This window comes from Novosphingobium sp. BL-52-GroH (assembly GCF_044813085.1).
In the GTDB taxonomy this organism is placed as follows: Bacteria; Pseudomonadota; Alphaproteobacteria; order Sphingomonadales; family Sphingomonadaceae; genus Novosphingobium.
In genome coordinates this window covers 1062088-1513501 of sequence record NZ_CP171152.1, presented here as the reverse complement: position 1 = coordinate 1513501, position 451414 = coordinate 1062088, and the positions used below count along the sequence as shown (strand labels likewise).

General features: G+C 67.0%; 413 protein-coding genes, 4 tRNA genes, 7 pseudogenes and 2 riboswitches (2 of these 426 running past the window's edge). Of the genes and pseudogenes, 245 read left to right on the top strand and 179 right to left on the bottom strand.

The features are described 5' to 3' along the window. Positions 1-349, bottom strand: partial view of a LysR substrate-binding domain-containing protein gene (locus tag ACFFDA_RS19810; protein WP_404482477.1) — the 5' end (the start) only. The gene continues 491 nt to the left of window position 1, outside the view; only the first 349 of its 840 coding nucleotides appear in the window; its start codon is at positions 347-349; the stop codon falls past the left edge of the window. Positions 350-627: 278 nt separating this feature from the next. Here ACFFDA_RS19810 and ACFFDA_RS19805 point away from each other — a divergent pair, with 278 nt between their 5' ends. The 9 genes from ACFFDA_RS19805 (at position 628) to ACFFDA_RS19765 (ending at position 11287) form a co-directional block, all read left to right on the top strand. Continuing rightward, positions 628-1410, top strand: a complete 783-nt coding sequence (locus tag ACFFDA_RS19805) for an ABC transporter permease (RefSeq protein WP_404482476.1) — start codon at positions 628-630, stop codon at positions 1408-1410. Between the two features lie 39 nt (positions 1411-1449). Further along, positions 1450-2253 (top strand): ABC transporter ATP-binding protein, encoded by an 804-nt coding sequence (locus ACFFDA_RS19800; RefSeq protein ID WP_404482475.1) that lies wholly within the window; start codon positions 1450-1452, stop codon positions 2251-2253. Further along, positions 2250-2879 (top strand): cysteine dioxygenase, encoded by a 630-nt coding sequence (locus tag ACFFDA_RS19795; protein WP_404482474.1) that lies wholly within the window; start codon positions 2250-2252, stop codon positions 2877-2879. Before ACFFDA_RS19800 ends, ACFFDA_RS19795 begins: the two co-directional genes overlap by 4 nt. Further along, entirely contained in the window at positions 2876-4099 is a 1224-nt protein-coding gene (locus ACFFDA_RS19790; RefSeq protein WP_404482473.1) for a rhodanese-like domain-containing protein, read from the top strand. Before ACFFDA_RS19795 ends, ACFFDA_RS19790 begins: the two co-directional genes overlap by 4 nt. A 25-nt stretch (positions 4100-4124) precedes the next feature. Then, on the top strand, positions 4125-5228 hold the full coding sequence (locus ACFFDA_RS19785; RefSeq protein ID WP_404482472.1) for an LLM class flavin-dependent oxidoreductase: 1104 nt from the start codon (positions 4125-4127) through the stop codon (positions 5226-5228). Positions 5229-5407: 179 nt separating this feature from the next. Beyond that, positions 5408-6742, top strand: a complete 1335-nt coding sequence (locus ACFFDA_RS19780) for an LLM class flavin-dependent oxidoreductase (RefSeq protein WP_404482471.1) — start codon at positions 5408-5410, stop codon at positions 6740-6742. 25 nt (positions 6743-6767) lie between these two features. Continuing rightward, on the top strand, positions 6768-7628 hold the full coding sequence (locus ACFFDA_RS19775; RefSeq protein WP_404482470.1) for a TauD/TfdA dioxygenase family protein: 861 nt from the start codon (positions 6768-6770) through the stop codon (positions 7626-7628). Positions 7629-7631: 3 nt separating this feature from the next. Next, complete coding sequence (locus tag ACFFDA_RS19770) at positions 7632-8567, top strand: ABC transporter substrate-binding protein (RefSeq protein WP_404482469.1); 936 nt, start codon at positions 7632-7634, stop codon at positions 8565-8567. 185 nt (positions 8568-8752) lie between these two features. Beyond that, positions 8753-11287, top strand: a complete 2535-nt coding sequence (locus tag ACFFDA_RS19765) for a TonB-dependent receptor plug domain-containing protein (RefSeq protein ID WP_404482468.1) — start codon at positions 8753-8755, stop codon at positions 11285-11287. Positions 11288-11389: 102 nt separating this feature from the next. Here the strand turns inward: ACFFDA_RS19765 and ACFFDA_RS19760 are convergent, their stop codons facing one another. After that, the gene (locus tag ACFFDA_RS19760; RefSeq protein ID WP_404482467.1) at positions 11390-12268 is read right to left on the bottom strand and encodes an NTP transferase domain-containing protein; all 879 of its coding nucleotides are present in this window, start codon (positions 12266-12268) and stop codon (positions 11390-11392) included. Positions 12269-12433: 165 nt separating this feature from the next. On the opposite strand from ACFFDA_RS19760, the gene ACFFDA_RS19755 reads away from it, so the two are divergent. Further along, positions 12434-14401: an OPT family oligopeptide transporter gene (locus ACFFDA_RS19755; protein ID WP_404482466.1), complete on the top strand. Its 1968-nt coding sequence runs from the start codon at positions 12434-12436 to the stop codon at positions 14399-14401. A gap of 118 nt (positions 14402-14519) precedes the next feature. On the opposite strand, the gene ACFFDA_RS19750 is transcribed toward ACFFDA_RS19755, so the two are convergent. The 3 genes from ACFFDA_RS19750 to ACFFDA_RS19740 form a co-directional block, all read right to left on the bottom strand. Next, positions 14520-15545 (bottom strand): class 1 fructose-bisphosphatase, encoded by a 1026-nt coding sequence (locus tag ACFFDA_RS19750; protein WP_404482465.1) that lies wholly within the window; start codon positions 15543-15545, stop codon positions 14520-14522. Positions 15546-15676: 131 nt separating this feature from the next. After that, positions 15677-16519, bottom strand: coding sequence for a shikimate 5-dehydrogenase (locus tag ACFFDA_RS19745; RefSeq protein ID WP_404482464.1), 843 nt, complete (start codon positions 16517-16519; stop codon positions 15677-15679). After that, positions 16516-17517, bottom strand: coding sequence for a LacI family DNA-binding transcriptional regulator (locus ACFFDA_RS19740; protein ID WP_404482463.1), 1002 nt, complete (start codon positions 17515-17517; stop codon positions 16516-16518). Before ACFFDA_RS19740 ends, ACFFDA_RS19745 begins: the two co-directional genes overlap by 4 nt. Positions 17518-17663: 146 nt before the next feature. Here ACFFDA_RS19740 and ptsP point away from each other — a divergent pair, with 146 nt between their 5' ends. From ptsP to ACFFDA_RS19720, 4 genes are read left to right on the top strand one after another with little or no spacing between them, the layout of a single operon-like run. Further along, on the top strand, positions 17664-20198 hold the full coding sequence (ptsP, locus tag ACFFDA_RS19735) for a phosphoenolpyruvate--protein phosphotransferase (protein WP_404482462.1): 2535 nt from the start codon (positions 17664-17666) through the stop codon (positions 20196-20198). Then, complete coding sequence (gene pfkB / locus ACFFDA_RS19730) at positions 20198-21157, top strand: 1-phosphofructokinase (protein WP_404482461.1); 960 nt, start codon at positions 20198-20200, stop codon at positions 21155-21157. Before ptsP ends, pfkB begins: the two co-directional genes overlap by 1 nt. Then, positions 21154-22869, top strand: a complete 1716-nt coding sequence (locus ACFFDA_RS19725) for a PTS fructose transporter subunit IIC (RefSeq protein ID WP_404482460.1) — start codon at positions 21154-21156, stop codon at positions 22867-22869. The genes pfkB and ACFFDA_RS19725 overlap by 4 nt, the downstream gene beginning before the upstream one ends. 37 nt (positions 22870-22906) lie before the next feature. Then, entirely contained in the window at positions 22907-24295 is a 1389-nt protein-coding gene (locus ACFFDA_RS19720) for a carbohydrate porin (protein WP_404482459.1), read from the top strand. 89 nt (positions 24296-24384) lie between these two features. On the opposite strand, the gene ACFFDA_RS19715 is transcribed toward ACFFDA_RS19720, so the two are convergent. The 9 genes from ACFFDA_RS19715 to ACFFDA_RS19675 form a co-directional block, all read right to left on the bottom strand. Further along, positions 24385-25095, bottom strand: coding sequence for a dienelactone hydrolase family protein (locus ACFFDA_RS19715; RefSeq protein WP_404482458.1), 711 nt, complete (start codon positions 25093-25095; stop codon positions 24385-24387). 46 nt (positions 25096-25141) lie between these two features. Next, positions 25142-26164 (bottom strand): sugar kinase, encoded by a 1023-nt coding sequence (locus tag ACFFDA_RS19710; RefSeq protein ID WP_404482797.1) that lies wholly within the window; start codon positions 26162-26164, stop codon positions 25142-25144. A gap of 27 nt (positions 26165-26191) precedes the next feature. Then, positions 26192-26932, bottom strand: a complete 741-nt coding sequence (locus ACFFDA_RS19705) for a FadR/GntR family transcriptional regulator (protein WP_404482457.1) — start codon at positions 26930-26932, stop codon at positions 26192-26194. Positions 26933-27043: 111 nt separating this feature from the next. Further along, a complete protein-coding gene (locus ACFFDA_RS19700) occupies positions 27044-29932 on the bottom strand; it encodes a TonB-dependent receptor (protein WP_404482456.1) in 2889 nt (962 codons plus the stop codon). 260 nt (positions 29933-30192) lie between these two features. Further along, the gene (locus ACFFDA_RS19695; RefSeq protein ID WP_404482455.1) at positions 30193-31080 is read right to left on the bottom strand and encodes a rhamnogalacturonan acetylesterase; all 888 of its coding nucleotides are present in this window, start codon (positions 31078-31080) and stop codon (positions 30193-30195) included. A gap of 14 nt (positions 31081-31094) precedes the next feature. Beyond that, on the bottom strand, positions 31095-31847 hold the full coding sequence (locus ACFFDA_RS19690) for an SDR family NAD(P)-dependent oxidoreductase (protein ID WP_404482454.1): 753 nt from the start codon (positions 31845-31847) through the stop codon (positions 31095-31097). A gap of 4 nt (positions 31848-31851) precedes the next feature. Next, positions 31852-33123: an MFS transporter gene (locus tag ACFFDA_RS19685; RefSeq protein ID WP_404482796.1), complete on the bottom strand. Its 1272-nt coding sequence runs from the start codon at positions 33121-33123 to the stop codon at positions 31852-31854. A 5-nt stretch (positions 33124-33128) separates the two neighbouring features. Continuing rightward, positions 33129-35327, bottom strand: coding sequence for a heparinase II/III family protein (locus ACFFDA_RS19680; RefSeq protein WP_404482453.1), 2199 nt, complete (start codon positions 35325-35327; stop codon positions 33129-33131). Further along, positions 35324-37540 carry a chondroitinase-B domain-containing protein gene (locus ACFFDA_RS19675; protein ID WP_404482452.1) on the bottom strand — a complete coding sequence of 739 codons (2217 nt, stop codon included), beginning with the start codon at positions 37538-37540 and terminating at the stop codon, positions 35324-35326. Before ACFFDA_RS19675 ends, ACFFDA_RS19680 begins: the two co-directional genes overlap by 4 nt. A 628-nt stretch (positions 37541-38168) precedes the next feature. Between ACFFDA_RS19675 and ACFFDA_RS19670 the strand changes: the two genes are divergently transcribed. The 8 genes from ACFFDA_RS19670 (at position 38169) to ACFFDA_RS19635 (ending at position 49031) form a co-directional block, all read left to right on the top strand. Beyond that, entirely contained in the window at positions 38169-39464 is a 1296-nt protein-coding gene (locus ACFFDA_RS19670) for a surface lipoprotein assembly modifier (RefSeq protein WP_404482451.1), read from the top strand. 342 nt (positions 39465-39806) lie between these two features. After that, a complete protein-coding gene (locus ACFFDA_RS19665; RefSeq protein ID WP_404482450.1) occupies positions 39807-41336 on the top strand; it encodes a transferrin-binding protein-like solute binding protein in 1530 nt (509 codons plus the stop codon). Between the two features lie 141 nt (positions 41337-41477). Beyond that, a complete protein-coding gene (locus ACFFDA_RS19660) occupies positions 41478-43256 on the top strand; it encodes a transferrin-binding protein-like solute binding protein (RefSeq protein ID WP_404482449.1) in 1779 nt (592 codons plus the stop codon). Positions 43257-43303: 47 nt separating this feature from the next. Then, complete coding sequence (locus ACFFDA_RS19655; RefSeq protein WP_404482448.1) at positions 43304-43573, top strand: hypothetical protein; 270 nt, start codon at positions 43304-43306, stop codon at positions 43571-43573. Positions 43574-43980: 407 nt separating this feature from the next. After that, positions 43981-44475 carry an RNA polymerase sigma factor gene (locus tag ACFFDA_RS19650; protein ID WP_404482447.1) on the top strand — a complete coding sequence of 165 codons (495 nt, stop codon included), beginning with the start codon at positions 43981-43983 and terminating at the stop codon, positions 44473-44475. 102 nt (positions 44476-44577) lie between these two features. Continuing rightward, positions 44578-45576, top strand: coding sequence for a FecR family protein (locus ACFFDA_RS19645; RefSeq protein WP_404482446.1), 999 nt, complete (start codon positions 44578-44580; stop codon positions 45574-45576). Positions 45577-45672: 96 nt separating this feature from the next. Next, complete coding sequence (locus ACFFDA_RS19640) at positions 45673-48207, top strand: TonB-dependent siderophore receptor (protein ID WP_404482445.1); 2535 nt, start codon at positions 45673-45675, stop codon at positions 48205-48207. A 113-nt stretch (positions 48208-48320) separates the two neighbouring features. Further along, on the top strand, positions 48321-49031 hold the full coding sequence (locus ACFFDA_RS19635) for a TonB family protein (protein WP_404482444.1): 711 nt from the start codon (positions 48321-48323) through the stop codon (positions 49029-49031). 456 nt (positions 49032-49487) lie between these two features. Here the strand turns inward: ACFFDA_RS19635 and ACFFDA_RS19630 are convergent, their stop codons facing one another. The 3 genes and pseudogenes from ACFFDA_RS19630 to ACFFDA_RS19620 all read right to left on the bottom strand — a co-directional run bounded on the left by ACFFDA_RS19630 (position 49488) and on the right by ACFFDA_RS19620 (position 52784). Beyond that, complete coding sequence (locus ACFFDA_RS19630; RefSeq protein WP_404482443.1) at positions 49488-50681, bottom strand: IS91 family transposase; 1194 nt, start codon at positions 50679-50681, stop codon at positions 49488-49490. A gap of 7 nt (positions 50682-50688) precedes the next feature. Next, positions 50689-51591 (bottom strand): annotated as a pseudogene (locus tag ACFFDA_RS19625) (tyrosine-type recombinase/integrase); the annotation flags it as partial. Positions 51592-51890: 299 nt separating this feature from the next. Next, entirely contained in the window at positions 51891-52784 is an 894-nt protein-coding gene (locus tag ACFFDA_RS19620; protein ID WP_404482442.1) for a LysR family transcriptional regulator, read from the bottom strand. Positions 52785-52902: 118 nt separating this feature from the next. Here ACFFDA_RS19620 and ACFFDA_RS19615 point away from each other — a divergent pair. The 6 genes and pseudogenes from ACFFDA_RS19615 to tnpC (ACFFDA_RS19590) all read left to right on the top strand — a co-directional run. After that, positions 52903-53850 (top strand): annotated as a pseudogene (locus ACFFDA_RS19615) (NADH-dependent flavin oxidoreductase); the annotation flags it as partial. A 239-nt stretch (positions 53851-54089) separates the two neighbouring features. Continuing rightward, complete coding sequence (locus tag ACFFDA_RS19610) at positions 54090-54668, top strand: nitroreductase family protein (protein ID WP_404482441.1); 579 nt, start codon at positions 54090-54092, stop codon at positions 54666-54668. A gap of 53 nt (positions 54669-54721) precedes the next feature. Next, positions 54722-54919, top strand: coding sequence for a hypothetical protein (locus ACFFDA_RS19605; RefSeq protein WP_404482440.1), 198 nt, complete (start codon positions 54722-54724; stop codon positions 54917-54919). Positions 54920-55001: 82 nt separating this feature from the next. Next, on the top strand, positions 55002-55457 hold the full coding sequence (gene tnpA, locus ACFFDA_RS19600; RefSeq protein WP_404476433.1) for an IS66-like element accessory protein TnpA: 456 nt from the start codon (positions 55002-55004) through the stop codon (positions 55455-55457). Positions 55458-55483: 26 nt separating this feature from the next. Further along, positions 55484-55810, top strand: a complete 327-nt coding sequence (gene tnpB, locus ACFFDA_RS19595; protein ID WP_404476432.1) for an IS66 family insertion sequence element accessory protein TnpB — start codon at positions 55484-55486, stop codon at positions 55808-55810. A 31-nt stretch (positions 55811-55841) separates the two neighbouring features. Next, the gene (tnpC, locus tag ACFFDA_RS19590; protein ID WP_404476430.1) at positions 55842-57413 is read left to right on the top strand and encodes an IS66 family transposase; all 1572 of its coding nucleotides are present in this window, start codon (positions 55842-55844) and stop codon (positions 57411-57413) included. A gap of 283 nt (positions 57414-57696) precedes the next feature. Here tnpC (ACFFDA_RS19590) and ACFFDA_RS19585 read toward each other — a convergent pair whose 3' ends face one another. From ACFFDA_RS19585 to ACFFDA_RS19565, 5 genes and pseudogenes are all read right to left on the bottom strand, one after another. Continuing rightward, positions 57697-58581, bottom strand: a complete 885-nt coding sequence (locus ACFFDA_RS19585; RefSeq protein WP_404482439.1) for an alpha/beta hydrolase — start codon at positions 58579-58581, stop codon at positions 57697-57699. Between the two features lie 47 nt (positions 58582-58628). Then, complete coding sequence (locus ACFFDA_RS19580) at positions 58629-59930, bottom strand: TonB-dependent siderophore receptor (RefSeq protein WP_404482438.1); 1302 nt, start codon at positions 59928-59930, stop codon at positions 58629-58631. A gap of 49 nt (positions 59931-59979) precedes the next feature. Next, positions 59980-60618: pseudogene (locus ACFFDA_RS19575) on the bottom strand (ABC transporter permease); the annotation flags it as partial. Beyond that, positions 60615-62054: an ABC transporter permease gene (locus ACFFDA_RS19570; RefSeq protein WP_404482437.1), complete on the bottom strand. Its 1440-nt coding sequence runs from the start codon at positions 62052-62054 to the stop codon at positions 60615-60617. The gene ACFFDA_RS19570 and the pseudogene ACFFDA_RS19575, both read right to left, overlap by 4 nt. After that, a complete protein-coding gene (locus ACFFDA_RS19565) occupies positions 62051-62788 on the bottom strand; it encodes an ABC transporter ATP-binding protein (RefSeq protein ID WP_404482436.1) in 738 nt (245 codons plus the stop codon). The genes ACFFDA_RS19570 and ACFFDA_RS19565 overlap by 4 nt, the downstream gene beginning before the upstream one ends. 151 nt (positions 62789-62939) lie before the next feature. Between ACFFDA_RS19565 and ACFFDA_RS19560 the strand changes: the two are divergent. Continuing rightward, positions 62940-65116, top strand: a pseudogene (locus ACFFDA_RS19560) (TonB-dependent siderophore receptor). An 18-nt stretch (positions 65117-65134) separates the two neighbouring features. Continuing rightward, positions 65135-66907, top strand: coding sequence for a M14 family metallopeptidase (locus ACFFDA_RS19555; RefSeq protein ID WP_404482435.1), 1773 nt, complete (start codon positions 65135-65137; stop codon positions 66905-66907). Between the two features lie 663 nt (positions 66908-67570). Here the strand turns inward: ACFFDA_RS19555 and ACFFDA_RS19550 are convergent. From ACFFDA_RS19550 to ACFFDA_RS19540, 3 genes are all read right to left on the bottom strand, one after another. Beyond that, positions 67571-68485: a tyrosine-type recombinase/integrase gene (locus ACFFDA_RS19550; RefSeq protein WP_404482434.1), complete on the bottom strand. Its 915-nt coding sequence runs from the start codon at positions 68483-68485 to the stop codon at positions 67571-67573. 163 nt (positions 68486-68648) lie between these two features. Further along, a tRNA-Cys gene (locus ACFFDA_RS19545) sits at positions 68649-68722 on the bottom strand. 86 nt (positions 68723-68808) lie between these two features. Beyond that, on the bottom strand, positions 68809-70197 hold the full coding sequence (locus ACFFDA_RS19540) for an RNB domain-containing ribonuclease (protein ID WP_404482433.1): 1389 nt from the start codon (positions 70195-70197) through the stop codon (positions 68809-68811). Between the two features lie 153 nt (positions 70198-70350). Between ACFFDA_RS19540 and ACFFDA_RS19535 the strand changes: the two genes are divergently transcribed. Continuing rightward, complete coding sequence (locus tag ACFFDA_RS19535; protein WP_404482432.1) at positions 70351-70866, top strand: molybdenum cofactor guanylyltransferase; 516 nt, start codon at positions 70351-70353, stop codon at positions 70864-70866. Between the two features lie 21 nt (positions 70867-70887). On the opposite strand, the gene ACFFDA_RS19530 is transcribed toward ACFFDA_RS19535, so the two are convergent. Beyond that, positions 70888-71580, bottom strand: coding sequence for a winged helix-turn-helix domain-containing protein (locus tag ACFFDA_RS19530; protein ID WP_404482431.1), 693 nt, complete (start codon positions 71578-71580; stop codon positions 70888-70890). Between the two features lie 199 nt (positions 71581-71779). Beyond that, entirely contained in the window at positions 71780-72979 is a 1200-nt protein-coding gene (locus ACFFDA_RS19525) for an LL-diaminopimelate aminotransferase (RefSeq protein WP_404482430.1), read from the bottom strand. Between the two features lie 194 nt (positions 72980-73173). On the opposite strand from ACFFDA_RS19525, the gene ACFFDA_RS19520 reads away from it, so the two are divergent. The 5 genes from ACFFDA_RS19520 (at position 73174) to lptG (ending at position 79481) form a co-directional block, all read left to right on the top strand. After that, complete coding sequence (locus ACFFDA_RS19520; RefSeq protein WP_404482429.1) at positions 73174-75045, top strand: PHA/PHB synthase family protein; 1872 nt, start codon at positions 73174-73176, stop codon at positions 75043-75045. Between the two features lie 255 nt (positions 75046-75300). Continuing rightward, positions 75301-76359 carry a phasin family protein gene (locus ACFFDA_RS19515; protein ID WP_404482428.1) on the top strand — a complete coding sequence of 353 codons (1059 nt, stop codon included), beginning with the start codon at positions 75301-75303 and terminating at the stop codon, positions 76357-76359. A 258-nt stretch (positions 76360-76617) separates the two neighbouring features. Beyond that, positions 76618-76959: an ATP-dependent Clp protease adapter ClpS gene (clpS, locus tag ACFFDA_RS19510; protein ID WP_404482795.1), complete on the top strand. Its 342-nt coding sequence runs from the start codon at positions 76618-76620 to the stop codon at positions 76957-76959. 196 nt (positions 76960-77155) lie between these two features. Then, positions 77156-78382, top strand: a complete 1227-nt coding sequence (lptF, locus tag ACFFDA_RS19505; protein WP_404482427.1) for an LPS export ABC transporter permease LptF — start codon at positions 77156-77158, stop codon at positions 78380-78382. 1 nt (position 78383) lies between these two features. Beyond that, a complete protein-coding gene (gene lptG, locus ACFFDA_RS19500; protein WP_404482426.1) occupies positions 78384-79481 on the top strand; it encodes an LPS export ABC transporter permease LptG in 1098 nt (365 codons plus the stop codon). A gap of 177 nt (positions 79482-79658) precedes the next feature. Here lptG and ACFFDA_RS19495 read toward each other — a convergent pair whose 3' ends face one another. Continuing rightward, the gene (locus ACFFDA_RS19495) at positions 79659-80753 is read right to left on the bottom strand and encodes a fatty acid desaturase family protein (protein WP_404482425.1); all 1095 of its coding nucleotides are present in this window, start codon (positions 80751-80753) and stop codon (positions 79659-79661) included. Positions 80754-80916: 163 nt separating this feature from the next. Here ACFFDA_RS19495 and ACFFDA_RS19490 point away from each other — a divergent pair, with 163 nt between their 5' ends. The 6 genes from ACFFDA_RS19490 (at position 80917) to ACFFDA_RS19465 (ending at position 86913) form a co-directional block, all read left to right on the top strand. Beyond that, positions 80917-82077, top strand: coding sequence for an N-acetyltransferase (locus tag ACFFDA_RS19490; RefSeq protein WP_404482424.1), 1161 nt, complete (start codon positions 80917-80919; stop codon positions 82075-82077). 314 nt (positions 82078-82391) lie between these two features. Next, a complete protein-coding gene (rfbA, locus tag ACFFDA_RS19485) occupies positions 82392-83294 on the top strand; it encodes a glucose-1-phosphate thymidylyltransferase RfbA (RefSeq protein ID WP_404482423.1) in 903 nt (300 codons plus the stop codon). Beyond that, complete coding sequence (gene rfbC / locus ACFFDA_RS19480; protein WP_404482422.1) at positions 83291-83836, top strand: dTDP-4-dehydrorhamnose 3,5-epimerase; 546 nt, start codon at positions 83291-83293, stop codon at positions 83834-83836. The genes rfbA and rfbC overlap by 4 nt, the downstream gene beginning before the upstream one ends. Beyond that, positions 83833-84690 (top strand): dTDP-4-dehydrorhamnose reductase, encoded by an 858-nt coding sequence (rfbD, locus tag ACFFDA_RS19475; protein WP_404482421.1) that lies wholly within the window; start codon positions 83833-83835, stop codon positions 84688-84690. The genes rfbC and rfbD overlap by 4 nt, the downstream gene beginning before the upstream one ends. Next, the gene (gene rfbB / locus ACFFDA_RS19470; RefSeq protein WP_404482420.1) at positions 84683-85750 is read left to right on the top strand and encodes a dTDP-glucose 4,6-dehydratase; all 1068 of its coding nucleotides are present in this window, start codon (positions 84683-84685) and stop codon (positions 85748-85750) included. The genes rfbD and rfbB overlap by 8 nt, the downstream gene beginning before the upstream one ends. 62 nt (positions 85751-85812) lie before the next feature. Beyond that, entirely contained in the window at positions 85813-86913 is a 1101-nt protein-coding gene (locus ACFFDA_RS19465; RefSeq protein WP_404482419.1) for a DUF1972 domain-containing protein, read from the top strand. Between the two features lie 27 nt (positions 86914-86940). Here ACFFDA_RS19465 and ACFFDA_RS19460 read toward each other — a convergent pair whose 3' ends face one another. From ACFFDA_RS19460 to ACFFDA_RS19440, 5 genes are all read right to left on the bottom strand, one after another. Beyond that, positions 86941-87228 carry an NUDIX domain-containing protein gene (locus ACFFDA_RS19460; protein ID WP_404482418.1) on the bottom strand — a complete coding sequence of 96 codons (288 nt, stop codon included), beginning with the start codon at positions 87226-87228 and terminating at the stop codon, positions 86941-86943. A gap of 86 nt (positions 87229-87314) precedes the next feature. Further along, entirely contained in the window at positions 87315-87932 is a 618-nt protein-coding gene (locus tag ACFFDA_RS19455) for a 6-phosphogluconolactonase (RefSeq protein ID WP_404482417.1), read from the bottom strand. A gap of 169 nt (positions 87933-88101) precedes the next feature. Continuing rightward, a complete protein-coding gene (locus ACFFDA_RS19450; protein WP_404482416.1) occupies positions 88102-88560 on the bottom strand; it encodes a Dps family protein in 459 nt (152 codons plus the stop codon). An 87-nt stretch (positions 88561-88647) separates the two neighbouring features. Continuing rightward, positions 88648-89205: a hypothetical protein gene (locus tag ACFFDA_RS19445; protein WP_404482415.1), complete on the bottom strand. Its 558-nt coding sequence runs from the start codon at positions 89203-89205 to the stop codon at positions 88648-88650. 42 nt (positions 89206-89247) lie between these two features. Further along, positions 89248-90000, bottom strand: a complete 753-nt coding sequence (locus ACFFDA_RS19440) for an HAD-IIB family hydrolase (protein WP_404482414.1) — start codon at positions 89998-90000, stop codon at positions 89248-89250. A gap of 379 nt (positions 90001-90379) precedes the next feature. On the opposite strand from ACFFDA_RS19440, the gene otsB reads away from it, so the two are divergent. From otsB to ACFFDA_RS19420, 4 genes are all read left to right on the top strand, one after another. Beyond that, positions 90380-91213: a trehalose-phosphatase gene (gene otsB, locus ACFFDA_RS19435; protein ID WP_404482413.1), complete on the top strand. Its 834-nt coding sequence runs from the start codon at positions 90380-90382 to the stop codon at positions 91211-91213. Next, on the top strand, positions 91210-93024 hold the full coding sequence (locus ACFFDA_RS19430) for a glycoside hydrolase family 15 protein (protein ID WP_404482412.1): 1815 nt from the start codon (positions 91210-91212) through the stop codon (positions 93022-93024). The genes otsB and ACFFDA_RS19430 overlap by 4 nt, the downstream gene beginning before the upstream one ends. 82 nt (positions 93025-93106) lie before the next feature. Next, entirely contained in the window at positions 93107-94528 is a 1422-nt protein-coding gene (gene otsA, locus ACFFDA_RS19425) for an alpha,alpha-trehalose-phosphate synthase (UDP-forming) (RefSeq protein ID WP_404482411.1), read from the top strand. A 203-nt stretch (positions 94529-94731) separates the two neighbouring features. Continuing rightward, the gene (locus ACFFDA_RS19420) at positions 94732-94986 is read left to right on the top strand and encodes a hypothetical protein (RefSeq protein WP_404482410.1); all 255 of its coding nucleotides are present in this window, start codon (positions 94732-94734) and stop codon (positions 94984-94986) included. A 39-nt stretch (positions 94987-95025) separates the two neighbouring features. Here ACFFDA_RS19420 and ACFFDA_RS19415 read toward each other — a convergent pair whose 3' ends face one another. Both ACFFDA_RS19415 and lipB read right to left on the bottom strand, forming a co-directional pair. Further along, positions 95026-95346 carry a hypothetical protein gene (locus ACFFDA_RS19415; protein ID WP_404482409.1) on the bottom strand — a complete coding sequence of 107 codons (321 nt, stop codon included), beginning with the start codon at positions 95344-95346 and terminating at the stop codon, positions 95026-95028. Beyond that, complete coding sequence (gene lipB, locus ACFFDA_RS19410) at positions 95343-96029, bottom strand: lipoyl(octanoyl) transferase LipB (RefSeq protein ID WP_404482408.1); 687 nt, start codon at positions 96027-96029, stop codon at positions 95343-95345. The genes ACFFDA_RS19415 and lipB overlap by 4 nt, the downstream gene beginning before the upstream one ends. 92 nt (positions 96030-96121) lie before the next feature. On the opposite strand from lipB, the gene ACFFDA_RS19405 reads away from it, so the two are divergent. After that, positions 96122-96970 (top strand): lipoyltransferase, encoded by an 849-nt coding sequence (locus ACFFDA_RS19405; RefSeq protein ID WP_404482407.1) that lies wholly within the window; start codon positions 96122-96124, stop codon positions 96968-96970. A 159-nt stretch (positions 96971-97129) separates the two neighbouring features. Here ACFFDA_RS19405 and ACFFDA_RS19400 read toward each other — a convergent pair whose 3' ends face one another. The 5 genes from ACFFDA_RS19400 to ACFFDA_RS19380 all read right to left on the bottom strand — a co-directional run bounded on the left by ACFFDA_RS19400 (position 97130) and on the right by ACFFDA_RS19380 (position 101980). Beyond that, positions 97130-97768, bottom strand: coding sequence for a class I SAM-dependent methyltransferase (locus ACFFDA_RS19400; RefSeq protein ID WP_404482406.1), 639 nt, complete (start codon positions 97766-97768; stop codon positions 97130-97132). Between the two features lie 362 nt (positions 97769-98130). Next, the gene (locus tag ACFFDA_RS19395; RefSeq protein WP_404482405.1) at positions 98131-98475 is read right to left on the bottom strand and encodes an arsenate reductase family protein; all 345 of its coding nucleotides are present in this window, start codon (positions 98473-98475) and stop codon (positions 98131-98133) included. Beyond that, entirely contained in the window at positions 98472-99026 is a 555-nt protein-coding gene (locus tag ACFFDA_RS19390) for a (2Fe-2S)-binding protein (protein ID WP_404482404.1), read from the bottom strand. The genes ACFFDA_RS19395 and ACFFDA_RS19390 overlap by 4 nt, the downstream gene beginning before the upstream one ends. 47 nt (positions 99027-99073) lie before the next feature. Next, positions 99074-101116: a TonB-dependent receptor gene (locus ACFFDA_RS19385; protein ID WP_404482403.1), complete on the bottom strand. Its 2043-nt coding sequence runs from the start codon at positions 101114-101116 to the stop codon at positions 99074-99076. A gap of 147 nt (positions 101117-101263) precedes the next feature. Beyond that, positions 101264-101980 carry a fumarylacetoacetate hydrolase family protein gene (locus ACFFDA_RS19380; protein WP_404482402.1) on the bottom strand — a complete coding sequence of 239 codons (717 nt, stop codon included), beginning with the start codon at positions 101978-101980 and terminating at the stop codon, positions 101264-101266. A 116-nt stretch (positions 101981-102096) separates the two neighbouring features. Between ACFFDA_RS19380 and ACFFDA_RS19375 the strand changes: the two genes are divergently transcribed. Next, entirely contained in the window at positions 102097-102696 is a 600-nt protein-coding gene (locus ACFFDA_RS19375; RefSeq protein ID WP_404482794.1) for a YqgE/AlgH family protein, read from the top strand. 47 nt (positions 102697-102743) lie between these two features. On the opposite strand, the gene ACFFDA_RS19370 is transcribed toward ACFFDA_RS19375, so the two are convergent. From ACFFDA_RS19370 to hemC, 3 genes are all read right to left on the bottom strand, one after another. Continuing rightward, positions 102744-103574 carry a hypothetical protein gene (locus ACFFDA_RS19370; RefSeq protein ID WP_404482401.1) on the bottom strand — a complete coding sequence of 277 codons (831 nt, stop codon included), beginning with the start codon at positions 103572-103574 and terminating at the stop codon, positions 102744-102746. Positions 103575-103649: 75 nt separating this feature from the next. Next, on the bottom strand, positions 103650-104363 hold the full coding sequence (locus ACFFDA_RS19365) for a uroporphyrinogen-III synthase (protein WP_404482400.1): 714 nt from the start codon (positions 104361-104363) through the stop codon (positions 103650-103652). Further along, positions 104360-105319, bottom strand: coding sequence for a hydroxymethylbilane synthase (hemC, locus tag ACFFDA_RS19360; RefSeq protein ID WP_404482399.1), 960 nt, complete (start codon positions 105317-105319; stop codon positions 104360-104362). The genes ACFFDA_RS19365 and hemC overlap by 4 nt, the downstream gene beginning before the upstream one ends. 44 nt (positions 105320-105363) lie before the next feature. Between hemC and tsaD the strand changes: the two genes are divergently transcribed. From tsaD to ACFFDA_RS19335, 5 genes are all read left to right on the top strand, one after another. Further along, positions 105364-106398, top strand: coding sequence for a tRNA (adenosine(37)-N6)-threonylcarbamoyltransferase complex transferase subunit TsaD (tsaD, locus tag ACFFDA_RS19355; RefSeq protein WP_404482398.1), 1035 nt, complete (start codon positions 105364-105366; stop codon positions 106396-106398). Further along, entirely contained in the window at positions 106395-107396 is a 1002-nt protein-coding gene (locus ACFFDA_RS19350) for an NAD(P)H-dependent glycerol-3-phosphate dehydrogenase (protein ID WP_404482397.1), read from the top strand. The genes tsaD and ACFFDA_RS19350 overlap by 4 nt, the downstream gene beginning before the upstream one ends. A gap of 71 nt (positions 107397-107467) precedes the next feature. Next, positions 107468-108931, top strand: a complete 1464-nt coding sequence (locus tag ACFFDA_RS19345; protein ID WP_404482793.1) for a lipopolysaccharide biosynthesis protein — start codon at positions 107468-107470, stop codon at positions 108929-108931. A gap of 51 nt (positions 108932-108982) precedes the next feature. Then, positions 108983-109705, top strand: a complete 723-nt coding sequence (locus ACFFDA_RS19340) for an OmpA family protein (protein WP_404482396.1) — start codon at positions 108983-108985, stop codon at positions 109703-109705. 145 nt (positions 109706-109850) lie between these two features. Beyond that, positions 109851-110459 carry a hypothetical protein gene (locus ACFFDA_RS19335; protein ID WP_404482792.1) on the top strand — a complete coding sequence of 203 codons (609 nt, stop codon included), beginning with the start codon at positions 109851-109853 and terminating at the stop codon, positions 110457-110459. Between the two features lie 70 nt (positions 110460-110529). On the opposite strand, the gene ACFFDA_RS19330 is transcribed toward ACFFDA_RS19335, so the two are convergent. The 3 genes from ACFFDA_RS19330 to uvrB all read right to left on the bottom strand — a co-directional run bounded on the left by ACFFDA_RS19330 (position 110530) and on the right by uvrB (position 114171). After that, entirely contained in the window at positions 110530-111609 is a 1080-nt protein-coding gene (locus ACFFDA_RS19330; protein WP_404482395.1) for a helix-turn-helix transcriptional regulator, read from the bottom strand. Positions 111610-111861: 252 nt separating this feature from the next. Next, positions 111862-111981, bottom strand: a complete 120-nt coding sequence (locus ACFFDA_RS19325) for a hypothetical protein (protein WP_404482791.1) — start codon at positions 111979-111981, stop codon at positions 111862-111864. A 3-nt stretch (positions 111982-111984) separates the two neighbouring features. Further along, positions 111985-114171, bottom strand: coding sequence for an excinuclease ABC subunit UvrB (gene uvrB, locus ACFFDA_RS19320; RefSeq protein WP_404482394.1), 2187 nt, complete (start codon positions 114169-114171; stop codon positions 111985-111987). A gap of 207 nt (positions 114172-114378) precedes the next feature. Here uvrB and ACFFDA_RS19315 point away from each other — a divergent pair, with 207 nt between their 5' ends. Both ACFFDA_RS19315 and ACFFDA_RS19310 read left to right on the top strand, forming a co-directional pair. Beyond that, positions 114379-114966 carry a DUF3617 domain-containing protein gene (locus ACFFDA_RS19315; RefSeq protein ID WP_404482393.1) on the top strand — a complete coding sequence of 196 codons (588 nt, stop codon included), beginning with the start codon at positions 114379-114381 and terminating at the stop codon, positions 114964-114966. A 24-nt stretch (positions 114967-114990) separates the two neighbouring features. Further along, positions 114991-115755: an esterase/lipase family protein gene (locus ACFFDA_RS19310; protein ID WP_404482392.1), complete on the top strand. Its 765-nt coding sequence runs from the start codon at positions 114991-114993 to the stop codon at positions 115753-115755. A gap of 207 nt (positions 115756-115962) precedes the next feature. Here ACFFDA_RS19310 and ACFFDA_RS19305 read toward each other — a convergent pair whose 3' ends face one another. Further along, complete coding sequence (locus ACFFDA_RS19305; RefSeq protein ID WP_404482391.1) at positions 115963-117471, bottom strand: YifB family Mg chelatase-like AAA ATPase; 1509 nt, start codon at positions 117469-117471, stop codon at positions 115963-115965. Positions 117472-117610: 139 nt separating this feature from the next. Here ACFFDA_RS19305 and ACFFDA_RS19300 point away from each other — a divergent pair, with 139 nt between their 5' ends. Beyond that, positions 117611-118360 (top strand): alpha/beta hydrolase, encoded by a 750-nt coding sequence (locus tag ACFFDA_RS19300; protein ID WP_404482390.1) that lies wholly within the window; start codon positions 117611-117613, stop codon positions 118358-118360. Positions 118361-118413: 53 nt separating this feature from the next. On the opposite strand, the gene ACFFDA_RS19295 is transcribed toward ACFFDA_RS19300, so the two are convergent. Next, the gene (locus tag ACFFDA_RS19295; RefSeq protein WP_404482389.1) at positions 118414-118659 is read right to left on the bottom strand and encodes a hypothetical protein; all 246 of its coding nucleotides are present in this window, start codon (positions 118657-118659) and stop codon (positions 118414-118416) included. A 296-nt stretch (positions 118660-118955) separates the two neighbouring features. Here ACFFDA_RS19295 and rpmH point away from each other — a divergent pair, with 296 nt between their 5' ends. The 10 genes from rpmH (at position 118956) to ACFFDA_RS19245 (ending at position 127466) form a co-directional block, all read left to right on the top strand. After that, the gene (rpmH, locus tag ACFFDA_RS19290) at positions 118956-119090 is read left to right on the top strand and encodes a 50S ribosomal protein L34 (protein ID WP_059152365.1); all 135 of its coding nucleotides are present in this window, start codon (positions 118956-118958) and stop codon (positions 119088-119090) included. 170 nt (positions 119091-119260) lie between these two features. Further along, positions 119261-119647, top strand: a complete 387-nt coding sequence (rnpA, locus tag ACFFDA_RS19285; protein WP_404482388.1) for a ribonuclease P protein component — start codon at positions 119261-119263, stop codon at positions 119645-119647. Next, positions 119644-119889 carry a membrane protein insertion efficiency factor YidD gene (yidD, locus tag ACFFDA_RS19280; RefSeq protein WP_404482387.1) on the top strand — a complete coding sequence of 82 codons (246 nt, stop codon included), beginning with the start codon at positions 119644-119646 and terminating at the stop codon, positions 119887-119889. Before rnpA ends, yidD begins: the two co-directional genes overlap by 4 nt. Positions 119890-119976: 87 nt before the next feature. Beyond that, positions 119977-121752: a membrane protein insertase YidC gene (gene yidC, locus ACFFDA_RS19275; RefSeq protein ID WP_404482386.1), complete on the top strand. Its 1776-nt coding sequence runs from the start codon at positions 119977-119979 to the stop codon at positions 121750-121752. A gap of 2 nt (positions 121753-121754) precedes the next feature. After that, positions 121755-122402: a ribosome biogenesis GTP-binding protein YihA/YsxC gene (gene yihA, locus ACFFDA_RS19270; protein WP_404482385.1), complete on the top strand. Its 648-nt coding sequence runs from the start codon at positions 121755-121757 to the stop codon at positions 122400-122402. Between the two features lie 266 nt (positions 122403-122668). After that, positions 122669-123820, top strand: a complete 1152-nt coding sequence (locus ACFFDA_RS19265) for a DUF47 family protein (protein ID WP_404482384.1) — start codon at positions 122669-122671, stop codon at positions 123818-123820. A gap of 6 nt (positions 123821-123826) precedes the next feature. After that, positions 123827-124828, top strand: a complete 1002-nt coding sequence (locus ACFFDA_RS19260) for an anion permease (RefSeq protein ID WP_404482383.1) — start codon at positions 123827-123829, stop codon at positions 124826-124828. Positions 124829-124936: 108 nt separating this feature from the next. Then, positions 124937-125602, top strand: a complete 666-nt coding sequence (locus tag ACFFDA_RS19255; RefSeq protein ID WP_404482382.1) for a glutathione S-transferase family protein — start codon at positions 124937-124939, stop codon at positions 125600-125602. A gap of 7 nt (positions 125603-125609) precedes the next feature. Next, positions 125610-126455 carry a S1/P1 nuclease gene (locus ACFFDA_RS19250; RefSeq protein WP_404482381.1) on the top strand — a complete coding sequence of 282 codons (846 nt, stop codon included), beginning with the start codon at positions 125610-125612 and terminating at the stop codon, positions 126453-126455. Positions 126456-126545: 90 nt separating this feature from the next. Then, positions 126546-127466, top strand: a complete 921-nt coding sequence (locus tag ACFFDA_RS19245) for a DMT family transporter (RefSeq protein WP_404482380.1) — start codon at positions 126546-126548, stop codon at positions 127464-127466. Between the two features lie 12 nt (positions 127467-127478). On the opposite strand, the gene ACFFDA_RS19240 is transcribed toward ACFFDA_RS19245, so the two are convergent. Beyond that, positions 127479-128255 (bottom strand): SDR family NAD(P)-dependent oxidoreductase, encoded by a 777-nt coding sequence (locus tag ACFFDA_RS19240; RefSeq protein ID WP_404482379.1) that lies wholly within the window; start codon positions 128253-128255, stop codon positions 127479-127481. Positions 128256-128347: 92 nt separating this feature from the next. Continuing rightward, positions 128348-129676, bottom strand: a complete 1329-nt coding sequence (locus ACFFDA_RS19235; RefSeq protein ID WP_404482378.1) for a NupC/NupG family nucleoside CNT transporter — start codon at positions 129674-129676, stop codon at positions 128348-128350. Positions 129677-130085: 409 nt separating this feature from the next. Here ACFFDA_RS19235 and ACFFDA_RS19230 point away from each other — a divergent pair, with 409 nt between their 5' ends. From ACFFDA_RS19230 to ACFFDA_RS19195, 8 genes are all read left to right on the top strand, one after another. Next, positions 130086-130736 (top strand): queuosine precursor transporter, encoded by a 651-nt coding sequence (locus tag ACFFDA_RS19230; protein ID WP_404482377.1) that lies wholly within the window; start codon positions 130086-130088, stop codon positions 130734-130736. A gap of 80 nt (positions 130737-130816) precedes the next feature. After that, positions 130817-131716 carry an acetylglutamate kinase gene (gene argB / locus ACFFDA_RS19225; protein WP_404482376.1) on the top strand — a complete coding sequence of 300 codons (900 nt, stop codon included), beginning with the start codon at positions 130817-130819 and terminating at the stop codon, positions 131714-131716. Positions 131717-131778: 62 nt separating this feature from the next. Then, a complete protein-coding gene (locus ACFFDA_RS19220) occupies positions 131779-132321 on the top strand; it encodes a hypothetical protein (RefSeq protein WP_404482375.1) in 543 nt (180 codons plus the stop codon). Positions 132322-132448: 127 nt separating this feature from the next. Continuing rightward, the gene (locus ACFFDA_RS19215; RefSeq protein ID WP_404482374.1) at positions 132449-132742 is read left to right on the top strand and encodes a YggT family protein; all 294 of its coding nucleotides are present in this window, start codon (positions 132449-132451) and stop codon (positions 132740-132742) included. Next, positions 132742-133638 carry a bifunctional methylenetetrahydrofolate dehydrogenase/methenyltetrahydrofolate cyclohydrolase FolD gene (folD, locus tag ACFFDA_RS19210; RefSeq protein WP_404482373.1) on the top strand — a complete coding sequence of 299 codons (897 nt, stop codon included), beginning with the start codon at positions 132742-132744 and terminating at the stop codon, positions 133636-133638. The genes ACFFDA_RS19215 and folD overlap by 1 nt, the downstream gene beginning before the upstream one ends. Further along, a complete protein-coding gene (locus tag ACFFDA_RS19205; protein ID WP_404482372.1) occupies positions 133635-134360 on the top strand; it encodes a hypothetical protein in 726 nt (241 codons plus the stop codon). The genes folD and ACFFDA_RS19205 overlap by 4 nt, the downstream gene beginning before the upstream one ends. A gap of 1 nt (position 134361) precedes the next feature. Beyond that, positions 134362-134988, top strand: coding sequence for a MarC family protein (locus ACFFDA_RS19200; protein ID WP_404482371.1), 627 nt, complete (start codon positions 134362-134364; stop codon positions 134986-134988). A gap of 10 nt (positions 134989-134998) precedes the next feature. Further along, the gene (locus tag ACFFDA_RS19195; RefSeq protein ID WP_404482370.1) at positions 134999-135328 is read left to right on the top strand and encodes a YnfA family protein; all 330 of its coding nucleotides are present in this window, start codon (positions 134999-135001) and stop codon (positions 135326-135328) included. A gap of 30 nt (positions 135329-135358) precedes the next feature. On the opposite strand, the gene ACFFDA_RS19190 is transcribed toward ACFFDA_RS19195, so the two are convergent. Both ACFFDA_RS19190 and ACFFDA_RS19185 read right to left on the bottom strand, forming a co-directional pair. Beyond that, positions 135359-135970: an LON peptidase substrate-binding domain-containing protein gene (locus tag ACFFDA_RS19190; RefSeq protein ID WP_404482369.1), complete on the bottom strand. Its 612-nt coding sequence runs from the start codon at positions 135968-135970 to the stop codon at positions 135359-135361. Positions 135971-135974: 4 nt separating this feature from the next. Beyond that, on the bottom strand, positions 135975-136877 hold the full coding sequence (locus ACFFDA_RS19185) for a tetratricopeptide repeat protein (protein ID WP_404482790.1): 903 nt from the start codon (positions 136875-136877) through the stop codon (positions 135975-135977). 226 nt (positions 136878-137103) lie between these two features. Between ACFFDA_RS19185 and ACFFDA_RS19180 the strand changes: the two genes are divergently transcribed. The 3 genes from ACFFDA_RS19180 (at position 137104) to ACFFDA_RS19170 (ending at position 137871) form a co-directional block, all read left to right on the top strand. Beyond that, positions 137104-137178: transfer RNA gene (locus tag ACFFDA_RS19180), tRNA-Gly, on the top strand. A gap of 139 nt (positions 137179-137317) precedes the next feature. Continuing rightward, positions 137318-137662 carry a hypothetical protein gene (locus tag ACFFDA_RS19175; RefSeq protein WP_404482368.1) on the top strand — a complete coding sequence of 115 codons (345 nt, stop codon included), beginning with the start codon at positions 137318-137320 and terminating at the stop codon, positions 137660-137662. Between the two features lie 134 nt (positions 137663-137796). Next, positions 137797-137871: transfer RNA gene (locus ACFFDA_RS19170), tRNA-Gly, on the top strand. Between the two features lie 141 nt (positions 137872-138012). Here ACFFDA_RS19170 and ACFFDA_RS19165 read toward each other — a convergent pair. After that, positions 138013-139359 carry a TldD/PmbA family protein gene (locus ACFFDA_RS19165; protein WP_404482367.1) on the bottom strand — a complete coding sequence of 449 codons (1347 nt, stop codon included), beginning with the start codon at positions 139357-139359 and terminating at the stop codon, positions 138013-138015. 121 nt (positions 139360-139480) lie between these two features. Next, on the bottom strand, positions 139481-139954 hold the full coding sequence (locus tag ACFFDA_RS19160) for a hypothetical protein (RefSeq protein ID WP_404482366.1): 474 nt from the start codon (positions 139952-139954) through the stop codon (positions 139481-139483). A 339-nt stretch (positions 139955-140293) separates the two neighbouring features. Here ACFFDA_RS19160 and lptB point away from each other — a divergent pair, with 339 nt between their 5' ends. From lptB to ACFFDA_RS19135, 5 genes are all read left to right on the top strand, one after another. Beyond that, entirely contained in the window at positions 140294-141082 is a 789-nt protein-coding gene (lptB, locus tag ACFFDA_RS19155; protein WP_404482365.1) for an LPS export ABC transporter ATP-binding protein, read from the top strand. A 43-nt stretch (positions 141083-141125) separates the two neighbouring features. Next, entirely contained in the window at positions 141126-142646 is a 1521-nt protein-coding gene (rpoN, locus tag ACFFDA_RS19150; protein WP_404482364.1) for an RNA polymerase factor sigma-54, read from the top strand. Positions 142647-142835: 189 nt separating this feature from the next. Continuing rightward, the gene (locus ACFFDA_RS19145; protein WP_404482363.1) at positions 142836-143522 is read left to right on the top strand and encodes an energy transducer TonB; all 687 of its coding nucleotides are present in this window, start codon (positions 142836-142838) and stop codon (positions 143520-143522) included. Positions 143523-143831: 309 nt separating this feature from the next. After that, positions 143832-145124, top strand: a complete 1293-nt coding sequence (locus ACFFDA_RS19140; RefSeq protein ID WP_404482362.1) for a mannosyltransferase — start codon at positions 143832-143834, stop codon at positions 145122-145124. A gap of 109 nt (positions 145125-145233) precedes the next feature. Continuing rightward, entirely contained in the window at positions 145234-145887 is a 654-nt protein-coding gene (locus ACFFDA_RS19135) for a glutathione S-transferase family protein (protein ID WP_404482361.1), read from the top strand. Between the two features lie 12 nt (positions 145888-145899). On the opposite strand, the gene ACFFDA_RS19130 is transcribed toward ACFFDA_RS19135, so the two are convergent. Beyond that, positions 145900-147234, bottom strand: a complete 1335-nt coding sequence (locus ACFFDA_RS19130; RefSeq protein WP_404482360.1) for a chloride channel protein — start codon at positions 147232-147234, stop codon at positions 145900-145902. An 82-nt stretch (positions 147235-147316) separates the two neighbouring features. Then, positions 147317-148450, bottom strand: a complete 1134-nt coding sequence (dinB, locus tag ACFFDA_RS19125; protein ID WP_404482359.1) for a DNA polymerase IV — start codon at positions 148448-148450, stop codon at positions 147317-147319. Between the two features lie 91 nt (positions 148451-148541). On the opposite strand from dinB, the gene ACFFDA_RS19120 reads away from it, so the two are divergent. Next, positions 148542-149813 (top strand): multidrug effflux MFS transporter, encoded by a 1272-nt coding sequence (locus ACFFDA_RS19120; RefSeq protein ID WP_404482358.1) that lies wholly within the window; start codon positions 148542-148544, stop codon positions 149811-149813. 31 nt (positions 149814-149844) lie between these two features. On the opposite strand, the gene ACFFDA_RS19115 is transcribed toward ACFFDA_RS19120, so the two are convergent. The 6 genes from ACFFDA_RS19115 to crtY form a co-directional block, all read right to left on the bottom strand. Beyond that, on the bottom strand, positions 149845-149994 hold the full coding sequence (locus ACFFDA_RS19115) for a lmo0937 family membrane protein (protein ID WP_404482357.1): 150 nt from the start codon (positions 149992-149994) through the stop codon (positions 149845-149847). A 90-nt stretch (positions 149995-150084) separates the two neighbouring features. Further along, positions 150085-151053, bottom strand: coding sequence for a phytoene/squalene synthase family protein (locus ACFFDA_RS19110; protein ID WP_404482356.1), 969 nt, complete (start codon positions 151051-151053; stop codon positions 150085-150087). 51 nt (positions 151054-151104) lie between these two features. Further along, positions 151105-151698, bottom strand: coding sequence for a TIGR00730 family Rossman fold protein (locus ACFFDA_RS19105; protein ID WP_404482355.1), 594 nt, complete (start codon positions 151696-151698; stop codon positions 151105-151107). A gap of 1 nt (position 151699) precedes the next feature. After that, a complete protein-coding gene (locus ACFFDA_RS19100; protein WP_404482354.1) occupies positions 151700-152137 on the bottom strand; it encodes a T6SS immunity protein Tdi1 domain-containing protein in 438 nt (145 codons plus the stop codon). Continuing rightward, positions 152134-153612, bottom strand: coding sequence for a phytoene desaturase (locus tag ACFFDA_RS19095; RefSeq protein ID WP_404482353.1), 1479 nt, complete (start codon positions 153610-153612; stop codon positions 152134-152136). The genes ACFFDA_RS19100 and ACFFDA_RS19095 overlap by 4 nt, the downstream gene beginning before the upstream one ends. After that, on the bottom strand, positions 153609-154865 hold the full coding sequence (gene crtY / locus ACFFDA_RS19090) for a lycopene beta-cyclase CrtY (RefSeq protein WP_404482352.1): 1257 nt from the start codon (positions 154863-154865) through the stop codon (positions 153609-153611). Before crtY ends, ACFFDA_RS19095 begins: the two co-directional genes overlap by 4 nt. A gap of 61 nt (positions 154866-154926) precedes the next feature. Between crtY and ACFFDA_RS19085 the strand changes: the two genes are divergently transcribed. Beyond that, the gene (locus tag ACFFDA_RS19085; protein WP_404482351.1) at positions 154927-155496 is read left to right on the top strand and encodes a GNAT family N-acetyltransferase; all 570 of its coding nucleotides are present in this window, start codon (positions 154927-154929) and stop codon (positions 155494-155496) included. Positions 155497-155777: 281 nt separating this feature from the next. Further along, entirely contained in the window at positions 155778-156623 is an 846-nt protein-coding gene (locus tag ACFFDA_RS19080; RefSeq protein WP_404482350.1) for a MipA/OmpV family protein, read from the top strand. Here ACFFDA_RS19080 and ACFFDA_RS19075 read toward each other — a convergent pair. After that, positions 156611-157207, bottom strand: coding sequence for a uracil-DNA glycosylase family protein (locus ACFFDA_RS19075; RefSeq protein WP_404482349.1), 597 nt, complete (start codon positions 157205-157207; stop codon positions 156611-156613). The two genes, ACFFDA_RS19080 and ACFFDA_RS19075, sit on opposite strands and share 13 nt — an antisense overlap. Before the next feature lie 65 nt (positions 157208-157272). Beyond that, positions 157273-157899: an SOS response-associated peptidase family protein gene (locus tag ACFFDA_RS19070; protein WP_404482348.1), complete on the bottom strand. Its 627-nt coding sequence runs from the start codon at positions 157897-157899 to the stop codon at positions 157273-157275. A gap of 46 nt (positions 157900-157945) precedes the next feature. Continuing rightward, positions 157946-158073, top strand: a riboswitch (TPP riboswitch). 54 nt (positions 158074-158127) lie between these two features. Here ACFFDA_RS19070 and thiC point away from each other — a divergent pair. The 8 genes from thiC (at position 158128) to ACFFDA_RS19030 (ending at position 163171) form a co-directional block, all read left to right on the top strand. Beyond that, complete coding sequence (gene thiC, locus ACFFDA_RS19065; RefSeq protein WP_404482347.1) at positions 158128-160002, top strand: phosphomethylpyrimidine synthase ThiC; 1875 nt, start codon at positions 158128-158130, stop codon at positions 160000-160002. Between the two features lie 143 nt (positions 160003-160145). Continuing rightward, positions 160146-160445, top strand: coding sequence for a hypothetical protein (locus ACFFDA_RS19060; protein ID WP_404482346.1), 300 nt, complete (start codon positions 160146-160148; stop codon positions 160443-160445). Continuing rightward, positions 160442-161185 (top strand): DUF72 domain-containing protein, encoded by a 744-nt coding sequence (locus ACFFDA_RS19055; protein ID WP_404482345.1) that lies wholly within the window; start codon positions 160442-160444, stop codon positions 161183-161185. Before ACFFDA_RS19060 ends, ACFFDA_RS19055 begins: the two co-directional genes overlap by 4 nt. Positions 161186-161216: 31 nt before the next feature. Further along, positions 161217-161360, top strand: coding sequence for a hypothetical protein (locus tag ACFFDA_RS19050; protein ID WP_404482344.1), 144 nt, complete (start codon positions 161217-161219; stop codon positions 161358-161360). Beyond that, complete coding sequence (locus tag ACFFDA_RS19045; protein WP_404482343.1) at positions 161357-161980, top strand: hypothetical protein; 624 nt, start codon at positions 161357-161359, stop codon at positions 161978-161980. Before ACFFDA_RS19050 ends, ACFFDA_RS19045 begins: the two co-directional genes overlap by 4 nt. Before the next feature lie 53 nt (positions 161981-162033). Continuing rightward, positions 162034-162336 carry a YciI-like protein gene (locus ACFFDA_RS19040; protein WP_404482342.1) on the top strand — a complete coding sequence of 101 codons (303 nt, stop codon included), beginning with the start codon at positions 162034-162036 and terminating at the stop codon, positions 162334-162336. After that, entirely contained in the window at positions 162333-162719 is a 387-nt protein-coding gene (locus ACFFDA_RS19035; RefSeq protein ID WP_404482341.1) for a nuclear transport factor 2 family protein, read from the top strand. Before ACFFDA_RS19040 ends, ACFFDA_RS19035 begins: the two co-directional genes overlap by 4 nt. Positions 162720-162883: 164 nt before the next feature. Further along, positions 162884-163171 carry a hypothetical protein gene (locus ACFFDA_RS19030; RefSeq protein WP_404482340.1) on the top strand — a complete coding sequence of 96 codons (288 nt, stop codon included), beginning with the start codon at positions 162884-162886 and terminating at the stop codon, positions 163169-163171. Between the two features lie 88 nt (positions 163172-163259). Here ACFFDA_RS19030 and ACFFDA_RS19025 read toward each other — a convergent pair whose 3' ends face one another. From ACFFDA_RS19025 to ACFFDA_RS19015, 3 genes are all read right to left on the bottom strand, one after another. Further along, positions 163260-163943 carry a pentapeptide repeat-containing protein gene (locus ACFFDA_RS19025; RefSeq protein ID WP_404482339.1) on the bottom strand — a complete coding sequence of 228 codons (684 nt, stop codon included), beginning with the start codon at positions 163941-163943 and terminating at the stop codon, positions 163260-163262. 94 nt (positions 163944-164037) lie between these two features. Continuing rightward, the gene (locus tag ACFFDA_RS19020; RefSeq protein WP_404482338.1) at positions 164038-164523 is read right to left on the bottom strand and encodes a hypothetical protein; all 486 of its coding nucleotides are present in this window, start codon (positions 164521-164523) and stop codon (positions 164038-164040) included. A gap of 191 nt (positions 164524-164714) precedes the next feature. Continuing rightward, complete coding sequence (locus tag ACFFDA_RS19015; RefSeq protein ID WP_404482337.1) at positions 164715-164987, bottom strand: hypothetical protein; 273 nt, start codon at positions 164985-164987, stop codon at positions 164715-164717. 335 nt (positions 164988-165322) lie between these two features. On the opposite strand from ACFFDA_RS19015, the gene ACFFDA_RS19010 reads away from it, so the two are divergent. Further along, positions 165323-165763 (top strand): COG3650 family protein, encoded by a 441-nt coding sequence (locus ACFFDA_RS19010; RefSeq protein ID WP_404482336.1) that lies wholly within the window; start codon positions 165323-165325, stop codon positions 165761-165763. Between the two features lie 12 nt (positions 165764-165775). On the opposite strand, the gene ACFFDA_RS19005 is transcribed toward ACFFDA_RS19010, so the two are convergent. Together ACFFDA_RS19005 and ACFFDA_RS19000 are read right to left on the bottom strand one after the other, a co-directional pair. Continuing rightward, a complete protein-coding gene (locus ACFFDA_RS19005; protein WP_404482789.1) occupies positions 165776-166084 on the bottom strand; it encodes an alkylphosphonate utilization protein in 309 nt (102 codons plus the stop codon). 97 nt (positions 166085-166181) lie between these two features. After that, positions 166182-166610 carry an OsmC family protein gene (locus ACFFDA_RS19000; RefSeq protein WP_404482335.1) on the bottom strand — a complete coding sequence of 143 codons (429 nt, stop codon included), beginning with the start codon at positions 166608-166610 and terminating at the stop codon, positions 166182-166184. Positions 166611-167042: 432 nt separating this feature from the next. Here ACFFDA_RS19000 and ACFFDA_RS18995 point away from each other — a divergent pair, with 432 nt between their 5' ends. After that, a complete protein-coding gene (locus ACFFDA_RS18995; RefSeq protein WP_404482334.1) occupies positions 167043-167378 on the top strand; it encodes a hypothetical protein in 336 nt (111 codons plus the stop codon). 230 nt (positions 167379-167608) lie between these two features. Beyond that, positions 167609-169417, top strand: a complete 1809-nt coding sequence (locus ACFFDA_RS18990) for a GGDEF domain-containing protein (RefSeq protein WP_404482333.1) — start codon at positions 167609-167611, stop codon at positions 169415-169417. A 9-nt stretch (positions 169418-169426) separates the two neighbouring features. Here ACFFDA_RS18990 and ACFFDA_RS18985 read toward each other — a convergent pair whose 3' ends face one another. The 3 genes from ACFFDA_RS18985 to ACFFDA_RS18975 all read right to left on the bottom strand — a co-directional run bounded on the left by ACFFDA_RS18985 (position 169427) and on the right by ACFFDA_RS18975 (position 171951). After that, entirely contained in the window at positions 169427-170578 is a 1152-nt protein-coding gene (locus tag ACFFDA_RS18985; RefSeq protein WP_404482788.1) for a glycosyltransferase family 4 protein, read from the bottom strand. Between the two features lie 166 nt (positions 170579-170744). Beyond that, positions 170745-171254 (bottom strand): hypothetical protein, encoded by a 510-nt coding sequence (locus ACFFDA_RS18980; RefSeq protein ID WP_404482332.1) that lies wholly within the window; start codon positions 171252-171254, stop codon positions 170745-170747. Positions 171255-171564: 310 nt separating this feature from the next. Beyond that, the gene (locus tag ACFFDA_RS18975; protein WP_404482331.1) at positions 171565-171951 is read right to left on the bottom strand and encodes a hypothetical protein; all 387 of its coding nucleotides are present in this window, start codon (positions 171949-171951) and stop codon (positions 171565-171567) included. Between the two features lie 244 nt (positions 171952-172195). On the opposite strand from ACFFDA_RS18975, the gene ACFFDA_RS18970 reads away from it, so the two are divergent. The 7 genes from ACFFDA_RS18970 (at position 172196) to ACFFDA_RS18940 (ending at position 179698) form a co-directional block, all read left to right on the top strand. After that, positions 172196-172471, top strand: a complete 276-nt coding sequence (locus tag ACFFDA_RS18970; protein ID WP_404482330.1) for a hypothetical protein — start codon at positions 172196-172198, stop codon at positions 172469-172471. 216 nt (positions 172472-172687) lie between these two features. Further along, positions 172688-173416: a response regulator transcription factor gene (locus tag ACFFDA_RS18965; RefSeq protein ID WP_404482787.1), complete on the top strand. Its 729-nt coding sequence runs from the start codon at positions 172688-172690 to the stop codon at positions 173414-173416. A 19-nt stretch (positions 173417-173435) separates the two neighbouring features. After that, positions 173436-174761 carry an ATP-binding protein gene (locus ACFFDA_RS18960; protein WP_404482329.1) on the top strand — a complete coding sequence of 442 codons (1326 nt, stop codon included), beginning with the start codon at positions 173436-173438 and terminating at the stop codon, positions 174759-174761. A 401-nt stretch (positions 174762-175162) separates the two neighbouring features. Further along, the gene (locus ACFFDA_RS18955; protein ID WP_404482328.1) at positions 175163-175852 is read left to right on the top strand and encodes a carbonic anhydrase; all 690 of its coding nucleotides are present in this window, start codon (positions 175163-175165) and stop codon (positions 175850-175852) included. Further along, positions 175849-177405, top strand: a complete 1557-nt coding sequence (locus ACFFDA_RS18950) for a SulP family inorganic anion transporter (protein ID WP_404482327.1) — start codon at positions 175849-175851, stop codon at positions 177403-177405. Before ACFFDA_RS18955 ends, ACFFDA_RS18950 begins: the two co-directional genes overlap by 4 nt. A 367-nt stretch (positions 177406-177772) precedes the next feature. Beyond that, complete coding sequence (locus tag ACFFDA_RS18945; RefSeq protein WP_404482326.1) at positions 177773-178630, top strand: TorF family putative porin; 858 nt, start codon at positions 177773-177775, stop codon at positions 178628-178630. 204 nt (positions 178631-178834) lie between these two features. Next, the gene (locus ACFFDA_RS18940) at positions 178835-179698 is read left to right on the top strand and encodes an outer membrane protein (protein ID WP_404482325.1); all 864 of its coding nucleotides are present in this window, start codon (positions 178835-178837) and stop codon (positions 179696-179698) included. Positions 179699-179887: 189 nt separating this feature from the next. Here ACFFDA_RS18940 and typA read toward each other — a convergent pair whose 3' ends face one another. Then, entirely contained in the window at positions 179888-181720 is a 1833-nt protein-coding gene (typA, locus tag ACFFDA_RS18935) for a translational GTPase TypA (protein WP_404482324.1), read from the bottom strand. Between the two features lie 285 nt (positions 181721-182005). Here typA and ACFFDA_RS18930 point away from each other — a divergent pair, with 285 nt between their 5' ends. Together ACFFDA_RS18930 and ACFFDA_RS18925 are read left to right on the top strand one after the other, a co-directional pair. Beyond that, entirely contained in the window at positions 182006-184750 is a 2745-nt protein-coding gene (locus ACFFDA_RS18930; protein WP_404482323.1) for a TonB-dependent receptor, read from the top strand. Positions 184751-185000: 250 nt separating this feature from the next. After that, positions 185001-185456 carry a DUF805 domain-containing protein gene (locus tag ACFFDA_RS18925; RefSeq protein ID WP_404482322.1) on the top strand — a complete coding sequence of 152 codons (456 nt, stop codon included), beginning with the start codon at positions 185001-185003 and terminating at the stop codon, positions 185454-185456. 27 nt (positions 185457-185483) lie between these two features. Here the strand turns inward: ACFFDA_RS18925 and ACFFDA_RS18920 are convergent, their stop codons facing one another. Together ACFFDA_RS18920 and ACFFDA_RS18915 are read right to left on the bottom strand one after the other, a co-directional pair. After that, positions 185484-188009, bottom strand: coding sequence for an ABC transporter permease (locus ACFFDA_RS18920; protein WP_404482321.1), 2526 nt, complete (start codon positions 188007-188009; stop codon positions 185484-185486). Positions 188010-188042: 33 nt separating this feature from the next. Then, the gene (locus ACFFDA_RS18915; RefSeq protein ID WP_404482320.1) at positions 188043-188789 is read right to left on the bottom strand and encodes an ABC transporter ATP-binding protein; all 747 of its coding nucleotides are present in this window, start codon (positions 188787-188789) and stop codon (positions 188043-188045) included. Positions 188790-188840: 51 nt separating this feature from the next. On the opposite strand from ACFFDA_RS18915, the gene ACFFDA_RS18910 reads away from it, so the two are divergent. After that, entirely contained in the window at positions 188841-189551 is a 711-nt protein-coding gene (locus ACFFDA_RS18910; RefSeq protein WP_404482319.1) for an arylesterase, read from the top strand. A 20-nt stretch (positions 189552-189571) separates the two neighbouring features. Here the strand turns inward: ACFFDA_RS18910 and recF are convergent, their stop codons facing one another. Both recF and ACFFDA_RS18900 read right to left on the bottom strand, forming a co-directional pair. After that, a complete protein-coding gene (recF, locus tag ACFFDA_RS18905; RefSeq protein WP_404482318.1) occupies positions 189572-190678 on the bottom strand; it encodes a DNA replication/repair protein RecF in 1107 nt (368 codons plus the stop codon). Positions 190679-190729: 51 nt separating this feature from the next. Beyond that, positions 190730-191470, bottom strand: a complete 741-nt coding sequence (locus ACFFDA_RS18900) for a queuosine precursor transporter (RefSeq protein ID WP_404482317.1) — start codon at positions 191468-191470, stop codon at positions 190730-190732. Positions 191471-191569: 99 nt separating this feature from the next. On the opposite strand from ACFFDA_RS18900, the gene ACFFDA_RS18895 reads away from it, so the two are divergent. Then, positions 191570-191646: transfer RNA gene (locus ACFFDA_RS18895), tRNA-Arg, on the top strand. A gap of 212 nt (positions 191647-191858) precedes the next feature. On the opposite strand, the gene ACFFDA_RS18890 is transcribed toward ACFFDA_RS18895, so the two are convergent. Beyond that, entirely contained in the window at positions 191859-192029 is a 171-nt protein-coding gene (locus ACFFDA_RS18890; RefSeq protein WP_404482316.1) for a hypothetical protein, read from the bottom strand. Between the two features lie 260 nt (positions 192030-192289). Between ACFFDA_RS18890 and ACFFDA_RS18885 the strand changes: the two genes are divergently transcribed. From ACFFDA_RS18885 to ACFFDA_RS18875, 3 genes are all read left to right on the top strand, one after another. After that, the gene (locus ACFFDA_RS18885; RefSeq protein ID WP_404482786.1) at positions 192290-193600 is read left to right on the top strand and encodes a sugar MFS transporter; all 1311 of its coding nucleotides are present in this window, start codon (positions 192290-192292) and stop codon (positions 193598-193600) included. A gap of 121 nt (positions 193601-193721) precedes the next feature. Next, positions 193722-194036, top strand: a complete 315-nt coding sequence (locus ACFFDA_RS18880) for a PilZ domain-containing protein (RefSeq protein ID WP_404482315.1) — start codon at positions 193722-193724, stop codon at positions 194034-194036. 175 nt (positions 194037-194211) lie between these two features. Further along, a complete protein-coding gene (locus tag ACFFDA_RS18875) occupies positions 194212-195495 on the top strand; it encodes an MFS transporter (RefSeq protein ID WP_404482314.1) in 1284 nt (427 codons plus the stop codon). A gap of 82 nt (positions 195496-195577) precedes the next feature. Here ACFFDA_RS18875 and ACFFDA_RS18870 read toward each other — a convergent pair whose 3' ends face one another. From ACFFDA_RS18870 to ACFFDA_RS18835, 8 genes are all read right to left on the bottom strand, one after another. Then, positions 195578-196372, bottom strand: a complete 795-nt coding sequence (locus ACFFDA_RS18870) for an NUDIX domain-containing protein (protein WP_404482313.1) — start codon at positions 196370-196372, stop codon at positions 195578-195580. A 453-nt stretch (positions 196373-196825) separates the two neighbouring features. Then, complete coding sequence (grxD, locus tag ACFFDA_RS18865; protein ID WP_404482312.1) at positions 196826-197155, bottom strand: Grx4 family monothiol glutaredoxin; 330 nt, start codon at positions 197153-197155, stop codon at positions 196826-196828. Between the two features lie 29 nt (positions 197156-197184). Then, positions 197185-197418: a BolA family protein gene (locus tag ACFFDA_RS18860; protein WP_404482311.1), complete on the bottom strand. Its 234-nt coding sequence runs from the start codon at positions 197416-197418 to the stop codon at positions 197185-197187. Positions 197419-197429: 11 nt separating this feature from the next. Then, complete coding sequence (locus tag ACFFDA_RS18855) at positions 197430-197747, bottom strand: DUF1476 domain-containing protein (RefSeq protein WP_404482310.1); 318 nt, start codon at positions 197745-197747, stop codon at positions 197430-197432. A 238-nt stretch (positions 197748-197985) separates the two neighbouring features. After that, positions 197986-198585 (bottom strand): 3-isopropylmalate dehydratase small subunit, encoded by a 600-nt coding sequence (gene leuD / locus ACFFDA_RS18850; protein WP_404482309.1) that lies wholly within the window; start codon positions 198583-198585, stop codon positions 197986-197988. Continuing rightward, positions 198585-198767, bottom strand: coding sequence for a hypothetical protein (locus ACFFDA_RS18845; RefSeq protein WP_404482308.1), 183 nt, complete (start codon positions 198765-198767; stop codon positions 198585-198587). Before ACFFDA_RS18845 ends, leuD begins: the two co-directional genes overlap by 1 nt. Positions 198768-198780: 13 nt before the next feature. Then, positions 198781-200220, bottom strand: coding sequence for a 3-isopropylmalate dehydratase large subunit (gene leuC / locus ACFFDA_RS18840; protein WP_404482307.1), 1440 nt, complete (start codon positions 200218-200220; stop codon positions 198781-198783). 143 nt (positions 200221-200363) lie between these two features. Next, positions 200364-200735: a hypothetical protein gene (locus ACFFDA_RS18835; RefSeq protein ID WP_404482306.1), complete on the bottom strand. Its 372-nt coding sequence runs from the start codon at positions 200733-200735 to the stop codon at positions 200364-200366. A 169-nt stretch (positions 200736-200904) separates the two neighbouring features. Here ACFFDA_RS18835 and ACFFDA_RS18830 point away from each other — a divergent pair, with 169 nt between their 5' ends. Next, entirely contained in the window at positions 200905-201426 is a 522-nt protein-coding gene (locus ACFFDA_RS18830; RefSeq protein ID WP_404482305.1) for a sterol desaturase family protein, read from the top strand. A 60-nt stretch (positions 201427-201486) separates the two neighbouring features. Here ACFFDA_RS18830 and ACFFDA_RS18825 read toward each other — a convergent pair whose 3' ends face one another. Both ACFFDA_RS18825 and ACFFDA_RS18820 read right to left on the bottom strand, forming a co-directional pair. Then, positions 201487-201846 carry a YbaN family protein gene (locus tag ACFFDA_RS18825; RefSeq protein ID WP_404482304.1) on the bottom strand — a complete coding sequence of 120 codons (360 nt, stop codon included), beginning with the start codon at positions 201844-201846 and terminating at the stop codon, positions 201487-201489. Continuing rightward, complete coding sequence (locus ACFFDA_RS18820; RefSeq protein ID WP_404482303.1) at positions 201833-202243, bottom strand: SufE family protein; 411 nt, start codon at positions 202241-202243, stop codon at positions 201833-201835. Before ACFFDA_RS18820 ends, ACFFDA_RS18825 begins: the two co-directional genes overlap by 14 nt. Positions 202244-202426: 183 nt before the next feature. Here ACFFDA_RS18820 and ACFFDA_RS18815 point away from each other — a divergent pair, with 183 nt between their 5' ends. Beyond that, on the top strand, positions 202427-204484 hold the full coding sequence (locus ACFFDA_RS18815; RefSeq protein ID WP_404482302.1) for an NAD(+) synthase: 2058 nt from the start codon (positions 202427-202429) through the stop codon (positions 204482-204484). Positions 204485-204545: 61 nt separating this feature from the next. Here ACFFDA_RS18815 and ACFFDA_RS18810 read toward each other — a convergent pair whose 3' ends face one another. Genes ACFFDA_RS18810 through ACFFDA_RS18785 form a run of 6 tightly spaced genes read right to left on the bottom strand, consistent with a single transcriptional unit; the run spans position 204546 to position 206936 of the window. Beyond that, positions 204546-204794: a hypothetical protein gene (locus tag ACFFDA_RS18810; RefSeq protein WP_404482301.1), complete on the bottom strand. Its 249-nt coding sequence runs from the start codon at positions 204792-204794 to the stop codon at positions 204546-204548. Then, the gene (locus ACFFDA_RS18805) at positions 204791-205108 is read right to left on the bottom strand and encodes a hypothetical protein (RefSeq protein WP_404482300.1); all 318 of its coding nucleotides are present in this window, start codon (positions 205106-205108) and stop codon (positions 204791-204793) included. The genes ACFFDA_RS18810 and ACFFDA_RS18805 overlap by 4 nt, the downstream gene beginning before the upstream one ends. Further along, positions 205105-205386: a hypothetical protein gene (locus ACFFDA_RS18800; protein ID WP_404482299.1), complete on the bottom strand. Its 282-nt coding sequence runs from the start codon at positions 205384-205386 to the stop codon at positions 205105-205107. The genes ACFFDA_RS18805 and ACFFDA_RS18800 overlap by 4 nt, the downstream gene beginning before the upstream one ends. Positions 205387-205413: 27 nt before the next feature. Further along, a complete protein-coding gene (locus ACFFDA_RS18795; RefSeq protein ID WP_404482298.1) occupies positions 205414-205806 on the bottom strand; it encodes a PspC domain-containing protein in 393 nt (130 codons plus the stop codon). 30 nt (positions 205807-205836) lie between these two features. Then, positions 205837-206697, bottom strand: coding sequence for a phage shock protein PspA (gene pspA, locus ACFFDA_RS18790; RefSeq protein ID WP_404482297.1), 861 nt, complete (start codon positions 206695-206697; stop codon positions 205837-205839). Beyond that, entirely contained in the window at positions 206694-206936 is a 243-nt protein-coding gene (locus tag ACFFDA_RS18785) for a hypothetical protein (RefSeq protein ID WP_404482296.1), read from the bottom strand. Before ACFFDA_RS18785 ends, pspA begins: the two co-directional genes overlap by 4 nt. Positions 206937-207095: 159 nt before the next feature. Here ACFFDA_RS18785 and pspF point away from each other — a divergent pair, with 159 nt between their 5' ends. From pspF to ACFFDA_RS18755, 6 genes are all read left to right on the top strand, one after another. Next, a complete protein-coding gene (gene pspF / locus ACFFDA_RS18780) occupies positions 207096-208109 on the top strand; it encodes a phage shock protein operon transcriptional activator (protein ID WP_404482295.1) in 1014 nt (337 codons plus the stop codon). Positions 208110-208442: 333 nt separating this feature from the next. Beyond that, entirely contained in the window at positions 208443-209015 is a 573-nt protein-coding gene (gene rimP, locus ACFFDA_RS18775) for a ribosome maturation protein RimP (protein WP_404482294.1), read from the top strand. A 3-nt stretch (positions 209016-209018) separates the two neighbouring features. Beyond that, on the top strand, positions 209019-210641 hold the full coding sequence (gene nusA / locus ACFFDA_RS18770) for a transcription termination factor NusA (RefSeq protein ID WP_404482293.1): 1623 nt from the start codon (positions 209019-209021) through the stop codon (positions 210639-210641). Further along, positions 210622-211395 (top strand): DUF448 domain-containing protein, encoded by a 774-nt coding sequence (locus tag ACFFDA_RS18765; RefSeq protein ID WP_404482292.1) that lies wholly within the window; start codon positions 210622-210624, stop codon positions 211393-211395. The genes nusA and ACFFDA_RS18765 overlap by 20 nt, the downstream gene beginning before the upstream one ends. A gap of 22 nt (positions 211396-211417) precedes the next feature. Further along, entirely contained in the window at positions 211418-214249 is a 2832-nt protein-coding gene (gene infB, locus ACFFDA_RS18760; RefSeq protein ID WP_404482291.1) for a translation initiation factor IF-2, read from the top strand. Positions 214250-214653: 404 nt separating this feature from the next. Further along, entirely contained in the window at positions 214654-215187 is a 534-nt protein-coding gene (locus tag ACFFDA_RS18755; protein ID WP_404482290.1) for a DUF1697 domain-containing protein, read from the top strand. A 72-nt stretch (positions 215188-215259) separates the two neighbouring features. Here ACFFDA_RS18755 and ACFFDA_RS18750 read toward each other — a convergent pair whose 3' ends face one another. Next, positions 215260-215616: an RcnB family protein gene (locus ACFFDA_RS18750; RefSeq protein WP_404482289.1), complete on the bottom strand. Its 357-nt coding sequence runs from the start codon at positions 215614-215616 to the stop codon at positions 215260-215262. 110 nt (positions 215617-215726) lie between these two features. On the opposite strand from ACFFDA_RS18750, the gene rbfA reads away from it, so the two are divergent. Both rbfA and ACFFDA_RS18740 read left to right on the top strand, forming a co-directional pair. Then, complete coding sequence (rbfA, locus tag ACFFDA_RS18745) at positions 215727-216146, top strand: 30S ribosome-binding factor RbfA (protein WP_404482288.1); 420 nt, start codon at positions 215727-215729, stop codon at positions 216144-216146. Between the two features lie 84 nt (positions 216147-216230). Beyond that, on the top strand, positions 216231-216968 hold the full coding sequence (locus ACFFDA_RS18740; protein ID WP_404482287.1) for an alpha/beta fold hydrolase: 738 nt from the start codon (positions 216231-216233) through the stop codon (positions 216966-216968). Positions 216969-217000: 32 nt separating this feature from the next. On the opposite strand, the gene ACFFDA_RS18735 is transcribed toward ACFFDA_RS18740, so the two are convergent. Beyond that, on the bottom strand, positions 217001-218704 hold the full coding sequence (locus tag ACFFDA_RS18735) for a DUF1963 domain-containing protein (protein WP_404482286.1): 1704 nt from the start codon (positions 218702-218704) through the stop codon (positions 217001-217003). 136 nt (positions 218705-218840) lie between these two features. On the opposite strand from ACFFDA_RS18735, the gene ACFFDA_RS18730 reads away from it, so the two are divergent. From ACFFDA_RS18730 to ACFFDA_RS18705, 6 genes are all read left to right on the top strand, one after another. After that, on the top strand, positions 218841-219431 hold the full coding sequence (locus tag ACFFDA_RS18730) for a thymidine kinase (RefSeq protein WP_404482285.1): 591 nt from the start codon (positions 218841-218843) through the stop codon (positions 219429-219431). Positions 219432-219544: 113 nt separating this feature from the next. Continuing rightward, positions 219545-220060 (top strand): DUF2239 family protein, encoded by a 516-nt coding sequence (locus tag ACFFDA_RS18725; protein ID WP_404482284.1) that lies wholly within the window; start codon positions 219545-219547, stop codon positions 220058-220060. Beyond that, entirely contained in the window at positions 220060-220980 is a 921-nt protein-coding gene (truB, locus tag ACFFDA_RS18720; RefSeq protein WP_404482283.1) for a tRNA pseudouridine(55) synthase TruB, read from the top strand. Before ACFFDA_RS18725 ends, truB begins: the two co-directional genes overlap by 1 nt. A gap of 5 nt (positions 220981-220985) precedes the next feature. Then, positions 220986-221255: a 30S ribosomal protein S15 gene (gene rpsO, locus ACFFDA_RS18715; protein WP_008993704.1), complete on the top strand. Its 270-nt coding sequence runs from the start codon at positions 220986-220988 to the stop codon at positions 221253-221255. 299 nt (positions 221256-221554) lie between these two features. Continuing rightward, positions 221555-223870, top strand: coding sequence for a polyribonucleotide nucleotidyltransferase (pnp, locus tag ACFFDA_RS18710; RefSeq protein WP_404482282.1), 2316 nt, complete (start codon positions 221555-221557; stop codon positions 223868-223870). 673 nt (positions 223871-224543) lie between these two features. Further along, positions 224544-224849 carry a hypothetical protein gene (locus ACFFDA_RS18705; protein WP_404482281.1) on the top strand — a complete coding sequence of 102 codons (306 nt, stop codon included), beginning with the start codon at positions 224544-224546 and terminating at the stop codon, positions 224847-224849. 320 nt (positions 224850-225169) lie between these two features. Here ACFFDA_RS18705 and ACFFDA_RS18700 read toward each other — a convergent pair whose 3' ends face one another. After that, positions 225170-227740, bottom strand: coding sequence for an HWE histidine kinase domain-containing protein (locus ACFFDA_RS18700; protein WP_404482280.1), 2571 nt, complete (start codon positions 227738-227740; stop codon positions 225170-225172). Beyond that, a complete protein-coding gene (locus ACFFDA_RS18695; protein WP_404482279.1) occupies positions 227733-228356 on the bottom strand; it encodes a heme oxygenase in 624 nt (207 codons plus the stop codon). The genes ACFFDA_RS18700 and ACFFDA_RS18695 overlap by 8 nt, the downstream gene beginning before the upstream one ends. Positions 228357-228579: 223 nt before the next feature. Here ACFFDA_RS18695 and ACFFDA_RS18690 point away from each other — a divergent pair, with 223 nt between their 5' ends. The 4 genes from ACFFDA_RS18690 to ACFFDA_RS18675 all read left to right on the top strand — a co-directional run bounded on the left by ACFFDA_RS18690 (position 228580) and on the right by ACFFDA_RS18675 (position 234225). Continuing rightward, on the top strand, positions 228580-229332 hold the full coding sequence (locus tag ACFFDA_RS18690) for a Crp/Fnr family transcriptional regulator (RefSeq protein ID WP_404482278.1): 753 nt from the start codon (positions 228580-228582) through the stop codon (positions 229330-229332). Positions 229333-229496: 164 nt separating this feature from the next. Then, complete coding sequence (locus tag ACFFDA_RS18685) at positions 229497-231956, top strand: alkaline phosphatase PhoX (RefSeq protein ID WP_404482277.1); 2460 nt, start codon at positions 229497-229499, stop codon at positions 231954-231956. A gap of 223 nt (positions 231957-232179) precedes the next feature. Beyond that, complete coding sequence (locus ACFFDA_RS18680; RefSeq protein WP_404482276.1) at positions 232180-233610, top strand: SRPBCC family protein; 1431 nt, start codon at positions 232180-232182, stop codon at positions 233608-233610. 147 nt (positions 233611-233757) lie between these two features. Beyond that, positions 233758-234225: a hypothetical protein gene (locus tag ACFFDA_RS18675; protein WP_404482275.1), complete on the top strand. Its 468-nt coding sequence runs from the start codon at positions 233758-233760 to the stop codon at positions 234223-234225. Between the two features lie 150 nt (positions 234226-234375). Here the strand turns inward: ACFFDA_RS18675 and ACFFDA_RS18670 are convergent, their stop codons facing one another. Next, on the bottom strand, positions 234376-235242 hold the full coding sequence (locus ACFFDA_RS18670; protein WP_404482274.1) for an OmpA family protein: 867 nt from the start codon (positions 235240-235242) through the stop codon (positions 234376-234378). A 926-nt stretch (positions 235243-236168) separates the two neighbouring features. Here ACFFDA_RS18670 and rpsL point away from each other — a divergent pair. The 35 genes from rpsL (at position 236169) to ACFFDA_RS18495 (ending at position 261878) form a co-directional block, all read left to right on the top strand. Continuing rightward, entirely contained in the window at positions 236169-236540 is a 372-nt protein-coding gene (gene rpsL, locus ACFFDA_RS18665; RefSeq protein ID WP_007682177.1) for a 30S ribosomal protein S12, read from the top strand. A 90-nt stretch (positions 236541-236630) separates the two neighbouring features. Further along, a complete protein-coding gene (gene rpsG / locus ACFFDA_RS18660; protein ID WP_404482273.1) occupies positions 236631-237101 on the top strand; it encodes a 30S ribosomal protein S7 in 471 nt (156 codons plus the stop codon). Positions 237102-237221: 120 nt separating this feature from the next. Then, positions 237222-239306 (top strand): elongation factor G, encoded by a 2085-nt coding sequence (gene fusA, locus ACFFDA_RS18655; protein ID WP_404482272.1) that lies wholly within the window; start codon positions 237222-237224, stop codon positions 239304-239306. 144 nt (positions 239307-239450) lie between these two features. Then, complete coding sequence (tuf, locus tag ACFFDA_RS18650; protein WP_404482271.1) at positions 239451-240641, top strand: elongation factor Tu; 1191 nt, start codon at positions 239451-239453, stop codon at positions 240639-240641. Between the two features lie 353 nt (positions 240642-240994). Further along, positions 240995-241306, top strand: a complete 312-nt coding sequence (gene rpsJ, locus ACFFDA_RS18645) for a 30S ribosomal protein S10 (RefSeq protein WP_007011873.1) — start codon at positions 240995-240997, stop codon at positions 241304-241306. A 351-nt stretch (positions 241307-241657) separates the two neighbouring features. Further along, positions 241658-242413, top strand: a complete 756-nt coding sequence (rplC, locus tag ACFFDA_RS18640) for a 50S ribosomal protein L3 (RefSeq protein ID WP_404482270.1) — start codon at positions 241658-241660, stop codon at positions 242411-242413. A 2-nt stretch (positions 242414-242415) separates the two neighbouring features. Then, on the top strand, positions 242416-243042 hold the full coding sequence (gene rplD, locus ACFFDA_RS18635) for a 50S ribosomal protein L4 (RefSeq protein WP_404482269.1): 627 nt from the start codon (positions 242416-242418) through the stop codon (positions 243040-243042). Beyond that, a complete protein-coding gene (locus ACFFDA_RS18630; RefSeq protein WP_404482268.1) occupies positions 243035-243346 on the top strand; it encodes a 50S ribosomal protein L23 in 312 nt (103 codons plus the stop codon). Before rplD ends, ACFFDA_RS18630 begins: the two co-directional genes overlap by 8 nt. 4 nt (positions 243347-243350) lie before the next feature. Next, complete coding sequence (gene rplB / locus ACFFDA_RS18625) at positions 243351-244187, top strand: 50S ribosomal protein L2 (RefSeq protein ID WP_007682167.1); 837 nt, start codon at positions 243351-243353, stop codon at positions 244185-244187. Between the two features lie 6 nt (positions 244188-244193). Next, positions 244194-244475, top strand: a complete 282-nt coding sequence (gene rpsS, locus ACFFDA_RS18620) for a 30S ribosomal protein S19 (RefSeq protein WP_007682166.1) — start codon at positions 244194-244196, stop codon at positions 244473-244475. Further along, positions 244472-244849, top strand: coding sequence for a 50S ribosomal protein L22 (gene rplV / locus ACFFDA_RS18615; protein WP_404482267.1), 378 nt, complete (start codon positions 244472-244474; stop codon positions 244847-244849). Before rpsS ends, rplV begins: the two co-directional genes overlap by 4 nt. Before the next feature lie 3 nt (positions 244850-244852). Then, positions 244853-245548 carry a 30S ribosomal protein S3 gene (gene rpsC, locus ACFFDA_RS18610; RefSeq protein WP_404482266.1) on the top strand — a complete coding sequence of 232 codons (696 nt, stop codon included), beginning with the start codon at positions 244853-244855 and terminating at the stop codon, positions 245546-245548. Between the two features lie 20 nt (positions 245549-245568). Beyond that, positions 245569-246003, top strand: coding sequence for a 50S ribosomal protein L16 (rplP, locus tag ACFFDA_RS18605; protein ID WP_404482265.1), 435 nt, complete (start codon positions 245569-245571; stop codon positions 246001-246003). Next, positions 246003-246209 (top strand): 50S ribosomal protein L29, encoded by a 207-nt coding sequence (gene rpmC, locus ACFFDA_RS18600; RefSeq protein WP_007682162.1) that lies wholly within the window; start codon positions 246003-246005, stop codon positions 246207-246209. Before rplP ends, rpmC begins: the two co-directional genes overlap by 1 nt. 12 nt (positions 246210-246221) lie before the next feature. Then, on the top strand, positions 246222-246491 hold the full coding sequence (gene rpsQ / locus ACFFDA_RS18595) for a 30S ribosomal protein S17 (RefSeq protein WP_007682161.1): 270 nt from the start codon (positions 246222-246224) through the stop codon (positions 246489-246491). A 193-nt stretch (positions 246492-246684) separates the two neighbouring features. Beyond that, a complete protein-coding gene (gene rplN / locus ACFFDA_RS18590) occupies positions 246685-247053 on the top strand; it encodes a 50S ribosomal protein L14 (RefSeq protein WP_043971092.1) in 369 nt (122 codons plus the stop codon). Position 247054: 1 nt separating this feature from the next. After that, a complete protein-coding gene (rplX, locus tag ACFFDA_RS18585; protein WP_404482264.1) occupies positions 247055-247372 on the top strand; it encodes a 50S ribosomal protein L24 in 318 nt (105 codons plus the stop codon). Continuing rightward, positions 247365-247946, top strand: a complete 582-nt coding sequence (gene rplE, locus ACFFDA_RS18580; RefSeq protein WP_404482263.1) for a 50S ribosomal protein L5 — start codon at positions 247365-247367, stop codon at positions 247944-247946. The genes rplX and rplE overlap by 8 nt, the downstream gene beginning before the upstream one ends. Positions 247947-247972: 26 nt before the next feature. Then, a complete protein-coding gene (gene rpsN, locus ACFFDA_RS18575; RefSeq protein WP_404482262.1) occupies positions 247973-248278 on the top strand; it encodes a 30S ribosomal protein S14 in 306 nt (101 codons plus the stop codon). A gap of 10 nt (positions 248279-248288) precedes the next feature. Beyond that, positions 248289-248684, top strand: a complete 396-nt coding sequence (rpsH, locus tag ACFFDA_RS18570; protein WP_007682156.1) for a 30S ribosomal protein S8 — start codon at positions 248289-248291, stop codon at positions 248682-248684. Continuing rightward, positions 248684-249217 (top strand): 50S ribosomal protein L6, encoded by a 534-nt coding sequence (gene rplF, locus ACFFDA_RS18565; RefSeq protein WP_404482261.1) that lies wholly within the window; start codon positions 248684-248686, stop codon positions 249215-249217. Before rpsH ends, rplF begins: the two co-directional genes overlap by 1 nt. Beyond that, positions 249217-249555, top strand: coding sequence for a 50S ribosomal protein L18 (gene rplR / locus ACFFDA_RS18560; RefSeq protein WP_404482260.1), 339 nt, complete (start codon positions 249217-249219; stop codon positions 249553-249555). The genes rplF and rplR overlap by 1 nt, the downstream gene beginning before the upstream one ends. A gap of 2 nt (positions 249556-249557) precedes the next feature. Then, the gene (gene rpsE, locus ACFFDA_RS18555; RefSeq protein WP_404482259.1) at positions 249558-250298 is read left to right on the top strand and encodes a 30S ribosomal protein S5; all 741 of its coding nucleotides are present in this window, start codon (positions 249558-249560) and stop codon (positions 250296-250298) included. A 5-nt stretch (positions 250299-250303) separates the two neighbouring features. Further along, positions 250304-250480: a 50S ribosomal protein L30 gene (gene rpmD, locus ACFFDA_RS18550; protein WP_404482258.1), complete on the top strand. Its 177-nt coding sequence runs from the start codon at positions 250304-250306 to the stop codon at positions 250478-250480. A 228-nt stretch (positions 250481-250708) separates the two neighbouring features. Next, complete coding sequence (locus ACFFDA_RS18545; protein WP_404482257.1) at positions 250709-251911, top strand: ankyrin repeat domain-containing protein; 1203 nt, start codon at positions 250709-250711, stop codon at positions 251909-251911. Positions 251912-252128: 217 nt separating this feature from the next. Further along, entirely contained in the window at positions 252129-252608 is a 480-nt protein-coding gene (rplO, locus tag ACFFDA_RS18540) for a 50S ribosomal protein L15 (protein ID WP_404482256.1), read from the top strand. Between the two features lie 361 nt (positions 252609-252969). Further along, positions 252970-254337, top strand: coding sequence for a preprotein translocase subunit SecY (secY, locus tag ACFFDA_RS18535; RefSeq protein ID WP_404482255.1), 1368 nt, complete (start codon positions 252970-252972; stop codon positions 254335-254337). Positions 254338-254402: 65 nt separating this feature from the next. Beyond that, positions 254403-255050 carry an adenylate kinase gene (locus tag ACFFDA_RS18530; RefSeq protein ID WP_404482254.1) on the top strand — a complete coding sequence of 216 codons (648 nt, stop codon included), beginning with the start codon at positions 254403-254405 and terminating at the stop codon, positions 255048-255050. Between the two features lie 102 nt (positions 255051-255152). After that, complete coding sequence (locus ACFFDA_RS18525; RefSeq protein WP_404482253.1) at positions 255153-255869, top strand: SRPBCC family protein; 717 nt, start codon at positions 255153-255155, stop codon at positions 255867-255869. Between the two features lie 308 nt (positions 255870-256177). Continuing rightward, positions 256178-256546 carry a 30S ribosomal protein S13 gene (gene rpsM / locus ACFFDA_RS18520; RefSeq protein ID WP_007682125.1) on the top strand — a complete coding sequence of 123 codons (369 nt, stop codon included), beginning with the start codon at positions 256178-256180 and terminating at the stop codon, positions 256544-256546. 63 nt (positions 256547-256609) lie between these two features. Further along, positions 256610-256999: a 30S ribosomal protein S11 gene (gene rpsK, locus ACFFDA_RS18515; protein ID WP_007011846.1), complete on the top strand. Its 390-nt coding sequence runs from the start codon at positions 256610-256612 to the stop codon at positions 256997-256999. Positions 257000-257105: 106 nt separating this feature from the next. Further along, positions 257106-258173 (top strand): DNA-directed RNA polymerase subunit alpha, encoded by a 1068-nt coding sequence (locus tag ACFFDA_RS18510; RefSeq protein ID WP_404482252.1) that lies wholly within the window; start codon positions 257106-257108, stop codon positions 258171-258173. Between the two features lie 262 nt (positions 258174-258435). Beyond that, positions 258436-258858 (top strand): 50S ribosomal protein L17, encoded by a 423-nt coding sequence (rplQ, locus tag ACFFDA_RS18505; RefSeq protein WP_404482251.1) that lies wholly within the window; start codon positions 258436-258438, stop codon positions 258856-258858. A 181-nt stretch (positions 258859-259039) separates the two neighbouring features. Beyond that, positions 259040-261232 carry a prolyl oligopeptidase family protein gene (locus ACFFDA_RS18500; protein WP_404482250.1) on the top strand — a complete coding sequence of 731 codons (2193 nt, stop codon included), beginning with the start codon at positions 259040-259042 and terminating at the stop codon, positions 261230-261232. A gap of 97 nt (positions 261233-261329) precedes the next feature. Then, positions 261330-261878 carry a hypothetical protein gene (locus ACFFDA_RS18495; RefSeq protein ID WP_404482249.1) on the top strand — a complete coding sequence of 183 codons (549 nt, stop codon included), beginning with the start codon at positions 261330-261332 and terminating at the stop codon, positions 261876-261878. A 61-nt stretch (positions 261879-261939) separates the two neighbouring features. Here ACFFDA_RS18495 and ACFFDA_RS18490 read toward each other — a convergent pair whose 3' ends face one another. Then, positions 261940-262560 (bottom strand): trimeric intracellular cation channel family protein, encoded by a 621-nt coding sequence (locus tag ACFFDA_RS18490; protein WP_404482248.1) that lies wholly within the window; start codon positions 262558-262560, stop codon positions 261940-261942. 139 nt (positions 262561-262699) lie between these two features. Between ACFFDA_RS18490 and ACFFDA_RS18485 the strand changes: the two genes are divergently transcribed. Next, entirely contained in the window at positions 262700-264427 is a 1728-nt protein-coding gene (locus ACFFDA_RS18485) for a hypothetical protein (protein ID WP_404482247.1), read from the top strand. A gap of 84 nt (positions 264428-264511) precedes the next feature. On the opposite strand, the gene ACFFDA_RS18480 is transcribed toward ACFFDA_RS18485, so the two are convergent. The 10 genes from ACFFDA_RS18480 to ACFFDA_RS18435 all read right to left on the bottom strand — a co-directional run bounded on the left by ACFFDA_RS18480 (position 264512) and on the right by ACFFDA_RS18435 (position 277840). Continuing rightward, the gene (locus tag ACFFDA_RS18480) at positions 264512-265474 is read right to left on the bottom strand and encodes a zinc-binding alcohol dehydrogenase family protein (protein WP_404482246.1); all 963 of its coding nucleotides are present in this window, start codon (positions 265472-265474) and stop codon (positions 264512-264514) included. A 184-nt stretch (positions 265475-265658) separates the two neighbouring features. Continuing rightward, a complete protein-coding gene (locus ACFFDA_RS18475) occupies positions 265659-267131 on the bottom strand; it encodes a DUF4403 family protein (RefSeq protein ID WP_404482245.1) in 1473 nt (490 codons plus the stop codon). 100 nt (positions 267132-267231) lie between these two features. Further along, positions 267232-268629, bottom strand: coding sequence for a dihydrolipoyl dehydrogenase (gene lpdA, locus ACFFDA_RS18470; protein ID WP_404482244.1), 1398 nt, complete (start codon positions 268627-268629; stop codon positions 267232-267234). Positions 268630-268737: 108 nt separating this feature from the next. Further along, positions 268738-269967, bottom strand: coding sequence for a 2-oxoglutarate dehydrogenase complex dihydrolipoyllysine-residue succinyltransferase (gene odhB, locus ACFFDA_RS18465; protein ID WP_404482243.1), 1230 nt, complete (start codon positions 269965-269967; stop codon positions 268738-268740). 8 nt (positions 269968-269975) lie between these two features. Then, entirely contained in the window at positions 269976-272825 is a 2850-nt protein-coding gene (locus ACFFDA_RS18460) for a 2-oxoglutarate dehydrogenase E1 component (protein ID WP_404482242.1), read from the bottom strand. Between the two features lie 194 nt (positions 272826-273019). Continuing rightward, entirely contained in the window at positions 273020-273910 is an 891-nt protein-coding gene (gene sucD / locus ACFFDA_RS18455; protein ID WP_404476770.1) for a succinate--CoA ligase subunit alpha, read from the bottom strand. A gap of 23 nt (positions 273911-273933) precedes the next feature. After that, entirely contained in the window at positions 273934-274620 is a 687-nt protein-coding gene (locus ACFFDA_RS18450; protein WP_404482241.1) for a hypothetical protein, read from the bottom strand. 92 nt (positions 274621-274712) lie between these two features. Further along, positions 274713-275675, bottom strand: a complete 963-nt coding sequence (mdh, locus tag ACFFDA_RS18445) for a malate dehydrogenase (protein WP_404482240.1) — start codon at positions 275673-275675, stop codon at positions 274713-274715. A gap of 462 nt (positions 275676-276137) precedes the next feature. Continuing rightward, the gene (locus ACFFDA_RS18440) at positions 276138-276488 is read right to left on the bottom strand and encodes a hypothetical protein (protein ID WP_404482239.1); all 351 of its coding nucleotides are present in this window, start codon (positions 276486-276488) and stop codon (positions 276138-276140) included. A gap of 212 nt (positions 276489-276700) precedes the next feature. Beyond that, positions 276701-277840 (bottom strand): cell wall hydrolase, encoded by a 1140-nt coding sequence (locus ACFFDA_RS18435; RefSeq protein WP_404482238.1) that lies wholly within the window; start codon positions 277838-277840, stop codon positions 276701-276703. A 272-nt stretch (positions 277841-278112) separates the two neighbouring features. Next, positions 278113-278318: riboswitch (cobalamin riboswitch) on the top strand. A 103-nt stretch (positions 278319-278421) separates the two neighbouring features. Here ACFFDA_RS18435 and ACFFDA_RS18430 point away from each other — a divergent pair. The 4 genes from ACFFDA_RS18430 to ACFFDA_RS18415 are packed head-to-tail and all read left to right on the top strand — an operon-like array spanning position 278422 to position 283113. After that, the gene (locus ACFFDA_RS18430) at positions 278422-280302 is read left to right on the top strand and encodes a TonB-dependent receptor plug domain-containing protein (RefSeq protein WP_404482237.1); all 1881 of its coding nucleotides are present in this window, start codon (positions 278422-278424) and stop codon (positions 280300-280302) included. Further along, complete coding sequence (locus tag ACFFDA_RS18425) at positions 280299-281396, top strand: ABC transporter substrate-binding protein (RefSeq protein ID WP_404482236.1); 1098 nt, start codon at positions 280299-280301, stop codon at positions 281394-281396. Before ACFFDA_RS18430 ends, ACFFDA_RS18425 begins: the two co-directional genes overlap by 4 nt. Further along, a complete protein-coding gene (locus ACFFDA_RS18420; protein ID WP_404482235.1) occupies positions 281393-282370 on the top strand; it encodes a FecCD family ABC transporter permease in 978 nt (325 codons plus the stop codon). The genes ACFFDA_RS18425 and ACFFDA_RS18420 overlap by 4 nt, the downstream gene beginning before the upstream one ends. Further along, entirely contained in the window at positions 282367-283113 is a 747-nt protein-coding gene (locus ACFFDA_RS18415) for an ABC transporter ATP-binding protein (protein ID WP_404482234.1), read from the top strand. The genes ACFFDA_RS18420 and ACFFDA_RS18415 overlap by 4 nt, the downstream gene beginning before the upstream one ends. 129 nt (positions 283114-283242) lie before the next feature. Here the strand turns inward: ACFFDA_RS18415 and ACFFDA_RS18410 are convergent, their stop codons facing one another. Together ACFFDA_RS18410 and ACFFDA_RS18405 are read right to left on the bottom strand one after the other, a co-directional pair. Then, complete coding sequence (locus tag ACFFDA_RS18410) at positions 283243-283398, bottom strand: hypothetical protein (protein WP_404482233.1); 156 nt, start codon at positions 283396-283398, stop codon at positions 283243-283245. 72 nt (positions 283399-283470) lie between these two features. Then, positions 283471-284043 (bottom strand): septal ring lytic transglycosylase RlpA family protein, encoded by a 573-nt coding sequence (locus ACFFDA_RS18405; protein ID WP_404482232.1) that lies wholly within the window; start codon positions 284041-284043, stop codon positions 283471-283473. A 115-nt stretch (positions 284044-284158) separates the two neighbouring features. On the opposite strand from ACFFDA_RS18405, the gene ACFFDA_RS18400 reads away from it, so the two are divergent. Next, positions 284159-285691 carry an ABC1 kinase family protein gene (locus ACFFDA_RS18400; protein ID WP_404482231.1) on the top strand — a complete coding sequence of 511 codons (1533 nt, stop codon included), beginning with the start codon at positions 284159-284161 and terminating at the stop codon, positions 285689-285691. A gap of 652 nt (positions 285692-286343) precedes the next feature. Here the strand turns inward: ACFFDA_RS18400 and ACFFDA_RS18395 are convergent. Continuing rightward, positions 286344-287774, bottom strand: coding sequence for an IS1182 family transposase (locus tag ACFFDA_RS18395; RefSeq protein WP_404477461.1), 1431 nt, complete (start codon positions 287772-287774; stop codon positions 286344-286346). Between the two features lie 96 nt (positions 287775-287870). Between ACFFDA_RS18395 and ACFFDA_RS18390 the strand changes: the two genes are divergently transcribed. Further along, complete coding sequence (locus ACFFDA_RS18390; RefSeq protein WP_404482230.1) at positions 287871-288260, top strand: hypothetical protein; 390 nt, start codon at positions 287871-287873, stop codon at positions 288258-288260. 112 nt (positions 288261-288372) lie between these two features. Here the strand turns inward: ACFFDA_RS18390 and ACFFDA_RS18385 are convergent, their stop codons facing one another. The 3 genes from ACFFDA_RS18385 to ACFFDA_RS18375 form a co-directional block, all read right to left on the bottom strand. Next, entirely contained in the window at positions 288373-288828 is a 456-nt protein-coding gene (locus ACFFDA_RS18385) for a hypothetical protein (protein WP_404482229.1), read from the bottom strand. A 261-nt stretch (positions 288829-289089) separates the two neighbouring features. Beyond that, positions 289090-289479: a hypothetical protein gene (locus ACFFDA_RS18380; protein ID WP_404482228.1), complete on the bottom strand. Its 390-nt coding sequence runs from the start codon at positions 289477-289479 to the stop codon at positions 289090-289092. Between the two features lie 84 nt (positions 289480-289563). Continuing rightward, a complete protein-coding gene (locus tag ACFFDA_RS18375) occupies positions 289564-289998 on the bottom strand; it encodes a hypothetical protein (protein WP_404482227.1) in 435 nt (144 codons plus the stop codon). 155 nt (positions 289999-290153) lie between these two features. On the opposite strand from ACFFDA_RS18375, the gene uvrA reads away from it, so the two are divergent. Then, complete coding sequence (gene uvrA / locus ACFFDA_RS18370; RefSeq protein ID WP_404482225.1) at positions 290154-293114, top strand: excinuclease ABC subunit UvrA; 2961 nt, start codon at positions 290154-290156, stop codon at positions 293112-293114. Positions 293115-293366: 252 nt separating this feature from the next. On the opposite strand, the gene ACFFDA_RS18365 is transcribed toward uvrA, so the two are convergent. Beyond that, positions 293367-293696 (bottom strand): helix-turn-helix transcriptional regulator, encoded by a 330-nt coding sequence (locus ACFFDA_RS18365; protein WP_404482224.1) that lies wholly within the window; start codon positions 293694-293696, stop codon positions 293367-293369. Positions 293697-294330: 634 nt separating this feature from the next. Here ACFFDA_RS18365 and ACFFDA_RS18360 point away from each other — a divergent pair. After that, on the top strand, positions 294331-295347 hold the full coding sequence (locus ACFFDA_RS18360) for a hypothetical protein (RefSeq protein WP_404482223.1): 1017 nt from the start codon (positions 294331-294333) through the stop codon (positions 295345-295347). On the opposite strand, the gene ACFFDA_RS18355 is transcribed toward ACFFDA_RS18360, so the two are convergent. From ACFFDA_RS18355 to ACFFDA_RS18345, 3 genes are all read right to left on the bottom strand, one after another. Beyond that, the gene (locus ACFFDA_RS18355; RefSeq protein WP_404482222.1) at positions 295299-295877 is read right to left on the bottom strand and encodes a TIGR00730 family Rossman fold protein; all 579 of its coding nucleotides are present in this window, start codon (positions 295875-295877) and stop codon (positions 295299-295301) included. The two genes, ACFFDA_RS18360 and ACFFDA_RS18355, sit on opposite strands and share 49 nt — an antisense overlap. 4 nt (positions 295878-295881) lie before the next feature. Then, positions 295882-296415, bottom strand: a complete 534-nt coding sequence (locus tag ACFFDA_RS18350) for a phosphoribosyltransferase (protein ID WP_404482221.1) — start codon at positions 296413-296415, stop codon at positions 295882-295884. Between the two features lie 83 nt (positions 296416-296498). After that, on the bottom strand, positions 296499-297440 hold the full coding sequence (locus ACFFDA_RS18345) for a LysR family transcriptional regulator (protein ID WP_404482220.1): 942 nt from the start codon (positions 297438-297440) through the stop codon (positions 296499-296501). A gap of 292 nt (positions 297441-297732) precedes the next feature. Between ACFFDA_RS18345 and ACFFDA_RS18340 the strand changes: the two genes are divergently transcribed. The 6 genes from ACFFDA_RS18340 (at position 297733) to ACFFDA_RS18315 (ending at position 307062) form a co-directional block, all read left to right on the top strand. After that, positions 297733-298842: a purine nucleoside permease gene (locus ACFFDA_RS18340; RefSeq protein ID WP_404482219.1), complete on the top strand. Its 1110-nt coding sequence runs from the start codon at positions 297733-297735 to the stop codon at positions 298840-298842. Beyond that, positions 298839-300386 (top strand): adenosine deaminase, encoded by a 1548-nt coding sequence (locus tag ACFFDA_RS18335; RefSeq protein ID WP_404482218.1) that lies wholly within the window; start codon positions 298839-298841, stop codon positions 300384-300386. Before ACFFDA_RS18340 ends, ACFFDA_RS18335 begins: the two co-directional genes overlap by 4 nt. 151 nt (positions 300387-300537) lie before the next feature. Continuing rightward, complete coding sequence (locus tag ACFFDA_RS18330) at positions 300538-302994, top strand: TonB-dependent siderophore receptor (RefSeq protein ID WP_404482785.1); 2457 nt, start codon at positions 300538-300540, stop codon at positions 302992-302994. 88 nt (positions 302995-303082) lie between these two features. Then, positions 303083-304189, top strand: a complete 1107-nt coding sequence (locus ACFFDA_RS18325; protein WP_404482217.1) for a purine nucleoside permease — start codon at positions 303083-303085, stop codon at positions 304187-304189. A 130-nt stretch (positions 304190-304319) separates the two neighbouring features. Continuing rightward, complete coding sequence (locus tag ACFFDA_RS18320; RefSeq protein WP_404482216.1) at positions 304320-305675, top strand: 8-oxoguanine deaminase; 1356 nt, start codon at positions 304320-304322, stop codon at positions 305673-305675. Between the two features lie 13 nt (positions 305676-305688). Beyond that, on the top strand, positions 305689-307062 hold the full coding sequence (locus ACFFDA_RS18315) for a uracil-xanthine permease family protein (protein ID WP_404482215.1): 1374 nt from the start codon (positions 305689-305691) through the stop codon (positions 307060-307062). Positions 307063-307122: 60 nt separating this feature from the next. On the opposite strand, the gene ACFFDA_RS18310 is transcribed toward ACFFDA_RS18315, so the two are convergent. From ACFFDA_RS18310 to accD, 9 genes are all read right to left on the bottom strand, one after another. Next, positions 307123-307797, bottom strand: coding sequence for a cytochrome b/b6 domain-containing protein (locus tag ACFFDA_RS18310; protein ID WP_404482214.1), 675 nt, complete (start codon positions 307795-307797; stop codon positions 307123-307125). Positions 307798-307807: 10 nt separating this feature from the next. After that, on the bottom strand, positions 307808-308296 hold the full coding sequence (locus tag ACFFDA_RS18305; protein WP_404482213.1) for a c-type cytochrome: 489 nt from the start codon (positions 308294-308296) through the stop codon (positions 307808-307810). 31 nt (positions 308297-308327) lie between these two features. Further along, a complete protein-coding gene (locus ACFFDA_RS18300; RefSeq protein ID WP_404482212.1) occupies positions 308328-309698 on the bottom strand; it encodes an ankyrin repeat domain-containing protein in 1371 nt (456 codons plus the stop codon). Positions 309699-309705: 7 nt separating this feature from the next. Further along, positions 309706-311046 (bottom strand): DUF1552 domain-containing protein, encoded by a 1341-nt coding sequence (locus ACFFDA_RS18295; RefSeq protein WP_404482211.1) that lies wholly within the window; start codon positions 311044-311046, stop codon positions 309706-309708. Further along, positions 311043-313529 (bottom strand): DUF1592 domain-containing protein, encoded by a 2487-nt coding sequence (locus ACFFDA_RS18290; RefSeq protein WP_404482210.1) that lies wholly within the window; start codon positions 313527-313529, stop codon positions 311043-311045. Before ACFFDA_RS18290 ends, ACFFDA_RS18295 begins: the two co-directional genes overlap by 4 nt. Positions 313530-313731: 202 nt before the next feature. Further along, positions 313732-314679 carry an acetyl-CoA carboxylase carboxyltransferase subunit alpha gene (locus ACFFDA_RS18285; protein ID WP_404482784.1) on the bottom strand — a complete coding sequence of 316 codons (948 nt, stop codon included), beginning with the start codon at positions 314677-314679 and terminating at the stop codon, positions 313732-313734. A gap of 183 nt (positions 314680-314862) precedes the next feature. Next, on the bottom strand, positions 314863-316212 hold the full coding sequence (accC, locus tag ACFFDA_RS18280; RefSeq protein ID WP_404482209.1) for an acetyl-CoA carboxylase biotin carboxylase subunit: 1350 nt from the start codon (positions 316210-316212) through the stop codon (positions 314863-314865). Between the two features lie 13 nt (positions 316213-316225). After that, the gene (gene accB / locus ACFFDA_RS18275) at positions 316226-316687 is read right to left on the bottom strand and encodes an acetyl-CoA carboxylase biotin carboxyl carrier protein (protein ID WP_404482208.1); all 462 of its coding nucleotides are present in this window, start codon (positions 316685-316687) and stop codon (positions 316226-316228) included. Then, complete coding sequence (gene accD / locus ACFFDA_RS18270; protein ID WP_404482207.1) at positions 316684-317532, bottom strand: acetyl-CoA carboxylase, carboxyltransferase subunit beta; 849 nt, start codon at positions 317530-317532, stop codon at positions 316684-316686. The genes accB and accD overlap by 4 nt, the downstream gene beginning before the upstream one ends. Before the next feature lie 509 nt (positions 317533-318041). On the opposite strand from accD, the gene fdhD reads away from it, so the two are divergent. The 4 genes from fdhD (at position 318042) to ACFFDA_RS18250 (ending at position 321563) form a co-directional block, all read left to right on the top strand. Beyond that, entirely contained in the window at positions 318042-318884 is an 843-nt protein-coding gene (gene fdhD, locus ACFFDA_RS18265) for a formate dehydrogenase accessory sulfurtransferase FdhD (RefSeq protein ID WP_404482206.1), read from the top strand. Positions 318885-319158: 274 nt separating this feature from the next. Further along, positions 319159-320370, top strand: a complete 1212-nt coding sequence (locus ACFFDA_RS18260; RefSeq protein WP_404482205.1) for a toxic anion resistance protein — start codon at positions 319159-319161, stop codon at positions 320368-320370. Between the two features lie 6 nt (positions 320371-320376). Further along, positions 320377-321090 (top strand): hypothetical protein, encoded by a 714-nt coding sequence (locus ACFFDA_RS18255; RefSeq protein ID WP_404482204.1) that lies wholly within the window; start codon positions 320377-320379, stop codon positions 321088-321090. Positions 321091-321188: 98 nt separating this feature from the next. Beyond that, positions 321189-321563, top strand: coding sequence for an EthD domain-containing protein (locus tag ACFFDA_RS18250; RefSeq protein ID WP_404482203.1), 375 nt, complete (start codon positions 321189-321191; stop codon positions 321561-321563). Positions 321564-321627: 64 nt separating this feature from the next. Here the strand turns inward: ACFFDA_RS18250 and ACFFDA_RS18245 are convergent, their stop codons facing one another. Continuing rightward, a complete protein-coding gene (locus ACFFDA_RS18245; RefSeq protein ID WP_404482202.1) occupies positions 321628-322458 on the bottom strand; it encodes an SDR family NAD(P)-dependent oxidoreductase in 831 nt (276 codons plus the stop codon). A 106-nt stretch (positions 322459-322564) separates the two neighbouring features. Further along, positions 322565-323035 (bottom strand): Lrp/AsnC family transcriptional regulator, encoded by a 471-nt coding sequence (locus ACFFDA_RS18240; protein ID WP_404482201.1) that lies wholly within the window; start codon positions 323033-323035, stop codon positions 322565-322567. A 98-nt stretch (positions 323036-323133) separates the two neighbouring features. Between ACFFDA_RS18240 and putA the strand changes: the two genes are divergently transcribed. Then, a complete protein-coding gene (gene putA / locus ACFFDA_RS18235; RefSeq protein ID WP_404482200.1) occupies positions 323134-326730 on the top strand; it encodes a trifunctional transcriptional regulator/proline dehydrogenase/L-glutamate gamma-semialdehyde dehydrogenase in 3597 nt (1198 codons plus the stop codon). A 168-nt stretch (positions 326731-326898) separates the two neighbouring features. Beyond that, positions 326899-327435 carry a riboflavin biosynthesis protein RibD gene (locus ACFFDA_RS18230; protein WP_404482199.1) on the top strand — a complete coding sequence of 179 codons (537 nt, stop codon included), beginning with the start codon at positions 326899-326901 and terminating at the stop codon, positions 327433-327435. A gap of 15 nt (positions 327436-327450) precedes the next feature. On the opposite strand, the gene ACFFDA_RS18225 is transcribed toward ACFFDA_RS18230, so the two are convergent. The 6 genes from ACFFDA_RS18225 to cobA (ACFFDA_RS18200) form a co-directional block, all read right to left on the bottom strand. Beyond that, a complete protein-coding gene (locus ACFFDA_RS18225) occupies positions 327451-328653 on the bottom strand; it encodes an MFS transporter (RefSeq protein ID WP_404482198.1) in 1203 nt (400 codons plus the stop codon). A gap of 312 nt (positions 328654-328965) precedes the next feature. Continuing rightward, positions 328966-329772, bottom strand: a complete 807-nt coding sequence (locus ACFFDA_RS18220; protein WP_404482197.1) for a phosphoadenylyl-sulfate reductase — start codon at positions 329770-329772, stop codon at positions 328966-328968. A gap of 22 nt (positions 329773-329794) precedes the next feature. Continuing rightward, complete coding sequence (locus ACFFDA_RS18215) at positions 329795-330232, bottom strand: DUF934 domain-containing protein (protein WP_404482196.1); 438 nt, start codon at positions 330230-330232, stop codon at positions 329795-329797. Next, on the bottom strand, positions 330225-331859 hold the full coding sequence (locus tag ACFFDA_RS18210; protein ID WP_404482195.1) for a nitrite/sulfite reductase: 1635 nt from the start codon (positions 331857-331859) through the stop codon (positions 330225-330227). Before ACFFDA_RS18210 ends, ACFFDA_RS18215 begins: the two co-directional genes overlap by 8 nt. Then, positions 331859-332155 carry a DUF2849 domain-containing protein gene (locus ACFFDA_RS18205; RefSeq protein ID WP_404482194.1) on the bottom strand — a complete coding sequence of 99 codons (297 nt, stop codon included), beginning with the start codon at positions 332153-332155 and terminating at the stop codon, positions 331859-331861. Before ACFFDA_RS18205 ends, ACFFDA_RS18210 begins: the two co-directional genes overlap by 1 nt. After that, positions 332152-332943: a uroporphyrinogen-III C-methyltransferase gene (gene cobA, locus ACFFDA_RS18200; RefSeq protein WP_404482193.1), complete on the bottom strand. Its 792-nt coding sequence runs from the start codon at positions 332941-332943 to the stop codon at positions 332152-332154. The genes ACFFDA_RS18205 and cobA (ACFFDA_RS18200) overlap by 4 nt, the downstream gene beginning before the upstream one ends. Before the next feature lie 253 nt (positions 332944-333196). Here cobA (ACFFDA_RS18200) and ACFFDA_RS18195 point away from each other — a divergent pair, with 253 nt between their 5' ends. Together ACFFDA_RS18195 and ACFFDA_RS18190 are read left to right on the top strand one after the other, a co-directional pair. After that, positions 333197-333889, top strand: a complete 693-nt coding sequence (locus ACFFDA_RS18195) for a helix-turn-helix domain-containing protein (RefSeq protein WP_404482192.1) — start codon at positions 333197-333199, stop codon at positions 333887-333889. Positions 333890-334206: 317 nt separating this feature from the next. Then, complete coding sequence (locus tag ACFFDA_RS18190; protein WP_404482191.1) at positions 334207-335130, top strand: GGDEF domain-containing protein; 924 nt, start codon at positions 334207-334209, stop codon at positions 335128-335130. 18 nt (positions 335131-335148) lie between these two features. On the opposite strand, the gene ACFFDA_RS18185 is transcribed toward ACFFDA_RS18190, so the two are convergent. From ACFFDA_RS18185 to ACFFDA_RS18170, 4 genes are all read right to left on the bottom strand, one after another. Further along, the gene (locus tag ACFFDA_RS18185; protein WP_404482190.1) at positions 335149-335622 is read right to left on the bottom strand and encodes an RES family NAD+ phosphorylase; all 474 of its coding nucleotides are present in this window, start codon (positions 335620-335622) and stop codon (positions 335149-335151) included. Between the two features lie 300 nt (positions 335623-335922). After that, positions 335923-336342 carry a heme-binding protein gene (locus tag ACFFDA_RS18180; protein WP_404482189.1) on the bottom strand — a complete coding sequence of 140 codons (420 nt, stop codon included), beginning with the start codon at positions 336340-336342 and terminating at the stop codon, positions 335923-335925. 100 nt (positions 336343-336442) lie between these two features. Further along, complete coding sequence (locus ACFFDA_RS18175; protein WP_404482188.1) at positions 336443-337189, bottom strand: GntR family transcriptional regulator; 747 nt, start codon at positions 337187-337189, stop codon at positions 336443-336445. Positions 337190-337282: 93 nt separating this feature from the next. After that, positions 337283-338848, bottom strand: a complete 1566-nt coding sequence (locus ACFFDA_RS18170) for a GNAT family N-acetyltransferase (protein ID WP_404482187.1) — start codon at positions 338846-338848, stop codon at positions 337283-337285. A 144-nt stretch (positions 338849-338992) separates the two neighbouring features. On the opposite strand from ACFFDA_RS18170, the gene ACFFDA_RS18165 reads away from it, so the two are divergent. Then, entirely contained in the window at positions 338993-339265 is a 273-nt protein-coding gene (locus tag ACFFDA_RS18165) for a hypothetical protein (protein ID WP_404482186.1), read from the top strand. A 21-nt stretch (positions 339266-339286) separates the two neighbouring features. Here the strand turns inward: ACFFDA_RS18165 and queF are convergent, their stop codons facing one another. Together queF and ACFFDA_RS18155 are read right to left on the bottom strand one after the other, a co-directional pair. Continuing rightward, positions 339287-339757: a preQ(1) synthase gene (queF, locus tag ACFFDA_RS18160; RefSeq protein WP_404482185.1), complete on the bottom strand. Its 471-nt coding sequence runs from the start codon at positions 339755-339757 to the stop codon at positions 339287-339289. Between the two features lie 153 nt (positions 339758-339910). Continuing rightward, complete coding sequence (locus ACFFDA_RS18155) at positions 339911-340420, bottom strand: hypothetical protein (RefSeq protein ID WP_404482184.1); 510 nt, start codon at positions 340418-340420, stop codon at positions 339911-339913. 4 nt (positions 340421-340424) lie between these two features. On the opposite strand from ACFFDA_RS18155, the gene ACFFDA_RS18150 reads away from it, so the two are divergent. From ACFFDA_RS18150 to ACFFDA_RS18140, 3 genes are all read left to right on the top strand, one after another. After that, the gene (locus ACFFDA_RS18150) at positions 340425-341162 is read left to right on the top strand and encodes a hypothetical protein (protein ID WP_404482183.1); all 738 of its coding nucleotides are present in this window, start codon (positions 340425-340427) and stop codon (positions 341160-341162) included. An 85-nt stretch (positions 341163-341247) separates the two neighbouring features. Continuing rightward, the gene (metC, locus tag ACFFDA_RS18145; RefSeq protein ID WP_404482182.1) at positions 341248-342462 is read left to right on the top strand and encodes a cystathionine beta-lyase; all 1215 of its coding nucleotides are present in this window, start codon (positions 341248-341250) and stop codon (positions 342460-342462) included. A gap of 2 nt (positions 342463-342464) precedes the next feature. Further along, positions 342465-343490, top strand: a complete 1026-nt coding sequence (locus ACFFDA_RS18140) for a mechanosensitive ion channel family protein (RefSeq protein ID WP_404482181.1) — start codon at positions 342465-342467, stop codon at positions 343488-343490. Between the two features lie 70 nt (positions 343491-343560). On the opposite strand, the gene ACFFDA_RS18135 is transcribed toward ACFFDA_RS18140, so the two are convergent. Both ACFFDA_RS18135 and ACFFDA_RS18130 read right to left on the bottom strand, forming a co-directional pair. Then, a complete protein-coding gene (locus tag ACFFDA_RS18135) occupies positions 343561-343860 on the bottom strand; it encodes a hypothetical protein (RefSeq protein WP_404482180.1) in 300 nt (99 codons plus the stop codon). Positions 343861-344006: 146 nt separating this feature from the next. Next, positions 344007-344930 (bottom strand): SMP-30/gluconolactonase/LRE family protein, encoded by a 924-nt coding sequence (locus ACFFDA_RS18130; protein ID WP_404482179.1) that lies wholly within the window; start codon positions 344928-344930, stop codon positions 344007-344009. A 169-nt stretch (positions 344931-345099) separates the two neighbouring features. Here ACFFDA_RS18130 and ACFFDA_RS18125 point away from each other — a divergent pair, with 169 nt between their 5' ends. The 7 genes from ACFFDA_RS18125 (at position 345100) to glgX (ending at position 356430) form a co-directional block, all read left to right on the top strand. After that, complete coding sequence (locus tag ACFFDA_RS18125) at positions 345100-346044, top strand: NAD(P)-dependent oxidoreductase (RefSeq protein ID WP_404482178.1); 945 nt, start codon at positions 345100-345102, stop codon at positions 346042-346044. Next, positions 346041-346763 (top strand): RraA family protein, encoded by a 723-nt coding sequence (locus tag ACFFDA_RS18120; RefSeq protein ID WP_404482177.1) that lies wholly within the window; start codon positions 346041-346043, stop codon positions 346761-346763. The genes ACFFDA_RS18125 and ACFFDA_RS18120 overlap by 4 nt, the downstream gene beginning before the upstream one ends. A gap of 286 nt (positions 346764-347049) precedes the next feature. Next, positions 347050-349479 (top strand): glycogen/starch/alpha-glucan phosphorylase, encoded by a 2430-nt coding sequence (locus ACFFDA_RS18115; RefSeq protein WP_404482176.1) that lies wholly within the window; start codon positions 347050-347052, stop codon positions 349477-349479. Further along, positions 349476-351650, top strand: a complete 2175-nt coding sequence (glgB, locus tag ACFFDA_RS18110; protein WP_404482175.1) for a 1,4-alpha-glucan branching protein GlgB — start codon at positions 349476-349478, stop codon at positions 351648-351650. Before ACFFDA_RS18115 ends, glgB begins: the two co-directional genes overlap by 4 nt. A gap of 169 nt (positions 351651-351819) precedes the next feature. Next, a complete protein-coding gene (glgC, locus tag ACFFDA_RS18105; protein ID WP_404482174.1) occupies positions 351820-353079 on the top strand; it encodes a glucose-1-phosphate adenylyltransferase in 1260 nt (419 codons plus the stop codon). Between the two features lie 79 nt (positions 353080-353158). Continuing rightward, positions 353159-354631: a glycogen synthase GlgA gene (glgA, locus tag ACFFDA_RS18100; protein WP_404482173.1), complete on the top strand. Its 1473-nt coding sequence runs from the start codon at positions 353159-353161 to the stop codon at positions 354629-354631. After that, positions 354628-356430, top strand: a complete 1803-nt coding sequence (gene glgX, locus ACFFDA_RS18095; RefSeq protein WP_404482172.1) for a glycogen debranching protein GlgX — start codon at positions 354628-354630, stop codon at positions 356428-356430. The genes glgA and glgX overlap by 4 nt, the downstream gene beginning before the upstream one ends. Before the next feature lie 82 nt (positions 356431-356512). Here glgX and ACFFDA_RS18090 read toward each other — a convergent pair. The 12 genes and pseudogenes from ACFFDA_RS18090 to ACFFDA_RS18035 form a co-directional block, all read right to left on the bottom strand. Next, a pseudogene (locus ACFFDA_RS18090) lies at positions 356513-356673 on the bottom strand (IS5/IS1182 family transposase); the annotation flags it as partial. Between the two features lie 70 nt (positions 356674-356743). After that, entirely contained in the window at positions 356744-358270 is a 1527-nt protein-coding gene (gene tnpC / locus ACFFDA_RS18085; protein WP_404478319.1) for an IS66 family transposase, read from the bottom strand. 154 nt (positions 358271-358424) lie between these two features. Beyond that, positions 358425-358778, bottom strand: coding sequence for an IS66 family insertion sequence element accessory protein TnpB (tnpB, locus tag ACFFDA_RS18080; RefSeq protein ID WP_011608149.1), 354 nt, complete (start codon positions 358776-358778; stop codon positions 358425-358427). Continuing rightward, positions 358775-359125, bottom strand: a complete 351-nt coding sequence (gene tnpA, locus ACFFDA_RS18075) for an IS66-like element accessory protein TnpA (protein WP_404477676.1) — start codon at positions 359123-359125, stop codon at positions 358775-358777. Before tnpA (ACFFDA_RS18075) ends, tnpB (ACFFDA_RS18080) begins: the two co-directional genes overlap by 4 nt. 143 nt (positions 359126-359268) lie before the next feature. Further along, a pseudogene (locus tag ACFFDA_RS18070) lies at positions 359269-359555 on the bottom strand (transposase); the annotation flags it as partial. Between the two features lie 156 nt (positions 359556-359711). After that, complete coding sequence (locus ACFFDA_RS18065; protein WP_404482171.1) at positions 359712-361064, bottom strand: HlyD family type I secretion periplasmic adaptor subunit; 1353 nt, start codon at positions 361062-361064, stop codon at positions 359712-359714. Positions 361065-361070: 6 nt separating this feature from the next. Beyond that, a complete protein-coding gene (locus ACFFDA_RS18060; RefSeq protein WP_404482170.1) occupies positions 361071-362735 on the bottom strand; it encodes a type I secretion system permease/ATPase in 1665 nt (554 codons plus the stop codon). Positions 362736-362859: 124 nt separating this feature from the next. Continuing rightward, positions 362860-364341, bottom strand: a complete 1482-nt coding sequence (locus tag ACFFDA_RS18055) for a TolC family outer membrane protein (protein ID WP_404482169.1) — start codon at positions 364339-364341, stop codon at positions 362860-362862. 99 nt (positions 364342-364440) lie between these two features. Beyond that, complete coding sequence (locus ACFFDA_RS18050; protein WP_404482168.1) at positions 364441-365748, bottom strand: cell wall hydrolase; 1308 nt, start codon at positions 365746-365748, stop codon at positions 364441-364443. Then, entirely contained in the window at positions 365745-367025 is a 1281-nt protein-coding gene (locus tag ACFFDA_RS18045; RefSeq protein WP_404482167.1) for an outer membrane beta-barrel protein, read from the bottom strand. The genes ACFFDA_RS18050 and ACFFDA_RS18045 overlap by 4 nt, the downstream gene beginning before the upstream one ends. 37 nt (positions 367026-367062) lie before the next feature. After that, the gene (locus ACFFDA_RS18040; protein WP_404482166.1) at positions 367063-367617 is read right to left on the bottom strand and encodes a polysaccharide biosynthesis/export family protein; all 555 of its coding nucleotides are present in this window, start codon (positions 367615-367617) and stop codon (positions 367063-367065) included. A 441-nt stretch (positions 367618-368058) separates the two neighbouring features. Then, the gene (locus tag ACFFDA_RS18035) at positions 368059-368499 is read right to left on the bottom strand and encodes a hypothetical protein (RefSeq protein ID WP_404482165.1); all 441 of its coding nucleotides are present in this window, start codon (positions 368497-368499) and stop codon (positions 368059-368061) included. 525 nt (positions 368500-369024) lie between these two features. Between ACFFDA_RS18035 and ACFFDA_RS18030 the strand changes: the two genes are divergently transcribed. From ACFFDA_RS18030 to ACFFDA_RS18010, 5 genes are all read left to right on the top strand, one after another. Continuing rightward, a complete protein-coding gene (locus ACFFDA_RS18030) occupies positions 369025-370014 on the top strand; it encodes a polysaccharide pyruvyl transferase family protein (RefSeq protein ID WP_404482783.1) in 990 nt (329 codons plus the stop codon). Between the two features lie 463 nt (positions 370015-370477). Then, on the top strand, positions 370478-371641 hold the full coding sequence (locus ACFFDA_RS18025) for an acyltransferase family protein (RefSeq protein ID WP_404482164.1): 1164 nt from the start codon (positions 370478-370480) through the stop codon (positions 371639-371641). A gap of 102 nt (positions 371642-371743) precedes the next feature. After that, positions 371744-374404, top strand: coding sequence for a family 16 glycosylhydrolase (locus tag ACFFDA_RS18020; protein ID WP_404482163.1), 2661 nt, complete (start codon positions 371744-371746; stop codon positions 374402-374404). Between the two features lie 121 nt (positions 374405-374525). After that, positions 374526-375614: an acyltransferase family protein gene (locus tag ACFFDA_RS18015; RefSeq protein WP_404482162.1), complete on the top strand. Its 1089-nt coding sequence runs from the start codon at positions 374526-374528 to the stop codon at positions 375612-375614. Next, the gene (locus ACFFDA_RS18010; protein ID WP_404482161.1) at positions 375611-376885 is read left to right on the top strand and encodes an O-antigen ligase family protein; all 1275 of its coding nucleotides are present in this window, start codon (positions 375611-375613) and stop codon (positions 376883-376885) included. Before ACFFDA_RS18015 ends, ACFFDA_RS18010 begins: the two co-directional genes overlap by 4 nt. Here ACFFDA_RS18010 and ACFFDA_RS18005 read toward each other — a convergent pair. After that, complete coding sequence (locus tag ACFFDA_RS18005) at positions 376877-378220, bottom strand: MFS transporter (RefSeq protein ID WP_404482160.1); 1344 nt, start codon at positions 378218-378220, stop codon at positions 376877-376879. The two genes, ACFFDA_RS18010 and ACFFDA_RS18005, sit on opposite strands and share 9 nt — an antisense overlap. 139 nt (positions 378221-378359) lie before the next feature. Then, positions 378360-378956: a family 16 glycosylhydrolase gene (locus ACFFDA_RS18000; RefSeq protein WP_404482159.1), complete on the bottom strand. Its 597-nt coding sequence runs from the start codon at positions 378954-378956 to the stop codon at positions 378360-378362. A gap of 597 nt (positions 378957-379553) precedes the next feature. On the opposite strand from ACFFDA_RS18000, the gene ACFFDA_RS17995 reads away from it, so the two are divergent. The 3 genes and pseudogenes from ACFFDA_RS17995 to ACFFDA_RS17985 form a co-directional block, all read left to right on the top strand. Then, positions 379554-380597: a glycosyltransferase family 2 protein gene (locus ACFFDA_RS17995; protein ID WP_404482158.1), complete on the top strand. Its 1044-nt coding sequence runs from the start codon at positions 379554-379556 to the stop codon at positions 380595-380597. Positions 380598-380607: 10 nt separating this feature from the next. Beyond that, positions 380608-381597: a hypothetical protein gene (locus ACFFDA_RS17990; protein ID WP_404482157.1), complete on the top strand. Its 990-nt coding sequence runs from the start codon at positions 380608-380610 to the stop codon at positions 381595-381597. A gap of 809 nt (positions 381598-382406) precedes the next feature. Then, positions 382407-382809: pseudogene (locus ACFFDA_RS17985) on the top strand (IS5 family transposase); the annotation flags it as partial. 68 nt (positions 382810-382877) lie between these two features. On the opposite strand, the gene ACFFDA_RS17980 reads toward ACFFDA_RS17985, so the two are convergent. Beyond that, positions 382878-384049 (bottom strand): IS3 family transposase gene (locus ACFFDA_RS17980; RefSeq protein ID WP_404482156.1). Its coding sequence is split into 2 segments (ribosomal slippage): positions 382878-383785 and positions 383785-384049, totalling 1173 coding nucleotides; the frame shifts between segments, so codons are not numbered across the junction. 74 nt (positions 384050-384123) lie between these two features. Between ACFFDA_RS17980 and ACFFDA_RS17975 the strand changes: the two genes are divergently transcribed. Then, positions 384124-384384 (top strand): transposase, encoded by a 261-nt coding sequence (locus ACFFDA_RS17975; protein WP_404482155.1) that lies wholly within the window; start codon positions 384124-384126, stop codon positions 384382-384384. 99 nt (positions 384385-384483) lie between these two features. Here ACFFDA_RS17975 and ACFFDA_RS17970 read toward each other — a convergent pair whose 3' ends face one another. The 4 genes from ACFFDA_RS17970 to ACFFDA_RS17955 all read right to left on the bottom strand — a co-directional run bounded on the left by ACFFDA_RS17970 (position 384484) and on the right by ACFFDA_RS17955 (position 390713). Then, entirely contained in the window at positions 384484-385959 is a 1476-nt protein-coding gene (locus tag ACFFDA_RS17970; RefSeq protein WP_404482154.1) for a lipopolysaccharide biosynthesis protein, read from the bottom strand. Next, positions 385956-387251 (bottom strand): glycosyltransferase, encoded by a 1296-nt coding sequence (locus ACFFDA_RS17965; protein ID WP_404482153.1) that lies wholly within the window; start codon positions 387249-387251, stop codon positions 385956-385958. The genes ACFFDA_RS17970 and ACFFDA_RS17965 overlap by 4 nt, the downstream gene beginning before the upstream one ends. A 116-nt stretch (positions 387252-387367) precedes the next feature. Then, entirely contained in the window at positions 387368-388516 is a 1149-nt protein-coding gene (locus ACFFDA_RS17960) for an acyltransferase family protein (RefSeq protein ID WP_404482152.1), read from the bottom strand. Beyond that, positions 388506-390713 (bottom strand): GumC family protein, encoded by a 2208-nt coding sequence (locus tag ACFFDA_RS17955; protein ID WP_404482151.1) that lies wholly within the window; start codon positions 390711-390713, stop codon positions 388506-388508. Before ACFFDA_RS17955 ends, ACFFDA_RS17960 begins: the two co-directional genes overlap by 11 nt. A gap of 59 nt (positions 390714-390772) precedes the next feature. Here ACFFDA_RS17955 and ACFFDA_RS17950 point away from each other — a divergent pair, with 59 nt between their 5' ends. From ACFFDA_RS17950 to ACFFDA_RS17935, 4 genes are all read left to right on the top strand, one after another. Continuing rightward, complete coding sequence (locus tag ACFFDA_RS17950) at positions 390773-392026, top strand: hypothetical protein (RefSeq protein ID WP_404482150.1); 1254 nt, start codon at positions 390773-390775, stop codon at positions 392024-392026. After that, a complete protein-coding gene (locus ACFFDA_RS17945; protein ID WP_404482149.1) occupies positions 391998-393107 on the top strand; it encodes a glycosyltransferase family 2 protein in 1110 nt (369 codons plus the stop codon). The genes ACFFDA_RS17950 and ACFFDA_RS17945 overlap by 29 nt, the downstream gene beginning before the upstream one ends. 291 nt (positions 393108-393398) lie before the next feature. Continuing rightward, the gene (locus tag ACFFDA_RS17940) at positions 393399-393977 is read left to right on the top strand and encodes an ANTAR domain-containing response regulator (RefSeq protein WP_404482148.1); all 579 of its coding nucleotides are present in this window, start codon (positions 393399-393401) and stop codon (positions 393975-393977) included. A gap of 43 nt (positions 393978-394020) precedes the next feature. Further along, the gene (locus ACFFDA_RS17935; RefSeq protein ID WP_404482147.1) at positions 394021-395229 is read left to right on the top strand and encodes a CmpA/NrtA family ABC transporter substrate-binding protein; all 1209 of its coding nucleotides are present in this window, start codon (positions 394021-394023) and stop codon (positions 395227-395229) included. A 182-nt stretch (positions 395230-395411) separates the two neighbouring features. Here the strand turns inward: ACFFDA_RS17935 and ACFFDA_RS17930 are convergent, their stop codons facing one another. Next, positions 395412-395873 (bottom strand): hypothetical protein, encoded by a 462-nt coding sequence (locus ACFFDA_RS17930; RefSeq protein ID WP_404482146.1) that lies wholly within the window; start codon positions 395871-395873, stop codon positions 395412-395414. Between ACFFDA_RS17930 and ACFFDA_RS17925 the strand changes: the two genes are divergently transcribed. The 7 genes from ACFFDA_RS17925 to cobA (ACFFDA_RS17895) all read left to right on the top strand — a co-directional run bounded on the left by ACFFDA_RS17925 (position 395860) and on the right by cobA (ACFFDA_RS17895) (position 405677). After that, complete coding sequence (locus ACFFDA_RS17925) at positions 395860-397233, top strand: CmpA/NrtA family ABC transporter substrate-binding protein (RefSeq protein ID WP_404482145.1); 1374 nt, start codon at positions 395860-395862, stop codon at positions 397231-397233. The genes ACFFDA_RS17930 and ACFFDA_RS17925 overlap by 14 nt on opposite strands. Positions 397234-397257: 24 nt before the next feature. Continuing rightward, a complete protein-coding gene (locus tag ACFFDA_RS17920; RefSeq protein ID WP_404482144.1) occupies positions 397258-398271 on the top strand; it encodes an ABC transporter permease in 1014 nt (337 codons plus the stop codon). Positions 398272-398427: 156 nt separating this feature from the next. Then, positions 398428-400122 carry an ABC transporter ATP-binding protein gene (locus ACFFDA_RS17915; RefSeq protein WP_404482143.1) on the top strand — a complete coding sequence of 565 codons (1695 nt, stop codon included), beginning with the start codon at positions 398428-398430 and terminating at the stop codon, positions 400120-400122. A 268-nt stretch (positions 400123-400390) separates the two neighbouring features. Then, complete coding sequence (locus tag ACFFDA_RS17910; RefSeq protein WP_404482142.1) at positions 400391-401635, top strand: alginate export family protein; 1245 nt, start codon at positions 400391-400393, stop codon at positions 401633-401635. Positions 401636-402043: 408 nt separating this feature from the next. Further along, positions 402044-404542 (top strand): nitrite reductase large subunit NirB, encoded by a 2499-nt coding sequence (nirB, locus tag ACFFDA_RS17905; RefSeq protein ID WP_404482782.1) that lies wholly within the window; start codon positions 402044-402046, stop codon positions 404540-404542. Beyond that, positions 404542-404892, top strand: a complete 351-nt coding sequence (gene nirD / locus ACFFDA_RS17900) for a nitrite reductase small subunit NirD (protein ID WP_404482781.1) — start codon at positions 404542-404544, stop codon at positions 404890-404892. Before nirB ends, nirD begins: the two co-directional genes overlap by 1 nt. Continuing rightward, positions 404889-405677: a uroporphyrinogen-III C-methyltransferase gene (gene cobA / locus ACFFDA_RS17895; protein WP_404482141.1), complete on the top strand. Its 789-nt coding sequence runs from the start codon at positions 404889-404891 to the stop codon at positions 405675-405677. Before nirD ends, cobA (ACFFDA_RS17895) begins: the two co-directional genes overlap by 4 nt. A gap of 24 nt (positions 405678-405701) precedes the next feature. Here cobA (ACFFDA_RS17895) and ACFFDA_RS17890 read toward each other — a convergent pair whose 3' ends face one another. Next, positions 405702-406505 (bottom strand): anti-sigma factor family protein, encoded by an 804-nt coding sequence (locus ACFFDA_RS17890; protein ID WP_404482140.1) that lies wholly within the window; start codon positions 406503-406505, stop codon positions 405702-405704. Continuing rightward, complete coding sequence (locus tag ACFFDA_RS17885) at positions 406502-406999, bottom strand: RNA polymerase sigma factor (RefSeq protein WP_404482139.1); 498 nt, start codon at positions 406997-406999, stop codon at positions 406502-406504. Before ACFFDA_RS17885 ends, ACFFDA_RS17890 begins: the two co-directional genes overlap by 4 nt. 84 nt (positions 407000-407083) lie before the next feature. On the opposite strand from ACFFDA_RS17885, the gene ACFFDA_RS17880 reads away from it, so the two are divergent. The 5 genes from ACFFDA_RS17880 to ACFFDA_RS17860 all read left to right on the top strand — a co-directional run bounded on the left by ACFFDA_RS17880 (position 407084) and on the right by ACFFDA_RS17860 (position 413768). Then, positions 407084-408322: a S8 family serine peptidase gene (locus ACFFDA_RS17880; protein ID WP_404482138.1), complete on the top strand. Its 1239-nt coding sequence runs from the start codon at positions 407084-407086 to the stop codon at positions 408320-408322. A gap of 126 nt (positions 408323-408448) precedes the next feature. Further along, entirely contained in the window at positions 408449-409261 is an 813-nt protein-coding gene (locus ACFFDA_RS17875) for a hypothetical protein (protein ID WP_404482137.1), read from the top strand. A gap of 352 nt (positions 409262-409613) precedes the next feature. Further along, positions 409614-411431, top strand: a complete 1818-nt coding sequence (locus ACFFDA_RS17870; protein ID WP_404482136.1) for a putative bifunctional diguanylate cyclase/phosphodiesterase — start codon at positions 409614-409616, stop codon at positions 411429-411431. Between the two features lie 97 nt (positions 411432-411528). Further along, positions 411529-412032 (top strand): hypothetical protein, encoded by a 504-nt coding sequence (locus tag ACFFDA_RS17865; protein ID WP_404482135.1) that lies wholly within the window; start codon positions 411529-411531, stop codon positions 412030-412032. Positions 412033-412205: 173 nt separating this feature from the next. Then, a complete protein-coding gene (locus ACFFDA_RS17860) occupies positions 412206-413768 on the top strand; it encodes a sulfotransferase (protein WP_404482134.1) in 1563 nt (520 codons plus the stop codon). Between the two features lie 188 nt (positions 413769-413956). Here ACFFDA_RS17860 and ACFFDA_RS17855 read toward each other — a convergent pair whose 3' ends face one another. Both ACFFDA_RS17855 and ACFFDA_RS17850 read right to left on the bottom strand, forming a co-directional pair. Further along, the gene (locus ACFFDA_RS17855) at positions 413957-416410 is read right to left on the bottom strand and encodes a TonB-dependent receptor (protein WP_404482133.1); all 2454 of its coding nucleotides are present in this window, start codon (positions 416408-416410) and stop codon (positions 413957-413959) included. Positions 416411-416607: 197 nt separating this feature from the next. Continuing rightward, entirely contained in the window at positions 416608-417588 is a 981-nt protein-coding gene (locus ACFFDA_RS17850; RefSeq protein ID WP_404482132.1) for a sterol desaturase family protein, read from the bottom strand. Positions 417589-417624: 36 nt separating this feature from the next. Here ACFFDA_RS17850 and ACFFDA_RS17845 point away from each other — a divergent pair, with 36 nt between their 5' ends. After that, the gene (locus ACFFDA_RS17845; protein ID WP_404482131.1) at positions 417625-417876 is read left to right on the top strand and encodes a hypothetical protein; all 252 of its coding nucleotides are present in this window, start codon (positions 417625-417627) and stop codon (positions 417874-417876) included. 22 nt (positions 417877-417898) lie between these two features. Here ACFFDA_RS17845 and ACFFDA_RS17840 read toward each other — a convergent pair whose 3' ends face one another. Further along, entirely contained in the window at positions 417899-418912 is a 1014-nt protein-coding gene (locus tag ACFFDA_RS17840) for an MBL fold metallo-hydrolase (RefSeq protein WP_404482130.1), read from the bottom strand. 65 nt (positions 418913-418977) lie between these two features. Continuing rightward, positions 418978-420066: an MBL fold metallo-hydrolase gene (locus tag ACFFDA_RS17835; protein WP_404482129.1), complete on the bottom strand. Its 1089-nt coding sequence runs from the start codon at positions 420064-420066 to the stop codon at positions 418978-418980. Between the two features lie 342 nt (positions 420067-420408). On the opposite strand from ACFFDA_RS17835, the gene ACFFDA_RS17830 reads away from it, so the two are divergent. The 13 genes from ACFFDA_RS17830 to ACFFDA_RS17770 all read left to right on the top strand — a co-directional run bounded on the left by ACFFDA_RS17830 (position 420409) and on the right by ACFFDA_RS17770 (position 434320). Beyond that, on the top strand, positions 420409-420882 hold the full coding sequence (locus tag ACFFDA_RS17830; protein WP_404482780.1) for a CopG family ribbon-helix-helix protein: 474 nt from the start codon (positions 420409-420411) through the stop codon (positions 420880-420882). 360 nt (positions 420883-421242) lie between these two features. Next, positions 421243-422322: a putative urea ABC transporter substrate-binding protein gene (locus tag ACFFDA_RS17825; RefSeq protein ID WP_404482128.1), complete on the top strand. Its 1080-nt coding sequence runs from the start codon at positions 421243-421245 to the stop codon at positions 422320-422322. Positions 422323-422363: 41 nt separating this feature from the next. After that, positions 422364-423179, top strand: a complete 816-nt coding sequence (locus ACFFDA_RS17820; protein WP_404482127.1) for an ABC transporter permease — start codon at positions 422364-422366, stop codon at positions 423177-423179. Further along, positions 423176-423958 (top strand): ATP-binding cassette domain-containing protein, encoded by a 783-nt coding sequence (locus ACFFDA_RS17815; RefSeq protein ID WP_404482126.1) that lies wholly within the window; start codon positions 423176-423178, stop codon positions 423956-423958. The genes ACFFDA_RS17820 and ACFFDA_RS17815 overlap by 4 nt, the downstream gene beginning before the upstream one ends. Before the next feature lie 13 nt (positions 423959-423971). Next, positions 423972-424448 (top strand): CopG family ribbon-helix-helix protein, encoded by a 477-nt coding sequence (locus tag ACFFDA_RS17810; protein ID WP_404482125.1) that lies wholly within the window; start codon positions 423972-423974, stop codon positions 424446-424448. Then, complete coding sequence (locus tag ACFFDA_RS17805; protein WP_404482124.1) at positions 424448-425272, top strand: urea amidolyase associated protein UAAP1; 825 nt, start codon at positions 424448-424450, stop codon at positions 425270-425272. Before ACFFDA_RS17810 ends, ACFFDA_RS17805 begins: the two co-directional genes overlap by 1 nt. Positions 425273-425288: 16 nt before the next feature. Then, positions 425289-425924, top strand: a complete 636-nt coding sequence (locus ACFFDA_RS17800) for an urea amidolyase associated protein UAAP2 (RefSeq protein WP_404482123.1) — start codon at positions 425289-425291, stop codon at positions 425922-425924. After that, positions 425921-429517 (top strand): urea carboxylase, encoded by a 3597-nt coding sequence (uca, locus tag ACFFDA_RS17795; protein ID WP_404482122.1) that lies wholly within the window; start codon positions 425921-425923, stop codon positions 429515-429517. Before ACFFDA_RS17800 ends, uca begins: the two co-directional genes overlap by 4 nt. Continuing rightward, on the top strand, positions 429514-431283 hold the full coding sequence (gene atzF, locus ACFFDA_RS17790) for an allophanate hydrolase (protein ID WP_404482121.1): 1770 nt from the start codon (positions 429514-429516) through the stop codon (positions 431281-431283). The genes uca and atzF overlap by 4 nt, the downstream gene beginning before the upstream one ends. A 106-nt stretch (positions 431284-431389) precedes the next feature. After that, positions 431390-432331: a YncE family protein gene (locus ACFFDA_RS17785; RefSeq protein ID WP_404482120.1), complete on the top strand. Its 942-nt coding sequence runs from the start codon at positions 431390-431392 to the stop codon at positions 432329-432331. A 56-nt stretch (positions 432332-432387) separates the two neighbouring features. Further along, a complete protein-coding gene (locus ACFFDA_RS17780) occupies positions 432388-433326 on the top strand; it encodes a LysR family transcriptional regulator (protein ID WP_404482119.1) in 939 nt (312 codons plus the stop codon). 164 nt (positions 433327-433490) lie between these two features. Further along, entirely contained in the window at positions 433491-433856 is a 366-nt protein-coding gene (locus tag ACFFDA_RS17775; protein ID WP_404482118.1) for a hypothetical protein, read from the top strand. A 128-nt stretch (positions 433857-433984) separates the two neighbouring features. Further along, positions 433985-434320, top strand: coding sequence for a UrcA family protein (locus tag ACFFDA_RS17770; protein WP_404482117.1), 336 nt, complete (start codon positions 433985-433987; stop codon positions 434318-434320). 183 nt (positions 434321-434503) lie between these two features. Here the strand turns inward: ACFFDA_RS17770 and ACFFDA_RS17765 are convergent, their stop codons facing one another. Beyond that, positions 434504-434914, bottom strand: coding sequence for a nuclear transport factor 2 family protein (locus ACFFDA_RS17765; protein WP_404482116.1), 411 nt, complete (start codon positions 434912-434914; stop codon positions 434504-434506). 111 nt (positions 434915-435025) lie between these two features. Here ACFFDA_RS17765 and ACFFDA_RS17760 point away from each other — a divergent pair, with 111 nt between their 5' ends. The 3 genes from ACFFDA_RS17760 to ACFFDA_RS17750 all read left to right on the top strand — a co-directional run bounded on the left by ACFFDA_RS17760 (position 435026) and on the right by ACFFDA_RS17750 (position 437059). Next, positions 435026-436033 carry an NADP-dependent oxidoreductase gene (locus tag ACFFDA_RS17760; protein ID WP_404482115.1) on the top strand — a complete coding sequence of 336 codons (1008 nt, stop codon included), beginning with the start codon at positions 435026-435028 and terminating at the stop codon, positions 436031-436033. 13 nt (positions 436034-436046) lie between these two features. Then, positions 436047-436397, top strand: a complete 351-nt coding sequence (locus ACFFDA_RS17755; protein WP_404482779.1) for a Rieske (2Fe-2S) protein — start codon at positions 436047-436049, stop codon at positions 436395-436397. A 233-nt stretch (positions 436398-436630) separates the two neighbouring features. After that, positions 436631-437059: a nuclear transport factor 2 family protein gene (locus tag ACFFDA_RS17750; RefSeq protein ID WP_404482114.1), complete on the top strand. Its 429-nt coding sequence runs from the start codon at positions 436631-436633 to the stop codon at positions 437057-437059. Positions 437060-437116: 57 nt separating this feature from the next. Here the strand turns inward: ACFFDA_RS17750 and ACFFDA_RS17745 are convergent, their stop codons facing one another. Next, entirely contained in the window at positions 437117-439168 is a 2052-nt protein-coding gene (locus tag ACFFDA_RS17745; RefSeq protein WP_404482113.1) for a M13 family metallopeptidase, read from the bottom strand. A 253-nt stretch (positions 439169-439421) separates the two neighbouring features. Beyond that, the gene (locus ACFFDA_RS17740) at positions 439422-441878 is read right to left on the bottom strand and encodes a TonB-dependent receptor (RefSeq protein WP_404482112.1); all 2457 of its coding nucleotides are present in this window, start codon (positions 441876-441878) and stop codon (positions 439422-439424) included. 146 nt (positions 441879-442024) lie between these two features. Here ACFFDA_RS17740 and ACFFDA_RS17735 point away from each other — a divergent pair, with 146 nt between their 5' ends. Beyond that, positions 442025-443032 (top strand): NADP-dependent oxidoreductase, encoded by a 1008-nt coding sequence (locus ACFFDA_RS17735; protein ID WP_404482111.1) that lies wholly within the window; start codon positions 442025-442027, stop codon positions 443030-443032. 48 nt (positions 443033-443080) lie between these two features. Here ACFFDA_RS17735 and ACFFDA_RS17730 read toward each other — a convergent pair whose 3' ends face one another. From ACFFDA_RS17730 to ACFFDA_RS17720, 3 genes are all read right to left on the bottom strand, one after another. Next, a complete protein-coding gene (locus tag ACFFDA_RS17730) occupies positions 443081-443422 on the bottom strand; it encodes a hypothetical protein (protein WP_404482110.1) in 342 nt (113 codons plus the stop codon). Between the two features lie 194 nt (positions 443423-443616). Beyond that, positions 443617-444381: an SDR family NAD(P)-dependent oxidoreductase gene (locus ACFFDA_RS17725; RefSeq protein WP_404482109.1), complete on the bottom strand. Its 765-nt coding sequence runs from the start codon at positions 444379-444381 to the stop codon at positions 443617-443619. A gap of 124 nt (positions 444382-444505) precedes the next feature. After that, a complete protein-coding gene (locus ACFFDA_RS17720; RefSeq protein WP_404482108.1) occupies positions 444506-446812 on the bottom strand; it encodes a TonB-dependent receptor in 2307 nt (768 codons plus the stop codon). Positions 446813-446964: 152 nt separating this feature from the next. Between ACFFDA_RS17720 and ACFFDA_RS17715 the strand changes: the two genes are divergently transcribed. Together ACFFDA_RS17715 and ACFFDA_RS17710 are read left to right on the top strand one after the other, a co-directional pair. Further along, positions 446965-447978, top strand: a complete 1014-nt coding sequence (locus ACFFDA_RS17715) for an NADP-dependent oxidoreductase (protein WP_404482107.1) — start codon at positions 446965-446967, stop codon at positions 447976-447978. Next, positions 447975-448688: an SDR family NAD(P)-dependent oxidoreductase gene (locus ACFFDA_RS17710; RefSeq protein ID WP_404482106.1), complete on the top strand. Its 714-nt coding sequence runs from the start codon at positions 447975-447977 to the stop codon at positions 448686-448688. The genes ACFFDA_RS17715 and ACFFDA_RS17710 overlap by 4 nt, the downstream gene beginning before the upstream one ends. A 147-nt stretch (positions 448689-448835) precedes the next feature. Here the strand turns inward: ACFFDA_RS17710 and ACFFDA_RS17705 are convergent, their stop codons facing one another. After that, positions 448836-449594, bottom strand: coding sequence for an SDR family NAD(P)-dependent oxidoreductase (locus tag ACFFDA_RS17705; protein ID WP_404482105.1), 759 nt, complete (start codon positions 449592-449594; stop codon positions 448836-448838). A gap of 144 nt (positions 449595-449738) precedes the next feature. Between ACFFDA_RS17705 and ACFFDA_RS17700 the strand changes: the two genes are divergently transcribed. Next, entirely contained in the window at positions 449739-450557 is an 819-nt protein-coding gene (locus ACFFDA_RS17700) for an SDR family NAD(P)-dependent oxidoreductase (RefSeq protein ID WP_404482104.1), read from the top strand. Between the two features lie 154 nt (positions 450558-450711). On the opposite strand, the gene ACFFDA_RS17695 is transcribed toward ACFFDA_RS17700, so the two are convergent. Next, positions 450712-451414 carry the end of an AMP-binding protein gene (locus tag ACFFDA_RS17695; RefSeq protein ID WP_404482103.1) on the bottom strand. It continues 941 nt past the right edge of the window, so only the last 703 of its 1644 coding nucleotides appear in the window; its start codon lies off the right edge, out of view; its stop codon occupies positions 450712-450714.

Below are 451414 nucleotides of genomic sequence, written 5' to 3'. Positions count from 1 at the left end.
CCACGAACTGCGCGAGCAGGCCGGTCAGCAGGACTTCGGCGAAATCCTGGACCATGCCGATGCGCGCGGGCCCCGCGAAGTGGCCCGCGGTCACTGCCGCCACCGCCTCGTCGTGCAGCGCCAGGACCTTGCGGGCATAGTCGAGCATGAGATCGCCGTGCGCGGTCAGTGCCAGCCGTCGTCCCTCGCGGTGGAACAGCGATTGCTGGAGCAGTTCCTCGAGTCGCTTGATCTGCAGGCTGAGTGCCGACTGGCTCACGAAGACTCGCTCCGAGGCGTGAAGCATCGAGCCGGTATCGACGATCGCCACGAAGCTGCGCAGGAGGTTTGTCGGGAGATTGACGGGCATCGGCGGACTTTCGCGAGAGGGTACGACTGTAGCCTGCCATGAACGATGAGTTATTCTCAATCAAAATAGTAGAGATTTTGATGCAAGAAGCAATTCTGTCCTCCCGGCGAGGCGGGGGCGAGAATGGCGGACTCGCCCCATTTTCCGCACGTCCGGTCGTCGCATGAGCGTTTCGGTGGCTTAGTATGAGCATCGCAAATAGACCGTCCAGACCTTCTCAATTGAATTAGTAGAGATTCAGGTGCCAGCTTCTGTCCGTCGGAATACGAGGCGTGAGCATGTCTGGACTGAAGCGATTGACGAAAACCCTGGGCGGAGCCCGCTGGCTCTCTCCGCTGCTCCTATTGGCGGTGCTGGAGATCGGTTCGCGCACCGGGGTCATCCCCGAGCGCACGCTCGCCGCGCCTTCCACGGTGCTGGCGACGCTCTACGGGATGATCGTCTCGGGCGAGTTGGTGGACAACCTGTGGGTCTCGTTCCTGCGCATCCTGGCAGGGCTCGCCATCGGCGTGACTACCGGCGTGGTGCTGGCGCTCGTCGCCGGGCTGTCGCGGCAGGGCGAGGTCGTGGTCGACCCGATCATGCAGATCAAGCGCACGATCCCGACGCTGGCGCTGACGCCATTGTTCATCGTCTGGTTCGGCATCGGCGAGACGCCGAAGATCGCGCTGATCGCCTTCGCCTCGATCTTCCCGGTCTACCTCAACCTCTACAGCGGCATCCGCGGCACCGACCTGCGACTGCTCGAAGGGGCGCGCAGCCTGGGCCTCAGCCGCGCGGCGCAAGTCTGGCACGTGATCCTGCCCGGTGCGCTGCCCGCCCTGCTGGTAGGACTGCGCTATTCGCTCTCGGTCTCGGTGCTGGTGCTGGTCGTGGCCGAGCAGATCAACGCTTCGGCGGGCCTCGGCTACCTCATCAACAACGCCCGCGACTTCATGCGCACCGACATCATCCTGGTGTGCCTGATGATCTATGCCGGTCTCGGCCTCGCCGCCGACGGACTGGTGCGTGCGATCGAACGCCGCGCCCTCGTCTGGCGCCCCGAAATCGTCGCGGCCTGAGCGCCGCTTCCCCATAGACCCCCACGGAAGGACGCGACCATGGACGCCCGACTGAACCAGTTCGCAACGATCCCCGCCACCGAAGCCGCCGCGCCGAGACCCGAGGCCGTCGTGCGGCTGCGCGACTTTACCCGCAGCTTCGGCGAGAACACCATCATCTCGGGCCTGAACCTGGAGATCGCCGCGAACGAATTCGTGGTCCTGCTGGGCCGGTCGGGCTCGGGCAAGACGACGCTGCTGCGCACGCTGGCGGGGCTCGACGAGGTGTCGGGGCAGGATGTCACCGTCCCGCAGACCCGCGCCGTGGTGTTCCAGGATGCGCGCCTCCTGCCGTGGAAGAAAGTATGGCGCAACGTCGCGCTGGGCCTCAAGGGCCGCAAGGCTCGCGAGGCGGCGGAAGACGCGCTGCAGGAAGTGGGTCTCGGCCATCGCCTCGAGGCCTGGCCGCTGACGCTTTCGGGCGGCGAGGCGCAGCGCGTGGCGCTGGCCCGAGCGCTGGTGCGCGAGCCGCAGTTGCTGCTGCTGGACGAACCCTTCGCCGCGCTCGATGCGCTCACCCGCCTGCGGATGCATGAGTTGGTCCTGTCGCTGTGGCGCCGTCATCGCCCGGCCGTGATGATGGTGACCCACGACGTCGACGAGGCGATCGCGCTCGCCGACCGCGTGATCCTGCTCGACGGCGGCCGCATCGTCGCCCAGGAGCGCATCACCGCCGCCCGCGGGGCCGAACGTGCCGGCATCGCCGTGCCGCTGCGCCAGCGCCTGCTCGACGCGCTGGGCGGCACGCTGGCCGAGGAGCGCCCGGGCGACGTCGTCGCGCTGCATGCCGGGGCCCGTCCGTGAACGCGCCGACCAGCTTTCCCGATACCGTGCCAGCGGTCGACACCGCTCCGCTGCGCCGCTTCGTGAGCGACTTCGCGGCCCTGCTCGACAGTACCGACGACCTCGACGTCATTCTCGACCGGGGCGGGGCGCTGCTGGCCCGGCTGGTCGCACGCGATACCTGGCTTCCGGACGAATTCGCCCAGCCCAGCCTGGAGCGTTATCAGCAATACCTCCTCCACTGCGACAGCGCCGAACGTTTCAGCGTGGTCTCCTTCGTCTGGGGCCCGGGGCAGGCGACGCCGATCCACGACCACCGCGTCTGGGGGCTGGTGGGCGTGCTGCGCGGGGCGGAGAAGGTGCAGGGTTTCCAGCCGCGCGACCATGACGGCGCCCTCGTCCAGCAAGGGCCGACGCGCGACCTGCTCGAGACCGAGGTCGAGGCGATTGATCCGCGCGAAGGCGACATCCACCGCGTCGAGAACGCCCATGCCGACCGGACCTCGATCTCGATCCACGTCTACGGAGCCAACATCGGCGCGGTCGAGCGGGCGACCTTCCGTCCCAACGGCGAGGAACGGCCTTTCGTCTCGGGCTACGCGAACACGACCATTCCCAACATCTGGGACCTTTCGAGGACAGCATGACCATCAGCCCCGCCCAAGTTCGCAGCGCCCTTCTCGCGCGCAGTGAAATCGCCCTGCTCGACGTGCGCGACGAGGCGCCGTTCGCGGCCGGTCACCCGCTGTTCGCCGCACAACTTCCGCACGCGCGCATCGCGCTCGAGGCCGCCTGGCGCATCCCGCGCAAGGACGTGCCGGTGGTCGTCTACGACGATGGCGAAGGGCTTGCCTCGCGCGCCGTGGCGGAGCTGCGTGGCCTCGGCTTCACGCAGGTCCAGGAGCTTGAAGGCGGCCTGCAGGGCTGGCGCGATGCCGGCTACGAGCTGTTCGAGGACGTCAACAGCTACTCCAAGGCGTTCGGCGAACTGGTCGAGCACCGGCGCGGCACGCCCTCGCTCCCGGCCGAGGACGTCCAGGCGCTGATCGACGAGAAGGCTGACATCGCCATCCTCGATGCCCGCCGCTTCGACGAATACGCGACGATGAGCATTCCCGGCGGCCGCAGCGTGCCCGGCGCGGAGCTGGTGCTGCGCGCGCCGGTCGCAGCGCCCGATCCGGACACGACGATCATCGTCAACTGCGCCGGCCGCACCCGCAGCCTGATCGGCGCGCAGTCGCTCATCAACGCCGGGTTGCCCAACCGCATCTTCGCGCTGCGCAACGGCACCATCGGCTGGACCCTCGCCGGCCAGGAACTGGAGCACGGTCGGCAGGAGAGCGTGGAAGTCGGCGGCGACATCGACGAGGCGCGCGCCCGCGCCCGCGAAGTCGCCTACCGCGCCGGGGTGCGCCGCATCGACGCGTCCCAGCTCGCCGACATCGAGGCCGAGACCGACCGCACTCTCTATCGCTTCGACGTGCGCCAGCCCGACGTCTATGCCGCCGGCCATCTGCCGGGCTTCCGCAACGCGCCGGGCGGCCAGCTGGTGCAGGAGACCGACCACTTCGCGCCCGTGCGCGGCGCCCGCATCGTGCTGGCCGACGACCTCGGCCCGCGTGCCGACATGACCGCCTCGTGGCTCGCGCAACTGGGCTGGGAAGTGCTGGTCCTCGAAGGCCTCGACGGCGAGCTGGAGACCGGCCCCGACGGCGCCCCGCCGCCGCGCGGGCCCGAGGGACGCTACAAGCGGCCCTACGAAGGCACCGACAATCCGCGCGCGGCGATGCAGGCCTATCTCGACTGGGAATACGGTCTCGTCGCCCAGCTCGCGCGCGACGGCACCCATGGCTTCTTCGTCATCTGATCCACCCCTCAAGGGAGCACCCGACATGACCGTCAAGTTCATCGGCTACATCGGTTTCAACGATACCTCGGAAATCCACAATGCCGCCCGCTCGCGCGTGCTCGACCGCGAATATGTCGACGCCGCCGCGATCGAGCAGGAGAGGGGCGGCTTCGACCGCGTGCTGATCCCGTTCGGTTCAGCCTCGCCCGAAAGCCAGATCGTCGCAGCCCATGCGGCGGCGATCACCAGGAAGCTCGGCTTCCTGGTCGCGCACCGGCCGGGCTTCACCCAGCCCACGCTCGCGGCGCGCCAGTTGGCGACGCTCGACCAGCTTTCGGGCGGGCGCGTGGCCGTGCACATCATCACCGGCGGCGCCGACGAGGAGATGGCCCGCGACGGCGACGTGAACACGCTCAAGTCCGAACGCTACCTGCGCTCCGACGAGTATATCGAGATCCTGCGCCGCGAATGGACGGCGACCCAGCCGTTCGACCACTCCGGCCGCTTCTACGAGGCGCGCGGCGCCTTCAGCGCGATCAAGCCCGACAATCTGCCGGTGTTCTTCGGCGGCTCCTCGCCCGAGGCGATCGAGGTCGCCGGCCGTCACGCCGACGTCTATGCCCTGTGGGGCGAGACGCTGGAGCAGGTCGGCGAGGCGGTCCGCACCGTGCGCCACGCCGCCGCGCAGCATGGCCGCAAGCGTTTGAACAAGGAATTGGGCTTCTCGCTCTCGCTGCGCCCGGTCATCGCCGATACCGAGGAAGCAGCCTGGAAGAAGGCCGACGCCATCGTCGAACAGGTCCGCGCCAATCGCGAGGCTGCCGGACTGCCCCTCACCGGCCACCGCCCGCCCAACGCCGGCTCGCTGCGCCTGCTGGAAACCGCCAGCGCCGGTCGTCGCGACAGCCGCCTGTGGACCGGCGTGGCCGCGCTCACCGGGGCCGCGGGCAACTCGACCGGCCTCGTCGGCACGCCCGAGCAGGTGGCCGAATCGATGCTCGAATACTACGACCTGGGCATCGATCACTTCCTGATCCGCGGCTTCGAACCGCTGGCCGACGCGATCGACTACGGCCGCGAACTGCTCCCGCTGGTGCGGGCGAAAGTCGCGCAGCGCGATGAACGCAAGGTCGCGCTGGCGGGCTGATCGTAGCGCTGACTTCCACCAAAACCCGTCACCCTGAACCTGGCTCAGGGTGACGAGGTATATTGGGCGGGGGTTGGGCGCTCAAACCATTGCGAAAACTCACATTTCTATCAGTCCTTCGCGTTGGTTCGCCCCCACCCCCGGGCATAGACTGGCCCCACGGACTAGGAGGACACGCCATGTCAGACAGACGGCTCAAGCTCGGTTTCATCCTGCACGGGGTCGGTCCCGGCTGGGACGACTGGCGCCATCCGGACGCCCAGGTCGATGCCAGCACCAGCCTCTCGTTCTACACCCGCCAGGCGCAGGCCGCCGAGCGTGGCAAGTTCGATTACCTGTTCGTGGCCGACAGCGTGTCGATCAACGCGCGTTCCTCGCCGCACTACCTCAACCGCTTCGAGCCGCTGACGATCCTCTCGGCCGTGGCGGCGGTGACGAGCCGCATCGGCCTCGTCGGGACCTCGACGGTCAGCTACAACGAGCCGTTCAACCTCGCGCGCCAGTTCGCCTCGCTCGACCACCTGAGCGGCGGTCGCGCCGGCTGGAACGTGGTGACGTCGTGGCTGGCCGGCAGCGCCGCCAACTACGGCAAGTCCGACCACCTCGGCCACGCCGAACGCTATCGCCTCGCCGACGAATACCTCGATGTCGTCAGGGGGCTGTGGGATAGCTGGGAAGACGACGCGCTGGTGCGCGACAAGGCGACCGGCCAGTTCCTCGATCCCGACAAGCTGCACGAACTCAACCACAAGGGCGAGTTCCTGCAGGTCAAGGGCCCGCTCAACATCAGCCGTTCGCCGCAGGGCCAGCCGGTGATCTTCCAGGCCGGCTCGTCGGAGGACGGTCGCACGTTCGCCGCGCGCCATGCGGAGGCGATCTTCACCCACCAGGACGGTCTGGCCGAGGGCCAGGCCTTCTATGCCGACCTCAAGGCGCGAGCCCGCGGTTTCGGGCGCGATCCCGAGCAGTTGCTGATCCTGCCCGGCGCCCGGCCGGTGGTCGGCTCGACCGAGGCGGAGGCCGAGCGGCTCCACGAGGAGCTGGCGGGCCTCGTCAGCCTGGAGAATGCGCTGCGTGCGCTGGGTCGTTCGTTCAACGACCACAACTTCAGCATCTACGATCCCGAGGGCGCCTTCCCGGTGCAGGTCGCCGAGGAAGGCCGCAAGAGCAACCAGAGCGCGTCCGAACGCATCCTGCAATATGCCGCGCAAGGCCTGACGCTGGGCGAGATCGCGCTCAGGGTGGCGACGCCCAAGGGCGGTTTCGTCGGCACCCCCGAACAGCTTGCCGACCGCTTCCAGCTCTGGCTCGAACAGCGCGGCTCCGACGGGTTCAACTTGTTCGAATCGCTCCCCGGCCAGCTCGAGGTCTTCGTCGACGAGGTGGTGCCGATCCTGCAGGCGCGCGGAATCTACAAGCGTGACTACGCGGGCACGACCTTGCGGGAGAACCTGGGCCTCGACGTACCCGTGAACCGCAATACCGCGGCGCGTGCCCAGCGCGTCGCCGCCTGAAACGAGAAACGAGAGGAGAATGACAATGGCCACTTCCGCTACCACCTTCGACTTCGCTGCCACCGGCCTCGTGATCCGGCCGGTCCAGCCCTCGCACGGGGCCGAGATCGAAGGTATCGACCTGTCGAAACCGCTCACCGACGACTTGCGGGCGGCGATCCGTGCTGCCGTGCTCAAGTACAAGGTCGTGTTCTTCCGCGACCAGTCGCTCGACGATGCCAGCCAGGCCGCCTTCGCCGCCAACTTCGGCCCGCTCTACACCCATCCCACCACCCGGCACGACGCGGCGAACAAGGAAGTCCACGCGATCGCCGCCAAGTACGACCGCGAGTACGAGAAGAAGCTGGGCCGCAAGCTCAAGGCGGGCGATGCCTACCACACCGACACCAGCTGGCGCCTGGTGCCGACCTGGGGCGCGGTGCTGCGCGACGTGAACCTGCCCGAAGTCGGCGGGGACACCATCTGGGTCGACGGCAACCTCGCCTACGAGACGCTGCCCGAGGAGATCAAGCAGCGGCTCGAAGGCAAGTACGTCACGCATAACTTCACCGACTCGCTGGAACTGTCGGGCCACGAATACCCGATCGTTTCGCACAAGATCGTGCGCACCCACCGCGAGACGGGGCAGAAGATCCTGTGGGTCAACTTCCAGCAGCAGCCGCAGATCCTGGGGATCGAACTTGCGGAAAGCGCCGAACTTCTCGACGAGGTGCTGCGCCAGTACAAGCGGCCCGACGTACAGGCGCGCTTCTCGTGGCGGCCGGGCACGGTCGCGTTCTGGGACAATCGTGCGGCGGTGCATTATGCTGTGCGCAACTACGGCGATTTCCCGCGCGAACTGCACCGTATCCTGATTTCCGACGAACCCTTGTGGACGGACCTGTAATTGATGCTCGATCGGCGTAACCTGCTTGCTGGATTGACGACGACCTTTGCCCTGGCCGCATGTGGCCAGGGCAAAGGCGGTGCCGGGGTGCTGCGCGTGGGCAGCCAGAAAGGCAGTACCAAGGCGCTGATGCTGGCCTCCGGCGCGCTCGACGGGGCGTCCTACAAGATCGAATGGTCGGAGTTCCCGGCCGCGCAGAACCTGCTCGAGGCGCTCGGCAGCGGCGCAGTCGATCTCGGGCTGGTTGGCGATGCGCCGTTCCAGTTCGCCTACCAGGCAGGCAGCCCGATCAAGGCGGTCGGCGCGCAGCTTACGCAGCAGGTCCGGCCGGGGTCGGTGGCGCTGATCGTCCCGGGCGCCTCGCCGATCCGCGATGCCAAGGACCTCAAGGGCAAGCGCCTGGCCACCACGCGCGGCAGCGTGGGCCATTATCTTCTGCTGCGCGCGCTGGCCTCCGCGGGACTGGGCGCCAAGGACGTGACGACGGTGTTCCTCTCGCCCAGCGATGCCCGTGCGGCGATGCAGAGCGGCGCGGTCGACGGCTGGTCGACCTGGCAGCCCTACGTCGCGACCTCGCTGGCCGAAGGCGACCGCATTGCCGTGGACGGACGTGGCCTGGTGCAGGGCTACAGCTTCGACATCGCCCCCGAAAGCGCGATCGCCGACAAGAAGGCGCTGCTCGCCGATTTCCTCAAGCGCGAGGCCAAGGGGCTCGAATGGGTGAGAGCCAACCTCGACGCCTATGCAAAGGTACTGGCCCAGGAGACCGGGTTGCCGGTGGCGATCGCCCGCCAGTTCGCGGAACTCGGCACGCGCCTGCCGGTGCCGCTCGACCAGGATCTCATCGCCCGCCAGCAAGTGGTGCTCGATACCTTCCGCCAATTTGGCGAGGTCAAGGCGGATCGGCCCTTGCGCGATGCTTTCGCAGCGGTGGGCTAGGGACTGTCCCGGCGGCTTGAACGGCAGAGGCTCCGGGCGCGGATCGACCGCCCCATCCTTCCCTTGCGCAGGCGGGACGAGGATCAAGGAAAACTTGTGAGGGGTTAAGGGATATCAATTTCTACCAAATTGGTAGACATGTCATGAGGGCCCGGACAAACCATAACCCCAGGGGCCCTTATTCCGTGAAAATCCTGAAGTCTTTTGCGTTCGGCGCAAGCGTTTCCCTGATACCTCTCTTCGTGGTTCCCTTCGCCGCGGCCCATGCCGAGGAAGCGGCCGACGACGCCGCTGCCGCCGAAGCGGAAGGCAGCGCCATCATCGTCACCGGCGCGCGCGGGCAGACCCAGCGCTCGGTGGCCGACAGCCCGGTCCCCGTCGACGTCATCGGCCCGGCCGAGCTGAAGTCGACCGGCCGTACCGGCCTCAAGGAAATCCTGGGCAACATCATCCCCTCGCTGACCATGCCCGCGCTGGGCGGCGGCGGCACTTCGGCAAGCGTGCGGCCGATCTCGATCCGCGGCCTCTCGGGCGACTACGTGCTCGTCCTCGTCAACGGCAAGCGCCGGCACACGACGTCGCTCATAAACAATCTCTCGCGCATCTCTGGCGGTTCCACCCCGGTCGACATCGACCTGATCCCGACCAGCGCGGTCGGCCGCATCGAAGTGCTCCGCGATGGCGCGGCGGCGCAATACGGGTCCGATGCGATCTCGGGTGTCATCAACATCATCCTCGATGACACCGCGACCGGCGGTGACTTGTCGCTGACCGGTGGCCAGCTCTACTCCAAGGGCGGCCAACTGGCGCAAGTCGCGGGCTCCTACGGCACCCGGCTGGGCGACGACGGCGGCTTCGTGCGCTTCGCGGTGGAGGCAAAGTACCACGATCGCGCCAAGTCGTCGGGCGAAGCGATCCCCTACCTCTATCCGCTGGTGGACGGCCAGCCCGACCCGCGCGAGGCGGGCGCCAACCACGTCATAGCCGGCGGCTACGGCCGCTCCAACCGCGACAAGATCGTCAACACCAGCTACAATGCCGAACTGCCCATCGGCGACGAGACCACCCTCTACTCGTTCTCGACGCTGAGCTATCGTGACATCAAGGACGCGCGCGGGGCTTCCGTCGCGGCCGCGACCGGCTACGGCGGGCTCGCCAACACGCAGGGCGCCTCGGTGCTGCCGCAGATCTATCCGGGCGGCTTCCAGGCCTATCGCCGGATCAAGGAGTGGGATTACCAGGCCGCCCTCGGCATCCGCACCCAGCTCGGCGGTTGGGACCTCGACCTGTCTAGCACTTACGGCAAGGACAACGTGGAACTCGGCGCGGAGAACACGCTCAATCCCTCGCTCGGGCCGACCAGTCCGACCAGCTTCTTCATGGGCCGCCAGAAGCAGGACCTGTGGGTCAACAATCTCGACGTCAGCCGTGAAGTGGAAGTGGGCCTTGCCAAGCCGCTCAACCTGGCCTTCGGCGTCGAGCACCGCTGGGAGCGCTTCCGCAACGAAGCCGGCGAGCCCGACAGCTATCGCGACGGCGGCTACGTGATCCCCGACGACGGCACGCCGTTCGGGGACCTCTACGCGGGCCGCTCGCCCTCGCCGGGCCTCGTCTCGTTCACCGGCACGTCGCCGGCAGACGCCACGAGCCTGAGCCGCAACAACCTGGCCGCCTACGTCGACCTTTCGACCGACGTGACGACGGGCTGGTTCGTCGGTGTCGCAGGCCGCTACGAGCACTATTCCGACAGCGCCGGGGACACGTTCAGCGCAAAGGCCACGACCCGGCTCGAGCTGGCCCCGGGGCTGGCGATCCGCGGTGGCGTGAACACCGGCTTCCGCGCGCCGTCGCTGGCACAGACCGGCTTCTCGACCACACAGAACACCGTCACCGTGATCGGCGAAGAGCGCGTGCTGACGACCTCGAAGTTCCTGCCGGTGAACAGCGCCGCCGCGCTGGCGCTGGGTGCCAAGCCGCTCAAGCCGGAGAAGTCGCTGAACTTCACGGGCGGTATCACGTATGAAAGCGGGCCGCTGCGCCTGACCGTCGACGCGTACCAGATCCGCATCGACGACCGCATCGTCAAGACCGAGTTCCTCGGCACCGCGTCCAACGGTGGCTCGGCGATCGCGGCGATCCTCCAGGCCAACGGGGTCGACGACGTCGACAGCGCGCAATTCTTCACCAACGCCATCGACACCCGCACCCGCGGCATCGACGCGGTGGCCGAATACACCCTCGACACCGCAAGCGTGGGCACCTTCCGCCTCAGCGCCGCCTACAGCTACAACAAGACCAAGATCCTGAGCGTCATCGACAATCCGAGCGAGTTGAGCAGCCTCAACGTCACCCTGTTCGGCCGCCAGGCCCGGCGCGACCTCGTCGCCGCGACGCCGCGGACCAAGGTGGTGCTGACCAGCAACTGGTCGTCCGGTCCGGTCAAGGCGCTGGTGCGCGCCACGCGCTACGGCAAGTACGTCGAATCGAGCAATGTCGCCGCGTCCGACCGTACTTATGGGGCGAAGTGGATCGCCGACGCGGAGATCGGCTACCAGCTAACCGAATCGCTGGACCTCGCGGTGGGGGCCAACAACCTCTTCGATACCTACCCCGACAAGAACGGTGCGATCGCCTTCGACGGTTCGGGCGCCTACGGCAGCTTCGCGCCTTTCGGCCTGAGCGGCGGGTTCTACTACGCGCGCGTCGGCCTGAAATTCTGATGGCGGGCGAGGTCCCCGTGAAAGCGGGGCCTCGCGGCGCTGCCTCGTCTCGGCTCGGACAAAGGGCGGGCGCAATGCCGATTCAAATCAACGCATCCGAGCCTAAAGGCGGCTCGCTGCTCCCGCATGAGCCGGCACGACGATGTCGGCGGCGGCCGTGCGCAACAGGCCTTCGGCCGCGGCATGCGTCTGCGCGTCGTCGACGTCGATCGCCTGGCTGCCGTCGTCCAGGATGACGGGTACGATGCGCAGCCCCAGCCTTCGTGACACGCGCTGCATGGCACCGGCCAGCGTGATTGCCCTGAACCGGAGCAGGATGAGGTCGGCCAGCCCGAACGCGCGCAGCACGCGCCAGGCATTGCCGGCGAACCGGCCGCCGCCGCGGAACACTTCGGCCGCGCGCAGGGCTTCCGGATCGGTGACGGCGTAGAGGTTGCAGGCCGCGTAGGCTGCTTCGGCGAATTCGTGGAACGACGGGGCGCCGCCCGGGTTGGTGGCGAGAACGGCCTCTCGCGGTGCCATGGCGACGGCGACTTGCGCCTTCTCCAGCGCCGCGATCATCGCGTCGATCGACGCGGCTGAAAGCAGGGCGTGGTCGGCGGTGGTGATGAGCAGCGGCCCGTCCCAGTCGTGCGCGGCGGCGAGCACGCTGTCGACCAGGTTTTCGCGCGCTTCCACCAGCTTGACGATGCCGCGTCCCGGGAGCTGCGAGAGCACGTCGAAGAGTCCGTCGAAGGCCTCGCGCTCGACCGACACGGCCAGGCTCTCGACGGCGGGATGGATCGCCGCGGTCTGGAGTACGTGGGCCACCAGGGGGCGTCCGCCAAGCGGCACGAGGCAGCGGTGCGACATGCCGAAAGCCTGCGCGAGCGGGTCGGTCCCGGCCTTGCCGCCGGCGAGCACGATCACCCGCAGCGGTGATCCGGAATGCCTGTCTCCCACCGGGAACGGCCCGGCCCGGCTTCGCGTCGATGTGTCCATGGTCGGCCCTTATCGGGACAGGATGTGACGGGGGCGTGAAACCCAGGGACGATTAAGGCGCGGTGGCGATCCTTCCCTTCGCGCAAGAGTGCATGATTTGCGCTGTCGCCGCGGCAGGAGGCGTGGCAAGTGGAGCGCCACGACAACCGGCAGGCAAGGGCAAGGATGGCAAGCGACACGGCACGGACAGGCGCAGGCTCCGCAAGGGAACTGACGCTGCGCGGGATCGCGCTGGGCGGGGCGATCACGCTGCTGTTCACCGCCGCCAACGTCTATCTCGGGCTCAAGGTCGGGCTGACGTTCGCGACCTCGATTCCCGCCGCAGTGATCTCGATGGCGATCCTGCGCGGGTTCAGGGATTCGACGATCTGGGAGAACAACATAGTCCAGACCGTGGCGAGCGCGGCGGGAACGCTGGCGGCGATCATCTTCGTGCTACCCGGCCTTGTCATGATCGGCTGGTGGCAGGGCTTCCCCTACTGGACCACGGCGGCGATCACCGGCACCGGCGGGGTGCTGGGGGTGCTGTTCTCGGTGCCGCTGCGCCGCGCGCTGGTGGTCGATACGCCGCTGCCCTATCCCGAAGGCCACGCCGCCGCCGAAGTGCTGCGCATCGGTTCCGGCTCGCGCGAGGGAGCCGAGGAAAGCGCCAAGGGGCTCTCGGTCCTGCTGTGGAACGGGCTCGTCTCGATGGGCTTTGCGATCCTCACCCAGACGCGGCTGGTGGTGAGCGAGGCTTCGGTGTGGTTCCGCACCGGGTCCGGGGCGACCGGCATTTCGGGCGGCCTGTCGTTCGCGCTGCTGGGCGTGGGGCATCTCGTCGGGCTCTCGGTGGGCATGGCGATGTTCCTGGGCCTCGCGGTCGGCTGGTGGGGACTGTTGCCGGTGCTTACCGCGCAACAGCCCCAGGCCGGCGACGTCGCGGCCTGGGCGGGCAGCGTCTTTTCGCGCGACGTGCGTTTCTTCGGCGCCGGCGTGATCGGTGTCGCGGCGGTGTGGACGCTGCTGCGGATCGCCGGCCCGGTGGTGGGCGGCATCCGCTCGGCCATGGCCGCCAGCCGCGCGCGTCACGCCGGAGAGGCGCTGGCGCTGGAGGAGCGCGACCTGTCGATCACGGTGGTGGCACTGGGCTCGCTGGCCATGCTGGTGCCGATCGCGATCCTCTTGTGGAGCGTCGTCGCGGGTGGTCCGCTGGCGGGCAGCGAAGTGGCGCTGATCGGTGGCGCGGTGGTGTTCATCGTCGTCTTCGGACTCATGATCGCGGCGGTCTGCGGCTACATGGCGGGCCTCATCGGCGCGTCCAACTCGCCGGTCTCGGGCATCGGCATCCTATCCGTGGTCGCTGCCGCGCTGATGCTGGTCGGGCTGTTCGGGCGCGACCAGGGCGCCGGGACGACCGAGGCGCTGGTCGCCTATGCGCTGATCGTCACCGGCATCGTCTTCGGCGTCGCGACGATCTCCAACGACAACCTCCAGGACCTCAAGACCGGCCAGCTCGTGGGCGCGACCCCGTGGAAGCAGCAGGTCGCGCTGGTGATCGGCGTGGTGTTCGGTTCGCTCGTCATCCCGCCGGTGCTCGACTTGCTCAACACCGCGTTCGGCTTTGCCGGCACGCCCGGCGCCGGGCCCAACGCGCTGCCCGCTCCGCAGGCCGCGCTGATCTCCTCGCTGGCCAAGGGCGTGCTGGGCGGCGATCTCAACTGGGCGATGATCGGCTGGGGCGCGGTCGCGGGCGTCGTGTTCATCGTTCTCGACGAAGTGCTGGGCGCGCTGGGCAAGTTGCGCCTGCCGCCGCTGGGCGTGGGCATCGGCATCTACCTGCCGATGGCCGCGATCCTGCCGGTCGTCGTCGGCTCGGTGATCGGGCACGTTTATGAAGGCTGGTCGGATCGAAGGAAGGACCCGGAGTTCGCCCGCCGGATGGGCGTGTTGACCGCCACCGGCCTCATCGTCGGCGAGAGTCTGTGGGGCGTGGGCTTCGCGGGGATCGTCGCCGCCTCGGGCAGCGACGCCCCGCTCGCCCTGGTCGGCGAGGGCTTCGAGGTCCCGGCGCTGGTGGGCGGCACCGCGCTGTTCCTGGTGCTGACCGCGCTGCTCTACCGCCGCACCCGTCAGTTGGTGGTGGCGCAGTAAGCGCGATCATCGAGATCGGGAACCGCCGCCTTCGCTCGATATGAACGGAGGCGGCGCGTTCGGCAGGCTGACTTTGCCAGGGTTGGGTCAAGCCCCGATCAGGGCAGGCGCGGGAACCTCAGCTCCCGGCCGTCGCCAGTGCCTCGCGGCCGTAGGCGGCGACGGTTTCCACTTCCTCCCGGTCGCCCAGGATCACGCCCACGCGCTCGTGGAGGCCGGTCGGCAGGATGTCGAGGATGCGCTCGTGGCCGTTGTTGGCGCTGCCGCCGGCCTGTTCGATGAGGAAGGCCATCGGGTTGGCCTCGTACATCAGGCGCAGGCGGGCCTTGTTGGCATGGCGATGGTCGGCCGGGTACAGGAAGACGCCGCCGCGCTTGAGGATGCGGTGCACGTCGGCGACCATCGAGGCCGTCCAGCGCATGTTGTAGTCCTTGCCGCAAGGGCCGTCCTCACCCGCCAGGCGCTCGTCGATGTAGCGCGTGATCGCGGGCGACCACTGCTTGTGCCGGGCCGAGTTGATCGCGAACTCGCAATTGCCGGCCGGGATCTTGAGCGGGCCGTCGGTCATCTTCCAGGCGCCGATCTCGCGATCGAGGGTGAACTCGTAGACCCCGGTGCCGAGCGTCAGCACCAGCAGCGTCTGCGGCCCGTAGATGGCATAGCCCGCGGCGACCTGCTCGCTGCCGCGCTGCAGGAAGTCTTGTTCGGTGACCTCGCGCCCGGAGGCATCGGCCGGGGCCCGCAGAACCGAGAAGATGGTGCCGACCGAGAGGCCGACGTCGATGTTGCTGGAGCCGTCGATGGGATCGAACAGCAGCAGGTATTCGCCCTTGGGATAGCGGTTGGGGATGCGATGGATGGTCTCCATCTCCTCCGACGCCATGGCCGCGAGGTGGCCGCCCCACTCGTTCGCCTCGAGCAGCAGTTCGTTGGCGATGACGTCCAGCTTCTTCTGGACCTCGCCCTGCACGTTCTCGCTGCCGAGGCTGCCGAGCACTTCGCCCAGCGCGCCCTTGCCGATCGCATGGTTGATGGTCTTGCAGGCGCGGGCGACGGTCTCGATCAGCAGGCGCAGCTCGGACGGCAGTGCTCCGGAGCGGCGCTGCTCCTCGATCATGAAACGGGTCAGGGTCAGGCGCTTCATCTGGCATACTCTCGTTTGGACTGCGGCGGCCTGCCGCGTTGCAGCAACTTAAGCCGTTCTTGCCCCAATGCGAAACCCCCTGCGAAACGACCAGGGTCGATGCAACCGATTTCAGGCGATTTCAGGCGATTTCAGGCACGCAAACGCTCGGCGACTTGCGGTCCGTGTGCGAAAAGCGCGGCGTCGTGGATCCTTTCCGGGCTCGGACGGATGCCGGTGTAGAGGACGAACTGCTCGACGGCCTGCAACACGATGACCTCGGCGCCGGAGATGACCGTCTTGCCGGCCTGGTCCGCGGCGCGGAGGAACGGCGTGACGGCGGGCTGGGCGACGACGTCGAAGGCGACCTGGCAGGCGGAGATATGCGCCTCATCGAAGGCGAGCGCTTCGGCATCCGCGCCGGCCATGCCGAGCGGGGTGACGTTGACGAGCAGCGCGGCGTCTCTGGCCGGGACGTCCGGCTCCCAGGTGTAGCCGTACTGCCGGGCCAGTGCGCGTCCCGCCGCTTCGTTGCGGGCGACGACGGTGCCGTAGTCGAACCCGCAGTGGCGCAGTGCGGCGACCACCGCCTTGGCCATGCCGCCGCTGCCGCGCACCACGAAGGGGAGGGCGGTGTCGATCGCCCGCTGGACGAGCAGGTCGCGCACCGCCGTGAAGTCGGTGTTGTAGCCGGTCAGGGTGCCGTCGTCGTTGACGATGGTGTTGACGCTGTCGATGGCGCTGGCCGAAGGTTCGAGGGCGTCGATCAGCGGAATCACAGCTTCCTTGAACGGCATCGAGACCGCGCAGCCGCGAATGCCCAGCGCGCGGATGCCGCCGATCGCGCCCGCCAGGTCGGTGGTGCTGAACGACTTGTAGACGTAGTCGAGCTCCAGCAGTTCGTAGAGCCGGTTGTGCAGCATCGAGCCGGCATTGCCGGGCCGGGCCGACAGCGACATGCACAGCCTCGTGTCGCGGCCGATCGGTGGCTTCATGGGTAGGTCTCCTGGGGTTTCGCGGAACTCGAATGGCGGGCGACGAGCTTTCCCGCCAGCACCACGCGACGGGCAGCAGCGTCCGGGTGGTCGAGGCGATCGAACAGCATCGCCATCGCCGCGCGGCCAATTTCCTCGACCGGCTGCTCGACGACGGTGAGGCCGCCGCCGACGAATTCCATCCAGTCCTCCTTGTCGAAGCCGGCGAGCGCAACGTCGGCGGGGACCGAAAGCCCCAGCGAATGGAGCGCGCGCAGCACCGCCATCAGCATCACGCCGTTGCTGGCGAGCAGCGCGGTCGGAGGGCGGGGGCCGGCCATCGCGGCGACGACGGCTTTCTCCGCTTCACCGGCGCCGTGGGGAACGGAGAGCGCCTGCGCCTCGAGCCCGAGCGTGGCGGCGGCGCTCTCGAACCCGAGGCGGCGTTGCAGGCCGGTGGCGCTGGTCGCGCCGAACAGGCCGGCGATGCGGGTATGGCCCGCGTCGTGCAGGTGGGCGACGAGGCCTGCCGCCATCGCCTCGTTGTCGAGCACCACGCAGTCCCGCGTCGCGCCCGGCACGGCGCGGTCGATGAGGACCATCGGAAAGTCCGTGCGGAAGCGGGCCGCGCTTTCCGATCCGGCGCGCGAGGGGGCGAGGATCACGCCGGTCACGCGTTCTTCCTGCATCAGTTGCAGGTACATCGCCTCGCGCTCGGGGTCCTCGTCGGTGTTGCACAGGATGACCCGCAGGCCGCGGGCATAGGCGATGTCCTCGATCGCGCGCGAGACGGCGGTGAAGAACGGGTTGCGGATGTCGGCGACGATCAGGCCGATGGTGTTGGAGTGGCGGGAACGCAGCCGGCGCGCCGCGAGGTTCGGGCGGTAGCCGGTCGACTGGACCGCGGCCATGACCCGTTCGCGCATCTGCGGATCGACGGCACGGCCGGCCAGGACCCGCGACACGGTGGCCGGCGAAACGGCGGCGACTTTCGCGACATCCTTGATTCCGACAGCCATCGGGAAATCGTTCTCCACATCGTTACGACAGCGTCATGCGCTGTTTGTTCGCTTATGCGAGATTGACGGTTGTCAGCGCAAGCCCCTTGACAAATTTCTGAGAAAACGTTTTCTGATGCGCAGAACAAGACTGGAGAGGCCGTTTCATGTTCGCTGAAGCCCGCAATTCGCTGGGGATCGAGGATCTTGTGCGCATCGACGCCCATGCGTCGAGCAAGGAGGACGCGATTCGTCAGGCCGGCCAGTTGCTCGTCGCGGCAGGGTGCGTGGGGGCGGGCTACGAGGAAAGCATGATCCGGCGCGAGGCCGTGGCGAACACCTACCTGGGCACCGGCGTCGCGATCCCGCATGGCCTCGGCGAGGACAAGGGGCTGGTCCGCAAGGACGGCATCGTCGTCCTCCAGTTGCGCGAGGGCGTGGAGTGGAACCCCGGCCAGGTCGCGCATCTGGTGGTCGGCATCGCCGCCAGCTCCGACGGCCACATCGCCATTCTGCGCCGCCTTACCCGCCTGCTGCAGGACGAGGCGCGGCTCGAGGGCCTGTTCGCCACCGACGATGCGGGCCTGATCTCCGCCGCCCTGCAGGAGGATACAGCGCGCGCCGTGTCGGCCGACCCCGCGCAAGACCTGGCCGAGCGGGTCGAGTGGACGGTGGACTATCCGACCGGCCTCCACGCTCGCCCGGCCACCGCCTGGAGCGAGGCGGCGAAGGCCGGGAGCGCGGCCTTGCGGGTGCGCCACGGCGACGAGATGGCCGATCCGCGCAGCATGGTCGCGCTGCTCCAGCTTGGCCTCAAGGCCGGCGATACCGTCACCATTTCGGCTTCGGGCGAAGGCGCGAAGGCGGCGCTCGACCAGTTCGTCCAGGTGGTGAGCCGGCTTTCCGCGCGCGAGAAGGCCGATGCCGCCCGCGCCGCCGAGAAGGCGAAAGCGCCCGTGCGCGGCTGGAAGCCGGTGGACGACACGACGATGATCGCCGGTGTCGGGGCCAGTCCGGGCCTGGCGATCGGCAAGGTCCACGTCCTTGCAGCAACGCAGCTCGTGGTGCCCGACCAGCCGGTCGATCTCGCCACCGGGGGCGCGCTGCTCGACGATGCGCTGGTGCGCACCCGGGCGCAGATGAAGGCGCTGGTGGACGACACCACGCGTCGGCTCGGCGCCTCGGAAGCCGCGATCTTCAAGGCGCAGGCCGCACTACTCGACGATACCGACCTCATCACCCTGACCTGCCAGATCATGGTCGAGGGGCATGGCGTCGCCTGGTCGTGGCATCAGGCGGTGGAGCGTATGGCAGGGCAACTGTCGGCGCTGGGCAATCCGGTGCTGGCGGCGCGGGCGGCGGATTTCCACGATGTCGGGCGAAGGGTCCTGGCGCAGATCGATCCGGGACTGGGCATCGGCACGCTGTCGGATCTGCCCGACGAGCCCTGCATCCTCGTCGCCGCCGACCTGTCGCCCTCGGACACTGCGACGCTCGACATCGAGAAAGTGGCCGGAATCGCCACGGCGCTCGGCGGGCCGACCTCGCACAGCGCGATCCTGGCGCGGACATTGGGCCTGCCTTCGATGGTCGCGGGCGGCACCGACCTGCTCTCGCTCGCCGCCGGAGGCACCGCCATCGTCGATGGCGACGGCGGGCGCATCTGGATCAATCCCTCGCCGGACGATCTCGTCTCGGCACAGGCCTGGATCGACGAACTCGCAAGGCTGCGGGCGAAAGAGGAATCCGAGCGTTCCAAGCCGGCACTGACCAGCGACGGCCACGAAGTCGCCATCGGCGCCAACGTCAACCGCGCCGACCAGGTTGGCTTCGCGCTGGCGCAGGGCGGCGAGGGCGTCGGCCTGATGCGCACCGAGTTCCTGTTCCTCGAACGCGGCGACAGCCCGAGCGAGGACGAGCAGTACGCGATCTACCGCGCCATGATCGACGCGCTGGGCTCCGATATTGCCGGCAAGGGGCGCCCGCTGATCGTGCGTGCGCTCGACATCGGCGGCGACAAGCAGGTCCCCCACCTCGATCTGCCGCGCGAGGAGAACCCGTTCCTGGGCGTGCGCGGCGCGCGGCTGCTGCTGCGCCGGCCCGACCTGCTGGAGCCGCAGTTGCGCGCGCTCTATCGCGCGGCGAAGGATGGCGGCGACCTCTCGATCATGTTCCCGATGATTACCTCGGTCGGCGAACTCTTGACCTTGCGCGAAATCTGCGAGGCGATCCGGGTCGAACTGGACGCGCCGGTGATCCCGATCGGCATCATGATCGAAGTGCCTGCAGCCGCCGTGCAGGCGCATGTCCTGGCCGAGCATGCCGACTTCTTCTCGATCGGCACGAACGACCTCACCCAATACGCCCTCGCCATCGACCGGCAGAACCCCGAACTCGCCAGCGAGGCCGACAGCCTGCACCCCGCTGTCCTGCGCCTCATCGCGATGACCGTCGAAGGCGCGCGGCGGCACGACCGCTGGGTCGGAGTATGCGGCGGCATCGCCGGCGACCCGTTCGGCGCGGCGCTGCTGGCCGGGCTGGGGGTGGGCGAACTGTCGATGACCCCGCGTGACGTGCCCGCCGTCAAGGCGCGCATTCGCGGCTCTTCGCTGGCGGAGATGAAAGCGCTGGCGGCCCGGGCGCTCGATGCCGGCACCGCCGCCGAAGTGCGCGCGCTGAACGCAAGCGGGGAGGCCGTCTGATGCGCGTCGTCACCGTCACGTTCAATCCGGCGATCGACCAGACCGTCACGGTCGACCGGCTCGTTCCGGGCGAAGTCCACCGCGCGTTGTCGGCCCGGCAGGACGCGGGCGGCAAGGGCGTCAACGTCGCCAGTTGCCTCGCCGACTGGGGCGTCGAAGTCTCCGCCCACGGGCTGCTGGGGAGCGACAACGCCGCCCCGTTCGAAGCGCTGTTCGCCGCCAAGGGCATCGCCGATCGCTTCGTGCGCCGCGCCGGCTCCACCCGCGTCAACCTCAAGCTGGTGGACGAGGCCGGGACCACCGACGTCAACATGGACGGCGCGCCGGCCGACCCCTACCAGATCGACGCCGTGGTCGAGGCCGTCGCCGCCGAGGCCGGGCCGGACACGCTGGTCGTGCTTTCCGGCAGCGTGCCGCCGGGATGCCGGCTCGACATCTACGCCCGCCTCGTCGAACGCGTCGACGCGCGTGTCCTGCTCGACGCCAGCGGCGCGCCTTTGCGCGAGGCGCTGGCCGCGCCGCGCCTGCCCGATATCGTCAAGCCGAACCGGCACGAGTTGTCCGAATGGCTCGGCGCGCCGGTCGAGACGCTGGCCGAGGTCCACCGCGTCGCCGCCGACCTCCACCGCCGGGGCGTGCGCCTCGTCGCGGTGTCGCTGGGCGAGGAGGGGGCGTTCTTCCTCGCGGCCGAAGGCGCGCTGACCGCCAGGCTCGTTGCCGGCAGCGTCGCCTCGACCGTGGGCGCCGGCGACGCGATGGTCGCCGGGATCGCCGCCGCGATTGCCGAAGGCGGGAACCTCGAGCGGATCGCACGCCTGTCCACCGCTTTCGCGGTCGGCAAGCTGGGCCGTGCCGGACCCCACTTACCTGACGCAGAAACCGTGGAGGCGCTGGCAGCCGGCGTCGTTCTCGAAACGGTCGCGTCGTTCGACACCAATCTTGCGGGAGAAGGCAAGTGAGCAGGATATTCGCGATCGTTCAGGCCGGCGCCTCGGGCGTGGCCGGCGTCCTTGCCGGTGAGGCACTGCGCAAGACGGCGCAGGCTTCGGGCCGCAAGATCGACATCGAAGTGCACACCGACCTCGGCGTCCTCAACCCGCTGGCCGAGCCATCGCTCGGCCCCGACGACCTCGTCCTGTTCGTCGCCCCCGAAGGCGCCGACGACGGCGTCATGAAGGGCAAGCCTCACCGCCGCCTCGATATCGAGGCCGTGCTCGCCAATCCGGCCGCCGCGCTGGATGGTGCCGGCGACGGTGCTCGCGTGGAATCCTCCTCCTCCACGCCGAGCATCGTCGCCGTCACGTCCTGCCCGACCGGCATCGCCCATACCTTCATGGCGGCCGAGGGCCTGACCGAAGGCGCACGCCAGCTCGGCTATCCGATCCGGGTGGAGACTCAAGGCTCGGTCGGCGCCGGCAACGAGCTGACCGCGCAGGAAATCGCCGGGGCCGACGTCGTCATCATCGCCGCCGATCGCGAGGTCGACCGCGCCCGCTTCGCCGGCAAGCGCGTCTTCGCCAGCAACACCAAGCCGGCCATCACCGGCGGCGCCAAGCTGATCGAGCGCGCGCTGGCCGAGGCGAAGGAGCAGGGCGGCCAGGCCGGCAGCGCCGCCGCCACGTCGACGCGCGAGGAGCGCGTCGGCCCCTACAAGCACCTGATGACCGGCGTGTCGTTCATGCTGCCCTTCGTGGTCGCGGGCGGGCTGCTGATCGCGCTCGCCTTCGCATTGGGCGGCATCCACGCCAACGAAGACGCGGCCAGGGGTACGCTCGCTCATGCCCTGTTCCAGATCGGCGCGAACGGCGGCTTCGCGCTGATCGTGCCGGCGCTGGCGGGCTACATCGCCTTTTCCATCGCCGACCGCCCCGGTATCGCGCCGGGCATGATCGGCGGGATGCTGGCGGCCAATATCGGCGCCGGGTTCCTCGGCGGCATCGTCGCCGGCTTCATCGCCGGTTACGGGGTCTACTGGCTCAATCGCCTCATTCAGTTGCCCAAGAACCTGCAAGGGCTCAAGCCGGTGCTGATCCTGCCGCTGCTGGGATCGCTGCTGACGGGCCTTCTGATGATCTACGCGGTGGGCACTCCGGTGGCCGCGCTGCTGGCGACGCTGACCGAGGCGCTGCGCTCGATGCAGGGATCGAGCGCGATCGTGCTCGGGTTGATCCTGGGCGCGATGTCGGCCTTCGACATGGGCGGCCCGGTCAACAAGGCGGGCTATGCCTTCTCGGTCGGCCTGATCGCCAGCGAGGTCTATACGCCGATGGCCGCGACCATGGCGGCGGGCATGGTGCCGCCACTGGGCCTTGCGCTTGCCACCCGGCTGTTTCGCAACCGCTTCACGCATGAGGAACTCGAAGCCAGCGGCGCCGCCGCCGTGCTCGGCCTCGCCTTCGTGACCGAAGGGGCGATCCCCTTCGCCGCGCGCGATCCCTTGCGGGTGATCCCCGCGTTGATGGCGGGCTCGGCCGTGGCGGGCGCGATCTCGATGGGTGCGGGCGTGGAACTGCGGGTGCCGCATGGCGGCGTCTTCGTCCTACCGATCCCCGGCGCGGTGTCGCACCTGCTGGCTTACGGCCTCGCCATCGTCGCCGGGACGGTGGTGACCGCATTGGTCGTGGGCCTGCTCAAGCGGCCGATCGCGCAGGTCCTGCCCGAGGCGGCCTGAGCGTAGTCGTCAACGAACGAGAATACTGGGAGTTATCATGCAGCGCTATCTTCTGCGCGCCGGCTGCCGTGCCAGCGCCATCGGCCTTGCCTTCGCGACCCTTTCCGCGCCCGCGCTCGCCCGGCAAGTCGAGGATGGCGCCGCGATTCCCCCGGCGTCCGAAGCGCCTGCCGAGCCGGCGAAGGCACAGGCGCCCGCCTGGCAGCCGCTGGCCGACGAGGGCATCACCCTCTCGCTCAGCTACACCGGCGAGGCGGCGACCAACGTCTCGGGCGGCATCCGCAGGGATGCGGCCTATGCGGGCCAGGTCTATGTCGCGGCCGACTTCGACATGGACCGGATCGCCGGGATCGCGGGCGGGGCCATCCACGTCGCGATCACCGATCGCCACGGCGAGAACCTCGCCGCCAACGCGATCGGCAACAACACCTCGGTGCAGGAGATCTGGGGTACCCAGAACACGCACCTCGCGATCCTGACCTGGCAGCAGAAGCTTCTGGACGGCGCGCTCGATATCGAGGCGGGGCGCAGCCAGGCGAACATCCACTTCCTCAACTCGCCGCTCTACTGCAACTTCCAGAGCAATTCGGCCTGCGGCAATCCCACGTTCGTCTTCAAGAACAGCAACTTCACCTACTTCCCGGCATCGAGCTGGATGGCGCACGCCAAGCTGGCGCTGACGCCGAAAGTCTGGGCCCATGCGGGCGTCTACGAGGTCAATCCCGACCGCAAGCGGCCCACCGACCATGGCTTCAACCCCAGCATCAAGAACGCCACCGGCGTGATCGTGCCGTGGGAGCTGGGCTACGGCACCGACTTCAGCAACGACGCCCGCCCGCGCCACTACATCCTGGGCGGCTGGTTCGACCGGGGCGACTACACCGATCCCTTGCGGGACGACCAGGGTGGGGTCGCCGTCGTCAGCGGCCGGCCCGGGGCGACGCGGCACGGCCGCTCGGGCATCTATTTCCGCTTCGACCAGATGCTGACCCGGCCCGATCCCCTGTCCGAACGGGGCCTCAGCCTGTTCGGCGTGGCCATGACCAACCTTTCGGGCCGCGTCGAGGAGAGCCGCTATCTCGAACTGGGCCTGGTGCAGACGGGGACATTCGCCGGGCGCGACAAGGACACCATCGGTTTCGTCCTCAACGACCAGCGCTTCAGCGACCTTGCCATGGCACGCATGAAGGCCGCGCGTGTCTTTGCCGGTGGGACCGACGGGATTGCCCGGCACCAGTACATGATAGAACTGGCCTACGGCGCGCAAATGGGGCCGGCGATCCGGCTGTCACCCAACGTCCAGTACATCGTCCATCCGGACCAGTCCTCGGTGCCGTTCCGCACGCGTGACATCCCGAATGCCTGGGTGCTCGGGTTCAAGTTCACCGTCGATGCGAATGCACTGATCGGCCGCGCGCTGCACTGACCGGAGGCGCGGGACGCCACCGGGGGGCGATCCCGGTGGCGTGAGGCGCAAGTCTCGCAGGCCGTCGGCGATTGCCGGCGGCTACCGGATCAGAAGCTTTCGGCGAAGAAGTCCACCATCGCCTGCCAGCTTCGGCGGTTCGTGTCGGGCTGGAAGCCGAACGAGGCGTCCGCGGTAAGAGGGACGCTTTCGGCCGTGAAGGCGTGCCCGGTATGGCCGTAGGCGATGAGCTGCCAGTCGACGCCCGCCTCGGTCAGTTCGGTGGCGAGGGCGGCAGTCGCCTCGGGCGGGCAGAGCGGATCGTTCCAGCCGTGGCAGACCAGCAGCTTCGCCACCATCGCGGCATTGGCGAAGGGCGGGGCATCGTAGACGCCGTGGTTGACGACGCCGGCGATGTCCGCTCCCGAACGCGCCAGGTCGAGCACGCACTTGCCGCCGAGGCAGAAGCCCACCGCCGCGACCCGTCCCGGCCTGACGCCGGGCAGCTTGAACAGTTCGGCATGGTGGGCGATCAGCTTGTCGCGCATCAGGGCGCGATCGGCGGTCAGTTCCTGGAGCAGCCCGCTGCCCGATTCCATGTCGGTGCCGCGCTTGCCCTGGCCGTAGAAGTCGACCACCAGCACCTTGAAGCCGAGGGCGGCGATGCGTTCGGCCTTGTCGAAATCCCATTCCTTGGTGCCGAGGAAATTGGGGAAGAGGAGCACGCCGGGCTGCTCGCCGGCGGCCGGGTCGTACACTTCCATGGATTCGTAAGTGCCGCCCGGTGCTTCGTAGATGCGGACGTGCCGTTCGATGGCCATCGTGAGCCTTCCTTGTATGGTCTGTAAAACCGCACCGATAAACGCCCTAGCGCCTGACGTCACCACCGCTTGCGGAGAAGGCGTCGAGTTCGTCGCGCGTGACCAGGCCCATGTCGCCGGGCTGGGTGTGCTTGAGGACGGTGTAGGCAAGGCCGGCCTCGGCCATGGCGGCGATGTCGGCGCCTTCCAGCCACTTGTGGAGCACTCCGGCGGCGAAGGCGTCGCCGGTGCCGATGCGGTCGACGATGCCGGTGACGTCGACTTCGGCGGTCTGGTGGGCGTCCTCGCGCGCGTCGATGCGGGCGGCGATGCGGTGGTGGCCGGCGTTGACGACGTGGCGCGCGGTCGAGGCGATCAGTTGCAGGTTCGGGAAGGCGTCGAAGGCGGCGAGCGCGGCTTCGCGGCGACGGTCGGAGCCGTCGCCCGAGAACGGCTTGCCGAGCAGCAGCGAGATGTCGCGGTGGTTGCCGATCATCACCGTCGCCGCTTGCATCAGCTCGGTGAGCACGCGGCGCGGGTCGCTGTCCCAGGCGTCCCACAGCAGGGCGCGGTAATTGCCGTCGAAACAGATGGGCACGCCGGCGCTGGTGGCGGCGGTGACGGCGGCTTGCGCAAGCGCGACGCCCCCACGCCCCAGCGCCGGCGTGATGCCCGACAGGTGGAACAGTCGGGCTCCCTCGAGCGCGGAGGCGAAGTCGAAATCGCCCCCGGAGGAAAGGGCGAAGACACTGCCCGCGCGATCGTAGACGATCGACGAGGGCCGCAGCCCCGCTCCGCTCTCGAGGAAATAGAGACCCATGCGGCCGCCACGGTCCTTGGACGCGCGGCTGACGTGGGTGGTATCGACGCCCGCCGCGCCGAGCGCGGCGCGGGCCTTGTCGCCGAGCGGGCCGGACGGCAGGCGGGTGACCATCTTCACCCGGTGGCCCAGCGAGGCGAGGCCCGCCGCGACGTTCGCCTCGGCGCCGCCCACGACCATGTCGAGCGCGTCGCACTGCACCGTCAGGCGATGGCCGGGGGTGGCGAAGCGCAGCAGCACTTCGCCGAAGCAGGTGACGTGTCCGGTGATGGCAAAGGTCCTCGGGTGGGCGGCCGGTCAGCCGATATTGGCGCTCATCAGGAAACGCTCGCGGCTCTCGCGGGCCTTGCGCCTGAGTTCGGAAATGGCGTGTTCCTCGGTCGCATCGAGCATCGAGCCGAGCAGCCGGTTGAAGTGCTGGCGCATCGCGAGGCGCGCGCCCTGCGGGTCGTGCCGGCGCAGCGCCTCGACGACCGCGCCATGCTCGTCCTGCCGGGTCGCGCCGTCGTGATGGCACACGCTCTCGTGGGTGTGGCGAACCTCGGGCAGTTCGGTGCGCAGCCGCCAGAGCGTGCGGATGACATGGGTGATCGCGCCGTTGCCCGAAGCCGAGGCGATGGTCATGTGAAATTCGCGGTCGATCTCGGTCGATTTCTCGTCGTCCTGCTCCACCGCCATGGCTTCGAGCAGTGCGTCGAGCCGAGCCAGCGTTGCCTCGGTGATGACCGGCGCTGCCAGCGCCGCCGCCTCGGATTCGAACAGCGAGCGGGCTTCGGTCAGTTCTAGCGCGCTGACCTTGGGCAGCGCCTCGTCGTTGCGTTCGCTGCGCTCCGCCACGTAGACGCCCGAGCCGGTCTTGATCTTGATGACGCCGACCGCCTGGAGCGCGATTTCGGCCTCGCGGATGGTCACCCGGCTGACGTTGAACCGTTCGGCCAGCTCACGCTCGCCGGGCAGGCGCGTTCCCGGGGGGAATACCCCCTCGTCGATCAGCGCGACGATCTGGTCGGCAATGCCCTGGAACAACCTGTCAGCCATCGATTTGTCTCTCTCGTTACACCTTTGCCTATAGCTTCCATGCCAAATCGAAGCAATTGCCTGACCAGTTCGTCATGACGTCATCCCGGGCTTGATCCGGGACCGTCTCCATCACAGCTTCACCCGGACCCCAGCGAAGTAACGCGAGCCGTAGTAGTGGTACTGCCGGATGCTGCCCTGCACCGGCATGTCGGTGATCTTCGGCTCGTCGAACACGTTGGTGGCCTGCAACTGCAACTGGATCATGTTGCTGATGTCGTAGGACGCGCGCAAGTCCAGCGTCTGGTTGCCGCGCACGTAACGAAGCTGCGAGTTGCCGCCGACGAAGTCCTGGTAGTAGTTCGAGCGGTAGTTGTAGATCGCCTGGAGGTTCAGCCCGCCCAGCGAATAGTAGAGCTGCGCCGAGACGACGTGCTTGGAATAGCCCGAAAGGTTCGCTGCGGGGATCATGCCGGGCGTGGTCTCGCCGGTCTCGGGATCGTAGACGGCGCCTAGGCGGATGTCCTCGTTCTTGAAGTTGGAATTGGCGTAGTTGTAGCTGACTTTGCCGCCCAGCCCGTCCAGCGGCGCGGGCAGCCAGGAGAAGCGGTTGGCGAGCGTCACCTCGAAGCCGTAGACCCGGCTCTTTTCGGTGCTGTTCTGGGTCTGGACGACGGGGATCGAATAGTTCTGCCCGCCGATTGAGAAGTCTTCGTCGAGCACCACTGGGATGAAGCCGCCGGTGAACTGCTTGTAGTAGACGGTCGCCGAGAACAGCGAATCCTTGTTGAGATAGTATTCGAGCGATGCGTCCGCATTCCACGACATCAGCGGCTTGAGGCGCGGCGATCCGTTGGCGGTGATGAGGCTGATCGCGTCTGCCACCGAGGAGAAGTTGGTGCCATCCTCCAACTGGATCGTGCGGCCGGCGCCCAGTGCGCTGGGGGCGGGGCGCGACATCGCGCGGTAGCCGGCCAGGCGCAGCAGCAGGTCGGGCTTGAGTTCGAAGATCGCGTTGAGGCTGGGCAGGAAGCGCGTGGTCTTGCTCTTGATCGTGACCGTATCGAACACGCCGCTTTCGACCAGGCGGATCGAGCCGTCGCCGTTGGTGACCACTTGCAGGTCGGAGCGCAGGCCGTTGGAGGTCACCCTGGTCTGCACCGCGCGCACGCCGAAGTTGCCGCGGATCGGCATGTCGCCCAGGTTCCCCTCGTAGTTCGCCATGGCATAGGCGGCGAGCGTCCGTTCGGTGACGTCGCGGTTGGCGACCGAGCGGACGTCGGCGTTGTGGCCAGGGTCCTCCGTGCCGAGGTAGCCCTGGAACTGGCACACCGGATCGAACGTGGCCCAGCTCGAAAGCTGGTTGCCCGGGGCGTTCGAGAGGTAATCGGTCTGCGGGAAGATCGTGCGGCAAGCCAGGTTGACGTCGCGGTCGACGGTGCGGTCGTCCTGGGTGATCTCGACGCGGTCGTCGTAGTCCGAATACGTCAGCTTGGAGAAGCGGGCGCCCACCGCCAGGCTGCGCAGGAAGCCGTCCATTTCGTAGGTGGCGTCGAGGCGGCCGGCGATGATCTTGTTGCGGCGTTGCAGTTCGTCGCGGCGCAGGCGGGCATCGTCGCTGTAGAGCGCGTGGTCGTTGACGTCGAAGCGCGGGTCGATGGTGATCGTCGGCGCGTAGCTGCCCGGCGCCACGTCGTAGATGTAGCCGACGCGCTGGTTGTTGATCGCGGTGCGGTTGCCGTAGATGTCGAGCGGATCGGTGCGCAGGCGGACCGAGCGTTCGACGTCGGTGCGGATGGTGCGCGAGTACGAACCGTCCGCCTTGATCGTGAGGCGCTCGGTGGGGCGCCATTCGACGTTCATGCCGCCGCCCAAGTACTCCTCGTCGCGTTCGAGCAGGGTGCCGACCGATTCCAGCGAGGTCTTGCCTTCGACGTGGGTGAGGACGCCATTCTCGTCGACCTGCATGTTGGTGAGGCCGTAGCGCAGTTCGGACAGGTTCAGGTCGCGGCGGTTCTCGGCGTAGTCGCGCTTGGAGTATTGCACGTCCCAGTTGATGTCGAGGGTGGCACTCGGGCGCCACTGGATCGCGCCGAACACCGCGTCGCGCTTGTCGCTTTCGCTGATCTGGCGATAGGTTGCGGCATTGGGGACCAGAGCGAACGGCGTGCCGGCGGCGGCCTGTGCGCGGGTGACTTCCGAGCAGTTGCCGGCGGGGACGGCGATGGCCGGGTTGCAGGCGACCCAGGTGGAACTGGCGGCGTACGTCTCTTCGGGGTTGTTGGTCTTGTTGCGCTGGAAGCCGACCGCGATGCCGATATCGCCCAGTGGCCCAGCATCGAACTGATCGACGTAGCTGGCGGTGCCGCGCCAGCCCCAGGCGCTCGAACCGATGATACGGTCCTGGTAGGGGCTGTAGTTGGTCTTCATTTCGAGCTGGATACGGCGCTTCTTGAAGTCGAGCGGCTTGATCGTGCCCAGTTCGATCGTGCCGGCGACGCCGCCTTCCACGAGGTCGGCCTGCTGGGTCTTGTAGATCTTGATGCCGTTGACGAGTTCGGACGGGAACTGGTTGAAGTTCACCGCGCGGTCGCCGCTCCCGTTCGAGGCGTCGCGGCCGTTGAACGTGGTGTTCGACAGGAACGAGCCGAGCCCACGCAGCGAAATTTCGGAAGCGCCGCCCTTTTCGCGGTGCGATGTGGCGCCGGTGATGGTCTGGATCGCCTCGCCTACCGAAAGCGCCGGCAGGTCGCCCACTTCGGTGGAGGAGAGGGAATCGACGATCGCCGTCTCGCGGCGCTTTTCGCTGATCGAGGTCTGCAGCGTTTCGCGAAAACCCGTGACGATGATGTCGGGCGCGGTGGCGCCGCCGAGGTCCTGCGGGGCCTGCGTGGCGGGTTCGCCAGCCTGCTCGGGCGCGGTGTCCTGCGCGAAGGCGGGGGTGGCGATGCAGGCGATGCCCACCAGCAGCGAGCGACGGATGGAGCGGCGCTGGGATGCCCACTTTGTAGACCGCGTCATGATTCCTCTTCCCTTTGGATATTTTCATGATTGCTGACCAAATTTCGCATTTGTGTCAATCCATATTTATAGTCCAATATTGGAAATATGGTCATGCAAAATTGGTATGACGATTTGCAGCCTCCGTTTTCCAGGACCTGATCCGGTACTGCAGGCAGCGCCAGGGGGCTTGAGCACACAAGCCACGCCGCAGTGGCCTGCGGTAAGCTCTCGCCCGAAGTGTACCTCACGGTCCCGGATCAGGTCCGGGATGACGGGGCTTATGGCGCGATCTGGCTGCGCAGCTCCGGCACCGCGCGGGCGAGGTCGCGGGCGACCAGCGTGGCGAAGAGATCGGCGCCGGCATCGCCGACGTGGGTATAGTCGAACTTGCGCTGGAACTGGCCGCGCGGGCCGTCGGGAGTGGTCGGCAGGTCGGGCAGGCGGGCCTCGGCGGCGGGCCGGGGCTTGAGGGTGGTGCCGGTGCGGGCTGCGTTGCGCTCGGTGTCGTTGGGGGCCGTCTGGGCCAGGGCCATGGACGGTTCGGGGCCCAACTGCTGCACAGCGGCGGCGCTGGCGGCGTTGAGGTCCACCAGCGGGACCTTGAGAGCACTGGCCACTTCGCGGACTTTTGCGGACCACGGCTCCAGCGTGTTGTTCAGCTTGCCCTTCACGAACTCGCGGCGGGTCAGGGGGGTGAGGAGGACCGGGATCGCACCGGCCTGGCGGACCTCCTCGACCATGCGGCGCAAGTTGGCGGGGAACTCTTTGTCCATCTCGGTCCAGCGTTCGGCGACGGTGGACTGGTCGTTGTGGGCGAACTGGAGCAGCACGTAGGTCCGTCGGTATTCGGGGACCCGCGCCTCGGCGAGAGCGATGTCCCAGGACCCTTCCTGACGATAGCTGCGCGTCGATCGCCCGCCCCGGCCGAGGTTGAGGCAGGCGACCGACGACTTGACGTGATGCGCGCAGAACAGCGAGGCCCAGCCGCTCATCGGCGCCATCGTGGAATCGCCCACGAGGACGATCTTGTAGGGCACCAGCTTTTCCGCGTCGGTTCGCACCGTGCGGCCCTTGCTGCTGTCCGGATCGCCGTTGGAATCCTGGGCTCCCGCCCCGGCTGCGAGCAGCGCCAGCGCCGCTGCCGCCATCCATGCCTTGCGCATCATCGTCGTCGCTCCGGTTACGAGAAGAACAGGCCGCCGTTGATGTCGAGGTTCACGCCGGTCAGGAACGCGGCCTCCTCGGACAGCAGGAAGGCGACGGCGGTAGCGACTTCGTCGGGATGTCCTTCGCGGCGCAGCGGGGTGTTGCCGGCGGTGGCGGCGCGGCCTTCGGGCTTGGAGAAGATGTCGTGGAAGCTGGTGCCGATCAGGCCCGGGCACACCGCGTTGACGCGGATGCCCTGGGGGCCCAGTTCCTTGGCCCAGCCGCGCGTCAGGGTCATCATCGCGCCCTTGGAGGCGGCATAGATCGTGGCGCCCGGGCCGCCGCCGTCACGGCCGGCGAGCGAGGCGATGTTGACCACCGCGCTGCCGTTGGCAAGGTGCGGCAGGGCGAACTTGGTGACCAGGAAGGCGGACTTGAGGTTGAGGTCCATGACGTGGTCGAAGAACGCCTCGTCCATCTCGGCCAGCGTCTTGCGCGCGACCATGCCGCCGGCGAGATTGACGACGAAGTCGATGGTATCGCCATAGGCGGCGGTGGTAGCGGCGATCAGGCCGGTAACGCCCTCGGCTCGGCTGACATCGGCCTGGTGGATGATCGCGGTGCCGCCGGCGGCCTCGATCTCGGCAAGGGTTTTTTCGGCTTCCGCGCGGTTGCTGTGGTAGTTGATGACCACCTTGGCGCCTTCGCGGGCGAGCTGGAGCGATACCGACTTGCCGATATCGCGGCCGCCGCCGGTGACGATGGCGATCTTGTCCTTGAAACGCATGGGCTTAAACCTCGTTATTTGGTTGAGAGGGGGAGGTGATCGGCGCGATCCGGCCGCCGAGCAGCCAGACGCACAGGAGGGATACGGGCACCAGCGCGGCGGCCAGCGCGAAGATCGGGGCGTAGCCGTGTTCGGTCATCACCGGGACCAGCCAGGTGGTGACAAGCGTTCCGGCGATCGCGGCGGTGCCGCCCAGGCCGGCCAGCGAGCCGACGGTGCCGCCGCCGAAGTAGTCGGCGGGCAGGGTCTGGATGTTGTTGATCGCCATCTGGAAGCCGAACAGGATCACCGCGATCAGCAGCACCGCATAGAGCGGTGTCGCGGCGGTCATCGTCAGCAGCAGCGGGGGCAGCATGATGACGCAGCCCAGCGTGATCGCGAGCTTGCGGGCGAAGTTGACGCTGCGTCCGCGCTGGATCAGCCAGCCCGAAAGCCAGCCGCCGGTGAGGCTGCCCGCCATCGCGCCGACGAAAGGCACCCAGGCGAACAGGCCGATCTGCTGGACGTCGAAGCCGAAGGTCTCGGCAAGGTAGATCGGTAGCCACGAGACGAACAGCCACCACACGGGATCGAGGAAGAAGCGGCCCAGGATGATCGCCCAGCTCTGGCGGTGGCGCAGCATCTCGGTCCAGCCGGGGGCATACCCTTGCGCCTTCACGGTGGTTTCGCCGGCCTCGTTGCCCAGGATGTGATCGCGTTCGGCCCGGGTCAGCCAGGGGTGGGCGTCGGGGTCGGCGCGGTAGAAGAACAGCCACGGCAGCAGCCACAGGAAGCCGAGAATGCCGATCACCAGGAACGTCGTGCGCCAGCCGAAGCCGGTGAACAGCAGCGCAACCAGCGGCGCCGAGACGATCGCGCCCAGCGATGCGCCGGCGTTGAAGATGCCTTGCGCCAGCGCGCGCTCCTTCTGCGGGAACCACAGCGCGTTGGCTTTGGCGGCGCCGGGCCAGTTGCCCGCCTCGCTGACGCCCAGCGTCACCCGCAGCACCGAGAGCAGCCCGATCGAGCGGACCACCGAATGCAAGCCGATCGACAGCGACCAGAACAGGATCGAGGCGGCAAAGCCCATGCGCGTGCCGATCACGTCGAAGATCTTGCCGAACACCGACTGGCCGAAGGCGTAGGCGATCATGAAGATCGTCACCAGCAGGGCGTAGTCCGACTTGTCGGCGCCGATCTCCTTGGAGACGGCCGGCCACATGACGGCCAGCGCGTTGCGGTCGATGTAGTTGATGACCGTCGCCAGCCCGATCAGGCTGATGACCATCCAGCGCATGTTCTTCACTTCACGGCCTCCAGATCGAAGCGGCTGACCGGGCCTTTCCAGCCTTGCGCCTTGCCGGCGATCTTCGCCGAATGACTGCGTGCGGGGTCGGTATCGTCGGCCAGCGCGAGCACGATCCGGCGCCCGTCGCGCAAGGTGATCGTCACCAGGTCCGTGTCGGCCTGTCGTTCGTGGACGAGCGATTTGACCGCGCTGGCGCTGCCGGTGGTGGTCTCGGCCGCGGCGTCGTAGCGGCCGTGCGGTTCGAGCAGGCTGACGAAGGCGGCATCGCGCGCGCCGTCGAGCCGCTGGATCACGAAAGGCTCGCGCCGCAGGTTGAAGCGCGGGTCGTTGGCGCCGCTTTCGCCCAGGATCATCGTCACGCCGGGCGTGGCGACGCGGTAGCTGTAGAAGCGCCCGTCCTCGATCCAGGTGACGACGCCGTCGTCGGCCCCGGGCTTGCCCGTGGCGTCGACCCACAGGTGCTGGTAGCCGTTGGCCTTGCCCAGCACCGGGCGCGTCGCGACGTTGGACTGCAGCGGGAATCCGGTGTCGATGAGGTGGCCTGCAAAGTGCAGGGGCAGGTCGTAGCGCGCCGGTTTGCCGCCCTTCACCTTGAGCAGGTCGAGCACCATCGGGCTTTTGAGGCCTTCGACCTCAACCTGCACCAGCGCGCGCCGGAACGTCACGCCCGGATAGGCGCCGGTCATCTCGGCGATCGAGGCGCGGGTGGGGCCGTCGCCGGAAAAATAGAGCTGGCGCGGGGCGAGGGTGTCGGCCAGCTTCTCGTTGCCGTCGAAGTGGCTGGCCTCGTTCACCACGAGGGTGTTGTGGGCGACGGTCTGCTTGGCCCAGCTCTCGTTCTCGGGCAGGTAGCGGCCGCCGTCCTTCGCCTCGATGTTGAGGAAGCGCGCTGCACCGTAGTCGGTGACGATCGCCTCGCCGTTGTCGTAGAGCAGCCAGTTCAGCTTGTCGAAATGGCCGTGGCCCATGCCCTGCGCGGTGTTCTTGGCGACGAGGACCTGGTCCTTGTCGCCGGGTCCGGTGCGCAGGATCGCAAGGCCGCCCCGGTCGCCGCCGGGCCCGTCGCGCAACAGCATCGAGGCGAAGGGGAAGCGTTTCGCCTTGCCCCCCGCCAGATCGCGCGCGACTTCGAGGCCCTGCGGGGTGAGCACCGTTCTTCCCTGCCATTGCGCGATCGAAAGCAGCGCCGGATCGTGCGTCATCGCATAGCCTGTGGCGACGGCCTGGTAGAGTTCCTCGGTGCGCAGGCTTTTGTCGGGCATCGCGTCGTTGAGGGGGAAGAAATAGCCGTCGTAGGTGAGTTGGATCGTCGTGCGGATGGCTTTCAGGACAATGCCGTCGCGATAGGCGAAGATGCGGCGCTGCGGTTCGTTGGCCTCGATCGCATCGGCGAAGATCACGAAGGGTTGCAGGGCATAGCGCTGGTAGTAGGGCCCTTCGGCATAATAGCCATCGGGCGAGAACAGCAGGTCGAGCTGGCGCAGGAACCCGGCCTTGCCGCTCTTGTCGAGGCCCAGCAGCGCCTTGTCGACGAGGTCCTGGTCGCGCAGGACGTAGCCGGTCATGCCGACCCCGGCATTGGCCCAGGTCGCGTGGTTGTGGATGCGGTCGAACACCTTGGGCGAGCCGGTCGAGAGGAACTGCGCCATCTTGCGGAAGACGTTGTCGTCGATCGTCTTGCGGTCCTGCGGGGTCAGCGCCTCGCGCACCGCGTCGTAGCCCTGGATGCCGTAGACCAGCCAGACGCTGTCGTTGAGGCTCTGCCAGAACAGGCGGCCGGCGGCCTGGTTGGAGGCGGCGGGGTGGGCGCCCAGTGTGGGGTAGAGCTTCGCATAAGCCAGCAGCATGTCGCGTGCGTAGTCGGCATAGCGGCGCTCGCCGGTGATGCGGTAGAGCAGGCCGGCGCCGTAGAGCGCCTGGTAGTTGCGCTTGTGCTGTTCGTGGCTGGCGCCGCCGCCGGGGTCCCTGGGGACGGGCACGTCGATGCCCTTGCCCATCGCCGCGTCCACTTCCTTGCGGGTGCGGGCGAGGTCGCCGGCGAACAGTGGATAGCGCTCGGCCTGGGTGGCGAGGGCGGAGAGCTTGCCTGCGTCCATCAGCACGGGATGGCCATCGTCAGGGGCGGCGGCGTGGGCGGTGAGCGGCGTCAGCGCCAGCAGCGCGGCGCCCAGGAAGAACGAGCGGGCAATCATGAGGCGTCTCCGCTGCGAAGGTTGTCGGACACCTGCACGTTCGGGGTGCCTTGCGGATAGAGCTTGGTGATCCTTGGCTCCGGGGTGTCGATCAACCGGTTGCCCACGATCCGCGTCTGCGGCGCGCCGACGCTGTGGGCGACGGCGATCGCAGCGCTGCGGCGGAAGGTGTTGCTCTCGATTACGGCGGACTGGACGCCCGAGAGGCCGAGTTCGCCGCCTTGCGTGACTGCATTGCCGGTGAAGGTGAACTGCGGACCGAAAGTGCTCTCGTCGGTGCCGCCGCGCAGGATTTCGGCGAGACCGCCGACGCGCTCGAACTGCGATCCGGTGATGCGGATGGCTTCGGCCGCGTAGAGGCCCTTGGCTCCGGTCTCCGCCGCCGCGGCCAGCACTGTACCGGAGAGGCCGGACACTGTGACGCCCTGCAACGCGATGTGATCGGCGAAGGTCCCGGCGGTGGTGGCGATCAGGTCGAAGCCCGGTGCGCCGTCCATGCCGGCGAAGGCGGTGCCGTCGATTTCCACCGCGTAGTTGGCGATGGTCGAGGCAGGGGCCGAGCGCACCACGGCATTGCCCGCCTGCCGCGGCGCGTCGTCGCCCCGGATGGTCAGGCCCTCGATCCGGAGGCGACCGCCTTCCTCGAGGGCGAAAAGCGTGGGCGCGGCGAAGACGATCTCAGCGTCCCTGGGCCCGGCGAGTGTCAGGGGCACCGTTATGTGCAGCGGCGCCGCGACGGCGTAGCGTCCGCTCTCGAGCCGGAGCACATCGCCCGCTTCGGCCCGGGCGACCGAATCGGCGAGCCCGTTCCGCGCTACGGCGAGGGTCCGGCCGGTTCCGAAAGCGGCCTTGTCCGCCACTTTTGCGTACCAGCTCGGCCCGACGTCACCGAGCGTCACCGGCTTGAGATCGCGCGGTGCGCCAAGCTTGGCCAGCGCGGGGTCGGTGGGATAGAGCAGGCCGTTGGACGCCCGGGCCAGCGCCACGCGGCCATGGCGAAGACCTTGTGAAAGCGCCGCGGGCACGATGGCATCGGTCACGTTATCGGCCAGCGTCATCCCGCGCATGTCGGCGTCGATGCGGAAGAGGTCGGGCGCGCCCGTCACCAGGTTGCCCTGCATCCCGCTTTGCGACGGCGGGGCCGAGCGCTCCGCATCCGCGCCTGCCCCGAGCGTGACCCGGGCCGCATCGAAGATCGAATTGCCGGCGATCGAGGCGCGCGAGACCGGATGATAGCGATTGATCGCGGAGCCCGGCACCCCGTTCATCACCGCGAGCGCGCTCGTGAAATCGGTTCCCGCCAGGCCTTCCATGTAGTTGTCGCGCACTATCTGCCGTGCGTTGATGACCCGGACGCCGCCCGTATGGAGCTTGCCGCCGCCCAGGAAGACGTTGCGTTCGACCAGGTTGCCGTTGCCGTGGCGCAGCACGACCGAACCCTGCGAGCGATAGATCAGGTTCCCCCGCACGACGTTGCCGCCCGACTTCACCGAAACGATCTCGACCTCGCCGTCACAGCGGTCGAACACGTTGCTTTCGACCACGGTTGCGGAATCCGACAGGGATTCCTCGCTGGTGCCGATGCGGATCGTCTCGCCGCCGTTGGAGCCCAGGGGCGGGCGCGGACCGAAGTAGTTGTGGTCTATGAGATGGCGGTTCGCGTCCGGTTGTCCCTTGGGCCGGATGACGGCGAGCGTGACGCCCGCGTTGCCCTTGCCCGCGAACCAACTGTGGTCGACGCGGTTGTCGTGGCCATAGAGCGAGACCCAGCGGTCCTCCTTGCGGCGGTCGGGTGGGTTGAAATGGTCGACGACGACTTCGGTGAGCCGGGAATGCGTGGCGACGTTGCGCGAATCGCGCCGGAAACTGACGACTTCGTCGCCCGGGGCGTGGCCGTTGCGGAACACCAGGCCCGACACCACGAGATAGGACCCGGACATCCGGAGGCTGGACGTGCCGGAAAGGATGACCTTGCCCTTGGTCTGGGCGGCAAGGGTGATCGGGCGGGTCGCGGTGCCCGTGCCTTCGAAGAGAACGGCGAAGTCCTTCCATTCCCCGTCGACGAGGCGGACCGTGTCGCCGGGTTTCACCCTCGCGAGGGCGGCGCGGTATTCCGCCTGGGTGCGGACGAGGTAGTCACCGGCCCATGCCTGGCCGGAAATGCCGGCGAGCAGTGCAGCGCCGCATGCAAATCTGATCGAACGGGCCTTCAACGCAAAATCCCCTTCCGTCCTGAAGCCGCCTCAAGGTCGGTCTTAGGGATTGGCCTACATCCTAATGCGGAGAAGTGCAATATATGTTCATACCTTGAATCGTATATTGGACTGAACAAATGGCATGTTAAAATGGTAAGTATGATTTGGCGGCCATGTTCCTACCGCAATCGCCCCTTCGACTGCGTCAGCGCCGCCTGCGCACCGGCTGCGCCAACGGGGAGGAGTTCGCACCGGCAGCTTTCCGGCATAGCCCGTCATCCCGCGAAAGGCGGGGTCCCACGCGTGTCGGGCTGGCTACGGTTTCGGGATGGGGGCTGGGTATGGCGCAGGGGGCACCTGGGTCCTGCTGCCGCTCGAACCGTCGGCGGTCATGCCCCGCTTGATCGGGAGAGACGCCCTTAGCTTGGCGGCACGCGGGAGAGCGGGCCGCTTTCCTGAGTGCCGCACACAGCACGAATATCTCGCCGTCGCCCGGCCGGGTTCGTAAGAATACTCAGGAATTATATTTTTGAAATGCAAGGCATATATCTGGACAGCAATTCTTCCGTTGCGGTAAACCCCACCCAAACGGGGGTGTGTCATTTCAATTCGTCGACTGCTGGTCGCGACGATGCTGGCGGGCATCGTGAGCGGTGCCGGTGCACAGGACACGGGCGTCTTGCCGCCGCCGGTTGTTGCGCAAACGCATCTGTCGGCCGCGCAAGTCTTCGCGCTGGCCGGGCAAGCGCGCGAGAAGGGTGATTTCGCCACCGCCGAGACCGCCTATGCCGCATTGACGCGCGATCCTGACATCGAGTTGCGCACCGAGGCGCGTTTCCGTCTCGGCCTGATGCTGGCCGACGATCTCAAGCGCTACGGCGATGCCGCGCTCGAATTCCGCCGCATTCTCGACGACAAGCCCGGCGCGGCACGCGTGCGTCTGGAGCTGGCGCGCATGCAGGCGATGCTCGGCAACATGGGCGCGGCCCGCAAGGAACTGCGCGCCGCGCAAGCGGCGGGGCTACCCTCGGCGGTGGAACAGCTGGTGCGCTTCTATTCGCGGGCGCTCAATGCGCGAAAGCCGCTGGGCGGGTCGATCGAAGTGGCGATCGCACCGGACAGCAACATCAACCGGGCCACGCGATCGGACACCCTGGGCACCGTGATCGGCGACTTTACGCTCGACGACGACGCCCGCGCGCAGTCGGGCGTGGGTCTCGACCTGCAGGGGCAGGGTTACTTCCGCCTGGGTATCGAGCCGGGTACCGACCTGCTCGTGCGCGCTTCGACCGATGCGAAGCTCTACCGCGAGGCAGACTTCGACGACGTGACCGTGGCGTTGCAGGCCGGGCCGCAGTACACTTGGGGCGGCAACCAGTTGACCTTTTCGGCCGGCCCGGCGCGGCGCTGGTACGGGCGACAGCTGTTCAGCACCACGATAGGGGGCGGGGTGAGCTGGCAGCGGCCGGTGGGCAAGCGCGGGCAGGTGCGCCTCGACGGCAATATCGCCCATGTAAACAACCGCCGCAACGCGTTGCAGACGGCGGACGACTTCACGCTCTCCGCAAGCTTCGATCGGGCCTTCAGTGCGCGCTTCGGCGGCGGTGTGCAGGCCTTCGGGTTTCGCGAGGCGGCGCGCGATCCGGGCTACTCGCTGGCGATGGGGGGAGCCTCGGCTTATCTGTTCCGCGAGCTGGGGCGCACGACGCTGGTGGGCACGTTGGGATACAGCCACCTCGAAGCCGACGCGCGACTGTTCCTCTACCCGAACCGGCGTGTCGAGGACCGTTACAGCGCCAGCATCGCGGCGACCTTGCGGGCGTTGCACCTGGGCAGCTTCGCGCCGCTGGTCCGCCTCAAATGGGAGCGCAACCGCTCTTCGATCGAGATATACGACTACCGCCGCGTGGCCGCCGAGTTCGGCGTGACGTCGGCGTTCTGAGCAAGGGCAAGGTTCATGACTTCGATGAGTATCGCGCGTCTTTCGGCGACGGCTTCGCTGGCCGCCCTCAGCCTCACGCTCTCTGCCTGTGGCGGCGGCGGGGGAAGCACAACCAGTACGCCCGTGCCTCCGACGCCGACGCCCACTCCCACTCCCACTCCCACTCCCACTCCCACTCCCACTCCCACTCCCACTCCCACACCGACGCCTACACCTACACCTACACCTACGCCTACGCCTACGCCCACACCTGCACCGGTCCAACCCGTCAGGAAGCCCAGCGTCACGACCAGCTTTTCGGCCGAAGCGAACCTGTCGGGTGCTACCTACGATGTGGGGCGGGTGAAGTCGGCGTCGGGCGGGAAAGCGGCCAGTGCAACCCTTGCCTACGACGCGGTCTCCGACAGCGTCACGCTCACCGCAGATGCGGAGGCAACCACCTTCACGCCCGCCGACGTGGCGATCGAGGCCTCGAACCTTACCCGATATGAGAAAACCGCAGGGGACACCACGACCAGGCTGGACCTGAACTGGGGCTATCGGTCCGAGTGGACCACTGCCCCCGAGTACGTGGCGCTCGGGCAGATGTTGGTCCGGCAGCGTGACGTGCCGACCGGCATCGACACGTTCCGCTCGATCGATTTCGCCTTCGGACTGCCCAGCGAGGCATCGACGGTGCCTCGCACCGGAGGCGCATCCTACGCGCTTTCGTTCATGGGCACCCGGACCTCGCTGGCAACCGACAGCCTGCTCCAGATGGGCGGCAGCGGAACCGCGCTGGTGGATTTCGCCGGAGGTTCGCTGGAGATCGTGGGTAAGACGTATTCGTTCAACTGGCCCAGCGGTGGCATCATGGGCGTGGAAAGCCCAGGGGACGTCAAGGCGAAGGGCACGATCGCCGCAGGCGAGAACCGCTTTGCCGGCACCTTCACCGCGACCGCGGGGACTGCAGATACCTACGCGGGCGATCTTGACGGGGGATTCTACGGCCCCGGCGCCAAGGACATCGGCGGGACGCTCTACGGTGCATCGGGGCCGCTGTTCTTCAGCCTCGCGTTCGCCGGATACGGCATCGCCAAGACTTATGCGGACGATACCCTTGCCAATCTCGAAGGAACGACCCGCTTCCGCACCGCCGAGGCATCCTTCACGCCCCAGCCGCTGGGCAATCCGCTGGGCGAGGCGATCATCTACAACGCCGTGACGCAGACCTACGTCGTCGGCGGTCAAGGAATCCCGCTGGGGTTCGGCATCACCTACGGGCCGGCGAACCGGACGCCCGACAAGGATACTCCGGACATGCGCACCTACGGCGCCGCCCAGGCGACGGTGGACGGGAAAATACAGTACACGATGGGCGTCTTCGACGGGAAGGCGCAGGGCATCGAACTGACCTACGCCAGTTTCATGCAGGTTTCTGCCGTTCGAACCGACCTCGACGGCAAAGTGATCGACCAGGGAAGCGGATACATCGGCTTCGGCAACGCCACCGCGCCGGACCAGATGCCGCGAACCGGCAGCGCCAGCTTCGCGGGCCTGCTCTTTGGCGACATCACCGACGGCAAGAAGTCGCTGGCATCGCTGAACGGCCGCTCCGAGCTGACCGCCAACTTCGCCACCGGCGCGCTTGCAGCCAGCCTGTCCCCCGTAAGGCTCGATGCGGGCGGTGGTTCGACCGCCCTGGGCAAGTACGAGTTCAACGGCGCGATCGACACCTACGCCGCGTCATTCGCGGCAGCGTGGAGCGGCGGGGCCGGGAGCCTGGCCGGCCGTTTCTATGGCGACAAGGCGCAGGAATATGCAGCGGCATTCAATGTGCAGGACCCGGTCCTGGGCCAACTTGTCGGTGTTGCCCTGGGCGCTCGCAAATGATCTGGCAGGGGGACGGACGGGTCGGCGATGCCGGGTGGAGAAGAAGGCCGGTCCCTCAATCAAATTTACGATGAGCATACGAGCAGATCGGCCGAACCTGGCGTGGGTTCGGCCGTCCGAGTGAGGCAGGCAGGGATGACGATGCAACGGAATTTCATGGGCGCAGCCGCGCTAGGCATGGCACTGGCACTTTCGGCGTGCGGCGGCGGCAGCGGAGGCGTGAACAGCACGCCGACGCCGACGCCGACGCCGACGCCCGCTCCGACCCCCACCCCGACGTCCCCTGCGCTCGGCGTTACCACGGGCACCACCGCGTTCGCGACCTCATCAACGCATACGACGCAGCGCCTTGCAGAGCAGGGCGATGTGGTGACGACCTCATCGGCGCAGAGTGCGGCGCTGACCTTCCGCTACGATGCCGGTGCCAAGGCCTATTCGGTCTCCGGCAGCGGCGTTTCCTCGACCTTCGGCAAGGAGCAGTCCCTCGGTGACAACGAGACCGGCGATGCCCTCTTCAGTCGCCAGTTCGAGGGTGGCCGGGAATCACTCACCCTGTTCAACCCGCAGCGGCTGGGCGGCGGCACGCGGAGTGTTTCCCTCGGCCTGTGGCAGCGACGCACCGGCACCAGCGATTTCCAGTTCGACGTCTTCGTCTACGGCTTTCCCACCAAGACGGCCGACGTTCCCGTCAGCGGAAGCGCGACGTACGACGTCGACCTGTTCGGCGTCGCTTCTCCCATCGGATACTTCCCGCGCAGCGTCATTGGCGACGGCACTTTCTCGATCGATTTCGCCCATGGCCTTTTCGCCATGTCGGGGCAGGCGGGCGAGTACAACAACGATGCCGACTATTCGACCTGCTGCGCCACCTGGCAAGGCGCGGGATACCTTGGTTCGAACGGCGGGCTTAGCGGCTATTTCAACTTCGGCGGGCGCGAAGGAAACAGCTATCGCTCCTCGATCTCCGGCTCGCTCTACGGCCCGGGAGGCGCGGAAGTGGGCGGAACCATCCTGGGGTACGATGGATCGGACTCCACATTCACGGGCGCCTTCGCCGGCACGCGCCTGCGCGACGGCATCGACGGCAGCCTGACCGTCCTGGACCAGGGTGCGCGCAAGTACTATTCGTTCCAGGGAACATCGGCCGCTTCGCAACGAGCCGGAGCAACGTCTGCAGAGAGCGGGACCTATTACTTCCCCGCAACCTTCGGGAGCGTCGAGTTCGACGCCGATGGCGGCGTGACGCCCATGTTCCTCATCAACGATCCCCGCTTTCAGAACGTGACCTTCCGCCAGGCCGACCGGGTCGCCGCGCAGAGTGACAGCCGCTTCGACGTCTACGAGGTGCACAACGACAACGGCAATTATCGGCTCGAGATGTTCAGGCCCGGCGCCGGCAATCCCGAGATCGCGCTGACGTACAGCAGCTTCGGCCACTGGCGCGAAGATCGGCCCATCGGCGAGGTCGTGCGGCAGAGCCTGTCCACTTGGTTCTCCTACGGGGTCCGTACCGTCTACGGCACGCTGCCATCCAAGGGCACAGCGCATTTCGACGCCACCGTGTTGGGATCTGGCGAACGCCTTGCCGACATGGCGCAGCTCACGTTGAAGGGGACGTCCGCGATTGATATCGACTTCGCGACCGCCAGGATCGACGGCACCTTGAACGCGACCGCCTGGACGGCGGCGAACGAGCGTATCAACCTTCCCGCCATGACGTTCGGTGCCACGGGCAACGCTTACTCCTTCGATACCTTCCTCTTCGATGCCCCCGGGCGCAGCGGCGGTTCCATTCGCGGCAGCCTCTATGGCCCTGGAGGAGAGGAGATCGGCGGCGCGTTCGAGTTCTACACGTCGGCCTCGCCGGGCGCACCGGGGGAGACCCTGTATTCGGGTGCCTTCTTCGGCAAACGAAATTAGAGTGCGACCGTCCCCCGCTACGGGGAGCGGACGCAACGAGCGTCTTCGTGACCGAATGGGCGTACGCCGTTCACCGTGAAGGCATTCGGCAACTGCGGCACATGTGCGCCAGGGAGGGCTACGCTGCTGCAACAGCCAGGGCCTGTGCCCGGCGGCGCATGGCCAAACGCCCGACGCCAACCTTCGCGCGGAATTACATAAAAGTGCCGCCCGAGCGGCAGGAAAAACACGGACACGAGCCGGAATCGAATAAACCAATTAAACTTTTCTATTACAGGCGCTTAATTATTTGTCAGACAAATAAATCCATCAGGTGATCCATCGCTATTGTAGTTCTCGCCGGTTCGATTCTTTGTCCACTTTGGCGGTTTTGCAACTACAACGCTGTTCTGCTTTTAAATCAAAGGGTTGGGTCAGAATTTTGCCGTCAATTTTGAGGCGGTCAGCGAATCTCCGGCGTTGCTCGCGTGACAATTGATGGACAAAGGCTCCGAACCGAATTTCCGATTCCGTCTAATACTCTGAAAATATTCGATTAAGGCCGACCGCGAATGACGAGTTCCGGCGGAAAAGGATATGGGAGATGTTCGACAGACAATGCCAGCCAGCTTGGTAAAAGGCGGTGCCGATCCGAAGGCGTGGGCAAACAGTCGCTGAACGTCGGTTATTGCGAATCTCTCGCATGTTGCCTAATGGCGCCTTCGTAACAACATGGGGATGTGTCTTGGCAAAAAAGGCGCTCACTCGCCTTTATGCCGCGCATCGCCGAGGCATACGTGCGTATCTCACCAAGCGGCTGGGCGATCCGGCCCTGGCCGACGACCTGACGCAGGAAGCATTCCTGCGGATGACCGAAGGCGGTGGAGGCGCTATCGCCAATGGTCGTGCCTGGCTCTATCGGACAGCCCATAATCTTGCGGTCGATCATAGTCGGCAAAGCTTTCGCCGGCGGACTGATACGGTAGATGCAGACAGGCTCGCGGACATTCAGGACCAGTCCCCGTCACCAGAAGACATTGCCGCAGATCGGGCTGAGCTGGAGCGTCTGAGGCGGGTGATCGAGGAATTGCCGGAGCGCACGCAACAGGTCTTCGTAGCAGTCCGCATCGACGGCGCCACCTATGCCGAGACCGCTGAACGGCTGGGCATATCGGATTCATCCGTGCAGAAGCATCTTGCCCGCGCTGTCCATCACGTCATGCGGCGCATGAAGTCATGAGAAATTTCGCGCTCCATTTTACTGACACAGCCCTCTTCAGACGTTCTGGTGAAACGGGGAAAAAAGCCCGTGCCCGTCTGTCCGATAGGGAGAAACGATAGCATGTCCCGGGATCAGCAGGAAAGCGAGGCGGCCGGGCGGCAAGCCGCAGAATGGATCGTGCGCCTAAGCGACGAGTGCGTCACCCCGGCAACGCATATCCGGTTCGAACAATGGCTTGCCGAGCGCCCGGAAAATGCCGCCGCTTACAAAAGCGCTGAGTTGGCTTGGACGCAAATGGGCGCGCTGGGTCCCGATCCAGGCTCTCTCGGTCGCTTCAGCCAAAGCCAGGCCAGCCAGTCTGTTACGAAGAGGCACGGGTCGGTGGGCTGGAGATATCCCGTTGCATTATCGGCGGGCATCGCGGCGTGCCTGGCCTTTGTCACAGCCTGGGTCGGTGATCCGATCGTGTATCTCCGTGCAGATTTCCGGACGCAGATCGCCCAAAACGGATCATTCCGCCTAGAGGACGGAAGCCATGTCGATCTTGGCCCGTCCAGCGCCATTGCCGTTCGCTTCGACAACGCGGCCCGGCGCGTGGAACTCCTGTCCGGGTCGGCCTATTTCCGCGCGGTTCCCAAGGCGCGCGCCGGAAACCGCCCCTTCATCGTCGACGCGGAAAACGGCGCGTCCCAGGCCCTTGGCACCCGCTTCCAGGTCGAGCGCACCCCTGGCGGTGTCGTGGTCACGGTCATGGAGCATCAGGTCGCTGTCGCCGCCTCCAATGCCTCAACACCGATACGACAGTATGTCATATCGCCCGGGCAAAGGGTGAAATATGGCCGGGACGGACAATTTGGCGCGATCGAACCGGCCAATGCCGATCTCGCGCTGGCTTGGCGATCGGGACAGTTGGTATTCGATCGTGCGCCGCTCTCGGACGTGATTGCGGTACTTAATCGTTATCGTGCGGGCCGAATCCTCATCGTCGGCAAAGCGCTTGCGGCGCAACGGGTCAGCGGCGTGTTCGAAAGGAATGACATTGACGGCGCAATCGACGCTCTGGCCAGCGAAGTGGGGGCAACCAGGATCAGCGCGCCCCTGCTGACGGCGCTTTACTGACTGCCCCAAATCGCGGGATCGCCTAAAATTCCGGGCTGCGAAAAAAACTTTACCGACTTCCATCGCCTCAGACGTCTTGGCGGCAAGCTAATGCGAATGATTATCGCATTAGGTCACGACGTCATTTCGAAAGGGTGTTTCATGGGGGTTATCCAAAAGTCGCGCGCGGTTCAGGGCAATAGTCTGCTGGCCCTGACGGCATGTGCGGCAGCGTTAGCCGTTGGCAGCATCGCCGTGCCAAATGCCGCGCTCGCGCAGACCGCGAGCGCGCGTCAATTCGACCTCGACATTCCGGCCCAGGATCTGAACACCGCGCTTCTGGTCCTGACCCAGCGCGCCAGCCTCCAGATCGTCTATGAGGCCGACAAGGTCGCCGGCCGCCGCAGCACCGCCGTCAAGGGAAGAATGGCCCCCATAGAGGCGCTGTCCCGCCTCCTGACCGGATCCGGACTGACATTCCGGATGACGGGCGCCAACCGTGTCACCATCGAGCAGGCGCCTCAGGCAGCGGATAGCGCGATCCAGCTCGGCCCGGTGCGCGTTGAAGGCGACAGCGCGGCAGGGGGCTCCGCCTCCCTGATGCAGCAATCCGCCAGCGTTTCGCCCCCAGGCTATGTCGCGACGCGCACCGCCACGGGCAGCAAGACCGACACGTCGATCCTGGACGTGCCGCAGACCGTCAATGTCGTGACCCGTGACGAGATGGACGACAGGGGCGTGACCGACTTCAATGCCGCCATCGCCTATACGCCGGGTATCCGCGCGGTCGATTATCCGGGCGGGCAGGGGTCTCCGGATATCTATATCCGCGGCTTTCGCGCCTTCAATCTCTATGGCCTTTACAAGGATGGCCTTCGTAGCGGTTTTAACCAATATGACACCGACATCGAACAATTCGCCTATGAGCGCATCGATATACTAAAAGGTCCGGCCTCCATCCTCTACGGACAGGCCGCGCCGGGCGGGCTGGTCAACTTGATCACCAAACGCCCCACGGAAAAGCCCTATCACGAGTTGCAGCTTGAAGGCGGTAGGTTTGGCCGCAAGCAGGTGGCTGCCGATGTCAGCGGCTCCTTGTCGGGCGACGGGGCGCTGACCTATCGCCTGACCGGCCTGTACCGCGATAGCGGCACGCAGATCGACCATTCCCCGGATGATCGCATCTACATCGCTCCGGCCCTGACCTGGAAGCCCGCCGATGGCACCAGCCTCACTGTGCGGGGCAACTATCAAAGGACCGTTAAGGGCGGCGCTGAACAGAGCCTGCCGATGGTGGGTACGATCTTCCCCTATACAACGCGGACGGGCCGTTTCCCCTCCAGCCTGTTTCTAGGCGAACCGGGCATAACCCGATATGAGGTCAACAATTACACCATCGAGTATGACTTCAGCCAGGTGTTTGGCGAATGGACGTTCCGGCAGAACGCCCGCTATTCGCATGCTGATGTCGATTATGTTGCGAGCGGCTATCGCTCGTTCACGGAAACGACCGCAACTTTCGGCTTCCAGAAGCGGCCCAAGACCACCGATAGCTTCCTGATCGACAGCAATGTCGCAGGCACGGTTATGACCGGAACGATCGAGCACAACCTCATCGTCGGGCTCGATTATGGCCAATATGATGGCAAGGAGAGCCGTCGCGGCGCCACGAACCATGTGATCGACATCGCCAATCCGGTCTATGGTGCTCCGGTTGTCTGGAACGTCAACCTCACCACCGATACCCGCAGCCGGGTCGTCCAGACGGGGATCTACGCGCAGGACCAGTTGAAGCTGGGTGGTTGGGTGCTGTCGATCGGCGGGCGTCAGGACTGGGTGGGTTCGAAGGACAACAACTATCTGGCATCGACACTCAGCAAGGCGGATGATCATGCCTTCACCGGACGGGTCGGGCTGATCTATCAGTTCGAAAACGGTCTTGCGCCCTATGTCAGCTATTCTACCTCCTTCCAGCCTTCCTCGGGCGTCGATTTTTCCGGCAATAGCTTCAAGCCCACGACCGGACGGCAGTGGGAAGGCGGGCTGAAATATCAGCCGCTCGGCTTCAATGGCCTGTTCACGGCCTCGCTGTTCGAAATCACGCAGCGGAATGTGACGACCACCGATCCGGTGAACAGTGGTTACTCGATCCAGGAAGGCGAAGTGCGTTCGCGCGGCTTCGAGTTCGAGGGCAAGGCGAACCTCCTGCATGGGCTGAACCTGATGGCCGCCTACAGCTATACCGATGCGATCGTCACCGAAGACAACGCTAATGCATCCGGGATCAGCAAGGTCGGATCGCGCATGGCGTCCGTGCCTCATCATCAGGCATCGGCTTGGCTGGACCATGCATTCGATCGCGGTTTTGCCGATGGGCTGAAGCTGGGCGGCGGCGTGCGCTATATCGGCAGTTCGATGGGGGTGATGAACACGACCAGCGGCATCCAATATGACGTCCCCGGATACACGCTGTTCGATGCCGCCATATCCTATGACTTTGGTCGGCAGCTGCCCGGCGCGAATGGCCTGACGCTGACGGTCAGCGGCACCAACCTCACCGACAAGCGCTATTTCACGCCGGGCTTCTATTATAATTCGGTTTTCTACGGGAACAGGCGCGCGATCAACGCGCGCCTCAGCTACCGCTGGTAATCACATCGCCCCGGTTCATCGTCTGACGGCGCGAACCGGGGCGACCCATGGCGTCCCTCATGATGGCCTTGCCAACCACCAGTCCATGCTCCGCTTCGCCGGAATCGCAACCGATGATTGAACCGACATTGCCGACAACACGCTATGCCGACCAGCCTGTGCCATTGGACACCCGGCTCCTCGGACTGGGAGGTACGATCGGGGTCATGCTGATCGTCCTTGTCGGGATGTTCCTGACATGGACGACCTTCAGCAAAACCAAGACACAGCCGACCCTGAATGTTTTCCATGTCGCGCCATCGGCGGCACCGCCCAAGCCGGTTCGGGAAGTTCCTCCGGGACCGGAAAAAGTGAAGCAAGACGAACCCGTTCACAAAGCGCCCGAAATCGAGACGCCAAAAATCATAGTCCCAAATCCTACCCTCATCGCCGCGACGCCGCCTGAAAAGCCCAGCCTGCAGGATCCGGGCCCTCCCGTTAAGGACACTACGGCACCGGTCAGCAAGCCTGCTCCACCTGAACCACAGTTATCGAGCAGCAAGCCGACCTGGCAGGGCCTCGTTCTCGGCGCGCTCGACAAGGTGAAGCGCTATCCCCGCGACGCGCGTTTCGCGCGGCAGCAGGGCGTGCCCTATATCCATTTTGTCATGGACCGGCAGGGCAAAATATTATCGGTCAGGCTGGAGCGCTCATCGGGGTTCCTGTCCCTGGACCGGGAAGCGCTCGCCCTGCCCAAGAGGGCACAGCCTTTACCCAAGCCACCCGAGGATGTGAAAGGCGATCCCTTGGAACTGGTCGTCCCAGTCGAATTTTTCATGCGGTGACGATAAGCGAGATTGAATGAATTTTTCATGGTTTCCGGGCAAGCCGATAGCGGGGATGGCACCTCATTATGGCTCTACAATAAGCGGATCAGGGCGCGGAACGGCGGTTTCGGACCGTACCTGACATTCCCGTACCAACATGAGAACGACCATAATTAATTGCGAAGGGTTTCAGGCGCTTGCGTACGAAAGCCTCCAGTGCAGGAACCCGCGGGCCCCACGCGCTGGTCTATGGGTAAAGCGGCTTTTGGGTGGTTCGGACGGGTAAGCGATGCCGATCCGGAAGTGTCGGTTCTGGCCGGATCAACGTGACTTTGTGCGGCGTCAGAGTGCGAGCGGTGGAGGTTTTGCTGGTCGGGGTGCCCTGCGCTGGGCTCGATTCCGGAATGGGCATGCACTGGGTCATCGGCCAAGACGCGATGAGCGTGACCGTCGTGCAGCCTGAGCCATGCCGGATCATGGCGCATTGCCCCGGATTGGCGATGCCGATGATGGTGGCGCGCGGGGCTGGCACCAGCGGGCGAAGGCCTCGATGATGGTCATGTGCCCGCCGCAACATGGGCATGGCGGGCGATGGTCGGGAGGTTCTTCGGGTTCGGGCTCCTCGACCGGTACAGCAACGCCCAGCAGGCTGCGGGCCAGCGCCATGGTGTCCTTGTGGGTCGAACTGGCGAGCAGGCCGTAATGCCGGATGCGGTGGAAGCCGCGCGGCAGAACGTGGATCAGGAAGCGGCGGACGAACTCGTCGGTCTCCAGCGTCATGACCTGCTGGCGTTCAGCAGCGGGGCGGCGATAGTCCTTGTAGCGGAGCGTCACGCCGGTCTCGTCGAAGCCGAGGAGCCGCCGGTTCGAGATGGCAACCCGGTGCGTGTAGCGCGAGAGATAGGCCAGCACCGCCTGCGGCCCGGCTAAGGGCGGCTTGGCATAGACCACCCAGCGCTTCTTGCGGATCGGCGAGAGATGCCGCACGAAGGCCTTGCGTGTCGCGAGGCCAGCCAAGGTGCTGAAGAAGACCAGCTTGCCGGCATCGAACAATGCCAACAGGCGAGTGAGGAACAGACGACGGAACAAGGCGCCCAGCACACGCACCGGCAGCAGGAATGCGGGGCGCGACGAGATCCAGCGCGTGCCGTCGAGCGCGATGCCACCGCCAGGCACGATCATGTGCACGTGCGGATGGTGGGTCAGTGCCGATCCCCAGGTGTGCAGCACGGCGGTGATGCCGATCCGCGCGCCAAGGTGCCTGGGATCGGCGGCGATGATCAGCATCGTGTCCGCGGCTGCGCGGAACAGCAGGTCATAGACCACCGCCTTGTTCTGGAAGGCGATGTCTGCGACCTCGTTAGGCAGGGTGAACACGACGTGGAAGTAGCCCACCGGCAACAGGTCGGCCTCGCGCGCGGCCAGCCAGGTGCGCGCGGCGGCGCCCTGGCATTTGGGACAGTGCCGGTTGCGGCACGAGTTGTAGGCGACCCGCCAGTGCCCGCAGTCGTCGCAGGCCTCGACGTGACCGCCCAGCGCGGCGGTGCGGCAGTTCTCGATTGCCGTCATGACCTTGAGCTGGCCCAGGCTGAGGTGCCCGGCATGGGCCGCGCGATAGGCCGACCCGCTGCTCCGGAAGATATCGGCGACCTCGAGTGAGGTGCGCACCGGCGCAACCGGGAGGGGCCCTGCCTTCCATCATGGCCACGATCTGGTCGAGCGGGCTGGCCACCGCCCGCATCGTCTTGCTCGAGACCTGGGTATAGATGCCGGTCGTGTTGATGTTCACGTGTCCCAGCAGCACCTGGATGACCCGGATATCGACGCCTTGTTCGAGCAGGTGAGTGGCAAACGAGTGGCGCAGTGTATGCGGGCTTACCCGCTTGTGGATCTCGGCGCGCTCGGCCGCTTCCTGCACGACGCGGTGCAACTGGCGAGCCGAGACCGAATCCGTGCCGCTGCGGCCGGGGAACAGCCAGCCATGAGGTAGCATCACTCCGCGCCGCTTGCCTTCGCGCCACCATTGACGGAGCAAGTCCAGCAGGTGCGGTGAGAGCATGGCGTTGCGGTCCTTGCGTCCTTTGCCCTGCTCGACGCGGATCATCATCCGGGTGCTGTCGATGTCATCGACCTTGAGGTGGGCAACCTCCGAAACTCGCAGGCCCGCGCCATAGGCCACGCTGAGGGCCGCCTTGTACTTGATGCCTGGCGCAGCCTCGAGCAGCCGCGCTGTCTCCTCGACGCTCAAAACCACCCGCAGTTTGGGTGTGAAGCGAACGACGACGAGCACCAGCGCCATCTCCGGGCGCTTCAGGGTAATCCCGAACAGGAACCGCAGTGCCGACACGGCCCCATTAATCGTGGCCGGTCCCACGGCGCGCTCGTGGTGGTCGACCTGATAACGCCGCAGGTCTTCCATTGTGGCCGTATCTGGCGGACGGCCCAGAAACGCGGCGAAACTCCGGACATGCCGGATATAGTCCTTCTGCGTATGCGCCCCGAAGCCACGCATCGTCATGTCCTGCAACATCCGCTCACGCAGCGAATGGGTCGGGGCAGCGGTCGTGATAGCATCCATGGTAAGTCCCTCTCCGTTAAAGGAACTCCACCGTCGGCGGGCGACGCCGCCCCGCCGAAAGCCTCACAAATACTACGCTACGTCACCCCAAGCGACTCTCCCGCGGAGCGGGTTCGTGCGTTGGGTCGCGAGCTGCTGGAACCGGACGGCTTGCACCCAGGGGCCGAAATCTGATCGCTGAGCGTCTCATAAGGGGCGGTTGTGAAGGGCAAGGCCTTGGACATTGCCGCAATTCTCAGGCGGCGTGGATAAGGCGGCTTCCAGCCAGACAGGTCGTTCGCGATCCCGAGCGGCTGCGCTCAGGAGCCGCTCCGCAATGCTGCGATCAGCGCGACCAAAGCCGGCGGGCTTTGTCGCCGGCTCGGATGATAGAGGTAGTAGCCAGGCAGCAAGGGGCACCACTCCCGTAGTACCCGCACCAGCCTGCCGGCCTGGATGTCCTCTTCGGCATCATCATCGTAGAGATAGGCCATTCCCATACCGGCGATCGCGGATGCCCGCATCAGATCTGTATCGTTGAAGACCAACGATCCCCGGACCCGCACATCCAGCGGACGGCCATCCTCCTCGAACTCCCAGGCATAAAGGCCGCCTGTCTTGACCAGACGGTACGCGATGCAATCATGGCGGCCGAGATCGTGGGGGCTTTCGGGGGGCGGATTGGCTGCAAAGTAGGCGGGCGAGCCGACGACCGCACGGCGCCTGTCCGGTCCGATCCGAACGGCAATCATGTCCTTTCCAATGATGTTGCCGAACCGAATGCCGGCATCGAAGCGGTTGGCAACGATATCGGTCAGGTTGTCGTCGACGATCATCTCGACGGTGACGTTCGGATGAGAGCCCAGGAAGGCTGGCAGTACCGGCAGGATGACCGCGGTAATGGCATTCTTGGTCGCAGTTATGCGAAGCGGACCGGACGCAGCGGCGCCGAACGCACCAGCCTGCGCGAGACCGGACGCAATGTCCTCGAGCGCCGGGCGTAGCGAGCGGAGCAGAATGTCGCCTGCCTCTGTGGTCGACACCGACCGGGTCGTGCGCGCCAGCAAGCGCACCTTCAGCCGCTCTTCCAGACCTCGCATAGCGTGGCTCAGAGCCGACTGCGACATGCCGAGCGTCGATGCTGCACGCGTGAAACTGCCTTCGCGCGCAACCACTTCGAACGCGGCAAGATCATTCAGTTCGGTACGGCGCATATATGCAAATCTCACATAAACCCAAGCGACCCTAGGCGTCTACTCACATAGGTCCAACAGTCTATCTTGATGGGCAAGATGCTCGCGCCCGGGCAACGATCATGGACGGACCCTTGCGATGAACAATCCCTTGTTCGAACCGCTTGAATTGAGCGCAGGCCTGAACCTTAAAGATCGCATCGTCATGGCCCCCATGACGACATGGTCAGCAAACGACGACGCCACAGTTTCGGACGAGGAAGACAGTTATTGCAGGGCCCGCGTCGGCGGTGTCGGTCTCGTCATTACCGGCTGCAGCCATGTGACCCCCAACGGAATCGGCTTCACCGACGAGTTCGCATCCTACGACGATCATTTTCTGCCCAGTCTGACTCGTCTCGCCGATGCGGCCAAATGCGGTGGTGCCCCGGCAATCCTTCAAATTTTCCACGCCGGCAACAAGGCGTTGCCCACCCTCGTTCCGGATGGCGATGTCGTGAGCGCGAGTGCTGGATTGATCGAGGCCGGCGCCTTTGTGGAAGGGGGTGCACCAGTCCGTGCGCTTTCGTCTGTCGAGATCGCAGACATCATCACGGCTTTCGGTGATGCGACGCGCAGGGCGATACTGGCAGGCTTCGACGGGATCGAGCTGCATGGCGCCCATGGTTTCCTGATCCAGAACTTCCTGTCGCCGCGCTCCAACCGGCGAATCGATGAATGGGGCGGATCGCTGGAAAATCGCATGCGCTTCCCTCTCGCCGTCGTTGCCGAAGTCCGCCGGGTTATCAGCGCCGAAGCGGGACGACCGTTCGCGCTCGGCTATCGTATTTCTCCCGAAGAGCCAGGCGACGGCGGTCTGCGCATCGATGAGAGCTTCATCCTCGTCGACCGGCTCATCGATGCGGGCGTCGACTATGTTCATGCCTCGCTCGCAAGCCTGCTGGAGGATCGGCCGCTCGAAGATGCCGACGGCGTTACGATGGTGGAGCATCTCCTTGCACGCATCGCCGGGCGGATCCCGCTCGTTGCAGCCGGGCAGGTACGGACGCCGGCACAGGCCGTGCACGCTCGTAAAATGGGCTTGCCGCTGGTCGCCGTCGGTCAGGCCCTCGTGATGAATCCCGATTGGGTGGATGCAGCCGAGGCGGAGGCCGATAGCTCGGTGACGACCACACTCGAGCTGTCCCGCGCGGCCGAGCTTGCGATCCCGGCGAAGCTCCGGGCCGTCATCGCGAACATGCCCGGATGGTTTGCGCTGTCGATGAAGGGCCGCTTGCACCGGCGGCATCCTGAGCCTGCCCGGCGGATACACACGGAGACACGATCATGGTCCACAAACAGACATCCGGGACGCCCGCGCAGCGCGCCGACATCATGCTCTCCTTCGCTGAAACCGTGCGGGCTCGGCGATCCTTTCGGGCATTCAAGCCGGAGCCGGTCGCAGACGATCTCATCTGCGAGCTTCTTCTGGATGCCCAGCAGGCCCCGTCCAATTGCAACACGCAGCCGTGGAACATGCACGTTGTCAGTGGCGCCAAGCGGGACGAGCTGTCGCGCGCGCTGTACGCTGCCAATGACGCCGGCCGCCTGACGCCCGATTTCTCTCGGGATGAAGGCGGGTTTCGTGGGCGCTATGATGAGCGTCGGCGTGAACAGGGTGCGATCTACTACGGCAATCTCGGGGTGACGCGGGATGATCACGAAGCACGCGCCCGCGCGGCTTCGGTCAACTTCTCGTTCTTCGGCGCCCCGCACGTTGCCCTGCTGTTCATGCCTCTTGTTGGCGATGGTGTCCGTGTTGCGGGCGATCTAGGCATGTACGGCCACCCCGACGAGACCGCACCCGCCAACAGGGTTCGAATGGGCCGGGATGATCTGGGCCAGAGCGTCACCTTCCACACCTGATCGCCGCACCCGAGCGGCCTAACATCTGGTCCAGTGAACGAAATGGAATTGCCATGAGCCAGAATTTCGAACGCAGCGACGCACTCGCGACACACGGCGATGAACGAAGCGGGGCTCGGGCCAACGTGGACCGCCGCGGTTTTCTTGGCGCCGCTCGCCTGAAGCGATGGAGCAGGTCCTCCACGACCAACCGATCGGCCGCCTTGGTCGACCTGAGGAAATCGCCGCTGCAGTCCTTTGGCTTTGCGTAAGCGAAGCCTGAGCCCCACCTTGCGGGTGTGAGGCGCATCGCCGAGTTTCACCGCCTTTGATCAGGCGGAGGTCTTTAGTGCTATGACGATGTCATGTGACGATGCTGGCACTAGCGAGGTTCAGCGGTTCGAGGTCTTCACCGGCGCGGGGAAGCGTCGGGACTGGCCACCCGAGCTCAAGGTCTCGATCGTCGCGGAGAGCTATTCCGGCCAAGAGTCCGTCAGCGCCGTTGCTCGGCGGCACGGCATGATCCCCTCGCAGCTTTTCACCTGGCGCCGCGAACTGCGCAAGCAGATGGAAGCCCAAGGGTTCGCGCTTCCTGTTGCCCCGGCGCCCGCATCTCTCTTCGTTCCCGCAGTGATAGAACCGTCGCCGCCAAGCGAGGTGCCTGCCGTTGCCAAGCGTCCGCGGCGTCAGCGCCGATCGTCTCCGAGCGCGGTGGAGCTGGAGATAGATGGTGTGGCGGTGAGGATTGCCCGCGGTACCGATAAAGGGCTGATCGCCGCGGTGATCGAAGCGCTCAAGGCTACGCGATGATCGGACCTGGTGTTGGCGCCCGCGTCATGATCGCAACGCGGCCAGTGGATTTTCGCAAAGGGCCGGATGCTCTGGCTGCACTCGTCGGGGCCGAGTACGGCGGCGACCCCTTTTCCGGGGTCATCTACGTCTTCCGGGCGAAGCGAAGCGACCGAATCAAGCTGATCTGGTGGGACGGCACTGGTCTGTGCCTGATGGCGAAGAAGCTCGAGCAGGGCGGCTTTCGTTGGCCTGGGATACAGGACGGCGTGATGCGTGTGACGGCGGCCCAACTCGGCGCTTTGCTGGAAGGTTTGGACTGGCGCCGCGTACATGGTGGGCGCCGGCCGCAGGCGCCGCAGATTGCCGGTTGACGGGGCTTTCGCCTACTGATTCACTGCCTTCATGCTCACCGAAGCCGACCTACCCGAGGACGTTGCCACGCTACGTGCGTTGGTCCTCGAGCAGTCCCGGATGCTTGCCGAGGTGCAGGTCGCCAAGGAGGCCCAGGTCGCTGAGCTGACCCTCGCCAAAGGTGAGGCCGATGCCGAGATCGAGCGGCTACAGGCGATTATCGACGCCTTCATGCGCCACCGTTTCGGCCCCCGTTCCGAGCAGCTCGATCCTGACCAGCTCCAGCTTGGCCTGGAGGATGTCGAGACGGCGCTAGGTCAAGCACGCGCGAGCCGCGATGCGGTCTCTCAGCTCGCTCAAAGCCATGAGCCGCGCAAGACCAACCGCGGCTCGCTTCCTGGCCACCTCGAGCGGGTCGAGCAGGTGGTAGATGTAGAGGACAAGGCCTGCCCCTGCTGCGGCGGCGCGCTGCATGCGATCGGCGAGGACGTCTCCGAACGCCTCGACGTCGTGCCGACCACATTCCGCGTCCTCGTGACGCGTCGTCCACGCTACGGCTGCCGTTCTTGCGAAGGGGCGGTCGTCCAGGCGCCGGCACCGGCCCGGATAGTCGAGGGCGGCATTCCGACCGAGGCACTGATAGCCCAGGTTCTGGTGTCGAAGTACGCCGACCATGTTCCCCTGTACCGGCAGGCGCAGATCTACGCCCGCCAAGACATCAAGCTCGACCGTTCCACCTTGGCGGACTGGGTCGGCCGAGCAGCCTGGTACCTGAGACCCCTGCGGGATTGCACGCTCGAAGAGCTACGAAGATCGCAGCGCCTCTTTGCCGACGAGACGACGGCGCCGGTGCTAGAACCCGGACGTGGGCGCACCAAGACCGGCCAGATCTGGGCCTACGCCCGCGATGATCGACCATGGGGTGGCAGCGATCCGCCGATGGTCGCCTACGTCTACGCCCCCGACCGCAAAGCCGAACGGTCCGACGCCCATCTCGGAGACTTCGCAGGCATCCTGCAGGTGGATGGCTATGGCGGGTATACGGCGCTTGCCAAGCGTCGCCAGCAGGTCAGCCTCGCTTTCTGTTGGTCGCACGTCCGGCGTAAATTCTTTGAGCTCGCGGATAAGTCGCCGGTTGCGACCGAGCTTCTGCGTCGCATCGCCATTCTCTATGCCGTCGAGGATGAAGTACGGGGCACATCGGCCGAGCAGCGCCGTGCCATGCGTGCTGAACATAGCCGCGTGGTGGTGGATGACCTGAAGCTCTATCTGGAAGCGCGGCTTCGGCAGGTGAGCGCCAAGAGCAAACTGGCCGATGCGATCCGCTATGCACTAAGCCGCTGGGACGGGCTCTCTCGCTTCCTCGACGACGGCCGCGTCGATCTCGACACGAACATCGTCGAGCGGTCGATCAGGCCTCCTGCCCTAAATCGCAAGAACGCCCTCTTCGCCGGTTCAGATGAAGGCGGCGACAACTGGGCGGTGATCGCCACGCTCATCGAAAACTGCAAGCTGTCCGGCATCAACCCGCACGAATGGCTGACCCGAACCCTCGTCGCTCTAGCTAAGGGTCACCCGGCTAACCGCCTATCCGAGCTCATGCCCTGGACGGCCGTGCTCTGAGAACATCGCTTACGGCTTTGCAGTCCTGCTGCCAGTTTCGTCGCGGGCGCTGCGTTGCCTGTCGATGGTGGATTTGTGGCTCATTGAGGTCGCGCTATCGATCTGACGGCCGATATATAGCAGGCTGCCGTTTGGCCGTGGGTGACCGAGAAGGGTCGGTTTCGCTGACGGAGAGCGCCGGATCGTGGGACTTTGCTGCCTTTCCAGAGCGCCGCCGTGAATGACGCGTTCCGCCGAAACCCGTCATTTGAAAGGCCGCGATGCGAGTTCATGCCGCCCTCGGTTAGCGGCCAGCTGAGGCCATCAAGCCGCGAGACCGCATCCACCAGATCAGTTCGATGAACCAGTGGTCGCTGGTGGTGCCCTTTGGCTTCAAATCAAAACCGTGTCCACCGCGTTCATAGATATGAAGCTCAGCGGCAGCACCAGCCTGCCGCCAGCTTTGATATAGCTGCACAGGGTCATTCGGCGTGAACTCGTCGTCCGCGGCTCCGGCAATGAAGGCGGGGGACGCGTCAGCGGGAACCGGGGTTCGAAGCCCGCCATAGATCAGGCCTACAAAATCGGGGCGTGAGGCCTTGTCCCCAATGGCCAGATCGGCTGCAAGGAATGCACCCGAGGAAAAGCCAATGATCCCGATGCGCCTGGGGTCGATGCCCCATCCAGCGGCACGTTGCCGCACGATCGCCAGCGCACGCGCACCGTCCTCAACCGCATGTTTCTCGCCGGCGAAAGGTGGCACTTCCTTCGGTACGCCGCTCCTGGCTCGAGCCATGATGCCCTCCATCTCCTTCATATGGATTTCGGGCATGTGCATGGCGTCATTGGGGCTTTTGATCGTGCGGTATTTGAGCACGAACGCGGTGACACCGCGCTGCGCGAACTGATGGGCTACCGCCGTGCCGCCAGCCTCATATCCAAGGCCAACGAAGCCCCCGCCCGGGGCGATGATGACCGCCGTACCGTTGGCATGTCCGGCGTCTGGACGAAACATCTCCAGCGTGGGGTCGCTGACGTTGAAGATCATCGTCTCGCCGGTTTCGAGCGTGTCCCGTGTTTCCGGGACGCCGAGCGAAACGACTGTTCCCTTGGGGTAGAGCGAAATGATCTCTCCGCCTGCGGGCGTCTGCGCCGTAGCCGCCGTCGCGCTGAGCAGTGCTGCCGCCATCAGGGGGCCTGCCGTTCTTGCCAGATTTCTCATGAACGTCTCAACCATTAGATACGTGCCTTGAGCGTGACGAAGGCCGATCGTGGCTGATTGGGCGAGACGACCGGATAGCCCATGTAGCTGTGCGGATCCCAGGCTTTCCGTCCGCCGAGATTGACGACCGATACGCCAAGGGAGAGCTGGCCGAGGTCATAGGAGGCCTGCGCATCGATCACAGCATATCCGGGAACGGCGAGACTGTTGGGCAGCGTCAGTTCGCGCGAGGTGAAGGCCGTGATCCCGGCCCCGAACGACAGCCCCTTTGCAGGACCATTCAGCACCCGATAGCGCGCTGCGACCCGCCCGCTGCTCCTGGGCACGCGGGCAAGCGTGTCATCGGGAGCAACACCATCGTCTCGGGTGTCGGTATAGGCATAGTTTGCCAGTAGCGAGAAAGCCGGGGTCGGCTCCCAGACCAGATCGGCTTCCACGCCACTGGCGCGCTGCCGCCCGCTCTGGATGTAGAAGCCCACATTGGCGGGATCGGCCGTGACGACATTGTCATGGGTTTGCCGGAAAGCCGCGATCGTACCGGAGAGGCCAGCCGAGGGTAGCGCCAGCTTTACGCCACCCTCGATATTGCTGGAGGTTTCAGGCTTCGCCGCCTGTGTACCGATGAACCCGAACGGCGCGCGGAACGCCGTCGCATAACCTGCGAACAGAGCGATGCCCGGAACCACGTCGAAGGTCGCGCCGATCCGGGGCGAGACATGGGCATAGGTCTTGTCGTTCGCTACCCCGATATTGCTGTTCTCGATGAACTTCAGCGAGGTGACGCGCAGGCCGCCGGTCAGATGGAGCCTGCCATAAGTGGCTTGATCCTGCACATAGGCGGCGAATGTCTCGAAGCGGTCGTCCGTGTAGCTATTGACCGGCGTCTGGGGCGTGTAGCTGAGGTCATAGGCAGGATTGGAGAGATCGATCGTGCCCGATGGGCTGTCGCTGACAAACAGGCCCATGGCGCTGTAGAAGCTGGTCCAGTCGTAATTGGCGCCGACGAGCAGCGTGTGCGCGCCGCCGAGCATATCGGCCTCCACGGCGAGGTTGGCGTCGACGGTCGCCTCCTTGGTGCGGTTGACCATCGTGATCGGGAAGACATCATAGCTTGGCGCTACAGTGGTGGTCCCGGCCAGGCCGGGATAGACGAAGCTCCCGCTCTCATCGACGTCGCTGTCATAATAGCGGCCAGTGACCGTCAGTTTGACGCGATCCGAGAAGGCATGGCGCAGCATCGCCGTGCCCATGTTGTTGTCGTTTCTCGTGCGGGGCTGGCCCATCGGCGATCCGGGAAAGGCATTGCGATCGAGCATGCCAGCCAGCGCCGCATCGGCAGGCAGCCCTGAATATTCCAGCTGTCGCGACGAGCACCGCGAGGACGCTCGCGAAACCGACCCCGGAGACGATAGCGGCCACCGCGAACGGCGCGCAAAGCGCTGTCCACAAAAGCGCGAGACGCAGTAGCGTGCGCCGCCGCCACAATGCCTTTCCGCCAAAAGGCAAAGCCTCGAGCATGCGTTGCCGACCCGCCTCGCGTTCACCGGAGACAAGATCGTGACACAGCGCGATGACAAACAGCGGGGCAAGGAACACCAGTACGAAAGCGAAATCGAAGCGCCCCGGAAGCGCGAGTTCGGGATTGAAGGTATCCCCGTCGTAAATCTGCGCTTCCAGTCCCAGCGCGCGCACGCGCAGGATATAGGGCGACACATCACGCATGCCGAGCGCTGCAAAGGCCAGCGGCGACGGCGCATCCCAGGTCGGATGGAAGCTGTAATACGCGGCGCTGCCGGCGTCCTTCGACTTGTCGACCCAGCCGGCGATGGCATCGATGTCCTCTGCCTGGGCCTTGGGGATCGCGGCGATGGCGGCGTGTTGCCGGGAGACTTCCGCGAGGCCGGCGAAAAGTGCCGCGGCAGAAAGCGCCATCAGAAGAACGAGAGCGCCCGAGGCAAATCGATGGCGTGCCAATAGCCGAAACTCATGGACCCACAAGGTCATCGAAGTTCTCCCAGGCGGCGAGTGGCAAGCGCCAGCAACAGTCCGGCACCCGTAAGCCAGGCGATGATGACGGCGATCCCGGGAAACGCGCGCAAGGCTAGCGACCCGCCCCCGGGGGCCCGATAGCGAAAGTCGGGCATGGCCTTCCAGTTGGCGGCGGAAACCCGCTTGCGGCGATCGGCGTCCGCATCGGCGGCGGTGTCGTTCGCGTAGCTCACGTCCTGCGCCTGCATGCGGTTCAGGCGCTGCACCAGCGTGTAGCGGTAGGCTTCCGCCTGCTCGAGAAAGCTGCGGTGTGCAGCAAAGTCCGTCCCGGCCGCGGCCATCGACGCCGAGCGCAGCGCGATCGCTGGGCTGAGTAGCCCGGCGGCCTGAACGATGGCTTTCTGCCGCGCCTGCGCGTCGTAGCTCTCTGCTGTGTAGCGGTCGAACAGTGCGGAGGTCAGCCGCTCGCCCTCGATGCCCAGAAGCCCCTTGTAATTGACGGGAAGGTCTTCGACCCGGGTGACGCCATAGCGATCCAGCACCGACCGTTTGAAGGCGGCGAAGTGAGGGTCGTCGGGATTGTGCGCATCGCCCATGGCGCGCAAGTCGCGAGCGATGGCAATGTCGGTCTGGAGCCGGTTGGCGAGTGGAATTGCCGCGCTTGCAGCATCGGGCGCAATACGCGGCAGCAGCACCACGACGATCGCCCAGCCCGCGATCAGGATCAAAAGCGCGTCGCGGCTGCGCTTGGCCCACGCCGAAGCAAGCGCGATCAGCAGCACCCAAAGCGCCAGGTACGCGCCATAACCCAGTATCAGGGCAGCCAACGGCCAGCCTTGCGCGCCGGGCTGGCCCGATACGGCTAACAGGCCGATCAATGCGGGAAACGCGACGAGGATCGCCACCCCCCCCAGTGCCAGAAGCTTTCCGCGCATTATCTGCCCGCGGCCCGCACCCTGCATCATAAGCACGCGCAGTGTCCCCCGCTCGCTCTCGCGCGCGATCACGCCGTAGCCGAGGAAGATTAACAGCAGCGGCGCCACCGCCTGCAACACGAATGCAGGCGTCAACTGGCCGAAGCGGACCAGCAAGGAGCTTTGGCGCACATCACCGAAGTTGGCGGTGTTTTGGCGGTGTCCTTCAAGAAACATGCTGTTGCCCGTAAAGGCGTCCACCCCGGGATCGAACGCTGCGAGCGCGCCGAGCGGGCGGAAGATGAACGTGCCGTAGTGGACCATACGATGCGGGTGCCGGTCGGGCTGCGCGTCGAAAGCAGCCTGCGCGGCATGCTGGTGGCGTGCCCGCAGTTCGGTGATGCCGCGCTGGTGCGCCCAGGAACTGAGAGTCGCCACTACCGTCAGAGCGGCAAGCAGCCCCAAGGCGATGACGGCAACGCGGTTGCGCGCCATCAGCCGCAGTTCGTCGCGTGCGATGAGGGTCGTCGCGCTCACGCCGCCAGCCTCTCGCCGCCCAGGGCGAAACGCGCATGAAGCGCGCGCACGTCGAAGCGTTCGGGGCCGCTGGCGACGACGTCTTCGGCGATGCGCCCGGCTTCGAGGAAGGCCATGCGGTCGGCCACGTCGGCAGCGCTCAGCAGGTCGTGCGTCACCATCAGCACGGCCGTCCCGCGGTCGCGGACAGAGGAGACCAGCGCGTTGAAGTCCGCCGTCGCGCGCGGATTTAGCCCTGAGGTAGGCTCGTCCAGCAGGAGCACGGGCACCGCGCGCAGCAGCGCCACGGCGATCGCCACCTTCTGTCGCATGCCTTTGGAAAAGCCGCCGAGGCGCAAGTCCCAGGCGCGTTCCTGCAGCCCCTTCGCCGCGAAGGCATCGGTCACCGCGCGTCTATCCCACCGGTCGCCGGACAGCGCCAACAGGTACTGCGCGTTCTCGACCGCGCTCAGGTGTTCATAGAGCGCGACGTTTTCGGGAAGATAGGCGATCCGGCGCCGGGCCCCATCCACGTCCCTTCCCGGATCGATGCCGCAGACGGTGACGTTGCCCGATCCGGGCCGGACGAAGCCGAGCAGAGCCCCCAGCGTGGTCGACTTGCCCGCCCCGTTGCCGCCGAGCAGTGCGGTGATGCTGCCCGCAGGCACGGCCAGGGTGAGCGCATCGAGCACGCGATGCGTTCCATACGAGACGACGAGTTGCTCGATCAGGATCGGCGGTACGGAAGCGGTCATGAAGTTCCCCGGCAGTCAATTGCGGGACTTCAGTGCCCAAAAACATGTCATGTTGCAACATAACATTGACCAGGCGCATGAGCGCTGCCAAGAGCCTGCCGCACGGGGCGGACACGATCCGTTTGTCCAGTCCCGTCTTCAGGAACCCACGATGTTGCGCTTTGCCAAAGGCCACGGCCTGCTTGCCGGAAGTCTGCCGTTCGCGATGGCTCTGTCTCCACTCCCCGCCGGCGCCGAGACATTCGCCGAAGAGGAGAGCGCCGAGGACGCCCGAAAAGCGAGCAATGACGAATCGATTACCGTGACCGGCGTGCGGCAAGCTTATCGCGGTAATTTCGCGGTCGATGAGATTCCGCAGTCGATCGCTGAAATCGACGTCAAGATCCTGGAGCAGAACGGTATCCAGCGCCTCACGGATGCACTGGACCTCAATGCTTCGGTCTCGCGGCAGAATACGCTGGGCGGCCTGTGGGATGCCTTTGCAGTGCGCGGTTTCGCGGGCGACGAGAACATGCCGAGCGGCTACCTCGTCAACGGTTTCAATGGCGGACGTGGCTTCGGCGGCCAGCGCGACGTCGCCGGGATCGAGCGGGTGGAAGTGCTCAAGGGGCCAGGGGCGGCGCTGATCGGGCGCGGCGAGCCGGGCGGCACGATCAACCTGGTCACCAAGCAGGCCGAACTCGGCAATACGTTCGGCACGGCCTCGGTGCAATATGGCCGCTTCGACAAGGTGCGCGGCGAGGCCGACGTGAACCTGGCGCTTACCGGCGGCCTGACGGTGCGCCTCATCGGCTACGCCGAAGATGGTGACAGTTTCCGGGACACGGTCCACCAGAGGCGCTGGGGCTTCCTGCCCTCGATCGGGCTTGCTCTCGGCGAGCGCACCCGGCTTACTTACGACTTCGAGAAGACCCGGGTGGAAGTGCCGTTCGATCGCGGCATCGTCGTCCTGAACGGTAATTTCGACACCGTGCCGCGCTCGAGCTTCCTTGGCGAGCCGGGTGACGGCGATACGGTTGCGCGCGCCACCGGGCACCAGCTTCGCCTGCAGCACGAATTCAACGGCCGCTGGAGCCTGCTGATCGGGGCGAGCGCCCGCTCGACGCTGCTGACCGGCTTTTCTTCCGATGCCGAAACGGTCGCCTCGCGCCAGGCGCTCTACACCGACGGCGTCTCGCTCTCCCGCCAGCGGCGATCGCGGCGCTACGACGCCGACCACTATGTCCTGCGCGCAGAAATTGCCGGGGAGGTGGACACGGGCAACCTGCGCCATCGGGTGCTGATCGGGGCGGATTACGACGATTTCATCTACGATCAGGTCTTCAGGCGCTATCGCCCCCCTTTGCTGACCTCCAACCCCAGCGCGGCAGCCGGTTACGTCATCGACATCGCAAATCCGGTCTATGGCCGCTTTGCCCTGCCCACGACGAGCATCACCACCAACCGGGTCGACAAGCAGCGGGCCGCGGGCGTTTACGTACAGGACCAGATCAAACTGACCGATCGTTTGCAAGTGCGGATCGGGGGACGCTATGACCAGGTCACGCTGGAAACCGACAACCGGTTGAGCGGCGTGCAAAGCAAGCGCACGAAAAGCCGGTTCAGCCCGCAGGCCGGCATGTTTATCAACGGAATGCCCCGCTGACGCTCTATGCCGCCTATGGCCAGGGGTTCCGCTCCAATGTCGGGACCGACGTGGCCGGGGTGATCTTCGATCCTGAGACCAGCACCTCGATCGAGGCGGGGCTGAAGCTGACCGCGCTGGGCGGCGCGCTCAATGGCACCGTGTCGGTATTCCAACTGGAGAAATCCAACGTACTGGCAAGCGATGCCAACAATCCGGGGTACTCCGTCGCCATCGGGAAGGCGCGCAGCCGGGGCATCGAACTGGACGTGAACGGGCGGCTGCCCGGCGGTATCGACGTACTCGTGAGCTATGCCTATCTCGACGCGGAGGCGCGCTCGAGCGTGCTCGATCCCAACTATTCGTTCCAGATCAGCCCTGGCGATCCGCTCATCAACATCCCCAGGCACAACCTCAACATTCAGGCCGCCAAGACATTTGCCCTGGGCGAGCGGCAAGCGACGGTGGGAGCGGGCATGCAGCATGTCGGCAAGCGTTCGGGCGAGACCGGGACAGACTTCATGTTGCCTTCGCACACCCTGTTCCGCGTGTTCGGACAGGTCGAACTGATCGAAGGCGTGGAACTGTTCGGCAACGTCGCCAATCTTTTTGACGAGGAATGGTACGCCAACGGTTATTCGCCGCTGTGGGTACAGCCTGGCGCGCCCCGAACCGCCACGGTTGGCCTGCGCGCCCGCTTCTGAGCGCCAAGGATATATGAGATGCTGAAAACCGCCGCGGGTATCGCCGTGTTGTTGTCCAGCGCGCAAGTCGTGGCCGAGGCACCGCCGATGACGCTCCCCCCGGAACTGCCGTGGTCCGGTGCGAGCGAAACGCTGGTCGTTCCGTCGGACCACCCTTGGATTACTCCGGCGGAGCGGACCGGCTTCACGACGAGCCCGCGCTACGCCGAGGTACGGGCGTGGCTGGAACGGCTGCAGGCCGCGTCACCGCTCATCAAGCTGGAGACGTTCGGGCGCACCGGCGAGGGGCGCGACATGGTCATGGTGCACGCTAGCAAGGGCGGTGCCGACAGGCCTGTGGTGCTGGTGCAGGCGGGTATCCATGCCGGCGAGATCGACGGCAAGGACGCCGGGCTGATGCTGCTGCGCGACATCGCCATGCGTGGCAAGGACAAGCTCCTCGACAAGGTGAATCTCGTCTTCGTGCCGGTCTTCAACGCCGACGGGCACGAACGCATGAGCGCGTGGAATTTCCTCCACGTGCGCGGCCCCGCCGAAAAGGGAATCGAGGGCAACGCACGCGGTATCAACCTCAACCGTGACTACGCCAAGGCCGATGCCCCAGAGACCCGCGCGATGATCACCCTGCTGCGCAGGCTCGATCCTATCCTTTATATCGACTGCCACGTCAGTGGCGGTTTCGACATGCAGTACGACATCACTTACACGTACGCGGGCTGGGGCAAGTATGCGCGGCATCGTGCCACCGCTGACTGGCTGGAAACCCGTTTCGGCCCAAACGTTCAGACGGCGCTGGAAAGCAATGGCCACATCCCGGCGATCTACCCCAGCCCCGTCGATACGCGCGAGCCAACGAAGGGCATCCGCTACAGCCCCGAGGGACCACGCTACTCAACCGGATACGGCGACTTCATCGGCGTCCCCACGGTGCTGGTCGAAAACCACATGCTCAAGCCTTACCGCCAGCGCGTGCTCGGCACGTATGTCCTGCTGGAAGCGGCGTTGAAGCTGGCAGCCGAGGATGCGTCCCGCATCGCTGCGGCCAAGGCCGCCGATCGCGCCGCCCGCCCCCGGGAACTGCTGACGCGCTGGCAGCCGGCGAAGCAGCCGATCGGCTGGGTCGATGCGTTCAAGGGCGTCGCCTTTCAAACCTACCGCTCGCCTGCCTCGGGCCGCCTCGAACAGCGCTGGACGGGACAGCCCATAACCTTTCGGATGCCGATCATCGGGCAGGACCTGGTCGAGACCACCCCGCTCCCGAAGGCCTGGCTAGTGCCGGCAGCCCAAGTCGAGGTGCTCGACCGCCTTCGACTCCATGGCGTCCGCATGGAAGCAGTTCGCGAAACGCGGTCTCGATCGGTGGACCGGATCCGCCTCGTCGATGCCAAGCTGCAGAGCCCGCACGACGGGCGCATTCCGATGGCCGCCAAATTCGTTCATGAGCGGATCGAGGAAGCTGTGCCGGCCGGCACGGTCCGGGTGCCGGTGGACCAACCCCTCGGCCTGCTTGCCGCCGCGCTGCTCGAACCCGAAAGCCAGGATTCATTTTTCGCCTGGGGGTTCTTCCCCGAGGCCCTGTCGCCTGCCGCAGGGACCGAGGACTTCGTGATGGCACCGATAATGGAGAGCCTGCTTTCGCGAGATGTCGGCGTGCGAGGCGCTTTCGAGGCAAAACTCGCATCAGAGCCCGGCTTCGCCGCCGACCCCGAGGCACGTTTGGCTTGGCTATCCGAAAGGCTTGCCCGCCGGGACGCCTTCCATCTTACATATCCTATTCGGCGAGAGCTTTGAAGCTTCGAGCACCAGCAAAAGAATGGCATGGGTGCTCGGGTAGCTGGCCGGCACCTTCGGACCAATAAAAGGCTGCATTTTTTGCCAGGTCCGGATATTCGCTCCAACTCGACGAAGTCCTGATCTGGTTGGCACGTGGCCCGGGGCATTTCTGCCGATCCGGCCGTTTCGTTCCAGCGCCGTCATTACTTGCCGCGACCGATATCTCGTTGTGTCGCACACGACTTCAGGCGCCACAATGCCTCTGGTGCCGGGTGAAGCAGAGGAGGAGGCGCCGGCGGAGCGCAAAGGGCCGCACGGTATTCGGGCGTAGATCCTGCCAAGCGTCCAGCTTCGAATGAGACGGCGCTCGCAATGATGAGGTCAGTTACGTATCGAGGCCGTTCGGCAACAGTGGCGTTGCTCTGCTTCACGAGATCGAGCGCACGGGCGACGACTTTGTCGGCAATGGTCGGGTTAAGGAAGCGCGGCTTGCCCGCTCCGCCGCAGATCGTCGCGATGTCGGCCTCGTGCCGGGCGGTCTGGAGTTCGGCATTATAATCGGAAAGCTGGTCCGGAACGGCACCCAGCGCCTGCGCAACCGCGGCAACGATGTCCGCCTGAAACTTGGTCCCCGACGTAATTTGCGCTTGTACTGGAAGATGGCCTTCTCGTCGGCCCGCATTACTTCAAGCCACGCGCCGATATAATCTGCATGCCGGACCGTGGGCTGGCGACAACCTGCCGGGTGAGGGGGACAGCGTGGGGCCGGCGCATCTTCATCTTGTGACCCGGGATCGTCCAGACGCGCTTGTTCAGATCAAACTCGCTCCATTCCGCCCAGCGCAGTTCGCCGGGCCGCACGAAAACATGCGCCAGCAAACGCAGCGCGGTCCGCGTAAGCGGATAGCCGTCATATTCATCGATAGTCCGCAGCAAAGCCCCGGCTTCGATCGGCGTGGTGATTGCGGCTCGATGTGTCGTTCGAGGGGTGACGAGGGCGCCTTGAAGGTCCGAGGCGATATCGCGCTCGGCTCTCGCCGTGGCGATCGCATAACGAAAGACCTGGCTGGACGCGGTTCGTGCCCGATTAGCGGTGTCGTAGCGTTTCGTGGCCTCGATCTTCTTCAAGGCCAAAAGCAACTCATGCGCGGAGATTTCGCGGATGGGGCGCTTTCCGATTGAGGGGTAGAGTTTCGAGAGCAGCCAGCGTGCTTTCTTGAGCGTCATGGCTGCGGCGCCTTCGGCAGCTATCTTTTCGAGCCACTCTTTCGCCACAGCTTCGAAAGTGTGCGCCGCCGCGAGCATCTTCTGAAGTTTGGCATGCTCGACGGGATCGACTCCTTTGGCGAGCAGGCGCCGTGCATCGAACAGACGTTCTCGCGCCTCTCCCAGCAGCAGCTCTGGCCAACGCCCGAAGGTTATGGTTCTCTGCTTGCCGAGAAAGCGGTAATTCATGCGCCAGACGCGTAGGCCGCTGGGTTCGATCTGGAGGTAGAGCCCGTCGCGGTCACTGAGCTTGTAGGGCTTGTCTTTTGGCTTAGCACGCGACACCCAGGCGGCGGTAAGCCCGGACTTCTGCCGCTTTCCTTCCAACATGATGGTATCTCCCCATCGCTACGGCGGGGCGTACCATCGAATCTTCCATGATTGGGGTGAGATTTGGTGAAATGGCCCGAACCTGTCGGAGACATTTTACCACGTAAAAATGGCAGAAAACAGCCACTTATGCGATGCTCTCAGACCCTCTGAGAAGCAAAAATGGAGGCCCGAGCCGGAATCGAACCGGCGTGCGAGGATTTGCAGTCCTCTACGTCACCACTCCGCCATCGGGCCATCCGTGTGGAGGAATGCGCGCCTAGCAACCGATTGGAGGGAGCGCAATGGGATTCGCGCACGATCGCGGCAAATTGCTGGGATCGTTAGGCGAATGGTTCGAATGCGAGGGTGCGACGGGCCGGATCGGCCTGGGTCAGGCGCACTTGCAGCGACTCGCCGGGGAAGGCTCCCGGGGCATGGATGCCGGCGATGACGGGCATGTCTTGGAATTGCAGGCGGGCGGTGTCGCCCTGCAGGTCGGTGACGGTGGCGGTGAAGACGCTGCCTTCCTGCCCGGCGAGCATGACCGTCTCGGCGAGGTCGATGACGGCGCGCTCGATCCGGCCATCGCGGCTGGCGGCGCGCGCCATGACCTTGGGGAGGCGGGAAAAGGCCTCCTCGACTTCGGCGGCGACGGGATCGCCGTTCGCCAGCGCGAGCACCGCACGCAGGACGTAGCGGTCCGCCAGTCGCCGCAGCGGGGCGGTGGCATGGGCATAAGGCGCCGCGATCGCTGCGTGCCAGGGCGGCTCGGCCGGGTCGAACGGCTTGTAGCTGGCGCCGTTGCCGGCGCGGCGGATCGCCATCATGAATGCGGCCTGCGGAGGCGAGGACGGGTCGAGCGCGCGCTCGAACGCATCGAGCGGGACGTTCGCGGGCCAGTCGAGTCGCAGCGCCCTCGCGCTGGCCCGCAGGCGGCCGTCGGCCTTGGGGTCGGGCGGGGGCATCACCCGGAACAGGCCCGTCCGCGCCGCCAGCATGGCCTGCGCGACGGCAAGGTTGGCCGCCAGCGACAGCGCTGCATTGCGCACTTCGGACACCAGCATCGGCCGGAAGGACAGAGTGAAGCCGCCGCTGCCGTCCGCTTCCAGCACCTGCTCGGGCGGATCCACGCGCGCGGCGCCGCGGCGCTGTTCGGCGGCCCCGACCCGCTGCGCGATCTGCGCGAAGCCCTCGGGCAGGTCGGCATCGCGCACCGTCTCGTAGGCGAGCTTGGCGCGGCTGCGGACGAGGGCCCGCTCGACGCCGTCGAGGCTGGCCTCGCCCTGCGGGTCGATGCGCGTGGTCAGGATCACGGCGGGCCGGTCGACATCGGGAAGCAGGCTTGCGGCGCCTTCGCACAGCGCCGGGGGATAGAGGCTGGCCTTGTCGTCGGGAAGGTAGGTCGTGGTGCCGCGCTTCCACGCCTCGGTGTCCAGCGGATCCCCTTCGCGCACGAACCAGGCGACGTCGGCGATGGCATAGTGGAGCAGCCAGTCGGCACCGGCGGGCTCGATCGCGAAGGCCTGGTCGAGGTCGGTCGAAGCGGCCGGGTCGAGCGTGACGAAAGAACGGTCGGTCCGGTCGACGTGCTCGGCGCCGGGCGCTTGCGCCGCCGCCCGCCGCGCCGCTTCGAGCACTTCGGGCGGGAACCCGGCGGGAATCGTGAACTCGTCGCGGATGCGTGCCAGGCCTTCGCCGAGCAGGCGATCGGGATCGTGGAGAGCCTTCATGCCCCTGGTTGGAGCGCAGGACCGCCCGCTTGGCAAGGGCACAGGGGCAGCCGGGCCGGGAACCGCCGCCGTGCTGGTCGCTTCCCAATCCGGCAGGGTGCGCGTTAAGGTAGGCGCCCCTTCGATGGTTTCCTCTCGTGAAAGGCCTGTCGCATGATTCTCGGAGCTGTCCTGGCCGGGGGCCTGTCGAGCCGTTTCGGAAGCGACAAGGCGCTGGCCGAGCTGGACGGGCATACGCTGATCGCGCTGGCCGTCGATGCGCTGTCGGGGTGGTGCGAGCACGTCGTCGTGGTCGGTCGGCCCACGGCCCCGGCGCCGACCCTGCCGGACTGGCCGCACCCCGGCATGGGGCCGCTCGGCGGGCTCGCCGCCGCTCTTCACCACGCGCTCGACGAGGGCTACGAGGCGGTGCTCGCCTGCGGCGTGGATGCGCTGCTGCCGGAGGACCTGCCGGCCCTGCTGGGGGCGGCACCCGCGTGCCTTGCCGCCCAGCCGGTGATCGGGCTGTGGCCTGTCTCCGTCGCACCGCAACTGGAAGCGCTGCTGCAAAGCGAGGACCGCCATTCGATGTACCGTTTCGCCGAACTCGTCGGCGCCCGGCGCGTCGAGACGGCGGTGGCGATCCCCAACATCAACACCCCCGCCGACCTGTCGGCCCTCGGTGGTTGAGGGCCCCGGCCCGAGGCGCGCTCAGCAGGCGGCCCGGGCCGCTCCGCCATGGACGAGGCCATGCGCGGCAAAGGCCCTCTCTGAGCCTGCGATGCGGTGCTCGGGAACGGCGGCAAGGCAGTAGCCGCCTGCCGAGGCGGTGGCGATGATCCCGGACATGCCGACGAAGCCCAGCTTGCGCCGCAGCCGCGACATGTGGACCGCGATGCTGTTGGTCTCGGGCACGAAGCCCATGCGCCAGACGTCCTGGATCAGGTCCTGCTTGCTGACCGGCTCGCCCGGGTTGTCGGCCAGGCGCCAGATCAGCGCGAACTCGCGGGGATTGAGATTGAGCGACTTGCCGTGCCCGAAAGCTTCGCGGGACAGCAGGTCCAGTTCGAGTTCTCCGAGGCGGCGATGCCGTGGCAACCAGCGGGTCAGTTCGGCCAGACGGCTGGCACGGGCTTCGAATTCCCCCGCCTCGATCGTCCCGGGGACGACCTCGCCGAAGCCCGCCTGCAGCAGACGGGCCCGCTCCTGCGCCGAGGCGGCGCCGATGACCACGATGAACCGCCGGACCTCGCCGGGGAAATTGGGGACCAGGTCATCGTCGTTCCCGGCGAGATGGCCGGCGTGGATGATGCCGATGCAGTCGCTCGACGGTTCGCACCTGTCGTCGAGCGACCAGCCGCTAAGGCGTAGATCGAACGTGCTCGGGATGCGTCCCTGGCTCAACCATCGAAAATGATACGGCGCGTCGCGACGCGCATGAAAATGGACCATCTGCCCCCCATCTTAATGGCGTTTCCAATGCGATAGGGGGCAAGAATGGCGGTAATTCACCCCAGGGGACAACACGTATATTCTTACAGCCTTACTTGGGCGTTTACCCTTGGTATCGGCCGATATACGGCAAAATCTCCCTGTCGGTGCTTCAGGATGCCGGCGTATTGACGCCCATCGACGTGAGATATCGTTTCACGTTGCGGGCCGCCTGGCGCAGGCGCTGCTCGTTCTCGACCATGGCGATTCTCACGAAGCCTTCGCCGTCCTCGCCGTAGCCCACACCGGGGGCGACCGCGACGTCGGCGTGGGTGAGAAGCTGCTTGGAGAACTCCAGGCTGCCCATCTCCTTGAGTGCGGGGGGCAGGGGGGCCCATGCGAACATCGAGGCCTTGGGCGAGGGGATGTCCCAGCCGGCGCGACCGAACGCCTCGACCATCACGTCGCGCCGCTTCTGGTAGAGCTGGCGGTTGCGCTCGACGATGTCCTGCGGTCCATTGAGCGCGGCGCAGGCGGCGGCCTGGATCGGCGTGAACGCACCGTAGTCGAGGTAGGACTTCACGCGGGTGAGCGCCGCGATCAGCTTCTGGTTGCCCACCGCGAAGCCGATGCGCCAGCCGGCCATCGAATAGGTCTTGCTCATCGAGGTGAATTCCACCGCGACGTCCTTGGCGCCGGGCACCTCGAGGATCGAGCGGGTCGGATTGCCGTCGAAGTAGAGTTCCGAATAGGCGAGGTCGGACAGGATCCAGACCTTGTTCTCCTTGGCCCAGGCGACGAGGCGCTCGTAGAACGCGAGGTCGACGGTCTCGGCCGTGGGATTCGACGGGTAGTTGACGATCAGGATCGACGGGCGCGGCACCGTGAAGGCCATCGCCCGGTCGAGCGAGCGCCAGTAGTTCTCGTCCGGAGTCGTCGGCACCGAGCGGATCGTCGCGCCGGCGATGATGAAGCCGAAGGTGTGGATCGGGTAGCTGGGGTTGGGCGCGAGCACGACGTCGCCGGGTGCGGTGATCGCGGTGGCAAGGCTGGCGAGGCCCTCCTTCGAGCCCATCGTGACGACGACCTCGCTCTCGGGGTCGAGTTCCACGTTGAAACGGTTGGCGTAGTAGTTCGCCTGGGCGCGGCGCAATCCGGGGATGCCCTTGGACTGCGAATAGCCGTGCGCGCCGGGCTTCTGGGCCACTTCGCACAGCTTGTCGAGGACGTGCTGGGGCGGCGGCAGGTCGGGGTTGCCCATGCCGAGGTCGATGATGTCCTTACCGGCCTGGCGGGCTGCGTGCCTCATCGCGTTCACTTCGGCGATGACGTAGGGCGGCAGTCGCTTGATGCGGTAGAACTCGTCTTCCATGACCTCTATTATCCATATGCGTAGCGGCAGGATCGCCGCCCGGTCCCTGTAGGGTATTCCGTCCGTGGCGCAAATGGGCGATCGTTGCGAAGATCATTACGGGATTTGTCCTGCGCGCAGGCTCTCAAGGGGGCTCGACAGGAAACGTCCCCGGGGCCAAACCCGGGGTTGGACAACTAGGAGAGCGAGTGCCCATGGCGACCGACGCCGATCTTCTTAGCAATGTCGTGCGCAGCCAGGCCGAGGGCCTCGCCACCCTGTTCGGCCGGATGGTGCCGGCAGAGGGGACGCCCGAGGCCGCGGCCACGGTGCAGTGGGCCGAGATCGCGGGCCGCCTGCACTCGATCTGGACCGAGTTCCAGGTCGAGCAACTGGGCAAGGCCGGTTCGGACAAGCCGCCGCATTTCGCCGATCCGGCCCGATGGATCGCCACCGGCGAGGCGGTGATGCGCCAGCTCCCCTTCGCCAACCCGGAAGTACAGCAGAATCTCTGGAACGAGGGTCTGGCGCTCGCCACCGCGGTGTTCGGGCAGTATGGCCTGGGACCCGATGCCGGCAAACGCGCCGCGGATGCCGCCGGGGAGCCCGAGCTTCCGCGCAAGGATCGCCGCTTCGCCGATCCCGAATGGCGCCGCCAGCCGTTCTTCGCCTTCCTCCACCAGGCCTACCTGATGCTCGGCGAGCACATCATCGGGATGGCCGACGCGGTCGAGGGACTGGAGCCGGCGCGCAAGGCCCAGCTGCGCTTCGCGACCCGCACGGTGGTCGACGCGCTCAGCCCCGCCAACTTCCCGCTGACCAATCCGGTGGCGCTGGGCAAGGCCGCCGAGACTCGCGGCGAAAGCCTGGTGCGCGGTTTCGAGAACCTGCTCGACGACATGCGCAAGGGGCAGCTCACCCACACCCGGCCGGGCGCCTTCGTGCTGGGCGAGAACATCGCGGTGACGCCCGGCAAGGTCGTGTTCGAGACGCCGCTCTACCAGTTGATCCAGTACACGCCGACGACCGACAAGGTGCTCAAGACCCCGCTGCTGATCTTCCCACCATGGATCAACCGCTTCTACATTCTCGACCTCAACGCCAAGAAGAGCTTCGTGCGCTGGGCGGTGGAGCAGGGAATCACCGTCTTCATGGTTTCGTGGAAGTCGGCCGACGCCTCGATGGCGGACCTCGCGTGGGACGACTACATCGCCGGCCAGATCGAGGCGATCGACGTCGTGCGCGAGCGGCTGGGGGTGCCTTCGGTCCATGCCATCGGCTATTGCGTGGCGGGCACCACGCTGGCCGCGACGCTGGCGGTGCTGGCGCGCAAGGGGCAGGGTGACAAGGTCGCCAGCGCAACCTTCTTCACCGCGCAAGTCGATTTCGAGCATGCGGGCGACCTCAAGAACTTCATCGACGACCAGCAGATCGAGACGGTCGGGCGGCTCTCGCCGGACGGCTATCTCGACGGGCGCTACCTGGCGGCCAGCTTCAACATCCTGCGCGGCAACGACCTGATCTGGAGCTACGTCGAGAAGAACTATCTCAAGGGCGAGGACTATCCCGCCTTCGACCTGCTCCACTGGAACGGCGACGTCACCAACCTGCCGGCGCGCTGGCACCTCGACTACCTGCGCGACCTCTATCGCGACAACCGGCTGGTCGTGGCCGATTCGCTGTCCGCCTGCGGGGCGCCGATCGACCTGCACCGCATAACCACGCCGGCCTACATCCAGGCCGGGCGCGAGGATCACATCGCCCCGCCGGCCAGCGTGTGGAAGCTCACCCGCTACCTGGCAGGGCCCTGGACCTTCCTGCTGGCGGGTTCCGGGCACATCGCTGGCGTCGTCAATCCACCATCCTCGGGCAAGTACCAGTACTGGACGGCGGAAGGGCGCTCCGAGACGCTGGACGATTTCGTCGCGGGTGCGCAGGAGCATCCGGGAAGCTGGTGGCCGCACTGGGCCGACTGGCTGCGCGAGCGCGATTCGGAGGAAGTAGCGGCACGCGGCAAGCGCAAGCCGGGTGGGCGTGGCGATCGCGTGATCGAGGACGCTCCGGGGCGCTACGTCTCCGAGCGCTGACATGCCGCCCGCCGGGTCGGGCCGTACTGACACACGGTTGAAACACGCCGTGCGCTAAGCTGCCTGGGCTTGAAGATTCCCGGATGATTGCTGCGTCGCAACATATTTGTGCAGTGCAGCATAACCCTGTTGACTTCGCTTTCGCAAAAACCTATTTTGCATTGCAACAAAGAGTAGTGCGACTCGTGGATCGCACCCGTTCCGGGCTCGAGGGTTCGGTGATTTCAAGTTTTCACCAAGGCTGGATAAATAAACATGGCCGACAATGAAGACCCGAAGGACAAATCCGCTCCCGAAGCGGCGCCCAAGCCGGCTGTAGCAGCCGATGTTTCGGCCGCCCCCGACGTCAAGCCCAAGGCTCCGGTAATCGCGCCGAGCAAGCCGGTCGAAGCCAAGTCTGTGGAATCCAAGTCCGCAGACACGAAGGCCGAGGCTGCACCGGCACCAAAGGCCGTGGCGCCCCAACCGGTCGCCAAGCCGGCCCCGGTCGCAGCTGCGCCTGCGAAGGTCGAGGCCAAGGTGGACGCGCCGGCCGCCAAGGTGGACGCGCCGGCCAAGGTCGCTGCCCCGGCAGCGAAGCCGGTTGCCAAGGCTCCCGTCGTCGCTGCCCCGGTTGCCAAGGTGGCCGCGAAGGTCAAGGCCAAGCCTGGCCCCAAGCCCAAGATCAAGACCCCGCCTGTCGCTCAGGCGAAGCCGGTCGAAACAGTTGTTCCGGCGAAAGTCGCTCCGACCAAGCCGGTCATCGAGGTTGCCAAGGACGTGAAGAGCGCGATCGCGCCGCTCACTGTCCCGAAGGCGGCCATTCCCAAAGCGGCGCCAAAGACCGCACCTACCAAGCCCGTCTTCGCAGGACTACTCACCAACTTCATACTCGAGGAAACGAATATGAGCACCAACTTCGCCGGTATTCAGGACGCGATTACCCAGACCCAGGCCAAGGCAAAGGCCGCCTTCGAAAAGGGCACCAGCGTGCTCGGCGAAGTCACCGAGTTCACCAAGGGCAACGTCGAAGCCGTCGTCGAGTCGAGCAAGATCCTGGCCGAAGGCGTCCAGGGCCTCGGTTCGGAATTCGTTGCCGAAGGCCGCACCGCTTTCGAGACCATGACCGGTGACATCAAGGAACTCGCGGCTACCAAGTCGCCGACCGATTTCTTCAAGCTCCAGGGCGACCTGGTGCGCAAGAACTTCGACACCGCAGTGGCCTACAGCTCGAAGAACAGCGAAGCGCTGCTCAAGCTCTTCGGCGACTCGTTCGCCCCGATCTCGGGCCGCATGAGCATCGCCCTCGAAAAGGCGCGCTCGGTCTCGCTCTGACCAGCGAGGCCTTCCGATCGGTCGGTTGAAGCGATTCTTCCGACCATCGGTGCGCCAAATCCGAGAATGTGGACCGGGGCATCTTGTTATAAGGTGCCCCGGTACGATATTCTGGCCATCATGATTCCCCCGATCGCCGATTCCGACCTCCTGCTTCCCCCGAGCGTGCCCGCATGGACCGCTGCTGCCGGGGGCGTTTCCGTATGCGGGGCGGATGTCCTGTCCGGGCCGGACGTCATGGGCGGGCCAGACAAGGTCATGGGCGGGCCCGACAAGGATGACCCAGGCCAGGGCGGTGGCGACGATCATCAGATCGGCATTGCCACCAAGACCCGTGCCAAGCCCAAGAAACCCAGCCAGTTCAAGGTACTGATGCTTAACGACGACTACACCCCGATGGAATTCGTGGTGATGGTCCTCAAGCGCTTCTTCAACATGGACCTCGAACAGGCCACGCGGGTGATGCTCCACGTCCACCAGAAGGGCGTCGGCGTTTGCGGCATCTTCCCTTACGAGATCGCCGAGACCAAGGTGAACCAGGTGATGGATTTCGCCCGGCAGAACCAGCACCCGCTCCAGTGCACCCTGGAAAAGGCCTGACCCGTCGCCTTCATTTCCCGCGGAAACCTTCGCCAGGGATCGACGTTGTACGCCTCGCCCGGCGGAGCGTTCGCGGGCCATGCGGGGGAGGACGGAGCGACTTGTCCGTCTCGCCACAAATCGCTTTGCCCTTGTGGCTCCGAGCCGTTAAGGGCCGGGAGGGACGTTCAGTGACGCCGGTCGGAAAGTGCTCTAGTTGAAATTCATCAACGCCATCGACCGTTACATCCTGCGCCTCGTGCTGATGCCGATGTTCGGCATCTTCCTGCTCGCCGCGTCGCTGCTCGTCATGGACAAGATGCTGCGGCTGTTCGATTTCGTCGCGACCGAAGGCGGCCCGATCGGCGTCGTCTTCAAGATGCTCGCCAACATGCTGCCCGAATATGCCAGCCTCGCGATCCCGCTGGGGCTGATGCTGGGCATCCTGCTCGCCTTCCGCAAGCTCGCCACCAGCAGCGAACTCGACGTGATGCGCGCGGTGGGCCTGAGCTACACGCGGATGCTGCGGGTGCCCTACATCATCACCCTGGTGCTGGTGGTGTGCAACTTCGCCATCGTCGGCTACCTCCAGCCGCTCTCGCGCTACTACTACGAGGAACTGAACTACGAACTGAAGTCGGGTGCGCTGGGCGCCTCGATCAAGGTGGGCGAGTTCACCGCGCTCAAGGACCGCATCGCGCTGCGCATCGACGAGAGCCAGGACAATGGCCAGCGGCTGATGGGCATCTTCGCCCGCGTCGCCAACCAGAAGGGCCAGGTCCTGTCGATCTCCGCGCGCGAGGGACGCTTCCTGGCGCTCAAGGACCAGCCGGACACGATCATCCTGCGGCTGCAGCAGGGCCAGATCATCCAGGACATGCCCGGCAAGATGCCGCGCGTCCTCTCCTTCACCCGCCACGACCTGCCGATCGAACTTCCGGCGATCGAGAAGTTCCGCCAGCGCGGCGGCCAGGAGCGCGAGTATCTGCTGCCCGAGCTGATGAAGCTGGGCTGGAACAAGGACGCCACCCCCGAGGAGCGCGTCTCCAGCCAGGCGAACTTCAGCTACCGCATGGTCGAAGTGGTGATGATGCTGCTGCTGCCGCTGCTCGCTGTGGCGCTGGCGATCCCTCCCAAGCGATCGACTTCTGCGCTCGGCCTGTTCGTCTCGATCGTGATGGTGGTGGCCTATCACAAGGTCAACCAGTACGCGAACGACGTCGCCTCGCTCGGCAAGATCAACCCGATCCTGGGCCTGTGGGGGCCTTTCCTGGCCTTCGCCGCGATGATCCTGTGGATGTACTGGCGCGTCGCCTACGTGCCCGGCGGTCAGCCGCTCGGCTGGCTGGAGACGGCGTCGAGCAAGATCATGAAACGCATAAAGTCGCTGCTGCGCCGCAACCGGCGCGGCCCGATCCTGCCCGTGCCGGCGGAACAGACCTGACATGAGTTTCGAGTTCTTTCCCTCGCGCACGCTGACGATCTATCTCGCGCGCCTGTTCGTCACCCGCATTCTCGCGGTACTGGTCATGCTGGTGCTGGTGCTCCAGGTCCTCGACCTCCTGGGCGAGAGCGGCGACATCCTCGCCCATCCCGGCAACGGGCAGATGCAGCTGCTCTACTACGTGACCTTGCGCGCGCCGCAGCTCGTGGCGCGGTTCCTGCCCTACTCGGTGCTGCTGGCGACGATCATCACGCTGGCGACGCTCAACCAGAACAGCGAAGTCATCTCGATGAAGGCTTCGGGGCTGTCGGCGCATCAGGTTCTGGCGCCGCTGATCCTGACCGCGCTGGTGATCTCCGGCATCAGCTTCGCCTTCAACGAGCGCGTGGTGACGCGTGCCACCGCGCAGCTCGCGGCCTGGGAGGCGGTCGACTATGGCCCGATCCCCAAGGCGACGGGCCCCAAGGCGAACCTCTACCTGGCGGACGGCAAGGACCTGCTGCTGGCCCAGTCGCTCACCGGTGAGGGCAACGCCCTGACGCTCAACGGCGTCACCTTCTATCGCCGCGACGCCAACGACATGATCGTCGAGCAGTTGCGCGCCGACCGGGCCACGTTCCGCAATCCGGGCTGGCAAATGGAGCGCCCGGTCCGCTTCGACGTCGCCGGAACCACGACCACGCGGCTCGCCTCGGCCACCGTCGCGCCGGGGATCACGCCGGCCAAGATCTACATCTCCAAGGTCGATGCCGACGCGCAGGACATCGTCACGCTCGCCGGCTCGATCCAGGCGGTGCACGAGGCCGGGCGGCGCACCACCGACCTCGACGCAGCGTGGTGGCACAAGCTGTCGGGACCGCTGTCCTCGGCGCTGATGCCGTTGCTGGGCGCGGTCGCAGCCTTCGGGCTCGCCCGCTCGGGCGCACTGCTGATTCGCGCGGTGATCGGGATGGCGCTGGGCTTCGCCTATTTCGTGTTCGACAACGCGGCTTTGGCGATGGGGAACTTCGGCGGCTACCCGCCCTTCATCGCCGCCTGGGCGCCGTTCTTGCTGTTCGCCCTGATCGGCGAGACGGTGCTGATCCGCACCGAGGAATGAGCCGGCCGGGCTTCGGCTCGCGAATCTGACAGGTTTCGCGCTTCGGGGCGAAGCCCCCTTTTCCAACGTACCGAGCGGCTTCCGCAGCGGTCGATGGGAAAAGGAAACCGCCGGCGGCGCGGCGCAACGGCCCTCCGCGCCCCTGCGTGAAAATTCCTTCCCTTCCTCTTCCGAACCTTAGCGCACCTTCATAGTGCTGCGGGCCAGGCGACCCAGTAGCGGGGTCAGGCCGGGGTAGCTGGCCTTGCGGTAGGTGGAGGTCTCGCCCAGGTGGTCGCTGAGGCGGCGGTGGGCCTCGGCCAGCGAGTGGTAGGGCATCGAGGGCAGCAGGTGGTGCAGCGCGTGGTAGCGCAGACCCACCGGCGCCCACAGGCCCGAGAACAGCGCCGGCGGCGGCACGTTCACCGAATCGAGGTACTGCGCGGTGACCGTCATCGCCTCGCCGTCGTTCTCCCACAAGTGGGCGACGAGGGTGCGCACCTGGTTGAGGAAGGCGGTGAGCGAGACCACGCAGAGCGCGATCACCAGCGGTCGCCAGCCCCAGGCCGCGCTGGCGGCGACGACCGACAGCGCCCAGGCCGAGCAACCCAGTTCCTGCCAGGACACCATCCGGGCAAAGTCGCCCTCCGGCTTGCGGCGGCGGTACTGCGGGTTGATCGCGAGGGCCGAGGCGCGCTCCCACACGAGCGTACGCAGCGGCGGGATCACGGCTCCCAGCGGCACCAGGATCGCGGAGCGGACCAGCAGCGCCGGCGGCAGCAGGATCGCGGTGAGCGCGAAGACCGGCAGGCTCCACGGCTTCATCAGCGCCAGGGGCAGGTACTCGGGGTCCTCGATCGTGCCGTAGCGGGTGCGCGCGTGGTGCTGGGTATGGACGCCCTCGTACATGAACGAGGGGATGAGCATCGGGATGCCGACGAGCAGGTTCCAGCCGAAGCGGAAGCCGGGCAGGGCATCCTTGTGGATGTGGGCCAGCTCGTGGATGAACAGCAGGGCCCGGTAGAGCACCAGCGATGCGAACAGGCCGAGCAGCAGGGCGACCAGGGGGTTGCCGACCAGGATCGCGCCGGCGAGGGCGCCGTAGCCGACCACGGCGCTGCCCAGCATGTCGGCCCAGTAGAGGCCGGGGCGGGCGGTCGCGATGTCGCGCGTCAGTTCGACGGCGGCGCGCAGCATCGCCTTGTCGTCCGGCATTTGCGAATGCCACGTAACCGCCGGCGCGGTGTCGCGCGGGCTGGGCTGGGGCAGGTCGATCGCTTTCGGGGCATTCATCGTTCGATATTTCCAAAGTCGTCCGGATAAAAACGGGCCGGGAACGGGTTTGCCGCGAGTCGCCGCGCGGCCCGGCCGGGTAGTGGGTTGACAAGGTGCCGTTCAGCGCAGCACGTCGCGCCCACATCCTTTCCTAAGCCGAAACAAAGGCAGCATCGTGGCCATGGCCGAACTAGAGATCACTCCCGCATCCAGCAAGGCCGATCGCGCCGCTTTCGTCGACCTGGCGTATCGGCTCAATGCGCCAGATCAAAACTGGGTGCCCAACTTGCGCTCGGAAGAGATATCCAAGTTCACGCCAGGCAAGAACCCCTATTTCGAGCACGCCAGGGTCCAGTTGTTCCTGGCGCGGCGCGATGGCCGGGTCGTCGGGCGCATATCGGCGCAGATCGATGAACTGGCGCTGAAACAGCCGGTCGAGCAGGGCATGGGCCCGGGTACCGGCAACTGGGGCGCGATCGAGGCCGAGGACGAGGAGACCGCCCGCGCGCTCATCGCCACGGCCGAGGACTGGCTGCGCGCGCAGGGCATGACCCGGGTGGTCGCGCCGATGAACCTTTCGGTCTGGGAGGAGCCCGGTATCCAGGTGAAGGGCCACGATCACCCGCCGATGGTGATGATGGCGCACCACAATGCCGCCTACCAGGGCTGGATCGAAGGGGCCGGCTACGGATTGGTCAAGACGCTCCACACGTACGATCTCGACGTGCGGACCGAGTTCCCGCCGCTGATCCAGCGCATCGTCGCCTCGGGCGAGAAGAACGCGCGCATCCGCATCCGCAAGGCGGAACTCAAGCACTTCGACCGCGATGCCGCGATCATCTGCGAGATTCTCAACGACGCTTGGTCGGACAACTGGGGCTTCGTGCCGTTCACTCCGGAGGAGATCGCCTATACCGGCAAGGCGCTCAAGCCGCTGGTGCATCCCGACCTCATCCACATCGCCGAGTACGACGGCGAGCCGGTCGCGTTCATGATGACGCTGCCCGATCTCAACGGCATCCAGATGCGGGTGAACGGGCGCAACGGAAAGCCGTCGATCATCGGCCTGCTCAAGCTGCTGCTGTGGCTGCGCAAGCCGAGCCCGGCCGACATGCGCGTGCCGCTGATGGGCGTGCGCAAGTCGCTGCAGTCCTCGCGCCTCGCCAGCCAGCTTGCCTTCATGATGATCGAGTACATCCGCCGTGCCGCCGTGTCGCGGTTCGGCACCAGGCGCGCCGAGATCGGCTGGGTTCTCGAGGACAACCAGGGAATGGTGGCGATCGCCGATGCCATCAACAGCAAGGTCAATCGGGAGTATGCGATCTACGACAAGGTGCTCTGAGGCCGGCTGCGGGCAGTCCGTTCGGCGCTCGGCGCCACCGTCCGGACGGGACGCACGGGCCACGCGCCGACCGGACGCATGGCCTATTGCATTGCAGCATGAATTCTCCGATGAGGAGCTAAGTGATATTCCGGATTACGTCCAAATTTGGTCCATTACGATTTCGATGAGATGCGCAAGGCCTTGGGCCTAGGGGTTCGGGAACGCTGTATTGACTTGTCCGCAACGGCGTCAGTGCAGCGTTCCAAATTCGTGCCTGGGGGTCCACTGAATTTCTTGCAAGAATTCGGCAGTTCTCAAAAGAGGGGTTGAAGTTGAGAAAAGGTATCATTCTTGCCGGAGGGTCCGGGACTCGCCTTTACCCGCTGACGCGAGGCGTTTCGAAGCAGCTGATGCCCGTCTACGACAAGCCGATGATCTACTATCCCCTGTCGGTGCTCATGCTGGCCGGCATCCGGGAAATACTGATCATCACCACGCCGCACGACCAGGCCGCCTTCAAGAGCGTTCTGGGCGACGGGTCCAGCTTCGGCGTCGAGCTGCACTATGCCGTCCAGCCCGAACCGGCGGGCCTGGCGCAGGCCTACCACATCGGTGCGGACTTCGTGGGCGACAACCCTTCGGCGCTGATCCTGGGCGACAACATCTTCTACGGCCACGGCCTGCCCGACCTGCTGGCGAACGCCGGCGCGCGCGACAGGGGCGCGACCGTGTTCGGCTACTACGTCAGCGATCCTAAGGCCTATGGCGTCGTCTCGTTCGATGCGCAGGGGCGCGCCGAGACGATCGAGGAAAAGCCCGAGGTCCCCAAGTCGAACTACGCCGTGACCGGGCTCTACTTCTACGACAACGAGGCCGTCGAGCTGGCCCGCAACCTCAAGCCCAGCCCGCGCGGCGAGCTGGAGATCACCGACCTCAACCGCCTCTACCTCGAGCGCGGGGACCTCTCGGTCGAGATCATGGGCCGCGGCTATGCCTGGCTCGACACCGGCACGCACGGCTCGCTGCTCGACGCGGCCAACTACGTGCGGATCATCGAGGAGCGCCAGGGCCTCAAGATCGCCTGCCCCGAGGAAATCGCCTGGCGCCAGGGCTTCATCGACGACGGCCAGCTCGAGAAGATCGCCGCGCCGCTGGTGAAGAGCGGCTACGGCGCTTACCTGCTGAACCTGCTGCACAACCGCGACGCGTTCCTGGATGCGGGAGTGGGTGCGTGAACATCGTCCCGACCGACATCGAGGGCCTCGTCATCATCGAACCGCGCGTGTTCGGCGACGATCGCGGGTTCTTCATGGAAAGCTGGAACCGCCAGCTCTTCGCCGACATCGGCCTGGACCTGGACTTCGTGCAGGACAACCACAGCCGTTCGGCCAAGGGCGTGCTGCGCGGGCTGCACTACCAGCAGCCCAATCCGCAGGGCAAGCTGGTGCGCGTCACCGCCGGCCGGGCCTGGGACGTCGCGGTCGACCTGCGCGCCGGTTCCGCGACCTACGGCAAGTGGGCAGGGGTCGAGCTTTCGGCCGAGAACAAGCGCCTGTTCTGGGTTCCGCCCGGCTTCGCGCACGGCTTCGTCAGCCTCGAGGACGGCACCGACTTCCTCTACAAGTGCACCGCCTTCTACACCCCCGCCAACGAGCATTCGCTGATGTGGAACGATCCCGAGGTCGGCATCGAATGGCCGCTCGAAGGCATCGAGCCGCAGCTTTCCGCCAAGGACAAGGTCGGCAAGCCGCTGAGCGAAGTGGAGCCTTTCGCATGAAGGTCCTGATCGTGGGCGGCAAGGGACAGCTCGGCAGGGGGCTGGCGGCGACTGCCCCGGCCGATGCCGAGATCGTCAGCCATGACATCGACACGCTCGACATCACCGATCCCGCCGCCGTCCTCGCGGTGGCGCGCGAGGTGCGGCCGGACGTGATCTTCAACGCCGCCGCCTATACCGCGGTGGACAAGGCCGAGAGCGACGAGGAGGCCGCCCACGCGGTCAACGCGCTCGCGGTGGGCAACCTCGCCGCCGCCGCCCGCGACGTCGGCGCGCGCTTCGTCCACGTCTCGACCGACTTCGTGTTCGACGGACTTTCGGGCGTGCCCTACCGCCCTGACGCACCCACCGCGCCGCTCGGCGTCTACGGCCGCACCAAGCTGGCCGGCGAGGAGCTGGCCGGCGAGGATGCGCTGATCGTGCGCACGGCCTGGGTCTATGCGCCCACCGGCGGCAACTTCGTGCGGACCATGCTGCGCCTCATGGGCGAGCGCCCCGAAGTGCGCGTCGTGGCGGACCAGGTCGGCACCCCCACGTACGCGCCCGGCCTTGCCGCGGCGCTGTGGACGATGGCCGGGCAGGGCGTCTGTGGCCTCCATCACTATACCGACGCGGGTGCCTGCAGCTGGTACGACTTCGCGGTGGCGATCCAGGAGGAAGGCCTTGCGGCGGGCCTGCTGGACAAGGCCGTCCCGGTCATCCCGATCAACGCGTCCGACTATCCCACGCCGGCGACCCGTCCGCACTACTCGGTGCTCGACAAGACGTCGACCTTCGCGATCCTGGGCGGCCCCACGCCGCACTGGCGCGCCAACCTTCGTAAGATGATTGCTGAGATCAAGACCCATGGCTAATCTGATCGTCACCGGCGGCGCGGGCTTCATCGGCGCCAACTTCGTCCATTATCGCAGCAAGGTGGCGCCCGAGGACAAGATCGTCGTCCTCGACCTGCTCACTTATGCCGGCAACAAGCACAACCTCGACGGGCTGGACGACGTCCTCCTCGTCGAAGGCGACATCTGCGACACCGACCTGGTCTCCTCGCTGATCGCCGACCACGAGATCGACACGATCGTCCACTTCGCGGCGGAAAGCCACGTCGACCGATCGATCACCGGGCCGGATGCCTTCGTGACCACCAACGTCATCGGCACGCACAGCCTGCTCAAGGCGGCCAAGAAGGCCTGGCTCGACGGCGACGGCAAGCCGCACCGCTTCCACCACGTCTCCACCGACGAGGTCTACGGCTCGCTCGGCCCGAACGATCCCGCCTTCAGCGAGACCACGGCCTATGCGCCCAACTCGCCCTACTCGGCCTCGAAGGCGGGCAGCGACCACCTGGTGCGCGCCTACCACCACACGTACGGGCTGGAGACGACGACGAGCAACTGCTCGAACAACTACGGTCCGTTCCAGTTTCCCGAGAAGCTCATCCCGCTGTTCACGCTCAATGCGCTGAACGGCAAGGCGCTGCCGATCTACGGCGACGGCATGAACGTGCGCGACTGGCTGCACGTCGAGGACCACTGCCGCGGCATCGAGGCCTGCCTGCGCAAGGGCAAGCCGGGCGAGGTCTACAACATCGGCGGCGGCCAGGAACTGCCGAACCTGACCGTCATCGAGGAGATCTGCATCGCGGTCGACAACGCCTTCGCGGCCGACCCCTCGCTGGCGCAGCGCTTCCCCAACGCCCCGGCGGCGCAGGGCCGCAAGAGCGCCGAGCTGAAGACCTTCGTGACCGACCGCATGGGCCACGACCGCCGCTACGCCATCGACGAGACCAAGGCGCGCGGCGAACTGGGCTATGCCCCGGCGCGCGACTTTCCGCAGGGCTTCGCCGAGACGCTCGCCTGGTTCCTCTCCCGCGAGGACTGGTGGCTGCCGCTGCTCGAGCGGGCCGCGCTCTCGCGCTGATGCCCGCACCGACCGGGCCCGGTCGGCTTTTTCCCTTCCCGACGTTCAGCAGGCGGTGTCAATTGGCTGAGAAGCACCTTATCGTTCTAGGCATTCGCGGCGTGCCCGCCGCGCACGGCGGCTTCGAGAGCTTCGCCGAGAAACTCGTGCCGTGGATGGTCCAGGCCGGCTGGCGCGTCACGGTATACTGCCAAGGCAGCGACACCGGCGAGCAGTACGAGGATAGCTGGGAGGGCTGCCGGCGCGTCCACATCCCGGTCCGGACCGAGGGCGCTCTGGGCACGATCGAGTTCGACCTGAAGTCGACCATCGCCGCCGTCCGCGAGGAGGGCCTGCTTCTCACGCTCGGCTACAACACCGGTTTCCTGTCGGTCTATGCCCGCCTGCGTGGTCGCTTCAATCTCATCAACATGGACGGGATCGAGTGGAAGCGGGCCAAGTATTCGTTGCCCCAGAAGGCCTACCTGTGGGTCAACGAGCGCATGGCGGCGGTCTCGGGCAACGTGCTCATCGCCGATCACCCCGAGATCGCCCGGCACCACTCCTACCACGCCTCGGCCGACCGGATCGCGATGATCCCCTACGGCAGCGACAAGGTGGAGACTGCGGACGAGACGCTGCTGGCGCGCTACGGTATCGAGCGCGACCGCTTCCTGACGGTCATCGCCCGCCCGGAACCCGAAAACTCGCTGCTCGAGATCGTCAGCGCCTTCTCGCGCAAGCCGCGCGGGATCAAGCTGGTGGTGCTCGGCAAGTATAGCAAGGACCATGCCTACCAGGCCTCGGTCCTGGCCGCCGCCAGCGACGAGGTGGTGTTCCCGGGAGCGGTCTACGCCAAGCCGGACCTCCACGCGCTGCGCCTGTACAGCCTGGCCTACGTGCATGGCCATCAGGTCGGCGGCACCAATCCCTCGCTGGTCGAGGCGCTGGGCGCGGGCAATGCCGTGATCGCCCACCACAACCCGTTCAACCGCTGGGTCGCCGGCGATGCCGGCCTCTACTTCGCCAACGAAGACCAGTGCGAGAAGCGGATCGAGGAACTGGCCGCCAGCCCGACCCTGCGCGACGAATTGCGCGACCATGCCCGCCGGCGCTGGAGCGAGGAATTCACCTGGCCCAAGATTCTCGAGGCCTACCAGGCGCTGATCGAGAAGAGCGCCTGATAATCGGCAGTGCGAAGGCCGCCCGGCTCAGGCCTGGGCGGCCCATTCGCGTATCCGCTGGGCGAGGCCCGGCGACATGTGCGCGGGCAGCGCGTCGAGGGTGAAGAACCCGGCCTCGACGATCTCGCGTCCGTCGGCGCGGGGGCTGTCCCCGGTCCGGCCGAGCACGATGCGCACGGCGTTGCTGCTGCCGTGCAGGTCCTCGCCGCGGTGCATGCCGCCGCCGGGCGGCATCCACTTGTCCGAGCCGTAGGAATGGCGGATCAGCAGGACCCGGCCGTGCGCGTCCTGCACCAGCACCCGGACGCCGTGCACGTCGCGCCGCCATATCCGCCACACCTGCACGCGCAAGACATGGGCGAGCCGGTAGAGCGCGCGGTGCAGCGGCGCCGGTATCCAGTTCAGCAGAAGCAGGTGACCTTGTGGCGGGCGGCCCGCAGCAGGCGGGCGACGGGCAAGTCGTGCTCGCCTTTCGCGGCGGCGTCGAACAGGGCACGCTTGTCGGCGCCGCGGATCACGAAGACAATCTCGTCGCTGTCGACGAGGGCCGGGATAGTGAGGCTCAGGCGGTCGAAGGGCGCCTCGGGTGGCAGCGGGTCGGGCGTCAGGCGGCGTACCGGCTGCGGATCGTCGGCGCGCGGGTCGGTGTTGGGGAACAGCGAGGCGACGTGGCCGTCGCCGCCCATGCCGAGCCAGGCGATCGCGAAGTGCGGCGGCCGGGCGTCCTCGGCCAGCGGCACGATCCGCGCGCCGGCCGGTTCGAGGCGGGCGCGGATCTTGCCGACGTTGCTGGCGGGGTGATCCTCGGCCACGATGCGGTCGTCGCCCGGCCACACGGAGATGCGCTGCCAAGGCAGCTCCTCGCGCGCCAGACGGTCGAAGATCGGGAACGGGGTGGACCCGCCGGGCACGGTCACGGCGATGTCGGTGGCGACGGCCAGCGCGGCGCGCAGGCGTCCGGCAAACCAGGCGGCGATAGCGCCGTCGTCGGCACCTTCGATCAGTTCAAGCTTGGGCATGGCGGAGGCCCTAGCACTCTTGGATACCGTTTGAAAATGCGCGAAAGGGCGCATTTCGAGCGCCGCACCGGCTTCCTCGAGTCCCGAAGGAGACGAAAACGTCCGGTGGACGCCTTCGCCGAGCGGGCCGGTGCGGCGGAATGGGCAGAGCCCATTCTCAAACGGTCTCTTACGCGATGATCTCGCGCAGGAACCAGGCGCGCTGCTCGGCCTGGTCGGTCCAGTCGTCGATGATGCCGTCGGTGGCGTTGTCGCCGGCTTCGCCCGCCAGTTCCTTGGTCGCCTTGAGCGTGGCGACATAGGCGGTGTTGTCGTCGAACAGGGCCTTGACCATGGCCTGCGCGTCGAGGCTGGTGTCGTCCTCGTTGGCGATCGTGGTCTTGGCGGCGATCGCGCCGATCGAGGTCAGGGTGGTGCCGCCCAGCTTGCGCACGCGCTCGGCGATCAGGTCGGTGAGGGCGAAGACTTCGGTCGCCTGGGCATCGAACAGCAGGTGCAGGTCGTGGAACTGGGGGCCACGGACGTGCCAGTGGAAGTTCTTTGTCTTCACGTAGAGCGCGAAAGTGTCCGCCAGCAGGCCGTTCAGGCTGTCGATCAGCGCGGCTTTCGAGTTGTCCTTGGACGTCATGTCGATTCCCTCTTTTGCGGTTCGTGATGAGCACAGTTACAAATAGGCAACCCGGATGAGAAGCCTGGGTTCGATCGCAATTCTCGATCAGAGAATGCCTGATTTCGACAGGAACATCGTGATCGCCACCAGCAGGAGCAAGGCCCCGACCAGGCGCCGTGTCCAGCGCGCGGCGGGCGTGCCCAGCAGTTCCGGCCGCGCCCAGGCGAAGGTTACCAGGATGCCGCCGCCCAGCACGCCCGCGGCGCCTGCCGCCCACGGTCCCGCAAGGCCCACCCCCATGCCGAAGACGACGAAGCGGGCGGCGTCGGTGACCTGGGCCGCCAGCAGCACGAGCGCCAGCGCGCCCAGCGAGTTGGTCGGCTCGCGCGGATCGCGGCGCGGGGCCAGGACCATCGATTCCAGGCCCGCCATGCCGAGCGCGATGGCGGCGAAGATGGTGCGGGCGGGGGGCGGCAACTGCTCGAGCATGAAGCGCGCCGCGTAGGCCGCGAAAAGCGCGGTCAGCGCGGCAGTGACGATAGCGACGACCAGCACCGCCGGGCGCCGGCCCTGCCGCAGGGCGAGCCCGGCGATCGTCACCTGGTCGCGCGCGCCGATCCCGGCGAGCAGCACCGCGATGAGGGTCAGGTAGAATGCGGGCATCAGGTGGTCTTCATGCCTGCATTCCCGGATCGACGCCAGGAATTACGCGGTCTTCTGGCAGGCGACGATGGCCGTGATGACGTTGGCGGTATCGGCGGGATCGCGCACGCAGACGGTGTCGAGCCCCATGGCCTTGGCCGGATAATCGTTGCCGCCGGGGAAGATGGCATCGCCGATGAACAGGATGTCGGCTTCGGCCACGCCGCTGCGCTCCGACAGGCGCCTGAGACCCCAGGCCTTGTCGACGCCGGGCTGGGTGACGTCCACCGAGGTCGCGCCGCCCAGGTTGATCGAGACGCCGGGCAGGCGCTTGACGAGGTCGGCCTGGATCACCTTGCGCTTGGCGAAGTCCGGGTCCCAGTGCTCCTTGGCGTCGAGCGGGGCCTGCTGGCCGAGCGCCGAGAAGGTGATCTGGCTGCCGCGATCCTCGATCCGCTCGCCCCAGGTTTCCTCGGGCGTGAAGCCGGTTGCCGCCAGCGCGGCGTCGAAGGCCTCGAGGATTTCGCGCTTCTGCTCGTCGGTGAACAGCTCGGCATAGACCGCCTGCCATTCGCCTTCGCGGTGGAGGTAGAGCTTGGCGCCGCTGGTGGGCATCATCCACAGGCGCGAGACGTCGGCATGGGCGGGCAGGCGGCTGGCGACCTGCTTCTGGAACTGCGGCCAGTCTCCGCCCGAGATCACCGCCACTTGCGCCACGGAAAGCAATTGCGCCAGCAGTTCGGCCATCTCGTCGGTCAGCGGCTGCTTGCTCAGCGCCAGGGTTCCGTCGAGATCGAATGCCACGATTTTCTTCATTCCATGCCCTTCGTGCCAATACAGCCATTGTGCGGTGCGGTCGCCGGGACGCGCCGCGCCATCCAAAGCGTGCCGCGACCGTTCAGGCAAGAGCCAATGCGGTGGATCGGCCGCCGCCTGCCCCGATTTAATCCACGGGTGCGAAACGCATTCCGGCCCGCAGGAGCCGATTCCCGGCGCCTGGACCCCGTTTTAGCAGCGTTTCGGCGCGGTCTTGTTGCACTGCGGCAGAAACCCGGGGAACAAGGCGGGCCGAGGATCGTTGGGAAATGGCCCGCTTGGTGGACTGGGGCTGCCCGTCCCGTGCGCGGCTTTCGATCCGGCGCCGCCGCCACCCCGCGACCGACCATCCCGCGAACCGGAGACAAGACGAGCGACGATGAGCAACCTGGAAGCCATTCTCCCGGCCACCGCGCCCGCATCCGACGACGATCGGGCCCAAGCCCAAGTCCGCGCCCACCCCCGCGACCTCCCCCGACCCGCGCCGCTCGGCATCGGGGCGCAGGCGGCACTGTTTCTCGACTTCGACGGGACCCTCGTGGAGATCGCCGACCACCCCGACGCGGTTGTCGTCGCGCCGGGCCTGGCCGGACTGGTCGCCGCGCTCTCGGACACTTTGGACGGGCGGCTGGCGATCGTGACCGGACGATCGATCGCCGCGCTCGAGGCGCTGCTCGGGCCGGTCGAGGTCGCGGTCGCCGGCTCCCACGGCGGTGAGTTCCGCCCCCGGGCGGGCGCCTTGGTGCAGCCGCTGGCCGATCCGCTTCCCGGCGAGGTCGTGGCGGCACTCGAACGCTTTGCGGGCGCCCATGGCGACCTGCTGGTCGAGCCCAAGCCGTTCAGCGTCGCGGTCCACTACCGCCGCCATCCCGAAGCGCTCGAGGCCCTGCTGGCCTGCGCGCAGGACCTGGCTGGGGCGCGCGGGCTGGCGCTCAAGCATGGCAAGCAGGTGATCGAACTGGCCATGCCCGGCTCCGACAAGGGCACCGCCGTGACGCGTTTCATGGGCCTGCCCGCCTTCGCCGGCGCGAGCCCGCTGTTTCTCGGCGACGACGTCACCGACGAGGACGCCTTCCACGCCGTCCGGCACCTGGGCGGCCAGGGCGTTTTGGTCGGCCCGATGCGCGCCACGGCCGCATCCGCGCGCCTGCCGGATGTCGCCGCAGTCCACGAATGGCTCGTATCAGGGCTCCAGGGAGATACCCGTCGATGACTTCGCCCAATCCCAGCACGCTTGAACTCTGGCCGATCGGCAATTGCCAGGTCAGCGGCCTGATCGACGAGGCCGGCGCGATCGTCTGGGGCTGCGTACCGCGGGTGGACGGCGATCCCACGTTCTGCGCGCTCCTGCGCGGCGATCGCGGGCAGGATGCCGGCACCTGGCGCTTCGAGCTGGAGAACCAGGTCTCGGCCAGCCAGCACTACTTGCGCAATACGCCGATTCTCGTCACCCGGCTGGAAGACGCCAGCGGCGGCGCGGTCGAGGTCTACGACTTCGCCCCGCGGTTCGAGCGCGAGGGGCGGATGTACCGGCCCGTGGCCTTCGCGCGGATCGTGCGCCCTGTCGCGGGCGTGCCGCGCATCCGCACGATCCTGACGCCGATGAGCGGCTACGGCGCGAAGCTGGCGCCGATCACGCAGGGCTCCAACCACATCCGCTATCTCGTCGAGCGCAACGCCATGCGCCTGACCACCGACGCGCCGGTCGGCTACGTGCTCGACGAGCGCTGGTTCCGGCTGGAAAAGGCGCTGCACTTCTTCCTCGGCCCCGACGAGCCGTTCAACGGCAATGTCGAGCACGACGTCGAGACGATGCTGCAGAAGACCGGCAACTACTGGCGCATGTGGGTGCGCGGCCTTGCCACCCCGCTTGACTGGCAGGACGCGGTGATCCGCGCCGCCATCACGCTCAAGCTGTGCCAGCACGAGGAGACCGGCGCGATCGTCGCCGCGCTCACCACCTCGATCCCCGAGGCGCCGGGCAGCCAGCGCAACTGGGACTACCGCTACTGCTGGATCCGGGACGCCTACTACACCGTGCAGGCGCTCAACCACCTGGGCGCGCTCGACGTGCTGGAGAAGTACCTCGCGTACTTGCGCAACATCGTCGCCGAAGCGACCGACGGGGTGATCCAGCCGCTCTACGCCGTCAGCGGAGCCAAGGAGATCATCGAGTGGGAAGCGCCTGACCTTCCCGGCTATCGCAACACCGGCCCGGTGCGGGTGGGCAATGCCGCCTACTACCAGGTCCAGAACGACTGCTACGGCCAGATCGTCCTGCCCTCGATCCAGGCCTTCTGGGACCGGCGCCTGCTGCGCGTGGGCACCCAGGAGGACTTTCGCGAGCTGGAGCAGGTGGGCGAGATGGCGTGGAAGACGCACGACCAGCCCGATGCCGGCCTGTGGGAACTGCGGACCCGCACCGCGATCCATACCTATTCCAGCGTGATGAGCTGGGCGGCCTGCGACCGGCTCGGCAATGCCGCCGAGCACCTGGGCCTGCACGACCGTGCGGCGCTGTGGAACGAGCGCGCGGCGACCGTGCGCAAGCACATCGACCAGGGCGCATGGCATCTCGTCGAAGGCCACGACGCAGGGGGGCATTACGCCGCCAGCTTCGGCGGCAGCCAGCTCGACGCCAGCCTCCTTCAGATGGTCGAACTGCGCTACGTGGCGGCCGACGATCCCAGGTTCCGCGCGACCCTCAAGGCGGTGCAGAAGGCGCTGCGGCGCGGCGAGCACATGTTGCGCTATGACAGCGAAGACGATTTCGGCCTGCCCGAGACCGCCTTCAACATCTGCACGTTCTGGCTGATCGAGGCCCTCCACCGCAGCGGCGAGGACGAGGAGGCGCGCCGCATTTTCGAGGCGATGCTGGCCCACCGCACGAAATCGGGCCTGTTGTCCGAGGACATGGATTTCGAGACCGGCGAGCTGTGGGGCAACTTCCCGCAGACCTACTCGCTGGTCGGCATCATCAACTGTGCCGGGCAGCTGTCCCGGTCCTGGCGGGACTGGCGTTGAACGCGTCCGCCCCGCGAGATGGAGCGCGTCCCATCGGGCGCCTGAACACGATGCGCCGCCCTGGCGCGACCGAGGAATTGCCATGAGTCGTCTGATCGTCATCTCCAACCGGGTCAGCGTGCCCAAGGCGGCCGGCGCCGCAGGTGCGCAAGGTGGCCTTGCCGTGGCGCTCAACTCCGCGCTGCGCGAGCACCGAGGCATCTGGTTCGGCTGGTCGGGCCAGGAAACCGCCGAGTTCACCGGCCACCTCGACATGCAGCGCAACGACGACGTCACGACCGCCACGATCGACCTCGAGCCGCAGGACATCGACGAATATTACAACGGCTATGCCAACCGCACGCTCTGGCCGCTGTTCCACTACCGCATCGACCTGACCGAATACGACCGCAACTTCGGCGAGGGTTACGAGCGGGTGAACGAGCGCTTCGCCGATTCGGTCCTGCCGCTGATCGAGCCCGAAGACCTCGTCTGGGTCCACGACTACCACCTGCTCCCGCTCGGCTCGATCCTGCGCGGCAAGGGCGTGAAGAACCGGATGGGGCTGTTCCTGCACACGCCCTGGCCGCCCACGCGCCTGCTCGCGTCGCTGCCGTTCCACGAGCGGCTGGTCGCCTCGATGCTGGAATACGACGTCCTCGGGTTCCAGACCACCGAATGGCTGGAGAGCTTCCTGCACTACGTGCAGAAGGAAATGGGGCTCAAGGTCAATCTCGACAACTCGATCGACTACAAGGGCCGCAAGGTCGTCGCCCGCGCCTTCCCGATCGGGATCGACTTCGCCGAGTTCACCGAGGCCGCCGCGAGCGAGGAGGCGCAGGATGCCTACCGCCAGCTCAAGTCCAGCGTGCGCGGCCGCAAGATCCTGATCGGGGTCGACCGGCTCGACTATTCCAAGGGCCTGGGAGAACGTTTCGAGAGCTTCGCGCGCTTCCTGTCCGACCATCCCGAGATGGCGGGCGATGCGGTGCTCCTCCAGATCGCCCCGCCGAGCCGCGGCGACGTCGCCAGCTACCAGCAGATCCGCGAGGACCTGGAACGCAAGACCGGCCACATCAACGGCGCCCATGCCGACGTCGGCTTCGTGCCGATCCGCTACGTCAACCGGGGATACGCGCGTGCGCAACTGGCCGGCTACTACCGCGCCGCCGAGATCGGCCTCGTCACCCCCTTGCGCGACGGGATGAACCTCGTTGCCAAGGAATACGTCGCCGCGCAGGACCCGGAGGACCCCGGCGTGCTGATCCTCTCGCAGTTCGCGGGCGCGGCGCTCCAGCTCAAGGACGCGCTGCTGGTCAACCCGCATTCGGTCGAGCACGTGGCCGAGACGATCAAGCGCGCGCTCGACATGCCGCTGGCCGAACGCAAGCGCCGGCATGCCAAGCTGCTCGCCTCGGTGCGCGGCGAGGATGTCATCCACTGGCGCGAACAGTTCGTGAAGGCCTTGATCGGCAAGGAAAAGGAACCGGCGGGCAACGATCTGTCGCACGACGAGGCGGCCTGACCCGAGTCCACACAAATCCCGTTATGATGCGAAAGGTGTAGTTCCTCCCGATTTTTGCCACTCGCCTGAAACCGTTCTGACCTTTAGAACGATTATCAGGAGAGGGTGCGGGGCGAAGCCTCGCTGGCTGGGCGAGGCGCAAGTCCAAGACAGCCGACCGAAAATAAAAGAGGACGCCGGGCAACCGGACGGCTGAGAGACGAATGGCGATGATTCTATATGGCGAGTGCGTCAGCGCACGCGACAAGGCGCTGGTGCGCATCTGCGAACTGGCCGACCGGGGGTGCGACCTCGAAACCGATGCGCCACAAGGCGTTTTCGATGCCGACTTTTCCTTGTGGATAGGCGCCGTGGGCCCATTCGCGGCGACGGCGACGCAGCGCGATGCCCGGCGCATCGCGGTGCGCTTCAAGGAACCGCTCGACGGCAAGATCCTGCGTCACTTCACGGCCGAGTGACGGGCCCGGTCCGCGCGTCGTCGGGCTCGATCGGCGACGTTACTGCGCCGGCGGCGGGGCGACGTCCTCGGGCGTGACCGCATCGCTCACCACCTCGTCCTCGGCCGCTGCCGACGCGGCCACGTCGGGCGCGGCGGCTCGCACCGGCCCTTCGTAGAGCCCCGCATCGGGGTCCGAGAGCGTGGCCTGCGAGCGTACCGTGTCGTAGGGAAGCATGTCGTCGCCGACCGAGCGCGGGAGCAACTGGCCCCCCGCCGCGGCCTTGGGCTGTTCCTCGGCCTTCTTGCAGGCGCCGAGCGCGAGCGTGGCGCCGGCGAGGACGACGATCAGGCCCGACGCGGCGAGATGGGGCAGCTTCATGCGGCGGTTTCCTTGGGTGGGCAGGGGCTGTCGAGCGCTGCGAGGAACGTCGGGGCGCGGGCCACGAGCGCCTCGTCCCATGCCGGCAGATCGACCTCGCGGCCGAGGCGCGCGAGGCTGGTGACGCCGAATTCCTCTATGCCGCAGGGCACGATCCCGGTGAAGTGCGACAGGTCGGGCGCGATGTTGACCGAAAAGCCGTGCATCGTCACCCATTTGCGGATGCGCACGCCGATGGCGCCGATCTTCGCCTCGCGGCCGTCGATGTCCGTCGTCCAGATGCCGATGCGCCCGTCGGCGCGGAAGCCCTCGACCCCGAAGTCGCACAAGGTGTCGATCACCCAGCCTTCGAGCGCGCTGACGAAGCCGCGCGCGTCGCGGGCGCGCTTGCGGAGGTCGAGCAGGACGTAGCCGATGCGCTGGCCGGGGCCGTGGTAGGTATAGCGCCCGCCGCGCCCGGCCTCGACCACCTCGAAGCGCGGATCGAGCAGTTCGGCGATGGCGGCGCTGGTGCCGGCGGTGTAGACGGGCGGATGCTCGAGCAGCCAGATCAGCTCGCGCGCCTCGCCGGCGGCGATGGCGGCGTTGCGGGCGGTCATCTCGTCGAGCGCCTCGCGGTAGGGCACGGGCGCGCTGGAGATGCGCAGCTCGATATCACCGGGAAGAGTTGCGGGAATCGTCATGGCGCGTTGCGTGGCGTCATTCCCTGCGGTTATCAAGTGCCTTTAGGCTGGAGCGCGCATCTGCGCGGCGAAGCCGGACGTGGAGCCAAGCGATGAAGTTCGACAGCAACCGGGCCTGGGCAGACGCCATGGCCTCCGTGCGCGCCAATCGCGAGGTGCTGCTGGCGCTGGGCGGGGTGTTCTTCCTGTTGCCGACGCTGCTCTCCACCGTGTTCCTCACCGACCTCCAGACCCAGATGATGGAGAGCATGAGTGCCAACAAGCCGCAGGTCCTCAACCGGCTGATGACGGACAACATGGGCCTGCTGCTCGGCTTCGGGCTGGGCGGGATGCTGGCGCAGATGATCGGCTACCTTTCGGTCACCGCGCTCATCAGCGACCGGGGACGGCCGACCGTGGGCGAATCGATCGGCCGAGGACTGCGCGCGCTGCCCTCGCTCTTCGCGGTGGCGGTGGTCGGCTTCCTGGCGACGGTGCTGGCCACGGTCGCGCTCTCGATGCTGATCGTGGGCCTGTTCACCCTGGTCGGCGCCGGAGACGCGGGCGGCATCCTCGCGGTGGTCGTGCTGCTGTTCGCGCTGACTTATGCCTCGGTGAAGTTTTCGCTGATCGTGCCGGTCATCGTCAACGAAGGGGTGGGTAACCCGATCAACGCCATGGCGCGCTCGTGGAAGCTGACGCGGCACAACAGCCTGCGCCTCTTCGGCTTCTACACGCTGCTCATGCTGGGCTATTTCGCCATCGCGCTGGTTTCGACCTTCATCTTGGTCGGCCCGGTCATGCTGGTTCTGGGCCAGGGCAACGTCGCGGTCCTGGTGATGGGCCTGGTGTCGGGCGCGATCGGCGCCGTGGCCAGCATCGTCCTGGCGGCGGTGTTCAGCGAGACGCACGACCAGCTTGCCGGCAATGCGCCGGAGTCGGTGGCGAGCACCTTCGACTAGGGGCTGGTCCGTCTCGGATCAAATCTTCGCCATCCGCGCGAAGGCGGGGACCTATCCGACGGCGCTGCAACCCGAAAGAGGCGGTAGTCGGGTTTCCGCCTGCGCGGGAAGGGCGCCGCGTGCTTCCATCAGCAAGACGAAGCGGGACGCGCGGGGTGCTCAGCCCTCGTCTTCGTCCTTCCAGCCCCACCACATGAAGCAGGGCGGCACGTTGATCGGCTCGATCGCGTCGTCGATGCGCTTGAAGTGGCGGGCCATGTAGCTGCGCGCCTTGGGGCGGAACTGGTAGACCAGGAATGCGCCGCCCTTGCGGATCACGCGGTAGGTCGCCGCGGCGATGGCCGGGGCGACGCCTTCGGGCAGGGTCGAGAACGGCAGGCCGGACAGGACGTAGTCGGCCTTTTCGTGCCCGTGCGCGCGCACGATGTCCTCGACGTCGGCGGCCGAGCCGAGCACCGCGACGAAGCGGCTGTCGGTGATCGTGCGGCGCAGGTAGTCGATGAAGAGCGGGTTGGTGTCGATCACGATCAGGGTGCCGTCGCGCGGCAGCTTGTCGAGCACCGGCTGGCAGAACGTGCCCACGCCCGGCCCGTACTCGACGAAGAGCTTGGTGTTGGCCCAGTCCACCCGCGCAAGCATGCGGTTGATGGTGAATCGCGAGGAGGGGATGATCGAGCCGACCATCACCGGGTTGCGCAGGAACCCTTCGAGGAACACGCCCCAGGGCCCGAGGCCTTGCTTGATTTTCCGGCTGATGCGCTGGGACAGGGCCTCTCGGGCAAGCTCGGTACTGGTCATGCTGCGGGAAGCTCTCGCAAGGTTGTCATGTCTGAATTTCGCCATGCGGTGGCAGATTGCTGCCTTCATTGCAAGGCGATGACGGATCGGGATGAGACGGGACGATGGGAAAACCGTTCGTGGGTTTGGTGAACCACGCTCGTGGTCGCGGGCCGGAGGTGTCGCGGCGGGAGTGCGCCCGGTCGCCCCATCCTCGCGCGTCACCCTGGCCTTGTTTGAGGGTCCATCGTGCCATCGGCCTCGTGTTTTGCGGCCGCAAACCGACAGGGCCGATGGTGACGCGACCTCCGATCGTAGCAGCACGATGGATACCGACACAAAGTCAGGATGACGGGGTTGGCGGGGCGCCCTGCTGGTTGTCCTTAGAGAATCTCCAGTACCCGCTCCTGGGGGCGGCAAAGGCGGACGCCTTTGCCGGTCTCCACCAGCGGGCGCTCGACGAGGATCGGGTCGGCGGCCATGGCGGCCAGAACGGTCGCGTCGTCGGCATCGGGCAGGCCCCGCTCGGTCGCATCGGTGCCGCGAATCCGGAGGCCCTGCTGCGGGGTCATCCCGGCATCGCGGTAGAGTTGCGCCAGCTTGTCGGCGCTCGGCGGGGTCTTGAGATATTCGATGACCTCGACTTCCACGCCCGGCGTTTCCTCGAGGATCGCCAGCGTCTTGCGCGAGGTGCCGCACTTGGGGTTGTGCCAGATGGTTGCCTTCATGGGGTCTTTCCTTGGGCTTCGGGAACCGGGGCGGGCGCCGCGGGCGTGGCGTCCTGCGGCGGGACAACGGGGGTGGGTGCCGCCTCGATCGTCTCTTCGCGGCGGGTGACGGCGGCGGCGCGCTGCACTGCACGCACGAGGCGGGGATGCACGCCGCAGCGGCACAAGTTGGGGATCGCCGCCTTGATCTCGGCTTCGCTCGGGCTGGCGTTGCGGGCGAGGAGGGCGGCGGCGGCGATGACGATGCCCGGCGTGCAGAAGCCGCACTGGATCGCCTGCTCGGCCACCATCGCCTGCTGCACCGGATGCGAACGGTCGCGCGACAGGCCCTCGATGGTGACCACGAAGCGGCCCTCGCATTCGGCGAGGGTAAGGAGGCACGCGCGCAGGGCGGCGCCGTCCACCAGCACGGTGCAGGCGCCGCAGTCGCCCACGCCGCAGCCGTACTTGGTGCCGGTGAGATTGGCCGCGTCGCGCAGCGCCCAGAGCAGCGGCGTGCGCGGGTCCATCGCGAACTCGACCGGGCGGTCGTTCACGGTGAGCCGGGTCATGGTTTGCTCGCGCGGGGCATGCCCAGCCGGGTGCCCCGGAACGAGGCCTAGCGCAAGCCCACCTTGATCCCCGCCCACAGCGTGCGTGGGACGCCGAGGTCGATCGAGCCGCCGGAGTTGCGGGTGTAGATGGTCTCGTCGGTCAGGTTTTCCCCGCGCAGCACGATCGAGACGAATCGCCCGACGGGCACTTGCGCGAACAGGTCGAGCGTAGTCGCGGCGGGCAGGACGTCGGTTTCGAGGTCGTCCTCGAACTGCGCGCCGGTGTGGCGCAGCGTCGCGGCGAGGCGCCAGCCGTCGGCCGGCGTCCAGGCGAGCGTACCGCTGGCGGCGAGCCTGGGCACTTGTGCCGGACGCAGCCCGTCGAGGGCGGCTTGCGTGCCGCTGGCCTCGACTTTCGAATCGGTCCACGACAGCGATCCCGACAGGTCGACGCGGCCCAGCTTGAGGTCGCCGCTCGCCTCGATGCCGCGCGCGCGGATGGCGTCGACGTTCTGGCGCTCGCGAATCGTCGAACTGAGCGTGACGTTGGCGATGGCGTCCTTGAGGCGGTTGTCGAAGGCGGTGACCGAGAGCGACAGCGCCTGCGACGGGTGGAAATCGATGCCCGCCTCGTAGCCGCGCAGCCGCTCGGGCTTGAGCGCGGCATTGGCGCGGGTGGTGATCGGGAACACCACGAAGGGACGGTAGAGTTCGTTGAGCGTCGGCAGGCGCAGGCCGGTATAGGCGGCGGCGCGCAGCGAGACGACGGGGGCCAGGTTCCACACCAGCCCGCCGCGGGCATTGCCGTTCCAGCCGTCGCGGTCGGCGAAGCGGGTGTCCTGGTTGACCGCACCCGCCGCGCTCAATTCGCGGTAGTAGCCGTCGCGGATCGTCCAGCGGTCGGCCCGGGCGCCGGCGGTGAGCACGAACTGGCCCAGCGTCCAGTCGTCCTCGACGTAGAACCCGAGGTCCGACTGCTTGCCCCCGGCGCGGCGGAACGCGGTGGCCAGCCCGGTGGCGGCGCTATAAGGCATCTCCACCAGGTTGCCGCGCGAGAGGCGGATGTCGGTGCCCAGCCGCAGGACGTGGTCCTCGCCCACCGGCGGGCGCAGTTCGGCCTTGCCGCCGAGTGCCAGCGTCGGGGTCTTCTTCTGGTCGAGCGTCTTCTTGTAGCTGGTCGCGCTGATGACGACGTTCGAGAAGTCCTGCGCCTGGACATAGCCCAGGACGTCGAACTGCCAGTCGCCCCGGCCGACGAAGCGCAGCGATCCCTGCTGGCCCGAGGACGTCGAATCGGCGCCCTTGAAGCGCAAGGTGCGCTGGTCGTCGTAGACGAGGCCGGAGGCCTGGACCTCGACGGTGTCGGTCAGCGGCGCGACTGCGCGCAGCGAGCCCGAGAGGCTTTCGTACCGCGCCCGCGTCGATGCGGCGACGCGCTGGTCCATGGGCGTGGTCCAGAAGCCCTGGCCGCGATCCCACTGCACCGAGGCGACCACGAAGCCTTCCCCCAGGCGCGGCGCGGCGGTGAGCGAGCCTTGCGTCTCGCCCCGGTCGTTGACGAGGGCAGTGCCCTGCAGCAGGCCGATCTGGTCGGGCCCGGCGCTTTCCATCTCGATCGTGCCCGAGACCGCGCCGGTGCCGAAGGCCCCCATGCCGCCGCCGCGCGTGACCCGCACCGAGCCGAGGCGATCGGGCGACAGGGCGCTGAGCGGAATATAGCCGAAGAACGGATTGGCCACGGGAACCCCGTCGAGCAGCACCTCGGCGCGGCTCGAGGCATTGCCGCCCAGCGCGCGCAGGGTGACGCCCTGGTTCGACGGGTTGGATGCACGGCTGTCGGCGCGGCGGAACTGCTGGAAGCCCGCCACCGAGGCCAGAACGTCCTCGATCCGGCCCGAGGCGCTGGAGGCCAGCGTGTCGCGCTCGATGGTCTGGACGTCGTAGGCCGGCGTCGCCGGGCCATCGCCCAGCCCCCGGCCGGTGACGACGATCGGCGCGCGCGGCTCGCCCGCGTCCTCCTCGGCGCTGGCCGGAACGGTGGCGAGAGCAAGACACGGCAGGGGCATCAGCGCCAGCGCGGTGCGGCGGTGGAATGAGATCGCGGGCATCGGCTCAGTGGCATCCTTGTTTTGCGGATGTGTCCGGCAAAGCATTGCCGCTGGCAAGGCGTAGCAGGAAGGATTGGCCCAATGGCCAATGCGGGGGAGTGGGGTGGCTTCCTATCGAGGCCAAGGGCCCTTGGCCACGGTCCCGGCTCAAGTCCGGGGCGACGGCGCCTGCTCCGCCGCGCCGATCGCGAGGTGTACCGGCTCCAGCCCCTCGACCGTGCCGGCCAGCACGTCGCCGGGGGACACCGCGCCCACGCCCGCCGGGGTGCCGGTGTAGATCAGGTCGCCCGGCGCCAGGTGGTACAGGCGCGAGAGGTCCGCGATGAGTTCGGGCACCGACCAGATCATGTCCGCCAGCGAGCCGTCCTGCTTCGTCGCCTCGTTCTGGGCGAGAGTGATGCGCTGGTCGGCGATGGCGCCGAACGCCGCCGCCGGAGTGATCGCGGCGATCACCGCGCCGTTCTCGAAGTCCTTGCCGGTGTCCCAGGGATAGCCCTTGGCCTTCGATGCGTTCTGCAGGTCGCGCCGGGTCATGTCGAGGCCGCAGGCATAGCCGTAGACCGCCGCCATGGCCGCCTCGGGCGCGACGCGGAAGGCCGGCGCTCCGATCGCGACGACGAATTCCATTTCGTAGTGGCAGTTGGTGGTGCCGGGCGGATAGGGGATCGTCGCGCCGGACAGGCACAGCGCCGCCGGAGCCTTGTTGAACCAGATCGGCGCCTCACGGTCGACCGCATTGCCCAGTTCGAGCGCGTGGGCGGCGTAGTTGCGGCCCACGCAGAAGATGCGCCGCACGGGGTAGCGGCTCTCGGTGCCCAGCACGGGGACGGACGGGACGGCGGGGAGGTCGAACAGGAGGCTCATGGCGGCGGTCTTCTCATGGCGGCGGTCTTAGAGTCTGCGCGGGCGAAGGGGAAGGGCCCGCTCCATCCTGTCGCCTCAGTCGATGCGGAGGATCTGGCGTGCCGGTGGTGCTATCGATGCTTGCCGTGGCACGCGGCTTGCCTACATTGGCGGGCGTGACAGTTGAACAGTACCTTTCGGGGCGCATCCTGCTCGCCATGCCCGGCATGTTCGACCCGCGGTTCGAACGCTCGGTCAGCGTCATGTGCGTTCACGACGAGAACGGCGCCCTCGGGATCGGCATCGGCCACGTCCGGCAGGGGGTGCGTTTTCACGATGTCCTCGAGGAACTGGGCATCGACCCCGGCATCTCGCCCAATCGCGACGTCATGAACGGCGGCCCGGTCGAGCCGGGGCGCGGCTTCATCCTCCATTCCACCGACTGGGGCGGGACCGATACCATCGCCGTGGAACCGCTGTGCGCGCTGTCCGCCTCGATGGACGTCCTGCGCGCCATCGCCGAGGGGCGGGGCCCCTCGCAATGGGTGATGGCGCTCGGCTACGCGGGCTGGGGCGCCGGACAGTTGGAAGGCGAAATGCGCCACCACGGCTGGTACGCCGCGGCCGGCCATCGCGAGGTGCTGTTCCACACGGCGCCCGAAGCGCGCTGGGCGGCGACCTGGCGGGCCGAAGGCATCGACCCGGCGCTGCTGTCGAACGAGACGGGCCGGGCCTAGAGAAGGAAGCCGTCGTCCCGGACCTGATCCGGAACGATGGGGTCGGGTCACTCCACCACCGCTTCGGTGGGTTCTCCCGCCGGCGCGACCGGGGCGAGGGGACTGGGCTGGTCGACCGCCTGGCCGGTGGAATCCTGCAGCCGGTTGGGCTCCAGCATCGCTGTCGTCTCGAGCAGGTCCAGCGCCTTCTGCGTGGCCTCGAAGCGGCGGGCGTCGGCGATCCAGGTGTCGGCGGCATCGGCGCCGGGCAGGCGCTCGACCTCGCCGATGGCGCTGTCGATGCGGCGAGCGGTCAGCATGACGCGGGCGCGTTCGATGCGGGCGGCGGGCGTCGCCAGCGCGCCGGAATCGCGGCGGACCACGAAAAGCGAGGTCACTTCGTGGCGCGCCCGGTCCCACAGGCTCTCGTCGCTCTGGGTCACGGTCAGCTCGGGCGAAAGCGCTTCGAGCCGGGCGGCGAGGCCGTCGATGGTGACGGGGTTCTGCGCGAAGTCGATCACCGTCTGCACCGCGCGCGGCTGGGCGTTGGTGAAGCGCAGGCGCAACTGGTCGGCGACATGCCCCAGCGGTTCGCCGCGATCGATCATGCGCCGCGCCGCGAAGGCGATCAGCAGGCCCTCGGCACGCCCGGCATTGCCGGCGGCGGCGTCGGTCTGGAAGTCGATCCGCGAGATACGGTCCTCCAGCATGGCGAGCCGGCCTTCGACGGTGCCGATGGCGGAGAGCTGCGCGGCGGTGGCCGGCGGCGGAGCGGCGGCGGTTGTCACCGCGGGCTGGACCGGCTGCGGGTTCAGCATCGCGAGATAGCCGCGCGTCCCCAGCCAGGCGACGAGGGCGGCGCCGAGCAGGAAGGCGACCAGCGCGACGAAGAGCGTCACGCCCCGTGACCGAGGCCGGGCCGGATAGGATGTTACGGGTGCGGAAGTGTCCTGCATCAAGCCCTTGTGTGGCAACTATTGTCCCGAGGCGGCTTCTTGGCACATCCGTGCAGCCAAGGCCAGCAGTGCGGCATCCTCGGGCGTTTCGGCACTGCGCACGAGCGCCCAGCCCGCTCCGGCGCGGGCGGCGACGCGCGGCCCGATGGCGGCGAGGGCGATGCGGGTGCGGTCGATCCCGGCCTCGTCGCACAACTGGCGCAGGCGCGCGGCGGCCTCCCCCGAATGCAGCAGGGCGATGGCAGCGAGGGCGATGGCGGGCCGCGCGAGCAGGGCAGCGAGTGCCGCCGGCAGCGGCCGCAGTTCGCTGGCGTAGACCTCGCAAGCATGGAGCGCGACGCCATTGGGAACCGCCAGCGGCACGCGCTCGCGCCCGGCGAGGCGCAGCAGGCGGCGATGGCCGGGCCGCAGGGCATCGAGCAGGTTCTGCAATCCGCCCCGACCGGCGGCGACGACCTCCAGCCCGGCCGCGCGGGCGGCCTCGGCGGTCGTCTCGCCAACGGCATAGGCGGGCAGGCCGCGATAGAGGGCGAGCGCCTCGCCGGCATGGCGCAGGGCATTGGCACTGCCGAGCAGCAGCGCGTCGATGGTGTCGCGCGCGGGCGGGGTCCAGGGCAGCGGGCGGATGTCGAACAGCGGGAAGGCGTGGGCATCGAGCCCTGCCTTGCGCGCCGCCGCCAGGGTGGCACCGGCGCCGGGTTCGGGGCGCAGGACGAGGACCGGCAGGCTCATGATCCCGGCGAGATCACCGCCTCGCCCGCGAAATGCACGGTGATCGCCGGAACCGCCCGGGCGAGCAGATCGGCGGCGAGCCGGGCCGGGCCTCGCGGATCGCCGGCTGCGAAGCGGGCCTCGCCGGTGACGTGCTCGGCGCCGTCGGGGCTGTAGAGCGCGGCGCGCATCACGAGGTCGCCGTCCTCGCCGCGGGTGAGCACCGCGATCGGGCTGTGGCAGTTGCCGCCCAGCCCCGCCAGCAGCGCGCGCTCGGCCAGGACCTGGGCGCGGCTGGGAGCGTGGTCGATGCCCGCGAGCAGGGCCAGCGTGCGCGCATCGTCGGCGCGGCATTCGATCATGATCGCGGCCTGCGCGGGGGCGGGCAGCCATTGGTCGGCGTCGAGCGGGTGGCCGGTGCCGGTCTCGCCCAGCCGGTTGAGGCCGGCGGCGGCGAGGAAGGTCGCGTCGGCTTCCCCGGCGGCGAGCTTGGCGAGGCGGGTGGCGACGTTGCCGCGGAACGTGATGACCCGGCAGTCGGGCCGGGCGTGGAGCAGTTGCGCGGCGCGGCGCGGGGCGCTGGTGCCGACCACGGCGCCCTGGGGCAGGGCAGCGATCGAGGCGGCGCCGACCAGCACGTCGCGCACGTCCTCGCGCGGGAGGATGGCGCCGATCGCGAAGGCCGCGGGGCGGATCGTCTCGACGTCCTTGGCGGAGTGGACCGCGAAGTCGATTTCGCCCGCCGCCAGCCAGGCGTCGAGTTCCTTGGTCCACAGCGCCTTGCCGCCGATCTCGGCCAGCGCCCGGTCCTGGATGCGATCGCCGCTGGCGGTGACGGCAACGATCTCTATATGCGCCGGATCGATCCCGTGCGCCTCGGCAAGCCGGTCGCGGGCCTCCTCGGCCTGGGCGATGGCGAGGGGCGAGCGACGGGTTCCCAGTCGAAAGCGGATTTCTTGGTGTTTATCGTTGGTCATCGGCGGCTTGTGCTACCCGGCAATGTCGTTCAGGGGAAGATCGGATGAGGACAGTTCTCGGTATCGAATCTTCCTGCGACGAGACCGCCGCCGCGCTGGTCACCGACGGCAGGGTGATCCTTGCCCAGCGCATCGCCTCGCAGGACGACGCGCATCGCCCCTATGGCGGCGTGGTTCCCGAGATCGCCGCGCGCGCCCATGCCGAGCGGCTGGCCCCCCTGATCGCGGCGACGCTGGCCGATGCCGGCATGACGCTGGACCAGGTCGACGCCATCGCGGCCACCGCCGGGCCCGGCCTGATCGGCGGCGTCATGGTCGGCCTCGTCACCGCCAAGGCCCTGGCGATGGCCGCCGACAAGCCGCTGATCGCGGTCAACCATCTCGAAGGCCACGCCCTCTCGCCGCGCCTTGCCGACGCCAGTCTCGACTATCCCTACCTGCTCCTGCTCGTCTCGGGCGGGCACTGCCAGATTCTCCTGGTCGAGGGCGTGGGCCGGTTCAGCCGTCTCGCCACCACCATCGACGACGCGCTGGGCGAGGCTTTCGACAAGTCCGCCAAAGTGCTGGGCCTGGGCTATCCCGGCGGTCCCGCGCTCGAGCGGCTGGCCGCCGAAGGGGACGCGAGGAAGGTGGCGCTGCCGCGCCCGCTCAAGGGGTCGGAGGAGCCGCACTTCTCGTTCGCCGGGCTGAAAAGCGCGGTGCTGCGCGCCAAGCAGTCGGGCGACCATGCCGACGCCGACATCGCCGCCTCGTTCCAGCAGGCCGCGATCGACTGCCTGCTCGACCGCACCGGCCGCGCGCTGGCGAAAGTCGGCCCGGTCAACGCGCTGGTCGTCGCCGGCGGGGTCGCCGCCAACAAGGCGATCCGTGGCGCGCTCGAAGGCCTGGCCGCGAAGCACGGCCTGCCGTTCATCGCTCCGCCATTGGCACTGTGTACGGACAATGCCGCGATGATCGCGTGGGCCGGGATGGAGCGGCTGGAGCGCGGGCAGTCGGACCCGCTCGACGTGGCGGCCCGGCCGCGCTGGCCGCTCGATCCCGAGGCCGAGGTCGTTCGCGGTGCGGGAGTGAAGGCATGAGTACACCACAAGTGGGCGTGATCGGCGCCGGCGCCTGGGGCACCGCGCTCGCGCAGGCCCTGGCCAGCGACGGCAGCGACGTCCTGCTCTGGGCGCGCGAGGCGGAGCTGGTCGAGGCGATCAACCGCGACCGGCGCAACGGCCTCTACCTGCCGGGTGCCGCGCTGGCACCCACGGTGCGTGCCACCAACGAGCTTGCCGATCTCGCCGCGCTGCCGGTCCTGCTGGTCGTCGTGCCGGCGCAGTTCCTGGCGTCGGTGATCGCCGGGCTGCCCGCGGGCACGCGGGATCTCGTGCTTTGCGCCAAGGGCATCGAGGCGGGGACCGGGGACCTGATGGCCGACGTCGCCGCCCGCGCCTGCCCGGTCGAGCGGCTGGCCGTACTCTCCGGCCCGACGTTCGCGCACGAAGTGGCTGCCGGCCTGCCCACCGCCGTGACGCTCGCCTGCGGCGGCGGGCGCGCACAGTGGGAGCGGCTCTCGCCGTTGCTGGCCCGTCCGGCGCTGCGGCCTTATTATTCCGACGACGTCGTGGGTGCCGAGATCGGCGGCGCGGTCAAGAACGTGCTGGCCATCGCCTGCGGCGTGGTCGAGGGGCTGAACCTGGGCCAGAACGCGCGTGCCGCCCTGATCGCGCGCGGCTATGCCGAGATGCTGCGCTTCGGCCTAGCCCGCGGCGCCCGGGCCGAGACGCTGTCGGGCCTGTGCGGGTTGGGCGACCTCGTGCTGACCTGCTCGTCCACCTCCAGCCGCAATTTCTCGCTCGGCCTCGCGCTCGGGCAGGGGCTGACCGCCGCGGAGGCGCTGTCGGGCAAGAACAGCGTCGCCGAAGGCGCGGCGACCGCCCCGGTGCTTGCCGAGCTGGCCCGCCGCGATGGCATCCAGATGCCGATCGTCGAGGCCGTCGCCCGCCTGCTGCGGGGCGAAGTGCCCGCCGCAGAGATTGCCAGCGACCTGCTCGCGCGCCCGCTGCGGGCCGAACAGGAGCCCGCTGGTTGAGCGACGCCGTCACGCCCCCCGCGGTCGTCAGCCGAGAAGACGCGACCCAGGAGGAACGCCAGCAGCAGGACATCGCCGCCCTCGCCAAGGGCGGGCGCACCAACCTGTTCGGCTTCTTCCTGCGGCTTGCCGCGCGCATCCCGTTCCTGTTCATCGCCGGGCGCGCCGCCGCCTACGGCCCCGCCGCGCTCGGCCGCTTCGCCTCGGCGCTGGTGCTGATCGAACTTACCTCGATGCTGTGCACGATGGGCGAGAAGCGCGGCCTCGCGCAGCGCCTGTCCGAGACCGAGGGCCAGGTCCACCCCGCCAACGTCATTGCCGACGGCACCATCCTGGCAGTCATCGCCAGCGTCTCGGCCTCGGCGTTCTTCTGGTTCGTGCCGGGGCTGCTGTTCCCCGGCGGCCACTATACCTGGATCGACCGGCTGATGGTGATCGCCCTGCCGGCGATGACGATGACCGAGATCTGGCTCGCCGCGCTGGCCTATCGCCTGCGGGTGACGCCCACGGTCTGGTCGCGCGCCATCGTCGAGCCCTGGACGATCTCGATCATGGCCGGGGCGATGATCTGGGTGGCACCGGAGAGCGGGCTGTCGATCGCCTACATCGCCTCGATCTACGCCGCCGCGCTGACCGCGTTCATCCCCTTCTTCCGCGAATACGGGGTGCCGCGCGGGTGGAAGCCGCGGCCCGGCGCGATGCGTCGCCTGGCGCTGCGCTCGCTGCCGATCGCGCTGGCCGACGCCATCGAATGGGGCACCCGCCGCGTCGACATCTTCCTCCTCGGTTTCCTGGCGCCGCCGGCGGCGGTCGGCGTCTATTATGCCGCGCAGCAGGTCGCCAGCCTGCCGCAGAAGCTCAAGACCAGCTTCGAGCCGGTGCTCGGCCCGGTCATCACCCGCAACCTCAAGGAGCACAACTACGCGGCGATCGCGCGGCAGGTGTGCCAGGTCGGGTTCTGGATCACCGCCTCGCAGGCCGGCATCGCGCTGGCGCTGGGCATTCCGGGGGCGGGCGTGATGGGCCTGGTCGGTCGCGAGTTCGTGGGCGGCACCGGAGCGCTGGCGTTCCTGCTTGCCGCGGAAGTCGTCGCCGCCACTGCCGTGGTCAGCGAGGCGGCACTCGTCTACGTCGCACGCGTGCGCAACCTGTGGGTCTCGCTGGCGACGATCGGGCTGCAGGCGGTGCTGACGCTGGGCGGCATCCTGCTGATGCAGCGGCTGGGCTACAACTCGCTGTTCCAGGCCGCCGCCGCCGCCATCGCGCTGATGCTGACACTGGGGCTGGCCTCGATCGTCAAGTCGATGATGCTCTCGCGCATCCTCAAGGAGCCGATCAACAACTGGCGCTGGGCCCTGGTCTGGGCCGCCGCCCCGGCGGTGGTCATCGGCTACCTGACCAACCGCTTCCTGCCCGAGTGGGCGGCGCTGGCGTTCGGCATCCCGGCGATCCTGGGCTCCTACTTCCTGGTCATCTGGAAGAAGGCCTTCGGACCGGAGGATCGCGCGCTGTTCCAGAAGACCAAGGCCGCGTAAAAGCTGCAGAGCACGGCTGACAGCGGGGCCGCGAGGCTCTAGGCTCACGCCATGAATCCCCGTCGCGCTTCCATGATCGTCGCCGGAGCCGCGCTGTGCCTCGTCATGTCCTTCGCGGTGACCCGCGCGCGCGGCACCGCGTTCGTCGACGACCTCGCGCGCAAGGCCGTCGCCGCGCGCGACGCGGCCGGAGGGAAGGGCGTCACCCTCGCCTTTCGCGACCGCTACGGCTGGCTGACGCGCCACCCGGTCCTCTCGGGCGGCAAGGGCCTCGATGCGGTGACGCGCACGCGGGTCGCCGCTGCGGTGGCGGCGGTGCCGGGAATTGGCGGGGTCGGCTGGGCCAGCGAAGGCGATGCCCGCGCCTCCTCGCTCCACTGCCAGGACGACGTCGAGCGCATCCTCGAGACCCGCACCATCCGGTTCGGCGAGGCGAGCACCCGGCTCGACCCCAGCAGCGCACGCCTGCTCGACGAGGTCGCCCTCTCGCTGCGTCCCTGCGTCGGCAGCCTGATCGCGGTGACCGGGCATACCGACGCGGGCGGCAATCCCAAGGTCAACGTCGCGCTGTCGCTGGCGCGGGCCGAGGCGGTGCGCTCGGCGCTGGTGGCGCGCGGCATACCGGCCGAGGGCCTGCGCGCCGCAGGCCTCGGCGCTACCAAGCCGGTCGAGGGGCTCGACCCGCGCGACCCGGCCAATCGCCGCATCGAATTTTCGGTGATCTTCTCCGCCCCGGTCAAGCCGACCCCGATCGACACGCCGGGGCCGGAGTGAACGGGAACTTGCGCTTACCGTCTAGGAAAGGAGCCCGCCTTGCCGCTATGGCTTGAGATGGCCGTGTCGGTGCTGCTGACCTACGGGATCGGCTTTGGCATCGGCTGGCTCCTGTGGAACCGGAAGGGGTGAATTCGTGCTGCAAATGATCGAGGCGAACTGGCTGATCTTCATCGCCGCGCTGCTGGTGGGCATCGCCGTGGCGTACTGGGTCTTCGTGCACGGCTCCAAGCCCGCCCGGCGCGAGCGACGGCCCGACGTGCTCGACGAAGGCGCAGCCCCCGCGCAGCGCAACCAGGCGCTCATCGACGAGGCCCCGGCGGCGCGCTTCCACCTCGATCCTCCGCCGATGGCCGGGGTCATGGCGGGGATCGGCGAAGTCATCGCCGTCGCCGCGCAGGAAGAGGCGGATTCGCGCCAAGAACCGGAAGCTCCGCAGACCATCGCCGCCGAGCCGGACCCGACGCCTGCCCCTGCCGCCGCGCCGATCGCCGAAACAGCCGATGGCGAGGTCGCGACCGACGACTTGCGCAAGATCAAGGGCCTGGGCCCCAAGATGCTGACGGTGCTCCACGCGCTGGGCGTGACCAGCTACGCCCAGATCGCCGCCTGGACCGATGCCGACCTCGACCGGCTCGACACGAACCTGGGCGCCTTTGCCGGCCGCCCGCGCCGCGACAACTGGGTCGAGCAGGCCCGCCTCCTGTCGAGCGGCGACACCGGCGGCTACGAGGCGAAGTTCGGCAAGCTCTGAACCATCGACGGCGCCTCGTCATGGCGATCCCGTCGTGCACCGGGCGCGCAATGACGATCGGGGCCCGGCCCTAGCGGCTCGCCATCTCGATCACGGCCCGGGCGATCGAGACGAGTTCGGCCTCGCGGTTGACGCCGGCCTTCTGGAAGATCGTGCGGAGCTGGCTCGATACGGTCTGGACGCTGACGCCGCGGACGCGGGCGATCTCCTGCCGCGAATGGCCCTGGGTCAGCAGCGCGACGATCGCGCCTTCGGCGGGGGTCAGGTCGAGAGCGGCGGAAAGCCGCGCGGCCTGGTCGCCCGAGAAGCCGATCGGCGTCTTGAGCGTGACGATCACGGCGGGCGCGAAGCCGAAGTTCCAGTCCTGCCGGGGCAGGGCGCAGATCTCGACCAGCAGCGGTCCCCCGGCATGGTCGCGCGACGACGGCTGGAGCCAGATCTCCGAAGGCATCGCCTGCGGGCTGGCGAGGGCGAGGCCGAGCCGGATCTGCAGGTTGCGATCCAGGTCGGGGCGGGCACTGCGCAGCATGTTGCCACGTACCTGCAGCGTTTCGGGACCCAGCAGGTCCTGCGCCGGTCCGGTCACCGCACAGACGCGGCCGGTGGCGTCGAGCAGCACGGCGGCCGTGTTCAGCGCGTCGAGCGAGCCGCGCAGGAGGTCCGCGCCCTGGTGCTCGATCGCCCGTTGCAGGCGGATGGCGGCCATCACCTGCGGCGCGACGTCGACCAGCGTCTGGCGCTGCGCCTCGGTGGTGCGCCCGTCGCTGCCTGAATGGAGCGCGGCCAGGCCGAAGAAGGCGCCCGGCTCTTCCGCCAGCATCATCTGCGCGCCGTGCTCGGCATCCCAGCGGCGGACGTGCTGCATGTAGGCTTCGTTGGTGGAGGCGGCGCGCACCTGGTCGTAATGGTGTTCCCACGCGACTTGGTAAGGGCCGCGGGATGCGGCGACGCGGTAGTTCACGTCGGGGCGATGACCGCCGATCGCGAGGAAATCCTCGACGTAGCCTTCGTCGATGTCGGTGACCCAGTTGAACAGCGTATGCCTCTCGCCGATGGCGATCAGTTGGGCGCGCGACGACCCCGTCGCGCTGGCGAGCGCCTTGAGCGCCGCATCCCAGCCCGCCTCGCCGAACGGCGCGTGTGCGAACATCGCCCCCAGTTCGTCTATTCGAATGTCACGCCCCCCGACTGCGACCAAGGCAGCCAATGTGAACTCGACCTCAGCTTTGTGCAAGCCCATGGAACTGGGAGGCTTTATCGGCGAGATACCACGATCGTGGGATGCATTTTGCAGGGGGATGGCGCATGGATGACATGCGACCCGAAGGATCGGCCGTAATGCCATCCTGAGAACTTGCCTGGGAGCCTGCATGCGGGCTTCCAGGTATTTTTCCGGTAGCGATCAGGCCGCCGATTCGCGGGCGATCTCGCTCATCCCCCTGGCCCGGGCGCCGTCGCCGAGCGCGCGGGCGATGTGCTTCGCACCGTCCCGCTCCATCGCCGCATCGAGATAAGGGAGGATGCCCTACTTCCCCCACTTCTTCTGCTGCTTGCCATAGCGTGTCTTGCGGGTGCCGGGCTTGCCCTCGTTGCTCCGGCCGACCTTGGGCGCCTTGTGCTGGGCTTCCGGCAGGCCGAGTTCGGTCGCCTCCAATCGCCTGATCTCGTCTCTGAGCCGCCCGGCTTCCTCGAACTCGAGGTCCGCCGCAGCGTTGCGCATGCGCTTTTCGAGGTCCTCGATATAGCCGCGCAAATTGTGGCCGACGAGGTTGTTGTGGGCATCGTCCTCGATATCGACGATCACCCCGTCGCGGCTGGCGGTGTCGGCGACGATGTCGGCGATGCGGCGCTTGATCGTGGTCGGGGTGATGCCGTGAAGCGCGTTGTATTCCTCCTGACGCGCGCGGCGACGGTCGGTTTCGGCGATCGCCCGTTCCATCGATCCGGTCATGCGGTCGGCATAGAGGATCACCTTGCCGTCGACGTTGCGCGCGGCGCGGCCGATGGTCTGGATCAGCGAGGTTTCGCTGCGCAGGAACCCTTCCTTGTCGGCGTCGAGGATGCACACGAGGCCGCATTCGGGAATGTCGAGGCCCTCGCGCAGCAGGTTGATGCCGATCAGCACGTCGTAGACGCCCATGCGCAAGTCGCGGATCAGTTCGATGCGTTCCAGCGTCTCGACGTCGGAGTGCATGTAGCGCACGCGCACGCCGGCCTCGTGCATGAACTCGGTCAGGTCCTCGGCCATGCGCTTGGTGAGGGTGGTGACTAGGGTGCGATAGCCCTTGGCGGCGACCGCCTTGCACTCGACGATGCAGTCCTGCACCTGATCCTCGACCGGGCGGATCTCCACCGGGGGGTCGATCAGGCCGGTGGGGCGGATGACCTGCTCGGCGAAGACGCCGCCGGTCTGCTCCATCTCCCAGGTGCCCGGTGTGGCCGAGACCGCGAAAGTCTGCGGGCGCATCGCGTCCCATTCGTTGAAGCGCAAGGGGCGGTTGTCGATGCACGACGGCAGGCGGAAGCCGTATTCGGCGAGCGTGATCTTGCGCCGGTGGTCGCCCCGCGCCATCGCGCCGATCTGCGGCACCGTCTGGTGGCTTTCGTCGATGAACAGCAGCGCGTTGTCGGGCAGGTACTCGAACAGGGTCGGCGGCGGCTCGCCGGGGAGGCGGCCGGTCAGGAAGCGGCTGTAGTTCTCGATCCCGTTGCAGGCGCCGGTGGCGGCGATCATTTCCAGGTCGAAGTTGGTGCGCTGTTCGAGCCGCTGGGCTTCGAGCAGGCGGCCTTCGGCTTCCAGTTCCTTCAGGCGCTCGGTCAATTCGAAGCGGATCGCCTCGGCAGCCTGGCGCATCGTCGGGCCGGGGGTGACGTAGTGCGAGTTGGCGTAGACGCGCACTTTCTCGATCACGTTACCCTTCTTGCCGGTCAGCGGATCGAACTCGGCGATCTCCTCGATCTCGTCGCCGAAGAAGCTGATCCGCCAGGCGATGTCCTCGTAGTGCGAGGGGAAGATCTCGAGATTGTCGCCGCGCACGCGGAAATTCCCGCGCGAGAAGGCGACGTCGTTGCGCTTGTACTGCAAGGCGACGAGCTTGCGGATGATCTCGCCCTGGTCCTGCGCCTTGCCGGTCTCGAGGTCGAAGATCATCGCCGAGTAGGTCTCGACCGAGCCGATGCCGTAGATGCACGAGACCGAGGCGACGATGATGACGTCGTCGCGCTCCAGCAGCGAGCGGGTGGCCGAGTGGCGCATCCGGTCGATCGCCTCGTTCACCGAGCTTTCCTTCTCGATGTAGGTGTCCGACCGGGGCACATAGGCCTCGGGCTGGTAATAATCGTAGTACGAGACGAAATATTCCACCGCGTTGTCGGGGAAGAAGTCGCGGAACTCGGCATAGAGCTGGGCGGCGAGGATCTTGTTGGGCGCGAGCACCAGCGCGGGGCGCTGCAGTTCCTCGATGACCTTGGCCATCGTGAAGGTCTTGCCCGATCCGGTGACGCCCAGCAGCACCTGCGTCTTCTCGCCGTCGAGCGCTGACGTGGTCAGTTCGGCGATCGCGGTGGGCTGGTCGCCGGCGGGCTGGTAGTCGGACGCGATGCGGAAGGGCTTGCTGGCCCCCGCCTTGACGGGACGCTGCGGCTTGTGGGGGACGAAGGCGCCGGTCGTATCGGGTTCTTCGAGGCCGCGACGGATGATAAGCTCTGCCATGGTGGAACATATGGGGTATGTCGCCGGGCGCGGCAACCGGCTGGTGCAAGAAGAGGGGGCTCGCCGTGCCGCAGGCTTTCCCTGCCATCCCTTCGCGTCTTCGCGTGAGCCCATGCCTTCTTGAAGGGCCCGCTCTTTGACGTTGACCTGCGGCCAGGGGAATGTCAGCCCTTCGGCCCCCCTTCGATGATCGAGAAAGTGGACCCGATGACGCGCAAGTACCCGACGATCGCCCTGGCAGGCCCCCTGACGCTGGCATTGGCGCTGGCGCTCGCCGGCTGCGGATCGAAGGACGATGCGGCCAAGGGCGGGGCGGCCAACGACGGCGCTCCCAAGTCGGCCGAGCAGGTCAAGCAGGAGGCCGCCAAGCTCGACCGGCCAGAGCCCGGCGAATACCGGCAGGTCACCGAGATCACCGGACTCGAGGTTCCCGGCATGCCCAAGGAGATGGCCGAGCAGATGAAGTCGGCGGTCAAGGCCTCGCAGGAGGGGACCTTCTGCCTGACCCAGGCCGATGCCGACAAGGGCTTCAAGGACATGTTCAACGACATCGGCAAGGGCAACCAGTGCACATATTCCAAGTTCGACGTTGATGGCGGCAACCTCGATGCCCAGATGGAGTGCCAGTCCCAGCAGCAGGGCAAGGCGGTGATGAAGCTCAAGGGCACCGTCACCGACAAGGGTTCCGACGTGACCGTCGCGATGGACACGACCGGAGGTCCGCCGCCGATGGGCACGATGAAGATGACGATGCACATGACCACCACGCGCCTTGGCGATTGCAAGGGCACATGAGTTCGAGGTGAAGCGCCAAGGCCGATGGACCCGCTGAACGAGGATCAGGACCAGTTTCCCGGATCGCTGCGCGCCGCCATCGCGCGCCGCGCCGCCTTTGCGCGCGAGCAGCACCCGGAAGGCGTGGGCAAGCCGCCGTTGCAGCTCATGCTGGCGGAACTGCGCTCGCTCTACCGGGGCGGCCATCGCGGGCAGGCAGTGCGCGCGGCGGCCAATCCGATGCCGGTGATGCTGCTGCCCGGCTTCGGGTCGCACCCGCGCCGCATGCAGCCCATGGCCGATGCGCTGGGAGCGGCGGGCCATCACGTCTACGGCTGGGGCCTGGGCTTCAACTTCGGCCCGAGCGAGCGCAACTTCTCCTACCTCATGCGCCGGGTCGCGGTGATCGCGCGCGAGAGCTGGCACCCCGTCGCGCTGGTCGGCTGGAGCCTGGGCGGCCTGTTCGCCCGCGAGATCGCCCGGCGCGAGCCACAGATGGTCGCCAAGGTCATCACCATGGGCACCCCGTTTTCGGGCGATCCACGCGCCAACAATGCGTGGAAGGCCTACCAGATGGTGACCGGCCATTCGGTCGACCGGCCGCCGATCGACTGCGATTTCTCCGCCAAGCCCGCCGTGCCGACCGTGGCCCTGTGGAGCCCGCGCGACGGCATCATCCAGCCGCGTGCCGCCGCCGGCTGGCCGCACGAGCGCGACCGCGCCGTGGCGATCCGCTGCAGCCATCTCGACTTCTCGAGTTCGCCCAAGGTGGTCGCCGAAGTGCTGCGCCAACTGGACGTGAAGGAATAGGGCCCGCCTCCTCCGGCGGGAGGAAATGGCTTTTCGATTTTCCTACATGGTGCGCGCAGGGATAGGCTTGGCGCATGATCCACCTCCTTCCCCAGCGTTCGCCCATCCCGTCGCGCAAGGCAGGGCCCGGCAGCAAGGCGCCACCCTTGCGCCCTCCTGGACCGTGTAAACCGTGTAAACCTGGTGTCGCCTGGCTTACCCGGGCGGTCAGTTCACCGGCGGGCGGCGGCGGTAGCTCAGGGCCTCGGCGACGTGGATTCGCTGCACGTCCGGCGCGCCGGCGAGGTCGGCGATGGTTCGGGCGACGCGCAGGATGCGGGTGTAGCCACGCGCGGAGAGCCGCATCGCCTCGGCGGCCTGGAGCAGCAGGCGGCGGCCGGCCTCGTCGGGGGTGGCGTGACGATCCAGCAGGTCGCCGTCGAGTTCGGCGTTGCTGCGCGCAGGGTGCCCTTCGAGCCGTGCGGTCTGCACCGCGCGGGCGCGGGCGACGCGGGCGGCGACCTGGTCGCTGCCTTCCTTGGGCGGCGGCAGGGCGAGGTCGGCGGCGCGCACCGGGTCGACTTCGACGTGGAGGTCGATGCGGTCGAGCAGAGGGCCGGAGACCTTGCTCTGGTAGTCGGCGGCGCAGCGCGGGGCGCGGCTGCAGGCCAGTTCCGGGTCGCCCAGATGCCCGCAGCGGCACGGGTTCATCGCCGCGACGAGCTGCACCCGCGCCGGATAAGTCAGGTGGGCATTGGCGCGCGCGACGGTCACTTCGCCGGTCTCGAGCGGCTGGCGCAGCGAATCGAGCGCCTGGCGCTGGAATTCGGGCAGTTCGTCGAGGAACAGCACGCCCAGATGCGCCATCGAGACTTCGCCGGGCCGCACCTTGAGGCCGCCGCCGGTCAGCGCCGCGATCGAGGCCGAATGATGCGGCGAGCGATAGGGCCGCGCCCGGCTGATGCGCCCGCCCTCGAGCATGCCCGCGACCGAGGCCACCATCGAGACTTCCAGCGCCTCGGCGGGGGTCAGTTCGGGCAGGATGCCGGGCAGGCACGATGCCAGCAGCGACTTGCCGGCGCCGGGCGGGCCGACCATCAGCAGGTTGTGCGAGCCCGCCGCGGCGATCTCCAGCGCGCGGCGGGCTGTTTCCTGGCCCTTGACCTGGCGCATGTCGGCCCCGCGCAGCGGCGCCTCGACGCTGCCGGGCCGGGGCGTCGGCAGCACCTGCGTGCCCTTGAGATGGTTGAGCAGGCTGACGAGGTTGGGCGCGGCGATCACCGGGACCCCGCTCGCCCAGCGCGCCTCGGAGCCTTGCGCGGCGGGGCAGATCAGGCCCTTGTCGCCCTCGCTGGCATGGAGCGCGGCGAGCAGGACCCCCGGCGAGGGGATCACCCGGCCGTCGAGCGCGAGTTCGCCCACCGCCACGAAGTCGGCGATCTGTTCGGCATCGACCACGCCCATCGCCGCCAGCAGCGCCAGCGCCACGGGCAGGTCGTAGTGCGAACCTTCCTTGGGCAGGTCGGCGGGCGAGAGGTTGATGGTGATGCGCTTGGGCGGCAGCGCGAGGCCCATCGAGGTCAGCGCCGCGCTCACCCGCTGGCGGCTTTCGCCCACCGCCTTGTCCGGCAGGCCGACGAGCGCGAAACCGGGCATGCCCGGCGCGATCTGGCACTGCACCTCGACGGCACGCGCCTCGAGCCCGAGGTACGCGACGGTCGATACGAGTGCGACCACGAAAAGTCCCCTGATAGGAAAGAGGGGACCAGTCTAGTAACGGTTCGCCGCGCGGCGGCCATGGCGTTATTTATACCTTACGACGTTTTAACCGGGCTTGTGAGGTCGCAGGTAAGGCCGCGGGAGCCAGCGTGCGGTAATGCGCTCGCTCACTGCATGCCTCGGCCTTGCCTGCCTGTTCGCCATGACCCCCCTGTCGGCGCAGGTGATCGAGTACGAGGCCGTCGACGTGGTTGCCGACCACTACGACACAGGTGGCGAGCGCAGCCTTTACTTCACGATGCCGGCGCCCGAGCCGATCGCTGCTTCTCCGTTCTCGGGGGCCGCGTTTTCTGCAGGCCCGCTTTCCGCCACCATGCCGGACGGCCCGGCCTATGGCCCGTTCCGGGTGCTCGACGATGGCCGCGCCGCGCTGGTCGACGTCACCGACGCGCGCAGCCCGGCCCTCTTCGCCGCCATGCTGCGCGACCATCCGGGCATCGCCACGATCGAGATGGTCGAGTGCCCCGGCACCGAGGACGACCTCGCCAACTTGCGGCTCGGTCGCATGATTCGCGAGCATGGCATCGCCACGCACGTCCCGGCCGGCGGCTCGGTGCGCTCCGGCGGGGTCGAGCTGTTCCTCGCCGGCGCCCGCCGCATTGCCGATCCGGGCGCCGAGTTCGCGGTCCATTCCTGGATGGACGACACCGGCCTGGAACCCGCCGACTATGCCGCCAGCGCCCCGGAGAACCGCCGCTACATCGACTACTACCGGCAGATGGGCATGAGCCCGATCGAGGCCGAGGCCTTCTATGCCATGACCAATTCGGTCCCGTTCTCCTCGGCCCGCTGGTTCGGCGCCGGCGAGATGGGGCTGTGGGTGCGGCTGGAGGACGCGGGGGCCTGAGAGGTGCGGCAGAATGGACGAGAGCCCATTCGCAAACGCCATCCGAGGCGCCGTCAGCCGAAGATCGCCGCTAGCCAGCGACGCCGCGGCGGCGGGATCGCGCCCGATGCCTTGAGCAGGTAGTTCGCCAGGACCGTGGCCTGGCTCTTGGTCATCATGACGTGGGTGAGGAGAGGTTCCTCGCCTTCCTCCCAGGTGGCACGCTCGTAAGTCTGGATCGCGAGCATCATGCGCGCGCCGAGGTCCTGGGACGTCCAGCCCACGAGCACGCCGAAACGGTTTCCTGCGTCGTGCTGCATCGTTGCTCCCCAACTGCGGCGCCGGTCTGTCGGCGATGGCGTGGTCGCGACGCCGGCATTGCGCCGCCGATGATCCGCCATCGCGGCCAGGTTCGCCATACTGGTAAACCAGCGGTTAATTGATAAGTAGCTTGCGCCGGGGTGCCTCGCGCTCGCGACGACGTCTTCAAGTGTGCTCGGCCTTGACTCTCCCGCGGCCTTTCCGTATCGGCGCCCATCTGTTCTGCGGTCGTCCCGTTCGGGCGGCCCTTTTTGTTCAGGTCCTTCGGGACCAAGTTGGTATTTCGAGGACTGACATGAAGCGCACTTTCCAGCCCAGCAACCTTGTCCGCGCCCGCCGTCACGGCTTCCGTTCGCGCATGGCGACTGTCGGTGGCCGCAAGGTCATCCGCGCCCGCCGCGCCCGCGGCCGCGCCAAGCTTTCGGCCTGATTCGCCGATAGCGGCAGGGGTTCGCCCCTGCCTGACGGCGCCAGTCCATGCCTTCGCCATTGCGCGAGGGCATGGACTGGCGCCGTTTTGTTTTGGCGCGAATCGTTCTCGGGTCCGATTCGAGCCCGGGCGACCTTTCATTCGCATCGGTGAGTCCCTAGCTTCCCGCCATGGCAGACGCCTACACGATCCTGACCCGCCGGTCCGACTTCCTGGCTGCGAATCGCGGCCTGCGAGTCGCGCGCCCCGGCTTCGTGCTGCTGGCCAACCGCAACGACGGGCTGGGCCGGCGCGCCGGGATCACGGTCACCAAGAAGATCGGCAATGCCGTCGTGCGCAACCGCATGAAGCGGCGCTTTCGGGCGCTGCTGCGCGAGCTGCTGCACGAACATGGCCTGCCGGACACCGACCACGTCCTGATCGGTCGCGAGAACGGCATCGAGCGCGATTTCGCGGCCTTGCGCAGCGAACTGGTGGCGGCGCTCGGTCGGGCACGCGAGGGCAAGGGCGATGCGCCCAGAACGGGTGGACGCCGCCGGGGCCCGCCGAGGAAATGAAGAAGGTGTGGGCCTTCCTCGTCTCGATACCCGGCCTGCTGCTGATCGGCATCGCGCGAGGCTGGCAGCTGGGTCCTTCGGCGATCATGCCTCCGACCTGCCGCTACACCCCATCGTGCTCGCAATATGCCATCGAGGCGGTGCGCAGGCATGGTGCGATTAAGGGTGGATGGCTGGCGTTCTGGCGTCTATTGCGCTGCCAACCGTGGGGCGGGCACGGCCATGATCCTGTCCCGGACTAACTGGCCAGACTGAACAGAACGACTGAAGAGACGCAGGCGGCCTATCGCGCCGCCGCGGACCGGCAATACGAGCAGGAACAAGCCTTCGTGGAAAAGCAGCGCAACATCATCCTCGCGGTCGTGCTGACCGCGCTCGTCCTGTTCGGATGGGAAGCCGGGGTCGGCTACTTCTATCCGCAGGCCAAGACGCCGGTACAGACCGTCGCGGCAGGCGGTGCCGAGAAGGCGACCAGCCCGACCAAGCCGACCCGCGAAGGCGGCCTGCGCGATGCGGCCGAAGTGGCGCTCGAACAGCAGGACCTCAAGACCGCGCTGGCCGCGGGCGGCCGCGTTCCTGTCGCCGCGCCGGGACTGTCGGGCTCGATCAACCTGACCGGCGCCATCGTCGACGACCTCGTGCTCAACCGCCATCGCGAGACGGTGGAGAAGAACTCGGGGCCGGTGCGCATCTTCTCGCCCGCCGGCACCCCGGCGCAGCAGTTCGCGCAAGTGGGCTGGGTGGGTGAGGGCGGCACTGCCGCCCCCGGCGCTCAGACGGTGTGGACCGCGCCCGCCGGTGCGAAGCTGACGCCGACCACGCCGCTGACGCTGACCTGGGCCAACCCCACCGGCCAGCGCTTTTCGATCACTTATTCGATCGACAAGGACTACATGATCACGGCCGTCCAGACGGTCGAGAACGCCGGCGGCGGCGCGGTCACGGTCAAGCCCTTCGCGCTGGTCAACCGCACCGACCTGACTGCCAGCCTCGATACCTGGAACGTCCACTCGGGCCCGATCGGCGCCTTCGACGGTTCGGTGACCTTTGCGAACAACTACAAGGACGTGCTCGAAGCGAAGACCGTCACCGAGCCGGGTCGCACCGACTGGATCGGCTTCACCGACGTCTACTGGATGTCGAGCCTGATTCCCGTGGGCAACAAGGCCGAGGGCACTTTCCGCTCGCTCGGCAACGACGTGTTCCGCGCCGACCTCGTCTACGACCAGCAGGTCGTCCAGCCGCGCCAGCGCTTGTCGGTGACGACCAAGCTGTTCGCCGGCGCCAAGGAGCACACTGTCCTCGACGCCTACGAGAAGCAGGGCATCGCCAACTTCGGCCTCGCCATCGACTGGGGCTGGTTCCGCTGGTTCGAAAAGCCGATCTTCTGGCTGCTGACCGCGCTGTTCGCGCTGACCAAGAACTTCGGCGTCGCCATTATCCTGCTTACCGCCATCGTGCGCGGCATCATGTTCCCGATCGCCCAGCGCGGCTTCGCCTCGATGGCGGCGATGCGCGCCATCCAGCCCAAGATGAAGGCGCTGCAGGAACGCTACAAGGACGACAAGCAGAAGCAGCAGCAGGAGATCATGGCCCTCTACAAGAAGGAGGGGGTCAACCCGATGGCCGGGTGCCTGCCGATGTTCCTGCAGATCCCAGTGTTCTTCGCGCTCTACAAGACCCTGATCCTGGCGATCGAGATGCGCCACCAGCCCTTCGTGCTGTGGATCAAGGACCTCTCCGCGCCCGATCCGCTGCACGTCCTCAACCTGTTCGGCCTGCTGCCCTTCACCCCGCCCGCGTTCCTCGCGATCGGCGTGCTGGCGCTGCTGCTGGGCGTGACGATGTTCCTGCAGTTCAAGCTGAACCCGGCCCAGATGGACCCGGCGCAGCAGCAGGTCTTCATGATCATGCCCTGGTTCATGATGTTCGTGATGGCACCGTTCGCATCGGGCCTCCTGGTCTACTGGATCACCTCGAACCTGCTCACCATCGCCCAGCAGAAGTACCTGTACAGCCGGCACCCGCAGTTGAAGGCGCAGCAGGAAAAGGACGCGGCGGACAAGGCGCGTGCACTTGAGCGCGACAAGGGCGCGAAGGCCTGACCATGGAGGAAGACCGGATCCAGGCCGACCTGATCGAGCGGGCGCGCAAGCTGTTCTCGGGGCCGGTGACGTTCCTCAAGAGCGCCCCCGAACTCAAGTTCCTGCCCGACCCCATTGCCAACGAAGTCGCCTTCGCCGGCCGTTCGAACGTCGGCAAGTCCTCGCTGCTCAATGCGCTCGTCGGGCGCAAGGCGATCGCGCGCACCTCGGTGACCCCGGGGCGCACGCAGGAGCTGAACTTCTTCGACGTGGGCGAGCCGCTCAAGTTCCGCCTGGTCGACATGCCCGGCTACGGCTTCGCCAAGGCCCCGCCCAAGGTCGTCGAGACCTGGCGCCGCCTGGTTCGGGACTACCTGCGCGGCCGGGTCGAATTGAAGCGCACCCTGGTGCTGATCGATTCGCGCCACGGCGTGAAGCCGGTCGACGCCGAGATGATGAAGATGCTCGACGAGGCGGCGGTGGGCTATCGCATCGTCCTGACCAAGGCCGACAAGATCAAGGCCAGCGAACTCGAAGCGGTCCATGCCGCCACCGTGGCCGAGGCGCGCAAGCACCCGGCGGCGTTCCCGGTGGTGCACGTCACCAGCTCGGAAAAGGGCATGGGCATCGAGGAACTGCGCGGCGCCGTGCTGGCCGACGCGGAGCTTTGAGCCTGCCACCTCGTCCCGGACTTGATCCGGGACCGCGGGCAAGGCCGCGCCCGTTTCGGCGAGGCACTGCCTGAAGCACCGCCTACCGTCCCGGATCAAGTTCGGGATGACGCGGGTTTGACTGGATCATTCGCGCGTGGACGCGGGGCCAGCGAGGCCCGATGCTGATCTTCCACCTCTTCGGGCTTTGTGACGATTGCGTGACGCCCTTCGCTCCCCTATGGGCCGCACCTTCAGCGTAAAGGGATGAAAAGGAGATCTCGCCGATGCGCCAGATTGCCGTCCTTCCCTACCGCACCGTCGGCAATGCCATCGATGCGCCGATCCAGATCCTGCTCATCACCTCGCGGCAGACGCGTCGCTGGGTGATTCCCAAGGGCGGACTGATGAAGGGCATGCCGCCTCACGCCGCCGCCTCGGTCGAGGCCGAGGAAGAGGCCGGGGTGCTGGGCGCGACGTGCCCGGTGCCGCTGGGGTCCTACCGCTACCGCAAGCGTCGCAATTCGGGTGCGTGGGTCTGGGCCGACGTCGACGTGTTTCCCTTCGCCGTCACCGAGGAGTTGGACTCCTGGGACGAGCAGCACCAGCGCGAGCGTCGTTGGTTCCCGCTTGCCGAGGCTGCACGGTCGGTCGAAGAGGAAGACCTGCGCGCACTCATCCGTTCCTTCGGCGCGCGCGAGTTTCGTGCCGCCGCCAGTCCCGCCCGCATGTTCGGCGCAATGGCCGATACCGTGGCCGACAAGACAGGGGTCAATGCCATGTTCGCCTGGTTCCAGAAGCTGCTTCCCGAGCAGGGCAATTTCTTCGACCTGTTCGAAAGGCAGGCCGCCACCCTGGTCGCCGGCGCCGACGCGTTGGCGCGCCTAGCGCAGGGCGGCGCGGGCCGCGCACAGCACATCCGCGAGATCGCCGAGCGCGAGCACGATGCCGACGACATCACCCGCGAAGTGCTGCAGACCGTGCGCCGCAGCTTCCTCACGCCCTTCGACCGTTCGGCGATCACCAGCCTCATCAACACGATGGACGATGCCATCGACGAGATGCAGCAGACCGCCAATGCCTCGGACCTCTACGAAGTGGTCGAGTTCGAGCCGGAGATGCGCGACATGGCGGCGATCATCGTCGATGCCGCGCGCCTTACCGCCGAGGCGATCCCGCTGCTGCGCAAGATCGGCGACAACGGCCACCGCCTGCACGAGCTGACCGAGCGCCTGGTGCGCATGGAAGGCCATGCCGACGAGATTCACGCCGCCGGCCTCAAGCGCCTGTTCAAGGCCGATTCGGGTCCCAACGGCGAGAAGGGCGATCCGATGCACTTCTTCGTGCGGCAGGAAATGTTCAAGCGTCTCGAGCGCGTGGTCGACCGCTTCGAGGATCTCGCCAACGAGATCGACGGCCTGGTCATCGACCACTCGTAACTGTCGATGGACCACAGTCTTGCCCTTCCGCTGCTGGTCGGCCTCGTCGCGCTGGCGCTGGCGTTCGATTTCCTCAACGGTCTGCACGATGCCGCCAACGCCATCGCGACGGTGGTGGCGACCCGGCTTCTGTCGCCGGTACTGGCGGTGCTGTTCGCGGCGGCCGGCAACTTCCTCGCCTACTTCTTCGTCGGCCTCCACGTCGCCGAGACGGTGGGCAAGGGCATCATCGACGTCGATGCGGTGACCCCGGCCGTGGTGTTCGGCGCGCTGGTGGGCGCGATGTTCTGGAACGTGCTGACCTGGATCAAGGGTATCCCCTCCAGTTCCAGCCACGCGCTGATCGGCGGGCTGCTGGGCGCCGGCATCGCGCATGGCGGCTTCGGGGTGGTGGAAAGCTCGGGGACCGTGAAGACGATAGCGGCGATCTTCGTATCGCCGGTGCTGGGCTTCGTGCTCGCCATGGTGCTGATGCTGCTGACGAGCTGGCTGTTCAAGGGCGTATCGCCCCGGCAATCGAACGGAATCTTCAAGAGCCTCCACCTGCTGTCGAGCGCGGCCTATTCGATCAGCCACGGCGGCAACGATGCGCAGAAGACCATGGGCATCATCGCGGTGCTGCTCTATTCCACCGGCCACATGACCGGCGAGTTCCACGTGCCGCACTGGGTGGTGCTGTCGTGCTACCTGGCGATCTCGCTGGGCACGCTTTCGGGCGGGTGGAAGATCATCAAGACGATGGGTTCCAAGCTCACCAAGCTCAATCACCACTCTGGCTTCTGCGCCTCGACCGCCGGGTCGATCGTCGTGTTCGGTGCCAGCGCGCTGGGTATCCCGGTTTCAACCACGCACGCCATCACCGGCTCGATCGTCGGCACCGGCGCTGCCCGCCGATCCAGCGCGGTACGCTGGTCGGTCGCGAGCCGGGTGATCGTCGCCTGGTTCGTAACGATTCCCGCCAGCGCGGCGGTGGGCGCGCTGTTCTACACGCTGACGCGGGTGTTCTGACAGTCGGTCGTCCCGGACGTGCTCCGGGACCGCTGGGGTCGTTCAACCTCGACAGCCCCGCTTCCACGCCCTAGGCCGCACATTCAGCCACCCGAGGAACGCCGTCCCGTGAAGCTCATCATCGGCAACAAGAACTATTCCAGCTGGTCGCTGCGCGGCTGGCTCGCGTGCAAGCAGTCGGGCCTGCATTTCGAGGAGATCACCGTCCCGCTGTTCGGCGAGGAGTGGGAAGCGCTCAAGCGGGATACCGACGACCTGGCGCCCAGCCACGGCAAGGTGCCGATCCTGTGGGACGGCGACGCGGTGGTGTGGGATAGCCTCGCCATCGTCGACTACCTCGCCGACAAGGTCGGGCGCGACCGTTTCTGGCCCAAGGACGATGCTGCCCGCGCGATGGCCCGCTCGATGGTGGCCGAGATGCACTCGAGCTACCTGGCGCTGCGCCGTGCGTGCCCGATGAATATCCGGGCGCGCGTAGAGGGTATGATGCTCGACGACGAGACCCGCGGCGACATCGTGCGCATCCTCACCCTCTGGGCCGAAGCACGGGCCCGGTTCGGCAAGGGCGGGCCCTTCCTGTTCGGCACCTTCGGCGCGGCGGACGTGTTCTATGCCCCCGTCGTCAGTCGCTTCCTGACCTACGGCATCGGCGTCCCCGGCTTCGGCCAGGCTTACATGCAGGCGGTGTGGGAGCACGAATGGATGCAGGCCTGGATCAACGCCGCCGAGGCCGAGGAATGGGTCATCGAGCAGTACGAGAGCCCGGTGGCCTGAGGCGGGGATGCGCACGTTCATGACGATCCTGGCCGCGCTGTCGGCCGTGCTTTCCAGCCCCGCCATGGCCTGGGGCGCCCTGGGCCATCGCACCGTCGGCGCCATCGCCATGGCCAACGTCAAGCCGGCCACCCGCGCCGCGATCCGCGACCTGCTGCGCCACCAGCGCGAGATCGACACGCCGCAGTGCCGCATGGGCACGATCGAGGACGTGGCGACCTGGCCCGACTGCATCAAGGGCGAGCGCTGGCGTTGGGCGTACACGTCCTCGTGGCACTATCACGACCAGCCGGTCTGCGGCACCTTCGACCTCAAGGCGAACTGCCGCGACGGCAACTGCGCCACCGCCCAGATCGACCGCAACCTGCGCCTGCTGACCGACCGCAAGCTGGCGCCGGTGCTGCGCCTCGAGGCGCTGTCGTTCGTCGTCCACCTCGTCGGCGACGTGCACCAGCCGCTCCACATCGGCGAGAACGAGGACATGGGCGGCAACGCGGTCAAGGCCGACTACGGCATCGCACCGGGGCGCAACCTCCATTCGGTGTGGGACGGCGTCCTTGCAGAGCGCGCGATCACGTCGGCCCACCCGCCGCTGATCCGTGTCTACAGCGCTCAGGAAAGGGCCAATCTCGCCACCGGCAAGGTCGAGGACTGGGAGCGCGAGAGCTGGCAGGTCAGCCGCGATTTCCTCTATCCGCTGGCCTTCGGCGGCAAGCTGCCGTGCGGCGTCAAGGAGCCCCAGAAGATCGTCTGGAGCAACGAGGCGATCGAGCAGGCGATCCCGGTGATCGACGATCGCATCGAACGCGCGGGCCTCAGGCTCGCAGATATGCTCGACGAAGCGCTGGGTTGATGGCTTGGTTTGTGCTGATTAAGCAGCACCGGCCGGTGCCGATCCCGCCGCAAGCGGACAGATTTTAGCCGAACGGAAACCGCACCGACCATGCCCGAATCCCGCTCCAACACGCGCGCCTTCCTGCTGCTCGGGTTCGTCATGCTGTTCTGGGCCGGCAACTCGATCACCGGACGGGCGGTGCGCGAAGAGATCCCGCCCTTCACGCTTGCCTTCGGACGCTGGCTCGTGGCGGTCCTGGTGCTGGCGCCATTCGCCGCGCGCACCCTCTGGGCCGAGCGCCGGGCGGCGCTGGCGGGATGGCGCTGGGTGCTGGCGCTCGGGTTCCTGGGCATCGTGTGCTTCAACGCCTTCATCTATTCCGGCCTCCAGTACACCAGCGCGGCCAACGCACTGCTGTTGCAGGCCTCGATCCCGGCACTGGTGCTGGTGCTCGACCGGGCGTTCTTCGGAGCCCGGGCGGGGCCCTTGCACATCGGCGGGGTGGTGCTGTCGACCATCGGCGTCGTCGGCATCGTCTTCAAGGGCGACCTCGCCGCGATGACCACGTTGCGGCTCGGCATGGGCGACGCGCTGGTGTTGTGCGGGGTGGTGGTCTGGTCGCTCTACACGGTGCTGCTGCGCAAGCGGCCGGCGATCTCTTCGTCGAGCTTCCTGCTGCTCGTCTTCGTGCTCGGCACCGTGGCGATGGCGCCGCTGGCCGCCTGGGAGTCGGGGCAGGGGCGGACCGTCGCCTGGAGCCCGCAGGTCCTGGCGGCTTTCGCCTATGTCGCGGTGTTCCCCTCGGTGCTGGCCTACTTCATATACAATGCCGCCACCGCCCAGCTCGGCGCGGCGCGCAGCGGCCAGGCGATCACGCTGATGCCGCTGTTCGGCGCGCTGCTGTCGGCCGTGCTGCTGGGCGAGCGGCTGGAGCGCTACCATCTCGTCGGCATGGCGCTGATCCTCGCCGGGATCGTGTTGTCGGCGCTGGCGCTGGCCCGGCGCGGCAAGCCGTCGATCCCGCTCTGATCGGGGCCTGCATCAAGCCCGCTTGCGCATGCCCTCGGCCATTTGTGCCAGCGCCTCGCGGCGAGGCAGGGCGCGCAAATGATCGAACGTCGCGCGGTAGTGGGCGTGAGGCACGAACGTCGGCCCCTCGCGCACGTTGTCGAGCGCCAGCTTAGCGACCTCGCGGGCACCCTGCAGGTTGGCGAGGCCGGTCATGCCTGCGGTCGCTTCCGATTCGGTCGCCCCGGGACACAGCGTCAGCACGTCGACGCCGGTGCCCAGCATCTCGCCCCAGAGCGCTTCTCCGAGCGCGACGACGAGCGCCTTCGACGCCGAATAGGCAGCCGAATAGGGACAGCCGATCAGCCCCTCGACCGAGCCGGTGAACACGATCCCGCCGTGGCCGCGTGCCCTGAGCCGGGGGATCATGCCGTGCGCGATCTGCAACGGAGCGTGGCAATTGACCGTCAGCATCTTCGCCATCGCCAAGGCGTCGGTGTCCTCGAAGGCGCCCTTGAGGTTGAAGCCGGCGTTGCTGACGACGAGGCCGATGTCCGCGCCGAGCGTCGCCTCGAGGATACGCGCGGGCGTCTCCGGGTCGGCGAGATCGGCGCCGATCACCGTGGTGCGCACCGCGTGAGAGGACAGCAGGCGCTCGGCCAGCGCGTCGAGCCGGTCGGTGCGCCGCGCGGTGAGGACGAGGTCGAAGCCGCGGTCGGCCAGTTCCTCGGCGAAGGCGAGGCCGATGCCCGAGGATGCGCCGGTCACCAGCGCGATCGGGCCGTAGGTATCGCGGAACTGCCGGGGCATGGTCTTCTCCTGCTCTCTCGTGGGCAGGAGAAGAGCGGGTGGCCGCAGGCTTGTCCAGCGTCACCGGACGAGATCGCCCGGACGTGCGGCGGTCAGAACGCGGTGAGGAACAGCCCGGCCAGCGCCGCGCTCATCAGGTTGGAGAGGCTTCCCGCGGCCAGCGCGCGGATGCCCAGCTTGGCGATGATCGGGCGCTGATTGGGCGCGAGGCCGCCGGTCACCGCCATCTGGATCGCGATCGAGGAGAAGTTGGCGAAGCCGCACAGGGCGAACGTCACCACCGCCACGGTGCGCGGGGACAGGGCGCCGTCCTTGCCCAGTTCGATGAACGAGACGAATTCGTTGAGCACGATCTTGGTGCCGAACAACCCGCCGGCATGCATCGCCTCGGTCCAGTCGGGCGTGGCGAGCAGGTAGAAGATCGGCGCGAAGACATAACCCAGCAGCGACTGGAAGGTGACGCCGGAGAACCCGAACAGCCCCGCGAACCAGCCGACGCAGCCATTGGCCAGAGCGATCAGGGCAACGAAGGCGAGCACCATCGCGCCCACCGCGACCGCCAGCTTGACGCCGGTCTGCGCGCCTTGCGACGCGGCCATGATGATGTTGGCGGGCTTTTCCTCGTCGTGCTCGCTGGCGACCGGCTCGTCGACATGGACCCCGGGCTGGTGGGTGACGTCGGCCCGGTTGAGCGCGGCGGCGGCGAGGCCGGCGGGGGGCATGGTGCCTTCGTGGATGTCCTCGTCCGTGTCGGCCGGGGCGGGGCGCGGGTCGGGCATGATCATCTTGGCCATGAAGATGCCGCCCGGCGCCGACATGAAGGCGGCGGCGACGAGGTAGTCGATGCGGATGCCCATCGAGGCATAGGCGGCCAGGATCGTCCCGGCGACGCCCGCCAGGCCCACCGTCATCACGCAGAACAGCTGCGAGGGGTTGAGCGCGGCGAGGTAGGGCCGGATCACCAGCGGCGCCTCGCTCTGGCCGACGAAGATGTTCGAGGCCGCGCACAGGCTTTCCACCTTGCTGATCCCCGTCACCTTCTCCAGCGCGCCGCCCAGCCAGCGCACCACCAGCGGCATGATCCGCAGGTAGTAGAGGATTGAGATCAGAGAGGCGAAGAAGATGATGACGGGAAGCGCCGATATGGCGAAGCTGTGGCCGCCGATCTCGGGCGCGGCCATCGGCCCGAACAGGAAGTCGATGCCGGCATGTGCATAGCCGAGCAGGCTTTCCACCCCGCCCGCGGCGCCCTGCAGGATGCGATTGCCGAACGGCACGTAGAGCACCAGCGCCGCGAGGCCCGCCTGCAGCGCGAAAGCGGCGCCGACGACCCTGAGGCGGATGGCCTTGCGGTCGGTCGAAAGCAGGAAGGCTGCCGCCATGATGAGAACGATGCCGATCAGGCTGTAGGCGACATGCATCGAGGCGGGTGGCTCCGGGGAAACGAATGACGAAGCTGCCGACCGTACCGGCGCGGGTGCGTGACGGCTAGAGCCTTATTCAAGGCCGGGCGAAACGAGGGCAGGGCGAAGGCAGGTTTACACGGTTTACACTGTCCTGGGGGCAGGCATCGTGGCCTTGGAGTGGCGCCACGCGGGCGGGGGTCGGCAGGTGGGGGTGGGTGGCCATGGCGGCATGGTATCGCGGCGGGGCGAGTGTAGGAAAGCGGCCTTTCCGGGCTCGGCCGTTCCTCCTTCTCCCGGAAGGAAGCCGTATCCGTGTTTCCCGATCCTCCCCGTCGCGCCGCGATGGGGAGGAGTGGCAGCCCCCCACCCAGCATTTTCGCCTCCCGGCCTAGTGGAAACGCGCTTTGCCGGTTACAGGGGGGTGATGGACCGACCCGCGCCCGTCATCACCCGCTCCCTTTTCGTCTTTTCGCTGCTCTACGGTGGCCTCGTCGTGCTGGCGGGGGTGCTGGGGACCAAGCTGGCCTCGCTCGGCACCTGGCCGGTGCTGGGCAATCTCGCGGTGGAATCGGGGATCTTCGCCTTCCTGCTGCTGGTGGTGCTGTCGAGCGCGGTGGCCGAGTTGCACGGCAAGGAGACCGCGAACCGACTGGTGCGCTTCGGGTTCATTCCGCTGATCGTCTCGATGAGCCTGCTGACCTTCGTGATCCACGTCGTCCCGCCCGCCGGGTTCTGGAGCGACCAGGAGGCGTTCGCCCGGCTGCTGGGGCAGGGCGCGCGGATGCAGTTCGCGGGGCTGATCTCCTACGGCGTGTCGCAGACACTCAACGTCTATCTCTTCGCGCGGATGTCCGAAGGGCGCGGACGGCTGCTGCTGGTGCGCGCGTGGATCGCCAGCATGCTGTCGCAGGTGATCGACACGGTGCTGTTCATCACCATCTCGTTCGTGGGGACGGGCCTGCCGCTGCTGTCGATCATGGAAGGGCAGATCATTTCGAAGCTGGTGCTCTCGACGATCATGGTGCCGCCGCTGATCTGGTTCTTCGTGAAACTGGGCCGCAGGCTCGACGGCTGACCTGCGGAACGGCACGATTGCACCGAAAATTCACGTAAAAACGGGTTCAAAATCGCGCGTAGCCGCGTAAAGCGCATTCCATGTCGAATCCGCATGATCCCGCCTTCCTGGTCAAGGCCGAAACTCTCGTGGACGCGCTGCCCTACATGCAGCGCTATGCCGGGCGCACCTTCGTCGTGAAGTATGGCGGGCACGCCATGGGCGATCCCGAGAAGGCGCGCGATTTCGCCGAGGACGTGGTGCTGCTCAAGGCGGTGGGCATCAATCCGGTGGTCGTCCACGGCGGCGGCCCGCAGATCGGCGCCATGCTCAAGACCATGGGCGTGGAAAGCCGCTTCGTGGACGGGCTGCGCATCACCGACAAGGCGACCGCCGAAGTGGCCGAGATGGTCCTGTCGGGCGCGATCAACAAGGAGATCGTCGGCTGGATCGCACGGGCCGGCGGCAAGGCGATGGGCGTGTCCGGAAAGGACGGCGGCATGGTCACCGCGCGCAAGGTCGAACGCACCCGCAAGGACCCTGACAGCCTGATCGAGCAGGTCGTCGACCTCGGCTTCGTGGGCGAGCCCGAGACGATCGACACCACCGTGATCGACACCATCTCCGCCGCGGGGATGATCCCGGTGATCGCCCCGATCGCCCCTGGACCGGACGGGCAGACCTACAACGTCAATGCCGACACCATGGCCGGCGCCATCGCCGCCGCGCTGGGCGCCTCGCGCCTGTTCCTGCTCACCGACGTCGCCGGCGTGCTCGACAAGAACGGCGAACTGCTGACCGACCTCACCCCCGCCGACATCGAGGGGCTGAAGGCCGACGGCACGATCACCGGCGGCATGATCCCCAAGCTGGAAACCTGCATCCACGCCGTCGAGGCCGGGTGCGAGGCCGCCGTCGTGCTTGACGGGCGGGTATCGCATGCCATGTTGCTCGAAATATTCACGCAGGAAGGTGCGGGCACGCTGATCCGGGCGGGCTGAATCTCTTCCGCATCCGTGTTCCTCGGAGGGGAACCTGCGAACTGAAAGGCGCTTCTGACCAAATGCGTATCAAGGCCGCTCTTGCAATCGCGCTCTCGGGAACCGCGCTTCTTCTCGCCGCCTGCGACAAGGGACCGCAGGAGCCGACCGGCGCGGCCAGCGCGGACGCGGCTTCGGACGTCGCCGGGCCGAGCGACGACGCCTCGGACGGCCTCGCCTCGCCGGCCGCCGCCACCAGCCTCGATACGGGCGCCCTGTCCGAGCGCCGCGATCCCGAGCGCCTGCTGCGCTACTACGTCAGCGCCATCCGCGAGGGCGACTGGGCCAGCGCCTCCAAGGCCTGGAGCCTCGATGCCGAGATGACCCCCCGGAAGCTCGAGACCGAGCTTGGCGGGACGGCGGTGCCCCGGCTCGCGGTGGGCAAGGGCGACATGGAAGGGGCAGCGGGCTCGCTCTACTACGAAGCGCCGCTGGTGGTCGATTTCGGCGACGGGCGCCCCTCCAAGCGCGGCACGATCGTGCTGCGCCGCGTGAACGACGTGCCGGGCGCCAGCGGCCAGCAACTCAACTGGCGGATCGAGCGGACGTCCACGCTCACCCAGTAGGCGAGGACGGGCGGGGCCCATCCTGCATTTTCGTCGATCCCCGTCCATCCGCGGTGGACGCGCCCTTGCCGGGGTGGCGCCTGCTCGGCTATCAGCGCGGCCTAGACGCGCACCAAAGGAGCCGGCGTTGCTGTTCTTGACCCTTTACCAGATCGTCGATTACCTCATCCAGATCATCGTCTTCGTGGTGATCGTGCAATTCGTGCTCGGCCTGCTGATCGCGTTCAACGTGGTCAACATCCACAACCAGTTCGTCTCGGCGGTCTATACCGCGCTGAACGCGATTCTCGAGCCGATGCTGCGCCCGATCCGCAAGATCATGCCCAATACCGGCGCGATCGACTTCTCGCCGATGGTGCTCATCATCGGGCTGACGATCCTGCAGATCATCCTCGGCAATCTCGCGAGGGCCTACTACTGATGTCGGGAGCTGCACTGATCGACGGCAAGGCCTTTGCCGAAGTCCTGCGCGGACGCGTCGCCGAGGTCGCCTCCCGGTTCGAGGCGAAGGCCGGCCGCAAGGCCGGCCTGGCGGTCGTCCTCGTGGGCGAGGACCCGGCGAGCCAGGTCTACGTGCGGAGCAAGGGCAAGCAGACCGTGGCCTGCGGCATGGCAAGCTTCGAGCACAAGCTGCCCGCCGAGACCTCCGAGGCCGACCTGCTGGCCGTCGTCGCGCAGTTGAACGAGGACCCGGCGGTGGACGGCATCCTCGTCCAGTTGCCGCTGCCGGCGCACATGGACGAAGCCAAGGTCATCGCCACGATCAACCCCGACAAGGACGTCGACGGCTTCCACGTCGTCAATGTCGGGCGCCTCGCGACCGGGCTGCCGGGCTTCGTGCCGTGCACGCCGCTGGGCTGCGTGATGCTGCTCAAGGACAAGCTGGGCTCGCTCTCGGGCCTCGACGCGGTGGTGATCGGGCGCTCCAACATCGTCGGCAAGCCGATGGCGCAACTGCTGATCGCCGAAAGCTGCACCGTGACCGTCGCGCACAGCCGCACGAAGGACCTGCCCGACGTGGTGCGCCGGGCCGATATCGTCGTCGCGGCCGTCGGCCGGCCGGAAATGGTCAAGGGCGATTGGCTCAAGCCCGGCGCGACCGTCATCGACGTGGGCATCAACCGGGTTCCCGGCGCCGAGGAAGGCAAGACGAAGCTCGTCGGCGACGTCGACTTCGCCTCGGCCGCGCAAGTCGCCGGAGCGATCACGCCGGTGCCGGGCGGAGTGGGGCCGATGACCATCGCCGTGCTTTTGCGCAACACCATCGTCGCCGCCCACCGCAACGCGGGAATCGAATTCGACGAGACCGCGCTTTGAGGCGGGCGCCGCTCGCCGTGGCGCTTCTGGCGCTGGCGGGCGTGGTGGCGGCCACATCGGCATCGCCGGCCCGGGCCGAGCGGCGGCGCATGCCCCCGCCCGGCACCGGCACCGCCAATCCCAGCGCGCTCGTCGCCACCGAGATCGCCTTTGCCCGGATGGCGCGCGAGAAGGGGCAGTGGACCGCCTTTCGCGAATATGCGGACGAGGAGGCGGTGATGTTCGCCCCCGGCCCGGTCATCGCCCGGGACTGGCTCAAGGGCCGCAAGGACCCGCCCCGGCCGGTGCAGTGGCAACCCCACCAGGTATGGATGAGCTGCGACGGCACGCTGGGCGTCACCAAGGGCGCCTGGCAGCGGCCGGACGGCTCGACCGGCTACTTCACGACGATCTGGAAGCGGCAGAAGAAGGGCACCTTCCGCTGGGTGCTCGACCAGGGTGATGCGCTCGCCCAGCCGCTCGAAGCGCCGGAGATGCTCTCGGCCTCGGTCGCCGACTGTCCGTCCCGCCGGGACGGCCCGCCTCCGGGAAGCGAGGGCGCCATCGTCGTCGAGACGGCCCGGGTGGCCCGGCCGCAGGGGTCCGGGCGCTCCGACGACGGGACGCTGACGTGGTCCTACGCGGTCGCGCCCGACAATTCCCGCAAGATCATGGTCTCGCTGCGCAAGGGCGGGGACATGCGCGAGGTACTTGCGCTCGACGTCGCGGCAGGGGGCCGGTAGAATGTACGAATTGTTCGTCAGCGCCTTCGTCACGCTGTTCGTGGTGATCGACCCGCCGGGCTGCGCACCGATCTATGCCGGCCTCTCGGCGGGGGCGAGCCGGCGCCAGGCGATCGTGATGGCCGCGCGCGCGTGCCTGATCGCCAGCGGCATCCTGGTCGTCTTCGGGCTGTTCGGCGAACGGCTGCTCGGCGCGCTGCACATCGAACTCGACGCCTTCCGCATCGCCGGCGGCATCATGCTGTTCATGATCGCGGTCGACATGGTCTTCGAGAAGCGCACCCAGCGCCGCGAGGAGCGCGCCGAGAAGCTCAGGGCGACCCCGGAGGTCGAGGACGTCTCGGTCTTCCCGATGGCGATGCCGATGCTGGCGGGGCCGGGCTCGATCGCGACGATGATGCTGCTCACCTCGCGCGCGAAGGGCGATGCCCAGACGCTGATCGTGCTGGGCGCGATGCTTGCCGTGATGGTGCTCAGCTTCGCCGCGCTCGCCACCGCCGGACCGCTCATGCGCGTGCTGGGCGACAAGGTCGAGGCGGTCATCACGCGGCTGCTGGGCGTCCTGCTGGCGGCGCTGGCGGCGCAGTACGTGATCGACGGGATCAAGGCGAGCCTGCTGCCCGGATGAAGTCGCCGCGATGATCCAGGCCGCCGCGATCTTCGCCGGTGCCGCCCTGGCGGAGATCGCCGGCTGCTTCGCCTTCTGGGCGTGGCTGCGCCTGTCGAAGAGCGTCTGGTGGCTGGTCCCGGGCTGCGCCTCGCTGGTGGTGTTCGCCTGGCTGCTGACGCTGGTGGACACCGACCAGGCGGGCCGCGCCTATGCGGCTTACGGCGGCGTCTACATCACCTCGGCGCTGCTGTGGCTGTGGCTGGCCGAAGACGTGCGCCCGGATCGCTGGGACCTGCTGGGCGCAGGCCTGTGCCTGGCTGGTGCGAGCGTGATCCTGCTGGGGCCACACCGACCCTGAAATTCCTCCCCGTTTCGGGAAGGAACCCTGCTACTGCAGCGTCGCGCCGTCCTCGTCGTCGTCGTTGGTGCGGCCGAAGAACTGCATGAGCTGCACCAGCAACTCGCACCGCGCGCCCAGGCCCGATGCTTCGAGCAGGGCCTGCTTGGCGGCCGGGTCGAACGGCGCGATCTGCGAGACGCCGTTTATCAGCGACAGATCGTCGAGCCGGCCGACCTGGTCCCAGTCGACCACGTAGCCCTGGGCGTCGGCGAAACGCTTGGCCTCGCGCTCGAAGCTGGCCCGTTCGATCGGGGCGAGCACTTCGTCGTCGCGTTCGGCCAGCAGTTCCGCTTCCACCTGGCGGAACGGGGTCGTCACGTCGAGTTCGCGCAGGATGCGGAAGCGCGATTCGCCTTCGAGCACGATGTTGTAGCGCCCGTCCTCCAGCGCCTCGACGTCGCCGATGCGGCCGAGGCAGCCGACGGTGTAGAGGCTGGACCCTTCGACAGGGCGCTGCGGCTGGATCATGCCGATCCGCCGGTCGCGGGCCAGGGCATCGCTCACCATCGCGCGATAGCGCGGTTCGAAGATGTGCAGCGGCAGGTGCAGCCCCGGGTAGAGCACCACACCGGGCAGCGGAAAGATGGTGACGCGCGTCAACGGGTCAGCCGAACAGGACGGTGGAGAGCTTGCGACGCGTCGCCGAGACCCAGGGGTCCTCCAGTCCGACCGCCTCGAAGATCTGCAACAGCTTGCCCCGCGCGGCGCCTTCGTTCCATTCGCGGTCGGCGGCGACCATGCGCAGCAGGGTCTCGGCGGCGGCGTCGCGCTCGCCCGCGGCGAAGGCGGCGCCGGCGAAGGCGAACTGCGCCTCCATGTCGGCCGGGCGCTCGGCAGCGGCGGCGCGCAAGGTGGCCAGTTCGCTGTCGTCGGGCTTGTCCTGCGCGAGCGAGAGCGCCTTGCGGGCGCGTTCCACATGCGGGTCGGCGGACAGGGGCTCACCCAGCGAATCGAGGACCTGGGCCCCTTCCTCCAGCCGGTTTGCGGCGATGAAGGAGCGCACGAGGCCGGCGATCACTTCGCCGTTGTCGGGCGCGACCTCGAGGATCTGCATGTAGATGCTGACGGCGCGTTCGCCGTCGCCGGCGGCCAGCGCATCCTCGCCCATGGCGATAAGCGGCACGAGATCGACTTTCGGCTCGGCACCGGCGGGCTGCACCGGGAGCTTTGCGAGCAACTGGTCGAGCATCGCCTTCAGCTGCGATTCGGACCGCGCATTGGTGAGGTCGGCGACCGGCTGTCCCTGGAAGATCGCGTAGACCGTGGGGATCGAGCGCACCTGGAACTGCGAGGCGATGAACTGCTCCTCGTCGACGTTGACCTTGGCGAGGAGCACGCCCTTGTCGGCATAGTCGGCGGCGACTTTCTCGAGCACCGGGGTCAGCGCCTTGCACGGGCCGCACCATTCCGCCCAGAAATCGAGAATCACGAGCTGGGTCATCGAAGGCTCGGCTACTGCCTGTCGGAAACGGTCCACTGCCTTCTGCTCGTCGAGATTGAGACCCATGCTGGCCAAGATCGCTGCTCCTGTATGCTAAGCGTATTGCGGATGCCGGCACCTTAGATCGGCCTTCCGGGGCGATTTGTGAAGGGACAATGCGCGGGTGCGGCGCTGCTTGCGCAAGCGATGGCAATTTCTTGCACTTCCCTCTTGCGGGCCCGTGCAACCGCTGCTAGTGGCGCCCCTCCACACGGGACCCGGCGCTTCGCCACCGGTTCCGTAAGGCGCCAGAGCGGGCGTAGCTCAGTGGTAGAGCACAACCTTGCCAAGGTTGGGGTCGAGGGTTCGAATCCCTTCGCCCGCTCCAGTTTCTCCCGACATCAAGAGAGTTCCCAGGCCCGGCACCGGGCGCGATCGCGCGTCGGTATCGGCCGAAACGTGCGTCACGAGCGCGGGGCAGGCGAAGTCCAATTGAATCCGCCGCGCTGCAGCATGATAGTGGCGCCATGCAAAACATCTTCCGAATCATGTTCTGGGCGGCACTGGTCTTCGCGTTCACCATGGCGGTGATCCCGCATCCCCCGCAATTCCCGGGCGAACCGGGCGACAAGCTGCAGCACATGGCGGCCTTCTCGACCCTCGCGGTGCTGGGCGTGCTGGGTTATCCCGGCGTGCCCAAGCTGAAGGTCGCGCTCGGTCTCGTCGCGCTCGGCGCAGGGATCGAGATCGTGCAGATGATCCCGTCGCTCCACCGCGATGCCGAGTGGCTCGACCTCCTGGCCGACACGTGTGCGATCCTTGTGATGCTGGGCGTCGCCACGCTGGTCCTGCGCACGCGAAAGACGCGCTAGGGGGCTGCGTCCGGGCGTCTTCGGGTCCTTGTCGAAAAAGGCGCGAAGACACTCTTGCGGACCCTGCCAAGCGCTGCTAGTGGCGCTCCACCCGGACCGGAGCGGCCACGCCGAACCGTCCGCAGAACGCCAGAGCGGGCGTAGCTCAGTGGTAGAGCACAACCTTGCCAAGGTTGGGGTCGAGGGTTCGAATCCCTTCGCCCGCTCCAGTTTCTCCCCGACATCGATGGAATTCCCGACGTCCCCGAAGCGGATGGCGGAAGGGGCTTTGCCAATTCGTCGGCGCCACCTCCCCATTGCCTCGCAACAGGGAGGATCGGCCGGACTTGTCGTATCCTTCTTGTCGCCCCTCAATCGCCCGCGACGGTCATGCCGTCCACGCGCAAGGTGGGCACGTTGATCGCGCGATACCATTCGAGGTCGCTGGCGGGGGTGAGCTGCGCGAACATGCGCAGCAGGTTGCCGGCGATGGTGAACTCCGCGATCGGGCCGGCCAGCTCGCCATTGACGATCCGGAAGCCGGCGGCGCCGCGGCTGTAGTCGCCGGTCACGCCGTTGACGCCCTGGCCGATCAGCTCGGTCACGTAGACGCCGTCGGCGATGTCCGACATCAGCTCCGCCGGGGACAGCGCTCCGGCGGCAAGGTGGACGTTGCCCGTGGTCACGCCCGGGGCACCGCCGCCATGGCGCGCCGCATGGCCGGTCGGCGCGGCGCCGAGCTGGCGCGCCGCGGCCGAATCGAGCAGCCAGCCGGTCACCCGCCCGTCCTCGACGAGGTTGCGCCGGGTGGTCGCCAGGCCCTCGCCGTCGAACGGGCGCGAGCGCAGGCCGCGGGGCGTGTGCGGGTCTTCGGCGATCAGGGTGCCCGCCGCGAAGATCTGCTCGCCCAGCTTGTCGAGCAGGAAGCTGGAGCGCCGGGCGATGGCGCTGCCGGTGATCGCGCCGAGCAGGTGGCCGACGAGCGAACTCGACACGCGCGGATCGAACATCACCGGCATGGCGCCGCTCTTCATGCGCCCGGAGCCGAGCTTGGCGGCGGTCCGTTCGCCCGCGAGGCGGCCGATCTCGGCGGGAGAGGGCAGGTCGGCGCCGTGGTGCGTGGTGCGCCAGGCGTTGTCGCGCTGCTTGTTGCCGCCTTCGCCGCCGACCACCGAGGCGCTGATCGAATGGTTGGTCGAGCCGTAGGCGCCGGAAAAGCCGTGGCTGGTCGCCAGCGCGAAGACGCCGAGGCCGGCGCTGGCGGTGGCGCCGTCCGAATTGGTGACGCCGGAGACCGCGCGTGCGGCATCCTCGGCTTCCTCGGCCATGGCGCGCAAGGTGGCGGGGTGCGGCTCGGCCGGGTCGATCAGGTCGAGTTCGGGCCAGGGGCCGCGAGTCAGCAGTTCGTCCGGGGCGAGGCCGGAATAGGCGTCTTCCGGCGCCGCGCGCGCCATGTCGATCGCCCGCGCCGCCAGTTCGTCCAGCGCGGCGGCGGAGAGGTCTGACGAGCCGATGCTGGCAGAGCGACGGCCCGCGAAGACACGCAGGGCGATGTGTTCGCTTTCCGACCGCTCGACGTCCTCCAGCTTGCCGAGGCGCACCTGGATGCCCTCCGAGGAACTGGCGCCGTAGACGGCGTCGGCGGCATCGGCCCCGGCGCGGCGGGCGCGCTCCACCAGGTCCAGCGCGCGGTCCCTGGCCTGTTCCGGACTGAGCATCGTGTTGGCAACTCCCGATTTGCAGATGAGCGCCCGCCCTAGTCGCCGCGCGGGCCGAGGGCAAACGGGAGTTGGGGGGAGCGGGAGTTGGGGGGCGGGACTTGGCGAACGCCGCCGCCGTTCAGGCGAACGCCAGCGCCAGTCCCTTGAACAGCGCGGTCAGGGCGAAGGGCAGGCCGATCGCGAGCGCCCACAAGGCCAGGCGGTCGCGCCGGTAGTAGGGCGCCAGCGCGGGATCGTGTGCCTGTTCGTCGGAAAGGCGGTTCCAGCGCGATTCGAAGCGGCGGCAGGCGGGGATGATCGCGACGACGAGGATGACGAGCGCGAAATAGGGCAGCAGCGATCCGCCATGGGCCTTGAGCGCGCCGACCGTCACGAAGATCTGCAGGGCAGTGTAGACGAGCAGGGCATAGGCGATGTGATCGCTCATCTTGCGGCGCCAGTCGGTGGTCGCGGTGGTCACGGCAGCGCGTTCCTTCGGGGCTCCGAAATCCTCCACGACGGCACGCCGCCGGAAGGCATCCGGCCGCGAATGCTCGGCCGCATGGGAACTGAGCGCCGAATGATGCGCTGCATGGTCCGGTATCCTGTCCATGAGGGCGACTCCTCGTCCTTTTCGTGGAGTACAACATCGAATGATATTCAGATCAAGTTCAGTTTCGTTTTCTGCAATTGCGAAGGTCCAGGCGCGCCGCAGCGGCACGAGCCAGGCCCGAAACCAGCCGGTCCTGGCGTCCAACAGCGTGCCTCGAACGTCCCGTTCCGGCGCGCCCCTCCACCTGCCTTCCCGCGACGCTGTATCCCGGATCGGAGGCCGAGCCGAGGCATGGGCCGGAACCGGGCCCGGAAGTCGCCCTTCCGCGACTTTCGAAGCGGCCTTTAAGCAGAAATGCTCGCTTGCCGGGACCCGCATGCCTGCGTTAAGTCCCCCGCGATGACTGCCAGCACCGAATTCACGCAGGACCACGCCAGCGCCACCGACTCCGCGCTTCTCGCCGCGAACGGCGGGCTCGAGGTGATCTCGATCGCCAAGAGCTACGACAAGCGGACCGTCCTTTCCGACATCTCGCTGTCGGTCGCCAAGGGCGAGGTGCTTGGCCTGCTCGGCCCCAACGGCGCCGGCAAGACCACCTGCTTCTATTCGATCATGGGCCTGGTGCGGCCGGATTCGGGCCGTATCCTGATGGACGGCGTCGACGTCACCCGCCTGCCGATGTACCGCCGCGCGATCCTGGGCCTGGGCTACCTGCCGCAGGAAACCTCGATCTTCCGCGGCCTGACGGTGGAGCAGAACATCGGCGCCGTGCTCGAACTCAACGAGCCCGACCGCGACGTGCGCCAGGCCGAACTCGACCGGCTGCTCGACGAATTCGGCCTCACCCGCCTGCGTTCCAGCGCGGCGATGGCGCTCTCGGGCGGTGAACGCCGCCGCTGCGAGATCGCCCGCGCGCTGGCCGCCAAGCCCTCGATCATGCTGCTGGACGAGCCCTTCGCCGGCATCGATCCGCTGTCGATCTCCGACATCCGCGACCTCGTTCGCGATCTCAAGACGCGTGGCATCGGCGTCCTCATCACCGACCACAACGTGCGCGAGACTCTCGACATCGTCGACCGCGCCTGCATCATCTACGGTGGCCAGGTGCTGTTCGCCGGCAGCCCCGAGGCACTGGTGGCGGACGAGAACGTGCGCCGCCTGTATCTGGGCGAAGGCTTTACGCTGTGAGGGGCTCCGCGCTGTGAGGCCGCTCACCGCGGAGCTTTGATCCGTGGCTCTGGGGCCACGCCTGGATCTCAGGCAAAGCCAGTCGCTGGTGATGACGCCGCAGTTGCAGCAGGCGATCAAGCTGCTGGCGCTGTCCAATCTCGAGATCGAGACGTTCATCGGCGAGGCGCTCGACGCCAATCCCCTGCTCGACGTCGGCGGCGGTGCGTCCGCCGATGCGGTGGAAATCCCGGGCGATCAGACGCTCGACGAGCGTCGTACCACCCTGGAAGGGTCTTCGGTCGACCAGCTCATCGGCGAGGGCCGCGCTGCCGACGACCGCCCACTCGACATCGACGCCACCGCGCTCGACCGTGACCGCGACACCGGCGACGGCGGCCTGGGCGGTGCCGACGACACCGGCTGGGGTGCCGAGCTGCGCACTGGCGGCCCCGGCGAGCAAGGTCCAGGCATCGACGATCGAGCGGCGCTCGCAGGTACGCTGGTCGAGCATCTCGAGGCGCAAGTCGGCGCTTCCACCCGCGATCCCTTCGTGGCCGGCGTCGCGCGGTACATCATCGGCCAGCTCGACGAGGCCGGCTACCTGCCGGTCGGCCTGTCGGAGCTGGCCGCCGACCTTGGCATCGCCGTAGACGAGGTGGCGGAAGGGCTGGCGCTGGTGCACACGCTCGATCCCACGGGCGTGGGCGCGCGCAGCCTGTCGGAATGCATCGCGCTGCAGGCCCGGGAGGCGGACCGCTACGATCCGCTGATGGCCAGGCTGATCGACAACCTCGACCTTCTGGCGCGCGGCGAACTGCCCCGGCTCAAGCGCATGTGCGGCGTGGACGACGAGGACTTCGCCGACATGCTCGGCGAACTGCGCGGCTACGACCCCAAGCCGGGCCTGCGCTTCGGCGGCGAGCCGAGCGGCGCGGTCACGCCCGACGTGCTGGTCACCCCGCGCGCCGACGGAGGCTGGGACATCGCCCTCAACCAGGCGACCCTGCCACGCCTGATCGTCAATCGCGGCTATTACGTCGAACTGAAGGGCGATTGTCCCGACAAGGCCGCGCGCGCGTGGCTTTCGGACAAGCTGGCCGATGCCAACTGGCTCATCAAGGCGCTCGACCAGCGGCAGAAGACCATCCTCAAGGTCGCCACCGAACTGGTGAAGCAGCAGGACGGCTTCTTCCGCCATGGCGTCGCGCTGCTTCGGCCGCTGACGCTGCGGACGGTGGCGGAGGCGATCGGCATGCACGAATCGACCGTCAGCCGCGTCACCTCCAACAAGTTCCTCAACTGCCCGCGCGGCACGTACGAGCTGAAGTTCTTCTTCAGCTCCGGCGTCGGTTCGGCGGACGGCGAGGGCGGCGCTTCGGCCGAGGCGGTCAAGGCCGCGATCCGCCAGCTGATCGATGCCGAGGACGCCAAGGCGATCCTCTCGGACGACGCGCTGGTCGAGCTGCTCAAGGCCAAGGGCTTCGAGCTGGCGCGCCGCACCGTCGCCAAGTACCGCGAGGCGATCGGCCTGGGCAGTTCGGTGCAGCGCCGCCGCCAGAAGGCCCTTGCGGGCGCGCGCTGAATATTGCCCGTGAATATTGCGGCGCAACACGAACTAAGCATGGTCATAATAACCATGCACAATTAAATACTTGGTATCCTTAGTAAAAAAGAATTCCCAAGTAAAGCGGTCGTGATATTGTCGATGCCATGAACGGTGCCGGACCTGCGATGGATCGCAGGACGCGCCCGCTTCGAGGAAAGGATGTCGATGTCCTATACCGACGGGAATTCCGGCAATCGCAACAAGAAGGTCCTGACCGGCGGCGTCGTCGCATTGATCCAGGGCGGGCTCGCGATCGCGCTGGTCAACGGCTTTGCCGTGACGTTCCTTGCCGCCGATCCGCCCCGGCACCTGCCAAGCAACCTCTATCCCACCGCGCCGATCCCGTCCCAGCCGGTCGAGACCCCCAGGATCGAACCGGAACGCCCCCTGCAAGCCGATCCCGTCGCCCGGGTTTCCCAGCCGCGGCTGCCCGCGATGCCCGACACCACGCTCGCCGTCGTGCCGGTCGGTCCGGTGCTGCCGACCGGCGGCGTCGCGACGGGCGAGCCGTTCTTCGTCACCCCCACGGCCACGGAGACGCCGGCGCGATTCACCCCGAAAGTCGCCAGGCCGCGCGGCGACGTGGCGCGCTGGGTCACCACCGACGACTATCCGACCGCCGACATCCGCGCGGGCCACACCGGCACCGTGCGCTTCCGCCTCGGCATCGACGCGTCGGGTCGGGTGACGGACTGCACCGTCACGCAATCGAGCGGTCACGCCGGGCTCGACGCCGCCACCTGCCGCAACGTCACCCGGCGGGCACGCTTCGATTCGGCGAGCGACGGGGCGGGAGAGAAAGTTGCAGGCACTTACGACGGGACCATCCGCTGGGTGATCCCGCAGGATTAAGGGGATTCGAACCCCCTGGCGGCCTTCGGGTCGCCCGGTCGGAGCGAGGCCGTTCCGCAAACAAGCCCCGCTCCGGCCGACACGTTCGCCGTTCGCGCCACCACCCTGGCGCGGCTGACACCTGTCCTTCCCGGCCGCCACCCATTGGCCGGGAAGGACCCTTCGGCATTTGCGTAGTGCCGCTTCGCGTCCGATTCACCATGCGGCCCTAGCATCCGGCATCCCAGGTCTGTCCTGTTTGCCGGCACCGGCCCGCGCCCGTCCGGCCGCAAGCGGACAGACTCCAGCCCGGCCGGAGGCGACGCGAGCATGATTCCCAAGACCTTCCACTTCATCTGGGTCGGCGACGAGACAAGGCGCCCCGACAACTGCATCGAGACCTGGCGGGTCGCCCATCCCGACTGGGAGTTGCGCCTCTGGGGCAATGCCGAACTGGCGGGGCGTGGCTGGGTCAACGCGCGCCACATGGACGAAATGGCCCCGCGCGAGCTGAACGGCGTGGCCGACATGATGCGCTGGGAGATCCTTTTCGAGCACGGCGGCCTGGTCTTCGACGCCGATTCTGTCTGCGTCGCCCCGCTTGACGACGCCCTGCTCGACTGCGAGGCCTTCGCCTGCTGGGAGAGCGAGATCGCGCGGCCCGGTCTGATCGCGGCGGGCTACTTCGGCTGCCTGCCGGGCAATCGCTTCGTCCGGCAGATCATCGACGACATCGCCGCGTTGCCCACGGTGACGCATGCCATGGCCTGGCAGACGGTCGGCCCGCAGCGCCTCACCGACAGCTATCGCGCGCACGGCTACACCCCCTTGCGCATCTACCCCAGTCACTACTTCATCCCGCGCCACTTCACCGGCGTGACCTACCAGGGCGCCGACAAGGTCTACGCGCACCAGCTCTGGGGCTCGACGCTGGGGAGCTACGAGCGGCTGCACGAGGCCGACGTCGCTGCCGTGGCGGCTCCCGCGCCCGCGCCCGCCGCTTCGCCCCTGGAACGATTCCACGCGCCCTACTTCCTCCAGCGCGTGCCGGTGAGCGCGGAACTGGCCGATCTCGGCCGGCTGGAGGTGCTGCGCGGCCTGTGCGCCGGGCAGCGGGTGCTCCACGTCGGCTGCGCGGACTGGCCGATCACCGACCCGGCGACCTCGCTCCATCTCGCGCTCGAGCCGCATTGCGCGCAGCTGGACGGGCTCGACCCCCATGCCGAGGCGCTCGATGCGCTGCGCCCCCACGTCGCGGGCGCGCTGTTCACCGACTTCGCGCAAGTCACCGCCAGCTACGACCTCGTGCTGGTGCCCGAGGTCATGGAGCACGTCCCCGACGTCGCCGGCTTCCTCGCCCAGGTGGAGGCGGTGGATGCCGCGCTGTTCCTGATCTCGGTGCCCGACGCCTCGCAATGCGCGGCCCGGCACTTCGACTACGTGGCGCGGGACGGCACGTTCCTCGAAGCGGTGCACCCGGACCACAACCACTGGTACTCGCCCTATACCTTCGCCAACACGCTGGCCAAGTACACCGGCCTGGACCTCCAGCGCATGTGGTTCTTCAACCGCATCTCTCTGCTGGCATTGCTGAGCCGCCGGGAACTTGCGGCCGCGGCCTGAGTTAGGATGGCGTACCCGGTCAAGGGCGGTCCCTCGCGGGGCCGCCCTGTTTCGTTTCGGGCGCGAGGTCTCGTACGGTCCGGGGTCCGTCCATCGGGAGAGGCTTGGCATGACCATCACCATCACCGCCTTCGAACGCTCGCCCGATCGCGGTCGCGGTCTGGCGCGGGACATGCGGGTGCGCTGGGCGCTGGAGGAAGCGGGCCTGGCCTACGCGGTGCGCCTCGTCTCCTTCGCCGCCATGAAGGAAGGCGCGCACCTTGCGCTCCATCCCTTCGGGCAGATCCCGACGTTCGAGGAAGGCGGGCTCGCCCTGTTCGAATCGGGTGCGATCGTGCTCCACATCGCCGAGCGCCACGGCGGCCTCCTGCCGTCCGCACCCGATGCCCGCGCCCGTGCGATCGGCTGGATGTTCGCCGCGCTCAACACGCTCGAACCGCCGATCGTCGACTTGTCGATGGCCGCGCTGTTCGAACGCGACCAGCCCTGGTTCGCCGCGCGCCTGCCCGTCCTGGAAGACCGCGTCCGCGTCCGGCTGGAGCAGTTGTCCGACCGCCTGGGGGATGCCGACTGGCTGGACGGGGCGTTCACCGCCGGCGACCTGCTGATGGTCACGGTGCTGCGCCGGGCGGCGGCGACGGGGATGCTTGAGGCCCATCCGAGGCTGGCTGCCTACGTCGCGCGTGCCGAAGCGCGGCCCGCCTACCAGCGCGCGTTCGCCGATCAACTGGCGGTGTTCAACGCCAGCGAGGCCCCGGGCTGACGACGCGCGGGTTCATGCGGCCCCGCGCAGAAAGCGCTGGGAGAGGCCGTGATACAGCTTTTCCTTGCAGACGCTCTTCGCCGCGAAGTCTCCGAGGAGCGCGGCGGCGAGCAGCGGCATCATCAGTCCCCTGCTCGCGGTCGTTTCCGAGATGATTATCACTGCCGTGAGAGGTGCCCGCACCACGCCGGTGAAATAGGCGACCATGCCCAGCAGCACCACGGCGCCGGGCGGGTAGGCGGGGAAGATGCCGCGCAGAAGGTCTCCGATGCCCGCCCCGATCGACAGCGACGGCGCAAAGATTCCGCCGGGCAGGCCGGAGACGGCCGTGGCCAGCGTCGTCGCGAACTTGGCCGCTGCGAACCATGGCGGGGCGTCGCGGCCGGCAATGATGCCATGGGCCGTCTCGTAGCCGGTTCCCCATGTAAGTCCCGTGGAGACACCGAGGATCGCGACCACGCCGCCGCAGATCGCCGCCAGCAGGATCGGGCGGCTGCGCAGCCATGCCATCGGCCCGGCGGTCGTGGTTCCCGACGCCAGCATGAGGCGCGAGAACAGTCCGCCCGCCAGCCCGCCCAGGATGCCGGCCACTGGCGTCGCGAGCAGGGCCTGCCGCAATTCCAGCGTCTGGCCCATCGCGCCGAAGTATATGTAGTCGCCCGATATGCCGAGGCTGACCATGCCCGCGATCAGCACGGCGGTCATGACCAGCAGCGTCATGCGTTGCTCGTAGGCGGCTGCGAGTTCCTCGATGGCGAAGGCGACCCCGGCCAGAGGCGTGTTGAACGCCGCGGCGACACCTGCCGCGCCGCCGGCGATGTAGACCGAGGACCGCAGCGGGATGCGCAGCGCCCGGTGCATGCGGCCCATGATGGCCGCAGCGATCTGCACGGTGGGCCCTTCACGTCCGACGGAGGCGCCGACCAGCAGCGCGCCGGTGGTCAGGAAGAACTTGGCGAATGCCGCCCGCGCCGAAACCAGGGTGGAGAGGGCTGCCTCCGGATTTCTCGTCGCGGCCATCACTTGGGGAATGCCCGACCCCCGCGCCAGCGGCGCCAGGCGCAGCGTCATCCACGCGATGCCGGCAAATCCGGCCGGAGTGGCGATCAGGGGCGCCCACCACCAGTGTCCCGCGAAAAGATGGAACAGGGCATTGGCCCGATCGGCCGTATCGGCGAAGACCAGCGCGACGAGGCCGACCAGCACGGCGCCGCCAAGGATGGCGACGCGGCGGCGCCAGACCAGCGCTTCCGGTCCGTGGCGACGCAGCGCGATGCGCATGCGGCGCGGGAGGAGTCGGCGTGGCAGGATCACGAGGCGGAGACTTTCGGTTGCGGGCGAAGGCATCTGGTCCGGTCGGGCGGGCCTGTACCTCCTGGAATCCTTCGCGGGGCATGTCCACCCGCATATGCCTTGCTTTCCGCCCCCCTCACAGCAACGACAACTGCCCATCCTGCCGCCGCCGGTCCTCGTTCTCGCCGCGTTCGAGGGCCGAGAGCGTCAGGCCCATCAGGCGGATCGGCTGGGGCAGGGGAAGCTGGTCCTCCAACAGCGCGTGGCCGATGGCCGCGAACTCTGCCTTGTCGGTGACGGAATGGGCCAGCGAGCGGGCGCGGGTGAGGGTCTGGAAGTCGGCGTAGCGCAGCTTCAGGGTGATCGTGCGGCCGCGCGCCTCGGCGCGTTCGATGCGGTCCCAGACGACGTCGACGATGTGGTCCATCGTCTCGCGCAGGGCCTCGGGCGCCTCGATGTTCTCGAAGAAGGTGCGCTCGGCGCCCAGCGACTTGCGCGGGCGGTCGGCGCGCACCTGCCGCAGGTCGACACCCCGGGCGGCGCGGTAGAGGTATTCGGCGAAGCTGCCGAAGTTGGCGCGCAGGAAGGCGAGGTCCTTGGTCGCGAGGTCGGCGCCGCTCTCGATGCCGAGTCGCGCCATCTTCTCGGCGCCGCGCGGGCCGACGCCGTGGAAGCGGCGCACCGGCAGGCCGGCGACGAACTGCGCGCCTTCGCCGGGGCGTATCACGCACAGGCCGTCGGGCTTGTTCTCGTCGCTGGCGAGCTTGGCGAGGAACTTGTTGTAGGAGACGCCGGCGCTGGCGGTGAGGCCGGTGTCGGCCTTGATGCGGCGGCGGATCTCCTGCGCGATGCGGGTGGCCGAGCCGATGCCCTTGAGGTCGGCGGTGACGTCGAGGTAGGCCTCGTCGAGCGAGAGCGGCTCGACGTGCGGGGTGTAGTCGAGGAAGATCGCGCGAATCTGCTGGCTGACCTCGCGGTACACCTCGAAACGCGGCTTGCGGAAGACGAGGTCCGGGCACAGGCGCACCGCCCGCGCCGAAGGCATCGCCGAGCGCACGCCGAAGCGCCGCGCCTCGTAGCTGGCCGCCGCCACCACCCCGCGTCCGGAGGAACCGCCCACCGCCACCGGCAACCCGCGCAGCGACGGGTCGTCGCGCTGCTCGACGCTGGCGTAGAAGGCGTCCATGTCGACGTGGATGATCTTGCGCAGGCCGTCGGCCTCGCCGTCTCTGGCGTCGTCCCTCGTGTGAAGATCATCCTGCGGCGACATGGCCCCCCATATAGGCCCTGATGCCCGAAAAGCGCCATCCAAGGCGTATTTTGACTGGCTTACCAATTGCAACTGCGCCATGCGCTGCGTCATGCATTCCCCCGATGCCGAACCGCGCCAGTTCCCCATGAAGGAACTGGAATTCGTCGCCATGATGGCTGCCCTGCAGGCGCTGCAGGCGCTGGCGATCGACGTCATGCTGCCCGCGCTCGGCGCGATCAGCCGGGACCTGCAGCTCGCCGATCCCAACCAGCGCCAGCTCATCATCGGCGTGTTCCTGATCTGCGCGGGGCTGGGTTCGCTGTTTCCCGGCGCGCTGGCCGACCGCTTCGGGCGCCGTCCGGTGGTGCTGGTGGCGATCTCCGCCTACATGCTGCTCTCGCTGCTCTGCGCGATCTCGCGCAGCTTCGAGCTGCTGCTCGTCGCGCGCGGCGTGATGGGGCTGGTGACTTCGGCGATGATGGTCATGCCGATGACCATCCTGCGCGACCGATTCGACGGCGACCGCATGGCGCGCACCCAGTCGCTGATCGCGATGACCTTCATGGTGGTGCCGATGATCGCGCCGATACTGGGCCAGTCGGTCCTGCTGTTCGCCGGGTGGCGCTGGATCTTCGGGATCATGGGCGGGCTGGCCGGGGGGGTCTTCACCTGGGCCTGGCTGCGCCTGCCCGAGACGCTCGACCCGGCCAATCGCCAGGCGGTCGAGTTCAAGGTGATCGCGGGCAACATGGGCCTGGCCCTGCGCGAGCGGGCCTCGCTCGGCTATTTCATCGGCGCGGCGTTCACGCAGGGCGCGATGTTCGGCTACCTCAACAGCGCGCAGCAACTGGTGGGCGAGCATTTCGGCGCGGGGACGACGTTCCCGCTCATCTTCGGGGCCATGGCGCTGGTGATGGCCTGCACCAACTTCGCGAACTCGCGCATCGTCGAGCGATTCGGCGCGCGACGCGTCTCGCATGCGGCGCTGCTGGCCTACATCGTGCTGGGCGCCGTCCACCTGATGCTCGCCTTCCGGGGCGAGGGCCTGTGGACCTTCCTCCCGCTGATGACCATGAGCATGTGCATGATGAGCTTCATGGGCTCGAACTTCCAGGCGATCTCGCTCCAGCCCTTCGCGCGGATCGCAGGCGCCGCGGCCTCGGTGATGTCGTTCGTGCGGGTGGTCTTCGGGGCGATCCTGGGATCGCTGATCGGCCAGGCCTACGACGGTACGGCGCGGCCGATCCTGGGGGCGATGGTGGTCTGCGGCCTCGCGGCGCTGGCGCTGGTGCTCTATTCGGAGCGGGGCCGGCTGTTCCGCCGCATCAATCCGCCCGAGTACTACCGCAACCAGCCGCCACCGCCGCCTGCCGTGCACTGAGCGGCCCCGCGGGGCCGCCCGGTGCTTCGCGTCATACCCCTCGACGGCCGCGGAACAGCTGCACGAGACCGACGATGATGGCGATCACCAGCAGCAGGTGGATCAGCGCGCCGGACACCTTGAAGACGACGAGCCCCAGCACCCAGAGCACGAAGAGAATGGCGGCGATGGTGAACAGCATGGGGGTTTCTCCTGAGGGTTACTCCAGGCGAAACGCGTAGGTTCGGGCAAGGCTCCCGGCATTGTTTCCGGAATGTAAGCGCCGGTCGGCTCAGGTCCGCGACGACGCCTGCGCCATGGCCACCAGTTCCCGCCGCGAGAGGGCCGGCTTCGCCGCGACCGGCGGCGCGGCCCGCGCCTCGAGCAGGGCCTTGCCGACCAGCGCGAGCTTGCGCGCCTTGCCGATGACGACGCGGTGGTCCCAGGCACCGGCGCCCAGGCGCTCCACCTCGCGGGCGATGCCGCCGTAGATGTTGGCGGCCGAGAGCACCGCCCAGCGCTGGCGGAAGGCCAGCCGTGCGGCGCCCACGCGCGCCGAGGCCTCGTAGCCGCGCGCCAGTGCGCAGGCACGCGCGACTTGCGGCACCAGCGCATGGCGGTAGTGCGGCTTGGTCACTTCGCCGGGCGGGATGTCGGCCTCGACCAGCCACTCGACCGGCAGGTAGCAGCGGCCGGCGGCGTCGTCCTCGCACACGTCGCGCACGATGTTGGCGAGCTGGAAGGCGAGGCCGAGGTCGCAGGCGCGGTCCAGCGTGTCCTCGTCGCCCGCCGGCACGCCCATCACGGCGGCCATCATCACTCCCACCGCGCCGGCGACGTGGTAGCAGTAGCGCAGCAGGTCGGCCTCGCTGCGCGGGCGCCATTCGGCGGCGTCGAGCGCGAAACCGGCGATCACGTCGTCCACCATCGCGCGCGTCACGGGGGTTTCGCGCATGAGCTGGCCCAGCGCGTCGAAAGCGAAGGAGCCGGTCTCCTCGCCGGCCATCGCCAGTTCCGAAAGGGTGCGGATGGTGGCGAGGCGCGATTCGGGGTCGAGCCGGGTGCCCGGCTCGGCCGGCGCCGCATGGCCGTGGTCCTGCTCGTCGGCGATGTCGTCGCAGGCGCGGCACCAGGCGTAGAGCAGCCAGACCCGCTCGCGCGTCTCGCGGTCGAACAGGCGGCTGGCGGAGGCGAAGCTCTTCGAGCCCAGGCGGATCGATTCGTGGGCGGCGGCGACCAGGTCGGCGCGGTCAGACGGCATCCGCGCGGGCCGTTCGTTCACAGTGGCGGAGGCGCTGATCGGGTCGAGGGATCACAGCGTATCGGGGTCCATGTTGACGATCGGCACGATCGGCTCGTGCGCGCGCATGAGGGACAGCAGGGGCTCGAGCTGCGTATCGGCCAGGATGATGCCCTGGTGCGCGGGGCGCACGAAGCCGACTTCGGCCATGTGGCGGTTGAACGCCAGCAGCCCGTCGTAGAACCCGAAGGCATTGAGCACGCCGACCGGCTTGTTGTGATAGCCGAGCTGCGACCAGCTCACCGCTTCCCACAGCTCGTCCATGGTGCCGACGCCGCCGGGAAGGACGAGGAAGCCGTCGGACAGGCGGGTGAAGGCGGCCTTGCGCTCGTGCATGTCGGCGACGATGGTCAGTTCGCAGTCGTAGTTGGCGACTTCGCCGCCACGCCCGTTGCCGCCGACCAGCGCCTCGGGGATGACGCCGAGGCATTCGCCGCCCGCCGCCAGCGCCGCGCCCGCGACGGCGCCCATCAGGCCCAGCCGGCCGCCGCCGTAGACGACGCCGATGCCCTGCAGGGCCAGGGCGGTGCCCACGTCGCGGGCGAGTTCGACGTAACGCGGGTCGGCGGGGGTGGCGGAACCGCAATAGACGGCGAGGCGCTTCATTTCAGTCTTCGACTTTCAGTTTGACCACCGCGCCATCGGGCAGATCGTGCGTCTGCCGGGCAAGGTCGCCGGACAAGTGGATCAGTTCGACGAGGTCGATCCGGATCAGGTTCTCGTGCGCATAGTCGCCGCGGAGCAGCGCCGGAAGGGTCAGGCTGTAGACTTCCCCCAGCGCAGGCGGCCCGAGGCGCGCGACGGCGGCGTCGACCAGCGCATCGGCGCGCCAGACGACCTGGGTTTCCTGTTTCGCCATGTGCGCGGCGGCGGCCTTCTCGTTGCCGAGCGCGGTGACGGCGCCGAGGTCCGGGTCGACGTAGTGGAATGCGCCCTTGCGGTCGGTAACCAACATGTGCCCCATCAGGCTATGGGCGACTTTCTCGGCAAATTCCACGCCGGTCCAGCCCCAGGCCGCATTGAGGGCGTGGACCTCGCGGCTCACCGCAAGTCTTCCAGCATCAGCTTGGCGGTCGCCTTGGCACTGCCGACGACGCCGGGAATCCCCGCGCCCGGATGCGTGCCGGCGCCCACGAGGTAGAGGTTCTTGAGCTTGTCGTCGCGGTTGTGGCCACGGAAGAAGGCGCTTTGCGTCAGCAGCGGCTCGAGACTGAAGGCATTGCCCTTCCACGCGCCGAGGTCCGCCTGGAAATCGGGCGGGGCATAGTGGAAGCGGGTGACGATGCGGTCCTCGATGTCGGGGATCAGGCGGCGGCCGACTTCGGCGATCACCCGCTGCTCCAGGATCGGGCCGACTTGCGCCCAGTCGATCGGCAGCTTGCCCATGTGGGCGACGGGGACCAGCGCGTAGAACGTGCTCTTGCCCGCCGGCGCCATCGACGGGTCGGTGACGGTGGGGTGGTGCAGGTAGATCGAGAAGTCGCGCGGCAGCACGCCGTGCTCGAAGATGTCGTCGAGCAGGCCCTTGTAGCGCGGTCCGAACAGGATGGTGTGGTGCGGGATGCCGGGCCAGGTGCCCTCCAGCCCGAAGTGGACGACGAAGAGGCTGGGCGAGAAACGCTTCTTCGCCAGGCTCCTGGCCATCTGCTTGCCGCGCACCGTATCGCCCAGCAGGGTGCCGTAGGTGTGCATCAGGTCGCCGTTGGAGGCGACCGCGTCGAAGCGCTCGCGCCAGCCGCTCTCGCACTCGACCTCGCTCACCCGGTCGCCGATGGTGTGGACCTGACGGACCTTGTCGCCGACGCGCAGGGTACCGCCGAGGCGCTCGAACAGCGCGGCCATGCCTTGCGCCAGCTTGTTGGTGCCGCCCTTGGTCCACCACACGCCGCCGTCCTTCTCCAGCTTGTGGATCAGGGCGTAGATGGCGCTGGTCTTCATCGGGTTGCCGCCGACCAGCAGGGTGTGGAACGAGAGCGCCTGACGCAAGTGCTCGTCCTTCACGAAGTGCGAGACCATCGAGTAGACAGAGCGCCACGCCTGGTAGCGCGCCAGGGCCGGCGCGGCCTTGATCATGCTCGAGAAATCGAGGAACGCCTCGTGCCCCAGCTTGACGTAGCCTTCCTGCCAGACACCCGCGGCGTAGCGCACGAAGTCCTCGTAGCCGGACAGGTCCTCGGGGCTGACGCGGGCGATCTCCCGGCGCAGCGCCGGCTCGTCGTTGCCGTAGTCGAAGACGACGCCGTCGGTCCAGTTGAGGCGGTAGAAGGGATGCACCGGCATCAGCGTCACGTCGTCGGCCATGTCGCGGCCCGAGAGCGACCACAGTTCGCGCAGGCAGTCAGGGTCGGTGACGACGGTGGGGCCGGCGTCGAACGTGAAGCCCTCGCGCTCCCACACGTAGGCGCGGCCGCCCACCTTGTCGCGTGCTTCGACGAGCGTGGTGGCGATCCCGGCGCTCTGCAACCGGATGGCGAGCGAGAGGCCGCCGAAGCCGGCTCCGACGACGCAGGCTTTCTTCAAGACATGACTCCCAGATCGGCCAGCGGGCGGCTGCCACCGAGGTCCGCCAGCCGGCGTCCGGCACCGAGGTCCGCCAGCGGGCGTCCGGCACCGGCGAGACTGGCGATCGCCGCGCCCACCGGCACCGGCGGCCTGCCGGCCAGCACGCGCACCATGTCGAACGGGGTCGAGCGGCCGGAATAGAAGCGTTCGATCAGCGCTTGCGGCAGGGTGTAGAAGCGGGCGAGCATGCGCCAGCGTTCGGCACCCTCGGCCGCGCCGAAAAGCATACGGCTCAACATCCGGTAAAAGCGTCCTTCGCGCCAGTGTCGTGCGGCCCAGTCATGACTTGTCCTTGATAGGGCCTCGCCCGAGAGGTTGTCGAGTGTGGTCAGGTAGAGCGCAAATCTTACCGCATCGGGAATCGAGTATGATGTCAGTGGATGGCACAGGGCAGCGCGGGTCCCGGCGCGGGCGATTGCGCCGCCGGACTGCCAGAACGCGGCGAAATCGCCGCTCGCGATGACCGGAAGCACCCCGGTTTCCTCGTAGGCGATGCTTTCGACCTGCCAGCCGGCCCGCGCGGCATAGTCGGCGATGCGCGATCGCATCACGGGCAGGTCGAGATCCGGGGTATCGGAATAATACGTATCCTCGACGAAGACTTCGGTTGCGGAGAAAGGCAGGCAGTAGACGAAGCGGTAACCGTCCAGTTGCGCCACGGTTGCGTCCATCACCACCGGGCGGGCGAGGCCGTGCGGAGCGCACAGGCGCAGCGTGTGGCCGACGAACTTCTGCCAGCCCCCGGCCATGTGCGGCAGCCCGGAGGCGCCGCGCGCGTCGATCACGCCGCCGGCCTCGATGCGGCGACCGTCGGCAAGGACGACGTGGTTCGGCCCGGCCTCGGCTACGTCCGTCCCGGTGACGATCCGCTGCGCCGGCAGCGCTGCGCGCACTGCCGCGTCCAGGCGCGCGCTGGTGGCGCTGCGGTAGGGAGTGGCGAGGGTGCGCTCCGCCCCCGGAAAGCGCACCGCGTATCCGTCCCAGCGCGCGGCGACCAGGGGCTCGACCAGGGCCTGCGCGTCCGCGTCGGCGACGTCGCTGGCGAAGAAGGACCACACGTGGTGGCCGCCCAGCCGCTCGCCGCGTTCGAACACCATGACCGACAGCTCGGGCCTGCGCGCCGCCATGGCGAGCGCGATCAGCCCTCCGGCGAGGCCGCCGCCCAGTATCGCCAGGTCACAGGAGAGCGTTTCGCCCGAATATTGCTGCATGGCGTCACGCTTAGGGACTGCGAACGATTGCTGCAACTTGGCAGCCTGCGCGGTTTGCTGCATGTTCGTGACGATGACAGGGGTACTGACCATAGGCGACGCATCGCTCGACGATGCGGCCGCCATCGCCGAAATCTACGCGCACTACGTGCTGGAAAGCACGGCGACGTTCGAAACCGTCCCCCCGGGCGAGGACGAATCGCGCCGCCGCATCCGCGAGCACATCGAAGGCGGCTATCCCTTCCTCGTCACCCGCGACGAGGAAGGCCGCGTGCTGGGCTTCGGCTTCGCGCACCGCTACGGCCCCCGCGCGGGCTATCGCTACAGCGTCGAGACGACGATCTACGTGCGCCCCGAGAGCATTGGCCGCGGCATCGGCAGTGCGCTGCTGGGGGAATTGCTGGGCGAGTGCGAGAAGCGCGGCTTCCGCCAGGCCTTCGCGGTGATCGCCGCGTCCGAACCTACCTCGGTGGTCCTCCACGCACGCGCCGGCTTCTTCCCGGTCGGCACGCTGGCGGCGGCGGGCTGGAAGCACGGGCAGTGGATCGACGTGTTCCTGATGCAGCGCAAGCTGGGCCCCGGTGGCGATACGCTGCCCGAGGGCGATCCCCCGGCGTTCTCCAGGGATTGATCCGTTCCCGCCGGGCGCCCGATTGGACCGGTGCCGCATCCCCGGCCGCTCCATGACGAGCCTGTTGCCCCATCGGCGGGCGATCATCGCAGCGCTGCTCGTTGCCCCGGCCCTGCTGGTGACGGAACTGGCCATGGGCCGTCCCCGGTCTGCGCGTGTGGCGTAGTGCGGTTCTGGACGGGCGAGGCAGTGCGCCACTGGCAGTCGGCGAACTGATTCCCTTCTTCGCAACCGCACACGTTCCGGCGCGTTGCGGGCTGCAAGACATTCAGGGGAATTTCATGCGCCTACGCCCGATCACCACTCTGCTTGCCGCCGGCACCGCGCTGTGCGCCATGCCTGCCCTTGCCCAGGAAGCACCGGCCGAAAACGTCCTCGACGGCGATTACCTCACGGTCGGTGCCGGCGCCGTCTACGTCCCGAGCTACCGCGGTTCGGACGACTACGTCCTCTCGCCGGTCCCGCTGGTCAAGGGCCGCTTCAAGGGCATCGACATCAACCCGCGCGTCGCCGGCGTGGCGCTCGACCTGGTGCCCGACGCCAAGGATGCGAAGGTCGGCTTCTCGCTCGGCCCGGTGGCGACCTATTCGGCCAACCGTGCGGGCCGCATCAAGGACCCTGTCGTCCGTGCGGCGGGCAAGCTCGACCCGGCGATCGACGTGGGCTTCACGGCCGGCGTCACCGGCTACAAGCTGCTCAACGACTATGATGCGCTGACCCTTTCCGCCGACGTGAAGTGGGACGTGAACGGCGCCCACAAGGGCATGACGGTCAATCCCGCGATCAGCTACGCCACGCCGCTCAGCCCGGCACTGGTCGCCGTGGTCGCGGTCAGCGCCCGTCACGTCGACGGCAAATTCGGGCGCTACTACTACTCCGTCACGCCGGAGCAGAGCGTCGCGAGCAGCTTGCCGGTCTATCGCGGTAAGAGCGGCTGGGACAGCGTCAACACCTCGCTGCTACTGGCCTACGACCTTTCGGGCGACGTGCGCGACGGCGGTTTCTCGCTGTTCGGTGCGGCCAACTATTCGCGCATGCTCAACGATGCCAAGGACACGCCCTATACCTCGCTGCGCGGCGATGCGAACCAGTGGGTCATCGGTGGCGGCGTCGCCTATACGTTCTGAGCGTTCAGCACCTCGCCGACCCTTGCGCGCAGGTCGGGCAGGACCTCGGCTTCGAACCAGGGGTTGGCGGCCATCCACAACCGGCTGCGCCAAGCGGGGTGGGGCAGGGGGAACAGCCCCTCCGGCGCTTCGCGCCAGCGACGCACCGCCTCGGTGAGGTTGGGCGCGAAGCCGCGCGGCAGATAGCGCCGGTGCGCATGTTGCCCGACCAGCAGCGTGAGGCTCACGTGCGGCAGTTCGGCCAGCAGCGGCGCGTGCCAGCGCGGCGCGCATTCGGGACGCGGCGGCTTGTCGCCTCCGCTCGCCTTGCCGGGGTAGCAGAAGCCCGAGGGCATCTGCGCCACTTTCCCGACGTCGTAGAACGCCGCCTTGTCGAGCCCCAGCCAGCCGCGCAGCCGGTCGCCGCTGTCGTCGTCCCAGCCGATCCCGCTCGCATGGACCTTGCTCCCCGGCGCCTGCCCGATGAGGAGCAGCCGCGCCGAGCCACTGGCCGCCACGACCGGGCGCGGCGCGAAGCCGAGGGCATGCTCGCACAGGCGGCAGGCGCGGATTTCGCCGAGCAGGGTGTCGAGGGTGGAAGGCATGGGGGCGAGATGGCGTCGCAGGTGGCGGGGCGCAAGGCTGGCCCTAGAAGCTCCCCCCGAGGACGTCAGGCCGGCAAGCGCATGTCGATCAGCGAGGACGAGTACGGCATCACCAGCCCCCGCGCCCGCTCCCATCCGCCGTTGAGCCACAGCGCCCAGGTCGCCGGGTCGGGCGGCAGGATCACCGGCATCGTCTCGCGGCCCTGCGCGCGCAGCGCCGCGTTCGCCTCGCAGGCGAGGAGCGCGAAGGAGGGGACCTCGCTGTCCTTCCACACTGCCGCCATGGCGAAGACCGGCTGGTCGGCGCAGGCGAACCACGCCTGCCGGCGCTTGCCATCGCGCACCGACGGCCTGCCCCATTCCATGAACGCGGTGGCCGGCACCAGGCAGCGGAACTCGCTGTTGCGCAAGTTGCCGATCCAGAACGGGCTCTCGAGGTTGCGCACGCTCAGGATGCCGTGGCGGGGAGCGTCCTGCACCGTGGGCGGCGGTGGCACGCCCCACAGGCGCGGGACCATGCGGCGCGGTGCGCGGCCTTGCGGACGCGGTCCGGCGACGGCCTCGCGCCCTGCGGTTATCACCGGCGCGAACTGGCCCGGGCCGACGTGCCCGCCCGCCCAGGGATCGTCGCGCGCTTCCGCCCCGAACAGGCGGGCCACGTCGCGCGCCGCGGCGTCCAGGCGATAGAGCATCGGCATCCTCGCCGCATCTAGACCTGCGCGCCGCGGGCGTCTATCACGGTGCCACCCCGGGGAGCCTAGCAGGGTCCGACCAAGGATCCTGGGCTGAGAGGTGTGGGTATGCTCCACACGACCCGTCGAACCTGAACCCGTTAGTACGGGCGGAGGGAGTGGACGGCGTTCGTGTAGACCTGCGCCGATGATCCGCCTCCATTCCGTCCATGGAAAAGAGAGGCATCCATGGCCGACATCAATTCGAAGCTCGAAATCGGCGTGACCACCGGCCCGATCCGTGGCTCGCGCAAGATCTACGTACCCGCCCAGGCGAACCCGCAAGTGCTGGTCGCCATGCGCGAAATCCACCTCGAACCGTCCAGCGGCGAGCCGCCGGTGCGCGTCTACGATACCTCCGGCCCCTATACCGACGCCGATGCGACGATCGACATTTCCGCCGGCCTGGCGCCGCTGCGCCGCGACTGGCAACTGGCGCGCGGCGACGTCGAGGAATACGCGCCGCGCGAGGTGAGGCCCGAGGACAACGGCCAGCTCGGGCCCGACCGTTCGGGCGGCGTCCCTCCGTTCCCCACCGCGCTGCGCCGCCCCTTGCGCGCCAAGCCCGGCATGAACCTGTCGCAGATGCACTATGCCCGCCGCGGCATCATCACGCCCGAGATGGAATACGTCGCCGAGCGCGAGAACCTGGGCCGTGCGCGCCTGGCGCAGTACAACCGCTCGGGCGAGAGCTTCGGCGCCTCGATCCCCGACTACGTGACGCCCGAGTTCGTGCGCGAGGAAGTGGCGCGCGGCCGGGCGATCATTCCCAGCAACGTCAACCACCCCGAAGCCGAGCCGATGGCGATCGGCCGCAACTTCCTGGTCAAGATCAACGCCAACATCGGCAACTCCGCCGTCGCCTCGGACGTCGCCAGCGAAGTCGACAAGATGGTCTGGTCGATCCGCTGGGGCGCGGACACCGTCATGGACCTGTCCACCGGGCGCAATATCCACGACACCCGCGAATGGATCATCCGCAACAGCCCCGTGCCGATCGGCACCGTGCCGATCTACCAGGCGCTCGAAAAGGTGGGCGGCGTGGCCGAGGACCTGACCTGGGAGATCTTCGCCGACACCCTGATCGAACAGGCCGAGCAGGGGGTGGACTACTTCACCATCCACGCCGGCGTGCGCCTGCCCTACGTGCCGCTGGCCGCCAAGCGCATGACCGGCATCGTCAGCCGCGGCGGCTCGATCATGGCCAAGTGGTGCCTGGCGCATCACAAGGAGAGCTTCCTCTACGAGCGCTTCGACGAGATCACCGAGATCATGAAGGCCTACGACGTCGCCTACTCGCTGGGCGACGGCCTGCGCCCCGGCTCGATCTACGACGCCAACGACGAGGCCCAGTTCGCCGAACTCTACACTTTGGGCGAACTGACCAAGCGCGCCTGGGCGCAGGACGTCCAGGTGATGATCGAGGGCCCCGGCCACGTGCCGATGCACAAGATCAAGGAGAACATGGAAAAGCAGCTCGAGGCCTGCGGCGAAGCGCCGTTCTATACCTTGGGCCCGCTCACCACCGACATCGCGCCCGGCTACGACCACATCACCAGCGGCATCGGCGCCGCGCAGATCGGCTGGTACGGCACCGCGATGCTCTGCTACGTCACCCCCAAGGAGCACCTCGGCCTGCCCGACCGCGACGACGTCAAAGTCGGCGTCGTCACCTACAAGCTTGCCGCCCACGCCGCCGATCTCGCCAAGGGCCACCCGGCGGCGCAAGTGCGCGACGATGCCCTGAGCAAGGCCCGTTTCGAGTTCCGCTGGCGCGACCAGTTCAACCTGTCGCTCGATCCCGACACGGCCGAGAAGTACCACGACCAGACGCTGCCGGCCGAAGGCGCCAAGTCGGCGCACTTCTGCTCCATGTGCGGCCCCAAGTTCTGCTCAATGAAGATTTCGCAGGAAGTGCGCGACTTCGCAGCCAAGCAGAACCAGCCGAGCACGCAGTTCCTTGCCGCCGAGGAGGCGGAAGCGGGAATGGCTGAGATGGCCAAGGTGTTCAAGGACATCGGCAGCGAGCTTTACATGGGCGCCGGCGACCGCGAGCACGATTGAGCATCCGTCGTCCCGGGCTCGATCCGGGACCGTGGGTCGGGCTGTTTCTAGCCCACGGTCCCGGGTCGAGCCCGGGACGACGAATCTTGCTCGCGCCCGGGCTCAGGGGTGTTACCATGCGGCTTGAAGAGGAGCCCCCCCGGATGCCGCGCAACCCCACGACCGACTGGTTCAAGCTCGCCAACGACAGCTACTGGCTCTGGGCCGATTCGATGATGGTGATCGGCCTGCGCACCACCGACATGATGACCGGCCGGGGCAGCGACCGCGAGAACCGGCTGATGGTGTCCGAAAAGCTCAAGGCCGGCGCCGAAGTCGCGACCATGCTGGCGACCGCCGGCCTGGCCTCGCCCGAAAAGACCGCCCAGAAGGCCGTCACGCACTATCGCCGGAAGGTCACCGCCAACCGCAAGCGCCTGTCGCGGCCGGGCCGCAAGCCGTGAGCATCCGCGTCGGCATCGGAGGCTGGTCCTACGAGCCGTGGCGCGGACTGTTCTATCCCGAGGGCCTCGCACAGGCGCGCGAGCTTGCCTACGTGGGCGAGCACCTGACCGCGACCGAGATCAACGCGACCTTCTACGGCCGCCAGAAACCCGCCAGCTTCGCCAAGTGGCGCGACGCGGTGCCCGCCGGCTTCGTCTTCGCGCTCAAGGGCTCGCGCTACTGCACGGTCCGCAAGAACCTCGCCGAAGCGGGCGAGAGCGTCGGCAACTTCGTGGCGCAGGGCCTCGTCGAACTGGGCGACAAGCTGGGCCCGATCAACTGGCAGCTTGCCGCCACCAAGAGGTTCGATGCCGACGAGATCGCCGCGTTCCTCGCCCTGCTGCCGCCGGAGCACGAGGGCCTCGCCCTGCGCCACGCGATCGAGCCGCGCCACGAGAGCTTCGAGGACCCTGCCTTCTTCGCACTGTGCCGCAAGGCCGGCGTGGCGGTGGTCCTCGCCGATTCGCCCGATTACCCCGTGTTCGAGGACCAGGGCGCACCTTTCGTCTATGCGCGCCTCCAGAACGCCCGCGCGGACCTCGAACAAGGCTATCCCGATGCCGAACTCGACCACTGGGCGGCGCGCGCCAAGGCCTGGGCCAGGGACGGCCGCGAGGTCTTCGCCTTCTTCATCAACGGCGCGAAGGAACGCGCCCCGGCCGCCGCCATGGCGCTGATCGAGCGGGTGGGCGGCGGTTGAACGCGCGTCACGGATGCATGATGACATCCGTATGAACGCGAGTCTCAAGATCACCCCGATCGGCGATTCCGCCGGGGTCGTCCCTCCCAGGGTGGTGCTGGCGCGGCTGCGCGTGGGGCCGGGCGGCACGCTCCTTCTGGAACCGCGCGCATTGCCTGCCGTTTTCCTGCCATGAGACACATCGCCGCGTTCGCCGCACCCGCTCTGCTCGCCCTCTCGCTTGCCGCCTGTTCGGGCCCGGGGCCTGCCGATGGCACTTCGCCGACCGATGGCGCTTCGGCGACCGATGCGGTGGAAGCCGTCCCTTCCGCCCGACCGACGCCGGCCGCCGCGGCGAGCGAGGCCTCGCCTGCCGTGCCCGCCGCGAACGTGATCGGCCTCGAGGGGCTGGGCGACTTGCGCATCGGCGAGGCAGTGCCCAGGGGTAGTTCCTGGACGGAGCGCGGTGCGCAGGCCGGCGATGCCTGCCGCACCGTCAGTTCGCCCGCCTATCCGGGCGTCTACGCGATCGTCGAGGGCGGCAAGGTGCGCCGCATCACCGTGGGCGCTCGCTCGGACGTGAAGCTGGTCGAAGGCGTGGGGGTCGGTGCCAGCGAGGCGGAAGTGAAGAAGTGGTTCGCCGGCTTCCGCGAGGAGCCGCACAAGTACGAGGATGCCCCTGCCAAGTATCTCACCGCACCCAATGCCGCGAGCGGCGATCCGGCGCTGCGCTTCGAGATCGGCAGCGACGGCAAGGTCGGCCTGATCCACGTAGGGACCATGCCGGTGCTCGGCTATGTCGAGGGATGTGCCTGAGCGCGCGCGCGCAGGCCCTTTCCTCCGGGCCCGATCCTCGGCAAGGAAGGGCGATGGACCACTACATGCTCACCTATCACCTCGCACCCGACTACCTGGAGCGCCGCCCGGCGTTTCGGACGGAGCATCTGGAACTGGCCTGGGATGCCGCTGAACGCGGCGAACTGCTGCTCGGCGGCGCGGTCGAGGACCCGGTCGATACGTCGCTGCTGCTCTTCGCCGGCGAAGGGCCCGAGCTTGCCCAAGCGTTCGCGCGGGCCGACCCTTACGTGACCAACGGCCTCGTCGAGCGCTGGACCGTGCGCCGCTGGAACACCGTCGTGGGCGAGCACGCGGCCCACCCGGTCCGTCCGTGAGCGGCACCGAACTCGCCATCCGGACCCGGCGCGCGGCGTTCAACCGGGCGATCGCCGAGGGCGACGCCGCGGCGATCGGGCCTTTGCTGGCGAAGGACTGCGTGATGGTCACCGGCACCGACAGCGCGGTGATCGCGGGGCGAATCGGCCAGGTGAAAGTCTGGCGCCGCGAGTTCGCGCATCCGGGCCGCATGATCTACGTGCGCACGTGCGAGACCGTGACCGGCTCCCCGGTCGAGCCGATCGCGATGGAATACGGGCGCTGGCAGGGCACCGCAACCGGCGCGGATACACCGCTGGCCGCCGGCACTTATGCCGCCAAGTGGCGGGAGGTCGGCGGGGAGTGGGTGATCGAGGCGGAAATCTTCGTCACGCTTACCTAAGCGTAAAGCACTTGGGTCCCGTGCCGCGATCGGCTATGGGCCGGGCGCAACCCGGCGCGGGGTCGCGCCGTGGGGCTCATTGCGAGGATTCCCGAAAACGGCCGGTGTTCGCCAGGCAAGCGCGCAATTCCTGCGCGCGGGCGGGGTGCAGGAGCGTTGCGTCGATGAAGTCAGATTCCCCCGAGGCTCTTATGCGTGACGCCGGCAAGCTATGGGTAGAGGCCGGTTCGGTCATCGCCCTGAGGACCGCGCGTATCGGCCAGGCCGATCTCGGAGCAGGCGACGAAATGCTGCGCATGGTCACCGAGAAGGTCTGGGCCGGCTGGGAATGGAGCCTGGCGCTGGCGAGCGGCCAGCTCGGCCACGATCCCGGCACCGTCTGCAGCCGCACGCTCACCTACTACCGCCGCGCCGTGCGCGCCAACCTGCACCGGCTTTCCGAAAGCGCCTGATCCGCGCGGCGTGACGGCACGCTGAATCGTCGTTGCGACCCCGGCGCAGGCCGGGGCAAGCAACGAGGACGCTGCTTCCGCGCCTTGCCTAGCGGACGTCGAGGCCGAGTTCGCCGAGCAGTTGGCCTGCCTGTTCGGCCGAGATCGTCGCGCCGCGAAACAGGCGGGCGTCGGCCAGCTTCAGGCCGCCCAGGTCCGCACCGCGCAAATCCGCCCCGTCGAACCGGGCGCCGTCGACTTGCGCGTCGCGCAGGCTGCAGCCGCTGAACGTCGCCTGGCGGAAGTCGCACTTCCTGAGGTCGGCCTGCGAGAAGTCGATCCGTTCCAGTCGCGCCTTGCGGAACGAGTGGCCGGCGAGGCGGGTATCGATCAGCAGCGTCTCGTCGAATTTCAGGGCGACGGCGCGGGCTTCGGTCAGGTCGGCGCCGGTCAGCTTGCAGCGCGTGAAAGCCGCCGAATCGAGCGTGGCGCGGCGGAACGAGGCGTTGTTGAAGTCGCAGGAGACGAGCCGGGCGTCGGTGAGGTCGCCGGCTACGAAGTCGGCGAACGCGCCGCGGCACGATTGCCAGGTGGTGCCCTCGAGCCTGGTGCCGGCGAAGTCGGTGCGGCGCAGGGCGCAGCGGTCGAAGGTCCATTGCGAGAGGTCGAGCCGGGACAGGTCGGCCCCCTCCAGGTCGCAGTCGACCAGGTGCCAGGGCACGCCGCCGGGCGATGCCAGGAGCTGCTCGATGTCGGCGCGGGCGAGGGTCCGGTCGGAAACGGGATCGTTCATCGCCCGCTGTTAGCGGGCGGCGGCGCCACGGGCCAGTGCCGAAGCCTCCGGGCGGGGCCCTTTGCAGGCCACAAAACCTGAATGTCGAGCCGTCCTAGTTCGCGTGTTCGGCGGCGATGACGTCCTGCGCGGCGGCGGCGGCGCGGCTGGCGGCATCGGTCGCGGCATCCGCCTCGGCCGGGGCGGGGCCGGCGGGCGCCGGGCGGTCGGCGGAGGGAGCGATGTCGTAGCCTCCGTCCCCGTAGACGTTGCCGGCGTCGTGCGAACCGTAGTCGCGCTCGTCGTCCCGGGTCGGGGCGTAGTCGTAGGGGCCTTCGTCCTCGGGGTCGATCCGCGCGGCATCGTCGTGTCCCGAGCCATGGCCGAAGGGCCAGGCGGGCGAATCGAGGAGCGAGAGGCCTTCGTCCAGCCAGGACCGGCGGTCGGGCGGTGCGGCGTAGGCGCCCACGTCGCCTTCGCCATGCGCGCGGCTGCCTTCGGCTACGCGGTACGGGCGCATCGTTCCGGTCGTCATGGCGGCGAACGCAGCGCCGGCGAGCCCGCCCACCAGTAGCAGGACGAGCAGTTTTCCCGCAGCCAATCGAACCTCCAGAATTGAACGGACCGTCCCCGGGACGGGACTAGCCGGGCCTGGCTGTCGGCGGGCTGAACGCGACGCAAAAAGGGCGCCGTCCCGCACGAGGGGGACGGCGCCCTGTTCGGCGCTGCTTCACCCGGGCGTTGGGAGAGAGGAGGATGCCCGGGTGCGCGGCGGCGCGATCAGTTGCCCGATTACTGGCCGAGGTTCAGCTTCGAGGCTTCGGCGGTCGTGAACGAGACGTAGCGGCTGTTGTAGGTGCCCGAGACGCGGTCGCCCTTGACGTAGAGACGGAACGGCACGCCGGCAGAGGTGGCGCCGTCGATCACGGTGACCTTGCCCTTCTGCTGGGTGGTGTAGGCGTAGTTCACGCCCTCGTGCGAAAACTCGCGGGCGTCGTTCGCCTGGGCAACGGCCGGAACGGCCAGGAAGGAAACGGCGGCGGCAGCGAGAACGGTCTTGAACATGGCAAAATCCCTAAGTCTGAGAGGCAGGAAGATTGCCTCGGGCATCTCTTTTCTTGTTGCGTTGCAGCAAAAGCGGATGTGGCGACGGGGTGCAATTTCAATAGGAGAACCCATTGGTGCATATTTTGCAACAGTGCCAATATTTGCCTGATTTTTAAGCAGATGCCGAGAACGTCGTGTCCGAAAAAAATCGGCACCCGTGCCGGCATTGGTCATTTTCGCCTGCCGATGCTGGGAATCAGCGCGATGACAAGTGGCCGCGCCGAGATGATTCGCGGTGATTCGCCGTCGATCGGACTTGTTCGCCAAGCAATTCGTGGGCTAGGCCGGTGGGCATGAGCCGTCCTTCCCTGTGCCTGTCCGCGCTGCCGCTGGCGCTTCTCGCTGTTGCAGCATGCCACTCCCCGGCGGAGCGGGTGCCGGGCGATGCCAAGGACCATCATCCCTGGAACGGCATCGCCGCCGGTGAGACCGTGCGCTTCCTCGGTACCGAGCCGTTCTGGGGGGGAAGCGTGGGGCCGGAGGGACTGACGTATACCACCCCCGGCAACGAGAAGGGCGAGACGGTGCCCGCCAGCCGCTTCGCCGGGCGCGGGGGCGTATCGTTCAGCGGCACTCTGGCGGCCGGCGCGGCGACGCTGGTGGTCACCCCGGCGCCATGCAGCGACGGCATGTCCGACGCGCACTATCCGTTCATCGTGACGCTGCAGATCGGGTCCGAGACCCGCAACGGCTGCGGCTGGACCGACCGGCGGCCCCGCAGCAGCGGCGGATAGGGTTTCGCCGCCTCAGCGCTTGCGGACGAACTCGGCGCGCAGGACCAGGCCCTTGATGCCGGGGAACTTGCAGTCGATCTCCTGCGGATCGCCGGTGAGCCGGATCGACTTGATGAGCGTGCCCTGCTTGAGGGTCTGCCCGGCGCCCTTGACGTCGAGATCCTTCACGAGCGTCACCTGGTCGCCGTCGGCAAGCAGGTTGCCCACCGCGTCGCGGACCTCGACCCGGTCGGCGGCGGCGCGGCGTTCGGCGAGGTCTCCGGCCGGCAGCCATTCGCCGCTTTCCTCGTCGTAGACGTAGTCGTCGTCGTCACCGGCCATCATTGTTTCCTTCAGCGGCGCGGCGGTGATCGCCGCGCCCTAGCGCCTTGGACGATGACGGCCGGGAAAGCCAGATCGGCGGCCGGATGTGCGCCCGTCAGTCGCCCAGCGACTTCTCGAGCGTGATCTCGCAGTTCAGCAGCTTGGAAATCGGGCAGCCGGCCTTGGCCTCGTCGGCGATGCGGGCGAAGTCCTCGGGCGTGATGCCCGGGATCGAGGCGGTCAGCGTGAGGGCGGACTTGGTCACCGAGAAGCCCGGACCGTCCTTGTCGAGCGTGACGGTGCACTGGGTGTCGAGCGTGCCGTCGGCATGACCGGCGGCGGCGAGCGCGAAGCTGGTGGCCATGGTGAAGCAGGCGGCGTGGGCAGCGGCGATCAGTTCCTCGGGGTTGGTGCCCGGCTGGCCTTCGAAGCGGGTGCCAAAGCCATAGGGCTGGTCGCTCAGCACGCCCGACTTGGTGGTGATCGAGCCCTTGCCGCCCTTGCCGAGGCCTTCGTAGCGGGCGGAAGCGGAATTCGTGGTCATGGTCGGGGCCTTTCTCGTGGAAAATTCGCGGTGCGGTCCGTGCAACGCGGCCCCCGCCGGAGGGTTCCGGCAAGGCCCGACAAGCGTGATTCGGGCCGATTTCGGCGCGATGACCGCATTTGCGCCTGCAGCATGAGCATAGGCGCTTCGAGCGGGTCGTGGAAGCGGCGTCACGGTCTGCCGACCCTTCACGCGAGGAGAAAGCCACGGCGCTGCGCGGGCTTTGCCGGAACGGGGTCCCGCGCCCGGGTCTCGCAGCCTCGCAAGATCGTCGAACCATGCGGTACGCCTATCGTTTTGCGCTGCGGAAACCGCAGAAACCCTAAGGTTCCTGAGGATTGTTCGCTTCCGGGAAGCCCCGGCGGATGGTACGAATCGGCTCACGAGATGACGGACCGCAAGAAGGCTCCGCATGGGAAGGGGACAGTGGTCATGAAGCAATTCCTGGCAGCATTGCAGGCGGGCCTCGTCCTGCTCGCGATGGCGATGTCCGGAACGGGCCATGCCGCCGATGCGCGGGTGGAGCCCGGCGTCATAACCGGTGCCTACTACATGCGCGACACCCTGGTTCCCCGAGCGGACGATCTCGCCCTGCTCCAGCGCAAGCCGGCGCTCTACCTTGCCAGTTTCAACGACGGCATGGCGACGGTGGCCTATTCGCTGGTGAACGGGCGGATCGTCTACCGGGTGGTGCAGGGCGAAGTGGGCGACACCGCGCGGGCCGACATCGACCGCGCGCTGGTGCGGCTCCAGCGCAAGCTTGGCTGACGAGCGGGTACGAACAGGTTCAAAAAAGAAAAAACGCAGGGAGAACAATCGCGAAGGTCGGCTGGGCCGTCGCGAAGAACCAAGGGAAGGGGAGAAGCGCAAGGCGCGGCGGAGCCACCAACCGCCGCGCCTTGTTGCGCGTGGGGTGGATGCAGTGACGCGGCGGAATATCCTTTCGCGATCATTAAGTAACTACCCCTAAGGAAAACCTGTGTCATGGCACGGGGCCGATGGAGATCGATTCGTCCTTTCGCCGTGCCTGCCGGGGGCTGGCGCTGGCCTTCGCCGCTGCCTTGTGGCTGTGCTGTGCCGGTGGCGCCGCCCTCGCCGGCGACCTTTCGGTGGGCGGCCATCGCCTGTGCCATGCGACAAGCGCGAAGGTGGCGGGCGAGGCGTTCGTGCCGGCGTTCTCCTGTGCGGGGGAGCCCGCGGGCTACCAGAACGGCAGCTTGTGGCTGCGCGCCGATCTTTCCGGCGATCCGCTGGCCCGGGAGGAACCCGCGCTGCTGGTCCACAATTCCCGCTTCGACCGCCTTGAGGTCACTTTCACTTATGCCGATGGCGCGCGCGTGCGCCAGCAGGTGCGCAGCGGCGACTTCGGCTCGCACTGGCGGGCCGGCGCGCAGATCGCCTTCTCGGCTCCTCGCCGCGCGGTGCCGGTCGCGGCGATGACCTTGCGCTTCGACCGGCTTGCCAGCGCCAATCTCCTGCGCTTGCAGCTAGCCGGGCCGGAAGCGGAGGAACAGCAGTCGACAGTGCTGGCGGCCGTGATCGGCTCGGCGTTGATGCTGCTGCTGGTCGGGGCGAGCTACAACGCGTCGCTGGCGATCGTCGCGCGGCGCCAGTTCTCGGCCTGGCAGGCGGGCTGGGCGGCCTGCATGCTGGTGTGGGGCGCATGCTGGTCGCAACTGCTCCTGCTGGTGCTGCCGGGCATGGCCGGGGCGATTTCGGCGCAGGTCTGCACCGGGCTTGCGTGCCTGGCCGTCATGCTGGCGACCCTGAGCGCCGTCACCGCCATTGAGGAGCAACACCTGGACCCGCGCCTGCGCAGGGCGACGCTGGCGCTGGGCTGCCTCTCGGGCGCGTTGGGGGTGCCGCTGTCGCTGATGCGCAGCGGGCCGATCGACCTGATGGCGACGCTGCTCGGCGTGGTGACGCTGGCGGTGCTCGTCGCGGTGGCGACTTGCCTCGCGCAGGCCTGGCGGCGGGGCAGCCCGGAGGCGCGCAGCTTTACCGGCGCCTGGGCGGTGCCGATGCTGGTGCTGGGCGGCACGAGCATCGTCGACACCGACCACTGGCTGTGGGGCGGCGGCTCGCAGTTGCTGGTGCTGTTCTCGGCCGCCTGGCAGACGCTGTGGCTCTCGATCTCCGCTTCGCGCGCCTATGCGCGGCTGCGGATGCAGCGCGACATGGCGCGTCGCGCCGAGGCACAGGCGCACGAACTGGCGCGCCGCGATCCGCTGACGGGCCTGCGCAACCGGCGCGGCTTCTTCGAGGTTGCCGAGGCGCGGCTGGCCGCGTCGGGTGACGCGTCGGGTGGCGGGGCGGTGGCGCTGATGCTGATCGACGTCGATTTCTTCAAGTCGATCAACGACGTATATGGGCACGATGCGGGCGACGTGGTGCTCGCCACGATCGCCCGGTGCCTCGCGCGGTGGGACGGTGGCGAACACCGCGGTGCGTGGTGCGTCCCGGCGCGCATCGGCGGCGAGGAGTTCGCGATGATCGTCGGCGGGCTCGAAGGCTTCGCGCTGATGCGCTTTGCCGAGGGCGTGCGCCGCGAGATCGCCGCCTGCGATCATGGGCCCGCGATCGCCGGACGCAAGGTGACCGTGAGCATCGGCATCGCCGAGGCGGATGCGCCCGGGACGGAGGGCGGCAGGGGAGGCGGCGAGGTGATGGGCGCGCTCTACCGCAGCGCCGATGCCTCGCTCTATGCCGCCAAGCGCGCGGGCCGGGACTGCGTTGTCGTGGGCGAGGTCGTGACGGGTGAGGCAGGCCTCGCCCGCGACCACGCACGGCGCGTGCCCGGCGCCTGAGGAACGCTCCTAGCCGCGGGCCTTCTGGCGGATCAGGCGCAAGTAGGTGTCGGCGACCGCCTGGTTGATGCGGTCCCAGCTGAACTCGCTGGCCCGGGAGACGCCGGCGCGGCCGTGGGTGCAGCGCAGATCGGCGTTCTCGACATAGCCCTTGAGCGCCTCGGCGAACTGGTGGACGGCGCCGGGCGGGATCAGGCGGCCCGAGACGCGGTCGTCGACGAGGCTCTGGCTGCCGGTCGCGGCGGCGGCGACGACCGGCAATCCGCAGGCCATCGCCTCGAGCGTGACGTTGCCGAACGTCTCGGTGACCGAGGGGTTGAACAGCACGTCCATCGAGGCGACCGCGCGGCCGAGGTCCGATCCCATCTGGAAGCCGACGAAGGCCGCGCCGGGCAGGCGCTCCTCGAACCATTCGCGCGCGGGGCCTTCGCCGATCACCATCACCTTGTTGGCAATGCCCCGGCGGCGCAGCTCGTCGATGGTGTCGGAGAAGACGTCGAGGCCCTTTTCCATGACCAGGCGGCCGAGGAAGCCGATTGCGACCTCGTGGTCGGCGATGCCGTTGGCGCGGCGCCATTCCAGGTCCCGGCGACCGGGGTTGAAGACCTCGTGGTCGACCCCGCGCGACCAGATCGAGACGTCGTAGTTCATGCGCTGCTCGCGCAGAAGCTGGGCCATGCTCTCGGACGGGGCCACCAGCGCGTCGCAGCGACGGTAGAAGCGGCGCAGCATCGCCTCGATCAGCGGCTCGCCCCAGGCCATGTTGTAGTAGCGCAAGTACGTCTCGAACCGGGTGTGGACCGAGGACAGCACCGGCAGCTTGCGGCGGCGGGCCCAGGTGACGGCCTGGTGGCCGACCGGGTCCGGCGAGGAGACGTGGACCACGTTGGGCGCGAATCGCGCGAGGTCGCGGCCGGCCTTGCCCCAGAAGGTGAGGGGGATGCGATATTCGGGCCGGTTGGGGATAGGGATCGAGTGGACGCTCACGAGATCGCCGGTGGGCTCGAACGCGGGCTTGGCGACGGTGGGGGCGTAGACGCGCACTTGAGCGCCCTGGCGCAGGAGGTAGCCGACGAGGCGGTTGAGCGCCTGGTTGGCGCCGTCGCGGACGTAGTTGTAGTTGCCCGAGAACAGGGCGATGCGAAGGTCTGCGGTTTCCATGGTGCGCAGGCCCATAGCCGCCCCCGCCGCGCTTGGCGAGGGCGGTTCACGGAGCGGCTGGCCTTGCGCCGAAAGGTGCGGCTCGCGGGCAACGCCAGCCGAATCCAGGAGGTTGGAATCCGGCCGGTCGCCGACCCGCGAGTGCATCTTCGCTGGGGATCAGGACTTAGCGGCGGCGCCAGTCACGGTCGTCGCGGCGATCTCCGCGCCACTCGTGCCTGCGGTCGCCGCGGCGATCCCAGCGGCGGTCGTGACGATCCCAGCGGCGGTCGTCGCGCCAGTTGTGGCCGCGCTCCCAGCCACGGTTCCAGCGGTCGCCGCGGCTGTAGCGCTCGCGATAGTACGGAGCATAGTAGCGGTCGTAGTACCGGTCGCGGTAGTAGCGGTTCGGGCGGCCTTCGTAGTAATAGTAGTAGCCCGGCCGGTCGCGCACGGTGACGTAGCGGCGCGAGGAATAGTAGCCGCGATCGTAGTAGCGGTCGTCCCCGCGATCGGCGATGGCCGCACCCAGCGCAAGGCCGATGACGCCCGCGCCGATGGCGATCGCGGCATCGTTGCCGCCCCGGTCATAGTAGCGGTCGCGCGCCTCGGCGGGGGCAGCCGCCATCAATAGCGAAGCCGAGAGCGCGACGCCCATGGCCAGCTTTTTTCCGAAGGTCTTCAATACGGTATTCATGTCAGTCGACTCCCTTTCCGGGCCAACCGGGTAACGGCGGTTGCGGTGGGCGCGTTGGAAGGAAAATGGGCCCTGCGGACTGAACCGCGAGTGAATTTGTCACGAAGCGTATCGCGCGTGCGACAGACCGAGGGAAAACGCTGCCAACCTGAAAAACGCCCGCAAAATGCCTGTGCATCGATGTCGGGAAGCGGCCGCACACGCGAAGACGCCCGGCCAGGAGGTGGGGCCGGGCGTCTTGCCGCCGGGTGAGGGGGATTACCCGGCGACTTGGGTGGGAGGGAGGGCGCGTCCCCCCCCCTTTCCCTCGTCAGTAGCCGCGGCGGTAGTCGTCGCGGTCGTGGTCGTAGCCGCGGCGCCAGTCGCTGCGGTCCGGGCCGCGATGGTCACGGCCGTAGCGCTGGTATTCGTCGCGGCCATGGCGGCCGCCATCGCGATCCCAGTAGTAGCCGTCGCGGTAGGACCAGTCGCTGACATAGGCGCGGCCTTCGTAGCGATCGTCGTAGTAGCGGTCGTTGCGGTTGCTCGACGAGGCGGCGATGGCACCGACCGCGAGGCCCAGGATGCCCGCGCCGATCGCGACGGCGGCGGTGTTGTCGTTGCCGCGGTGATAGTCGCGCGCCATGGCCGGCGTGGTGCTGGCGAGGGCGGTCGCGGCGAGGCCGGCGGCGAGGGCGGTCTTCTTGAACAGGTTCATGAGCGTAAACTCCTTGCGGGAAGCGGCCGGTAAGGAAGCCGTTGTCCCCGTGTTGAGTTTGTTCTAGACCTCGTCGTCTGAACCGGATCGAAGCGGGTCTGGCAGATTCCATTCACGATTGTACGCAATTGTATGAACCGCGGCGATGCCGCGAGCGGGCAACACTTCGTAACGCACAGGCCCGAAACGCGACATGTGCGGTCCCCAATCTGACATCATCGATTTGTCCGATTGGAGAATACCCATGATTTCTGCCGCTCTTCTCGCCCTGGTCTCGCTTTCGTCGCCTGCCGCCGCTCCCGTGTCGGCCGGCTATGCCGGAGAGACCGTCGCTGCCATGAAGGGCCACCCCACTCCCGCCCGCGGCGCCCCCGTGGCGCGTTCGAGCGCTCCGGTCGCCTGCCATCCCGAGCCTTCGAAGGGCCGCGTGTGCCGCCACAACATCGCCCAGGCCGAACAGACCGAGCGCGCGGCGCTCGCCCAGGCCGACGCCGGCACCGCGCGCGAACACGCCCGCTGATTCACCGCATGTCGAGCATCGCCGCGCCAGGGCGAGGCGATCCTCGATACGGCGGCTAAGGGCCGCACCGCCCGCCTTTCCTCCCCGGATCGTTGTGGCGGCGGGACATTTTCCGACCGGCGCGGCTTCCCACACCGCGCCGGTTCCCTATATGGCAGCAGGAACAAGCACAGCACGATGACGGTCGCCCCCCGCTACAGGCTTTCCTCCGAAACGATGACAACCCCACCCACAATTCTGCTGGTCGAGGACGACGGAGCCCTTCGCACGCTGACGGCGCGGGCCTTGCGCCAGAGCGGGTTCAACGTGCTCACCGCCGCCACCGGCGCCGAGATGTGGGTCACCCTGCGCGAGGCGACGGTGCATCTGGTAGTCCTCGACATCATGCTGCCGGGCACCAGCGGCTTCGACCTGTTCCGGCGCCTGCGCCGCGAAAGCGACGTGCCGATCATCTTCGTCAGCGCGCGCGGCAGCGAGGAGGACCGCGTGCTCGGCCTCGAGCTGGGCGCCGACGACTATCTCGCCAAGCCGTTCAGCACCCGCGAACTGGCGGCCCGTGTCAGCGCCGTGCTGCGCCGGGGCGGCGGCCTCGATTCGGCCAGCGAGCCGGCCGTCGACGCGCGCGGGCAGGACATGATCCATTTCGAGGGCTGGCAGGTAGCGATGGCGCGGCGCGAACTGCGCTCGCCCAGCGGCGCGATCGTCGACCTGACGGGCGCGGAGTTCGATCTGCTCTCCACGTTCCTCGGCTATCCCCAGCGCGTGCTGGGCCGCGAGCGGCTGATGGAGCTTTCGCGCTCGCGCATCGGCGACAGTTCGGACCGCAGCATCGACGTCCTCGTCAGCCGCCTGCGTCGCAAGCTCCAGGCCGAGGGTTGCGAATCGCCGATCGTCACGGTTCGCGGCGTCGGCTACATGTTCAAGGCGGAAGTGACGCGCGCCTGATGGTCGGCAGGCCCGCCTGATGCTGCGCCGATGCGTGGCCCTGTTCAGGCGGATGGGCCTGCCCGAGCGGCTGCTGGCGGTACTGGTGCTCGTCGTCCTCGTCGAGTTCGCCGCCAACTGCTTCCTGTTCGACCGGGTCAACTCCTTCGAGCTGCGCCGCGACGATGCCGACCGCATCGCCGAGAATCTCGTCCTCGCCCACCGCACGCTCGAACATGCCGATGCGACGGAGCGCGGGGCGGTCGCCCAAGTGCTCAGCACCGACCGCTTCCGGCTGGTCTGGACCGCGCCGAACGACCGCCGGCGCGGTTCGCTGGGTCTCTCCAACTTGCGGGCGCAAGTGGTGGAGATCGAGCCGGAACTGGCCCACGCCGACCTCGAACTGCATCTCGAGGAACTGCCGGGCAAGGGCAATATCGGCGGCTCGTTCCGCCTTTCCGACCGCAGCGTGGTGGGCTTCCACACCCATGCCAGCGCCGCCTGGAAGCTGACCGTCGGGCGCGTGGCCAGCCTCGTGCTGCCGACCCTGCTGCTGATCGCCCTGGCCTGGCTGCTGGTGCGTGCCACCCTCAGGCCGCTGCGCGACCTCATCGGCGCCACCCGCCACCTGGGTTCGGGGCCGCCGAGCCCGGTGCCCGAGCGCGGCCCCGACGAGCTGCGCGAACTGATCCGCGCGCTCAACGCGATGCAGGCGCGCATCCACCAGTCGCTGGTCGACCGCACCCAGACGATGCTGGCGATCGGCCACGATCTCAAGACCCCGCTTTCGCGCATGCGCCTGCGCCTCGACGACGAGAGCGTCGATCCCGAAGTGCGCGAGGGGCTGTCGCACGACATCGAGGAGATGCGGCTCCTGCTCGATTCGATCCAGGCCTACGTCGACAGCGACGGCCGGACGATTCCGGCCGAGCTGATCGACATCGCGGTGATGGCCGAGACGCTGGTCGACACCGCCGCCGACCATGGCGCCGACGCGACGTATTCCGGCGTCTCCAGCCTGACGCTGAAAGTCCGGCCCGTCCCTATCCGCCGCGCCCTGTCGAACCTCATCGAGAACGCCATACACTACGGCGGCAATGCTCGCGTCACCGTGCGGCGCGACGGCGGCGGGGCCGAGATCGTGGTCGAGGACGACGGGCCCGGCATCCCCGAGGACCGCATCGCCGATGCGCTCCAGCCCTTCGTCCGGCTCGACACGGCGCGCGCGCGCGATACGGCGGGGATGGGCCTGGGCCTGCCGATCGTGCGCAAGGCGGTGCGCATGGAAAACGGCACGCTCGACTTGCGCAACCGGCCCGAAGGCGGCCTGCGCGCGACGATCCGCCTGCCGCTCGGCACCGACTGACGATCGGCGCGGCGCTGGTCTCCCCCACTGGTCTCCCCATGGGTCTCCCGCGCTGCCTGTGTCATCCTCTCCCCGCCGCGTCACCCTGAACTCGTTGCAAGGCCCATCGAGCCGCGACCCCGCTGCTTTGTGGCCGCAAGCCGACATCGCCGATGGCGACACGACCTTGCGCATGGGAGCGGGGATAGGTCCGGAAACGGGGTCAGAGTTGACGTTACGGCGGCGGAAATAGGTAAGGAAACCTAAGGGAAATCCCTGTTTCATCCTCCCGCAAAAATTCCGCTGCACCGCAGCAAGCTTTCGTTACGTTCGCGCACGACATCCGAAAATCTCACCACCTACCTTTCCGGATAAGTCGCCAGCCATGCGTCGGCGACGCCAGAACAAGAAAGGTGACAAAGGTGAACGAGCTCATCGGTCGCGTCTTCAATTTCGAGAAGACCACATTCCCCGCCAGCAGCGAGCTTTTCGGCGAACTGACCGCGAAAGGCCAGTTCCCCAAGGCGCTGATAATCTCCTGCGCCGACTCGCGCGTGGTGCCCGAGCACATCGTCCAGGCCGACCCGGGCGACCTGTTCGTGTGTCGTAACGCGGGCAACATCGTGCCGCCCTATTCGACGCAGAACGGCGGCGTGACCTCCACGGTCGAATATGCCGTCGCGGCGCTCGGCGTGCGCGACATCATCGTCGCCGGCCACTCGGACTGCGGCGCGATGAAGGCGCTCAGCGATCCGACCGGCCTTGAGGCGATGCCCAACGTCGCTGCATGGCTCAAGCACGGCGCCGCGGCGGAGCACATCGTCAGCACCTGCCACGCCGATCTCGAGGGCAAGGAGCGCGTGCGCGCGATCACCCTGGAGAACATCATCGCCCAGCTCAGCCACTTGCGCACGCACCCGGCGGTCGCTGCCGGCATCGCGCGCGGCGAGATCACGCTGCACGGCTGGTTCGTCGACATCCACGCCGGCCAGGTCCTCGGCCTCAACGGCGACACCGGCGAGTTCATCACCCTGCGCGAGGATCGCGACCTTCCCGTCGCCCTCGCCGCGCGCAGCCGCTTCGCCACCGAATACGCGGAAGCGGCCGAATGAGCGCCGCCGGCATTCAGGCAGAAGGTCAGGGAGAAGGGCGTAGCGGCCTCTTCTCCCACTTCGGCCGCGATTTCACGGCGTCGATCGTCGTGTTCCTGGTCGCCATGCCGCTGTGCATGGGCATCGCCATCGCCTCGGGCGTGCCGCCGGAGAGGGGCCTGGTCACGGGCATCGTCGGCGGCATCGTCGTGGGCATGCTGGCGGGTTCGCCGCTCCAGGTCAGCGGTCCGGCCGCAGGCCTTGCGGTCATCGTGTTCGAATTCGTCCGCGAACACGGGCTCGACGCGCTCGGGCCCGTCCTGCTGCTTGCCGGCATCCTCCAGCTCATCGCCGGCGCCTTGCGCCTGGGCGGCCTGTTCCGCGCCATCAGCCCGGCGGTGGTCCACGGCATGCTCGCCGGCATCGGCGCGCTGATCGTCATCGGCCAGTTCCACATCCTGTTCGACGAGAAGCCCCTGTCGAGCGGGCTGCAGAACCTGGCGGCCATGCCCGGCCGCGTGTTCGGCCTGGACTTCTCCAACGCCGCCTCGACCGAGATGGCGCTGGCGATCGGCGTGCTGACCATCGGCGTCATGCTGGGCTGGGAGAAGCTGCGGCCCAAGTCGCTGACGCTGGTTCCGGGCGCGCTGCTCGGCGTGCTGGCGGCCACGGGCGTCGCCTGGGGCATGAGCCTGGACGTCGCGCGCATCGAGGTCCCCGCCTCGATCGCCGCCGCTTTCACCTTCCCCACCAGCGCCGCCTGGTTCGCGCCGCTCGCCAACCCCTCGCTGGTCGTCGCCGCGCTCGCCATCGCCTTCATCGCCAGCGCCGAGACGCTGCTCTCGGCCGCCGCGGTCGACCGCATGCACGACGGCGTTCGCACGAAGTACGACAAGGAACTGCGCGCGCAGGGCGTGGGCAACTTCCTGTGCGGCCTGTTCGGCGCGCTGCCGATGACGGGCGTGATCGTGCGCTCCTCGGCCAACGTGCAGGCCGGCGGCAAGACCCGCCTGTCGACGATCATGCACGGCACCTGGATCCTCGGCTTCGTCGCGCTGCTGCCCTGGCTGCTGCGCGAAGTGCCGATGGCCGCTCTCGGCGGCATCCTGGTCGTGACCGGCTGGCGCCTCGTCAGCGTCAAGCACGTCACCCACCTGTTCAAGGCGCATGGGCCGCTGCCCGCCGCGATCTGGGCGGTGACCTTCATCCTCGTCGTCACCACCGACCTCCTGACCGGCGTGCTCGTCGGGCTGGCGCTCTCGGTCGTCGAACTGCTGCCGCACTTCAGGCATCTTCGCCTGAAGGTGAACGAGCACGACGAGGGCGAGGCCACCCGCGTGGAGCTGAATGGCGCGGCCACGTTCGTCGGCCTCACCCGCCTCAACGCGGTGCTGGAAAAGCAGCCGGCGAACCGCCCGATCCACCTCGACCTCGACCGGGTCAAGGCCATCGACCACACCACCGCGGAGACTCTCTCCGAATGGATAAGCCGCCGCCGGAAGGGTGGCCAGAACGACCGCGTCACCGGCCCCGACGCGATCCTCAGGCCCTTGCCGCTGCCCCTGGCGAGCTGAGCCGCACAAGGACACCTGGCGGGCCGGGACCCTCACACCCGGCCCCTCCACCTTGCCGGGCGGAGCGCCAACAGCGCTCCGCCCGGCTTTTCTTTTACCGGCCTGCGCTTCTTTTCACCGCAGGGCGGAGACGTCCGTTTTCCCGATGGTCAGGGACATCCGCTTCCGCTTTGTGTTGCACTGCGAACACACATGTTGCGCTGCAGAAATCAGCAACATTTCGTCACGGTACGGCAAGAGAGCGGACAACCCCGCTGCGTACCCCTGAACGAGCCGGCATGAAACGGACCCGCCACGCAGCGAGGCCCGGCGCGCAGGACGCAGGACGGAACGTGAATACAACAGCAACATGAGGGTGTTCCGAACCATGAAGTCTCGTCTCTTCGCCGGCCTCGCCGGCTCCGTCGCCGCCTGCGCCGCCGCGTTTGCCGCGACCCCCGCGATGGCGCAGGAGGAAGTTCCCAGCGAATTCACCGTTGCCGGCAGCGTCGCGCTCGTCACCGACTACCGCTTCCGCGGCGTTTCGCAGAGCGACAAGGAACTGGCCGTGCAGGGCGGCGTCTCGGTCACCCACGCAAGCGGCTTCTACGTCGGCACCTGGGGCTCGAATCTTTCGGGCTGGGGCACTTTCGGCGGTTCGAACACCGAACTCGACATCTACGGCGGCTTTTCGACCGAGATCTCCAGCGGCGTGACCCTGGATGCGGGCCTGACCTGGTACATGTATCCGGGCGGCGCTTCGGAAACCGACTTCGCCGAACCCTACGTCAAGCTTTCGGGCCAAGTGGGTCCTGGCAAGGTCCTCGTCGGTGTCGCCTATGCACCCAAGCAGCAGGCGCTGGGCCGCTGGTACGTCGACGCCGATTCCTACGCCACCGGCATTCCCGACGCGCCGGGCGCCAAGACGGACAACCTCTACATCTGGGGCGATGCCAGCGCCAGCATCCCGAGCACGCCGCTCACGGTCAAGGCGCACCTCGGCTATTCGGACGGCAATTCGGGCCTGGGCCCCAACGGCACCAGCGTCGCGCCAACCGGCAGCTACCTCGACTGGATGCTCGGTGCCGACCTCGCCGTCGGTCCGGTGACGCTCGGCGTCGCCTACATCGACACCGACATTTCGAAGTCGGAAGGGGCTTACCTCACCCCGAACTTCGCCTCGACCAAGAACGGCTCGCAGATCTCGGGCTCGACGGTCGTGTTCTCGCTTTCCGCCGCCTTCTGACCGGCTGAAGGATGTGCCCGCCCGCCCCGATGGGGTCGGGCGGGCCCTCGCTGCGACGGGCCGGGGAACCGGCCATACCTGTGTCTTTTTCGTAACATATTGTGAAATAGCGAAATTCGCCATTCCACTTCGGCAACTTATGCCGGTCTTCAACGCTTGATCCTTCCGCAGGGCCACGACGCGCCCCACTCCAGGAAGGATACTATGAAGCACTCCCCTCTCGCCCTATCCGCCATCGCGGTTGCCGCCGCCCTTTCGGCTGCGCCCGCTTTCGCGCAGGACGCGGCGCCCGCCCCGAGCGGTCGCGACAGCCACTTCGACGGTCTCTACGTCCAGGGCTTCGGCGGCTATTCCGTGCAGAACAAGGATAGCTACGACACTCTCAAGTTCGACACCGACGGTGACGGCAAGTACAACGACCAGGTCACCACGGTCACCGGCGCCGACGCCTTCGCGCCCGGCTTCTGCAACGGCCTCGCCCGCGGTTCGACCCGCGCCAACGGCGGCTGCCGCGGCGACCGCGACGGTGCCGAGTACGGCGCGCGCATCGGCTACGACCGCCGCATGGGCAACTTCGTCGTCGGCGGCCTGATCGAGGGCTCCAAGACCGAGGCCAAGGACGCGGTTTCCGGCTACAGCATCACGCCTGCCGGCTACGCCCTCCAGCGCGAGATGGACTGGGCGGCCTCGGCCCGCCTGCGCGCGGGCTACACCCCCGGCGGCGGCGCGTTGTTCTACCTCACCGGCGGCGGCAGCTACGCCAAGCTCGACCATTCGTTCTTCACCACCAACACCGCGAACTCGTTCGACGAGCATCGCGACGGCAAGAACGTGTGGGGCTGGCAGGCCGGCGGCGGCACCGAGATCATGCTGAACGACCACATGAGCCTGGGCCTGGAATACCTCTACAGCCGCTACAACGACAACAAGTACAACGTCGAAGTCGGCCAGGGCACGGCGCCTGCGACCAATCCGTTCCTGCTCGATTCGGGTTCCACCCGCATCAAGGGCAACGACAAGAACTTCGACTTCCACTCGCTGCGCGCGACCGTGGGCTTCCAGTTCTGAGCTGAGCCTTCCGGGATCGCCGGAGAGACCGCAGGTGGCCGGTGCCGCCTGCGGTCTCTGCTTGTGCGGACGGCGAGGGCACCGCGAAGGTGGAGACCCCGCTTCATTCCCGGCCCCGGAACGGAAAAAGGGCGCGACGGTCGAACCGTCGCGCCCTTTTCTTCACGCTCGAGCTGCGTCAGCGACGGCTCAGGCGCTTTCCTTCTTGCGGCCCTGCTTCTTGCGCTCGTTCGGGTCGAGGAACGCCTTGCGCAGGCGGATCGAGTGCGGGGTGACTTCGACCATCTCGTCGTCGTCGATGTAGGCGATCGCCTGCTCGAGCGTCATCACGCGCGGCGGGGTGAGGCGGATGGCGTCGTCCTTGCCGGTCGAACGGAAGTTCGTCAGCTGCTTCGACTTCATCGGGTTCACTTCGAGATCGTCGGGCTTGGCGTTCTCGCCGATGATCATGCCCTCGTAGATCTTTTCCTGCGGCTTGATGAACAGCACGCCGCGCTCTTCGAGCGAGTTGAGCGCGTAGCCCACGGCTTCACCCGTGCCGTTCGAGATCAGCACGCCGTTCTGGCGGCCTTCGATCGTGCCGCGATAGGGACCGTACTTCTCGAACAGGCGGTTCATGATGCCGGTGCCGCGGGTGTCCGACAGGAACTCGCCGTGGTAGCCGATCAGGCCGCGCGAGGGGGCCGAGAAGCTGATGCGGGTCTTGCCGCCGCCCGAGGGGCGCATGTCGGTCATCTCGCCCTTGCGCATGGCCATCTTCTCGACGACCGTGCCCGAGTATTCCTCGTCCACGTCGATGACGACGATTTCGTAGGGCTCGGTGCGCTTGCCGTCCTCGTCGGTGTCGAACAGCACGCGCGGGCGGCTGATGCCCAGCTCGAAGCCTTCGCGGCGCATCGTCTCGATGACGACGCCGAGCTGCAGTTCACCGCGGCCGGCGACTTCGAAGCTGTCCTTGTCGGCGCTCTCGGTGACGCGGATGGCGACGTTCGATTCCGCTTCGCGCGCCAGGCGGTCGCGGATCATGCGGCTCGTCACCTTGGTGCCTTCGCGGCCGGCCATCGGCGAATCGTTCACCGCGAAGCGCATCGACAGGGTCGGCGGATCGATCGGCTGGGCGTGGAGCGGCTCGGTCACCGAAGGGTCGGCAATCGTGTTCGAAACGGTTGCGGTGGTGAGGCCTGCGATCGAGATGATGTCGCCGGCCTTGGCTTCTTCGACGGGGACGCGGTCGAGGCCATGGAAGGCGAGGAGCTTGGAAGCGCGTCCGACTTCGACGACCTTGCCGTCGTTGTCGAGGGCGCGGATCTGGTCGTTGACCTTGACGGTGCCCGACTGGACCTTGCCGGTCAGGATGCGGCCCAGGAAGTTGTCGCGATCGAGCAGCGTGACGAGGAACTTGAACGGTCCGTCGACGTCGGCGGCAGGCGCGGGGACGTGCTCGATGATCTTCTCGAACAGCGGGGTCAGCGTGCCTTCGCGCGCGTTGGGATCTTCGCTGGCGTAGCCGTTGCGGCCCGAGGCGTAGAGCGTCGGGAAGTCGAGCTGCTCGTCGTTGGCGTCGAGGCTGACGAAGAGGTCGAACACTTCGTCGAGCACTTCGGCGTGGCGGCCGTCGGGACGGTCGATCTTGTTGACGACGACGATCGGCTTCAGGCCGAGGCCCAGCGCCTTGCCGGTGACGAACTTGGTCTGCGGCATCGCGCCTTCCGAGCTGTCGACCAGCAGGACCACGCCGTCGACCATCGAGAGGATGCGCTCCACCTCGGCGCCGAAGTCGGCGTGTCCGGGCGTGTCGACGATGTTGATGCGATAGCCGTTCCACTCGATCGAGGTGGGCTTCGCCAGAATGGTGATGCCGCGCTCCTTTTCGAGGTCGTTCGAATCCATCGCGCGCTCTTCGACGCGCTGGTTGTCGCGGAAGGTTCCGGACTGGCGGAAGAGCTGGTCGACGAGGGTGGTCTTGCCGTGGTCGACGTGCGCGATAATCGCGATGTTGCGCAAGGGAAGCGGGGCGGACATTCAGGTCTTCTTTCGAAAGGAGGGCCGGCGGGCAGATGCGTGCTGCACTGCAAAATTTGCGCGCCATTAGCCGATAAGAGCGATTTCGGCAAGCGTGCTGCGATGTGCCGGGTTGTGGCGTCAGTGCCACAATGGTGCGGATTGTCCGCAGTTTTCGTATGAGGGCGATTGTAGCTGCTTCCGATCCTTCGTAAAAGCGCCTTTACGATACGCGACTACGATTAGCGGCGAGACTCGCGCGAAAACGACGCGATCCACCGTGCAGGCAGGAACAGGGGATCCGAAATGAAGGGCTATTCAGCAGGCATCGTCGCGCGTGCATCGCGCATGAGTCCGGGGCTGGGCATCGGTCGCGCGGGGGCACGCACCGGCCTGACCTTGCATGGCCTGCTCGCGGGCGTGGCTTTTGCCGGACTGGCCGCCGCCCCCGCGCGGGCGCAGGAGGCCACCCCGCAGGCGGGCGAGGAATACGCCGACGTCATCATCGTCACCGCCACCAAGCGCGAGCAGACCCTGCAGGACGTGCCGGTGGCCGTCTCGGTCACCAGCGGCGCGACGCTGGAGCGGGCGCAGATCCGCGATCTCAAGGACTTGCAGTCGGTCGTCCCCAGCCTGCGCGTCAATCAGTTGCAGTCGAGCGCCAATACCAACTTCTACATCCGCGGCTTCGGCAACGGCGCCAACAACGCCGGCATCGAGCCTTCGGTCGGCCTCTTCGTCGACGGCGTCTATCGTTCGCGCTCGGCCTCGATGATCGCGGACTTCCCCGACGTCGAACGCATCGAGGTGCTGCGCGGGCCCCAGTCCACCCTGTTCGGCAAGAACGCCTCGGCGGGCGTGATCTCGATCGTGACCCGTAAGCCGCAGTTCGAGTTCGGCGGCAATGTCGAGGCGAGCTACGGCAACTACGACGCGGTCGTGGTCAAGGGCGTGGTGACCGGCCCGATCAGCGAGAACGTGGCCTTCAGCCTGGCGGGCGGGCTCAACAAGCGCGACGGCATCGTCAAGGACCTCAATACCGGCGAGCGCACCAACGAGCGCGACCGCTGGTTCGCGCGGGGCCAGTTGCTGTTCGACAACCACGACGGCTTCGAGGTCCGCCTGATCGGCGACTACGGCAAGATCGACGAGAACTGCTGCGCGGTCGTCAACTTGCGGCAGGCCACGCCGACGGCCGCGATCTTCGCGCTCGGCGGGGCCGTCACCCAGCCCGATCAGAAGTACGACAACGTCGCCTACGGCAACTTCCAAAGCTCGAACGACATCGAGAACTGGGGCCTGTCGGGCCAGCTCGACTACGACATGGGCGGCGTCAAGCTGACCTCGATCACTTCCTACCGCCGCACCGATGCGCTGACCAACCAGGATTCCGACTTCTCCAGCGCCGACCTGCTCGGCCGCAACTGGCAGGACCTGCGGATCAAGACCTTTACCCAGGAACTGCGCGCGACCTTCGAGGTGAGCGACAAGCTCTCCGGCCTCGTCGGCGGCTACTACTTCCACGAGAAGATCGACCAGGCCAACGAGGTGTTCTGGGGCGACGACGCGCGGGCCTATGCCAACCTGCTGGTCCAGAGCCTTTCGGGCGGGGCGCTCAGCGTGCCGCAGCTGGAAACCACCTTCGGCGCGCTGGAGGGCAACCCGGCCAAGTACACCGGCCGGTTCTTCGCCCCGGGCACGGGCCTGACCGAGGCCTACAAGCTGAAGGACGAGGCGTACTCGCTGTTCGGCCAGCTCGACTTCGAAGTGGCGCCGGGCCTGATCGTGACCGGCGGGATCAACTATACCCACGACGCGAAGCGCTTCGCCACCGGCACCACGTCGAACGACGCCTTCGCCGGCATCGACCTCGACGGCGCCGCCTATGCGCCGTTCCGCCAGACGCTGCTGTATCAGGGCGCGCTGTCGCAGACGGTCGGCAACCTGCTGGGGCTGGGCCGTTCGGCCACCGCCGCCGAGATCGGCGCCTTCGCGGCGGCGAACGGAGCGGCCTTCGCCCAGGTCAACGCAGGCGCCACCGCCTTTGCCGCCGGCAATGCCAACAACCCTGCCGCCAACCCGCTCGCCGGCCTGCGCGCGCTGCAGTACTTCCCGCCGTTCATGAACCTGCCCAACGCGGTCGAGCCGGGCAAGGTGAGCGACGGCGACTTCAGCTACACCGCCCGCGTCGCCTGGGACGTGACGCCCACCGTCAACGTCTATGCCGCCTGGGCGACCGGCTACAAGGCCGCCTCGATCAACCTCTCGCGCGACAGCCGGCCGACGCCAGCCGATCTGGTGGCCCTGCGTGCGCAGGGGCTGGCAGTGACCAACCTGACCTCGGGCAGCCGCTTCGCCGATGCGGAGGACGCGACGGTCTACGAGCTGGGCATCAAGGGCAACTGGGGCATCGTCTCGGCCAACGTCGCGGTGTTCAAGCAGACGATCAAGAACTTCCAGTCGAACATCTTCACCGGCTCGGGCTTCTTCCTCGCCAATGCGGGCAAGCAGTCGGCCTTCGGCATCGAGTTCGAAGGTTCGGCCAAGCCGGTCGATCCGCTGACGCTGACGCTTTCGTGGACGTACCTCGATCCCAAGTACGACACCTTCCAGCTCTCGGCTTTCGGCGACCTGTCGGGCAGTACCCCGGCGGGCGTCTCGCCGCTGTCGGTGACGTTCGGGGCCGAGTTCGTGCAGCCGGTAGGCTCGAACGGCGACCGGGTGATCCTGCGCGGCGACTATCACTACGAAGCCCAGTTCAGGCTGGTCGAGGGCCTGCCGGGGCTCGTCACCCGCAATGCGGCGGGGCAGGTCACCAGCGTGGCCGCCGCCCTGGCCGCCGCGCGCGAGTTCAAGCAGGACATCAACGACGTCAATGCCTCGCTGACCTATGCGATGGCGCGCGGGATCGAGGTTTCCGTGTGGGGCCGCAACCTGCTGAACGACCGCACCATCCTGCAGATCTTCGACAGCCCGGCGCAGCCCGGCTCGATCTCGGGCTATCCCAACCAGCCACGCACTTACGGCGTGGCGGCGCGCTACCGGTTCTAAGCCGGAGCGCATAAAGGCGCGACCGCGCCCGCGGTTCTGGGAGGAGAGGCGGGCGAGAGGATGCGCAACCTGGAACAGGGGCGCGAGGGCCAAGGCCTTTCGCGCCCCTTTTTCATGAGCCGTCTTTTTCTAGCGATCGCAAGGAATTGAACTGAGCCGTTGCCGGGCAGGCGGTTGCCCTTATAGTCTCGGCAGCAAGGCAGGTGCATGGCGCAGAAGGCGCCTGCCGATGCAGAAATAGGGGAAAGTCATGCTCGACTACATGCTGTTGCCGTTTCGTCGTTACGCCGAATTCAGCGGCCGTTCGCGCCGGATGGAGTTCTGGTCGTTCAGCCTGCTCAACCTCATCGTGGTGATGGTGCTGATGGGAGCCGCCTTCGGGTCCGGCTTCTCGTACCGGGCGCTGGTCATGGGCAACGAGGCGGCAAGCGGCATCGGTGCCGTCACGATGATCCTGTTCGGCCTGCTCGGGCTCTACGGCCTTGCCGTGCTGGTGCCGACGATCGCCGTCACCGTGCGCCGCTTCCACGACCGCGACATGAGCGGGTGGTGGTATCTGGGCTTCATCGTCCTGGGCCTGATCCCGCTGGTCGGCTGGATCGCCAGCATTGCGCAACTCGTCATCATGTTCCTGCCCGGCACTCCCGGCCACAACCGCTTCGGCGCCGACCCCAAGGACCCGAGCGGGGCCGACGTCTTCGCATAGGCGGGACCGTGCGGGCCTTACCGACCCTCACAGTTCCCTCAGCGCCCGCGCCGGTTTCGCCCGCAGCAGCGGCAGCGAGCCGGCCAGCGCGAAGCCCAGGATCAGCGCCAGCCCGGCCCCGAGCACCGCGAGGATCCGGGGCCAGTCGGGCAGCCAGGTGAAATCGAACAGTTCGACGATTACCGCCCAGGCCATGGCGCTGCCGGCGGCGAGCGCGACGACCGCGAGCACCGCGCAGATGATCCCGTATTCGGCCATCTGCAGGACCAGCAACTGGCGCCGGCTCGCGCCCAGCACGCGCAGGATCACCGTGTCGTAGGTCCGGCTGGCCCGCGCCGCGGCGATGGCCCCCAGCAGCACCGCAAGGCCCGCGAGCACCGCCACCGATGCGGCCGCCAGGATCGCCGCGGACATCTGGTCGAGCAGGTCGCGCGCGTCGCGCAGGAGGCTGCCGGTCTCGATCACCGAGCTGGACGGGAAGGCGCGCACCAGCCGGGGCAGCAGGCCGGCGGTCGCGGCGCCGCCGGGCACCTCGATCGTGGCGGCGAGGTTGTGCGGGGCATCGGCCAGTGCGTTGGGCGAGAAGACGAGGACGTAGTTGAAGCCCAGCGAATCCCAGTCGATCCGGCGCAGCGCGGCGATGCGGGCAGTCCGCTCGACACCCAGCACGCTCACCGTCACGTAGTCGCCCACCTTGAGCCCGATCGTGGCGGCGAGGTCCTGGTCGAGCGAGACCAGCGGCTCGCCCCGATAGATTTCCGGCCACCACTTGCCTGAGGTCACGGTGCTGCCTTCGGGCACGGCGACCGAGTAGGTGAGGCCACGCTCGCCGCGCAGGGCCCAGGCGCCGTCGGGCAGGTCCTTGCCCAGCGAGGATACCTTGGTCATCGCCTCCTTCGGCCCATAGGCGAGGATGCGGCCCCGCAAGTTGGGCACCAGCTTGACCGCGGCGCCGGGCACCGTCTGCGTCACCGCATCGCGAAAGTCCGCCGCCTTGTCGCGCGGCACGTCGAGCACGAAGAAGTCGGGCGCGCGATCCGGCACGGTGCGGCGGATGTTGGCCTCCAGGCTCGTCTGGACCGCGGCGATCAGCACGAAGGCGGAAAGCCCGAAGCCGAGCGCGGTCACCAGCGCGCCCGTCTGCGCGCCGGGGCGGTGCAGGTTGGCGAGGCCGGCACGCAGCATCGGCCCGCGCGGGCGGGGCAGGCGCGCGGCCAGCTTGCGGATGCCCAGGCCGATCAGCGCGAGCAGTCCCAGCATCACTGCCGATCCTGCGAGGAAGCCCAGCGTCACCAGCGGCTGCGCGGCATTGGCGAGCGCCAGGGCGACGATCGCGGCAAGGCCCAGGCCCACCGGCAGGGCGAGCGCCTTGCGGTCGGCGGCGAGCGGCGAAACCCGCGAGCGCATCAGCGCCATCGCCGGCCAGCCGCGGGCGCGCACCAGCGGCGGCGCGGCGAACACCAGCGCCACCAGCAGGCCATAGGCCGCCGCCGTCGCCAGCGCGACGGGCGAGACGGTGAAGCCGGTCTGCACCGGCAGCAGGCTCTGCAATGCCGAGGCGAGAAGCGGGGTCACCAGCACGCCCGCCGCCAGTCCGGCAAGGCTTCCCGCCAACGCGGCGGCCCCCACCTGCAGCAGGTAGATGCGCGCAATGTCGCCGCTGGTCGCGCCCAGCACCTTGAGCGTCGCGATCGAGGTGCGCCGCGCTTCGAGGTAGGAGGACACGCCGCCGCCGATGCCGATTCCCGCGATCACCAGCGCGGCGAGGCCGACGAGCACGAGGAACTCGCCCATGCGGCTGACGAAGCGCCCGGTGGCGGGGGAGGCGCCTTTGCGGGTGCGGGTGTCGAACGCGCTCTCGCCGAAGCGGTCCTTGAGCCGGTCCACCACCGGGTCGGGATCGCGCAAGGGATCGGCGAAGCGCACGCGCACGACGCTGCGGTACATCGCCCCCGGCGTCGTGAGTCCGGCGCGGGCGGGCAGGTCGAGCGGGACGACGGCGGTGTCGCCGAGCGCGAAGCCCTCGCTCATCTGTTCCGGGTCGGCAAGGAGGATGCCGCCGACGGTGACGGGCACGCCGCCAAGGTCGATGCGCCCGCCCTTGCCGACGCCGAGCCTCGCGGCGGTGCCCCGGGCGATCCACACCGTGCCTGGAGGCGGCGCGCCGACGCGGCGGCCGTCGACCAGTTCGAGCCTTCCGTAGAGCGGCCAGGCCCCGTCCACCGCCTTGAGCGCGACTGGCGCCGTGGCCTCGCCGCGGCTGGCGATCGCCTGCATGCGCAGCCCCTGCGAGACTTTGCCGAGGCGGGCGAGGGCGGCGGTCTCGGCGCCGGTGAAGCCGCGCTGCCAGACTTTCAGCTCGATGTCGCCGCCCAGGATCTCGCGCCCGCGCGCGCCCAGTTCGCTCTCGATCGAGCCGGTCAGCGTCCCGATCGCGGCGATCGCGCCGACGCCCAGGAACAGGCAGACGAGCAGGAGCCTGAGCCCCCGGAACCGCGCTGAAAGGTCGCGCCGCGCGATGGTCCAGGCGGTCCGCCAGGGAAGGGTGGTCATTCCCCGCCGCCCGGGACGACGGCTGGCTTGACGTCATGCATGAACGTCGCTCGCGATCCGGCCGTCGGCCAAGGTCACCACGCGTTCGCAGCGTCGGGCGAGGCTTTCGTCGTGGGTGATGATGAGGAGCGTGGCGCCGGCCTCGGCGCGGCGGGCGAACAGCAGGTCGACGATCGCGGCGCCGGTGGCGGCATCGAGGTTGCCGGTCGGCTCGTCGGCGAAGACCAGCGCGGGGCGCGGGGCCAGCGCGCGGGCGATGGCGACGCGCTGCTGCTCGCCGCCCGAAAGCTGCGCGGGATAGTGCGACAGGCGATGGCCGAGGCCCACCGCGACGAGTTCCGCCTCGGCCCGCTCGCGCGCCTGGGGCATGCCGGCCAGTTCCAGCGGGGTAGCGACGTTTTCGAGCGCGGTCATCGTCGGCAGCAGGTGGAAGGCCTGGAGCACGACGCCGATCCGCCCGCGCCGGGCGCGGGCCAGGTCGTCCTCGCCCAGTGCCTTGCCCTCGGCCCCAGCGAAGCGCTGCCCGGCCACCTGGAGCGTGCCCGAACTGGCGCGCTCCAGTCCGCAGAGCACGGCCATCAGCGAGGACTTGCCCGAGCCCGAGGGGCCGAGCAGCGCCAGCGTCTGGCCCAGCGGCACAGCAAGGTCGAGCCCCTTGAGGATTTCCACCGCGCTTTCCCCGGAGCCCAGCGTCAGCCGCAGGTCCCTTGCAAGAATGGCCGGAGCCGGGTCGATCTGGGAAGGGGCGGGGGAGTGGGCAGGGCTTGTCACGATCCCCATATGGGATAGCACCATGCGGTCCGACAAGTCGCGGACGCTAAGGAGTTTGCCTTGAGCCGCGTTTCCCTTGCCCTCCTTGCCGTTTTCACCCTCGCGCTGTCCGCCTGCGACAAGGCCCCGGCGCCCGCCCCGCAACCCAGCGAAAGCGCACTCGACGCGCCGCCCCGGATCCCGGTCATGGGGCCGGAGCGGCGGATACTGGCGTTCGGCGATTCGCTGCTGGCGGGCTACGGGCTGGAGGACGGCGAAAGCTATCCCGACCGGCTCGAACAGGCCCTGCGCGCGCGGGGCGTCAATGCGAAGATCGCCAACGCCGGCGTTTCGGGCGACACCACGGCGGCCGGCCTGCAGCGGCTCGACTTCACCCTCAAGAGCCAGCCCGCCAAGCCGGAGCTGGTGATAATCAGCCTGGGCGGCAACGACATGCTGCGCTCGCTCCCCCCGGCCGAGACGCGCGCGAATTTCGAGGCGATCCTCAAGCGGCTTAAGGAGGAGAAGATTCCGGTCGTCGTGCTGGGGATGCTGGCGGCGCCGAACCTGGGGCGCGATTACGCGCAGTCGTTCAACCCGATCTACCCCCAGCTTTCCCAGAAGTACGGGGCGGTGCTGGTGCCGTTCTTCCTCCAGCCGGTGATCGACAAGCCCGACCTCATGCAGGACGACCACGTCCACCCGACCGCCATCGGCATCGACGCGATCGTCTCCGCGACGGTGGACGACGTGGCGGACGCGCTGGCGAAGGACGGGAAGAAGGTGGAGTAGGGACTGGCGGGGCGGCGACCTCAGCTCACCCGCAGCACCGCGCCCGAACGGACCTCCCAGACCGCCGCCTCGCCCGCGATCGCCTCGAACGGGGCGAGTTCGGTGCCGGTCAGCCAGACTTGCGCCGAGCCGGCGCGCAGGCGGTCGAACAGGGCTTCGCGGCGCACGGGGTCGAGATGGGCGGCCACTTCGTCGAGCAGCAGCAGGCGCGGGCGGGCCTCGCCGTCGCCTTCCAGAAGCTGCGAATGGGCGAGGGTCACCGCGATCAGCATCGCCTTCTGCTCCCCCGTCGAACAATCGGCGGCGGGTTGGCCCTTGCCGGCCATCGTCACCGCCAGCTCGTCGCGGTGCGGGCCGACGAGCGTGCGTTGAGCGGCGCGTTCGCGAGGGCGGTTGTCGCGCAGGGCCTCCGCCAGCGCCTCGGCATCGAGCGGGCCGCCCGGCAGGTAGGCGAGCGAAGGCCGGGCGAAAGGCGCGTCGGGCAGGGTCGCCAGCATGTCTTCCAGCCGGGCTACGAGGTTGGCGCGGGCGGCGGCGACCAGCGCCCCGGCCTCGGCGACTTGCGCTTCGATGGCGTCGAGCCAGCGCGGGTCGGGCGCGCGCTCGTCGGACAGCAGGCGGTTGCGTTCGCGCAGCGATCCTTCCAGCCGCGCGGCATGGCCGGCATGGCCGGGGTCGATCGCCAGCACCAGCCGGTCGAGGAACCGCCGCCGGGCGCCCGCGCCCTCGACGAAGAGGCGGTCCATCGCCGGGGTCAGCCAGCCGATCGAGAGCCATTCGGCAAGGCTGAGCGCCGAGGCCTGGGCGCCGTTGACCTGGACCAGCCGCCGACCGGGCCGATCCGCCGCGATCCCGGTGCCGAGGCGCACGGGCTCTGCGCCCGGTGCCGCGAGGTCCGCGCTTACCGCGAAGCCGCCATCGGCGCTTTCGTCGTTTCCATCCTGATTGGGCATATCGGCCAGTTGCGCGCGCCGCAGGCCGCGACCCGGCGCCAGCAGGCTGATGGCCTCGAGCACGTTGGTCTTGCCGGCACCGTTCTCGCCCACCAGCAGGTTGAACTGCGCAGTGCCTTCCACCGCGGTCTCGCGGTGGTTGCGGAAACGGGACAGGAGAATGCGGTCGAGCATGTCGCAGGCTGCCTAGCCGCACTTGCGCGGCATTGCGAGCGATGCCGGGGCTTATACCGCCTTGGTTTTTGCGAAGGGCGAGAAGTCCAGGTTCTCGTCGAAGACCTCGACGCCCTCGCGCGCCTTGAGCCAGCCGACCACCGCGTAGGTCACCGGGGTCAGGACCGCTTCCCACAGGACCTTCATGCCCCAGTTGGTGACCATCACGGTGAGGACCTGGGTGGTGGTCCAGGTGCCGAGGAAGGCGATCGGGTAGAACAGCGCGCTGTCGACCGCCTGTCCGAACACGGTCGAGCCGATGGTGCGGGTCCACAAGTGCCTGCCGCCGGTGAGCAGCTTCATCTTGGCCATGACGAAGGAATTGACGAACTCGCCGGCCCAGAATGCGGTGACCGAGGCGAGTACGATGCGCCAGGTGGAGCCGAACACGGCCTCGTAGGCCGACTGGCCGTCCCAGCCGTCGGCCGGGGGCATGGCGACGACGACGAAGCTCATGAAGGCCATGAACACCAGCGCGAAGAAGCCCATCCACACGCAGCGCCGCGCATTGGCGTAGCCGTAGACTTCGGTGAGCACGTCGCCGATCACGTAGCTGACGGGGAAGAACAGGATGCCTGCACCGAAGGTCACGCCGCCCAGCGAGGCCAGCTTGGAGGCGCCGATCAGGTTGGACAGCAGCAGGATCGCCACGAAAGCGGCCATCGTATAGTCGAAATAGCGGAAATGTCGCCGGGCACCGGCAAGGCCGTCGATTCGGGACAGGTTGGTTTGCGCGTCCGGGCTGGCATTCATGGCCTGTGCGTAACCCGGCTTTTGTGCGGCGCAAAGCACAAGTTTGCGTCGCGGCAGCGGTTTGCCAAGGCGCGCAACCGCGCTATGGGGAACTCGCGCGCGCCCGTAGCTCAGCTGGATAGAGCACGAGCCTTCTAAGCTTGGGGTCACAGGTTCGAACCCTGTCGGGCGCGCCATTTCCATTGAAAATGGTCGCCCTGTTTTCACGCGGGTGTTCGAACCGTGTTCGAACGGGCGCGCCATGTCCCCGATTCGGCCAAAGAGCTGAAAAACCCCGAACCCAAACGACAAAAACCCCGCGGATCAGGCGGAGTGCGTCGTCATGCTATCGAGGGGGAAGTCGCAGGGCCCGGCGGCGATCGACGCGCGCCGGACCCTGTCGGCCGGATTAAAGCGCTTCGGAAGCGGCTTCGCTGGGAACGTCGGTGGCATCGCCGGTCACGACTTCGTCCGGAGCATCGGTCACGGCTTCGGTCGGGGCGGCAGTGGGTTCGCTGTGGCAGGCGGAGAGAGCCAAAGCGGCAGCCGATGCGAGCGCGGCGAAAGCAATCTTCTTCATGCGTAGTCCTTTGCAAGGTTTGGTTCACAGGCCGCCGAGATGCGAGTGGCCTGCGATGGGCCCCATTTGATGCCCTGAGCAACACAGCGCAATTGATTTTTGCTGCAGTGCACGAATTCTCCTCCAATTCTGCACAAGCCGGGCTGCAGCGCATCCGGGCTGCAATCGCTTGCCCTGCCCGGAAAAAGTGCGCAAAGACACGTCCCTCGACGCTAAACGACCTTAATACCGACCTCCGGGAGAACGCGGCAATGGCCGTCATGATGGATACCAGCAGCAGCAGCACCGACTCCGGATTCGGGGAGGAAGTGCCCGGCGGCCACGTCGATGCGCCGGAACTGCGGTACTTCGTGATGGCGCTGTTCTTCATCTTCGGCGGCATCACCAGCCTCAACGACGTCATCATCCCCAAGCTCAAGGAGCTGTTCACGCTCAGCTACACCGAGGCGATGCTGGTGCAGTTCTGCTTCTTCGCCGCCTATGCCGCGATCGGCATCCCGGGCGCCATGCTGGTGCGCAAGGTCGGCTACATGCGCGGCGCGGCGGCGGGCCTGGGGATCATGATCCTGGGCTGCCTGGCCTTCATTCCCGCCTCGCAGACCGCGATCTACTGGCTGTTCCTCGCCGCCTACTTCGTGCTGGCGGCAGGGGTGGTCATCGTCCAGGTCGTCGCCAACCCGCTCATCAGCCTGCTCGGCAAGCCCGAGACGACCAGTTCGCGCCTGACTTTCGCACAGGCGTTCAATTCCCTGGGCACCACGCTCTTCCCGATCGCCGGCTCGGTGCTGATCCTGGGCAGCCTCGCCACGGTCTCGGCCAAGGACCTCGCCGGACCCGCGCTCGACGCCTATCGCAGCGCCGAGAGCCAGGCGATCGTCCACGGCTATCTCGGCATCGCCGTCGCCCTCGCGCTCGTCGCGGGCGCGGTGTGGATGTTCCGCAATCGCCTGCCGATGGAGAAGCACCAGGACAAGGGCGCCGACGGAGCGGGCCTCGCCGGGCTCGACCTGCTCAAGCGCGGCCGCTTCGGCTACGGCGCGCTGTGCATCTTCCTCTACGTGGGCGCGGAAGTCTCGATCGGTTCGCTGATCGTCAGCTATCTGATGCAGGACCACGTCCTGGCGCTGCCCGAGCAGTCCGCCGGCAAGCTGATCGGCCTCTACTGGGGCGGCGCGATGATCGGCCGGTTCATCGGCTCGGCGGTGCTGCGGGTGCTGAACCCGGGCCTCGTGCTGGTCTTCAACGCCTGCGCCGCGATCGCGCTGATCGCGCTGTCGATCACCACCACCGGCCATGTCTCGGGCTATGCGCTGCTGGCGGTGGGCCTGATGAACTCGATCATGTTCCCGACCATCTTCAGCCTCGCCTGCGAGAAGCTGGGCACCCGCGCGGCGGACGGCTCGGGGATCATCAACGTGGCGATCTGCGGCGGCGCGATCGTACCGATGGCGACCGGCGCGCTCGCCGACGCCACCGGCGGCAACCTGGGCATCGCGCTCGTCCTGCCGGCGCTGTGCTACGCCGTGATCGCCGGCTTCGGCCTCTTCGCGAGGAAGCCCGCGGTCGCTTGAGAACCGGCTTCGAAAGTCGCCGGACGGCGATTTCCGGGTCCGGTTCCGGACTTTGCCAAGGAGCCTTCGGGCAAGGGCGGCCTTTAATCGAAGTTAAACTGAATCGCGCTAGCCTCGCGCCATGACCCGCCGCATCCTTCCCCGACGTTCGCAGCGACGCTCCGTCGCGATGGCCGTCCAGTGCCGTACCCAGAGCGGGCTGCGCGACGACGGGGAGATTTCGGACATTTCCGTCGAAGGCTGCTGCCTGCGGATGCGCGGGCTCTACTTCCGGGTCGGCGCGCGGCTCATCATCCGCCCGCAAGGGATGGAAGGAATGCCCGGCGTCGTGCGCTGGATCAGCGGCGACCTCGCCGGCGTCGAGTTCGACCGACCGATCTACGGCCCGGTGCTCGAACACCTCGCGAAGGCACACGCGCTCCCCCAACGCGCCTGACGGGCAGGCCGCAGACGCCGCCGACGGCGGGCAACGTCGCCCGGGCGGATTCTCGCGCGCGGCGATCGAAAGTCCTGGCCACGGAACGAGGGCGCCCGGCACACTCCCCCCGCATGCGACCGGCGCCTTTCCGCCGGCAGACCCGGCCAATCGGGCAAGCATCGGGAGAGAGAGCTTGGCACTATCGACCAGCCCTGGAGGCGAGGGCGCGAATCACCTGAGCGCCGACCAACCGGCCCCCAACCATCCCCTGGCCGTCCGCATGGGCGTGATCGCCGGGGTCTCGCACAACATGGTCATCGGCACCGTCATGGGCTCCTTCGGGCTCATGCTGGCCTCGGTCGAGCAGCGGCTCGGCGTCAGCGCGGAGCAGGCGGCGGCGGGCATTCCGCTGGTGCTGGTGGGCTCCTCGGTGCTCGCGCCCTTCGTAGGCGTGCTGATCGCCCGGGTCTCGCTGCGCCTGCTGCTGCTGGTCGGCGCGCTGCTGACCGTGGCCGGCTACCTGACGCTGGCCTGGACGAACAGCTACGCGCTCTACCTCATGGCCTACGGGCTGTGCTTCGGGCCGGCGCTGAGCCTTGCCGGATCGATCGGCCCGGCCACGCTGGTGACGCGCTGGTTCAACCGCAACCGCGGACTCGCACTGGGCATCGTCCACCTGCCGGTTGTCATCGCCGTGGTGCCCTGGACGCTGGAGCGCGCGCTGTCGGTGACGTCGGCGGGGACCATCTACCTCGTCATCGGCCTGCTCTGTGCGGCGCTGATGCTACCGCTGGTGCTGCTGGCGATCGACCACCCGCCCGGCCAGGTCGAAAGCGTCGCTCCCGGCCCGCGCGAGAATCGCACCGCCGACGGATCGCTGAGCATGGCGCAACTCGTCGCCCGGCCACGGTTCTGGGCGATCTCGCTGGCGGCGGTGGCGAGTATGGCCAGTTCGGTCCTGCTCGGCTCGCTGCTGGTGCCCATGGGCCTGTCCTGGGGTTTCACCAGGCCCGAGGCGGCGCTGCTGCAGTCCATCATGTCGCTGGTGGGCATCGCTGGGTCGGTGTTGTTCGGCTGGATCGCCGACAGGATCGGCGGCGGCCGCGCGCTGGCGCTGATCGGCTTCGACTGCGCGGTGCTCTGGGCGATCCTGCTGCAGCACCCGCCGTTCTGGCTGGCGGCATTGGTGATCGGCCTCATCGGCATGCACGGCGCCGGTGCGATCCCGACACTGGGACGCGGGCTGTCCGATGCCTTCGGGCAGGCCAGCTACAGCCGCGGCTTCGGGCTCAACACGCTGATCGGGCTGCCGTTCATCGCCTTCGCGGTGGTCGGCTCGGCGCGAGTCCACTCGCTCACCCGCAGCTACGACGGCGCGATCCTGGCGATGGCCGGGTTCTTCGTGCTGGCGGCGATACTGGGGCTCTACGGCGCGGGCGGGCCGAAGGCGAAGGAGCCGCTGCCGGCTGCCGCATAGAGCGATTTTTTCCAATCGGATGAAATCGTCTGGCGACTAGGAAAATCGCGTGCAAACAAAGGCCAGTCCGCGCTGGGGCGGTTCACCCGCGCCGCGCGGTCGCTTTCGGCTGGCCGAGCACCGGGTAGCCATGGCCGGCGGCAATGACCAGCCATTCGCCGTCGTCGCGGTTCTCGAGAGTCGGGTGGATGCGTGCGACGGGATGCGCGGCGATGTCGGCCAGCGCTTCGGCGTGGTCGGCATAGCGTGCCAGGCGCTCGAGGTTGCGGCGGGTGGGAAAGATCACCGAGATCTCGCCGCTGTCCGCCATCTCCAGGGCCCGTGCGGCGCCGGTCCAGAACAGGCGGGTGTTCTCGGTGGCATCGACGGTGATGTCGACCGCGCCGGTGCCCAGGTCGGTCACGAAGAAGCGGGTGTCGAAGGCCTTGTCCCACAACGGGCACCAGTGCGCGAAGAACGTCAGCGCGGCGGGCTCCAGGTCCCAGCCGAAGCGGTCCAGCACGGTGCCGAGCCGGCCGTCCTCCAGCAGCAGCGCGCGCGCCGCGGCCGCTTCGGCGGCGCCTACGGGCTGGCGGGTGGCGATCATCAGGCCGGTTTCCTCCAGCGTCTCGCGGATCGCGGCGACGCGGGCGGCGGCGATCTCCTGCGCCTCGTCGGGCAGGAGGCGGCGGGCCAGCTCGTAGTCGGCGGGATCGACGCGGCCGCCGGGGAACACCGCGGCGCCACCGGCAAAGCGCATTTCCTTCGCACGCTGCACCATCAGCACTTCGAGGGGCCCGCTGGCCGTCGGGCGGCGGAAGATCACGACCGTCGCGGCAGGGACGACAGAGGGCCCGTCGGCGGGCATCGGCTGGTCTGAGGGAGCAGTGGAGGGCATCCCCCGGCTGTCGCCCGCAAGCGCCGGGGCGGCAAGGGGAATTTGCGTCGCTCCGGCGGAAAAGGGTGTCGGTGTGCTTTACACATGGTCGACACGAGGCGTTGCTCGGTGCTGCAGGACTGGCGGTTTTCGGGCGATGGTTGAAACTGGCACGCCTCGTGCTTAGTTATATTTCGTACCCTGAAGCAGTCTCGATAGAGGCGGGGCCGATCAGTCTCACGGCCCCGCCTCCCCGACTCCTTGACCTCGGTATTTCCCGATATCGCCAGCCCCGACTTGATCCGGGACCATGGGCAGGGCCGCACGAGCACGAGCGCGGACTCAGCGTCGCATTGGCCCGTCGCGCGCTATAGCCTCCACAGTGCCCCGCGGTCCCGGGACGACGGGAGGGGCGAACGCGAAAGGCCCGGGCGTTTCCACCCGGGCCTTCGAGATGCGGCGCCTGCGCGAGGGTCAGTTTTGCGCGGCGATCCCGGCGTCGGCGACGAGCTGGTGCAGCTCGCCGGCCTCGTACATCTCCATCATGATGTCGCTTCCGCCCACGAATTCGCCCTTGATGTAGAGCTGCGGGATCGTCGGCCATTCCGAGAAGGCCTTGATGCCCTGGCGGATTTCCATGTCCTGCAGCACGTCGACGGTCTCGTAGGGGACCGCGAGGTGTTCGAGGATGGCAATGGCGCGGCTGGAGAAGCCGCACTGCGGGAACAACGGGGTGCCCTTCATGAACAGGACCACGTCGTTGCTGTTTACGATGCCGGCGATGCGGGCGTTGACGTCGGACATTTTCGGATAACCTCTAACTGTATGCGACGTCAGTTGGGGACGGCGGTGGTGAGTTGCAAGGCATGGAGCACACCGCCCATGCGGCCGCCCAGCGCTTCGTAGACCAGCTTGTGCTGGGCGACGCGGGGCTTGCCGGCAAAGCTGGCGGAGACGACATGCGCGGAATAGTGGTCGCCGTCGCCGGCGAGGTCGGTGATCGTCACCTCGGCGTCCGGCAGTGCGGCGCGGATGAGGGTTTCGATTTCTTCGGAAGACATCGCCATGGGGAAAGTCCTTAACCCAGGAAGGCGCGGCGCGCCTCGACCTGCTTGGCTTCGAGCGCGGTGCGGATCTCGCCCTCGGTGGTGTCGACGCCGGCGGCGGTGAGGTCGCCCAGCAGCTTGCGGATCACGTCCTCGTCGCCGGCTTCCTCGAAGTCTGCCTGGACGACGGACTTGGCGTAAGCGTCGGTCTCGGCCGGGGAGAGCTTCATGCGCTCGGCCGCCCATTCGCCGACGAGGCGGTTGCGGCGGGCCTGGATGCGGAAGGTGGTGTCGGCGTCGTGCGCGAACCTGGCTTCTTCGGCGCGTTCGCGATCCTGGAAACTCGTCATCGGACAACCTCGAATGATAGCGTCTCGCAAGTGCGAAGGCGCGGGGTCGGTTTCAGCCGATACGTTGCGCGGGGGCCGGGTTCAATCCCGATTCGTCTCCAGCGCCGATCCTCCCTGTAGCGAAGCGATGGGAAGGCGGCAGTCGCTTGGCGGCTGAGCGAGGGCTTCTCTCCCTCCACCACGACTGCCTCGGCGGTCCCCCTCCCCATCGCGTTGCGCGACGGGGAGGATCTGCGCGTCAAGCGCTCGCCAGGGTCCTGGCCAGGAACGGCAGGCTTTCGCGGGCCTTCGCCTCGTGCGCCGCGATCGCGTCGCCCTGCGCCATCGTCAGGCCCACTTCGTCGAGGCCATTGAGCAGGCAGTGCTTGCGGAAGGAGTCGATTTCGAAGGTGAAGCGGTCCTGGAACGGGGTCGTCACGGTCTGCGTATCGAGGTCGATGTCGATCGGCTGGTCCTGCGCGACCTCCATCAGGCGGTCGATCGCGGCCTGCGGCAGCGCCACGGTGAGGATGCCGTTCTTGAACGCGTTGCCCGAGAAGATGTCCGAGAAGCTCGGCGCGATCACGCACGTCACGCCCATGTCGAGCAGCGCCCAGGCGGCATGCTCGCGGCTGGAGCCGCAGCCGAAGTTGTCGCCGGCGATGAGGATCGGCGCGCCGGCCCAGCGCTCGTCGGTGAAGACGTTGCCGTCCTCCTTCTTGATCGCCTCGAAGGCGCCTTCGCCCAGGCCGTCACGGGTGACGGTCTTGAGCCAGTGCGCCGGGATGATGACGTCGGTGTCGACGTTCTTGCGGCCGAAGGGGATCGCCTTGCCGGCGACGTGGTTGATCGCCTGCATCAGTCGGTCGCTTCGGGATAGTGCGGCGCGGTGCTGGTGGCGCCGGGCTTGGCGTCGGCCTTCTTGCGGTCGCTGCGGCGCTTCACGAAGAGAAGCGCGGCGGCGATGGCGGCGGAGCCGATGGCGGCGCCGGCGGCGAGGGCGGCCCGGGAGGCCAGCGAGTTTTCGGAATCGTCGGACATGGCGGCTATCCTATCAGTTCGCGGCGACGAGGTCGCGCACGTCGGTCAGCTTGCCGGTGACGGCAGCGGCGGCGGCCATCGCCGGGCTCATCAGGTGGGTGCGTGCACCCGGGCCCTGGCGGCCGGTGAAGTTGCGGTTGCTGGTCGAGGCGCAGCGTTCGCCCGAGGGAACCTTGTCCGGGTTCATCGCCAGGCACGCCGAGCAGCCCGGCTCGCGCCATTCCAGGCCCGCGTCGATGATGATCTTGTCGAGCCCCTCCGCCTCGGCCTGTTCCTTGACCAGGCCCGAGCCGGGGACGACGATCGCCCACTTGACGTTGTCGGCCTTGTGGCGGCCCTTGAGGACTGCGGCGGCGGCGCGGATGTCCTCGATGCGGCTGTTGGTGCAGCTGCCGATGAAGACGTTCTGCACTTCCACGTCGGTCAGCCTGGTGCCGGGGACGAGGCCCATGTATTCCAGGCTGTGCTTCACCGCGTCGCGCTTGGAGGCGTCGGCGAAGTCCTCGGGGCTGGGGACGAGGCCGCCGATCGCCGAGGTGTCCTCGGGGCTGGTGCCCCAGGTGATGGTGGGCTGGATGTCCTCGGCGCGGATGTGGACCGACTTGTCGAACGTCGCGCCGGCATCGGTCGCCAGGCTCTTCCACCAGGCGAGCGCCTTGTCCCAGTCCTCGCCGGTGGGCGCGTAAGGGCGTCCCTTCACGTATGTGAAGGTGGTCTCGTCGGGCGCGACGAGGCCGGCGCGGGCGCCGCCCTCGATCGCCATGTTGCACACCGTCAGGCGCCCCTCGATGGTCATCTCGGTAAAGACGTTGCCGCAGAACTCGATGACGTGGCCGGTGCCGCCGGCCGTGCCGATGACGCCGATGACGTGCAGGACGACGTCCTTGGGCGTGACGCCGGCGCCGAGCTTGCCCTCGACGCGCACTTCCATCGACTTCGACTGCTTGAGCAGGAGCGTCTGCGTGGCGAGCACGTGCTCGACCTCGCTGGTGCCGATGCCGAAGGCCAGCGCACCCAGGCCGCCATGGCTGGCGGTATGGCTGTCGCCGCACACGATCGTCGCGCCGGGCAGCGAGAAGCCCTGCTCGGGACCGACGACGTGGACGATGCCCTGCTCGCGGTCGGCATCGCCGATGTAGCGGATGCCGAAGGCAGGTGCGTTCGTCTCCAGCAGGTCGAGCTGCTGCGCGCTCTGGCGGTCGGCGATGGGCACGCGTCCGCCGGCCGAGTCGCGGCGGGCGGTGGTGGGCAGGTTGTGGTCGGGAACCGCGAGCGTAAGATCGGGACGGCGCACCGGACGGCCGGCGGCGCGAAGGCTTTCGAAAGCCTGCGGGCTCGTCACTTCGTGGACGAGGTGCCGGTCGATATAGATGAGGCAGGTGCCGTCGTCGCGTCTGTCGACGACGTGGGCGTCCCAGATCTTCTGGTAGAGGGTGCGCGGTTTGTTTGTCATGATGAGGCGCGATTAAGCGCGCGGGGCCTTCAATTCAAGGGGCAAGGGCGGATTCGCTCGCTGTGCGGCGGTACTTTCATGCGCCGGCAGGCCCGACCTCCTTCGCGAAGGGCCGGACCTGCCTGATTTTGCGTATTTTCGTTTCAGCCGCGGCGACGATCGCGGTCGTGGCGCTCGGCGCGCAGGGCGACCTGGACCCTGTCGACGCGGCTTTCGAGGATGCGGGTCTCCTGGCCGCTCAGGCCGCCGCGGGCGTACTGGGCGTAGAGGCGCTGGATATTGGCGGCGTCGCGGCGCAGGCCCGCGGCTTCGCGCTGCGAGATCGTGCGGCGGGCGGCGGCGCGATCGATCTGGCCGCGCAGGCCCTGGATGTCGGCGCGGATCGAGGCGTTGCGGTTGGGCGTGTAGCGCGCCGCCTCGTGGCGGGGCGCAGCCTCGGCGATGGTCGGTGCAACTGCCGAGAAGCCGAGGACGGCGACGAGGGCGGGGGCGACGAGCTTGGTGAACTTGCGCATGGTGACACTCCTATGTTTGAACCCTGGGTCGGGGAGGTTCGCGACCTCGCTTCCGATGCATTCAGGTTTAGGGTTTTGAAGCTGAACGCCAGCGATATGACCCGTCGCACAAAAGTGTGCGATTGTAAGAGAGTGTCGCAAGGCCGCGCGGGGCTGCTATAAGGCCGCCATGTCCGTCCCCGCCGTCATCGCCATCGTCGTTGCCACCGTCGCCGCCATGGAGTTCGTGGCGTGGTCGAGTCACAAGTACGTCATGCACGGCTTCGGCTGGGCCTGGCACCGCGACCATCACGAACCGCACGACAAGCTGCTCGAGAAGAACGACCTCTTCGCCCTGTTCGGCGCCGCGATCAGCATCGCGATGTTCGCGCTGGGCTCGCCGCTGGTCATGGGGGCGCAGGCGTGGGGGCCGGGGACCTGGATCGGGCTGGGCGTGCTGGTCTACGGCGTCATCTATACGCTGGTCCACGACGGCCTGGTGCACCAGCGCTACTTCCGCTGGGTGCCCAAGCGCGGCTACGCCAAGCGGCTGGTGCAGGCGCACAAGCTGCACCACGCGACGATCGGCAAGGAGGGCGGGGTGAGCTTCGGCTTCGTCCTCGCCCGCGATCCCGCCACGCTCAAGCGCGAGCTGCGCGAGCAGCGGGCCCGGGGCATCGCGGTGCTGCGCGAGGCGGTGGAGGAGCGGTGAAACCTGTCGTCGTCCCGGACCTGATCCGGGACCGTGGCGCTTCTCTACTCCAACGCCTCGTTACTCTGGCCTCGTCCAGATCCACGTCCCGATCGTCGCCAGCACCGCGACCGGGATCAGCGTCCACCAGCCGCCGGCAGTGAACCAGACCACCGCCACGCTCACCGCCATCGTCGCCAGCGCCGCAATCTTGCCCTTGCGGCTGATCGCGCGGCGGTCGCGCCAGGCGCGCAAGTGGTGGCCGTGGGTGGGGTGGTCGTAGAGTCGCTCGGCCAGTTCCGGGTTGCCCCTGGAAAAGCACCAGATCGCCAGCAGGTAGAACACGACCGTGGGCAGCAGCGGCACGAAGATGCCCAGCGTGCCGAGGCCGACGAAGACGATCCCGCCGGCGTACCAGGCGCCGCGGCTAAGCTTGTGCATAGCGCGCCGCGGTCTCCCGGATCAGCGCGATCATGTTGGGCACACCCTGGGTGCGGTTGGACGAAAGCTGGTTCTTCAGGTCGAACGGGGCCAGGGCCTCGGCGATGTTAGTGGCGGCGACCTCGGCGGCGGGCCGGTCCTGCACGCTGGCGATCACCAGGGCGACGATGCCCTTGGTGATGCCGGCGTTGCTGTCGGCGAGGAAGTGCAGGGTCCCGTCCTCGCGCGCGGTGGGATAGACCCAGACGCTGGCCGAGCAGCCGCGCACCTTGGTGGCGTCGGTCTTGAGCGCGTCGGGCATGTCGTCCAGCTCGCGGCCCAGCTCGATGAGGAGGCGATAGCGTTCGTCGCCATCGAGGAATTCGTATTCTTCGCGGATGTCGTCGAGGCTGCGCATGGCATCGGCATTTAAGCCGGAAGGTCCGCAGGGCAAGGGGAAGATTGCACGCCAATCGTCGTGGCGGGCTTGATCCGGGGCCGTGGGGGGTGCTTTAGGCAGTGCCTTGCCGTGAGTTTGTGCCTCAGGCGCTGCCCACGGTCCCGGATCAGGTCCGGGACGACGAAGGACAACGCGAACGCCATGACCGAAGACCGCAGCCATCCTTTCTATGCTCTTCACGAACACGGCTTCGTGCGCGTCGCCACGTCCACCCCCAGGGTGCGCACCGCCGACGTCGCCTTCAACCGCGACGCCGTGCTCGCCGAGGCGCGCCGGGCGCATGCGGCGCATGTCGACCTGCTGGTCTTCCCCGAACTGTCCCTGTCGTCCTACGCGATCGACGATCTGCACTTGCAGGGGGCGGTGATCGAGGCGGTCGAGGCGGCCATCGCCGAGGTGGTGAAGGCCAGCGCCGATCTCTCCCCGGTGCTGCTGGTCGGCGCGGCCCTGGCGCGCAAGGGGCGGCTCTACAACTGCGCGCTGGTGATCGCGCACGGGCGCCTGCTGGGGGTGGTGCCCAAGTCCTACCTGCCCAATTACCGCGAGTTCTACGAGAAGCGCTGGTTCGCCAGCGGCAAGGCGATGCGCGGGGCCACCATCGCGGTGAACGGGCAGGAGGTGCCGTTCGGCGTCGACCTCGTCTTCGCCAGCGAGGTGCTGCCCAATTTCCGCTTCTTCGTGGAAATCTGCGAGGACTTCTGGGCGCCGACCCCGCCCTCGTCGCTGGGGGCGATGGCGGGTGCGACGATCCTGGCGAACCTGTCGGCCTCCAACATCGTCATCGGCAAGTCGGACGAGCGCCACATGCTGGCGCGCGCGCAGTCGGCGCGGGCGATGGCGGCCTATGTCTACTGCGCCGCCGGACATGGCGAGAGCACCACGGACCTCGCGTGGGACGGGCAGGGTATCGTCTACGAGCTGGGCGACCTGCTCGCCGAATCGGAGCGCTTCTCGCTCGATCCCGAGTTGTGCGTGGCCGACGTCGACTGCGACCGCATCGTCCTGGACCGCCTGCGCGCGCCGACCTTCAACGATGCCGCCGAACTCGCCGGCCGGCCCGAGGAGACGTTCCGCACCGTCTCCTTCCGCCATGCCCCGGCGCGCGGCGACATCGGCCTCGTGCGTCCGGTCGGGCGCTTCCCCTTCGTCCCCGCCCGCGCCGACAAGCTCGACGCCGACTGTTACGAGGCGTTCAACATCCAGGTCGACGGGCTGATGCGGCGGCTGGAATCGACCGGCTCGAAGTCGATGGTGATCGGCATCTCGGGCGGCCTCGATTCCACCCACGCGCTGATCGTCGCCGCGCGCGCCTGCGACCGGCTCGGCCTGCCGCGCACCACGATCCGCGGCTATACGATGCCCGGCTTCGGCACCAGCGAGGGCACGAGGTCCAACGCCTGGAAGCTGATGAACGCGGTCGGCATCACCGCGGAGGAGATCGACATCCGGCCCGCCGCCACGACGATGCTGCGCGACATCGGCCACGCCTTCGCGGATGGCGAGCCGGTCTACGACGTCACGTTCGAGAACGTGCAGGCGGGGCTGCGAACCGACTACCTGTTCCGTCTCGCCAGCCAGAACAGTGGCTTCGTGATCGGCACCGGGGACTTGTCCGAGCTGGCGCTCGGCTGGTGCACGTACGGCGTCGGCGACCAGATGAGCCACTACGCGGTGAATGCGGGCGTGCCCAAGACGCTGATCCAGTACCTGATCCGCTGGTGCGCCACCACCGACCAGTTCAGCGCCTCGACCGAGGAGATCCTGCTGGCGATCCTGGCCACCGAGATCTCGCCCGAACTGGTCCCTGCCGGCGCCGACGGCGCGATCCAGAGCACCGAGGCGAAGATCGGGCCCTACGAGCTGAACGACTTCTTCCTGCACCACGTCATGCGCTTCGGGCAGAAGCCCTCGAAAGTCGCCTTCCTCGCCTGGCACGCCTGGCGCGAGGCGTCGGCGGGCGCCTGGCCCTCGGGCTTCCCCGATGCGAAGAAGAACGAATACGACCTGGCGACGATCCGTTCGTGGCTGGAGAAGTTCCTGCGCCGGTTCTTCGCCTTCAGCCAGTTCAAGCGCTCGGCGATCCCCAATGGCCCGAAAGTGTCCTCGGGCGGGGCCCTGTCCCCCCGCGGCGACTGGCGCGCGCCGTCGGACGCCAGCGCGGCGGTGTGGCTGGCGGAACTGGATGCAAGGGTGCCGTAACAGTCGGGAGTCGATGACGCCCGGCGCTGCCGACCGGGTTCCCGATCCCGCGTTGCGCGGTTCAATCCCGCAGTTTCTCGATCTCGCGCGCCAGGTCGTTGCCGCGCTTGTCGTCGGTGGCGATGCGTTCGAGGACGATGATGCGCTTGCGCATTTCCTCGACCTCGCGTTCCAGTTCGTGCTCGCGGGCGGTGTGGTCGTAGCCTTCGCGCGGGCCTCGCCTGTCGCCGAGGGCGCGGTAGCGTTGCGCTTTCAGCCAGGTTACGCAGCCGATCGCGAAAAGCACGACCACGGCAGTCCAGAAACTCATTGCTTGGTCACCTCTGCACGCTCGAACGCGGGGGTCTGGTCATGGCCGGCATCGCGCAAGGCCTCGATCTGGTAGGCGATGTCCCTAGCGCTGCCGCCATCCGTGATGATCCTTTCCAGCACGCGCACGCGATTTTCCAGTTCGGAATTGTGCGTCGCATACTGCGCGGCCTTTTCCGCGGTGTGCCCGGCGGTGATCTCGAGCTTGCGCTCGAGGAACGCGAGCCGCCGCTTGTAGACGCCCGCCAGGATGCCGAACACCGCCACCATCGCGCCCATGACGGCGGCGAGGCCCATGAAGTCGCCGAAGCTCATTGCCGGGTGGTCCCTTGCTTTGCGGCCTCGACCTCGCGGGTGTCGCGCAAGGCCTCGATCTGCACCGCCGTGTCGTAGCCGCCGTCGGTGATGATGCGCTCGAGCACGCGCACGCGCTCCTCCAGCTCGCGCGAGTGCGAGGCGTATTGCGCGGCCTTCTCGGCGGTGGCCTCGATCTGCAGTTCGGCGAGCTTGCGCTGGTGCCTGGTCCAGATCGCGAAGCCGCCGACGATGAACGGCGCGAGCGGTATGAGCAGCGCCAGAGTTCCCGTATCCACTGTCTGTCCCCTGTTGCCCGGATGCGCTCAGCGCAGGCTGTCGATCTCGGCGGCGAGGCGCGAGTTGCTGTTGGAATAGTGCGCTTCCATGTCCGCGATCCGGCGGTCCATGTCGGACAGGTCGGTGCGCAGGTGGCTCGACGGCACCGAGCGGCCCAGGCCCTTGCGGTTGCGGCGGCGCTCGAAGCGGCGGAGCAGGCGCATTTCCTCCTCCTCGCTGTAGAGCCCGATGGGGCGCTTGTCGGCGAGCAGGGCGATGGCGATGTAGATCGGGATCACCACCGGCGAGACGAAGATCAGCAGCATGACCGCCGCGAGGCGGACCCAGAAGCTGTCGACTTCGGTATAGTCGGCGATCCCCGCGCAGACGCCTGCGAGCTTGGCGTTCGACTTGTCGAGATAGAACTGTCCGCGTGACACTGGTTATTCCTTTCCCTGGGCTTGGCGCGTTTACTGCTCGGTCGACGTCTTGGCGGCCTGGTCCCGCGAGCCCATGGCGCGCTTCATCTCGGCCAGTTCGGCATCGATCGTGTCGCCATCGGCGAGCGCGGCGATTTCCTCGGCGAGCGTGGGCTGGCGATGGTCGGAGAGGCTCATGGCCTCGGCGCGGCCTTCGGCGTAGTCCACGCGGCGCTCGAGCTGGTCGAACCGGGCCATTGCCTCGTCCACGCGCTCGCTTGCCAGCAAGGTGCGCAGTTTGACGCGATTCTCCGCGCTCTGCAACCGTGCCGCGATCGAGGACTGGCGGCTGCGGGCTTCGCGAAGGCGCGTCTGCAGTTTCTCGATGTCGGCCTCGTAGGCGCGCAGGGCATCGTCGAGCACCAGCACTTCGCCGGCCAGTTGCTCGCCCATGTCGGCGGCCTTCTTGCGCTCCACCAGCGCGGCGCGGGCAAGGTCCTCGCGGCCCTTCGAGAGCGCGAGCTGCGCCTTGTCGGCCCAGTCGGCCTGCAGCTTGTCGAGCTTGCCGACGTGGCGGCGCAGTTCCTTCTGGTCGGCGATCGTGCGGGCACTGCTGGTGCGCACTTCCACCAGCGTCTCCTCCATCTCGAGGATGATGAGGCGGATCATCTTCGCCGGGTCCTCGGCCTTGTCGAGCAGGTCGTTGAAGTTGGCGGCGACGATGTCGCGGGTGCGGGAGAAGATGCCCATGGCGGTAGTTCCTCGTGCGAAGTTCGTGGTGAACGGGCGGGGGTTGGCCGCGCCGTTCCTATCGGAAGCGGTGTAGCGATAGGCGCGGGCGGTGGCCGCGCCTTCGCCGGGACGTTCGGGCGAATTCTGGAGGATCTCGACCTCCGCGTCGAGCCTGCTCATGCCAGCGGCGCTCCGCAGGTGTGGCTCTTGGCCCCGGCGTCGGCGGAGGCAGCGTAGGCCTTGGTGGCGACGCCGAACTGGTCGGCCATTGCGTAGAGGTTGAGCGCGCCCATCGCGAGGAGGCTGGCGATGATCGCCCAATCCAACTTCGTACGGGCCAGCCTGGTGCGGGCGAGCGTGGAGCGCACTGGCGTGGAGCGAACCTCTCGCGGTGCGGTGCTGGCGGTGTGCGATGACATGGCGGCGTTTCCTCTGGGTCCTGAACGTTGTTGCCGAGGTTATCGCAATGACCGTGCCAAACTGCACGGATGGCGAAAATTCGCGCTTTTGGCCGGGTGTCGCGCGGTTGCGACGAAAATGAATTGCCAATGAACGGGAAATTTCGCTAACATTTGGGAATGGAGCGTGAAGCCCAGTTCATCGGCCAGTCCACGGCCTTCCTCGACGCGGTCGAGCGCGCCAGCCGTGCCGCCGCCGTGCGCCGTCCCGTGCTCGTGATCGGCGAGCGCGGCACCGGCAAGGAACTGATCGCCCAGCGCCTCCACCACCTCTCGCCGCGCTGGGGCGAACCGCTCGTCACGCTCAACTGCGCGGCGCTGCCCGAGACGCTGATCGAGGCCGAACTGTTCGGCCACGAGGCGGGCGCCTTCACCGGCGCCACCCGCGCCCGCGCCGGCCGCTTCGAGGAAGCGGACCGCGGCACCCTGTTCCTCGACGAACTGGGCAACCTGTCGATGGGCGCGCAGGAACGCCTGCTGCGCGCGATCGAGTACGGCGAGGTGGTGCGCATCGGCTCCTCGCGCCCGCTGACGGTCGACGTGCGCATCGTCGCCGCCACCAACGCCGACCTGCCGCGCATGGCCGCGGCGGGCCGGTTCCGCGCCGACCTGCTCGACCGCCTGAGCTTCGAGGTCATCACTCTCCCGCCCCTGCGAGCCCGCGAAGGCGACGTGGCGGAACTGGCCGACTACTACGGCCGGCGCATGGCGAGCGAGCTGGAATGGGGCCGCTGGCCGGGCTTTTCAGCCGCGGCCATGGCGGCGCTCGAAGCGCACGAATGGCCCGGCAACGTGCGCGAATTGCGCAACGTGGTCGAGCGCGCCGTCTACCGCTGGGGGGATGAAGGCAGCGCGATCGGAGAGGTGGTGTTCGACCCTTTCGCCAGCCCCTGGCTCATGTCGCCGCCGGTCGGAGAGCGCGCGGTCGCGGCTGCGTCGATGGAGGTGGGGGAGGAGGAGGAGCCCCCGGCCTCGCTGCGCGCGGCGGTCGAGGCCCACGAACGCGCCCTCCTGCTGGCGACGCTGGAGCGCCTGCGCTGGAACCAGCGCAAGGTCGCCGGCGCGCTCGGGCTGACGTACGACCAGTTGCGGCATTGTTTGAAGAAGCACGGGCTGCATCAGGGGCGGGGGTAGGGCTCCGGTGCGCCGTTGATGGTCCCGCGGAATTTTACGACATGCGGCGATTATACGAAGCATGCCCGCTCAACAACCTGTCCGGGCTTCGGAATTGAACGGCGAAGGTGGCTTCGCTCGCCGACCACGACCTCGCCATCGGCAACGCCCGCGACACCCCGATCTCCGGCTTCTGACCGCCCGACGCCCACGCGGTCCAACCACCCCCTTGCCTTTTTCCAGAATCGCGCCTATCTGGCGCTCATCCCGACATGGTGAAACAAGGTTGGGCTGGCGCCGGTAGGGGCCGGCGCGAAACCGCGTTGTAGCGCATGTGATGATCTGGAGCGTCGTTTGGTCGATATCGTACGTCTTACCGAAGTGATCGAACCGGAGGTCAAGGCCCTGGGCTTCGATCTCGTGCGCGTGCGCGTCTTCGGCAAGAGCGAGGTCGGCGACGACGAGATCGCGCTGCAGATCATGGCCGAGGACCCCGCTACCGGGCAGCTCGTGCTGGACGACTGCGCGGCGCTCTCGCACCGGATTTCGGATCGCATGGACGTGCTCGAGGCCGCCGGCGAGACGCTGATCGAGGAAGCCTATCGGCTCGAGGTCAGCTCGCCGGGCATCGATCGCCCGCTCACCCGTCCCAAGGACTATGCCAAGTGGGGCGGCCACGAGGTCAAGGTGAACCTCGTCAATCCGATCGAGGGCAACCGCAAGGGCCTCCATGGCGACCTCGTTGGAATAGAAGGCGAAGCAGGCGCGGAACTGGTGACGGTCACGGACAAGAAGTCCGGCACCGTCAGCTTCCCGCTGGCAGACATTCAATCGGCTCGGCTTATCCTTACCGACAAGCTGATCGCAGCAAGCCGCCCGCTGGATACCAGCGGTGCAGACGACATTCTTGAGGAACAGGAAGACTAAGCCATGGCCAGTGCGATTTCCGCCAACCGCGCCGAGCTGCTCGCGATCGCCAATGCCGTCGCGTCGGAGAAGATGATCGACAAGTCGATCGTCATCGAGGCGATGGAAGAAGCTATCCAGAAGTCGGCCCGCAACCGCTACGGCGCCGAGAACGACATTCGCGCGAAGCTCGATCCGCGCACCGGCGACTTGCGCCTGTGGCGCGTCGTCGAAGTCGTCGAGGAAGTCGAGGACTACTTCAAGCAGGTCGACCTCAAGCAGGCGGACAAGCTCCAGAAGGGCGCCGCCATCGGCGACTTCATCGTCGATCCGCTGCCCCCGGTGGACCTCGGCCGCATCGACGCGCAGTCGGCCAAGCAGGTGATCTTCCAGAAGGTCCGCGACGCCGAGCGTGACCGCCAGTTCGAGGAATTCAAGGACCGCGCCGGCGAAGTCATCACCGGCGTCATCAAGTCGGTGGAATTCGGCCACGTCATCGTCAACCTCGGCCGCGCCGAGGGCGTGATCCGCCGCGACCAGCAGATCCCGCGCGAGGCCGCCCGCGTCGGCGAGCGCGTCCGTGCCCTGGTCCTGCGCGTCGAGCGCCAGAACCGCGGCCCGCAGATCTTCCTCAGCCGCGCGCACCCCGACTTCATGAAGAAGCTGTTCGCGCAGGAAGTCCCCGAGATCTACGACAACGTCATCGAGATCAAGGCCGCCGCCCGCGACCCGGGTTCGCGCGCCAAGATCGGCGTCATCAGCCACGATCACTCGATCGACCCGGTCGGCGCCTGCGTCGGCATGAAGGGCAGCCGCGTCCAGGCCGTCGTGCAGGAACTGCAGGGCGAGAAGATCGACATCATCCCCTGGAGCGAGGACACCGCGACGTTCGTGGTCAACGCGCTCCAGCCCGCGACCGTCAGCCGCGTCGTCATCGACGAGGAGGAAAGCCGCATCGAAGTCGTGGTGCCCGACGACCAGCTCTCGCTGGCGATCGGCCGCCGTGGCCAGAACGTGCGCCTCGCCTCGCAGCTCACCGGCTCGCAGATCGACATCATGACCGAGGCGGAATCCTCGGAGAAGCGCCAGAAGGAATTCACCGAGCGCTCGAAGATGTTCGAGGAGGAGCTGGACGTCGACGAGACCCTGTCGCAGCTCCTGGTGGCCGAAGGCTTCAGCGAGCTGGAGGAAGTGGCCTACATCGACATCAGCGAACTGGCCGCGATCGAGGGCTTCGACGAGGAACTCGGCGAGGAACTGCAGAGCCGCGCGCAGGAAGCGCTCGAGCGCCGCGAGGAAGCGAGCCGCGAGGCACGCCGCGCTCTCGGCGTCGAGGACGCGCTGGCCGAGCTGCCGCACCTCAACGAGGCCATGCTGGTCACGCTGGGCCGCGCCGGCATCAAGACGCTCGACGACCTGGCCGATCTCGCCACCGACGAGCTGATCGCCAAGAAGCGCACCGAGCAGCGTCGCCGCGACGGCACCGTCAACCGCCGCGCCGCACGCGACGAGGACAAGGGTGGCGTGCTCGGCGAGTACGGCCTGAACGAAGAGCAGGGCAACGAAATCATCATGGCCGCACGCGCCCACTGGTTCGAGGAAGAACCGCAAGCCGAGGAGGCCGCCGATGCGGATTCCTCGCAATGAGCGCGTAAGCTCCGACATCGATGGCTCCCAGGCGGAGAGGACTTGCATCCTCTCCGGCGGGAAAGCTGCGCGGGACGCATTCGTCCGACTGGCGATCTCGCCGGACGGCCTGGTGCTCCCGGACGTCCACGCGCGTGCCCCCGGGCGCGGCGCGTGGATCGGCGTTTCTCGCGAAGCCCTTGAAAAAGCGATCTCGAAGGGCAAACTCAAGGGAGCGCTGGCGCGCGCCTACAAAGGCGCGGCGCTCAGCATCCCCGAAGACCTCGCGGACCGGATCGAGACCGCGCTGACGCGCTCTCTCACCGACCGGCTGGGGCTCGAACTCAAGTCGGGCAGGCTGCTCATGGGCTCGGACCGGATCGCGCAGAACGCGCGGGAAGGCCGGGTCGAATGGCTGGCCCACGCCGCCGATGCGAGCGAGGACGGATCGCGCAAGCTCGACCAGGCATGGCGGGTCGGGCGCGACGAAGAGGGATCGGGTCTCAGGGGTACGCGCTTGCCACTGGACCGGGACACGCTGTCTGTGGCATTGGGCCGCGACAACGTCGTTCACCTGGCGCTGAACGATCGCGGTGCGGCTCAACGAGTCGATTCGCAGCTGCAGCGCCTATTGCATTTCCAGGGTAAGGTTCCGGGCGGAGAGAACGCCGAGGGAACCGGCAGCCGGGAAACCCCGCAAGGGGACTTGAGCGCGACCGACATGGATGATGGCGACGGAGCGGCACTCGGTGCCGCTGCCGTGACGACGAACTGACCGAAGGGCGAAGACGAGAATTATGAGCGAGACCGACAACAAACCGACCCTGGGCCGCAAGCCGCTTGGGCTTAAGCGCTCGGTGGAAGCGGGTGAGGTCAAGCAGACCTTCAGCCACGGCCGCACCAACAAGGTGGTGGTCGAGGTGAAGCGCCGCAAGGTGCTCGGCGGCAAGCCCGGCGAAGGCGCCGTCGAAGCGGCACCCGTCGCTGCCGCGCCTGCGCCCGCTCCGGTGGCCCCGGCTCCGCGCCCGGCCGCTCCTCCGGTCGTCAAGCGCCCCGCGCCGTCGAACGAGACGCCGCAGGAGCGCGTAGCCCGCCTCCAGCGCGAGGCCGAGGAAGACCGCCTGGCCTCGCAGGAGGAAAACAACCGCCGCGACCAGGAAAACCGCGTGCGGGCGATCGAGGAAGAGAAGCGCCGCGTCGAGGAAGCCCGCCGCGCCGAGCAGGAAGCCGCCGCCGCTCCGGCCCCCGCGCCGGCTGCCGAAGCTCAGGCCCCTGTGGCCGAGCCCGTCGCCGCAGCGGCCGAAGCCGCGCCTGAAGCGGTCGCGCCCGTGGCCGAAGCGCCCGCCGCTCCGGTCGCCGCGCAAGCTGCGCCCGCCGCCGCCGTCGAGGCAGCCCCCGTCGAAGCCGCCGCGCCTGCAGCTCCCGTCGCCAAGGCGGCCGAGCCTGCGCCGGTAGCCGCGACGCCGGTTCCGGCTCCGCGCACGTTCACGCCGGTCCCGGCGGCCCGCCGCTTCACCCCGGTGGCGCGTCCCGAGCCCCGCAAGCCCGAGCCTGCCGCTCCCGCCCCGGCTCCCGCAGCCGCCGGCACGACGGCCACGACCACCACGGCTTCGACCGCGGGTGGCGCAGCCAAGCGTCCCGACGCGAAGAAGGGTGCCACGGCCGCTCCGGCCCGTCCGGCTCCGCAGCAGGGCGCCGAGCGCGGCAAGGGCGTCGGCGGCGATCGTCGCCAGTCCGGCAAGCTGACCGTCACCCGCGCGCTCAACGACGACGAGGGCGCCCGCGCCCGTTCGCTCGCCGCGCTCAAGCGTGCGCGCGAAAAGGAACGCCGCGGCAGCTACGGCGGCCGCCAGCAGCAGCGCGAGAAGCAGGTCCGCGACGTGATCGTGCCTGACGCGATCACCGTCCAGGAACTCGCCAACCGCATGGCCGAGAAGGGCGCCGACCTCGTCAAGTCGCTGTTCAAGCTGGGCATGATGGTGACCGTCAACCAGACGATCGACCACGACACGGCGGAGCTGCTGGTCGAGGAATTCGGCCACAACATCCAGCGCGTCTCGGAAAGCGACGTCGACATCGACACGACCACCGACGTCGATGCCGAGGAGACGCTGAAGCCGCGTGCTCCCGTCGTCACGATCATGGGCCACGTCGATCACGGCAAGACGAGCCTGCTCGACGCGCTGCGCGGCACCGACGTGGTGCGCGGCGAGGCGGGCGGCATCACCCAGCACATGGGCGCCTACCAGATCAAGACCAAGGGTGGCGACCTCGTCACCTTCCTTGACACCCCGGGCCACGCTGCCTTCACGCAGATGCGCATGCGCGGTGCCAACGTCACGGACATCGTGGTGCTGGTGGTCGCGGCCGACGACGGCATCATGCCGCAGACGGTCGAGGCCATCAATCACACCAAGGCCGCCGGCGTTCCGATGATCGTGGCGATCAACAAGATCGACAAGCCCGAGGCCAATGCACAGAAGGTGCGCGAGCGCCTGCTCGAGCACTCGATCGTGGTCGAGGAAATGTCGGGCGACGTCCAGGACGTCGAGGTTTCGGCCAAGACCGGCAAGGGCCTCGACGACCTGATCGAGAAGATCCTGCTCCAGGCCGAGCTGATGGAACTCAAGGCCAACCCCGATCGCGAGGCGGAAGCCACCGTGATCGAGGCCAAGCTCGACAAGGGCAAGGGCCCGCTCGCCAGCGTGCTGGTCAACCGCGGCACACTCAAGGTCGGCGACATCCTCGTCGTCGGCACCGAGAGCGGCCGCGTGCGCGCCATGCTCGATGACAAGGGACGCCAGGTGAAGGTTGCCCTGCCGTCGATGCCGGTGGAGGTCCTGGGCCTCAGCGGCGTGCCGATGGCTGGCGACATGCTCACCGTGGTCGACAGCGAGGCGCGGGCCCGCGAGGTCTCGTCCTATCGCCGCGAACAGGCGACCGCCAAGCGCACCGCGACGGCTCCGACGAACATCGACACGATGTTCTCGGCGCTCGCCGCCAAGCAGAGCGTCATCGAGTATCCGGTGGTCATCAAGGGCGACGTGCAGGGTTCGGTCGAGGCGATCAACGCCGCGCTCAACAACCTGTCGAACGACGAGATCAAGGTCCGCATCCTCAGCTCGGGCGTCGGTGCGATCACCGAATCCGACGTGACCCTGGCCTCCGCCAGCGGCGCGCCGATCGTGGGCTTCAACGTCCGCCCGAACGCCAAGGCGCGCGAGCAGCTCGAGAAGACCAAGACGCCGATGATGTACTACGACATCATCTACGAACTGACCGCCGAAGTCGCCAAGCAGATGGCCGGCATCTGGGGCCCCGAGCGGATCGAAACCGTCGTCGGCCGCGCCGAGGTCAAGCAGGTCTTCCCGGCCGGCAAGAAGGACAAGGCGGCGGGCCTGCTCGTCACCGACGGCTACATCCGCAAGGGCATCAATGCCCGCCTCACGCGCCAGGACGTCATCGTTTCGAAGACGCTCATCCAGTCGCTGCGCCGCTTCAAGGACGACGTGGACGAAGTCCGCGGCGGTCTCGAGTGCGGTGTGGTCCTGGCCGACACCAACGACATCAAGCCGGGCGACATGCTCGAAGTGTTCGAAGTCACGGAGCGCGAGCGCACCGTCGGCTGAGCCTTCCAGGCTTGACGCGAAGACCAGCGGCCACCGTCGGGTAAACCGGCGGTGGCCGTCTTCGTTGGAGCGCGTCCGTCGGGAATTTGGCCGCAAGGCCCTGGTGCCCACGCCTATGCATTTTTCCGGTCACGACCTGCGACGCAAAGGTGGTGATGCCATGTGAACGGGCAGACGGTGGTGCTTATGGTACTCGGCGCCGTGACCTTCGCGGTCGCGCTACCGCAATTGGTCGTGATTCTCGTCGAGCCTGGCCGCCAGTGACCGGTGAGGAGGCTGGCGCTAGAATGCCGGTGCCGGATATGTAAAGAGCCCGGACGCTGCAACGCCTTGGCTCGGAAGGCGGGATGGCTATCTCGCAGTCGTGATATGACGAATGTACCCCACTCGACGGAATTTTCCAGATGACCCGCTACTGCGCCTTCTTCGCTTCGCTCAACGTCGGCGGCAACCGCATCACCATGGCGGACTTGCGCTACGCCTTCGAGCGCGAGGAGTTCGAGAACGTCGAGACGGTGGTGGCCAGCGGCAACGTCCTGTTCGATTTCGACGAGCGCCCGACCGAGGGGCTGGAGGACCTGTTCGCGCACATGATGCTCGAGCGCTTCGACATCCGCACGTTCGCGGCGGTGCGCAACCGCGACGAAGTGCGCGGCGCCTTCGAGGACAATCCCTACACCGGGATCGGCCAGGACCATTTCGTCCACACCCTGTTCCTGGAGCGCGAGCCCGACCGGGCCGCGTTCGACAAGCTGGTGGCGGACCATGCGACGCGCGGCCCAGAGACGATCGCGATCGGCCCGCGCGCGCTCTACATCGACTATGTGGACGGGGTGGGCGAATCCAGGCTGACGAACGCCTTCATCGAAAGGCGCCTGGGATGCCGGGGCACCGCGCGCAACGTGCGTTCGCTGGCGCGCATCCTCGCCAAGATGTGAGCGGCGCACGACAGAAGGGGCGACCGCCCGAGCCATGAGCGGCCGCCCCTTCGCCTATCGGCTGGAAGGCGTTTAGCGGAACATGCCCGAGGTCACGGCCGATACGATCCCGCTGGTGATGCCGACGAGCAGGAGGTCATTGCCCGAACGGACGTAGTGATAGCCGCGCGGCGGGGCCTTCAGGTTGCGGTACTTGCGATAGTCGACCTGCTGGTAGTTGCGCGCATAGCGGCGGTCGAACTTCTGGCCCTTGCGGAAGCTCTTGTAGGTCTGCTTCTGGGCGCCGGCCTTGTCGTGGCCGCGATCGTCGTGCGACTGGGCACTGCCGCGATGGTCGTCGTGACGCTGGGCCTGGGCCATCGCCGGCACTGCGCCGAGGGTCGGGGCGACCAGGGCGGCGGCGATGAGGGCGGCGGTGAACTTCTTCATTAGGGCACTCCTTTGACGGCTCGTTCCATTCCAGATAACGCCAGACGAGCGGGATCGAGCCGTAATCAATTGTTGCAATTTGTAGCAGCAGCCTCAAATGGACCCAGACGATGGCACGCCAGCAGACCACTCCCGAGCAGCACTCCGTCCGCCTTCTCAAGGTGGGCGAGCAAGTGCGCCACATCATCTCCGAGATCCTCACCCGCCAGCAGGTGCACGACGCCACGTTGAGCGCGCATACCGTCTCGGTCACCGAAGTGCGCATGACCCCGGACTTGCGCCAGGCGGGCGTCTACGTGAAGTCGCTGCTGGGCGAGGACGAGGAGGCCGTGCTCAAGGCGCTGCGCACGCACACCGCCTTCTTCCAGCGCGAAGTCGCACAGCGCCTCAAGCTCAAGTTCGCGGCCAAGATCCAGTTCCGCCCCGACGAGACCTTCGAGGAAGCCAGCCGCATCGACGCGCTGCTCAACGACCCCCGCGTCAAGCGCGACCTAGAAGAGGCCGCGAGGGACGACGACACGGAGGATTGACCGGCACCACCTGCCGGGCCAGGGGGTTCCATCCCGTGCCATCCCTGATAGCCTCGCCGCAAAGCAGGGGCAGGGAGAGCGGGCGTGCGTGGACTGGTGTTTCTTCATGGCGGCGGGCAGGGCGGCTGGGTCTGGGACGAGACGATCGCGGCCATCGATCGGCAGTCCGGCGGATCGGCCCGGTGCCTCGCGCTCGACGCGCCGGGCTGCGGGACCAGGCGCGGGATCGATACCGCGTCGCTCGGCTTCGAGGAGACGACCCGCCAGTTGATCGCCGACATCGAGGCGGCCGGCCTGTCCGACGTGCTCCTGGTGGGCCATTCGCAGGCGGGCACGACGATCCCGCACATGATCGAGCTGGCGCCGGCCGGGCTGGTCGGCCGCGTGGTCTACGTCACCTGCTCGGCCCCGTTGGCCGGGCTCACCACCCTCGAGCAGATGGGCAACGGGCCGCATGGCTCCGATCCCGAGGCAGTCGGCCTGCCGGCAGGACCCGGGACGACGATCCCGGACCGCTATGCGCAGATGTTCTGCAACGACATGGCGGAAGGGGAGGCGGCGGCCTTCCTCGGCAAGCTCGGCCGCGACAACTGGCCGGCGAGCGCCTATGCGCGGCGCGACTGGCGCTACGACCACTTGCGCGCGGTTCCCTCGAGCTACGTCGTCGCCCTGCGCGACCAGGCGCTGCCGGCGCAATGGCAGGAGCGCTTCGCCGACCGCCTCCACGCGCGGCGCATCACCCGCATCGACGCCGGACACCAAGTCATGAACACCCGCCCGGAAGCCCTGGCGGAAATCCTGCTGGCGGAAGCGCGCGGCTGAACTCGCGGTTCGGATGGCCCCTGGGGCGAGGCTTACTCGCTCTCGAACGTCAGCGTCGCAGCGTGCCAGTTGCCGGCGACGGCGTCGGCTTCGTCGATCCAGAACTGGTAGCGGCCCGCGTCGCTCCAGCCCCATTCCATCATGTCGTCGTAGCCGAGCTGGAGCAGCAGCAGGTCGCTGCGATGGGCCTTGCGGGCGGGGCCCTGGCCGGCGGGAAGCCCGAACATCTGGTGCTGGTCGACCGGCGGGAGGCGGTAGTCGCGGTTGATGCGCGCCAGCACCGCGTCAGGCAGGGCCGGGAGGGTTTCCGGCGGGCCGGAGATCATCGCCCGCAGCGACAGCGTGGCCAGTTGCGCCAGCGACCCGGGGGCGTGGAAGCGCACCAGTTCGCCGAAGCGTTCGTGCACTTCGGCGAGGATGTCGGCGACCATGTCGCGTTCCTCGGGCGTAAGCTGCGCCCAGGGGTCGCGCCCGTCGACGAAGTTGTCGAGCGCCTCGACCATTTCGGGGAGCGCGGCGCTTTGCGCTTCCATCATGTCCAGTTCGTCGGCGAGGTAGTCCGCCGCCTCGGCGGCATGTTCGAGCGCCTCCGGATCGGCATGGGGATCGAGGCGCAGGCGCTCGAAGGCGGCGCGCTTGTCGTCGAGGGCGGCGCGGTGGACCGCAAGTGGCCGGGCGCAGGCGTCGAGCGCCTCGTGGAGCTGGTCGGCGAGGTGGATTACCGAATGCCACCACAGGGCCTCGACCGGGGCGCCGACGCCGGCGGCGTAGAAGGGATGGTCGCGCAAGGGGGCGTGGCGTTGCAGGCGCACCGCCATGGCCTCCTCGATCGCGGCTTCGCGCATGGTCTCGCGGTGCTCGCGCAAGTGGCGGGGCAGCTCGAGCGCGACCGGGGCCACCGGCCAGAAGGGGAAGAACCAGCGGGTGAGGCGGCCGGCCGTCGCCGGGAAGGGAGCGCCGCCCTCGTCGAAGGCGGGCGGGAGGTCGCGCGGGGGATCGGTGAAGTCGTGCGTGCCTTCGGGCACCGGCACGACCGCGCCGGTGCCCAGGAAAAAGGCCAGCGAGCCGGTTCGCGGCAGCGGCGTGTCGGGGCAGGCGACGGCCAGTTCGACGAGGTCGATCTGCGCGGCGAAGGGCAGCGGCGTGCCGGCGGCGTCGCGCGGCCAGGACGCGCCGCCGAGGCGGGGCAGGCCGCCGAACCAGCTACTGTCGCCGAACCAGTCGCGCCCGCGCTCGCGCGGCTTGCGGATGAGGATCACCGCGGCGGCGGGCACCGTGGCTGCAGGGGCGACCGCAGGAGCCGGTGCCGGCTCGGGCGCCGGTTCCGGCTCGGGAGCGGGCGACGTTTCGGGGAACGATTCCGCATCGGGCAGGGCGCGCCGGCGCAGGCCGGAGATCCGGTCGTCGGCGCGGGCGTCGGCGCGGGCCTCGGCGGAGGGCTCGGCCGGCGCAGGCGGCGTCCACGCGGGGACCAGTTCGGGAGCCTCGGCCTGCATCGGGGCGATGCGCGGCGGGCGCCTGCCGCCCCGTCGTGCGACGACGGCTGCGACGAGCGCGAGCACCGCACCCAGCCCCAGCAGCGTGAGGACAGCGACGGCGGGCCCTGCCACGGCCGCGAGTTGCGCCGCCGCCGCGTCGAGCGGAGCGAGCGCCCCGCCCAGCGGCGCCAGCGCGACATAGAGCGCGACGATCGCCGGTGGTGCGAAGCCCGCCAGCGCGGCGATCCCTGTCTTCATGCCCAATTCCGCTCCATCGCGCCGCGTCTCCTTTGCGGACATCCTTCTCCGCCCCGATTGTTAGGCGCAATCCCGCCGGGGAGAAGCCCGTGGATGACCGTGCGTGCGCCCCGGTGGGGTGTTATCCCCAGCATCGATGGCCAAACTCTATTTCTACTACGCCAGCATGAACGCGGGCAAATCGACGACGCTGCTGCAGGCGGACTTCAACTACCGCGAGCGCGGCATGCGCACGATGCTGTGGACCGCCGCGATCGACGATCGCAGCGCGGACCTCGGCGCGGGCCACGCGATCGAGAGCCGCATCGGCCTGCACGCCGCCGCCCATCGCTTCGTCGCCGATACCGACTTGTGCGCCGCGGTCGGCTCTGCCCACGCGGACGAGGCGTTGTCGTGCGTGCTGGTGGACGAGGCGCAGTTCCTCACGCCCGCGCAAGTGTGGCAATGCGCCGACATCGCCGACAGGCTGGGCGTCCCGGTGCTGTGCTACGGCCTGCGCACCGACTTTCGGGGTGAGCTGTTCCCCGGGGCGGCGGTGCTGCTGGGGATCGCCGACAGTCTCGTCGAACTCAAGGCGGTGTGCCACTGCGGGCGCAAGGCCTCGATGAACTTGCGCGTCGACGCCACCGGGCGCGCCGTGAGCGAAGGCGCGCAGACCGAGATCGGCGGCAACGACCGCTACCTCGCCCTGTGCCGCCGCCACTTCAGCGAGGCGCTGGGGAGGTAGAGCCGGTCTGCGGATCGGGACCTTGCCCGTCCGAAACGGCCAAGGTATTTTAATCCGGGTGGATTGACAGTTTAACCCGGGTAAATGTAGGGGCGTGCGCGAAAGGACGTCTCATGCCCGTCACCGTATTCTACAAGAGCGAAGTGATCGCGCGCGGGTCGCCGGCCGACGTGGCCGGGCCGTTGCGCGACCTTGGCCCGATCGCCCGCAGCAGCGACCTGCTGGCCTTCGACGACGACAGCGGCCGCCAGGTCGATCTCGACCTCGCCGAGCCGGCGCCGCGCCCGCGCGGTCGTCCGGCGCTCGGTGTCGAGGCGCGCGAGGTCACGCTGTTGCCGCGGCACTGGGAGTGGCTGGGCGCGCAGCCCGGCGGTGCCTCGGTGACGCTGCGCAAGCTGGTCGAGGCGGCGATGCGCGCCGGGCGCAGCGAGCGCGAATGCCTCGATGCCGCCTGCCGCTTCCTCACCGTCATGGCCGGCGACCGCCCGGGCTACGAGGAGGCGACCCGCGCGCTCTACGCCGGGGATCGCGAGAATTTCGACGCGCTGTGCGTGCTGTGGCCTCAGGCGGTGGCCGAATATGCCCGGCGCCTCGCCTGGCCCCAGGACTTTGCGCGGGAGCCGGTGTGATGCCGCACGGCTGGATCATTCTCGACAAGCCCGTCGGCCTCGGCTCGACCCAGGCGGTGGCGGCGGTCAAGCGCAACTTGCGCGAGGCGGGCTACGGCAAGAAGGTCAAGGTCGGCCACGGCGGTACGCTCGACCCGCTCGCATCGGGCGTCCTGCCCATCGCCATCGGCGAGGCGACCAAGCTGACCGGGCGGATGCTCGATGCCAGCAAGACCTACCTGTTCACCGTGCGCTTCGGCGAGGAGACCGATACGCTGGACCTCGAAGGCAAGGTGATCGCGACCAGCGAGGTGCGGCCGACGAAGGCGCAGATCGAGGCGGTGCTGGCGCGGTTCACCGGCGATATCGAGCAGGTGCCGCCGATGTATTCGGCGCTCAAGATCGACGGCGAGCGGGCCTATGACCTCGCGCGCGCGGGCGTCGACGTGGAGATGAAGTCGCGGTCGGTCACGATCCATGCCCTGCAGATCCTCCCCGAACCTCCTTCCTCGGGGGAGGACCTGGATTACGTCACTTTCCTCGCAAAAGTCTCCAAGGGCACTTACATCCGCAGCCTCGCGCGCGACATTGCGCAAGCGCTCGGATCATGCGGCACGGTGACGATGCTGCGCCGCTCGCAGGCCGGTCCGTTCGACCTCTCCGGCTCGATTTCGCTGGACAAATTGAACGAAACGGGTAAGGGCGCGCCTCTTGAGCAGATACTCTTGCCGCTGGAGGCGGGGCTGGACGACATCCCGGCCATCGACCTCGACCCGGAGCAGGCAAGGGCGGTCCGACAGGGCCGCGTTCTCACCGGAATGCCCCACGAAGACGGGCTCTACTGCGCGAAGGAGGGTCTCGTCCCGGTCGCGCTGGTGGAGCTTTCGGACGGAAACGTCCGCGTTTCCAGGGGTTTCAATCTCTCAGATGTCGCGGAGTAAATGAAATGTCGGTTACCGCTGAAAAGAAGCAGGACATCATCACGGACAACGCTCGCGTCGCTGGCGACACGGGCAGCCCGGAAGTCCAGGTCGCGATCCTCACCGAGCGCATCAAGAACCTGACCGAGCACTTCAAGGCTCACCACAAGGACAACCACTCGCGTCGCGGTCTGCTGGCCATGGTCAACAAGCGCCGCTCGCTGCTGGATTACCTGAAGAAGAAGGATGTGGCGCGGTACAACTCGCTCATCCAGAAGCTTGGTCTGCGTAAGTAAGATCGAGTTTGCGGCCCGCCATTCGGCGGGCCGTTTGCTATCTGCCGCTCGTCGTCCCGGGCTTGACCCGGGACCTTGGGCAGGGCCACACGGGCTGTCGCCCCGGCGCTACTGATCGAGGTCGCGCCCGAAGACAGCCCACGGTCCCGGGTCAGGCCCGGGACGATGTACAAATCCGGGTATCCTCGCAATTCGGCGAGGGACCCTGGGGCCTACGAAAAAGCCCCGCACCGGACCGGGACGGTATCCCGGCAGTAAGCCCCGCCAGGCAATAGGGCCGGTGGGTCGAGGAATTCACAATGTTCGACGTCAAGACCGTAAGCATGGAGTGGGGCGGCAAGACCCTCACTCTCGAAACCGGCCGCATCGCCCGCCAGGCGAACGGCGCAGTGCTCGCCACCTACGGCGAAACCGTGGTGCTGTGCGCCGTCACCGCCGCCAAGTCGGTGAAGGAAGGCCAGGACTTCTTCCCGCTGACCGTCCACTACCAGGAAAAGTTCTCCGCAGCCGGCCGCATCCCCGGCGGCTTCTTCAAGCGCGAGCGCGGTGCGACCGAAAAGGAAACGCTGACCAGCCGCCTGATCGACCGTCCGATCCGCCCGCTGTTCCCCGAAGGTTTCTACAACGAAATCAACGTCATCGCCCAGGTCCTGAGCTTTGACGGCGAGACCGAGGCCGATATCCTGGCGATGATCGCCGCTTCGGCCGCGCTGACCATCTCGGGCGTGCCCTTCATGGGCCCGATCGGCGCCGCGCGCGTCGGCTACGTCGACGGTGCGTACACGCTCAACCCCAAGCAGGACGTCGCCCTCAAGGACGGCAGCCTCGATCTGGTCGTCGCCGCCACCGGCGATGCCGTGATGATGGTCGAATCGGAAGCCAAGGAGCTTACCGAAGAGGTCATGCTGGGCGCCGTCGTCTACGCGCACGACGAGATCAAGAAGGTCGTGAACCTCATCATCGACCTGGCCGAGCAGGCCGCCGAGGAGCCTTGGGACGTCGACCTGTCGGACAACACCGCCGACATCAAGGCGAAGCTCAAGAAGGCCGTCGGCAAGGACATCACCGCGGCCTACAAGCTGACCGACAAGTCGGCCCGCTCGAACGCGCTCAACGCGGCGCGTGCCAAGGCCAAGGAAGCCTTCGCCGGCGAGACCCCGCAGACGCAGATGGTCGCCATCAAGACCATCAAGAAGCTGGAAGCGGAAATCGTTCGCGGCGCCATCCTCAAGGACGGCAAGCGCATCGACGGCCGCAAGCTCGACCAGGTCCGTCCGATCGAAGCGATCGTCGGCTTCCTGCCGCGCACCCACGGTTCGGCGCTGTTCACGCGCGGTGAGACGCAGTCGATCTGCACCACCACGCTGGGCACCAAGGAATCGGAACAGATGATCGACGGCCTCGAAGGCCTGTCGTACTCGTCGTTCATGCTGCACTACAACTTCCCGCCCTACTCGGTCGGTGAAGTCGGCCGCTTCGGCGCGCCGGGCCGCCGCGAAGTCGGCCACGGCAAGCTGGCATGGCGCGCGCTGCACCCGGTGCTGCCCGCCAAGGAAGACTTCCCCTATACGATCCGCGTGCTTTCGGACATCACCGAGTCGAACGGCTCGTCCTCGATGGCGACCGTCTGCGGCGGTTCGCTCTCGATGATGGACGCGGGCGTGCCGCTGGTCCGCCCGGTTTCGGGCATCGCCATGGGCCTGATCCTGGAAGGCAAGGACTTCGCCGTCCTGTCCGACATCCTGGGCGACGAGGATCACCTCGGCGACATGGACTTCAAGGTCGCGGGCACCGAAGTCGGCATCACCACGATGCAGATGGACATCAAGATCGCGGGCATCACGCGCGAGATCATGGGCAAGGCGCTCGAGCAGGCCAAGGCCGGCCGCGCGCACATCCTGGGTGAAATGACCAAGGCTCTGGGCTCCTCGCGCACCGAACTGTCGGCGCACGCCCCGCGCATCGAGACGATCCAGATCGACAAGTCGAAGATCCGTGACGTCATCGGCACCGGCGGCAAGGTCATCCGCGAGATCGTCGCCGAGACCGGCGCCAAGGTCGACATCGACGACGAGGGCGTCATCAAGATCTCGTCCTCCGACACCGCGCAGATCGAGGCCGCCAAGAAGTGGATCCTCGGCATCGTGGAAGAGGCCGAAGTCGGCAAGATCTACCAGGGCAAGGTCGTCAACATCGTCGACTTCGGCGCCTTCGTGAACTTCATGGGTGGCAAGGACGGCCTCGTCCACGTCTCCGAAATGAAGAACGAGCGCGTGGAAAAGCCGACCGACGTCGTCAAGGAAGGCCAGGCGGTCTACGTCAAGGTCCTCGAGATCGACCCGCGCGGCAAGGTTCGCCTGTCGATGCGCGTCGTCGACCAGGAAACCGGCGCGGCGCTCGAAGACACCCGCCCGCCGCGTGAACCGCGCGAAGGCGGCGATCGCGGTCCGCGCAGCGGTGGCGGTGATCGCGGCGGTGATCGTCGTGGTCCGCGTCGTGACGGCGGTGGCCGTGGCGGCGACCGCGGCCCGCGCGGCGGCGGCGACCGTGGCCCGCGTGGCGGCGGCGAAGGCGGCAACCCCGACCACCTGCCGGCCTTCCTCAAGGAAGACTGATCCGGGTTCGGGTTTTCCATTTTCGGAAAGCTGCAGAAAAGAGGGTCGCGCGAAAGCGCGGCCCTTTTTCGTTGGTGCGGGCGGGGTGGGGTCGAACTGGCGGTGCGGGGCTGCGTGTGCGGGGCAGGCGCGGACATATTCGGACAGTCCGGAGGCGCCCCATTGCGGTCCTTCGCTGATTTCCTAATATGCAGCGATGGTGCCCTCCTATATCTCCTTATCGTTGGCACTTTTATCATTGTCGGGCTGCAACATCGCGGAAAAACCTGAGCGTTTCCGAGGGATGGCAGTATTGGGACCGCACGGACCCGAGTTCTATCCAGAAATGGAATTCGGGATCGCACAGGACAAGATTTACCCTTGGCGTATGTCCGGGATTAGACAGGATTTTAGGCCCCGACTGGATCAAGCAGAGCGTAACGCAGTCGAACTTGGCATGTCGTCGTTCCCTTGGATCACAGTCGAATTTCTGGGTGAAGAGATCATTCCCTCGCCTGAATACGACGGCCCCGCAAAGGAAGTCAGGGTAATAGAGTGGGTGAAGGTAGAGCCGTGCGCGACAATTCCGCGCGAGTGCTTAGATCAATGACCGCATGCCACCCAAAATTGCCGATCAGCGAAGTTCCGGACACGCCCAATAGCGGACCTTGTTGCGGTGGGCTAAGAGGTCTTTATGCCGCCTGCCAACCCACCGACGCCGCTCCGCAAGCCGTGCGAACTTACCCCTGAGCAGGCATCATTCATTCGTGAAACTGCGCAACGCATCTTCGGCAGGGAAGTTGTCGTGCGCAATTACGGCACAGATTCTAAGGCTCTCCGAATCCACGTGGAAACCGATGGCCACAGCCTCGTGGTTGCCGATTTCATCGGTGCTCTTGTTACGCGCATTGATCACATTCCGAGTGTGTCGGTCACGGAACGCGGAGCAAAACCTCGGGGCGATGCAAAGATCGCCTACCGGCAGGGTGATGTCCTTTAGTACACTCACGCCCGAGGTCACAATCCACCCCTTTCCGTCATCCGGCGCACGTCGAATTTGTCCACGCGGGGTAGGGTGTTGCGTCCAATTGTATCCTCGTCATTCCCCGCGATGGTGGTGACCGGCTCGAAGCGCGATGCTGTGCGTTGGCGTACTTGCGCCATGGCGAAGGCCGGGGAAGCAGCCCAGGGGGGCTAGGCGGCCCCGGGGGTTGCGTCGCTGGGCTCGCAATGGCGAAAGGGGATCACGTCTCGCCCACGCCCCCACGCCCCCACGCCCCACGCCGCTCGTCCCGGCCTCCGGCAGCGGAAACGCCCGCGTTACCGCGCCTTCATCACCCGCCCGATCGCCGCGCGCACGTCGCGTTCGCCGTAGGGCTTGGTGACGACCGGCACTGTCTTGAACGCGCCGGACTGTAGCGAGCGCTCGCCGTAGCCGCTGGCGAAGATGAACGGGATGCCGCGCTCCTGCAGGGCGAGGGCGACGGGCTCGCTGGTGTCGCGGCCCAGGTTCACGTCGAGCATGGCGAAGCTGACTTGCGCCTTGTCGAGCACGTCGAGCGCGGTGGCCACGGAGCCGGCGATGCGGCAATCGGAGAAGCCGAAGCCGCGCAGGACGTCCTCCGCCTCCATCGCGATGATGACGTTGTCCTCGACGATCAGCGCCACGCCGCCCGCGAGATGGGCGACGAATTCGGTCGGCTCGGGCGGCTCGACCGAGGTCGTGCGGCGCGGGGCACCGGGGGTCTCGAAGCCCGAGATGTGGTCGGCCGGGATCAGGAACAGAGCGTGCAATCCCTCGGGCGGATAGATGACCGAGGCGGAGCCGCCCAGTTCGTGCGGGATCGTGCGCTCGATGATGGTCGAGCCGAAGCCGCGCCGTGTCGGCGGGGCCACGGGGGGGCCGCCTTCCTCGCGCCAGTCCAGCTCCAGCGAGCCGTCGTCGCTGCGGCTCAGCGTGATCTGGATCAGGCCGCGCGAATCCGACAGGGCGCCGTACTTGCACGAATTGGTCGTCAGTTCGTGGATGACCAGCGCCAGCGAGGTGAAGGCGCCCGGCGCGATCAGGGCGTCCGGCCCTTCGACCACTACCCTGTCGAGGCTGTGGCTGGCGTAGGCGGCAGTCTCGGTGCGGATCAGATCGTAGAGCGAGGAGGGCGACCAGTCGACGCGGGTCACCTGGTCGTGGGCACGGGCGAGTGCGTGAATGCGGCTGCCGACGATGTCGGCGAACTCGTCGATCGTGTGCGCGCCTTCCTTGCTCTGGGCGACGAGGCCGCGGATGAGGTTCAGGATGTTGCGGACGCGGTGGTTCAGCTCGGCGATCAGCATGTCCTGCTGGCGGCTGGCCTGCTCGCGCTCGGAATGGACGGCGTCGGACAGGCGCAGGACCACTTCGAGCAGGGTGATGCGCAGCGCCTCGGCGGAGGCGACTTCCTCGTCGGTCCAGGCGCGGGCATAGCCGCGCCGCTCCTCGCGCCAGATCTCGAAGCTCTTGCGCGGGGTCAGGCGGGCGCCGTTGGGGCCGAGTTCGACCGCCTTCTCGGGATTGCCGGCCCACTTCACCTCGCGCACATGCTCGGCGCGGAACAGGACGATGTAGTCGCGCGGGGCACGGCTGACGGGCAGGGCGAGCAGGCCAGCGGCCTTGTCGGCCCATTCGGCCGCGGGTTCGTAGACCGCGCCGATGTTGTCGGTGGACCACACGGTGCTGGCGCCGGCGGTGTTGAGGAAGCGGGCGAGCGGCGCGAACTGGGCCTCGTCCGGCGTCGATCCGTGGGCGAGGAAGCGGCCGTCGACCCAGCCGACGACGCCGTCGAAAGGGATCACCTGGCCGATCGAATCGGTGAACTCGTCGAAGGCCTCCAGCAGCGAGCCGCCACCGGCGACGCGGGCCATGATCTCGTCGTGGAGGCGCATCGATTCCGCGCGCTTCTCCAGCGAGAAGTCGGTTTCCTTCTGCTCGAGCAGGTAGGCGAAGAACTCGCCGAACAGCTCGGCGGCGGTGCGCACCGAATAGGACAGCACCAGCGGCGCATAGTGGTGGCAGGCCATCAGCCCCCACAGCTTGCCCCGGCGCATGATCGAGACCGACATCGAGGCGCGCACGCCCATGTTGCGCAAGTATTCGACGTGGATCGGCGAGACCGCGCGCAGGCCCGACATCGTCAGGTCGAGCGGGTCGCCGTTGGGGCTGGTGGCGGGGTAGATCGGCACCGTCGGGTCGTCGATGTCGGAGATGATCCGCAGCATGTTGCGGGTGTAGAGCCGGCGCGCCTGGGCGGGGATGTCCGAGGCGGGGAAGTGCTGGCCCCTGAAGCTGTCGACCATGCCGTTGAGGCTCTCGGCGATCACCTCGCCGGCGCCATCCGCCTCGAAGCGGTAGATCATCACGCGGTCGAAGCCGGTCAGCCCGCGCATGTGGCGCGCGGCGCCCGAGCAGAGCTGCTCGATCGTCGATGCCTGGCGCAGCCGCTCGATCATCGGGCGGACGTAGGACACGAAGTCGCGCCGCTTGCCGGCCTCGTGCGGCTCGATCTCGAGCACGAAGGATCGGCCCGAGGGGTGCACGGCGACGTCGAAGAAGCGCCCGTCGCCGACCAGGTCGATCTCGAAGATGCGCTCGACAGTGCCACCGCTGCCCAGGATCTGCAGGCGCGTGCGGATGTCGTGGAGCGCGCTCGGCGACAGGAACTCGGTGGCCGACAGGCCGACGAGGTCGTGCGGGTGGCGGCCGAACAGGTCGCCGCAGTTGAGCGAGACGTGGTTGATGATCCAGTCGCTGGAGAACGAAAGCAGCCAGCCGAAGCTCTGGATGCGGCCGATGACGTGGATCGGTTCGAGATCGCAGGTGGAAAGATCGACCGTCGGCATGTCCGGTGCATCAGCCATCGACAGGCAGCCTCTCGGCCGGGCCGAGGTCGCGCCCCAGGTCGTGACTGGCGGCAAAGGCGCGCGCGAACGTGTCGAAGGCGGCCAGTGCGGCGGCACGAGCGGTCTCGGCCGGACCGGCGGCGGGCCGCAGCCCGCGCAGCCGGGGCACCAGCGCCTTCCACGCCTCGTGGCCGCGCCCGTCGGTCATGTAGGCGGAGCGGAAGCCCTCGGCCTCGCCCCAGTAGCCCTGCTGGCGGATGACCGTGAGGCCGAGGCGCGAGCCGCAGATCACGTAGCCCACCCCGGCGGCGGCCTCGTCCGGGAGGATCGCGGCGGGCACGTCGAGCACGGGCAGCGCGTCGGGGTCGGTGCCGAGCGCGGCGAGATCGGCGCGCAGCATCGCCGGATAGTCGGGACAGTCCAGCCCCAGCTCCTCCCCGACGAACCGGCGGAAGACCGGGAACATCGGCGCCAGGCCGATGGCGTGGGCGGCGAGGAAGCGGGCCAGGTCCCGGCGCCGGGACAGCGCCAGGGAACCAAACAAGGCGTCCAGGCGCTCATGGGATGGACCCGTCGCTTCGCGCAGGATGCTGAGCATGTCGGGCAATACGGGCGTTCCGGCGTCGGCTGGCATGATGATCCGCTTAAAGGGCTTCGAGGCAGTTGCAAGCAAGCCGTCAAGCCTGCCCGGTTCCCGAACACATGTGGCTAGGGAATGTTCCTCAGTCACACACTAGCACCGGCATTTGGGCCCGTCTGTCCACTTATGACCGTTGGGGTTTGGAACCGCACGCGCCCACGCGGGTTCTCCCCTCGCGACGGTTCCGGGTCGGGCCGCGCGCTCCGAGGACGATGCTATGAGTTCCATCCCGCAATCCAGCCCCGTTTCGGCGGCGGCCATCGCCGGCAGCGACCTGCTGTCCGCGCTGCGGCAAGACGATTTCGCCCTGCTCGAACCGAAACTGGGCGAATGCAGGATGCGATCCGGCGACATCATCTACAACCCGGGCGACAACGTCGACTACTGCTACTTCCCGACCAGTGGCGCGATGAGTTCGTACTTCGTGGAAATGGACGACGGCATGGCGGTGGAGACCATCCTGGTCGGCCGCGAGGGGGCGCTGGGCGGGATCATCAGCCACGGTTCGCTGCCCGCCTATGCTCGCGCCAACGTGCTCCACGAGGGTGTCTTCCTGCGCATCGCCATGCGCGACCTCGAGAGCGCCAAGGACCGCTCGCCGGCCATCGCGCATCTCTTCGCGCGCTATGCCGACTGCGTGATGGCGCAAGTCTTCCAGTCGATCGCCTGCAACGCGGTCCACACCATCGAGCAGCGCGCTGCCAAGTGGCTCTCGGCCGCGGTCGACCGCATCGGCCGCAACGACGTGACGATGACGCAGGAACAGCTCGCCTCGATGATGGGCATCGGCCGCAGCTATGCCAGCCGCGTGCTCCAGCGCTTCAAGCGCGACGGCATGGTGCGCACCCGGCGCGGCGGCATCGAAGTGCTCGACCGCATCGGACTGAAGGACCGCGCATGCACCTGCAACGACCAGGTCGAAGGCCACTTCCGCCGGGTCCTGGGCGCCGTGTACCCGAAGGACGAGTGAATTCCTCCGCATCGCCGCGCACCGGGGAAGATTGACGCAGGGTCTTTCACCACACCGCCAAGGCATCGTCAGAAATACGCCATCGAAATGCCATCGAACTTGCGTGTTGTTGTCATGAAGCGTCCCTAGCTCTCGCCCCCGCGACCAACAACAGGGGCGATACCATGACAGACATGACCGGCTATTCCGACGGCGACGTCGATACCAACGATTCCCGCCAGGAGACTCTCGAGAGCATGGCGGCCTCGCGCTATTCGCGCCGCCAGGCCCTGTTCCGCGGCGCCGGGGCGACCACCATGGCGTTCCTGGGCACCGGCATGATCGCCGCCTGCGACAGCGACAGCAGCGGCGGCGAAGGCGTCACCGTATCGGCGGGTTCCACCGTCGCCACCAGCGCGGGCCGCGTGGTCACCCTGACCGGCAGCCCCGAGAACGGCTACGGCGGCTACACCACCGCCTGGAGCCAGGCCAGCGGCACCGCGGTCGAACTGACCGGCACCGGCAGCACCGTCACGTTCATCGCCCCGGCCGTGGCCGCCGCGACCGACCTGACCTTCACCTTCACCGCCACCTCGGTGCTGGGAGCGCCGCGCACCGCCACGACCACCGTGCGCGTGTCGCCGGCCGTGCTCGGCTTCACGGCCGTCGCCCACAGCCTCGCCGACGTCGCCGTGGTGCCGGAAGGCTACTCGGTCACGATCATGACGCGCCTGGGCGATCCGCTGACCGCCGCCACCTCGGCCTATGCCAACGACGGCACCGACGCCGACTTCGCCAACCGCATCGGCGACCACCACGACGCGCTGCACTTCTTCGGCCTCTCGGCCACCGGCACCCCGGCGCCGGCCAGCTCGACGCGCGGCCTCATGGTCCAGAACCACGAGAACATCACCCAGACCTACCTGCACCCGAGCGGCCCGACCACCACGGGCGGCGTGCGCCCGCTGGCCGAAGCGCTCAAGGAAATCGAGTGCCACGGCGTCTCGATCACCGAATATGCCGATGCCGGCAACCGCAAGTGGGGCTACGTCCAGGCGAGCAGCTTCAACCGCCGCATCACGCCCAACACGCCGATGTCGTTCCACGGCCCGGCGGCAGGCTCGGCCTATCTCGTCACCGCCTATTCGCAGGACGGCAAGGCCGGTCGCGGCACCATCAACAACTGCGCCAACGGCGTGACCGGCTGGAACACCAACCTCACCTGCGAGGAGAACTACGCCGGCTACTTCAAGCGCGAAGCCGCCGACGACGCCAAGCGCACTGCCGCGGAACTGGCCTCGCTGCAGCGCAACGGCATCACCAGCCGCTCGGGCAACTACGGATGGTCGACCGCATCGACCACCGACACGCGCTTCACCCGCTGGAACGCCTCGATCAGCGGCGCGACCTCGAAGGACGACTTCCGCTACGAGCCCAACCAGTTCGGCTGGGTGGTCGAGATCGACCCGTTCAACCCCGCCTCGACCCCGCGCAAGCGCACCGCGCTGGGCCGCTTCGGCCACGAGGGGGCCTTCGTGCGCATCGCCACCGGCCAGAAGCTGGGCGTCTACATGGGCGACGATTCGCGCGGCGAATACCTCTACAAGTTCGTCTCGACCCAGACCTGGGCCGCTGCCGACGCCACGGCCACCGATCGCCTCGCGGTGGGTGACAAGTACCTCGACGCCGGCACCCTCTACGTCGCCCGCTTCGATGCCGACGGCACCGGCAAGTGGCTGCCGCTGGTCTTCGGCTCGGTGCCGACGCGCCCGGCGAGCGGCAGCTACCCGGCCTATACCTTCGCCGACCAGGCCGACATCAGCGTCAACACCCGCTTCGCCGCCGACGCGGTGGGCGCGACGCCGATGGACCGTCCGGAATGGACCGTGGGCAACCCGGTCACCGGCGAGATCTACCTGACGCTCACCAACTCGAACAATTCGTTCCGCCCGGTGACCGGCACCAACGCCGCCAACCCGCGCTCGTACAACGACCCCAAGGGCGCGGCGAAGACCGCCCAGACCGGCAACCCCAACGGCCACATCGTGCGCCTGCGTGAAGACGGCGACACCACCAGCGCCACCACCTTCAAGTGGGACATCTACCTGTTCGGCGCCGACTCCACCGACGCCGACCCGGTCAACGTCAACGTCTCGGGCCTCACCACCGCGAACGACTTCTCGAGCCCCGACGGCGCCTACTTCTCGCGCTCGACCAACCCGGCGGGCCAGATCAATCCGGTGATGTGGATCGAGACCGACGACGGCGCGATGACCGACCGCACCAACTGCATGCTGCTCGCCGCGATCCCCGGCCGCGTCGGCGACGGCGGCGCGGTGACGATCACCAACACCAACGGCGGCACCGGCACGCAGGCGACGTTCGTGGGCGCCAAGGCCACCGCCGCCAACTTGCGCCGCTTCCTGGTCGGCCCGGCCCAGTGCGAGATCACCGGCATCGACCAGACCCCGGACGGCCGCACCCTGTTCGTGGGCATCCAGCACCCCGGCGAGGACGGCACGTACGCGGCGCCGGGCAGCCATTGGCCCTACACGCAGGACGGCAGCACGCCCGCGGCGACCGTCCGCCCGCGCTCGGCCCTGATCGCGATCACCAAGAACGACGGCGGCGTGATCGCGCTGTAAAAGGCAGCTCCCTCGGGAGGATGCAGGGGGAGGGGGCGCCGCAGGGTGCCTCCTCCCTTCGCGTTGGTGGGGCTTTGCGATCCGCCCCATCGCCCAGGCGTTGCGCACAACGCGCTCTGGAAACCGCCCGCCCCTTGGCTTAATAGACAGTGCTGTTGAATAGTCATGCCCCGCTACCATGTCCCCGGCCGAAGGGACGGGCGGGGCGCCAAGGGAGATGCCCATGAACAGGCCCGAAGCGTTCGAACCGCGGCCCCTGACGGCCGCCGACATGGACGCCGAAGTGCTCGCCACGTATCCGACCGAGGCGTTCCTCTCGCCGGACTACCTCGCGGCCGAGAAGAAGCAGCTCTGGCCCAAGGTCTGGCAGATGGTCGAGCGGGAAAGCGACCTGCCCGATCCCGGCGACTGGATGACGTACGACGTCGCCGACGAATCGATCATCGTCCTGAGGAAGGACGACGGCACTCTGAAGGCCTTCCACAATGTCTGCCCCCACCGCGGCCGCCAGCTTGTCTCGGTGCCGGCGATGCTGCCGGGCAAGATCCACGACGTGCGCGGCAGCAATCGCCGCAACTTCATCTGCGGCTTCCACGGCTGGACTTTCGACCTCGACGGGCAGAACAGCTACATCCTCGATCCGCAGGACTGGCAGCACAAGCTGACGGCCGAGATGACCTGCCTCTCGCCCGTGCAGGTCGATACCTGGGCCGGCTACATCTACATCACCATGGACCCCGATGCCGTTCCCCTGAAGGAGTGGATGGGCCGCGCGGGCGAGATCCTCTCGCACTTCGAGCTGGAGAAGATGCACTACAAGTGGCGGCAGTGGGCGATCTACGACTGCAACTGGAAGACCGCGATCGAGGCGTTCCTCGAACCCTACCACGTCGCCGGCACCCACACCCAGTTGCTCGCCTACGGCAACTACTATGCGCTCTCCAGGCAGTACGGCCTGCATTCGGTCTCTAGCTACGACACGCGCGACGACGCGTTCAAGATGAGCGAAAGCTCGGGCACCACCCGCGCGGGCAAGGGCGACGACGCGCGCCTCTCCACGTACGAACTCATCAGGGAAAACTACGAGACGGTGAACTACTCCGCCTCGACCGAGACCCTGGTGAACGCCGCCAGCCGCCTCGTCGACGAGCTGCCCGAAGGCACCCCGGCGCAGGAGGTCATCGCCCACTGGATGGCACAGGCGCGCAAGGACGACGCGGCGCGCGGGGTCGCCTGGCCCGACGTCCCGCCGGCGATCATGGCCGAGGCCGGGCTCGCCTGGGGCCTGTTCCCGAACCAGAACATCCTCCACGGCGTCACCTTCGCACTGTGCTACCGGGTGCGTCCCTATGGCGACGATCCGGACAAGTGCGTCTTCGAGAGCTACGCGCTCGAGCGGTTCCCGGAAGGGGAAGTGCCGGAGACGCAATGGACCTACGCCGACCCCATCGGCGAGCTGTGGGGCTCGGTGCTGGCGCAGGACTTCTCGAACATGCAGTTCGTCCAGAAGGGCATGAAGTCCAGCGGCTTTCGCGGACCCTTGCCCAACCCGCACCAGGAGCAGAAGGTGATCAACCTCCACCGCAACCTTGCCAACTTCATGGGCGGGAGGGGCGCGCCGACCCGGATTCCGTTCGAAGGCTCGCAAACCTGATTGCCGGATCGGAAGCCGTCGCTTCTGATCGTCCTGCACCGGCCCGCGCGAGGGCGGGGCGGGCGCGGAACCGGGCCACGCCTGCGCGCGTTTCCTCAGGGTAGTGGCGCGGCGCTTTTCGCCCCGCCGTCCCCCGAGAGGTCATCCATGTACAAGTCCCTCCTAGCGCTGGCCCTTGCCGGCACAACCCTGTCCCTGGGCGGCTGCGCCACCGACGGCTATGGCTATGGCGGCCTGCAGATGGGCTACAACGACGGCGGCTACTACGGCAGCCCTTATGCCTACGACGGCTGGTACGACGGGTACTACGGCTCGATCTACGACGGCTACTGGGGCGGGGACGACTACTTCTACTATCGCAACAACGACCGCGACCGTCGCTACCGCCGCGCCGACCGCAACCACTTCATGCGCCGCGCTCCCGAGGGCCAGCACCACTACCAGCAGCAGCGCGGCGAGTTCCGCCCGCAGCAGGGCATGCACATGCCCCAGTGGCGCGGCGGCGACCAGGGCCATGGCCGGGGACAGGGCCCACGAGGCGCGCCGGGCGTCGGCGGCGGACATGGCGGCCGGGAGGGCGGCGGCGAGCATCGCGGTCGGCGCGGAGGGAACTGAGCCGGTCCGGCCGGCCGTTCGGCACGCATGGCACGCAAGACGGGCCGCGGGCACCTTCCCCATCGGGGAGGGCGCCCGCGGCCCGCGTCGCATCGATCTGGAAAACCCGGGCCGGAAACCGGGGGCGGGAGAAGACCCGCCCCGTGGGCCTTACAGCCCGTCGAGGCCCTTGCTGACCAGGACGTTCACCGAAACGCGGCGGTTCTGCGCCTTGCCTTCGGGCGTGGTGTTGTCCGCCAGCGGGTCGGCCTCGGACATGCCCGTGGGGGTGAGCATGCGATAGGGCTTCCAGTGGCAGGCCTGCTGGAGATAGTTCACGACGCGGGCGGCGCGCTTTTCGCTCAGCACCTGGTTGAAGTCGGGATTACCCGTGGAATCGGTGTAGCCCACGACGAGAAGCAGGGCGTTGTCCATCCCCTCGGCGGCGCTGGCGGCGGCGCACAGATCGGCCTTGCCCTGTTCGGACAGGACCGACTTGCCGGTGTCGAAGTTCACGTTGGTCGTGCTCTTGATGTTGTACTTGTCGATATCGCCCATGCGCCCGCGCAGCGCCTCGGTCGCCGCCGTCTGCTCGGCGAAGCGCTGGTCGGTGCCGTTGTGGATCATCGACGCGGTCTTGAGGTCCTTGCTGGTGAGCTTGATGTCGCTCGCGACCAGGTTGCCGCCCGACTGCAGGGTCTTGACGGTCACCGGCAGGCCATTGAGCAGCGAGGTCGCGGCAAGCTTCTTGCTGTTCATGCCGAAGAGGCCCTTGCTGGCCGTGATCTTGGTGCCGTCGAAGATGGTGATGACGCTATTGGTGCCGTCGGCGGCGGTAACCTGCATCCGGTCGCCGCTGCGTGCCGAAATGATGCCCTTGACTTCGGGGCCTTCGGTCATCTGCGACCGGTTGAGCGGGGTCGTGTCGGAGACGGTGACTTCGCTCGGCTCCTGCGTCTGGGCCGATACGCTGCCGGTGGCGGCGCCGGCGAGCATGGCAAGCAGGAGAACTTTCGGGGCTTTGGAAATGACACTCATTGCGATATTCCTTCAAACTCGACCATTCGGGCCTGCGGATCGCAGCTTCTCGTCCGACTGCACGTCCGCGCGATAGCGTAGACGGCTGCCGGAACCCCCTCCATTCGGCTCCCTGGGTGCACGGCTCGAAGCTGCACCTGGAAGCAATGGAAGTTCTGCCTGTTCAGACTAACCTTGCGGGCACATGAACAACCGCGGTGGCGCCGGTGGTTGTGCGGCCGGTTCGAGTGCCGCTTGCGACGAACCGATTGTGCGGTTGTGTGTAAACAAAAGTTTATATGGGTAAAATTACGCAGCGCAATTTGAAGGCATCCTGTCCCTCGGCGAGGGGTGTTCCGGAAAATCCCGAAGGTGCGTTCGCGCGAAGAATTGAGGCGCCGTTTTTCATGCGTTTCCGAGCATTCGACTTGCGTTGTCTTGGCGACTGCTTTGCCCGGTCTTCAACGACCTGAATGCTGCGCGATGCGGGCCCGTGCGTCCATTCTTGACCCGGAGGCCCCGATCCCCTAAAGGCCCGCATCCCTCGCGGGTCTGCTCGCGGTGGACGACATAGAGCTGAACATTGCCATTCCGGCAGTTTTCCTTGGAGTTGCAGCGGCTTCGCGGCTGCGGGCGGCTTCGGGAAATGCGTTCCTTCTCCGATTCGGGGCAGGGCGGTCGGGTGGCAGAGTAATCCGGTAGCGCTCGCGCCGGGTGGAGTGTTTTTCGGCTCATGTGCGACCTTGACGGTTGCGCCATGCTTGCGTGGTCCCGGTTTCTCCGGGGCGGCGGAGGTGGCGCCCTTTTCAGGGTCGTGCGTGAACCTTCAAGCACTCTTCCTTTCGCGGCATCTGCCGGGCCCGGTTTCCAAGGCCGGGGTGCGATAGGTCCGCGCCGATCTGTTTCGGCGCGCATCCATCGCACTCCCATTTGAAAGAAGAGTATAGATGCCCACTATCAACCAGCTGATCCGCAAGGGTCGCGAGCCGCAGAAGGCCAAGTCGAAGGTTCCTGCGATGGAGCAGAACCCGCAGAAGCGCGGCGTCTGCACCCGCGTCTACACGACCACCCCGAAGAAGCCGAACTCGGCACTTCGCAAGGTCGCCAAGGTGCGCCTGACCAACAGCCGCGAAGTCATCTCGTACATCCCGGGTGAAGGCCACAACCTGCAGGAGCACTCGGTCGTGCTCATCCGCGGCGGCCGCGTCCGCGATCTTCCCGGCGTGCGCTACCACATCCTGCGCGGCGTGCTCGACACGCAGGGCGTCAAGGATCGCAAGCAGAGCCGCTCGAAGTACGGCGCCAAGCGTCCGAAGTAAGCTGGTCGCGGCCTGAAAGGGCCGCACGGTATCTATTTTACCGGCCGGTGATGCTCACGCTCCCGCCCGAAAGAACAAGGAATATCAACGATGTCACGTCGTCGTCGTCCCGAGAAGCGGGAAATCCTGCCCGATCCCAAGTTCGGGGATCTCATCCTGTCCAAGTTCATGAACAACCTCATGTACGACGGCAAGAAGTCGGTCGCCGAGCAGATCGTCTACGGTGCCATGGAAACCATGGAAACCCGCGCCAAGACCGACCCGGTCCAGCTGTTCCACGATGCCCTGAACAACGTGAAGCCGCAGATCGAAGTGCGTTCGCGCCGCGTCGGCGGTGCGACCTACCAGGTCCCCGTCGAAGTGCGTCCCGAGCGTTCGCAGGCCCTCGCCATCCGCTGGCTGATCGGCGCCGCGCGCAACCGTCCCGAGACCACCATGGCCGCGCGCCTGTCGGGCGAGCTGCTCGATGCCGCCAACAACCGCGGCAACGCGGTCAAGAAGCGCGAAGACACGCACCGCATGGCGGACGCGAACCGCGCCTTCTCGCACTACCGTTGGTAATGTGATCGTGATGCCCGGGCGGCCCTTTGCGGTCATCCGGGCGTCACACTTTTATTTCAGGGCGCAAGGTCTTATCTGAAGGCCGCTCTCGCTCCCGAAACCCTCGCTAAGGATTCTCCCATGGCCCGCAGCCATCCGCTCAATATGTACCGTAACATCGGTATCATGGCGCACATCGACGCCGGCAAGACCACGACCACCGAGCGTATCCTCTACTACACCGGCAAGTCCTACAAGATCGGCGAAGTGCACGACGGCGCCGCGACGATGGACTGGATGGAGCAGGAGCAGGAGCGCGGGATCACGATCACCTCGGCGGCGACCACCTGCTTCTGGTCCTCCGAGGGTCAGGAATACCGCATCAACATCATCGACACCCCCGGCCACGTCGACTTCACCATCGAAGTCGAGCGTTCGCTGCGCGTGCTCGACGGTGCCGTGGCCTGCTTCGACGGCGTTGCCGGCGTCGAGCCGCAGTCGGAAACCGTGTGGCGCCAGGCCGACAAGTACGGCGTTCCGCGCATGTGCTTCATCAACAAGCTCGACCGCACCGGCGCGAACTTCAAGTACTGCGTGCAGTCGATCATCGACCGCCTCGGTGCGACGCCTGCCGTGCTCTATCTCCCGATCGGCCTCGAAGCCGACCTGAAGGGCCTCGTCGACCTCGTCCACAACCGCGCGATCGTCTGGAAGGACGAATCGCTGGGCGCCGAGTTCTTCTACGAGGAAATCCCGGCCGAGATGGCCGACGAAGCCGCCGAATACCGCACCAAGCTCATCGAACTCGCCGTCGAGCAGGACGATGACGCGATGGAAGCGTACCTCGAAGGCAACGAGCCCGACGTCGCCACGCTCAAGGCGCTGATCCGCAAGGGTACGCTGGGCCACGCGTTCGTGCCGGTCGTCTGCGGCTCGGCGTTCAAGAACAAGGGCGTCCAGCCCCTGCTCGACGCCGTCGTCGACTACCTGCCTTCGCCGCTCGACATCGAGGACGTCCAGGGCGTCAAGGTCGACAGCGACGAGAAGGACAGCCGTCCGCCCAAGGACGACGCACCGTTCTCGGCGCTCGCCTTCAAGGTCATGAACGATCCCTTCGTGGGCTCGCTCACCTTCATCCGCATCTACTCGGGCACGCTGTCGAAGGGCACGTACCTGAACTCGGTGAAGGGCAAGAAGGAGAAGGTCGGCCGCATCCTCGAGATGCACGCCAACGACCGCAAGGACATCGACGAATCGTTCGCAGGCGACATCGTCGCGCTGGCGGGCATGAAGGAAACCACCACGGGCGACACGCTCTGCGCCGAACGCGCACCGATCGTGCTCGAGCGCATGGAGTTCCCCGAGCCCGTGATCGAGCTGTCGGTGGAGCCCAAGACCAAGGCCGACCAGGAGAAGATGGGCATCGCGCTCAACCGTCTCTCGGCCGAGGACCCCTCGTTCCGCGTCTCGACCGACCACGAGTCGGGCCAGACGATCATCAAGGGCATGGGCGAGCTTCACCTCGACATCATCGTCGACCGCATGCGTCGCGAGTTCAAGGTCGAAGCCAACGTCGGCGCGCCGCAGGTGGCTTACCGCGAATACCTCGGCAAGCCGGTGGACGTGGACTACACCCACAAGAAGCAGTCGGGCGGTACGGGTCAGTTCGGCCGCGTGAAGGTCAAGGTCGCACCGGGCGAGCGCGGTTCGGGCATCACCTTCAAGGACGAGATCAAGGGCGGTAACATTCCGAAGGAATATATCCCCGCGATCGAAAAGGGCATGCGCGAAACCGCTGCCTCGGGCTCGCTGGTCGGCTTCCCGATCATCGACTTCGACATCGTCCTCTACGACGGTTCGTACCACGACGTCGACTCGAGCGCCCTGGCGTTCGAAATCGCCGGCCGTGCTGCGATGCGCGAAGTTGCGCAGAAGGCCGGCATCAAGCTGCTCGAGCCGATCATGAAGGTCGAAGTCGTCACCCCCGAGGAATTCATGGGCGACGTCATCGGCGATCTCAACTCGCGTCGTGGCCAGATCCAGGGCACCGACAGCCGGGGCAATGCCCAGGTCGTCGACGCCAACGTGCCGCTCGCGAACATGTTCGGCTACGTGAACTCGCTGCGTTCCTTCACCCAGGGCCGCGCGAACTACTCGATGCAGTTCTCTCACTACGACGAAGTCCCGGCGAACGTCGCGGCCGAAGTCAAGGAGAAGCTCGCCTAAGGCGAGCGGCGGTCAAGGGGAGCCGGCCTCACGGCCAAGAGTGCTTGCCTGACAATACGATTGGTTCTAGGGGCGGCGCCTGCATCCGCGGGCTCCGCTCCGATACCCGCAGATTCGAAATCAAGACGAAAGAAGGTTTGAAACATGGCCAAGGCTAAATTTGAGCGGAACAAGCCGCACTGCAACATCGGCACCATCGGTCACGTCGACCATGGCAAGACCACGCTGACCGCCGCGATCACCAAGGTGATGGCTGAGGCCTTCGGTGGCACCGCCGTCGACTTCGCCAACATCGACAAGGCTCCCGAGGAGCGCGAGCGCGGCATCACCATCTCGACCGCGCACGTCGAGTACGAGACCGAAGCGCGCCACTACGCGCACGTCGACTGCCCGGGCCACGCCGACTACGTCAAGAACATGATCACCGGTGCCGCCCAGATGGACGGCGCGATCCTGGTCGTGAACGCCGCTGACGGCCCGATGCCGCAGACCCGCGAGCACATCCTGCTCGCACGCCAGGTCGGCGTGCCGCAGCTCGTCGTGTTCATGAACAAGGTCGACCAGGTCGACGACGCCGAGCTGCTCGAGCTCGTCGAACTCGAAGTTCGCGAACTGCTCTCGTCGTACGACTTCGACGGCGACAACATTCCGATCATCATGGGTTCGGCTCTCGCCGCTCTCGAAGGTCGCGACGACAACATCGGCAAGGAGAAGATCCTCGAGCTGATGAAGGCTGTCGACGACTACATCCCGCAGCCGCCGCGTCCGACCGACAAGGCGTTCCTGATGCCCGTCGAAGACGTGTTCTCGATCTCGGGTCGTGGTACGGTCGTCACCGGCCGCGTCGAGACCGGCATCGTCAAGGTTGGCGAGGAAGTCGAAGTCGTCGGCATCCGCAACACCCAGAAGACCGTCGTCACCGGCGTCGAAATGTTCCGCAAGCTGCTCGACCAGGGTGAAGCCGGCGACAACATCGGCGCGCTGGTTCGTGGCCTGAAGCGTGAAGACGTGGAGCGCGGCCAGGTTCTCGCCAAGCCGGGCACCGTGACCCCGCACACCGAGTTCGACGCAGAAGTCTACGTTCTGTCGAAGGACGAAGGCGGCCGTCACACGCCGTTCTTCGCCAACTACCGTCCGCAGTTCTACTTCCGCACCACCGACGTGACCGGCGAAGTGATCCTCCCCGAGGGCACCGAGATGGTCATGCCGGGCGACAACGTGACCATCAGCGTCAAGCTGATCGCGCCGATCGCCATGGACGATGGCCTGCGCTTCGCAATCCGCGAAGGCGGCCGCACCGTCGGTTCGGGCGTCGTTTCGAAGATCACGAAGTAATTCGCTGATCTGAAGCTACGGCTACAGTGATTGGCCCGGCGTCCCGAGAGGGACGCCGGGCTTTTCGCGTTACGGGGCAGGCGGCGCGGGGATGGGCGGAGGCGACCGCGACCACCGCCACCACCGGCACGTCGAAGACGGCCCGCAGTTCCGGATCAAGTCCGGGATGGCGGCGGTATGGCAGGGCGCAGGGGTGGCATTCCCGGGCGTTTTTGGTCTGGGGCACGTCATCGACCCGACACCGCCCCGGGTCTGCAAAACTATCGCTTGCCCGACTCGCCTCCAGCATGTAGGGGCGCGTCTCGAATTTAATGGGGCTTCGGCCCTTTGGCTCTTTCTCATCGGTAGTAGGTATGGAAGCTCAGAACATTCGCATTCGCCTCAAGGCGTTTGACCACCGCGTGCTCGACCAGGCGACTGGCGAGATCGCCGACACGGCCCGCCGCACCGGCGCGCTCATTCGGGGCCCCATTCCGCTGCCGACCAAGATCGAGAAGTTCACCGTGAACCGCGGCCCGCACATCGACAAGAAGTCGCGTGAGCAGTTCGAGGTCCGCACCTACAAGCGTCTCCTCGACATCGTGCAGCCCAACGCTGCCACTGTCGACGCGCTGATGAAGCTGGACCTTGCGGCCGGCGTGAACGTCGAGATCAAGCTCGCTTAAGCGGGTTTGCGGGGTAACCCTCAAGGGTTGCCCCGTTAAGTCCTTTCCGATCGGACTTTAAACGATCGAGGCATATTCGGACCTTCGGGTCCAAATGACCTTGTCGGCCCTCGCGGCCGGCTCTGCGGGGAGAAACCCGCATAGACAGCGCCCCTCGGGAAACCGGCGGGGACACAAGGGATACCTCTGGCGCCGACCTTCGGGAAAGCGCCGGGAATGCGTCCCCCGTCTCGTTTCCGCGACCCCAAGGGGTTGCAGGGAACACCTGACCCGGACGGGGTTCGTATCACACATAGGGTTGGACACGCGCACGGGGGATGGTCCTGCGTGCGCCTCTGTAAGGAGAAGGTCATGCGTACCGGCGTGATCGCCAAGAAAGTCGGGATGACCCGCCTGTTCCAGGAGGACGGTCGCCATGTGCCCGTCACCGTCCTGGCCCTGGAAGATTGCCAGGTGGTTTCGGTCCGCACCGAAGAGCGCGACGGCTATGTTGCCGTCCAGCTCGGTGCTGGCGAAGCCAAGCAGAAGAACGTCGCCAAGCCGCAGCGCGAGCACTTCGCCAAGGCCCAGGTTCCCCTCAAGATGCGCGTCGCGGAATTCCGCGTCGCCGACGACGCCCTCCTCGAGGTCGGCTCGACGATCGCAGCCTCGCACTTCGTGCCCGGCCAGCTGGTCGACGTAGGCGGCCACACGCAGGGCAAGGGCTTCCAGGGCGCTATGAAGCGCTGGGGCTTCGGAGGCATGCGCGCCACCCACGGTGTCTCGATCTCGCACCGTGCACACGGTTCGACCGGTCAGCGTCAGGATCCGGGCAAGGTCTTCAAGAACAAGAAGATGGCCGGCCACATGGGCGACCGCCAGCGCACCCAGCAGAACCTCGAAGTCGTCCGCGTGGACGACGAGCGTGGCCTGATCTTCGTCAAGGGCTCGGTGCCCGGCTCGAAGAACGCCTGGCTCACCGTTTCGGACGCCGTCAAGGTCGACCGTCACGCCGAGGCTCCGTATCCGGCGGCTCTGAAGTCGGCCGTGAACACCAACGAAACGGCTGCTGCCGAGACGCCCGCAGACGTTGCGGCTCCCGAAGCGACCGAAGGCCAGGAGGGCTAATCATGAAGGTTCAAGTCCTCAACATCGACGGTTCGGCCGCCAACGCCGACATCGAGCTTTCGGACGACGTGTTCGGCATCGAGCCGCGCGCGGACATCCTGCACCGTGTCGTCACCTGGCAGCTCGAGAACCGTCGCGGCACCGCCCGCGCCACTCGCGAGCGTTCGGAAGTCGCACGCACCGGCAAGAAGTTCGGCCGCCAGAAGGGTGGCGGCACCGCCCGTCACGGCGATCGCGCAGCTCCGGTCTTCATCGGTGGTGGTAAGGCTCACGGTGCTCGTCGCCGCGACTTCAACCCGTCGCTGAACAAGAAGATCCGCGCCCTCGGCCTGAAGATGGCTCTGTCCGCCAAAGCCCTGAACGGCCTGGTCATCGTCGACACCCTCGACGTTGCAGATGCCAAGACCAAGGTCCTGGCAGGCGAGCTGGCGAAGGCGAACTTCGGCAAGAAGGTTCTCGTCATGGACGGTGAGCAGGTCAACGAGGGCTTCGCCCTGGCTGCCCGCAACATCATCGGCGTGAACGTTCTCCCGGCTGTCGGCGCCAACGTCTACGACATCCTGAAGCACGACACGCTGGTGCTCACCCGCGCCGCTGTCGAAAAGCTGGAGGCCCGTTTCAATGGCTAAGAGCACCGTGGATATCCGTCACTTCGACGTGATCCTCTCGCCGCACATCACCGAGAAGTCGACCCTGCTCTCCGAGCACAACGCGGTCGTCTTCAAGGTGGCCGACGCGGCAACCAAGCCCCAGATCAAGGCCGCCGTCGAGGCGCTGTTCGATGTCAAGGTAACTGGCGTCAACACCCTGGTCGTCAAGGGCAAGACCAAGCGCTGGCGCGGTAGGGAATACCGCCGCAGCGACGTGAAGAAGGCGATTGTCACGCTGGCCGAAGGCCAGTCGATCGACGTCACCGAAGGCGTGCGGGGCTGATCCGATGGCACTGAAGAAATATAACCCGACCAGCCCCGCTCGCCGCGGCCTGGTCCTCGTCGACAAGTCGTCGCTCTGGAAGGGCAAGCCCCTCAAGGCGCTGACCGAAGGCAAGAGCAAGACCGGCGGCCGCAACAACAAGGGTCACGTGACCTCGCGCGGCATCGCTGGCGGCCACAAGCAGAAGTACCGCTTCATCGACTTCAAGCGTCGCAAGTGGGACATGGAAGCGACTGTGGAGCGGATCGAGTACGATCCCAACCGCACGGCCTTCATCGCCCTGGTGAAGTACACCGACGGCGAGCAGACCTACATCATCGCGCCGCAGCGTCTTGCGGTCGGTGACGTCGTCGTCGCCGGCGAGAAGACCGACGTGAAGCCTGGCAACGCCATGCTCCTGTCGCAGATGCCGGTCGGCACGATCTGCCACAACGTCGAGATGAAGCCGGGCAAGGGTGGCCAGATCGCCCGTTCGGCAGGCACTTACGTCCAGGTCGTCGGTCGTGACCGCGGCATGGTCATCGTGCGCCTCAACTCGGGCGAGCAGCGCTACCTGCGTGGCGACTGCATGGGCACCGTGGGCGCCGTGTCGAACCCCGACAACGGCAACCAGACCCTCGCCAAGGCCGGCCGCAAGCGCTGGCTGGGCCGTCGCCCGCTGACGCGTGGTGTCGCCAAGAACCCGGTCGATCACCCGCACGGTGGTGGCGAAGGTCGTACCTCGGGCGGCCGTCACCCGGTCACTCCGTGGGGCAAGCCGACCAAGGGCGCCCGCACCCGCAACAACAAGCAGACGGATAAGCTCATCATCCGTTCGCGTCACGCCAAGAAGAAGAGGTAAGTCACGATGGCACGTTCCGTCTGGAAAGGCCCCTTCGTCGACCTCTACCTTCTCAAGAAGGCTGAAGTTGCGCAGGATGCCGGCAACCGTGGTGGCCCGATCAAGACCTGGTCGCGTCGTTCCACCATTCTCCCGCAGTTCGTTGGCCTGACCTTCACGGTCTACAACGGGCACAAGTTCATCCCGGTCTCGGTCAACGAGGACATGGTCGGTCACAAGCTGGGTGAGTTCGCTCCCACCCGCACGTTCCCGGGCCACGCCGCAGACAAGAAGGGCAAGCGCAAGTGAGCAAGCAAGCAGCACCCCGCCGCGTTGGTGACAAGGAAGCTCTTGCGGTCAACACGAACATTCGTGGTTCGGCCCAGAAGCTCAACCTGGTCGCTGCCCTGATCCGTGGCCGTCGCGTCGAAGACGCGATGAACATCCTCGCCTTCTCCACGAAGGCGATGGCCGTGGACGCCCGCAAGGTTCTCGCCTCGGCGATCGCCAATGCGGAAAACAACCACAACCTCGACGTCGACGCTCTCGTCGTCGCCGAGGCGTCGGTCGGCAAGTCGATCACCATGAAGCGTTTCCACGCTCGTGGCCGCGGCAAGTCCACCCGCATCCTCAAGCCGTTCTCGCGGCTTCGGATCGTCGTTCGCGAAGTCGAGGAGGCTTGATCCATGGGTCATAAGAGCAATCCGATCGGTCTGCGCCTGCAGATCAACCGTACCTGGGACAGCCGCTGGTTCGCGGAAGGCCGGGACTACGGCAAGCTGCTTGAGGAAGACCTCAAGATCCGCAAGTCCATCATGTCGACCCTGCCGCAGGCAGCGATCTCCAAGGTGGTCATCGAGCGTCCGGCCAAGCTGTGCCGCATCTCGATCTACGCGGCCCGTCCCGGTGTCATCATCGGCAAGAAGGGTGCGGACATCGAGAAGCTGCGCAAGCAGCTCGCCGCGATGACGTCCAGCGAAGTGAAGCTGAACATCGTCGAGATCCGCAAGCCGGAAATCGACGCCAAGCTCGTCGCCCAGGGCATCGCCGACCAGCTCGTTCGCCGCGTGGCCTTCCGCCGTGCGATGAAGCGCGCGATGCAGTCCGCCATGCGTCTGGGTGCCGAAGGCATCAAGATCATGTGCGGCGGCCGTCTCGGCGGCGCGGAAATCGCCCGTGTCGAGCAGTATCGCGAAGGTCGCGTGCCGCTTCACACGCTGCGTGCGAACATCGACTATGCCGAAGCCGAGGCGCTCACCGCCTATGGCATCATCGGCATCAAGGTCTGGGTCTTCAAGGGCGAAATCCTTGGCCACGACCCGATGGCGCAGGATCGACTGATGATGGAAGCCCAGACTTCCGGCGTCCGTCCGGCCCGCTGAGCCCAGGATAGAGAAGCACCATGCTGCAACCGAAAAAGCATAAGTTCCGCAAGGCCTTCAAGGGCCGGATCAAGGGCGACGCCAAGGGTGGCACCGACCTGAACTTCGGTTCCTACGGCCTCAAGGCCCTGGAGCCCGAGCGGATCACCGCCCGCCAGATCGAGGCGGCCCGCCGCGCGATCACGCGTCACATCAAGCGCCAGGGTCGTCTCTGGATCCGCATCTTCCCGGATGTGCCGGTCTCGAAGAAGCCCGCCGAAGTCCGCCAGGGCAAGGGCAAGGGCGCGGTCGAATACTGGGCAGCCCGCGTCAAGCCGGGTCGCATCCTGTTCGAACTGGACGGCGTTGCCGGCCCGCTCGCCGCTGAAGCTTTCAGCCGCGCCGCGATGAAGCTGCCGATCAAGACCAAGGTCGTCGCCCGCCTGGGTGACACCACCCACCTGGGAGGCGAATGATGGCCGCCAAGACCGAAGACTTCCGCGCCAAGACCGACGACCAGCTCACCGCTGACCTCGTCGACCTCAAGCGCGAGCAGTTCAACCTGCGTTTCCAGGCCGCCACGAGCCAGCTCGAGCGTCCGGCACGCATCAAGGAAGTCCGTCGCGACATCGCCCGCATCAAGACGCTCCAGGCCGAGCGTTCTGGTTCGGCGAAGGCGTAAGGAGAAGCAACGATGCCCAAGCGTATTCTTAGCGGGACCGTCGTCTCCGACAAGACGGACAAGACCGTGACCGTGCTCGTCGAGCGCAAGGTGAAGCACCCGCTCTACGGGAAGATCATCCGCCGCTCGAAGAAGTACCACGCCCACGACGAGGACAACGCCTTCAAGACCGGCGAGAAGGTCCGGATCGAGGAGACGGCTCCTTACTCGAAGACCAAGACCTGGAAGGTTCTTGACCGTCTTCAGGCGAGCAAGGGTACGGCATTCGAAGCCGAGGTTTGATCCTCGGCAGAGATTGAAGCCGGAGCTTCAGGGCTCCGGCTTTGGCCTTGCCTGACGAGAGTTGACCTGAGCGGGTGAATGCGGCAAAGGGCCGCCTTCGCCCGTTACGGGCGACTCGGGCCTCTTCGGGGGCCTGTATTTTTAGGAACTGCCGGACTGGTTCCGGCAAGCCAGTTGAGAAGGACCCGGATCGATGATCCAGATGCAATCCAATCTCGACGTCGCGGACAACAGCGGCGCAAAGCGCGTCCAGTGCATCAAGGTACTGGGTGGCTCCAAGCGTCGTTTCGCCGGCGTCGGCGACATCATCGTGGTGTCGATCAAGGAAGCGCAGCCTCGTGCCCGCGTGAAGAAGGGCGACGTGCACCGTGCCGTCATCGTGCGCACCCGCAAGGATGTGCGCCGTGGCGACGGAAGCGTGATCCGCTTCGACAGCAACGCTGCCGTGCTCATCAACAAGAACGAGGAGCCGATCGGCACCCGTATCTTCGGCCCCGTGGTGCGCGAACTGCGCGGCCGTGGCTTCATGAAGATCATCTCGCTCGCGCCGGAGGTCCTCTAAGATGGGTGCCGCTAAGATCAAGAAGGGCGACTCGGTCGTCGTTCTCTCGGGCAAGGACAAGGGTCGCACGGGCACCGTGCTCCAGGTCCAGCCCAAGGACGGCAAGATCGTGGTCGAGGGCGTGAACGTCGCGACCCGTCACCGCAAGCCGACTCAGGCGAACCCCCAGGGTGGCATCGACCGCATTCCCGCGCCGATGAACATCTCGAAGGTCGCCGTTGCGGACAAGGACGGCAAGCCGACCCGCGTTCGTTTTGAAACCAAGGACGGCAAGAAGGTCCGCGTGGCCGTGAAGTCCGGGGAGACGATCGATGGCTGAGCAGTACATTCCGCGTCTGCGTACCAAGTTCGACGCTGAAATCGCGAAGGCGATGACCGAGAAGTTCGGTTACAAGAACGTGATGGAAATCCCGAAGATCGAGAAGATCACGCTCAACATGGGCGTCGGCGAGGCGAGCCAGGACAAGAAGAAGGTCCAGACCGCCGCTGCCGAGATGGAACTCATCGCCGGCCAGAAGCCCGTCATCACCAAGGCCCGCAAGTCGATCGCGCAGTTCAAGCTGCGTGAAGGCATGCCGATCGGCTGCAAGGTGACGCTCCGCCGCGAGCGCATGTACGAGTTCCTGGATCGTCTCGTCACGATCGCGATGCCCCGCATCCGCGACTTCCGTGGCCTGAACCCGAAGTCGTTCGACGGTCGCGGCAACTACGCGATGGGTCTCAAGGAGCAGATCATCTTCCCGGAGATCAGCTACGACAAGATCGACAAGGTGCGTGGCATGGACATCATCGTCACCACCACTGCGAAGACCGACGACGAAGCGCGCGAGCTGCTGCGTCTGTTCGGTTTCCCGTTCCCGGCTGAAGAGTCGGAACAGAAGGAGGCGGCGTGAGCCGCTGAAGAAGAGAGCTTAAGTCCATGGCGAAACTGAGTTCCGTGAACAAGAATGAGCGTCGCAAGAAGCTCGTCAAGAAGTATGCAGGTCAGTACGCGCGCCTCAAGGCGGTCGCTGACGATCAGTCGCTCGAGGAAACCGAGCGCCTCATCGCCCGCCTCAAGCTGGCCGAGATCCCGCGCAACGGCAACCCCACCCGGGTTCGCAACCGTTGCGCCACGACCGGTCGTCCGCGCGGTTACTATCGCAAGTTCGGCCTGTGCCGCATCGAGCTGCGCGATCTCGCCAACAAGGGGATGATCCCCGGCGTGACCAAGTCGAGCTGGTAAGGGTTAGAAAATGGCATTGACCGATCCCCTGGGTGATATGCTCACCCGCATCCGCAACGGCCAGCAGGCGAAGAAGGACACCGTCCTTTCGCCGGCCTCGAAGCTGCGTGCGCGCGTCCTGGAAGTGCTTCAGCGCGAGGGCTACATCCGTGGCTTCTCCGACGACGCGACCGGCGCCCACCCGCAGCTTCGCATCGAGCTGAAGTACTTCGAGGGCGAACCCGCCATCAAGCACATCGCTCGCGTCTCCAAGCCGGGCCGCCGCGTCTACTCGGGTTCCAAGGAACTTCCGATCGTGCGCAACGGCCTTGGCATCACCATCGTCTCGACGCCCCGCGGCGTGCTCTCGGATGCCGAAGCACGCACGGCCAACGTCGGCGGCGAAGTGCTTGCGGAGGTCTTCTGATGAGCCGCATCGGTAAAAAGCCGGTCGCGATCCCGAGCGGGGTCTCCGCGGCCATCGACAACGGCATCCTCTCGGTGAAGGGCCCCAAGGGCACGCTCACCCTGGGCCTGTCGAACCTCGTCACGACTTCGGTCGAGGGTGAGACCATCGCGGTCCAGCCCATCGGCAACTCGAAGTCGTCGCGCAGCCACTGGGGCCTCCAGCGCACCCTGGTTTCGAACCTGGTCGAAGGCGTCGTGAACGGCTTCACCAAGGTCCTCGAGATCAAGGGCGTCGGCTACCGCGCCGCTTCGCAGGGCAAGACCCTGAAGCTGCAGCTGGGCTATTCGCACGACGTCGACATCGACGTGCCGGAAGGCATCGAGGTCAAGACCCCGGACAACACCACGGTCGAGATCTCCGGCATCGACAAGCAGAAGGTCGGCCAGCTTGCGGCCGAGATTCGTCGCTGGCGCAAGCCCGAGCCCTACAAGGGCAAGGGCATCCGCTATCGTGGCGAGTTCGTCTTCCGCAAGGAAGGGAAGAAGAAGTAATGGCAAAGCTGTCTCTCTTCGCGCGCCGTGCGCGCCGCGTCCGTACCGCGCTCAAGGCGCGCTCGGGCGGTCGTCCCCGCCTTTCGGTGCATCGCACCGGCCGCCACATCTACGCGCAGATCATCGACGATGCGCAGGGCCACACGGTCGCCGCAGCGAATACGCTCGGCGCCAAGGGCACCGACATCGACGCCGCTGTCCGCGTGGGCAAGGAACTGGCCGAGGCAGCCGTGAAGGCTGGCATCACCTCGGTCGTGTTCGACCGCGGCGGCTTCCTGTACCACGGTCGCGTCAAGGCGCTGGCCGATGCCGCCCGTGAAGGCGGGCTGGAGTTCTGATCATGGCAGACGAAAACAACAACGAGCAGCCCATCGCGGCTGAAGCGCCACAGGGCGCAGCGCCGCAGGAAGCCCGCGAGGGTGGCCGTGGTCGTGGTGGTCGTGGCCGTGGCGGCAACGATCGCGGCGGCAACGACCGTGGCGGCAACCGTGGCGGTCGTCGCGACGACAACCGTCGTGGCGGTCCGCGCAACGACGACGATGGTGGCGAGGAGCTGATCGAAAAGCTCGTGCACATCAACCGCGTCTCCAAGACCGTCAAGGGCGGCAAGCGCTTCGGTTTCGCAGCGCTGGTCGTCGTCGGTGACGGCAAGGGTCGCGTCGGCTTCGGTCACTCGAAGGCGCGCGAAGTTCCCGAGGCGATCACCAAGGCGACTGCTTCTGCGAAGAAGAAGATGATCCGCGTCGCGCTGAAGGAGGGTCGTACCCTCCATCACGACGGCAAGGGCCACTTCGGCGCCGGCAAGGTGAACGTGCGTACGGCTCCGGCCGGTACGGGCATCATCGCCGGTGGTCCGATGCGCGCCGTGTTCGAGAGCCTGGGCGTCCACGACGTCGTCACCAAGTCGGTGGGTACCTCGAACCCGTACAACATGATCCGCGCCACCTTCGACGCGCTGACCAACCAGACTTCGCCGAAGTCGGTCGCCCAGCGTCGTGGCAAGAAGATCGCGGACCTGCTCGGCCGTGGTGGAGCTTCCGAAGTGGAGGCCGAGGCCGCCGCTGAAGCCATCGTGGAGTAAGCGACATGGCCAAGATCAAGATCCAGCAGATCGGTTCGCCGATCCGTCGTCCCGAAAGCCAGAAGAAGATCCTCGTCGGTCTCGGCCTGGGCAAGATGCACCGCATCGTGGAGCGTGAAGACACTCCCGAAGTGCTCGGTGCCATTGCGAAGCTGCCGCACATGGTGAAGATCGTCGGCTGAACCTTCGGGTCGGTTACGAAATCGCAGGAGGCCCCGGTGGAAACGCCGGGGCCTCTTTCGGTTTGCGGAGGGTGCGGGGCGTCGTCCCGCGTCGAGCCCGGGTCGAGCCGATCCGCGAAGTCACCATCGCGCGTCTCATTCGCGACAACCCTCTTTCCACCGCGCCCGGCTATGCTATTCGCGGGCGCTTCACGCGGCCTGCGGGCCGCCTCCATTCGGGGACAGGTCTTGATCTGCAAGCGGCTTCTGGCAGCCTCGTTTCTGTGCCTGGGCGCACTGGGCGCGGCGTCGTGCTCGCAGCGCGAGCCGGCGGGCAATCTGACCGTGGACGGCGTGTCGATCGCCCAGTGCAACGACCTGCGCGCCGATGCCGGCGTCCTCAGGAAGCAGCGAAAGGGTGACGAATCGCTGCGCCGCAAGCTGGCGAAGGGCACCGCAAACGCCGTCGCCGAGGCGCACAAGGCGCTCGACGCGGGTGACTATCGCCTTGCCGCGGCCACGACCGCGCAAGGCATCACCACCGAGCCTTACGGCGTCCAGTGCCGGGTCCTGGGTGGCCTGTCGCCGTGGACCGTGCGCGCGCTCGCCTTCGTGGGCGACGATGCCGCGGCGGGTGCGGGCAAGGAGTTGCCCGACGATACCGTCACCGGCTTCGGACGCCGCTACAATGCCGCGATCCTCGCCGACCCGCGCTATCCCTATGCCGACGTGTGCCGCGCGGTGGACAAGGCCGGCCCGGCGCCGACGCTGCCCGACAATCCCGACGCCGGCATCGTCCAGCCTTACGGCTTCGCCGAACTCGGCCCGGCGCGCATGGCCTATGGCCTGGGCGCGGCGGCGCGGCGCGGTTCGGTCTACGACATCGGGGTGCTGCTCGAGCGCGAGAAGCAGGATGTCGACGCCCCCGACATGTTCGGCCTGACGCCGCTGGCCTGGGCGGTCGCCTACCACCGCTGGCCGGCCGCGGAGGCGCTGCTGCGCGCCAAGGCGAACCCCAAGGGCGCGGTGTGCCAGTCGCTGATCGACCGCGAATCGCCATTGCAGGTGGCGCGCGTCATGCGCTGGTACGGGGTGATCCGCAGGATGCGCCCGCTGGTCTCGGAAGAGGAATTCGCCAGCCTGCGCCAGAAGCCGCGCTGGGACGACGCCAGCCTGATCGAATTCAACCACGCCCTGACCGAGTTGAAGGAGCGCTACGAGAAAATCCTCAAGCGCCAGGACTTCGCGCGCCACGACCTCGACTTCCAGGTCGACGAGCACGGCAACACCACCGAATGCAAGATGGAGCCGGCGTCGGTCTCGCCGGGCTTCGACAAGGAACTGTGCGGCCTGGCGGTGGAGATCGTCCGCTGGACCCCCGCGCGCGACGCCTTCGGAACCCGGGTGCCGGAGAGCGCCAAGCTGCTGGTCGGATTCGGCGGCGGCAGCTAGCGGCTGCGCTGTTCGGTCGGCGCCGGACCGCCCCCACACCCGACCAACCCATAGCGGACTATCGCTGGGTGGCCGGGTAGGGGTGTGGGCCGGGCACGGCTCCCCCCCAAGCCGGCAGACTCGCAAGCAGCGGAAAAGGGCGTGACATCGCGGCCGGTTTCCTCTAACGGCGCCGCTTCCTATCAGCGCGACTAAAAGCGAAAGCGAGTGCACGACTATGAAACTGAATGACATCCGCGACAACGAAGGCGCCCGTCACCGTCGCATGCGCGTCGGCCGTGGCATCGGCTCGGGCAAGGGCAAGACCTCGGGCCGCGGCCAGAAGGGCGCCAAGGCGCGTTCGGGCGTTTCGATCAACGGCTTCGAAGGCGGCCAGATGCCGCTGCACATGCGCCTGCCGAAGCGTGGCTTCTCCAACCGCAAGTTCGCCAAGGACTACGCGGAAGTGAACCTGGGCCTCGTCCAGAAGGCGATCGACGCCGGCAAGATCGACATCTCGGCCGTCATCGACCACGCCCTGCTCAAGGCCGCGGGCCTCGCGCGCGGCGGCAAGGACGGCGTGCGCCTCCTGGCCAAGGGCGAACTGACCGCGAAGGTGACCTTCAACGTCGCCGGCGCCTCGGCCGGTGCGGTTGCCGCCGTCGAGAAGCTCGGCGGTTCGGTGATCCTTCCCGCGAAGGAAGAAGCCGCGGCCTGAGCCCGGTTTCGATCTGATCTGACGGAAGAGGGCGGGCGCCGGGCGCTTCGCCCTCTTCTGCTGTGTGGGCCACGAGACTCGCGCCTCCCTGTCGCGCCGCGATGGAGGGGCAGTCCGCAGGGCCGGCGGAGGGTACAGCCGCCCCTCCATCACCCGCCAGGCGGGCGGTCCCGCTCCCGTTGGCTTGGCCAACAGGGAGGATTTGCGCCCAAACGGCCACACCCCGGGCATTTCGCGCAAGCAAGGTCTTCCAGACATCGTCCGAATGTCTATATGGCCAGTTTCCTTCCAAGGTTCGACAAGGCAGGCCACAGCCGCTAAGGGCGAATCCGATTAGATCATTCGAGGCTTCCAGAACGTCATGGCTTCACGCGCCGACAACATTGCCAGTACGCTGAGCCTGGCCAATTTCTCCAAGGCCACCGAGCTGAAGAACCGCATCTGGTTCACCATCGGCGCGCTGATCGTCTTCCGCTTCATGAGCTTCGTGCCGCTGCCGGGCGTGAACCCGCTGATCCTCGAATCGCTCTACAGCAAGACCCAGGGCGGCATTCTCGACCTGTTCAACACCTTCTCGGGCGGCTCGCTCTCGCGCATGAGCCTGATCGCGCTCGGCGTGATGCCGTACATCACCGCCTCGATCGTGGTGCAGCTCGCCGCCTCGCTCCATCCCGCGCTCGTCGCGCTGAAGAAGGAAGGCGAGGCCGGGCGCAAGAAGCTCAACCAGTACACCCGCTACGGCACCGTCGGCCTGTGCGCGCTGCAGGGCTACTTCCTGGCCGTCAGCCTCGAGGCCTACGGCGCGTCGAGCGGCCTGCAGGCGGTGGTCGACCCGGGCGTGATGTTCCGCATCGGCGCGGTCATCAGCCTTGTCGGCGGCACCATGTTCCTGCTGTGGCTGGGCGAGCAGATCACCTCGCGCGGGATCGGCAACGGCGTATCGCTCATCATCATGGCCGGCATCGTCGCGCAGATGCCGACCTTCGCCAGCAACGTCGGCCAGGCCTACAGCGCCGGCGACACCGGCACCGTGCTCATCATCGGCCTGGTCGTCCTGCTCATCGCGATGATCCTGATGATCTGCTTCTGCGAGCGCGCCACGCGCCGCCTGCTGATCCAGTATCCCAAGCGCGCGACGCAGCGCGGCATGATGCAGGCCGACCGCAGCCACCTGCCGCTCAAGATCAACACCGCGGGCGTCATCCCGCCGATCTTCGCCAGCTCGCTGCTGCTGCTGCCGCTGACCATCACCCAGTTCGCCGGCCAGTCGATGAATCCCGATTCGACGATGGGCAAGGTGGTCGTCACGCTCAACCAGTACCTGGGCCACGGCAAGCCGCTCTACATGCTGCTCTACGCAGCGGGCATCGTGTTCTTCTGCTTCTTCTACACCGCGGTCGTCTTCAATCCGGAAGAGACCTCGGAGAACCTGAAGAAGAACGGCGGCTTCATCCCGGGCATCCGTCCGGGCAAGAACACCGCGACTTATCTCGACTACGTGCTCACGCGAATCACGGTGATCGGTGCGATCTATCTCACCATCGTCTGCACGGTTCCGGAATACTTCCTGTCGATGACGGGCTTGCCGCTGCTGTTCATGGGTGGCACGAGTTTGTTGATCGTCGTCAACGTCACGGTCGATACGATCACGCAGATCCAGTCGCACCTGCTGGCGCACCAGTACGGCGATCTCATCAAGAAGGCGAAGCTGAAGGGCCGCCTGCGCTAACAGCCTTCCGCGCCGGGGGGCCGGCCGACGGAATGGCGATAACGGATATTTGAGGGGGTATAGGCGTGAATATCATTCTTCTTGGGCCGCCGGGAGCCGGCAAGGGAACCCAGGCTCAGCGGCTCGTGGAGAAGCATGGCATGCGCCAGCTCTCGACCGGTGACATGCTTCGCGCGGCGGTCAAGGCGGGCACGCCGACCGGGCTCGAGGCGAAAGCGGTGATGGAGCGCGGGGAACTGGTGTCGGACGCCATCGTCTCCGCCCTGATCGGCGACGAACTCGACGCGATGGGCCCGGACACCGGCGCCATCTTCGACGGCTATCCCCGCACCGAAGCCCAGGCCGAATCGCTCGATTCGATCCTCGATGCGCGCGGACGCCAGCTCGACCACGTGATCGAGCTGGAAGTGAACGAGGACGCACTGGTCGAGCGCATCACCGGCCGCTTCACCTGCGCCAGTTGCGGCAAGGGCTACCACGACACGTTCGAGAAGCCCCGGGTCGAGGGCACTTGCGACAAGTGCGGTGGCCACGAATTCAAGCGCCGTCCGGACGACAACGCCGAGACCGTGCGCACCCGCATGGCCGAGTATCGTGCCAAGACCGCGCCGATCCTGCCGGTCTACGAGGCGCGCGGCATCGTCGCCAAGGTCGACGGCATGGCCGACATGGACGAGGTCACCGCCGCGATCGAGGCGATCCTCGCGGGCTGACGCCTTTTCCCGTGCCTGCTGCCTCCCCGACCGGGGGAGGCGCACCGGACGGACGACGAGCGTGATGGTGGTCTGCGGACCGGGGCAGGGGGGCAGTAACAGATGAAGCATCTTGCATTCGCGCTGGCCGCCGCCTCGGCGATTCTGGGGCCGGTGCCGGCCGCCGCCAAGGTGGCGCAAGTCGACGCGAACGGCTTCGTGATCCGGCACGTCGCGCAAGTGTCCACCAGCGTCGAGGAAACCTGGGCCGTGTTGCTCAAGCCCTCGGTCTGGTGGGATTCGGAGCATACCTGGTCGGGGGATGCCGCCAACCTCACGCTCGATGCGCGGGCCGGCGGCTGCTTCTGCGAGATCCTGCCGAACGCCACTTCGCCCAAGGCCTCGCCGCGCGGCAGTGTCGAACACATGCGGGTGATCTACGTCGAGCGTCCGCGCGCGCTGCGCATGGTCGGCGCGCTCGGGCCGCTGCAGTCGGACGCGGCGACCGCGACGCTGACGATCCAGCTCAAGCCGGAGGGCAAGGGCGGCACCCAGATCCTGCTCGAATACGTGGTGGGCGGCTATACCCGCACGCCGTTCGACAAGATGGCGCCCGCGGTCGACGGGGTGCTGGGAGAGCAGGTGCGGCGGCTGTCGGAGAAGCTGGGTGGTGCCTTCTCGGCGGCGTTCCCGCTGCCGGATGCGGCGCCTGCGCCCAGGGACGGGGAGGGCGCTCCGGTCGCCGTTCCCGAGCCGGTCGAGGCGGAACCGGCGGCCGACGGGGTGATCCCGTTGTCGGATGCGCCCCCGTCCAGCGATGGGACGATCGTGGGCCGCTGACCCGCCGCGCATCACGCGCTTTGACTGGCGGCCGGATTTGCGTTAAACACACCACACAAGCTCGATCCATGCCCCGCAATTCCAGCGGGCGATGGTGGCATGTTGACGCTCCAGGCGTTGACACTCCGCGCGAATCATTCTAAGCGCGCCCTTCACTCGACAGCAACGGCAAGTCCGGCAAGGCCAAGACCGCAGTGTTTAAAGCACCCGCGCGTTTCGCCAACCGGACCTTTTGCCATTTGTTGCCCGGGTGTTCACAGCGTTGAGATAGGGGTCGCCATCGATCCCTGTGGAGCAGGAGTTTTTAAGTGGCACGTATTGCCGGGGTCAATCTCCCCACCAACAAGCGCGTTATCATCGCGTTGACCTACATCCATGGTATCGGCCGCACCAAGGCCGTCGAGATCGCCGACAAGCTCGGCATCGACCATGCCCGCCGCATCCAGGACCTGTCGGACGCCGAAGTCCTCCAGATTCGCGAAACCCTCGACGCGGAACACACCGTCGAAGGCGATCTTCGTCGCGAGACCGCGATGAACATCAAGCGTCTCATGGACCTCGCCTGCTACCGTGGCCTGCGTCATCGCAAGGGCCTGCCGGTCCGTGGCCAGCGCACGCATACCAATGCGCGCACCCGCAAGGGCAAGGCCAAGCCGATCGCCGGCAAGAAGAAGTAAGCCGCGCGGGTCGGTATCCGACCTGCGGCTTTCCCACGCGATTAATCGACAGGAACCACGAACATGGCACGCGAACCCCAGCGCATTAAGCGCCGCGAGCGCAAGAACATCACGAGCGGCATCGCCCACGTGAATGCGAGCTTCAACAACACCATGGTGACCATCACCGACGCCCAGGGCAATGCGATCAGCTGGTCCTCGGCCGGCATGATGGGCTTCAAGGGCAGCCGCAAGTCGACCCCGTACGCCGCCCAGGTGGCTGCGGACGACGCCGGCAAGAAGGCCGCCGAGCACGGCGTCCGCACGCTCGAAGTCGAAGTCAAGGGCCCCGGCTCGGGCCGCGAGAGCGCGCTGCGCGCCCTCCAGGCCGTCGGCTTCACGATTACCTCGATCCGCGACGTCACGCCGATTCCGCATAACGGCGTGCGTCCCTCGAAGCGCCGCCGCGTCTGATCGAGCACTTACGGGCGGCGAACCGGTCGTTGCCCGTCCTCGGAACGTCCCCGGGCCTTTCCACCAGGCTCCGGGGCGCAACCGCCATCACTCCCAGGGGAAGTCCATGACTGTCAACATCAAGAACTGGCAGGAACTCAAGAAGCCGAACAGCCTTGAGATCAAGCCGGGACCAGACCCCAAGCTGAAGGCGACGTTTGTCGCCGAACCCCTGGAGCGTGGCTTCGGCCTGACGCTCGGCAACGCGCTGCGCCGCGTGCTGCTCTCCTCGCTGCAGGGCGCCGCGATCACCTCGATCAAGATCGAGAACGTGCTTCACGAATTCTCGTCGCTTGCCGGCGTGCGCGAAGACGTCACGGACATCGTCCTCAACGTCAAGCAGATCGCGCTGCGCATGCAGGGCGAGGGCCCCAAGCGTCTCCAGCTCTCCGCCACCGGCCCGGCCGCGGTGAAGGCCGGCGACATCGCCGTCTCGGGTGACATCGAGGTCATGAACAAGGACCTCGTGATCTGCCACCTCGACGAGGGCGCGACGCTGAACATGGAACTGACCGCCGACACCGGCAAGGGCTACGTCCCCGCCGTGTCGAACCGTCCCGTCGACGCGCCGATCGGTCTCATCCCGGTCGACTCGCTCTACTCGCCGGTGCGTCAGGTCAGCTACAAGGTCGACAACGCCCGCATCGGCCAGGAGCTGGACTTCGACAAGCTGAACCTCACCGTCGAGACCGACGGCACGGTTTCCCCGGAAGACGCCGTGGCTTACGCCGCGCGCATCCTCCAGGACCAGCTTGCGCTGTTCGTCCACTTCGAGGACATCGCCCCCGTCGGCCAGTCGCCGATGATCGGCATGGCCGCCGGTGGTACGTCGGCTTCGGAAGAGAGCGACACCAACCAGCTCAACCGCTACCTTCTCAAGAAGGTGGACGAGCTGGAACTGTCGGTGCGTTCGGCCAACTGCCTCAAGAACGACAACATCATCTACATCGGCGACCTGGTCCAGAAGACCGAAGCCGAGATGCTGCGCACGCCGAACTTCGGCCGCAAGTCGCTCAACGAGATCAAGGAAGTTCTCTCCTCGATGGGTCTGCGCCTCGGCATGGACATCCCGGGCTGGCCGCCCGAGAACATCGAAGAGATGGCCAAGAAGCTCGAGCAGGAACTGCTCGGCTGATCGGACCTTTCGGTTTCGGAATGAAGAGGGCCTCGCAGGTGACTGCGGGGCCTTTTTCTTTTCGTCATCCTGGCCTGCGCCGAGGTGACGGTGAGGGGAGCCGGGAACGGGGAGGACGGGATGCGCTCCCCCCTTGACTCTCGTCCCCAAATCGTCTTGAGCGCCCGCTTCACGAACTGTGAGCTGGCATTGGGCGGTGGCCGAACCACATCGCCCGGCAGGCAGTACCTTGAACGGCTGCCTGACGAACGGAGTAGAAATTATGCGTCATAAAATGGGTGGCCGCAAGCTGCAGCGCAAGTCCGGCCACCGCGCCGCTCTCATGCGCAACATGGCTGCCGCGCTTATCAAGCACGAGCAGATCAAGACCACGACGCCGAAGGCCAAGGAACTGCGCCCCTACATCGAGAAGCTGATCACGCTCGCCAAGAAGGGCGGTCTTTCGAACCGTCGCCTGGCGCACGCGCGCATTCTCGACGAGACGCAGGAAAAGAAGCTGTTCGAAGTCCTGGCCGAGCGCTTCGCCGGTCGCGAGGGTGGCTACACCCGCATCATCAAGGCCGGCATCCGCGCTTCGGACGCCGCCCCGATCGCGATCATCGAGCTGGTCGACCGCGACGTCGACGCCAAGGGCCAGGATTCGGGTCCGGTCAACGCCGAGACCGAGGAATACGCCGAGGCCTGAGCCTTCGCGTCCCTTCCGGGATCACACGAGCGGTCGCGAACTTGGGTTCGCGGCCGCTTTTGCGTTGGGGCAGGCGGCGGGCGTTTCGAGGCGGCACGCAGCATGAGGCGCCGGCTCTTTTCCCCGTCCCCACATGTGCTAGAACCGGGCCAACGCCATGCAGGGTCGAGAGGATAAGCACATGCATCGCCTGCGGGCGCTGATCGGGGGCTTGCTGCTTTGCGCGGGCGCGCCCATCTGTGCAGGACCCATGTCCGACATAACCTATCCCCAGACCCGCCGCGATCCGCTCGTCGAAACCCTGTTCGGCGAGGATATCGCCGACCCCTACCGCTGGCTCGAGGCCGACGTGCGCCACGCGCCCGACGTCGCCGACTGGGTCGGGCGAGAGAACGCGGTCACCGAGGCCTACCTTGCCGGGCTCCCCCAGCGCGAGCGTTTCGAGCAGCGCATCCGCGCCTTCATGGACTACGAGCGCTTCGGCCTGCCGATGAAGGCGGGCGGGCGTTACTTCTACACCCGCAATTCGGGCCTGCAGAACCAGGCCCAGCTCTTCGTGCGCAAGGGCCTCAACGGCGAACCGCGCCTGCTGCTCGACCCCAATGCCTGGGCCGCCGACGGTGCGACCGCGCTCGACGCCTGGGAGCCGTCGCAGAAAGGCAGCTACCTGCTCTACAGCGTGCAGGACGGCGGCAGCGACTGGCGCATCCTGCGCGTCCTCGACGTGAAGACGGGCGAGCCGCTGGCCGACCAGATCCGCTGGGCCAAGTTCACCGGCCTCGCCTGGGTGGGAGAGGAGGGCTTCCTCTACTCGCGCTTCCCGGCCCCCGAGGAGGGCGCCGCGTTCCAGGGTCGCAACTACGACCAGGCGGTGTACTTCCACCGCATCGGCACCCCGCAGGACCAGGACGAGCTGGTCTATGCCACCCCCGACCATCCCGACTACGGCCACGTCGCCGAAGTCACGCAGGACGGCGGGCTCGCGCTCATCACCAGCCACGTCGGCACCGACGCGCGCTACGAGGTGCGGGTGGTCGACCTGTCGCGCCGCAAGCGCGATGGCTGGAAGGCGATGCCGCTGGTCACCGGCTTCACCGACGACTGGAAGCTGGTCGAGGGCGCCGGCCGCCGCCTGTGGTACGTCACCAACTGGAACGCGCCGCGCTATCGCCTCGTCGCGATCGACCTCGACGCCGCGAAACCGGAATGGACCCAGCTCGTGGGCGAGCGCGACGACATCCTCGAGCGCGCCGGCATCGTCGGCGACCGCCTGATCCTCAACTACATGCGCGATGCCGCCAGCCATGCCGAGATCCTCGCGCTCGACGGCAGCACCGGGCGCACCCTGACGCTCAACGGCATCGGCACCGCGTCCGGCTTTCGCGGCCGTCCGGGCGATCCCGAGACGTTCTACGCCTTCACCAGCTTCAACTGCCCCGCCTCGATCTATCGCATGGACCTGGCGACCGGCGCGAGCGTGCCCTTCGCCCAGCCCAAGATGTGCTACGATCCGGGCGCCTACGTCGTCGACCAGCGCTTCTACACGTCGAAGGACGGCACCCGGGTGCCGATGTTCATCGTGCGCAGCAAGGCGGTGGCCAAGGCGAACCTGCCGGTCCCGACGCTGCTCTACGGCTACGGCGGCTTCGACGTATCGCTGACGCCGGGCTTTTCCTCGATCCGCATGGCGTGGCTGGAGGCGGGCGGCGCCTTCGCGCTCGCCAACTTGCGCGGCGGCGGCGAGTACGGGCGCGAATGGCACGACGCCGGGCGCGGGGCGAACAAGCAGAACGTGTTCGACGACTTCATCGCCGCGGGCGAATACCTGGTGAAGGAAGGCATCGCCAAGAAGGACGGCCTCGCCATCCAGGGCGGGTCCAACGGCGGCCTGCTGGTGGGTGCGGTGGTCAACCAGCGGCCGGACCTGTTCGCCGCGGCGGTCGCGCAAGTGGGCGTCATGGACATGCTGCGCTTCGACCGCTTCACCGCGGGCCGCTACTGGGTGGACGATTACGGCCACCCCGACCGCGAGGCCGACTTCAAGGTGCTGCGCGCCTATTCGCCCTATCACAACATCCGCGAGGGTGCCGCCTACCCGGCGATCCTGGTCACCACCGCCGACACCGACGACCGCGTGGTGCCCGGCCACTCGTTCAAGTACGCGGCCGCGCTCCAGCACGCGGACCTGGGCGGCAAGCCGCACCTCATCCGCATCGAGACGCGCGCCGGCCATGGCTCGGGCAAGCCGACCGACAAGGCGATCGAGGAGGGGGCGGACATCCTCGCCTTCCTGGCGCAATGGACCGGGCTGCAACTGCCGGCGGAGACGACGATCGCGCATTCGGACACGCACGCCGCCGCCGTCACTCCCTGAGCGGCGGGGCGGTTCAGCCATGCGACAGTATGCGGCGCGTATTTCCGGAACATCAGGCGGCGCGAACCGTGCGCGCCGGGACTTGGACATTTCACCGATGCAGATTTTCCGTTCGCGTACCGCCGCCACGCTCGCCGCGCTTGCCGTGGTTTCGATGACTGCGACGCCGGTGCTGGCGCGCGGCTATGACGGTTGGGGGCGCCACCGCCACCACCGGGGCGACGGCATCGACGGCGGCAGCCTGCTCGCGGGCCTGCTGGTGGGCGGCGCGGCAGTCGCGATCGCCACGTCGGCCAACAAGAAGTCCTCGGATACCCGCGACGACGAGCCGGCACCCTACCGCTATCCCGGCGGCCCGGAAGCGGGCGACCAGGGCTACGGCGAAGCGCCGGCGGACGGCGGGGACTACGGTTCGCGCGAAGGCGCGGTGGGCGCCTCGGCAGGCAGCTTCGACGGCGCCGTGGACGCCTGCTCGGCCGAACTGGAGCGCGGCGACAAGCGGGTCGATTCGGTCGACAACGTGCGCCGCATGGGCGACCGCTACTCGGTCGAGGGCCGGCTCCAGGGCGGCAGCCCCTACGCCTGCAGCGTCGACGAGACCGGCCACATCCGCTCGGTCGCGGTGGACGGCCACGCCATGATCTAGCGTTTGTCCCGTGCAGGCGGGCGCGAGCCGCTTCCGCTCCAAGCGGACGGACTCCAAAGCCTCAGCCGTCGCCCCTGTGCGTCGGCAGGCCCAGCGACCAGTGGATCGCCGCACCGCGCAGCGCGAAGCCGCCGGCCACCGCCAATGCCCAGGTCAGTGCGGGCGACAGCCCCAGGGCAATGCCCGCTCCGGCCAGGCCCGCCGCCAGCGCCGCCGCCGTCACGTACAGTTCCGGGCGCATCAGGATCGAGGGCTGGCCGGCCAGCACGTCGCGGATGATGCCGCCGGTGCAGCCCGTCACCACCCCCATCAGCATCGCCGGCACCGGCGGCACGCCCCACGACAGCGCCTTGATCGTGCCGAACACCGAATAGACCGCCAGCCCCAGCGCGTCCGCCCATTCGAGCAGCGCCCCCTGCCACCAGCGCACCGGGGTGAACCACGCCACCAGCGCGACGGCGAGGCAGACCGGCGCCACGAACGGGTCGTGCACCCAGAACACCGGCGCCCCGATCAGCAGGTCGCGCAAGGACCCTCCGCCTACGCCGGTGATGAGCGCGAAGAAGGCGACGGTCACGAACGTCTGGCGCATCGAGGCGGCGGCCAGCGCGCCCGAGAGCGCGAAGACGGCGACGCCCACGAGGTCGAGCGCAGGGGGCAGGGCGGGGGCGATCGGGTTCATGGCGTTCTCTAGCACGCGCCACGAGCCGCCCCAATCCTTGCCTTCGCACCGCGATGGGGAGGAGCCGTGAACCGCCCTTGCGCCTTGCGCCCATCCCTCTACGCTGGCGCCAAGACCCCCCTTGCGACGGATCACCCCCATGACCTCCTTCAAGCACCTTTCCCCCGCCGTGCTGCTGCTGGCCAGTCCGGCCTGTGCCGCCGCCCAGCCCGGCACGGTGGTCCAGCCCGGCACGGTGGTCCAGGCCGGCACGGTGGCCCAGCCCGGCACGGAGGTTTCGCAAGCCGAACCCGCCTACGACCTCGCCGCCCAGAAGGACAAGCTGGCGACGATCCCGATGGAGGTCGACACGGCCTTCCTCACTCCCGAGGAGCGGGACGTCGTCAACCTGCTCATCAAGGCCTCGGACCTGATGAGCGAGGTCTACTTGCGCCAGCGCTACGCCGAGAACCCGCAGGTCCGGCGCGCGGTCTCGATGAACCGCCGCGCCGACCGCGACCTGCTGGTGGAGATGTTCGCGCGCAACTTCGGGCCGTGGGACGAGATGGCCGACCTGCACCCGTTCTGGGGCACGGCGCAGATGCCCGAGGGCGCCGGCTTCTATCCCGAGGACCTGACCCGCGCGCAGCTCGAAGCCTACGTCGCCGCCCATCCCGACCGGAAGGCGGCCTTGCTGAGCCCCTACACCGTGGTCCGGCGCGAGGGCGACGGGCTGGTGGCGGTGCCTTATTCGGTCGCCTACCGCGAATGGCTGGAGCCGGCCGCGAAGCTGCTCGAACAGGCCGCCGCGCGCACCGGCAATGCCAGCCTCAAGAACTTCCTGACCCTTCGCGCCAAGGCCTTCCGCACCGACGACTACTACGAGAGCGAACTGGCCTGGATGGACCTGACCGGCACCCCGATCGAGGTCGCGATCGGGCCCTACGAGGTCTATACCGACCGGCTGATGGGCGCCAAGACCTCGTTCGAGAGCTTCGTGACGCTCAAGGACCCGCAAGCCTCGGCGGCGCTGGCCAAGTACAAGAAGTACCTCAAGGACATGGAAGCGAACCTCCCGATCGAGGATCGCTACAAGAACTTCCAGCGCGGTTTCGAAAGCCCGATCGCGGTGGCCGAGCAAGTGCGCGGCGGCGGCGACAACGTGCCGGGATCGCAGACCATCGCCTTCAACCTGCCCAACGACGAGCGCGTGCGCGAGGCCAAGGGTGCCAAGAAGGTGATCCTCTCCAACGTGCTGGGCGCCAAGTTCGACCGCATCCTGCAGCCGATGGCGGCGCTGGTCCTCAAGCCCGGACAGGCGGCCCTCGTGGCCAAGGACTACATGCAGTACGAGACCCTGTTCCACGAGCTGTCGCACAGCCTCGGGCCGGGCTCGATCGTCGTGAACGGCGAGAAGACCACCGTGGACAAGGCGCTCAAGGAGCAGAACTCGGCACTCGAGGAAGCCAAGGCCGACGTCGCCGGGGTCTGGAACATCCTGCTGATGATGCAGAAGGGCGAACTGCCCGTGGCCGAGCGCCCGCAGCTTTTCGCGACTTACTTCACGGGCATCTTCCGCGCCGTTCGCTTCGGCGCGGTGGAGGCGCACGGCCAGGGCGCGGCGCTGCAATACGCCTACCTGCGCGCGCAGGGCGCCTTCGCCTACGATCGGGCGGCGAAGCGCTACGTGGTGGACGACGCCAGGATGGAGGCGGGGCTCAAGGCGCTGCTCCACGATATCCTGATGCTGCAGGCCAACGGCGACTACGCGGGCACCAAGGCGTTCATGGCCAAGTGGGCGAAGCTGGACGCCGAGGCCAACGCCGCCATCGCGGCGATGGGCACGCTGCCGGTGGACGTGCGGCCGGTCTACCCCGAAGCGATCTGAACAAGCCCCGTTTTGCCAGGCGCCATCGTCCCGGGCTCGACCCGGGACGACGTGACGGCGTCCCGGGCTCGACCCGGGACGACGTCACGGCCGCATCACCACCCGGCCGAACGGATGCGCCTGCGCCACGAAGCGATGCGCTTCCACCGCCTCCGCCAGCGGGAACCCGCGCTCGATCGGCATGGCGAGTTGCCCTGTGTGGACCCGCGCCAGCAGGTCGGCCAGCAGGGCGTGGACACGAGGGGTGTGCATGTCGCGCCCGAACGAGATGCCGGTCACCTGCATCGCCTTGCGGATCATCTCGAAGAACCCGAAGCTGGGGAGCGTGCCTTCGGCCGCGCCGATCACCGCATAGCGCCCGTGGGCGCGCAGCGCCTCGACCAGCGCGTCCTTCCCCGCACCGCCCGCGAGGTCGAGCACGAGGTCGACGCCCTTGCCCCCGGTGATCTGGCGGCAGCGCGCGGCGATGTCCTCGCGCCGGTAGTCGATGCCGTGGGTCAGGCCGAGCGGTGCGATGCGGGCCAGGCGTTCGGGGCTCGAGGCGGTGCCGATCACGCTGGCGCCGGCCTGCGCCGCCAGTTGCACCGCCGCGAGGCCCACGCCTCCGGCCGCGCCCTGGACCAGCACGGTCTCGCCCGCCTGCAGCCCGCCATAGGTGAACAGCGCGTCCCACGCGGTGCCGAAGGCGATCGGCACGACGGCGGCGAGTGCGAGGTCCATGCCCTCGGGCACCGGGTAGGCGTACGTCTCGGGCACGGCGAACAGCTCGGCGTGGCTGCCGCTCCAGTTGAAGCCGACGACCCGGTCGCCCTCCCGGAACCGCGTCACTTGCGCACCTACCGCCGCGACGGTGCCGGCGGCCTGGTAGCCGGGCACGTGCGGCACCCGTGCGGGCGGGGTGTGGATGCGGTTGAGCAGGTCGCCGCCCTCGATCGAGATCACCTCGACGCGGATCAGGACGGTCAGGGGGCCTACCTCGGGATCCGGCAGCGTCCCGTGGCGCATGACCTCCGGGCCGCCGTTTTCCTCGTACCAGACTGCCTGCATCGTTCTCTCCGGGATTCGCGGCCGATCCGGCCATCGACCGCTCGTGCCAGTTGCACCGGGGCACGCGCATCTGGCCAATGGGCCAGCTTGAGGCACGACCTCGCGATCGGCCGATGCGACGCCCGCCTTCATGCTAGAGCGCGGGCGGCCTTGCCCGCGGCCCCGGGGCAAGCCCGGGACGACGTCAGCGTTCCAGCGTGATCGAGGCGGTGCCGTCCGCCCACACCGGCAGGTACAGCCCTTGCCCGGAAGCCTTGATCCGGCCGGTGCGGGTGCGGGTGACTTCGGCATTGATGCGCAGGTCGCCTTCACGCTTGTCCTCGATGGCGCGGTCGATCTTGGCCAGCAGCTTGGCGTAGTCGTTCTCGAAGTTCTGGCCGAGCGCGCGGGCGATTGTGGCGGCCATGCCCGGCGTGTTGGCAAGGCGCAGGATGAGGTCGCCCCCGCGCATGTCGGTGGTGCCGCTGACCGCGAACTGGTCGAAGCCGACGCGGCGCGAATCGTCCTGGTTGACGGGCAGGCCGGTCATCCACACGGTGCCTTTGGTCGGCCCGACGCGGCGGGCGGCATCCCGTGCGGTGAACTCGACGCCGACGGCGATGCGCCCGCCACGCGTGCCGTAGATCGTCGCCTTGCGGAATTCGGCCATGACCGGGCCGACGCCGGGCACCTCGAACGGGCGGGCCGAACGCTTGCGCAGCGCCTTCATCAGCACCGGCTCCAGTTCGCGGTAGTCGGCGACGACGGGGATGAAGAAGGCGAGGCGGCCGGCCTCGGTCGCCAGCGGGCGGAGCGGCGGCAGGGGCGTGGGGGTGGGATCGGCGGGGCGCTTGCCCACGAACGTCTCGGTCACCGCCTTGACGCCGAGGCGCAGCACCAGCCGCTTGCCGTCGAGTTCGTATCCGCCGTACTGCACTTCGGTGGGCCTGACGCGCATCCACACCGGCGGGTTTTCGCGGTTGAGCGCAAGCGTGGTGAAGGCGGAGTCCCACGCGCGCTCGACCTCACGGCGGACCTGCAGTCTGCCGAGCTGGCCCGGCAGCTCGCGTTCGAGCCGCGCGATCACCGGCGCCAGCTTGCGCTCGGCCTGCTCGGTGAAATCGACGCGCTGGCCGAGGAACGCCATGTGCGGGGTGTCGGTCCAGTCGTAGCGGATGCGCACGGTGCCGCGTGGGCTCCAGTCCTGCGCGAGGTCCACCCTGATGACGGCATGGGCCATCGCGTCGGCAGTCGCGGTCTCGCGCTTGAGCAGGCCGCCGATGTCCTCGGCACGCACGACTGCGTGGAGCGGCATGTCGAGCACGATCTCGCGGCCCCTGCCGGCAAAGCGCAGCGGCCCGCGCGTCACTTCGCCGACGATCCGGCACTTGAGCGCCGGTGTCTTCACCCGGGCGATTCCGAGGTCGACGCTTTTCGAGGGCACGCAGGTCTGCCCGGGCTTGTCGATGCTCCACAGGCGGCGGGGCATCTCGCGCTCCAGCGCGGCGGCAAGGTTGCCGAGGTCGGCGTGGACCGGGACGGTGATGAGCGAGGCCTGCGGATCGACCACGATCGCGTCATGGGCGCGCGGCGGGGCACTGTCGCCGCGATCGCGGTTGCAGGCGGACAGGGCAAGGAGGGGAGCGAGGTAGAGGAATGCAGCGCGGTGGAAGATCATGCGTGGAACGCCCCGTGGAACCCTGGTCGCGGAGAAAGCCGCGAGGGCGCACAGGGTTCCCCCCTCCACCACCGGCTGCAGGTGGCGGAGGGGGTAGACGTCAGATGTGGATCGGCTTGCCGGTAACCGCCATCGCCGCTTCCTTGATCGCCTCGGAATGCGTGGGATGCGCGTGGCAGGTGTAGGCGATGTCCTCGGAGGTGGCGCCGAATTCCATCGCCTGCGCGGCCTGGGCGATCATGGTGCCGGCCACCGAGGCGATGCACCACACGCCGAGCACGCGGTCGGTCTCGGCATCGGCGATGACCTTCACGAAGCCGTCGGGCTCGTGGTTGGTCTTGGCGCGCGAGTTGGCGAGCATCGGGAACTTGCCGACCTTGACGGGCCCACGTTCCTTGGCGGCTTCCTCGGTGAGGCCGACGCCGGCGAACTCGGGCTGGGTGTAGACGACGCCGGGGATGACGTCGTGGTTCACGATGCCGGTGAGCCCGGCGATGTTCTCGGCCACGGCGATGCCCTCGTCCTCGGCCTTGTGGGCGAGCATCGGGCCGGGGATGACGTCGCCGATGGCCCAGACGCCGTCCACCTTGGTCGCGAAGTCGTGGTCGGTCTCGATCTGCGCGCGGCCGTTCAGCTCGATGCCGATGTTGCCGAGGCCCAGGCCTTCGGTGTTGGGACGGCGGCCGATCGAGACGAGCACGACGTCGGCCTCGATCACTTCGGCGTCACCGCCCTTGGCGGGCTCGACGGTGACCTTGGCGCTCTTGCCTTCCACGGTCACGCCGGTGACCTTGGTGCCGAGCTTGAGCGTCATGCCCTGCTTCTTGAAGATCTTGGCGGCTTCCTTGCGGACGTCGCCGTCCATGCCGGGGAGCAGCTGGTCGAGGAACTCGACCACGATGACTTCCGCGCCGAGGCGGCGCCAGACCGAGCCCAGCTCCAGGCCGATCACGCCGCCGCCGATGACGACCATCTTCTTGGGGACCGAGGTGAGTTCGAGGGCGCCGGTGCTGTCGACGACCACGCCGCCGGCATTGTCGATCTCGACGCCGGGGAGCGGGGTGACCGAGGAGCCGGTGGCGATGACGATGTTCTTCGCGGTCACGGTCTTGCCGGCCACTTCGACGCTGTGCGCATCCTTGAACTGGGCATAGCCCTTGAGCCAGTCGATCTTGTTCTTCTTGAACAGGAACTCGATGCCGCCGGTCAGGCCCTTCACCGCGTCGAGGCGCTGCGCCTGCATGGTGCCCAGGTCCAGCTCCGGGGTGACCTTGATGCCCATCGCCGCCATGGCGCCGTTCTTCGCCGCGTCGAAGTATTCCGACGCGTGGAGCAGGGCCTTGGAGGGGATGCAGCCGACGTTGAGGCACGTGCCGCCCAGCGTCTCGCGCCCTTCGGCACAGGCGGTCTTGAGGCCCAGCTGCGCGGCGCGGATCGCCGCGACGTAACCGCCGGGGCCGGCACCGATGACAAGGACGTCGTAGTCGTAATCAGCCATTGTAGGCCTCCTCACGCTCGTGCTTCGCACCACACGAGCGGTAATAATCGTTTCAGCGCAAGCGAAAACCCCGCCCTACCTGTGTTCGGGGCGGGCGGGGTCAGTATCTCAGAGGTCGATCAGGAGCCTGGTGGGGTCTTCGATCGCTTCCTTGATGGTCTTGAGCGCGGTGACCGCCTCGCGGCCGTCGATGATGCGGTGGTCGTAGGAGAGGGCGATGTACATCATCGGGCGGATGACGATCTCGCCGTCGCGCACCACGGCGCGGTCCTCGATGCGGTGGAGGCCCAGCACCGCCGACTGCGGCGGATTGATGATCGGGGTCGACATCAGACCGCCGAACACGCCGCCGTTGGAGATCGTGAAGGTGCCGCCCTTCATGTCTTCCATGGTCAGCTTGCCTTCCTTGGCCTTCTTGCCGAAGTCCGCGATGGCCTTCTCGATGCCGGCGAAGCCGAGCTTGTCGCAGTCCTTGACGACCGGGACGACAAGGCCGTTCGGGGCCGAGACCGCGATCGAGATGTCGACGTAGTCGTGGTAGACGATCTCGTCGCCGTCCATCTGCGCGTTGACCGCCGGGATGTCCTTGAGCGCCAGGACCGAGGCCTTGGCGAAGAACGACATGAAGCCCAGCTTGATGCCGTGCTTCTTCTGGAACACGTCCTTGTACTTCTCGCGCGCCTCGATGACGGCCGACATGTCGACGTCGTTGAAGGTGGTGAGCAGCGCGGCGGTTTCCTGCGCGGACTTGAGGCGCTTGGCGATCGTCTGGCGCAGGCGCGTCATCTTCACCCGCTCTTCGTTGCGCGCCGAGGCGGGCACCGAAGCGGGCGCTGCCGCCGCGGGGGCGGAGGCGGGCTTGTTCTTGGCCGCTTCGAGGACGTCGTCCTTGGTGATGCGGCCGTCCTTGCCGGTGCCCTTGATCGACGCGGGGTCGATGCCGTGCTCCAGGATCGCGCGGCGCACGGCCGGCGAGAGGACCGAGGCGCCGGCCGAGGCTTCTTCCGATGCCGGGGCGGCAGCGGCGGGAGCCGGGGCAGGGGCCGCGGCGGGGGCAGCAGCAGGCGCGGCGGCCGGCTTGGCGGCGGCAGGCGCGCCCGAGCCCGCCTCTATGGTGGCGATCAGCGCGCCGACGACGACGGTGTCGCCTTCCTTGGCGAGCTGCTGGCCCATGACGCCGGCGTGCGGCGACATGACGTCGATGGCGACCTTGTCGGTCTCGAGGCTGGCAATGGGCTCGTCGGCCGCGACGGCTTCGCCGGGCTGCTTGAGCCACTGGCCGATGGTGGCCTCGGCGACGGATTCGCCCAGCGTGGGGACCTTGACTTCAGTGGACATGATTTATCTCAAGCCTTCTGCTTGCGACGGAGTTCGGAACGGACGGAAAGATGCAGCGCGTCGGCGACCAGCGCCGCCTGTTCGGCGGTGTGGCGCTTGGCGAGGCCGGTAGCAGGCGATGCCGAGGCCGAGCGGCCGGCATAGCGCGGACGCGGGGCCGAGACGCCCGCTTCCTTGGCGGAGGCTTCGATGAAGGGCTCGACGAAGAACCAGGAACCGTTGTTCTTCGGCTCCTCCTGGCACCAGACGATCTCCTCCAGGTTCGGCATCTTCGACAGACGCTTGGCCAGCGGCTCGCCCGGGAAGGGGTAGAGCTGTTCGAGGCGGATGATCTGGGTGTCGGTGATCTCGGCGGCGTCGCGCGCTTCGAGCAGGTCGTAGAAGACCTTGCCCGAGCACAGGATGACCTTCTTCGTCGCCTCGTCGGCCGACCCGTTGCGGTCGGAGAGGATGCGCTTGAAGTCGCCTTCGAGGAACTCGGCGGCCGAGGACTTCGCCAGCGGATGGCGCAGCAGCGACTTGGGAGTCATGATGACCAGCGGCTTGCGGAACGGACGGCGCATCTGCCGGCGCAGGACGTGGAAGTAGTTCGCCGGGCTGGTGATGTTGCAGACCTGGATGTTGTCCTGCGCGCAGAGCTGCAGGTAGCGTTCCAGGCGGGCCGAGGAGTGCTCGGGACCCTGGCCCTCGTAGCCGTGCGGCAGCAGCATGACGAGGCCGTTCGCGCGCAGCCACTTGGATTCGGCCGAGGCGACGTACTGGTCGATGATGATCTGCGCGCCGTTGGCGAAGTCGCCGAACTGCGCTTCCCACAGCACCAGGGTCTTGGGGTCGGCGCTGGCGTAGCCGTACTCGAAGCCGAGCACGCCATATTCCGAAAGCGTCGAATCCAGCACCTCGAAGCGGCCGTGCGGCAGCGTGGTCAGGGGCACGTACTTGTGCTCGTCGGTCTGGTCGGTCCAGACCGCGTGGCGCTGCGAGAACGTGCCGCGACCGCAATCCTGGCCGGACAGGCGCACGCCGTAGCCCTCGGTGACGAGGCTGCCGAAGGCGAGCGCCTCGGCAGTGGCCCAGTCGAAGCCCTCGCCGGTCTTGAACATCTCTTCCTTGGCGGCGAGCACGCGGGCCAGCGTCTTGTGGACGGTCAGGCCTTCGGGCACCGTCGTCAGCGTGCGGCCCAGGCTCTCGAACAGTTTGGGTTCGATGCGGGTGTCGACGTTGCGGCGCGCGGTCTCGGGATCGGCGGGCTTGTGGAAGCCGCTCCACTGGCCGGAGAACCAGTCGGCCTGGTTGGCCTTGTAGGTCTTGGCCGCCTCGAACTGCTCCTCGAGGTGGGCGGTGAAGGCCTCCTCGGTCTGGGGCAGGAAGCTGTCGTCGATCACGCCTTCGCCCTTGAGGCGGTCGGCGTAGATCTTCGACACCGGCGGGTGCTGGCGGATCTTGGCGTACATCAGCGGCTGCGTGAAGCCGGGCTCGTCGCCCTCGTTGTGGCCGAAGCGACGATAGCACCACATGTCGATCACGATGTCGCGGCCGAAGGTCTGGCGGTAATCGATCGCCAGCTTGCAGGCGAAGGTCACCGCGGCCGGATCGTCGCCGTTGACGTGCAGGATCGGCGCCTGGACACCCTTGGCGACGTCCGAGGGGTACGGCGAGTTGCGCGCGAACTGCGGGCTCGTCGTGAAGCCGATCTGGTTGTTGATGATGAAGTGGATGCAGCCGCCGGTGTTGTAGCCCTTGACGCCCGAGAGGCCGAAGCACTCCCAGATGACGCCCTGGCCGGCGAAGGCCGCGTCGCCGTGGATGAGCACGGGAAGGACCTGCTTGTGGCGCGCGTTCGGGCCGACGTCGTCGCCGATGTCGTCGGCGATCACCTGGTAGGCGCGGACCTTGCCGAGCACGACCGGGTCGACCGTCTCGAGGTGCGAGGGGTTGGGCATCAGGCTCATGTGGACCTTGATGCCGTCGAACTCGCGGTCGGCCGACGTGCCCAGGTGGTACTTCACGTCGCCCGAGCCGCCCACGTCCTCGGGATTGGCGGTGCCGCCCGAGAACTCGTGGAAGATGACCTTGTAGGGCTTGGCGAGGACGTTCGCGAGGACGTTCAGGCGGCCGCGGTGGGCCATGCCGTAGACGATCTCCTTGACGCCCAGCGAGCCGCCGTACTTGATGACGGCCTCGAGCGCGGGGATCATCGACTCGCCGCCGTCCAGGCCGAAGCGCTTGGTGCCGACGTACTTCTTGCCGAGGAACTTCTCGTACTGCTCGCCGCGCACGACGGCCGCGAGGATCGCCTTCTTGCCCTCGGGCGTGAACTCGATCTCCTTGTCGGCGCCTTCCATGCGATCCTGCAGGAACTTGCGCTCCTCGGTATCGGCGATGTGCATGTACTCGAGGCCGACCTTGCCGCAGTAGTTGGCGCGCAGGATCTGCACGATCTCGCGCACGGTCGCCCATTCGAGGCCGAGGGTGCCGCCGACATAGACCTTGCGGTCCTGCGCGGCGCCGACGAAGCCGTGGAATTCGGGAGTGAGGTCGGCGGGCAGCTTGCGCTGGTTGAGGCCGAGCGGGTCGAGGTTCGCCGCGAGGTGGCCGCGCACGCGATACGTGCGGATCAGCGTCATCGCGCGGAAGGCATCGGCCGCCGCTTCGTCTATGCGCGACTGGTCGACCTTGGCGCCGCCCTTGGCGGCTGCCTTGACGATCTCGGCCTTGAGGACCGTGGGGTCGAGGCCTTGCGTCCAGTCGTCCTCGGCGTCGCCGCCGACGAGGGGCCAGGTGCCGCGCTGCCAGCTCGGGCCGGCCTGGGGTTCACCGAGGCCCTCGTCGGGGGTGAATTCGAAACTCTCGTCGCCCATAGGAATCACCTATCACCACGCCGGACGGACTTGTCCCGGCGTTGTCCTGTGTTCGCGGAGCCGACGGTTCCCGGGGAGGAGGGGCCGAAAGTCCGCTTGGAGGATGCCGCGCCGCAGCCGTATGCCCGGCGCGCGTCATGGTAAGTGCCCGGCGGCGGCGGAGTTCCGAAGAACCACCGCCGCCGGGCCTTGAATCAGGCGAGTTCCTTGAGGACTTCCACAAGGGTTTCGCCGAGCAGCGAGGGCGAGGACGACACCTTGATGCCGGCTTCTTCCATCGCCGCGATCTTGTCCTCGGCGCCGCCCTGGCCGCCCGAGACGATCGCGCCGGCGTGGCCCATGCGGCGGCCCGGAGGCGCCGTGCGGCCGGCGATGAAGCCCGCCATGGGCTTCTTGCGGCCGCGCCTGGCTTCGTCCTTGAGGAACTGCGCCGCTTCTTCCTCGGCGCTGCCGCCGATCTCGCCGATCATGATGATCGACTTGGTCTCGTCGTCGGCCAGGAACAGTTCCAGCACGTCGATGAAGTTGGTGCCGTTGACCGGGTCGCCGCCGATGCCGACCGCGGTGGTCTGGCCCAGGCCTGCGTTGGTGGTCTGGAACACCGCTTCATAAGTCAGCGTGCCCGAGCGCGAGACGACGCCGACCGAACCCTTGGAGAAGATGTTCGCGGGCATGATGCCGATCTTGCACTCGCCCGGCGTCAGCAGGCCGGGGCAGTTCGGGCCGATCAGGCGCGACTTCGAACCCGAGAGGGCGCGCTTGACGCGGACCATGTCGAGCACCGGGATGCCTTCGGTGATCGTCACGATCAGCGGGATCTCGGCATCGATCGCTTCCAGGATCGAGTCGGCGGCGAACGGCGGCGGCACGTAGATCACCGAGGCGGTCGCGCCGGTGGCGTGCTTGGCTTCGGCGACGGTGTCGAACACCGGCAGGCCGATGTGGCTAGTGCCGCCCTTGCCGGGCGTCACGCCGCCGACCATCTGCGTGCCGTAGGCCAGCGCCTGCTCGGTGTGGAACGTCCCGGTCGCGCCGGTCATCCCTTGCGTGATGACCTTGGTATTCTTGTCAATGAGGATCGACATGTTTTTGTGGTCCTTCGAAGAATTTAATTGGTCTTGCCGACAGGCAGGAGCTGAAACGTCAAGTGAACGGTCTGCTCCGCCTTGTTAAGGCCGCTGACATCAGCCTTGATACGAACGATGCGCCCATTTTCGGCAGCTCGGGTCCAGGTGGCATAGCCGTACTTGGGTTTTTCAACCCTCTTGAGGGCTGTGAAGCCGGTAGCGGCATTCTGGATGGCGTCCAGCACGCCTGCCGAGGCGGTCAGCCCCGACACCCGCAGCGTGACGTTGCACTGGGGCGAAAAACTGTCCTCGGGATCGAAGGGATGAGTGATCACGATCTGGCCCGAGTAGGTCAGCGTCGTGCGGCCCTTTATCTCCGCACTGTTTTCGCCCAGCCACAGGCTCGAACGCCCGTAGCTGGAGTGCTCCTGCGCAAACTCGACCTCGGGGACCTGCCGCGAGCCGACCAGCGGCCGGGCTGCGCTATAGCCGGACAGCACGTAGTTCGCGGTAACGAATTCCGGGGCATGTTCGGCGCGGGCGGTGTGGTAGGCGGTGCGATCGAAATTGCTGGCTATGCACAGGTTCGCGAAAAGCGAACCGATCCGCTCGCTCGTCAGCGGTGCCGCCCGCAAGGCCTCGATCGGCTCCCTGGGCAAGTCACCCGAAGCGCCGACGATATATTCGGGCCTGCCGATCTCGTCGGATAGCAGGACGTAATCGCCCACTATCCGCTCAGCCGTCGCCGGCTGAGCCTGCGATGGAGCCACGGCGAAAGCCGCAACCCCGAACGCAGTCAGAAAAAGGCAGGCGCGATACTTCACGCCAGCGAGCCGTCGATGGCCTTGCAGGCCACCAGCAGTTCCTTCACTGCGTCGACCGAGACGCCAAGGTTCGCCTTGGCTTCGTCGTCCAGCTCGATCTCGACGATCTGCTCGATGCCGCCGGCACCGATCACCGCCGGCACGCCGACGTAGAGGCCGTCGACGCCGTACTGGCCGTCGACGTAGGCGGCGACGGGCAGGATGCGCTTCTGGTCGTTGAGGTAGGCTTCAGCCATGGCGATGCCCGAGGCGGCGGGAGCGTAGAACGCCGAGCCGGTCTTGAGCAGGCCGACGATCTCGCCGCCGCCCGAACGGGTGCGCTGGACGATCGCGTCGATCTTCTCCTGGGTGGTGCGGCCCATCTTGATGAGGTCCGGCACGCCGATGCCGTTGACGGTCGAGTAGCGCACGACCGGCACCATGGTGTCGCCGTGGCCGCCGAGCACGAAGGTGTTCACGTCGCGGATCGAGACGTCGAACTCCCAGGCGAGGAAGGTCGAGAAGCGCGCCGAATCGAGCACGCCGGCCATGCCGACGACCTTGTTGTGCGGGAGCCCCGAGAATTCGCGCAGCGCCCAGACCATCGCGTCGAGCGGGTTGGTGATGCAGATCACGAACGCGTCGGGCGCGTTGGCGGCGATGCCTTCGCCGACGGCCTTCATCACCTTGAGGTTGATGCCCAGCAGGTCGTCGCGGCTCATGCCGGGCTTGCGGGCGACACCGGCGGTGACGATGATGACGTCGGCGCCGGCGATGTCGGCGTAGTCGTTGGTGCCGGTGATGCTGGCATCGAAGCCTTCGACCGGGCCGCACTGCGACAGGTCGAGCGCCTTGCCCTGGGGCAGACCCTCGGCAACGTCGAACAGGACGATGTCGCCCAGTTCCTTTTGCGCGGCGAGGTGGGCGAGCGTGCCGCCGATGTTGCCTGCGCCGATGAGGGCAATCTTCTTACGAGCCATGATCCGTGCGTGTCCTTCCCGTGGCGGGATTTTACCGGACTTCAAGGCGGCCTGCTTTCAATCCCGCAGAAGGCAGGCGCCGGGTTTGCGGAGCCGGCCCTACGCCCCTGCGTACCACATTGCAACCGCCAAACGGCAAGCCGAAGGCTCCTGACGGCACTTTTAAGTGATAATAGTTCGCAATTGCAATAGGTGCAGCAATTGGCGGAAATCAGGCGCTTCGTACATGTTCCAGCAAGGTTGTGCGGGTTTCGCCCCACCCGGAAGGGATGGTGTCGGGCATCGGGCAGGCTCGGGCAACCCCCGTCGTGCCCGACTCGTCGAAGGGCGGATAGGGGGAGCCCGATCCGCACGCGGGAAGGGCCGTTCTTCCGTGGACCCGTCACCCCGGGCTCGGTCCATGGGCCCCGAGCCCGCGGCCGGCCACCCACCTGAGTGGGGGGCGGGGAGGAAGGCGCCGCGTCAGGCCTGCAGGCGGCGCGCGGTGGCGTCGGCCATGCGGCGGTCGAGGCGGCGGCAGATCTCGAGCCAGCGCGCGCTCGCCAGGGTATCGCCCGAGGCGTGGGCGGCCTCGGCCTCGGCGCGGGCGCGAGTGGCGGCGGACAGGCCATGGCGCGCGAAGTGCATCAGCGCGGCGGCGAGGGCGGTGTCGTCCTCCGCATCCGGCGCGTCCTGCGCATCGGACACGGAGCGCAGGAGGGGGCGGGCATGCGGGTGGTTGTCGTTGACCGCGCCCAGGGGAGCGCTCAGGCACAGCGATCGCGCAATGGCCGGAGTAGTCCCGCCCCAGGCGGCGGCAAAACGGATGGTCATGGAGCGGTTGGCCTCTTGTTGCGTGGTCGTGCTTGCGCCTTTCCTAGCCGAAGAGGCGCTAAGCCATCATGAGGGGACTTGGTTTCCCAAATCTTGACCAAAGGCCCTAGGGACATTCCCCGGTACAACCTTTTGCAATCGATTGATTATCGATTGGGGGCTCGGAGTCTGTCCGCTTGCAGCGGGCCGGTGCCGCTCGAACGGCACGAACGTCAGTTTTGCGGGCTTGCGATCCAGCGGCCCGAGTTCGCGTACTCGGCCTTGACCCCCTGGGAGCCCGGCAGGTTCTGCGCGCGGTAGAGGGATTCGCCGCCGCGCTCCTCCACCTGGCTCGAATAGACGGGAGCGGTCGCGGCCGCGGCTTGCGGGGGCGGGGCGGGGGGCCTGGCCGGTTCGGCCAGACCGAAGGCGCGCTGCACCGCCAGCGGGTCGAGCGCGGCGGCGGCCGCGGCGGCGATCGCCGATTCGTCGCGGCGGTGCGGCGCGGCCACCGGCTCGCCGCCGAAGTAGGTGTAGTGGAAGGTCGCGGGGTTCCCGGCGGTGCCGCGGAACGAGTAGAAGCGATGGGCGCCGATCGTGCCCAGGTACTGCAGGCTCGGCGCCCAGTAGGGGCTGACCTGGACCGTGTGATAATGCGTGGCGAGGCCGACCGGCGCATAGACGTAGCCGGCGAGCGCATCGCGCGCGACGGTCTCGGCGCGGTCCCAGAACAGGCGCTGGGGGTGGCGGGCCAGCGCCCCGTCGCAGGTGAACGAGAACTGGCAGCCGGTCGACCGTTCCGACCCTTCGTAGACGACGCCGCACACGGTCTTGGGATAGGCCGGGTGCGCCACGCGGTTGAGCACGACCTGCGCCACCGCGCGCTGCCCGGCGTCGGGCTCGCTCGCGGCCTCGTAATAGATCGCGGCGGTGAGGCACTGCAGTGCGCGGCTGCGGTCGACGCCGGAGTTGTCGATCCTGAGCGCGCGCGCGGTCGGCCCGGTGCCCAGGGTGGGGCCGGACACGGCATCGTCGGCGTCCGAGCGGATGCCTTCGCCCACGCGCAGCGGCGCCGGCGCAGTGTCGAGGTAGTAGAAGGCCGAGCCCGGGAAGCTGGCGCCGGCCTGCTCGAAGGGCATCGGCGAAACCGCGGTCTCGGGCGAGACGGCGTCGGCGATGGCGAAGCGCTCCCACCCGGACGGCTCGGCGAAGGCAGGCAAGGCGACCGCGGCGAGCGCGGTGACGCCGAGCGTCCAGCGGCGGCGCAGCTTGACCGGATGGTGCCGCCCGACCCCGCGCACGCGGCGGGCAAAGCGCCCCGAAAAGTCGCGCGGGCGCTCGAAGGTCTCGGTTTCCCGGAATGCACCCCGCAATCCGGCCCGGAATCCGGCGTCCGCCGTCGTAGCGGCTTCGGGTCCGGAAAGGGGGAGGGATGGGGGCACTCGAATCCTGATCCAAAGGGAGGCGCATGTCTGCACCCCCGGCCTTACCGTCTATTGCGAGTGGCGCATCCTGCCATTCGGCGTCGTCCCGTTGCGGTACAGGGTGGGCGTATAGGCTTAAGCGGTTAAGATTTGGCCCCATCGTCCCGGGCCGCGCCGGGATGGCGGATGCGCAAGCTTGCAAACCGCGCACCCTCGCCCTATCGGCGCGTCACGTCATGGGTGCCCGCAAAGCCGGGCCTAAGAGGGAAGCCGGCCGCGAATCCGGCGCTGTCCCCGCAACTGTGACCGGAGAGTCCGTCTCCACGCGCGCCACTGGCCGGATTTCCTTGCGAGGGATGGGGCTGGGAAGGCGGGGACGGGCGATGATCCGGGAGCCAGGAGACCTGCCCAGACGGTCGTTCCGCAGCCGGACGGGGTGTTCCGGGTGCAGCGAGCCCACGCGCCATGAGGAAGGGCGCAGGTGCCTCCGCCATGAACGGCGAAAACGTTCAAGGTTCGGAGGACATAGAATGAAGTACCTGTTTCTGATCGGCACCGCGCTGGCTGCGAGCACTCCTGCGATGGCGCAGGACGCGCCTTATGCCGATGAAGGCGTGATGCCGACCGCGACGCGGATCGAGCCCCTCGTCGTCACCGCCAACCGCACGCCCACCCCCATCACCCAGGTCGGCCAGTCGATCACCGTGGTCACCCGCGACGAGATCGAACGCACCCAGGCGACCACCGCGACCGACGTGCTGGCGCGCATCCCCGGCATCTCGGTGGTGCAGGCGGGTGGCTTCGGCCAGCCTTCCAGCGTGTTCGTGCGCGGCGCCGAGAACGCGCAGAGCCTCGTGCTGATCGACGGCGTGCGCATCAACGATCCGGGCGACGTCGGCGGCGGCTTCGACTTCGGCGCGCTGACCATCGGCCAGTTCGACCGCGTCGAGGAGGTGCGCGGGTCCTCGGGCGTCCTGTGGGGCAGCCGCGCGATCGGCGGCGTCATCAACTTCATCACCGAGCGCCCGACCGAGCAGTGGACCGCGCGCGCCCAGGCCGAATACGGCTGGCGCGACCGCAAGCAGGCGAGCGTCTCGGCCGCCGGCCTGATCGGTCCGGTCGGGCTGACGCTGGGCGGCAACTGGCTCAAGGGCGACGGCTTCTCCGCCTTCGACGAGCGGCGCGGCGCCACCGAGAAGGACGGCTTCGAGAGCAAGAGCGCCAACGCGCGCGCCGAGGTCGAATTGGCCGAGGGCCTGTCGGTCGATGCCGGCGGCTTCTACACCAAGGCGGACTACGACTACGACAACACCGGCGCCGATGCGCTCAACCTGGGCCGCAAGCGCGATACGCTGGGCTATGCCAACGTGCGCTACACCGGCCTCGACGACCGGCTGTCGGCGCGCGTGGGCTATGGCATCAACGACACCCGCCGCGTGTCGGACGACGCCGAGTACGGCCCCTACATCACCAACGGCCGCACCGAGCGCTTCGAAGGCCAGGTGAGCTTCGCCCCCGTCGAGATGGCCAGCGTCCAGCTTGGCGCCGAGACCGAGAAGCAGAAGTTCGACGACAACTACGGTTCCAGGGATTCGACCTCGCTCGACAGCTACTACGGCAACCTGACGCTGCGCCCGCTGACCGGGCTGACGCTGAACGGCGGCGTGCGCTACGACGACCACGAGGACTTCGGCCACAAGACCACGCTGGCCGCCAACGGCGCCTGGGTGATCGGCGAGGGCATCGACGCGCCCGTACTGCGCGCCAGCTACGGCGAGGGCTTCAAGGCGCCCTCGCTCTACCAGCTCTACCAGACCGGCACCTACTACGCGTTGAAGTCCGAAACCTCGAAGAGCTGGGACGCGGGCATCGAACAGCCCTTCGCGGCCGGAACCGGGCGCTTCACGCTGACCTACTTCGATCGCAAGACGAAGAACCTGATCGACTATACGTCGACCTACGATCCCGAGAGCGGCTTCTTCCTGGGCTACTACTACAACGTCGGGCGGGCGCGGGCGAAGGGCGTGGAACTGGGCATGCAGGTGGCGAACTGGGAAGGCTTCGACCTGAACCTCGCCGCGACCTACCTCGACGCCACCAACGAACTGACCGGCGCGCGCCTCGCCCGCCGGCCGCGTACCAACTTCTACGCCAGCCTCGACAAGGCGTGGGAAGTGGGCCTCAAGCTCGGCGCGGACTTGCGCGTCGGCGGCGGGCGCTACGACAATGCGACGAACACGCAGTACGTGGGCGGGAACGTCGTCGTCGGCCTGCGCGGCGCCTTCGCGGTGACGCCCAACGTCGAAGTCTACGGCCGGGTCGAGAACCTGTTCGACGAGCACTACGAAGTGGTGCGGACATACGGCACGGCCGGCCGCTCGGCCTATGCCGGCGTGCGCGTGAAGATGTGAGCCACGGGTCGGTCCCGGCCGGCGCGGTTCCTCCCCCGGGGGGAGAAGCCGCGCCGGAAGCCCCCGTCGTCCCGGGTTCGCCCCGGACCCGTGGGCAGGGGCCGGCTGACCTCGCGGCCGGGCCCGCCGGCCGCCGTGATCGGTCGCAGGCTGTCGCCTCGGGGCTTCGCCGTCCCGGGTCTGGCCCGCCACGACGGGGGCTCGCGGCGCTGGCGGCGCTGGCGCTCGCCGGCTGCGGCCAGGATGCACCGGTCGCAGATGCGGCCCGGCCGCGGATCGTCTCGCTCAATCCCTGTACCGACGCGGTGCTGGCCGAAGTCGCCGGCCCCGGACAGTTGCTGGCGATCTCGCACTACAGCCGCGATCCGTCGGCAACCTCGATGGACATCGCCAAGGCGCGCCGCTTCGCCACGGTGTCCGGCTCGGTGGAGGAAGTCGCCGCGCTGTCGCCCGACGTCGTGGTGGCCAGCAGCTTCCTTGCCCCCGCGACGGCGCAGGCGCTGCGCGACCTCGGCATCCGCGTGGTGCTGGAGCCGATCCCGAGCGACGTCGCGGCATCGCTGGCGCAAGTGCGCAAGCTGGCCGCGCTGACCGGCAACCGGCGCTCCGGCGAGGTCCTCGCCCGCAAGATCGAGGTCGCGCTGGCCGATGCGGCGCCGAGGCCGGGGACGGCGCCGGTGCCGGCGCTGGTCTGGCAATCGGGCGGCATCGTCGCGGGCGAGCATACCCTCATCGCCGAGCTGATGGCGCGCTCCGGCTTCGTCAATGCGGCGGCGGCGCGCGGGCTGGCCCAGGCCGACTACCTGCCGCTCGAGCGGGTGCTGGCCGATCCCCCGCGCGTGATCTTCACGGTCGGCTCGCCGCTGGCCGAGGAGGACCGCATGCTGCGCCACCCCGCCCTGTCGCGGCTGACCGGAGTGACCCGCGTCCCGCTCGACAGTTCGCTGCTGTGGTGCGGCGGCCCCACCATCCCGCGCGCGCTGGGTCGGCTGGCCCAGGTTCGCGCGGGGCTGCCGACCGTCGCCTCGACAGGCATGGCGCCGGCCACTGGCGCCTCGACAAGCGAAGCGCCGTCGCGCAAGGCCCTTCCGTGAACCGCCGCCTGATCCTGATCCTCGCCGCCGCGCTGGCGCTGGCCGTGCCGCTCTCGCTGCTGGCGGGCCGCGTGTGGATCGACCCGTTCGCCACGGCGCCCGGCGCGCTCGGCCGCAATGCCGCGCTGATCCTGTTCGAACTGCGCCTGCCGCGCGCGGCGCTGGCGCTGGTGATCGGCGCGGGGCTGGGCGCCTCGGGCGCGGCGATGCAGGGCTACTTGCGCAATCCGCTCGCCGATCCCGGCCTGTTCGGCATCGCCCCGGGCGCGGCCCTTGGCGCGGTGCTCAGCTTCTGGACCGGCTATGCGGCCTCCGCCTGGCTGCTGCCGGTCTTCGCCCTGGTCGGCGCCGGCGGGGCGATGGCGCTGCTCGCGCTGATCGCGGGGCGGGAGGGTGGCATCGCGCTGTTCACCATGGCCGGGCTGATGATCGCCAGCCTCGCCGGGGCGCTCACCAGCCTGGCCATCAGCCTCTCGCCCACGCCTTTCGCGATGAGCGAGATCGTCACCTGGCTGATGGGCGCGCTGGCCGACCGGTCCTGGCGCGAGGTGGGCATCGCCGCGCCGCTGACGCTGGCCGGCATCGCCCTGCTGCTCGCGGCCGGGCGCGGGCTCGATGCGCTGACGCTGGGCGAGGCCGCCGCGCGCTCGCTGGGCCTCGAGCCGCGCAAGCTGCAGGCGCTGATGATCGCGGGCGTCGGCCTGACCGTGGGTGCGGGCGTCGCGGTGGCCGGGGTGATCGGCTTCGTCGGCCTGATGGTCCCCCATCTCGTGCGCCCGCTGACCGACCGGCGGCCGTCCTCGCTGATGGTGCCGAGTGCGCTGGCGGGAGCCTTGCTGCTGCTCGTCGCCGACGTCGCCTGCCGCCTGCTGCCGCTCACCGGAGGCGAGCTGCGGCTGGGCATCGCGCTCAGCCTGATCGGGGCGCCGTTCTTCCTCGCGCTGCTGCTGCGCTTGCGCTGGGGGGCGCCATGACCGCGACGCTGGGCACGGTCGACCTCCGGCTGGCGGAGCGCCTTCGCGACCTCACCCTCTCGGTACACGCGGGCGAGGTGACGGCGATCTGCGGGCCCAACGGCGCCGGCAAGTCGACGCTGCTCTCGTGCCTCGCCGGCCTCGTCGCGCCCGACGCGGGGGTGGTGGCGATGGGCGGCCGGCTGCTGCGGGCGGTCCCGGCGAAGGAACGCGCGCGCGGCATCGGCTACCTGCCGCAGGCGCCGGAGATCGCCTGGGACGTCACCGTCGAGGTGCTGGTCTCGCTGGGGCGTCTGCCCTGGGAGGACGCGCGCACGGCCGAGGGCCGGGAGGCGATCGAGGAGGCGATCGCGGCGATGGACCTGGCGGCGTTTCGCGATCGCCCGGTGACCCGCCTGTCCGGCGGCGAGCGGGCGCGGGCGCTGATGGCGCGCGTTCTCGCCACGCGTCCGGCCTGGCTGCTGGCCGACGAGCCGCTCGCCAACCTCGACCTGAGCCACGCGATCACGCTGATGCGGCGCTTTCGCGAACAGGCCCGGCTGGGGCGCGGGGTGGTGCTGGTGCTGCACGACCTGGCGACGGCGATGAACTACGCCGATCGCGTCATCGTGCTGGAGAAGGGCCGTCTCGCCGCCGATGGCGAACCGGGCCGCGCGCTGTCCAGCGCGGTGATCGAGCGCGTCTGGGGCTGCGATGCACGCTGGCTGGGCGAACCGGGCGCACAGGCCCTCTCGCTGGGGTAGGGCCCGTCGACCCCGGCGCAAGCGCGGATGAGCGATGCGGCACCGCGTAAACCGCAACGGGTTGCTTCCCCGGCCTGCGCCGGGGTCGCAATGGCGATCTAACGTAAAGTCATGGCTGCGGGCGCCGCTTCAGGAGCGGACGAAATGCCCGTTCGACCAGACCCGCATGTCCGCGTTCTTTTCGCTTTCGCGTACATGCTCCTCGCGCTGGCGATCGAAGATGAGCGATCCGGTGGCCCGCGCGAAGCGGCTGCGGCGGAAGGGGATTTCGGCTCCGATGTTCATGATGCTTCTCCTCTCGAGGAGACAACGCGGGCGCGGGGGTTCGGTTCCACAGGTGGGGTGCGGGAAGCGGCGTCACCGCGTTCCCACGCCACGCGCGAACTGGTCCTGCAGGCTGGCGAGCGCGCGGGGCGAAACCTGCGGCAGTTCGCGCGCCGGCTTGCCCTTGCGCAGGGCGGCGCGGTCCTTTTCGGAGGGCTCGACCACGCGAACCCGCACTGCCGCCTTGCCTTGCGCGCGCACGCCCAGCAGCTCGGCGGCGCCTTTCGACAGGTCGATGACGCGCGCCGCCTCGCCATAGGGGCCACGATCGTTGACGCGCACGACGATGCGCCGGCCGGTGTCGAGCGCGGTCACCTCGACGTAGGAGGGCAGCGGCAGGGTCTTGTGCGCGGCAGTGACCCAGCCGGGCCGGAAGCGCTCGCCATTGGCGACCTGGTTGCCGCTCTCGTTGCCGTACCAGGTGGCGTAGCCGAGCATGTCGTAGCCGGGCTGGGCGGCGGGCACGTAGGTCGTGCCCCGGACCTTGTAGGGCGGGCCGATCCGCACCGGCACGTCGCTCACCGGACGATACTTCACGCCGCCGCCGCAGGCCGCCAGCGCGGCGGCGAGGGTCAGGACGAGGGCATTGCGGATCGGGCCGGACATGGCACCAGACTAGGCGCGGGGGCCGCGCGCTCCAACGCCGCGCCGGCGCCTTTCCACAAGCGCGGCGGAACCGCGCCCGGCCCGGCCGGTTGCCCATCCCGAGAAGGAGTGCGCGATGCCGACGATCCTGCAGACGATGACCGTGGCCGCGCGCGACCGCGCCCGCATGGCCGAGGTCAGCGCGGTGGTCGCCCGCTTCGGGCTGGACTCGCTGCTCGCCCGGCTCGGTTCGGGGCGGACCGGCGAGTCCGCGCGCGAGGATGCCGACCTGCCCACCCGCACTCGCCGCGCGCTGGAGGCACTGGGGCCGACGTACGTGAAGCTCGGCCAGATCCTCGCCACCCGGCGCGACATGCTGGGCGACGAGTGGATCGCCGCCTTCGAGCAGCTCCAGAGCGATGCCCCGCGCCTGCCGTTCGAGGCGCTGCGCCCGGCCGTCGAGGCGGCGCTGGGCGAACCGCCCGAGACCGCCTTCGCCCGCTTCGACACCGAGCCGCTCGCCGCCGCGTCGATCGCCCAGGTCCACCGCGCGACCCTGCACGACGGGACGGACGTGGTGGTCAAGATCCGCCGCCCCGGCATCCGCGCGGGGATGGAGGCGGACTTGCGCCTGCTGCGCCACCTCGCCGCGCTGGCCGAGGCGAGGAGCGTGGCGGTGCGGCGGATGATGCCGGCCGCGATGATCGACCAGCTCGGCCGCGAGATCCTCGACGAACTCGATTTCACCAACGAGGGCCGCAATGCCGACCTGCTGCGCGCCGACCTCGCCCCGATGGCGCGCGTCGTCGTCCCGGCGATCCACTGGTCCTGCTCGGGCGAGGGGCTGCTGGTGATGGACTACGTGGCGGGGGTGCCCCCGCGCGACCCGGCGGCGCTGCGCGAAAACGGCATCGACCCGGGCGCGATCGCGGACCTGGGCGCGCAACTGGTGCTGGAAATGGTATTGGTCAACGGCCGCTTCCACGCCGACCCGCATCCCGGCAACCTGCTGTGCCTGCCGCCCGTCGTGCCCGGGGAGGGGGACCGGCTGGCGCTGCTCGACCTCGGCTCGGTCGGCTTCGTGTCGCCCCGCCGCCAGCACGAGTTCCTGACCTTCATCCTCAGCCTGCGCGGCAACGACCCGGGCGGCGTCGCCGACATGCTGGGCCTGTGGTCGCAGGCGGGGGACGTGCCCCGCGAACGCCTGCTGGTCGCCGCCGAACGCCTCGTCGCCCGCCACGGCACCGGGGCGCTGGTGCTCGACGCGATGGTCGCGGACTTCTTCCCGCTGCTGCGCCGGGAAGGGCTGGTGCTGCCGCCCGACCTGGTGCTGATCTTCAAGGCGATGGTGACGATGGACGGGGTGCTGTCCGGCATCGCCCCCGGTTTCGACCTGTCGCAGGCGTTGACGGCGCTGCGCGGCCGCCTCGTCGCCTCGCGCCTTACCCGCCTCGCCGCGCCCGACCGGCTGGAAGCGGTGCTGCTGGAGCTGTCCCGCCTCTCCGCCGACGCGCCGCGCCTGATGCGGGCGGCCACCGCGCGGCTGGAGAAGCCTGTGGAGCCCCGGCCCGAGGCGGCACCGGGACCAGCGATCCGCCAGGCCGGACTGCTGGTGGCAGCCGCCATCGTGCTTCACGCGCTGGCGGGAGTGGTCGCGGGGCTTTTATGACGAGGGCGGGAGGCGCGCGCGGTGTGGGAGACATTCGCCTTCGTCGCCGACCCCGACGCGCCATCCGCCCGGCCGCTCGATCGGCAGGCTGGACCCTGAAACAAGGTCAGGCTCACGACAGGTTCCGGTCGGGGCAGTCGGGAGTCATTTTGGCGGTTTTGGGTGGAAACCTGCTGTTCAAGCCGAATTTGGATAGTACAAAAAAACGCGATCAATGTCCGAGGAGGGTTTTCCGATACGGAAGATGATAAATCTATCGGTAGATATCACGCTTTTGTATATAAAATAAACATGTCCATCATTAGATGATGTTGAAGACAGATAGCTAATCTGATCGAATTCATCGGGTGTATTTATATTATTGCGACATTGTTCGATTTTTCTCGATAAAAAATCGTTCGGACGAATTGATATCTTTTTAAGATCAAACCCTCTGTCTGGTGGCGATAGTTTACTAGGGAAGTCGTCGCATGGCCTATGCTGGCAACCGCCGCTGATAAGGACAATTGCCAGTACGCTGGGATTCAATCGCATATTGAGTTTGTTCATTCTCTACCTGTGCAATGGTCACTGAATGACCGCAACGGGTGGAGGCTGTGTGAAAACGCGTTGTCTGTTTTTGAAGTAGCAGGCGCGTGGTGGCTCCTTCGGCTCAGCCTTTCATCGCCGCGATCATCCTCGGGGCGCCGAGCATGTTGATCGCGCGCTTCATGTTATAGGCGAGGACGTGGAGGCTCATTTCAGTTCCGACCTTCTCCAGGGTCCGGGTCTTGAAGTGGCTTCTTCCCATCCAGTCCTTGATTGTGCCGAACACGTGTTCGACGGTTCGTCGTCGGACGCGCATGGCGTCGGGCATGCGCTCGAGCCTTGCCTGCATCGTCTCGATCACGTGTTCGTGCTCCCACCGCTTGATCCGCCGTTCCTTGCCGGTCGTGCATTGCGGCTTGATCGTGCAAACGCCGCAATGACTGGACCAGTAGGCATGGAGCCGCAGGCCATGTTCGACTGTGGTAAAGCGGCGGGGGAGCGTTTCTCCCGCAGGGCAGCGATAGCTGTCTGTGGCCTGCTCGTAGCGGAAGTCCTGCTTGCCGAACCGTCCGTCAGCCTTGGCTCCGGAGGTAAGCGGCCTGGGACAGATCGCGGTAATGCCTTCTTCCTCGCAGGCCAGCACCTCGACGCCTGAGAAGTAGCCGCGGTCGGCAAGTACGGTCAGTTCGTTCGATCCGATCGCCGCGCGTGCCTTGCGGCCCATGTTCGCCAGTTGCGAGCGGTCATGACCGACATTTGTCACCTCATGCGCCACGATCATGTGACTGTCGGCATCGACCGCCGCCTGGAGGTTGTAGCCGACCAGCCCCGTTCCCTTCCCGGCACTTGCCATCGCCCGTGCATCCGGGTCGGTCAGCGAGATCTGACGGTCAGGTGCGTCCGCCACCACACGCTCCATCTCCTGAAGCTCGCGCATCTGGCGACGTAGCGCCTCGAGCCGTTCGCCAAGTCGCTTGGTGCGGACCTGCGCCACCACGTCCTCCTGCCGGTCAGCAGTGTCGAGCAGGCCGAGATAACGCTCGATGCTCGCCTCGATCTGCTCCATCCGCCGTCGGATTGCTCCAGGGGTGAAGTTCCTGTCGCGCGTGTTCACCGCCTTGAACCGGCTGCCGTCCACCGCCACGGTGCCGCCAGCGATCAGCCCCAGCTCGCGGCACAACACCACGAACCGGTGGCAACTCGCCCGGATCGCCTCGCCGCTGTTGCGGCGGAAGTCTGCGATTGTCTTGAAGTCGGGCGCCAGCTTGCCTGTCAGCCACATCAGCTCCAGATTGCGTCCAGCCTCGCGTTCAAGCCGGCGGCTCGACTGCACCTGGTTGAGATAGCCATAGAGGTAGAGCTTGAGCATCGTTGCCGGATGGTACCCCGGACGGCCTGTCGCCGCCGCATCGCCAAAGCCTAGCGCTGACAAGTCCAGCTCGTCGACGAACACGTCGATCACCCGAACCTGGCTGTCCTCGGCAACGTAATCGTCAATGCAGTCCGGCAGAAGCTGAACCTCCCGCCGATCACAACCCTCGATGAAACGCCCCATCTCACGCCTTCCCAAACAGGCATAAAACATAGCAGATCACCGCGTTTTCACACAGCCTCGGTGGAAACCTGCCGCTTAGAGGCATACGGTTGGTATATGAAAATCGCCGCATACGCTCTTGTCATCAGCATCGCCGGTGCTGCTTACCAGCCGACACGAGCCGAGAATTTGAGCGATAATGCGCTGCCTCATGCCTGCAGTGACGTAGTGGTAATAGGGCGAGTAAAGAACGGCGAGCAGACACCGGTCGAAAACGCTGAAGATATATTAGGACATAGTTGGGTAGAAGCGACCATGAAGGTTCGTAAGGTGGTCGTTGGTCAGAATTTGCCGCAGGTAATTCCAGTCTTGTATTTCGCGCATGTCCCGATGCGGGAAGATCGCGACTTTATGTTTGTGCTTGCCAAAAACGAGGCTGGCGCGTGGGAGATCAAGACCGGGCAGCTAATGTCCACTCGTCCTCACTTGAAGCCAAGCTGCGATTGAGTGTCTGAAAAGGGGCGTATTCGGTCAGGCCAGTTTTCTTTTCGCGCGGCGAGCACCGGACGGGCCGCTACAGAGCGCAGCGCTCGGCGTCCTGAGGTGCCGAAAGGGGTGGTTAGTTGCCTTTAGCCCTAACCGCTTTCCGTATTGCTCGGGGGATACGAATCCATGCGAGGAGCATGTTACCTCCATATAGCCATAGAAATGCAAACGTCGCGTATCTTGCAGAGCCTGCAACCCCGTCGTTTGCGAAGCCAAAGAGAAAAAATATACCGGCGGCGACAACGCAAAAAATCAAAGCATGCAAGCTGCGCAAATCATATTTAAGAATACGTCCTTGAGTGCTTTCTTCGATCCAAAATGCTCCTTTCTCATATGCGACCATTGAGAGCCAGCTTGGACCAAACGCATTCTCGAACAGAGAAGTATGAAACGCACGGTACCCGACACGTTCTTCTGTGAGAGGCTTTCGTTGCTGATCTAACAATGCCTCGATCTGGTCCAACGCTTCTTCGCCGGAGGTGTTGCCGATGTGCGTTGAGCCGCGCAGATGCCATATATTGTCCAGCATAACTGCGGCTTTACCGTGGTATCGCGATGTCCGCTATGAGGGCGGTGACGGAATTTCCGCTGTCGGCGTCGCGGAGGCCTAAAGCGGACTTTCCGCTGACGCCCCGAACCGGAAAAGTGCGCCTCGAAAGCAGGAGAGCGTCATCCACGACGCCGCGCGACGATACCAAGCTCGCCGCTGCGTGTGCCGGGCCCCATTCCCCGAGCGCAGGGCTGCATGCCCGCCAGCCCGCAGCATTCACCGGGCAGTTCGGCGATGCCCCTACCGCCTGTCGCAGCGGTCGTAATAGCCCGCGCGGCAGGCGTCGACGTCCTGGCGCCATTCGGCCATCGCGCGGTCGTACTGGCGGCGCTGGCGGGCGTAGTCCGCGCGGGCGGCGGCATAGTCGCGAAGGTCGGAGGCCGGGGCATCGTCGTCGTCGTCGCGCACGTCGCGGGTTGCGGCATGGTCGCGCCAGCCTTGCGCGTAGCCGGCGTCGCGCTTGCGGACATAGTCCAGCTGCGCGCGGTTGAGGCGGCGGATCGTCTCGCGGTCGCGCGCGGCGGCTTCCGGCGTCATCGTGGGGTCGTGCGGGTCGTCCGCCAGAACGGGAGTGGAAAGGACAAGCGCGATCATCACGCCCGCCAGCCGTATCTTGCGCGAAACCGCCATTGCACTCGAACCCCGTCAACCCCGATGGCCGATTGTGACGGCAGCGGGGCGCGAATGCAAAGCGGTTGCGACGAGCGGTTGGCGTCAGTCGCCGGAACCGGGGAGAGTGGGGTCCGCGGGGCAGCGAGCGGCATCGCCGTTCCAGCAATAGGGGTTGCGGCGTTCCCACTGGGTGCGGTCCTGGCGATAGGCCTGTTCGGCCTCGTCGTGCCGGGCGAGGGCATCGGCATAGCGCGCACCCTCGCGCTCGGACTGCATTTCGTTGAGGGCCACGGCGGTGTCGTGATGGTCTTCGCTGGCCCGGTTGGCCTCCACTTGCGCGCGGGCGGCGGCGGCCTGCTCGGCGTTGAGCATCTGGCGGCGGGCGGCGGCGTCGCCTGCATCGCCTGCATCGCCGGTGGCGGCGGCGGGCTCGTCTGCCGGCGCGCCGGCCTGCGCGAACGTGGCGGCCGGAGTGGCCAGGGCGCAGACCGCGAACGCGGCGGAAAGGTCGAACATGAGGCGCGGAAGCGTGCGCATGGGCTATCTCCTGTCGTTGATGCCTTTGCGGGAACAACGCGGTTCGTCGCGCCGCCGTTCCCCGGCCCTTGCCTCATGCCCGGGGCACCCCATCTTCTGCGAAACCCGCGCGGCCCTCTTGATGAGGGCGAACAAATCTGGAACATACCGCCTCCATGAGTCTCACCCACATCACCGTGCGCGGCGCGCGCGAGCATAACCTCAAGGGCTTCGACATCGCGCTCCCGCGCGAAAAGCTGATCGTCATCACCGGGCTGTCGGGCTCGGGCAAGTCGAGCCTGGCGTTCGACACGATCTACGCCGAAGGCCAGCGCCGCTATGTCGAGAGCCTCTCGGCCTATGCGCGCCAGTTCCTGGAAATGATGCAGAAGCCCAACGTCGAGCATATCGACGGGCTCTCCCCCGCGATCTCGATCGAGCAGAAGACCACCAGCCGCAACCCGCGCTCGACGGTGGCGACCGTCACCGAGATCTGGGACTACATGCGCCTGCTGTGGGCGCGCGTGGGCATTCCCTATTCGCCTGCCACGGGCCTGCCGATCGAGGCGCAGACCGTCTCCAACATGGTCGACCGGGTGATGACCCTGCCCGAAGGCACGCGGGCCTACCTGCTGGCCCCCGTGGTGCGCGGCCGCAAGGGCGAATACCGCAAGGAACTGGGCGAATGGCAGCGCGCCGGCTACACCCGCGTGCGCATCGACGGGGAATTCTACCCGATCGAGGACGCCCCCGCGCTCGACAAGAAGTTCAAGCACGACATCGAAGTGGTGGTCGACCGCATCGCCGTGAAGGACGGCATCCAGACGCGGCTGGCCGACAGCTTCGAGCAGGCGCTCAAGCTGGCCGAGGGGCTGGCGTACATCGACCTTGCCGACACCACGGTGGCGGAACTGGCCGGCGAACCCGCGCCGGCGCCCAAAAAGCGCGGCAAGGCCAAGGCCGCCGAAGCCGATACGGGCGAAGCCGCCACCCCCGCCAAGGGCATGAAGAATGCCGGCCTCCCCGCCAACCGCATCGTCTTCAGCGAAAAATTCGCCTGCCCCGTCAGCGGCTTCACGATCGAGGAGATCGAGCCGCGCCTGTTCTCGTTCAACGCGCCGCAGGGGGCGTGCCCGGCCTGCGACGGCCTCGGCGAGAAGCTGCTGTTCGACCCGCAACTGGTCGTCCCCAACGAGCACCTGACGCTCAAGCAGGGGGCCGTGGTGCCCTGGGCCAAGTCCAACCCGCCCAGTCCCTATTACATGCAGGTGCTCTCCAGCCTCGCCGCGCACTTCGGGTTCGACCTGACGACGCCGTGGGACGCGCTGAGCCCCGAGGTGAAGATCGTCATCCTCTACGGCACGGCGGGCAAGGCGGTGCCGCTGACGTTCAAGGACGGGCGCAAGGAATATACCGTCAACAAGCCGTTCGAGGGCGTGATCGGCAATCTCAACCGCCGCCTCATCCAGACCGACAGCGCCTGGATGCGCGAGGAGCTGACCAAGTTCCAGACCGCGCAGCCTTGCGAGACCTGCGAGGGCAAGCGCCTCAAGCCCGAGGCCCTGTCGGTCAAGATCGCCGGCGCCGACATCGCCACCGCCGCGCGCTTCTCGGTGTCGGACGGCTTCGCGTGGTTCGGCGAGCTGGAAGCCAAGCTGACCGACCAGCAGAAGCAGATCGCCAAGGCCATCCTCAAGGAGATCAACGAGCGGCTCGGCTTCCTCAACAACGTCGGGCTCGACTACCTCAACCTCGATCGCACCAGCGGCACCCTGTCGGGCGGCGAGAGCCAGCGCATCCGCCTCGCCAGCCAGATCGGCTCGGGCCTCTCGGGCGTGCTCTACGTTCTCGACGAGCCCAGCATCGGCCTGCACCAGCGCGACAACGACATGCTGCTCGTCACGCTCAAGCGCCTGCGCGACCTCGGCAACACCGTGATCGTGGTCGAGCACGACGAGGACGCCATCCGCACTGCCGACTACATCGTCGACCTCGGCCCCGGGGCCGGCGTCCACGGCGGCGAGGTGGTGGCCGAGGGCACGCTGGCGCAAGTGCTCAAGAGCAAGAACAGCCTCACCGCCGCCTACCTCAACGGCACGCGGGCAATCGAGGTGCCCAAGAAGCGCCGCAAGGGCAACGGCAGCTTCATCACCGTGGAGAACGCGCGCGCCAACAACCTGACGGGCGTGACCGCCAAGTTCCCGCTCGGCACCTTCTGCTGCGTCACCGGCGTCTCGGGTTCGGGCAAGTCCTCGCTCACCATCGACACGCTGCAGGCGGGGGCCTCGCGCCAGCTCAACGGCGCGCGGGTGATCGCGGGCGCGCACGACAGGATCAAGGGCCTGGAAAAGTGCGACAAGGTCATCGAGATCGACCAGTCGCCGATCGGCCGCACCCCGCGCTCCAACCCGGCGACCTACACCGGCGCCTTCACCCAGATCCGCGACTGGTTCGCCGGCCTCCCCGAAAGCCAGGCGCGCGGCTACAAGCCGGGCCGCTTCAGCTTCAACGTCAAGGGCGGCCGCTGCGAGGCGTGCCAGGGCGACGGCCTCATCAAGATCGAGATGCACTTCCTCCCCGACGTCTACGTGACGTGCGAGGAATGCCACGGCAAGCGCTACAACCGCGAGACGCTGGAAGTGAAGTTCAAGGGCATGTCGATCGCCGACGTGCTCGACATGACGATCGAGGACGCCGAGGAGTTCTTCAAGGCGGTCCCCCCGATCCGCGACAAGATGCACATGCTCAACGAAGTGGGGCTGGGCTACGTCAAGGTCGGCCAGCAGGCGACGACGCTCTCGGGCGGCGAGGCGCAGCGCGTGAAACTGGGCAAGGAACTGGCGCGCCGCTCCACCGGGCAGACGCTCTACATCCTCGACGAACCCACCACCGGCCTCCACTTCGAGGACGTGCGCAAACTCCTCGAAGTGCTCCACCGCCTCGTCGACCAGGGCAACTCGGTGATCGTCATCGAACACAACCTCGACGTCATCAAGACCGCCGACTGGATCATCGACATGGGCCCCGAAGGCGGCGTGCGCGGCGGCGAGATCGTCGCCGTGGGCACCCCCGAACAAGTGGTCAAGGAACCCCGCTCGTTCACCGGGCACTACCTCAAGCCGTTGCTGGGGAAGTAATAGCGAGCGGCCGGCGGGCGCAGTTCGAGGACGCCTTGCGCGTCCTCGTGGAACGGCGGATTTCAGGGGAAACGGCAGCCGCCCACGCCTTCAAGAGCTTCCAGAAGATGTGTGAACCGCCGTCGCTTGAAAAGCGGGCACAAAGTGTCGCCCGCCGTCGCGCAGCGGGATGAAATCGTCAGGACTGGAGCGTGGTGGGAGCAGTTCCTCCCGAGATGGAGAGGTGCGCCGGATTTCGAAAAAGAGCCACCTTCAGGTGTTGAGGTCGCTCTTCCAGATCTCTGGTTCTGCCAGCAGGCTATCGACGATCTGGTTGAGGCTTTGTGCGATGGTCTTGATAGCCATGACCGGAACCGGATTGACCCTGTCGTCCGGCGATTTCATTTCGTTCATGAATAAATGGGCTGCCTTCGTGCGGCTGCTTACTTCCAAACGCTCCATCGCCCGCAGCACATGATTATCGACCGTGGAAGGGGATATGCCCAATTCCCGAGCTATTTCTTTGGATTTCAGGCCTTTTCCTACCAATTTCAGGCATTGACACTGCCGCCTTGTCAGAAAAGAATTTGGCGAACTTGACATCTTTTTCCTTTTGATCTTGCTTGGATACATAATCGCCCGTGTGGGGCCGTTTACCCCATAAATTATCGTTAACAGGGCCATCCCGGAGATAAAAAACCTTTTTTAACAGTCGCAAAAGGTTAATATTAGGTAAAATTAGGTAATCACGTAGGTGCTCATCGCCAGTGCTCGAGGGGTCGGTCGCGGGCAGAATGATCCGGTGAATGGCGGATTGGCCATAGCCCCGGGGGGGCTTTGAAGGCGGGGGCGTCTTCGAAGCCTGCTATCAGTCGGTCTGCGAATGCAGACCTACCCGCTGCAACCCATCACACGGGAAAGCAGGAAGTACGGGCCTACGTGCTGGACTTCCTGCTTTCCTACACCTTCCCACATCCGATAAATAACCAGTCCCCCTCGGCGCGCGCCCAAGCCGCTCCTTGGGCTTTCGTGGCTTTCCGCTTGTGCGAGGTGGACGATGACGGATTTTTCGGACGACTTCAGTGTGAACGATGGGGCGGGGGAAGCGCCTGTGCCTCTCCACCATCCTGCAGATGGTCCCCCTCTCACGGAGGGAGAGGAACGCGTCCGGTTCGGGCGGGGGTGGATACCCGTCTCGCGCGACATCGGCCTTCCGGGCGGGGAGGCGGGGGCGTCCTTGCCCCCGGGCGCATCGGAAAAGTCCCGGGCGCGCGAGGGCGATGGCCCTCGTATCTTTTCTTCCTCCTCCGCTTCCGATCTTCTGGAATCAGGACTGCCCTTCGTCTCCCACACCGCCTGGGACCCGGCGCGCAAGGTGCGGTTTCTCGACCATCTCGCGGGCAAGGGCGACGTGCGGGCGGCCTGTGCGGCGGTGGGGATGAGCCGGACCTCGGCCTATCTGCTGCGGCGGCGCGACGGTCTGTTCGCGCAAGGGTGGGCGGCGGCGCTGGTGCTGGCGCGGGCGCATGTCGAGGAAGTGCTGGCGACGCGGGCGCTCGACGGGGTCGAGGAGGCGGTGTGGTTTCGCGGCGAATGCGTGGGCACGCGGCGGCGCTTCGATACGCGGCTGCTGCTGGCGCATCTCGGGCGGCTCGACCGGGCGGCGCAGGACATGGCCGGGGCGGTCGCGACGGGGGTGGTCGCGGCGGGGGCGGTCGCGGTGGGGCCGGTCGGGGTGGGGGCGGGCGCGTGCGAGGGTGGGGGCGAGGACCTGGCGGCGCGCTTCGACGAGGTGCTGGCGCTGGTCGCGGGCGAGCATCCGGGCGCGGATCTCGTCGATCTCGCCATGGCCGGGGAGGCGTGCGGGGAGGCGGAGTCGTTGCCGCCGGGGCGCGAGGCCTATGTCTGCGCCAGTGCCGGGGCGGCCTTCGACGCGGCGAGGGAGGCGTGGCTCAACGCGACCGAGGCGCTCGATGCAGGGCCCGATCCGGCCTGGCCGCGGGCGCCCGATCCTGCGGCGTTCCGGCGGGCGAGCGCCGGGCGCTGGGACGCGTGGCAGGCCCGCGCCTTCGCGCGGGTGGATGCGATGGCGGGGATGGAGTTCAAGTCACTCCCTCCCCGGAGCGGGGAGGACCTCTCGGAGCGGGGAGGTCCTTCCGGACGGTGTAAACCGTGTAAACCTCGGGCGCCGGGTCGGGCCTCTGGTCAGACGTCCCGGGCGCCCAGCCAGTGTTCGTTTTCGGGGGGCGTGTAGTTGACGATGCGGTCGATCATCGTCTCGGGGTCCTTCTCGACGATCAGCATCGCGCGGTGGCGGGGCTGGAGGAAGCCCTCGTCGACGACGTTGTCGATGAACTGGCGCAGGCCCGAGTAGAAGCCGCCGACGTCGAGCAGGCCGACCGGCTTGTTGTGGTAGCCGAGCTGCGACCAGCACCAGGCCTCGAACATCTCCTCGAAAGTGCCGATGCCGCCGGGGAGGGTGACGAAGCCGTCGGCGAGGTTGGCCATCATCGCCTTGCGCTCGTGCATGGTCTTGACGACGTGGAGTTCGGTGATGCCCTGGTGGTCGTGCTCGCGGGCGCGCAGGGCTTCGGGGATGACGCCGATGACTTCGCCGCCCGCGGCGCAGACCGCGTCGGCGATGACGCCCATCAGGCCGACCATGCCGCCGCCGTAGACGAGGCCGATGCCCCGGCTCGCCAGCAGGGTGCCGAACTGCTCGGCGGCTTCGCGGTACACGGGGCTGTTGCCGGCGGAAGAGCCGAGGTAGACGCAGATCCGCATGCCGTCAGCCCAGTCGTTCGGGAACGGAGCGGGCTTCCTCGACGATGGCCTCCTTGGTGCCGACCGACTCCCAGGGGAAGACGAACCAGCGCTTGTCCTCGTCGCGGTCGATGGCATCGACCCACAGCTCGGCGACGGCCTTGGAGCGGGTATTGGTGATGAGGACCGCGAAGCGCAGGTTGTCCGGTTCGCAGCCGTTGTTGCCCAGCAGGGTGCGGATGTATTCGATGGTGCCGCCGCTGTCGTTGATGTCGTCGACGAAGAGGAGGCGGCGGCCTTCGGCGCTCATCCCGGCGACTTTGCCGAGCAGTTCGTCGGCGAAGCCCGGGACTTTGGCGGAATGGTCGATCGAGAGCATCGGCAGCTCGAGCTGGTGCGAGATGTAGACCGCCGGCACCAGACCGCCGCGGCCGACGCCGATGACGAAGTCGGGCTTCCACTCGCCTTGTGCGATCTTGCGCGACAGGACGCGGACTTTGGCGAGGAAGTCCTCGTAGTATTCGAGGTAGTGCAGTTCGGGTTCGGCGCTGTGGCTCATCTCTCGCGAATCCTGTGCGGGCGATGTGGGGAAGCCCTTGCGGATATCCGTCCTGGGGCGCGAGGGCAATCGGGCGGGGGCGGTCAGTCCCCGGATTGCGCCTCGCGTCGCATCGATTCGGGGTAGCTGAGGCGGGCGAAGCCGACCTCGATCTCGGACAGGACGATGCCGGCGGCGTAGGAGGGGTTGCGGGCGGCATTGGTGCACAGCGCCAGCGTCATCGGCCGCAGCAGGGCGTCGGAGATGCGGGTGAAGGAGAGCAGGCCCGACTGCACCTCGGTGATGACGTCGAGCGAGGAGAGTATGCCGATGCCCACGCCTTCCTGCACCAGCGAGGTTATCATCTGGATGTTGTCGGAAGTGGCCTTGCGCTCGACGTCCATGCCGGTGGCGCCCATCAGGACGTCGATCTGCTGGCCGACGGCGAGGGTCTCGGCGGGAAGGATCAGCGGGGAGCCGTTGCAGGCGGAAAAGCGGGCCTCGCGCAAGTTCCCGAGCGGATGACCCGCCGGGGTGATGAAGCCGAGCACCACCTCGACGAAGGCGCGCACGGTGAGGTCGCGGTAGGACTGGGGGTCGAACAGGATGCCGAAGTCGACCTCGCCGTTGGCGACGGCCTTGCGCACGTCGTCGTTGCCCAGCACGCGCACGCCCACGGTGATGCCGGGATAGCGCTCCTGGATGGCGCGGACGGCCTTGGGGATATGGCCTTTCGACAAGGCGTTGATGATCGCCATCTCGACGTGGCCGCGTTTGAGGCCGCGCAAGTCCTCGATCTGGGCGCGGATGTCGACCATGTTCTTCTGCCAGCGGTTGCCCGCCGCCATCATGATCTCGCCGGCCGCGGTGAGCCTGAGGCCGGTGGGCAGGCGCTCGAACAGCGGGGTGCCGATGTCCGCCTCGACGTTGAGGATCTGGCGCGCGATGGCCGAGGCGGAGACGTTCAGTTCGTCCGCCGCCTTGCGGATCGAGCCGTGGCGGCCGACCGCCATGAAGTATCTCAGGAAACGCGAGAACGCGGGCATGGGGCTTTTTCCGGACCTGCTCTAATTTTTGCAACGCTGCGTGGGATTCATTGCGTTTGCTCGGCCTGAGTCAAGTGCCTTACCACTTGCTGCAACACCGAAAGGTGCGAGCCGACCGGCGCGCTGATGCTTCGACCCTCCCCGAAGCCTCAAAGCACCCGAGGAACCGCACTTTCGGACGGGGGCGCACTTTCCATCGGGTTTCCACCGACCCGCCGACTGGGCGCCCCCGATTGCGGGGTTCAGGGTACAGATGACTGCGATTCGATCTTGGGGCCTCCGGCGGGCCGGTTTGCGTGCGCTGGCGCTTGCCTGCGCGACGGGCGTCCTCGCGCCCGTGTCGGTGGCGGCTGCCGAGCCGGCGGTGCCCGAAGTGCCGAAGGTGACGCCGATCCCGGTCAAGGCGATCGTCATCGCCAACTTCGAACCGGGCGCCGACACCGGCGACGCGCCGGGCGAATTCCAGCTCTGGGCGGAGCGCGAGCATCTCGACGAGGTGATCCCGCTCAAGGGGCCCCTCCATCCGCTGCGGCGCAATGCGCAGGGGCTGTACGGCATGGTCTGGGGCAGCCCGGACACGATGCTGGGCGGGGTCGCCGAACAGTTGATGGCGCTGCTGCTCGACCCGCGTTTCGATTTTACGAAGACCTACTGGTTGTTCACCGGCATTTCCGGGGTCGACCCGCAAGTCGCCTCGGTGGGCAGCGCGGCGTGGTCGCGCTGGGTGGTTCAGGGCGATACCCTGCGCGAGTTCGACGACCGCGAGGTGCCCGGGGACTGGCCCTATGGCCTCTTCGCCATCGGTTCGGACAAGCCGAACACGTTGCCGTCGGCGACCGAGGACTTCGCCGGCTTCACCGACACCGGCAAGCTGGCGATGTCGGTCAAGCTCAACCAGGGCCTGACCTCCTGGGCCTACGCGATGACCAGGGACGTGCCGCTCCCGGACAGCGCCGAACTGCAGAAGGACCGCGCGCGCTGGAAGGGCTTCCCGCAGGCGCAGAAGCCTCCGTTCGTGCTGCTGGGCGAGACGCTGGGCTCGGTGCGCTACTGGCACGGGCCGGGCCGCACACAATGGGCGCGCGACTGGGTCCGGCTGTGGACCGGCGGCAAGGGCCGCTTTGCGATGACGAACATGGAAAGCCAGTCGATGGCGGGTGCGATGGCGATCGCGGGCAAGCAGGGGCTGGTCGATCCCGACCGCGTGCTGGTCCTGCGCACCGGCAGCAACCCCTCGATGCCGCCGCCGGGCGTCTCTGCGGTGGACAGCGTCGCCAACGAGGGTGCCGGCCAGAAAGTCGCCTTTGAGGCGAACTACCGCGTAGGCGCGCCCGTCGTCCACGAACTGTTGGCGCACTGGGACAAATACAGGGACACGATCCCGGAGGCGCCGGCACCGTGAAGCGCCTGCTGCTTTCCCTGCTGACCTTGTGCCTCGTGCTGCCGCCGGCGGCGCTGCCTGCCCATGCCGACCCGGCGAGCGAGGCGGCCACTGCCGCGCTGGTCGACAAAGTCGCCGGCAATGCCGGGCAACTGCGCGTGGTGCTCCAGGCGATGCCCAAGGGTGGCGACCTGCACAACCACCTGGGCGGTTCGGTCTATGCCGAGGACTTCCTCAAGGTGGCCGCCGCCAGGGGCCTGTGCGCCGACGAGGCGATCTCGCGCATTGCCCCGGCGCCGTGCCCGCGCGAACGGCAGGTCGCGGTCATGGCGGTGGAGGACCCGTTCACCTACGCCAGGCTGGTAGACGCGATCTCGACGCGCGGCTTCCAGCAGGGCATCGGCCCGGAGAAAGTCTCGGGCCACAGCCAGTTCTTCTCCAGCTTCGACAAGTTCGGTCTCGCCGCCGAGGGGGAAGCGCCGCGCTGGCTGGCCGACGCCTATGCCAGCGCCGGGCGCAACCATCTCGTCTACCTCGAGCTGATGTACAATCCCGAGCGCTTGTCGCGGTACATGGCGGAGGCACCGGACACGCCGCTCGACGCCGGGATGCTGGCCGCGTCCTACAAACGCGAGATCGCGACGGTCGAAGGCCTGCTGGACGAGACCGTCGCCGACGTGACGCGCAACGAGGCCGAGGCCCGGGGGCGGCTGGGCTGCGATACCAGCGCGCCGCGCGTCGGCTGCGACGTCGCGGTGCGCTACCTCTATTCGGGGATGCGCGGGGTCGCCCCGGCGATGGTCTGGCGCTCGCTGCTGGCGGGCTTCGCGCTGGCGCACAAGGACCCGCGCTTCGTCGGCGTCAACATCGTCATGCCCGAGGACGATCCGGTCGCCTTGCGCGACTATGACCTGCACATGGCGATGTTCCGCTTCCTCGAGGAGAAGTATCCCGAGGTGAAGGTGACGATGCACGCGGGCGAACTGACGCTGGGCCTCGTGCCACCGCTCGACCTCGAGGACCACATCGCCAAGGCCGTGGACGCGGGCGCGAAGCGGATCGGCCACGGCGTCGACATCGCCTACGAGGCGAAATCGCCCGAAACCCTGGCCCGCATGGCGCGCGATGGGATCGCGGTCGAGATCAACCTCACCAGCAACGCGGTGATCCTGGGCGTCGAGGGCGGCAACCACCCGCTCCGCCTCTACCGCGCGATGGGCGTGCCGGTGATGCTCTCGACCGACGACGAGGGCGTGCTGCGCTCGGACATGAGCAACGAATACGTGCGCGCGGTGACCCAGCAGGGCCTGCGCTATCCGGACCTCAAGGAAATGACCCGCGCCAGCCTCGAATACGCTTTCGTGCCGGGCGCCAGCCTGTGGCGCGGGCGGCATCTGGGCGAGACGGTCGAGCCTTGCGCCGCGAGCTTCGCCGACACTCGCTGCAAGGCCTTCCTGGCCGGCAGCGAGAAGGCCAGGCTCCAGGCCCGGCTGGAAACCAATCTCGATGCGTTCGAGCATGCGCTCGGCCGCTTCGAAGGCAAACAGGGATCAAAGGGAGACTAGTCTTCAATACCACTTCGCGGACGCCAAAATCAGTGCAATGATGCGCCGCAGCATATCAGGTCGACGGGAGAGGAGGGACACAAAAACCAGCTCACGGCTGGCGGGCAGGACTGCTCGATTAGCCGTATTCAGGGGGCATAACATGATGGATATGATCCGATTCAATACGCGCAAGTTCCGGGGTGCATCGCAATCCGGTACGCTTCGCAGACCGGCTTTGGCCGTCGTCACGGCACTTCTGTGCTGCACTGCAATGAGCACGCCCGCCTTCGCTCAGGCCGCCGCCGACCAGGCCACCGACGCGGACGGTAACGAGATCGTCGTCACCGGATCGCTGGGCGCGCTGCCGATCGAGGGCGTCGGTTCGGTGTTCGGGTTCGACAAGACCGTGACCGAGACGCCGCGTTCGGTCTCGACGATCAGCTCGGAGCAGATGGAACGCTTCGGCATCACCGACATCTACGACCTCGTCGCGCAGTCGCCGGGCACGTTCACCAACTCGTTCTTCGGCGTCGGCGGCGCGCTCGACATCCGCGGCACCCCGGGCGAAGTCTACTTCCGCGGCGTGCGCCGCCTCGACAACCCGGGCAACTATCCGACCCCGATCGCCGCTGCCGAGCGCATCGACATCGTGCGCGGCCCGGCCTCGCCGATCTACGGTCCGTCGAAGACCGGCGGCTACATGAACTTCGTGCCCAAGTCCGCGCGCGTGCAGGGCGGCTCGTACATGGCTAGCCCCGAAGGCAAGATCAGCTTCACCGGCGGCAGCTGGGAGAAGGCCGACATCGCCGCCGAACTGCGCGGTCCCGGCAAGCTGGGCGCGCAGGAATTCGGCTACAGCCTATACGCCGAAGTCGAGAACTCGGGCAGCTACTACGACAACATGTCGACCAAGCAGACCATCCTGCAAGCTGCGTTCGACACCGACCTGACTCCCGACCTGCGCCTCGAATTCGGCGGCATGTACCAGAACTACAAGGGTCAGCAGAACGGCGGCTGGAACCGCCTGACGCAGGACCTGGTCGACAACGGCACCTACATCACCGGTTCGGCGCAGTCGCTCGACACCAACGGCGACGGGCAGATGTCGGTGGGTGAGATCAACACGGCGGCAGCCAACAACTTCGGCAGCCTGAGCGTGTTCCTGCCCAGCCCGACGATGTTTACCGACGCGACCTTCGCGGCCTACCCGTACCTTGCCTTGACTAACGTCGGCACCGCCAAGCTCAGCCGCCGCAAGACGCTGACCGGCAAGGACGACCGCCTCGACAACAAGGCGACCACGCTCTACGCCGACCTCATCTGGACCGGTCCCGGCGACATCGAGATCAAGAACCAGCTGTTCTACGACGGCTACAAGAACATCAACGAGAACGCCTACGGCTTCTCGCAATTCCACGATTCCTACGTGATCGAGGACAAGATCGTCGTTTCGAAGACGATCGAAAACGATGCCGGCAAGTTCGCCATCCAGCTCTCGCCCTCGATCCGCTACACCAATTTCAAGCACGCGGAAGACTTCAACTACGAATACTTCCATCGCGTCGACCTGACCGTGGGCTACACCCCGGCCAGCGACCGTCTGCTGTCGACCGAGTGCAACTGCAACTACGATACTTACGTCAAGGGCCACTATACCGACCTGGGCTTTGCCGGCCTGGTCGATCTCGACTTCAAGTTCGGCCTCGATGTGACGCTTGGTGCGCGTTACGACACGATCAAGGGTGTCTCCAACTTCCAGGAGGCCTTCATGGAGGCTCCCAAGGACATTTCCGGCGCGAAGGACCGGGATGGCGCCTGGTCCTGGTCGGCCAGCGCGAATTACAAGCTGCCCTTCGGCCTGATCCCTTACGTCACCGCTGCCAGGCAGTCGGTGGTGATCGCCGGGCAGGGGGCGGAAATCGATCCGTTCAACCTGGCCGCGGGCACCTGGATCACGGCATCGAAGCTCTACGAGGCCGGCCTCAAGGGTAGCTGGCTGGACGATCGCCTCTATGCGGCGGTCTCGGTCTACAAGCAGAAGCGCACCGACTACAGCTCGCAGTCGATGACCGTGAACCAGGCGGTCGAGACCAAGGGCCTCGAAGCCGAGTTCCGCTGGTCGGTCGACGATCACCTGCTGCTGACCGGCGGTTACACCCGCACCAAGGTGTGGAACCTGACCGCGATCGAGGCAGGCTCGACCTTCAGCTTCTTCGGCATCGAGGACCTCGTCAACGTCACCAATCCGGCGCTCTACCTCGGTGGCCAGCCGATCGGCCTGGTGCCCATCACCAGCAAGAGCGACGCGCGCCGTGCCGGCATCCCGACCAACCTCTACTCTTTGACGGCCACTTACGCCTTTGACAACGGCATCGCCCTGGCCGGCAGCATGGTGTCGGTGGACTCGGTCTACTCCGGTGTCTCGCAGGCGGTGAAGTTGCCGGCCTACACCAAGTTCGACGTTTCGGCGACGTACGAGACGGGCCCGTTCGTGTTTCGCGCCGTGGTCAAGAACGTGACCGACAAGAAGTACTTCCGTGCGAACTTCACCGAGTTGTTCGGTTCGACGATCGTTCTGCCGGAGCTGCCGCGCAGCTTCCAGGGCACGGTCTCGTACAAGTTCTGACCTGAACGAGGGGAGCGCCCGCCTCGGCTGGCGCTCCCGCCTTTCCTCTGCCACGACGGCGGCGGAACAAGTTTTCGAAAGGTATCCCATGCGCTTCCAGACGCTCGCCACATTCATCGCGGGCGCCATGCTGTCCATCGCCGCGCCGGCCTTCGCGGCCGATGTTCCCGCCGCGGCGTCCATCGAGGACTGCGAGCCGGGCGGGTCTTGCGCCCACCCGCTGCCGGTCAAGGTGGTGATCGTCTCGCTGTTCGAGATCGGCAAGGACGAGGGCGACGTCGCCGGCGAGTTCCAGCTATGGAAGGCGCGCCGCGGACTGACCCAGCGGATTCCCTTCCCGCAGTCCTTCCACGACCTGTACTACAACCCCGAGACGCAGGTGCTGGGCGTGGTGACCGGCATCGGCACCGCCCGGTCGACCGCCGCGATCATGGCGCTCGGTCTCGACCAGCGCTTCGATCTCACGCAGTCCTACTGGCTGGTCGCAGGCATCGCCGGCATCGACCCGGAGGACGCCTCGATCGGATCGGTGGCCTGGGCGCGCTACGTCGTCGACGGCGACCTCGCCCACGAGATCGACGCGCGCGAGATCCCGGCCGACTGGAAGACCGGCTACTTCCCGCGCCAGACCAAGGGTCCCAACGACATGACCGGCAAGGCCGATCCTTCGGGTGGCGAGGTCTACACGATCAATCCCACGCTCGAAAAGTGGGCCTTCGACCTCACCAAGGACATCGAGCTTCCCGACAGCCCGGCGATCGCCACCGAGCGGGCGCGGTTCGTCGACTATCCCCACGCGCAGGAACCGCCTTTCGTGCTGGAGGGCGACACGCTGTCGGCGATGACCTTCTGGCACGGCGAGAAGCTGACCGACTGGGCCAACGGCTGGGTCCGCTACTGGAGCGGCGGCAAGGGCGAGTTCGTGACTTCGGCGATGGAGGACACCGGCGTCATGCAGTCGATGACCTACCTCGACGCCATCGGCCGCGCCGACCGCGACCGCGTGCTGGTGGTGCGCGCGGGCTCCAACTTCACGATGCCGCCGCCGGGCGTCGATGCCGCGACCTACCTCCTGCGCGAGAACGAAGGCTATGCCGGGCTCGAGGCGGCGGTGGAGAACCTCTACACGGTGGGATCGAAGGTCGTCGACGAACTGCTCGGCAACTGGGACCGCTACAAGGACGCGACGCCCTGATGGCCGGGGCGGAGCAGCACGAAGCCCACCTGCCTCGTCATTGCGAGCGTAGCGACGCAACCCAGGGCGGTTTGGGCCGGGCCGGGTTGCTTCGCGGCTTCGCCACTCGCAATGACGGGGGCGGGGGCCGATGAAGCTCCTTCGCCACGCCGACGTGCTGGTGTGCATGGACGATGCGCGCACCGAGATCGCCGACGGCGCGCTGGCCTGGCGCGACGGCGTCATCGTCGCCGTGGGCACCAGCGCCGAACTGGCCCCGCTGGCCGAGGACGCCGACGAGGTCGTCGATGCGCGCGGGTGCGTGGTGACGCCCGGACTCGTCAACACGCACCACCATCTCTACCAGAGCCTGACCCGCGCATTGCCGGGCGCGATCAACGTCTCGCTGTTCGGCTGGCTCAAGCGGCTCTACCCGATCTGGGCGCGTTACCGGCCCGAGGACGTCTTCGCCGCCACCCAGCTCGGCCTCGCCGAACTGGCGTTGTCGGGTTGCACGATGAGTTCGGACCACCACTACCTGTTCCCCGACGGGGTGACGCTCGACGATTCGATCCATGCCGCCCGGGAAGTGGGCCTGCGCTTCCACGCGACGCGCGGGAGCATGAGCGTGGGGACCAGCAAGGGCGGCCTCCCGCCCGACAGCGTGGTCGAGGACGAGGCGGCGATCCTGGCCGACACCATCCGCGTGATCGACCGCTTCCACGACAATGCCGATGGCGCCATGCTGCGGGTCGCGGTGGCCCCGTGCTCGCCCTTCTCGGTGAGCACCGACCTCATGCGCGACGCCGCGCTGCTCGCTCGCGACAAAGGGGTCATGATGCACACGCACCTTGCCGAGGATGCGGACGACGTCGCCTTCTCGATCGAGCGCTTCGGCTGCCGTCCGGGCGAATATGCCGAAGGGCTGGGCTGGACCGGGCCCGACGTGTGGCACGCGCACTGCGTCCAGCTCGACGCCGCCGAGATCGACCTTTTCGCGCGGACCGGCACCGGCGTGGCCCATTGCCCCTGTTCGAACTGCCGGCTGGGATCGGGCATCGCACCCTTGCGCACGATGATCGACGCCGGGGTTCCGGTGGGGCTGGGCGTCGACGGCTCGGCCTCCAACGATTCCGGCCACCTGCTCGCCGAGGCGCGCCAGGCCATGCTGCTCCAGCGGGTGACGCAGGGAGCCGACCGCTTCGACCCGCGCGAGGCGCTCCATCTCGCCACACGGGGCGGCGCAAACGTGCTGGGGCGCCGCGACGTGGGGTCGCTGGAGCCGGGCAAGCGCGCCGATTTCGCGGTCTGGGACATGGCCCACGTCGCCTCGACCGGGGCGTGGGACAAAGTCGCCGGACTGGTGCTGGCTCCGCCCACCGGCGCCCGCGACGTCTTTGTCGAAGGCCGCGCCGTCGTGCGCGATGCCGACCTCGTGCAGGTCCGCCGGACGGACGTGCTGCGCGCCGCCAACCGTTCGCTCGATCGGCTCATGACTTTCGCCTGACAGGAACCGCGTGATGACTGCCCTGACTTCCGCCGAGATCGCCGTCACCACCCCCACTGCCGGTATCGCCCCGGCCCAGGCGCGCGATCCGGACTGGTTCCCCGGCCTTCCCGCCGCCGTGCCCTTGGGCATCCAGCACGTCCTCGCCATGTTCGTGAGCAACATGACGCCGGCGATCATCGTCGCCGGCGCCGGCGGGTTCGGCTTCGGATCGGCGGACCCGTCGCAAATGATCTACATGATCCAGATGGCGATGCTCTTCGCCGGGATCGCCACGCTGCTGCAGACGATCGGCATGGGCCCGGTCGGCGCACGGCTGCCCTTGGTGCAGGGGACCAGCTTCGCCTACATCCCGATCATGATCCCGATCGTTGCGGGTAAGGGCGTGGAGGCGATGGCGGCGCTCACCACCGCGGCGCTGTTCGGCGGGGTGCTCCATGCGTTCCTGAGCGTGTTCGTCGGGCGCATCCGCTTCGCCCTGCCGCCACTCATCACCGGGCTTGTGGTGCTGATGATCGGGCTTTCGCTGATGCGCATCGGCATCCAGTACGCCGCCGGCGGGGTTCCCGCCGTCGGCACGCCCGCGTTCGGCGCGTGGCAGTCGTGGCTGCTGGCCGGGGTGGTCGTGGTGGTGACGCTGGCGCTCAATTTCTTCGGGCGGGGCATCTGGTCGACCGCCGCGGTGCTGCTCGGCCTGATGGCGGGCTACGGCGTGGCGCTGGCGATGGGGCGGATCGACTTCGCGCCGGTGGCCTCGGCCGGCCTCGTCATGGTGCCTAGCCCGTTCCACTTCGGCTTCGCCCTCTCGGCCTCGGCGATCCTGGGCTTCTGCCTGACCGGCTTCGTCTCCTCGATCGAGACCATCGGCGACGTCGACGCCATCTGCGAGGGCAATGCGGGCCGTCCCGCGACCGACCGGGAGCTTTCCGGCGCGGTCGCAGCCGACGGCGTGGGCACGGCGCTGGCCGCGGTGTTCGGGGCGATGCCGAACACGACGTTCAGCCAGAACGTGGGCCTGATCGCGATCACCGGAGTGATGAGCCGCCACGTCGTCACCGTGGGCGCGCTGTTCCTGGTGGTCTGCGGGCTGCTGCCCAAGGTCGGCGCGGTCATCACCACCATTCCGATCGAGGTACTGGGCGGCGGCGTGATCGTGATGTTCGGCATGGTCGCCTCGGCGGCGACCTCGATGCTCGCGGGAGTCGAGTGGACGCAGCGCAACATGCTGATCTTCGGCGTCTCGCTGTCGCTGGCGCTGGGGCTGCAACTCGAGCCGTCGGCGCTCCAGCATGTGCCGGAGACCTTGCGGGTGCTGCTGGGGTCGGGCGTGCTGCCGGCGGCGGTGACCGCCGTAGTGCTCAACCTGACGGTGCCGGGTCGGACGTGAGAAACACCCGGACGGGAGAAACAGATCGTCACCCCGGATCAAGTCCGGGATGGACGGTTGTCAGAAACGAAAGCCCGTCGAGACAGCCCAGGCCACGGCAACCGCCAAGACCACGCCCACCAGCGCCAACACCGGGGACCAGTGCAATTCGGCCGCGGCGTCACTGCCCTCGGCCTTGCGCCGGCCGGTTATCATCGGCCGGACGAGGTTCTGGCGCTTCCACACGAGGTAGAAACCCACCGCGACGACGTGCAGCGCCACCAGCGCGAGGATCGCGTTGAACACGGTTTCGTGCAGTTCGGCGGCGGAGCGGCCCTGGTCGAACGAGACGTAGTCCGCCAGCGGGCCGGATTCCAACCCGTCGACGTCGACCGAGAACAGCCCGGCCACCACCATCACCGCGATCACCACCAGCATGGCGACGACGCTCCAGCCACCCAGCGGGTTGTGCCCGTGCGCGGCATGGCCCTGGCGGCTGCCGAGGCGCCGGGCATAGGCGATCACCGCCCCGGGCCCGCGCACGAAGCTGGAAAAGCGCGCGGTGTGGGGGCCGGCGAAGCCCCAGAACACCCGGAACACCAGCAGCGCGAGGATCGCGTAGCCCGACAGGCGGTGCCGCTCCATGTCGTGTTGCTCGCCGCTCCACCACGAGAACGCGATGAGCACGACGAGCAGCCAGTGGAACAGGCGCACGGTCGGGTCCCAGACACGGGCGGTGGCGGAGGGCTTGCTCATGGTCGCTGTCTCAGTTGTCGGCGCGGAACTGCTTGTGGCACGAGCCGCAAGTGCCGCCCACGGCCTTGAACTGCGCGCCGACGGCATCGGCATTGCCGGTCTGGGCGGCGAGGACCAGCTTGTCGGCCTGGGCGATGAACGCCTTCATCTGGCCGTCGAAGCCGGTGCGGTTGGTCCAGATGGCAGGCAGGGCATCGGTCTTGACGCCCGAGGATGCGCCGCTGCCGTTGGGGAAGAGGGCCCCTTGCGCGCGGCCCGTGGCGGCCAGCGTTTTCGCGGCGGCGACGGCGGCGGGCTTGTCGATCGTGCCGCTGGCGATCTGGTCCTTGAGGACCTTCATCGCCCCGCCCATCTTCTTGAAATTGGCCTGGCGGGTGGTGACCGCCGTGGCGGCGGTCGATGCGGCGATGGCGCCGGTGCTGGCTACGGTGCTCGTCACGGCGACGAGGGCGGCGGACATGCCGAGGACGGCAAGGGAGAGGTGTTTCGAAAGCGTCATGGTTTTGTCGATCCCGTTCGGGTTATGTGAATCAAGGATGGGCACTCGCTAACACGGGCGTGCCCTTTTGGCCAAAGACTTGATCGTAGACTGCTTTTACCGTCGCAAGCCCGCCCTCGGCGATCTGCGCAGGGGTGGTGCCCTTGCCGTTCGCGACATCGGGCCTTGCACCGCGGGCGGCAAGCACGCGCAGCATCGGCGCGAGCTGCCCGTGCATCGGGCCACCCAGCACGAGATGGAGCGGCGTGTTGCCCTTGTCGTCGGCGACGTTGGCGTCCGGCGCGAGCGCGAGCGCCTCCTCCAGCGCAGCGACGCTCCGGCCCGAGGCGGCGGCGAGGACCACGTTGACCCCGTTATCCGCCACGAAGGCCGGGTTGGCGCCGCCCGCGACGAGCCGCTTCATCACCGCGACCTGCCCGGCCTGCGCCGCTATCAGCAGCGGCGGCGTGGGCGGCACGGGCGCGGGCGGCATGCCGAAGTTGGCTTCGGTCACCCACTTGATGCGCGAGGGGCCGGTCAGCCCGTTGGCGTCAGCGCCATGCGCGAGCAGGAGCGCGACCAGCGCCTCGTCCCCGCCTGCGGCCGCCGCGTGCAGAGGTTGCTGGCCGTTGCGGTCGCGCTCGGCGAAATCGACGTTGCCGCGCACGGCGAGCAGTTCGGCGGCGCGCCAGTTCTTCTGGTACAGCGCGAGCTGGAGGGCGCTGGTGTTCTCCGGGCCGCGATGGGCGGCATTGGCGCCGGCATCGATCAGGGCGCGGGTGGCCTCGCCTGATCCGCTGGCGATCGCGAAGAACAGCGGCGTGAAGCGTTCCTTCGTGACACGCTCTACCCTGGCGCCGGCTGCCAGCAGGTCCGCGATCGCGCCGAGGTTGCCGGCCGAGGCCGCCCACATCAGCGGTGTCTGGCCGCGTTGGTCGAGCGCGTCTGGCTTCGCGCCTCTCGCCAGCATCCGCGCGACAGTGCCGGCGGTGGAGTAGCGGGCACAGACGGCCAGCGGCGTGGAACCGTCGGGGCCGGCTTTGCGCACGTCGGCACGCGCGTCGAGAAGCTGGCCGACGATCGCCTCGCTGCCGCGCTCGCAGGCGAGGGAAAGGGGGGTGAGGCCCTCGGCGTCGGCGGTATCGGGTCTGGCGCCGTGCGCGAGGAGCAGGGCTACCATCGCCGGTTCCTGCGTCTCGATGGCGCGGGCCAAGGGGCTTTCGCCGTAGGCCAGCGGTTCGTTCGGGCTGGTGCCGGCCACCAGCGCGGCGGTCGCGCCGGGGATGTCGCCGGCGGTGATGGCCTCGGCCAGCGTGTCGGCATGGGCCGGGACGGTGACGGTCGCCAGGAGGGTTGCGACGGCAATGGGGATACCTCGTCCCGGGCCCGATCCGGGAGCCCGGGACGACGTCTCTTGGCGCATGGGATCTCTACGCATCGGTCAGTTCCCGCAAGGGGCCGGTACTGTCCCCGAAGCTTGTCGCGGGCACGCCCAGAGCGTTGAGCCCGGCCAGCATCAGGTTCGACATGCTGGTGCCCTTTTCGACCCGGACGTGGCGCCCGCCCTTCACCAGGCCGCCGGCGACGACCACCGGCAGGTCCATGTAGTCGTGCTCGTTCGAATCGCCGAAGGCCGAGCCGCGGATCACCAGCGTGCGGTCGAGCAGCGAGCCTTCGCCGTCGCGGGTCTCCTTCATGCGCTGGAGGTAATAGGCGAAGAACTCCATGTGGTAGCGGTTGATCTTCGCAAGCTGCGCCATCTTCTCGGGGTTGTTGCCGTGGTGGCTGAGCATGTGGTGCGAATCGGGCACGCCGATCTCGGGATAGGTGCGGTTCGACAGCTCGCGCCCGATCATGAACGTGCCCACGCGCGTCACGTCGGCCTGCATGGCGAGGACCTGGAGGTCGATCATCAGCTTCACGTGCTCGGCGAAGTCGCCGGGGATGCCGGCGGGCTGCCTGAGGTCGGCGGCCTGGGCGGTGGCGGGCGATGCGGCACTGCGCTGGATGCGCTTCTCGATCGCGCGGGTGGCGTCGAGGTATTCGTCGAGCTTGTGGCGGTCGGCCATGCCGAGCTGGTCGGAAAGCCGCCGGGTGTCCTCCATCACGAAGTCGAGGATCGATGACTGGCGGCGCAACTGGGCGATGCGGCCCGCCTCGTCGCCCACGTCGCCGTCGCCGAACAGCCGCTCGAACACCGCGCGTGGATTGGCCTCGACCGGCAGCGGCACGGTGGGGGTGAGCCACGAGATGCCGTTGGTATAGGCGCACGAGTAGTTGATGTCGCAAGACCCCAGCAGGCTCGCCTGGTCGATGCCCAGTTCCAGCGAGGTGAGCGGCGTGGCGTCGCCCAGGTGCGCGGCGAAGACCTGGTCCATCGATATCCCGGCGCGGATGTCCGGGCCTTCGGTCTGCCGGGCGTGGGCGCCGGTGAGGAAGGCCGGGCACGAGCGGCCGTGGCCGGCGGGACGGTCGCCCATGGCGGCGGCCTGCGGGTGCCCGAGGCCGCTGATGACGGCGATGTGCTCGCGGTGGACGCCGAGCGGTTCCAGCGTCGGCGGCAGGACGAAGTCGGTGCCGGTCGCGGTCGGCTGGAAGCCGGGCATCGTCATGCCGTTGGGCGAATAGAACACCTGGAGGCGCCTGGGCCGCGAGTCCACGTCGGCGGCGCGGGCGCTCGGCATCATCGCCTCGAGGAACGGCAAGGCCATCGCGGCACCGGCACCGCGCAGCAGAGTGCGGCGGGAGAGGGCGGGGCGGGTCACTCTCACTTCAGGAGCCTCCTGTCGTTTGCACCGAAATCGGCGGCCTTGAAGCGCTCGGGCACGCGGCGCAGGGTGAAGGCGGGGCTGGTGGCGATGCCGCGCACGATGGACTGGATGCGGTACTGGTCGGCGGCGGCACCGGCGGCGATGGCCCGGACCGCCGGCATGTCGTTGGCGCCGAGGCCCCTTGCCAGCGCATAAGTCATCAGCCGCTCGGTGAAGGCACGGGTGAACTCGTCCTTGCGGTCGAGGAGGATGCGCTGGAGGCCGGTGATGCCTTCGAAGCCGGCGCCGTCTGGCATCGTTGCCGCCGCGTCGATCGGCTGGCCGGCATCGAGGGTGCGCCAGGCGCCTACCGCGTCGAAATTCTCGAGGCTGAAGCCGAGCGGGTCCATCTTGACGTGGCAGGCGGCGCAAGTCGGGTTGGTGCGGTGCATTTCGAGCTGCTGGCGCGCGGTGAGCTGGCGGCCGTCGTGCTCGGTCTTGAGCGCGGGGATGTCCGGCGGCGGCGGGGGCGGGGCGGCGGCGAGCATGTTGTCGAGGATCCACTTGCCGCGCTTCACGACGCTGGTGTGGTTGCCGTAGGACGTGACGGTGAGGATGCTCGCCTGCCCCAGCAGGCCGCCGCGATGCCACGCAGGGTCGAGGGCGACGCGGCGGAACGCGGGGCCCGAGACGCCGGGGATGCCGTAGTGCTCGGCGAGGCGCTGGTTGAGGAAGGTGTAGTCGGCCGAGATGAAGTCGAGCACCGGGCGGTTGGCGCGCAGGACCTGGGCGAAGAACATCTCGGTCTCGGTCGCCATCGCGGCCTTGAGGCGGGTGTCGAACCGGGGGAACACCTCGATGTCGGGGCGCTGCTGGTCGAGGTTGCGCAAGTACAGCCACTGCCCGGCGAAGTTGGTGGTCAGCGCCTGCGCGCGCGGGTCGGCGAGCATGCGCGCGATCTCGGCGTCGAGCACGGCGGGCCGGCTGAGCTTGCCCTGCTCCGCGAGGCCGAGGAGGTGGTCGTCGGGGATCGAACTCCACAGGAACAGCGACAGGCGCGTGGCGAGTTCGAGATCGGAGATACGGGTGACGCTGCCCGGCATCGCGCCTTGCGCATCGCGCTCCACCACGAACAGGAATTCGGGCGAGACGAGGATCGCCTCCAGCGCGGCTTCGACACCGTGCGCGAAGTCGGACGCCTTCCGCTCGGAAGCGTAGATGCGCATGAGCGGGGCGACGTCGAAACCACCCACGGGGCGCCGCCAGGCGCGGCGGGCGAGAGTGGAAACGATGCGGGTGGCGCAGGCCTCCTCCTCGCTCGCCTTGCGGGGGTTGCAGATGAAGACGGCGCGGCGGCTGGGGGTGTCGGGGATGCCCTGCGCGTCGAACGGCCCGGCAACGTCGACCTGCAGCACGTCGCGCGGGAAGTTCTGTTGCGAATAGCGCTGGTGCATGCGGTAGCTGGGCACGCTCAGCGTCCTGGCCAGCTTGCCGTCCACCCACACGTCGAGCGGGAGCATCCTGGGTGGATCGAGCGGCAGCGGCACCTTGTCGGTGTCGTTGTGCAGCACCTGCACCGCCTCGGACGGGGCGCGGGTGCGGCGGAACGAGAGCGCGACGAGGTGCGAGCCGGCCTTCATCGGCAGGCGCAGCGACACCTTGTCCTCGACCATGCGGTCGGTCTCGTTGTTGCTGTTCGAATTGAGCCAGGCGGCGATCTCGTACGTGCCGTCGTGGCGGGCGTAGTAGCGCTGCGCGTAGCCGCCGCGCGAGGCCAGCGGCAGGTCGGCGCCGGCACGCTCGTTCCAGGCGGGGACGCCCGAGTTCTGCACCGAACCGTCCTTGGGCACCTGCCAGGTCGTCACGATCTCGCGCCGGCTGGTGAGCCCGGTCGCGAGGCGGCCGACTTTCCCGGCGACCGCGACGTAGCGCTCCATCAGCGTGGGCGAGACGCTGAGCACGTCGGCGATGTTGTCGAACCCGAAGCCGGAGTTGTCGGCCGGCAGTTCGCGGCTGAAGTCGACGTCGAGGGCGAGCAGGTCGCGCACCGCGTTGGCGTATTCGACGCGGTTGAGGCGCCGGATGGTCGAGCGGCCGGGATCGGGGTTGGCGGCGAGATAGCCGGCGCGCGAGGTGTCGAGCCAGTTGACGAAGGAGGCGCGCATGTCCGGCGCTGGCTGGGTCTTGCCGTGGGGCGGCATCTCGCCCGCGGCGACGCGGCGCAGGATCTTCTCCCAGGCCTCGGCGTTGCGGCCGGTGCGCAAGTCGTCGGCCTTGAGGTCCTCCACCGAAAGGTCGGCGATCCTGTCGATGTCGTTGTGGCAGCGCGAGCAGTATTCGCCCAGCATCGGCTCGACGAAGGCGGCCTGCTGCGGGCGGGTCATGCCGGCCGGGGAGGTGGTGGCAGGTTCGTCCTGCGCCGCCGCGTAGACGGTGGCGGCGGTGACGAGGGCGCTCAGCGCGAGCGCGGTCCGGCCCAGATTGAAATGCCCTGAAAGGCTCATGATGTATGCCCGACCCCATTTCCGGACCGCCCTTGCGCAGTTGCGGCGCGTCCGTCCCGCCATGGCGGGGTTCCTGTCGGGAGATCGGATTATCGGTCGGGGGTGTTGCCGTCCATTGCCATTAAATGGACAAGGCGCCGCGTTTTTTAGAGCGGGCGTGGCAGGGTCCGTGATCCCGGATCAAGGTCGGGATCACGGAGGATCAGAGCGTCCCGATGGCCAGGAAGCGGTCTTCGCGCTGGCGGACCAGTTCGGGGCCGCTCAGCGGTGCGAGCGCGTCCAGTTCGCGGCCCAGGGCCTCGGCGAGCGCGCGCGCGGTGGCGGCGGGGTCGCGGTGGGCGCCGCCGGTGGGCTCGGGAACGATGCCCTCGATCACCTTGAGCGCGAGGAGGTCCTGCGCGGTCACTTTCATGGCGGTGGCCGCGTCGGCCGCCTTGTCGGACGTGCGCCACAGGATCGACGAGGCGCCCTCGGGCGAGATCACCGAGTAGATCGCGTGTTCCAGCATCAGCACCGTATTGGCCGCGGCGATGGCGATCGCGCCGCCCGAGCCGCCTTCGCCGAGGATCGCGGAGACCATCGGCACGCCGAGCGCAAGGCAGGCCTCGGTCGAGCGCGCGATGGCCTCGGCCTGGCCGCGCTCCTCGGCCTCGACGCCGGGGAAGGCGCCGGCGGTGTCGACGAGCGTGACGACGGGAAGGCCGAACTTGCTCGCCATTTCCATCAGGCGGATCGCCTTGCGGTAGCCTTCGGGCTTGGCCGAGCCGAAGTTGTGCTTGATGCGGCTGGGAGTGTCGTGACCCTTTTCATGGCCGATCACCATGACCTTGCGGCCGTCCAGCGTGGCGAGGCCGCCGACGATCGCCTGGTCCTCGCCATAGACGCGGTCGCCGGCGAGCGGCACGAAATCGGTGAAGATGAGGCGCAGGTAGTCGAGGAAGTGCGGGCGCTGCGGGTGGCGGGCCACCTGCGTCTTCTGCCAGGGGGTGAGCTTGGCATAAGTCGCCGCCAGCATGCCGGCGCTCTTCTTCTCGAGCTTGCCGATCTCGCTGTCGATGTCGAGGTCGCTGCCGTCGGCGGTGGCGCGCAGTTCCGCGATGCGCGCTTCCAGCTCGGCGATCGGCTTTTCGAAGTCCAGGAACGAAATCATGCTCATCCAGTCCGTGTCGTCGGCGGGGGCCGATACCACAATGCTCTCATTCACACGTCATCCTGAACGTGTTTCAGGATCCATTTCGCCGTTCGCACGGCCGCCCGATCGGCACGATGGACCCTGCAACAAGTTCAGGGTGACGGTTTGGGGTGGGGCGGGCGCGGTGCCTGCCCCACCAACTCAGTTCGCCCGCTTGGCGAGCCACTCTTCCAGCCACTTGATCGTGTAGTCGCCCGACTGGAACTCGGGGTCCTCCAGCAGGGCCTGGTGCATCGGGATCGAGGTCTTGACCCCGTCGATCACCATTTCCTCCAGCGCGCGCTTGAGGCGCATGATCGCGCCGTTGCGGGTGCGCCCGGAGACGATCAGCTTGCCGATCATCGAATCGTAGTACGGAGGCACCCGGTAGCCCGCGTAGAGCCCCGAATCGACGCGCACGTTCATGCCGCCTGCCGCGTGGTAGTTGGTCACGAGGCCCGGCGAGGGCGCGAAGGTCCAGGGGTCTTCCGCGTTGATGCGGCACTCGATGGCGTGGCCCTTGAACTCGATCTGGTCCTGCGTGAAAGCCAGCGGCTGGCCGTCGGCGATGCGGATCTGCTCGCGCACGAGGTCGACGCCGGTGATCGCCTCGGTCACCGGATGCTCCACCTGCAGGCGGGTGTTCATCTCGATGAAGTAGAACGCGCCGTCTTCCCAGAGGAATTCGATGGTGCCGGCGCCGCGATAGCCCATGTCGGCCATCGCCTTGGCGACGATGCCGCCCATGCGGTCGCGCTCCTGCGGCGTGATGACCGGCGAGGGGGCCTCTTCGAGCACCTTCTGGTGGCGGCGCTGGAGCGAGCAGTCGCGCTCGCCCAGGTGCACCGCCGCGCCGTTGCCGTCGCCGAACACCTGGAACTCGATGTGCCGCGGGTTGCCGAGGTACTTTTCCATGTAGACGGTGGCATCGCCGAAAGCGGCCTTCGCCTCCGACCGGGCCTGGCCCATCTGCGATTCCAGTTCCTCGGCGTTGTTCACGACCTTCATGCCGCGACCGCCACCGCCCGACGCGGCCTTGATGATGACCGGGTAGCCGATCTCGGCGGCCAGTGCGCGCGCCTCGTCGAAGTCCTCGATCGCGCCATCGGAGCCGGGGACCAGTGGCAAGCCCAGCGCGCCCGCGGTGCGCTTGGCCTCGACCTTGTCGCCCATCGTGCGGATGTGCTCGGGCTTGGGGCCGACCCACTTGAGGCCATGCGCCTCGACGATCTCGGCGAAGCGGGCGTTCTCCGAAAGGAAGCCGTAGCCGGGATGGATCGCGTCGGCCTGGGTGATCTCGGCGGCCGAGATGATCGCGGCGACGTTGAGGTAGCTGTCCTTGGCCGCCGGCGGGCCGATGCAGACCGCATGGTCGGCGAGGCGCACGTGCATGGCGTCGGCGTCGGCGGTGGAGTGCACCGCGACGGTCTCGATGCCCATTTCGCGCGCGGCGCGATGGATGCGCAGCGCGATTTCGCCGCGGTTGGCAATCAGGAGGCGCTTGATGGCCATGTCAGTCCCGTTCTCAGCCGATCACGACGAGCGGCTGGTCGTATTCGACCGGCTGCTGGTTGTCGACGAGGATGGCGGTCACGGTGCCCGACTTGGGCGCGACGATCTGGTTCATCACCTTCATGGCCTCGACGATCAGCAGGACGTCGCCCTGCTTGACCGCCTTGCCGACCGAGATGAAGTCGGGCGCACCGGGCTCGGCGGCCAGGTAGACGGTGCCGACCATCGGCGACTTGACCGCGTCGACCGGCACGGCGGCCGGCGCCGCCTCGACCGGGGCGGGGGCGGCCGCCGGCGCGGCGGGGGCCGGGGCGCCGGGCGCATAGGCGGGAGCGGCGGCTGCGGCGGCCATCTGCTGGATCACCTGGCGCGAGACGCGGATCTTGCGCTCGCCGTCCTCGACCTCGATCTCGGACAGGCCGGTTTCGGCCAGCAGTTCGGCGAGTTCGCGAACCAGGGCGCTATCGATATTCACGCGACTTCCTTTCGTGCAAGGTATCCGAGCAGCGTGGCCAGCGTGCCTTTGAGGTCCTTGCGGTGGACCACCATGTCGACCATGCCGTGGGCATGGAGGTACTCGGCGCGCTGGAAGCCGTCGGGGAGTTTTTCTCGGATCGTGTCCTGGATCACGCGCTGGCCGGCAAAGCCGATGAGCGCGCCGGGTTCGGCGATCTGCACGTCGCCGAGCATGGCGTAGCTGGCGGTGACGCCGCCGGTCGTGGGATCGGTCAGGACGACGATGTAGGGCAGGCCCGCGGCGGCAAGCCGGCGGGTGGCCACGGTGGTCTTGGGCATCTGCATGAGCGAGAGGATACCCTCCTGCATGCGCGCGCCGCCGGCGGCGGTGCAGATGACGTAGGCGCAGTTCTCGGCGATCGCCGTGTTGACACCGGCGACGAAGGCCTCGCCCACCGCCATACCCATCGACCCGCCCATGAAGGCGAAGTCCTGCACGCCCAGCACGGCCCTGGCGCCCTCGATCGTACCGAGTGCGTTGGTCAGCGCATCGGGATAGGGATTGGCGGCGCGGGCGGCCTTGAGGCGGTCGGGATACTTCTTGGTATCGCGGAAATGCAGCGGATTCTCGGGCACCCGGGGAGCGGCGAGGACCGTATAGCCGGCGTCGAGCAACTGGTCGAAGCGCGCCTTGGCGCCGATCCGCCCGTGGTGCTCGCAGTTGGAGCATACCGAGAGGTTGGCCTCGAAGTCCTTGGCGAACAGCATTTCGCCGCAGCTCGGGCACTTCATCCAGAGGGTGTCCGGCGTGTCGCGCTTCGCCAGGCCGGAGAGCGAATTGCGTACCTTGTCGAGCCAACTCATTGCGGTTTCGTACCAATCCTGCAGATAATAGGGCGACGAGGCGCGGCCGGTAACCCTTTTCAGGCAGCGTCTCGGGCACGTCCGGCAGGCGACCCCGGTTGCCCTTTTCAAGGTGCCGGCGCCGGTACGAGGCGCGCCCATTAGAGGAATCCCCTCGGCCCCCGCAAGGCAAAATGGCCTTGGCTGTGGGCAAGTCGGGCGAGGGGGCATCGCCGGGGCGTAGCGGCGGGGCGATGTGGATCGGCGGATTGGATTCATTTTGGCAAAAAAATGCGATCTTTTGCGGCGATGATGGAAAATTGGATACAATCAGTCACTGGCGACACCCAAGTGCCGCTGGTCGAATTTCGTCATCCCGAACTTGATCCGGGGCCGTGCGCCATACTTCAGGCAACAGCTGGGGCTGAGGCGCTCGAATGGGAGGGCGGGCCCAAAGATTTGCCCACGGTCCCGATCAAGTCCGGCATGACGGGTGAAGGTGCCTTGCCAACCCTTGCGCTGCATCCGACATGGGCGCGACAGCCGTAGGAGCACGCAAGCTGGAACACCTCGACACCCCCGGCGCGGTCGCCCTTGCTGCCCGCCGCAGCGACTACACCGAGGCCCCCGGCGAGGCCACCACGCTCACCGCACCGGTCGAGGCGCCGGTCGCGATCGAAACCAACGGCATCGCCTATGCCGTGATGATGGCGACGCCGCTGGACCTGGCGGATTTCGTCACCGGCTTCCTGATGGCCGAAGGGCTCGCCCTGGCCGACGAAGTGGGCGAAGTGGGCATTCACGCAACCGAGAACGGCGAATGGGGCACCGGCTACGTCGCCCGCGTCACCCTGCCGCCCGAACGCCTCGGCCCGATCCTGGAGCGCGCGCGCCGGCGGGTGGGCGACAGTTCCTGCGGGATCTGCGGGATCGAGGGCGTGGAGGCGGCGCTGCGTCCGCTGCCCGCGCTTGGACGCCGTTCGGCAGCGAGCCCGCAGGTGATCAGGCACGGTCTCGATGCGATGCGCGAAAGGCAGGCGCTGGGCCGGCTCACCCGCGCCACGCACGCCGCCGCCTTCTGCGACGAGGCGGGCGACGTGCTGGCGCTGCGCGAGGACGTGGGCCGGCACAACGCGCTCGACAAGCTGGTCGGCGCGCTCGCCCGCGCCGGGATCGATCCCGCGCAGGGTTTCGTCGTGATGACCTCGCGCTGTTCCTACGAGCTGGTGGAGAAGACGGTGCGTGCCGGCTGCCCGCTGCTGGTGACGATCTCCGCTCCCACCGACCTGGCGGCGCGGCGGGCACGGGCGGCGGGGCTGACGCTGGCGGTGGTCGCCCGTGACGATGCGATGCTGATCCTGGCGCCGGGTTGAGGCGTGCGCAGTCGGATGCCGCCCCGTCCGATGGCGGCACGACCTCCCGGGCGGAACCGCGGGATGAACCCTGAAACGAGTTCGGGGTGACGGGGAGTGGGGGGAGGGCTTTCCGATCGGCCCCCCCGCCCCCGCGCGCTGCGCGAAGGTCGTCGATCCCCGTCCGCCGTTCGTCGATGACCGGCGGGCGTCCGCTTCGGGTTTCCCTTGTAGTCGGGCCGGTGCGAACATAGATTCCGGCCCCAACCGGGTTTTATCGAGGATTTGGCGTAAAATGGCGACCACTGCCACGGATACCGCAGGCGAACTCAAGCTCACTCCGCCCGATCCGGTGCCGACCGTCCAGCCCGAGCGCGCGGCGGGGCTGGTCCCCGTGGGCGAGGAAGCGAAGACCAAGCTGCAGGCCCGCGTCGCCGAATTCGTCGAGGACCTCGTCTCGCAGGATTCCGCCTCGCCCGAGTTCGGCCGCCGCGTCGACCAGATCACCAACATGGGTCGCAAGGAGATTTCCGAGGCGGCGGGCCATTCCAACCGCTTCCTGGATCGCCCGGTGCGCGCCATGGGCAAGGACGAGGGCGTCGGCTCCGACCTGGCCGAACTGCGCCGCACGGTCGAGGAACTCGATCCCTCGCGCAAGGGCAACCTGATGGCGCCGCGCAAGCTGTTCGGGGTGATCCCCTTCGGCAACAAGCTGCGCAACTACTTCGACAGCTACACCAGCGCGCAAGGCCACATCAGCGCGATCCTGGCGCGGCTGCAGGGCGGCAAGGACGAGCTGCTGATGGACAATGCCGCCATTGACGTCGAGCGGCAGAACCTGTGGGCCACCCTCGGCAAGCTCGAGCAGATGGTCTACATGTCGCGCGAGCTGGACAAGGCGCTCGAGGACAAGGCGAACGATCTCGACCACACCGACCCGGCCAAGGCCAAGGCTGTCCGCGAATCGGCACTGTTCTACGTCCGCCAGCGCACGCAGGACCTGCTGACCCAGCTCGCGGTCTCGGTGCAGGGCTACCTCGCGCTCGATCTCGTCAAGAAGAACAACGTCGAGCTGGTCAAGGGCGTCGACCGGGCCTCGACCACCACGGTCGGGGCGCTGCGCACTGCGGTCACGGTGGCGCAGGCGATGGCGAACCAGAAGCTGGTGCTCGAACAGATCACCGCGCTCAACACCACCACCGCCAGCATCATCGACGCTACCGGCCAGATGCTCAAGGACAACACCGCGCGCATCCACGAGCAGGCCGCCAATGCGACGATCCCGTTGGAAACGCTCAGCCGCGCCTTCCAGAACATCTACGACACGATGGATTCGATCGACACCTTCAAGCTCAAGGCGCTCGATTCGATGAAGCAGACCGTCACCGCGCTCGAAGGCGAGGTGGGCAAGTCGAAGGCTTATATCGCCCGCGCCCAGGGCCAGTCCGAAGGGCTGGCGAAAGGCGACGACGCGGCGGCAAGGTCGCTGCTGGAGGGTCTGGGCTAACCCGCGATGGCACAAGTCCCCGCCACCCCCACCAAACGCGGCGTATCGCAGGAGATCGTGCGCGCCGCGCGGCGACAGCGCTCGATCCGGCTCTACAACGCCCGCAAGGAGCAGTGGCGCCATCGCGGCCGCCGCCTGCGCCGCGCCTTCCTGGCGATGGCGGGCATCTACATCGCCGCGCTCGTCGCCGCCCTGGTGCTGGGCGGGATCTCGTTCACCACGACGCTGCTGACACTGCTGCTGGGCATGGCGGTCTTCGTGGTGCTCTCGATCTATCCCGCCAGCCCGCGCACCCACGTCGAGGACCTGAACGCTGCCAGCCTGCCCGAGCTGGCCGGTTCGACCGAGCTGTGGCTGGAAGGCAAGCGGCGCGCGCTGCCCAACGCGGCGGTCGACGCGATCGACCTCATCGGCGTGCGGCTCGAACAGCTTGCCCCGCAGCTCGCCGTGCTCGACGAGCGCGGACCTGCGGCGCACGAGGTCCGCAAGCTGCTGACCGAGCACCTGCCGGCAATGGTCGACAGCTACACGCGCATCCCGCCCGCCCTGCGCGGCAAGCAGGGCGCGGCGGGCACCAGCCCCTCGGACCAGCTCGTGGACGGCCTGGCCGTCATCGCCGACCAGATCGAGGCGATGAGCGAGGACCTGTCGCGCAACGACATCGACGCGTTGGCGACCCGCGGCCGCTTCCTCGAAGTGAAGTACCTCGACCGCGATTGACCGGCCGCGCCCTCCGGCCACCCCTTATCGCCGGGGCGGCGCGGCCGTGCTCCCGCGCCGTGGTATCGCCTGCCGGGAAACGACCGGGAGGGACCGCGATGGCGGCCGACGCGTACAAGATCCTGCTGTTCATGAAGCGCCGGGGGGACATTTCGCCCGAGGCCTTCCGCGACTACTACGAGACCCGCCACGCGCCCCTGGCCGGGAAGCACGCCAGCGGGGTGAGCCGTTACATCCGCCGCTACATCGAGCCGCAGCCGCACCCGGAAACCGGGGCCTTCACCGATGGTCCCGACGTCATCACCGAACTGTGGTTCGAGGACGAGGCGATCTATCGCGCCACGCTCGCCTACGTCACCACCAGCCTGATGCCCGCCGAGATAGTCGAGGACGAGAGGAACCTGTTCGACCGGGCCTCGTTCCGCATCGCCACGGTGGTGGAGCGGGAAACGGACTTCGGACGCGGAGCCTGATCTCGTCTTCTTCCCCACGTCATTGTCGCCTGCGCGGGAATGACGTGGATAGGTTCCCGGGCGCTCAGGCTCCCGCCTTCGTCGACAGCAGCCCGATGATGCCGCCGTCGACGCGGATGTCGGTGCCGCTGATGTAGGAGGCGGCCGGCGAGCAGAGGAACTCGGCGACCGAGGCGATCTCGTCGCCATGGCCCATGCGCTGCTGCGGCACCATGTCGATCATCGCGCGGAGCTGGGCGTTCTCCTCCGCCTCGGCACGGCCCATCGGAGTGTCGATGAAGCCGGGCGCGATCGAGGCGATGCGTAAGCCCCGCGCCCCGAAGGCGGGCGCCTCGCGCTCGACGAAATTGATGACGGCGCGCTTGGAGACGGCATAGCTCATCCCGGGATCGTCCATGAACCGGGCGATCCCCTCGGCATTGCCGGTGGCCACGAAATCGCGGATCGAGCCGAGCAGGACGGGATCGGCCAGCATGTAGGCCGAGACCGAGGAGATCAGCACCGCGCAGCCGCCGGGCGCGAAGCGCGGGAGCAGGGCGGCGACGAGCCGCTCGGTGGCGTGGTAGTTGACCGCGAAGATGCGCCGCCCGTCGCTCATGGTGGGCGACAGGCCGGCGGTATGCACGAGGCCCGCGAGCGGCGCGTCGCCGAGCGCGGCCGTGACTTGCGCGGGGAAGTCCTCGGCGGCGATGTCGGCGGCGAGCACGTCGATCCGGGCGTCGGCGCAGGCGTCCTGCAGTTCGCGCGCCAGCGTCGCAAGCCGGTCGGCATCGAGGTCGCACAGCAGGAGCGGGCGGCCTTGCGCGGCGAAACGCCGCGCCGCGGGCCGGCCCATGCCGCCCGCCGCTCCCGTGACGACGATGGTGCCGGGAACGGTTCCGGGAACGGTGCTCATGCTCTCTCCTTGGGTTTTCTGCGATGTCCTGAAAGCGGTGCTATCGCGGGCCCCGGTGCGGGGCCAGTGACGCGGGCAGGTCATCGCCGGGGCGGGGCGGGCGCGCTCAGCCGCCGCCGTCCTTCACCGTCTCCATCGCCACGAAAGTCGATGTGCTGGAGACGTGCGGCAGGCTGGAGATCTTCTCGCCCAGCACCACGCGATAGCGGCGGATGTCGGCGGTGCGCACCTTGAGCAGGTAGTCGAAGCTGCTGGCGATCATGTGGCATTCCTCCACTTCGGGAATGCGCTGGACCGCCCGGTTGAATTCGAGGAGCGCCGTCTCGCGCGTGTCGGACAGCTTGACCTCGGCGAAGGCGACATGGTCGAGCCCCAGCGCCGCCGGATCGACGACCGCGCGAAAGCCCCGGATCACGCCGCTTTCGGTCAGCCGCCGCAGCCGCACCTGGCACGGCGTCTTGGACATGCCGACGGCCTTGGCGAGGTCGGTGACGGTGATCCGCCCATCGGCGCGCAGCACGGCGACGATCTTGCGGTCGAGGTCGTCCAGTTCGACCGATCTTGGGGCCTTGGTCATCTTCTTTGCCTATGGAATAGATAAAAATAAGTCAGATCGATCCCATGAGTGCCTCTAAAAAGTCGGATCGACAAGCGCGAATCGGTTAGGCTCGCGTCATGACCACATCGCCCTTCGCCGCCTTCGCGCCCGCCGTGCGCGACCTGTCGCCCTTGCGTCGCGCCATCGCCGAGGCGAGACGCCGCGACGAGGCCGAATGCCTCGCCCCGCTGCTCGACGCGGCCAGCCTGCCCGCCGAGACGCGTGCCGCCGTCCGTGCCACGGCGATAGCGCTCGTCACGGCGCTGCTGGCCAACCACAAGGGCACCGGGGTCGAGGGGCTGGTGCAGGAATATGCGCTGTCCAGCCAGGAAGGCGTGGCGCTGATGTGCCTGGCCGAAGCGCTGCTGCGCATTCCCGACCACGCCACCCGCGACGCGCTGATCCGCGACAAGATCGCCGACGGCGACTGGAGCGGGCACCTGGGCGGCGGCAAGTCGCTGTTCGTCAACGCCGCGACCTGGGGGCTGGTGGTCACCGGCAAGCTGGTCGGCTCGGTCGACGACCGGGGCCTCGGGGCGGCGCTCACGCGGCTGATCGCCCGCGCCGGGGAGCCGGTGATCCGCCGCGGCGTCGACCTTGCCATGCGCATGATGGGCGAGCAGTTCGTCACCGGCGAGACCATCGACGAGGCGCTCAAGCGCGCCCGGGACCTCGAGGCGAAAGGCTTTCGCTACAGCTACGACATGCTGGGCGAGGCGGCGACCACGGCCGCCGATGCGGCGCGCTACTATGCCGACTACGAGAACGCGATCCACGCGATCGGCAAGGCGGCGGCGGGTAGGGGCATCTACGAGGGGCCCGGCATCTCGATCAAGCTTTCGGCGCTCCACCCGCGCTATGCCCGCGCCCAGGCCGAGCGGGTGATGGGCGAACTGCTGCCCGCGGTGAAGGCGCTGGCGGTGATGGCGCGTGGCTACGGCATCGGCTTCAACATCGACGCCGAGGAAGCCGACCGGCTCGAGCTGTCGCTCGACCTGCTGGAAAGCCTCGCGCTCGATCCGGACCTTGCCGGATGGAACGGCCTGGGCTTCGTGATCCAGGCCTACGGCAAGCGCTGCCCCTTCGTGATCGACTGGATCGTCGATCTCGCCCGCCGGGCGGATCGCCGGATCATGGTCCGCCTCGTCAAGGGCGCCTACTGGGACGCCGAGATCAAGCGCGCCCAGGTCGACGGGCTCGCCGACTTCCCGGTCTACACCCGCAAGGTCCATACCGACGTCGCCTACATCGCCTGCGCGCGGCGGCTGCTGGCGGCGCCCGACGCGGTGTTCCCGCAATTCGCGACGCACAACGCGCAGACCCTGGCGACGATCTATCGCCTCGCCGGGCCCGACTTCGCGGTAGGGCGGTACGAGTTCCAGTGCCTCCACGGCATGGGCGAGCCGCTTTATTCGCAAGTGGTCGGCAAGGACCGGCTCGACCGCCCCTGCCGCATCTACGCCCCGGTCGGCACCCACGAGACGCTGCTCGCCTACCTCGTGCGTCGGCTGCTCGAGAACGGCGCCAACTCCTCCTTCGTCAATCGCATCGCCGATCCCGGCGTGCCGATCGCGGCCCTGGTCGCCGATCCGGTCGAGGTGGTGCGCGCGATGGCGCGGCCGGGCGCGCGGCACGACCTGATCGCGCTGCCGGCGGACCTCTATCCGGGGCGCCGCAATTCGGACGGCATCGACCTCACCGACGAGATCGCGCTCGCCGCGTTGGCGCGGGCGCTGGAGGGCTCGGCGCAGGAGGACTGGCGGGCGCTTGCCGAAGGGGCCGAGGGGCCCGCGCTGCCCGTGCGCAATCCGGCGGACCACGGCGACATCGTCGGCACGGTGATCGAAGCGGCACCCGGCGATGCCGCCGCCGCGGTGGCGCGCGCGGCCGCCGGGACCTGGCCCTGCGTCCCGGTCGCCGAACGGGCGGCCATGCTCGAACGCGCGGCCGACGTCATGCAGGCACGCATGGGGGCGCTCATGGGCCTGGCCATGCGCGAGGCCGGCAAGTCCGCCGCCAACGCCATCGCCGAAGTGCGCGAGGCGATCGACTTCCTGCGCTACTACGCCATGCAGGCGCGCGCGACCTTCGGGCCGGAGCAGGTTCCGCTCGGCCCGGTGGTGTGCATCAGCCCCTGGAACTTCCCGCTGGCGATCTTCACCGGGCAAGTCGCTGCCGCGCTCGTCGCCGGCAATCCGGTCCTCGCCAAGCCGGCGGAGGAGACCCCGCTGATCGCTGCCGAGGCGGTGCGCATCCTGCACGAGGCCGGCGTTCCCGCCGATGCCCTGCAGATCCTGCCGGGCGCCGGCGAACTGGGCGCCGCGCTGGTCGCCGCGCCGCAAGTGGCCGCGGTCATGTTCACCGGCTCTACCGAGGTCGCGCGCCTCATCCAGGGCCAGCTCTCCTCGCGCCTGTCGCCTGCGGGCCGTCCGATCCCGCTGATCGCCGAGACCGGGGGGCAGAACGCGATGATCGTCGACAGCTCCGCGCTCGCCGAGCAGGTCGTCGCCGACGTCATCGCCTCGGCCTTCGACAGCGCCGGCCAGCGCTGCTCGGCATTGCGCGTGCTGTGCCTGCAGGAAGACGTCGCCGACCGCACCCTGGCGATGCTCGAGGGCGCGCTCGCGCAGCTTCGCGTGGGGTGCCCCGACCGCCTCGCCGTCGACGTCGGCCCGGTCATCGGCGCCGAGGCGCAGGCCGGTATCGTGCGCCACGTCGACGCCATGCGCGCGCGCGGGTGCCGGGTCCAGCAGGTCGCGATCGGCGAGGACACCGCGCGCGGCACCTTCGTGGCCCCCACGATCATCGAGATCGGCGCCATAAGCGAGCTGGAGCGCGAGGTTTTCGGCCCCGTCCTCCACGTCATCCGCTTCCGCCGCGACGATCTGGGCAAGCTGGTCGAGGCGATCAACGCGACCGGCTATGGCCTGACGTTCGGCCTGCACACCCGCCTCGACGAAACCGTCGCGCGCGTCACCGCGCAAGTCCGTGCGGGCAACCTCTACGTCAACCGCAACACGATCGGCGCGATCGTGGGCGTCCAGCCTTTCGGGGGACGCGGGCTTTCGGGGACCGGGCCCAAGGCGGGCGGTCCGCTCTACCTCGGCCGGCTGGTCGAGGAAGGCCCCCGTGTGCTTCCGGTCGCGGAGACGCCGCCGGTCCTGCTGACCGCTTTCGCGAACTGGCTCGAGGCGGCGGGAGATGATGCCGCGAGCGCCCGTGCGCTGGGCGCGGCCACGGCGCTGGGCGCGGTGCTCGAACTGCCGGGGCCGGTGGGCGAGCGCAATCTCTACGCCCTCCATCCCCGGGGTCGCATCCTGCTGCGGCCGACGACGCGCGAAGGGCTGCTGGGGCAGATGGCCGCCGTTCTCGCGACCGGCAACCGCGCGACGATCGAGGGCATGGACCTACCGGCAGGCCTGCCCGCCGCAGTGGCCGACCGCTTCCGCGACGATCCTTCCGAATCGTTCGCCGCCTGCCTTGTGGAAGGTGACGCCGCGGCGGTGCGGGCCGCCTGCGAGTCGGTGGCCGATCTGCCGGGGCAGATCGTGCCCGTCCACGCCTGGGACGGCCGCGCAAGCGGTGCGAACGGCGCGTGGCTGCTGGAAGAGGTCTCCACCTCGATCAACACGACGGCTGCGGGAGGCAATGCAAGCCTGATGATGATCGGCTGACAAGTGCCTGAACTGGAGGAAGAATCCGGGATGGCGCCCGATTCGCGCCGAAGCGGGTCGTCGCGAGCGAGGCTCGCCCCGGCAGGCGGCATGCAACCCGACCCGAAGTGCGAGCTTTGAGTCGTTGCGACTGCTTCGCATTGGGGTAGTATGTCGGCCGGGAGTAGGATGATGAGCAGACTAGTCATCGATGCCGCCGCCAGCCTCGACGGCTTCTGGGCCGATGCGCGCGGCAGGAGCGTGCTTTCCCCCGGCGACCTGCACGGATCGGGTCTCTCGGGGCGGCTGGCCGACGTTTGCGGCGCCGTGGTCATGAGCCGCCGCTCCTTCGACATCTCCGGTGACACCGGCTGGATCGGCGAGGCCTACGCCGCCCAGACGCCGGTGTTCGTGGTCGGCGAAGAGGTCCCCGTGCAGGCGATGCGCGGCTTCCGGTTTCTCGACACGTATTCGGCGGCGTTCGCCGAGGCGAAGGCCGCGGCGGGCGAGCGCGTGGTGCTCGTGGTGGGAGAGGCGGGGGCGCTCAAGGCGGCGATGGGCACCGGCGAGGCGCACGACATCTGGCTACGGCTGATGGCACGCAGGCTGGGCGACGGCGCGCCCTTGTTCGAGGACGGTATCCCGGTCGAGAACTACTTCGTCTCCGAGATGGAGACGACGCCCGACGCCGTCCACATGCACCTCGAACTGCGCCTGGACGCCTGACCTCGATGCCCGCTCTCAGGCGGGCACGGCGTCCAGCGTCTCGCGCTTGTGGAGCGAGATGGTGATGAGGAAGATCGCCAGTCCGCCCAGCGCCAGACCCGATCCGATCCAGCCGGTAGAGGTCAGCCCGTAGCCTGCGGAAATCGCGACGCCGCCCAGCCAGGGACCCAGCGCATTGGCCATGTTGAAGGCGCTGTGATGCGCCGCCGCCGCCAGCGCCTGCGCATCGCCGGCCACGTCCATGAGGCGGGTCTGCAGGATCGTGCCGAGGCCGCCACTGAAGCCGATCAGCAGGACAACCAGGCTCAGCGTCCAGATATTCCCCGCCAGCAGCGAGAACAGCGCCAGCGACATGGCGCTGAACAGCAGCGCGCAGATCGCCGCCTTGGTCTGCGCACGGTCGGCGACCCAGGCCCAGAACAGGTTGCCCACGGTCATGCCGACGCCGAATACCGCCAGCACCGCGGGGACGAGACGCTCGGAAACGCCGGTCACTTCGATCATCGTCGAGGCGACGTAGGTGTAGACGCAAAACAGGCCGCCGAAGCCGATCGCGCCGGTCAGCAGCGTCAGCAGCACTTGCGGGCGGCGCAGCGCGCCCAGTTCGCGCAAGGGGCTGGCCGCAGCGTCCGCCTTCTGGACCGGGGCGTAGAGCGCGACGAGCGCCATGGTAATCAACGCGAGCCCAGCGACGACGCCGAAGCCGCTGCGCCAGCCCAGTTCCTGGCCCAGCCAGTTGGCGGCCGGCACGCCGATGATCGTCGCCACCGTCAGCCCGGACATGACCATCGCCACCGACTGCGCGCGCTTGTTCGCCGGCACCATCGAGGCGGCGACGAGCGCGGCGATGCCGAAGTAGGCGCCGTGCGGCAAGCCGCTGACGAAGCGGCAGAGCAGCAGCAGCGGATAGCTGGCGGCGAAGGCCGACATCCCGTTGCCCACGGCGAAGACCGCCATGAGCGCGATCAGCAGGGTGCGCCGCTCGATCTTGGCGGCGAGCACCGCGATGATCGGCGCGCCCACCACCACGCCCAGCGCATAGGCGCTGATCGCATGGCCCGCCTCGGGCTCGCTCAGGCCCAGGTCGCGGGCGAAGAAGGGAACGAGGCTCATCGCGGCGAACTCGGTCGTGCCGATCGCGAAGGCGCCCATCGCCAGCGCCAGGGTGACGAGCGCGGGATGGACGTGGCGGGGAGTGGTCTGGCTGTGGTCGGTCATGCTGCACTGCAAAATAGGGACATGTCTCGATCTAGACAACCGTTGCGTCCAGGGAAGGAGCGCGGGCGTGCGTTTACTGCACCTTGCGCGTCGCTTGGAGCAACTGATCGGGCGCCAGTCGGGCGCCGTGCAGGGCCCAGGGACGGTTCGCCGGACCCGGATGACCGTTCTCGTCTGTAGATCCCCGGCCTTTCGGCCCCGGACCTGCGGCGCGATTCGCTGCTGGTGACCGATCACGGCTTCCTGCCGCACGAGCTGTCGCGGCTGGGCTACGTGCCCAAGACGATGCCGCATCCGGCTTGAGGGGAGCGGTTAGAAGACCGGATCGAACCCGGGGGGCAGCTCGCTGGCCGGGCCGTCTTCCTGGCCGGGGACGTGGATCCCGCATTCGGTCTTGTCCCAGCCCTTCCAGCGGCCCGAGCGCGGGTCCTCGCCCGGGGCGACCTTGCTGGTGCAGGGCATGCAGCCGATCGAGGGATAGCCGTCCGCCACCAGCGGATGCGCCGGCAGGTCGTGCTCCGCGATGTAGGCGGCGAGCCGTTCGGACGACCAGTCGATCAGCGGGTTGATCTTGAGGCGGCCCTGGCTGTCGGTGGTGTCGATCTCGAAGCGCGGCAGGCTGGAGCGGGTCGCGGCCTGGAACGACTTGCGGCCCGAGAACGAGGCGTCGAAGCCGGCGAGGGCCTTGGCCAGCGGCTTGACCTTGCGGATTTCGCAGCAGCCGTCCGGGTCCCACGACCAGCGCAGTCCGTTCTCGTCCTTCTTGGCGATCTCGGCGGCGTCGGGCGTCAGGTTGCGCAAGTCCTGGAGGCCGAGGCGCTCGGCCAGGAGGTCGCGGTAGGCGAGAGTCTCGGGGAAGTGCTTGCCGGTTTCCAGGAACAGCACCGGCACCCGCGGGTCCACGCTGGCGACGAGGTGCAGCAGCACCGCGCTCTCCGCACCGAAGCTGGAAACGATCGCCACCTCGCCCGCCATGCGCTCCTTGAGCAGCGTCTCGAGCATCTCGCTCGTGTCGGCGCCCCGGAACAGGCGATTGAGGCGCACCGCGTCGGCCTCGACGAACCGGGGGCCGGTGTCGATGAGGTCGCGAACGCGGGTTTCGGCTTCGGTACGGAGCATTGGGTGGTCCCTTTTGTCCGGCTCAGGCTGCGGGGTGGCGCTTGGCCCAGATAGCCGGGCGGCCGTCGACGACGGTGGCCTGGTAGACATTGTCCCAGCGGTCGAACGTGTTCTGCGCGTCCCCCGGGTTGAGCGCCTTGTCGGGCGCGAAGGCATCGAAGCCGCAGCGGCGCAAGTGGGCGATCATGTCGACGACGACATCGCCCACGGCACGCAGCTCGCCGGTGTAGCCGGCCTCGCGCAGGAGGCGGCCCGAGGAATAGCCGCGCCCGTCGGTCCAGGCGGGGAAGCTGACTTCCACCAGCGCCAGGCGGTCGAGATAGGGCAGCAGGGCGCGCGCGTCGTCGCCCGGCTCGATGCGCACGGCAGTGGCGTTCGACTGTTCGGCGAAGTTGTCGACAGTAACGGCGGGGTCGTTGACGGCCTCGTCGTCACGGAAGCGGAACTGGACTTCAACCATAGATGGCCTCCTTGAACGGCTCCATGCCGATCCGGCGGTAGGTGTCGAGGAAGCGTTCCTCGCCCTGCTTGTTGGCGAGGTAGACCTGGGTGGCCTTTTCGACCGCGTCGACGACGCCGTCCTCGTCGAAGCCGGGGCCGGTGATCTTGCCCAGCGAGGTGTCCGCGCCTTCGCTGCCGCCGAACGAGAGCTGGTAGTTTTCCAGGCCCTTCTTGTCGACGCCCAGGATGCCGATGTGGCCGGCGTGGTGGTGGCCGCAGGCGTTGATGCAGCCGGAGATCTTGAGCTTCAGCTCGCCGATCTCGGCCTGCTTCTCGGGGCTGCCGAAGCGCTGCGAAATCTTCTGCGCGAGCGGGATCGAGCGGGCGTTGGCGAGGCTGCAGTAGTCGAGGCCGGGGCAGGCGATGATGTCGCCCACGGTGTCGAGGTTGGCGGTCGCGAGGCCCGCCTCGTCGAGCGCCTGCCAGACGGTGTAGAGGTCGGCCTTGCGGACGTGGGGCAGGACGATGTTCTGCGCGTGGGTGACGCGCAGTTCGTCGAACGAGTACTGCGTGCCCAGCTTTGCCATGAGGCGGATCTGGTCGGCCGAGGCGTCGCCGGGGATGCCGCCGACGGGCTTGAGCGACACGGTCGCGATCACGTAGCCCGGCTGCTTGTGCGCGGTCGTGTTGCGCTCCACCCAGAGGCGGAAGTCGGGGTCGGTGAGGTCCAGCTCGTCGGGCGCGGCGGCGTCGAACGCGGGGTCGACGAAGTGCGCCTTGATGCGCTCCAGCTCGGCGAGCGGGGGCTCGATCGGCTGGGTGAGCAGGTGCGCGAACTCCTCCTCGACCTGGCGGATGTACTCGTCCTTGCCCAGCTCGTGGACGAGGATCTTGATCCGCGCCTTGTACTTGTTGTCGCGGCGGCCGTAGCGGTTGTAGACGCGCAGGCACGCTTCGGAGAAGGTGATGAGCTGGTCGAGCGGCACGAAGTCGCGGATCAGCGGCGCGATCATCGGGGTGCGGCCCATGCCGCCGCCCGCATAGAACTGCGCGCCGATTTCGCCGGCGTCATTGCGGACCATCTTGATGCCGATGTCGTGCAGGCGCATCGCCGCGCGGTCCTTTTCGGACGCGATGACGCAGATCTTGAACTTGCGCGGCAGGACCAGGAATTCCGGGTGGAAGCTCGACCACTGGCGCAGCAGTTCCGCGTAAGGGCGCGGATCGATGATCTCGTCGGCCGCGGCGCCGGCGAACTGGTCGGAGCTGATGTTGCGGATGCAGTTGCCGCTGGTCTGGATGGCATGCATCTCGACCGTCGCCAGTTCGGCGAGGATGTCGGGGGTCTCGTCCAGCTTGATCCAGTTGTACTGGATGTTCTGGCGGGTGGTGAAATGGCCGTAGCCGCGGTCGTACTTGTCCGCGATGTCGCCCAGCAGGTGCATCTGCGCCCCGCTCAGCGTGCCATAGGGCACCGCCACGCGCAGCATGTAGGCGTGGAGCTGGAGGTACAGGCCGTTCTGCAGGCGCAGCGGCTTGAACTGGTCCTCGGTCAGCTCGCCCGAGATGCGGCGGCGGACCTGGTCGCGAAATTCGGAAACCCGCGTCTCGACCATCTGCTGGTCGTATTCGTCATACTTGTACATCAGATCACCCAGTTCACGGCTTCGGGGTCGGACGGCTTGAGCGTCAGGTCGGGGCGCACGGTGGGGCCCAGCGCGCGGATGCGCTCCTTGATGTGGCCTGGGCGAACGCCTTCCTCGGTCTTCACGGCATCGACGACATAGGCGGCGAAGACGTTCTGGACGCCTTCCTCGCGCGCGATGATGGCGGGCCCATGGTCTTCGACGTCGGCGGATTCGTTGACGTCGAGCGACCAGCCCACGCCCGTCCACCAGATGACCGCCCCGGACTTCAGGTCGTTGCCCGTCAGGATCTTCACTTCGTTGCCTCCAGCGCCAGTGCGCGAATGGTGTTGTCCGCCCAATCACTGTCGATTGCGGCGACGTCGCCGATAACGATAAGCGCCGGGCTTTGCACCCTCTCGCTTTCGACAAGGTCGGAAAGGCCGGCCAGCGGCGCGCGCAGCACGCGCATGTCGGCGCGCGTGGCCTTCTCGATCACCGCGACGGGCACTTCGGGAGCGAGGCCGTCGGCCATCAGCTTCTCGGTGATGTCGGCGGCGGTGGCGAGTCCCATGAAGATCACCAGGGTGCGGCCCTTGCCGGCGAGGCCCGACCAGTCCTGCTCCGACAGGCCCTTGCACTGGCCGGCGACGAAGCTGACGATCGAGGCATGGTCGCGGTGGGTCAGCGGGATCTGCGCGGCGGCGGCGGCTCCAAGGGCCGAGGAAATGCCGGGCACCACCTCGACGGGAACGCTCGCGGCACGGCAGGCCTCGGCTTCCTCGCCGCCACGGCCGAAGATGAACGGATCGCCGCCCTTGAGACGGACCACGTCGTTGCCGGCGAGCGCCTCGCGCACCAGCAGGGCGTTGATCTCCTCCTGCTTCATGGTGTGGCGCGAGCGGCTCTTGGCGACCGAGACCATGCGCGCGCCGGGCCGGGCCATCGCCAGGATCGCGGGATCGACGAGCCCGTCGTGGACGATCAGCGAGGCGCCCATCAGCAGCCGCGCGGCGCGCAGGGTGAGCAGGTCGGGATCGCCGGGGCCGGCCCCGACGAGGTGGACTTTGCCGATGCGGCCGGTGGAGACGGGATTCGCTGCCATGGCGGCGCAGATGGCGATGAATCCCGCGCTGCGCCAGCGATAATGGCTTTGCTGGGGGTTAGGGCAACTTTACGGGCGTGCTGCACCGGGCGGGTTCACGGGTATGGGCCAGACGGGGCCGCGCAACGCCAAAGTGGCCCCGACAACGAATAAAGCGGCTCCTAATCGTGAATCGGGAGCTTCATTAGCACGGATGCTAACCGAATCTTAACCGCACCAGTGGACGCTTCGTACACCTTAGGAGGCGATACGAATGCCCATTGCGGCCCATTTCGAAGTAAACGAGGCAAGCGACGGGCACCAGGGGATGCAGCCGCGTGCCGAGCGGCGCCGATTGCTGCTTGAAACCCACGGCGCGCTGGAGTCCGGCGCGGAAACACAGGTCGTCGTCCACAACTTCTCGGAAAGCGGCGTCCTGCTCGAAAGCCAGGTCGACCTGGAGATCGGCGAATCCCTCGAACTCGAGCTTCCCGAAGCGCCGCAGGCCCGCGCCCGGGTGATCTGGTCCAGCGGGCGGCTCTACGGCTGCGCCTTCGAGGGACCGATCCCGCCCGGGACCCTGAGCGCGGCGCAGTTGCGCAGCGCCGTGCAGAGCGAACTGGGGCTGGGGCCGACGCCGGCGCCTGCCGGACCTTCCGCGATCGGCGGCGAAAGCCTGGGCGAGCGCCTGCACCGCCTGCGCAAGCTGCGCGGCCTGACTCAGGGCGAACTCGCCAACCGGCTCGGCGTCAGCAAGCCCACGGTCTGGGCGTGGGAACAGGGACGCGCCCGGCCGATCGAGGAGCGCATCGAGGCGATCGCCGAAGCCCTGGGCGTCGAGAGCGCCGACTTGCGGCCGAGCCGCAGCGTACCGGGATTGTCCGACCTGATCTCGCGCTGCCGCGACCAGATCGCCGCGGCCGTGGAGACGACCCCGGACAAGGTCCGGATCATGATAGAACTCTGACGCGCCCCGTCCTGTCGTCCTCCTCTGCCGGCCCTTAACCATTCTAATTGAATGCCCACCACTTTCCGTATTTCCGACTCCGTCAATCGATGGTAAACATTCTGATAAGAATAGATTAATTTAGTTCTGTTAGTTAACAAAACTAATTGTCTAAAATTAGGGTGATGGATTTACATATATTGCAGAAGGTGCGGGCATGATCTGTTTGTCTACAGCATAACAGTCGCGTTCGCATTTCGGAGCCAGTCGGTCCCGCGGTCCATTCCGCCGGGTCGCAGGTTCAGCACCTTGGGCAGGACATCCGGGACGAAGTGGGCATGGGCATGAATTTCACCTTCCAGGAAAGCTCGGTCCTCTACGGCATGCTGGCCGAGAGCACGACCGACGTGATCCTCAAGACCGACCCCAAGGGGTTCATCGTCCACGCCACCTCCGCCATCGCCGAACTGGGGCACCGCAGTTCCGGGGGCGTTTCCGGAGGCGATTGCGGCACTCTGGTGGGGCCGCACCTGCTCGATCTCGTCGCCCCCGAGGCCAAGCAACAGGTCGCGCGGGCCCATGCCCGGGCCATGGCCGGCGAGGACGTGGACTGGATCGAATTCCCCGCCGTCACCCGCGACGAGCGCAGGCGCTGGTTCGAGATCCGCCTGCGCGCGCTCTTGCGCCACGACGGGGCACCCTACGGCGTTCTCGGCGTCATGCGCAGCGTCGACGAACTGCGCTCGCTCAGCGAACGGCTGTTCACCGCAACCTACTCCGATCCGCTGACCGGGCTGACCAATCGCACTGCCTTCATCTCGATGCTCGAGCACATGCTGGAAGCGGGAATGGACGGCTGCCTCGGCCTGTTCAGCATCGACTTCTTCCGCACCATCAACATGCAGTACGGCCAGAGCGTGGGGGACGAGGTGCTGACCGTCTTCTCCGACCTGCTGCGCGAGATGCTGCGGACCGAGGACATCATCTCGCGCATCGGCTCGGAGCGCTTCGCGGTGATCCTGCCGCGCGTCACCGCGGCGGAGGCCGAGGGCATCTGCCGGCGGGTGGTGACGACGCTGGCCGAACTCAAGCAGAAGGTGGGCACCAGCCACTTCGCGATGACCGCCAGCGCCAGCGTCGCGCGGATCGGCACCAGCCTCGATTCCACCATCGAGCGCGCCGAGATGGCGCTGTTCGTGGCCAAGGCCAAGGGGCGCAATCGCCTGGAGATGGAAAAGCCCGTCCGCCTCGCCGTGGGGTGAACGCGGGCCGCCGCGCCGTCAGCTCCCGGCCCGGGCATCCCCCCGATAGGCGTCCAGCATCGGCGGGCGGTGCAGGCATTCGGAAAAGCGGAACGGACGGACCGTGAGCGGCTTCACGCCGGCGGCATCGGGGTGGGCCGGGTTCAGCAGCACGACATCCGCCTCGGGCAGCACCGCGGAGGACACTGCGGCCAGCAGCGAGCGCCGCGAATCCAGCCAGGCATCGACGTGGGAGATCTTTCCGGCCGGAGCGAGGTTTGCGGGAACGCGCTCGGGCCGGGCATCGATGTCCGTCCAGCCCAGCAGGTAGTCCGCGTCCATGCTCGCCTCGTCCGCCAGGGCGTAGCGCAAGGCGATGAGCACGGCGAGACCCGCCTCGCTCGCCAGATTGACGACCGGGCGACCTGCGGACGAGTACCGGCCACCGAACCTGAGCGGTCCCGCCCCGTCGAGCGCCAGAAAGGGTTCGCGCGTTATCCGCCACAGCTTCACGACTGTCCTCCCTCTGGGTCTCGGCGCGGCTCTGCCGGCTGGCGGAAACGGGCGCAATCCGTTTTCCTACATGGTCGGCACCGCGTAGATAGGCCGCATGACCCGGACCGGACCAGCACCGACCCATCTCCGCGAAGCCTTGCCGGCGGCGCCCCGGATCGGTGGCGCGCGCCGGCCAGGTCCCACTCGTGGGGCAAGGCGAGAAGTCTTGCTTCTGGACAGTGTAAACCGTGTAAACCTGGGCCACGTTGCGGCGGGTGGATCGGCGCCGCCGGACCCGGCGTCACCCGGGGGGCGGGGTTACCCGGCGACGAGGCCCGCTGCCGCGATGCCGGCGAAAGCGGCCTCCTCGTCCTTGTCCGAAAGATCGCCGCTGACGCCCACGGCGCCCAGAAGGGTCCCGGCCGCGTCCCTGACCAGCACGCCGCCGGCGGCAGGGATCAGCTTGCCGTTCCAGGCGGCGGAAAGGGCGGCCATGAACTGGGGACGCTCGGCGGCCATGTCGCCCAGCTTGCGGCTGGAGACGCCCATCGCCAGCGCGCCCGCCGCCTTGCCGCCGGCGACGTCGGGACGGCCGTAGCCCGAGCCGTCCTCGCGCTCCATGGCGACGAAGTGGCCGCCGGGATCGAGGACGACGACGGTGAGCGGGTTCAGGCCCATCTCGCGGCCCTTGGCGCGGGTGGCGGCGATGAGGGTGCGGGCCTGATCGAGGCTAATCATGCAAAGGGTTCCTTCATGTCGGGAGGCAAAGCGATGGTCGCGCCCTTTCCTAGCCCGCAGCGCGACGGGCAGGCAAGCATGCGATGTATACGATGATGCGCTATTCGGCGGCGTCGAGCAGCGTCGAGCGGACCGGGGCGGCATCGCCCGTGCCGCCCAGAAGGTGGCCGTAGCGGACCAGGCCGATGCGCGTGCGGCGGATGTGGAGGACGAGCGCGGCCTGGGCGGTCTCCACCTCGCGCTTGACGACCGCGTCGTAGAGCAACTGGTGCTCGATGTCGTGGGTGCGTCCGCCGCCGCTGGTGGCGCCCGCCATCGCCAGCTTCATGTAGGCGCGGCGGTAGCTCTGCGTGGTGTCCCAGACGCGCTCGACGATCTGCGCGAGCAGGGGGGTGGTGTGGCGGCGATAGGTGATCCAGTGGAACTCGCGGCCCAGCGCGATGGCCTCGTCGATGTCGGTGACGCGCTCGTTGCGCTCCATCACCGCCCGCAAGTCCGCCAGGTCGCCGTCGGTGAGGTGGGGCACGCTGTCGGCGAGGAGCAGGGGTTCGATCCGCTCGCGGATCTCGTAGGAGACCTCGAGGTCGCGGCGGGTGAGGCTGGTGACGCGGGCCCCGGCATTGGCGCGCATGGTGACGAGGCCGCGGGCCTCCAGCATGCGCAGCGCGTCGCGCACCGGGATGCGGCTGGTGGCGAGTTCTTCGGCCAGCTCGTCCTGCTTGATCCGCGCGCCCGGGGCGAGGTCGCCCGCAAGGATGCGCTCGGCCAGGATGTCGGCGACGCGCTGGCTGGCGACACCCTGGGAAACGGGACCGTTGGGGGCGATGGGCGCGTGGTCTTTGGTCATGGGCATTTCATCCGCAGGTATACGATCGGCCATAGCCGCAAGCGTCGCCGCCGCCTAGGGGGGTGTCCTGTCCAACCGCCGCGGGCCCCCGCCCTAGCCGTTCGTCTGCGTCCATTCCACGCGGTAGAGGTCGAAGCGCCGGTCCTTGAGGTTCTGCACCGCGCCCGACTGGCGCGCGGTCAGCAGCGCGTCGAGGCTCAGGTCGGCGATGGCGATGGTCTCGGTGTTGGGCGCGGTGTCCGCCGCCACGCCGTCGCGGGCGAAGGGGAAGTCGCTGGGGGTGAGAATCGCGCTTTCGGCGTAGTGGACGTCCATGTTCTCGACGTTCGGCAGGTTGCCCACGACGCCCGAGGTGACGACGTAGCACTGGTTCTCCACCGCGCGGGCCTGGGCGCAGTAGCGCACCCGCAGGTAGCCGCGGCGCTCGTCGGTGCAGAACGGCACGAACAGCATCAGCGCGCCTTGGTTGACGAGGTGGCGGGCGAGCTCGGGGAACTCGCTGTCGTAGCAGATCATGACGCCGATCGGGCCGCAATCGGTCTGGATCACGTTGGCGCCGTAGCCGCCGCGCACGTTCCACCAGCGCCGCTCGGAAGGGGTGGGGTGCAGCTTCTGCGTCTCGTGCACCGCGCCGTCGCGCAGGAAGGTATAGGCGATGTTGCGGATCTCGCTCTTGCCGCCGCGCAGCTTGACGCGGGTGGGGTGCGAGCCGCCGATGATGTTGATGTTGTAGCTGACCGCCATGCGCTGCATGAACTCGACGAAGCGCTCGGTGTAGGTCGCGACCTTTTCGATCGCCTCCACCGGCTCGAGCTTCTTCTCCTCGATCGAGAGGAGTTCCAGGGTAAACAGCTCGGGGAAGGCCACGAAGTCGCTTTCGTAGTCGGCGGCGACGTCGATCCAGTATTCGACTTGCGCTTCGAACTGGTCGATCGTCTCGATCTTGCGCATCTGGAACTGCACGGTGGCGACGCGCACGCTGGAAGGGACGCGCTCCTTGAGGCCGGGAACCGCCTTGCCGGTATCACGCGGGGCGAGCGGGTTGGTCCAGTACATCATGACTGCATTGCCGCCGCTCTCGCGGTCGGTCGGGATATAGTCGGGCAGGATGCCGCGCGGCTCGTAGCCTTCGTTGATCTGGAAGTTGATGACCTGGTCGCGGATCTTCTTGTCCTGCACCGCCTGCACGTAGGCTGCCGGATCGGGGTAGTGGCGCTTGCGGCGCGAGTAGCCCGGCATGCGGCCGGCGAAGGCGATGCCCTTCAACTCGAAGTACTGGCACACTTCCTTGCGCTTGCGGTACAGGCGCTGACCGATGCGCAGGCGCCGGTAGTCGGGATCGACGCAGACCTCGAACCCGTAGAGCACGTCGCCCTCCGGCGCGGGCGGGCGGCCGTAGCCGCCGTTGCTGATCTCCTCCCAGGTGTGCGGTTTGAAGGCGAGGTCGGCGGTGACGATCATCGTCGCGCAGTGGCCCACGACCCTGCCTTCGTACTCGGCGACGAACTGGCCCTCGGGGAAGTTGATGACCTGGCCGCGGATCTCGGCGCGGGTGAAGGCATCGGCTTTGCCGTAGACCTTTTCGGAAAGGCGGGCGATCGCGGGCGCGTCCGCGACGGTGGCCTGGCGGATGACGAGCTTTGCTTTGGTCTGGTCCATGAGGGAGCTATTACGCGCCCGGAGCCCGGCGGTTCCAGTCCGTATTTGGCGCAGGGAGACATTGGCCGGCCTGCCGCTTTTTCTTGCGGTGGCGGGATACATGCGCGCGCCGGCCCGTTGTATCGGCAAGGAAGGAGACTCATCATGAGCGCCACCCTCTTCGCCCTCGCCTTGTTCGCCTGCTCCGACGACGGAACCGCGTGCGAGCGCTTGCAAACCCCCGTCCAGACCTACGAGACACGCGCCCAGTGCAATGCGGGGCTCGACGATGCGCTCGAGACCGAGGCTGCCCGCAAGGCGGAAGCGCCCACGGTCTATGCGCAGTGCCTGAACAACCGGCAGATGGCTTCGATCGGCAGCGGCGTGATCGATCTCACGCGCGTCAACGGGGCGCGGTTCGCCAGTTCGGGCTACTGATCCGGCTGCCGACCTTCGGCCTCAGCCTCGTCCGCGATATCCCTGCACGCCCTGGTCGGGCACCCAAAGGCCTTCGGGCGGAGCGCTAGACTGCCAGAACACGTCGATCGGGATGCCGCCGCGCGGATACCAATACCCGCCGATGCGGAGCCACCGGGGTTTCATCTCGTCGACCAGGCGCTGCCCAATGCCCACGGTGACGTCTTCGTGGAAGCCGCAGTGGTTGCGGAACGATCCGAGGAACAGCTTGAGACTCTTCGATTCGACGATTGTGTCGCCCGGTGCGTAGTCGAGGACGAGATGCGCGAAGTCGGGCTGGCCGGTGACGGGGCACAGCGAGGTGAACTCCGGCGCGGCGAAGCGCACCAGGTAAAGGCTGCCGACGCGCGGGTTGGGAACGTAGTCGAGCACGGCCTGCTCGGGCGAGGCGGGAAGGGCGCTCTGCTGGCCCAGATGCAGCGGCATCGAGGATGGTGTGGGAGTCTCGGTCATGCCCGAAGCCATGCCGTCAAGCTATCGACAAGACAAGTGGCTCTACGTTTGGCGAGGGCTTGCAACGGCTCGTCGCGTGTGCCCATGGCATTAACACGCGGTTCACAGCGGATTGGGCGACGGTGGCACGGTTATGAGGGGCAACAGCACAACCTATTCGCGCGCGGCTATCGCAACCGCGCTTTGGGGCACCGCGATCTGGACCGTCGGATCGGCCGGATCGCCCGTGTTTGCGCAGTCGATCAATTCCTGGAGCCTGCCCGAGCCGACCGGCACGCCCACCGCATCGACCGTGCAGGGGCCGACCGACGGGCAGAATCCTGTGGTTCGCCCGAGCCAGGCCGCGCCGACGCCGGTTCCGACGATCACCCCTCCGGCACCGGCAGCCACCCGGGCGCCCGTCGTGCCGGCACCGCAGCCTTCGCCCGAACCGCGCGCGGCGCCCTCCGCCACGCCGGCTGCGCGCGCGACACCGGCTCCGGAACCTCGAGCATCGTCCGTCCCGCAGCCGGATGCGTCGCCGTCGCCGTCGCCAGCTGCCGCGGCGGTTTCCGAACCCCTCGTTCCCGCTGCGGCGCCGAGCGAAGCGGTGGCGATGGATGCCGCGCCGACAGCGGCGAGCCCGGATGCGCGGGAAAACTGGCCGTTCTGGTGGTGGGCCACGCCGTTGGTCCTCCTGGTGGGGCTGGGCGCGCTCGTTGTATACCTGCGCCGCCGAAGCGCCGAACCGGCGGTCGAGGAGTGGGGCGAGCCCGTCGAGGCTGAAATACCGCAGTCGCAGGCGACGCCCGCCACGGGGCGGGCGCCGACCCCGCCCGCAGCCGCTCCGGTCGTACCGCAGCCCACCTTCGCGGCGCCTCCACCCGTTGTCGCACCCGCGCTTGTCGAACTGTCGCTGGAGCCCGTCGGCCTGCGCCTGTCGCTAGTCTACGCAACCCTCCAATATCGCCTGTCCATCGGCGCCGTCACCGACCTGCCCGCCGGCCGCCTGCTGGGCGACATGATAGGCGCCCATGGCTCCATCCCGCCCGAGCAGCAACTGGCCCCCGCGCTCGATACGCTCGCCATGCTCAAGGTCATCCCGCCCCTCGCCGCGGGCGAGAGAGCGACGCTTTCCGGCGAGATACAACTCCCTCTCAATGCGATCCGGCCTTTGCAGCGCGCCGGTGCCTCGTTCTTCGTGCCGCTGGTACGCCTTTGCGTCATTTCCGATGGGGATGCGCAGAGCGGCGCGGCGATCCTGCGCCGGGTCTACACCGTGGGTATCGAAGGCGGTGGCGCCGGGCTCTCGCCGCTGCGCCTGGATACCGGCCCGCGCGAGCACCGCGAACTGGCCGCTCGCGAAGTGGAGGCCGCGCGCGATTATCCCGTGCAGCCGGTCGATCATCGCCGGGCTGCCGGCTGACAACCGCATGACCCGCAGGCGCGGGGGTTTCCTAGAGTCTAGAAGATGTCCTAGAGTCCACCCGTGCGAATACACGGAGACGACATTGGATATTACCAGGCACCCGGACGACCTGTCGGAAGCGACCCGGATCGTGGGGGCAGGGCGGCGCAGCGAATGGACCGGGGCGGTCGTCAATCCGCCCGTCTGGCGCGCCAGCACGCATCTCTACGAGGACACCGCCGCACTTTTCGAGGGGCCCCGTACCAACGAGGACGGGCGCTTCTTCTACGGCCGCCGCGGCGCGCCGACCCAGTGGGCGCTTAGCGAAGCGCTGACCACGCTGGAGCCGGGGGCGGCGGGGACCGTGCTCTACCCTTCGGGCGTCGCCGCCATCGCCGGTGTCATGCTGACGCTGCTGCGGCCGGGTGACGTCGTGCTCATCAGCGACAATGCCTATGACCCGTCGCGGGCCATGGGCAAGGGCCTGCTCACCGACTTCGGCATCGAGCCCCGGTTCTTCGATCCGCTCGACATCGCCGGCTACGAAGCCCTGTTCTGCGAACGGACCCGCGCGGTGCTGCTCGAGGCACCGGGCAGCCTGTCGATGGAGATGTGCGACCTGGCCGCCCTTGCTGCCGTCGCGCGGGAAAAGGGCGCGATCTCGGTGCTCGACAACACCTGGGCGAGCCCGCTCGGCTTCCCGGCGCTGGAGCGCGGCATCGATATTTCGCTGATGGCGCTGACCAAGCACGTCGGCGGGCATTCCGACGTCATGATGGGCAGCGCCAGCGCCGGGCCGGAACTCTACGCCCGGCTGCGGCAACGCGCACAGCAACTGGGCACAGTGGTCTCGCCCGATGACGCGGCGCTGGTCCTGCGCGGCCTGCGGACGCTGCATCTGCGGTTGAAGCGCGAGAGCGACAGCGCTTTGGCCATCGCGCAATGGCTCGCCGGGCGGCCGGAAGTGGCACAAGTGCTCTGCCCGATGCTGCCGGGCGCACCGGGGCATGAGGTCTGGAAGCGCGATTTCACCGGTGGATGCGGCCTGTTCAGCTTCGTCTTCAAGGGCGGCACGGCCGTCGCGCGCAACCGCTTCGTCGACGGGCTGTCGCTGTTCGGCATCGGTTATTCGTGGGGCGGATTCGAGAGTCTGGCGTTGCCGATCGAACCTTCGGGCTACCGCAGTCGCATGGCTTGGCCGCCGGGACCGGCGGACGAAGCGGATCGTCACGGCGTGCGCCTCGCCATCGGCCTGGAAGACCCGCGTGACCTCATCGCGGACATCGAGCAGGCGCTCGTAGCCTGGCAGGGGCGGTGAACATGCCAAGCATCGCAGCGGCGCCTGCGCCTACGTCCACCGTGGCGGCGGCGCAGCGGCACATGTCCGGGGCCGACGGGATCAAGGACGCGGTCGCCTCGCGCAGCGACGCGGTCGGCGACGTGGTCAAGACGCTCGACAGGCTAGCCGTGCAAGTGGGGACCACGCGTTTCTCGGTGTGGGACCTCGTCGTCGTGCTGGCGGTGCTGGCGCTGGTGATCTCGATCGCCTGGGGAGCGAGCCGGCTGTCCAGTCGCATGCTGGCCCGTGCGACGCGGCTCGACCTGACCCAGCGGCTGCTCATCGAGAAGATGGTCAGCCTGTTCATCTGGGTCCTGGCGTTCCTCATCGGCGTGGACGTGCTGGGCATCGACCTGACGGCGCTGACGGTATTCTCCGGCGCGTTCGGCCTCGCCATCGGCTTCGGCCTGCAGAAGACCTTCGGCAACCTGATCGCGGGCATCATCCTGCTGATGGACAAGTCGATCAAGCCGGGCGACGTCATCGCCATCACCGACCAGGGCGGCAACTACACCTTCGGGCAGATCCGCCGCATCGGCATCCGCGCCGTGTCGCTGACCACCCGGGACCAGAAGGAATACCTGATCCCGAACGAGAACCTGATGGTGAACCAGGTCGAGAACTGGTCCTATTCCAGCCGCAACGTGCGCATCCAGGTGCCCGTGGTAATCCCCTATGCCTCGGACATCGAGCATGCCGAGCAACTGATGCTGGAAGCGGCGCGTTCGGTCCCGCGTGTGCTGGACGCGCCGCCGCCCACCGTCTGGCTCGGCAGCTTCGCCGAGAATGGCGTGGCCTTCGTCATCCACTGCTGGATCACCGACCCCGAGGAAGGCGTCGACAACGTGCGCTCCGACGTGCTCAAGACGCTGTGGCGGCTGATGCGCGAGAACGGCATCAAGGTGCCGTACCCGCAGCGCGACCTCAACTTGCGCGACACCGAGGTCATGCGCGACCTGATCGAAGCGCTGCGCGGACGTCCGGATGCGGGCGGCCATGATGCCTAGCGTTCGGTCCACTCAGATGGACCGGCACAGCACCTGATCCAGCTTCGCCGGATCAGGTTCCCAGCCTGCTTCAGACGGTCAGTACGAGGAGGTCGTCGGAGCGCGGCGGCACGGGCTGGAACGAAGGCAGCGGATCGAAGCCTTCGTCGATCACCTCGATCGCGGCAAGGCCAGCCAGCTTGAACTGCCCCAACTGCCGTTCGTCATCGCTGCGCCAGTTCTTGCTCATGTTCAAAGCGCTCAGGAACAGGTCGCCATGGCGTTCGAACAGCAGGTGCGGGGCCAGCCTGATGACGGCGCCATTGTACCGCGCCGCAACGAGTTTCTTGTGCGCGATGGCTCTCATCAGCTCAAGTCGGGTATCACTCATGGGGCGGCCTAAGTGCTGGCAAATCGATTGTGCATTGCAACATAATCGACGTTCCCCCGCGAGAATGCAAGCTTCTTCCCACCGGAGTCGGGCTGGCTGACCCACAATGGCACTACCCGTCAATGTACGGAGTGACGAATGCCTCGTCAAATGCTCGCGTTGAAAACCTCCCGGCCAGGCACCGGCATTTCCACCTTGTAGACCGTGCCAGTGCTGGATTCCGTAAAGAACAGCCACTTGTTGCCTGGCCCTCCGTAAGCCGCGTTGGTGGTGTAGCGGCCTTCAGGAACGTCGATGCGCAGCAGCGGTTCGCCACGGTTGGAGAACAGCCATACGGCGCCGAAGCCGACGTGGCAGACCACCAGGTTGTCCTCGGCGTCGATCGTCAATCCGTCCGGGCCCGAACCTCCCGACATCTGGATGTAGGTGCCGACTTTCGAGATCACTTCGCCACCGTTGACCAGCGGGCAGCGCCACACCGCATTGGCCCGGGTGACCGCTAGGTACAGCGCCGTCTCCGCCTTGTTGAGGACGAGGCCGTTGGGGCTGGGAATCCGGTCCAACATCAGTTCGAGGCGCCCGGTCCCGGCCCGCACGCGGAACAGACGGCCATTGGGATTGTGCCACCCGGACTGCCCCTGGTCGGTAAACCAGATGTCGCCGTTCCGGGCGATGGTCAGGTCGTTGCAACCCAAGAACGGCTCCAGCAGGTAGCGTTCGAACCAGGGTTCCGACTTGCCGGTCGCCGGATCGCAGATGACCATGCCCTTGTGGTGGTCGGCGACCAGCAGGCGGCCGTCGGACAGGAACTTCATGCCGTTGGGTTGGCCGTCGTATTCGAAGCCGACCTCGCATTCGCCGTCGGGCGCGATCCGGAACAGGCGACCCCAGGGGATGTCGGTGACCCACAAGTTGCCGGCCGCATCGAACACCGGGCCTTCCAGAAACACGGGCGCGGCGGCACCATGAAGCTGGACCTGCGCCCATTCGGTGGTTTCGCCGAAGCGGCGGAACCTGTCGGGAATACGGCAGAAGACCTCGGCCGTGATGGCGGGGGGCGCGGCGAACATCGCTCTCTCCTCGAAGTGATCGCCCGGACGGCAAAGGACCGGATCGGATACATGCTTGTGCCGGGCAGCCCTATTACGGGTTGACCGCGAGACAAAGAGCTTTCACGAGAAGTCTAAGCTCAACATCGCCAGATGGTATACATCTGGAGGTTTCGGGGAAGGAAAAACGTTGGGTTCCCGTGAACTCGTCTGCATAATCGATCCAATCCACCCTGCCGGCGTCGAACGCATCGCCGTGGCGCACGATGTGATCGGGATCAATGACCCCCGCGCCGGTGAAACAAGTGTCATCGTGATCCGGACGAGCCCGCTCGGCCAGGCCATTTTTGGCTCGATGTCCAACCTGAAGGCCATCGTGAAGCATGGCGCGGGAGTGGACAACATCGCCATCCCCGCCGCGAGCGCGCAAGGAGTCATGGTCGCCAACACACCCGGCGGCGGTAACTCCACCGCCGTCGCCGAGGGCGCGGTGGCGTTGATGCTGGGGCTTCTGCGTCGGACGCGCGACATGGACGCGCTGGTCCGCGGCGAGCGCTGGGACGAGCGCTGGGGCATCCGCCTGGGGGACCTGACCGGAGCCAGTATCGGCCTCGTCGGCTTCGGTCGCATTGCCCGTCATGTCGCGAAGATCTGCGGCGCCGGGTTCGGAGCGCATGTCGCCGCGTACGATCCCATGGTGCCGGAGGTGGAGATGCGCGCCGCGGGGGTGGAGCCGGTGGACCTTGCCGCGGTGCTTGCGCGCGATATCGTATCCATTCACGTGCCTCTGACCGATGGTACTCGCAACCTCGTGGATACAGTCGAACTGGGCTTGATGAAGCCGCATGCGATCCTGGTGAACTGTTCGCGCGGGGGGATCATCAATGAAGCCGCGCTGGCCGAGGCGTTGCGGTGCGGCCAGATCGCCGGCGCCGGCATCGACGTGTTCGAGCACGAGCCCCCGGGCTCCGGCCATGCCCTCTTCGACCTGCCGAACTGCCTGCTCTCGCCCCACGTCGCCGGCGTCACCGAGGCCGGGATGAAGGACATGGCGCTCAACGTCGCTGCCGTCATCGAAACCATCAGCCGGGGCGAGACGCCCGCGACGCTGCTCAACCCGGAGATTCTTGCGTGACCGTTCCCCTCAAGTCCGTGATCTACAGCAGGATCCACCGTCCCGACCCCGCGTTGCTCGAACGCGCTGCCCGGTTCGGTATAGCCGACCTGCACGAAGGCCTTGGCGAGATCGCCGGGCGCATGAGCCTCATGAGCCCCGGCATGGTCCCGATCGCACCCGGACAGAAAGTCTGCGGGCCGGCGGTGACGGCCTGGAATTTTCCCGGCGACAATCTCGCCATCCACGCAGCGCTCTATACCGCGCAGGCGGGCGACGTGCTGGTGCTGACCAACGGGGGCGGCCACCAGGGTGCGCTCTGGGGCGATGTTGCTTGCGGTTTCGCCAGGACGAAGGGCCTCGCCGGCACGGTCGTCCACGGCGCCACGCGCGACGTCGATGCAATCCGCGAACTGGGCTATCCGGTCTGGTCCACTGCCGTCTCGGTCGAGCATCCCAAGAAGCGCGGGCCGGCCGCCGTCAACGTGCCGCTGGTGGTGGACGGGGTGCTGGTCGAGCCCGGTGACGTGATCGTCGGCGATTCGGACGGCGTGCTGGTGATTCCGCGCGGCCTGCTGGAACTGGCGGTGATCAATGCCGAGGCGCGCGCGGCAAAGGAAGTCGAATTCCGCCGCCGCATCGGCGAGGGCGAAGTGCTGTTCGACATCTTGGGAATGCGCGCAATCGTCGACGATCTCGGCATAGAGATAAAGGATTGTACGTGGCAGGACGACCGCTAGGTCCCAGGCAATCACGAAGGAATGCGTCGCCGCGTCTCGATCCCGGGCGTCGGCTAGGCGCGATCTTGCGGCCACCCGCTCACGCCCCAGCCTTGGACTGCGTGTAACACCTTAGGTGAAAATCTTGCGGCACTGCACAATGAGACTTGCCGCCCCGCAACCCTGTGGTAGCCATGATGCTCAGGAGAAGGGGGAGAGGGGGACGTCGCCCCCGTCCTGGCGATAACCGGCGCCGCCCGGGCGCGCCTAAACCGGCGCTCGTGGCGGCCTGTCAAGGAGTGCTCTCATGGCCAGCGAACCCGTGTCCGACACCAAGCCAGCATCGCCTTCGGATCTCGATCAGCACATCATGCGGGTGTTGCGAAATCGCGTCGGCAAGGACGAGCGCGCCGCAAGGCAGCACGACTGGTACAGGGCTGCGATCTATGCCTTGCGGGACGAGATCATCGATGCGTGGTTCGAGTCCACTCGCCGCACCTACGACACCGAGGGCAAGCGGGTCTATTATCTCTCGATGGAGTTCCTGATCGGCCGCCTGCTGCGCGACGCGTTGTCGAACATGGGCATGACGCGCGAGATGGAGAAGGCGCTGGCCGCGCACGGACTCGATCTTGCCGAACTGGAGGAGCTGGAGCCCGACGCGGCATTGGGCAACGGCGGTTTGGGTCGGTTGGCGGCCTGCTTCATGGAAAGCCTCGCGACGCTCGACATCCCCGCCTACGGCTACGGCATCCGCTACGTGAACGGCATGTTCCGCCAGCGCATCGAGGACGGCTGGCAGATCGAACTGCCCGAGACCTGGCTCGCCCACGGCAATCCCTGGGAGTTCGAGCGGGTCGAGAGCACGTACCTGATCGGCTTCGGCGGCGAAGTGGTCGCGCAGGGCGACGGCGTCGTCTGGAACCCGGCCGAGAAGGTCGAGGCAACCGCCGTCGACACGCCCGTGGTCGGCTACAAGGGCAAGCGCGTCAACACGCTGCGCCTATGGACGGCCAATCCGATTGATCCGCTTAAGCTGGATGCCTTCAACGCGGGCGATCACTTCGGCGCACTGGCCGAGAAGGTCCGCGCCGAAAGCCTGGTGCGCGTGCTCTACCCGGCCGACTCCAGCCCGGCGGGGCAGGAGCTGCGTCTGCGCCAGGAGTTCTTCTTCACTGCGGCCTCGATCCAGGACATCGTGCGCCGCCACGTGCAATACGCCGGCGACATCCGGACCTTGCCGGACAAGGCGGCGATCCAGTTGAACGACACCCACCCCTCAGTGGCCGTGGCGGAACTGATGCGCCTGATGGTCGACGTCCACGGGCTCGAGTTCAACGAGGCCTGGGAGGTGTGCAAGAAGACCATCTCCTACACCAACCACACCCTGCTGCCCGAGGCGCTGGAAACCTGGCCGCTGCCGCTGTTCGAGCGCCTGCTGCCGCGTCACATGCAGATCATCTACGCGATCAACAGCCGCGTCCTGCGCGAAGCGCGCAAGGCGGGCCTGACCGACGGGCAGATCGCTGCGATCTCGCTCATCGACGAGAGCGGCGAGCGACGCGTGCGCATGGCCAATCTCGCCTTCGTGGGAGCGCACTCGATCAACGGCGTCGCCGCGTTGCATACCGAACTGATGAAGGAGACGGTCTTCGCCGATCTCCATGCGCTCTATCCCACGCGCATCAACAACAAGACCAACGGCGTCACGCCGCGTCGCTGGCTGCAGCAGTGCAACCCGGGCCTCACGAAGGTCATCACGGACGCCATCGGCCCCGGCTTCCTGGACGATGCGGCGAAGCTTTCCGACCTCAACGCCCTGGCCGACGACGCCGCGCTGGGCGAGCGGATCGGCGAGGTCAAGCGCGCCAACAAGGTCGCGCTTGCCGAGCATATCCGCAAGACCATGGGCATCCGCCTCGATCCCGACGCGCTGTTCGACGTCCAGATCAAGCGCATCCACGAATACAAGCGCCAACTGCTCAACCTGATCGAGACGGTCGCGCTCTACGACCAGATCCGCAGCCATCCCGAGCGCGACTGGGTGCCGCGCGTAAAGATCTTCGGCGGCAAGGCGGCGCCCAGCTACCACAACGCCAAGCTCATCATCAAACTGGCGAACGACATCGCCCGGCGCGTCAATTCCGACCCCTCGGTGGGCGGGCTGCTCAAGGTGGTCTACGTCCCCAACTACAATGTCAGCTACGCCGAGCGGATCATTCCCGCCGCCGACCTGTCGGAGCAGATTTCGACCGCGGGCATGGAGGCCTCGGGCACCGGCAACATGAAGTTCGCGCTCAACGGTGCACTCACCATCGGCACGCTCGACGGCGCCAACGTCGAGATCAAGGAGCACGTCGGCGACGAAAACATCGTCATCTTCGGCCTCACCGCCCAGGAAGTCGCGGCCAAGCGGGCGGAAGGCTACAATCCACGCGCGATCATCGAGGGATCGCTCGAGCTTTCGCAGGCACTCTCGGCCATCGCCTCGGGCGTGTTCTCGCCCGACGATCCGGCCCGCTACGAGGGCCTCGTCAACGGCCTCTACGAGCACGACTGGTTCATGTGCGCCGCCGATTTCGACTCCTATGCCGCTGCCCAACGCGAGGTCGACGCGCGCTGGGAACACGTCGCGGGCTGGCGGGCCTCGGCGATCCGGAACATTGCCAATGTCGGGTGGTTCTCTTCGGACCGGACTATCGGTGAGTACGCCAAGGAAATCTGGAAGGTCCTGTGAAGCCAACGGAAAAAGCCATTGAATCCCTGCTTCAAGGAACCAACGCAGATCCGTTCTCGCTTCTTGGAACTCATCCCGGTCCCGACGGCACGTACTTGCGAGCGATCCTGCCGGGTGCGGAGACCGTGGAGGCGTTCAGCCTCGACGGCTATCGCCTCGGCACGCTCGAAAAGGTGGACGACCGTTTCCTGTTCGAAACCCGGCTGCGCATCAAGCCTCAGCCGATCCGTTACCGTTGCACCGCGCGCGGGCATGACTGGCTCGTAACCGACCCCTATACCTTCGGCCCCGTCCTGGGGCCGGTCGACGACCTTCTGATCGCGCAGGGCACGCATTTCCGGCTGTTCGACAAGCTGGGCGCGCACCTGATCGAGCACGAGGGCGCGAAGGGCGTGCACTTCGCGGTCTGGGCGCCCAACGCTCGGCTCGTTAGTGTCGTGGGCGACTTCAACGACTGGAGTCCGGCGCGCCACGTCATGCGCAACCGGGTCGATATCGGCGTCTGGGAAATCTTCATTCCCGACATCGGGGACTACCGCGCGTACAAGTACCATATCGTCGGCGCAGACGGCTCGGTGCAGCCGCTCAAGGCCGATCCCTTCGCCTTCATGGCGGAAATCCGTCCGAACAACGCCTCGATGACCGCGGTGCCCGCCAAGCTGGACTGGGGCGACGAGGAGCATCGCGCGCACTGGGCTTCGGTAGATGCCCGCAAGGTGCCGATCTCGATCTATGAAGTCCACCCCGGCTCATGGAAGCGCGACCGTTGGAACTGGTTCCTCGACTGGGACGCATTGGCGGACGAGTTGATCCCCTACGTGGTCGAGATGGGCTTCACCCATATCGAGTTCATGCCGATCAGCGAGCATCCCTACGATCCTTCGTGGGGCTACCAGACGACCGGGCTGTTCGCCCCGTCCTCGCGCTTCGGCGAGCCGGCCGGCTTCGCCCGTTTCGTCGATGGCGCCCACCGCGCCGGTATCGGCGTCCTGCTCGACTGGGTGCCCGCCCATTTCCCGAAGGACGAGCACGGGCTGGTCCGCTTCGACGGCACGGCGCTCTACGAGCACGAGGACCCCAAGCTGGGTTTCCAGCCCGACTGGAACACGCTTATCTACAACTTCGGCCGTCGCGAGGTGTCGAGCTTCCTCGTCAACAATGCGCTGTTCTGGGCCGAGCGCTACCATGTCGACGGCCTGCGCGTCGATGCGGTCGCCTCGATGCTCTACCGCGACTATTCGCGCAAGGCGGGCGAGTGGATACCCAACCAGGAGGGCGGGCGCGAGAACTGGGAGGCGGTGGACTTCCTGCGAGCCACGAACCGGGCGCTCTACGGTCAGCATCCCGGCTTCATGACGATCGCCGAGGAATCGACCTCGTGGCCCGGCGTCACCCAGCCCGCCTACGAAGGCGACGGCAAGGCGAAGGAAACCGCGCTCGGCTTCGGCTTCAAGTGGAACATGGGCTTCATGCACGACACGCTGCGCTACATGGCGCGCGACGCGGTGCACCGGCGCTACCACCACGACGACCTGACTTTCGGGCTGGTCTATGCCTTCTCCGAGAACTTCGTGCTGCCTCTCAGCCATGACGAGGTCGTCCACGGCAAGGGCTCCCTGCTCGGCAAGATGAGCGGCGACGACTGGCAGAAATTCGCCAATCTGCGCGCCTATTACACCTTCATGTGGGGCTATCCGGGCAAGAAGCTGCTGTTCATGGGCCAGGAATTCGCCCAGCGCCGCGAATGGAGCGAGGAACGCGCACTCGACTGGGAACTGCGCGATGCGCCTTCCCATGAGGGCGTGCGCAATCTCGTTAAGGACCTCAATCGCCTCTACCGCTCCAAGCGCGCGCTCCATGCAGGCGACTGCGATGCCGAAGGCTTCGAATGGCTGGTGGTCGACGACGCCGAAAACTCCGTCTTCGCATGGCTGCGCAAGGCGCCGGGGGTCAGTCCGGTCGCCGTCATCGCCAACATGACGCCCGCAATGCGGACCAACTACAACGTGCCTCTGCCCTTGGCGGGGAAGTGGAACGAGATCTTCAACAGCGATTCCGTGCACTACGGCGGTACCGGCAAGGGCAACCTTGGCCAGGTCAAGGCGGCCGGCGGACATGCGACGGTCACGCTGCCGCCGTTGGCGACGATCATGCTCGAATACGCCGGGTAGGGCGAGGACAGGCTGTGACGGGAACACTTCGTCATCGCAAACGTAACGAAGCAGCATTGAGTGGCGCGCAGAGCCCGTGGATGGTGGCGGTCCGCCGGGCTCTAGCGGCAACGACGACGGAATTTTGGGCGATCGGACGCCGGACAAGCCGAACGATGGAGAGAGTACGATGAGAACACCGTCTGGGCCACTGGCGCGCGAGGCCATGGCCTATGTCCTTGCCGGCGGGCGTGGCAGCCGCCTCAGGGAACTGACCGACAATCGAGCCAAGCCTGCCGTCTACTTCGGCGGCAAGGCGCGCATCATCGATTTCGCGCTCTCCAACGCGATCAACTCCGGCATCCGTCGCATCGGCGTCGCCACGCAGTACAAGGCGCATAGCCTGATCCGCCACATGCAGCGTGCCTGGAACTTCATGCGGCCCGAGCGCAACGAGAGCTTCGACATCCTGCCCGCCAGCCAGCGCATCTCCGAACTGCTGTGGTACGAAGGCACTGCCGACGCGGTGTACCAGAACATCGACATCATCGAGCCGCACGATCCCAAGTACATGGTGATCCTGGCCGGCGACCACGTCTACAAGATGGACTACGAGCGGATGCTGCAGCAGCACGTCAACTCGGGTGCCGACGTCACGGTCGGTTGCCTGGTCGTGCCGCGCATGGAAGCAACCGAGTTCGGTGTCATGCATGTGGACGAAAACGATCGCGTCACCGCCTTCGTAGAGAAGCCGGCCGACCCGCCGGGCATCCCTGGGCAGGAGCACCTCGCGCTGGCCTCCATGGGCATCTACGTGTTCAACACCGATTTCCTCTTCGACCAGTTGCGCCGCGACGCTGCCGATCCCGAAAGCAAGCGCGATTTCGGCGGGGACATCATTCCCTACATCGTCAAGCACGGCTTCGCGCAGGCCCATCGCTTCACCGACAGCTGCATCCGCGCAGCCGAGGAGATGGAGGAATACTGGCGCGATGCAGGTACGCTCGATGCCTACTTCGATGCCAACCTCGACCTCACCGACACCGTGCCCAAGCTCGACATGTACGACCGCGAATGGCCGATCTGGTCCGACGCGGTGGTCGCCGCGCCCGCAAAGTTCGTGCATGACGAGGACGGTCGCCGGGGCCACGCGATCTCCTCGCTGATCTCGAACGACTGCATCGTCTCGGGCGCGCTGGCACGGCGCTCGCTACTGATGACGGGCGTGAAGATGGGCAGCTTTTCGTGCGTGGACGAAGCCGTGATCCTGCCCTATTCGAACATCGGCCGCCACGCCCGCCTGAGCCGCGTCATCATCGATTCCGGCGTGCGCATCCCCGAAGGTCTCATTGTGGGCGAAGATCCCGAACTCGACGCCCGCCGCTTCCGCCGCACCGAGAACGGCGTATGCCTCATCACCAAGCCGATGATCGACCGGCTGGGGCTTTGATGGTGAAGGCAAGTATACCCCGGCCGCAGTCCTGGCCCATCGTTACGGCGCTGAAGGCTTCCTGGCACTTCCCGGCCTCATGACCCTGAAAGTCCTCTCGGTCGCCTCCGAGGCGGTGCCTCTGGTAAAGACCGGCGGTCTCGCCGATGTCGTCGGCGCGCTGCCGGCTGCGCTTGCGCCGCATGGCGTGGAGACGACGACCCTGCTGCCCGGCTACCCTTCGGTGCTCGCATCGCTGCGCCGCCCGCGCGCGATCCATGTATGGGATTCGCTGGTCGGCACTCCGGCGCGCCTGCTGTCGGGAACGCTGGCCGGAACGCGGGAAGGCGATCACCCGCTGCTCGTGCTGGATGCCCCGGCGCTCTATGCCCGGGAAGGCGCGCCCTATACCGATTCCGCCGGGCGTGACTGGGGCGACAACTGGCAGCGGTTCGCCGCCCTCGGCCGGGCTGCTGCGGACATCGCCGGTGGCGCGGTGGTCAAGCGCGGCAAGCCGCAAGGCTTCGACCTCGTCCACGCGCATGATTGGCAGGCCGGCCTCGCCCCTGCATATCTGCGTTTCGCTCCTTATGGAGCGCAACGGGTCGCATCGGTCGTCACCGTCCACAACATCGCCTTCCAGGGCTGGTCGGGTCCCGAGGTCTTCTCGCAACTCGGTTTGCCGGACGAGGCCTGGGCCATCGACGGCGTCGAATACCACGGCGGTGTCGGGATGCTCAAAGCCGGCCTCGCTTGCGCCGATGCGGTGACTACCGTGAGCCCCACTTATGCCCGCGAGATCCGCTCGGCGGCATTCGGGATGGGCTTGGAAGGCCTGGTGATCGCGCGAGGCAGCGCCGTTCACGGCATTCTCAACGGCATCGACGCCGAGGTTTGGGACCCGTCCACCGACCCGGCGTTGCCCGCGCGGTACGGCCATCGCACGTTGGACCGGCGCCGCATCAACAAGCGGGCGCTGGAAACCGAATTCGCCCTCGATGCCGACGATGGGCCGCTGTTCATCGTCGTCACCCGCCTGACCTGGCAGAAAGGCATGGACGTCCTGCCCGAGGTCATCGACCATCTCGTGGGCATCGGCGGGCGGCTGGCGCTCCTCGGTTCCGGTGACGCTGCGCTCGAAAGGGCCCTGTTTGAAGCAGCCGGGCGCCATCCGGGACGCATCGGCATCCGCGTCGGCTACGACGAGGCCCTGTCGCACCGCATGCAGGCCGGCGGGGATGCAATCCTCATCCCTTCGCGCTTCGAGCCTTGCGGCCTGACGCAGCTATATGGCCTGGCCTATGGCTGCCTGCCGGTCGTCGCGCGGACAGGCGGCCTGGCGGACACGGTAATCGACGCCAACCCCGCCGCGCTCGCCGCAGGCTGCGCGACCGGAGTGCAGTTCGACGGCGTCACTTACGACGGTTTCGCTGCCGCACTCACCCGCACCGCGGCCCTCTATCGGCAACCCGAAGTCTGGGAGCGTATCCAGAAGAACGCGATGAAGTGCGACTTCTCGTGGAAGGCCAGTGGCAAGGCCTATGCGGACCTCTACGCCGCACTGCTCGCATGAGCTTGCTCGGTGCGCGCGTCGAAGGCGGGCAAACGCGCTTCACGGTGCGCTCGCCCCATGCCGACATGGTCTGGCTCTGCCTTTTCGAGGAGGCGGTGGAGACCCGCCATCCGATGGAGCGCGACGGGGTCGAATGGACGGTCGGGTTGCCGGGGGATCTCGCCGGCATCCGCTACGGCTACCGCGCCGCGGGTGAATGGGCACCGGAACGGGGGCTCTGGTTCGACCCGGGCAAGCTGCTGGTAGACCCCTATGCGGTCGAGCTGGACCGGCGTTTCGTACAGGATGCGCGCCTTGCCTTGTTCGGCGAGGACACCGCCGACATCGTCCCCCGCGCCATCGTTCCGGCCGCTACCATGTCCCTACCGCCCGAACCACCGCGCTTTGCGCGAGGGGGCCTCGTCTATGAGCTGAACGTGCGTGGCTTCACCATGCTGCACCCGGACGTGCCGGAAAGCATGCGGGGCACCGTCGCGGCGCTGGCCCACCCCGCGATCGTCGCGCACCTGAAAAAGCTCCACGTCACCGCCGTCGAACTGATGCCGGTCGTCGCCTGGATCGACGAGCGCCATTTGCCACCGCTCGGCCTCGTCAATGCCTGGGGTTATAACCCGGTGGCGATGATGGCGTTGGACCCGGGCCTCTGTCCGGGAGGCGTTGCCGAATTGCGCGGCACGGTCGCCGCCCTTCATGCCGAGGGGATCGGTGTGCTGCTCGACCTCGTCTTCAACCACAGCGGCGAGAGCGATACGGCGGGCGGCGTCCTGTCGCTGCGCGGCCTTGACGATTCAGCCTATGCGCGCGCGCCCGATGGACAGCTCATCAACGACACCGGCTGCGGCAATACGCTTGATTTCGCCAATCCCGCCGTGCGCCGCCTTGCCCTTGATACCATGCGCCATTTCGTCGCCGGTTGTGGTATCGATGGCTTCCGCTTCGATCTTGCCCCTATCATGGCGCGCGCGCCAGGCTTCGATCCGGCGGCGCCGATCTTCGCCGAAATCGCTGCAGACCCGCTGCTTGCCGACCGCGTGATGGTCGCCGAACCTTGGGACATTGGCCCGGGCGGCTATCAACTGGGCCAGTTCCCGGCAAATTGGCTGGAGTGGAACGACCGTTTTCGGGACGATGTGCGTCGTTTCTGGAAGGGGGAGGGTGGGATCGACGCACTGGCGACACGGTTGGCCGGATCGTCCGACATCTTCGGGGCGCAGGAACCTGCGGGCGGCTGCCGCTCCGTAAACTTCCTTGCCGCGCACGACGGCTTCACTCTCGCAGACACGGTCGCTTACGAAAATCGCCATAATTGGGCGAATGGCGAAGACAACCGCGACGGCCATGGTGAAAACTTCAGCTGGAACAACGGCACCGAAGGGCCGAGCGCCGACCCGACCATCCTTGCGGCGAGAAACGCGGATCTGAAAGCCCTGCTCGGCACCTTGTTTGCCTCCACCGGAACGATCATGCTTACCGCCGGTGACGAACTGGGCCGCACGCAACAGGGCAACAACAACGCCTATTGCCAGGACAATGCAATCGGCTGGATCGACTGGAGCGGCCGTAACCGCAACCTTGAAGCATACGTCGCTGCCCTGTCGGCCGCGCGCATGAAGTGCCTCCAATGGTACAGAAGCTTCCCCGAACCGGTTCTATGGCTGAACGAGGATGCCCGCGAGATGACCCTAGCTGACTGGCAGCGCCACGGTGAAGGTTGGCTCCATTGCGAAGCGGGCGACAAGAACATACCCTTCGCCTGGACAGTCGATCGCGACAACCGTCGGGTTAATATCGGAAGGTGAGATCGGTGTTAGCCTTGGGCCAGAACCGGCGGCTCAAAGATGTCGCCTTCCCTCCCCTCATATGTAAGAATCGATTTGGAAATCAGGGATGAGCATTTCGGCGTAGGAGATTGCGGCGCATGGCGACGGGATCATGGCCTGCGAGACGTCGATCCGCTTCTCATAGTCCCGGACCAATCGCCGCCATCGGATCATCCGGCCAAAGGTCCGCGCGACGACCCGGCACCTCGGCAGCACCTTAAAGGTAAGCGGTAAAAATCCCCCACGTGGCGGTGGAGCCGCCACGGCAGGTTTGGCGATGTAATTTCGGTGATCAAGCAGCGGTGGCGATGTTGCTCATTTCGAACATGGTTTGCCCGGCGTTTGTATTGACCCAGTTGTATGGGAGCAGGTCGTCGATTGGATCGGTGTCGGAGCGGCTGATGATCCGGGCGAGCACATCGGAGAGGTAGGCGTAGGGCTCGAGGTCCAGCATCTTGCAGGTTTCGACCAACGAGGCGATCGCAGCCCAGTTTTCGGCTCCGAGCTGGTGGCCAGCGAAGAGCGCATTTTTCCTCTGAAGAGTCACTGGCCTGATGGCACGTTCGGCGGAGTTGTTGTCGAGCTCGATCCGCCCGTCGTCGAGGAACCGACTGAAGCCGGCCCAACGTTTCAGCGCATATTTCATCGCGTCGCTTGTCGCCGAGCCAGCCATGACGCGGGGGCTGATGGCGGTGAACCAGGCGTGGAGCTGCTCGACCAGCGGACGGCTCCGTTCCTGCCGTACAGCGAGGCGTTCCTCGGGCGGGCGACCACGGATGTCCTTTTCGATGCCGTAGATCCTGGCGATGCGCTGCAACGCATCCTGCGCGATCGGAGCATCACTGCCCGCGTCGACAAACTTACGTCGCAGGTGCGCCCAGCAGTAGGATTTCCAGACGCCAGCATTGGCGCGGTCATCCTTGCCGAACTGGTCGTAGGCTTGCCAGGCATCGACCTGCAGGATGCCCTGGTAGGCTCCCAACAGCTGTCTGGCCCACATGGCCCCGCGGCCGGGCATATAGGTGTAGAGCGCCAGCGGCGGATCGGCACCGCCATGGGGCCGGTCGTCACAGACGATGACCCACATGTAGCCGGTTTTGGTCTTGCCGGTCCCCGGTGCGAGCACCTTGACGGTGGTTTCGTCTACGGACAGCCGTGATCGTGCAAGTGCATCCACGCGCATCCGGTCGACGATCGGCAGCAGCGCCGCAATGCCCCGGCCAACCCAGTTGGCCAGCGTGGCGCGGCTGACCTCGATGCCTTGCCGCGCGAAGATCTTCGACTGGCGGTAAAGTGGAAGGTGGTCGCAGTATTTGTTGATGAGAACATCGGCGATCAGCGCTTCGGTCGGCAAGCCGCCCGGCACTACGCGCGCCGGTGCTGGGGCCTGGTGTACGCCATCGGTACAGCACCGGCATGCATAGCGCGGCCGGATCGTGACCATGACGCGGTGCTGCGCCGGGATGATGTCGAGCCGTTCCGCACGGTCCTCGCCGATCTTGTGCAGCGCGCCGCCACAGGCGCATTCCAGGCTGTCGGGTTCGATCACCACCTCGAAGCGCGGCAGATGCGCCGGCAGCGATGCGCGCTGTGTATCGGCGGGCCGGCGTTTGCGAGGCACGAGGCCATGACGCTCGGTTTCTTCGTTTGTCTTAGCCTGCAGGCCCTGGGCTTCGCCAAGGGCCACGGCCTGGTCTTCCAGCGCCAGTGCGAGCTGATCGGCAGGAAGCTTCTCCGAACGCTTGCCGAAGGTCGTGCGGTTGATCAGCTTGAGGATATGCTCGAGCCGCGCTGCGCGGGCGCGCTCGGCCAGCAGCATCGCCTTGAGCTGCTCGACGTCGTCGGGAAGCTCGTCGTATCCGGCTTCAGGCCCGGTCGCTGCAGTGAGTTCTGGATGCGCCGCCACGCCTGCATTCTAGCGGATTTTGCCTCGCGAGGAACAGCCTTGCGCCAAGCAGAATCAGGCTTGCGGCCTACTGCGCATGAAGCGGTTTGGGCACGCGCGGCACGTGCACGCGCGACCAGTCCAACCCCTCGATCAGCGCCGAGGCTTGCGCCGCCGACAGCTTCATCACCCCGTCGCCCGGGCGTGGCCAACGGAACTTCCCATCGTGCAGGCGTTTGGTCACCAGCACCAGCCCGGTGCCGTCCCAAACCAGAAGTTTGATCCGGTCCGCCCTGCGCGCCCGGAAGATAAACAGCATGCCTGAGAAGGGATCGAGTCTGAGCTCACGCTCGACCAGCGAGGCAAGGCCCACCATCCCTTTCCTGAAGTCCACGGGCTGCGTTGCGACCAGCACCTTCAGGGGGCCAGGCGGGATGATCACGCGCTCACCCGCGCGGCCAACAACACCCGCTCGATGTGATCCGCGCTCACGTCGGGCGGAATGCGGATCAACAGCCCGCTTGCCTCGACGATGATCTGGCCGCTCACTGGTGGCACTGCCGCGCTGGACAACTCGTCAACCTTTCCGCGCTCGACCATCGCAGGCACAAAGGTCATCGCCTCTGCGCGCTCCCGCAATCCGCGTCGCCATGTGTACAACTGCTGCGGAAACATCCCGTGGCGGCGCGCCACCGCTGACACATTGGCGCCCGGCTCCAGACTTTCCGCGATGATCTGCGCCCGCGCCTCGGGCGTCCAGTGCCGCTTGCCCCGCGGGCTTTCGATCACGTCAAGCCGCTGCACCTGACCCGGGGCGTTCGTTTCGAAACATGTTTCGAAATCAGTTTCATCACTCACTGGTAACCTCGCCATTTATTGCGGCGAAACTACCAACCTCGGAGCATCTGAAAATGTGGGGGATTTTTACCGCTTACCCTTAAAGCCTGCTGCCGATCGCTGCATTGGATGACCTCCACGACGAAGTCCAGATAGCTGGCCTTGTTCATGAGCTTGCGGCGCTCGTAGGCGCCATCGGCGAACAGATGCTTGACCCAGGGCCGGCGTCTGCGGATGCTATCGAGGATGGTCTGGGTGCCGGCGCTGTCCAAAATATCTGCAATGTTCAGGTGAGCATCAGCAACCTTCCATCGGTATCGACGACGATGTGTCGCTTGCGCCCCACAATCTTCTTTCCAGCGTCGAATCCGCGCTCTTGCGCTTACCAGCCCTCGTCCATCGCTAGCCTCAATAAAAGCTGCGCCTTATGAATCGCGCAGTCAACGCATAGGAAATTTCAAAAATCAACATTCTGAAAAAGTAGTGTTAGGTCCTTTTGGGGAATGCACTGAAATAATATTTCATAACACGCCTCAATTCAGCCTTCACGAAACGCGCGTGCGAGCTGATCTGCAAGTGGCTTCAGAATATAGCTCAACATGGTGCGACGGCCGGTTTGAATAAAGGTTTCCGCGGGCATGCCCGGCCGCAAGCGCAGTTTGCCGAGCTTGGCAATCTCACCCTTTGTCAGCGTTACGGTGACACGGTAGAAGGCGCTGTGGGATGCCTTGTCGTCCGTCCTGTCGGCGGAGACGTGGGTGACCGTTCCGGTAATTTCGGGTGTGGTCCGGCTTGAAAAGGCGCTGAATCGCACAGTCGCTTTTTGGCCGGTATGAATCTGATCGATGTCGACCGGTGAAATAGTCGCCTCGACGATCATGTTGTCGTCGTCAGGCACGAGTTCGAGGATGGTCTGCCCTGCAGGGACTACGCCCCCGATGGTGCGATAGGCCAGTTTGTCGACGACGCCGGCTTGTGGTGCCCGGATCACCGCGCGTTCGAAATTGTCGTCGGCCGCCACTTGGGCTCGGCGAAGCTCGCTCACTCGAGAAAGCAGGTCCATCAGTTCGGCCGCGGCGGTGCTGCGCGCATCGGCTTCGATCGAGCCCATCTGCAACCGCAATTCCCCGATACGTGCGATTCCCGAGACTACGCTTTCACGCGCGCCGCTTGCCTCCGCGGTGAGACCGGAGGCGGAGCGCTCCAGGGCATTCAGCCGATCGAGCGTCGTGTAGCGCTTTTCGTAAAGCTTGCGGGTGGCACCGAGTTCGTCGTTGATGAATGTTGCCTGGTCGGTGAAGCTCTTTGCCTTGGCGCGCGAATTCGCAACGTCTGCCTCAGCCTGCGTGATCCGCTTACCCAATTGTGCTGCCATCGATCGGCGGGTGTTGCGCCGCAGACGGAAAGTCTTGCGTTCCTGCTCCATGAGCGCAGCAAGGTTGGGATCGCTTGCGCGATGTGTCAGTTCGGCGGGGAAGGTCACATCGGTGGCATTGTCCCGCTCCGCCGTCAGTCGGGCGATGCGCGCCAGCAACTGGTCGACATTCTCTCCAGTGTAGTTCGCTGCTGCGCTCGTGACTCTGGAATCGAGGCGCATCAACGGCTGCCCCTTTTTGACGTGGTCGCCATCGCGCACCATGACGTCGGCGACGACGCCGCCGGATGGATGGGCGATTTCCTTCACGTGGGACGAGACGGTGACTTCGCTGGGCCCGATCACCGCGCCGGTCATCGGCAGAAAAGTGGCCAGCCCGCCCAGCCCGAGCACGAGCGTGCCGCAAAGTACAAGGCCCATGCGCACCTCTTTTTGCAGGCTATGCTCCGGTTGGTAGACAGCGCTGCCGAAGGGTGTGGGGAGAGTGCCGGGTTGAATGACGATCTGGCTAGTCATTGGGCCTTACTCGGCTGGAGCATCTGCGGGATGCTGGGGGGCGGGATTGAAGTTGATGCGCTTGAGCATCTCCGCACGTTCGCCCATCTGCATCATCTGGCCATTGGCCATGATCATGATGTGATCGACATGCGCAAAGATGGTCGGTCGGTGGCCGACGATCACCACGATGGCGCCGCGCTCCTTTGCGACGCGAACGGCCTCGACAAGAGCATCCTCGCCCGCTGCGTCCAAATTGGAGTTGGGTTCGTCGAGCACGATCAGAAATGGATCGCGGTAGAGGGCACGGGCCAGCGCGATACGCTGTTTCTGCCCCGCCGAGAGGCCGCCACCGCCAGCCCCGCCGAGCAGGTATTCGTAGCCGCCGGGCAGCGCCACGATCATGTCGTGGACGTCGGCGGCGCGCGCTGCGCTGATGATGCTGTCAGGATCGGGATCGTTTTCAAAGCGAGAGATGTTTTGTGCGATGGTTCCTTCGAACAACTCGATCGTCTGCGGGATGTAACCGATGTCGCGACCGAGTTGTATCGGGTCCCACTGTTCGAGCGAAGCGCCGTCCAATCTTACCGCCCCGCGCAGCAGTGGCCAGGCGCCGGTGACCGCGCGCATCAGCGTCGACTTGCCGGAGCCGCTATGGCCTATCACCGCGAGTGCCTCGCCAGCGGATAGACGGAAGGATACGTTGGCGACTGTGACGCGATGCCGTCCGGGCGGCCCGCATACCACCCCTTGTACTTCGAGGCTGGTGCAGGGGCGGGGCAGCGGCATTGGGGCTTCGCGCGGGGGCACCTGCTCCAGCAAGCCTGTGAGGCGGTGCCACGCCTGGCTGGCCTCCGTCATCGGCTTCCATTGACCGATCGTCTGTTCGACAGGCATGAGCGCCCGCGCGCTCAGGATCGAGCCAGCTATGATGACGCCGCCGGTCGCGTCTCCATCGATGACGAGGAACGCGCCCACGGCCAACACGAAAGACTGCAGGAAAAGGCGGAAGGCCTTGCCGATAACCTGCATGCGTCCAGAGACACCTGCGAGTTCGTCGTAGGCGGAAATCAGGTTGAAGCTGACAGAATCCCAGCTTGCACGGCGCCGCCCGCCCATGCCGAGCACGCGCACAACTTCGCCGTTGCGGCGCACGTCTTCGGCCATCGTAAAGCGCGCAGCGGCAATGGCCGCAGCCTGAAGTGCGGGGGCACGAACCTGCCGGTCGCCCAGGATCATCAGTGCGACCATGACCAGTACGCCCACTAGCGTAGCCAATCCCAATGCCCAGTGAAACAGGGTAAGGATCAGCAGGAACATCAGGACGTATGGCAGGTCGAGCAGAGCCAGCGGGCCAGGGCCCGTGATATATCCCCGTACCAGATCTAGGTCGCGCACCGGCGCTGCGCCTGACGGCAGGGCCCCGACTTCCTGCTCATACCGGCTGATTACGTCATAGAGACGATCGCACAGGCGCCGGTCCGCGTTCGCACCTGTGTGGAGCAGGACGCGAGACCGGATCACGTCGATGGCACCCTGGAAGATGTAGGCCACTGTGACCATGAGCAGCAGTCCGGCAAGTGTCGCCCCGCTCCGGCTGGCGAGCACGTCGTCGTAAACAAGCAGCATGAAGAACGACCCGGCCAGCAGCAGTATATTGAATACCGCGCTGAACACGAGGATCGGCCACAAGACGGGAAGTACTGCCTGTAGCATTCCCCGGACGCCTGTGAGCATGTTTTCTCGAGCCGGATTCATCGAGCATTCCCTATATCGATGAGGGAAGGGCACTGCCGCTGAAGGACGGGCGGCATTATCATTGTCCTTCCGGTTCCTGCGCCATTTCGTGATTGGGTTCGGCGTCGTTTTCGATCCGTACGGGCGAAGGCCTGAATCCGCTATCGAGAGCGACGGAATCGATCGCCTCGACCAGCCAGCCAGTCGGCAGTCCGGCATAGGGCGCCGACCTGTAGACATCCGGATCGTAGGGCGGCGTGCCGGTGGCGAAGCTTTCTGCCCGCAGTTGTCCCATGGCGCCCAGCAAGAGGGCGTGCTGTACGTATAGCTGCGTTTCGGCCTGCGCCTGTGCTTGGCGCGAGGTAAGCAGATCGCGCGCGGTATCGAGAACATCCATCGCGGTCACCTGTCCGGCCAACTGCTGTTGCTGTGATCCGTCGAGCGCGCTCTGTGCTGCGGTGACGGCGCGTATGTAGGCGGGCAGGGCACGCCGGGTAGCGGAAAGCTGATCCCAATAACTGGCAATGCTTTCACGTAAGTCGCGCGAAGTCTGCTCCAGTTGCTGGCTCGCGGAATCGGCAATTTGCTTTGCTTCACGGATGCGTGCGGAAAGCAGGCCGGCGGAATAGAGCGGGACCGTGACACCAACCTGCACTTGCGCAGCAAGCTCGCGTGGATCGTCCCGCTCGATCGTCAGGGCCGAACGGGCGAGGTTGCCCTGAACTCCAACGTAGGGACGCGCGTTGCCACGCGCCTGCGCGATCCGACCTTCGGCCGCGGCAAGGTCGAATCGCGCGGCCGCGATTGACGGACTGCCTTGCAACCCCATCGCTTGCGCTTCCTCAATCGTGCGCGGCAGCGGCGGCAGTTGGGGTAGCGGAGCAAGCGCGTCGGGGTAGTGGCCCAGCAGGTTTCTGTAGGTATTGCGGCTGGCGAGCAGATTGCCTTGTGCTAGTTCAAGCTGGGCTTGGCCGCTGAAGATACGGTTGCGGGTCTGTTGTAAGTCGGTCTCGGTGGCGAAGCGTGCAGTATAGCGGGCGTTGATCTGGTCTAGCGTCTCTGTGAGTTGCGAGAGGTTAGCGCGCGCGATGTCGACCAGTTTTTCATCGCGAAGTACGGCTGCATAGGCGATGATGACGTTAGCCATCAGTTCCTGTTCGCTTGACCGCATGTCTGCGACCGAAGCGCCGTATCCAGCTTTAGCGATGTTCTTTTGCGCGGCCAGGCGACCCGAAGTGAACAGCGGCTGGTCGAGCGTGAGAGACAGTTGCGGCGTGAAACCCTGCTGCCTGAGTGCGGTCGTGCCGTTTTGAGTGACGCGCCGCCATGCGTAAAGGTAGCTGGCATCAGCGGTAAGGGTGGGGCCGAATTGCGCCTTGGCTTGTCGGATACGTTCCACTGCAGCACGCGTGGACGCGCGGGCCGCTTCGACGCCTGGGTTCTGTCGGTACGCGCTCGCCATAGCGTCGCCAAGGGTCTCGGCCGCGATTGGGCCGGACATGCAAGATGTCATCAGTAGTGCCAACAAATGGCATCTCGCTCGTAGTGGGATGATGGTCATGACTGGGCCAATCCTCGTTCGAGAGGATTCCAGGATTGCGAAACGGATGTTAGCTGAGGCGAAGCGATGTGCTTGCCTGCATGTGAGAATGCCAGCAGATCATGATGCATGAGAAAAGTCGCCCTGGAAGTTGATCCAGCGTCGGTTCTTGTCCGAAAGGCACTGTTCGTCGGACGGGCGGTTAAAGCGCGCGCAGTCCCACAGCACGATTTCGACACCGGTTCGCTTGTCGCTTACATAGAGAAATACGACCGTACGAATGACGGGGTTCTCTGGCGAGCCAAAGAGTTGCGACCGCTGATCCCAGCCGACAACCTTGCAATAGGGGCGACCTTCGCATCGTCCCAAGCCCTGCATCGCCAGCCTGCTTCCGTCACCATTACCGTCGACGAGTATGAAGAAATCGCCATCACGAGCATTCAAAGTTCGCGAGTAAGATGCTTGAAAATCGCGCTCGGCGAGATTGGTCAGATTCTCGCTTTCGGCCAATTCACTCAGGATGGGATCGCGATGCGCGAGTGAAAGGACGGCGAGCTTTGGTTCGAACGGTTCGATATTCGCATAAGCGGCCTTGAATGCGCTTATACGGCCCCAGCCGGCATGCCAGCGGAAAAAGAGATGGGAATCTACCCGGGCGATCTTGTCAAGGGAACGGCTCCAGTAAGGGTGCACCCAATCGGTGTGATAATGCGTGGCCATTCCGACCGCGGGATAGGTTTCTCCTGTGAGGAAGGCCAATGCCGCTGTTCGTGCACGATGCCATGCCGAAGCCGAAGGAATACGCCGTAAAGCGCCGTCGCAAGTGAACGTGAACTGACACCCCGTCGTGCGCTCCGAGCCTTGATAGACCACGGCGCAGATCGAATGGGGAAATGCGGGATGGCGTACACGGTTCAGCACGACCTGAGCGATAGCAGCCTGGCCGCGCCGATCATCGCCCGCCTCATACAGCATGGCGCTGGCAAGGCAGTCACGAGCGCGTGCGAATTCAGCCCTTTCGGGCCGCATGTGAAATGGTATAGGGCGATCTGCGCCGAGCGGGATAAAAGGAACGGAGGCGTTCAATTCACGCGCCGTTATGGGGTCGAGATCGGCAAAGACCTGAAGTTCGACTTTTGGCGTTTCATGCCCGAGCGCTATTGGCGCATGCCACCGCTGCTCCATGTTTGCATATGGTGCGCGGATTTCCCGTGATCCATTCGTTTGGATGAGCAGGTAGATCGGTGGAAGTATGATGAGCGCGGCAAGAAGGAGCGCCGCTGCGCTACCGCGTTGTCGGTCTATCCGCGCGGTACGAGCACAAATTGCGATTGCTCCATGCAACCAGGACAGATAGCACCGGTGCGCGTTTGCGAACCGTCGCTCCATGGCCAACTGACCAAAAGCCAAGAAAATGCGCGCACTCATCGCGATAACGTGATGGAAATTAGGCCATAGACCTGCGAATAGCCCTCGAACGGCGCCGGGCCATTCACGAACCGCCTTGCATAGCCAAGATTGGCATCTGCAAAAAGCCAGCGGTTGAAGCGAAGTCTTGGACCTGCGGAAATTTCGATGCGGCGTGCCGAATAAGGTTGCTTGGCATAATCTTCGAGCGAAAATTTTGCTGCACCAAGCCACGATATACTGCGCTGCATTTCATATTCTGCCTCGATTTTGGCTGAAGTCAGCGTGACTGCACCGACAAGATCGTAAGGGCTGGTAGTATTGCTTTGTTCGATGCTCCCGCGCACGGCAAGCAGGCGCGAGGGGAAGTAGCGAAGATGGCCCCACAGGGCGAAGCCGGACACGGCACCGAGTGCGGGTTCCTTGAAGTCGTAGCGTCGATATCCGATACCCATTTGCGCGTAGATAAGGCGCGAGATCTCGTAGCGGATTCCTGCCGTACCATTCCAGTTTTCGGCATCGCGGTTCACCAGCCTACGTGACGGGGCATAGTTGAAATGGTCATACTCGACGCCAGCGAAAATTGCCGTGCGGCCACTGACTTCGTAGGAGGCTATTCCTTGTAAGCCGTAACGCGTGACGTTGCGAAAATGCTGATCGATAGACCCGGCCGCACTCTCCACGTCTTCGTAACGCTGGGACATGCCGATGATCTGCGTGTCGAGGGAAAGGCGATTGAATTGCTTGCGGCCGGTGAGTGATCCGTGGAGAACGCGGCGCAACAGCGGCTCGCCGCCGAGAAGATCGTTTTCGACTGTGCCGCGCTGGATTGCTTCACGGCGATAGCCTAAATTGGCGGTGATTGAATTGGGACTGGTGGTACCGCGGGCATAAGTGCCTTCAAGACGGTATTCGGCCGAATTCTGGTCTGATAGCTTGAGATAGGTGCTTGTACGAAGCATCGCTTCCAAGGAAATATTGTTGAACTTGTTTTCCTTGCGGATTCGCAAGCGCGGCTCGAACTGGAGTATGACGTCGGATTTCTTGACGCTGGTTCGAGTGAATACGTTGTCATCGCCGCGCGCGCCAAACATGACCGTCGGCAGAACGTTGAATCCGGCGAGATCATAGCCGAGTGGCTTGTACTCAGGGATCACCCTGCGTCCGGGAACATCGTCAGGTTCGCTAATGAGCGGTCCTATCGTCTGGGCCTCGGCGGGATGGGCCCAGGCAATGGACAAGACTAGCGCAGCAACCCCGGTGCACATGTACCCTATGGGGGGGGCGACGATGGTCATGGCGTTATGCCCGACGGTTATGAGCGTTTGCACAAGTTTAGAACCTGCGCTCAAGGACGCGGATCGTGTCGCCCGGTTGCACTGGAGTAGTGCCGTCGAGTCGATACAGAATTTCTGCGGCACCGTCCTTGTGGCGGATGAAGACTCGGTTTTCGTCGGCTCGATAGGTGAAGCCTGCGGACTTGGCGACTGCGCTGAATACGGTGAGCCCTTCGACGAAAGGATACTCTCCTGGCGTATTGACTTCGCCCAGAATATAGTATGGACGGAAATTGAGCACGTCGATCGCGACGCTGGGGTTGTCGAGATAGCCCTTCCTGAGTGCGATGGTTAATTTTTCGGCGAGGGCAGGGGCGCTCAATCCCTTGGTCTGGACGGCGCCGATCAGCGGAAACGCGATTGCGCCCGATCCGTCGACGAGATATTCGCCGCTGAGCTTTTCCTCCCCGTACACGGTGATCCGGAGCTTGTCTCCGGAGCCCAGTGCATAGCTTGTATCGCCGCCTATGGAGGCCAGTTCTGGCAAAGCTCCAGCGCTGGCGCAACCGGAGGCCATACCGCCTGCGATCAATAGTGAAAGGATGGCCGGCAATATCCGCATTGGTCGCCTACTCGCTACTTGAATCCGGTGAATGCCAGATCCGCAAATGTCTGAAATCGTGTCGCCATTCTGGCCTACCGAGGCGTGGCTCTTCAAAGGAAGAACCATTCAATCACGATCTTTCTTACCGGTGATTGATCCGATAGAGATCAATTATAGCCAGCGTTTGGCGGTGCTGCGCTCTCGTTCGGGTATAAATTACTCTGCCCTTTCATGGGGGCGGAAAGTCTTCCAGATGGATACGGACCAGAAGCGTCTATATGGGACCGGGCCTAATTCTGAGAGCGTTCTATACTTTAATGGACGTGTTCCGAGACCCTCGAAACCCCCGTAGAGCGGGTTACGGTAACGCGACGAACGAGAGAGGTGCCGATAGCACCTCCCTCGAACGTTCCGGCAAAGTATGCTTACTTCACGGACTTCAGATGTAAGTCAGTTGTAGAAGTTGTAGTCGCCTAGTTTGAGCAGGTTTCCGTTCGTCGATCCGACGGATATGACGTAGTCGAGGCCAGTGAGAGTGCTGTGGATGGTGTAGTACTGGGCATGAACATCCCCGGTCGGGTTCGCGCTGTTGTACCCGTATCCGGTGAACGTGATCGTCGATCCTGCACCGAAGCCCGAGAGGTACAGGAAGTCGTTGTTCCCCGCTTCGTAAACTCCGGCCCCGTGGAAATCGTATATGAAATCCTGGGTCTTGGCGCCGAGAGACGCATTGCTGCTCAGCGATGCGTCGAAGTCCGACAGCTTGATGACGAAGGCGTCGTTGCCCGAGCCGCCATAGAGGCGGTCGACGCCCTTTCCGCCCACAAGAGCGTCCTTGCTGCTGGACCCAGCGACTTTGTCGTCCCCATCGGTCCCTTTATAAGTAGTCATGCCCTTCCTCCTGAGTAATAATACGTAATTCGCTCATTTTATCGGCCGAAATGAGCGAGGTATCTCCTTCTCCGCGAATCGGAGATGGAGCGACGACCGTGTGATCGTTTACGGCTTTTTAATTATAGATCTTAGAAGGTGGGAAACTCAAGTATTGATTTTATGTATTTAATGTGAGGTGATATTTAATATATCCGTTTTGGACTAGCATTGGGTTTTCGTGCCATGTTTGTCGGGTACTACTTCCGAAGGGAATGCGGTTGCGGGCAGGTGCACGTTGCCATGTCCAGCAATGTAAGGCACTCGGATGCCACTGGAGCGGCTCATAGTGTATGTGAATAGCCCCAAGCTTGGTCGCGTCCGTGACCGATGCGGATCGCCTCTCGTCGATTTGGCGGCATCGCTACGCCCACTCGGGCGCGCGCCGAGGCGTTGTAACGCCTTTGAGCCGTCAGGATCGATTTCGGGGTGCGCTTGCAAGAACATGTCCCGCCGTTTCCGGAAGGGGCGCGGTCATTGAAACTCATGCGCTACGAACCTTCGGTTCCCAATTTCGGCGACGATCTCAATACGGTGCTATGGCCGGCGTTGGCCGCTCCATTGTTCGATGGCCGGGATGGTGGTGACGGCGATGAGGCTTTCGTCGGGATCGGTACGATCGTCGGGCTCGATCCTGGCGGCTATCGCCGCCTCCATGTATTCTCCAGTGGCGCCGGCTATACTGGGGCCGGTCGCTGGGACGGCCTCGAAGTGCAGTATCACTGTGTTCGAGGACCGATAACCGCGCGGGTCCTGGGATTGTCCGCGGACCGGCAATTGACGGACGGTGCCATATTGGCTCCGCTGGTCGACCGCTTTGCATTTCCGCCGCGGAGGGACAGGCGCACACTGGTCGTTCCTCACTACGAGACGATCGCCTTTCCTGGCTGGAAGCGGGCGGTGGACTGGGCTGGCTTTGACCTGGTAGATCCCAGGCGCAATCCGGACGAAGTGATCGCTGCTTTGTCTGGTGCGCGGCTGGTCCTGACCGAATCGCTTCATGGTGCGATCCTGGCCGACGCTTATGGCATTCCCTGGCGGCCTTTTGCCGTTTCGCGCAATTTCTCGACCGCGAAGTGGGCCGACTGGGCTGCATCCCTGGACCTCCGGGTGGAAGTCTCGCTGGTGCCGCCGCCCGATCCCATGCCCTTGCTTCGTTTCGGCAAGCGCGCGGAGCCTTTCGGAAGCATGTTGGCGCTCGATCCCGAGATTGCTTTCGGTGAGTTCAAGCGCCGGCTCCTGCCTGCATCGCCCGGGCCGTTCCTCAAGGTGCAAGCGAAGCGCGTGCTGGAAGAGTTGCCGATTGCCCGTCGACTGCTCGGGTTCAGTCCGGAGCGGACCGCCCGGGCACTGACCGAACTGGCGGGCATGGAGCCGTACGTCAGTTTTGCCGGCACGCGCGAGTTGCTACGAGATGAGATGCTGCAACGGTTGGAGGCGCTTGTAAGCAACCGCTGCAGCGCAGTGGTTGGCTGATCTTATGCAATCGGTTGCGGAGTCATCCAGGGTTTGCGATTAACCAGATGCATGGAAGTGCTGGCGTATTGGCACGAGCATGCAGACGCCTCGACACGCCCTTCGATCCAAGACTTCGGTCGCTTCACGCCCCGCTCGCATCGGGGCACCGCCGATTCTCTGGCGGGGATGGTTGGCGGGTGCAGTCATCAGTGCAGGTCTGTGGGGCGGTATCGCGATGATCGTTGCGACGTGGTGAAGTCGCCATCTTCGATTTGATCGTCGATTTTGTCGAAGCGGGGCACCTGGCGTTCCGTCAATCGACGCGGCTTTGTCCTTTTCCTCACGACGATGCTGCAATAGCCTGTATTTCGGATGTACTTCGCGTTGTGATCCTTCGCTGCAACATCTAGCCTGGGGTCATCGCAATTTGCCGGCGATCTTCCGGTACTCGCACTGATCGTGTCCTGAAAAAGATTACGCAGTGCCGCGATCCCTTGGTTATGCGCAAACGGGGAACGTCTTGAGCAGGAATCTGTCCGTCTTCCTCGACCTGCTGCGGGTCGCGGCCGCGTTACTCGTTCTCGTCGGGCACATGGGCGCTGTGTACCAACTGGAGCTGCCGGATATCCTTGCGCACAGCGCCAAGGAGGGCGTGGCCATCTTCTTCATGCTTTCGGGCTTCGTCATCGCTTTCGTGACGACCTGCAAGGAGAAGGACTGGCGCTCCTTCGCACGTGCGCGGATCTTGCGGATGGGGTCCGTGGCGCCGCTCGCCATCGTGGCCCTGCTGCTTTGCCATGCCGCAGGCTCTGTGGCCAATCCCGCACTTTACGACGTCAGCCATGCCGGGGACTCGACGCTGGGTGGCGCTCTTGTCGGCGTCAGCCCGGATTGGTTTTCGGTCCTGCGCTACCTGACTTTCACCAACGAAATCTGGTTCGATCGCGCCGTGATCTCCACCGGGGCTCCGTTCTGGTCGCTCGGGTTCGAAGCGGCCTACTATGTGGCTTTCGCCATCCTAGTGTACATGCGCGGAGCCCGGCGTTGGATTTTCGCGACCCTGTGGCTGATGGTCTGCGGGCCACGCATCGTTGTGGCCTTTCCGCTATGGCTGTTGGGCGTCGCGGCCTGGCATCTCGTGCAGTTGCGGCCGCGCGTCAGGCCGCTTGTAGGGACGGCGACCCTAGCCGTGCTGGCCCTCTCGGCGCTTGCATGGCGGCGCTGGGCAGGCGTATTCGCCGTGCCGCTGTTCGAATGGCCTGGGCCCGCGATTTTGACCGCCAGCATGGTTTATTATCTGGAACTTGGCGTGCTGGTGGCTGCGATGGTCGTCGTCTTCGCCGCATGTACGCCCGACCATTCGATTTGGCCGCCCCGAGTGGAGCGGACGATCCGTTACTGCGCCGGCGCCAGCTTCACGCTCTATATCGCTCACCTGCCTGTCATGGTGCTGCTGGCGGCGACCTGGCCTGCGAGTATCGGATCGCTTTGGCGGGGGCTGCTCGCAGCCGGGGTGAGCGTGGCGGCGACATTCATGCTGGCGGAAGCGGGCGAGCGGCGCAAGGTCGCCTATGCACGCGGTGTCATTTTCCTGTCGGAATCGCTTTCTCCTTCTAAGACAAAGAATATCCCTGCAATCGATTAAAGTCCGTTTACCAGAGTCCTTATGCCAGCATTGTGAATAACGACCATATCAATTCCCCCAACATGAAGAAGCAATTCGGCTTCTGTTTCGGGGTTTTAGATAATGGCTTTTTCCTATAAGAATGCCTATGGCAAATTACTGGGTTCATCGTCTTCGGCTGTTAAGACATTCATTGGAACGTCTTCTGCGGACGTCATCATTGGCACGGCTCAAGCCGACGTCATGCGCGGTTATGGCGGGGGCGACAGCTATTATGGTGGCCTGGGTGACGATACCTACATAATCTCCTCCGAAAAGGACAAGGTGTTCGAGGCCGCGGGCGAGGGCGTGGATACCGTGCGCTCGTCGGTCTATCACATCCTTGGCGCCAACTTCGAGAACCTCATCCTCGAGGGCAATGGCTCCTGGTACGGCGGCGGCAACGCCCTGGACAACGTCATCATCGGCAACGAATACGCGCAACAGCTCAATGGCGGCGCAGGCAACGACGTGCTCATCGGTGGCGCCGGGGCGGACACCTTCATCGTCACTGCCGGCAACGGCAGCGACGCGATCGTCGACTTCGCGTCCGGGGTCGACAAGATCCGGTTCGGCGGTTACGGCGTGACCAGCTTCGGGCAGATCCAGTCCGCCGCCAAGCAGGTGGGCGCCGATACGGTGCTGCACTTCGGCAACGGCGAGGACCTGATCCTGCGCGGCGTCAAGGCCACTAGTCTGGTCGCGTCCGACTTCAGCTACGAGATCAACCGTTCGGCACTGACGCTGAACTTCGGCGACGACTTCAACTCGCTCAGCCTCTATTCCAAGGGCGGCACCTGGCGCACCGAATATGGCAACGGCGGCCCCGGTTCGGTGGCCAGCCGCACCCTGAAGACCGAATCCGAAGTCTACATGGACTCCGACTGGGCCGGAACCGGCAAGAAGGCGCTCGGCGTCAACCCGTTCACGATCAAGGACGGCGTGCTGACGATCACGGCCGCGCCGGCTTCTGCCGACGTGCTGCCTTATATCGACGGACATACCTACACTTCCGGCCTGCTGACGACCAAGTTCACTTTCGCACAACAGTACGGATACTTCGAGATCAAAGCCGCGCTGCCTGCCGGACAGGGTTTCTGGCCTGCGTTCTGGTTGCTGCCCACCGACAACACCTGGCCACCCGAACTCGACGTGTTCGAGATGCTGGGGAAGGACCCCAACGTCGTCTACCTGACCACGCACGGCTCGGAGAACGGCAAGAACACCATGGCGCAGGACCGCGCGGTGCTCGATACCACGCAGTTCCACACATATGGCGTCGACTGGAATGCCGATCGCGTCATCTACTACATCGACGGCGTGGCGGTGGCGCAGCAGGAAACGCCCGCAGTCATGAAGAAGGAGATGTACATGCTCGTCAACCTGGCCGTCGGCGGGAACGGCAGTTGGGGTGGCGCGGCGGATGCGACCACCGGCACGGGCGAGATGAAGGTGGACTACGTGCGGGCCTATCGCACCGCCGACACCGTTTCGGCCACGATCAACGGCACGCATACAGTCTATGCGCCGGCGACCGCGACGCCGGTCACGACCGCTCCCGTTACGTCGACGCCTGCCACCACCACGCCCGTGACCCCCACGCCGCAGCCTTCGACCGTCGTTTCCGCGACCGGCAAGACCTACACCGGCACCACCGGCAACGACACGTTCCGAGTCACTTCGACTGCCGATAAGGTCGTCGAGGCGGCGGGTGGCGGAACCGACACGATCATTTCCAGCGTCAGCTACACGCTGCCTGACAATGTCGAAAACCTGTCGCTTTCCACCGAGGCCGCAATCAACGGCACCGGCAATGCGCTCGACAACCGCCTGACCGGCAATGGCGCGGTCAACGTGCTCAGGGGCCTGGCGGGCAACGACTACCTCGACGGCAACGGCGGTGCGGACACGCTCTACGGCGGGTTGGGCGACGACATCTACGTCGTCAACAGTTCCACGGTCAGGGTCGTCGAAGTGGCCAAGGAAGGTGTCGACACGGTCAACAGCACGGTTACCTATACGCTGACCGCGAACGTGGAGAACCTGCGCCTGGGCGGCACGGGCAACATCAACGGCACCGGCAATGCGGAAGACAACCGCATCATCGGCAACGCCGGCGTGAACATCCTGACCGGCCTCGCCGGCAACGACTACCTCGATGGTGCCGGCGGCCTCGACACCCTGGTAGGTGGCAAGGGCGACGACACCTATATCGTCGGTCAGGTCGGCGAGCGCGTCATCGAGCAGGCCAGCGAGGGGAACGACACAGTCTCGTCCTCGGTCAAGTTCACGCTACCTGCCAACGTCGAGATCCTTCGCCTGACGGGCAGCGCCGCGATCGATGGCGCCGGCAATACGCTGGCGAACAAGATCTACGGCAACGACGCTGCCAACAAGCTGTTCGGTTGGGCCGGCAACGACTTGCTCGACGCAGGGCTGGGCAACGACGTGCTCAACGGCGGTGCGGGCGATGATACCCTTACCGGCGGCGCGGGTGCGGACACCTTCGTCTTTGCCGCAGGCTATGGCAAGGATACGGTGACCGACTTCCAGCACGGCATGGACAAGCTCGTCCTGGTCGGCGTGAAGACGGGCGCGGTATCGATCAGCCACACAGCGACATCGACCGTGGTATCGATCGGCGCGGACAAGATCACGCTGATGGGCGATGCCCAATTCGACGTCTCGGACATCAGCTTCCTGAGCACCGTCGACTACGGCAATACGATCGGCCTGATGGCCTGATTGCCACAACATAATCCAGAATGAAGCAGTCTTCCCGGCGGTCCGGTCGACCCAGCCGCCGGGGCCCTGTATCGAAGCCGTGGCACCAGGCGTGCCGCGGCTTCGGGGGCTTCAAAGGCGGATGCTTCGTAACATACAAGCCCTGCGTGCGGCGGCGGCACTACTGGTCGTCGTCGTCCACCTGGAAGTGCAGGGCACTCCCTTGGGGCTGGGGCGAGGGTTCTTCGATCCATTCGCCGTGGGCGTGGACCTGTTCTTCGTCATCAGCGGCTTCATCATGGTCCATACAACGTCGCGCCGGTATGTTTCCCCGGGTGCGTTTTTCGTCAACCGGATCGTGCGCATAGCGCCCCTGTACTGGTTCCTGACGCTCATCGTCTTCGCGCTGGCCCTGGCCGTTCCGGCTGTGCTCGGGACCACCCGTGCGGATTGGCCCGCACTGGCGCGCTCCCTCGCATTCATTCCTTACGAGCGCGCCGACGGTACCATGCGGCCGCTACTGTTCGTGGGCTGGTCGCTCAATCTCGAAATGGCGTTCTACATGCTCTTCGCGTTTGCGCTCACGGTGTCGGGCGCGGGCAGGCGGGTGGCTTTCGGCATAGGGCTGCTCGTCCTGGCCGTTACCGCGCATTTCGTGCTGGGCGCGCGATTGTCCGGTGCGCTGCGGTTTCTGACCCAGCCGATCCTGCTGGAGTTCGCGGCGGGCATGGCGATCGGCTGGATTTACCCTCGTCTGCCCGGTTCGCGCCGCGCCGGACGATGGGCCGTGATGACCGGGGGACTGGGGCTTCTCGCCCTGGTGGTGGTCGCCAGGTGGCCCTTGCCCGGTGGTTGGCCGATTTCCCTGCCGCCCGCCTGCGTCGTGGTTCTGGCAGCGCTGGTCGCGGAGAAGGCGGGGAGGGTGATCGTTTGGCGCCCCGTGCAGGTCTTGGGAGATGCCAGCTACGCGCTTTATCTGACACACCCGTTCGTGACCCAGAGCTGGACGCTGGCTGCCATGAAGGCGGGGCTGGTCACCTCCCACACGGCACCGCTCCTGATGGTCGGGACGACGGCGTGCGCGGCCGCAGTCGGTATCGGCGTGCACTACCGGGTGGAGCGCCCGCTGGGCCGATTGGCGCAACAGGTCGTTGTCAGAATGGCGTGCGTGCGCACGGGCACCCTTTCACCGTGGCAGGCCCGGGCCACAAAGTGGAGAACGTCGAAGTGAGTGCTACGCTCGCCATGCCACTGACGCCGCGCAATCGTCTTGCCGCCGCTCTCGCGGACCGCGATCTGCAGGACGGCGCTTTCGCCGCGCTCATCGTGTCCGCGCGCATTCCCGCCAGCCTGGGGATGATGGGCGGTCTTGTTTTCCTGCTGCTGGCGGGATTGTATGCGGTGGTCAGGCTGCAACAATGCCGTGATGCTTTGTGTCGCTGCTGGGTCCAACTGGCATTCCCCGCTTTCGCGATGCTGTCGGCGGTATGGGCGGTCTATCCGGCAGTGACCTTGCGCGCGGCGGTGCAGATGACGCTGACTGCCTTTGCCGGGCTCCTGCTGTCGCAGGCAGCGCGCCCGCGTGCCGTCCTGACAGGTTTCTTCGTCGCCTACGCCGGCTACACGCTCGCGTCCGTGCTCGCGGGGAATACGCATCCCGACGGGATCGGAGGCGCACTGGCGCTTTATGGCCTCGGGGGAGAGGCCAAGAATTATTTCGCGGACACCTCGGGCACAGCCGTGCTCCTGGCCATGGTCCTGTTCGCCGCCTGCATCGAGCGGCGCAGCTTCGCGCTGGCCGCGCTCGTAGTCGGCGTCGCGGTGGCATGCGTCCTGGCGACCTTGCGCGCGCACTCCGCCGGTGCAGTCGCGGCCTTGGCGCTTTCCGCCGGGCTTCTGGCCGGGTTGCTGATTTTGCGTCAGTGGTCACCTGCCCTCAAGCTGGGCTTCGCAACATGTCTGCTGGGAATTTTCGTGCTCGCCGGGCTTTTCTTCGAGCCCCTGCTGGCGATGGTCCAGGAGATGTCTGCCAAGGATTCCGGACTCACCGGGCGTGGTTACCTCTGGTATCGGGCGGACTTCATCATCGCCCAGCGGCCGTGGTTGGGGGTAGGGTACTACGGCTTCTGGAACCCGGCCAATCCCGATGCCATCGGCCTGTGGCGCTATTTCGACGTGCGACAGGAGAGCACCGGGTTCTCCTTTCACAACAGCTATATCCAGACCCTGGTGGAAACCGGCTACATAGGCCTTGCTGTCATGGTCGGGAGCTGGATCATCGGCATAGTCGCGCTGCTGCGCCGCTTCGTGTTGACGCCTTCACTCGCTACGTGTTTCTGGCTCAGCTACATGGCGCTGCAACTGAGCAAGTCTCCGGTCGAGCCGATCCGGCCCGCCGCGCTGATCGCACCGACCATCATGCTCTTCGTCGCGCTCGGGTTTGGCGGGTTTCCCGTGACGCGCCTGGTGCCGGCGCGATCCCGGGTGCCCGGGTCAGGCTGATGGTGCACCCAGTCGGCGCTCATCCTCGCGGTCGATCGCAAGCAGCGACACACCCTTGCTTTCAGTCATGCAGAGCGCCGACAACAGGCTGATCGCGCCGGCGCCCAGTATGTAGAATGCGATAGGAAGCCAGTCGTCGTACTCGCGCAGGAGCGCGGTGCCGATCAGCGGGGCCCAGGATCCGGCGAAGATCGCGGTAACCTGGTAGCCCAGCGAAACGCCTGAGTAGCGCATCCGGGTAGGGAACATTTCCGCCATGATCGCGGGCTGCGGTGCATACATCAGCGCGTGCACGACCATGCCGATGAAGATCGCGGCCAGGATCACTGCCAGGCTGCCCGTCGAAAACATGGGAAAGGCGACGAAGGGCCACGCCATGGTGAGCGCCGCGCCCAGCATGTAGATCGGCCGGCGCCCAATTCGGTCGGCCATGGCGCCGAAGGCCGGGATCGCCAAGACGTGCAGGATATGCGCGCAGAACAGCATCGTCAGGATATTGGTCGTATTGACGCCGATGTGCGCAAGGTAGGTGATCGAGAAGGTAACGACCATGTAGTAGAGAATGTTCTCTCCCACGCGCAGGCCCATGGCGGTGAATACGCCGCGCGGATAACGCCGAAAAACCTCGACCAGGCCGTAGCCTGCATCGGCGCGCTCTTCCGCCTCTGCCTTTGCCGCCTCGAATATCGGCGAGTCCGCCACTTGCGTGCGGATGTAATAGCCGATGCCCACGATCACCGCCGACAACCAGAAGCCAATACGCCAGCCCCAGGCGAGAAACTGCGCATCCGAAAGCGTGGCTGACAGGACCAGCAGTACGATCGTCGCCAGCAAATTGCCCAAGGGTACACCGGCCTGGGGGAAACTGCCCCAGAACGCACGGCTGCGGTTCGGGCTGTGCTCCGCCACCAGCAGCACTGCACCGCCCCATTCGCCCCCCAGCGCGAAGCCCTGAACGAAGCGCAGCGTCACCAGCAGGGCCGGTGCCCAATAGCCGATCCCGGAAAAGGTCGGAAGGCAGCCCATCAGGAACGTCGAGCAACCGATCAGCATGAGGCTGAACTGGAGCAGCGACTTGCGACCGATCTTGTCGCCGATGTGGCCGAACACGATGCCGCCCAGCGGCCTGGCGATGAAGCCCACCGCATAGGTTGCGAATGCGGCAATGACGCCGTCCAATTCGTTGCCGGTGGCTGGGAAGAACAGCTTGCCGAAGATCAGCGTGGCGGCGGTTCCGTACAGGAAGAACTCGTACCATTCGACGATGGTGCCTGCCATCGACGCCCCCACAACCTTGCGCAGGTAGGGCAGGTCGGCCGTCTCTTCGTGATTCATTGCATTCACATCCCGTTCCCTCGTGCGCTCCCGGCGAACAGGACTCTGTTGACCCAGCTTCGTCGACGGCACCGCGCATATGTTGCAGCGCAATCAAATCAACTCAAGTCGTTAGAATAATAGTAGCGGTTGTGGGGCCTTATGGCAGGCGACCGTGCCCTTCGGGATAAGGCCAGGCGGTGATCCGGCGGATTTCGTAGCGCCCGGGAAACCGCGTCGTCTTGTCGGGGTAACCGCCCCAGGCGCCGCCGATGGCGAGGTTCGCGATCATGTAAGCCTTCTCGACGGTGAGCGGTGGCGGCGTCGGCGCGCTGGCCACTGGCTTGCGATCGACGAACCACACCAGTGTCCGAGCGCCCCACAGCACGCCATAGCGATGGAAGTCCACCGATGCGTCGAAGGCCAGGCGTACCCGCACGGTCTTCTTCTGTTTTCCCGCGATCACGGTGCAGAAGATCGTGCGAGGATCGCCCAGGCCCTCGACGACGTCGATTTCCCCAGCGTCGGGCCAGGCGCCTTCCACCGGCATCAGCCAAAATGCCGGCCACATTCCCTTGCCTGGCGGGAGGCGGGCTTCGATCTCGAAGTAGCCATATTTTTGCGCGAAACTGAACTTGGTCGTGATCGCACCGCCATAATAGGGTTTGTTCCAGGCGATGGAGCGCAATTTCTGGGGTGTCTGCCGTGCAAGGATGGTCAGGCGCCCGCTCTTGTGGATGAACGGGTCGAGCCCCAACGGTGTCCTCCCCGGGCCCGAGGCCGTCACTCCCGCGAAGCTAGCATCGGACGCGAAGCTGCCTGCCGACATCTGGCGATTGGAGGCCGAAGCAGGCCCGCCATATCCGAACACCGTGCGCCAGCGGTGCGGTCGGGGGGGGCGCGCCTGGTCCGCGCTCCGATCGAAAGTGGCAAAGCGTTCGTCGAAAGACGGAGGTCCCAACTGGCCCTTCGCGACAGCCTGGGCGGGAGAGGCCGGGGCCGTATGGCCGGGCCGCGGTGCCGTGGCCAAAGCATTGAACGCCAACGGGCCCGCCAGAAAACAGCCCCCCGCCGCTGCCGCGATCGGGAGCCTGCTTGCGAAGTTTCGATGGAACTCAATCATCAGGGCATGACTTGCCTTGCACGATGGGTCGAAGGACGGATCGGGCTCCTCAGCCCTCAGGTGACGTTCGTATCGTACGGCAATGCGGCGACAAGGGCCGGAGTTTTGGGTCCGGAATGGAGGTCGTTGCCGTTCACCCCGCGTACGCGCTGGACTAGGATCGTCGGTGTAGCTTCCCGGCATCGAAGCCGGTTCTCACGCTTGTCGATTTCCACGCTTGTCGAGGCCGCCATGACCACGCCCCTGGTGTCGATCCTGATCGTCGCTCGCAATGCCGCCCCGTTCATCGATGCGGCGATCCTGTCCGCTTGCGAACAGACGCTGACCGATATCGAGATCGTCGTGGTAGACGATGGATCGGTCGATGGGACCGCGCAGATCGTACGAGCCCATGTCGATCGTGATCCCCGCGTACGCTTGCTCGAAGGCCCACGGAAGGGACTGAGCGCGGTACGCAACGCGAGCCTGAACGCTGCGCGCGGACGCTTCGCGGCGATCTTGGACGCCGACGATATCTTGCATCCACGGCATCTGGAATGGCTTGTGTCCAGCCAGGCGCAGAGCGGCGCCGAAGTCTGCGCTACCAACATGGTGGAGTTTCGCGAAGAGGGCGTCGCCTTCAAGACCAGGGCTTTCGCGCAGGGCCGGCGGTGGCGCAATACGCAAGTCATCCAAGCTGCAGAATTCGTCTCGCACGGAATGATCGGTGGGAAGAGCGCGTCGCTGGGCTATCTCAAGCCCTTGTTCGACATAAACTTCCTTCGGGCGCACGACATGAAATACAAGGAGCGGCTGCGCATCGGCGAGGACTTCGATATCGTCCTGCGCGCGCTGCTTGCCGGCGCACGCTATCTCTATCTTCCCCAAACCACCTACTACTATCGCAAGCACGCGGGTTCCATCTCGCACCGTCTGGCACACGCCGATCTGGAGGAGTTGCTCCTGGCGACCCGCGCCTACCCCAAGGCAGGAGAGGTCCTTGCGGCACAATTGCAGGCGCGTTGCGACAATCTCGAAGGAGCGTTGCTACACCTCGACGTCGTTGCAGCGCTAAAGAGCCGCAGGCTGCTCCATGCTCTTTGGTTGACATCCACTCACCGCGACGCCCGTCGCCTGACACTGGCAAGCCTGTACGAAGCGGTGGGCAAGCGCATCGTACAGGCGGTTGCGCGCCGGAAACCCGCCCGCACAAGCGCACTGGCACATGACGAAAGTCCGGTGGATCGCTTGCGGGCGATTGCGCAGGCCGTGCAACCTTTCGTCCTCAGCCCATGATGGAGCCGCAATGCGTCCGTTGATCTTCCTGTTTCCTCACGATCGCATGGATGTCGGCGGCAACTCTGCGCAGATCCGATTTCTCGAAGCATGCAGCCGGTTTACCCTCGCAAGCATCGCCTATTATGGGGAGCGGATAGCGGGCCAGCTGCACATAGACGATCTGCTGTCGGTAGAGACGACGCGGCCGCAACCCATCTTTGTGATCCATTGGGGGCCGGACATCGCGACTCTGCTCGAGCGCCTTGATGGTCGAGACGTGCTCTACATTGCGCACAGTACTGGCTGGGGCATGACGATGCCATCACAAGTACCGATCCTGTGCGTCAGCCGACATACCATGGCGTACTGGGGCCGTCACGCGCCGAACTCGTACATCGCCCATGTGCCCAATGTGGTCGAATTTCCCCGTGAGGCCGTGTCCGCACCTCGCGACATCGACGTACTGGTGCAAGTCCGCAAGTCTTCCCGCTATCTGTTGGAGCAACTCGTTCCCGTCTTGCACGACCGATGCCGGGTGCAGGTCCTCGACGGATGGGTGGACGACCTGTCTGCCTGGTTCCGGCGTTCGAAAGTCTACCTCTACGATTCGCTCGAACACTGGGTCGATGTCGGAGCTACCGAAGGTTTCGGGCTGCCCCCGCTCGAGGCGATGGGGCATGGCTGCGTAGTCTTCTCTAGCGTGAACGATGCGCTTGCCGATTATCTCGATCCTGGATTTAATTGCCGGAAGATACGCGTCCATTCCCTGGCCTGGGACGTGGATGCGGTGTTGCGTGCAGTTGCAGAATGCCATCCATCGCCGCCGTCGCCGGACTGGTTCATGCCTTATTCGCCGACGCAGGTAGCTGCACGACTCGAATCCGTTCTGACCGACATCCGCCGCTTCTTCGAACTGACGGCGCGAAGCGAGCCGGATATCCAAGATCTATGGGCAATTCGCCGCCCTACGGCGTTGCAGCGAGCCAAGCGCGCGGCCAGGATTTTGGCAGGCGGTTAGAGTTTGCCTGGCGAGGTACCGCCATCGGATCATTCGACGTTCCACGACAGGCTGCGTGGGAGCACTTCAATGTCCTCTCCCTGATAGCTGTTGAAGATGACCTCGACAACGAGTTCAAGGTAGGTGGCCATAGGAACCGTCGAAGACGAGATGTTTCATTCACTGCCACCGCTGACAAATGCTATCAAGGGGCGTTTGAAAGTCCGGGCTGATCGACATGGCGCTGATGGTCAGTTGTCCATCAGCAAGAGTCAGGTGGTGTGGGCAGGTGAAGGCCGCTTGCATTCTACAACCTTCCCAACCGCCGTGCCCTGCGGACGGAGTCTTGGCCGACTGACTGGCTATGACTGCGCTGGAAGTGCCTTCTCGTCTCTAAAGCTTTCTGTCCCAACTCTATGCGACGTCATGGATTGTGGAACAAGGAACTGCAGACCAGTTCGCGGAATTAGTTACGGACCGTCAACCAAGTTCCCGGATGGATAGGTGCGCCCGCCAACCAAACCCGATCGGGCAAGGTGGAAGGCAGTGTTGACGACTTCGCTCAAATCAATCTGCTGCGGGCGACCCCGCCGCTCCGGCTCGGGCACCGGGTGGTGCAATACAATCCCATTCCTTGCTTATCGATCGGGCCTCCGGAATGGCCCCTTGTGTTCTTCGCAACCTGGCTATCCCCCTCGGTTCTTCTGAGTGCACGTCCGGGAGCTAAATTTTGCTGATACCCCCTATGGCTAGGCCGGATCGACATTCAGGATTTCCAAACGGGCAAATCGCTGATTCATAGGGTTCCGTGTTGGAGCACGGAGCGGAAGATGGTGGCGAAGCGATATGAGTTGAACGATGTGCTGTGGGCGAACATCGCGCCGCTATTACCTGGCAAGGTGGCTGATCCGGGGCGCTCCGGCACGGATAACCGCTTGTTCGTGAACGGATGTCTGTGGGTATTGCGCTCCGGGGTGCACTGGTGCGACCTGCCGGAGCGCTACGGCAAGTGGAAGACCGTTCACCGACGCTTCAGCCGCTGGTGCCATGCCGGCGTGTGGGAGCGGTTGTTCGATGCGCTGACCGCCGACCGGGACAAGCAGTATCTCATGATCGACAGCACTATCGTTCGCGCGCACCAGCAGGCGGTGACCGGAAAAGGGGGCGTGCGATCATGCGCTGGGGCGTTCCCCAGGCGGACTGAACACCAAGATCCATATGCTGGCCGATTCGCTCGTAGTGAGGTGGTCCCGCCTTCTTGGACAGTTTGGCGGCTGAGTTAAGCTAATCCCGGTTATCGTTCATGCCGCCTGTTTGATCATCAGATCATGGGGGGCATGCCCCCCATGATCTGATTGTCCGATCCGCCGATAGGCCTCGAGTGGGGTTCTCCCGGCCAGGCTCGAGTGCGGACGCTGGGTGTTGTAATAGGTGATCCACCGGCCCAGGCCAGCCCGCAGTTCGGAGCCCGTCTCAAAGGCGTGGAGATAGACGCACTCGTACTTCAAGGATCGCCAGAGGCGTTCGATGAAGACGTTGTCCATCCACCGGCCTCGGCCATCCATGCTGATGCGGACCTCGGCGTCGCGTAGCACGCTGGTGAACGCGTGCGACGTAAATTGGCTGCCCTGATCGGTATTGAAGATCTCGGGCTTGCCGAAGCGGGTCAGGGCCTCCTCCAGCGCTGCGACACAGAAGCCGGCGTCCATGGTGTTCGACAGCCGCCAGGCCAGTACCTTGCGGGTTGCCCAGTCCATGATCGCTACCAGATACAGAAAGCCGCGCCGCATGGGGATGTAGGTCACGTCGGCACACCACACGTGGTTTGGCCGCTCGATCGCCAGCTTGCGCAGCAAGTAGGGATAGACCCGGTGCTGCGGATGGGGATCGCTGGTGCGCGGCCGCTGGTAGATCGGCGTCAGCCCCATCTTCGCCATCAGCCGCCGTGCCCGACGGCGACCGACCTCATGTCCTGCACGCCGCAGGTGCCGCGCCATCTGGCGGCTGCCGTACCAGGGGCAGTCCAGAAACGTCGCGTCGATCACCGTCATCAGCGCCAGCGTCTCGTCCGTTTCCGGCACCGGGGCGTAGTAATAAGACGAACGACTGATCCGCAGCAGGCGGCATTGCGCAGAGATCGACAAGCGGTGGTGAGCAGGTTCGATCATCGCCCGCCTCCGATCCACGCTCATCGACCGAAGGCTTTCGCTAAAAAATCCCGCTCGACGACCAGTTGCCCGATCTTCGCGTGCAGCTTCTCGAGCTCGCTATCGTTGGCGGTCTTGGCCACATCGCCCGCACCGGAGAACGTGCCGGCCATCCCTTCGATGGCCTGCCGCTTCCAGGATGCGATCATCGTATGGTGCACGCCATGTTTGGCGGCTAACTCCGCCAGCGTCAGGTCACCCCGGATCGCCTCCAGCGCCACCTTCGCCTTGAAATCCGCGCTGTAGCGCTTCCTCGTCGTCTTCATTCCCGTACCAATCCGTCAGGTCGGAATTAGCTTAGCATCCTGTCCAGAAAACCGGCACCACCTCAGGTGGCGCTGTGCTCGCCGACAAAGTCTATGACAGCAAAGCCTTACGCGCGATCATCGCCGACATGGACGCCGAGGCGGTCATCCCCTCCAACCACTGCCGCAAAGTCACCATCCCACACGACACAACCGCCTATAAACGGCCGAACCGCATCGAACGACGTTTCGGCCGGCTCAAGCACTTCCGTTGCTTCGCCACACGGTACGACCGCCGCACCATCCACTTCTCAGGCTTCGTCCACCTCGCCGCTGCCATGATATGGTTACGCTGAATGTTGATCCACCCTAGGCCTCCCACCGATTTTCGAAACAAACTTTGCGAAACGGCACCATGGCGCATGTTTTCGCTTTTGCCCCAATAATGTCGCAGGTTAGGTCCCCGGTTGGCTTGCAGTAGCTGCTGGTGTCCGGCGAGCAGCGATCGTGTCCTGCAACAGCCTTATGATCGTGCGATCCTGCCAAAGGTATGCAGCGAAATAGGCAATGGTGCCGAGAGGGAAGCAGATCGATATGATCGCTATCGGCGGCAATAGGCCCTCACAGACATGCACCCCGGCAGTCACGACCAGTACCATGAGTAGCGAACTGTTCAGGGCCGCGCGTAAGCTACCCATCACGTCACCAAAACGAATACCGGTATGCCGTCGCAACAGATGGAAGCCGTATGGAAGGATTAGGTAACCACGCGCCACACCCACCATCAGCATGGCCTGCCACCCCCATCGATGCACTAAGAAAGCCGCTCCCACGCCGAGCGCGATCTGGGCGGTGGTCCAGGACAGTACGATACGCGATTCACCCATGCCTGTGATTGCAGCAATAATAAGGTTGTTCATTTGCGAGGCAACCACGGCGCAGGCGAAAATGCGGATGGCGTCCGCCACGTACTCCCAGCCGGGCCCGAAGACCACCGCCACGATCTCGTGAGCAAGGGCCATGCTGCCCAAGAATGCGGGGAACATGAAGAACGCGGAAAGACGGCTGAGCCGCAAATAGGTGGCTTTCAGCGCTTCAGGGTCTTGAGCCGTGCGCGTCAGGATCGGCATTGCGATCTGCTGGATGGGCATATAGGTGACCTGGTTGAGCACTTCCACGATCCGCGATCCGGCGCGAATGAAGGCAACCGCGATGGGCCCTGCCAATGCGCCGGAAATCAGTTCGGCGCTGCGAATGTTGATTTGGTTCAGCGTGCCGGAAATCCCGATGTAGGTGCCGAAGCGGACCATCTCGATGCAGGACTTCAGCCGAAATCGAGGACGCGGGATCCACGGAAAGCTTGCCCACGCGCTTATCGCCATCGCGAGCGCCACTGCGATGCGCTGGCCTACCAGCGCCCAGGCACCGTAACCGGCAAAGGCTAGCGGCAGCCCCACTGCGGTACCTGCCAGCGATGCGGCGACATTGCGCATCGCGATCGAACGGAACCTGAGGTCACGGGTCAGGCGGGCAGTATGGATCGCGCCGAGAGGTGTGACCGCGAAAATTGTCGCAAGCGCCGTTATGATCGGCGTCAATTGCTGCTGCCCGAACAGCGATGCCAGGAGCGGTGCGGTCATGACGGTCGCAAGGCAGAAGGTCAGGCCACAGGCAAGATTGGTCCAGAACGCGGTGTCGGCGTCTGTTTCCTCCAGCGTGCGCCGCTGGATGACCGCTTCGTTGATCCCGGCATTGCTGACTGCGAGCAGCAAGTCGATAACCAGCGCGGCCAAGGCGACGAGGCCGAAGGCCGGCGCGCCAAGCAACCGCGCGAGGATTGCAAATGTAAGAAACGACAATGCCTGGGTGCCCAGGCTCGAAGCCGTGGACCAGATTAGCGGCGAGGCGATGGTCGGACGGGAAGCGGTCATTGGCAAGAATCGTGGCGGTCGGCAGTCCCGACGCGGGGACGGTTCTCCTCGAGCCAGGTGACGAACTCGGCATGACACGCCTTTGGCGAGAAATGCCGTTTCGCCACTGCCAACGCTTTTTGGGCGAGAATCAGTCGTCGGCCATCGTCCGCGAGCGTGAGTATGGCTTCGGCGAATGGGCCGGGCGCGTCTGCAAGGGCTACTGATTCAGCGCATTGCTGTTCGACACCTTGCAGGGTTACGCTGGTGGCGACGACGGCCTTGCCTTGTGCAAGGGCTTCGACGAGCTTGATCTTGAGCCCCGACCCGAAAGTCAGCGGCGAAATCACGACGCCTGCGCGCGCGTAGAGTGGACCGAGGTCGTGGACCATTCCGTGAAACATCGTGCCGGGTGGACCGCCACGCGGGAAGGCATTGGCGACCGAACCGGCTATGTCGAGCATGCAGCCGGGTGCGCGTTGCCGCACTATCGGCCAGACGTTATCGAACATCCATTCGAGCGCGACGACGTTGGGGGCCGTGTTGCTGCCTACGAAAAGCAGCCGCTGGCCATCTCCCGGCTGGGCAGCGTCGACTGGGTGTGCGGCCATGGGTGCCAGGATCGGCCGGGCGGCGGGAACATGCTCTGCCACGAAACGCGCTTCACCTGCCTGGATGGCTATGACCGCATCCGCTCGCGACAGGAGTGCGATCTCGGCTTCGCGGCTAAGCGGGGCAACCGAATCTCTGCCACCCGCCTGTGCTTCGCGACTGTGAAACAAATCGTGCATCACGATTGCGGATGGCGATGTAGACAACAGGCAAGCCGCTTCGGCTTGGAAAGCGTAGTCGGCGATGACGATATCGGCATGGCTTCGGGATTTGTTGCGGACGAATGTGCGGTCTGCGTCCGTCCATGGCGCTGCGATCGCGTAGGGGCGGGGTCTGTCGGTCACCCAAGCACATCTGAGCCCAAACATTCGACCCAGCCGCGATACAATGGCTCTTAGAGCTTCCGCGCCAACGCGAGGATCGAGTACGAAGACCCAGTCTCCGATGCGAAAAACACCACGAATTTCATGGGTTTCGAAGACTTCCATCTCGGACCGTAGTCGCAAGATCGGCCAGCGGCCCATGAGGTCAGGAGATGGCTGTAAGAGATGGGGGGTGAACCCCGCGCTACGCACTGCACCGGCCAGATCGAGCAGGTAGGCGCTGCTGCCGTTGGTCCTTCCCGCGATACGCTGCCGACTGACGAAGAGGACATGGCCTTTCGTACCGCTGGTGGCTGGTTCGCAGGTGCCATTGGGCATGGTCGATCCGTCAACGAGTGTAGTGACAGGCATTGGCTGTCCTGCCACCGCCCATGGTTTCGTAGGCTGGGGCAACGGTTGACTTGGTACCAGGTGCGGGCTGATGTTTCCCGGATTCATGCGCCACCCGAGAGGCTGGATGTGGTTGCTACGTGCGGATCAGCGGTTGTGTAAAGGCGGCATTGCCAGTTGCCCAACCAGTGTCGCAAGGCAGGGTCGATTACGGTGCCGATCAACCACGCGATCGATACGGCGCTGCAAGTCGCCACGATCAGCATGGGTGCGAAACCCAGCGGCAGGATCGTTTCGATTACATGCTTGATCGGTGCATGCACCGCGTATAGCGGATAGGAGATCATGCCCAGCCAAGCGGATGCGCTCTGCAGGCGCGGTCCTGGCTGCGCGACGCATGTAAGCATGAGCAGGACCGGTGACAACGCCGTGGCGAAAGTCAGGTCGTAGATTGCGCGGGGGGCGCCGTGGAAGTCGGGCGCCAGCAGAGCCACGCAGGCAATGAGAAGCCAGGGCAGGGGTAGACGGGGCACGCCCTTCATCCACCTGTGACGCGTGCGATGGAGCAGGGCCCCGGCAGTGAACGAAAAGATGATACGAGCCAAGGCCACCGGCCAGTCTCCAAGGGCTACGCCCCTGTCGAGATCTCCGACAAGCAAGACGGAGGCCACCAGCCCACCGAATCCGGCAAGGCAGCTTGCGGCAAGCAAAAGATTTTCCCGCATTCCGTTTGTGGAATCGGCTTCTCTCCTGACAGCGAAGGCATAAACGGCATTGGCGGCCAGTTCGTAGAAGAGCGACCAAGCCGGTGGATTGAACAGGAAGATCCCCGAGGGCATCAGGACGTTCGGAAGCATCAGGAGGTTGGCCGGAAGGCATGTCACGATGGCGAAAAGGCCCGGTGCGCCCTCGAGTCCCAGCAGGCGTTGGACCAGCGCCAGTATGAACCCGATCAATGTACCGATGGCGATTACCGGTTGCAGGCGCACGAACCGCGCGGTCATGAACGCACGAAATGGCAAGGATTTTCGAAGCCGTGCGCCATAGGCATGCGAGATGACAAAGCCGCTGAGCACGAAGAACAGGTCCACTGCGAGATAACCGCTTGCGAAGATCGGGAGGACCGCCGGGCCGTGGTGCCCGGCCCCGATGTTCCGCAGGTGGTAGAACAGCACCGCGAAGGCGGCAGCTCCGCGCAGCGCGTCGAGAGTCGGATAGCGGTGCGCATTCGCGCCGACGGCATCAATCGGCATAGTAACCCTTGAATTTCTTGTAGTACCCGAAGGCATCGGTAAGCCCGGCGCTCGCATATTCCTTGATGTTGACGAGACTGAGAGCGACGCCACCTACCTTGCTGCCGTTGTGTGAAAGCAGGTCCAGTGCGGTACGCACTGCCTTGACAGGGGTAGTCCGCCAGCGTGCCACCACCAGGGTCGTGTCGGAGAGTCTCGAGACGATACGTGTCTCGGCCACGCCCAGCACAGGGGCGGAATCGATGATGATGATGTCAAACCGCGCCCTGAGGGCAGCAATCAGTGCAGCCATCGTCTCCTCGGTTATGATGTCGTCCGGATTTGACTGACCCAGCGTCGTCAGAATCTGCAGGCTGGTCCGGTCGTCGGATGTCAACGCCTGCTCGATCGGTGTGGTGCCGTCCAGTGCGCGGAACAGACCTTCGCGATCGCGACCGGGTGCCAGGGCATCGGACGTCGAATGGTGTCGGACATCTGCATCGACTAGTACGACCTTGCGTTTACCCATCGCCAATGTGCGCGCAAGGCACATCGAAGTGGTCGATTTCCCTTCGCGAGGCAGGGGCGAGGTGATCGTCACCACGGCGATGCCGCCATTGCCGGAAAGACCGAGGTAGGTCGCGAGATTGCGTAGGCTTTCGGTAAAGAGCGACATGCTTCGGATTGTCACGTAGTCTTGCGGGGTAATGTTGCCCGCTTTCGAGCGGGTGGCGGAATCGAGTGTCGGGATCGCTCCTGCGTAGACGGCCTCCAGGCCTCCTTCGATGTCGGCGCGGGTCGCCACCGTATTTTCCATGTATTCGGCGATGGCCGTGGCGAGACCAGCAACCAAGAGCGCAGCGGCGACGCCCGCAAGGCCACTCAAAAGGTAGTTGGGCGAGGAGGGAGCCCCGGGTACGCGGGCCAGCGAGTCGATGCTGGCATCCGCATTGGGAAGCTCACCAGCTTGCGCGGTTTCCTTGGCTCGGGTGAGATAGGCGCTGTAGATCGCACGGCTGGCTTCGGCCCGGCGTTCCAGTTCGAGGCGGCCGACTTGCGCCGAGCCGTTCTGCGCCAGCGACCCCTTTGCCAGCGCGCGACTGCCCAGCAGCGAACCAAGGCGGGATTCGGCGATCTGCACATCTCCGCGGAGGCCCGAGACGATCCGGGCCAGTTCGGCGTTGAGCTGCTGACGGACGTCAGCCAGTTCGTCGCGCGCTTGGACCACTTCGGGATGCAGCGCACCATAGCGGGCATCGAGCTGGGCAAGGTGAGCACTGGCCACCGCTTCCTGCTGGCGTAGCTGGCGGATGGTTTCCGAAGCTAGGACGGAACCGATGTCCGCTCCGCCACCGCCGCGCCCGATCTGGGCCTGGGCCGCGGCGAGTTTGCCGCGTTGTTCCGCGAGTTGGGCTTGCGCATCGGCGATCTGGCGGTTGAGTTCGGATACTTCCTGTTCGGCCATGGTCGCGCCTTGAGCGCTCATCAGGTTGTTGCGCACCATGTATTGCTGCAGTGCTGCGTCATCGGTCACCGCCTGTTTGCGCAGCGCGGCTGCCTGGCTTGCAACGTATCTGGCGGATTGGGCGTTGCGCGTTTGCTTCCGGGCCGAATCGAGGTCGATGTAACGGCGAGCCAGTGCATTTGCGATTTGGGCAGCGAGGCGGGGACTTGCCGAAGAAGCTGAAATCTCGACGAGATAAGTCACGCCGACGCGCCGTACGTAGCTTCGCGCAAGAAGCGCACCTGACGCTCGGCGCTCCGTCGCAGTCATGGCGATGCCTTCGCTGCTGGCGTCCGTCGGAGGGGCTAAAGCTCTCCTCGCGGGAGCGTCGCTGGCGGCCTGTCCGCCGCCGAACTCCGGCACCTGGTCCAGCCTGAGGCTACGAACCACGTCCAAGGTAAGGGTGGGCGATCGTACGATCTGCACGGCAGTGTCGATCAGATTGTCGTCCGCCGGCGCGACGAAGCCGCGGTCGTTCACTTTCACCGGCTGCGCTTCGCGCGGTTCGAGCAGGAGCGCGCTTGTCGCCGTGTAGGTGCGGGGCAGCAAGCTGATCGCGGTCACCACCAGCGCCAGTGTAACCAGGAAGGAAGTCGCGAAGATCCAACGGCGCCTAAAGAACAGGGCGCCGATTTCGGAGGGGTCGGGAAGTAAACGTTTCGACGTCTTGGCGGATATTTCGTCCGCTGCGGCGTCATGAGTCCGATTGCTCAAGACGTTCCTCCAATTAGGACATTGTACGTATTGAATAATAAATCCGCAAATGCCTAAGCATGTCGCCCATAAAGCGTTTCCGGTTCCTTAAGTACAATGCCGATGGGATGGGGCGCTGGAAATACAATTTCACTCCGTTTGCGAGCAAGTTCGGAGGTTTTCAGATGGAAACGGTTCAAAGTGGCGGCGCGGCACTCGCCTATCTGGTGCATGATCTGAACGACGCCGCGGTGCGTCGCCGCGTGGACTTGCTGGCAGGGGAAGGATTTTTGGTGGGCCTGGGGGGGTTTCACAGGCATGCCGGCGCGCTGCGGCAGCCCGCAGGCAGAGTGCTGGACCTGGGGCCGACGCAGGACGCAAGATTGGTGAAACGGGCCGTTGCTGTGATGAAATGGCTGCTGTCCCCTGGCGCGATCCGGGCCTTGAGCGCGGGCGCGCCCGTCATCGTGGCGCGCAATCTGGAGATGCTCATACTTGCGTGGCGGGTCCGCTCGCCCCAACAGCGGCTCGTCTACGAGTGTCTCGACATCCATCGCCTGATGCTGGGCGCGGGCCGCAAGTCGCGCCTGATGCGTTGGATAGAACGGCAATTGCTGGCCCGTACCGACCTCGTCATCGTCAGTTCGCCGGCCTTCGCGCGTGATTACTTCGGGAGTCGTCAGGGTCGACGGGATGGGGTGCTGCTGGTCGAAAACAAAATTCCGGTGGAACGGCGCTCGTCGGTGGGCGGTGACGTGTGTGAACGGCGCCCGGGCGAGGGGGCTGTCTGGACCATTGGCTGGTTCGGGATGCTGCGGTGTCGCAAAACGCTGGAGCAACTGGCGGCGCTTGCCCGTTCGTCACGGGTGCGGATCGAAGTGGTCATCGCCGGAATCGCCAGCCCGGCCGAATTTCCGGACTTCGAGGCGCAGGTGGCAGTGTTTCCCGGGCTGCGCTATCTCGGGCCATTCCAGCAGGATGACCTTGCTCGTCTCTATGCTGCAGTCGATTTCGTATGGGCCGTCGATTACTTCGAAGAAGGGCAGAACTCCGACTGGTTGCTTCCCAATCGGCTCTACGAAGGGCTGGCCAATGGCGTGGTGCCGATCGCCCTCGATGGGGTTGAGACCGGTCGCTGGCTAAAGCGGCACGGTGTCGGCTTGCTGGTCGATGCTCCTCTGGTGGAGTTGCCGGCGCAGCTCGTGTCGTTGAGCCGGTCGAAATATGCGGAGATGCGCGCGGCGATTGCGGCTTTGCCGGAGCGGGCGCTTTACCAGACCGCTAAAGAGCGGCGCGACATCGTCGATGCCATTGTCGGTCGCGCTCATGCTTGAGGGGAGCCGAAGCGCCGATGTGCTGATAGTCGTGCCGTGCCTGAACGAAGCGACGCATCTGCCGGCTTTGCTCGAGGGGCTGCTGCGCAATGCGAACGGGGCGCTCGTGGTGGTGGCTGACGGTGGCAGCACGGATGGTAGCCGCGAGATCGTTTCAACTCTGGCGCGCGGCCACGCCAACCTCGTCCTGCTCGACAACGCCCGGCGGCTACAGAGCGCGGCGGTGAACCTTGCGGCACGGCGCTTCGGGGCCGGTCGCAAATGGTTGGTGCGAATAGACGCCCACGCCGACTATCCCGATGGCTTCATCGATCGGCTGCGTTGGGCCGCAGCTGGCATGCGGGCGACTTCGGTTGTGGTGCCCATGGTGACGAGCGGAACGGCCTGTTTTCAAAAGGCGGTGGCAGCGGCACAGAATTCGGTTTTGGGCACCGGGGGAGCACCTCACCGCCATGTGGGGCGTGGGCAGTGGGTCGATCATGGCCACCATGCGCTTTTCGATCTTGCCTTGTTCATGGCAGTGGGCGGCTACGATGAGGGGTTTGCCGCCAACGAGGATTCGGAACTCGATCGTAGGCTGCTCGCGGCCGGCGGGCGCATCTGGTTGGAGCCGCAGGCGGCGATCACCTATTTCCCGCGGCGGACGATGGGGGCCTTGTTCCGGCAATATCGGACTTACGGATGCGGCCGGGCGCGTAATCTCAAGCGTCATCCCGCGCCCGTGAAGCTGCGCCAGATGCTGCCGCTGGCAGTGGTCCCCTCGATCTTCGCCGCGTTGCTTGGCCTCGTGCTTGCACCCGTGCGGGCGGAAGCGTTGCTGCTGGCCCTTCCGATGCTGTGCTGGCTGCTTGGCGCGCTGGCGGCAGGCCTGTTGCTGGGATGGCGCGGGCGCTCGCCGTGTGCCGCAGGCGCAGGCGTGGCTGCCGCGACGATGCACGCAGGCTGGTCGCTGGGCTTTATCGAGGAGACTTTGAGCCTGAGGCGCTTGCCGGAATCGCCGGAGCCGCTTCGGTTCGACAACGCGAGCCCATCGGCGAGGGATGGGGACGAACCGATATTCGGGAGTACCCTGATCGCCTAGCCGGGTTGGGCGTGGAGACAAGTCGACGGCGCCTTGATCTTCAGCGTACCCGAAGAACCGGTACTTCCGCGTCCGGCACGAACCTTGCCGCGTTTCGGGTTCGTTCGATGCGACCGGAACTGGGCTTCGCCTCGTGGAATGGCAACCTCCAAGCGGTGACCGCATTGCCTATTGGAGGGCCAATTCAAGTGGGTCCTGTGGCCCACATGTCGCAGTAGCCCGGTCGCGTGATCTGCCTAGTGTTGCACACTCTTGCCAGCGACGTGTGCTGCGCTGCACAAGGGCGGCTCCATGCGCATTGCCATCATCGACGAAAGCGCCGCCCGCGCGTCCATCATCCAGGAAGGTCTTGCGACCCTGGAGGACTGCGAGCTGTTCGTCATCACCGATCGGCGCGGGCTTTTGGCGCGGATAGCGCAGTTCGATCCCGATATCGTGCTGATGGACCTGGGAAATCCCTCCCGCGACGTGCTGGAGGAATACTTTGCGGTCAGCCGGGCGTTGCAGCGTCCGATCGCGATGTTCGTCGACGAATCGGATGACGAATCGATCATCGCCTCGGTCGACGCGGGGGTCTCCAGCTACGTCGTGGACGGCTTGGCACCGAACCGGATTCGTCCCATCCTCGACCTTGCGGTGACGCGCTTCAATGCTTTCTCGCGGTTGCAGAGAGACCTTGCCGAGGCCAAGGGCAAGCTTGCCGAGCGGGACGCGGTCGACAAGGCCAAGCGCATCCTGATGGATACGCGCGGGCTGCCAGAGCCCAAGGCCTATGCGGAAATGCGGAAGGCGGCGATGAACCAAGGTAAGCGCATCGTCGACATTGCCGAGGCGATCGTGACCGCGCACAATCTCATGGGAGGGATCTGATGCGCAATCGCCAGATCGACCGGCCAGCCGGGGGAGTACCCGCATGACGACCGAACTGACGATCGGATTCCTGCCGCTCGTCGACGCCTGTCTGCCGATTCTGGCGCACGAGCATGGCTTTGCCGAGGAGGCGGGTGTTTCGCTGCGCCTGATCAAGGACATGAGCTGGGCGACGGTGCTCGACCGGCTGCTCTACGGCCACAGCGATGCCGCGCACCTCGTCGCGCCGCTGGCGATCGCGACGACGCTGGGGCGGGGGCGGCCCGCGCAGCCGCTCGCTGTGCCGTTCGTGCTCGGGCTCAACGGCAATGCCATCACGCTGCGGCCCGCTCTGGCGCAGCGGGTGCGGCCGGAAGGGCGCATGGGCGAGCCGGCGCAAGTCGGTGCGGCGTTGCGCAAGATCGTGCAGGAGCGGCTAGGGGCGGGGAATCCGGTTCGGTTCGGCGTCGTCCACCGCCATTCGAGCCACAACTACATGCTGCGCTACTGGCTGGCGGCCTGCGGTATCGAACCCGACCGCGACGTCGAGATCACGACGGTCGCGCCGCCGTTCTGCGCCGATGCGCTGGCACAGGGCGATGTCGACGGCATCTGCGTGGGCGAACCGTGGAACAGCGTCGCGGTGGAGCAGGGGGCGGGCGAGATCGTGCTGTCCACGGCGCAGATTTGGCGGCGCGGGGTGGAGAAAGTGCTGGCACTGCGCGAACCCGTTCTGGACGAGAAACGCGAGGGAGTGGAAGCGCTGGTCCGGGCGTTGTGCAAGGCTGGCCGTCATTTCGTCGACCCTGCCAACTGGGAGCAGAATGCGGCTATTCTGGCGCGGCCGGAATACCTCGACGGGTCGGCCGAACTGATCCGCCGGGCGATTTCGGACCAGTTGCTGATTTCGCGAGGCGGGGCGCTGATCCATTATCCCGACTTCATGTTCCAGTACCGCGAAGCCGCGAACTTCCCCTGGGTCAGCCAGGCCGAGTGGCTCTACACCCAGATGGTGCGCTGGGAGGGCATGGCCTACGACGCTGCCGACGCGGAGCGCGCGGCGCGGGTGTTCCGGCCGGATGTCTACCGCAGCGCACTGCTGGGCAGCGGGGAGCCGCTTCCCGGCGCCAGTTCCAAGGTCGAGGGCAGCCTTGCGGCACGCACCGTGGTGGGGACGCAGCAGGGAGCGATGATGCTCGAGGCCAATACGTTCTTCGATGGCCGGGTCTTCGATCCGCACGATATCGAAGGGTATCTGGCAAGGTTGCCGTGAGGTTGGGGTGCCGCGTCCGGGCAGGGGGCTGACGGCTCGGCGGGGTCTTGTCGGTTGATGCTGAAAACCCTGGCCGAGCTTGAATGGCGAAGTGTATCGGTAAACGATTGATCTACCTAATGAATTGCTGGAGCGGGCTCGGATCGGGACGCTCAGGTTCGGGGAAAGCGGTTCGGACTTGTTCAACCGCTTTGGCTGAAACCGGAATTTGAGCAAGTCGCCTCGCTTCGGCGATTTCGCGTTTCCCCGTAATTCGATTGGCGGGCGAGCGCCGTGGCATCGCCGAAATCTTTGCGTCTTCGCGTGTTTGCGTGATCCCAAAATTCCTTTTCTTCTCCGAGCCTCCGTACCTGCGGGTGCAGCATGGTCCACTCCGAATCGTGCTGCGCTGCAAAAAGAGCTTTACGCCAAGTCCGCGAATCGCTTACACAAGGGGCAAGCAGAACGGTCGGCACCCAAGGACGGGCGCACATCAAGGTCGTTTCGTGGCTTTCAACAAACAGTGGCAACGTAGCCGCCCGATGTAGTCCATCCGGACTTTCGTCGAGGCGGTTTTTTCGCGTTTTGCCTTCAGGCGGGGTGGTTTCGATGAGCAGGATTGGGGGTCTTGGTTTCAGGCAGGCAGCGGCGGTGGTCGCGCTCATGACGGGCGTTGCGCTCGCCGGGTGCGGCAGCAAAAGCGAGGCTCCGGCGGGCAAGGTCGCCGCTGGCGCGGTCGAGAAGCCGGCGCTCAAGCTGGGCTTCATCAAGCTCACCGACATGGCCCCGCTCGCCATCGCCCGCGAGAAGGGTTTCTTCGCCGAGGAAGGCCTCAACGTCACGCTCGAGCCGCAGGCCAACTGGAAAGTCCTGCTCGACGGCGTGATCGGCGGGCAGCTCGACGGGGCGCACATGCTGGCGGGCCAGCCGATCGCGGCGACGCTGGGGCTGGGCACCAAGGCCGAGATGATCGCGCCGATCAGCCTCGACCTCAACGGCAATGCCATCACCCTGTCGAACCGGGTCTGGACCCTGATCGAGCCGGCGCTGGCCAAGGGCCCGGACGGCAAGCCGGTGCACCCGATCCCGGCCTCGGTGCTGGCCCCGGTGGTCGCCAAGTTCCGCCAGGAGGGCAAGCCCTTCAAGATGGGAATGGTCTTTCCGGTCTCCACGCATAACTACGAATTGCGTTACTGGCTGGCGGCGGGCGGGCTGAACCCCGGCTACTACCTGCCGGGGGACGTCGGCGGTACCACCGGCGCTGACGTGCAGCTTTCGGTCACGCCGCCGCCGCAGATGCCAGCCACGCTGGAGGCCGGGACCATCGAGGGCTACAGCGTCGGCGAGCCGTGGAGCCAGGCGGCGGTGAAGAAGAAGATCGGCGTGCCGGTCATCACCGACGACCAGATCTGGCACGACAATCCGGAGAAGGTCCTGGGCCTGCGCAAGGACTTCGCCGACAAGTACCCCGGCACCACCGCCGCTCTGCTGCGCGCGATCATCAAGGCGCAGCAGTGGCTCGATGCGGACGGAGGCAAGAACCGCGCCGAAGCGGTGCAGATCCTCAGCCGTTCGAACTACGTCGGCGCCGATGCGGACGTGATCGCGGCATCGATGACCGGCAAGTTCACCTTCGCGCCCGGCGATACCCGTGCGGCCCCCGGCTTCAACGTGTTCTTCGACAAGTTCGCCGGCTATCCGTTCTACTCCGACGCCATCTGGACGATGACCCAGATGCGCCGCTGGGGCCAGATCGCCGTCGACCACGACGACGCCTGGTACGCATCGCAGGCCAAGGCTGTCTATCGGCCGGACCTCTATCTCGCCGCCGCGAAGGCGCTCGCGGACCGCAAGGTCATCCCGGCCGCGGCGATCCCGCAGACCGACGGCTTCAAGCCGCTGGACACCGGGTTCATCGACCATGTGCCTTACGACGGGCACAAGCCCAACGCCTATATCCAGTCGCTCAAGATCGGGCTCAAGAACGGCCAGAAGGTCACGGCCTCCGGCGTGACCGGCGGCTGATCCGAGCCCACGAGGAGAATTGCTATGGCAACCGCTTTTGCCGATATCGAGCCGGTGGAACAGGCTCAGGCCGTAACGGAAAGCCCCATGACGGCACCAAGGACGAGCCCGGATGTTCCGGGCAGACTACAACTGGCGATTGCCCGCCACGGCAAGGCACTGTTGGCGCCGCTGCTGGGGATCGCCGTGTTCCTGGGCCTGTGGGCGGCGCTCGCGCCGATGGTGCAGACCTCGCTGGGCGCGCTGCCGGGGCCGGTCGCGGTCGCCGCGCAGGGCGGGGCATTGTTCGAGGAATGGCAGGCGGCGGGGGAGGCCAAGGCGCAGTTCTACGCCGACCAGGACGCGCGGATCGCGGCGGGCACGCAGGCCATCGCGTTCGACTATTCGGGCTCGCCGACGTTCGTGGACCAGGTGTTCACCTCGCTCGAGACGGTGGCGCTGGGCTTCGTGCTGGCGACTATCCTGGCCGTGCCGATCGGCCTTGCCGCCGGCCTTTCGCCGATGGTCAACGCCGCGATCAATCCGCTGGTGCAGATCATGAAGCCCGTCAGCCCGCTCGCCTGGTTGCCGATCGTGACGATGGTGGTCTCGGCCACCATCACCAGCGCTGACCCGATGCTGGCCAAGAGCTTCGTGATCTCGGCGATCGTGGTGATGCTGTGCTCCTTGTGGCCGACGCTGATAAACACCGCGATCGGCGCCGCCTCGATCGACAAGGACCTGCTCAACGTCGGCCGTGTCCTTCGCCTCGGGCCGTTCCAGAAGCTGACCAAGCTGGTACTGCCCAGCGCCTTGCCGTTCATCTTCACTGGCATGCGGCTGTCGCTGGGCGTGGGCTGGATGGTACTGATCGCGGCGGAAATGCTCGCGCAGAACCCGGGCCTGGGCAAGTTCGTGTGGGACGAGTTCCAGAACGGATCGAGCCAGTCGCTCGCCCGCATCATGTTCGCGGTGGTGGTGATCGGCCTGATCGGCTTCCTGCTCGACCGGGTGATGATGAGCCTGCAGGCGCTGGTCAGCCGCAACCGCACCGTTTGAGAGGGTAGGGGAGGACAGCCGAGGGGACAGAGGCGAACGCCCGCCCCTCAAGACCCGTCACCCTGAACTCGTTTCACGGTGACGGAAGAAGCGAAGAGGGGCGTGCGGGGCCTCGCCCCCACAACCACGCGCGATCAATTCAGGGAAACCATGACCATGGCCACGATCCTTTCGCTGCAGGGCATCACCAAGAGCTACACCGGCAAGTCGGGTGAGACGACCCGCGTGCTGGGCGGCATCGACCTCGACGTGGAGGAGGGCGAGTTCGTCGCGATCCTCGGGTTCTCGGGAGCCGGCAAGACCACGCTGATCTCGGCGATCGCCGGGCTGATCGAACCCGATGCCGGCGCGATCCGCCTGCGCGGCGAGCCGATCGCGGGGCCGGGCAAGGACCGCGGGCTGGTGTTCCAGTCGTACTCGCTGTTCCCGTGGCTGACGGTGGAGAAGAACGTCGCGCTGGCGGTGGACGCGGTGCACAAGGATCGTTCCAGATCGGAGCGGGAAGCGCTGGTGCGCCAGAAGGTCGAGCTGGTAGGCTTGGGTCATGCGATGGACCGCAAGCCGTCGCAACTGTCCGGCGGCATGCGGCAGCGCGTGGCGGTGGCGCGTGCCCTGGCGATGGAGCCGGAAATCCTGCTGCTCGACGAACCGCTCTCCGCGCTTGATGCACTGACGCGTTCGAAGTTGCAGGACGAGATCGAGCGCATCCGCAAGGAGGAACGGCGCACCATCATCCTCGTCACCAACGACGTGGACGAGGCGCTGTTGCTGGCCGATCGCGTCGCGGTGCTGACGCCGGCGCCCTCGGCCCGGATCGGGCGGCTGTTCACCGTGGACGTGCCGCGCCCGCGCGATCGTGAGGCGGTCAACGACGACCCGCAATTTCAGGCGCTGCGCAAGGACATCGTCGAATACCTCGGCGAACTGAACGAGCAGGACGAAGGCGTGGGCGAAAGCAGCGTGCCGCTGCCGCAAGTCGCGCCGATCGACCTGTTTGCCGGGCGGCGCGAAATCGAGCTGCCGGCAGCCTATGTCGCGGCCGGCAAGTCGGCGGTCGAGCGGCGCTACCTGGAGTTCTTCAAGCTCCACAAGGTCTACCCCACGCCCCAGGGGCCGCTGACCGTGGTGGACGATTTCAACCTGCTGATGGACAAGGGCGAATTCGTCTCGCTCATCGGCCATTCGGGTTGTGGCAAGTCGACCGTGCTGACCATGGCGGCGGGGCTTAATGCGATCAGTTCGGGCGGGATCGTCCTCGACAACCGCGAGATCGATATCGCCGGGCCGGACAAGGCGGTGGTGTTTCAGGCGCCGAGCCTGATGCCGTGGCTGACTGCGCGGCAGAATGTGGCGCTCGGCGTGGAGCGGGTCTATCCGCACGCCAGCAAGGCCGAGCGGCGCGATATCGTCGACTATTACCTCGACCGTGTCGGGCTTTCCGGGGCGCGCGACAAGATGGCGGCGGAGATGTCGAACGGGATGCGCCAGCGCGTCGGCATCGCCCGCGCCTTCGCGCTCAGCCCCCGCCTGCTGCTGCTCGACGAGCCTTTCGGAATGCTCGACAGCCTGACGCGCTGGGACCTGCAGGACGTGCTGGTGGAAACGTGGAATCGCACCAAGGTCACCGCGATCATGGTGACGCACGACGTCGACGAGGCAATCCTGCTGGCCGACCGCGTAGTGATGATGACCAACGGGCCCAACGCCACGATTGGCAAGGTGCTCAAGGTAGACCTGCCGCGTCCGCGTGACCGCAAGGCGCTGCTCGATGATCCCCGGTTCTACCAGTACCGGCAGGAAGTGCTGCACTTCCTTGCGGAGTACGATCACGGGCCGGCCAAGGCGGCGTAAACCCGCAGTCCACCCGGGCCAGGTCCGGGACCGTGGCAAGGCTGCGCCCAACGATCAGCTGGGCGCCGCGCTGCGGTGGCCCACGACGAGTTATCACTTCAAGAGTACCCCACGGTTCCGGGTCGACTCCCGGGTCGACGATTTTGGGCGGCGGCGGGCAAGGGCGCCCGGCGCTCGATGCGCGAACGACCATCACGGCGGGCAATGGCGTCTGCTTTCGGATCAACCGGCGTCCGCACAGGGAGGGCGCCGTTCGGAGGGCAAATCCATGAAAACCAATCTTTCTCTCGCCGCCATCGCGCTGTCGCTCGCCGCCGCGCCCGCGTTTGCGGCCGCGCCCGGGGCGCCGGTCAAGATCAACGACGACCTCACCATCGACCCGATCGTCGAAGGCCGCCTGCGCTGGGAATCGGTCGACCAGCCCGACCTGGGCCGCGATGCCGATGCCGTCACCTTGCGCGTGCGGGCCGGCGCCGAGCTGAAGCTGCACAATCTTTCGCTGCTGGCCGAGGGCGAGGGCGTGCTGTCGATCGCCGATGGCTACAACGCCTTCCCCTTCGCCAACGGGGCCAGCAGCCAGTACCGGCCCGGCCGCTCGGTGGTCCCCGATCCCGAGACGATCGGCCTCAACCGTCTGCAGATCGCCTACAAGGTGAAGGGCACCGGTGTCACCATCGGCCGCCAGCGCATCAATCTGGACGACCAGCGCTGGGTGGGCTCGGTCGGATGGCGGCAGGACGAGCAGACCTTCGACGCCGTACGTGGCGAGGCGAAGATCGGGCCGGTGGCGCTCGATGCGACGTGGTCGTGGAACCAGCGCACGATCTTCGGATCGGAAGCCGGGCGGCGCCAGGCCTATGGCGGCGATTTCTTCCTCGGCGGGGCAGAGGTCAAGGCCGGGCCGCTGGCGGTCAAGGGCTTCGCCTACCTGCTGGACTACGACGATCCCCTCCAGATCGCGGCGTCGAGCAAGACGTACGGCGCCCGCGCAACCGGCGCCTTCCCGCTGGGGAAGGCCGCCAAGCTCGACCTCACCGCCTCCTACGCGCGCCAGTGGGACTGGAAGACGACCGCCCGCAACTACGCCGCCGACTACCTGACGGGCGAGGCCGGCGTGACCGTCAAGGGCCTGCGCCTTGCCGGCGGCTACGAGAAGCTGGGCGCTGACAACGGCTTTTCGCTGCAGACGCCGCTGGCCACGCTGCACAAGTTCAACGGCACCGCCGACGTGTTCCTGACCACGCCGCCTGCCGGGCTGGTGGATGCCTACGCCAGCGCCAGCTACAAGTTCGGCGACCTCGGCACGCTCAAGGGCGTCAATGCCAACGTCACCTGGCACCAGTTCGACAGCGACGCGGGCGACATCGAATATGGGCACGAGTGGGACGCGCAGATCGGCTTCAAGCTCCACCAGTTCGCGGTTCTGGCCAAGTATGCGCGGTATGACGCGGTGTCCTATCCGGCCTCGGGGGACGTGGAGAAGTTCTGGTTGCAGGTGGAATTTGCGTATTGATTGAGGGGGGACCTGGGGCCATTGCCCTCACTCCGTTACCCTCGTCGTTGTTTGCGCCGCAACGTTTGCGCGATCCTTGCTGCTTGAGGCCATCATGTCTCCCGGCTCGAAGTGGCCGCGCTAAGAAGCTGCACGCGTGACTTCGACGAGAAAGGGGTCTGGGGCGATCGCCCCAGGTCTTACCTCTTCTTGCTGCACCGCAAAAAGCCGCTTGCCGCCACCCCCCCGAATCGGTTAGACAACGAGCAGCGATAGAGCGCCCGTCCACCGCAGGACGGAACCAGCGCCTCGCATCACATGACAGAACGCGTGGCAATGCAGCCGCCCGTACCTCTCCCGTCCAGGGACAGGCACGAGGCGGTTTTTTTGCGTGCGCGTTGCGGATGGAGACGTGACGTGAATGCACCGATGAACTTCGAGGGAGCAACGCCCTCCGACCCGATCCGCGAACGGCTCGTGGTGATCGGCAACGGCATGGCGGGGTGCCGCGCGGTGGAGGAAATCCTCGCCCGCGATCCCGCCCGCTTCGACGTGACGATCTTCGGCGCCGAGCCGCGCGTGAACTACAACCGCATCATGCTCTCCCCCGTGCTGGCGGGCGAGAAGACCTTCGACGAAATCGTCATCAACACGGCCGATTGGTACGACGACAACGGCATCACCCTGGTCTCGGGCGACAAGGTCGTGGCGATCGACCGCGCCACGCAGAGCGTCATCGCCGCTTCGGGTCGGATCGAGCCTTACGACCGGCTGCTGATCGCCACCGGCTCCGATCCGTTCATCATCCCGGTGCCGGGCAAGGACCTTGAGGGTGTGGTGACGTTCCGTGATCTCGACGATGTCGACGCGATGCTCGCCGCTGCCGATCGCGGTGGCAGCGCGGTCGTCATCGGCGGCGGCCTGCTGGGGCTGGAGGCGGCGCATGGCCTGTCTTTGCGCGGCATGAAAGTCACCGTTATCCACCTCATGCCCACGCTGATGGAGCGCCAGCTCGACGAGGCGGCGGCCTACCTTCTGCGTTCCGAGCTGGAGCGGCGCGGCCAGACGATCCTCACCGGCGCGAATACGAAGGAGATACTCGGCCAGGACGGCAAGGTCGCAGGCGTCCGGTTGGAGGACGGCACCGAGATCGCGTGCGACATCGTCGTCATGGCGGTCGGCATCCGGCCCGCCACCGGCCTCGCCCGTGACGCCGGGCTGGAGGTCGAGCGCGGCGTGATGGTCGACGACCACATGGTCACGTCCGATCCCAACGTGCTGGCGGTGGGCGAATGCGTTCAGCATCGCGGACAGTGCTATGGCCTCGTGGCGCCGCTGTGGGAAATGTGCCGCGCGCTCGCCGATCACGCAACGGGTGCGCCTACCGGCTACACCGGCTCCGTCACGTCGACCAAGCTCAAGGTCTCGGGCATCGACCTGTTCTCTGCCGGCGATTTCTCGGGCGGGGAGGGTTGCGAGGACATCGTCATGCGCGATGCCGCGCGCGGCGCCTACAAGCGGGTGATCGTCAAGGACGACAAAGTCATCGGCGCGGTGCTTTACGGCGATACCGCCGACGGCAACTGGTATTTCGACCTCATGAAGAAGGGCGAGGACGTCTCGCCGATCCGCGAGGCGCTGATCTTCGGGCAGGCCTTCGCGTCCGGTGGGGCGCTGACGGACCCCAATGCCGCCGTCGCCGCGCTTTCGGACGATGCCGAGATCTGCGGGTGCAACGGCGTTTCGAAGGGCACCGTGGTCGCGACCATCCAGGGCGGCGCCTGCTCGCTCGACGCGGTGCGCTCGCAATGCAAGGCCTCGGCCTCGTGCGGGTCGTGCACCGGCCTCGTCGAAAGCCTGCTGGCGGTGACGCTGGGCAGCGAGGTTCAGTCGGGCCCCAAACACTTGTGCAAGTGCACGAGCTTCACCCACGATGACGTGCGCCGCCTGATCGTGGAGAAGGACTTGCGCCTGATCCCGCAGGTCATGCAGGAACTGCACTGGAGCACGCCCGACGGCTGTTCCTCGTGCCGTCCCGCGCTGAACTACTACCTGCTCTGCGCGCTGCCGGGCGAATACATCGACGACCAGAAGAGCCGCTTCGTCAACGAGCGGATGCACGCCAACATCCAGAAGGACGGCACGTATTCCGTCGTCCCGCGCATGTGGGGCGGGCTCACCAACCCCCGCGAACTGCGCGCGATCGCCGACGTGGTCGAGAAGTACGATGCGCCGATGGTCAAGGTGACGGGCGGCCAGCGGCTCGACATCTTCGGGATCAAGAAGGAGGACCTTCCGGCGGTCTGGGCCGATCTCAATGCGGCCGGCATGGTCTCGGGCCACGCCTACGGCAAGTCGCTGCGCACGGTGAAGACGTGCGTGGGATCGGACTGGTGCCGCTTCGGCACGCAGGATTCGACCGGGCTCGGCGTCAAGATCGAGCAGATGACCTGGGGTTCGTGGATGCCGCACAAGTTCAAGATCGCGGTGAGCGGCTGCCCGCGCAACTGCGCGGAAGCGACGATCAAGGATTTCGGCGTGGTTTGCGTGGACTCAGGGTACGAACTGCACGTCGGCGGCAACGGTGGCATCAAGGTGCGCGCCACCGACTTCCTGTGCAAGGTGGCGACCGAGGAGGAGGCGATGGACATGTGCGCCGCCTTCACCCAGCTCTACCGCGAGGAAGCGCACTATCTCGAGCGAACCGCGCCGTGGATCGAGCGCGTCGGCCTGCAATACGTCAAGGACCGGCTCGCCGAAGACGGCGCGGTGGAGCGCTATGCCGCCCGCTTCCGCTATTCGCAGCAGTTCATGCAGGACGACCCCTGGGCCAGGCGCGCCGCGGGCGAAGAAGCCAAGCTGCACCAGCACCTCGCCGAGGTGCGACCCTTCCCGACATCGCCCAAGGCACAGCTGGAGAACGCATGATGATCGGCAACTGGCTCGATATCGGCCCCGTCACGCAGATCGAGGCGGGCAGCGCGCGTACGCTTCCGGTCGTCGGCGGCCATGAGATCGCGGTGTTCCACACCTTGCGCGGCGAGTTCTTCGCGCTGCGCAACCAGTGCCCGCACAAGCAGGGCCCGCTCAGCCAGGGTATCGTCCATGGCGACGTGGTGGCCTGTCCGTTGCACAACTGGAACATCTCGCTGCGCACCGGCAAGGCGCTGGGCGACGACGAGGGCTGCGTGCCGACGATCCCGCTCAAGGTCGATGCCGGAAGGCTCTACCTGCTGCGCGCGGCGGTGGTCGACGGCGCGCAGGGCCTGGCAGCATGAACGGGGACTTTCCTCCCGGCTCGGTATGGCTGGTGGGCGCCGGGCCGGGCGACGCGGAACTGCTCACCCGCAAGGCTGAGCGACTGATCGGCGAGGCCAGCGTGGTGTTCTACGATGCGCTGGTCGGCCCTGAAATCCTGGAGATGGCCAGGCGCTCGGCGCGGCTGGTCCATGTCGGCAAGCGGTCGGGGCGGCACTCGAAGGACCAGGGGACGATCGACCGGCTGATCGTCGCGGCGGCGCTGGCGGGAGAGAAAGTAGTGCGGCTCAAGGGCGGCGACCCGGCGATCTTCGGGCGCGCCACTGAAGAACTCGACGCCTGCCGCGCGGCGGGCGTGGTGATCCGCATCTGCCCGGGCGTCACTGCCGCGAGCGCGGCGGCGGCCAGCCTCGGCGCCTCGCTGACCTTGCGGGGCCTCGCGCGCAAGCTGACGTTCGTGACCGCGCATGCGAAGGCAGGCGAGGCGCTCGACCTCGACTGGGCGCGGCTGGCGGACCCGGAGGCGACGCTGGCGGTCTACATGGGCAAGGCGGCCGCCTCGGAAGTTTCGGCCCGGCTGATCGCGGCGGGGCTGCCGGCCTCGACCCCGGTGTCGCTGGTGGAAAGCGCAAGCCTGCCGGGCGAGCGCCATTTCCACACCACTCTCGGCCTGCTCCCGCTGGCCGCCCGTACCGCGCTCGGCGATGGCCCCGCGCTGCTGCTGATCGGCGCTGCCATGGCCCGCCCGTCGCTGACGGTTCCGCTCTGTCTTGCGCAGCAACATGGGGAGGTGGCGCCGACGTAGTCAGTGACGGATGAGAAATGACGGTTACTTGCTCCAGCTTTTCATCCTGGCCGCCCGCTCCTGCGCCGCATCGAGCGGTTCGCCCGACGCCATACCTTGCGCTGCGGCCATGAGGTCGCCTTGCGCGGAGCCGGCCTGGCGATAGGCGCCGGCATCGCGCGGGCCGCTGGCGACGGTGCGTTCGAGCACCCAGTCGTGCCCGGCCTTGCAGGCGATGCCGGCCGTGGCGCCGCCGTCGAAGACGCGGCAATAGTCGCCTCCCGCGCGCTTGAAGCTGGCGAGGATGCGCAGCGGCTTGCCCTCGGTGCCGGCCGAGGCCAGTTCCATGTCCAGCCCCGTAGCAAGTGCGCCCGAGGCGACCAGCGCGCCGCCACGTTCGGTGACGGCGCCACGCCCGGCGAACTGCGTGCCCAGAATCACGCCCAGCACCAGCGAGGCGGCGATGGCGGCGCCGGTGCCCCAATTGCGAGGCTGCGGTTTCTGTGCAGCCTTGGCGGCCTTGGCCTCGGCCTGCCGTCTGGCCCGCGCGGCGGCGAAGTCGAGCACGCGCGCGGGTTCCGCCCGCGGCGGCGGCGCGGGCGCGTCAGTCATGTCGCGCTCGGTTTCGTCCGCCGCGGCGGCGGCCACCATCAGGGTGAGGCTTTCGGGAACCGGCTCGGCGGCGATGGGGTCGAAGTGTCCGCGCAGCATAGTGCGCAAGCGGCGTTCGGCCTCGATCCGTGCCGTCAGCGCCGGGTCGGCAGCGATGGCCGCGGCCACCCGCTCGGCATCCGCGCCGGACAGCTCGCCGTCGGCGAAGGCCATCAGCTCGTCGTCGGTCACGTTCATGCGGTTTCTCCCAGTTCGCGCATCAGCGCCTCGCGCCCGCGCCCCAGCCGCGAGGTCAGCGTGCCTTGCGGAACGCCGATGATCTCAGCCGCTTCCTTGTAGGAAAAGCCTTCGACCAGCACGAGTACCACGGCTTCGCGCTGCTCCTCGGGCAGGCGGGCGAGAGCGCGGTCGACATTGCCCAGCTCCACCCGGTTCTCGGCGTCGCGGTCGCCGGCCATGCCGACGTTCACGCCCTCGTCCTCGTGGGAGAACGTCTGCGAACGCCGTGTCCTGCTGCGCATTTCGTCGATCCACTGGTTACGCATGATCCTGTACACCCAAGCATCGAGCCGCGTGCCTTCCTGCCACTGCTGGCGGGACCTCAGCGCGCGCTCCACGGTTTGCTGGCACAAGTCGTCGGCATCGGCCGCATCGTGCGTCAGGCCGCGCGCGAACCGCCGCAGGCGCGGCAGCAGGGCTGTCAGCTCTTCGCAAAAGGGGTTGGTGCTCATCGAATTGTCTTGCCTGCGGATGAAACGGATGGACAGCTACGTTTCATCCCCGAAGGCTGATTTTTTCGACGACGGACCAAACCGATGAACCGACGCATGCTGACCTGCCTGGCCCTGACCGCCGCGCTACTGGCTACGCCCGCCGGTGCGCAGCTCGGCGCCGGCCTGCCGATCGACCCCATGGGCGCGGTGGGCCGGGTGGGGGAGGCGGTGCGGGACATCGCCGCGCCCGCGCTCGAACCGCTGCGCGATGGCTTGCGAGACGTGCGCGCGCTGGCGCAGGAGCGGGTGCAGCGGCTTGGCCGTTTCGTCTCCGACCATCGCGACCGCGTGGAATGGGACGAGCGCCGCCAGCCCGCCGTGCGCGGCGAGGCGCTGCTGCTCGACCCCGACCCCGCCGCACTGGAAGTGGCGCGCCGCCAGGGTTACGCGGTGATCGAGCAAGGCACGCTCGAAGGGCTGGACGTGGCCTATGCGCGGCTGGGAGTGCCTGCGGGACTGCCGCTCGCCAAGGCGGTCGAGGCCTTGCGCAAGGCCCTGCCGGGGCGCGAAATCACCGCGGACCAGCTCCATTTCCCGTCCGGCAAGGCGGGGGCGAAGGCAGGGAGCACCGCGTCTTCAACGTCGGCGCTCCCGCGCGGCGGCACCGTGGGGGTGATCGACGGCGCCATCGCCGGATCGTCGCGCCTCGTTGCTCAGCGCAACTTCGCGAGTGGAGCCAAGGCCAGCGATCATGCCAGCGCCATCGCCTCGCTGCTGGCGGGTGCCGGGACGGCGAAAATCTACGGCGCCGACGTCTACGGCACTGATCCGGCCGGCGGCAACGCGCTGGCCATCGCCAAAGCACTCGGCTGGATGCAGGGCCAGGGCGTGCCGGTGGTCTCGATCAGCCTCGTCGGTCCGTCCAACCCGCTGCTCTCGCGCGCGGTCGCGGCGGCGCGGGGGCGGGGCATGGTGATCGTCGCGGCGGTCGGCAACGACGGTGCCGCCGCGCCGCCGGCCTATCCTGCCTCCTATCCCGGCGTCGTCGCGGTGACGGGCATCGACGGCGCCGGCCGCGTGCTCATCGAGGCGGGCCGCGCCACCCATGTCGACTACGCCGCGCCGGGTGCCGACTTGTCCGCGCTGGTGCCGGGGCGAGGCCGGGTGGCTTTGCGTGGCACGTCCTATGCCGCGCCGCTCGCCGCCTCGCGCATCGCCGCAAGGCTGGCCGCGTCGGCAAATCCTGCAAAGGCGCTTGCCGCGGCCGATGCCGAGGCGATCGCGGGGTCGCGCCACACCGGGCGCGGGGTGCTCTGCAACATCTGCCGATCGGGGCTGTAAAATAAAAAACGAAAAAATCTCGCCCGCCCACGGATGAAAATCGAGAGGCCACCCGTTCCTCCTTCAGACATCCCCGAGGGAGCCACACGGACCCCGGGCCTGGATCACAAACGAAGGAGCATACCCATGAACAAGCTCACTCTCGGCACCGCCCTCACCACGTTCGGCGCCACGCTCGCCCTCTTCGCCATGCCCGGCGCGGCCAATGCCCAGTTGCTCGGCGGCGGCGGCGGCGGTCTGGGTGGTGGCCTCGGTGGCAGCCTTGGCGGTTCGCTGGGCGGCACTCTCGGCGGCGTCGGCAGTTCGATCGAAGGCACCGCCAGCGGTGCCGGCGACATCGGCGCTTCGCGCACTGGCCGCAGCGTCTCTTCGCGGGCCAGTGGCAGCGGCAAGGCCAGCAAGTCGGTGAAGACCCCGGCCGTTTCCGCACCAGACACGTCGGCGGCGAACGGCGTTGTCGAGGGCGCCCGCTCGCAGGCCGGCAATCTCGTCGGCTCGGCCCGCTCGGCCGCTGGCAACGCCCCCGGTTCGCTGGGTTCGGCGAGCGGCAGCGGCACCGGCTCGGCGACGGGTTCGCTCACCGGTTCGGGCGCCAGCGGTTCGGCCTCGGGCTCCGGCTCGGGCAGCCTCACCGGCGGTTCGGGGCTTCCGGTAGATGCGGCGGGCACGGCATCGCAAGTCGCCGGCACGGCGACCGGCACTGCCAGCGCCGTCCGCTCGGCCGCGACGGAAAAGGTGCAGGGTGTCGGCAGCAAGGTGCATGACGCCGCCGGCAGCGCTTCGGATACCTCGGCCAGCGGTTCGGGCAACGGTGCGGCGACGGCGAAGGGCGGCAAGCATAGCGCCACCGCCACGGGTTCGGGCAGCGGCTCCGCCTCGAAGAGCGGCGCCAGCGGCTCGGTAAACCTGGGCGTCAGCGGCGGCAGCGACGACCAGTAAGCCTTCCGACCTGATCCGCCGCGTTACTACACCCCCCACCGATTGCGCGGCGGGCAGCGCCCCCGGGAAGGAGCCGAGGCTCTTTTCCGGGGGCGTTCCTTTGCATGGTTCGAGCAACGGAAATCCGATGGTTTCGTTTGGCCGGTCAGTTGATCCCACGGAACCACGCACGCTGCCCCATGCTGATCGACCGCATACTTGCCCGATGTGCAGGTGCATCGCGGCTGCATCGGGTATAGGATCGTGTTCTTACAGCCGCTTCGGATCTATTTCCCGGGGGGCCGTGCCGGCGGATTATGACTTTCTTAGGTGCGGGTGACGGAAGCTGCGTCCTCCGCCTACGGGATGACTTGTGACCGAACTGCAGAACACAATCCTGGAGATGATTGCGAAAGGGGAATCGCTCTCCGACACGGTCACGCGACTTTGCCGTGAAGTCGAGCGGATCGTACCGGAGGCGATCTGCTCGGTCCTGACGATAGACCAGAAAGGGTGCCTGCGGCCGCTCGCGGCGCCGAGCTTGCCGGCAGCCTACTCCGCGGCGCTGAACGGCGTGGCGATCGGGCCGGATGTCGGTGCCTGCGGAACGGCGGCATTCCTGGGGTGCGAAGTGGTCTCGCGTGACGTGGAGACCGATCCGCGGTGGCGGGAATTCAGGGACCTGGCGCTGCCGCTTGGGTTGAGGGCTTGCTGGTCCAGTCCGATCTTCGGCGATCACGATCGTCCGATCGCGACTTTCGCGTTCTATTTCCGCAAGAAACGGGGGCCGTCCGCGATCGAGCGCGGGATCGTGCAACAATCGGTGCACTTGTGCGCGATCGCATTGGATCGCCATCGCCGGGTGCTCGAACATGAGCGCCGCGCCAGCACGGATGCCCTGACCTCGCTGCCGAACCGTGCCGCCTTCGACGAGGCCCTGGCGAAGCTGGACTGCACGTTGCCCGGGACCTGGGCCCTGTGCGTCGTCGATCTCGACAATCTCAAGGTGGTGAACGATACGTTCGGGCATCGCGCCGGCGACCTCCTGCTCAAGCAGGTCGGTACCCGCCTGACCCACGCCGCCGAGCCCGACCGGGTGTTTCGCATCGGTGGCGACGAATTCGCCGCGATCGTCACGGCTCCCGCTGCACTTGCGGATCTCGATCGGACCGTGGCAGGCTATCTCGAAGCGCTGGTGCCGACGGTGGATTGCGAAGGCAGCATCATCGGCCCACGCGCGACCATCGGCTTTGCCGTGCTGTCGCATGGAGACCGCACCGCGGAGCGGGTGCGCCAGAATGCCGACTTCGCTCTCTATCATGCGAAGGAGACGGGCAGGGGCGGCTCCGTCCGCTACTGGCCAGGCATCGGCACGCGCATGACGCGCCGGTTGACCGCCATCCGGGAAGTGGATGCGGCCTTGCGGGACGGGCGCATAGAAGCCCACTACCAGCCCATCATGAAGCTCGACACGGGCGAGGTAGTGGGGCTGGAGGCCCTGTGCCGGATGCGCCTTGGCGATAATTTCGTCTCTGCCGCCTCGTTTCACGAGGCGACCACCGATGCCGGTGTCGCCAGCGCCATCACCGAGCGGATCGTTACCCAAGTGGCCGCGGACGTCCGCGGCTGGCTGGACATGGGCATTCCGTTCCAGCACGTCGGTATCAACGTCTCCTCGGCCGATTTCCACAAGGGCACGATCTACGCCTTGCTGACCGAGAAGTTCCACGAGCAGGGCGTGGCGCTGAAGCACGTCATCCTCGAGGTCACCGAATCGGTCTACATGGACGACGACGCCGGCGTGGTTCGCAAGGCGATGGCGGCGATGCGCGCGGACGGCCTCAAGATCGCGCTCGACGATTTCGGCACCGGCTATGCCTCGCTCACCCATCTGCTCACGGTCCCGGTGGACATTATCAAGATCGACAAGTCCTTCGTCGACGGCATCGTGTCCTCGGGAGCAAGTTCCGCCATCGTCGGAGGCATCGTCAGGATCGCGGACGAACTGGGCATCAAGGTCGTGGCAGAGGGGATCGAGACGGCCAGCCAGATCGGGCAGTTGACGTCACTGGGATGCTGCCTCGGGCAGGGCTTTTTCTATTCCCGGGCGATCAGCAGCCGGGAGGCAGGGCTGATGATGCTCGATCGCGCCCAGGGGATGGTGCCCGGAGCGGTCTTCGCCAAGCGTTGATGCGGGAAGGGCGGCAGGGAAGTCGGGCCCGTCCCGATAATTACCTTGGGGTATTGTGGCGATGCTCCGGGCGGGGGCTTGGTGTATGCCACCTGCCATGCGCACACACCTTGCAATCGCGACCGGCCTCGCCCTGCTGGCCGCGCCGGTCCTGGCCCAGGCGGGCCGTACCCCGGCCGGACTCTCGCCCGCGGACAAGGCGGCCGCCTTTCGCGCGGCCGGGTTCAAGCTACAGCGTGGGCAATGGCAGGCCTGCGGCGATCCGGGGACCGCAAGCTACACGCCCGGCGCGGTCGAGACGGTGAAGGACATCAACGGCGACGGCCGGCCCGAGGCTGTCCTCACCGAAGGCAGCGTCTATTGCTTCGGCAATACCGGCACCGGTTACAAGATCGTCACCAAGCAGGCGGACGGCACCTGGAAGCTGGTGACACAGAACGCAGGGATCGCCAGCTTCCTGGCGACCAGGGGTGTCGGCGGCTGGATGGACATCGAGGTAGGGGGCCCCGGCTTCTGCTTTCCCATCGAACGTTGGAACGGCCGCGAATATACGCTGAACCGGCACCAATACGAAGGCAAACCCTGCCGCCCGCAGAGGTGACGCGGCCTCGGCGGGCGGCGTCGCGACCATGGGTGCGTGACAGGGCGGCGATTGTCAGGAACGCCAGGGGCAGTTAGGCTGGGCTTGCTGCACGCGGGCAGGCTCCTGGGATCGATGGCCATTGGACATGAAATGCTGAGCGCGGCGAAGTGCATCGCCAGCGAAGGTGCGGCGTGACGCTGGAGGCGCAGGCTAGGGCCGCGCTCAAACGGGGGGACCTGTCGGCCGCCGCTGCCGCCGCCCGGACGCTCGCCCTAGACAGTCCGGAACGATCGGCGGGCTTTTTCCTGCTCGGCATGGCGGCGGCCGAGGCGGGGCAGGTAGCCAAGGCGGTCCCGCTGATAGAAGCGGCGGTGGAGCGGGGGCCGCAGGCGGAGCATCTGGCCCAGCTCGCCCGGTTGCTGATCCTCCTGCGCCGCGATGGCGAAGCCGCCGAGGCCGCGCGCGAGGCCCTGGCGCTTTCGCCCACCGACGCACTGACGCTCGACACCATCGGTTGCGTGCTGGCCCGGCTCGGCGACCACGAGGCGTCGGTGGTGCCGTTCGCGGCGGCGGTGGCGATCGAGCCCGGCAATCCGGACTTTCGCTACAATCTGGCTGCGGCCAGCGGTTTTACCGGACGGGTGGACGAAGCGCGCGCGCATTACGAGGCGATCCTGGCGCGCGATCCCGGCAATGCTCGGGTGCATTACGCGCTTGCCATCCTGTCCCGGCAAACCGCGCAGTCGAACCATGTTCCACGACTGCAAGCGGCGCTCGCGAACGCGGGGAAGCCGGAGGAAGCGCTGCGCATCCGCTACGCCCTGGCAAAGGAACTGGAGGACATCGGCAGCGCGGACGACGCCTTCCACCACCTTTCCGTCGCCAACGATGCGCACAAGCGCGCGATCCGCTACGATTTCGCGCAGGATGCCGCGATATTCGACGCGATCGAAACGCTCTTCGCGGCGGATGAGGGCGAGGCGGCGGCGGGGCTCACCGCCGAGGCACCCATTTTCGTGGTCGGCATGCCGCGCACGGGCACCACCCTGGTCGATCGTATCCTGTCCTCGCACCGCGATGTCGAGGCGGCGGGAGAGCTTCAGGCCATGCCGCTGGCCGTCAAGCAGCTCTCGGGCACGCCATCGCGCACGGTCATCGATCCGGCGACGATCGCGGCCAGCGCCGGGATCGAGCCTGCCGCCATCGGCGAGGCCTATCTGGCGCGCGCGGGCCATCACCGGCGAAGCGGCAAGACGCGCTTCACCGACAAGCTGCCCGCCAACTTCCTGTATATCGGCCATATCGCGCGCGCCTTGCCAGATGCCCGTATCGTCTGCCTGCGCCGCAATCCGATGGATACGGTCTGGAGCAACTACAAGAACCTCTTCGCCAGCCAGTCCGCCTACTATGCCTATTCCTACGACCTGATGGACACGGCCCGCTACTATGCGCGCTTCGATCGGCTGATGGCGCTTTGGGAAAGCCGGTGGCCGGGCCGAGTGCTGCAAGTGTCCTATGAAGCGCTGGTCGCCGACCAGGAAGCGCAGACGCGACGACTGCTCGCACACTGTGGTCTTGCCTGGGACGAGGCCTGCCTGTCGTTCCACGAGAACCGCGCGGCCGTGGCGACGCCCAGCGCGGCGCAAGTGCGCCGGCCGATCAATGCCGATGGCATCGGGAAATGGCGGTCGCATGAAGTCGCTTTGGAGCCCGTGCGCGCATGGTTGCAAGGGCAGGGGGTGGCGGTCGAATAAGGGGGCAGGTGCCTGTCTGTCCCTCGAGGGAGGCGACCAGCCGACGACAGCGCCCTACCGTTTTTATGTCTTCGCGGGAATGACCAAGAGAGTGTCCATCAAACGCAATCGTGGTCCTTCGCGGCCGTAAAAGGGCATCGAGGCGCTTTGCGTTTACCGGAAAGCGCCTCGATCCTTTCAGGGACGGATCAGAATTTCACGCGTCCCTCGACGCCGACGGTGCGCGGGGTCAGGACGCTCTGCCGGTAGTACCGCACGGCGACGCCGTCGTTGACGCCGATGCGCGAGCGATCCTGGCCGACCGAGACGACGGCATACTTGTCGAAGATGTTGTTCGCGAAAAGACTGATGGTGTATTTGTCGGTCTCGTAGGCCAGCGTGGCCCGGTGCAGCACGTAGCCCGGGATCTTGTCGCCGTAGCCGCGATCCCAGCCGAGCCGCGAGACGATGCTCCCGCGATAGGTGGCGGTCCAGTTGGCGATGAAGGTGCCGTCCATCACCGGCATCGTGTAGGTCGCGCCCAGGCTGCCCGAATTCTTGGCCGAGCCCGGCAGTCGATCGCCGTCAAGCGCGTCGAGTTGCGTGAACTTGGGTCGCACGTCGTAATCGTTAAGTCTCGTGCGGACGGTGATGATGCCCGCGACATCTTCGGTCAGCTTGGCATCTGTGTAGGAATACGTCCCCTGGATCGACAGTTCGGGGATCGGCTTGAGCTGGAACGAGGTTTCGAAGCCCTGCGACTTGGCCGCGCCGCCGTTGACGGTAATTCCGGTCACGCCGTAGAACGTCGCGGAATCGACCTGGATGCCCTGCCATTTGACGTGGAAGACATCGAAGTTGAACGTCAGCTTGCGGTCGAACAACTGCGCGCGCACGCCGATCTCGGCATTCTTCGTGGTATCCGGTCCGTACTGTATCTCGTTCGGCAAGGCGCAGGCGTTCTGCTGGTCGGCCGGCACCGGATCGGGGCAAGGGGCGACGCGGTTCGGGCCGCCGATGCGATAGCCCTTGCTGTAGGTGGCGTAGAGCATGAGGTCGGGCGTGAAGTTGTAGGAGGTGTTGAACTTCCACACCCAGCCGTCCTTCTTCGCCTTGCCGCCCGCAGGCGCGACGTCATAGGGGCTCAGCGGATTCTCGATGACGTCCGTGGTTTCCGGATCGTCGCCGCCCAGTGGCAGCGTCAGCGCGCCCTGTATGCTGGAGGAGTACTTGAAGTAGCGGGCGCCTGCGGTGACCTGCCACTCCGGCGTGACGCGGAACGTGCCTTCGCCGAAGATCGCCTTCTCGGTGATCTTGGACTTGGTGTAGCTGACGTATTCGAGATCGTCCGGGTTGTTCAGCGGATTGCCGTACCAGTCAGTGCCATAGAAGGCGGACAGGCCAGGCGTGTGCTCGGCATAGTCGTTGTGGTACTTCTGCTGGTTGTAGAAGCCGCCGAGGACCCAGCTGAACGGGCCGCCGTGGCGCGAGACCAGTCGCACTTCCTGGTTGAACTGCTTGCGGCGGTTGTCGCTCTCGTTCCAGCTCGAGAAGGCCGGGAACGCTTCGTAGTCGTAGTCGAGGTCGAGCAGGAGGTCGGTATTGTCGCTGCGCGAGCGTGCCCGCACGTTGGTGTAGGCGCTCGTCGACACGAGATCGGCGATGTCCGCGAGGTTGGCATTGATTTCCACGCTGGCGAGATGGGCGCGGCGGTTCATCGGCTCGGTGTAGCGGCTGGCGTTCTCGTACTTGCCCGTCCCCATCACGCCGGCGCTGTTGGACTGGGCGCCTTCGCTCTTGGTTCGCTGGAACGCATACGTGAAGATCACCTTGAGGTCTTCGGTGGTCTGGACCAGCAACTGGTTGCGCGTCGTAAAGGTCTTCTCGAAGTTGAGATCCTCGCGCTTCTTCAGGTTGGCGTTGTAGTCCGCCCCGGATACGCCGTCGGTGCCGCCGGGCTGGGGGAGCGACACCCCCGGCTCCTGGATCAGCAGCGGATAGTCGATGAAGCCTGGGTCGTAGTAGTAGCCGGTGGCCGAGCGGAAGGCGATATGATCCTTCACGATCGGAACGTTTATCATCCCGTCGACCTGATAGCCCAGATCGACGCTGTGGCTCTTGGTATAGAGGCGGCCATGCGCCTCGCCTTCCCAGGCGTCCGTGGTCGGGCGGTTCGGAATGTAGCGGATCGCGCCTGCCAGCGTGCCGAGGCCATAGAGCGTGCCTTGTGGGCCGAGCAGCGTTTCGACGCGCCCGATGTCCAGGAGCTTGAAGTCGTAATAGAGCGGGACTTCGCCCAGATAGACGCCCAGCGCGTCGTCATAGCTGGCACCGTCGGTAGCCGTGTCGGACGCGTTGAGGCCGCGCAGGACGATCGTTCCGGTGGACCTGGGCCCCGTGTCCGACATCGTCATGCCGGGCGTGAAGTCGGCGAGGTCGCGGACGTCGTCGATCCGCTGGCGCTGCAGTTCCTCGGCGCCGATCGCGGCGATGTTGATCGGTGCATCCATGATCGTCGTGGTGCGGCGCGTGCCGGTCACGATGATGGCGTTGCCCTCTTCCGAGATGCCGGATTCCTGTGCCATGGCCGGCATCGCAAATGCGGCGCTCGTGAACATGGTGGCAGACAGAAGCCCGGTTTTCAGTTTCCCTCGATATGACATAAGCTTCCCCGTTATTGTTGATATTCCCGCGCCTTGGGCTGCTCCTGCCAGCATCCCATGGGCGGTGTTGTTGGCGACTTGATCGACGCGCCGGCCATCGCTGACGGATGGTTTGCAGACGCATTTGCTGGTCTCGATGCTTTCAGAAATGCGTCGAGGTCTTCGCTTCGGAGCTGGTTCGGGCTGTCCGTTTCAGCTCAGTGGGCCGTGGAAGCGGATTCGCTGCGTTTCGCCCTGACCTGGGCGATCAGGGGCTGGAAGGGGAATATGAACTGCTCCCAGATCGACAGTCGCTTGCGGTCGTCCTGTCCCACGAGCGCGGCTTCGCCTTCGCGATAGGTGCCGAAGATGCGATCGATGAGGATCAGCGAATTGCCGTAGTTGCAGCGCGTGGCTTCGTAGTCGGTCGAATGATGAAGGCTGTGGTTCCGGATCGTGGTGAAGAAGAACGAATAGAACCTGGGCGGGTCGGAGCGCACGTTGGCATGCGCGAACGTGGACACCACACCCAGGACGTTGAACGCACAGAACTTGGCGGTCAGCGACAGGTCGAACAGGGCCAGCACGCTCAGGCTGATGAGGAACAGTTCGATCGGATTGCCCACCGCGCCTTTCGCGGCATTCAACTGGGTGATGTGGTGATGCGGGGCGTGGGTCAGCCAGAAGGGGGTCGAGTTGTGCATCAGTCGATGCATCCAGTACTGGCCGAACTCGATCACGAAGATGGCCAGCGCGACCTGGACGAGGAAAGGCAGGTGCATGGCCCATTCGGTGGTGATGCCGAGCGATTTCTTGACAGCGTCCAGCGGGTCCTCCGCCAGCGTGGTCGACACCCAGGAAATCACCGTGGATCCGAGGACCACGTAGAACAGGTCGGTGGCAAATTCGCGCCAGTTCATGCGCCAGCCGGAATGCCGTTCGTGAACGAACTCGAGCCCCAGCACGATCCCGGTGGTAAGCGAGGACGCCACGATTATGGACCATGAACTGGTGGTCCACGACTGCGGGCCATAGGCCCAGAATACGAAGACGATGGCAACGAAGGCCGGCGGCAGCAGGTTGAACAGCTTGTCCTTCAAGGTGAGGCTGCCTCGGCCTTCCGCACCCTGGGCAGGGCCGGCGGCGACCGATCGCTCATCGCTCGAGAGAACCGCATTGGAAGCCGGCAGTCGTTCCATAAGAAAATCCCCCACCTGAGCCGGAAACCCGGCTCAATGTTTCAGATCCTCTTCCCTGATTACATCGCTCTGCCCGGCGACTTCATACACGGTATGGATATTACCTTTCTCGTCAAGAGTATTATTTTCGAGCGACCCATTTTGGTCGGGAAAGCCGTGGAACGCCGGAAGACCGCCATTTCGCATGCCCGCGATGCGATCGCGGCGCGCGCGTCATCCGGCGATGTCGCCGCACGGGTGTTCCGTTGCGCAATCATGGAGGTTGCGTCGCTGCCGATTCGGAGTTGACGGTCGCAATCGTACCAGCGCTTCAGGTGTAGCGATAAGGGTTCTTGTCGATCGTCGTGGTTCCTCGCGTCTGGTTGCACAGGAAGACGGTGCCGGTGAAATAGATGCCGGGCTCGGTGATCTTCTGCGCGTGGGCGAAGGCTTCGCGCAATTGCTGCACGGTCATCTCCACGGGAGCCTCGTCGGGCTGGTAGGTCATGCCATAGGCATAGTCCTCGCCGTCCTTGCTGATCTCCACGTGGCAGCCCATCACATGCGAGACCGGGTGCGTGTCGCAGAACGCGATCAGGCGCTTCATGCTGTCGAACCAGGGTTGCCAGAAACTGATGTAGCAGCGGCCCCGGTAGAACATGTCGCCGGTATAGAGGATCTGGGTGTAGCTGTCATAATAGGCGAATTCCGAGACGACGTGGCCAGGTGATCCCCAGATCAGGATGTCGCGGCCGCCAAGGTCGAGCGTCACCCGTTCCTCCGGGAAGTTGGTCATGCCCCAGAAGCCGACCATCTCCTCGTGGGTGAGGCCCATGTAGCGGGTGTTGGGACGATCGGCGAACTGGTTGGTCGCCGCGTAGTGGTCCGCATGGAGATGGCTGAACGCGACCAGCAGTTCGAGGCTCGCGGGATCGCGGCCGTTGCGCTTGCACCAGTCCTCGATGCACTGGTCCACGACGCCGCGCAGGTCCCAGTCGTTGCGCAGTTGCACGAAGCCTTCGTCCAGCAGCAACACACGATCGTTGCCGAAATACAGGGGGGCGAACGGCGCCTCGTAGCTGTAGGCCTTGTTCTGGCGCAGGATCGCCGTATGCGCATTGTACCAGTGGACCTGCACCGGCGGATCGGTGTTGTCCATGCAGGAAGGCGAACCGCAGATCCACCGCTTGGGGAAGGTGCCCGCCGCGGGAACGTTGGCCTTGAAGTCGATCGGAGCGGGGCGGACAGCGGCGGAGGCCGCTTCGGAAAGGCTGGAAAGCGCGACCCCGGTCAGCGGGATGGCGGCCACGGCGGCGTTGTAGCTCAGGAAGGCGCGACGATCCAATTTGGATCTCCTTATCGTCAGGAGGGCATCGTCAGAGAAAGGGCGGGGTCATCAGAAGCGCGGGGTCAGAACGGGCGGGGTGGGTCGATGTTGGGCACGCCTTCGGGCCAGACTCGGGTGCGCTGGTCTGGACTCACCCCGTTGAACAGTGCGAAGTCGGGCCGAATGAGCATCATGTCCTTGCCTTGTACTTCGCGGGCATACTGTATCGCCTCGTCGATCAGGGCAGGAGTCATCTCCAAAACGCGCTCATAGGGTTTGTACGTGGCGAAGCGCGGATAGTACTTGCCCGGCACGAACATCATCTCGACATGGCCGCCGAGAATCCACTTCACCGGGCGGCTGGCGGCGAAGCCCTTCAGCCGCTTCAGCGAGACGACGAAATCGCGGTCGTTGCTGATGTTGATCTTGCCCGGGAACAGGAGGTCCCCGGTGAACAGGAAATCGCAGTAAGGATCGTAGAAGCTCACGCCGTCCCGGTGGGTGCCCGGCGTCGGGATCACCTCGACCACGCGGTCGCCCAGGTCGATCCTGCCGGTGCCGGAGGGCCAGGTGCCCTGCAGGCCGTAGAAGCGCTTCATCACTTCCAGCGGCTTGGGGACGATGGTGGTGTCCGCCCGCCCGGCGAACTGCGCCAGGCCCTGGTTCTGCGCGACGTCCTCGCCCGAAGTGAGGGCGATGGTCAGCGGCACTTTCGTGCGCCCTCGCGCCTGGGCCCAGCGGGTGACGATCGCGTCGACCGTCTCGCGCAAGGGGTATTGCTGCGCCGATGCGGTCGCGCCGGTGTCGATCAGCAGGGCGCCCTTGTTGCCGAACAGGAGATAGGTGAACGGCGCTTCCCAGTGCACGCACACGTTCTGGCGCAGGACGAACGTGTCCTCGTTGTACTGCACCACCTGCACCCGCGGATCGCGGTTCTTGGCCGGCACGTTGGAGCCATACGTCCAGCGGAATCCGAGGTTGCCTGGAGCCGGGCCGTCGCAGGCATAGTCGTGGACCACCGGGCCCTTGCGATGCAGCGGCACGGCACTGTCGGTATTGCGAACGCCCGGGGGATTGTAGCCCAGTTCGGGATTTCCGTTGGGATAGGCGCGTCCGGTCGCAGATTGCGGATTGCCGGACAATACGGGATTGTAGATCGAACCCTGCGGCACAGAATTCCCCAAATCAACGTCGAGCGGCAGAATCCGCGTCGATGTCCCGGGATGATATCGATATTACGGATTGCTGCAATGTTAATATTTGCACATAAGTGAAAGGCGCTGGACGGGCAGTGGTGCCGAAGCGGAGCCGCGCCGAACACCGGCTGTCATCATTGCCGCACATGCTATAGGGGAGGTATCTTAACGCCCGTACACCGAACCCGACCCGGCATTGCCGCGATGCGCTCGCTTCCCGTCGTTGCAGGGGCCACAGAGATGTTTAGCACTTAATATCTTGCACTTGAGGATAGTCGCAGCTTGAGCACCGATCCCGCCAGTCTCGCCCGGCTCAGCATGAGCCTTCCCGCGGACCTGTTCCGCCAGCTGGACATGATGGTCGAGGAGCGTGGCCTGCCGTCCCGCTCGCAACTCATCGCCGAACTGATCCGCCACGCGCTGGCGGAGCACGAGGCCCTGACGCGTCCCGAAGAGATGCTCGCCGGTACGATCACGCTCGTCTACCGTGGCGACCGGGGCCGGGTGCGCCAGCAACTCGCCCAGAGCCAGGCGGACTATCTGAAGGAAGTCATCTCCTCGCAGCACGTTTTCCTCGAGGACGACCAGTCGCTCGAAGTGCTGCTGGTGCAGGGGCCGGCGGCGCGGCTGAAGGAACTGTGCGATGCCCTGCGCGGGATTCGAGGCGTACACCAGTTGCAGCTCGTCACCACGACCGCGCTGCTGCCGCCGCTCCACGAACAGGACGGGGTCGGAAGCCACGACGCCGTGCGTCCGCGCAAGCACCAGGCGGGCAGCGAAGTTGCCGCCTGACGGTGGCGGGGAGTCGTGTGGGGGCCTTGCACCCCATGCGTCGCCCTGCACTCGGTCCAGGGTCGATTTCGGCCCGAGCCGGTGATCCGATGCAGCAATCCGACGGCGCCGATGATGACCCAGGCGCTTGTCATGCCGGCCCGATGGCCCCTGAAACGGGTCAGGATAACGCGCTTGGGGGGATGAGGGAACGGGGTGGATCGGGCGTCTGCCGGTTCGCGGGGCGAAACTTGCGCATCGCCTCTCCACGGGCACAGGTCTCGCAAATCAATAGTATTACAGATTCTATCTCTCGTAATATTTTCCGATGGACAACCCTCGCAAACGCGGCGATGCTGCAATGCGAAAGGGGACCGAGTCATGATCGTATCCATCCGTAAGGCAGCCGGCGCCGCAATGCTGGCCGGAGCGCTGCTCACTGCCGCCTGCTCCCAGGCACCGAGCGAGGCGCCCAAGCGCACTGAATTTAATATCGGATGGTCGATCTACGCAGGCTGGATGCCCTGGCCTTACGCGCAGCAGGCCGGCATCGTGAAGAAGTGGGCCGACAAGTACGGCCTCAAGATCAACATCGTCCAGGTCAACGACTACGTCGAATCGGTGAACCAGTACACCGCCGGCAAACTCGATGGCGTGACCGTCGCCAACATGGACGCGCTGACGATCCCCGCCGCCGGCGGCAAGGACACCAGCGCGATCATCGTCGGCGATTATTCGAACGGCAACGACGGCATCATGCTCAAGGGCGGTGGCGACTTGCGGTCGATCAAGGGCAAGAAGGTCAACCTCGTCGAGCTGTCGGTCTCCCACTACCTGCTGGCGCGCGGCCTCAGTTCGGTCGGCTTGTCGCCGCAGGACGTCGGGACCGTGAACACCGCCGATGCCGACATCGTCGGCGCCTTCGCCAGCCCCGACGTCACCGCCGCCGTGGCCTGGAACCCGCAGCTTTCGGTCATGAAGGCGCAGCCGGGCGCCAAGGAAGTGTTCAGCTCCGCCGACATTCCGGGGGAAATCCTCGACCTGCTGGCGGTCGACACCGCCACGCTCAAGGCCAACCCGAACCTGGGCAAGGCGCTCGCGGGGATCTGGTACGAGACGACGGCGCTGATGATCCGCAAGGATGCCCAGGGCAAGGCGGCGCGCGCGGCTATGGCCAAGCTGGCGGGTTCGACGCCCGAGGCGTTCGACGGTCAGCTCACCACCACCTATCTCTATGCCGATCCCAAGGCGGCCGTCGCAGCCACCTCCGCCCCCGCGCTGGTGACGACGATGACGCGCGTGCGCGACTTCAGCTTCTCCAAGGGCCTGTTCAAGGGCGCCTCGTCCGCTGACGCGGTGGGCATGTCCTTCCCGGGCGGCAAGACGCTCGGCGATCCTGCCCACGTAACGCTGCGCTTCGACGATAGCTTCATGAAGATGGCGGCCGACGGCAAGCTCTGATCGCTTCGAACAATACCGCTTCATCAAGGTGAAATGACGACATGCGTTGGGTGAATCGTCAAGTCCGGCGAAGCGACCGCCTGCTACTCGGCTCGGTGCCGTTCGTGCTGCTGGCCGTGGTCTATCTCGTCATGGCCGCCAGCCGGCATGCGGCCAATCCCTTCGACAAGATCCTGCCGCTCCCGGATGCCATGGCGCAGAGCATGTCCGCGCTGCTGTTCCAGCCGGACCAGCTCACCGGCCAACTGGTCTTCTGGGCGGATACGTTGGCAAGCCTCCAGCGCCTGGGGATCGGCCTCGGAATATCGACGCTGATGGCGCTTGCGGTGGGTCTCGCACTCGGCGTGCTGCCGCCGGTCCGAGCGACGCTGGGGCCGTTGGTGACGGGCATCGCCGTCGTCCCGCCGATCGCGCTGCTGCCTATCCTGTTCATTGCCCTTGGCCTTGGCGAAACCTCAAAGATCGCGCTGATCGTGGTGGGCATCGCACCGGTCATGATCCGCGACATCGTGGCGCACGTCGCCGCCTTGCCGCGCGAACAGATCATCAAGGCGCAGACGCTGGGCGCCAGTAGCTGGCAAGTGATGATCCGCGTGGCGCTGCCCCAGGCCATGCCGCGTCTCCTGCACGCGATGCGCCTGTCGCTGGGCCCTGCCTGGGTCTTCCTGATCTCGGCCGAAGCGATCGCGTCCGACGTCGGTCTCGGATATCGCATCTTCCTCGTCCGCCGCTACCTCGCGATGGACGTGATCCTGCCTTACGTCGCGTGGATCGCCATACTGGCGATCGTCATGGACGTGACGCTGACCTTCCTAAGCCGCAAGCTGTTCCCTTGGGCACATGGAGAGAGCCATTGAGCACGATCCTCAGCCTTCGTGACGTCTGGGTCGAATATGGCGACCGCATCGTCATCGAGAAACTCGACCTCGACATCGAAGCGCGGTCCTTCGTCTCGGTCATCGGGCCTTCGGGTGCTGGCAAGAGCAGTTTCCTGCGCCTCATCCTGGGTCAGGAGGCACCGACGCGCGGGACCATCCTGCTCGACGGCACGCCGCTGACGCCGGAATGCGGCCCCGACCGGGGCGTGGTGTTCCAGCGCTATTCGGTGTTCCCGCATCTCACGGCGCTGCGCAACACGATCCTGGGCATGGAATGCGCACAGGCGCCGCTCACCGCCCGCCTGTTTGGCGCCGCCCGCCGTGCGGCGCAGGAGGAGGCGGTGGCGATGCTGACCGCGGTGGGCCTGGGCGACAGTCTCCACCTCTACCCTGCGCAGATGTCGGGCGGGATGCAGCAGCGACTGGCGATCGCGCAGGCGCTGGTGAAGCGCCCGCGCATCCTCCTGCTCGACGAGCCTTTCGGCGCGCTCGATCCCGGCATCCGGGCCGACATGCACGCGCTCATCCGCAGCCTGTGGCGCGACTATGCGCTGACGATCATCATGGTGACGCACGACATCCGGGAAGCCTTCACTTTGGGAACCCGCGTACTCGCGCTCGACAAGCGCCGCCACGATCCGCACGCGCCGCACCGTTTCGGCGCCACCGCGATCTACGATCTGCCCCTTCGCGACCGGGTCGAACCCGTTCCCGGCATCTCCGACAGTATTACCATTGACGAGATGCGTAATAATTGAAAAGAGGGTTCCCATGAGCTCCGAATCCGCAAGCCTCGCCAGGCTCAGCATGAGCCTCCCGGCGGACCTTTTCCGACAGCTCGACACGATGGTGGCCGAACGCGGACTGCCGTCCCGCTCGCAGCTCATCGCCGAACTGATCCGTCATGCCCTGGCGGAGCATGAATCGCTGACCCGCCCGGACGAGATGCTCGCCGGCACCATCACCCTGGTCTACCGCAGCGAACGTGGCCGCGTGCGCCACCTGCTGTCGCAGACCCAGGCCCATTACCTCAAGGAAGTGATCTCCTCGCAGCATGTCGTGCTGGAGGACGACCAGTCCCTCGAAGTCCTGCTCGTCCAGGGGCCCGCCGTGAGGCTGAAGGAACTGTGCGACGCCATTCGGCGGGTCCGCGGGGTGCAGCAACTCGAACTGGTCACGACGACCTCGCTGCTGCCGCCCCTCTACGAGCCCGAATCCGGCCACTCCAATCCGATCGGAGGCATCTGATGACCGACACTCTGGCGAACCCTCTCGCCGCCCGCGATCACGCGCGCGCCATGGAAGGGACCGTGACCGAGAGCATGCCCGTGCTACCCCCGGTGGCGGACGACCTGCCGGCCGACGTGGCGGCGCACGACCTGCTGTGGGAAGAGACCATCGCGGCGGGAGGCTATGCCACTCGGCGGCTTTCCCGAGGCGCCCGCCTGCGCCTGATCGACCTCAGGGGCGATGCCTGCGCCTCGTTGCTCGTGTTCAACGCGGAAATGCCGGCCGAGCGGCTGAATGTCGCGGATACGGTGAAGATCCAGTGGAACGCCTATCTCGGCGCCGGCAAGCTGCTGCTGTCCGACATGGGCCGGGTGCTGCTCAGCATCCTGGACGACGATGCGGGTACCCACGACACGTTCTGCGGCACGTCCAGCGCCGCGACCAATGCCGCCAGATACGGCGAGGGCAGCAACAGCGGACCGTATCCCAGCGGGCGCGATCGCTTCCTCCTGGGCACCGCCAAGCACGGACTTGCGCGCCGTGACGTGCACCCGTGCGTGACGCTGTTCAAGGGCACGCACATCGAGGCGGATGGTACGATCACGCCGCAGATCGGCCCCTTCGCGCCGGGTCGCAGCGTGCTGCTGCGCGCAGAAATGGACGTGATCGTCGTCATCGCCAATTGCCCACACGTTCTCGACCCCCGCGCCGAATGGACGGTGACGCCGCTGCGCGCGACCGCCTGGCGGGGCCCGGTCACGGGTGAGGACGACCCCGTCCGCACCGCCACGCCGGAGGGCCTGCGCGCCTTCCAGAACGTCGAAGACTATTTCCGTCGCTGAACAAGGACAGGCACCAATGACCGCCGATCCCCATCTGTCCGACCTCGCGGGCGCCGTGATCCACGACGTCGTCGTACCGGCCCGCGCGCCCTGGCTGCACCACATCGCCGCCGGCCAGACCCTTCGCATCGTCGACCTCGAAGGCAACCAGGCCGTCGACTTCCTGCTCTATTGCGCGGCTGACGATGCCGAGCGCTACAGTGCACAGGACACCGTCGCGGCGCAGGGCAACCTGTTCCTGCGCGCCGGCACGAAACTGCTTTCGAACGAAGGCCGGCCGATGATGACCATCGCCGCCACCTCGGTCGAGTACCACGATACCATCGGCGGCGCCTGCTCGTGCGAGTCCAACACGCTGCGCTACGGTCACCACACCAAGTCCGAGCACGCGTGCGTCGAGAACTTCCTCGAGGCCAACCTCACGCAAGGCCGGGGCAAGCGCGACATCGTCTCCAACATCAATTTCTTCATGAACGTTCCTGTCGAACCCGACGGGTCGCTGGGCATCGTCGACGGAATATCCGCGCCGGGCCTGACCGTTGATCTGCGGGCGGATATGGACGTCGTCGTCGTCGTCTCCAACTGCCCGCAGGTCAACAACCCCTGCAATGGCTTCAATCCGACGCCCGTGCGCATGATCGTCACCGCATGAGCTTCGACACCGTTCTGATCGCGAACCGGGGCGCGATCGCCACCCGTATCATCCGCACCTTGCGAACCATGGGCCTCAAGTCCGTCGCCGTCTATTCGGAGGCGGACGAGGGCTCGAACCATGTGTCCGAAGCCGACGAGGCGGTGTGCATCGGCGCCGCGCGGGCGTCCGACAGCTACCTCAACATCCCGGCGATCCTGGATGCGGCGAAGAAGACCGGCGCCGGCGCGATCCATCCGGGTTACGGGTTCCTCGCCGAGAACGTCGAGTTCGCCGAGGCCTGCGCGGCGGCGGGGATCGTCTTCATCGGCCCGACCACCGACAACATCCGCACGTTCGGCCTCAAGCACAGCGCCCGCGCGCTGGCAGAGGCCCACAGCGTCCCGCTCGCGCCCGGCACGGGCCTGCTCACCGACGAGGACGAGGCGGTGAGCGAGGCGGCCCGGATCGGTTACCCGGTAATCCTCAAGGCCACCGCAGGTGGTGGTGGCATCGGCATGCGGGTGTGCGAGGACGAAGCGGGCTTGCGCGAGGCGTTCGAAGTCGTGGCGCGCCAGGGGCTGAGCAATTTCGGCGACGCCAGTGTCTTCCTCGAACGCTACGTACGCCGGGCCCGGCATATCGAGGTGCAGTTGTTCGGCGACGGCGAAGGCAGGGTCATGCCGCTCGGCGAGCGCGACTGCTCGCTCCAGCGCCGCAACCAGAAGGTCGTCGAGGAAGCCCCGGCGCCACTGCTGCCCGAACATGTCCGGACAGAACTGATCGCCTCGGCCGTCCGCCTCGGTGAAGCGGCGCAGTACCGTTCGGCCGGCACTGTCGAATATCTCTACGACGCCGAGCGCGAGGAGTTCTTCTTCCTCGAAATGAACACCCGCCTCCAGGTCGAGCATGGCGTCACCGAGGCGGTCATGGGCATCGACCTCGTCGAATGGATGGTGCGCGGCGGGGCGGGCGATTTCAGCTTCCTCGAGCGCGAGGCACCGACCCCGCAGGGGCATTCGGTCCAGATGCGGCTTTACGCCGAGGACCCTTCGCTCGACTATCGCCCGACGTCCGGCTCGCTGACCTGCGTGCAGTTCCCCAACAACATCCGCGTCGAGACCTGGTGCAGTTCGGGAAGTACGGTCAGCGCCTGGTACGATCCGATGCTGGCCAAGCTGATCGTCCATGCGCCGACCCGTGCCGACGCGGTCGAGGCCGCCCAGGGGGCGCTCGACGCCAGCCGCGCGGACGGCATCGAGACGAACTTGCGCTGGCTGCGCGACGTGGTGCGAACCCCCGCCTTCGTCAGCGGCGAGGTTTCGACCCGCGTGCTCGACACCATCGCCTATCACCCCCGCTCGATCCGCGTCGTCAGCGGCGGCACCGCAACGACCGTGCAGGACTGGCCCGGCCGCCAGAAGCTGTGGGCCGTGGGCGTGCCGCCGTCGGGGCCGATGGACGACCAGTCGTTCCGCCTCGGCAACCGGCTGCTCGGCAACCCCGAAGGCACCGCGGGCCTCGAAGCGACCGTCACCGGGCCGACGCTGGCTTTCGTGTCGCCCGCGCGCATCTGCCTGATGGGCGCGGATTTCGGCGCCACGCTCGATGGCGTCGCCGTGCCGCGCGGAGTGCCGACCGATGTGAACGCCGGCCAGACGCTGGCGCTCGGCCGTGCTTCGGTGGGCGGCCTGCGCGGGTACATCCTGTTCGCGGGTGGCCTCGACATCGCACCGTACCTGGGAAGCCGCGCCACTTTCGAACTCGGCCAGTTCGGCGGCCATGCCGCGCGCCGGTTGCTTGCCGGCGATACCCTGCACCTGGGTGATGCCGAAACCGACGCGGGCCTCTCAGACGTCGCCCTCCCGGAGATTTCGACCGACTGGACCCTGCGCGTCCTCTACGGCCCCCACGGGGCGCCCGACTTCTTCACCGATGACGATGTCCGCTCGTTCCTCGCTGCCGAGTGGAAGGTTCACTACAACTCCAACCGCACCGGCGTACGCCTGATCGGGCCCAAGCCGCGATGGGCCCGCACCGACGGCGGCGAGGCGGGGTTGCACCCTTCCAACATCCACGACAATCCCTACGCGATCGGCGCCGTAGACTTCACCGGCGACATGCCGATCATCCTCGGCCCCGACGGCCCCTCGCTCGGCGGCTTCGTGTGTCCCTTCGTGGTGATCGCCGCCGATCGCTGGAAGATCGGCCAGCTCGCGCCCGGCGACCGCCTGCGCTTCGCGCCGGTCGACAGCACCGACGCGACCGAGGCCGATGCCGCGCAGCGCGCCTTCGTCGCCAGCGGGGCAGTGCCCGCGGCGTCTCCGCTGCGCGCCGTCGAAACGCTGTCGCCCATCCTCGCGGAGATCGCCGAGGGTCCCGGCCGCCCGCGCACCGTCTATCGCCAGCAGGGCGACCGCAACATCCTCGTCGAATACGGACCCATCGTGCTCGACATCGAACTGCGCATCCGCGTCCACGCGCTGATGACGGAGCTGGAGCGGCTCGCGCTGCCCGGCGTCGTCGACATCGTGCCCGGTATCCGCTCGCTCCAACTCCATTTCGACGGTCAGGCCATGGACCCGCGCTCGGCGCTGGCGGCGCTGGTGGCGGCGGAGGAGCGGCTCGGCGACCTCGAGGATTTCACGATCCCCTCGCGCATCGTCCACCTGCCGCTCAGTTGGCGCGACCCCGCGACGATCGAGACGATCGAGAAGTACATGGCGACCGTCCGCGCAGATGCGCCGTGGTGCCCCGACAACATCGAGTTCATTCGCCGCATCAACGGCTTGCCCGATGTCGCTGCCGTCGAGAACCTGATCTTCGAGGCGAACTACCTCGTCATGGGACTGGGCGACGTCTATCTGGGGGCGCCGGTGGCCACCCCGGTCGATCCGCGGCACCGGCTCGTCACCACCAAGTACAATCCGGCGCGGACATGGACCCCGCCCAACGTGGTGGGCATCGGCGGCGCCTACATGTGCATCTACGGCATGGAAGGGCCGGGCGGCTACCAGTTGTTCGGCCGCACCATCCAGGTCTGGAACACCTATCGCCAGACCGACGCCTTCACCGAGGGCAAGCCGTGGCTGCTGCGTTTCTTCGACCAGATCCGCTTCTATCCGGTGAGCGCGGAGGAACTGACCGACTGGCGCCGCGAGTTCCCGGCCGGGCGTCGTTCGATCCGCATCGAACCGTCCGAGTTCCGCCTGGCCGACTACCGCGCCTACCTCGCCGAGAATGCGGCCGGGATCGCGCAGTTCGAGGAACGGCGAAAGGCCGCCTTCGACGAGGAACGCGCCGAATGGCAGCGCAGCGGCGAGTTCGACCAGGTCGCCGAGGCCGGCGAAGTCGAGGCCCCCGACGCGGCGGCGATCGACCTTCCCGACGGCTCCGCCCTCGTCGAGGCACCCTACGGCGGCAGCGTCACGAAACTGCTCGTGGCTGCCGGGGACACGATTGAGGCAGGCGACAGGATAGCGGTGATCGAGGCTATGAAAATGGAATGTTCGGTCGAAAGTCCCGGCAGCGGCACGGTCGCGGCGCTCTACATGCAGGAGGGTCAGTCGTTGCAGCCCGGCGCGCCGATGCTGGCGCTGAGGCCGCGCGCATGACCGCGCCGAACCGCCAGAGCGCGGCCGGGATCGCCGCTGCCGTCAACGCCGGACGGACCAGCGCCGTCGCCGTGGCCGTGGAGACCCTGGCGCGCGCCGCCGCCTACGACGCGGTCCAGCCGCAGATCTGGATCAGCCGGGCCACGCCCGAGCAGTTCCTGGCCGCCGCGCGCGCCATCGACGCCCGCATCGCCGCCGGCGAGACGTTGCCGTTGGCAGGCGTTCCCTTCGCGGTGAAGGACAACATCGACGTCGCCGGCTTCGAGACGACGGCGGCTTGCCCGGCCTTCGCCTACCGCCCCGAAGCATCGGCCGGGGTGATCGAACGCCTGACCGCCGCCGGGGCGCTGTGCCTGGGCAAGACCAACCTCGACCAGTTCGCCACCGGCCTCAATGGCACGCGCAGCCCTTACGGAGCCCCGCGCAATGCCTCCAACCTCGCCTACGTCAGCGGGGGGTCCAGTTCGGGTTCCTCGGTCGCGGTCGCGGCGGGGGTGGTCGCCTTCGCGCTGGGAACCGACACTGCCGGTTCGGGCCGCGTGCCCGCAGCCTTCAACCACCTGATCGGGTTCAAGCCGACCAAGGGCCGCTGGAGCACGCGGGGCCTCGTCCCGGCCTGCCGCACGATCGATTGCATCACCGTGTTCACCGACGACACTACCGATGCACGCCTCGTCGATGCGGTAGTCGCGGGGTTCGATGCGGCCGATCCCTACTCCAAGGCGCTGGCGGACCGACCGCTCGGGCAGGCGCGCATCGGCGTTCCGCGCCGCGCCCAGCGCAACTGGTTCGGCGATGCCGAATCCGAATACCTCTACGACCGCGCGCTGGAAAAGCTGGCGACGCTGGGCGAGATCGTCGAGATCGACTACGCGCCGCTGCAGGAAGCCGCGCAGCTCCTTTACGGAGGTCCCTGGGTGGCCGAGCGAACCGCGGCCATGGCGGGCATCCTTGCCAGCGATCCCGAGGCGGTCGACCCGACCGTTCGCACCGTCGTCGAACCGGGCGCCGAGGTTAGCGCGGTCGAGCTGTTCAACGGCATCTACCGCCTCGCGGAGATCAAGCGCCACGCCGACGAACTGTGGACCACGATTGACATGCTGGCTTTCCCGACCACCGGCGCGACCTACCGGGTTGCGGAAATGCTGGCGGCGCCGGTCCCGCTCAACAGCGCGCTCGGCTTCTACACCAATTTCGTGAACCTGCTGGACATGGCCGCACTGGCCGTACCCGCCGGAATACGCTCGAACGCCACGGGCTTCGGCATCACCCTGATCGGCCCCGCCGACAGCGACCGCGCCTTGCTGGACGCGGCGGACACCTACCTCGCGGTCGCGGATCTCCCGTCGCCGCCGCCACTCGACCTGGAGGGAAAGATGCAGACCGTGAAACTTGCCGTCGTCGGCGCTCATTTGAAGGACATGCCGCTCCACTGGCAGCTCACCTCGCGCGATGCCACGTTCCTCGGCGCCTTCGAGACTGCGCCCAACTATCGCCTCTACGCCATGGCGGAAAGCGTGCCGCCCAAGCCTGCACTGGTCCATTCGGAAGAAGGCGCGCCGATCAAGGTCGAAGTCTATGAACTGGGCGTCGCCGAGTTCGGCAGCTTCGTGGTGGAGGTGCCAGCGCCGCTGGCGATCGGCACCGTGACTTTGGCCGATGGTTCGAGCGTGAAGGGCTTCGTTTCCGAACCGCGCGCGCTGACGGGGGCGGAGGACATCACCGACCTCGGCGGCTGGCGCGCCTACGTGGCGCGCGGGGCGTAACGTAACAGGAGGCGGCTGCGCCTGGCCAAGCGTGATCGCCTTGCAAGGTAGCGCCATGTTTCATCGAAAGAGCGATCATACGTCGTCACAACCTTAGGGGGAACACATGCGCAAGTTCGAATGGGTGGCTTTGGCAACAGGTGTCGCCTTCGGTGTGCTGGCATCGACCGCGCAGGCCGATGCGCCCGGCGAGCAGGTCATTCAGGTCCCCGGTTTCGCCGATTTCCTCGCGGTGGACGGCAAGACCGTGTGGACCACCAACAAGGGCCGGGTGGAGCAATGGTCGCGCAAGGGTAAACTCGCGCAAGTCGCCATGGCCCACCCCTGCGGCGCGATGGCGATCGCCCACGGCTCGTTGTGGGTCGCGGACTGCGACGAGCACGCCGTCAAGCGCATCGACGTGAAGACCGCCACGCTGACCGCCACCATCGCCACCGGTATCGCCTCTACCGGCGAACTCAACGTCGTGGCGGGTGACGGCTCGATCTGGGTCGCCAGCGACAACAAAGGCGTGGTCTCGCGCATTGATCCGGTGAGCAACACGGTCAGCGCCACGATCCCGGTCGATCCGGGCACCTGGTATCTGGCTTTCGGGCACGGCGCGCTCTGGGCCGTCAGCGCCCCGCAGCAATCGCTCCAGCGCATAGACCCCAAGACCAATGCGGTGACCGCCAAGATCCCGCTGGGCAAGGAGCCGGGGTTCCTCGCCGCGGGTGAAGGTGCGGTTTGGGTCCAGGAGCAGGGCGACGGCACCGTTGCCCGCATCGATCCCCTCAGCGGCGAGCTGACGGGCCGGGTCAAGGTCGGCGACAATCTCAAGTGGGGCGATATCGACACCGGCGCCGGAAAAGTCTGGCTGCGGACCACCGATGACCAGGTGTTCGTCGTGATCGATGCCGGGACACTGGCGATCGAGGCGCGCCTGGGCAAGGCGGCCGGAAGCGGGGCGTTGCGTCATACCCGTTCGGGCCTGTGGACCTCCGCGCATGACGAGCATACCCTGACCTGGTGGCCCAAGTCCGCAGTGAAGGCCAAGCCGCAGAACTGAGGCGACGGCTCGGGGCCCTGCGCCCTGGCCGCCGCGCCTCGACGGATGCACGAAGCATGGGCGATCAAATGGAGCCGACCGACCAGAAGTTCGCGAAACGTGTAGACTGGAACCTGTTGCGCACGTTCGTCGACATCGTCCGGGCCGGGGGCATCGGGGCGGCCGCCCGGCAATTGAACAAGCAGCAACCGAGCATCAGCGCCGCGCTCAAGCGGCTGGAGGAGCACGTCGGCGCTACCCTGTTGCACCGTTCGGCGACGGGAATCGAGATGACGGCGGCCGGCAAGGCCTTGATGGCCCTGTGCGAGGACATGCTGGAATCGGCGAGGATGGTGCCGCACCAGATTGCCCAGGCAACGAAGCGCGTCGAGGGACGCGTTCGCATCCAGGTTGTATCCGGCATCGTCTCCATCGAATTCGACGAGGCGATCGCCAGCTTCCACAGGCGCAATCCCGGCATCCACATCGAAATACGCGTATCTCCCTGGCGCCAGGTGCTCGATGCGCTCGAACGCGGGGAAGTCGAGGTCGGTATCGGCTATGACAGCGGCGTGCGCGGCGGCCTCGTCTACGAGCCGCTGTTCGTCGAGCGGCAGCAACTCTACTGCTCTCGCAGCCATCCCCTGTTCGGCTACCGCATCAGCCAGCTCAAGGAACTCGAGAGTGAGGGCTTCGTGCTCACCGGCGCGGACGAGATCGAGGTTCTGACCAACCTTCGCCGCCGGTATGGGCTAGGCACCAGGCAGACCGGGCTGGCCGAGGACGTCGGCGAGGCTCGGCGCCTCATCGTCAGCGGCGTTGGCATCGGTTTCCTGCCGATCTCATCCGTCGGCAGTGAAGTGGACAGGGGCGTGCTCTGGCCGCTGCTCCACGCGGACCTTGCTCCGTCCTACGACATCTTCCTCCTCGCCCGGGCCGAGCCGGCGCGCGATACGGCGACGCAGTTGTTCATCGACGAGGTCTTCAGGCGGATTCGCGCGCAACGCAGGCCATAGCCAGGATCTATGTCCTACATCGCGAATTTGCGTCTGCCGCAATGGCGATTGCCTGACCACTCTCGGAAGGGTCATTCCCCGGGGAGGCCCGCATCTTGATTGGTTGGTCTGGTCTCGTTTCGTCCGCACGGCGTCGCAAGTCGTTTCGCTTTGGCAGCAATCGCATGGTCGCCCTGGGCGGCGCGATGGTGACGGCGATCTCGGCGCCCGGCGCGATGGCGGCATCGGAACCCGGCACGCGGCTGGTTTCGTGTGGCGAGCAAAGCTGCGTTCTCGTATCCGGTTATCGCGCTGACCCGGCCTCCGCCGTGTACATCAACGGCCACCCTGTGTCGGTCGAGGGCCGGCGAGCGTGGAAGGTCAGCCTTCCGGTAGAGACGGTGCGCGAATGGTCGGCGCCGCGGGCGCGCACGATCGACGTTACGCTTTGCCGTCCGGGAGCGGACGATGAAACCGCGCGGGCCGACCTGCCCATCGGACTGCTGGGGCATGTCACAAACCTTGCCGCGCTGGTCGTCGGCAGCCGCTAGTACTCGCAGCGCCCTGCGTCGCGGATCGGCGATCCGCGCGATCGTTCCCCTAGATTGTCAACTCCTCCGTCGAGCGCTATGAAGGCGGGGTCGCCGCAGAGCGGCCTTCGATGTGTTTTCAGGAGAAGATGATGAAGATCGGTCTCATGGCCCTGGCCCCGTTCGCCTTCGCCACCGCGGCGTCGGCGGCTCCCACCGAAAATCCGTTCGCCCGGGACCGTGCGGTCGTGCAGCTCGAGGGTCTCGACCTCGCCACCGTAGACGGCCAGCAGCGACTGGCCATCCGCATGGACCAGGCCGCACGCTCGGTCTGCGGCGAGCGGCTGGCAAGCGTGCATCTCGCTCTCGAACAGCGGGCCAGCGAATGCCGGACGGCCGTCAAGGCGGACATCCGTGCGCGCATCGAAGCCCGAATGGCCGACGCTTCCAGCCCCTCGCGCGTGCAGCTCGCCTCCGCGCGCTGAGTTTCGCATCGAGAGCGTGCTCCAAGCGGATGATTTGAAGTCCCGCGGTCCGAGCCCCTACAGGACGGCCCTCGCCAGGAGCATGCTTCCGCGCGACGTTGCGTGCACCCCGCGCCTTCGGGCGCAGGGTGCTGCAATGCCCGGATCGCCAGATGCGAATCTGGCGATAGAAAACAGGGGCCTTTACGCCACTCGTGCCTTTGCCGCTGCCGCTGCGTGGAACGCCGATGGTTCGTAGTAGTAGGGCTTGATCTCGCAGCACAGGCCGTCGCGGAACGTGAACATCTCGCACAGTTCCACCGGGGCGAGGGCGGGGTCGGCGAAGCGCATCGTCAGCACCGCGATCGCCCGGTCGTTGCCGAGCGCGAGGTCGGTGCGATCGAGGGCGACGATGTCGACCATGCCCATGACCCTGGCAAAGAGCTGCTGGAACCCCTCCTTGCCGCGATAGGCGCCGGCCATCGGCATGGCATCCGCTTCCCAGGCGACGAAATCGTCGGTCAGCATGGTTGCGACCGTTTCCCAGTCACCCAGGGCACAAGTGGCATAGAGGCGATCGACGAAATCGGTAAGCTCTGCGGGGGACATGCTCATGAATCCTGCTCCGGTCTGTTTGAGCGGGAGTTTGACCATGTCGGCCCCTTCGGCAAACCTAGCGTTTAGAACAGCATTCCGCAGGTGCCCGGCACGGGTAAGCAGGCGGACATGGGAAAGGTAAGACAGATTTTGCTCGCACGGCGCCCCGAGGGGCTGCCCGTGCTAGAGGACTTCGAACTGGCCGAGGCCGAGATGCCGTTGCCCGGCGACGGGGAGTTCGTCGTCGCCATGCGCGTCGGTTCGGTCGATCCTGCGATCCGCGGATTTCTCGACGACCGGCCCAGCTACATCGAGCCGGTCGCGATCGGGGCGCCGATCAACGGGATGTCGCTGGGCGAGGTCGTGGAGTCGAACAACGCCGAATATCCAGTCGGCACCCTGGTCCGCGCTTTCGCGACCTGGGAGGATCACTACGTGCTTTCAGGCGAGAGCTGGGGGCTGGAGAAAGTCCACCAGCAGCCGGGCACGGCGCTGCATCACTACATGGGCGCACTGGGGCCGGTAGGGCTGACCGCATGGGTCGGGCTTTTCGCGGTGGGCGAGGCCAAGGCGGGCGAGACCGTGGTGGTCAGCGCCGCCGCCGGCGCGACCGGCTCGACGGTCGGGCAGATCGCCAAGGCCAGGGGATGCAAGGTGATCGGCCTCGTCGGCTCGCCCGAAAAGATGGAGGTGATCCGCGACCTGGGGTTCGATGCCGCCATCGACTACCGCGCCACGCCCGACATCGCGGCCGAGATCGCCCGAGCCGCGCCTGAAGGCGTGGACGTCTATTTCGACAATGTGGGCGGCGAGATGCTTGAGGCTATCCTGTCATTGATGCGCCTCCACGGTCGCGTCGCGGTGTGCGGCATGATCGGGCAATACAACGACGCCGACCACCCGCATGGGGTGAGGACGCTGTGGCAGTTGGTGGTCAACCGTATCAAGATGCAGGGCTTCATCACTTACGACTACCCGGACGTGCTGGAGCAGGCGCAGGCCGAACTCGACCAGTGGGTGGCCGAGGGCAAGCTGCGCCCGCTCGCCAACTTGCGCGACGGCTTCGAGACGCTGCCGCAAGCCTTCATCGACCTGATGTCCGGCCGCACCATCGGCAAGACGCTGGTGCAGATCTGAGATGACCACGACCATGAGCGAAACCTATCATCCGCTGGTTGCCGAGAGCGACTTTCCCGAGGACGGCAAGATCGCCGCGCGGTTGGGAGGCTGGAGCGTGCTGGTCGTCCGGACCGACGACGGCTTTCGGGCGATCAACGATCGTTGCACCCACCAGGCGGCCTTGCTCTCGCCTGGCCGCGTGCGGCGCGGCGCCATCATGTGCCCCTTGCATGGCGCAAGGTTCGAGGCGGCGACGGGGCGATGCATCGGTGGAGCCTATGCGGACTTGCGCGTCTTTGAATTGCGGATCGCCGACGGAATGATCGAAGTGGCGGTGCCCGATGCTCCGCCGGGACCGCACGAGCGGCCGGTCGAGGCGTGATCGCTTCCGGACGCCTGCCCCAAGGCACAGGTCCCAGCAGGACAGGCAGGCACGAGGTCGTAAACTCATAAAACGCGCCTTCAAGGTTTGAGGCGAAATGGCTCGACGCAATGATGGGTCATCTTGGTCAAATCCTTCGGGCGCCCGAATGGCTTCGATCTCGAGCACCTCGATGGTGCCTTTTAACGACTTTACGACCTAGAATCGCTCGAAATACCTGGGAGAATGCCGCAATGCCTTACACTGGCCCGTTCGAGGACCGCCTCGCCATTCGCGAATTGCTCGAGACTTACGCCGACGCGGTGACGCGCTGCGATGCCGACGCCTGGGGGGAAACCTGGGCCCAGGACGCCGAGTGGTCGCTGCCCGATTACCCCGAGATCGGCACCACCAAGGGTCGCGACGCGATCGTCGCCATGTGGATCGAGGCGATGAAGGCCTATCCCGGCATCATGTTCGAAGCCTGGCCTGGGTCGATAGAGGTCGATGGCGACCACGCGGTCATGCGCAGCTATACCTCCGAGGTCTACGACCAGGACGGCGTGACCATGCGCGATCGCGGGGTCTACGAGGACGCCTGCGTGAAGGTGGAGGGCAAGTGGCATTTCAAGAGCCGCTCGTTCCGCAACATTCACCGCCAGCACGCACCGAAGGGGGTCTGAGGATCGTCGTCCCGGGGCGAGCCCGGGACGACGCTGGATCACTGTACCGAGGTCAAATCACCACAGGCGGACGCGCTTTTCGGGCGGCAGGTAGAGCGCATCGCCCGGCTTCACGCCGAAAGCCTCGTACCACGCATCGACGTTGCGCACGGTCAGCGCGCGGTATTGCCCCGGCGCATGGGCGTTGCCGATCACCTGCCGGCGCAGGGCGCCTTCGCGGTCCTTGCTGGCCCAGCTCTGCGCATAGGCGATGAAGAAGCGCTGGTCGCCGGTCAGTCCATCGACCACCGGCAGTTCCTTGCCGCCGAGCGCCTCGCGATAGGCGTCGAAGGCGGCGACGAGGCCGGCGACGTCGGCGCCGTTCTCGCCCAGTTCCAGCTTGCCGTTGAGGTGCAGGTCGGGGAAGGCCTTGTAGGCGTCGTATTGCGCGACGAGGGCCTGGCTCTGTGTCTCGAAGTGGGCGAGGTCGTCGCTCGTCCACCAGTTGCGCAGCATGCCGTCGGCATCGACGAGGGCGCCGCTCGAATCGAAGCTGTGGCTGATCTCGTGGCCGATCACCGCGCCGATCGCGCCGTAGTTGGCGGCAAGGTCGGCGTTCGGGTCGAAGAAGGGCTTTTGCAGGATCGCGGCAGGGAAGTTCAGCGCGTTCTGCACGGGCAGGTTAACCGCGTTGACGAGCTGTGGGTTCATCCACCATTCGCCGCGGTCCTGCGGCTTGCCCAGCTTGGCGAGCTGCTGCAGCGTCTTGCCCCGGATCGCGGCCATGCGGTTGGCATAGGCCTGGCCGGGCTTGATCGGCACCATCGAATAGTCGAGCCAGGTGTCGGGATAACCCACGCTCACCACCATGCCGTCGAGCTTGGCGCGTGCTTCCTTGCGGGTCGCTGGGGCCATCCAGTCGAGCGCATCGACGCGCCGGGCGAATGCGTGCCTGATGTGGGTGGCCATCTCCTCGACCTGGGCCTTGGCGGCGGGCGGGAAATAGGCAGCGACGTAGAGCTTGCCGAAGGCATTGCCCAGGTCCGCGTTAAGCGAGGCGAGCGCGCGCTTCTGGCGGGTGCGCTGCTGCGGGGTGCCCGACAGGGCGGTGTCAAAGAAGGCGAAGTGCAGCGCGTCGATCTTCGTCGGCAGCACATCGGTGTTGGCGTTGATGCGGTGGAAGGCAAGCCAGTCCTTCCATGCGTCGAGCGGTTGGGAGGCGACCAGCGCGGCGAGGCCGGTGATGGCGGCGGGGCTGTAGGCGTCGAAGGACTGCTGCGCGGGCATGCGCGCGGCGGCGAAGTAGGCGTTCCAGTCGATGCCGGGCGCATTCTTCGCGAAGTCGGCGCGAGTCCACAGCGTACCGCCGGTGGTGAAGTCGGCGACGTCGGCCTTGCTTGCGTGGGCCTTGGCAATCCTGGTCTCGAGGTCGAGGATACGCGCGGCGCGAACCTCGGGCTGGTCGATGCCGGAGAGGCGCAGCAGGTCGGCGATATAAGTCCGGTACTGCGCGCGCACGGTGACCATGCGCGGTTCGGCCGAGAGGTAGTATTCGCGGTCGGGCAGGGCGATGCCGCCCTGGAACAGGTAGGGGACGACCTCTTCGCTCTTCAGCGCCTTGGTGACGAACAGGCCGAACAGGTTCTCGGTCGCCATGTCGTTGTTGTTGTTGAACAGGTCGAGGTCGCTCTCGGTCTGCTCGCCCAGCACACGCACGAGCTGCGCCTTGTCGGCGATCTTCGCATAGGTCGCCAGGTCGGCCTTGAGCGGGGCCATGCCCAGCCGGTCGATTGCGCGAGTGTCGAGATAGGCGCGCCAGTAATCGCGCAGCCGCGCCTCGTCGGTGCCGGCGGGTGCCCTGGAGGCGAGGACCTTGTCGATCAGCGCGAGCTGCTGGCGCTCGGTCTCATCGGCGGCGACGGTATGTGCGCCGATCCGGCTGCGATCGGCGGGGATTTCGGCCTTGGCGAGCCAGGCGCCGTTGGCGAAGAGGTAGAACTCGTCGCCGGGCTTGACCGTGGTGTCCATTGCCGTCTCGTCGATGCCGAGCGGGGCGGCGGTGGTAGCGGCGAGGGCGAGCGGGGCCGCCGCGGCGAGCAGCAGGGCGGTGAGGAGGCGGGGGGCTTTCATCGGGCGGGTCCTTTCGCGGCTCAGGCACAACGCGTGGAAGTGCCCGCCGGGTTCATGCCCGAGGACCTAGCCGCTCGGCCCGCGCGGGCCAACCGGGGAGTTTGGGAAAATTGCGCGATGGCGTAATAAAAATCCTCGTCGTCCCGGGTTTGGTTCGGGACCGTGGGGACTCTCGAGGCGAGCGCGCCTGCGATGGGCGACTGACCCACGGTCCCGAACCAAGCCCGGGACCGTGGGAGTTATCGATCGTGCGTCAGAACCGCTTGGTGACTTCCACCATCACGGTGCGCGGCAGGGTGCCGAAGCCGAGCTGGTCGGCCTTGATGCCGCCGGGCGTGCCGGTGCCGCTGCCGGTCGAGGGACCGTCGACCACGCCGGTGACGTAGAAGCGGTCGGTCAGGTTCTTGCCGATCAGCGCGATCTGCCAGTTGTCGTCCTCGGCGCCGAAGCGGATGCCGGCGTCGAGCGTCACGTACTTGCTCTGGCGCGACAGCGGGTTGCCGAAGCCGGAGGCGAGATAACTGGCCGAATATTTGCTGTCGACGTTCAGCCCCAGCTTGTTGGCCGAACCGATCGAGACCTCGTAGTTGATGCCGAGGTTACCCGTCCACTTGGGCGCCACCGAAAGCTGCGTGCCCGACAGGTCCTGGCGCGAGTTGCCGGCGAGGTTGCAGCCCTCGGCCGGGGTCTGGCCTGCGAAGCACGGCGCCAGCGGGAAGCTGGTGTAACGCGCCTTGTCGTAGTTGACCGAGCCGTGGATGTCGAAGCCCGGGATACCGTTGGGCGCGAACTGCCATTCCACCTCGATGCCCTTGGTGCGCGCGTCGGCGGTGAGCGTCTGGAACGCGAAAATCGGCGAGTTGAAGAAATCGACCTGAAGGTTCGAATACTTGTAGTTGAACGCCGTCACGTTGAAGCGCAGCTGGTTGGAGAGCAGCGTCGACTTGAAGCCCAGCTCGAACCCTTGCGACTTCTCGGGATCGAAGGTGAGGTCGGCGGTCGGATCGGTCGAGAACTTCGAGTTGATGCCGCCGTTGGAGAAGCCGCCCGACTTGTAGGCGGTCTTGAACGCGCCGTAGACCATCAGGTCGGGCGTCGCCTTCCAGGTCAGCGTGGCTTCGGGCGACCAGTTCTTGAAGTGCTGGCGCGCGGTCACTTCGCCCAGGCCGTCGGGATCGTTCTGGTCGCGGAAGATGCCCAGCACCAGCGGGTTGTTGTACGGCTGGGTGAAGAAGCTGTTCTTGGTCTCGTCCGAATAGCGCACGCCGCCGGCCAGTTCGAGGTTCGACAGGATCTTGTAGGTGAGCTGACCGAAGACCGCCATGGTCTCGCCCTTGGTGAAGCTGTCCTTGGCCGTGGTGACGTACTGGTAGCCATCGGGCGCGTCGGAGTTGGAAACGCCGCCCGTCAGCACGAACTGCTCGAAGTCGCGACGGGTCTTCTGGTAGAGCATGCCCACCATCATGTTGAACGGACCGTCGAACTGCGTGAGCGCGCGCAGTTCCTGGCTGAACGCCTTCCATGAGGAATTTTCGGTCGCCCACGTCGGGCCGATGCCGTTCTCGCTGCCGGCCGACTGGAAGTCGCAGGCACAGGCCCAGCGGTTGTTGTTCCACTGGTAGTTAGTGACAGACGAGACCTGCAGCAGATCGGCGTCATAGGTCATGTTGAGCGTGCCGCCGGCCGAGCGGTACTTGTTGTAGAGCGAGCCGTCCTTCTTCGCGAAGGGGTAGTTTGCCGCGATGTCGGCGGGCATGTTGTTCTGGTGGCTGACGAAATCCTTTCCGCAGGCGTAGCCGTTGAGCTGCGAGGTCTCGCCGTTGCCGCACTGGAACGCCACGTAGTTCCACGAGGAGTTGTTGACCGTGCTGACGTCCATCGTGCCCTTGAGGTTCACGGTCAGGCGATCGGTCGGCTCCCACTTCAGGGTGGCGCGGGCAAGGAATTCCTCCTCGCCGGGGGCCTTGCGCTTGGCGGGCTCGGCGGTGTGCGAGGTCAGGCCGAGAGTGGCGGCGTCGATCTCGGTATAGGTGATGTCGTCGGCGACGTTGCGGTAGTAGCCGCCGTCCATCTTGGTGTAGCGGGCGGCGAGGCGGATGCCGAGAGTGTCGCTGAGCGGCATCGAGGCATAGCCTTCGACGCGATACTGCTGGCTCTTGAACTCGTAGCCGCCCTTGATCATGAACTCGGGCTTTGCGGTCGGGTCGGCGGTGGTGATCGAGATCACGCCGGCGGTGGCGTTCTTGCCGAAGAACAGCGCCTGCGGGCCCTTGAGGACCTCGACGCGGGCGAGGTCGAAGAAGCCTTCCTGGATGACGCGGCCCTGGCCGTAGTAGGCGCCGTCGACGACGACCGCGACCGACTGCTCGATGCCGATCGAGGTCGAGGACGAGCCGATGCCGCGCAAGGTGAGCTGCGCGCCCGAACCGTTCGAGGCGCGGCCGACGCTGAACTGCGGGGCGATCGCGGTGATCTTCTCGACGCTGGTGACGTCGCGGTTGGCGATCTGCTCGGCCGAGATGGCGGTGACGGCGACCGGCACGTCCTGCGCGGTTTCCTGGCGCTTGCGGGCGGTGACGATGATGTCGTTGAGACCGCCGGCCTGCGTGGTGGCGCTGTCGTCCTGCGCTTCCTGCGCGATCGCGGGCGCGCCACCCAGAGCGATACCCAGCACTGTCGAGGCGAGCAGCACGGATTTGGTGAATCGCATTTCAGAAACCTCCCATGTAATCGTTATTTCCCCTTGCCTAGACCCGGGCGGGCGCGATCGCGGCCTGTGCAAACGGATAGCCCTATCAGTTTGCACAGGTGGCGGGGCGGCGTGGCCGGGCAAGGGTCGGCGCGAGGAGACCTGAATTGACGCTTTGCCGTTTCTGGCGACTGGATCGCCACCCGGAGGGAAACACCGAGTTCTCCCGCTTCCTGAGCCTGCACGAGGAGACTTGCGCGCCGCTGGCCGATGGCGAGGTGCGCATCGCGGTCGAGTGGCTGTCGATGGATGCGGGCACCCGCATGTGGATGAGTCCGCGCACCGACGGCTACCAGCCGCCACTGCCGCTGGGTTCGAAGATGGTCGGCCTGGTGCTCGGCCGGGTGATCGCCAGCGCCGACGCGGCCTATCCCGAGGGCGCGCTGGTGCGCGGCTTCGGGCAGTGGGCGGACGTGGCGACGGTGGTGCCCGCGCTTACCGGCCTGGAAGTGGTGGACGAGACCGTCGCCGATCCGCGTCAGCATTTCGGTGCGCTGGGCATGAATGCCTGGACCGCCTATGTCGGGGTCAAGGAGGTCGCGGCGGTGAAGCCGGGCGAGTGGCTGGTGGTCTCCGCCGCCGCAGGGGCCACCGGGAGCCTTGCCTGCCAGGTCGGCAGGAACCTGGGCGCGCATGTCGTGGGTATCGCCGGCGGAGCGGACAAGTGCCGCTTCCTGACCGAGGAACTGGGCGTCGACATGGCGATCGACTATCGCGGCGAGGACGTCGCCGCGCGGCTCGCCCAAGTGCCGGGCGGGGTCAATGCGTTCTTCGACAACGTCGGCGGCCCGATTCTCGACGCGGTGCTGGGCAACATGGCGCACTACGGTCGCGTCGCGGTCTGCGGCATGGTCGCGGGCTACGACAGCGATGCGCCGATGGCCGGCCCCGCGCAGTTCGACCAGGTGCTGATGCGGCGCCTGCGGATCGAGGGCTTCTTCATCCCCGACTTCCTCGAGCGCGGGGCGGAGTTCATGCCGCAGCTGCGCGAGTGGCTCGATGCGGGCAAGCTGCAGGTCCGCTTCGACGAGACGCAGGGGCTGGACAACGTGCTCGCCGCCTACGAGCGGATGCTGACCGGCAAGAACATCGGCAAGGTCGTGGTCAGGCTCTGAGCGCCTGGTTCTCCCCTTTCCGAAGCGACGGGGAGGAGTTCGGGAAGCTTATTCCCTGGCAGCCAGGCGAGCCAGCCAGGCCTGGGCCTGCTTGGGTTCGCCCACCGCCTGCGGGGCCACCGGGCCGCGCGATGCCAGAAATTCACGGTGCAGCTCGAACGGCTCCATGAACAACTGCTCGCGCGCCTTGTCGATGGTTTCGGCCAGCTCCTCCAGGTTTTTGATCACCGGGGCGATCGCCTTGCGGGTGGCCTTGTCGGCGTTGTGGTCGAACAGGCCCCACTTTCCGGCAGCGGTGACCCGCAAGGCCGCGCCGAGCGCGGCGGTATAGTCGGACTCGAGGTCCGCACGGTGCGCGTCGAGGCGCTCGAGACGATCTGCCTTTGCCATGTCGCCGGCCCTAGATCACCGGCCCGCCGCTCGCAAGGAGACACCAGGTTTACACGGTTTACACTGTCCTGGGGGTGCTTCGGGGAGGGGGCCTTGCGGCAGGCGGGAGGGGGCCGGGCGGGTCATGCGGTCAAGATATCGCAGCCGCCCGGTTGTAGGAAAACGGATTGGTCCCCTCCCGATGCTGGGGAGGATCACATCGCAGTCACGCCGCCGTCGACGGTGAACTCTCCGCCGGTGATGTAGCCGGCTTCGTCGCTGGCGAGGAACAGGTTCATGTTGGCGATGTCGAGCGGGGAGCCCATGCGCTTCATCGGGATGCCGGCGACGATGGTCTTGAATCCTTCCGGGTTGTCCGACCGCGCGACGTCCTGCATCGCCGTCTCGATCATGCCGGGGTGCACCGAGTTGCAGCGGATGGCGTCGGCCGCGCATTCCATCGCCACCACCTTGGAGAACACGCGCACGCCGCCCTTGGCCGCGGCATAGGCGCCGCACATCGGCACGCCGACGAGGCCGCCGATCGACGAAAGGTTCACGATCGAGCCGCCCTGGCCGACCTTGCGCATCAGCGCGACCGCGCGCTGGGTGCCGTAGAACACGCTGTCGAGGCATACCTTGTTCTGCTTCGACCAGTCGGCGGCGGTGAGCTGTTCCAGCGGCTTGAGCACGGCGATCCCGGCATTGTTGACCAGCACGTCGAGCCGGCCGTGGCCGGCCTCGATCGCGGCGAAGACCGCGTCCCACGAGGCCTCGCTGGTGACGTCCTGGGCCAGTGCCTCGGCCTGGCCGCCGGCCGCCACGATGGACGCCGCTACTTCTTGCGCGCCGGCAAGGTCGAGGTCGGTGACGTAGACGAAGGCGCCTTCCTCGGCGTAGCGCTGCGCGGTGGCGGCACCGAGGCCGCGTGCGTTGCCGGCCCCGGTAACCAGGGTGATCTTGCCTTCGAGACGGCCCATTCTTCGTTCCTTTTCAAAAGGGTGGGGTGCCCGGCGGGAATGGCCGGACACCCTTGGTGTGCCCGTGTTGCGGGCGGGGGTACTAGAGCGACTTGCGATCCGAATGACCGGGGATGACGGGTGCCTAGAACTTCACCCCCACGGTCGCGCCGTAGGTACGCGGCTCCAGGGCCATGCCGAACGAGAACAGCCCGGCCACGGTGAAGGCGTGCGTCGTGGTCTTCTCGTTGGCGAGGTTGCGGCCGAAGACGCGGAAGTAGGCTTCCTTGTCGCCGACGTCGAAGTTGAAGGTCAGGCTGGCATCGAGAAGATCCTGCGTGGTGGTACGCACGCGGGCGTCGTTGCCGTTGACGGTCACCGCCGTGGTCTGGCCCGCCCCGTTGAGCAGGGGTGTCAGCGAATCCTGCGAGATCTGCTCGTCATAGGGGCTGATATGGCGCCAGCCACCCGTGGCGACGATCTTGCCGAAGCTGGTCGGCACTTCGTATTCGGCGCCGAGCGAGGCCGTGAACTTGGGCGCGTAGATCAGGTTGTTGGCCGAGTAGTCGAACGGCACCAGCCCGGTGCCGCAGTCATTGGGGGCGGCATTGGCAGTCGCGCCGCAAGTGATGAAGTTGCGGAAGTGCGACTTCATGTAGGCGGCCGAAGTGGTGATGCGGAAGAACGGCGTGACGCGCAAGGAGCCGTCCATTTCGATCCCCTTGATGCTCGCGCCGCCGGGCACGTTGCCGGTGATCGTCTGGTTCCCCAGCGGGCCGCCCGGCACGGTCAGGTTCTGCTGCATGTCCTTGTAGTCGGAATAGTAGCCGGCAAAGTTCAGTTCCAGCTTGCGGTCGAACGCCGAGAACTTGGCGCCGATTTCGTAGGCGTCGACGGTCTCGGGCTGGAATGGAGTGCTGGCGGTGGCGGCGGTGGCGGCGCGGGGGCTGAAGCCGCCCGAACGGTAGCCGCGCGACCAGCTGGCGTAGAGCATGATATCGCTGTTGGGGCGATAGTCGATGCCGACCTTGGGCGTGAACTTGGTGAAGTTGGCATCGCCCGACCCGATCAGCCCGGCCTGCGCGAAACTGTTGGTCAGCTTCTTGTTGTCGTGCGACCAGCGGCCGCCGAACGAGAGGCGCCACTTGTCGGCGAAGGCCCAGTTGAAGTCGCCGAAGAAGGCGTAGCTGGTGGTCTTGCCGACGTTGGTCTGCGGGTTCTGGTCGAATTCCGTCGGCGGGACGGACGGATCGAAGCCGAAGAAGCGGGTCCACTGCGTCAGGCTGTACTTCGAATGGAAGTAATAGCCGCCCACGACGTAGTCGAAGCCGGTGAACAGGTTGCCGGCGGCGCGCAGTTCCTGGCTCCACTGCGTGTACTTCTGGCGGCGGTCGACGTAGTAGAGGTCGCTCGACGAACCGTCGAAGTCCTGGGTCTGCGCTTCCTTGGAATGACGCCAGCCGGTGATCGAGCTGAGCTTGATGCCGCCCATGTCGTAGTTCATCTGAAGGGTCGCGTTGGGCGCCTTGTAGGTGCTTTTCGCGGGCAGGGTGAAGACGGTGTAGAGATCGGTCGTGTTGTTGCGGCCGCACTCGTTGGCGGCGATCAGCCCGCAGAACAGTTCGGTGCTGTTGGTGAGGTTGCTCACCACCGGCTCGAAGCTCTGCTTGACGTTCTCCACCGTGAGCTGCGCGTCGAAGCCCGAGCCGGCGGGCTCGAACAGCAGGCTGCCGCCATAGCTGTCGGCCTTGCTGCCGCCGGCGCGGGTATCGCGGATGGCGTTGCGGTAGAAGCCGTCGGATTCGTTGTGGAAGTACCAGGCCTTGACGCCCCAGGTCTCGCCATCGCCGTAGTTGAGGATCGCCTTGCTGGCCCAGGTATTCCAGCGGCCATAAGTGAACTCGGCCTTGCCGCCGGGCTCCATGGTCGGCTTGGTGCGGGTGATGTTGATGACGCCGCCGATGGTGTTGGCGCCGAACAGGGTGCCCTGGGGCCCGCGCAGGACTTCGATCTGGGCGATGTCGAAGGCGTCCTGCAACTGCCCGGTGTTGGTGCCGATGGTCACGCCGTCGACGACAACGCCCACGGTCGGGGTCTGCGACTTCTCGATGTCGGCATAGGTCAGGCCGCGGATCGAGATGTTGGCCGCCTGCGCGCCCGAATTCTGCTGGGTGATGAGCAGGCCCGGGGCCGCGCCCTGGAGGTCGCCGATGTTGGCCGAGGCCTTGTTCTCGAGCATCGCCGCGTTGATGGCGGTGATGGCGACCGGCGTTTCCTGCAGCGTTTCCGAGCGGCGGCGGGCCGAGACGATGATCTCGTTGGGGTCCACCACCGCGTCTTCCACGGCGGCCTGGGGCGCCGTATCCTGCGCGAATGCCGGCCCGGAAATGCATGTCAGTGAACTTGTGGTGAGCGCAGCGAGCCATGCACCACGAACATATGCGGATGCCATCAGATTATCCTCCCATGCAGCCGTAGTTGTCGCGGCCGTCATTGCCTGTTCACTATGCAACGGTTTGCGCCGGAACCTACCTGTCGATTTGCACAGGTGCACCGATGCTTTCGAAGGCCGACCAGTCCGGTAGAACAAGGAGACAAGATGCCATGGCCGAAAATCGGCGCTTCCTGCTCGCGCGCAGACCGCAGGGCTCACCCGTGCCGGACGATTTCGCACTCGTCGCGCAGGCGATTCCCGAGGTTCCTCCCGGCGGGATCGTGGTGCGCAACCATTATGCCTCGCTCGACCCCGCGCAGCGCGGCTGGATGGACGATGCGGAAAGCTACATGCCGCCGATCGCGCTGGGCGATCCCGTCCGGGCGACGACGGTGGGCGTGGTGCACGCCTCCGACAATCCCGACTTCACGCCCGGTCAATGGGTCATGGGGCTGAACGCGCTCGAGGACTATTCCGTGGCGATGCCCGGCGGCTTCACGATGCCGATCGACGTCGCCGCCGTGGCCTCGCCTTCGAACTACCTCTCGGCCCTGGGTGCGGTGGGGCTGACCGCCTACTTCGGCCTGACCGAAGTGGCCAGGCCCAGGCCGGGCGAGACGTTGCTGGTCTCGGGCGCGGCGGGAGCGGTCGGCTCGGCGGTGGGCCAGATCGGCAAGATCATGGGCTGCCGGGTGATCGGCATCGCCGGCGGCGCCGACAAGTGCCGCCGCCTGGTCGAGGACTACGGCTTCGATGCCGCCATCGACTACAAGGGCAAGGACCACGACGCGCTCGTCTCCGCGATCACCGAGGCCGCGCCGGAGGGCGTGAACGTGGTGTTCGAGAACGTCGGCGGGGCGGTGCTGGAGGCGGAAGTCTTCGCTCTTGCGCACAATGCCCGCATCCTGCTGTGCGGGCTGATCGCCGAGTACAACAGCCCGGAGAAGCTGGGCCTGAGGAACCTGTGGCAGGTCCTGGCCCGCCGCGCGACGATCCACGGCTTCCTCATCGCCGACTACGCCGACCGCTTCGCGCAAGGCGGGGCGCAAATGGCGCAGTGGCTGGGCGAGGGCCGGCTGCGCGCCGACGAGGACGTGCAGGAGGGGCTGGAGAACGCCTATCCCGCCTTCATGCGGCTGTTCTCCGGCGCCAACACCGGCAAGCTGGTGCTGAAGATCGCATGAGCGGGCGGCTCGAGGGACGCCGGGCGATCGTCACCGGCGCGGGGTCCGGGATCGGCGCCGCCGTCGCGGCAAGGCTGGCGGCGGACGGGGCGCAAGTCTTCACCGCCGATATCCGGGGCGAAGTGGACTTCGTGGCCGACCTCACGGGCGCGGACGTCAATACGCGACTGGTCGCGGCGTCGGTGGCGCGGATGGGCGGGGTCGACACGGTCGTGCCCTGCGCCGGGATCAGCGCCTTCCATCCGCTCGAAGGCCACGACGACGCCTATTTCCAGCGGGTGCTCGACGTCAACCTGGTCGCCGTGTTCCGCCTGGTGCGCGAAGCCGCGGCGCATCTCAAGGCGCACGGCAGCGGACGGGTCGTCACCATCGGCTCGACCACCTCGACGTACGGGGACGAGGGCCTTTGCGCCTATTCCGCCTCGAAGCATGCGGTGCTCGGCCTGACCCGGTCGATCGCGGCGGAGCTGGGGCCGTTCGGCGTCACCGCCACTTGCGTCCAGCCCGGCGCCATCGACACGCCGATGACCGCGCCTGCCTTCGAGCAGATGCCGGAATACCGCACCTTCTGGGAGGGCAAGGCGCCGCTGCGCCGGCTGGGCCGCCCACAGGACATCGCCGACGTCGTCGCCTTCCTGTGCAGCGAGGACGCGCGCTTCGTGTCGGGCCATGGCTTGTGGGTCGATGGCGGCGCGATGGCGCGTCACTGACGTGCGGGGGACATAAAAAGGCGGCGGACCCGAGGGGCCCGCCGCACTGTTCCTCTGGAGGAGGGAACGCTCAGAAGCCGTTCGGAAAATGCCTGAATGGCATGTTCGAGCGGCGCATCCGGCTATCGCCGGATCTTCAAACGGCTCTCAGAACTGGATGCGCTTGGTGTAGCCACCGTCGACCACCAGGTTGGTTCCGGTCGTGTAGGAGGAAGCCGGGCTGGCGAGGAACACGATGCTCCTGGCGACTTCCTCCGCGCCGCCCCAGCGGCCGAGCGCGAACTGGGCTTCGGTGGCCTCGTAGAGTTCCGGCGCCATCTCGCGGATCGCTTCCCAGTTGCCGCCGGGGAACTTGATCGGTCCGGGCGAGACGCAGTTCACGCGGATGCCCTGGGCGCCCACCATCTGGCCCAGCTGGCCCGAATAGGCGATCAGCGCGGCCTTCATGGCGTTGAAGGCCTGCGGGACGATGAAGGTCTCGGTCCCTGCGGTCGAGGCCATGATGACGATCGCGCCGGCGCCCGATTCGGCGAGGAAGGGCTGGAGCGTCTCGCAGCCCAGCACGGTGCCCTTGATGTCGGCGGCGAAGCAGGCTTCCCAGTCGCCCGTCGCACCCGAGCCCGAGGCACTGGCTCCGGGGACGAAGATGTCGCAGCCGCCGAGCTTTTCCGCCGCCGACTTGAGCCAGGCGACGTAGGCCTCGTGGTCCAGCAGGTCGAGCGGCTCGCCGAAGACCTTGCCGCCGTGCTTCGAGAGCGATTCGACCGTTTCGGCGACCTGTTCGGCATTGCGCGAGAAGAACGCGATGTCGCAGCCTTCCGCCGCGAAGATTTCCAGCGCGGCGCGGCCGATGCCGCGGCTGCCGCCCGTGAGAATGACCTTCTTGCCCTTCAGTCCGAGATCCATTGCGTAGCTCCTCTGCCTAGCGCGTGTTTTTTGTACCCACGTGCTTTCGGCGCTCGGGCGCGGGGAGGCCACTATTAGTTTGGTCAGGAATGCACGGAGGCGCGGCGTGCTAGCGATCCCGTGACAAGCGAGAGGAGAGGTTGCATGGCAGGTTCCGGCAAGGGGCGTCTCGAAGGCAGGCGGGCGTTGATCCTGGGCGCCAGCAGTCCCGGCAACATGGGCCAGGCCATCGCCCGGCGACTCCTGGACGAGGGCGCGCGCGTACTCGTCTCGGGCCGCAAGGACGATGTGCTCGCCGATTTTGCTGCGCAGCACGAATGTGCCTGGGCAACTTGCGACCTCACCGACAAGGCCAGCGTCGATGCCCTGGCCGACAGCGCGGCGCAGGCGCTGGGCGGCATCGACATTGCCGTCAACGCCACCGGCTGGGGCCTGCTCAAGGGCTTCCTCGAGACCACGCACGACGAACTCATGGCGATGACCATGCTGCAGTACGTCGGGCCTTTCCACTTTTACCAGGCGATGGTGCGCAAGATGGCGCGCTCGGCCGGCGGGGAGGGTGGCTCGATCATCCAGATCAGCTCGGCGACCGCGACGATCATGCTCAACGACCATGCCGCCTACATGGGCACCAAGGCCGGCGCCGACCATGTGATCCGCTGCGTCGCCCACGAGTTCGGCAGCGAAGGCGTGCGCGCCAATTCGATCTCTCCGGGCCTGACCGAAACGCCGATGACGTCCGACGCCAGCCAGGTCCCCGGCCTGTTCGAGGCCTTTCTGGCGGGCTATCCGCTGGGCCGCATCGGCACCAGCGACGACATCGCCGCGGCGGTCGTCTGGCTGGCGAGCGACGAGTGCTTCATGACCGGCGAGAACCTGCAGGTAAACGGCGGCTTGACCTTGCGACGCAATCCCATGAAGAGCGAGATCGACGCAGCCGTCGCGGCTGCAACGGGGGCCTGATTTTTCCGTTCCTGGGGAGGAAGGGCCGGCGGCGGCGTCCATGGGACGCCGCCGCCGATTCCGGTTTTCGGGGTGGTTGGACAGGTGCGGCGATGCTTGAAATCCATGCCCGCACTCCTTCCCATCGCGTTCCGCGACAGGGAGGAACGGGCCATTACGCCGGTGCGCTGACCAGGGCCTTCACTTCCGCGCGCAGCAGGTCCTTGCGTACTTTGCCCGAGGCGGTGCGCGGGAAGTCCTCGCGGAACTCGAAGCGCTCGGGGATCTTCTGGCGCGCCAGGCCGCTGTCGGCGACGTGGGCGGCCAGGTCCTGCGCGCCGGGCGCATCGCCTGCGGCAATGATGTAGGCGCAGACGCCTTCGCCCAGCCGCTCGTGCGGCATGGCGACCACGGCGGCCTCGCGCACCAGCGGATGGGCGTGGAGCACGTCCTCGATCTCCTTGGCGGAGATGTTCTCGCCGCCGCGGATGATGAGGTCCTTCTTGCGGCCGGTGATGGTGATCGCGCCCTCGGGCGTGCGGACGCCGAGGTCGCCGGTGCGGAAGTAGCCGTCCGCGGTGATCGCCTCGCGCGTCTGCGCCTCGTCGGCGTAACCCAGCATCATGCCCGGGCCGCGAGCGAGGATTTCGCCTTCCTGGCCGTCGGCCAGGTCGTGGTCTTCGTGGTCGACCACCCGGACTTCGTAGTCGACGATGGCCCCGTCGGTGGTGGCGGCCAGCGCCTCGACGTTGGGCCAGCCGAACGTTACGAGCGGCACTTCGGACGCGCCGAAGACGCGGAAGGCGCGGCAGTGGTCGAAGGCGGCGTTGGCGGCCGGGATGAGGTCGGCCGGGACCGCAGCGCCGCCGCAGGCGAAG

Excerpts from the sequence above, each read along its gene's own strand:
- ACFFDA_RS19805 (WP_404482476.1), top strand. The coding sequence starts at position 628 with ATGTCTGGACTGAAGCGATTGACGAAAACCCTGGGCGGAGCCCGCTGG.
- ACFFDA_RS19800 (WP_404482475.1), top strand. The coding sequence starts at position 1,450 with ATGGACGCCCGACTGAACCAGTTCGCAACGATCCCCGCCACCGAAGCC.
- ACFFDA_RS19790 (WP_404482473.1), top strand. The coding sequence starts at position 2,876 with ATGACCATCAGCCCCGCCCAAGTTCGCAGCGCCCTTCTCGCGCGCAGT.
- ACFFDA_RS19785 (WP_404482472.1), top strand. The coding sequence starts at position 4,125 with ATGACCGTCAAGTTCATCGGCTACATCGGTTTCAACGATACCTCGGAA.
- ACFFDA_RS19780 (WP_404482471.1), top strand. The coding sequence starts at position 5,408 with ATGTCAGACAGACGGCTCAAGCTCGGTTTCATCCTGCACGGGGTCGGT.
- ACFFDA_RS19775 (WP_404482470.1), top strand. The coding sequence starts at position 6,768 with ATGGCCACTTCCGCTACCACCTTCGACTTCGCTGCCACCGGCCTCGTG.
- ACFFDA_RS19770 (WP_404482469.1), top strand. The coding sequence starts at position 7,632 with ATGCTCGATCGGCGTAACCTGCTTGCTGGATTGACGACGACCTTTGCC.
- ACFFDA_RS19760 (WP_404482467.1), bottom strand. The coding sequence starts at position 12,268 with ATGGACACATCGACGCGAAGCCGGGCCGGGCCGTTCCCGGTGGGAGAC.
- ACFFDA_RS19755 (WP_404482466.1), top strand. The coding sequence starts at position 12,434 with ATGGCAAGCGACACGGCACGGACAGGCGCAGGCTCCGCAAGGGAACTG.
- ACFFDA_RS19750 (WP_404482465.1), bottom strand. The coding sequence starts at position 15,545 with ATGAAGCGCCTGACCCTGACCCGTTTCATGATCGAGGAGCAGCGCCGC.
- ACFFDA_RS19745 (WP_404482464.1), bottom strand. The coding sequence starts at position 16,519 with ATGAAGCCACCGATCGGCCGCGACACGAGGCTGTGCATGTCGCTGTCG.
- ACFFDA_RS19740 (WP_404482463.1), bottom strand. The coding sequence starts at position 17,517 with ATGGCTGTCGGAATCAAGGATGTCGCGAAAGTCGCCGCCGTTTCGCCG.
- ptsP (WP_404482462.1), top strand. The coding sequence starts at position 17,664 with ATGTTCGCTGAAGCCCGCAATTCGCTGGGGATCGAGGATCTTGTGCGC.
- pfkB (WP_404482461.1), top strand. The coding sequence starts at position 20,198 with ATGCGCGTCGTCACCGTCACGTTCAATCCGGCGATCGACCAGACCGTC.
- ACFFDA_RS19720 (WP_404482459.1), top strand. The coding sequence starts at position 22,907 with ATGCAGCGCTATCTTCTGCGCGCCGGCTGCCGTGCCAGCGCCATCGGC.
- ACFFDA_RS19715 (WP_404482458.1), bottom strand. The coding sequence starts at position 25,095 with ATGGCCATCGAACGGCACGTCCGCATCTACGAAGCACCGGGCGGCACT.
- ACFFDA_RS19705 (WP_404482457.1), bottom strand. The coding sequence starts at position 26,932 with ATGGCTGACAGGTTGTTCCAGGGCATTGCCGACCAGATCGTCGCGCTG.
- ACFFDA_RS19700 (WP_404482456.1), bottom strand. The coding sequence starts at position 29,932 with ATGACGCGGTCTACAAAGTGGGCATCCCAGCGCCGCTCCATCCGTCGC.
- ACFFDA_RS19695 (WP_404482455.1), bottom strand. The coding sequence starts at position 31,080 with ATGATGCGCAAGGCATGGATGGCGGCAGCGGCGCTGGCGCTGCTCGCA.
- ACFFDA_RS19690 (WP_404482454.1), bottom strand. The coding sequence starts at position 31,847 with ATGCGTTTCAAGGACAAGATCGCCATCGTCACCGGCGGCGGCCGCGAT.
- ACFFDA_RS19685 (WP_404482796.1), bottom strand. The coding sequence starts at position 33,123 with ATGCGCTGGATGGTCATCAGCCTGATCGGGCTGGCGACGGTCATCAAC.
- ACFFDA_RS19680 (WP_404482453.1), bottom strand. The coding sequence starts at position 35,327 with ATGATTGCCCGCTCGTTCTTCCTGGGCGCCGCGCTGCTGGCGCTGACG.
- ACFFDA_RS19660 (WP_404482449.1), top strand. The coding sequence starts at position 41,478 with ATGCAACGGAATTTCATGGGCGCAGCCGCGCTAGGCATGGCACTGGCA.
- ACFFDA_RS19645 (WP_404482446.1), top strand. The coding sequence starts at position 44,578 with ATGTCCCGGGATCAGCAGGAAAGCGAGGCGGCCGGGCGGCAAGCCGCA.
- ACFFDA_RS19640 (WP_404482445.1), top strand. The coding sequence starts at position 45,673 with ATGATTATCGCATTAGGTCACGACGTCATTTCGAAAGGGTGTTTCATG.
- ACFFDA_RS19635 (WP_404482444.1), top strand. The coding sequence starts at position 48,321 with ATGATTGAACCGACATTGCCGACAACACGCTATGCCGACCAGCCTGTG.
- ACFFDA_RS19620 (WP_404482442.1), bottom strand. The coding sequence starts at position 52,784 with ATGCGCCGTACCGAACTGAATGATCTTGCCGCGTTCGAAGTGGTTGCG.
- ACFFDA_RS19610 (WP_404482441.1), top strand. The coding sequence starts at position 54,090 with ATGGTCCACAAACAGACATCCGGGACGCCCGCGCAGCGCGCCGACATC.
- ACFFDA_RS19605 (WP_404482440.1), top strand. The coding sequence starts at position 54,722 with ATGAGCCAGAATTTCGAACGCAGCGACGCACTCGCGACACACGGCGAT.
- tnpA (WP_404476433.1), top strand. The coding sequence starts at position 55,002 with ATGACGATGTCATGTGACGATGCTGGCACTAGCGAGGTTCAGCGGTTC.
- tnpB (WP_404476432.1), top strand. The coding sequence starts at position 55,484 with ATGATCGCAACGCGGCCAGTGGATTTTCGCAAAGGGCCGGATGCTCTG.
- tnpC (WP_404476430.1), top strand. The coding sequence starts at position 55,842 with ATGCTCACCGAAGCCGACCTACCCGAGGACGTTGCCACGCTACGTGCG.
- ACFFDA_RS19585 (WP_404482439.1), bottom strand. The coding sequence starts at position 58,581 with ATGGCGGCAGCACTGCTCAGCGCGACGGCGGCTACGGCGCAGACGCCC.
- ACFFDA_RS19580 (WP_404482438.1), bottom strand. The coding sequence starts at position 59,930 with ATGCTCGATCGCAATGCCTTTCCCGGATCGCCGATGGGCCAGCCCCGC.
- ACFFDA_RS19565 (WP_404482436.1), bottom strand. The coding sequence starts at position 62,788 with ATGACCGCTTCCGTACCGCCGATCCTGATCGAGCAACTCGTCGTCTCG.
- ACFFDA_RS19555 (WP_404482435.1), top strand. The coding sequence starts at position 65,135 with ATGCTGAAAACCGCCGCGGGTATCGCCGTGTTGTTGTCCAGCGCGCAA.
- ACFFDA_RS19550 (WP_404482434.1), bottom strand. The coding sequence starts at position 68,485 with ATGTTGGAAGGAAAGCGGCAGAAGTCCGGGCTTACCGCCGCCTGGGTG.
- ACFFDA_RS19540 (WP_404482433.1), bottom strand. The coding sequence starts at position 70,197 with ATGAAGGCTCTCCACGATCCCGATCGCCTGCTCGGCGAAGGCCTGGCA.
- ACFFDA_RS19535 (WP_404482432.1), top strand. The coding sequence starts at position 70,351 with ATGATTCTCGGAGCTGTCCTGGCCGGGGGCCTGTCGAGCCGTTTCGGA.
- ACFFDA_RS19525 (WP_404482430.1), bottom strand. The coding sequence starts at position 72,979 with ATGGAAGACGAGTTCTACCGCATCAAGCGACTGCCGCCCTACGTCATC.
- ACFFDA_RS19520 (WP_404482429.1), top strand. The coding sequence starts at position 73,174 with ATGGCGACCGACGCCGATCTTCTTAGCAATGTCGTGCGCAGCCAGGCC.
- ACFFDA_RS19515 (WP_404482428.1), top strand. The coding sequence starts at position 75,301 with ATGGCCGACAATGAAGACCCGAAGGACAAATCCGCTCCCGAAGCGGCG.
- clpS (WP_404482795.1), top strand. The coding sequence starts at position 76,618 with ATGGGCGGGCCCGACAAGGATGACCCAGGCCAGGGCGGTGGCGACGAT.
- lptG (WP_404482426.1), top strand. The coding sequence starts at position 78,384 with ATGAGTTTCGAGTTCTTTCCCTCGCGCACGCTGACGATCTATCTCGCG.
- ACFFDA_RS19495 (WP_404482425.1), bottom strand. The coding sequence starts at position 80,753 with ATGAATGCCCCGAAAGCGATCGACCTGCCCCAGCCCAGCCCGCGCGAC.
- ACFFDA_RS19490 (WP_404482424.1), top strand. The coding sequence starts at position 80,917 with ATGGCCGAACTAGAGATCACTCCCGCATCCAGCAAGGCCGATCGCGCC.
- rfbD (WP_404482421.1), top strand. The coding sequence starts at position 83,833 with ATGAAGGTCCTGATCGTGGGCGGCAAGGGACAGCTCGGCAGGGGGCTG.
- rfbB (WP_404482420.1), top strand. The coding sequence starts at position 84,683 with ATGGCTAATCTGATCGTCACCGGCGGCGCGGGCTTCATCGGCGCCAAC.
- ACFFDA_RS19455 (WP_404482417.1), bottom strand. The coding sequence starts at position 87,932 with ATGCCCAAGCTTGAACTGATCGAAGGTGCCGACGACGGCGCTATCGCC.
- ACFFDA_RS19450 (WP_404482416.1), bottom strand. The coding sequence starts at position 88,560 with ATGACGTCCAAGGACAACTCGAAAGCCGCGCTGATCGACAGCCTGAAC.
- ACFFDA_RS19445 (WP_404482415.1), bottom strand. The coding sequence starts at position 89,205 with ATGCCCGCATTCTACCTGACCCTCATCGCGGTGCTGCTCGCCGGGATC.
- ACFFDA_RS19440 (WP_404482414.1), bottom strand. The coding sequence starts at position 90,000 with ATGAAGAAAATCGTGGCATTCGATCTCGACGGAACCCTGGCGCTGAGC.
- otsB (WP_404482413.1), top strand. The coding sequence starts at position 90,380 with ATGAGCAACCTGGAAGCCATTCTCCCGGCCACCGCGCCCGCATCCGAC.
- ACFFDA_RS19430 (WP_404482412.1), top strand. The coding sequence starts at position 91,210 with ATGACTTCGCCCAATCCCAGCACGCTTGAACTCTGGCCGATCGGCAAT.
- otsA (WP_404482411.1), top strand. The coding sequence starts at position 93,107 with ATGAGTCGTCTGATCGTCATCTCCAACCGGGTCAGCGTGCCCAAGGCG.
- ACFFDA_RS19420 (WP_404482410.1), top strand. The coding sequence starts at position 94,732 with ATGGCGATGATTCTATATGGCGAGTGCGTCAGCGCACGCGACAAGGCG.
- ACFFDA_RS19415 (WP_404482409.1), bottom strand. The coding sequence starts at position 95,346 with ATGAAGCTGCCCCATCTCGCCGCGTCGGGCCTGATCGTCGTCCTCGCC.
- lipB (WP_404482408.1), bottom strand. The coding sequence starts at position 96,029 with ATGACGATTCCCGCAACTCTTCCCGGTGATATCGAGCTGCGCATCTCC.
- ACFFDA_RS19405 (WP_404482407.1), top strand. The coding sequence starts at position 96,122 with ATGAAGTTCGACAGCAACCGGGCCTGGGCAGACGCCATGGCCTCCGTG.
- ACFFDA_RS19400 (WP_404482406.1), bottom strand. The coding sequence starts at position 97,768 with ATGACCAGTACCGAGCTTGCCCGAGAGGCCCTGTCCCAGCGCATCAGC.
- ACFFDA_RS19395 (WP_404482405.1), bottom strand. The coding sequence starts at position 98,475 with ATGAAGGCAACCATCTGGCACAACCCCAAGTGCGGCACCTCGCGCAAG.
- ACFFDA_RS19390 (WP_404482404.1), bottom strand. The coding sequence starts at position 99,026 with ATGACCCGGCTCACCGTGAACGACCGCCCGGTCGAGTTCGCGATGGAC.
- ACFFDA_RS19385 (WP_404482403.1), bottom strand. The coding sequence starts at position 101,116 with ATGCCCGCGATCTCATTCCACCGCCGCACCGCGCTGGCGCTGATGCCC.
- ACFFDA_RS19380 (WP_404482402.1), bottom strand. The coding sequence starts at position 101,980 with ATGAGCCTCCTGTTCGACCTCCCCGCCGTCCCGTCCGTCCCCGTGCTG.
- ACFFDA_RS19375 (WP_404482794.1), top strand. The coding sequence starts at position 102,097 with ATGCTTGCCGTGGCACGCGGCTTGCCTACATTGGCGGGCGTGACAGTT.
- ACFFDA_RS19365 (WP_404482400.1), bottom strand. The coding sequence starts at position 104,363 with ATGAGCCTGCCGGTCCTCGTCCTGCGCCCCGAACCCGGCGCCGGTGCC.
- hemC (WP_404482399.1), bottom strand. The coding sequence starts at position 105,319 with ATGACCAACGATAAACACCAAGAAATCCGCTTTCGACTGGGAACCCGT.
- tsaD (WP_404482398.1), top strand. The coding sequence starts at position 105,364 with ATGAGGACAGTTCTCGGTATCGAATCTTCCTGCGACGAGACCGCCGCC.
- ACFFDA_RS19350 (WP_404482397.1), top strand. The coding sequence starts at position 106,395 with ATGAGTACACCACAAGTGGGCGTGATCGGCGCCGGCGCCTGGGGCACC.
- ACFFDA_RS19340 (WP_404482396.1), top strand. The coding sequence starts at position 108,983 with ATGAATCCCCGTCGCGCTTCCATGATCGTCGCCGGAGCCGCGCTGTGC.
- ACFFDA_RS19335 (WP_404482792.1), top strand. The coding sequence starts at position 109,851 with ATGATCGAGGCGAACTGGCTGATCTTCATCGCCGCGCTGCTGGTGGGC.
- ACFFDA_RS19330 (WP_404482395.1), bottom strand. The coding sequence starts at position 111,609 with ATGTTCGCACACGCGCCGTTCGGCGAGGCGGGCTGGGATGCGGCGCTC.
- uvrB (WP_404482394.1), bottom strand. The coding sequence starts at position 114,171 with ATGGCAGAGCTTATCATCCGTCGCGGCCTCGAAGAACCCGATACGACC.
- ACFFDA_RS19315 (WP_404482393.1), top strand. The coding sequence starts at position 114,379 with ATGACGCGCAAGTACCCGACGATCGCCCTGGCAGGCCCCCTGACGCTG.
- ACFFDA_RS19310 (WP_404482392.1), top strand. The coding sequence starts at position 114,991 with ATGGACCCGCTGAACGAGGATCAGGACCAGTTTCCCGGATCGCTGCGC.
- ACFFDA_RS19300 (WP_404482390.1), top strand. The coding sequence starts at position 117,611 with ATGCGCTCGCTCACTGCATGCCTCGGCCTTGCCTGCCTGTTCGCCATG.
- ACFFDA_RS19295 (WP_404482389.1), bottom strand. The coding sequence starts at position 118,659 with ATGCAGCACGACGCAGGAAACCGTTTCGGCGTGCTCGTGGGCTGGACG.
- rpmH (WP_059152365.1), top strand. The coding sequence starts at position 118,956 with ATGAAGCGCACTTTCCAGCCCAGCAACCTTGTCCGCGCCCGCCGTCAC.
- rnpA (WP_404482388.1), top strand. The coding sequence starts at position 119,261 with ATGGCAGACGCCTACACGATCCTGACCCGCCGGTCCGACTTCCTGGCT.
- yidD (WP_404482387.1), top strand. The coding sequence starts at position 119,644 with ATGAAGAAGGTGTGGGCCTTCCTCGTCTCGATACCCGGCCTGCTGCTG.
- yihA (WP_404482385.1), top strand. The coding sequence starts at position 121,755 with ATGGAGGAAGACCGGATCCAGGCCGACCTGATCGAGCGGGCGCGCAAG.
- ACFFDA_RS19265 (WP_404482384.1), top strand. The coding sequence starts at position 122,669 with ATGCGCCAGATTGCCGTCCTTCCCTACCGCACCGTCGGCAATGCCATC.
- ACFFDA_RS19260 (WP_404482383.1), top strand. The coding sequence starts at position 123,827 with ATGGACCACAGTCTTGCCCTTCCGCTGCTGGTCGGCCTCGTCGCGCTG.
- ACFFDA_RS19250 (WP_404482381.1), top strand. The coding sequence starts at position 125,610 with ATGCGCACGTTCATGACGATCCTGGCCGCGCTGTCGGCCGTGCTTTCC.
- ACFFDA_RS19245 (WP_404482380.1), top strand. The coding sequence starts at position 126,546 with ATGCCCGAATCCCGCTCCAACACGCGCGCCTTCCTGCTGCTCGGGTTC.
- ACFFDA_RS19240 (WP_404482379.1), bottom strand. The coding sequence starts at position 128,255 with ATGCCCCGGCAGTTCCGCGATACCTACGGCCCGATCGCGCTGGTGACC.
- ACFFDA_RS19235 (WP_404482378.1), bottom strand. The coding sequence starts at position 129,676 with ATGCATGTCGCCTACAGCCTGATCGGCATCGTTCTCATCATGGCGGCA.
- ACFFDA_RS19230 (WP_404482377.1), top strand. The coding sequence starts at position 130,086 with ATGGACCGACCCGCGCCCGTCATCACCCGCTCCCTTTTCGTCTTTTCG.
- argB (WP_404482376.1), top strand. The coding sequence starts at position 130,817 with ATGTCGAATCCGCATGATCCCGCCTTCCTGGTCAAGGCCGAAACTCTC.
- ACFFDA_RS19220 (WP_404482375.1), top strand. The coding sequence starts at position 131,779 with ATGCGTATCAAGGCCGCTCTTGCAATCGCGCTCTCGGGAACCGCGCTT.
- folD (WP_404482373.1), top strand. The coding sequence starts at position 132,742 with ATGTCGGGAGCTGCACTGATCGACGGCAAGGCCTTTGCCGAAGTCCTG.
- ACFFDA_RS19200 (WP_404482371.1), top strand. The coding sequence starts at position 134,362 with ATGTACGAATTGTTCGTCAGCGCCTTCGTCACGCTGTTCGTGGTGATC.
- ACFFDA_RS19195 (WP_404482370.1), top strand. The coding sequence starts at position 134,999 with ATGATCCAGGCCGCCGCGATCTTCGCCGGTGCCGCCCTGGCGGAGATC.
- ACFFDA_RS19185 (WP_404482790.1), bottom strand. The coding sequence starts at position 136,877 with ATGGGTCTCAATCTCGACGAGCAGAAGGCAGTGGACCGTTTCCGACAG.
- ACFFDA_RS19175 (WP_404482368.1), top strand. The coding sequence starts at position 137,318 with ATGCAAAACATCTTCCGAATCATGTTCTGGGCGGCACTGGTCTTCGCG.
- ACFFDA_RS19165 (WP_404482367.1), bottom strand. The coding sequence starts at position 139,359 with ATGCTCAGTCCGGAACAGGCCAGGGACCGCGCGCTGGACCTGGTGGAG.
- ACFFDA_RS19160 (WP_404482366.1), bottom strand. The coding sequence starts at position 139,954 with ATGGACAGGATACCGGACCATGCAGCGCATCATTCGGCGCTCAGTTCC.
- lptB (WP_404482365.1), top strand. The coding sequence starts at position 140,294 with ATGACTGCCAGCACCGAATTCACGCAGGACCACGCCAGCGCCACCGAC.
- ACFFDA_RS19145 (WP_404482363.1), top strand. The coding sequence starts at position 142,836 with ATGTCCTATACCGACGGGAATTCCGGCAATCGCAACAAGAAGGTCCTG.
- ACFFDA_RS19140 (WP_404482362.1), top strand. The coding sequence starts at position 143,832 with ATGATTCCCAAGACCTTCCACTTCATCTGGGTCGGCGACGAGACAAGG.
- ACFFDA_RS19135 (WP_404482361.1), top strand. The coding sequence starts at position 145,234 with ATGACCATCACCATCACCGCCTTCGAACGCTCGCCCGATCGCGGTCGC.
- ACFFDA_RS19130 (WP_404482360.1), bottom strand. The coding sequence starts at position 147,234 with ATGCCTTCGCCCGCAACCGAAAGTCTCCGCCTCGTGATCCTGCCACGC.
- dinB (WP_404482359.1), bottom strand. The coding sequence starts at position 148,450 with ATGTCGCCGCAGGATGATCTTCACACGAGGGACGACGCCAGAGACGGC.
- ACFFDA_RS19120 (WP_404482358.1), top strand. The coding sequence starts at position 148,542 with ATGCATTCCCCCGATGCCGAACCGCGCCAGTTCCCCATGAAGGAACTG.
- ACFFDA_RS19115 (WP_404482357.1), bottom strand. The coding sequence starts at position 149,994 with ATGCTGTTCACCATCGCCGCCATTCTCTTCGTGCTCTGGGTGCTGGGG.
- ACFFDA_RS19110 (WP_404482356.1), bottom strand. The coding sequence starts at position 151,053 with ATGCCGTCTGACCGCGCCGACCTGGTCGCCGCCGCCCACGAATCGATC.
- ACFFDA_RS19105 (WP_404482355.1), bottom strand. The coding sequence starts at position 151,698 with ATGAAGCGCCTCGCCGTCTATTGCGGTTCCGCCACCCCCGCCGACCCG.
- crtY (WP_404482352.1), bottom strand. The coding sequence starts at position 154,865 with ATGCAGCAATATTCGGGCGAAACGCTCTCCTGTGACCTGGCGATACTG.
- ACFFDA_RS19085 (WP_404482351.1), top strand. The coding sequence starts at position 154,927 with ATGTTCGTGACGATGACAGGGGTACTGACCATAGGCGACGCATCGCTC.
- ACFFDA_RS19080 (WP_404482350.1), top strand. The coding sequence starts at position 155,778 with ATGCGCCTACGCCCGATCACCACTCTGCTTGCCGCCGGCACCGCGCTG.
- ACFFDA_RS19075 (WP_404482349.1), bottom strand. The coding sequence starts at position 157,207 with ATGCCTTCCACCCTCGACACCCTGCTCGGCGAAATCCGCGCCTGCCGC.
- ACFFDA_RS19070 (WP_404482348.1), bottom strand. The coding sequence starts at position 157,899 with ATGCTCTATCGCCTGGACGCCGCGGCGCGCGACGTGGCCCGCCTGTTC.
- thiC (WP_404482347.1), top strand. The coding sequence starts at position 158,128 with ATGGCCGACATCAATTCGAAGCTCGAAATCGGCGTGACCACCGGCCCG.
- ACFFDA_RS19060 (WP_404482346.1), top strand. The coding sequence starts at position 160,146 with ATGCCGCGCAACCCCACGACCGACTGGTTCAAGCTCGCCAACGACAGC.
- ACFFDA_RS19050 (WP_404482344.1), top strand. The coding sequence starts at position 161,217 with ATGAACGCGAGTCTCAAGATCACCCCGATCGGCGATTCCGCCGGGGTC.
- ACFFDA_RS19045 (WP_404482343.1), top strand. The coding sequence starts at position 161,357 with ATGAGACACATCGCCGCGTTCGCCGCACCCGCTCTGCTCGCCCTCTCG.
- ACFFDA_RS19040 (WP_404482342.1), top strand. The coding sequence starts at position 162,034 with ATGGACCACTACATGCTCACCTATCACCTCGCACCCGACTACCTGGAG.
- ACFFDA_RS19030 (WP_404482340.1), top strand. The coding sequence starts at position 162,884 with ATGAAGTCAGATTCCCCCGAGGCTCTTATGCGTGACGCCGGCAAGCTA.
- ACFFDA_RS19025 (WP_404482339.1), bottom strand. The coding sequence starts at position 163,943 with ATGAACGATCCCGTTTCCGACCGGACCCTCGCCCGCGCCGACATCGAG.
- ACFFDA_RS19015 (WP_404482337.1), bottom strand. The coding sequence starts at position 164,987 with ATGTTCAAGACCGTTCTCGCTGCCGCCGCCGTTTCCTTCCTGGCCGTT.
- ACFFDA_RS19010 (WP_404482336.1), top strand. The coding sequence starts at position 165,323 with ATGAGCCGTCCTTCCCTGTGCCTGTCCGCGCTGCCGCTGGCGCTTCTC.
- ACFFDA_RS19005 (WP_404482789.1), bottom strand. The coding sequence starts at position 166,084 with ATGGCCGGTGACGACGACGACTACGTCTACGACGAGGAAAGCGGCGAA.
- ACFFDA_RS19000 (WP_404482335.1), bottom strand. The coding sequence starts at position 166,610 with ATGACCACGAATTCCGCTTCCGCCCGCTACGAAGGCCTCGGCAAGGGC.
- ACFFDA_RS18995 (WP_404482334.1), top strand. The coding sequence starts at position 167,043 with ATGAAGCAATTCCTGGCAGCATTGCAGGCGGGCCTCGTCCTGCTCGCG.
- ACFFDA_RS18990 (WP_404482333.1), top strand. The coding sequence starts at position 167,609 with ATGGAGATCGATTCGTCCTTTCGCCGTGCCTGCCGGGGGCTGGCGCTG.
- ACFFDA_RS18985 (WP_404482788.1), bottom strand. The coding sequence starts at position 170,578 with ATGGAAACCGCAGACCTTCGCATCGCCCTGTTCTCGGGCAACTACAAC.
- ACFFDA_RS18980 (WP_404482332.1), bottom strand. The coding sequence starts at position 171,254 with ATGAATACCGTATTGAAGACCTTCGGAAAAAAGCTGGCCATGGGCGTC.
- ACFFDA_RS18975 (WP_404482331.1), bottom strand. The coding sequence starts at position 171,951 with ATGAACCTGTTCAAGAAGACCGCCCTCGCCGCCGGCCTCGCCGCGACC.
- ACFFDA_RS18970 (WP_404482330.1), top strand. The coding sequence starts at position 172,196 with ATGATTTCTGCCGCTCTTCTCGCCCTGGTCTCGCTTTCGTCGCCTGCC.
- ACFFDA_RS18965 (WP_404482787.1), top strand. The coding sequence starts at position 172,688 with ATGACAACCCCACCCACAATTCTGCTGGTCGAGGACGACGGAGCCCTT.
- ACFFDA_RS18960 (WP_404482329.1), top strand. The coding sequence starts at position 173,436 with ATGCTGCGCCGATGCGTGGCCCTGTTCAGGCGGATGGGCCTGCCCGAG.
- ACFFDA_RS18950 (WP_404482327.1), top strand. The coding sequence starts at position 175,849 with ATGAGCGCCGCCGGCATTCAGGCAGAAGGTCAGGGAGAAGGGCGTAGC.
- ACFFDA_RS18945 (WP_404482326.1), top strand. The coding sequence starts at position 177,773 with ATGAAGTCTCGTCTCTTCGCCGGCCTCGCCGGCTCCGTCGCCGCCTGC.
- ACFFDA_RS18940 (WP_404482325.1), top strand. The coding sequence starts at position 178,835 with ATGAAGCACTCCCCTCTCGCCCTATCCGCCATCGCGGTTGCCGCCGCC.
- typA (WP_404482324.1), bottom strand. The coding sequence starts at position 181,720 with ATGTCCGCCCCGCTTCCCTTGCGCAACATCGCGATTATCGCGCACGTC.
- ACFFDA_RS18930 (WP_404482323.1), top strand. The coding sequence starts at position 182,006 with ATGAAGGGCTATTCAGCAGGCATCGTCGCGCGTGCATCGCGCATGAGT.
- ACFFDA_RS18925 (WP_404482322.1), top strand. The coding sequence starts at position 185,001 with ATGCTCGACTACATGCTGTTGCCGTTTCGTCGTTACGCCGAATTCAGC.
- ACFFDA_RS18920 (WP_404482321.1), bottom strand. The coding sequence starts at position 188,009 with ATGACCACCCTTCCCTGGCGGACCGCCTGGACCATCGCGCGGCGCGAC.
- ACFFDA_RS18915 (WP_404482320.1), bottom strand. The coding sequence starts at position 188,789 with ATGGGGATCGTGACAAGCCCTGCCCACTCCCCCGCCCCTTCCCAGATC.
- recF (WP_404482318.1), bottom strand. The coding sequence starts at position 190,678 with ATGCTCGACCGCATTCTCCTGTCCCGTTTCCGCAACCACCGCGAGACC.
- ACFFDA_RS18900 (WP_404482317.1), bottom strand. The coding sequence starts at position 191,470 with ATGAATGCCAGCCCGGACGCGCAAACCAACCTGTCCCGAATCGACGGC.
- ACFFDA_RS18890 (WP_404482316.1), bottom strand. The coding sequence starts at position 192,029 with ATGAAGAAGATTGCTTTCGCCGCGCTCGCATCGGCTGCCGCTTTGGCT.
- ACFFDA_RS18885 (WP_404482786.1), top strand. The coding sequence starts at position 192,290 with ATGATGGATACCAGCAGCAGCAGCACCGACTCCGGATTCGGGGAGGAA.
- ACFFDA_RS18880 (WP_404482315.1), top strand. The coding sequence starts at position 193,722 with ATGACCCGCCGCATCCTTCCCCGACGTTCGCAGCGACGCTCCGTCGCG.
- ACFFDA_RS18870 (WP_404482313.1), bottom strand. The coding sequence starts at position 196,372 with ATGCCCTCCACTGCTCCCTCAGACCAGCCGATGCCCGCCGACGGGCCC.
- grxD (WP_404482312.1), bottom strand. The coding sequence starts at position 197,155 with ATGTCCGACGTCAACGCCCGCATCGCCGGCATCGTAAACAGCAACGAC.
- ACFFDA_RS18860 (WP_404482311.1), bottom strand. The coding sequence starts at position 197,418 with ATGGCGATGTCTTCCGAAGAAATCGAAACCCTCATCCGCGCCGCACTG.
- ACFFDA_RS18855 (WP_404482310.1), bottom strand. The coding sequence starts at position 197,747 with ATGACGAGTTTCCAGGATCGCGAACGCGCCGAAGAAGCCAGGTTCGCG.
- leuD (WP_404482309.1), bottom strand. The coding sequence starts at position 198,585 with ATGCAGGCGATCAACCACGTCGCCGGCAAGGCGATCCCCTTCGGCCGC.
- ACFFDA_RS18845 (WP_404482308.1), bottom strand. The coding sequence starts at position 198,767 with ATGTCCGACGATTCCGAAAACTCGCTGGCCTCCCGGGCCGCCCTCGCC.
- leuC (WP_404482307.1), bottom strand. The coding sequence starts at position 200,220 with ATGACAAACAAACCGCGCACCCTCTACCAGAAGATCTGGGACGCCCAC.
- ACFFDA_RS18835 (WP_404482306.1), bottom strand. The coding sequence starts at position 200,735 with ATGCGCAAGTTCACCAAGCTCGTCGCCCCCGCCCTCGTCGCCGTCCTC.
- ACFFDA_RS18830 (WP_404482305.1), top strand. The coding sequence starts at position 200,905 with ATGTCCGTCCCCGCCGTCATCGCCATCGTCGTTGCCACCGTCGCCGCC.
- ACFFDA_RS18825 (WP_404482304.1), bottom strand. The coding sequence starts at position 201,846 with ATGCACAAGCTTAGCCGCGGCGCCTGGTACGCCGGCGGGATCGTCTTC.
- ACFFDA_RS18820 (WP_404482303.1), bottom strand. The coding sequence starts at position 202,243 with ATGCGCAGCCTCGACGACATCCGCGAAGAATACGAATTCCTCGATGGC.
- ACFFDA_RS18815 (WP_404482302.1), top strand. The coding sequence starts at position 202,427 with ATGACCGAAGACCGCAGCCATCCTTTCTATGCTCTTCACGAACACGGC.
- ACFFDA_RS18810 (WP_404482301.1), bottom strand. The coding sequence starts at position 204,794 with ATGAGTTTCTGGACTGCCGTGGTCGTGCTTTTCGCGATCGGCTGCGTA.
- ACFFDA_RS18805 (WP_404482300.1), bottom strand. The coding sequence starts at position 205,108 with ATGAGCTTCGGCGACTTCATGGGCCTCGCCGCCGTCATGGGCGCGATG.
- pspA (WP_404482297.1), bottom strand. The coding sequence starts at position 206,697 with ATGAGCAGGCTCGACGCGGAGGTCGAGATCCTCCAGAATTCGCCCGAA.
- ACFFDA_RS18785 (WP_404482296.1), bottom strand. The coding sequence starts at position 206,936 with ATGTCATCGCACACCGCCAGCACCGCACCGCGAGAGGTTCGCTCCACG.
- pspF (WP_404482295.1), top strand. The coding sequence starts at position 207,096 with ATGGAGCGTGAAGCCCAGTTCATCGGCCAGTCCACGGCCTTCCTCGAC.
- nusA (WP_404482293.1), top strand. The coding sequence starts at position 209,019 with ATGGCCAGTGCGATTTCCGCCAACCGCGCCGAGCTGCTCGCGATCGCC.
- ACFFDA_RS18765 (WP_404482292.1), top strand. The coding sequence starts at position 210,622 with ATGCGGATTCCTCGCAATGAGCGCGTAAGCTCCGACATCGATGGCTCC.
- infB (WP_404482291.1), top strand. The coding sequence starts at position 211,418 with ATGAGCGAGACCGACAACAAACCGACCCTGGGCCGCAAGCCGCTTGGG.
- ACFFDA_RS18755 (WP_404482290.1), top strand. The coding sequence starts at position 214,654 with ATGACCCGCTACTGCGCCTTCTTCGCTTCGCTCAACGTCGGCGGCAAC.
- ACFFDA_RS18750 (WP_404482289.1), bottom strand. The coding sequence starts at position 215,616 with ATGAAGAAGTTCACCGCCGCCCTCATCGCCGCCGCCCTGGTCGCCCCG.
- rbfA (WP_404482288.1), top strand. The coding sequence starts at position 215,727 with ATGGCACGCCAGCAGACCACTCCCGAGCAGCACTCCGTCCGCCTTCTC.
- ACFFDA_RS18735 (WP_404482286.1), bottom strand. The coding sequence starts at position 218,704 with ATGAAGACAGGGATCGCCGCGCTGGCGGGCTTCGCACCACCGGCGATC.
- ACFFDA_RS18730 (WP_404482285.1), top strand. The coding sequence starts at position 218,841 with ATGGCCAAACTCTATTTCTACTACGCCAGCATGAACGCGGGCAAATCG.
- ACFFDA_RS18725 (WP_404482284.1), top strand. The coding sequence starts at position 219,545 with ATGCCCGTCACCGTATTCTACAAGAGCGAAGTGATCGCGCGCGGGTCG.
- truB (WP_404482283.1), top strand. The coding sequence starts at position 220,060 with ATGCCGCACGGCTGGATCATTCTCGACAAGCCCGTCGGCCTCGGCTCG.
- rpsO (WP_008993704.1), top strand. The coding sequence starts at position 220,986 with ATGTCGGTTACCGCTGAAAAGAAGCAGGACATCATCACGGACAACGCT.
- pnp (WP_404482282.1), top strand. The coding sequence starts at position 221,555 with ATGTTCGACGTCAAGACCGTAAGCATGGAGTGGGGCGGCAAGACCCTC.
- ACFFDA_RS18705 (WP_404482281.1), top strand. The coding sequence starts at position 224,544 with ATGCCGCCTGCCAACCCACCGACGCCGCTCCGCAAGCCGTGCGAACTT.
- ACFFDA_RS18700 (WP_404482280.1), bottom strand. The coding sequence starts at position 227,740 with ATGGCTGATGCACCGGACATGCCGACGGTCGATCTTTCCACCTGCGAT.
- ACFFDA_RS18695 (WP_404482279.1), bottom strand. The coding sequence starts at position 228,356 with ATGCCAGCCGACGCCGGAACGCCCGTATTGCCCGACATGCTCAGCATC.
- ACFFDA_RS18690 (WP_404482278.1), top strand. The coding sequence starts at position 228,580 with ATGAGTTCCATCCCGCAATCCAGCCCCGTTTCGGCGGCGGCCATCGCC.
- ACFFDA_RS18685 (WP_404482277.1), top strand. The coding sequence starts at position 229,497 with ATGACAGACATGACCGGCTATTCCGACGGCGACGTCGATACCAACGAT.
- ACFFDA_RS18680 (WP_404482276.1), top strand. The coding sequence starts at position 232,180 with ATGAACAGGCCCGAAGCGTTCGAACCGCGGCCCCTGACGGCCGCCGAC.
- ACFFDA_RS18675 (WP_404482275.1), top strand. The coding sequence starts at position 233,758 with ATGTACAAGTCCCTCCTAGCGCTGGCCCTTGCCGGCACAACCCTGTCC.
- ACFFDA_RS18670 (WP_404482274.1), bottom strand. The coding sequence starts at position 235,242 with ATGAGTGTCATTTCCAAAGCCCCGAAAGTTCTCCTGCTTGCCATGCTC.
- rpsL (WP_007682177.1), top strand. The coding sequence starts at position 236,169 with ATGCCCACTATCAACCAGCTGATCCGCAAGGGTCGCGAGCCGCAGAAG.
- rpsG (WP_404482273.1), top strand. The coding sequence starts at position 236,631 with ATGTCACGTCGTCGTCGTCCCGAGAAGCGGGAAATCCTGCCCGATCCC.
- fusA (WP_404482272.1), top strand. The coding sequence starts at position 237,222 with ATGGCCCGCAGCCATCCGCTCAATATGTACCGTAACATCGGTATCATG.
- tuf (WP_404482271.1), top strand. The coding sequence starts at position 239,451 with ATGGCCAAGGCTAAATTTGAGCGGAACAAGCCGCACTGCAACATCGGC.
- rpsJ (WP_007011873.1), top strand. The coding sequence starts at position 240,995 with ATGGAAGCTCAGAACATTCGCATTCGCCTCAAGGCGTTTGACCACCGC.
- rplC (WP_404482270.1), top strand. The coding sequence starts at position 241,658 with ATGCGTACCGGCGTGATCGCCAAGAAAGTCGGGATGACCCGCCTGTTC.
- rplD (WP_404482269.1), top strand. The coding sequence starts at position 242,416 with ATGAAGGTTCAAGTCCTCAACATCGACGGTTCGGCCGCCAACGCCGAC.
- ACFFDA_RS18630 (WP_404482268.1), top strand. The coding sequence starts at position 243,035 with ATGGCTAAGAGCACCGTGGATATCCGTCACTTCGACGTGATCCTCTCG.
- rplB (WP_007682167.1), top strand. The coding sequence starts at position 243,351 with ATGGCACTGAAGAAATATAACCCGACCAGCCCCGCTCGCCGCGGCCTG.
- rpsS (WP_007682166.1), top strand. The coding sequence starts at position 244,194 with ATGGCACGTTCCGTCTGGAAAGGCCCCTTCGTCGACCTCTACCTTCTC.
- rpsC (WP_404482266.1), top strand. The coding sequence starts at position 244,853 with ATGGGTCATAAGAGCAATCCGATCGGTCTGCGCCTGCAGATCAACCGT.
- rplP (WP_404482265.1), top strand. The coding sequence starts at position 245,569 with ATGCTGCAACCGAAAAAGCATAAGTTCCGCAAGGCCTTCAAGGGCCGG.
- rpmC (WP_007682162.1), top strand. The coding sequence starts at position 246,003 with ATGGCCGCCAAGACCGAAGACTTCCGCGCCAAGACCGACGACCAGCTC.
- rpsQ (WP_007682161.1), top strand. The coding sequence starts at position 246,222 with ATGCCCAAGCGTATTCTTAGCGGGACCGTCGTCTCCGACAAGACGGAC.
- rplN (WP_043971092.1), top strand. The coding sequence starts at position 246,685 with ATGATCCAGATGCAATCCAATCTCGACGTCGCGGACAACAGCGGCGCA.
- rplX (WP_404482264.1), top strand. The coding sequence starts at position 247,055 with ATGGGTGCCGCTAAGATCAAGAAGGGCGACTCGGTCGTCGTTCTCTCG.
- rplE (WP_404482263.1), top strand. The coding sequence starts at position 247,365 with ATGGCTGAGCAGTACATTCCGCGTCTGCGTACCAAGTTCGACGCTGAA.
- rpsN (WP_404482262.1), top strand. The coding sequence starts at position 247,973 with ATGGCGAAACTGAGTTCCGTGAACAAGAATGAGCGTCGCAAGAAGCTC.
- rpsH (WP_007682156.1), top strand. The coding sequence starts at position 248,289 with ATGGCATTGACCGATCCCCTGGGTGATATGCTCACCCGCATCCGCAAC.
- rplF (WP_404482261.1), top strand. The coding sequence starts at position 248,684 with ATGAGCCGCATCGGTAAAAAGCCGGTCGCGATCCCGAGCGGGGTCTCC.
- rplR (WP_404482260.1), top strand. The coding sequence starts at position 249,217 with ATGGCAAAGCTGTCTCTCTTCGCGCGCCGTGCGCGCCGCGTCCGTACC.
- rpsE (WP_404482259.1), top strand. The coding sequence starts at position 249,558 with ATGGCAGACGAAAACAACAACGAGCAGCCCATCGCGGCTGAAGCGCCA.
- rpmD (WP_404482258.1), top strand. The coding sequence starts at position 250,304 with ATGGCCAAGATCAAGATCCAGCAGATCGGTTCGCCGATCCGTCGTCCC.
- rplO (WP_404482256.1), top strand. The coding sequence starts at position 252,129 with ATGAAACTGAATGACATCCGCGACAACGAAGGCGCCCGTCACCGTCGC.
- secY (WP_404482255.1), top strand. The coding sequence starts at position 252,970 with ATGGCTTCACGCGCCGACAACATTGCCAGTACGCTGAGCCTGGCCAAT.
- ACFFDA_RS18525 (WP_404482253.1), top strand. The coding sequence starts at position 255,153 with ATGAAGCATCTTGCATTCGCGCTGGCCGCCGCCTCGGCGATTCTGGGG.
- rpsK (WP_007011846.1), top strand. The coding sequence starts at position 256,610 with ATGGCACGCGAACCCCAGCGCATTAAGCGCCGCGAGCGCAAGAACATC.
- ACFFDA_RS18510 (WP_404482252.1), top strand. The coding sequence starts at position 257,106 with ATGACTGTCAACATCAAGAACTGGCAGGAACTCAAGAAGCCGAACAGC.
- rplQ (WP_404482251.1), top strand. The coding sequence starts at position 258,436 with ATGCGTCATAAAATGGGTGGCCGCAAGCTGCAGCGCAAGTCCGGCCAC.
- ACFFDA_RS18500 (WP_404482250.1), top strand. The coding sequence starts at position 259,040 with ATGCATCGCCTGCGGGCGCTGATCGGGGGCTTGCTGCTTTGCGCGGGC.
- ACFFDA_RS18495 (WP_404482249.1), top strand. The coding sequence starts at position 261,330 with ATGCAGATTTTCCGTTCGCGTACCGCCGCCACGCTCGCCGCGCTTGCC.
- ACFFDA_RS18490 (WP_404482248.1), bottom strand. The coding sequence starts at position 262,560 with ATGAACCCGATCGCCCCCGCCCTGCCCCCTGCGCTCGACCTCGTGGGC.
- ACFFDA_RS18485 (WP_404482247.1), top strand. The coding sequence starts at position 262,700 with ATGACCTCCTTCAAGCACCTTTCCCCCGCCGTGCTGCTGCTGGCCAGT.
- ACFFDA_RS18480 (WP_404482246.1), bottom strand. The coding sequence starts at position 265,474 with ATGCAGGCAGTCTGGTACGAGGAAAACGGCGGCCCGGAGGTCATGCGC.
- ACFFDA_RS18475 (WP_404482245.1), bottom strand. The coding sequence starts at position 267,131 with ATGATCTTCCACCGCGCTGCATTCCTCTACCTCGCTCCCCTCCTTGCC.
- lpdA (WP_404482244.1), bottom strand. The coding sequence starts at position 268,629 with ATGGCTGATTACGACTACGACGTCCTTGTCATCGGTGCCGGCCCCGGC.
- odhB (WP_404482243.1), bottom strand. The coding sequence starts at position 269,967 with ATGTCCACTGAAGTCAAGGTCCCCACGCTGGGCGAATCCGTCGCCGAG.
- ACFFDA_RS18460 (WP_404482242.1), bottom strand. The coding sequence starts at position 272,825 with ATGGGCGACGAGAGTTTCGAATTCACCCCCGACGAGGGCCTCGGTGAA.
- sucD (WP_404476770.1), bottom strand. The coding sequence starts at position 273,910 with ATGTCGATCCTCATTGACAAGAATACCAAGGTCATCACGCAAGGGATG.
- mdh (WP_404482240.1), bottom strand. The coding sequence starts at position 275,675 with ATGGCTCGTAAGAAGATTGCCCTCATCGGCGCAGGCAACATCGGCGGC.
- ACFFDA_RS18440 (WP_404482239.1), bottom strand. The coding sequence starts at position 276,488 with ATGACCATCCGTTTTGCCGCCGCCTGGGGCGGGACTACTCCGGCCATT.
- ACFFDA_RS18430 (WP_404482237.1), top strand. The coding sequence starts at position 278,422 with ATGAAGTACCTGTTTCTGATCGGCACCGCGCTGGCTGCGAGCACTCCT.
- ACFFDA_RS18415 (WP_404482234.1), top strand. The coding sequence starts at position 282,367 with ATGACCGCGACGCTGGGCACGGTCGACCTCCGGCTGGCGGAGCGCCTT.
- ACFFDA_RS18410 (WP_404482233.1), bottom strand. The coding sequence starts at position 283,398 with ATGAACATCGGAGCCGAAATCCCCTTCCGCCGCAGCCGCTTCGCGCGG.
- ACFFDA_RS18405 (WP_404482232.1), bottom strand. The coding sequence starts at position 284,043 with ATGTCCGGCCCGATCCGCAATGCCCTCGTCCTGACCCTCGCCGCCGCG.
- ACFFDA_RS18400 (WP_404482231.1), top strand. The coding sequence starts at position 284,159 with ATGCCGACGATCCTGCAGACGATGACCGTGGCCGCGCGCGACCGCGCC.
- ACFFDA_RS18395 (WP_404477461.1), bottom strand. The coding sequence starts at position 287,774 with ATGGGGCGTTTCATCGAGGGTTGTGATCGGCGGGAGGTTCAGCTTCTG.
- ACFFDA_RS18390 (WP_404482230.1), top strand. The coding sequence starts at position 287,871 with ATGAAAATCGCCGCATACGCTCTTGTCATCAGCATCGCCGGTGCTGCT.
- ACFFDA_RS18385 (WP_404482229.1), bottom strand. The coding sequence starts at position 288,828 with ATGCTGGACAATATATGGCATCTGCGCGGCTCAACGCACATCGGCAAC.
- ACFFDA_RS18380 (WP_404482228.1), bottom strand. The coding sequence starts at position 289,479 with ATGGCGGTTTCGCGCAAGATACGGCTGGCGGGCGTGATGATCGCGCTT.
- ACFFDA_RS18375 (WP_404482227.1), bottom strand. The coding sequence starts at position 289,998 with ATGCGCACGCTTCCGCGCCTCATGTTCGACCTTTCCGCCGCGTTCGCG.
- uvrA (WP_404482225.1), top strand. The coding sequence starts at position 290,154 with ATGAGTCTCACCCACATCACCGTGCGCGGCGCGCGCGAGCATAACCTC.
- ACFFDA_RS18365 (WP_404482224.1), bottom strand. The coding sequence starts at position 293,696 with ATGTCAAGTTCGCCAAATTCTTTTCTGACAAGGCGGCAGTGTCAATGC.
- ACFFDA_RS18355 (WP_404482222.1), bottom strand. The coding sequence starts at position 295,877 with ATGCGGATCTGCGTCTACCTCGGCTCTTCCGCCGGCAACAGCCCCGTG.
- ACFFDA_RS18350 (WP_404482221.1), bottom strand. The coding sequence starts at position 296,415 with ATGAGCCACAGCGCCGAACCCGAACTGCACTACCTCGAATACTACGAG.
- ACFFDA_RS18345 (WP_404482220.1), bottom strand. The coding sequence starts at position 297,440 with ATGCCCGCGTTCTCGCGTTTCCTGAGATACTTCATGGCGGTCGGCCGC.
- ACFFDA_RS18330 (WP_404482785.1), top strand. The coding sequence starts at position 300,538 with ATGATCCGATTCAATACGCGCAAGTTCCGGGGTGCATCGCAATCCGGT.
- ACFFDA_RS18325 (WP_404482217.1), top strand. The coding sequence starts at position 303,083 with ATGCGCTTCCAGACGCTCGCCACATTCATCGCGGGCGCCATGCTGTCC.
- ACFFDA_RS18320 (WP_404482216.1), top strand. The coding sequence starts at position 304,320 with ATGAAGCTCCTTCGCCACGCCGACGTGCTGGTGTGCATGGACGATGCG.
- ACFFDA_RS18315 (WP_404482215.1), top strand. The coding sequence starts at position 305,689 with ATGACTGCCCTGACTTCCGCCGAGATCGCCGTCACCACCCCCACTGCC.
- ACFFDA_RS18310 (WP_404482214.1), bottom strand. The coding sequence starts at position 307,797 with ATGAGCAAGCCCTCCGCCACCGCCCGTGTCTGGGACCCGACCGTGCGC.
- ACFFDA_RS18305 (WP_404482213.1), bottom strand. The coding sequence starts at position 308,296 with ATGACGCTTTCGAAACACCTCTCCCTTGCCGTCCTCGGCATGTCCGCC.
- ACFFDA_RS18300 (WP_404482212.1), bottom strand. The coding sequence starts at position 309,698 with ATGCGCCAAGAGACGTCGTCCCGGGCTCCCGGATCGGGCCCGGGACGA.
- ACFFDA_RS18290 (WP_404482210.1), bottom strand. The coding sequence starts at position 313,529 with ATGAGCCTTTCAGGGCATTTCAATCTGGGCCGGACCGCGCTCGCGCTG.
- ACFFDA_RS18285 (WP_404482784.1), bottom strand. The coding sequence starts at position 314,679 with ATGATTTCGTTCCTGGACTTCGAAAAGCCGATCGCCGAGCTGGAAGCG.
- accC (WP_404482209.1), bottom strand. The coding sequence starts at position 316,212 with ATGGCCATCAAGCGCCTCCTGATTGCCAACCGCGGCGAAATCGCGCTG.
- accD (WP_404482207.1), bottom strand. The coding sequence starts at position 317,532 with ATGAGTTGGCTCGACAAGGTACGCAATTCGCTCTCCGGCCTGGCGAAG.
- fdhD (WP_404482206.1), top strand. The coding sequence starts at position 318,042 with ATGGGCGCGACAGCCGTAGGAGCACGCAAGCTGGAACACCTCGACACC.
- ACFFDA_RS18260 (WP_404482205.1), top strand. The coding sequence starts at position 319,159 with ATGGCGACCACTGCCACGGATACCGCAGGCGAACTCAAGCTCACTCCG.
- ACFFDA_RS18255 (WP_404482204.1), top strand. The coding sequence starts at position 320,377 with ATGGCACAAGTCCCCGCCACCCCCACCAAACGCGGCGTATCGCAGGAG.
- ACFFDA_RS18250 (WP_404482203.1), top strand. The coding sequence starts at position 321,189 with ATGGCGGCCGACGCGTACAAGATCCTGCTGTTCATGAAGCGCCGGGGG.
- ACFFDA_RS18245 (WP_404482202.1), bottom strand. The coding sequence starts at position 322,458 with ATGAGCACCGTTCCCGGAACCGTTCCCGGCACCATCGTCGTCACGGGA.
- ACFFDA_RS18240 (WP_404482201.1), bottom strand. The coding sequence starts at position 323,035 with ATGACCAAGGCCCCAAGATCGGTCGAACTGGACGACCTCGACCGCAAG.
- putA (WP_404482200.1), top strand. The coding sequence starts at position 323,134 with ATGACCACATCGCCCTTCGCCGCCTTCGCGCCCGCCGTGCGCGACCTG.
- ACFFDA_RS18230 (WP_404482199.1), top strand. The coding sequence starts at position 326,899 with ATGATGAGCAGACTAGTCATCGATGCCGCCGCCAGCCTCGACGGCTTC.
- ACFFDA_RS18225 (WP_404482198.1), bottom strand. The coding sequence starts at position 328,653 with ATGACCGACCACAGCCAGACCACTCCCCGCCACGTCCATCCCGCGCTC.
- ACFFDA_RS18220 (WP_404482197.1), bottom strand. The coding sequence starts at position 329,772 with ATGCTCCGTACCGAAGCCGAAACCCGCGTTCGCGACCTCATCGACACC.
- ACFFDA_RS18215 (WP_404482196.1), bottom strand. The coding sequence starts at position 330,232 with ATGGTTGAAGTCCAGTTCCGCTTCCGTGACGACGAGGCCGTCAACGAC.
- ACFFDA_RS18210 (WP_404482195.1), bottom strand. The coding sequence starts at position 331,859 with ATGTACAAGTATGACGAATACGACCAGCAGATGGTCGAGACGCGGGTT.
- cobA (WP_404482193.1), bottom strand. The coding sequence starts at position 332,943 with ATGGCAGCGAATCCCGTCTCCACCGGCCGCATCGGCAAAGTCCACCTC.
- ACFFDA_RS18195 (WP_404482192.1), top strand. The coding sequence starts at position 333,197 with ATGCCCATTGCGGCCCATTTCGAAGTAAACGAGGCAAGCGACGGGCAC.
- ACFFDA_RS18190 (WP_404482191.1), top strand. The coding sequence starts at position 334,207 with ATGGGCATGAATTTCACCTTCCAGGAAAGCTCGGTCCTCTACGGCATG.
- ACFFDA_RS18180 (WP_404482189.1), bottom strand. The coding sequence starts at position 336,342 with ATGATTAGCCTCGATCAGGCCCGCACCCTCATCGCCGCCACCCGCGCC.
- ACFFDA_RS18175 (WP_404482188.1), bottom strand. The coding sequence starts at position 337,189 with ATGACCAAAGACCACGCGCCCATCGCCCCCAACGGTCCCGTTTCCCAG.
- ACFFDA_RS18170 (WP_404482187.1), bottom strand. The coding sequence starts at position 338,848 with ATGGACCAGACCAAAGCAAAGCTCGTCATCCGCCAGGCCACCGTCGCG.
- ACFFDA_RS18165 (WP_404482186.1), top strand. The coding sequence starts at position 338,993 with ATGAGCGCCACCCTCTTCGCCCTCGCCTTGTTCGCCTGCTCCGACGAC.
- queF (WP_404482185.1), bottom strand. The coding sequence starts at position 339,757 with ATGACCGAGACTCCCACACCATCCTCGATGCCGCTGCATCTGGGCCAG.
- ACFFDA_RS18140 (WP_404482181.1), top strand. The coding sequence starts at position 342,465 with ATGCCAAGCATCGCAGCGGCGCCTGCGCCTACGTCCACCGTGGCGGCG.
- ACFFDA_RS18135 (WP_404482180.1), bottom strand. The coding sequence starts at position 343,860 with ATGAGTGATACCCGACTTGAGCTGATGAGAGCCATCGCGCACAAGAAA.
- ACFFDA_RS18130 (WP_404482179.1), bottom strand. The coding sequence starts at position 344,930 with ATGTTCGCCGCGCCCCCCGCCATCACGGCCGAGGTCTTCTGCCGTATT.
- ACFFDA_RS18115 (WP_404482176.1), top strand. The coding sequence starts at position 347,050 with ATGGCCAGCGAACCCGTGTCCGACACCAAGCCAGCATCGCCTTCGGAT.
- glgC (WP_404482174.1), top strand. The coding sequence starts at position 351,820 with ATGAGAACACCGTCTGGGCCACTGGCGCGCGAGGCCATGGCCTATGTC.
- glgA (WP_404482173.1), top strand. The coding sequence starts at position 353,159 with ATGACCCTGAAAGTCCTCTCGGTCGCCTCCGAGGCGGTGCCTCTGGTA.
- glgX (WP_404482172.1), top strand. The coding sequence starts at position 354,628 with ATGAGCTTGCTCGGTGCGCGCGTCGAAGGCGGGCAAACGCGCTTCACG.
- tnpC (WP_404478319.1), bottom strand. The coding sequence starts at position 358,270 with ATGCTGCTGGCCGAGCGCGCCCGCGCAGCGCGGCTCGAGCATATCCTC.
- ACFFDA_RS18065 (WP_404482171.1), bottom strand. The coding sequence starts at position 361,064 with ATGACTAGCCAGATCGTCATTCAACCCGGCACTCTCCCCACACCCTTC.
- ACFFDA_RS18055 (WP_404482169.1), bottom strand. The coding sequence starts at position 364,341 with ATGACCATCATCCCACTACGAGCGAGATGCCATTTGTTGGCACTACTG.
- ACFFDA_RS18050 (WP_404482168.1), bottom strand. The coding sequence starts at position 365,748 with ATGAGTGCGCGCATTTTCTTGGCTTTTGGTCAGTTGGCCATGGAGCGA.
- ACFFDA_RS18045 (WP_404482167.1), bottom strand. The coding sequence starts at position 367,025 with ATGACCATCGTCGCCCCCCCCATAGGGTACATGTGCACCGGGGTTGCT.
- ACFFDA_RS18035 (WP_404482165.1), bottom strand. The coding sequence starts at position 368,499 with ATGACTACTTATAAAGGGACCGATGGGGACGACAAAGTCGCTGGGTCC.
- ACFFDA_RS18030 (WP_404482783.1), top strand. The coding sequence starts at position 369,025 with ATGCGCTACGAACCTTCGGTTCCCAATTTCGGCGACGATCTCAATACG.
- ACFFDA_RS18020 (WP_404482163.1), top strand. The coding sequence starts at position 371,744 with ATGGCTTTTTCCTATAAGAATGCCTATGGCAAATTACTGGGTTCATCG.
- ACFFDA_RS18015 (WP_404482162.1), top strand. The coding sequence starts at position 374,526 with ATGCTTCGTAACATACAAGCCCTGCGTGCGGCGGCGGCACTACTGGTC.
- ACFFDA_RS18005 (WP_404482160.1), bottom strand. The coding sequence starts at position 378,220 with ATGAATCACGAAGAGACGGCCGACCTGCCCTACCTGCGCAAGGTTGTG.
- ACFFDA_RS17995 (WP_404482158.1), top strand. The coding sequence starts at position 379,554 with ATGACCACGCCCCTGGTGTCGATCCTGATCGTCGCTCGCAATGCCGCC.
- ACFFDA_RS17990 (WP_404482157.1), top strand. The coding sequence starts at position 380,608 with ATGCGTCCGTTGATCTTCCTGTTTCCTCACGATCGCATGGATGTCGGC.
- ACFFDA_RS17970 (WP_404482154.1), bottom strand. The coding sequence starts at position 385,959 with ATGACCGCTTCCCGTCCGACCATCGCCTCGCCGCTAATCTGGTCCACG.
- ACFFDA_RS17965 (WP_404482153.1), bottom strand. The coding sequence starts at position 387,251 with ATGCCCAATGGCACCTGCGAACCAGCCACCAGCGGTACGAAAGGCCAT.
- ACFFDA_RS17960 (WP_404482152.1), bottom strand. The coding sequence starts at position 388,516 with ATGCCGATTGATGCCGTCGGCGCGAATGCGCACCGCTATCCGACTCTC.
- ACFFDA_RS17950 (WP_404482150.1), top strand. The coding sequence starts at position 390,773 with ATGTCGCCCATAAAGCGTTTCCGGTTCCTTAAGTACAATGCCGATGGG.
- ACFFDA_RS17945 (WP_404482149.1), top strand. The coding sequence starts at position 391,998 with ATGCCATTGTCGGTCGCGCTCATGCTTGAGGGGAGCCGAAGCGCCGAT.
- ACFFDA_RS17940 (WP_404482148.1), top strand. The coding sequence starts at position 393,399 with ATGCGCATTGCCATCATCGACGAAAGCGCCGCCCGCGCGTCCATCATC.
- ACFFDA_RS17935 (WP_404482147.1), top strand. The coding sequence starts at position 394,021 with ATGACGACCGAACTGACGATCGGATTCCTGCCGCTCGTCGACGCCTGT.
- ACFFDA_RS17930 (WP_404482146.1), bottom strand. The coding sequence starts at position 395,873 with ATGAGCGCGACCACCGCCGCTGCCTGCCTGAAACCAAGACCCCCAATC.
- ACFFDA_RS17920 (WP_404482144.1), top strand. The coding sequence starts at position 397,258 with ATGGCAACCGCTTTTGCCGATATCGAGCCGGTGGAACAGGCTCAGGCC.
- ACFFDA_RS17915 (WP_404482143.1), top strand. The coding sequence starts at position 398,428 with ATGGCCACGATCCTTTCGCTGCAGGGCATCACCAAGAGCTACACCGGC.
- ACFFDA_RS17910 (WP_404482142.1), top strand. The coding sequence starts at position 400,391 with ATGAAAACCAATCTTTCTCTCGCCGCCATCGCGCTGTCGCTCGCCGCC.
- nirB (WP_404482782.1), top strand. The coding sequence starts at position 402,044 with ATGAACTTCGAGGGAGCAACGCCCTCCGACCCGATCCGCGAACGGCTC.
- nirD (WP_404482781.1), top strand. The coding sequence starts at position 404,542 with ATGATCGGCAACTGGCTCGATATCGGCCCCGTCACGCAGATCGAGGCG.
- cobA (WP_404482141.1), top strand. The coding sequence starts at position 404,889 with ATGAACGGGGACTTTCCTCCCGGCTCGGTATGGCTGGTGGGCGCCGGG.
- ACFFDA_RS17890 (WP_404482140.1), bottom strand. The coding sequence starts at position 406,505 with ATGAACGTGACCGACGACGAGCTGATGGCCTTCGCCGACGGCGAGCTG.
- ACFFDA_RS17885 (WP_404482139.1), bottom strand. The coding sequence starts at position 406,999 with ATGAGCACCAACCCCTTTTGCGAAGAGCTGACAGCCCTGCTGCCGCGC.
- ACFFDA_RS17880 (WP_404482138.1), top strand. The coding sequence starts at position 407,084 with ATGAACCGACGCATGCTGACCTGCCTGGCCCTGACCGCCGCGCTACTG.
- ACFFDA_RS17875 (WP_404482137.1), top strand. The coding sequence starts at position 408,449 with ATGAACAAGCTCACTCTCGGCACCGCCCTCACCACGTTCGGCGCCACG.
- ACFFDA_RS17865 (WP_404482135.1), top strand. The coding sequence starts at position 411,529 with ATGCGCACACACCTTGCAATCGCGACCGGCCTCGCCCTGCTGGCCGCG.
- ACFFDA_RS17855 (WP_404482133.1), bottom strand. The coding sequence starts at position 416,410 with ATGTCATATCGAGGGAAACTGAAAACCGGGCTTCTGTCTGCCACCATG.
- ACFFDA_RS17850 (WP_404482132.1), bottom strand. The coding sequence starts at position 417,588 with ATGGAACGACTGCCGGCTTCCAATGCGGTTCTCTCGAGCGATGAGCGA.
- ACFFDA_RS17845 (WP_404482131.1), top strand. The coding sequence starts at position 417,625 with ATGTTTCAGATCCTCTTCCCTGATTACATCGCTCTGCCCGGCGACTTC.
- ACFFDA_RS17830 (WP_404482780.1), top strand. The coding sequence starts at position 420,409 with ATGAGCCTTCCCGCGGACCTGTTCCGCCAGCTGGACATGATGGTCGAG.
- ACFFDA_RS17825 (WP_404482128.1), top strand. The coding sequence starts at position 421,243 with ATGATCGTATCCATCCGTAAGGCAGCCGGCGCCGCAATGCTGGCCGGA.
- ACFFDA_RS17820 (WP_404482127.1), top strand. The coding sequence starts at position 422,364 with ATGCGTTGGGTGAATCGTCAAGTCCGGCGAAGCGACCGCCTGCTACTC.
- ACFFDA_RS17810 (WP_404482125.1), top strand. The coding sequence starts at position 423,972 with ATGAGCTCCGAATCCGCAAGCCTCGCCAGGCTCAGCATGAGCCTCCCG.
- ACFFDA_RS17805 (WP_404482124.1), top strand. The coding sequence starts at position 424,448 with ATGACCGACACTCTGGCGAACCCTCTCGCCGCCCGCGATCACGCGCGC.
- ACFFDA_RS17800 (WP_404482123.1), top strand. The coding sequence starts at position 425,289 with ATGACCGCCGATCCCCATCTGTCCGACCTCGCGGGCGCCGTGATCCAC.
- uca (WP_404482122.1), top strand. The coding sequence starts at position 425,921 with ATGAGCTTCGACACCGTTCTGATCGCGAACCGGGGCGCGATCGCCACC.
- atzF (WP_404482121.1), top strand. The coding sequence starts at position 429,514 with ATGACCGCGCCGAACCGCCAGAGCGCGGCCGGGATCGCCGCTGCCGTC.
- ACFFDA_RS17785 (WP_404482120.1), top strand. The coding sequence starts at position 431,390 with ATGCGCAAGTTCGAATGGGTGGCTTTGGCAACAGGTGTCGCCTTCGGT.
- ACFFDA_RS17780 (WP_404482119.1), top strand. The coding sequence starts at position 432,388 with ATGGGCGATCAAATGGAGCCGACCGACCAGAAGTTCGCGAAACGTGTA.
- ACFFDA_RS17775 (WP_404482118.1), top strand. The coding sequence starts at position 433,491 with ATGGTCGCCCTGGGCGGCGCGATGGTGACGGCGATCTCGGCGCCCGGC.
- ACFFDA_RS17770 (WP_404482117.1), top strand. The coding sequence starts at position 433,985 with ATGATGAAGATCGGTCTCATGGCCCTGGCCCCGTTCGCCTTCGCCACC.
- ACFFDA_RS17765 (WP_404482116.1), bottom strand. The coding sequence starts at position 434,914 with ATGAGCATGTCCCCCGCAGAGCTTACCGATTTCGTCGATCGCCTCTAT.
- ACFFDA_RS17760 (WP_404482115.1), top strand. The coding sequence starts at position 435,026 with ATGGGAAAGGTAAGACAGATTTTGCTCGCACGGCGCCCCGAGGGGCTG.
- ACFFDA_RS17755 (WP_404482779.1), top strand. The coding sequence starts at position 436,047 with ATGAGCGAAACCTATCATCCGCTGGTTGCCGAGAGCGACTTTCCCGAG.
- ACFFDA_RS17750 (WP_404482114.1), top strand. The coding sequence starts at position 436,631 with ATGCCTTACACTGGCCCGTTCGAGGACCGCCTCGCCATTCGCGAATTG.
- ACFFDA_RS17745 (WP_404482113.1), bottom strand. The coding sequence starts at position 439,168 with ATGAAAGCCCCCCGCCTCCTCACCGCCCTGCTGCTCGCCGCGGCGGCC.
- ACFFDA_RS17740 (WP_404482112.1), bottom strand. The coding sequence starts at position 441,878 with ATGCGATTCACCAAATCCGTGCTGCTCGCCTCGACAGTGCTGGGTATC.
- ACFFDA_RS17730 (WP_404482110.1), bottom strand. The coding sequence starts at position 443,422 with ATGGCAAAGGCAGATCGTCTCGAGCGCCTCGACGCGCACCGTGCGGAC.
- ACFFDA_RS17725 (WP_404482109.1), bottom strand. The coding sequence starts at position 444,381 with ATGGGCCGTCTCGAAGGCAAGATCACCCTGGTTACCGGGGCCGGCAAC.
- ACFFDA_RS17720 (WP_404482108.1), bottom strand. The coding sequence starts at position 446,812 with ATGGCATCCGCATATGTTCGTGGTGCATGGCTCGCTGCGCTCACCACA.
- ACFFDA_RS17715 (WP_404482107.1), top strand. The coding sequence starts at position 446,965 with ATGGCCGAAAATCGGCGCTTCCTGCTCGCGCGCAGACCGCAGGGCTCA.
- ACFFDA_RS17710 (WP_404482106.1), top strand. The coding sequence starts at position 447,975 with ATGAGCGGGCGGCTCGAGGGACGCCGGGCGATCGTCACCGGCGCGGGG.
- ACFFDA_RS17705 (WP_404482105.1), bottom strand. The coding sequence starts at position 449,594 with ATGGATCTCGGACTGAAGGGCAAGAAGGTCATTCTCACGGGCGGCAGC.
- ACFFDA_RS17700 (WP_404482104.1), top strand. The coding sequence starts at position 449,739 with ATGGCAGGTTCCGGCAAGGGGCGTCTCGAAGGCAGGCGGGCGTTGATC.